General features: G+C 39.9%; 362 protein-coding genes, 7 tRNA genes, 3 rRNA genes and 1 other RNA gene (2 of these 373 cut by a window edge). 172 read left to right on the top strand and 201 right to left on the bottom strand.

Annotated elements, in window-relative coordinates:
* The 5 genes from CBM24_RS05135 to CBM24_RS05115 all read left to right on the top strand — a co-directional run.
* Positions 1–6, top strand: partial view of a hypothetical protein gene (locus tag CBM24_RS05135; RefSeq protein ID WP_088160405.1) — the final stretch only. The gene continues 606 nt to the left of window position 1, outside the view; only the last 6 of its 612 coding nucleotides appear in the window; its start codon lies off the left edge, out of view; it ends in the stop codon at positions 4–6.
* Positions 3–305, top strand: coding sequence for a winged helix-turn-helix domain-containing protein (locus CBM24_RS05130; protein WP_075991269.1), 303 nt, complete (start codon positions 3–5; stop codon positions 303–305). Before CBM24_RS05135 ends, CBM24_RS05130 begins: the two co-directional genes overlap by 4 nt.
* Positions 306–356: 51 nt before the next feature.
* A complete protein-coding gene (locus CBM24_RS05125) occupies positions 357–848 on the top strand; it encodes a hypothetical protein (RefSeq protein ID WP_088160404.1) in 492 nt (163 codons plus the stop codon).
* A gap of 4 nt (positions 849–852) precedes the next feature.
* On the top strand, positions 853–2,319 hold the full coding sequence (gene creD / locus CBM24_RS05120) for a cell envelope integrity protein CreD (RefSeq protein ID WP_088160403.1): 1,467 nt from the start codon (positions 853–855) through the stop codon (positions 2,317–2,319).
* 181 nt (positions 2,320–2,500) lie between these two features.
* Complete coding sequence (locus tag CBM24_RS05115; protein ID WP_088163459.1) at positions 2,501–4,582, top strand: S9 family peptidase; 2,082 nt, start codon at positions 2,501–2,503, stop codon at positions 4,580–4,582.
* Between the two features lie 466 nt (positions 4,583–5,048).
* Here CBM24_RS05115 and CBM24_RS05110 read toward each other — a convergent pair whose 3' ends face one another.
* Complete coding sequence (locus CBM24_RS05110) at positions 5,049–5,996, bottom strand: MlaD family protein (protein ID WP_088160402.1); 948 nt, start codon at positions 5,994–5,996, stop codon at positions 5,049–5,051.
* 61 nt (positions 5,997–6,057) lie between these two features.
* Positions 6,058–6,858, bottom strand: a complete 801-nt coding sequence (locus CBM24_RS05105) for an N-acetylmuramoyl-L-alanine amidase (protein WP_075991265.1) — start codon at positions 6,856–6,858, stop codon at positions 6,058–6,060.
* 201 nt (positions 6,859–7,059) lie between these two features.
* On the opposite strand from CBM24_RS05105, the gene CBM24_RS05100 reads away from it, so the two are divergent.
* From CBM24_RS05100 to CBM24_RS05090, 3 genes are all read left to right on the top strand, one after another.
* Positions 7,060–9,693, top strand: coding sequence for a putative LPS assembly protein LptD (locus CBM24_RS05100; RefSeq protein ID WP_232475686.1), 2,634 nt, complete (start codon positions 7,060–7,062; stop codon positions 9,691–9,693).
* Positions 9,694–9,965: 272 nt separating this feature from the next.
* Positions 9,966–11,225, top strand: a complete 1,260-nt coding sequence (locus tag CBM24_RS05095; RefSeq protein ID WP_088160401.1) for a competence/damage-inducible protein A — start codon at positions 9,966–9,968, stop codon at positions 11,223–11,225.
* 112 nt (positions 11,226–11,337) lie between these two features.
* Positions 11,338–12,687 (top strand): dihydrolipoamide acetyltransferase family protein, encoded by a 1,350-nt coding sequence (locus CBM24_RS05090; protein WP_088160400.1) that lies wholly within the window; start codon positions 11,338–11,340, stop codon positions 12,685–12,687.
* A 99-nt stretch (positions 12,688–12,786) separates the two neighbouring features.
* Here CBM24_RS05090 and CBM24_RS05085 read toward each other — a convergent pair whose 3' ends face one another.
* The gene (locus CBM24_RS05085; RefSeq protein WP_088160399.1) at positions 12,787–14,163 is read right to left on the bottom strand and encodes an MATE family efflux transporter; all 1,377 of its coding nucleotides are present in this window, start codon (positions 14,161–14,163) and stop codon (positions 12,787–12,789) included.
* A 242-nt stretch (positions 14,164–14,405) separates the two neighbouring features.
* Between CBM24_RS05085 and CBM24_RS27980 the strand changes: the two genes are divergently transcribed.
* From CBM24_RS27980 to CBM24_RS05050, 7 genes are all read left to right on the top strand, one after another.
* Entirely contained in the window at positions 14,406–14,927 is a 522-nt protein-coding gene (locus CBM24_RS27980) for a twin-arginine translocase TatA/TatE family subunit (protein ID WP_088160398.1), read from the top strand.
* 85 nt (positions 14,928–15,012) lie between these two features.
* Complete coding sequence (locus CBM24_RS05075) at positions 15,013–17,250, top strand: Tex family protein (RefSeq protein ID WP_088160397.1); 2,238 nt, start codon at positions 15,013–15,015, stop codon at positions 17,248–17,250.
* Positions 17,251–17,429: 179 nt separating this feature from the next.
* Positions 17,430–18,143 (top strand): hypothetical protein, encoded by a 714-nt coding sequence (locus CBM24_RS05070; protein WP_088160396.1) that lies wholly within the window; start codon positions 17,430–17,432, stop codon positions 18,141–18,143.
* A gap of 3 nt (positions 18,144–18,146) precedes the next feature.
* A complete protein-coding gene (locus CBM24_RS05065) occupies positions 18,147–18,425 on the top strand; it encodes a hypothetical protein (protein ID WP_088160395.1) in 279 nt (92 codons plus the stop codon).
* A 492-nt stretch (positions 18,426–18,917) separates the two neighbouring features.
* Entirely contained in the window at positions 18,918–19,262 is a 345-nt protein-coding gene (locus tag CBM24_RS05060) for a PadR family transcriptional regulator (protein WP_070564875.1), read from the top strand.
* Positions 19,263–19,311: 49 nt separating this feature from the next.
* Entirely contained in the window at positions 19,312–19,869 is a 558-nt protein-coding gene (locus CBM24_RS05055; RefSeq protein ID WP_157698373.1) for a hypothetical protein, read from the top strand.
* Positions 19,866–21,185 (top strand): serine hydrolase domain-containing protein, encoded by a 1,320-nt coding sequence (locus tag CBM24_RS05050; RefSeq protein ID WP_088160393.1) that lies wholly within the window; start codon positions 19,866–19,868, stop codon positions 21,183–21,185. Before CBM24_RS05055 ends, CBM24_RS05050 begins: the two co-directional genes overlap by 4 nt.
* Before the next feature lie 185 nt (positions 21,186–21,370).
* Here CBM24_RS05050 and CBM24_RS05045 read toward each other — a convergent pair whose 3' ends face one another.
* The 11 genes from CBM24_RS05045 to CBM24_RS04995 form a co-directional block, all read right to left on the bottom strand.
* Positions 21,371–21,916 (bottom strand): carbohydrate binding domain-containing protein, encoded by a 546-nt coding sequence (locus CBM24_RS05045; RefSeq protein ID WP_088160392.1) that lies wholly within the window; start codon positions 21,914–21,916, stop codon positions 21,371–21,373.
* Positions 21,888–22,640, bottom strand: coding sequence for a glycoside hydrolase family 16 protein (locus CBM24_RS05040; protein ID WP_088160391.1), 753 nt, complete (start codon positions 22,638–22,640; stop codon positions 21,888–21,890). Before CBM24_RS05040 ends, CBM24_RS05045 begins: the two co-directional genes overlap by 29 nt.
* 169 nt (positions 22,641–22,809) lie before the next feature.
* Complete coding sequence (locus CBM24_RS05035) at positions 22,810–23,967, bottom strand: sialidase family protein (RefSeq protein ID WP_088160390.1); 1,158 nt, start codon at positions 23,965–23,967, stop codon at positions 22,810–22,812.
* Positions 23,968–24,040: 73 nt separating this feature from the next.
* Positions 24,041–26,023, bottom strand: a complete 1,983-nt coding sequence (locus CBM24_RS05030; protein ID WP_198386040.1) for a family 20 glycosylhydrolase — start codon at positions 26,021–26,023, stop codon at positions 24,041–24,043.
* 1 nt (position 26,024) lies between these two features.
* Complete coding sequence (locus tag CBM24_RS05025; protein ID WP_088160389.1) at positions 26,025–27,245, bottom strand: AGE family epimerase/isomerase; 1,221 nt, start codon at positions 27,243–27,245, stop codon at positions 26,025–26,027.
* Between the two features lie 51 nt (positions 27,246–27,296).
* A complete protein-coding gene (locus tag CBM24_RS05020) occupies positions 27,297–29,402 on the bottom strand; it encodes a GDSL-type esterase/lipase family protein (protein ID WP_198386039.1) in 2,106 nt (701 codons plus the stop codon).
* A 34-nt stretch (positions 29,403–29,436) separates the two neighbouring features.
* The gene (locus CBM24_RS05015) at positions 29,437–30,672 is read right to left on the bottom strand and encodes an MFS transporter (protein WP_088160387.1); all 1,236 of its coding nucleotides are present in this window, start codon (positions 30,670–30,672) and stop codon (positions 29,437–29,439) included.
* A 51-nt stretch (positions 30,673–30,723) separates the two neighbouring features.
* On the bottom strand, positions 30,724–31,863 hold the full coding sequence (locus CBM24_RS05010) for a hypothetical protein (protein WP_088160386.1): 1,140 nt from the start codon (positions 31,861–31,863) through the stop codon (positions 30,724–30,726).
* 89 nt (positions 31,864–31,952) lie between these two features.
* Positions 31,953–32,873: a dihydrodipicolinate synthase family protein gene (locus CBM24_RS05005; RefSeq protein ID WP_088160385.1), complete on the bottom strand. Its 921-nt coding sequence runs from the start codon at positions 32,871–32,873 to the stop codon at positions 31,953–31,955.
* Positions 32,874–32,947: 74 nt separating this feature from the next.
* On the bottom strand, positions 32,948–34,513 hold the full coding sequence (locus tag CBM24_RS05000; RefSeq protein ID WP_088160384.1) for a RagB/SusD family nutrient uptake outer membrane protein: 1,566 nt from the start codon (positions 34,511–34,513) through the stop codon (positions 32,948–32,950).
* A gap of 9 nt (positions 34,514–34,522) precedes the next feature.
* The gene (locus CBM24_RS04995; protein ID WP_088160383.1) at positions 34,523–37,810 is read right to left on the bottom strand and encodes a SusC/RagA family TonB-linked outer membrane protein; all 3,288 of its coding nucleotides are present in this window, start codon (positions 37,808–37,810) and stop codon (positions 34,523–34,525) included.
* Positions 37,811–37,957: 147 nt separating this feature from the next.
* On the opposite strand from CBM24_RS04995, the gene CBM24_RS04990 reads away from it, so the two are divergent.
* A complete protein-coding gene (locus tag CBM24_RS04990) occupies positions 37,958–38,686 on the top strand; it encodes a FadR/GntR family transcriptional regulator (protein WP_075991250.1) in 729 nt (242 codons plus the stop codon).
* 119 nt (positions 38,687–38,805) lie between these two features.
* Here the strand turns inward: CBM24_RS04990 and CBM24_RS04985 are convergent, their stop codons facing one another.
* Positions 38,806–39,882, bottom strand: coding sequence for a glycoside hydrolase family 27 protein (locus tag CBM24_RS04985; RefSeq protein ID WP_232475685.1), 1,077 nt, complete (start codon positions 39,880–39,882; stop codon positions 38,806–38,808).
* Positions 39,883–40,207: 325 nt separating this feature from the next.
* Between CBM24_RS04985 and CBM24_RS04980 the strand changes: the two genes are divergently transcribed.
* Positions 40,208–41,737: a sulfatase gene (locus tag CBM24_RS04980; protein WP_088160381.1), complete on the top strand. Its 1,530-nt coding sequence runs from the start codon at positions 40,208–40,210 to the stop codon at positions 41,735–41,737.
* Positions 41,738–42,032: 295 nt separating this feature from the next.
* Positions 42,033–44,720, top strand: a complete 2,688-nt coding sequence (locus CBM24_RS04975) for a carboxypeptidase-like regulatory domain-containing protein (protein ID WP_088160380.1) — start codon at positions 42,033–42,035, stop codon at positions 44,718–44,720.
* A 48-nt stretch (positions 44,721–44,768) separates the two neighbouring features.
* On the opposite strand, the gene CBM24_RS04970 is transcribed toward CBM24_RS04975, so the two are convergent.
* On the bottom strand, positions 44,769–45,380 hold the full coding sequence (locus CBM24_RS04970) for a zinc-ribbon domain-containing protein (protein ID WP_088160379.1): 612 nt from the start codon (positions 45,378–45,380) through the stop codon (positions 44,769–44,771).
* Positions 45,381–45,809: 429 nt separating this feature from the next.
* Between CBM24_RS04970 and CBM24_RS04965 the strand changes: the two genes are divergently transcribed.
* From CBM24_RS04965 to CBM24_RS04955, 3 genes are all read left to right on the top strand, one after another.
* Positions 45,810–48,929 carry a SusC/RagA family TonB-linked outer membrane protein gene (locus tag CBM24_RS04965; RefSeq protein ID WP_198386038.1) on the top strand — a complete coding sequence of 1,040 codons (3,120 nt, stop codon included), beginning with the start codon at positions 45,810–45,812 and terminating at the stop codon, positions 48,927–48,929.
* Between the two features lie 137 nt (positions 48,930–49,066).
* Entirely contained in the window at positions 49,067–50,506 is a 1,440-nt protein-coding gene (locus CBM24_RS04960; RefSeq protein ID WP_088160378.1) for a SusD/RagB family nutrient-binding outer membrane lipoprotein, read from the top strand.
* Positions 50,507–50,606: 100 nt separating this feature from the next.
* Positions 50,607–51,032, top strand: a complete 426-nt coding sequence (locus CBM24_RS04955; protein WP_088160377.1) for a tetratricopeptide repeat protein — start codon at positions 50,607–50,609, stop codon at positions 51,030–51,032.
* Positions 51,033–51,042: 10 nt separating this feature from the next.
* On the opposite strand, the gene CBM24_RS04950 is transcribed toward CBM24_RS04955, so the two are convergent.
* Entirely contained in the window at positions 51,043–51,918 is an 876-nt protein-coding gene (locus CBM24_RS04950) for a glycerophosphodiester phosphodiesterase family protein (RefSeq protein ID WP_088160376.1), read from the bottom strand.
* A gap of 285 nt (positions 51,919–52,203) precedes the next feature.
* Between CBM24_RS04950 and CBM24_RS04945 the strand changes: the two genes are divergently transcribed.
* Entirely contained in the window at positions 52,204–54,534 is a 2,331-nt protein-coding gene (locus CBM24_RS04945; RefSeq protein WP_088160375.1) for a TonB-dependent receptor, read from the top strand.
* A gap of 1 nt (position 54,535) precedes the next feature.
* Complete coding sequence (locus CBM24_RS04940; protein WP_088160374.1) at positions 54,536–55,717, top strand: PepSY-associated TM helix domain-containing protein; 1,182 nt, start codon at positions 54,536–54,538, stop codon at positions 55,715–55,717.
* Positions 55,718–56,057: 340 nt separating this feature from the next.
* Here CBM24_RS04940 and CBM24_RS04935 read toward each other — a convergent pair whose 3' ends face one another.
* From CBM24_RS04935 to CBM24_RS04905, 7 genes are all read right to left on the bottom strand, one after another.
* Positions 56,058–57,542, bottom strand: a complete 1,485-nt coding sequence (locus CBM24_RS04935; RefSeq protein WP_088163455.1) for a RagB/SusD family nutrient uptake outer membrane protein — start codon at positions 57,540–57,542, stop codon at positions 56,058–56,060.
* Between the two features lie 36 nt (positions 57,543–57,578).
* On the bottom strand, positions 57,579–60,689 hold the full coding sequence (locus tag CBM24_RS04930) for a SusC/RagA family TonB-linked outer membrane protein (protein WP_088160373.1): 3,111 nt from the start codon (positions 60,687–60,689) through the stop codon (positions 57,579–57,581).
* Between the two features lie 230 nt (positions 60,690–60,919).
* Complete coding sequence (locus CBM24_RS04925) at positions 60,920–61,645, bottom strand: LytR/AlgR family response regulator transcription factor (protein ID WP_075991239.1); 726 nt, start codon at positions 61,643–61,645, stop codon at positions 60,920–60,922.
* 73 nt (positions 61,646–61,718) lie between these two features.
* On the bottom strand, positions 61,719–63,038 hold the full coding sequence (locus CBM24_RS04920; protein ID WP_088160372.1) for a RagB/SusD family nutrient uptake outer membrane protein: 1,320 nt from the start codon (positions 63,036–63,038) through the stop codon (positions 61,719–61,721).
* A 21-nt stretch (positions 63,039–63,059) separates the two neighbouring features.
* Positions 63,060–66,398, bottom strand: coding sequence for a SusC/RagA family TonB-linked outer membrane protein (locus CBM24_RS04915; protein WP_075991237.1), 3,339 nt, complete (start codon positions 66,396–66,398; stop codon positions 63,060–63,062).
* 19 nt (positions 66,399–66,417) lie between these two features.
* Positions 66,418–69,021, bottom strand: a complete 2,604-nt coding sequence (locus CBM24_RS04910; RefSeq protein WP_232475683.1) for a zinc-dependent metalloprotease — start codon at positions 69,019–69,021, stop codon at positions 66,418–66,420.
* A gap of 382 nt (positions 69,022–69,403) precedes the next feature.
* Entirely contained in the window at positions 69,404–70,798 is a 1,395-nt protein-coding gene (locus CBM24_RS04905; protein ID WP_088160371.1) for a sensor histidine kinase, read from the bottom strand.
* 128 nt (positions 70,799–70,926) lie between these two features.
* Here CBM24_RS04905 and CBM24_RS04900 point away from each other — a divergent pair, with 128 nt between their 5' ends.
* A complete protein-coding gene (locus CBM24_RS04900; protein WP_157698371.1) occupies positions 70,927–74,100 on the top strand; it encodes an AsmA-like C-terminal region-containing protein in 3,174 nt (1,057 codons plus the stop codon).
* Positions 74,101–74,212: 112 nt separating this feature from the next.
* The gene (locus tag CBM24_RS04895) at positions 74,213–74,740 is read left to right on the top strand and encodes a hypothetical protein (RefSeq protein ID WP_075991233.1); all 528 of its coding nucleotides are present in this window, start codon (positions 74,213–74,215) and stop codon (positions 74,738–74,740) included.
* Positions 74,741–74,754: 14 nt separating this feature from the next.
* Here CBM24_RS04895 and CBM24_RS04890 read toward each other — a convergent pair whose 3' ends face one another.
* On the bottom strand, positions 74,755–75,168 hold the full coding sequence (locus CBM24_RS04890; RefSeq protein ID WP_088160369.1) for an NUDIX hydrolase: 414 nt from the start codon (positions 75,166–75,168) through the stop codon (positions 74,755–74,757).
* 135 nt (positions 75,169–75,303) lie between these two features.
* Positions 75,304–76,461 carry an aspartate aminotransferase family protein gene (locus tag CBM24_RS04885; protein WP_088160368.1) on the bottom strand — a complete coding sequence of 386 codons (1,158 nt, stop codon included), beginning with the start codon at positions 76,459–76,461 and terminating at the stop codon, positions 75,304–75,306.
* 219 nt (positions 76,462–76,680) lie between these two features.
* On the opposite strand from CBM24_RS04885, the gene CBM24_RS04880 reads away from it, so the two are divergent.
* Both CBM24_RS04880 and CBM24_RS04875 read left to right on the top strand, forming a co-directional pair.
* Positions 76,681–78,114: a PLP-dependent aminotransferase family protein gene (locus tag CBM24_RS04880; protein ID WP_088160367.1), complete on the top strand. Its 1,434-nt coding sequence runs from the start codon at positions 76,681–76,683 to the stop codon at positions 78,112–78,114.
* Between the two features lie 306 nt (positions 78,115–78,420).
* Entirely contained in the window at positions 78,421–79,419 is a 999-nt protein-coding gene (locus CBM24_RS04875) for a beta-ketoacyl-ACP synthase III (protein WP_046673918.1), read from the top strand.
* Positions 79,420–79,798: 379 nt separating this feature from the next.
* Here the strand turns inward: CBM24_RS04875 and CBM24_RS04870 are convergent, their stop codons facing one another.
* The 7 genes from CBM24_RS04870 to CBM24_RS04840 form a co-directional block, all read right to left on the bottom strand.
* Positions 79,799–82,075 carry a multicopper oxidase family protein gene (locus CBM24_RS04870; RefSeq protein ID WP_088163453.1) on the bottom strand — a complete coding sequence of 759 codons (2,277 nt, stop codon included), beginning with the start codon at positions 82,073–82,075 and terminating at the stop codon, positions 79,799–79,801.
* A 10-nt stretch (positions 82,076–82,085) separates the two neighbouring features.
* A complete protein-coding gene (locus CBM24_RS04865) occupies positions 82,086–82,550 on the bottom strand; it encodes a DUF2231 domain-containing protein (RefSeq protein ID WP_075991226.1) in 465 nt (154 codons plus the stop codon).
* Between the two features lie 4 nt (positions 82,551–82,554).
* Positions 82,555–83,220, bottom strand: coding sequence for a DUF3347 domain-containing protein (locus tag CBM24_RS04860; RefSeq protein ID WP_088160366.1), 666 nt, complete (start codon positions 83,218–83,220; stop codon positions 82,555–82,557).
* Positions 83,221–83,232: 12 nt separating this feature from the next.
* Entirely contained in the window at positions 83,233–83,664 is a 432-nt protein-coding gene (locus CBM24_RS04855; protein ID WP_088160365.1) for a hypothetical protein, read from the bottom strand.
* 11 nt (positions 83,665–83,675) lie between these two features.
* On the bottom strand, positions 83,676–84,557 hold the full coding sequence (locus CBM24_RS04850) for a DUF3347 domain-containing protein (protein WP_088160364.1): 882 nt from the start codon (positions 84,555–84,557) through the stop codon (positions 83,676–83,678).
* Positions 84,558–84,730: 173 nt separating this feature from the next.
* The gene (locus CBM24_RS04845; RefSeq protein ID WP_088160363.1) at positions 84,731–85,135 is read right to left on the bottom strand and encodes a hypothetical protein; all 405 of its coding nucleotides are present in this window, start codon (positions 85,133–85,135) and stop codon (positions 84,731–84,733) included.
* 146 nt (positions 85,136–85,281) lie between these two features.
* Positions 85,282–86,088 carry an alpha/beta hydrolase gene (locus CBM24_RS04840; RefSeq protein ID WP_088160362.1) on the bottom strand — a complete coding sequence of 269 codons (807 nt, stop codon included), beginning with the start codon at positions 86,086–86,088 and terminating at the stop codon, positions 85,282–85,284.
* Between the two features lie 178 nt (positions 86,089–86,266).
* Between CBM24_RS04840 and CBM24_RS04835 the strand changes: the two genes are divergently transcribed.
* The 3 genes from CBM24_RS04835 (at position 86,267) to CBM24_RS04825 (ending at position 87,831) form a co-directional block, all read left to right on the top strand.
* Positions 86,267–86,698 carry an SRPBCC domain-containing protein gene (locus CBM24_RS04835; protein ID WP_075991220.1) on the top strand — a complete coding sequence of 144 codons (432 nt, stop codon included), beginning with the start codon at positions 86,267–86,269 and terminating at the stop codon, positions 86,696–86,698.
* Between the two features lie 169 nt (positions 86,699–86,867).
* On the top strand, positions 86,868–87,326 hold the full coding sequence (locus CBM24_RS04830; RefSeq protein ID WP_046673910.1) for a MaoC family dehydratase: 459 nt from the start codon (positions 86,868–86,870) through the stop codon (positions 87,324–87,326).
* A gap of 40 nt (positions 87,327–87,366) precedes the next feature.
* Positions 87,367–87,831, top strand: coding sequence for a GNAT family N-acetyltransferase (locus CBM24_RS04825; protein ID WP_088160361.1), 465 nt, complete (start codon positions 87,367–87,369; stop codon positions 87,829–87,831).
* On the opposite strand, the gene CBM24_RS04820 is transcribed toward CBM24_RS04825, so the two are convergent.
* The gene (locus CBM24_RS04820; RefSeq protein ID WP_088160360.1) at positions 87,828–88,802 is read right to left on the bottom strand and encodes a YeiH family protein; all 975 of its coding nucleotides are present in this window, start codon (positions 88,800–88,802) and stop codon (positions 87,828–87,830) included. The two genes, CBM24_RS04825 and CBM24_RS04820, sit on opposite strands and share 4 nt — an antisense overlap.
* A gap of 245 nt (positions 88,803–89,047) precedes the next feature.
* Between CBM24_RS04820 and CBM24_RS04815 the strand changes: the two genes are divergently transcribed.
* Entirely contained in the window at positions 89,048–89,407 is a 360-nt protein-coding gene (locus CBM24_RS04815) for a bleomycin resistance protein (RefSeq protein WP_088160359.1), read from the top strand.
* A 76-nt stretch (positions 89,408–89,483) separates the two neighbouring features.
* On the opposite strand, the gene cysM is transcribed toward CBM24_RS04815, so the two are convergent.
* The 4 genes from cysM to CBM24_RS04795 form a co-directional block, all read right to left on the bottom strand.
* Complete coding sequence (cysM, locus tag CBM24_RS04810) at positions 89,484–90,356, bottom strand: cysteine synthase CysM (RefSeq protein ID WP_088160358.1); 873 nt, start codon at positions 90,354–90,356, stop codon at positions 89,484–89,486.
* A 5-nt stretch (positions 90,357–90,361) separates the two neighbouring features.
* Positions 90,362–91,171: a serine O-acetyltransferase gene (locus CBM24_RS04805; protein ID WP_075991214.1), complete on the bottom strand. Its 810-nt coding sequence runs from the start codon at positions 91,169–91,171 to the stop codon at positions 90,362–90,364.
* Between the two features lie 121 nt (positions 91,172–91,292).
* Complete coding sequence (locus CBM24_RS04800; protein ID WP_075991213.1) at positions 91,293–91,676, bottom strand: DUF3037 domain-containing protein; 384 nt, start codon at positions 91,674–91,676, stop codon at positions 91,293–91,295.
* Positions 91,654–92,451 (bottom strand): HipA family kinase, encoded by a 798-nt coding sequence (locus CBM24_RS04795; protein ID WP_075991212.1) that lies wholly within the window; start codon positions 92,449–92,451, stop codon positions 91,654–91,656. The genes CBM24_RS04800 and CBM24_RS04795 overlap by 23 nt, the downstream gene beginning before the upstream one ends.
* 305 nt (positions 92,452–92,756) lie before the next feature.
* On the opposite strand from CBM24_RS04795, the gene CBM24_RS04790 reads away from it, so the two are divergent.
* The 4 genes from CBM24_RS04790 to CBM24_RS04775 are packed head-to-tail and all read left to right on the top strand — an operon-like array spanning position 92,757 to position 95,954.
* On the top strand, positions 92,757–93,299 hold the full coding sequence (locus CBM24_RS04790) for a DUF1599 domain-containing protein (RefSeq protein WP_088163452.1): 543 nt from the start codon (positions 92,757–92,759) through the stop codon (positions 93,297–93,299).
* A 7-nt stretch (positions 93,300–93,306) separates the two neighbouring features.
* Positions 93,307–94,491 (top strand): BT_3928 family protein, encoded by a 1,185-nt coding sequence (locus CBM24_RS04785; RefSeq protein ID WP_088160357.1) that lies wholly within the window; start codon positions 93,307–93,309, stop codon positions 94,489–94,491.
* 5 nt (positions 94,492–94,496) lie between these two features.
* The gene (locus CBM24_RS04780; protein WP_088160356.1) at positions 94,497–95,012 is read left to right on the top strand and encodes a shikimate kinase; all 516 of its coding nucleotides are present in this window, start codon (positions 94,497–94,499) and stop codon (positions 95,010–95,012) included.
* Between the two features lie 3 nt (positions 95,013–95,015).
* Positions 95,016–95,954 (top strand): glycerophosphodiester phosphodiesterase family protein, encoded by a 939-nt coding sequence (locus CBM24_RS04775; protein ID WP_088160355.1) that lies wholly within the window; start codon positions 95,016–95,018, stop codon positions 95,952–95,954.
* A 61-nt stretch (positions 95,955–96,015) separates the two neighbouring features.
* On the opposite strand, the gene CBM24_RS04770 is transcribed toward CBM24_RS04775, so the two are convergent.
* On the bottom strand, positions 96,016–98,529 hold the full coding sequence (locus tag CBM24_RS04770) for a cation-translocating P-type ATPase (protein WP_088160354.1): 2,514 nt from the start codon (positions 98,527–98,529) through the stop codon (positions 96,016–96,018).
* A 484-nt stretch (positions 98,530–99,013) separates the two neighbouring features.
* Here CBM24_RS04770 and CBM24_RS04765 point away from each other — a divergent pair, with 484 nt between their 5' ends.
* Positions 99,014–99,379 (top strand): response regulator transcription factor, encoded by a 366-nt coding sequence (locus CBM24_RS04765; protein ID WP_088160353.1) that lies wholly within the window; start codon positions 99,014–99,016, stop codon positions 99,377–99,379.
* A gap of 155 nt (positions 99,380–99,534) precedes the next feature.
* Here the strand turns inward: CBM24_RS04765 and CBM24_RS27175 are convergent, their stop codons facing one another.
* Positions 99,535–99,711: a hypothetical protein gene (locus CBM24_RS27175; protein ID WP_157698370.1), complete on the bottom strand. Its 177-nt coding sequence runs from the start codon at positions 99,709–99,711 to the stop codon at positions 99,535–99,537.
* Positions 99,689–99,928 carry a hypothetical protein gene (locus tag CBM24_RS04755; protein ID WP_070564711.1) on the bottom strand — a complete coding sequence of 80 codons (240 nt, stop codon included), beginning with the start codon at positions 99,926–99,928 and terminating at the stop codon, positions 99,689–99,691. The genes CBM24_RS27175 and CBM24_RS04755 overlap by 23 nt, the downstream gene beginning before the upstream one ends.
* A 323-nt stretch (positions 99,929–100,251) precedes the next feature.
* Here CBM24_RS04755 and CBM24_RS04750 point away from each other — a divergent pair, with 323 nt between their 5' ends.
* Positions 100,252–100,776, top strand: coding sequence for a hypothetical protein (locus CBM24_RS04750; RefSeq protein ID WP_070564708.1), 525 nt, complete (start codon positions 100,252–100,254; stop codon positions 100,774–100,776).
* A gap of 68 nt (positions 100,777–100,844) precedes the next feature.
* Here the strand turns inward: CBM24_RS04750 and CBM24_RS04745 are convergent, their stop codons facing one another.
* On the bottom strand, positions 100,845–103,160 hold the full coding sequence (locus tag CBM24_RS04745) for a TonB-dependent receptor domain-containing protein (protein ID WP_198386037.1): 2,316 nt from the start codon (positions 103,158–103,160) through the stop codon (positions 100,845–100,847).
* A 116-nt stretch (positions 103,161–103,276) separates the two neighbouring features.
* On the opposite strand from CBM24_RS04745, the gene CBM24_RS04740 reads away from it, so the two are divergent.
* Entirely contained in the window at positions 103,277–103,936 is a 660-nt protein-coding gene (locus CBM24_RS04740) for a metal-dependent transcriptional regulator (protein WP_088160351.1), read from the top strand.
* Positions 103,937–104,132: 196 nt separating this feature from the next.
* On the opposite strand, the gene CBM24_RS04735 is transcribed toward CBM24_RS04740, so the two are convergent.
* Complete coding sequence (locus CBM24_RS04735) at positions 104,133–104,708, bottom strand: 2,3-bisphosphoglycerate-dependent phosphoglycerate mutase (protein ID WP_088160350.1); 576 nt, start codon at positions 104,706–104,708, stop codon at positions 104,133–104,135.
* A 371-nt stretch (positions 104,709–105,079) separates the two neighbouring features.
* Between CBM24_RS04735 and CBM24_RS04730 the strand changes: the two genes are divergently transcribed.
* From CBM24_RS04730 to CBM24_RS04695, 8 genes are all read left to right on the top strand, one after another.
* Positions 105,080–105,454, top strand: coding sequence for a BlaI/MecI/CopY family transcriptional regulator (locus tag CBM24_RS04730; RefSeq protein WP_070564700.1), 375 nt, complete (start codon positions 105,080–105,082; stop codon positions 105,452–105,454).
* On the top strand, positions 105,451–106,854 hold the full coding sequence (locus CBM24_RS04725) for a M56 family metallopeptidase (RefSeq protein ID WP_088160349.1): 1,404 nt from the start codon (positions 105,451–105,453) through the stop codon (positions 106,852–106,854). Before CBM24_RS04730 ends, CBM24_RS04725 begins: the two co-directional genes overlap by 4 nt.
* 463 nt (positions 106,855–107,317) lie before the next feature.
* Positions 107,318–107,920, top strand: a complete 603-nt coding sequence (locus CBM24_RS04720; RefSeq protein WP_075991205.1) for an RNA polymerase sigma factor — start codon at positions 107,318–107,320, stop codon at positions 107,918–107,920.
* A 147-nt stretch (positions 107,921–108,067) separates the two neighbouring features.
* A complete protein-coding gene (locus CBM24_RS04715) occupies positions 108,068–109,213 on the top strand; it encodes a FecR family protein (protein WP_075991204.1) in 1,146 nt (381 codons plus the stop codon).
* Between the two features lie 217 nt (positions 109,214–109,430).
* Complete coding sequence (locus tag CBM24_RS04710; RefSeq protein WP_088160348.1) at positions 109,431–112,805, top strand: TonB-dependent receptor; 3,375 nt, start codon at positions 109,431–109,433, stop codon at positions 112,803–112,805.
* A gap of 50 nt (positions 112,806–112,855) precedes the next feature.
* On the top strand, positions 112,856–114,688 hold the full coding sequence (locus CBM24_RS04705; protein WP_088160347.1) for a RagB/SusD family nutrient uptake outer membrane protein: 1,833 nt from the start codon (positions 112,856–112,858) through the stop codon (positions 114,686–114,688).
* A gap of 22 nt (positions 114,689–114,710) precedes the next feature.
* Positions 114,711–115,604: a discoidin domain-containing protein gene (locus CBM24_RS04700; RefSeq protein WP_075991200.1), complete on the top strand. Its 894-nt coding sequence runs from the start codon at positions 114,711–114,713 to the stop codon at positions 115,602–115,604.
* Between the two features lie 269 nt (positions 115,605–115,873).
* Positions 115,874–117,166 carry a hypothetical protein gene (locus tag CBM24_RS04695; RefSeq protein WP_088160346.1) on the top strand — a complete coding sequence of 431 codons (1,293 nt, stop codon included), beginning with the start codon at positions 115,874–115,876 and terminating at the stop codon, positions 117,164–117,166.
* A gap of 89 nt (positions 117,167–117,255) precedes the next feature.
* Here CBM24_RS04695 and CBM24_RS04690 read toward each other — a convergent pair whose 3' ends face one another.
* The 4 genes from CBM24_RS04690 to CBM24_RS04675 all read right to left on the bottom strand — a co-directional run bounded on the left by CBM24_RS04690 (position 117,256) and on the right by CBM24_RS04675 (position 122,162).
* Complete coding sequence (locus CBM24_RS04690; protein ID WP_088160345.1) at positions 117,256–117,687, bottom strand: DoxX family protein; 432 nt, start codon at positions 117,685–117,687, stop codon at positions 117,256–117,258.
* Between the two features lie 363 nt (positions 117,688–118,050).
* The gene (locus CBM24_RS04685) at positions 118,051–120,441 is read right to left on the bottom strand and encodes a PDZ domain-containing protein (RefSeq protein WP_157698369.1); all 2,391 of its coding nucleotides are present in this window, start codon (positions 120,439–120,441) and stop codon (positions 118,051–118,053) included.
* Between the two features lie 184 nt (positions 120,442–120,625).
* Positions 120,626–121,033, bottom strand: coding sequence for an EthD family reductase (locus tag CBM24_RS04680; protein ID WP_083663494.1), 408 nt, complete (start codon positions 121,031–121,033; stop codon positions 120,626–120,628).
* An 82-nt stretch (positions 121,034–121,115) separates the two neighbouring features.
* The gene (locus tag CBM24_RS04675; RefSeq protein ID WP_083663493.1) at positions 121,116–122,162 is read right to left on the bottom strand and encodes an alpha-L-fucosidase; all 1,047 of its coding nucleotides are present in this window, start codon (positions 122,160–122,162) and stop codon (positions 121,116–121,118) included.
* Between the two features lie 315 nt (positions 122,163–122,477).
* Between CBM24_RS04675 and CBM24_RS04670 the strand changes: the two genes are divergently transcribed.
* Positions 122,478–122,975 carry a DinB family protein gene (locus tag CBM24_RS04670; protein WP_075991195.1) on the top strand — a complete coding sequence of 166 codons (498 nt, stop codon included), beginning with the start codon at positions 122,478–122,480 and terminating at the stop codon, positions 122,973–122,975.
* A gap of 16 nt (positions 122,976–122,991) precedes the next feature.
* Complete coding sequence (locus CBM24_RS04665; RefSeq protein ID WP_075991194.1) at positions 122,992–123,324, top strand: hypothetical protein; 333 nt, start codon at positions 122,992–122,994, stop codon at positions 123,322–123,324.
* A 98-nt stretch (positions 123,325–123,422) separates the two neighbouring features.
* On the opposite strand, the gene CBM24_RS04660 is transcribed toward CBM24_RS04665, so the two are convergent.
* On the bottom strand, positions 123,423–124,919 hold the full coding sequence (locus tag CBM24_RS04660; protein ID WP_070564668.1) for a succinate CoA transferase: 1,497 nt from the start codon (positions 124,917–124,919) through the stop codon (positions 123,423–123,425).
* Between the two features lie 433 nt (positions 124,920–125,352).
* Here CBM24_RS04660 and CBM24_RS04655 point away from each other — a divergent pair, with 433 nt between their 5' ends.
* Entirely contained in the window at positions 125,353–126,186 is an 834-nt protein-coding gene (locus tag CBM24_RS04655) for an AraC family transcriptional regulator (protein ID WP_088160343.1), read from the top strand.
* Positions 126,187–126,225: 39 nt separating this feature from the next.
* Positions 126,226–127,077 (top strand): DUF1080 domain-containing protein, encoded by an 852-nt coding sequence (locus CBM24_RS04650; RefSeq protein WP_075991192.1) that lies wholly within the window; start codon positions 126,226–126,228, stop codon positions 127,075–127,077.
* A gap of 148 nt (positions 127,078–127,225) precedes the next feature.
* On the opposite strand, the gene rpsT is transcribed toward CBM24_RS04650, so the two are convergent.
* The gene (gene rpsT, locus CBM24_RS04645) at positions 127,226–127,480 is read right to left on the bottom strand and encodes a 30S ribosomal protein S20 (RefSeq protein WP_046671646.1); all 255 of its coding nucleotides are present in this window, start codon (positions 127,478–127,480) and stop codon (positions 127,226–127,228) included.
* A 113-nt stretch (positions 127,481–127,593) separates the two neighbouring features.
* On the opposite strand from rpsT, the gene CBM24_RS04640 reads away from it, so the two are divergent.
* On the top strand, positions 127,594–128,127 hold the full coding sequence (locus tag CBM24_RS04640; protein WP_070564659.1) for an RNA methyltransferase: 534 nt from the start codon (positions 127,594–127,596) through the stop codon (positions 128,125–128,127).
* A 90-nt stretch (positions 128,128–128,217) separates the two neighbouring features.
* Positions 128,218–129,090: a succinate--CoA ligase subunit alpha gene (gene sucD, locus CBM24_RS04635; protein WP_070564656.1), complete on the top strand. Its 873-nt coding sequence runs from the start codon at positions 128,218–128,220 to the stop codon at positions 129,088–129,090.
* A 76-nt stretch (positions 129,091–129,166) separates the two neighbouring features.
* Here sucD and CBM24_RS27680 read toward each other — a convergent pair whose 3' ends face one another.
* The 35 genes from CBM24_RS27680 to CBM24_RS04480 form a co-directional block, all read right to left on the bottom strand.
* On the bottom strand, positions 129,167–129,247 hold the full coding sequence (locus tag CBM24_RS27680; protein ID WP_335682273.1) for a hypothetical protein: 81 nt from the start codon (positions 129,245–129,247) through the stop codon (positions 129,167–129,169).
* A 259-nt stretch (positions 129,248–129,506) separates the two neighbouring features.
* Complete coding sequence (locus CBM24_RS04625) at positions 129,507–130,397, bottom strand: DUF4886 domain-containing protein (protein WP_232475682.1); 891 nt, start codon at positions 130,395–130,397, stop codon at positions 129,507–129,509.
* A 567-nt stretch (positions 130,398–130,964) separates the two neighbouring features.
* A 5S ribosomal RNA gene (gene rrf / locus CBM24_RS04620) occupies positions 130,965–131,076 on the bottom strand.
* A 123-nt stretch (positions 131,077–131,199) separates the two neighbouring features.
* Positions 131,200–134,081: ribosomal RNA gene (locus CBM24_RS04615) — 23S ribosomal RNA — on the bottom strand.
* A 227-nt stretch (positions 134,082–134,308) separates the two neighbouring features.
* A tRNA-Ala gene (locus CBM24_RS04610) sits at positions 134,309–134,382 on the bottom strand.
* Between the two features lie 11 nt (positions 134,383–134,393).
* A tRNA-Ile gene (locus CBM24_RS04605) sits at positions 134,394–134,467 on the bottom strand.
* Positions 134,468–134,588: 121 nt separating this feature from the next.
* Positions 134,589–136,118, bottom strand: a 16S ribosomal RNA gene (locus tag CBM24_RS04600).
* The 16S, 23S and 5S rRNA genes sit together here with 2 tRNA genes alongside, the layout of an rRNA operon.
* Positions 136,119–136,231: 113 nt before the next feature.
* On the bottom strand, positions 136,232–136,393 hold the full coding sequence (locus CBM24_RS27170; protein ID WP_157698368.1) for a hypothetical protein: 162 nt from the start codon (positions 136,391–136,393) through the stop codon (positions 136,232–136,234).
* A 480-nt stretch (positions 136,394–136,873) separates the two neighbouring features.
* Positions 136,874–141,151 (bottom strand): DNA-directed RNA polymerase subunit beta', encoded by a 4,278-nt coding sequence (gene rpoC / locus CBM24_RS04595; protein WP_088160342.1) that lies wholly within the window; start codon positions 141,149–141,151, stop codon positions 136,874–136,876.
* Positions 141,152–141,222: 71 nt separating this feature from the next.
* On the bottom strand, positions 141,223–145,032 hold the full coding sequence (gene rpoB, locus CBM24_RS04590; protein WP_046672286.1) for a DNA-directed RNA polymerase subunit beta: 3,810 nt from the start codon (positions 145,030–145,032) through the stop codon (positions 141,223–141,225).
* A 168-nt stretch (positions 145,033–145,200) separates the two neighbouring features.
* Entirely contained in the window at positions 145,201–145,578 is a 378-nt protein-coding gene (gene rplL, locus CBM24_RS04585; protein WP_002992785.1) for a 50S ribosomal protein L7/L12, read from the bottom strand.
* 78 nt (positions 145,579–145,656) lie between these two features.
* Positions 145,657–146,175: a 50S ribosomal protein L10 gene (gene rplJ / locus CBM24_RS04580; protein ID WP_046672239.1), complete on the bottom strand. Its 519-nt coding sequence runs from the start codon at positions 146,173–146,175 to the stop codon at positions 145,657–145,659.
* Between the two features lie 2 nt (positions 146,176–146,177).
* The gene (rplA, locus tag CBM24_RS04575; protein ID WP_046672240.1) at positions 146,178–146,876 is read right to left on the bottom strand and encodes a 50S ribosomal protein L1; all 699 of its coding nucleotides are present in this window, start codon (positions 146,874–146,876) and stop codon (positions 146,178–146,180) included.
* Positions 146,877–146,898: 22 nt separating this feature from the next.
* Positions 146,899–147,342: a 50S ribosomal protein L11 gene (gene rplK / locus CBM24_RS04570; RefSeq protein WP_070566323.1), complete on the bottom strand. Its 444-nt coding sequence runs from the start codon at positions 147,340–147,342 to the stop codon at positions 146,899–146,901.
* Positions 147,343–147,695: 353 nt separating this feature from the next.
* The gene (locus tag CBM24_RS04565; RefSeq protein ID WP_157698367.1) at positions 147,696–148,808 is read right to left on the bottom strand and encodes a hypothetical protein; all 1,113 of its coding nucleotides are present in this window, start codon (positions 148,806–148,808) and stop codon (positions 147,696–147,698) included.
* 299 nt (positions 148,809–149,107) lie between these two features.
* Positions 149,108–150,214, bottom strand: coding sequence for a hypothetical protein (locus CBM24_RS04560; protein WP_145329983.1), 1,107 nt, complete (start codon positions 150,212–150,214; stop codon positions 149,108–149,110).
* 69 nt (positions 150,215–150,283) lie between these two features.
* A complete protein-coding gene (locus tag CBM24_RS28020) occupies positions 150,284–150,541 on the bottom strand; it encodes a TraB/GumN family protein (RefSeq protein ID WP_075991188.1) in 258 nt (85 codons plus the stop codon).
* A 135-nt stretch (positions 150,542–150,676) separates the two neighbouring features.
* Complete coding sequence (locus CBM24_RS28015) at positions 150,677–151,102, bottom strand: CPBP family intramembrane glutamic endopeptidase (protein ID WP_070566315.1); 426 nt, start codon at positions 151,100–151,102, stop codon at positions 150,677–150,679.
* Between the two features lie 231 nt (positions 151,103–151,333).
* Positions 151,334–151,504 carry a DUF3267 domain-containing protein gene (locus CBM24_RS28010; protein WP_368072491.1) on the bottom strand — a complete coding sequence of 57 codons (171 nt, stop codon included), beginning with the start codon at positions 151,502–151,504 and terminating at the stop codon, positions 151,334–151,336.
* 194 nt (positions 151,505–151,698) lie between these two features.
* Positions 151,699–152,547 carry a TraB/GumN family protein gene (locus CBM24_RS04540; RefSeq protein WP_157698365.1) on the bottom strand — a complete coding sequence of 283 codons (849 nt, stop codon included), beginning with the start codon at positions 152,545–152,547 and terminating at the stop codon, positions 151,699–151,701.
* 19 nt (positions 152,548–152,566) lie between these two features.
* Positions 152,567–152,698 (bottom strand): hypothetical protein, encoded by a 132-nt coding sequence (locus tag CBM24_RS27875; RefSeq protein WP_262507981.1) that lies wholly within the window; start codon positions 152,696–152,698, stop codon positions 152,567–152,569.
* A 146-nt stretch (positions 152,699–152,844) separates the two neighbouring features.
* Positions 152,845–153,450, bottom strand: a complete 606-nt coding sequence (locus CBM24_RS04535; RefSeq protein WP_070566313.1) for a DUF3267 domain-containing protein — start codon at positions 153,448–153,450, stop codon at positions 152,845–152,847.
* A 468-nt stretch (positions 153,451–153,918) separates the two neighbouring features.
* Positions 153,919–154,512: a CPBP family intramembrane glutamic endopeptidase gene (locus CBM24_RS04530; protein ID WP_070566311.1), complete on the bottom strand. Its 594-nt coding sequence runs from the start codon at positions 154,510–154,512 to the stop codon at positions 153,919–153,921.
* A gap of 80 nt (positions 154,513–154,592) precedes the next feature.
* On the bottom strand, positions 154,593–154,757 hold the full coding sequence (locus CBM24_RS27165) for a hypothetical protein (RefSeq protein ID WP_157625908.1): 165 nt from the start codon (positions 154,755–154,757) through the stop codon (positions 154,593–154,595).
* 12 nt (positions 154,758–154,769) lie between these two features.
* On the bottom strand, positions 154,770–154,946 hold the full coding sequence (locus tag CBM24_RS27160; RefSeq protein WP_157625906.1) for a hypothetical protein: 177 nt from the start codon (positions 154,944–154,946) through the stop codon (positions 154,770–154,772).
* 91 nt (positions 154,947–155,037) lie between these two features.
* Positions 155,038–155,370, bottom strand: coding sequence for a hypothetical protein (locus CBM24_RS04525; RefSeq protein ID WP_070566309.1), 333 nt, complete (start codon positions 155,368–155,370; stop codon positions 155,038–155,040).
* 7 nt (positions 155,371–155,377) lie between these two features.
* Positions 155,378–156,724 carry a TolC family protein gene (locus CBM24_RS04520; protein WP_157698364.1) on the bottom strand — a complete coding sequence of 449 codons (1,347 nt, stop codon included), beginning with the start codon at positions 156,722–156,724 and terminating at the stop codon, positions 155,378–155,380.
* 17 nt (positions 156,725–156,741) lie between these two features.
* Complete coding sequence (locus CBM24_RS04515; protein WP_088160338.1) at positions 156,742–158,904, bottom strand: peptidase domain-containing ABC transporter; 2,163 nt, start codon at positions 158,902–158,904, stop codon at positions 156,742–156,744.
* 36 nt (positions 158,905–158,940) lie between these two features.
* The gene (locus tag CBM24_RS04510) at positions 158,941–160,041 is read right to left on the bottom strand and encodes an HlyD family secretion protein (protein ID WP_075991183.1); all 1,101 of its coding nucleotides are present in this window, start codon (positions 160,039–160,041) and stop codon (positions 158,941–158,943) included.
* An 80-nt stretch (positions 160,042–160,121) separates the two neighbouring features.
* Positions 160,122–162,713, bottom strand: coding sequence for a carboxypeptidase-like regulatory domain-containing protein (locus tag CBM24_RS04505; protein ID WP_075991182.1), 2,592 nt, complete (start codon positions 162,711–162,713; stop codon positions 160,122–160,124).
* A gap of 8 nt (positions 162,714–162,721) precedes the next feature.
* On the bottom strand, positions 162,722–163,432 hold the full coding sequence (locus CBM24_RS04500) for a GLPGLI family protein (RefSeq protein ID WP_070566299.1): 711 nt from the start codon (positions 163,430–163,432) through the stop codon (positions 162,722–162,724).
* Positions 163,407–163,847 carry a MauE/DoxX family redox-associated membrane protein gene (locus tag CBM24_RS04495; protein ID WP_139144993.1) on the bottom strand — a complete coding sequence of 147 codons (441 nt, stop codon included), beginning with the start codon at positions 163,845–163,847 and terminating at the stop codon, positions 163,407–163,409. The genes CBM24_RS04500 and CBM24_RS04495 overlap by 26 nt, the downstream gene beginning before the upstream one ends.
* Before the next feature lie 4 nt (positions 163,848–163,851).
* Complete coding sequence (locus tag CBM24_RS04490; protein ID WP_088160337.1) at positions 163,852–164,916, bottom strand: hypothetical protein; 1,065 nt, start codon at positions 164,914–164,916, stop codon at positions 163,852–163,854.
* Between the two features lie 24 nt (positions 164,917–164,940).
* Positions 164,941–165,171: a hypothetical protein gene (locus CBM24_RS04485; RefSeq protein WP_145329971.1), complete on the bottom strand. Its 231-nt coding sequence runs from the start codon at positions 165,169–165,171 to the stop codon at positions 164,941–164,943.
* Between the two features lie 80 nt (positions 165,172–165,251).
* A complete protein-coding gene (locus CBM24_RS04480; RefSeq protein WP_075991178.1) occupies positions 165,252–165,482 on the bottom strand; it encodes a hypothetical protein in 231 nt (76 codons plus the stop codon).
* 167 nt (positions 165,483–165,649) lie between these two features.
* Here CBM24_RS04480 and CBM24_RS04475 point away from each other — a divergent pair, with 167 nt between their 5' ends.
* The gene (locus CBM24_RS04475) at positions 165,650–166,291 is read left to right on the top strand and encodes a rhomboid family intramembrane serine protease (protein ID WP_075991177.1); all 642 of its coding nucleotides are present in this window, start codon (positions 165,650–165,652) and stop codon (positions 166,289–166,291) included.
* On the opposite strand, the gene CBM24_RS27155 is transcribed toward CBM24_RS04475, so the two are convergent.
* The gene (locus tag CBM24_RS27155) at positions 166,288–166,425 is read right to left on the bottom strand and encodes a hypothetical protein (RefSeq protein WP_157625900.1); all 138 of its coding nucleotides are present in this window, start codon (positions 166,423–166,425) and stop codon (positions 166,288–166,290) included. The genes CBM24_RS04475 and CBM24_RS27155 overlap by 4 nt on opposite strands.
* Before the next feature lie 161 nt (positions 166,426–166,586).
* Here CBM24_RS27155 and CBM24_RS04470 point away from each other — a divergent pair, with 161 nt between their 5' ends.
* Positions 166,587–166,907 (top strand): helix-turn-helix domain-containing protein, encoded by a 321-nt coding sequence (locus CBM24_RS04470; protein ID WP_075991176.1) that lies wholly within the window; start codon positions 166,587–166,589, stop codon positions 166,905–166,907.
* 20 nt (positions 166,908–166,927) lie between these two features.
* Here CBM24_RS04470 and CBM24_RS04465 read toward each other — a convergent pair whose 3' ends face one another.
* From CBM24_RS04465 to CBM24_RS04425, 9 genes are all read right to left on the bottom strand, one after another.
* Positions 166,928–168,508 (bottom strand): S41 family peptidase, encoded by a 1,581-nt coding sequence (locus tag CBM24_RS04465; RefSeq protein WP_088160336.1) that lies wholly within the window; start codon positions 168,506–168,508, stop codon positions 166,928–166,930.
* A 69-nt stretch (positions 168,509–168,577) separates the two neighbouring features.
* Positions 168,578–169,123 carry a transcription termination/antitermination protein NusG gene (gene nusG, locus CBM24_RS04460; RefSeq protein WP_046672242.1) on the bottom strand — a complete coding sequence of 182 codons (546 nt, stop codon included), beginning with the start codon at positions 169,121–169,123 and terminating at the stop codon, positions 168,578–168,580.
* 20 nt (positions 169,124–169,143) lie between these two features.
* Positions 169,144–169,338: a preprotein translocase subunit SecE gene (secE, locus tag CBM24_RS04455; protein WP_028072657.1), complete on the bottom strand. Its 195-nt coding sequence runs from the start codon at positions 169,336–169,338 to the stop codon at positions 169,144–169,146.
* A 23-nt stretch (positions 169,339–169,361) separates the two neighbouring features.
* Positions 169,362–169,432, bottom strand: a tRNA-Trp gene (locus CBM24_RS04450).
* A gap of 163 nt (positions 169,433–169,595) precedes the next feature.
* Positions 169,596–170,780 (bottom strand): elongation factor Tu, encoded by a 1,185-nt coding sequence (gene tuf / locus CBM24_RS04445; protein WP_075991174.1) that lies wholly within the window; start codon positions 170,778–170,780, stop codon positions 169,596–169,598.
* A gap of 72 nt (positions 170,781–170,852) precedes the next feature.
* Positions 170,853–170,924, bottom strand: a tRNA-Thr gene (locus CBM24_RS04440).
* Positions 170,925–171,019: 95 nt separating this feature from the next.
* Positions 171,020–171,092: transfer RNA gene (locus CBM24_RS04435), tRNA-Gly, on the bottom strand.
* Positions 171,093–171,142: 50 nt separating this feature from the next.
* Positions 171,143–171,223, bottom strand: a tRNA-Tyr gene (locus tag CBM24_RS04430).
* Positions 171,224–171,249: 26 nt separating this feature from the next.
* A tRNA-Thr gene (locus CBM24_RS04425) sits at positions 171,250–171,322 on the bottom strand.
* 326 nt (positions 171,323–171,648) lie between these two features.
* Between CBM24_RS04425 and CBM24_RS04420 the strand changes: the two genes are divergently transcribed.
* A complete protein-coding gene (locus CBM24_RS04420) occupies positions 171,649–172,812 on the top strand; it encodes a BamA/TamA family outer membrane protein (protein ID WP_088160335.1) in 1,164 nt (387 codons plus the stop codon).
* 195 nt (positions 172,813–173,007) lie between these two features.
* Here the strand turns inward: CBM24_RS04420 and CBM24_RS27675 are convergent, their stop codons facing one another.
* The 6 genes from CBM24_RS27675 to CBM24_RS04390 all read right to left on the bottom strand — a co-directional run bounded on the left by CBM24_RS27675 (position 173,008) and on the right by CBM24_RS04390 (position 179,463).
* Complete coding sequence (locus CBM24_RS27675; RefSeq protein ID WP_088160334.1) at positions 173,008–173,526, bottom strand: hypothetical protein; 519 nt, start codon at positions 173,524–173,526, stop codon at positions 173,008–173,010.
* Between the two features lie 83 nt (positions 173,527–173,609).
* Complete coding sequence (locus CBM24_RS04410) at positions 173,610–174,929, bottom strand: sensor histidine kinase (RefSeq protein ID WP_070566275.1); 1,320 nt, start codon at positions 174,927–174,929, stop codon at positions 173,610–173,612.
* 3 nt (positions 174,930–174,932) lie between these two features.
* A complete protein-coding gene (locus CBM24_RS04405) occupies positions 174,933–176,294 on the bottom strand; it encodes a sigma-54-dependent transcriptional regulator (protein ID WP_070566332.1) in 1,362 nt (453 codons plus the stop codon).
* 32 nt (positions 176,295–176,326) lie between these two features.
* Positions 176,327–177,709, bottom strand: coding sequence for a TolC family protein (locus tag CBM24_RS04400; RefSeq protein WP_198386035.1), 1,383 nt, complete (start codon positions 177,707–177,709; stop codon positions 176,327–176,329).
* Between the two features lie 399 nt (positions 177,710–178,108).
* A complete protein-coding gene (locus CBM24_RS04395; protein WP_157698357.1) occupies positions 178,109–179,089 on the bottom strand; it encodes an IS3 family transposase in 981 nt (326 codons plus the stop codon).
* Positions 179,086–179,463 carry a hypothetical protein gene (locus CBM24_RS04390; protein WP_075993755.1) on the bottom strand — a complete coding sequence of 126 codons (378 nt, stop codon included), beginning with the start codon at positions 179,461–179,463 and terminating at the stop codon, positions 179,086–179,088. The genes CBM24_RS04395 and CBM24_RS04390 overlap by 4 nt, the downstream gene beginning before the upstream one ends.
* Before the next feature lie 387 nt (positions 179,464–179,850).
* On the opposite strand from CBM24_RS04390, the gene CBM24_RS04385 reads away from it, so the two are divergent.
* From CBM24_RS04385 to CBM24_RS04295, 19 genes are all read left to right on the top strand, one after another.
* Positions 179,851–181,104, top strand: a complete 1,254-nt coding sequence (locus CBM24_RS04385) for an efflux RND transporter periplasmic adaptor subunit (RefSeq protein WP_088160332.1) — start codon at positions 179,851–179,853, stop codon at positions 181,102–181,104.
* A 66-nt stretch (positions 181,105–181,170) separates the two neighbouring features.
* Positions 181,171–183,537, top strand: coding sequence for an ABC transporter permease (locus CBM24_RS04380; RefSeq protein WP_088160331.1), 2,367 nt, complete (start codon positions 181,171–181,173; stop codon positions 183,535–183,537).
* Between the two features lie 91 nt (positions 183,538–183,628).
* Positions 183,629–184,306, top strand: a complete 678-nt coding sequence (locus tag CBM24_RS04375; protein WP_046672289.1) for an ABC transporter ATP-binding protein — start codon at positions 183,629–183,631, stop codon at positions 184,304–184,306.
* A 44-nt stretch (positions 184,307–184,350) separates the two neighbouring features.
* On the top strand, positions 184,351–186,756 hold the full coding sequence (locus tag CBM24_RS04370) for an ABC transporter permease (RefSeq protein WP_088160330.1): 2,406 nt from the start codon (positions 184,351–184,353) through the stop codon (positions 186,754–186,756).
* 133 nt (positions 186,757–186,889) lie between these two features.
* Positions 186,890–189,265 (top strand): ABC transporter permease, encoded by a 2,376-nt coding sequence (locus CBM24_RS04365; RefSeq protein ID WP_088160329.1) that lies wholly within the window; start codon positions 186,890–186,892, stop codon positions 189,263–189,265.
* A 62-nt stretch (positions 189,266–189,327) separates the two neighbouring features.
* Positions 189,328–191,748: an ABC transporter permease gene (locus CBM24_RS04360; protein WP_088160328.1), complete on the top strand. Its 2,421-nt coding sequence runs from the start codon at positions 189,328–189,330 to the stop codon at positions 191,746–191,748.
* 34 nt (positions 191,749–191,782) lie between these two features.
* Complete coding sequence (locus CBM24_RS04355; RefSeq protein ID WP_088160327.1) at positions 191,783–194,254, top strand: ABC transporter permease; 2,472 nt, start codon at positions 191,783–191,785, stop codon at positions 194,252–194,254.
* A 47-nt stretch (positions 194,255–194,301) separates the two neighbouring features.
* Positions 194,302–196,710: an ABC transporter permease gene (locus CBM24_RS04350; protein ID WP_088160326.1), complete on the top strand. Its 2,409-nt coding sequence runs from the start codon at positions 194,302–194,304 to the stop codon at positions 196,708–196,710.
* A 69-nt stretch (positions 196,711–196,779) separates the two neighbouring features.
* Positions 196,780–199,161: an ABC transporter permease gene (locus tag CBM24_RS04345; protein WP_088160325.1), complete on the top strand. Its 2,382-nt coding sequence runs from the start codon at positions 196,780–196,782 to the stop codon at positions 199,159–199,161.
* 32 nt (positions 199,162–199,193) lie between these two features.
* Positions 199,194–201,557: an ABC transporter permease gene (locus CBM24_RS04340; RefSeq protein ID WP_088160324.1), complete on the top strand. Its 2,364-nt coding sequence runs from the start codon at positions 199,194–199,196 to the stop codon at positions 201,555–201,557.
* Positions 201,558–201,773: 216 nt separating this feature from the next.
* Positions 201,774–204,164 (top strand): ABC transporter permease, encoded by a 2,391-nt coding sequence (locus CBM24_RS04335; RefSeq protein WP_198386034.1) that lies wholly within the window; start codon positions 201,774–201,776, stop codon positions 204,162–204,164.
* Between the two features lie 100 nt (positions 204,165–204,264).
* The gene (locus CBM24_RS04330; protein WP_088160322.1) at positions 204,265–206,625 is read left to right on the top strand and encodes an ABC transporter permease; all 2,361 of its coding nucleotides are present in this window, start codon (positions 204,265–204,267) and stop codon (positions 206,623–206,625) included.
* Between the two features lie 90 nt (positions 206,626–206,715).
* Complete coding sequence (locus tag CBM24_RS04325; protein ID WP_088160321.1) at positions 206,716–209,100, top strand: ABC transporter permease; 2,385 nt, start codon at positions 206,716–206,718, stop codon at positions 209,098–209,100.
* 39 nt (positions 209,101–209,139) lie between these two features.
* Complete coding sequence (locus tag CBM24_RS04320; RefSeq protein WP_088160320.1) at positions 209,140–211,533, top strand: ABC transporter permease; 2,394 nt, start codon at positions 209,140–209,142, stop codon at positions 211,531–211,533.
* A gap of 51 nt (positions 211,534–211,584) precedes the next feature.
* Complete coding sequence (locus CBM24_RS04315) at positions 211,585–213,975, top strand: ABC transporter permease (RefSeq protein WP_088160319.1); 2,391 nt, start codon at positions 211,585–211,587, stop codon at positions 213,973–213,975.
* 33 nt (positions 213,976–214,008) lie between these two features.
* A complete protein-coding gene (locus tag CBM24_RS04310; protein WP_088160318.1) occupies positions 214,009–216,414 on the top strand; it encodes an ABC transporter permease in 2,406 nt (801 codons plus the stop codon).
* Positions 216,415–216,451: 37 nt separating this feature from the next.
* The gene (locus tag CBM24_RS04305) at positions 216,452–218,836 is read left to right on the top strand and encodes an ABC transporter permease (protein ID WP_088160317.1); all 2,385 of its coding nucleotides are present in this window, start codon (positions 216,452–216,454) and stop codon (positions 218,834–218,836) included.
* A gap of 246 nt (positions 218,837–219,082) precedes the next feature.
* On the top strand, positions 219,083–221,488 hold the full coding sequence (locus CBM24_RS04300; RefSeq protein ID WP_088160316.1) for an ABC transporter permease: 2,406 nt from the start codon (positions 219,083–219,085) through the stop codon (positions 221,486–221,488).
* A gap of 27 nt (positions 221,489–221,515) precedes the next feature.
* A complete protein-coding gene (locus CBM24_RS04295; RefSeq protein WP_088160315.1) occupies positions 221,516–223,912 on the top strand; it encodes an ABC transporter permease in 2,397 nt (798 codons plus the stop codon).
* A gap of 143 nt (positions 223,913–224,055) precedes the next feature.
* Here the strand turns inward: CBM24_RS04295 and CBM24_RS04290 are convergent, their stop codons facing one another.
* Positions 224,056–224,679 carry a hypothetical protein gene (locus CBM24_RS04290; RefSeq protein WP_157625898.1) on the bottom strand — a complete coding sequence of 208 codons (624 nt, stop codon included), beginning with the start codon at positions 224,677–224,679 and terminating at the stop codon, positions 224,056–224,058.
* Between the two features lie 196 nt (positions 224,680–224,875).
* On the opposite strand from CBM24_RS04290, the gene CBM24_RS04285 reads away from it, so the two are divergent.
* The 6 genes from CBM24_RS04285 to CBM24_RS04260 all read left to right on the top strand — a co-directional run bounded on the left by CBM24_RS04285 (position 224,876) and on the right by CBM24_RS04260 (position 234,576).
* Positions 224,876–225,100, top strand: coding sequence for a helix-turn-helix domain-containing protein (locus CBM24_RS04285; RefSeq protein WP_070566237.1), 225 nt, complete (start codon positions 224,876–224,878; stop codon positions 225,098–225,100).
* Positions 225,101–225,304: 204 nt separating this feature from the next.
* Positions 225,305–227,746 carry an ABC transporter permease gene (locus tag CBM24_RS04280; protein WP_088160313.1) on the top strand — a complete coding sequence of 814 codons (2,442 nt, stop codon included), beginning with the start codon at positions 225,305–225,307 and terminating at the stop codon, positions 227,744–227,746.
* Between the two features lie 26 nt (positions 227,747–227,772).
* A complete protein-coding gene (locus tag CBM24_RS04275; RefSeq protein WP_088160312.1) occupies positions 227,773–230,220 on the top strand; it encodes an ABC transporter permease in 2,448 nt (815 codons plus the stop codon).
* Positions 230,221–230,472: 252 nt separating this feature from the next.
* A complete protein-coding gene (locus CBM24_RS04270; protein WP_075991149.1) occupies positions 230,473–232,866 on the top strand; it encodes an ABC transporter permease in 2,394 nt (797 codons plus the stop codon).
* A gap of 101 nt (positions 232,867–232,967) precedes the next feature.
* Positions 232,968–233,627: an ABC transporter ATP-binding protein gene (locus tag CBM24_RS04265; protein WP_046672265.1), complete on the top strand. Its 660-nt coding sequence runs from the start codon at positions 232,968–232,970 to the stop codon at positions 233,625–233,627.
* Positions 233,628–233,724: 97 nt separating this feature from the next.
* Positions 233,725–234,576 (top strand): transglutaminase-like domain-containing protein, encoded by an 852-nt coding sequence (locus CBM24_RS04260; RefSeq protein ID WP_312352434.1) that lies wholly within the window; start codon positions 233,725–233,727, stop codon positions 234,574–234,576.
* 8 nt (positions 234,577–234,584) lie between these two features.
* On the opposite strand, the gene CBM24_RS04255 is transcribed toward CBM24_RS04260, so the two are convergent.
* Positions 234,585–235,754, bottom strand: a complete 1,170-nt coding sequence (locus tag CBM24_RS04255; RefSeq protein WP_075991148.1) for a hypothetical protein — start codon at positions 235,752–235,754, stop codon at positions 234,585–234,587.
* A 179-nt stretch (positions 235,755–235,933) separates the two neighbouring features.
* Between CBM24_RS04255 and CBM24_RS04250 the strand changes: the two genes are divergently transcribed.
* The 12 genes from CBM24_RS04250 to CBM24_RS04195 all read left to right on the top strand — a co-directional run bounded on the left by CBM24_RS04250 (position 235,934) and on the right by CBM24_RS04195 (position 245,987).
* Positions 235,934–236,584, top strand: a complete 651-nt coding sequence (locus CBM24_RS04250; protein WP_088160311.1) for an epoxyqueuosine reductase QueH — start codon at positions 235,934–235,936, stop codon at positions 236,582–236,584.
* A 102-nt stretch (positions 236,585–236,686) separates the two neighbouring features.
* The gene (locus CBM24_RS04245) at positions 236,687–237,223 is read left to right on the top strand and encodes a YceD family protein (RefSeq protein ID WP_088160310.1); all 537 of its coding nucleotides are present in this window, start codon (positions 236,687–236,689) and stop codon (positions 237,221–237,223) included.
* Positions 237,224–237,237: 14 nt separating this feature from the next.
* Positions 237,238–237,429 (top strand): 50S ribosomal protein L32, encoded by a 192-nt coding sequence (rpmF, locus tag CBM24_RS04240; protein ID WP_046672269.1) that lies wholly within the window; start codon positions 237,238–237,240, stop codon positions 237,427–237,429.
* 106 nt (positions 237,430–237,535) lie between these two features.
* A complete protein-coding gene (gene plsX / locus CBM24_RS04235; protein ID WP_075991146.1) occupies positions 237,536–238,474 on the top strand; it encodes a phosphate acyltransferase PlsX in 939 nt (312 codons plus the stop codon).
* Between the two features lie 7 nt (positions 238,475–238,481).
* Positions 238,482–239,471, top strand: coding sequence for a beta-ketoacyl-ACP synthase III (locus CBM24_RS04230; RefSeq protein ID WP_046672271.1), 990 nt, complete (start codon positions 238,482–238,484; stop codon positions 239,469–239,471).
* Positions 239,472–239,545: 74 nt separating this feature from the next.
* Positions 239,546–240,025, top strand: coding sequence for an acetyl-CoA carboxylase biotin carboxyl carrier protein (accB, locus tag CBM24_RS04225; protein ID WP_088160309.1), 480 nt, complete (start codon positions 239,546–239,548; stop codon positions 240,023–240,025).
* Between the two features lie 73 nt (positions 240,026–240,098).
* Positions 240,099–241,454 carry an acetyl-CoA carboxylase biotin carboxylase subunit gene (gene accC, locus CBM24_RS04220; protein WP_075991144.1) on the top strand — a complete coding sequence of 452 codons (1,356 nt, stop codon included), beginning with the start codon at positions 240,099–240,101 and terminating at the stop codon, positions 241,452–241,454.
* A 76-nt stretch (positions 241,455–241,530) separates the two neighbouring features.
* Positions 241,531–242,391 (top strand): twin-arginine translocase subunit TatC, encoded by an 861-nt coding sequence (gene tatC / locus CBM24_RS04215; protein WP_088160308.1) that lies wholly within the window; start codon positions 241,531–241,533, stop codon positions 242,389–242,391.
* Positions 242,392–242,404: 13 nt separating this feature from the next.
* Positions 242,405–242,851, top strand: a complete 447-nt coding sequence (gene rpiB, locus CBM24_RS04210) for a ribose 5-phosphate isomerase B (protein WP_088160307.1) — start codon at positions 242,405–242,407, stop codon at positions 242,849–242,851.
* Positions 242,852–243,029: 178 nt separating this feature from the next.
* Positions 243,030–244,604, top strand: a complete 1,575-nt coding sequence (locus CBM24_RS04205) for a M28 family peptidase (protein ID WP_088160306.1) — start codon at positions 243,030–243,032, stop codon at positions 244,602–244,604.
* Positions 244,605–244,759: 155 nt separating this feature from the next.
* The gene (locus tag CBM24_RS04200; RefSeq protein WP_088160305.1) at positions 244,760–245,692 is read left to right on the top strand and encodes a DnaJ C-terminal domain-containing protein; all 933 of its coding nucleotides are present in this window, start codon (positions 244,760–244,762) and stop codon (positions 245,690–245,692) included.
* Between the two features lie 4 nt (positions 245,693–245,696).
* Positions 245,697–245,987, top strand: a complete 291-nt coding sequence (locus tag CBM24_RS04195; protein ID WP_088160304.1) for a chaperone modulator CbpM — start codon at positions 245,697–245,699, stop codon at positions 245,985–245,987.
* A gap of 22 nt (positions 245,988–246,009) precedes the next feature.
* Here CBM24_RS04195 and CBM24_RS04190 read toward each other — a convergent pair whose 3' ends face one another.
* From CBM24_RS04190 to CBM24_RS04170, 5 genes are all read right to left on the bottom strand, one after another.
* A complete protein-coding gene (locus tag CBM24_RS04190) occupies positions 246,010–246,900 on the bottom strand; it encodes a hypothetical protein (RefSeq protein WP_088160303.1) in 891 nt (296 codons plus the stop codon).
* Positions 246,901–246,916: 16 nt separating this feature from the next.
* Positions 246,917–248,650, bottom strand: a complete 1,734-nt coding sequence (locus CBM24_RS04185; RefSeq protein WP_088160302.1) for an energy transducer TonB — start codon at positions 248,648–248,650, stop codon at positions 246,917–246,919.
* A 30-nt stretch (positions 248,651–248,680) separates the two neighbouring features.
* Positions 248,681–249,049 (bottom strand): BlaI/MecI/CopY family transcriptional regulator, encoded by a 369-nt coding sequence (locus CBM24_RS04180; RefSeq protein ID WP_075991136.1) that lies wholly within the window; start codon positions 249,047–249,049, stop codon positions 248,681–248,683.
* Between the two features lie 150 nt (positions 249,050–249,199).
* The gene (gene arfB, locus CBM24_RS04175; protein WP_075991135.1) at positions 249,200–249,604 is read right to left on the bottom strand and encodes an alternative ribosome rescue aminoacyl-tRNA hydrolase ArfB; all 405 of its coding nucleotides are present in this window, start codon (positions 249,602–249,604) and stop codon (positions 249,200–249,202) included.
* The gene (locus CBM24_RS04170) at positions 249,601–250,320 is read right to left on the bottom strand and encodes a DUF1003 domain-containing protein (RefSeq protein ID WP_088160301.1); all 720 of its coding nucleotides are present in this window, start codon (positions 250,318–250,320) and stop codon (positions 249,601–249,603) included. The genes arfB and CBM24_RS04170 overlap by 4 nt, the downstream gene beginning before the upstream one ends.
* A 362-nt stretch (positions 250,321–250,682) precedes the next feature.
* Between CBM24_RS04170 and bshA the strand changes: the two genes are divergently transcribed.
* The 4 genes from bshA (at position 250,683) to CBM24_RS04150 (ending at position 254,411) form a co-directional block, all read left to right on the top strand.
* Positions 250,683–251,825 carry an N-acetyl-alpha-D-glucosaminyl L-malate synthase BshA gene (bshA, locus tag CBM24_RS04165; RefSeq protein WP_088160300.1) on the top strand — a complete coding sequence of 381 codons (1,143 nt, stop codon included), beginning with the start codon at positions 250,683–250,685 and terminating at the stop codon, positions 251,823–251,825.
* Positions 251,826–251,899: 74 nt separating this feature from the next.
* The gene (gene pyrH, locus CBM24_RS04160) at positions 251,900–252,604 is read left to right on the top strand and encodes a UMP kinase (protein WP_075991132.1); all 705 of its coding nucleotides are present in this window, start codon (positions 251,900–251,902) and stop codon (positions 252,602–252,604) included.
* Between the two features lie 28 nt (positions 252,605–252,632).
* Positions 252,633–253,196, top strand: a complete 564-nt coding sequence (gene frr, locus CBM24_RS04155) for a ribosome recycling factor (RefSeq protein WP_088160299.1) — start codon at positions 252,633–252,635, stop codon at positions 253,194–253,196.
* Positions 253,197–253,427: 231 nt separating this feature from the next.
* Positions 253,428–254,411 (top strand): sugar phosphate isomerase/epimerase family protein, encoded by a 984-nt coding sequence (locus tag CBM24_RS04150; RefSeq protein WP_227550265.1) that lies wholly within the window; start codon positions 253,428–253,430, stop codon positions 254,409–254,411.
* Between the two features lie 44 nt (positions 254,412–254,455).
* Here CBM24_RS04150 and purE read toward each other — a convergent pair whose 3' ends face one another.
* From purE to glyA, 8 genes are all read right to left on the bottom strand, one after another.
* The gene (gene purE / locus CBM24_RS04145) at positions 254,456–254,965 is read right to left on the bottom strand and encodes a 5-(carboxyamino)imidazole ribonucleotide mutase (protein WP_088160297.1); all 510 of its coding nucleotides are present in this window, start codon (positions 254,963–254,965) and stop codon (positions 254,456–254,458) included.
* An 8-nt stretch (positions 254,966–254,973) separates the two neighbouring features.
* Complete coding sequence (locus CBM24_RS04140) at positions 254,974–256,116, bottom strand: 5-(carboxyamino)imidazole ribonucleotide synthase (protein WP_088160296.1); 1,143 nt, start codon at positions 256,114–256,116, stop codon at positions 254,974–254,976.
* Positions 256,117–256,147: 31 nt separating this feature from the next.
* Positions 256,148–256,651 carry an NADH-quinone oxidoreductase subunit B gene (locus CBM24_RS04135; RefSeq protein ID WP_088160295.1) on the bottom strand — a complete coding sequence of 168 codons (504 nt, stop codon included), beginning with the start codon at positions 256,649–256,651 and terminating at the stop codon, positions 256,148–256,150.
* A gap of 2 nt (positions 256,652–256,653) precedes the next feature.
* Positions 256,654–257,244: an NADH-quinone oxidoreductase subunit A gene (locus CBM24_RS04130; protein ID WP_088160294.1), complete on the bottom strand. Its 591-nt coding sequence runs from the start codon at positions 257,242–257,244 to the stop codon at positions 256,654–256,656.
* Between the two features lie 335 nt (positions 257,245–257,579).
* The gene (ffh, locus tag CBM24_RS04120; RefSeq protein ID WP_075991125.1) at positions 257,580–258,920 is read right to left on the bottom strand and encodes a signal recognition particle protein; all 1,341 of its coding nucleotides are present in this window, start codon (positions 258,918–258,920) and stop codon (positions 257,580–257,582) included.
* A 133-nt stretch (positions 258,921–259,053) separates the two neighbouring features.
* A complete protein-coding gene (locus CBM24_RS04115) occupies positions 259,054–259,749 on the bottom strand; it encodes a zinc metallopeptidase (RefSeq protein ID WP_088160292.1) in 696 nt (231 codons plus the stop codon).
* 443 nt (positions 259,750–260,192) lie between these two features.
* Positions 260,193–260,789, bottom strand: a complete 597-nt coding sequence (locus tag CBM24_RS04110; RefSeq protein ID WP_075991123.1) for an RNA polymerase sigma factor — start codon at positions 260,787–260,789, stop codon at positions 260,193–260,195.
* 533 nt (positions 260,790–261,322) lie between these two features.
* Positions 261,323–262,594, bottom strand: a complete 1,272-nt coding sequence (glyA, locus tag CBM24_RS04105) for a serine hydroxymethyltransferase (protein ID WP_075991122.1) — start codon at positions 262,592–262,594, stop codon at positions 261,323–261,325.
* Between the two features lie 285 nt (positions 262,595–262,879).
* Between glyA and CBM24_RS04100 the strand changes: the two genes are divergently transcribed.
* The 7 genes from CBM24_RS04100 to CBM24_RS04070 all read left to right on the top strand — a co-directional run bounded on the left by CBM24_RS04100 (position 262,880) and on the right by CBM24_RS04070 (position 270,627).
* Entirely contained in the window at positions 262,880–263,230 is a 351-nt protein-coding gene (locus tag CBM24_RS04100; RefSeq protein ID WP_046674047.1) for a HesB/IscA family protein, read from the top strand.
* A 214-nt stretch (positions 263,231–263,444) separates the two neighbouring features.
* Entirely contained in the window at positions 263,445–266,858 is a 3,414-nt protein-coding gene (ileS, locus tag CBM24_RS04095) for an isoleucine--tRNA ligase (protein WP_088160291.1), read from the top strand.
* A gap of 3 nt (positions 266,859–266,861) precedes the next feature.
* Entirely contained in the window at positions 266,862–267,248 is a 387-nt protein-coding gene (locus CBM24_RS04090) for a TraR/DksA family transcriptional regulator (protein ID WP_046674049.1), read from the top strand.
* A gap of 55 nt (positions 267,249–267,303) precedes the next feature.
* On the top strand, positions 267,304–267,954 hold the full coding sequence (locus tag CBM24_RS04085; RefSeq protein WP_075991120.1) for a lipoprotein signal peptidase: 651 nt from the start codon (positions 267,304–267,306) through the stop codon (positions 267,952–267,954).
* A gap of 89 nt (positions 267,955–268,043) precedes the next feature.
* Positions 268,044–268,988, top strand: coding sequence for a M20/M25/M40 family metallo-hydrolase (locus CBM24_RS04080; protein ID WP_088160290.1), 945 nt, complete (start codon positions 268,044–268,046; stop codon positions 268,986–268,988).
* Positions 268,989–269,170: 182 nt separating this feature from the next.
* Entirely contained in the window at positions 269,171–270,085 is a 915-nt protein-coding gene (locus tag CBM24_RS04075) for an SDR family oxidoreductase (protein ID WP_088160289.1), read from the top strand.
* 14 nt (positions 270,086–270,099) lie between these two features.
* Positions 270,100–270,627: an acyl-CoA thioesterase gene (locus CBM24_RS04070; RefSeq protein WP_046674180.1), complete on the top strand. Its 528-nt coding sequence runs from the start codon at positions 270,100–270,102 to the stop codon at positions 270,625–270,627.
* Between the two features lie 107 nt (positions 270,628–270,734).
* Here CBM24_RS04070 and CBM24_RS04065 read toward each other — a convergent pair whose 3' ends face one another.
* The 4 genes from CBM24_RS04065 to CBM24_RS04050 all read right to left on the bottom strand — a co-directional run bounded on the left by CBM24_RS04065 (position 270,735) and on the right by CBM24_RS04050 (position 273,247).
* Positions 270,735–271,142: an EVE domain-containing protein gene (locus CBM24_RS04065; protein WP_075991117.1), complete on the bottom strand. Its 408-nt coding sequence runs from the start codon at positions 271,140–271,142 to the stop codon at positions 270,735–270,737.
* 27 nt (positions 271,143–271,169) lie between these two features.
* Entirely contained in the window at positions 271,170–271,520 is a 351-nt protein-coding gene (gene gldC, locus CBM24_RS04060) for a gliding motility protein GldC (RefSeq protein WP_088160288.1), read from the bottom strand.
* Between the two features lie 104 nt (positions 271,521–271,624).
* A complete protein-coding gene (locus tag CBM24_RS04055) occupies positions 271,625–271,870 on the bottom strand; it encodes a hypothetical protein (RefSeq protein ID WP_075991115.1) in 246 nt (81 codons plus the stop codon).
* A 6-nt stretch (positions 271,871–271,876) separates the two neighbouring features.
* Positions 271,877–273,247 (bottom strand): DEAD/DEAH box helicase, encoded by a 1,371-nt coding sequence (locus CBM24_RS04050; protein ID WP_088163450.1) that lies wholly within the window; start codon positions 273,245–273,247, stop codon positions 271,877–271,879.
* 176 nt (positions 273,248–273,423) lie between these two features.
* Here CBM24_RS04050 and CBM24_RS04045 point away from each other — a divergent pair, with 176 nt between their 5' ends.
* Positions 273,424–275,562 (top strand): S46 family peptidase, encoded by a 2,139-nt coding sequence (locus CBM24_RS04045; RefSeq protein ID WP_088160287.1) that lies wholly within the window; start codon positions 273,424–273,426, stop codon positions 275,560–275,562.
* Between the two features lie 118 nt (positions 275,563–275,680).
* The gene (locus CBM24_RS04040; RefSeq protein WP_070562307.1) at positions 275,681–275,860 is read left to right on the top strand and encodes a histone H1; all 180 of its coding nucleotides are present in this window, start codon (positions 275,681–275,683) and stop codon (positions 275,858–275,860) included.
* Between the two features lie 59 nt (positions 275,861–275,919).
* On the opposite strand, the gene CBM24_RS04035 is transcribed toward CBM24_RS04040, so the two are convergent.
* The 7 genes from CBM24_RS04035 to CBM24_RS04005 all read right to left on the bottom strand — a co-directional run bounded on the left by CBM24_RS04035 (position 275,920) and on the right by CBM24_RS04005 (position 284,617).
* Positions 275,920–276,711 (bottom strand): GLPGLI family protein, encoded by a 792-nt coding sequence (locus CBM24_RS04035; protein WP_088160286.1) that lies wholly within the window; start codon positions 276,709–276,711, stop codon positions 275,920–275,922.
* Position 276,712: 1 nt separating this feature from the next.
* On the bottom strand, positions 276,713–279,430 hold the full coding sequence (locus CBM24_RS04030) for an outer membrane beta-barrel protein (RefSeq protein WP_088160285.1): 2,718 nt from the start codon (positions 279,428–279,430) through the stop codon (positions 276,713–276,715).
* Positions 279,431–279,683: 253 nt separating this feature from the next.
* The gene (locus CBM24_RS04025) at positions 279,684–280,472 is read right to left on the bottom strand and encodes a GLPGLI family protein (RefSeq protein ID WP_088160284.1); all 789 of its coding nucleotides are present in this window, start codon (positions 280,470–280,472) and stop codon (positions 279,684–279,686) included.
* A gap of 18 nt (positions 280,473–280,490) precedes the next feature.
* Complete coding sequence (locus CBM24_RS04020) at positions 280,491–283,214, bottom strand: outer membrane beta-barrel protein (protein WP_088160283.1); 2,724 nt, start codon at positions 283,212–283,214, stop codon at positions 280,491–280,493.
* A 183-nt stretch (positions 283,215–283,397) separates the two neighbouring features.
* Positions 283,398–283,751, bottom strand: coding sequence for a hypothetical protein (locus CBM24_RS04015; protein ID WP_075991110.1), 354 nt, complete (start codon positions 283,749–283,751; stop codon positions 283,398–283,400).
* Positions 283,744–284,295 (bottom strand): RNA polymerase sigma factor, encoded by a 552-nt coding sequence (locus tag CBM24_RS04010; RefSeq protein ID WP_088160282.1) that lies wholly within the window; start codon positions 284,293–284,295, stop codon positions 283,744–283,746. The genes CBM24_RS04015 and CBM24_RS04010 overlap by 8 nt, the downstream gene beginning before the upstream one ends.
* Positions 284,296–284,302: 7 nt before the next feature.
* Entirely contained in the window at positions 284,303–284,617 is a 315-nt protein-coding gene (locus CBM24_RS04005; protein ID WP_145327816.1) for a hypothetical protein, read from the bottom strand.
* A gap of 107 nt (positions 284,618–284,724) precedes the next feature.
* On the opposite strand from CBM24_RS04005, the gene CBM24_RS04000 reads away from it, so the two are divergent.
* The 16 genes from CBM24_RS04000 (at position 284,725) to CBM24_RS03925 (ending at position 302,282) form a co-directional block, all read left to right on the top strand.
* Positions 284,725–286,095, top strand: coding sequence for a dipeptidase (locus tag CBM24_RS04000; RefSeq protein WP_088160281.1), 1,371 nt, complete (start codon positions 284,725–284,727; stop codon positions 286,093–286,095).
* Between the two features lie 61 nt (positions 286,096–286,156).
* A complete protein-coding gene (locus tag CBM24_RS03995; RefSeq protein WP_088160280.1) occupies positions 286,157–287,059 on the top strand; it encodes a LysR family transcriptional regulator in 903 nt (300 codons plus the stop codon).
* 80 nt (positions 287,060–287,139) lie between these two features.
* The gene (locus tag CBM24_RS03990) at positions 287,140–288,120 is read left to right on the top strand and encodes a c-type cytochrome (RefSeq protein WP_075991105.1); all 981 of its coding nucleotides are present in this window, start codon (positions 287,140–287,142) and stop codon (positions 288,118–288,120) included.
* Positions 288,121–288,151: 31 nt separating this feature from the next.
* Positions 288,152–288,622 (top strand): DsrE family protein, encoded by a 471-nt coding sequence (locus CBM24_RS03985; RefSeq protein ID WP_075991104.1) that lies wholly within the window; start codon positions 288,152–288,154, stop codon positions 288,620–288,622.
* 5 nt (positions 288,623–288,627) lie between these two features.
* The gene (locus CBM24_RS03980) at positions 288,628–289,542 is read left to right on the top strand and encodes a substrate-binding domain-containing protein (RefSeq protein WP_088160279.1); all 915 of its coding nucleotides are present in this window, start codon (positions 288,628–288,630) and stop codon (positions 289,540–289,542) included.
* A 66-nt stretch (positions 289,543–289,608) separates the two neighbouring features.
* Positions 289,609–290,400, top strand: coding sequence for a lysophospholipid acyltransferase family protein (locus CBM24_RS03975; protein ID WP_088160278.1), 792 nt, complete (start codon positions 289,609–289,611; stop codon positions 290,398–290,400).
* The gene (locus CBM24_RS03970) at positions 290,382–291,140 is read left to right on the top strand and encodes an ABC transporter ATP-binding protein (RefSeq protein WP_075991101.1); all 759 of its coding nucleotides are present in this window, start codon (positions 290,382–290,384) and stop codon (positions 291,138–291,140) included. The genes CBM24_RS03975 and CBM24_RS03970 overlap by 19 nt, the downstream gene beginning before the upstream one ends.
* Positions 291,141–291,262: 122 nt before the next feature.
* Positions 291,263–291,484 (top strand): DUF2795 domain-containing protein, encoded by a 222-nt coding sequence (locus CBM24_RS03965; RefSeq protein ID WP_028072584.1) that lies wholly within the window; start codon positions 291,263–291,265, stop codon positions 291,482–291,484.
* Between the two features lie 147 nt (positions 291,485–291,631).
* Positions 291,632–292,099 carry a hypothetical protein gene (locus tag CBM24_RS03960; protein ID WP_088160277.1) on the top strand — a complete coding sequence of 156 codons (468 nt, stop codon included), beginning with the start codon at positions 291,632–291,634 and terminating at the stop codon, positions 292,097–292,099.
* A gap of 350 nt (positions 292,100–292,449) precedes the next feature.
* Complete coding sequence (trpD, locus tag CBM24_RS03955) at positions 292,450–293,439, top strand: anthranilate phosphoribosyltransferase (RefSeq protein WP_075991100.1); 990 nt, start codon at positions 292,450–292,452, stop codon at positions 293,437–293,439.
* Position 293,440: 1 nt separating this feature from the next.
* Complete coding sequence (locus tag CBM24_RS03950) at positions 293,441–294,067, top strand: phosphoribosylanthranilate isomerase (RefSeq protein WP_075991099.1); 627 nt, start codon at positions 293,441–293,443, stop codon at positions 294,065–294,067.
* A complete protein-coding gene (gene trpB / locus CBM24_RS03945; RefSeq protein WP_075991098.1) occupies positions 294,064–295,248 on the top strand; it encodes a tryptophan synthase subunit beta in 1,185 nt (394 codons plus the stop codon). Before CBM24_RS03950 ends, trpB begins: the two co-directional genes overlap by 4 nt.
* Positions 295,249–295,251: 3 nt before the next feature.
* Complete coding sequence (gene trpA, locus CBM24_RS03940; RefSeq protein ID WP_075991097.1) at positions 295,252–296,013, top strand: tryptophan synthase subunit alpha; 762 nt, start codon at positions 295,252–295,254, stop codon at positions 296,011–296,013.
* 184 nt (positions 296,014–296,197) lie between these two features.
* Positions 296,198–298,663, top strand: a complete 2,466-nt coding sequence (locus CBM24_RS03935) for a phosphocholine-specific phospholipase C (protein ID WP_075991096.1) — start codon at positions 296,198–296,200, stop codon at positions 298,661–298,663.
* A gap of 350 nt (positions 298,664–299,013) precedes the next feature.
* Complete coding sequence (locus CBM24_RS03930; protein WP_145327817.1) at positions 299,014–299,433, top strand: HYC_CC_PP family protein; 420 nt, start codon at positions 299,014–299,016, stop codon at positions 299,431–299,433.
* A 263-nt stretch (positions 299,434–299,696) separates the two neighbouring features.
* On the top strand, positions 299,697–302,282 hold the full coding sequence (locus tag CBM24_RS03925) for a TonB-dependent receptor domain-containing protein (protein WP_088160275.1): 2,586 nt from the start codon (positions 299,697–299,699) through the stop codon (positions 302,280–302,282).
* A 52-nt stretch (positions 302,283–302,334) separates the two neighbouring features.
* On the opposite strand, the gene CBM24_RS03920 is transcribed toward CBM24_RS03925, so the two are convergent.
* Both CBM24_RS03920 and CBM24_RS03915 read right to left on the bottom strand, forming a co-directional pair.
* Positions 302,335–302,913, bottom strand: a complete 579-nt coding sequence (locus CBM24_RS03920; protein WP_088160274.1) for a Maf family protein — start codon at positions 302,911–302,913, stop codon at positions 302,335–302,337.
* A gap of 2 nt (positions 302,914–302,915) precedes the next feature.
* On the bottom strand, positions 302,916–303,434 hold the full coding sequence (locus tag CBM24_RS03915) for a KdsC family phosphatase (RefSeq protein WP_088160273.1): 519 nt from the start codon (positions 303,432–303,434) through the stop codon (positions 302,916–302,918).
* Positions 303,435–304,309: 875 nt separating this feature from the next.
* Between CBM24_RS03915 and CBM24_RS03905 the strand changes: the two genes are divergently transcribed.
* The 7 genes from CBM24_RS03905 to CBM24_RS03875 all read left to right on the top strand — a co-directional run bounded on the left by CBM24_RS03905 (position 304,310) and on the right by CBM24_RS03875 (position 313,562).
* Positions 304,310–307,741: a response regulator gene (locus CBM24_RS03905; protein ID WP_088160271.1), complete on the top strand. Its 3,432-nt coding sequence runs from the start codon at positions 304,310–304,312 to the stop codon at positions 307,739–307,741.
* Positions 307,729–308,568, top strand: coding sequence for a CheR family methyltransferase (locus tag CBM24_RS03900; protein ID WP_232475681.1), 840 nt, complete (start codon positions 307,729–307,731; stop codon positions 308,566–308,568). Before CBM24_RS03905 ends, CBM24_RS03900 begins: the two co-directional genes overlap by 13 nt.
* Positions 308,569–308,574: 6 nt before the next feature.
* The gene (locus CBM24_RS03895) at positions 308,575–309,135 is read left to right on the top strand and encodes a chemotaxis protein CheB (RefSeq protein WP_198386032.1); all 561 of its coding nucleotides are present in this window, start codon (positions 308,575–308,577) and stop codon (positions 309,133–309,135) included.
* A gap of 22 nt (positions 309,136–309,157) precedes the next feature.
* Positions 309,158–310,759 (top strand): response regulator, encoded by a 1,602-nt coding sequence (locus CBM24_RS03890; protein ID WP_088160269.1) that lies wholly within the window; start codon positions 309,158–309,160, stop codon positions 310,757–310,759.
* A 176-nt stretch (positions 310,760–310,935) separates the two neighbouring features.
* The gene (locus CBM24_RS03885; protein WP_075991088.1) at positions 310,936–311,469 is read left to right on the top strand and encodes a plastocyanin/azurin family copper-binding protein; all 534 of its coding nucleotides are present in this window, start codon (positions 310,936–310,938) and stop codon (positions 311,467–311,469) included.
* Positions 311,470–311,683: 214 nt separating this feature from the next.
* The gene (gene lpdA / locus CBM24_RS03880) at positions 311,684–313,090 is read left to right on the top strand and encodes a dihydrolipoyl dehydrogenase (RefSeq protein WP_075991087.1); all 1,407 of its coding nucleotides are present in this window, start codon (positions 311,684–311,686) and stop codon (positions 313,088–313,090) included.
* A 67-nt stretch (positions 313,091–313,157) separates the two neighbouring features.
* A complete protein-coding gene (locus CBM24_RS03875) occupies positions 313,158–313,562 on the top strand; it encodes an acyl-CoA thioesterase (protein ID WP_088160268.1) in 405 nt (134 codons plus the stop codon).
* A gap of 86 nt (positions 313,563–313,648) precedes the next feature.
* On the opposite strand, the gene CBM24_RS03870 is transcribed toward CBM24_RS03875, so the two are convergent.
* Positions 313,649–313,948 (bottom strand): DUF3817 domain-containing protein, encoded by a 300-nt coding sequence (locus tag CBM24_RS03870; protein ID WP_046674086.1) that lies wholly within the window; start codon positions 313,946–313,948, stop codon positions 313,649–313,651.
* Between the two features lie 245 nt (positions 313,949–314,193).
* On the opposite strand from CBM24_RS03870, the gene lpdA (CBM24_RS03865) reads away from it, so the two are divergent.
* Positions 314,194–315,582: a dihydrolipoyl dehydrogenase gene (gene lpdA, locus CBM24_RS03865; protein WP_070560650.1), complete on the top strand. Its 1,389-nt coding sequence runs from the start codon at positions 314,194–314,196 to the stop codon at positions 315,580–315,582.
* Positions 315,583–315,662: 80 nt separating this feature from the next.
* Here the strand turns inward: lpdA (CBM24_RS03865) and CBM24_RS03860 are convergent, their stop codons facing one another.
* From CBM24_RS03860 to CBM24_RS03845, 4 genes are all read right to left on the bottom strand, one after another.
* A complete protein-coding gene (locus tag CBM24_RS03860; RefSeq protein WP_088163448.1) occupies positions 315,663–316,667 on the bottom strand; it encodes a LacI family DNA-binding transcriptional regulator in 1,005 nt (334 codons plus the stop codon).
* Positions 316,668–316,794: 127 nt separating this feature from the next.
* Positions 316,795–317,325 (bottom strand): hypothetical protein, encoded by a 531-nt coding sequence (locus CBM24_RS03855; protein WP_075991085.1) that lies wholly within the window; start codon positions 317,323–317,325, stop codon positions 316,795–316,797.
* A 78-nt stretch (positions 317,326–317,403) separates the two neighbouring features.
* Positions 317,404–317,883 (bottom strand): hypothetical protein, encoded by a 480-nt coding sequence (locus tag CBM24_RS03850; RefSeq protein ID WP_088160267.1) that lies wholly within the window; start codon positions 317,881–317,883, stop codon positions 317,404–317,406.
* A 29-nt stretch (positions 317,884–317,912) separates the two neighbouring features.
* Entirely contained in the window at positions 317,913–318,563 is a 651-nt protein-coding gene (locus CBM24_RS03845; RefSeq protein WP_183043889.1) for an ABC transporter ATP-binding protein, read from the bottom strand.
* A gap of 172 nt (positions 318,564–318,735) precedes the next feature.
* On the opposite strand from CBM24_RS03845, the gene sucC reads away from it, so the two are divergent.
* The 3 genes from sucC to CBM24_RS03830 all read left to right on the top strand — a co-directional run bounded on the left by sucC (position 318,736) and on the right by CBM24_RS03830 (position 322,464).
* A complete protein-coding gene (gene sucC, locus CBM24_RS03840) occupies positions 318,736–319,929 on the top strand; it encodes an ADP-forming succinate--CoA ligase subunit beta (RefSeq protein WP_046674091.1) in 1,194 nt (397 codons plus the stop codon).
* A gap of 319 nt (positions 319,930–320,248) precedes the next feature.
* On the top strand, positions 320,249–321,694 hold the full coding sequence (asnS, locus tag CBM24_RS03835; protein WP_088160265.1) for an asparagine--tRNA ligase: 1,446 nt from the start codon (positions 320,249–320,251) through the stop codon (positions 321,692–321,694).
* 149 nt (positions 321,695–321,843) lie between these two features.
* The gene (locus CBM24_RS03830) at positions 321,844–322,464 is read left to right on the top strand and encodes an L-threonylcarbamoyladenylate synthase (protein WP_075991081.1); all 621 of its coding nucleotides are present in this window, start codon (positions 321,844–321,846) and stop codon (positions 322,462–322,464) included.
* A gap of 367 nt (positions 322,465–322,831) precedes the next feature.
* Here the strand turns inward: CBM24_RS03830 and CBM24_RS03825 are convergent, their stop codons facing one another.
* The 7 genes from CBM24_RS03825 to tilS all read right to left on the bottom strand — a co-directional run bounded on the left by CBM24_RS03825 (position 322,832) and on the right by tilS (position 327,933).
* Complete coding sequence (locus CBM24_RS03825; RefSeq protein WP_088160264.1) at positions 322,832–323,266, bottom strand: SRPBCC domain-containing protein; 435 nt, start codon at positions 323,264–323,266, stop codon at positions 322,832–322,834.
* 255 nt (positions 323,267–323,521) lie between these two features.
* Positions 323,522–324,085 (bottom strand): Crp/Fnr family transcriptional regulator, encoded by a 564-nt coding sequence (locus tag CBM24_RS03820; protein ID WP_088160263.1) that lies wholly within the window; start codon positions 324,083–324,085, stop codon positions 323,522–323,524.
* Positions 324,086–324,096: 11 nt separating this feature from the next.
* The gene (locus tag CBM24_RS03815; RefSeq protein ID WP_227550177.1) at positions 324,097–324,369 is read right to left on the bottom strand and encodes a DUF721 domain-containing protein; all 273 of its coding nucleotides are present in this window, start codon (positions 324,367–324,369) and stop codon (positions 324,097–324,099) included.
* A gap of 46 nt (positions 324,370–324,415) precedes the next feature.
* Complete coding sequence (gene recF / locus CBM24_RS03810; protein WP_088160262.1) at positions 324,416–325,519, bottom strand: DNA replication/repair protein RecF; 1,104 nt, start codon at positions 325,517–325,519, stop codon at positions 324,416–324,418.
* Positions 325,520–325,552: 33 nt separating this feature from the next.
* Positions 325,553–325,873: a DUF4834 family protein gene (locus tag CBM24_RS03805; protein ID WP_088160261.1), complete on the bottom strand. Its 321-nt coding sequence runs from the start codon at positions 325,871–325,873 to the stop codon at positions 325,553–325,555.
* Positions 325,874–325,962: 89 nt separating this feature from the next.
* Positions 325,963–326,457 (bottom strand): hypothetical protein, encoded by a 495-nt coding sequence (locus CBM24_RS03800; RefSeq protein WP_088160260.1) that lies wholly within the window; start codon positions 326,455–326,457, stop codon positions 325,963–325,965.
* A 144-nt stretch (positions 326,458–326,601) separates the two neighbouring features.
* The gene (gene tilS / locus CBM24_RS03795) at positions 326,602–327,933 is read right to left on the bottom strand and encodes a tRNA lysidine(34) synthetase TilS (RefSeq protein WP_088160259.1); all 1,332 of its coding nucleotides are present in this window, start codon (positions 327,931–327,933) and stop codon (positions 326,602–326,604) included.
* Between the two features lie 99 nt (positions 327,934–328,032).
* Between tilS and CBM24_RS03790 the strand changes: the two genes are divergently transcribed.
* Positions 328,033–330,561 carry an OstA-like protein gene (locus CBM24_RS03790; RefSeq protein WP_232475680.1) on the top strand — a complete coding sequence of 843 codons (2,529 nt, stop codon included), beginning with the start codon at positions 328,033–328,035 and terminating at the stop codon, positions 330,559–330,561.
* A gap of 162 nt (positions 330,562–330,723) precedes the next feature.
* Here the strand turns inward: CBM24_RS03790 and CBM24_RS03785 are convergent, their stop codons facing one another.
* On the bottom strand, positions 330,724–331,299 hold the full coding sequence (locus tag CBM24_RS03785) for a non-canonical purine NTP diphosphatase (protein WP_088160258.1): 576 nt from the start codon (positions 331,297–331,299) through the stop codon (positions 330,724–330,726).
* 201 nt (positions 331,300–331,500) lie between these two features.
* On the opposite strand from CBM24_RS03785, the gene CBM24_RS03780 reads away from it, so the two are divergent.
* Positions 331,501–332,112 (top strand): hypothetical protein, encoded by a 612-nt coding sequence (locus CBM24_RS03780; RefSeq protein ID WP_198386031.1) that lies wholly within the window; start codon positions 331,501–331,503, stop codon positions 332,110–332,112.
* 89 nt (positions 332,113–332,201) lie between these two features.
* Positions 332,202–333,182, top strand: a complete 981-nt coding sequence (locus CBM24_RS03775; RefSeq protein ID WP_088160257.1) for an energy transducer TonB — start codon at positions 332,202–332,204, stop codon at positions 333,180–333,182.
* A 40-nt stretch (positions 333,183–333,222) separates the two neighbouring features.
* On the opposite strand, the gene CBM24_RS27670 is transcribed toward CBM24_RS03775, so the two are convergent.
* The 5 genes from CBM24_RS27670 to CBM24_RS03750 form a co-directional block, all read right to left on the bottom strand.
* Positions 333,223–333,885, bottom strand: coding sequence for a hypothetical protein (locus CBM24_RS27670; protein ID WP_232475679.1), 663 nt, complete (start codon positions 333,883–333,885; stop codon positions 333,223–333,225).
* 78 nt (positions 333,886–333,963) lie between these two features.
* Positions 333,964–334,944, bottom strand: a complete 981-nt coding sequence (locus tag CBM24_RS03765) for a deoxyhypusine synthase family protein (protein WP_046674101.1) — start codon at positions 334,942–334,944, stop codon at positions 333,964–333,966.
* A gap of 173 nt (positions 334,945–335,117) precedes the next feature.
* The gene (locus CBM24_RS03760; RefSeq protein WP_088160256.1) at positions 335,118–336,590 is read right to left on the bottom strand and encodes a M56/M15 family metallopeptidase; all 1,473 of its coding nucleotides are present in this window, start codon (positions 336,588–336,590) and stop codon (positions 335,118–335,120) included.
* Positions 336,583–336,954, bottom strand: a complete 372-nt coding sequence (locus CBM24_RS03755) for a BlaI/MecI/CopY family transcriptional regulator (RefSeq protein WP_088160255.1) — start codon at positions 336,952–336,954, stop codon at positions 336,583–336,585. Before CBM24_RS03755 ends, CBM24_RS03760 begins: the two co-directional genes overlap by 8 nt.
* A gap of 254 nt (positions 336,955–337,208) precedes the next feature.
* A complete protein-coding gene (locus CBM24_RS03750; protein WP_075991068.1) occupies positions 337,209–338,306 on the bottom strand; it encodes a mandelate racemase/muconate lactonizing enzyme family protein in 1,098 nt (365 codons plus the stop codon).
* Between the two features lie 307 nt (positions 338,307–338,613).
* Between CBM24_RS03750 and gltB the strand changes: the two genes are divergently transcribed.
* On the top strand, positions 338,614–343,128 hold the full coding sequence (gene gltB / locus CBM24_RS03745) for a glutamate synthase large subunit (protein ID WP_088160254.1): 4,515 nt from the start codon (positions 338,614–338,616) through the stop codon (positions 343,126–343,128).
* 17 nt (positions 343,129–343,145) lie between these two features.
* Positions 343,146–344,606, top strand: a complete 1,461-nt coding sequence (locus CBM24_RS03740; RefSeq protein ID WP_088160253.1) for a glutamate synthase subunit beta — start codon at positions 343,146–343,148, stop codon at positions 344,604–344,606.
* 151 nt (positions 344,607–344,757) lie between these two features.
* Here CBM24_RS03740 and CBM24_RS03735 read toward each other — a convergent pair whose 3' ends face one another.
* Positions 344,758–346,047: an esterase-like activity of phytase family protein gene (locus CBM24_RS03735; protein ID WP_088160252.1), complete on the bottom strand. Its 1,290-nt coding sequence runs from the start codon at positions 346,045–346,047 to the stop codon at positions 344,758–344,760.
* 340 nt (positions 346,048–346,387) lie between these two features.
* On the opposite strand from CBM24_RS03735, the gene CBM24_RS03730 reads away from it, so the two are divergent.
* The gene (locus CBM24_RS03730) at positions 346,388–349,429 is read left to right on the top strand and encodes a VIT domain-containing protein (RefSeq protein ID WP_157698363.1); all 3,042 of its coding nucleotides are present in this window, start codon (positions 346,388–346,390) and stop codon (positions 349,427–349,429) included.
* Positions 349,430–349,474: 45 nt separating this feature from the next.
* Here the strand turns inward: CBM24_RS03730 and CBM24_RS03725 are convergent, their stop codons facing one another.
* From CBM24_RS03725 to tgt, 3 genes are all read right to left on the bottom strand, one after another.
* Positions 349,475–350,386, bottom strand: a complete 912-nt coding sequence (locus tag CBM24_RS03725; protein WP_088160250.1) for a DMT family transporter — start codon at positions 350,384–350,386, stop codon at positions 349,475–349,477.
* Positions 350,387–350,483: 97 nt separating this feature from the next.
* Positions 350,484–351,560, bottom strand: coding sequence for an LptF/LptG family permease (locus tag CBM24_RS03720; protein WP_088163445.1), 1,077 nt, complete (start codon positions 351,558–351,560; stop codon positions 350,484–350,486).
* 26 nt (positions 351,561–351,586) lie between these two features.
* Positions 351,587–352,717: a tRNA guanosine(34) transglycosylase Tgt gene (gene tgt, locus CBM24_RS03715; protein ID WP_075991063.1), complete on the bottom strand. Its 1,131-nt coding sequence runs from the start codon at positions 352,715–352,717 to the stop codon at positions 351,587–351,589.
* Between the two features lie 275 nt (positions 352,718–352,992).
* Here tgt and CBM24_RS03710 point away from each other — a divergent pair, with 275 nt between their 5' ends.
* Positions 352,993–354,135 carry a glycosyltransferase gene (locus tag CBM24_RS03710; protein WP_088160249.1) on the top strand — a complete coding sequence of 381 codons (1,143 nt, stop codon included), beginning with the start codon at positions 352,993–352,995 and terminating at the stop codon, positions 354,133–354,135.
* 22 nt (positions 354,136–354,157) lie between these two features.
* Entirely contained in the window at positions 354,158–354,793 is a 636-nt protein-coding gene (gene rsmG, locus CBM24_RS03705) for a 16S rRNA (guanine(527)-N(7))-methyltransferase RsmG (RefSeq protein ID WP_088160248.1), read from the top strand.
* On the opposite strand, the gene CBM24_RS03700 is transcribed toward rsmG, so the two are convergent.
* The 3 genes from CBM24_RS03700 to CBM24_RS27150 form a co-directional block, all read right to left on the bottom strand.
* Positions 354,794–355,384: a hypothetical protein gene (locus CBM24_RS03700; RefSeq protein WP_088160247.1), complete on the bottom strand. Its 591-nt coding sequence runs from the start codon at positions 355,382–355,384 to the stop codon at positions 354,794–354,796.
* Positions 355,385–355,459: 75 nt separating this feature from the next.
* A complete protein-coding gene (locus CBM24_RS03695) occupies positions 355,460–355,693 on the bottom strand; it encodes a hypothetical protein (RefSeq protein ID WP_070560687.1) in 234 nt (77 codons plus the stop codon).
* Between the two features lie 13 nt (positions 355,694–355,706).
* The gene (locus tag CBM24_RS27150; protein ID WP_157698362.1) at positions 355,707–355,868 is read right to left on the bottom strand and encodes a hypothetical protein; all 162 of its coding nucleotides are present in this window, start codon (positions 355,866–355,868) and stop codon (positions 355,707–355,709) included.
* An 87-nt stretch (positions 355,869–355,955) separates the two neighbouring features.
* Between CBM24_RS27150 and dprA the strand changes: the two genes are divergently transcribed.
* The 5 genes from dprA (at position 355,956) to accD (ending at position 360,357) form a co-directional block, all read left to right on the top strand.
* Complete coding sequence (gene dprA, locus CBM24_RS03690; protein WP_088160246.1) at positions 355,956–357,074, top strand: DNA-processing protein DprA; 1,119 nt, start codon at positions 355,956–355,958, stop codon at positions 357,072–357,074.
* A gap of 87 nt (positions 357,075–357,161) precedes the next feature.
* Positions 357,162–358,667 carry an MFS transporter gene (locus tag CBM24_RS03685; RefSeq protein WP_088163444.1) on the top strand — a complete coding sequence of 502 codons (1,506 nt, stop codon included), beginning with the start codon at positions 357,162–357,164 and terminating at the stop codon, positions 358,665–358,667.
* Positions 358,660–358,887 carry a DUF6814 family protein gene (locus CBM24_RS03680; RefSeq protein WP_075991056.1) on the top strand — a complete coding sequence of 76 codons (228 nt, stop codon included), beginning with the start codon at positions 358,660–358,662 and terminating at the stop codon, positions 358,885–358,887. Before CBM24_RS03685 ends, CBM24_RS03680 begins: the two co-directional genes overlap by 8 nt.
* Before the next feature lie 306 nt (positions 358,888–359,193).
* Positions 359,194–359,291: signal recognition particle sRNA small type (gene ffs, locus CBM24_RS03675), an RNA gene on the top strand.
* A 223-nt stretch (positions 359,292–359,514) separates the two neighbouring features.
* Positions 359,515–360,357, top strand: coding sequence for an acetyl-CoA carboxylase, carboxyltransferase subunit beta (gene accD / locus CBM24_RS03670; protein WP_088160245.1), 843 nt, complete (start codon positions 359,515–359,517; stop codon positions 360,355–360,357).
* A gap of 166 nt (positions 360,358–360,523) precedes the next feature.
* Here the strand turns inward: accD and CBM24_RS03665 are convergent, their stop codons facing one another.
* A complete protein-coding gene (locus CBM24_RS03665; protein ID WP_088160244.1) occupies positions 360,524–360,859 on the bottom strand; it encodes a hypothetical protein in 336 nt (111 codons plus the stop codon).
* A 188-nt stretch (positions 360,860–361,047) separates the two neighbouring features.
* Here CBM24_RS03665 and CBM24_RS03660 point away from each other — a divergent pair, with 188 nt between their 5' ends.
* From CBM24_RS03660 to CBM24_RS03650, 3 genes are all read left to right on the top strand, one after another.
* Positions 361,048–361,383: a MerR family transcriptional regulator gene (locus CBM24_RS03660; RefSeq protein WP_046674120.1), complete on the top strand. Its 336-nt coding sequence runs from the start codon at positions 361,048–361,050 to the stop codon at positions 361,381–361,383.
* A 193-nt stretch (positions 361,384–361,576) separates the two neighbouring features.
* Positions 361,577–361,951: a DUF488 domain-containing protein gene (locus tag CBM24_RS03655; RefSeq protein WP_088160243.1), complete on the top strand. Its 375-nt coding sequence runs from the start codon at positions 361,577–361,579 to the stop codon at positions 361,949–361,951.
* A gap of 13 nt (positions 361,952–361,964) precedes the next feature.
* Complete coding sequence (locus CBM24_RS03650; protein WP_088160242.1) at positions 361,965–362,273, top strand: AraC family ligand binding domain-containing protein; 309 nt, start codon at positions 361,965–361,967, stop codon at positions 362,271–362,273.
* A 17-nt stretch (positions 362,274–362,290) separates the two neighbouring features.
* Here CBM24_RS03650 and CBM24_RS03645 read toward each other — a convergent pair whose 3' ends face one another.
* Positions 362,291–362,785, bottom strand: a complete 495-nt coding sequence (locus tag CBM24_RS03645) for a metallophosphoesterase family protein (RefSeq protein WP_088160241.1) — start codon at positions 362,783–362,785, stop codon at positions 362,291–362,293.
* 3 nt (positions 362,786–362,788) lie between these two features.
* Positions 362,789–363,496: a tRNA1(Val) (adenine(37)-N6)-methyltransferase gene (locus CBM24_RS03640; RefSeq protein ID WP_088160240.1), complete on the bottom strand. Its 708-nt coding sequence runs from the start codon at positions 363,494–363,496 to the stop codon at positions 362,789–362,791.
* Between the two features lie 97 nt (positions 363,497–363,593).
* Here CBM24_RS03640 and CBM24_RS03635 point away from each other — a divergent pair, with 97 nt between their 5' ends.
* Positions 363,594–364,751 carry a hypothetical protein gene (locus CBM24_RS03635; protein ID WP_088160239.1) on the top strand — a complete coding sequence of 386 codons (1,158 nt, stop codon included), beginning with the start codon at positions 363,594–363,596 and terminating at the stop codon, positions 364,749–364,751.
* Positions 364,752–364,951: 200 nt separating this feature from the next.
* On the opposite strand, the gene mutS is transcribed toward CBM24_RS03635, so the two are convergent.
* On the bottom strand, positions 364,952–367,558 hold the full coding sequence (gene mutS / locus CBM24_RS03630; RefSeq protein ID WP_088160238.1) for a DNA mismatch repair protein MutS: 2,607 nt from the start codon (positions 367,556–367,558) through the stop codon (positions 364,952–364,954).
* Positions 367,559–367,695: 137 nt separating this feature from the next.
* On the opposite strand from mutS, the gene mtgA reads away from it, so the two are divergent.
* A complete protein-coding gene (gene mtgA, locus CBM24_RS03625; RefSeq protein ID WP_070560704.1) occupies positions 367,696–368,460 on the top strand; it encodes a monofunctional biosynthetic peptidoglycan transglycosylase in 765 nt (254 codons plus the stop codon).
* A 114-nt stretch (positions 368,461–368,574) separates the two neighbouring features.
* On the opposite strand, the gene CBM24_RS03620 is transcribed toward mtgA, so the two are convergent.
* From CBM24_RS03620 to CBM24_RS03545, 16 genes are all read right to left on the bottom strand, one after another.
* The gene (locus tag CBM24_RS03620; protein WP_088160237.1) at positions 368,575–369,030 is read right to left on the bottom strand and encodes an ABC transporter ATPase; all 456 of its coding nucleotides are present in this window, start codon (positions 369,028–369,030) and stop codon (positions 368,575–368,577) included.
* A gap of 194 nt (positions 369,031–369,224) precedes the next feature.
* Entirely contained in the window at positions 369,225–369,770 is a 546-nt protein-coding gene (locus CBM24_RS03615; RefSeq protein WP_088160236.1) for a DUF420 domain-containing protein, read from the bottom strand.
* 7 nt (positions 369,771–369,777) lie between these two features.
* On the bottom strand, positions 369,778–370,506 hold the full coding sequence (locus CBM24_RS03610) for an SCO family protein (protein WP_088160235.1): 729 nt from the start codon (positions 370,504–370,506) through the stop codon (positions 369,778–369,780).
* A 9-nt stretch (positions 370,507–370,515) separates the two neighbouring features.
* The gene (locus tag CBM24_RS03605) at positions 370,516–370,893 is read right to left on the bottom strand and encodes a cytochrome C oxidase subunit IV family protein (protein ID WP_088160234.1); all 378 of its coding nucleotides are present in this window, start codon (positions 370,891–370,893) and stop codon (positions 370,516–370,518) included.
* Positions 370,894–370,919: 26 nt separating this feature from the next.
* Positions 370,920–371,654: a cytochrome c oxidase subunit 3 gene (locus tag CBM24_RS03600; protein ID WP_046674128.1), complete on the bottom strand. Its 735-nt coding sequence runs from the start codon at positions 371,652–371,654 to the stop codon at positions 370,920–370,922.
* A 9-nt stretch (positions 371,655–371,663) separates the two neighbouring features.
* Entirely contained in the window at positions 371,664–372,245 is a 582-nt protein-coding gene (locus tag CBM24_RS03595; protein ID WP_088160233.1) for a heme-copper oxidase subunit III, read from the bottom strand.
* On the bottom strand, positions 372,245–373,150 hold the full coding sequence (gene cyoE / locus CBM24_RS03590) for a heme o synthase (RefSeq protein ID WP_088160232.1): 906 nt from the start codon (positions 373,148–373,150) through the stop codon (positions 372,245–372,247). The genes CBM24_RS03595 and cyoE overlap by 1 nt, the downstream gene beginning before the upstream one ends.
* A 73-nt stretch (positions 373,151–373,223) precedes the next feature.
* Positions 373,224–374,267 (bottom strand): COX15/CtaA family protein, encoded by a 1,044-nt coding sequence (locus CBM24_RS03585; RefSeq protein WP_088160231.1) that lies wholly within the window; start codon positions 374,265–374,267, stop codon positions 373,224–373,226.
* 77 nt (positions 374,268–374,344) lie between these two features.
* On the bottom strand, positions 374,345–376,216 hold the full coding sequence (locus CBM24_RS03580; protein ID WP_172462307.1) for a cbb3-type cytochrome c oxidase subunit I: 1,872 nt from the start codon (positions 376,214–376,216) through the stop codon (positions 374,345–374,347).
* 28 nt (positions 376,217–376,244) lie between these two features.
* Positions 376,245–377,582, bottom strand: a complete 1,338-nt coding sequence (locus CBM24_RS03575) for a cytochrome c oxidase subunit II (RefSeq protein WP_088160230.1) — start codon at positions 377,580–377,582, stop codon at positions 376,245–376,247.
* A gap of 43 nt (positions 377,583–377,625) precedes the next feature.
* Complete coding sequence (locus CBM24_RS03570; protein WP_088160229.1) at positions 377,626–378,861, bottom strand: quinol:cytochrome C oxidoreductase; 1,236 nt, start codon at positions 378,859–378,861, stop codon at positions 377,626–377,628.
* A gap of 19 nt (positions 378,862–378,880) precedes the next feature.
* Complete coding sequence (locus tag CBM24_RS03565) at positions 378,881–379,519, bottom strand: c-type cytochrome (RefSeq protein WP_376778456.1); 639 nt, start codon at positions 379,517–379,519, stop codon at positions 378,881–378,883.
* The gene (locus tag CBM24_RS03560) at positions 379,503–380,039 is read right to left on the bottom strand and encodes a DUF3341 domain-containing protein (protein WP_088160227.1); all 537 of its coding nucleotides are present in this window, start codon (positions 380,037–380,039) and stop codon (positions 379,503–379,505) included. The genes CBM24_RS03565 and CBM24_RS03560 overlap by 17 nt, the downstream gene beginning before the upstream one ends.
* A 6-nt stretch (positions 380,040–380,045) precedes the next feature.
* Positions 380,046–381,530 (bottom strand): NrfD/PsrC family molybdoenzyme membrane anchor subunit, encoded by a 1,485-nt coding sequence (gene nrfD, locus CBM24_RS03555; protein WP_046674137.1) that lies wholly within the window; start codon positions 381,528–381,530, stop codon positions 380,046–380,048.
* A gap of 29 nt (positions 381,531–381,559) precedes the next feature.
* Positions 381,560–384,574, bottom strand: coding sequence for a TAT-variant-translocated molybdopterin oxidoreductase (locus tag CBM24_RS03550; protein ID WP_088160226.1), 3,015 nt, complete (start codon positions 384,572–384,574; stop codon positions 381,560–381,562).
* A gap of 37 nt (positions 384,575–384,611) precedes the next feature.
* The gene (locus tag CBM24_RS03545) at positions 384,612–385,874 is read right to left on the bottom strand and encodes a cytochrome c3 family protein (RefSeq protein ID WP_070563536.1); all 1,263 of its coding nucleotides are present in this window, start codon (positions 385,872–385,874) and stop codon (positions 384,612–384,614) included.
* 427 nt (positions 385,875–386,301) lie between these two features.
* On the opposite strand from CBM24_RS03545, the gene CBM24_RS03540 reads away from it, so the two are divergent.
* Entirely contained in the window at positions 386,302–386,754 is a 453-nt protein-coding gene (locus CBM24_RS03540) for a methionine-R-sulfoxide reductase (RefSeq protein WP_232475788.1), read from the top strand.
* Here CBM24_RS03540 and CBM24_RS03535 read toward each other — a convergent pair.
* A complete protein-coding gene (locus CBM24_RS03535; RefSeq protein WP_075991038.1) occupies positions 386,744–387,754 on the bottom strand; it encodes a LacI family DNA-binding transcriptional regulator in 1,011 nt (336 codons plus the stop codon). The genes CBM24_RS03540 and CBM24_RS03535 overlap by 11 nt on opposite strands.
* A gap of 147 nt (positions 387,755–387,901) precedes the next feature.
* On the opposite strand from CBM24_RS03535, the gene CBM24_RS03530 reads away from it, so the two are divergent.
* Both CBM24_RS03530 and CBM24_RS03525 read left to right on the top strand, forming a co-directional pair.
* Positions 387,902–390,184 (top strand): GH92 family glycosyl hydrolase, encoded by a 2,283-nt coding sequence (locus tag CBM24_RS03530; RefSeq protein ID WP_088160224.1) that lies wholly within the window; start codon positions 387,902–387,904, stop codon positions 390,182–390,184.
* A gap of 77 nt (positions 390,185–390,261) precedes the next feature.
* Positions 390,262–390,588: a DUF493 domain-containing protein gene (locus CBM24_RS03525; protein ID WP_088160223.1), complete on the top strand. Its 327-nt coding sequence runs from the start codon at positions 390,262–390,264 to the stop codon at positions 390,586–390,588.
* A gap of 145 nt (positions 390,589–390,733) precedes the next feature.
* On the opposite strand, the gene CBM24_RS03520 is transcribed toward CBM24_RS03525, so the two are convergent.
* The 3 genes from CBM24_RS03520 to pnp all read right to left on the bottom strand — a co-directional run bounded on the left by CBM24_RS03520 (position 390,734) and on the right by pnp (position 395,598).
* The gene (locus CBM24_RS03520) at positions 390,734–392,401 is read right to left on the bottom strand and encodes an IPT/TIG domain-containing protein (RefSeq protein WP_088160222.1); all 1,668 of its coding nucleotides are present in this window, start codon (positions 392,399–392,401) and stop codon (positions 390,734–390,736) included.
* Positions 392,402–392,418: 17 nt separating this feature from the next.
* Positions 392,419–393,168 (bottom strand): hypothetical protein, encoded by a 750-nt coding sequence (locus CBM24_RS03515; protein WP_088160221.1) that lies wholly within the window; start codon positions 393,166–393,168, stop codon positions 392,419–392,421.
* Between the two features lie 243 nt (positions 393,169–393,411).
* Positions 393,412–395,598 (bottom strand): polyribonucleotide nucleotidyltransferase, encoded by a 2,187-nt coding sequence (gene pnp / locus CBM24_RS03510; RefSeq protein WP_088160220.1) that lies wholly within the window; start codon positions 395,596–395,598, stop codon positions 393,412–393,414.
* A gap of 412 nt (positions 395,599–396,010) precedes the next feature.
* Between pnp and CBM24_RS03505 the strand changes: the two genes are divergently transcribed.
* Together CBM24_RS03505 and CBM24_RS03500 are read left to right on the top strand one after the other, a co-directional pair.
* On the top strand, positions 396,011–396,388 hold the full coding sequence (locus CBM24_RS03505) for a hypothetical protein (protein WP_075993755.1): 378 nt from the start codon (positions 396,011–396,013) through the stop codon (positions 396,386–396,388).
* Positions 396,385–397,365, top strand: a complete 981-nt coding sequence (locus tag CBM24_RS03500) for an IS3 family transposase (protein ID WP_157698357.1) — start codon at positions 396,385–396,387, stop codon at positions 397,363–397,365. Before CBM24_RS03505 ends, CBM24_RS03500 begins: the two co-directional genes overlap by 4 nt.
* 396 nt (positions 397,366–397,761) lie before the next feature.
* Here CBM24_RS03500 and rpsO read toward each other — a convergent pair whose 3' ends face one another.
* On the bottom strand, positions 397,762–398,040 hold the full coding sequence (gene rpsO, locus CBM24_RS03495) for a 30S ribosomal protein S15 (protein ID WP_046674145.1): 279 nt from the start codon (positions 398,038–398,040) through the stop codon (positions 397,762–397,764).
* Between the two features lie 104 nt (positions 398,041–398,144).
* Positions 398,145–399,356 (bottom strand): acyltransferase family protein, encoded by a 1,212-nt coding sequence (locus CBM24_RS03490; protein ID WP_075991034.1) that lies wholly within the window; start codon positions 399,354–399,356, stop codon positions 398,145–398,147.
* A 228-nt stretch (positions 399,357–399,584) separates the two neighbouring features.
* On the opposite strand from CBM24_RS03490, the gene CBM24_RS03485 reads away from it, so the two are divergent.
* The 9 genes from CBM24_RS03485 to CBM24_RS03445 all read left to right on the top strand — a co-directional run bounded on the left by CBM24_RS03485 (position 399,585) and on the right by CBM24_RS03445 (position 415,347).
* Positions 399,585–400,751 (top strand): ROK family protein, encoded by a 1,167-nt coding sequence (locus tag CBM24_RS03485; RefSeq protein ID WP_075991033.1) that lies wholly within the window; start codon positions 399,585–399,587, stop codon positions 400,749–400,751.
* A gap of 50 nt (positions 400,752–400,801) precedes the next feature.
* Positions 400,802–404,026 (top strand): SusC/RagA family TonB-linked outer membrane protein, encoded by a 3,225-nt coding sequence (locus CBM24_RS03480; RefSeq protein WP_088160219.1) that lies wholly within the window; start codon positions 400,802–400,804, stop codon positions 404,024–404,026.
* A 19-nt stretch (positions 404,027–404,045) separates the two neighbouring features.
* Positions 404,046–405,626: a SusD/RagB family nutrient-binding outer membrane lipoprotein gene (locus CBM24_RS03475; protein WP_088160218.1), complete on the top strand. Its 1,581-nt coding sequence runs from the start codon at positions 404,046–404,048 to the stop codon at positions 405,624–405,626.
* Positions 405,627–406,063: 437 nt separating this feature from the next.
* On the top strand, positions 406,064–407,227 hold the full coding sequence (locus tag CBM24_RS03470) for an ROK family protein (RefSeq protein ID WP_088160217.1): 1,164 nt from the start codon (positions 406,064–406,066) through the stop codon (positions 407,225–407,227).
* A gap of 23 nt (positions 407,228–407,250) precedes the next feature.
* The gene (locus CBM24_RS03465; protein WP_088160216.1) at positions 407,251–410,577 is read left to right on the top strand and encodes a SusC/RagA family TonB-linked outer membrane protein; all 3,327 of its coding nucleotides are present in this window, start codon (positions 407,251–407,253) and stop codon (positions 410,575–410,577) included.
* 11 nt (positions 410,578–410,588) lie between these two features.
* Positions 410,589–412,172: a SusD/RagB family nutrient-binding outer membrane lipoprotein gene (locus tag CBM24_RS03460; RefSeq protein ID WP_075991029.1), complete on the top strand. Its 1,584-nt coding sequence runs from the start codon at positions 410,589–410,591 to the stop codon at positions 412,170–412,172.
* 74 nt (positions 412,173–412,246) lie between these two features.
* A complete protein-coding gene (locus CBM24_RS03455) occupies positions 412,247–413,683 on the top strand; it encodes an alpha-L-fucosidase (RefSeq protein ID WP_088160215.1) in 1,437 nt (478 codons plus the stop codon).
* A 162-nt stretch (positions 413,684–413,845) separates the two neighbouring features.
* On the top strand, positions 413,846–414,880 hold the full coding sequence (locus CBM24_RS03450) for a sialidase family protein (protein WP_220801650.1): 1,035 nt from the start codon (positions 413,846–413,848) through the stop codon (positions 414,878–414,880).
* A gap of 56 nt (positions 414,881–414,936) precedes the next feature.
* Positions 414,937–415,347 carry a hypothetical protein gene (locus CBM24_RS03445; protein ID WP_145328865.1) on the top strand — a complete coding sequence of 137 codons (411 nt, stop codon included), beginning with the start codon at positions 414,937–414,939 and terminating at the stop codon, positions 415,345–415,347.
* On the opposite strand, the gene CBM24_RS03440 is transcribed toward CBM24_RS03445, so the two are convergent.
* From CBM24_RS03440 to CBM24_RS03405, 8 genes are all read right to left on the bottom strand, one after another.
* Positions 415,348–417,711: a glycoside hydrolase family 3 N-terminal domain-containing protein gene (locus tag CBM24_RS03440; RefSeq protein WP_198386030.1), complete on the bottom strand. Its 2,364-nt coding sequence runs from the start codon at positions 417,709–417,711 to the stop codon at positions 415,348–415,350. It lies immediately after the preceding gene.
* A 411-nt stretch (positions 417,712–418,122) separates the two neighbouring features.
* Positions 418,123–418,617, bottom strand: coding sequence for a hypothetical protein (locus tag CBM24_RS03435; protein WP_145328867.1), 495 nt, complete (start codon positions 418,615–418,617; stop codon positions 418,123–418,125).
* A 93-nt stretch (positions 418,618–418,710) separates the two neighbouring features.
* Entirely contained in the window at positions 418,711–419,559 is an 849-nt protein-coding gene (locus CBM24_RS03430) for a glycerophosphodiester phosphodiesterase family protein (protein WP_088160213.1), read from the bottom strand.
* A gap of 157 nt (positions 419,560–419,716) precedes the next feature.
* Positions 419,717–420,910, bottom strand: coding sequence for a purple acid phosphatase family protein (locus CBM24_RS03425; protein WP_088160212.1), 1,194 nt, complete (start codon positions 420,908–420,910; stop codon positions 419,717–419,719).
* A gap of 65 nt (positions 420,911–420,975) precedes the next feature.
* On the bottom strand, positions 420,976–422,628 hold the full coding sequence (locus CBM24_RS03420; protein ID WP_088160211.1) for a SusD/RagB family nutrient-binding outer membrane lipoprotein: 1,653 nt from the start codon (positions 422,626–422,628) through the stop codon (positions 420,976–420,978).
* A 12-nt stretch (positions 422,629–422,640) separates the two neighbouring features.
* Entirely contained in the window at positions 422,641–426,294 is a 3,654-nt protein-coding gene (locus CBM24_RS03415; protein WP_198386029.1) for a SusC/RagA family TonB-linked outer membrane protein, read from the bottom strand.
* 116 nt (positions 426,295–426,410) lie between these two features.
* Complete coding sequence (locus CBM24_RS03410; RefSeq protein WP_158638904.1) at positions 426,411–427,400, bottom strand: FecR family protein; 990 nt, start codon at positions 427,398–427,400, stop codon at positions 426,411–426,413.
* A gap of 63 nt (positions 427,401–427,463) precedes the next feature.
* Positions 427,464–428,084, bottom strand: coding sequence for an RNA polymerase sigma factor (locus CBM24_RS03405; protein WP_075991019.1), 621 nt, complete (start codon positions 428,082–428,084; stop codon positions 427,464–427,466).
* Positions 428,085–428,570: 486 nt separating this feature from the next.
* Here CBM24_RS03405 and CBM24_RS03400 point away from each other — a divergent pair, with 486 nt between their 5' ends.
* Positions 428,571–430,961: a TonB-dependent receptor gene (locus tag CBM24_RS03400; protein ID WP_088160210.1), complete on the top strand. Its 2,391-nt coding sequence runs from the start codon at positions 428,571–428,573 to the stop codon at positions 430,959–430,961.
* A gap of 143 nt (positions 430,962–431,104) precedes the next feature.
* Here the strand turns inward: CBM24_RS03400 and CBM24_RS03395 are convergent, their stop codons facing one another.
* Positions 431,105–431,797: an outer membrane beta-barrel protein gene (locus CBM24_RS03395; protein ID WP_157698361.1), complete on the bottom strand. Its 693-nt coding sequence runs from the start codon at positions 431,795–431,797 to the stop codon at positions 431,105–431,107.
* A gap of 256 nt (positions 431,798–432,053) precedes the next feature.
* On the opposite strand from CBM24_RS03395, the gene CBM24_RS03390 reads away from it, so the two are divergent.
* The 4 genes from CBM24_RS03390 (at position 432,054) to CBM24_RS03375 (ending at position 440,311) form a co-directional block, all read left to right on the top strand.
* Positions 432,054–435,254 (top strand): SusC/RagA family TonB-linked outer membrane protein, encoded by a 3,201-nt coding sequence (locus CBM24_RS03390; RefSeq protein ID WP_088160208.1) that lies wholly within the window; start codon positions 432,054–432,056, stop codon positions 435,252–435,254.
* Between the two features lie 121 nt (positions 435,255–435,375).
* Positions 435,376–437,079, top strand: coding sequence for a RagB/SusD family nutrient uptake outer membrane protein (locus CBM24_RS03385; protein ID WP_088160207.1), 1,704 nt, complete (start codon positions 435,376–435,378; stop codon positions 437,077–437,079).
* A 2-nt stretch (positions 437,080–437,081) separates the two neighbouring features.
* A complete protein-coding gene (locus CBM24_RS03380; RefSeq protein WP_070563443.1) occupies positions 437,082–439,010 on the top strand; it encodes a heparinase II/III-family protein in 1,929 nt (642 codons plus the stop codon).
* Positions 439,011–439,054: 44 nt separating this feature from the next.
* On the top strand, positions 439,055–440,311 hold the full coding sequence (locus CBM24_RS03375; RefSeq protein WP_088160206.1) for a glycoside hydrolase family 88 protein: 1,257 nt from the start codon (positions 439,055–439,057) through the stop codon (positions 440,309–440,311).
* Between the two features lie 67 nt (positions 440,312–440,378).
* Here CBM24_RS03375 and CBM24_RS03370 read toward each other — a convergent pair whose 3' ends face one another.
* Positions 440,379–442,481 carry a polysaccharide lyase 8 family protein gene (locus tag CBM24_RS03370; protein ID WP_088160205.1) on the bottom strand — a complete coding sequence of 701 codons (2,103 nt, stop codon included), beginning with the start codon at positions 442,479–442,481 and terminating at the stop codon, positions 440,379–440,381.
* 20 nt (positions 442,482–442,501) lie between these two features.
* Positions 442,502–443,872 (bottom strand): sulfatase-like hydrolase/transferase, encoded by a 1,371-nt coding sequence (locus CBM24_RS03365; protein ID WP_232475678.1) that lies wholly within the window; start codon positions 443,870–443,872, stop codon positions 442,502–442,504.
* A gap of 149 nt (positions 443,873–444,021) precedes the next feature.
* Here CBM24_RS03365 and CBM24_RS27665 point away from each other — a divergent pair, with 149 nt between their 5' ends.
* Complete coding sequence (locus tag CBM24_RS27665) at positions 444,022–444,669, top strand: hypothetical protein (RefSeq protein ID WP_232475677.1); 648 nt, start codon at positions 444,022–444,024, stop codon at positions 444,667–444,669.
* A 16-nt stretch (positions 444,670–444,685) separates the two neighbouring features.
* Positions 444,686–445,768: a Gfo/Idh/MocA family protein gene (locus CBM24_RS03355; RefSeq protein ID WP_088160204.1), complete on the top strand. Its 1,083-nt coding sequence runs from the start codon at positions 444,686–444,688 to the stop codon at positions 445,766–445,768.
* A gap of 109 nt (positions 445,769–445,877) precedes the next feature.
* Here the strand turns inward: CBM24_RS03355 and CBM24_RS03350 are convergent, their stop codons facing one another.
* The 8 genes from CBM24_RS03350 to CBM24_RS03315 all read right to left on the bottom strand — a co-directional run bounded on the left by CBM24_RS03350 (position 445,878) and on the right by CBM24_RS03315 (position 459,361).
* On the bottom strand, positions 445,878–447,122 hold the full coding sequence (locus tag CBM24_RS03350; RefSeq protein ID WP_232475676.1) for a YdcF family protein: 1,245 nt from the start codon (positions 447,120–447,122) through the stop codon (positions 445,878–445,880).
* A 17-nt stretch (positions 447,123–447,139) separates the two neighbouring features.
* Positions 447,140–448,660, bottom strand: coding sequence for a RagB/SusD family nutrient uptake outer membrane protein (locus CBM24_RS03345; protein ID WP_088160203.1), 1,521 nt, complete (start codon positions 448,658–448,660; stop codon positions 447,140–447,142).
* A gap of 135 nt (positions 448,661–448,795) precedes the next feature.
* Positions 448,796–452,047, bottom strand: coding sequence for a SusC/RagA family TonB-linked outer membrane protein (locus tag CBM24_RS03340; protein WP_088160202.1), 3,252 nt, complete (start codon positions 452,045–452,047; stop codon positions 448,796–448,798).
* Between the two features lie 207 nt (positions 452,048–452,254).
* The gene (locus tag CBM24_RS03335) at positions 452,255–453,220 is read right to left on the bottom strand and encodes a DUF1735 domain-containing protein (protein WP_088160201.1); all 966 of its coding nucleotides are present in this window, start codon (positions 453,218–453,220) and stop codon (positions 452,255–452,257) included.
* A gap of 30 nt (positions 453,221–453,250) precedes the next feature.
* The gene (locus CBM24_RS03330) at positions 453,251–454,825 is read right to left on the bottom strand and encodes a SusD/RagB family nutrient-binding outer membrane lipoprotein (RefSeq protein ID WP_088160200.1); all 1,575 of its coding nucleotides are present in this window, start codon (positions 454,823–454,825) and stop codon (positions 453,251–453,253) included.
* A 28-nt stretch (positions 454,826–454,853) separates the two neighbouring features.
* Complete coding sequence (locus CBM24_RS03325; RefSeq protein WP_088160199.1) at positions 454,854–456,560, bottom strand: TonB-dependent receptor; 1,707 nt, start codon at positions 456,558–456,560, stop codon at positions 454,854–454,856.
* Positions 456,561–457,934 (bottom strand): carboxypeptidase-like regulatory domain-containing protein, encoded by a 1,374-nt coding sequence (locus CBM24_RS03320; RefSeq protein WP_088160198.1) that lies wholly within the window; start codon positions 457,932–457,934, stop codon positions 456,561–456,563.
* 296 nt (positions 457,935–458,230) lie between these two features.
* Entirely contained in the window at positions 458,231–459,361 is a 1,131-nt protein-coding gene (locus CBM24_RS03315; RefSeq protein WP_088160197.1) for a TlpA disulfide reductase family protein, read from the bottom strand.
* 273 nt (positions 459,362–459,634) lie between these two features.
* Between CBM24_RS03315 and CBM24_RS03310 the strand changes: the two genes are divergently transcribed.
* On the top strand, positions 459,635–459,985 hold the full coding sequence (locus CBM24_RS03310) for a helix-turn-helix domain-containing protein (protein WP_088160196.1): 351 nt from the start codon (positions 459,635–459,637) through the stop codon (positions 459,983–459,985).
* 59 nt (positions 459,986–460,044) lie between these two features.
* On the opposite strand, the gene CBM24_RS03305 is transcribed toward CBM24_RS03310, so the two are convergent.
* The 3 genes from CBM24_RS03305 to CBM24_RS03295 all read right to left on the bottom strand — a co-directional run.
* A complete protein-coding gene (locus CBM24_RS03305) occupies positions 460,045–460,356 on the bottom strand; it encodes a hypothetical protein (RefSeq protein WP_088160195.1) in 312 nt (103 codons plus the stop codon).
* Positions 460,357–460,480: 124 nt separating this feature from the next.
* Complete coding sequence (locus tag CBM24_RS03300; protein ID WP_088160194.1) at positions 460,481–460,852, bottom strand: hypothetical protein; 372 nt, start codon at positions 460,850–460,852, stop codon at positions 460,481–460,483.
* Between the two features lie 131 nt (positions 460,853–460,983).
* On the bottom strand, positions 460,984–461,373 hold the 3' portion of the coding sequence (locus CBM24_RS03295; RefSeq protein ID WP_075991008.1) for a hypothetical protein. It continues 360 nt past the right edge of the window; only the last 390 of its 750 coding nucleotides appear in the window; the start codon falls outside the window, past its right edge; it ends in the stop codon at positions 460,984–460,986.

The raw sequence follows: 461,373 nt of genomic DNA, 5'->3' as shown, positions 1-461,373 counted from the left end.
TCGTGAAATTAGATCTTTCCTTATATGACAAAATATTTGAAAACAGAGTTCGCCTCCAAATTATGAGTGTTCTCGCTGCCAATGAAGAATATGATTTTAATTCATTGAAAGAATTGTTGGATGTAACCGATGGTAACCTTGCTTCCAACCTAAAAACATTGGAAAAAGAGGAATACATTATTGTCGAAAAAAGCTTTGTTGACCGGAAGCCGAACACCAGATACAAAAGAACGACAAAAGGACTTAAAGCCTTTGAAAACCATCTTATTGCACTTGAAAATTTAATAAAACAACAATACAAATAATTTTTTTATCTATTTACTTTGAAAACCAAAGTACTTTTAAAACATAATTAAATGAAAGGAATTAGACTGAAACTGATGCTGCACCTCTACAATTGGTCCTCCAAAGTGTATGCAAACATCTTTAAATGGAACAAAAAAGCCTGGGGAATCTCTAAAGCAGATTTCATGACCTACCCCATTGGAAGCATCGGCCATAATTTGGGGCTCTTTTATGAAAGTAAAGGTTTCGATGTCATGCCCAAACTGGAAAATCACGATGTCTTTCATATCCTGACTGAAACCGGAACAGAGATACAAGATGAAATTGCCATGCAATTCCTTTTGCTTGGTAATGGAAAGATAAGCCTGTATCTCATGGCAATGATTTTTATTGGCGGCACCTTATTTCCTGAATACTTCGGTTATTACAAAAAACATTTTCAAAAGGGGCGATCGCTCCAAAGTTTTCATCATTTAGAATTTAAAGAAATCCTTCACTGGCAATTAACGGAGCTTCAAATTGCCTTATACAGCAAAAACATTCAGCTAAACTTAAACCGCTAAAACCATGAACTACAACAATTTACCTCCGACAGAGCAATCCTCATTTTTTGAGAAAATCAGTAATTCTACTGTCCTAAAGCTATTTGTCATTTTCTTTCTTTCCCTCATACTACTTATTCCGCTAGCCTTAATCAGCGATTTGATTGAAGAGCGGAAAAACCGCGAACAGGAAGTATCCGATGGAATTACATTAAATTGGGGAAAGGATCAGGTTATTTCAAGCCCTGTTCTCGCCATCCCCTATCGCGAGACTATCCCACTGTCTACCGAAAAAGCCGAAAAATCTAACCTTAGAGAAGAGCTGAAATGGATATTTGTCTTACCCAAAACTTCCAATATCACAACAGATGTAACACCACAACATCTCTCTAGAGGTATTTATAATGCGGTAGTTTACAACAGCAACATAACATTAGAAGGTTCTTTTGACAAAATATCCCTAGAAAAACTCGAGATCCCTCATGAGCAAATTGACTGGAAAGGCAGCAAGCTTATTTTCGGTATCCAGGATTTTAAAGGCTTAGGCAAGCGCCCATCCTTGAATTGGGATGGAAACGAGTTAACTTTCGATCCAGACTTTAATAATCTCAAATTATTTACTCAAAATTTAGTCTGTCCGGTATCTTTGGATCCGCAGAAAACGGACAATCGTTTCAAGATAAAACTAAATCTAAAAGGATCCAAATCATTGAATTTCCTCCCTCTTAGTGATCAGACAAACATCCAGGCAAAGGGCAACTGGGCTAATCCAAGTTTCACTGGTGCATTTTTACCGAGCAAACGTAATACCGAAACATCAAATTTTTCGGCTTCATGGGAAATCCCTTCGTTCAATAGAAAGCTGCCACAACAATGGACTGGCGATGCACGTCCAATCTATCAGTTCGATAACAAGCTCGCAAATGGAAATGAGGACAATGAACAAAAGGCAGCACAAACCGCCACCAATACAGTTGCCTCTGCAAATAACCTATTGGATAATACGGACATGATTACAATTAACTTCTTACCAGATATCAATAACTATCAAAAAACAACACGAGTTGCCAAATATGGTATTTTAGTCATCATTCTGACCTTTACTTCGCTCCTATTCACCGAGGTGATCAAGAAAAAAAGGATCCATATCATCCAATATATCCTGATTGGAGCAGCGATGGTTCTTTTTTACACATTGTTACTCGCGCTATCCGAGCATATTGGATTTAATCTAGCTTACTTAACCGCTTCCGTGGCTACAGTTATGCTGATTGGCAGTTTCATTAAATCAATTACCAAAGATCAGAAATCGGCGCTGTTGCTGAGTTCAATTTTGGCTTTATTTTATCTCTTCATCTATATCCTTATGCAACTTCGGGATTATTCCCTTATCGCTGGAACAATTGGCATCTTTATCATTTTGGCGATTTTGATGCGCGTTTCAACAAAAATAAACTGGTATCAATTTGACAATAGCCATGTGGATCAATAGACAACATCTGCGACTTTACTGGGTCTTGATTCAAATATTACTTAAAAAATAAGGGATTTGCAATTCTCATAAGCCATTTCTAACTAAAAGAGATGGCTATTTTTTTACTTGACTTAGCATTTATGACCAAATTCTGTAACTTGCGAAGAAATTTTTCAGCGGCATAGATATGTTTAAACAGATGAAAAAACTTACAATACTTACATTAGCGATTATGGCGTGTAACCTCAGCAATGCGCAAGAAAGCAAAGGTGGAAAAAGCAATTTTAAATTAGTGTCGGAATCGCCACAACCGATCAACCCAAGTACACTCTGGGATCTTGGTCGTGTTTCGGCCGAAGGACTTTCTGCAGATGGCAAAACATTGGTATATGGTGTTTCCAATTATAATTTGGAAAGCAATTCAAGTGAAAAAAATCTATATACGATTTCACTGACCAATGGCACCAACCATCAGTTCACCGATCAAAAAGGCGGTGAAACAGTCGTTCAGATCGCACCAAATGGCGACGTAATTTATTTACTAAAAGGGCAGTTATGGAAGAAGAACCTATCTAAGGGTGAAGCACTTCAATTGACAAATGGTGATATCGCCTTAGAAAATGTCAAATTTTCTCCTGATGGAAAACAAATACTCTTCAGTCAGTCCGTTCTTGTAAAAAAATACCACAGCACAGATAAATATCCCGAATTGCCAAAGTCAGACGCTTATATCTATGACAACTTAGATTATAGGCACTGGGATACCTTCAATGATGGTAAGTTCAGTCATCCTTTTGTGGCGAGTTTTATTGATGGTAAAGTTGGTGAGCCGGTAGACCTATTGAAGGACCAAGCCTTTTATAGCCCTCAGGCACCATTTGGTGGCGCCGAAGATCTTGCCTGGTCTCCAGATAGCAAAGCAGTGCTGTATGTCTGTAAAAAGAAATTCGGAACAGACTATGCCGTCAGTACCAATACCGATATTTATCGCTATGATATCGCCAGCGGAACGACTTCCAACCTGACAGAAGGTATGAATGGGTATGACACAGCCCCAACCTATTCTCCCGATGGGAAAAGCCTAACTTGGCTCAGCATGAAAACCGATGGTTATGAATCGGACAAAAATGACATCATGCTATTTGACAAAAACAGCTCAATTCGTTTAAATCTAACAGCACATTGGGATGGTACGGTCAATAGTTTTATCTGGAGCAGTGACAATCGAAAAATCTATTTTACAGCTGCTACGAAAGGTACCGTTCAATTATTTGAACTTGAAGTACCGACCAATATCAAAGCTAAAAGTTTACCAAAAATACGTCAAATTTCGGAAGGTGATTTTGACATCACCGGGATTGTAGGTCAAGTAGCAGACAAATTAATCGTTAGCTCGACAAAGTTTACCCGTGCAACAGAAATCTTTAGCTTTGATCTAAAAACCAAATCTTTAACTCCGGTCACCAAAGTTAATGATGCAAAATACGCAAGCATCAGCGAAAACAAAATTGAGAAGCGTATTACAAAGGCATCCGATGGAGCAGATCTTTTTTCATGGGTAATCTATCCGCCAAACTTTGACCCTGCAAAAAAATATCCAACGATACTTTACTGTGAAGGCGGCCCTCAATCCGCACTGACGCAATTTTATTCGTTCCGTTGGAATTTACAATTGATTGCATCACAAGGTTATATTGTCATCGCTCCAAACCGTAGGGGTATGCCTGGCTGGGGGGTAAAATGGAATGAAGCTATTTCCCAAGACTGGGGTGGTCAGCCAATCCGGGATTACTTGGCCGCCATAGACGATATCTCCAAAGAGTCTTATGTAGATACAACACGCCGCGCGGCGATTGGAGCTAGTTATGGTGGATACTCTGTTTATCAACTAGCTGGAGTGCATCAAAACCGTTTCAAAACGTTCATTGCGCACAATGGTTTATTCGACATGAGAAGCTGGTATGGCACCACAGAAGAACTCTTTTTCGCCAACCACGAACTGGGCGGAGCGTACTGGGATAGCAAAAATGAGAAATCCTATACCGCATTCAACCCGATTGAAAAAGCAAATAATTGGCACACACCAATTTTGATTTTTCAGGGTGGAAGAGATTATCGCGTCCCAATCGGACAAGGACTGGCTGCATTCCAATTGGCTCAGCTCAAAAAAATTAAGAGCCGTCTGGTCTACCTACCGGATGAAAATCACTGGGTACTGTCCGGACAAAACGCACAGGTTTGGCAAAGAGAATTCTTTACCTGGCTTAAAGAAACCTTATAGAAAGTACGGTGAAATCGGATCGGAAGATCACCTACTTTCGCGACTAATAAAGTCGCTCGTAAAGTGCTGAATTTAGCAGAATAGAAACGCCACTCGATGAGTGGCGTTTCTATTTCACCTTATATGACCGTATCATGCTCCTATTAACCAACGATTAATATCAAGTTATAGTTTTACGGGGGTTTTACAGGGGGTTAACAGGGGTATAACAGGGGGTCAACAGGGGTATACCGCTATTAACCCGGTGTTAATACCCTGTAAAAAGGCAGTTAAAACGGTGCTAATTTAGAACATCGTATAAGCTCGGTTACAGGAAAGTACTGTTCGGTAAAACATAAACCAAGGGAGCAAATTTAGGGTATAGGACCGTCGACAAATTCCAACGTCCAAAGGCAATCCTATGAAAAGAAAAAAGCCTGCTATATGCAGGCCTTTTATGTATATTATCCGATTTGATTGCTGAAATCTACTTTTCACCTTTTTTTCCAAAGATGGAAAGTTTGATATATTTCCCAGGTTTCTCTTTAACGTCCTTCATCAAATTATCCATTTCCTTTGAAGCATTATTAAGATTATTGTATAAAGCTTCGTCATTGAGCAATAAACCGATAGATCCCTTACCACTATTAATTTTTCCAGTGATCTCCTGAAAATCATTGACTGCAGCATTTACTTTGTTCATGGTGTGTTCAAAATCCAATCGGGCGGCCTTATCGGTAATATTATTCAGATTAGACATAATCGCATTGATTTTCTCACCATTTTGTGAAAAATTGGAAGTGATAGATTCCAGATTAGCCATGATTCTATTCAGTCTTCCCTTTTCATCCCCCACTAGACCTTCGACATCTTTGGTGATGCCTTCCACATTTTTTAAAGAAGTGGAAATACTATGAATGCTTCTTTTAAAGTCGTCCTGAAACTGTTTGTCTAAGACAGTATTGACGACCGATAGCGTTGAATCCAGTTTAATGGTAATTGTTTCGATCCGTTTTTGAATGGGTTCAACCTTATCCATTATATTCGGTTGAACACCTGAAGTTAAAAAATCGCCATCCTTTGCCAATTCCTTACTGTTGCCCATTTCGAAAACAATAGCCTTACTTCCCAACAAATCTGTGCTTGAAATTCTCGCTACTGTATTTTTTGGTATATCGTAATGAGAATGGATCTTAAACTCCGTTTTGATCTTCCCATCTGCCTGTAAAATCATTTTTGAAACACGCCCAATCTGATAGCCATTGACCAGGACAGGCTTGGAGGGAGTTAGGCCATCTACAGTCGTATAGGTCGTGTAAAAAGTATTATCGCTGCTAAAAACATCATTTCCTTTTAGAAAGCTATATCCAATAAATAATAAAACTATTGCAACTGTTGCTAATATGCCGACTTTTGTCTCGTTTGAAATTTTCACAAATAACCTATTTAGTAATGATCATTAATTTAAGTTTAAAACAGCATAAAAGCAAATCTGTTTAGCGTTCTACAGAATTTTTATAAATTTTCAGAGCCGAAACCAAATTATCAACAACCTCCTGTTGCCCTTCATCAGACAGGAGATAGCTCTCTTCTTCTCTATTACTAATAAAGCCAATTTCCGTCAATACAGCTGGCATACCTGCTTCTGCTAGCACAGCTAACCCTTTCTCCCAAAATCCTCTACTATATCGGCCCGCTTTCACATACTCACCTTCGATCATCTGTGCCAGGCGAATACTTTTTTCACGGAATCGGTTTTTCATCAAGGAAAAGATGATCGCACTTTCAGGGTCTTTTGGATCAAATCCCTGATAATTTTCTTTATAGTTTGATTCCAGTAACAAGGAAGCATTTTCGCGAACGGCAGCATCTTGCTGTCCCAAACGATGCGAACCAGAGACCAAAGTTTCGGTACCATGTGCACTAGCACCACTGGAATTGCAGTGTATTGAAATAAATAAATCGGCTTTATTGGCATTCGCCAAACGAATACGTTTGTAAAGCTCAACAAATTCGTCGGTCGTTCTTGTGTAGATGATCTTGATACCTGGAATATCCTTCTGAATCTGCTTTCCTAATTTCAAAGCAACTTCAAGGGCTACATTTTTCTCCAACGATCGCCGTCCGGCCGCCCCTGTATCTTTTCCACCATGGCCAGCATCAATTACAATCGTTCTTATTTGGTAGTCCGGAGGCTCTACCTGCCCATTGTTTAATTTGAAAGAATTCAATAAAAAAAATCCCAAAGTAGCAAACACAACGCTACACCATTTTCTAATTCTTAAATCTGATTTCATTGAATAATTATTTGCTCTACTATAAACGAATCAAAATGAGTCTATATTATTTCTTTAATAGATAACGATATTTAACATATTTTCTATTGCTTTTTTGACTAATTTTGTCTCTCGAAGTTTAACATTATTTCACAAAAATAACATTTGTCTTTAATTTTGAAGTCGTTAATCAACATTTTAACACTATTTATCATTCTTGCAATGGGCAATTCTAGCTTTGCTCAAAGTAATATTCCTTTAAAACAGAACGGACTTCAAGATAAAGATCCTATTTCGGCGACCAATAAATCGCAAGACACGAGTAAATCCAAAACTGCAGATACGACCAAATCTGTAAGCGATACGACCAAGAAAAAAGGAAGTGGTTTGCAGGCTGAAGTGAGTATTATTGCGGTTGACTCGCAGAAATCTGAAGTTGCCAAGAATATAAGTCACCTTTATCGCGGAGCAAAGGTAAAATATCAAGATTTTGAACTTTCTGCCGATTATATCCGTCTTGACCGAAACAAGAAAAAGATTTTTGCTTCTGGGATCTATGACAAAAGTGGTAAATATGTAGGGCGTCCTATCGTCATCATGGGAAATGGTGAATCACCGAAAACGGTAGACTCACTCTATTACGATTACGAAAAACAAGAGGGAAACACCTACGGTATTATGACCGAAGTTGATGGTGGATTTATCCAGGCCAATATTGTGCGAAAGAATATCTACGACGAAATGTCGATATACAAGGGATTATATAGTACCTGTAATCTACCCTATCCGCATACCCATTTTGGCATTCATATCACCAAAGGAATTGTCACTAAAAATCAGATTATTTCCGGTCCGGCTTATCTTGTGGTAATGGGTGTCCCCATGCCGGTGGCATTTCCATTTGCGTTTTTCCCAAAACCAGATAAAAGAGCATCTGGATTTCTCTTCCCATCTTTTGGGGAAGATTATACCAGAGGATTCTCGATGCGGGATATCGGTTGGTATTTGGCCTTCAACGATTATTGGGACAGTGAGATTAGAGGTTCCTTGTATTCTAAAGGTTCATGGGAAGCGTCCATCAATACGCGCTATACCGTCAACTATAAATTTAACGGTGGTTTTAATATCCGTTATGCCAATACCAAAACGGGTATTGAAGGAACATCTAATTATGGCTCCAATAAGGATTTTAATGTCACTTGGAACCATACCCAACGCCAGGAAGCCAATCCAGGAACATCTTTCTCTGCAAGTGTTAACTTTGGTACAAGTTCTTTCTTTCAAAATACCGGAACGGGAAGTACACAAAACACCTATGAAAACCTTGCACGTAACCGGATGGGCTCGTCCATCAGTTATGGAAAAGTATTTGCCGATGGCAAGGTAAACCTCACGGCCAGCTTAACGCATAATCAGGATATGGCTACGCGCAGTATACAGATGAGTTTACCAAATATCAGCTTAAACGTATCCTCTTTCAATCCATTTGACAGTAAAGACCGTGTCGGTGAACAAAAATGGTATCAACGCATCAATGTCGGTTATAGTTTCCAAGCACAAAACTCGGTAAGCACCATTGATACATTGTTATTTAAACCAGGGGGGTTCAAGAAATTCCAAAATGGTTTCCAACATAATATTCCAATCAGTTTATCACTCAATGCTTTTAAATATTTTCAGTTCAACACCAGTGTAAACTATACCGAGCGTTGGTATTTACAAAGTACACGACAAAGCATCGACAATACTGCCGCAGGTTATAAACAACGTATCGATACCGTTCAGGGATTCAATCGTGCATACGATTACTCTGTTTCGACCGGACTTTCGACCAAGGTTTATGGTAATTATTTCCCTAAAATAGGTAACCTTAAGCAGATCAGACACGTCGTTACACCGTCGATCAACCTGAACTATAGACCCGATTTTTCGGATCCAAGATATGGTTTCTATCAGCATTATAACGATCAATATGGGAACAGAAATGTATACTCAATCTTTAGTCAGGGTGTCTACGGATCTCCTTCTGCAGGAAAATCTGCAGGGATAGGCTTTTCCATTGACAATAACATCGAAGCAAAAGTCAAAAGTAAATCCGATACCACGGATGGAGGCATGAAGAAAATCCCTATTCTTCAAGGTTTGACGTTCAGCGGAAATTACAACTTTGTTGCCGACTCGCTAAAGTTGTCCCCAATTACTTTCTCTGGCCGTACAGCTTTTTTCGACCAAAAGATGAATGTAAACTTCAACGGTACATTTGATCCCTATTCGGTCAATGAAAATGGTGTCCGCGTCAATCGCTATGCCATTAAAGACGGTAGCCTTGCTCGCCTGACAAACTTTGGTCTTTCCTTTGACTATAGTCTGAATCCTAAGGCTGCAAAATCCCGTAATAACAATATCGATTCTTTAAGAAAAGAAATGTCTGGAGCAGGTATGACTCCTGAGCAAGCACAGGCCTTGGCTCGAATTAGCTCAGATCCAAACGCATTTGTGGACTTTAATATCCCATGGAACCTTGCGGCATCGTTCAGTTTCAATATGGCAAAATCGTTCAACTCCAGTACGCGGAGAATGGAAAGTCAAATCACAAGTACCTTAAATTTACATGGTGATTTCAGTGTTACACCCAAATGGAAGGTAACCTTTCAATCGGGATACGATTTCAAACAGAAGGAAGTGGTCATGACCTCTTTCAATATCTATCGGGATCTACATTGTTGGGATATGTCATTTGGCTGGATGCCTTTTGGGCGGTTCCGAAGCTATAACGTCACCATTCGTGCAAAGGCATCGATCTTACAAGATCTTAAGCTCACAAAAAGAGCCAGTTCAGGAGGCAGTTATTTTTAAAATAACTGCTTTTTTTTTGAAATGCTATACCTGTATTGGTCAGCAGAACCATCAGCTTCTTTTCAAAAAACTTCTTCCATCAAATACATTTTTAACATTTCGTTGAGTCGCAATTTTATGTAAGTTTATATCCTGAATCTTCTGGTATTGAATTTTCATTTTTTAGGCGCTAGCGCATGGACATTTTAACACCAAAAGATTGAGAAAATCCAACACTATCCCCACAGATGCATTTTTCAAAGTAGGGAGGTGATCGCATAATTATTTTAAAGATGAAAGCAGAGATTATTACCATAGGCGATGAGATCCTCATCGGTCAGATCATTGATACCAATTCAGGCTGGATTGCCAAGCAACTGCTCCAATTCGAAGTCGATATCGTTCAAATGACATCGATCCCTGATACCGAAGAGGCTATTTCAACGACATTGAAAGAGGCCTCAGCTCGAGCAGATCTTATTTTAATCACCGGAGGTCTGGGCCCGACGAAAGATGATGTGACAAAAAAAACTGCCGCAGCGTATTTTGGAACCACCTTGATACGGGATGAGCATGTACTTCGGCACGTGACCAACATATTTGAATCGCGCAATCTAAAAATGCTCGACATCAATCTGCAGCAGGCCGATGTTTTGGCAAATTGTGAAGTCCTATTTAACGACTATGGCACTGCACCCGGCATGCTGGTACACCAGAACCAAAAGAAGTTTATTTTTATGCCTGGAGTGCCATTTGAGATGAAATTTCTGATGGAAAAACATGTGCTGCCTTTATTAGCCAAACAGGATCCTGACTTATTTATCTGTCATGAGACAATTTTGGTCGGCGGAATCGGAGAATCCTATTTGGCAGAAGAAATAAAGGATATCGAATCAGAACTTCCTTCAAGCATAAAATTGGCCTATCTACCAACCTTGGCCTTTATCCGATTGAGACTCTCTGGTAAAAGCAGGAATAAATCTGACATTATGCTCCAGGTTGCCCTTTTTAAAACAAAGCTACTCCATCGTTTACAACAATATGTCATTGCAGATTATGATACCAGCATCGAACCTTATTTAATTAAAGAGCTTAGCCGCCGAGGTGCTACATTGACTACCGCAGAAAGCTGTACAGGTGGTAGCCTTGCCGCTTCAATAACCGCAGTAGCAGGAAGCAGCGTTATATTCCTTGGTGGTACTATCCCCTACTCCAACGCTTTAAAACAACAATTGTTGAACGTCAAAGAAGCAACACTGATCCAATATGGCGCAGTAAGTGAGCAGACTGCTATCGAAATGGCTTCCGGTTCAAAAAAGGCATTTTCGTCGGATTATGCTATTGCGACAACTGGGATAGCGGGGCCAGGTGGTGGAACAGTTGAGAAACCAGTTGGCACGATCTGGGTAGCTGTTGCGGGAAAAAAAGAAGTTTTAACCAAGAAGTTTCAGTTTAATAACGAAAGACTGATCAACATCGAACGTACCCGTATGAATGCTTTATTACTTTTGTGGAAGTTGCTGGTAAAAGAAAAAGAACAAGACACACAATAAAGTAAAATAATATTTCAAAGAATACCTTATTTAAGGAATAATATTTTAAATTGTTGAAAGTAAACCACAATTTATTTAACTTCGTTTTTCTATAACGAGATTGCTAAAAAATATGGCTTTATATAAACTCTTGCTCCCAAAAATGGGAGAAAGTGTATCCGAGGCAACAATCACAAAATGGTTAAAACAACCTGGTGACCTGATTGATGAAGATGACACTTTATTGGAAATCGCAACGGACAAAGTTGATTCAGAGGTACCTTCCCCTGTAAAAGGTGTTTTAAAAGAGCATTGCTATACCGTAGACCAGACTGTCCAAGTTGGTGAAGTCGTTGCAATTATAGAAATTGAGGGCGAAAATGAAGAACCTGCGATTCAAGCACAAGAAAATACAGCTCCTTCAGCGACAGCTCCCGAAGAGATCATAGAGTTGAATATCCCTGGTGTAGACCAGCTGCCAAATGTAGCGGCTGAAACTTCGTCTTCTCCCTACGAGAATACCCTTCGTTTCTATTCACCTTTAGTAAAGAATATCGCACGTCACGAAGGATTGTCCCAAGATGAACTTGACCGTATCCAGGGTACTGGAGCAGAGGGAAGAGTGACAAAGGAAGATATTTTAACGTATGTAACACATCGAGATTCATCGGCAAAAACACCAAAGTCTATTCCGGCAGAGCACACGAACACGGCTACAGAATCTCCGAAAATAATCTCCACTGCTCCATCGCATGTTCACACTGTTGCCAATGGCAGTGATGAAATCATTGAAATGGACCGCATGCGAAGGTTGATTGCAGACCATATGGTCAAAAGTGTACAAACCTCTCCCCATGTATGTTCTTTTGTTGAGGCAGATGTAACCAATTTAGTTTTGTGGCGCAATAAAGTTAAAGATGCCTATAAAAAACGCGAGGGAGAAAACATTACGTTCACCCCTTTGTTTATCGAGGCGATTAGCAAGGCGCTCAAAGATTTTCCATTGGTCAATATCTCGATCGACGGTTACAATATCATCAAGAAGAAAAACATCAATATTGGTATGGCGGCAGCATTGCCTAATGGCAATCTCATCGTTCCTGTTATCAAAAATGCAGATCAATTAAGCTTAGTAGGTTTGAGTAAAAGTGTCAACGACCTCGCACAACGGTCACGGGCAAATAAATTAAAACCTGACGACACACAAGATGGCACATTTACATTCACCAATATCGGCGCTTTTGGCAATATTATGGGAACTCCTATCATTAACCAACCGCAAGCTGCAATCTTGGCTGTAGGTACAATTACGAAAAAACCAGCAGTCATAGAAACAGAGTATGGTGATATGATTGGTATTAGACATATGATGTATCTTTCACTTTCTTACGACCACCGTGCAATCGATGGTGCCCTCGGAGGTACCTTCTTAAAACGTGTGGCGGACTACCTGGAAAATTGGGATAGCAATAGAGTAATCTAGCCATCAAAATTGATAAATAAAAAAAGGCTCTTAATAGACATGCCCCAAAAAGTTAGACACTTATTTGGGGCATTTTTATTATTTAAAATATATTTTTTGTTACTTAAACATACTTTGTTCGAATTGTATTTTCTTCTTCTTGATCACCAATTGAAACCGCAGATAAAGTAAAAGCGAAGAGGTTAACAAGCCTAATGTCAGCCCATACCAAATCCCCTTAATACCCCAGTTAAATACCACTCCCATGAGGTAGCCACTTGGTAGCCCTATAATCCAATAAGCAATAAATGTGATTAGGGTTGGAATATTCACATCCCCCATACCACGTAACACCCCCAGACCGACAACTTGCGTACCATCAAACAATTGGAAAAGTCCCGCAATAATCAACAGCTGGGAAGCAATAATCACCACAGCATGATCTGAGGTAAAGATATAAGGTAAATAATTATTCAACAACGCGAACAAAGACGCTGTAATCACCATAAAGATCAACACCAATTGATACGAAGTGATGGCAAATCGTTCGAGGCGAAAAAGGTTTCTATTACCATAACTATTCCCCACCTTGATTGTTGCAGCAGCAGCGATACCACTCGCCATCATATACGTCATCGCGGCCAGCTGGATGGCTACTTGATGAGAAGCTTGCGCTGTAGCACTTATCGTACCGGCTAATAGGGAAGCCCCTGCAAAAGCCCCAATTTCAAATACATATTGCATAGCCACGGGTGCTCCGATGCGCACGATCTTAAGCAATCGTTGCCGATCTACCAATGTCACCTTAAAATATTGAATATATCCTTTAAATTTCTGCGATCGCAATACATAGGTCATCATCACAGACATCATTAACACACGGTCGATCAATGTACTGTATCCGACTCCCTTCACCCCCATAGGGCTAATGCCAAACATCCCTTTGACAAAGATGATCGCCAAAATAATGTTCAGTACATTTCCCCAAATAGTTACATTCATGGCTTGCTTTGTAAAGCCAAGGCCTTCGGCAAATTGTTTAAATGTGCTAAATACCATCAACGGAAGCATCGATAAACTCAGAATAAGTAAATAAGGCTTTGCCTCCTTCACCACAGCCGGATCTTGGTTGAGGTGATCGATAGCCAACATCGAACCAAAGTAAACTAAAGCGAACAACAAGAGTCCTGCGAGAATATTTAACCAAAAGCTATTGGACAACAATATGGCACATTCTTTTTTATTATCACGGCCATTCTCCTGTGCAATCAACGGCGTGATGCCATAAGCAATTCCCAACCCGATGACCATAACAACCATAAAAACAGCATGTACCAACGAAACTGCGGCCAATGGAATGGTTCCTGCAAAATGTCCAACAATCACACTATCTGCGGTATGCACCAGTGTATGTCCCAATTGTGAGATCACCACTGGCCCCGCCAATACCATCGTACTTTTGTAATACGGTTTAAATGTTTTAAATTTTCCCAACATAATCGATTTCCCTAAAAAAATAGCCACAAAAATACGAAGATATTGCTACCCTATCGTCATATTAAAAAATATTTAGCAAAAATATAACAATTTACACCCATCAAATAACCGCACTTTGTTAAGTAATTTTTATGTTTCAAATACCTTAAAATTATCTTAAATTTACTTTTGGGTCTAAGAACTATAGAAATATAAATGTACCTTAGCATCTAGTTAGTAATCAAAAGAAGAGGAAAAAGAGTATGTACAATCCAGTAATAGCATTTCTAAACATCGGAACACAAGAGATGATCTTAATTGTGTTTGCAATCTTGTTACTTTTTGGAGGCAAAAAACTTCCTGAATTGGCGAGAGGTTTAGGAAGAGGAATACGTGAGTTCAAAGATGCATCAGAAGGTATCAAACGTGAAATTTCAGATCAAATCAATAATTTCGAGAAAGACATAGACGTTAAAACAGAAGTAAAAGAAGAAGCTGTTCCTAATGATGTGCGTTTAGCTGAGGAGAAGGCTCAAGTAGCACACGAAGAAGAGGCTAAGCCACAGGAAACCGTAGAAGGTTCAGAAACAGAGCAGCCTAAGAAAAAATATGAATTCACAACACCTGCCGGTGTCGTCGAACATAATCCGCATAAACAACCCGATTACGGCGAAGAGCCATCCCACATCACGTACGGGTATAACGATCATTTTGCAGAAACTAAAAACAACGAGGTAGAAGATAAAAAAGTTCCTGAGCAGGACAATACCAATAAACCTGCTTAATTTTACTACTTTAGTTTATAATTAGATATACTTAGAGCTGTTGAATGGTGATTCAACAGCTCTACTTTTTAAGATTAAACCGACAATGAGCTTATCAACACACGAAATTACTATTGCTAACGAGCTTTCTATTAGCGAAAAACAGGTTCGCACGACTATAGCACTATTAGACGAAGGCGCTACCGTTCCGTTTATCTCACGCTACCGTAAGGAAATGACTGGTAGTTTGGACGAAGTTCAAATCACCAATATCAGAGATCGTTTCCAGCAGCTGCGCGATTTAGATAAACGTAAAGAAGCTGTTCTTAAATCTATCAACGATCAGGGGAAATTGACAGCGGAGCTTGAGCAGCAGCTTTTGAATGCCGAAACCATGGCCAGTCTTGAAGATATCTATTTGCCTTACAAACCTAAGCGTAAAACCCGCGCCAGTGTGGCACGTGAAAAAGGTCTGCAACCTTTAGCGGATCTTATTTTGGCGCAAGAAACGGGCGATTTCCTCGCCCTTGCGGACAGTTTAATAGATGAAGAAAAAGGCGTAAAAAATACAGAGGAGGCACTAGCAGGTGCCCGCGATATCATTGCAGAGGTCATTGCCGAAGATGCGACAGTGAGAGCCAAGTCGAGAGCGATATTCCTCGAAAAAAGTGCATTTGTTTCAAAGGTAGTTCCTGGAAAAGAAGACGCCGCCCTAAAATATAAAGATTATTACGAATGGTCTGAATCTTTGAAAGATGCACCTTCCCATCGTGTGCTTGCGATGCGCCGTGGGGAAAAAGAAGAGCTGCTCTACTTAGATATAGCGATCAATGAAGAAGAAATTCTACCCCGTATCGAATCCATCTATGTTAAGGGTGCCAACGATGCCGCAGCTCAGGTAAAACTCGCCTTGGTCGATAGCTATAAGCGTCTGTTAAAACCTTCCATGGAGACTGAAATTCGTGTATTAACACGCCAAAAAGCCGATGAAGAAGCCATCAAAGTTTTTGCCGACAATGTTCGTCAATTACTTCTAGCCGCTCCACTAGGGCAGAAAAGGCTGCTTGCAATCGACCCAGGATTTCGTACAGGCTGTAAAACGGTTGTTCTGGATGAGCAGGGACAGCTCAAAGAAAATACGGCTATCTTTCCACATACGGGTGCCAATGGACTGGCAGAAGCAAAAAAAACAATTCAGTATTTAGTCTCGAAATACGATATCCAAGCCATCGCAATCGGCAATGGAACAGCGGGTCGAGAAACGGAGGAATTTGTACGGAAACTCGGATTAAATAACGTTACCATCGTTATGGTCAATGAAAGTGGAGCCTCTATTTATTCGGCTTCCGAAACTGCTCGTGAAGAATTTCCAGATCAAGATGTTACGGTACGTGGTGCAGTATCTATTGGTAGACGATTGATGGATCCCTTGGCTGAGCTGGTTAAGATCGATCCAAAATCGATCGGTGTCGGACAATATCAACATGACGTTGATCAAAATAAACTCCAAACTTCTCTGGACGACACCGTTATCAGCTGTGTAAATGCGGTCGGTGTTGAACTGAATACTGCCTCCAAACAAATCTTATCCTATGTTTCGGGTCTAGGTCCATCTTTGGCCCAACAGATCATCAAATACAGAAATGAGAATGGTCCATTTGCATCGAGACGTGAACTGAAAAAAGTTCCTCGCCTTGGTGATAAAGCATTTGAACAAGCCGCAGGATTCCTTCGCATTCGCCATGCGGTAAATCCATTGGATTCCTCTGCAGTACACCCCGAACGTTATGCATTGGTGGAACAAATGGCCAAAGACTTGGGAAAAAAAGTGGAGGACCTATTGACAGATGCTGACCTCAGGAAATCTATTCCCCTAAAAAATTACATTTCGGAGGAAGTAGGACTACCGACATTAAACGATATTCTAAATGAATTAGCAAAACCCGGATTAGATCCAAGGGAAAAATTCGAAGCATTTTCATTCACGGATGGGGTCAACAGCATTGGCGACTTACGGGTTGGCATGAAACTGCCGGGAATCGTGACCAATATTACGAATTTCGGTGCCTTTGTTGATATTGGCGTACATCAAGATGGCCTGGTACACCTAAGCCAATTATCTAATCGCTATATATCAGATCCCCATGAAGTCGTCAAAGTACAGCAACACGTCATGGTAACGGTAACAGAAGTAGACGAAAAACGTAGTCGCATTGCATTGTCAATGAAAACAGATGAGAAGCCTGCGCTACCCAAAAACAAAAAAAATGATTTTAAAAAGCAGGCCGAACCACAAACGGATATGGCCAGCAAGCTAGCTGCATTGGCAAGTAAATTTAAATAGATACATTTAACTCCGAATCAAAAAAGCTGACCGTTCGCTGAACTGCCAAGAAAAGTGTCTAACTTTTTGGAGGCAAGGCATCGCCTGGTCAGCTTTTTTTGATTCGATTAAATCCAATGTTCGTCATTCGTGTCGCTGTTTTATTTTGTATCTTTAGGGGAAACAAGTTTAGACCCGTTATGAAAAATTGTACCCTCCTATTCTTTCTATTTTTTGGAATCTATTTTTCTAAAATCCAGGCACAGCAGCAACTTCACGACGGGGCCTACCTGTATCAGGATGGCATCAATAAACATTTAATGCTCGTTAAAGACCATTATATTTCATTTATAAGTTACGATGACGTCAGAAAACGTTTTCAGCTTACCTGGGGCGGCGCACTTGATAAGCAGCATAATCTGATCACTATCGCTGTCGAGTATAACTCACAGGATTCGGCTGCCATTGGCAAAACAACCCAATTACCTTACCGGATTGAAGCAGACTCCCTTCGCCTCAAAACTGCCAATAGCTACCATCTCTATATCAAGCAGAAAAAAGTTCCACAAGACCTTGACGCACTTTGGCGGATCACAGGTCGCCAGCAAGAAGGCAAAATGCAAGATATTCCCAAAGCAGATCGTAAAACAATCAAAATATTGGTTGATGGATATTTTCAATGGCTAGCGATTAATCCTGCTCAAAAGGGTTTCTATGGTACAGGCGGAGGTGACTATCAGTACAATAATAATCGGTACTCCGAAAAAATACGGTTCTTTTCGAGAGACAATAATAGAGTTGGGCAAGAACTCGCCTTTGATGGTGAAATCCTGAATGGCGCATGGCATCATAAAGGAAAAAGTTCGAAAGGAGACGATATTTATGAAATCTGGAGCAAAGAAATAACAGAATAAAATATGACAATAGAAGAATTTCAATCTCTTGAAGCTCCGCTTCAGCATTGGACAGCGGTACAAAAGTCACTTTGGCATGATCTGAAAGGAAATTGGAAAACCGCGCATGACCTGATCGATCAATTAGACGGAACTGACGCAGCACATGTTCATGCTTATTTACATCGCAAAGAAGGCGATCAGTGGAATGCAGAATATTGGTATCGTCGTGCCAAACAAAACGTATACAAAGGTAATTTGGATGATGAGTGGAAAGACCTCTTCAAATATTACGCTCCATAGCTACAATTAGCCTATTTTCGGACAGCCGCTGTTTTCTTTTATATACACAAAAGGACAATTTGGGTAATAAAGTAGTCAAAAATAGTATAGAAAATTAACTCAGTACTTTTTTAGGCTGTTGAATATCTTTAAAAATATAAAAATATTACCAAATAAGATATAACATCAACCAACTCCGGAGATAATACGTAACAAAAATAACACAAAGAAAAATATTATAAAACTAACAAATAGAATGGCACAGATATTGAACATAGTTTATTATACTTGAGAAAGTATACTTTTCATAAATTTAGGTTAATAATTGGTTAGGTTAAACACTTGAAGTTCCCCACTTCAAGTGTTTTTTTTTAGCAAAAAATCAATCGAAGTAACATCAAATCCACTTCCCCCATCTTTTTTTAATTAGGACACTTTCCTTCATTGAAAGGTATATTAAAAATTTAAAACAATACATTGTATTACTATGTATTTTGTTATATATTTACTTCCATGAACAAAGAATTTATTGACAAATGGATTTCACAGCTAAAAAAAGGAAGTCTTTCTTTTGTTGTATTAGGTATTCTTGCCTATGATCAGGAATACTATGGCTATGATCTTATCCAGGAGGTCAAGAAGAAAACCGCCATTGATATTGCTGAAGGAACTTTATACCCCTTATTGATCCGTTTAAAAAACGAAGGCCTGGTCGAATCGAACTGGGTGCCTCAGGAAACTGGGATTCCAAGAAAATATTACAAAATAACAAAGGAAGGCCAAAGTACTTTCTTAGAGATGAGAACGTACTGGACAAGCTTAAACCAACATTTAACCACTTTGACGCATGCATTATAACCAGATACCCTTTACAAATAGATCCTCAGCTCTGCTATATCAAGACTACATGTCAAAAGCAACGGCTCTTGTAAAAAAATTAGCCTTGGAGCAAAGACAGGATATATTATGTGAAATCAATAGCCACATATTTGAGGCATTGCAACAGCAGCTTCCCCCACAGTTAATCCATGACGCCATGCCTAGTCAGCTCCAAGAAATCTTAGATAAACTCGGGTTACCAGAGACTTTTATCAAAGAAATGATTTTGTCAACGTCCATTACCCCGTCAATAGAATCTCCTCGCAAATCCGTATCCTTATTACGGGTACCTATCATGCTCACACAAGGGATCGTAAACATGATTTATTATATCATCTATACCCTTATGCTCATCGCCGTATTTCTAGTCGTGGCCAAATTTATTGATCCTCAGGGAGTCGGATTCTTCTATGCGCCCAACAAGTTTTTCATATTCGGCAAACTTATTTTACAGCATGAAGAAGCCCTGCGTTACGAACAATTGGGCAATTATTTCATTCCAGCATTTCTATTCATCATCAGTGGACTTTACTATTCCTCCACGTTAATTTTGAAACTCAAAAAATCTATTCCCCATAAATTATGAAAAGAACCACAGTGTTATTGTTCCTCTTAGGAACCCTATCAAGCCCCATTCTCAAAGCCCAGGAATTCACAGCTGTTCGCATGGATAGCCTGATGTCCGTCATTGATAAAAATAATGTCTGGATGGGCAGTATTGCAATCAGCAAAGGCGATCAATTACTCTATCAAAAGGCAATTGGATATGCAGATGTAGCGCAGAAAAAAAAAGCGAACATAAATACGCGTTATGGAATAGGTTCAATCTCCAAAACTTTCACAGCAACACTTGTACTAAAAACAGTTGAGCTCGGAAAACTGAAGTTAGACGAACCAATATCTGCATTCTTTAAAGATATTCCAGACGCTGGAAAAATCACCGTTCGCCAATTGTTAAATCATAGCAGCGGATTACACAATATCACGGATGACAACGATTATTTGACATGGAATACTAAACCACAGACAGAGAAAGAACTTGTTGAACGCATCGTCAAAGGCGGAGCCGACTTTGCTCCCAGCAGTAAACATGCATATAGTAATTCAAACTACATCCTACTTACCTATATCTTAGACAAAGTTTGGAAAAAAGACTATGCTTTTTTATTGAAAGAATACATCTGTAAGCCATTAAACTTGCAAGAGACAACCTTTGGCCGTCCACAAAATAACAGCAGGGATGTTAGCGAATCTTATCGATTCACTCACGAATGGACCCTTGAACTACACACGGACAATTCTGTTCCGCTTGGAGCCGGAGCCGTTTGGTCAACTCCGGCAGATCTGGGCAAATTTTTCAATGGTTTATTTAGCCATAAAATAATCAATGCTGCAAGCCTGGAAGAGATGAAAAAAATAGATCAGGGCTATGGATTGGGTTTATTCCAATTACCATTCTATGAACATATAGGCTTTGGCCACACAGGTGGTATAGATGGATACTCCTCGGTAGCTGGTCATTTTGATGATGGTAATTATAATGTCGCTATCATTAGCAATGCCAACAATTATAATAATAATGAAATATTAAAGTTCAGCCTTGGCGAACTTTATAAAAAACCTTTTCCACTTCCTGATCTTGCGGAAATACAATTGACAGAGGAAGAAATTTCAAGCCTCGTCGGCGAATACAAAAGCGAACAGCCTCCTATTCAGATAAATATTACGAGAGAGGGCAACAAGGTGCTGGGTCAAGTTGTCGGTCAGCCGGCATTTCAACTGAAACCCAAGGATAGAAATACGCTGGTCCAACCGCAATTTGGCGTAAAAATAGTTTTCGAACGTAGCGAAAACAAAATGACACTCTACCAAAATGGACATACTCTTGTATTGAAGAAATAAGGAGATACTGCGGTTAACTAATGTAAAGATTCATGGCCTTTATTTGGCACTATCTTACATTTTTCATTAGGTAGTTATGAAGTTTATATCGACATCCTCAATGAGGACCGAGGCCCTCGTCATCACGCAGTATTGCTAAAAGAGCAGCGGTTGAACTAAACCGCTGCTCTTCTAACTACGGTGTTTTACAATTTTTCCAAATAGAAATCATCACCATACACCGTACCGCTCAAGGGTTTATAGAAATAGACCGTAGCAGTAGTATTATTGGCTCCAGTTGTAAAAGTTACCGAATTATTGGAGTAGCTGGTCGTACCTATAGTCGCATCGACCGCAGTTCCCCCATAATTTTTGACACCAATACTGACCGATTGGCCAGCTGCAGATACTTTGGCGTAGCCACCGAACCGATAGGTCGTATTTGGCGTTAAACCGGTCAGGTATTGTTCAATGGATGTCTCTCCGCCTGTTTCGCGGATGCATTTGGTTCCTGTCCGGGCATCGGTGGAAACAACCGATGATCCACCGCCCCATGTTGTCCATGGATAGATGACACCGCTTTCGAAATCGCCATTACTAAATAAAGGCAGCTTATATACACGTACGTAATCCACCTGCATACTAAAGGGTAAGTCAGCATTTGTGATCGCCCCTGGCCATCCCGCTCCACCGGCCTGATTCAGAATCAGATAAAAAGGAACATCAAATGGCCATTGCTGTGTCCCCCCCACCGGAAACTCTTGCGTAAGTATACTGTATTACATTGTTGACGTAAAATCGAATGTCGTTCGGACTCCAGATCATCGTATATAGGTTGTAATCTGTCGTATTATAGGTGGCAGATTTCGATGCTGTGCTCCCACCATTTGCATTGGTAACTGAGCCATTATGGATCGTATGGTACATCACACTTTCGTTGTTGACATGCTCCATAATGTCAATTTCACCACAGCTAGGCCAGCCGCCGTACGCTGTAGCTGGTTCGGGCATCATCCAAATAGCAGGCCATGAACCTCTTCCTTGTGTAAATTTAGCCCTCACTTCAACTTTTCCATAAGTCATACTAAATTTCCCCATCGACTTAACTCCTCCAGCATGATAGGCAACAGGATCTCCGGCTACAACGGCATTATCCATACGCAATACGAGATTGCTCCCATCTTGGGATGCATAAGCCGGCAAGGAGGTCATATACTTATTCCATGCGACAGTGCCCCTGTCAGCATAAGACCATTTTGTGGAATCAAATCCCCCACTACTATTAAACTCATCCGACCAGATCAATTCGTAATCTGTTGTCGCTACGGTAGTCGCATTTAATAGCTTAGTCGAGGCCTTCGCCTTACTTACTTCCGGAATCGGATTTTTTGTTGCTGTAGAGTCTTTTTTGCAGGCAAAAATAGACAGGCTAGTTGCGATTAGGCTCAGCACCAGCCAAAATTTGGTTTTTCTCATTTAGTTTTGGATTATTGGTTCTATTTAAGTTTATATCGTTATTTGACAGCTTGTGGAGCAAGCTGCCTAATAATCGAAGATTCATTTTTTTCTTTCATTCCTTCCTGTTTTAACCAAAAGGAAGAAATGAAAGAAAATGCATATTATATCGATACCACAATGTGCCCGATTACTTAAAATTTACGGGCAAAAAGACAATTTTGCTGTAATTTTCTTTTTCAAATAAAACGCCGAGTTTATTTTTATTTAAAAGTACTAAATCGGAATAAGCGGCATAATCCCCTTTCACACCCTCCGGCGCTTTGGCCACAACCTGATTAAAATACCATGTTTTGCCCTGATCATTACTTAATCGAACGGTTAGATTGTCTCTTCTATTGGTTGATGCAGCATTACACACAGCCAATATATATTTTCCTTTCTTTTGCCAGGAAAGCACTGAACCCTGGTTGACCGGATCGGGTAAGTTTTTATCATAATAGGTTGTATCCCAAGTAGCGCCACCATCACCGGAATAGGATACAATTCTCGATTTTACATTACCTTGCTGATTACGGGAATTCATATACAGTCCTGTGTTGGAAACCTGTGCGGCCATTGTTTCATTTGATCCCTCAAATTTCACGCTTGCCCCTATCTTGAATGTCTTTCCATGATCGTCCGAGTAATACGAATGCGCAAAATAGTCCTTGCCATTTTCTTTCGGATTTCCTTCAGAATGGTTAGCAGGAATATAAATACGTCCTCTAAACTTACCAGAATCAAATTGCAAAGCATGTCCGGGCGTATTTGCATAAGTCCGCCAGTCTTCCTTAAAAATATATTGTGCATTTACGGATGATTGATTAGGACGATGCGTCTCAAGCGTTATGTTTTCTGGATTAGACCAGGTCTTACCACCGTCGGTCGAACTAATTGACCAACATTCTCGCAAACCATTTCCTTTACGGACTTCTCCCTCATGATTATTACCCGTATTATAAAAAAGAAACAGGCGTCCTTTCGGATATGCTGGATCCAATAGATCCACTACCGGAGCTGGATTTCCGACCTGCAAATTATCATTGTCAACAGCAACTTGCAATGGGCCCCATGTTTTTCCATTATCCTGACTAATTTTATAAACAATATCTACATTACCAAAATCGCCGGCATGATCCACCCTACCTTCTGCAAAAGCAATTAACTGTCCACTTCTATCCTTTACAATAGCAGGTATGCGGTAGCTTTTATAGCCATCTTCGCCTGAAACAAATACACTCACTTCCTGAGCGTGGCAAATTCCTGCCAACAGTGCAAATACCAACATTGTCCCTAATTTCTTCATATCTATATAAGTTTTATTGTTAATTCTATTTAAAAAAATGCATCTGTGTTAATACAATGCGATCGGTTATTTATTACTCCCTTTCAATCGGTAGGCAAGTAAACATCCATTTTAGTGGATTTTGCCAATCTTTCCCATTTAATTTTCCCACAGGAAGTTTCACCACAACTGTATTCCAGCCTTCCTCCAGCAGAATAATGCTTGGACTTCGGTAGCTGTAACCTTCATCAACCAATGGGAGCTCCAAATTTCCTTTTTGGCCAGCATGTTGCCAATTCGGTGGAAGCACTTCACGCCCGTTCACCCAAATTTTGCTCATTCTATCGTCCCAGGTTCCCAAATTTGGTGAATCACTGGCATATGAACGGGAGAGGTCGTTAAAACCGATCCAAAAACTTTGGTTTCCCCCTCTTTCACTCCATACTTTGCTCACAGCATATACGGTACTATTTTCAAGCGGCCGATCAATAGCCCCTTTTACGACATCAGCCCACCAATGGCGTAATACGATAGTTCCACCATAAAACTCACCGATCTTTTTTAAATTGGTAAATTTTCCTGTCGCTTCATTTTTTAAGACCATGCTCAGATCACCCTTATTTTCCACAGGCCCATACAACATCCATTTTTGCCCACTTTGTGCGTAATACGGAAAAATAAAATCTTTAAAATACAATCTTTTATGTTGGAGCAAACGCTTTTCAAATTCAGCAAATTGCGTTAATCCCTTTACATCCGTTTTAATATTACTACGCCATTCAAAATCTCCTCCTCCTCGCCAGCTTCGTTCCGCAAAAGTCAGCAAAGCCGGGTAAACTGCATTCTGATGGAATACATCACGTTCATGATGGACTGCACGATCGGGCCAGGAACATAACGTCGCACCCATTAACTTTTCATTTTCTGACGATTGACCACCTAATTCCCTATAGAACAAGGTCGTCACCGTTTCCAAAGGATCCATATGATTGATATACAAATGCTTTGAATCAATCACTTCAAAAGGTGAGTCATTGGTAATAGCCTGTGGTCCACCCATCCAAAGCTGGCGGATTGTGTGTGCCTGCAAATTACCACCAGGCTCCCAGCCGATGGTTTTTAGACCTAAGTCCTCCGTCCATTTTGTCATCATCGGCAAAAATGTTTGGTTGTGAATTTTCACCTCATCCCCCCCAATATGCAGATAAGGTAGCCCGGGATAGGTGGTCGCAAATTCCTTCACTAGTTCTTTGATGATCGCTATGCCGCTATCGCTCTGCATATCGGTTTTAAAAGAACGGCGAAATGCTGCGGAATGCCCTGGCATATCAATTTCGGGTACGAGCTGAATATGGCGATCATGACAATACTGGATCAGCTGCTGCATATCGTCGACTGTATAATACTTTCCCTTCCAACGCTCCATATTTGCAGAGTCGGTCAAACCGGGATATTTTTTACTGATCAGTCGCCAAGCAATATCCTCGGTGAAATGAAAGTGAAAAATATTCAGCTTATACCGCGCCATCATATCGATCTGCTCCTTCAACACCTGCATAGACTGAAAATTTCTTCCCACGTCTACCAAGTAGCCACGCCAACGAAAAGATGGATAATCTGTAATGACGCAATACGGCAACTTACCATCGCTGCCTCCCAGTTGACGCAAAGTTTGCAGGGCATAGAAAACCCCTTTACTCGCTCGGGCTTCAATGTTTACTCCCCTTTTATCTATAACAATGCGATAGCCTTCCAAAGAAGACAAGGGAAGTTTCATTTCTTTATTGCAACTAATCGTTATAGCTATATTTTCTTTGCTATCGAAGTCTATGCGCCTTACATCCCAATCGCTTAGCAGTGCTGTCAAAGTCTGTCTATCTGTAGTTGACACATCTCCTTTGGTGCGTACGCAGACCACTTGTTTGAGCTGGTAATACCCGGTTTTCCAGGTAACAGACTGCGGCATGGGAAGCAAAGGTCTGATAGTTTCGGACATACCATATAGCGGAAAGATCATCATGACAATCATCATCAGCCTTTGGAGGAACTTAGTTGTCGCTACAGTTTGTCGCATCATGTTATCCCTTAATCGTATTAAATTCCTGTAGTATTTGCATACAATACCACTCTTGACGAGGAAGATGGAATGGTCCTTTAAATAAATTACCTTTTGCCGTCTGCGCAATCTTCCCATCACGATGCAGATAGCCATACCATTCACCATTGATTTTATCATGAAAATGATCATAGGCATACTGATTGATCTGCTGATGCCAACTTTTATATTTCTCATTTCCGGTCATTAGGTAAGCGAGTAATGTTGCTATAATAGTTTCATTCTGCGGCCACCAAAACTTCATATCCTGCCAATATTCTTGTACCGGCTTTCCATAGACATCCCGAAAGTACAGTATACCACCATATTCTTTATCCCAGCCGCGCTCCCACATATAATCGAGCATACGACAGCCCAGTTCAATCAGATGCGGATCGTTCGCCCGATATTTCGCTTCATGCAAGATAAACCACGCTCCTTCGATGGCATGTCCGGGGTTGAGTGTGCGCCCGTCAATATGATCAACAATTTCACCTTCAGGTCCCACTTGTTCCATCACACAGCGGATATCATCTTTTACAAAATCACGTTCTATCTGCGCGATAAAATTACTGATAACGAAATCACAGCGTGGATCTCCAATTGTTTCGCGAATTTGCTGTGCGGTATTGATCATAATCATCGGCACACCGATCCCTTTCATTGGCCTGGTCTGTTCGTATTTTGGTTCCACCAATCTTTCTCCCTGTGCATAAGCCAGACAAATTCCAAACAGCTCATGTGCTTCCGCAGCAATACCGGCATCTCCCGTCGCTTTTGCATAGGCTGCAAAGGCGATTGCCGCAAAAGTCTCCGAAAAGAAATAACGACGCATACGAATTGGGTTACCGATGCGGTCTACATGAAAATACATTTTGCCGTTTGCATCAAAACAATGTTTCTTCAAAAATTCATAGCCTATCCGGGCCCCTTCCAGCCATTCCTCTTTTTGCTCAACCGTATTGTAAAGTGTGGCCAGCAACCAGCATGCCCTTCCCTGTATCCACACGGCTTTATCTGTATCAATCAAATCCCCATCATGATCACGCATAAATAGATAGCCGCCACATTCATGGTCAATCGATCGTGGAAACCAAAATGGTACAGTGTCTTTTAAAAGCTGATCACGATAAAAAACTTCCAACTCCTTCAAGTAATCAGTGTCTATTATATTTGCGGTATCTTTTATACTTGTCTGTTTCATCTGTTCTAGTTTTTGAGTCAATTTATTTATGTTTAGTTGATCGTCTTATGTTTAGTTGATCGTCAAATCAAAAGTGGACACTGGCGTTCCAATTTCATTTTGAAGATTTGCCCTGCTAAAAGGTTCATATCCATACAGGATTTTGGTGAATTGGAAATTCGGCTTAACGATTTGGACGACATTGCCCGATAGGATATTTGCATTTACATCAGAAATTTTCCCCTTATTGTCCATTACCTGAAAACCTTTCACAGGCGCATTCCCTGGGGTTATTAATTTTATACAATGATCAAATGTCAATAACAGCTTATCATCGCGAAGCGCATACCTGACCAGATCAGGATGATCTGCATTCAATTCAACACCATATACATGTTTACGCACTAAATTTGCCAACCTTCGGCCTACCACAATCTTTTCACGGGGATGTACATCCAAAGAATCACCTACATCGATCGTTACGGCCATGTATGTACCAGCAATGGCTTTCTCCAGTAAGCGTTGTGAGTTTCTAAAATCACCCCATGAAGGTCTATCTATACTTGTGAGCTGAACAAAGAAAAAAGGTAGATCTTGGTGAAAACTCTTCCGCCAGGAGGAAATCAATGTTTTAAAAAGACGTTCGTGAAGTTCTATGTTATGCGCATTGCTCTCACCTTGATACCACAGTATACCTTTCAATCCTGTGCTCAACCATTTGCTGACACCCGCTTCAAAATTGTAAGCTGGTTGATACGGATGGCGTTGATTTTTCACCTTTGAAACTGCTAGATTTTGACTGGCGCGCTCACGGCAGAAATCCTGCAGGAAATCTGATTTTTGCCAGTTGTGAATATAAGAGGCAAGCAAATCGTCGTTTTCCAATGATTTTCGATCAATCCATGATTCGGTATTAGACCCACCTACCGATAGATCAATAATACCAATGGGAATATGCTGTTCGCTGGCGATCTGCTGGGCAAATGAATAAGCAACAGCTGAGAATTGCGCGGCCTCCGCCCCGGTAGCTTGCCGCCAGGCACCGCTGAAAAAGGACAAATCGTTTACTTTCCTTAAGGTCGCGGTATCCCATGCAACAGCATTGGTCTCCACAAGGCTGCGGCATTTAAAAAGGCGCACATTCTTTAAGTGCGGTGCATCTTTGATCAGCTCTTCGCCCTTTGTGGCTCCACGAAGTTGAAAAGCCATATTTGATTGTCCCGAAGCAAGGTATACATCGCCAAAAAGAATATTTTTCAACACTATTTTCTGCTTGCCCGAACGCACTGTTATTTCATAAGGTCCTCCGGCTTCCATTTTAGGCAACTTTATTTCCCAGAAGCCTTCGGGATTGACTTGGGTCTTATAGTTTTTCTTATTAAATGCAAGAGTGATCACATCGGCGGCAGTACCTTTACCATAGATGCTATTTTCCCAATTACGCTGGAGCACCATATCCGAACCGATGGTTTCGGCCACTTGCAAATCTTGGAGAACAGGGATCAATACATGCGCGACCTGTTCAGCAATCAATGCAGCTCCTTCCCTGTTCGGATGCAAGTAATCGTCAAAAAGATCAATCCGATACCGCAGTGGGCTGTTCAGATCGATCAGTCCCACTTGGTTATTTTTTGCTATCTGCGGTATAAGCACCTGAATTTGATCATACCAATCGCGTGTCCCGGATAAGAAGCGCGGATGACCACTAAAAATAGGAGTCAATCGACAGATGTAAATTTGTGCTTTGGGATTAACGGATCGTATGGAGTCAATCAGAGTCGCGTAATCCGATGCAAAGGAGTTCTTATAATTTGGCCAGTTTCTCGGATCAGTATCATTGAGTCCCAGGTGTATAATGGCAACATCAGGTTTATAATCCAAGGCTTCTCTGTATTCTTCCGTTTTATAATAAGGTCTATGCCCCTTACGTAAAAGTGTGGCCCCTGAATGACCAAAATTCCTCACTTCAAACCGCTGACCCAGCAAAGCTTGAAGCTGGCTCGGATAAGAGTCCTCTGTAGGATTTCCGAGCCTATAACCAAAGGTTACAGAGTTACCGATACAAGCTACTTTTGTCCGGGGTTGTCCCACTGAAATGGAGATGGAGACCATCAAACCTAAAAGTAGGCCTCCTTTTTTTGAAATATAGGTATGCAGCGTGCTGATTAAGGATTTCATTTTCATCATCTATTCATTCAGGAAATAAAAGCGATTACTTCTCCGTTGTTTTGGGTTTGAGAAACAGGAGTTGCAAGAGTAGCGCTAGCAGTACCGCTGCCCCTAATAGTGCAAAGCCTAACCCAAAATGACCTTCATCCTTAAATTTCCCTAACCATTGCGTAATTACTGCTCCAGCAAACACGCCCACCATATTCATAAAACCATAAGCGGTTGCGCGCAAATTTTTAGGAACAACCTGACATAGGATAGGCATATTGTTGGCATCGAATATGCCGAATCCAATTCCAAAACAGACTGCGGCTCCAACCACCGCAGGTAAGGTCTGGCCTAATCCCAAAAACAATAAAGCTGGTATGGTTAATCCAAGTCCAATTGCACTGGTATAAATGCGGCCGCGGATATGCTTTTGTACCCATCGGTCACTTAGTATTCCGCCGACGATAACTCCAATAAAGGATGAGATCGCGATTGTGATGGTAGACAATGGACCAGCTTTGGCCATTGGAATATTCAGGCTATCGGCAAACAAGGTTGGCAACCAATTTTTGATGGCCCAACCAGGTAAGCTTGGAGCCGCAAAATAAAATAATAGAATCCAGAATGCCACATTGGAAAATAGCAGCAATAAACTTTTGGGAAGAGACAATCGCCCTTCCGAAGCAGGCTCCTCGAGGGATGGCTCATGTTTTTTCTCCACAAGCAAGATCGCTAATAGGACCGCATAACATATTCCGATAATTCCAAACCAATGAAAAGCGGTATGCCATCCTTTTGAAGCGGCCAAAGTTGCACCAAAACCGCCCAAGGCCTGACCTGTATAGAGCCCTGTCATATGTACCCCAATGGCTAACGATCGATTTTTTCCGGTATGGTAATCGGCGATCAGCGAAAGAGCTGTCGGGATATACAATGCTTCACTAAATCCCATAATTGCCCGTAAAACCAATAGCGTTGCATAATCGTGCGCCATCCCCATGCCATACGTTACGGCCGACCACACAAAAAGACTGCCTACGATCAGCCATTTTCTATTGCTGCGATCGGCAACGATACCGGCTATAGGACTCATGATACCATAGATGTAAAGAAAAACGGCCATCAATACACCAAAAGTCTCGGCACGCTGCAGCTGTGGAATATCGACCTGCATGGCTTCACGCATAGTTGATAGCATCTGCCGATCCATATAATTCAGCAGAGCTACCCCCCAAAGGAGGGCTACAACGAGCCATGGGTAAAAAGATTTATGTCGTAAAGAAGAGATCATTTCAAGTTTATCAGGTTTATATTGAGTTCTTTATATCTTATTTTTTCAATCCTATTTCTTAGAAAATGTGGCTACTAAAATCTCCGGAGTACGAACGCCTGCCTTAATTTCGCCACTGGGCAAGATGATCATGTCGCCCCAAACAACAGCTGTCGTGGTTACAGGTCCATCCGACGGCAAATCCCCCATCCGCTTCCATTCCGCCGATTTCAGATCATAACGCCATACTGCTCTGCCAAAACCGGGATGATTGATTTGCAATTTATTCTTGGCATCAATCAATTTCTGTCGCCGTGATGGATTTGTTTCCTTTTTAGCATCAAAGATCAGCGCTTCCACCTGATGAAAGGTATTGCCCCGATCTGCACTCAACAACCATATTCCTTGGTCGGGCAATACACAAGCTGTTCCTGCTGCAGCAGGGAAAGGAATGTCGGTCCGTTTGGACCAAGTACTACCACCATCGGTTGAGCACCACAGTTCATGGTATAATGTTGAAGGGCTCTCTGGATGAGCCTTTCTTCCACCAAGCAGATAAAGGCCATTTTGACTATCAGACAACAATTGCAAATGGGAGACTGCATAGGGTAATTTCCCCACACAGACCCATCCTTTTTCAAGATGTGCTAAATCCAATTTTAACACTTGATCCGATACAGCATCAGGCCTTTCACCACCGGCAATAAAAAGTTTATTTCCATGAACTACCGCTCCCATATTAGCCAATGGAAATGGGAGGTTCGGAAAGTCTGACACCGTAATTTTCTTGGTAGAGCCATCATATTTAATCATTCTACAGGCGGCTGTTTTTCCATCAGGAGTCTCTCCACCGATAACCAGCAATCCATCGGGTAGACTTAGGCTGGCACCATAAGCAACCGCTATAGGAAGACTGTCCTGGGCTATTAAGCTCAGTCGTCCCCCTTTTTTTCCGTAAATAAAAACATCTTTTTGGATCTCTTTCGCCCCACCTTCCCAAGGGGGTAAATGCGGGAAATTCGCCCCACCAGCAACCAGGAGACAATCGCCTGTGACACCAGCTATTGGTCCTGCCATACCAATATGCCCCTTTCCATCTTGCATAGCTGGCAATGTAATGCCTTTATGCCATTCCAATCGACCACCCTGTGCATGAACAGCACCTGTAAACAGTATTCCCACAATAACTCCCATCCAATGTTGTTTTGTCATATCTATTTATTCTTGAACCTACAGTTCAGCCTGTAATTTCCCTCTCGATGTAAGCACTCATGATACCCATCTCGAGAGGGAGATCTATTTTACTGTGCACAAAACGTCTGAAAATTAAGTTTGTTCACATCACTCTTAAAGAGTTCAAATTGCTCCGCAGAAATATTCTTTACGGGTAGTCTAAATGCTCCGCAGTCAAGGCCAATCAATTTCATATACGATTTTCCTACTGAAATACCACCATACTTTCCTAACAATGTGATCATATCGATAGATTGCTGCTGCAAAGCATTAGCTTTTTCAAGATCTCCCCGGTCATAAGCCTCGATAAGTTCAAGATATAAAGGTGCAGCGTAGTTATAGGTACTTCCGACAGCTCCTTTGTTACCCAATACCAAAGCGGACAGCATATTCTCATCTCTTCCCCATAACATATCATACTTCCGATCTGCATAATTCAGACAGCTTAGAAAATCCATAAAATCTTCGTGCGTATATTTGATTCCCTTAAAATTTGGTATTACGCCATCAATTTTCTTCAACAGGTCGATCATCTGGAAGTTTCCACCGGTCAATACCGGGATATGATAATAATAGAAAGCCGTATTCGGGGCTGCACTAGCAATTTCGACACAACATTTTGCCAATTGTTCCACATTAGCAGGTTTGAAATAAGATGGTGAAGTAAATGAAACAACATCTACCCCTGCTTGCTCGGCCAGCCTAGCCAATTGTTGGCATTCTTTGATATTCGTTCCGCCAAGAAGCATCATGAGTGTAAATGCATTATCCTCTTTCGTTAATCTGGCCCAAGCAGTCATGACCGCAACTTTTTCCTCAAAAGTCAACGACACCCCTTCTCCGGTAGAGCCACAAATAAAGGCACCCGTTACCCGATTGCGCTTTAACATCGCATAGTATTGCGGAATCAGCTCAAGATTCAATTCTCCGTTTTCATCGAAAGGAGTAAATGGCGCTGCAATTAATCCTGAGATTTTTTGGTCTAGCATATGGTATTTTATATAAATAGTTAACAATATCCTGCCTCAGATCCTCGCATAGCGTTGAGACAGGCTATTCGTTTTTAGGTTCCCTTGTAACCCGGATTTTGCTGATCATTTAATTTAGGATCTGCAGTAAGTGTCCCCAAGTCTATTGGCCATAAGATTTTATGCTTCTGACCATCAATGTTGTTCAATACGCCGACTAAGTTTAAATCTTTACGAAATAACAAAGGCTTTCCAGTGACATCCTGCATGCGTCGCAAATCGAACCATCGCTTGCCCTCGGACACAAATTCTTTCGTACGTTCATAGAAGATCGCTAATTCGTTTGCCTCAAAACTGCCATTTATAAACAAAGGCGCTTTTCCAGCATAGGCGCGGTTACGCACAGCCATGATTTCAGCAGTTGGATCCTCGCCCAATTTATTCTTAATTTCCGCCAACAATAGATAAGCTTCGGATAAGCGATAAACAGGATAATCATCGGTATAGTTACGAACACCGTCTATCAAAGTTCCCAAGAATTTTCTAAATACTACTGCAGATGTATTTCCTTTATTAAAATTCAGAAATGTTGCATTTGCCCTTGTATCAGCTTTTTCATACAATCTATAGAGATCCATTTTATACTCATAACGGATCAAACCTGTAGCCCCGGTCTGAAGAGGATCTTTTGGAATTGCCAGTCCATTATCATCTACATAACCAGTAATATCATCACTTGCTGCATAAATGAAATTACTGAAAAATGAAGTTGCTTCTCCATTTAGGTAACGAAGTACAAAGATCATCTCAGAATTACCTTTCATCGCTGGTACACTGGCAGATTTAAAGGCTTCTGCAAAATTGCTGACGAGCGTATATTTAGGAATTACTTCTTCTATCGCGGCTTTCGCGAGTTTTAATTCCGCAAGACTATTCTCTGGGGCCTTTCCATCCATATCAACTTTGGCCGACCATAAGTACACCTCTGTTTTCAACATTTTTGTTGCTGCCAAAGACCATTGTGCTTTTTGATTTTTAGTCTCATAATTTCCTGAAAACGATTTTTCCGATTTATCAACTTCCGATTTGATAAAGTCTAAGGTTTCTTTTTCCGTTTCTGTTCGCGCTTTGTATGCCTCTTCCGCTGAGGTCGGGGTATTAATTGCGGCTTGTGGTTCTGTCACCAAAGGCACCCGGCCATAGGTTCTAAACAGATAGAAATAATAAAAAGCACGCAGTCCGTAGGCTTGCCCCAAATAATAGCCCTTTTGCACATCTGTCAAATAATCAGCTTTCTCTACCTGATAAATAAAATTATTAACCTGAAAAATTGGCGCGTACAATCCAGCCCAGCCCGATATGCCAGGAGAACTTTCACGAATATCCTGTGTAATTATCCCTGCTGAGTTCAATGATGCTGTTCCTGTAAAACTGGTACCATCTCTTAAGGTTCCCCCACGCAGTTCACCCAAATTCCATAGGTTTTGCTGTTGGCCACGCAATTGAGTATGAAGCCCCAGCATGGCTCCAGCGACCTGCTCATTGCTTTTCCAGAAACTCCCACTGGCAAAGTAATCCTCGGGACTAAGGTCTAGGTCAATTTCTTTACAAGAAGAAAACAGAAAAACTACAAGACCTATATATATAAATATCTTTTTCATAATTTGGAATTAAAATGTTAATTGAAGCCCAAGTATAAATGTTTTAGGAAGAGGGTACCCACCGCCATTTTGCCCAACACTTCCACTTTCAGGGGAGAACAACGTATTTTTTGACCAATAGTGTAAGTTTTGGCCTGTCGCGGAGATGCTTAAATCTTCCATTTTTAATCGGTTAGCAATGGATTTTGGCAATCGATAAGACACATTGATCTCTCTAAATGCCAGATAATTCCCCTTATTATAAAACATACTACTTTCCCGACTGGTATTATTTTTAAATAATTGATCAGCCCAATAATAAGTCGGATATTTTGCGTTTGGATTTTCAGGTGTCCATGTATCAAATACACTTGTTGTCGTATTGAATGTTCCCTGCATCATTCCAAGAAACCAAGCTCTCGGTCCATCATAAGCAACATATCCCAATGCATAATCAAAACGGGTACTCAAACTAATATTCTTCCAGCGTAAAGCAGCCCCAAAACCGCCCGTCCATCTCGGTACTGTATTTCCCATATACACCCTATCATAAGAATTGATTATACCATCCCCATTTACATCCTTCCACATAACATCGCCTAAAGCTAATGGATAGTATAAATTCTTCTCACTGCTGGACATCGCATTATAGACATCAGGATGTACCAATGTACGCGCACCGATCAGATCCTTCAATTGCAAGGCATAGCTATCCAACTGTTCTTTTGTCCGAATGATCCCGATGGCTTCATAAGCATAAGCAACATTCGGGTCTTGTCCCTCCTGATTCCCCCCTACCCAAACGAGTTCTTTGGATTTTGGATCATAAACCTGTAAACCGCCTTGCCTGTTATTTTCAACACCATTAAATGGTAGTTTTAAGATTTTGTTTTTATTGTAGGCCGTATTCCAGTTAAAGCTCAAATCCCAGTCTTTTCTCCGTAGAATTTGATAATTCACCCCAATCTCGACTCCCTGATTCTGCATATCGCCATTGTTGGTCGTAATTGTGGTAAAACCGGCTGAAGATGGTAATGATAGGCTTGCGATCTTATCTTTAGTTGTTCGATGATAATAGGCAAGACTCAAATCAATCTTATTTAAGATTCTGGATTCAAGTCCTACTTCTTTTGTAATCAGACTTTCCCATTTGAGGTTTGGAATTGAAAGCGTAGACATTGTGTACCCCACTTGCCCATCATACTTGTTTGTGCCATATGAACCTTGAAGTGTATAAGATCCGATTCCACTGACATTACCATTTCCCCCATAACTAGCGCGTAATTTTAACGTATTTACGATTTTATCAGTCCCTAAATAATCCTTCAAGAAATCTTCATGATGTAGTGCCCAACCGATTGAAACTCCAGGAAAGGTTCCCCATCGATTATTTAGCAATGTCGAATAACCATCTCTACGTGCAGTCAATGTCAAAAGGTATTTTTCTTTATAGTCATAGTTTACGCGTCCAAAATAGGACATGATACGTTGTCGATCATGGTATGAATCGATACTTCTTTTATTGGCATCTGGACTCGTTAATCCAAGATCCATAAAGTCGTCTGTGGGAGCCCCACTTCCAGCCGCTGTAAATCCATTGTTATAAGTATCAAAAAATTCAGAACCCAACATAGCGTCGATATGATGCGAACTCGCGATTTCAGTTCTGTAATTTAAAACGGCATTATAGGTTTGATTATATATTTTATCATAGGAAGCCGAGGAATTTCTTGTGCGAACATAATTTCCTGGGCTGGCTAGATAGTCTCTATTAAAGGACTCCGAAGTAGATTGGTTGAAAAACCAGTTACCACTTACACGTAAGCTAAGGTTCTCTAAAAAATTAATTGTAAAAGCTTGGGTAAGCGTAAGCTTCTGATTTAGGTTTTTACGAATGAACTTATCGTCATTTACCACAGGATTCCCATCTTGATAATCTCGACCAACGAGTAGATCACCATTGGCGTTCGTACCACGCATTGTTGGAGGAGCCCCCAATGCCCGCGTCATATAGTTTCCTTCTCCGTTAATAGCGTCACGCCATTTTGTATACGCGAAATTCACACCTGATAATGAATGTAGCCAAGGCTTAACTTTATATTCACCATTCAATACAAAAGTTGTACGATCATAAAAAGTATTGATTGGCATCCCTTTCTCATTATATTTCCCCACGCTTCCATAATATTTACCTTTATCGTTCCCACCTTGCAATGCGATATTGTAATCTTGCGTCAAACTAGCATCACGAAGTGCGTATTTAGCATAGTCAAAATCCTTAAAAATTAATTCTTTTCCTGTTACAGGATCAATCATAGTCTGCCATCCCTGTTGCAACAATTCACGATTGGTATCATCGAGCAACATGGTACTCCACACTGCATTGCTCGTAAGATTGCCATCTAAGATATTTCCCTTATCATCCTTATATTTATTCCCCGTACCAAAGGGCCCCACACTCGTCAATTGATTCAACTGGGACGGTTGATATTGCCCCGATACCTGAACACCTTTTCTACTCCAGTTTAAGTAATCTTTGGCACTCAGGAAATCAAAAGGGTTGTTCAATTTATTGACACCAACTTTAGACGACAATGTAATATTGGAAACACCTTCTTTTCCCCTTTTTGTGGTTATCAATATTACACCGTTTGCAGCTCTAGCACCATAAATAGCTGTAGCAGAAGCATCTTTTAAGACATCTATTGATTCGATATCATTTTGATTAATGTCATTAAATCCATTTCTAATCAACCCATCAACAATGACCAATGGGGTACCACCGCCGCCATAGGTAGTTCCGCCACGAAGCACAACTGTGGGTACAGCTCCCGGTCTTCCTGAAGTTTGCTGGACCCGAATACCCGGTATTGTACCCGCCAAAGCAGAAGCTGGGTTCGAACGAACTCCAGTTTCAAGCACTTTTTTATCCAAGCTGCTAACAGACCCCGTTAAATTCGCCTTTTTCATTTTTCCATATCCAACCACCACAACTTCATCCATTTGCTCAACCTTGGACTCGAGTTTGATATCCAATTGATTTAATTGTCCAACTTTTACTTCATATGGTCTATACCCCGTAGACGTGATGACTAAAATAGTATTGGGATTGGTACTGATTGAGAAAGTCCCATCAGCATTTGTCTGCAAAGATTGGTTGGATCCTTTGACTTTTACAGTCACGTTGCCGAGCAACTCCCCTGTCTTTGCATCGGTAATTTTTCCCCGCACCGCATGGTCTTGTGCCTGGGCTAAAAGCAAATTGCCCATCAAAACAGACAGCGTGAGAAGGGTTCGTAATTTTAGGTTTGAATACATATTGGTTTGTATTAAGTATTACATATATACAAATATATAAATTACTAAATGTAAAAAACAAATTTAAATCAAATTATGTATAACATATTAATCACTTTTATTAATTATCTTTGTCTTAATACGCCTAATGCGCGATATGTAATATATATGGAACCGAATTCTTCGCTGATAGAACATCTTAATACAATTGATACCTCTTCACTAGTAGACCGTGCTGAAAAAGAAATCATCAATCTTTTTGTCAACCAAGGCTTAAAGGTTGGAGATGCTTTACCTAAGGAAATTGAATTGGCCGAAACCCTTGGTGTAAGTCGTACAGTAGTTCGCGAAGCTATGTTGCGGTTACGTATGGTCGGATTGATCGAATCAAAAAAACATCGTGGGGCCGTTCTAACAAGTCCAGATCTCATAAAACCGCTACGCAAATCACTTTACCCAACCATTATGGAAAACAAGACCTTACAGGATCTTTTTGAAATGCGCATGGTGCTGGAGGTGGGTATGGCGGATATTCTTTTTGAACATATACAGGAAAAAGACATTGAGGAGCTGGAAGCGATCGTTGCCAAGGAACCTATAAATGCAGATAATACAATTTTCGACATTGAAACTGAAGTAGCCTTTCACGGTAAGCTTTATGAAATCACTGGAAATACGATTCTCAAAGATTTCCAGAACATGCTGTTACCTGTTTTTCAATATGTCCATAGCAGCGGCTTACTGACTAGTCCCAGTTCATCGAAAAGCTTTATTTCACACCGAGGCCTAGTTGATATATTGAAGGTCGGCAATGCCGAGGTTTTTCGAAATGCCATGCGCAAGCATCTTGACAATCATTATCAGCGACTCTTTTTATATAAGAAATCTATTGGATAATCTGTTTAACATGATTGATTTACAACACTATAAAAAAGCCCAATCATATGATTGGGCTTTTTCTTTAAAGCATCTCCACTTAATCCTTTTACTTGGTTATCGTACAATTTGACACTTTGTTATTCAGACAGCAACAGTACAATGATTCCATGCGGAGGAAGAATGAATTTTGTATTCTGACCAAGGTTTCCTTCATCGCGATGAAGCCATAAATCTCTGACGCGATTTTTTGGAGACAAATTCAGCGCTTTAATATCCAGTTTAAACATCGTTTCTTTGTCCGACCGATTAAGAATTGCAAATGCTTTATGCTTTGGATCTGCCAGATCTTTTTTCCAGACTTCTACCTCACCCGCTTTATGAACGACTTGTGCTTGTTTAAAAGCCTTATCCTGATTCAGAGCTATGAGCTCTTTGTTAGTCAATATAGAAAGTGTCTGTTTCGAGATTTTCCGAAGGTCGTTTCCAGCCATCAAAGGTGAATTCAACATACACCACATCGAGAAATGCGTTTTATCCTCTTCATGAGTCATTCCATTACCCACTTGAAGCATATCCATATCATTATAATGCCCCGGAGAGCTATAGGGATAAAGATTACGATTGAGATCAATAATATGCAACACTGAAGCAAAATTTGGTTGTATATCTTGCGAGATACGCCAGGAATCCACTTGTTTAATTGCCCAGTCACCCGGGAATTGCCAGCGGCAAAGATTAAAGCCTACATCTAGGCGAACAGCCTTCACTGCCGTTATTATTTTTGTATATTGTTCGCGATCATCTAGCTTCATTTCCAATCCACCACACCAATCCACTTTGATGAAATCAAAATTCCACTCTTTAAAAAATAACTGCGCGTCTTGGTCTTCATGTCCATACATCCCTACCCCGATGCCTTTTGGGTCTTTGTCCCAGATAGAACCACAGGTATTTTTTCCACCTTCCGAATACAATCCCGCTTTTAATCCCTTAGAATGAATATAATCGGATAGGGCCCGCATTCCACCGGGAAATTTTGAACGGTCTTCGTAAAGTTTTCCCGCTTGGTCACGCCCCCCGAAATACCCGTCATCCACATTGACATAACTGTATCCCGCATCGTGCAAGCCAGTCGCGACCATGGCATCTGCCTGTTCCCGAATCAACTTTTCATCAATATGGATCCGAAAGCTATTCCAGCTGCTCCAACCCATTATTGGTGGTTTTGCCTCTTGACACAACCCTTTTAGACTCCAAGCGCCTACTAAAGCCCTCAAAAGTATACCCTTAAATAACAACTTAAATCCCATAATTGTAGTATAAAAAAAGATCTGATCTATCCTTTGTTTTTATTTTAATCTGCATCAAAAATACATAGAGACAATGATATGAAAAAGTAAATTCAATCACTCAATTATTTTATGTAATACATAATAATCCTTATCTTAGTCAGCGTTATCACCATCGTGAAATTTACACTATTTTCAAATAGCATAGCTTAAAAAAGCTTGATACATTCAATTTAAACCAAAAAACACAATGAAACTCAGCATCTTTTTATTTGCCGTAATCGCAACACTTCTCTATAAAAATGCTTCTGCACAAAAAAAGCCTAATATCATCATCATTATTTCCGATGATCATGCCTATCAAGCAATCGGTGCCTATGGTTCGAAATACGGGAAAACACCACAAATAGACCGCATCGCTGATCAGGGTGCACTATTTAAAAATGCCTTCGTCAACAATTCCATCTGCGGACCATCCAGAGCGACATTATTAACGGGTAAATACAGCCATAAAAATGGATTCAAAGACAATGAAACTTCTGAATTCGACTTTAGTCAGGATCTTTTTGTGAAACAGCTGCAAAACGTAGGTTACAATACCGCTTGGGTGGGTAAAATTCACTTAGGAGACAAACTGCAGGGTTTCAACTATTATGACATTCTTGTTGGGCAGGGAACCTATTTTAATCCAGATTTTATCAGCAAAGAGGGCCGCAAACGCGCTGAAGGGTATGTATCTGATATCGTAACCGAAAAAGCTATTAATTGGCTCGATACGGTAGACGCTGATAAGCCATTTTGTCTAGTCATCGGTCATAAAGCCACACACCGTACCTGGATGCCAGATCCAAAGGACTTCGGCACCTACGATACTGTAAATTTCACCTTACCCGCTACTTTCTACGACAATTACCAAAGTAGGTCGGCAGCAGCATTGCAGGAAATGTCCATTGACAAGGACATGAAAATGGGCTACGATCTCAAAATGTTCAATTCGTTCGAAGACATGATGGCCGACGGTAACTTCAAGCGGATGAACCAAGCTCAAAAGGATAGCTATATCGCCTATTACCGGCCCATTTATGAACAACTAAAGCAAGGTAATTTGACGGGCAAGCAACTTGCAGAATGGAAGTTCAGACGTTATATGATTGATTATCTCAATACTGCCCAATCTATGGACCGCAATATAGGGAAAGTACTAGATTATCTGGATCAAAAACCACTCAGTGAAAATACAATTGTAATCTATCTTTCAGACCAAGGTTTTTATATGGGTGAGCATGGTTGGTTCGACAAACGTTGGATGTATGAGGAATCTTTTCGTACCCCAATGGTCATGCGGTACCCAGCCCTATTACGCTCAAAATCAACCATAAACGCCAAAATTGTCAACGCTGATATAGCTCCCACGCTATTGGAGTTAGCTGCTATCAAAAAACCGAAAGACATGCAAGGTGAATCTTTTGTACATGTCCTGAAAAATAACAAAGAGGAACATCGAAAAGATCTTTTCTATCATTATTTTGAAAATGGAGAACATGCCGTGAGCCCCCATTTTGGTGTTCGTAATGACCGTTATAAATTGATCCGCTATTATAAACGAATTGAAAATTGGGAACTCTTTGACCTCCAAAAGGACCCCAATGAACTCCATAATGTTTACAAGGATCCTGCCTATCAAAGCGTCGTCAAACTAATGAAAAAGAAACTGATCACACAAATGCGCCAATTTGATGACAAAGAAGCAGAAGCTATTTACAAAATCAACATCGACTAATGATGCCATCAGGGTATCCGATCTATTGGATGCCCTTTTTTTATTGCTATACGTTCCTTCAAGATGTTTATTGAAATGCTGCCTATATAGTTAAGTCCAATAGGGTCATTGTAAATAGGTTGTTTTGCAGACACATAATCTTAAAAAAATTGCAATAAATAGAATCCGTAATCGATTGTCTTATAAATAAATTTTCATTTATAGTATAATTTTCATTTATTTAATGTATTATTAAAATGATTTACATAAAATCATTTTAATCACCATTATAGCCAAGATACACGTACTTAATTTTATGAGAATTTACTTGTTTTTAATTTTATTACTCACTACAAATATAGTTATAGGTCAATCGAAGGGCAAAGTTCTCGGAACTGTTTTTGCTCAAAATGCTGAACCGTTAGAAAAAGCGACTGTAACGATTCTCAATTCAAAAGACTCTTCCGTAGTTTCCTACCTCCTTACTGACACAAAAGGTAAATTTGAATTTGTTAAAATTCCCACAGGGACCGCATTAACGCTTTTTATTTCACATGTCAATGCAAATCCTTTTCGTAAGGAATTTACTATACCTAACGGAGAAAATTATGATTTCGCTCACTTAAAGCTCGACTCGAAAAGCCTCGAAGAAGTAGTCGTCAATATTGTTCCCCCCGTATGGATGAATAAAGATACGTTAGAATATAACACCAACTTCTTCAAAACTCGTCCCAACGCCAACGTAGAGGAATTGCTCAAAGAACTACCTGGTCTTCAGGTTAATATGGATGGCTCTATTTACTATCAAGGGAAAGAGGTTTCCAAAGTAAAAGTAAACGACAAGGATTTCTTTTCGAGTGACGTACGTATAGCCACACGAAATTTGGATGCTTCTCTTATCAAAACAGTACAGGTGTACCGTGATAAGGGCGAAACAAAAAAAGAGAACGAAGACGAAGATAAACTGCCGATCACGATTAACCTAAAATTTAAGAAAGATTTTCTCAAGGCCAGTTTTGGAAAACTTTATGGTAGTGCGGGTACACGCAGCAGGTATGAGGCCGGTGGTTTATTCAATACATTTAAAGACACACTACAGCTAAGTTTCCTAGGTTTCGGAAATAACATTAACCGCCAAAGTTTTGATTACAATGAATTGAACCAAGAAGCTGGACTTGGACGTGCCGAAAACTATGGATTTGATAATTTTGGAGGTAGGAACTATTCGGGTAAGGCCAACGATATTGGCTTGGGCTTTAATCTCAACAATGACTGGGGAAAGAAGACCAAGTTGAACATCATGTACATGCTGAAATATAATAAAGCCGAAAATCAAAATACCGGCAATCAAATCTCTTTATACGATCAGGAAAAACAATATTCAACATCCGATTACCAGCAACAGGAGAAATCTGTAGGACATAATCTCAAAACCCTCCTCCGACATCGTATGGATACAACAGCCTATTTTGAATTTACACCGAATTTGGGTATCAATTCAAAAAACAATTCAACCTTCGGAATGAACCGCTCCTATACGGATCTCAAAAAACTAAATGACGCAACAGGTACGGGCGGAAATAAGGAAAATACCCTGAACTATTCACATGGATTCTATATCGAAAAACAACTCAATAAAAACCACATCGTATCTTTTAGAAATACCATTTCCATCAATACAAATGAAAAAACCGACACCTCTTTTCAAAATACCTTTATATATGATACAGCTAAGCCGCGGACTAGTTTATGGTATAAAAACCGAACACAAAATAATTCCAACAACCTATATTTCAGTGCAGCCTATTATAATAAAATAATTAAAAAACTAAACTTTGACTACTACTTTACCTATGTCACTAACCGCCAAGGGCCACAGGAAAGTGTATATATCAATCGCGACAGCACTGGAGAAATGCATGCAGCTCCTTATGAAAATAGCTATCGTTACAAATACCAAGATTATATTACGGGTATTATATTTTACTGGAGACCCACCAAAGATTTTAACGTAAAGTTTGGAACAGCCTATCAAGTAAAGGTAAATCATTTTGATTTACTTAAAATCAACTCTGCCGAGAAATCATCTTTAGGCTACTGGTTGCCTAATATTAATATCCGTTATAAAGATCTAAACCTCGGCTGGTATAAAGATCTCGAGTCTCCCGAACTCTACGGAATTCAGCAACTCGTCATGGATCTAAATCCATTGTATACACGAAAGACATCCTTTATATTCAACAATATCGAAAAACAGAATGTCAGTATATCATACTATAAGTATACCTCGAAATTGCAGTTTAATGTAAATGGAAATATCAATTATGTCAATAACAGCATCGGGTCCCGTAGTTGGCGAAACAACAATACAGGACAAATGACCACGCAGATGTTTCTCGCTGGATCAAAATATAACTATAGTACCTATACTTACCTGAGATACAACCTAAAAGCCAGCAAAAATTGGTCATTCTATCTATCGCAAAACAACAGTATCTATACCTATGAAAATTATAGTTCCATCAATGATGTTGATAATAAAGGGACCAATATAGGGATCAATGCCAGCCAACAATTTTCCGCGACGTGGAAAAACCTAGTGACGATATCACCACAGTATACCTATTCTTGGAACAAGAACATAAATTCGGTAAAAGATAACCCCGACTTTATTGAATCAACTTATTCAATCCGTAAAATTGGTGCAGGATTGAATATTAATCCAATCCACGGATTTTCGCTAGAATCAACATACTCCTTAGATAACCGGGCCAGCGGATTGAGCGGCAGAAAAAACTACCATATATTAAATGCGTCAGTCTATTATACCTTTAAAAATAATTCACAGCTAAAATTGACCGGCTTTGATATATTGAATCAGAATACCCAAAATTATTGGGGCAGTCAAGGCAACGTAACATATTTTGGGAATTCACTTACATTGAAACAATATTTTATGTTGGGCTATGTCCATAAATTTAATATTATAAAAACAAAGAAATAGATCCGGTAAAGAGCTGAACCTTGCTTATAGCAACAACAAAAATGATTATTACAATCTTTCAATATTCGATATCCTACTTTTCATTTCTTCAAGTTCGGCACGCGATAAACGTTGCTTTTCCGAATAGCTATCTGTATGTTGCTCGCGCAATTTGCGTAGACCCTTTCGGCTATCCGCTTCATAATCGTTTAGGTCAAAGGTAACAGAGTCGGTCGTTAAATTCGCGATACGATAAAGCGTACGCATTGTTTTTCCATCTTTTGTATAGGAAACCTCATACACATCACCAACCTTTGGATCTTTCAGGTATTTTTCCTTCTTTTTTGCACCGTAAATTCCTGCTATAACAATAGCAGATACAAAAAGCCCAATCAGAACTAAGCCCGCAAAATATCCAAAAGGTGTTTTACGGATAGCTCCCGAAGATATGGCCTGACGTGTTTGTGGGTTGATTTCACGTTGGTAACTCAACTTCTTGCAATGATTGCAAATGGTTATGACCTCCGAACTATAGGGAAATATGGGTATCCAAAAAACATGGAAATATTTAATTTGCCTGTAGACAAAAAGGGATTGAACTGTGCCACAATAATCGCAGTTTCCGATTGCCGATTGCGATTTATTAGCTAAAACTTTTGTTCTTGTGCCAAAAATAATCATCGTGTTAACGTTTTAATTTACCATCATGGAGACACAAGAACATTGCCCTTTCTTATTCGAAAATACGAGGATTTACAATCCGTGCGTTGTCGCTTACGATTCGCACCTACCAATCAATATTCTGACAGGCAACATATTGCAAAGAAAACAAGAAGGTGTTCCGAAAAGAAAAAAAACTTGATGCCCCAGCTACTCCTCACCTATAAAAACCGCATCTTATCATTCTGACTCAAAAATTACAAAAAACAAAAAAACAAAGTATAGTTATCAGGTAGATTTTATATATTTGCATTAACATTTTTTAACACATGAAACAGCATACAGATAATATCCTTAAAAAACGAATGTCCTAAGGGGATGTTTTTACAGGTAAATTTCAAATATCTCCTATAACTCAACTCAAACAATAAACTCACTATTATAATTAGTATGGCAAAAAACAACATAAATTTTGTCGTAATGGCCGCGCTTTGTCTTAGTACTGGTGCACTATACGCACAAACCACTATAAAAGGAAAGGTAGTCGACAACAATAATAATCCTATTCAAGGGGCTACAGTTACCGAAACAAACAGTAAAAAACAGGTTCAAACAGATGTAAATGGACTATTTGAGTTCCCTTCGACCGGAAGCTCACTTAACATCAGCATTCAATATATTGGCTTTGAAACTAAGACTGTTCAAACCAATACTACAGGTTTCACCACGGTTCAACTTCTGCCAACGACTTCTCAACTAGACGAAGTGGTTGTGACGGCATTGAATATCTCGAAAGAAAAAAAGACATTGGGATATTCTATTCAGGAGCTGAAAGGAAAGGATCTTTCCGAAGCAAAAGAAGGTAATTTAGTCAATTCACTTGCTGGAAAGGTTGCAGGTGTTCAAGTCACAAATAGTCAAGGTAATATGGGGTCTTCCCGGATTATTATTCGTGGAGAAACATCAATTGCAGGAAATAATCAGCCATTATTTGTGATCGACGGAACCCCCGTTGATAATTCCCAGTTGGGTACGAGCGGTAATCGGGATTATGCCAATGCAATCTCAGACATCAACAGTGAAGATATTGAATCGATCAGTGTACTAAAGGGCCCCAATGCTGCTGCATTATATGGTTCAAGGGCCGCTGCTGGGGTAATTTTGATTACGACAAAATCTGGAAAAAAACGCAAAGGACTGGGAATAAACATCAATTCAAATAATACAATCGAACGACTCGCCGTTTTACCCGATTATCAAAATGTTTTTGGACAGGGTGCCGATGGAAAATTCAGCTATGTAGATGGCAAGGGCGGGGGTATCAATGATGGTGTGGACGAAAGCTGGGGTCCAAAGATGGACGGCAGACTGATTCCTCAGTTTTATTCCAATGGTGAAGCCGTGCCATTCGTAGCACACCCGGATAACGTCAGGAGTTTCTTTGGCACGGGAAGAACCTTAAATAATGGCATTTCAATTGCCGATGCGACTGAGAAGATTGATTACCGTTTCTCCTATAATAACAGCAATCAAACGGGGATTGTTCCCAATTCTTCCATTGAAAAAAATAATTTCAATATCAATACCCGTTATAAAATCACAGAAGATCTAACGCTTACTGCTAATGCAAACTATGTGCGTACGAATTCTGGTAATTTACCTGGTGTAGGTGGTTTCCGTTCTAATGGTTACATGTTACAATTTACATGGTTTGGAAGACAAGTGGATGTTTCGCGTCTAAAAAATTATCGGGATGCTAACGGCAATCTAGTCAATTGGAACAATAGTTATTATAGCAACCCGTATTTCATTGCGGAAGAGAATACGGTTCAGCAACAACGCGACCGCATTTTTGGCAATATTGGTTTGAACTATAAAATCAATAAGTATTTGACGGCAAACTTCCGTACGGGCAACGATTATTATACAGATCGACGCAAAATTAGGATCGCATATGGCACGAATGGTACGCCCTATGGATCTTACGAAGAGGACACATACACAGTAAATGAAAATAATACAGAGTTTACGCTGAATTATAACCGTCCCCTTTCCAATGATTTCACATTGGATATCCTAGGAGGTGGAAACATACGAAGCCAGTCCCGACAAAGGAATAACCAGAAGGCACCGCGTTTGGCAGTACCAGATGTATATACACTGGCAAACTCAAGAGATGCTTTAATTTCAACAGGTGAATATAGTCCTTTGAAAGCTTACAGCATCTTTTCTTCCGCGCAATTGGGGTATAAAAATTATGCCTTTTTGAATTTGACGGCACGTAATGATTGGTCCTCAACCCTACCTGTTGACAATCTATCTTATTTCTACCCATCAGCAAACGCAAGTATCGTACTGACAGATGCTTTCTCCATTCAAAGCAATGTACTCTCTTTTTGGAAATTACGTGGAGGATGGTCTAAAGTAGGTAAAGATACCGATCCGTTCAACTTGATCGATTCTTATCTTTTTAGCGCTCCTTACGGAAATAGTCCACAATTATCGGTCAATGACATTAAGAAAAATCCAGATTTAAAACCGGAAACAACAACCTCTACTGAATTAGGTACCGAGTTGGCATTCCTCAAAAGTCGGGTACGTTTGGATCTAAGTTTATACAATATCAATAGTATCAATCAAATCCTAAGCGTCGATGTAAGCCCTTCAACTGGTTACAAAAAACAACTAGTCAACGCCGGAAAAATCAACAATAAAGGGTTGGAAATTCAACTCGGAGTTACCCCGATAAAAAAACAGGATTTTCAATGGGACATCAATGTAAATTTTGCTACAAATAAAAGTAAAGTGGTAGAATTAGACGATGCGGGGTTGCTACAAAGCTATACGATCGGTTCTTCGGGAACGGTGCAGGTTTTGGCTGCAGTCGGAAAACCTTATGGAACTCTCTACGGAACCGGCTTTTTAAGAAATGAAGCTGGACGTATTATTGTCAATGCAGATGGGACTCCTGCTACTGACCCTGTCAACCATTATTTTGGAAAATTTACACCGAACTGGTTAGGTGGAATTACCAATCAATTCCGTTACAAAGATTTTGATCTGAGCTTTTTGATCGACATCAAACATGGTGGAAAACTGTATTCTGGCACGAATGCCACAGGTACAGGCACAGGGGTATTAGCCTCTACCCTTCCTGGAAGAGATGCTGAACATGGTGGCTTAAGCTATACCCTGAACGGTATAACATACGATGACGGTATCATTGCAGATGGTGTGAATGCAGATGGCTCAGAAAATACAAAAGTTGTTTCGGCACAACAATATTATAAAACATTATACAGAACCAATGAAGCAAATGTATTCGATGCGTCTTATGTCAAATTACGCGAAGTAAAATTAGGCTACCAATTACCTAATCGCTGGATTTCCAAAATTGGTTTTCAGGGAGCATCTTTCTCTTTAGTAGGTCGTAATTTGTGGATTATTCATAAGAATGCCCCCAATATTGATCCGGAAACAGCTTTTAATACAGGAAATGCCCAAGGTTTGGAAAGTTTGCAATTGCCCACTACGAGAAGCTTTGGTTTCAATTTGAACCTGAAGTTTTAAGAAAATGGAACAATCGAATTAAAAATAGAACAAAACTTACGGATTTATACAAATAACTGGCAATCAACATCTACAAAGCAGATAAGGCACAAGTACAGTTGATAACAGATAATTGATAAACAAATAACGATTAGAAAATGAAAATAAATAGCAAACATATAGCAGGACTTTTTCTCTTACTAGGTCTAACGACGTCCTGTAAAGACGAGTTAGCAAAAGTAAACCAAAATCAGAATGAAGCGGAAACTCCTCAGCCTGCCTACCTGCTAACCAGTACAATTAAGACGACAACAGATAGCTACTGGGGTATAAGTAACAACCTTGCGTCTAGCCTTTTATTTGTTCAACATTGGGCGAGAATACAATATACTGACCCCGACCGTTACATCTTTACAAATAATGATTTTAACGAAGGTTGGTCCACTTGGTATTCGAAAAGCATAAGTCAATTGAAAATCATTCAAAAACTGGCGGAAAACACAGGAAATGATAACTATAAGGGGGTGGCAATCGTCCTACAGTCTTGGGTATTTTCGTTACTTACAGACGCCTACGGTGAAATACCTTATACAGAAGCCGGAAACATTGACGTCTATCTTACACCGCATTACGATACGCAAGAGAAAGTATACACAGGCGTATTAAACGATCTGAAAAGTGCTCAGGCTTTATTAAATCCGAATGGAAAAAATATTGAAGGAGACATTATTTATAATGGTAGCATCGCGCAATGGAAGCGTTTTACAAATGCACTTCGTCTACGCATTGCTTTACGTATCGCAGATCGATTACCAAATCTCTCCAAAACGACATTACAGGAGATTGCCGCAGAGGGAAGTGGATATTTGACCTCAAATGCAGACAATGCACAGCTTATCTACCGCGACGCACCCTATCGCAATCCGGTCAGTGCATCGTTTGAAGCACGGGAGGACTATAGAGTCAGTAAGACAATTGTCGATAAACTGCGCTCACTCAACGATCCGCGTTTGGGTATTTATGCCGATACGACCACTACCTCAACGCCAGAAAAATATATCGGAGTACCAAATGGTTTAACAGCAAGTGACGCTAGTAACTTGGGCTTCGCTCGCACTTCAAGACCAGGTATCTATTTTAGAGATCCACATGCTCCAGCAGTAATCTTAAGCTTTTCGGAAACACTTTTTAGTTTGTCCGAAGCAGTCGGCAGAGGATTTATCACAGGTGATGCAGCAGATTATTACCAAAAGGCAATCCGTGCCTCTTTGGAACAATACAACATTAGCAATGACCAAATCGTTAGCTACCTCAGCCAGACAGCCATTAAGTTCGATTCCAACCGCTACAAAAAATCCATTGGGGAACAAAAGTGGATTGCCTTGTACGGACAGGGCTTAGAGGCCTTTGCAGAATGGCGCCGGTTAGATTATCCGCAATTAACACCTGCGAAGGCCGGCGCTTTAAACGGCAAAATTCCTTTGCGGTTTCTGTATCCCGGAACCGAACAATCACTCAACGGAACGAGCTATAAGGAAGCAATCGCACGCCAGGGCAGCAATACTTTACTCACTAAATTGTGGTTTGATGTAGAATAAATGTAGGTTAAAACAATTTTAAAAAAGCGGAAGAAGTTATTTTTCCGCTTTTTTCTGTAGATTTCTTATCTTCGTATAGCACTCTAAAGAATAAAATGTTATGGACGATCAAACATTAGACAGAATAGACCAACTTAGCGAGGAAGGAAACATCCAATGTGATGAAGGCAACTACCAGTCGGCGATCCGGGTGTGGACCGAAGCACTTGATTTAGTCCCTAGTCCACAACATGTTCATGCGGAAAGTCTTTGGCTCGAAGCTTCCATAGGAGATGCCTTTTTCTTACTGGACGATTTTGACAATGCCCTCTCTCATTTTGAAAAGGCAAAACAAAACATTATCGAAAATGCCTACGAAAACCCCTTTATCATGCTGCGCTTAGGACAGTGCTATTTGGAAGACAATAATAGCGAGTCTGCCCAGGAATATCTTCTTCGCGCCTATATGATGGAAGGAAGAGACATTTTCGAAGATGAATCGCCTAAGTATCTTAAATTTTTAGATGACAATATCGATTTGGATTGATCATAATCCGTTAAAACGAATCGATTACTTCACCGACTTCCATAGGGAGATCCGACTCAAGAACGGAGGCTCCTTCCGCAAATATGGCCCTATACTTTTCGGCGCGTTCTGTCTTTGTCTGCAACTTATCGTAGGTGGACGCCGCTGAAATCATGCACATCACACCTTTGTTGTTGAAGAATTGATACATCGCCTGATTGGAATCCTTTAGTTCTGGCCCAATATAGACAATCATACGGTCGTAGGGTAATCCAGAAGATTTAAATTTTTCCAATGCAGCGTGATCTTTAATATGCATGGACATATACTGTTCTGGATTCTGCGCCAAATAAAACGCTGCCTGTTCAGTATTATGTACCGTAACCCATACCCAACTGTAGGCATTGTTTTTTTTTAGTATTGCTGCTGTAGCCGCCAATGGTAAGTCTTTTTTATCTAAGTTGAGGATGGTTTTACCCTTTGCCCATTGAATGACTTCATCAAGTGTGTTAATACCATACCGGGTAATATTTCCAGCCTGATCCTTTAATTTCAGCTTACGCAGTTCATCCCAGGTATAGTCAGATACTTTTCCTTTTCCATTTGTGGTTCTATCCAATGTCGCATCGTGCATCAAAATAGCAACACTATCCTTGGTGTAACGCGGATCGATTTCAAAAATAGCCGGTGTTTTTCGTAATACGGCTTCAAATGCCGCAATCGAATTTTCAGGAAGTCCAGCCTCCATCGTTCCCCGATGACCACTTACAATTTTTTTATCTTTAGCATAGGTAAAATAATCACGCATCGCCTTTGGAGAAGCAAACTCAAGTGAATGGATTTTTTGTCCGACGACTACTGAGTACGACGAAACAAAAAGAAAAAAAGTGAAAAATGTTCTTCTCATGGATTTATAATTACGTTAAAATTCTTAAGCCTTTGATACACAAAACAACATGCTAAACTAATCATCCAAGATCAATAAATCGTTAACAAAACATTCAATTCATGTAAACAAGCTAGTCTGTAAACATGAGCCTAGCAGATCAAACTCATCCACTGTGGCAAAATGTACCTGAAAATCACTGTATACCATCTCTAAAAATTAAAAAAAATATAATATAGCTGTTGGCACAACTATAAAATAAACTATATTTGCGCATTAATTTATATTTGATCTAAATAAATTACCATGAAAAACAGAACACGATATATGATGTTCAGCAGTGGAATTCTTTTGCTATTAAGTGCGCAGCTACATGCACAAGAATTATCCCTTATCGTAAAAGACAGAGACAATAAACCATTAAGCCAAGCGAATATCAAAGTTGACGGAAAAAGCGTCGGCTATTCTAATCAACTTGGACAATTCATTTTTGCCAAAAGACCTTCGAATAATCCGATTCAATTGCGGGTATCATATACAGGCTTTTCAACGGTTGAAAAAATGGTCAATTTAGATACCGTTCAACGTCCATTGTCAGTTCAGCTTAATTCTACCCAAGTGTTAGATGAGATTATCGTAACAGCAGGACGTAAGCCGGAAAGCATCTCCACTGTCCCTTCTTCAGTAACGATCTTGACCACAAAAGAAATTGAGGCCCAAAGCCAAATCAGCACCAATCTTTCAACAATTTTAGGGAATACTGTCCCCGGTCTTGGAACATCGACCAATAAAGCGACAAACTCCGGACAAACACTTCGTGGGAGATCTGTGCTTGTTTTGATCGACGGTATTCCACAATCAACGCCTTTGATGAATGGACAACGTGATCTTCGGACCATTGACCCGAGTGTCATCGAACGGGTTGAGGTTATCAAAGGTGCTACATCTATCTATGGAAATGGCTCCGCAGGCGGTATTATCAACTACATTACACGCAATCCATCGAAAGACGCAGCTCCGATACAAGGGATCACAAGTGTTAGAACTACTTTCAATCCAGTTCATAGCGCCGGTACCATGGGCTATCGCATAGGACAAACTTTATACGGACAAAAAAATAAATGGAATTATACCGTCAGTGGATCCGCCGATTACGTTGGTCTGCAACGCGATGGTGACGGGGTTCCCCTCGGTCAGACAGACGGTCTTTCGAACACCTATCAATACAATGCGTTTCTAAAAGTCGGGTACCGTATCGATAGCAGTTCCAATATTACGGCAGTATACAACTTCTACCGAAGTAACCAACACAACAGATACATCAGCCAAACAGGTGTATATGGTCAAACGCCAACGATAGGCGTGAAAGGCGAAGATCCAGGTAAACCTGCTGGAACTCCATATAACCACAATGCCATGTTGACCTATACTAAAAGTAATCTATTCGCGTCGACATCTTTAACTGCTTCTGCATACTACAATACATTTCGATCCATGAACCGTTATGTCGAGAAAGCTTCTGCATGGTATGGTCCAGGACAAACACAAATCAATTCGGAGAAAAAAGGCTTACGCGTTAACTTAAACACACCTTTTCAGGTATTGGGTTCAAATGCAGATATCACCTATGGTGTAGATTTACTAAATGATGTAACAGATCAAAATCTGACCGACGGCAGGGTCTATATTCCCTATATGAACATGTTAAACGTTGCTCCATACGCCCAGGTAAAAATTGATTTCCTAGAAAACTTAATCTTTAAAGGCGGTGTACGTTATGAAAATGCAACAGTCAAAATAAAGGATTTCAATACCATTGCTACAGGGCCCAACAACGAAGGAAGTATTGCCGTAAAAGGAGGTAATATCCCCTACAAAGGAGCGACCTTCAATGCAGGTTTGCGTTACAACAAATTCGCGATCTTTAATCCCTTCGTAAGTTTCTCACAAGGTTTCGCAATCAATGAACTCGGTCGTATTGTACGTCGGGCAACAGATAATGATTTAGATAGCCTAAAAACCGACCCTATTATCACCAATAATTACGAAATCGGTTTCTCAAGCAATTACAGCATTTTCCAGCTATCAGCATCTTATTACTACAGTACTTCCAAAATGGGCGTTGAACTAGTGGATATTGGTGGTTACCTGATGCCACAACGCCTTCCAGAAGATGTGTATGGGTACGAAATTGCATTGAGCGCTAATATTTCGCCTCAATTGACCATCGGTGGAACCTATGCCTATGTGGAAGGAAAGTCAAAAAAAGACGATGGATCAAAATCCTACCTCAATGGCTCACGTATCTCGCCAGACAAAGCAACGGGATACATCTACTATACTCCGATAAAACCCTTAACCTTTCAGCTTTTTTGGGTGCATACCGGGTCCCGGGATCGCTTTCTTCCAAACGATAAAGGCGTATACAAAAACAGCGAAGGCCCCGTTAAGACCGTTGACCTATTTAACTTAAACGGAAATTACCAAGTAAACAAACAATGGTCTATCGGCATGGGGGTAGAGAACTTATTCAATAAAAACTATTACCCTGTTGTCAGTCAATACCGTGCCTTAAATGAAGAATACGTCAAAGGACAAGGTATGCTGGCCTCATTTAACATCAACTACAAATTCTAATATGTTTAAAACCGTCATTCTTTGGTTGCATAAATGGCTCGGAATCATCACCGGAGTTGTGGTATTCATCCTAAGCCTGACGGGCAGCATATACACCTTTCAGGATGAGCTCAAGCTCTGGGCTTATCCTGAAAAATATTTTATCTCCGATACAACCAACCACTCAAAAACTCCGCTACCTTTAAGCGCACTTCTTTACAGCGCACAGAAAAGCCTCGAAAAAAATCAAAAAATCACGCGGGTTGATCTCTATCCTTCGAAGAATCGTACCTGGGTATTTCGTGCCATAAAAACGGACGAAAAAGCATTTGGTCATTGGAATTATTACCGCTATTACAAACGCGTTTTCATCAATCCATATACTGGTCAAGTACAGCAAGTAGAAAATTCAAAAACAGAATTCTTTCAACTGGTGCTTCAGCTTCACCTAAACCTCCTCTTAGGCAAGCAATATGGCCATCCGATCGTCGCCTGGTCAACGGCCATTTTTGTCCTTATCTTACTTAGTGGCATTGTTCTTTGGTGGCCAAAAAAATGGAAGGGCAAGAATCTTAAGCGCAGTTTTTGGTTAGATACCAAAGTAAAATGGAAACGACTGAACCACGACCTCCACAATGTCATCGGATTTTACAGTTTATTTATCGGATTGATTTTTGCCATTACGGGCCTCGCTTTTGCTTTTCCGGATTTCAAAAAGACCTATATCGCAACATTCAATTTATTGCAGTCGCCAACAGCTTCTTCCACACACAGCTCCCCTATCCCCTTGCCCCCTGTGGAAAAGAAATTTCAGGACAATGCGCTACGGTATGCCTTGACAAATTATCCGGATGCTGAAATGATGTCGATCCGACTAAAAAAAGAAACCGAAACAGCGATGGATATACAGGTGAGACATCATGAAAAACGAAGCGGTGTATTTGATTGGCTTTATTATAATAAAGAAGACAGCAGTCTTACGGCAGTCAAATCCAGCAACGAATTGCAGTATGGGGATAAGCTCGGTGCACTTAACTATGATATTCATACCGGTGGCATCGGTGGACTCACAACAAAAATTATCGCTTGCCTAGCTAGTCTCTTTTGTGCTTCCTTGCCCATCACAGGATATATCATCTGGATGAACAAAAGCAAAAAGAAGAAAAAGAAAGGTTATCAACATAATGTTAATAAGTACTGTTAATAACTGCATTTTTCTTTTAAACAGGTTTTCAACAGCGTTATTAACATAATGTGGAAAACTAACCCTTACCCTATTTACTGACACCATCTCTTGTGCAATTTATAGGAATGCGATACACCATCTGAAAAAACAACATACAAGACAAAAAGACGACAGTCTTTAAACCGAGAAGATCCCAACGCTAAGCCGCGCAAACAGGGCAACACTAAAAAAAGGAAGCATTCTTCAACAAAAGGAAGCAAAGCACACAGCCAAAAAAGAAAGTCGCGTGAGAAAAAAAGAAAATCCGATACACAGAAGTGCACCGGATCTCTTCAATAACAAACCAACAACTAACATACTAAAGATTCGGATTTCGCACCGTCTCTTCGTATGGTATAGCAAACAAATAATAAGGACTGTTTTCTACAAAATTAGAACCATCAGGAAATTTAATAATCCGGTGCCCTTGACCATTAACCAGCTTAGGCTTACCGTCTGCACCCACAATTTCTACTTGAATAGGTTTTCCCTCAGCATCAAGATAGGATTTACGCACAACCTTTCCCTGAGTCCGAAGAATATCCGACAAAGCAAATCCTTCACCCCAAAGTTCCTTGCGTCTTTCAACAAGAATGGCAGCAATTAATTGTCCATTATCATTTCCTGAAAACAGCTTAGCGTTTCTAGCCGTCCGTAATTTATTCAGCGCTGCTACCGCTTTATCGTTTTCACCAGCTCTTGCATAACCTTCAGCCGCAATCAAAACCATTTCAGAAGCACGCATGTATACAATATCTCCAATTAAATTGGACTTAAACTTAAACTTCTTATACCGTAGGAAACCTTCCCGACCAGGTAAATTATCCCATTCAAATAAAGCGTAACGCACATCACTGGTATCGAATAAATCTTTAAAATAAGGATCGGCCATAAAACTATAGTAATAAGATCCAGCTGACGACACATCCAAATAATGAAATGTATAACTTGCCACATTTTGCTCGTTAGTCTGCTGATGTCCCCAAATCCACTCGCTATTTCCAAGATCATTAAAACCTGCCTGATAATCTGACGGAGTCATTAAATTATACTTCTGAGCTGCTTTTTCAGCATATTCAGCGGCTAGCTTCCATTCGCCTACCTGCAAATAGGTTCTCGCAAGCAGACCATACACGACATCCGCATTGATTTCGTATTTATCCGCTCTACTAGCAGAAGCCAACAAGCTTTCACTGTCTTTGAGATCTTTCAAGATAAGTTCATACACTTCTTCCTGTGTTGACCTTGATTTTCCTTCAGTCGACAATGTACTGGGTTCGGTATAGATCGGAACAGACTTGGCATTTTTATCTTTCAGATAACTGAACTGGTAAAAAGTCGCCAGGTTTAGATAAGAAAACGCGCGCAATGCTTTCGCTCTTCCCTTCAATACATTCTTGGTTTCGACAGATCCCTCAGCTCCATCCACTTTCGCGATCACATTATTCATATTATCGATCACTTTATACAGCATTATCCAAAAAGAATTAACGCGATTAGAACGATTGTTTGTTAATTCGGTAAATGCATACGCATCGCGATAACCATATTTGGTCGTCACCGCAACATCACTTCCCATTGCATCACTTGTACGCATTACCGCCGTATAACCTGGATTGGCATAAGTAAAATAGGTATCATTTAAATACCTCCAGGTACCATTGATCACCGTAGCAACATTGTCGGTATTTTTAAACACTTCACCTTCCGGCACAGAAGTGGTCGGATCCAACTCAAGCGCATCCTTACATGATGCATTCACTAGAGAGAGCGCCAATATGATATATATAATTTTTAGTTTCATGATTTTCATTTAAATTCTCAGATTAACAATAAGGCATTAAAAAACAAGCTGAATACCACCAGAGATTGTTCGCATTGCCGGATAGCGAAAATAGGTCGCCCCATTCACCGTCTGTTCTGGATCCATTCCTTGATGACCATAAAATGTCAATAGATTTTCGGCAGTTGCAAAGACACGAAGTTTTTCTACACCTATCCGCTTCAATAAATCCGAAGGTAATCTATAGCCCAAACTCACATTTTTAAGGCGTGCATAAGTGCCACTGTAAAGAAAACGTGTGGACGAAGAAGTCCAATTCAAGTTATCTGTTGTCAATTTAGGCACATCGGTCTGCGTATGCTCAGGCGTCCAGCGCTCGAGGATCTCCTTGGACCAAGCACGTCCCGGATTATTACCGCTATGCATAAGCTGAATATAATCGTTATCTAATATCTGTCCACCCAAACTAAAACTCAACAAAGCAGACAAATCAAAATTTTTGTAAGTGAAACTGTTTTGAATCCCACCGACAAGATCTGGCAATGAAGTCCCGGCAATAAAATTACCGGCCTTACTGTATTCCGAAGTTTTTTCACCTGTTTTATTACCGTCCTTATCAGCGGTATACCATTGAGGCAGACCGTTATCTGGATTTACTCCAGCCCATTCCGGCAGATAAAAATCATAGATACTTCCGCCTACACGCAAAAGCTTATTCCCCGTAATGATCGGTTTGTTATCTTTTGGCAAAGCTGTAATCTTGTTTTTGTAATGCGAAAGATTGACGTCTAAATTCCATTTAAAATTTTCATTTCGAACCGGGACAGTACGAATATCCACGTCGATACCGGTATTTTTCAGCGCTCCAATATTTGCATCATAGCCCGTATAGCCTGTTGAATAAGCCATCGGCATGGTGAACAGCAAATCCTTACTCCGACGGTTAAAGTACTCCACACTCAATGAAACCCGGTTTTCAAATGCAGATACATCGACACCTACGTTCAAATTGAGGTTCGACTCCCATTTTAGATCTGGTGTAGCCAACCTACCGGTATACGTTCCGCCTTTACCCAAACTATTTGCAATGGTATAAAGTCCTTTATAAGCATAATAGGTACCTAAATTATCGTTTCCTTGTCCACCATAACTTGCTCTTACCGTCAGCTGATCAATCGTTGTGTTATCCTTCAAAAATTCTTCCTGTTTCAGCTTCCAAGATCCACCCACAGACCAGAATGTTCCCCAACGTTTTGCTGGCGAAAAGCGCGACGAACCATCAGTACGTAACGAAGTCGATAAATAATATTTGTTATCATAATTATACTCCGCTCTTCCCAAGAAACTCAATAGCCTATACCCAGCACTTGATCCCGTGAAGTTATTGAGTTGTGATGCCGCAGCAGGTTCATCAAAGTAAGGGAGCACAAATTGCTGTCTGCTACCGTTGATATTGCTACTATTAAAATCATAGTATTCCTGACCGGCCAATACATTGAGGTAATGTAAGCCAAACTGCTTCTCATAAGTCAATAAATTGTTCCAGGTCTGCGCTACGGTACGCACATTTGAACGATAAACATACCCGCCCGTATTCACACCGTCTCCCAACAAAGGATTGGTATAGTCGTGTGTATTCCCGTTGATATAATCAACATTATATGTCGACTTAAATTTTAAATTTTTGGAAAACAACACTTCCAGATAAGTCCGGGCAGATAGATTTTCCCGACGGATATCATTTCTGTCCAAAGGAAGAGAAGCAGCTAAATTATTACGTGGTGTTGCACCACTTGGACGATATTCTCCAAAATCGTAAATCTTATTTCCGGCTCCATCAAGCACAAATGAACCATCCGCATTGCGCTCATAGTATGGATAAAAAGATGGCACCAGTCTCGTAAAATTTATAATGTTTGCCGTATTGCTGTCCTCAGACTGCGGATATTTTTGTTGTGTACTGCTACCACCTATATTGAGACCGACATTTAACCAGGATTTCACTTTGCTGTCAAGATTTGCGCGCAGGTTGTACCTTTTAAATCCAGATTCAATCGCTATCCCCTGATCGTTCAGATAACCACCCGAAATATAATAGGTGCTTTTGGCACTACCACCACTAAACCCTAGATCTGCTTGTGTACGCACTCCCGTACGTTGCAATACGTCGGTCCATGGATCATCCCATAGTGTCTTAGCTCCGGCAACCAACTTACCATCTACTCCGACCGGCTGCGGGTATTGACTGCCATACGGATTGATATTTAAATCTGTCAATACGGTCTTACTTGCGTTGGACGCCGCTTGCTCTGCTGTAAGGCCATTTGACAGGTTTTTGTTTCTCAAAGCTTCCCAATAGAGCTGAAAATATTCATCGGTCGATACCTGGTCATAGTCACGAACTGCACGGGTTGAATAGCCCTGTGTAAAATTGAGATTAATCTTGGTGTTGTCGGAAGACACACCAGACTTAGTAGTAATAATAATCACACCATTCGCCCCTCTGGATCCGTAAAGTGCACTTGATGCTGCATCTTTTAAAACAGAGATAGACTGAATGTCATTCGGATTGATGGAGTTAATATCCCCGGCATAAGGACTACCATCCAACACGATCAGAGGTGAACTGGAGGCATTAATGGAGCCGATACCCCTAATACGGATGGCTGCTTCAGTACCTGGCTGTCCCGAGGACGCTACGGACTGTAAGCCCGGTACCTGTCCCTCCAGGGCCTTCGTAATATTTGATACCTGTCTATTTTCAATAGCTTTGCTGCTCACCGTACTGACCGACCCCGTTATGTTTGTACGTTTGGCAGTACCGTAAGCCACCACCACCACTTCTTCCAGATCTGTACTGGAGGGTTTCAAGGACAATGTTAAGTTTGTACTTGTTGCTTTTAGCTGTTGAGATTCATAACCTACAAAGGAAAATTCCAATACAGGTAATACGTCACCTGTGACATTGATTGTAAACTCTCCTTTTGAATTCGTTAAGGTTCCTTGATTTTGCCCCGAAATGCGAACATTTACTCCAGGAAGTAGGTGACCGGTTTTGGCATCAACAACTTTTCCTTGTATAGCCCGCTGCTGAGCATACAACCTGTTCATATTGACACCTGATAATGCTATCGCAGCAATAGGAATGTATTTAAGTTTTGCGTACATCGTAAGAATGCTTTACTAAATAAGTTAAGTGTGATTAAATACAAAAAACACAGTGGCTCCTTGCATTCCAATAAAATCTACTGAATAAGTAGTTTTTATTGAAACGCAAATATATAACAAAATCTATTGAATTAATAGATTTTGTTTCGCTAAAACACAAAACACTATAAATAAAGTACTTAAAATTAAAAACTAAGCTTATAAAAGTCATTTAGTAAGCTAACTTACTATTATTGATCAAGCCATTTTTGAAACTTCGGAGATCGTTCCTCACTAACAATGACTACAATTCCCGCTGGAGTTGAGGGCATTAACGCTAATTTGATTCTATTTCGACTAATTTTTAACATGGATTGAATCGCATCTATTCGAACAAGAAATTTACGATTGATCTGGAAAAAAACTGTTGGATCTACCTGTGTAACGAGATGAGTGATGGTATCTTCAATAATATATGCAATTCCAGATCCTTTTTCTACAGCATACAACTCTTTGTCTTCTGCCATAAAATAAGCAATATCAGCAATGGCCAGCGACTTTAAAAAATTACCATATTTCACTAAAAAACGCTGTTTGAGCCGAGGTTCTACTTTAGGTAGTAGCGGTTCGATACGTTTCATGACCTCAGTCAACTCGTCGCTGTCGAAAGGTTTTAACAAATAGGCATACCCTCTATTTTGGAAGGCCTCCAAGGCATATTGTTCGTAAGCCGTCGTAAAAATAAGCGGCACATCGATAGATACCTGCTTAAAAATTTCAAAGCTCAGCCCATCCATCAGGTGGATATCCATAAAAATCAGATCGAATTGATTTCTATTGATTGTCACCACCGCTTCCTGAACCTCTTTTGCATTGGTAAAGGTCAGTTCACTTTCTCCATAGCGCGCAGTCAACATCTCCTTTAAGCCTACAAAAGCCCAGTCTTCGTCTTCGACAATCAGTATTTTCCATCCCATGGGTTGAATGTAATAAAAAATCCATTTCCTAAAAAGAAAATGGATTAATATATATAGGATTTAAAAAAATAGATTATTTCAACAGATCGGGATTATTATTGATTGCTTCCTGTGGATAACGTATCACATAACGAGGATCGTTCTGCTGCAGTGTTACCGTTCTGCCGAAACTACTGTGTGTGATCGCCGGTCTTGTCGTCCGTTTTAGATCATACCACCGTAATCCCTCTAGCGCCAGTTCACGCTTGCGTTCCAGCAGAACCGCATCTAGCAATTGCTCCTTTGACAAACCTGCGTCAGCCTTAGTTTCTTTGGCATAGGCATCTGCGGTAAATCTGTTTTTCTTTAAAGCAGACAGATATTTTAATGCTTCTGCTGTATTTCCCAGACGAACATAACATTCGGCCAACGTCAAATAAAGATCAGCATTTCTAAAACTCACATTAAAACGGTTGTCCCCACCTTTGAGGGATACATAATCGCCCCCACTTTTTTGGAAGTAACGACCTTTTCTCAAATCGCCTGCAGAATAACTGTCTAACAAGGCCGGTGAAATAAAGGAACTTGTACGTACTCCAGGAACAGATACTTTTTCCAAAGCCATAATCATCTCCGCTGATTCAAAATCATTCGGAAGTAGGCTTCCAGCAGCATTGAGATCAACCAATTTGTCATTTATAACCAAAGCTTTTTTAGCGGCATCAATTGCTTCTTGCCACTCACCGCGATATAAATGAACGCGTGAGGCCATGGCAAAAGCAGCGCGTTTGCTAAAGCGATAATTAACACCTTTTGCCTGATCATCCACAGTCAGTAAAGCTGTCCCTTTTCCCATATCAGCCAGGATCTGCGCATAAGACTCTCCAATGGTCACAGGTACAAAACGTTGTTCCAGGTCAATCTTTGTCGATAAAGGAACGCCCCGAAGCCCTGCATTACTCGCCGAATAGACCTCGCTGTAGAGATTTAATAACTCAAAATGAGCATAAGCACGCATCAGATAAGCTTCTCCTTTGATTTGGTCCACTGCTGCATTGCTAGCCAACTTTTCATCGATTGTACTAATGACCTGATTGGTATAAAAAATACTACTATAAAATGTCAGATAGGGATAAGCAATTGTTGTCGGATCAGGATTTTGATCGTTCCAAAGATAAATATCTTTGGTTCTAGCGGCATCAGTCGAACTTTCATCCAACAATAGCTCATCTGTCCGCAAGGACAAATAGGACTTATGTGCAGGAAAGTTTGCATAACTGCTTGTCATTAAACCTCTAAAATCACTTTCCGAAGTAGGGATAACCGTCCCTACCGGTTTTATATCTAAATATTTATCGCAGGAATTCAATGCACTGGCTGCCATGATCATTCCAAAATAAACTATCTTTTTCATGTTATAAATCAATTAAAAGAATTAAAAACTCGCTGACAGACCGAAGGCAAAAGACTTGCTGATCGGTTGTGCATAATAATTACCGTAAGTTTCAGGATCAAAATATCCGTCATAATTTGCTCCAAAGACAAATAGGTTACGTCCTTCTACATTCACGCGTAAATTGCTTGTACCAATTTTTTTACTTAATGCAGCAGGGAGTGTATAACCTAAACGAATGCTATTGATGCGGACATAGCTCATTTTCTTTGCCCAGATATCATAGAGATTGAATGATTTAATTGGATCATTGCTTTCCAACCAAGCATAGGCCATCCAGCGATCATTGAATTCAGAACTTATGCTTCCCAAAGCAGGCATATTACCACCCTCTTGCAGTGCCTTCAAAAGATCTGTTGTATAATTCTGACCACGGTCTACCAGAGCCGGATTATAAGTCGGTGTACGGCTTACCCAACGCTCCAAATTAAACACAGCAGAAATTGCGAGATCAAAATTAGCATAACGGAAACGGTTGGTCATTCCGCCGATAAACTTCGGATCTTTACTACCCTTGTATTTAAATTTAGAACGGTATTCTGCAGCGGTCATATCGGTTTGCGAAATATAACCTGGCAAAAACTCCGCCCATGGATCATATAATCCAAAAAACTGTTCAAAGCTCGAAACGGATCCATCCTGATTTCTGAACTGCATCACCCCATCTTTATCCAAACCAGCCGTTTCCAATACGTATAGGCCATTAATTGGACGCCCTTCCTGTGTTTCAAGCGCATAGGCTTTTGGATCAGCGAGTACTTTTAATAATTTATTACTATTGTGTGCAATATTAAAGTCCGTTGACCAGGAGAATTTATCCGTTTGGATCTGACGGCTTGATATCGTCAATTCCACGCCTTGGTTTCTTGCTGAGGCCCAATTAACTTTTACGTTTTGGAAACCGTTTTCCAAAGGTATTGCACTATAATCGATTAAGTCGGTACTCTTTCTGTTATAATAATCAACCGTAATATTTAATCTGTTTTTCCATAGGCCTAAATCAATCCCAGCATTATAAGATTGGGTCTTTTCCCAGCGAAGTTTATCATTAGCAGGCATCTCAACAAATACAGTTCCTTCATTATTTCCTGGCAACATGGTAATGTTATTATAAAAACCAACAATAAAAGGATAAGTATTGCGATCAATATTTCCTTGCGTACCGTAAGACGCGCGCACTCGGAGATCAGACAAAGCGGTTTTTCCTTTAATAAACTCTTCCTCTAGCACATTCCATGATCCCGAAACAGACCAAATCGGTAGAAAACGATATTTGGGATCAACACCAAACATATTAGAACCATCTTGTCGAATACTTGCATATACATTGTATTTCCGATCAAAAGTATAGGTCGCATTCCCATAGAACGAGGCATATGAGCTTTCTACAAATCCTTTTTTATACTGTACAAACCTTGAGTCATTTTGGTAGTTGCTATTTGGAAAAACAAGTGTTTGCGTCGTCAATGTTGCCGGATTGTACCCGAATCCCTTCGTTGTTACGATTTCACTCTTGCTCCGTCTCAGTTCCGTTCCTCCCATCAATTCCAGCTCATGGCGATCGTTCCAGGTTTTGTTGTACTTTAAATAAGTTTTCCAATTGTATTGGAAAACGCTATTATTGGAATTTTCTATTGTCCCACCAGTAGGCAAAAAATACTTATTTGTCTTGCTGGCGGCATCGTAGTAGCGGGTCGCAGCACGCAATTTTCGGGTGTTATAACTTTCCTGATCTGCAAATTTTTCAGTTTTATTTTCATCAAATTGCAAACCAAGCTCTGTTCTCAGGGATAACTGTGGTAAAATAGCGTATTCCAAATAACTGATTGCTTTCAGTGCTTTATTTGTTAACGTGTATTTGGTATTATCGCGCTCTTCAATTGCGTTAAATGGGATATAAGTATCTCTTTCAAAGCCCTCGATATCTGGATCATAGTTAAATTTCCCAGATTGATCATAAACTGAAAGATATGGATTAACCGAACGCACATAATAACTTGGGTTCGTGAAAGCATCACGATCCTGAATCGGATTTTGTCTATTCGAAACTGATCCTAATATATTAATACCAGCTTTAAACCGATCGTTGATTGTAAAATCGTTATTTAATGTCAATGAATAACGACGAAGATCTACCGCTTTTGTAGCACCTTTTTCATCGTACAAACCTGTTGACAAATAATAGCGATGCCCATCATTACCGCCTGAAATAGACGCGGAATACTGTTGATTGACCGCCTGACGGTATAATTCATTCCCCCAATTCGTTTGTTGCGTGCGCAATTGACTGATCGACTGCTGTACTTCCGGTGACAAAGCTGCTAAACCACCGGTGCGATAAGCATCCAATGCATTTGCTTTATTTAGTATCCGCATAACAGCGCCCTTATCCGTACGATAATTGAGATCCGTACGATTGGCCATCAATAACTCAAAATTCACTTTTTCATTAGCATCCATCAGATTGAGTTTACCGAAATCCGGACGTTGCGTCACAAAGGTATTTGCTGACACCTGCAATTTTGCGGGACCAGATTTACCTCTTTTTGTGGTAATCACAATGACCCCATTTGCGGCCCGGGCACCATAAATTGAAGTCGCCGCAGCATCTTTTAAAACGGTAATATCGGCGATATCATCGGGATTGATGCCTGCAATAGGAAGATTTGTCAAGCTATTAAGATCATCTTTCTCTATTCGGTTTGGCATTGCCGTACCTTCAATCGGCAGTCCGTCAATCACCCATAAGGGATCTTGTGTGCCATTGAGTGATACAGTACCACGAATACGGATCTGTGGAGCACTATTGGGGCCGCCATTAAAATTGCTCAACTGCAAACCTGCCACCTGACCAGCAAGCATTTCATCGATCGATGCAACCCCCGTCTGTTTGATGTCCGCTACATTGATTTTATTGTAAGCCGTCGTATTCTTACGTTTTTTGATATCCGTATAACCTGTTACGATCACTTCATCCAAGGACTCACCACTTGGCTGAAGCAAGATTGTCTTATGATCCTGAAATACCGGCACCTGAATACGCTGGTACCCGACATAGCTAATCGTTACATACTTTAAATTACTAGGCACTTTTAAGCGAAATTCACCAGCCGCATCGGTCAATGAACCCAATGCCGACTGCTGCACCTGATTAGGTACACCGATATCTTCTGCTACTGCCGAACTTTCAACGACAACCGTCGCCCCCACGACCGGTTTTAACGTGACCGCATCCAAAACCTTTCCTTTCAGTTCCCTGGATTCCTGCGCATGCGCAACGTGCACACACATGAAGGTCAACGGTATTAAAAACTTATTCATTTTGGTAGATGTTAATATATTAGTTTAATTCTAAGGTATTTGCAATACGTAGTAAAAGATCCATGTAATGCGATTTTGTAGTCGCGTCACCTGTCCGCTGCTTTTGCTTCAACAACTGGTAGATCTCATATAGTTCAGCACGTTTATAGGTCAACATATCGGAAGTGCGTATCATACCAGTGACATGTACATTCCGAAGTCCCGTTTGTGAAGAGGATGCATGTTGTGGATGTAAACATAGATCAGGTTGTATCGCTTCAACTAGCTGCTCAATGCCTGCCAGCTTCTTCGCATTTAATTTCTCCATGGATTTGTTTGTAGATACCATCAGAACATCCACATAGTTTTGTTGTAGCATCCGTGTTTTAAGGTCCAACGATTGTCCACTGATGGTTTTAGCAAAGATCGTCTGACGTACAGAAGTTAGAAACTCAGGTGCACTCCATGCTTTTCTACTTCCAAAAAGATTTTCCATCTCAACCATACGCAGCAAACGTTCATCATTGACCAGTTTATACAACATGGCATACTGAAATTCACGTTGTAAGTTATAAGGAGCATACTCAAATGGTCCTATTGGAGAATCTTTCAATGGAAAAGTTTTTGCCATCAGCTCTGGGACGAACAACCACTCGGGCATGTAAAAGACATTCTTCTTGAGGTATTCCAAAGCACGTACTTGTTTGTCTGTTGGTACTGGACTATAGGCATCTTTTTGATCGCCCAAAACAGCATTTTCCAGGTATATTCCCCCGATATTATTTAAGACATGGTCAGCATACGCATACCATTGTCCGACTACACCCATATATAATTTACCGGCACGGTAGTAATCATCACCTACATTAGTGGTCCAGTTGATAATATTAGGCATCATACGACGCAGATTCCGCATGCCATATTCACCAGCTTTCATCGCGTCGTCACCAAGATCTTCCGATTGAGCCCGCGGATCAACGATATTTTTAGAATCTTGCTGTTCACCGTAATGGTAAATAGGATCATGTACATGGCTGTCAATTTCCTTTCTCAGCAAAGGAATTTCATCCCAAGGTTGCGTTTTGCCATACCAACGGTAAGCCCAGCCAATGGCATACTTGTCGTAAGCACCGATCACGGGAGTGATCTGTTCCACACCATCTTCGGGTTGTGCCACATAATTGAAACGAGCGTAATCCATAATTGAAGGAGCAGTCCCCCCCATTTTAGCGGTGAAGCTTTTACTACGCAATGAATCAACAGGAAAACTTGCCGAGGAGCCCATGTTATGCATAAGACCCAAGGTATGCCCAATTTCATGGGAAGAAACAAAGCGAATGGCATGTGCCATTTTTTCATCCGAAAACACATTGGATCGTACCGATGTATCTACTATACCTGTTTGTATACGCATCCAGCTATTTAAAATCGTCATGACGTTGTGCCACCAGATCACATCGGCTTCAAGGATCTCCCCCGAGCGCGGATCGACCACAGAAGGTCCCATGGCATTAGCCTGAGCAGATGCTGCGTAAACGATCGAGGATACATTGGCATCATCGGGATCAAATTTGACACTATCCGGCTGTTGTTTGGCCAGAATTGCATTTTTGAAACCAGCAGCTTCAAAGGCAACCTGCCAATCATGAACTCCATCGATGATCGCTTGTCGCCACTGTTTTGGTGTCGCCGGATCTAAATAAAAGACAATCGGTTTCTTTGGTTCGACCAACTCCCCTTTCAGATACCGCGCTTTATCTTCGTCACGCGGCTCTAAGCGCCAGCGATTGACCAGATTTTTCTTATCCAGTTCCTGTTGTTTATCATTAAAATACCAACGTGGTGAAGTAAAGAAACCTACTCTTGGATCTGCAAACCGCGCAACCATAGGATTTTCAGGCAGTTCGTAAAGATTACTTGTAATTTCTAAAGAAACCGGTACAGATTCATCACCTTCAGTGACCTTGGTAGAGAATACAGACTTCACAACGATATTATTCGCATAGGATTTAATGTCTTCAACGGTAGATATACTCGTTTTAGGTGAAGTTCCCAAACCCAAAGACGTAAACACATCCGTAAAGCTTTTTTCTGAACCGTCAAATACTTTATTGACTTTGATCACCACGGCACTTGAATCCTTTGAATAGCTTTCAATCTTAAACGATTCAATATAAGAAGGGCGATAATTATCATATACCGAAGCGGCTATTGCGTCACCCTTAGGTACTTCGACCTGCGGTTTAATCTCCGAAACCCACACTTCTTTTTTCTCTTTACGATGGGTAAAACGAATGACCTTATTTTCATAATTCATCCCTTTGTTTACCCCAGCCTCATTCAAGGCCAACGGTACAGAAGATAGCTTTTGGATCAACAATATATCTTGCCCCATCTTTTTCAATGGAATTTCAAAGTAGTAGTTGTTTTCTTTACGGATCACAGTAAACATTCCACTATCCACACGCGCATCTTTCAACAATTTGTCGTATGCAGCTGTAGAATCTTTCTTTGCCGTAGAATCTTTGGCAGAAGTAACCGTCTCTTTTTTTCTTAAACCTACGGTTTGCAATATAGAACAAGATTGCATTAGACCCGCCGAAAATAAAAGACCAATGGCTAGCTTAGTATAAGTGTTTTTCATCAAATAATTATTTTTGAGCTCGCTTTCAAAGGCATAAATGAGCTCGTGGCATTCTATTTGTTTTTCACTGGTGACGACGTAACATCAACCGAAAATCCATTATTGATCCTAAGCCTGTTTTAGCTTCGGATTTTGTATCAGAAAGTAATTGCATCTATTCCATGGAGGTCAATCATAAGTTGCACTTTATAAAGACCTTGGCATTTTATGGGATAAGATTAGGCTAATCACAAACTAAAACCGCTGGATTAAGAGCCAAATTTGTTAAAAATATTGTACAGAATAATACATAAAGGGATGAACACGTAGTTCAGAATGATGAACACGCACTATAAAAACATGAATACGCAGACACCTCCAATTTCATTATTCATATACAGCATTATGCGAGTGGTAATCGCACAATAAATTGCCCCGACTCTAACCCGAAATGAAAACCTGCCATGGCATAGTAATTATAGATGGATGACAAATATTTGAGCCCGTACCCCTCACCTTCAAGCTCTGCCCCCTGTCTGGGCTGCCAGTTGTTGCTAACCTCCAGCAGGTTGGTTTCGGGTATATAGATTAAATGAATAGTAAGCGGATTCTCTTTCGAAATGCGTGTATGCTTTATCGCATTCTCGATCAGCATTTGCAAACCCAAACGTGGAATTTTCTGTTCTAATAATTCTCTTGGAATATTTATATCCATATCCTGCAATGCCGCGCCGAACCGCACCTGCTGCAAAAAGAAATAGGCTTTGGCCAATTCCAGTTCCTCCCTTAGCGTAGACCATTCTGCCTCATCTGTACGCAACATTTTACGATAAACCTTGGTCATCTTTCCAATAAAAGACTTGGCCAGTTCATCGTCTTTTCCGATCAGGTACTGAAGCGACCCAAATGTATTGAATAGAAAATGTGGATTGATCTGTTGTCGCAATTGTACTAGACGCATCTGTGTATATTCATTTTTCTGCTTCAAAGCAAGCAATTTCAATTGTTGAATCTTGCGTCGCTCCATAACATTGAAATAGATCAATACCATCGCCACCAACATTAACCCCACACCGAGCAAGATACTATAGGTCAACAATTCCTGGATTTCTTCTTCGATACTCAACAAGAGAACATACACCTTGATTTCACCACCAACAAACAGAATGTTACAGGGATAGGAATTAACCATCACGTCCAGCTGCAGAAAATCTGACTGGACAATTTGCCCCTGTTTTGACACAGCGGCAGTATTTCTCTTTCCCCATTTTCGATTATCTGGAGAATATACACAGATGCCGCGGTCATCATAGATCTCAAAATAAGCCCGCCTTCCGAAATTGAGCTTCGAAAAATAAGCATTCAGCCTTTCGATATCCATATAGATATGATATAGCCGATGATTTATTGTTCGTGTCCGTAACAATGTTAGCATCCTATGGCTTATATAATCAGGTTGGCCTACCGGGATAATGACCAATAAGGAATCACCACTTTCCTTTGGATCAAACGTGGGTTGTTCCAATATTTTTTTCTCAGAAAGGTACAGATCCTGCTGTAGCAATTCCAATTGCTTTTTGACAAGAAACATATTCTCATCCGCAAAATCGATCAATATTCTTTTCTTAAGACGATCAACTTTATGATGGATAACACCGAGCAATCCCCCTCCTACCAGCAGCAGCAACAACAAACAGACAATTAGGATAATACTATTTTTCTGTTCGGCATTTTTAAATCGAAATTTCACGGCGCAAAAATACATCAAAATTTTCAAAGCTTTAGCAAACAAGTTCATAAGAAAGCTCTAACCCAGCCTTTTGTCAATGAAACACGACATATTCCAAGAGCTAACCAAAATAAATGGGGCATTTAATAAAGATTAATAATAATTTTCTGATTTTTGTAACCACAAAAAATTACAAAGTGTCAAAAGCAACATTTATAAAAGTTGTGAAACGTATCGCTATCGTTTTTACAAGCATCGTCGTACTACTCGTTATCAGCATATTATCTATTCCCTATATATTCGAAAATGAAGTAAATAGCAAGGTCAAATCACTCGTAAACGAGCATATTACTGGTGAGTTAAATTATTCAAAAGTAAGATTAACCTTCTTTGATCAATTCCCTTTGCTTACTGCATCGATGGATGATGTCTTACTAAAAGGGGCCGAGCCTTTTAAAAACGATACGCTGCTTGCCGCGAAAAAAGTCAGTTTTGGCGTGGACCTTATGAGTCTCCTCAAATCTAAAATTGTCATCGACAAGTTTATCGTGAACAACGGAAAGATCAACATCTTGGTTGATTCTTTGGGAAATGCCAATTATTCTATTTATAAATCCACCCCGTCAGATTCAACAAAAACACAAGATAATGCAGAAAGTAGCGCTTTGGCTTTTCAATTAATTAAACTTGAAAAAACAAATCTCCATTATGAAGACCGCTCCATTCCGCTTCAGATAGAGGCAAAAGATCTCGAATATGAGGGTAAGGGAGATCTGATGTCAAATATTTTTGACTTGAACACACGTGCAAAAATTGCATCCTTTTCATTTTCCTTTGACAATGAATTATATGTGGACAAAAAGTCGATCGATGCCAATTTGCTAACACGGATCAATACCAATACGTTATCCTTCGTATTCGAACGAAATGATATTAAAATAAATCAATTACCAGTTCGTTTCCGTGGATTGTTGTCTTTTATTTCCCATGGTTATCACCTAGATTTTAAATTAAAATCACAGGAAAGTACCTTGGCCGAATTACTTTCATTAGTCCCAAATAACTACGCTTCTTGGATCAAGGACCTCTCCGTGAAAGGTACATCTGAGGTTTTTGTTAATCTAGAAGGTGATTATATTGTCGACAACAACAAAATGCCTAATCTTTCACTTGGGCTCATGGTCAACAATGGCTTTCTCGCGTATAAACAATCCACCAATCCGCTAACAGACTGGAATGCAAAATTACGGATAGACTTGCCGGCACTGAATCCAGACTCACTACAAATTGATCTTAAACAATTTGACTTTAAAGTTGCTTCAGGCTATTTCAATGCACAGGGCAACATTGCAGGTTTACACCCTGTAACCGTGCATGCCAACATAAAAAGTGATCTTAATCTCGATAAACTCCATGCCTCGCTACAGTTTCCCGATTTTTCTTTCGGTGGAAAGTGGAATCTTGACGCGAAAATCGACGGCACATACGCCAAAGCTATTCGTCAGGTAGGGCTCCAAAAACGCGAACAGGAATACGTCGCATCCATTCCTACTTTTGATATCAAAAATACACTCGTAGATGGTAAATTCAAATTGGCTAAGCTCCCACAGGGATTGGACAAAATTGCCTATCGTCTGGAAGCAAAGGATCCCGATGGCCAGTTAAAAAGTGCATCAATAGCAATACATGATATTTCTGTTCAAGCACTTAACAATTATATAAAAGGATTTATTTCAATAACGGATTTTAATAAAATTGCAGTCAATTCCGATTTAAAGGCATCATTTAATTTAGCAGATATCAAAAAATTCTATCCAATTAAACAAGTCGAATTGGCCGGATTGGTGGATGTCAACCTCATAGCAAAAGGTTATGTAGATCTCAAACGAAACATTTTTCCCGAAACCAATACGTCCATCGTGATGAAGAATGGATTGATCAAGTCAAATGATTATCCTATCCCGATGGAAAATATTCAGGTCGAAGCTTTTGTCAATAGCGAAAAAGGTTCACTTCGAGATCTGAATGTCAAAATCCTACCGGTATCGTTTACATTTGCGGGTGAACCTTTTTTCTTGAATGCAGACCTCAAGAACTTCAATAACATCAAATACAACATACAGTCCAAGGGTAAGCTCAATCTCGGCCCTATTTATAAACTCTTTGCATTGGATGGTACCAATGTCGATGGCTTTATCTATACAGATTTCAGTTTAAAAGGCTTACAGAGCGATGCCACCAATGGTCATTATAACCGACTTCAAAATAGCGGTCGGTTAAGTATTGGAAATATCCAGGTTCAGTCCGACATGCTTCCACAGCCTATTGCAATTCGAAGTGGGAACTTCAGTTTTAATCAGGAGAAAATGAATTTCGATAAATTCCTGGTTGCCTATGCTAAGAATGATATTTCCATCAAAGGATATCTCAACAATATTATTAATTATGCAACAAGTAGTCAAGCACCGTTAAAAGGTCAATTTACACTCAGCAGCAAGAAAATCAATGTGGATGATTTCATGGTTTTCGGATCACCATCTTCCTCGACAGCTACAGGCACGTCCGAAAGCGGTGTGGTTCTTCTCCCCAAAAATTTGGACGTTCAGGTCTTAGGGCTTGTCAACGCCATATCATATAACAAAATGAATATCAAAGATTTCAAAGGAGACCTACAGGTAAAAGAAGGTAAGATGACACTTAATAAGACAAACTTTGAACTTGCGGGACTGAAAGTAGATATGAACGGAAGTTATCGTCCCATAAATCCACGTAGAGCAAGTTTTGATTATGCGGTGAAAGCCGACAGCTTTGATATTCAACGCGCTTACAAAGAGATACCGATGTTCAGGGAAATGGTTAGCTCTGCCAAAAATGCTTATGGTCTTGTTTCATTGGATTACAAATTGGGTGGCCTATTGAATGGCAATATGCAACCAGTAATGCCTTCTATCGTCGGCGAGGGATCCTTAACGCTAAATCAGATTAAGTTCAGAGGCTTCAAACTACTCAATGGAATTAGTCAATCTACTTCCAAAGAAAAATTGAAGGATGGCGAAGTAAAAAAAGTTGTTATTAAATCCCATATCAAAAATAATGTGATGACCATCGAACGCACGAAAATGAAAATGATGGGATTCAGGCCTCGCTTTGAAGGCCAAGTAACCTTAGACGGACGGATGAACCTGGGTTTTAGACTGGGCTTACCTCCTTTTGGAATCTTTGGGATACCTATGCGAATTACGGGCACTCCAGATAACTTTCATTTAAAAATGGGAAAATACAAAGAAGAGGATCTCGACATGGACATGGATGACGAGGACAGTAAAGTATATAAAGAATCTCAAAAAGTGCAAGAAAAACAGGCTAAGTAAACGCGTAATTAGTTTTAGTAAATTCAGTCGACACAATAGTGCTGAATTAAAAACGTTATTAAGTTAACAGAAAGATTTGTTAACTTAATAACGTTTTTAATTGTTGAAAACTATGAGATATATACTAATTATACCGATTGCGGTTCTATCCATCTGCAGTTGGTCCAGTTTCAATACCGTTAACGATCAGAAAAACCCCTTATATGGGAAAGTATTCCGTGAGATCAATGAAATTGCTGAATTAAAATCTTATACCTACGCAACTGGCGCGCTTATTGAAACCGACAAGAATACACAGGGGGACTATCGCTTTGCTGCCGGCTATTTTACAAATGCCAAAAATGGTGTTTGTATTTTAGAGGAATTGTTACCCGATGATAGCAAAGGTAAAGTCAAATACAAGATTTTGGATACCATCAATATCCAAAAACTGAAGTCCAACGAGCAGCTTAGCTTATGCAACTGCAAGCAAGGAGACAAACCAAACAGTGAAATTATAGCCATTAGCCGGGTCGATGAAAGCAAAGAATATTTCGACAAAATCGTCAAGGCATGGCGTATGGATACCAAAAGCCAGAAAATTATACCTTTAAAAGACACAAAAGGTATAAGCTGTCTCAATGAAGGCTATGGCATCTAGTAGCGACAGGGTTTTTAAATCAATCCGTCAGCCTTCAACTTGTCAAACACATGCAAAACGCCAATGACCTGGATCGGTTCTTCCTGGTACTCTTGGTGTGAAAAATAACGAACGGCACCAATCTCATTACTGGGTTCGATCTGCTCTGTTAATGGATACAGAAAACAATCTTGTTCCATGATAACCTCTGGCACAAGCCCGTATGCCGGGGCTGTAACATGGCAATAATAGGAGATTTTATCCGGATCCAGATTGATATTTAGCTCCTCCAAAATTTCACGACGAAGGGACTGCAGAGCTTCCTCCCCCGCATCAATCTTTCCACCCGGCAGATACCATGCCTTTCTATTGTTGCTATACGCTAATAATAATTTATCCTCCTTAATACTCACTAAACCCGCTGTAGGCAAACATTTTGTTGTTGTCATGAAATGTATTATAAGCTATTACTGATTAAATACGCTAGATGTGAAATTACTTCTTTTACGACATTTATCAAAGCGCGACAGCTAATTTGGAGAATCCTGCATTAAAACTTAGCACAAAATCAATAGAGAGGCTAATCAATATCCCGAAACATCATGGGCTAGTTTCTCTTTGAGCACAAGCTTCCGTAGACTCTTCAAAAAAGTCTCCGCATGATTCATGGTAAAACACAGCGGCGGTAATAGACGGAGCGTATAGCGTCCTGCATATCCTGTAAAAATCTTTTCAGAAAACAGAAGTTCTTTCCGCAGTTGTCGAATATCGTTTTCAAACTCTACGCCGATCATCAAACCTTGCCCTCTAACTTCACTCACGCCATGAATTTTTCTTAATTCTGTCAACAAAAATTCACCTACAACTGCGGCATTATCAATCAATTGCTCCTTTTGAATTACATCAAGTACAGCCAGAGCCGCCGCGCAGACCGCATGACTTCCGCCAAAAGTAGTCCCCAATTGTCCTATGACCGGCTTTATTTTAGGCGAAATAATTGTCGCCCCCATCGGCAGCCCATTTGCAATCCCTTTGGCCACAGTAATTAGATCGGCTTCTATCCCAGCATGCTGATGTGCAAAGAAAAGTCCCGTGCGCCCATAACCGCATTGAATTTCATCCAAAATAAGCATGGTCCCAGTTTTCGTGCAGATTGCTCTTACTTCCTGTAAGAAACTAGGACTTGCCCAATGAATTCCCCCGACACCTTGAATAGGTTCAATAATGACCGCACAATATTCTTCCGTTTCCAATTGTTTTTTCAAACTGGAGATCTCGTTGAAAGGTGTAAAGACAAATTGTTCACTTTCATTTAATGGTGCACGAATTGACTGGATATCCGTTGCCGCAACCGCAGCTGAGGTTCTCCCATGAAACGCATTGGACATCGCCAATACTTTCCTCCTTCCCGTATGGAACGAAGCTAACTTCAGTGCATTTTCATTTGCTTCAGCTCCCGAATTACTGTAAAAAATAGCATACGTCGGATAACCACAGGCACTGCCTAAGCGTTCGGCCAAACGATCCTGAAGATCGTTTGTAACTGCATTTGAATAAAATCCGATCTTGTTCATCTGTTTTATAGTTTGCTCAACAACATGCGGATGGCTATGCCCAACAGAAATAACGGCATGACCACCATAGAGATCTAGATAGGCCTGCTGCTGTTTATCATAGACAAAGCAACCAAGAGCTCGTTCGATCGCAATATCAACTTTCTCAAAAACGGGAAATGGTTTCATGAATGACTTAGAATTAGTAAAACTCAAAAATCCACTTAAATCCCCTTTCATTCCTAGTCCAAGATGGTTATTTATTCCTAGTCCAGCCGAAACAGGCAATAAACAAAATAACTCATCTTAAATAGAATAGCGCAGCACTGCTCATGCGCCATCTATCGAATGTATTTTAATCCTGCAGAACAATTGTATATTTGAACAATTACCCGATACAACAGCCTCATGCTTAGACCTTGGAATTTAACGATAGATATTGACAGATCCTCTTCAAAAGCGATTTACATCCAAATAGCGGATAACATTGCTGCTGATATTCAATCAGGTAGATTGCCGAAAGGAACGGCCTTACCGAGTAGCAGATCTCTTGCAGCCCAACTAAAATTAAACCGAAACACGGTAATTGATGCCATACAGTTGCTGTTGAGTGAAGGCTGGCTGGTTAGTCAAGCACGTAGAGGTATATTTGTAGCGGCCCAATTACCTTATGGCTCGAACCTATATGTTGCACAAAAGATCGAATTATCTGATCTTCAGCCTCCAACACGTATTATATTCGATGACGGTAATCCAGACAGTAAGATTGCCCCGGTAGAACAGCTCGGACGGGCTTATCGCCAAATTTTTAAACGCAGCGCACGTTGGAAAATGATGGGATATGCCGATCCCCGAGGTCATCTAGATTTTCGTGAAGAAATCGCCAATATGCTCAACATCGAACGCAACATGCACATCGATAAAAATAAGCTATGCATCAGTCGTGGAAGCCAAATGGCCATGTACCTGGTCGCCCAATGCCTATTGCAGCGCGATGATTATATCTTTGTAGAGTCCCCTGGATACCATTCAGCCTGGAAGATCTTTGAAAAAGCCGGCGCGAAATTGATTCCTATTCCCGTAGATACCGATGGTCTTATCGTTGAAAAATTGCTACCTCATTTATTGAAAAAGAGCAACATTAAGGCGCTATACCTTACACCACATCGACAATATCCAACCACTGTCACTTTAAGCAAAGAACGGAGATCACAATTAATAGCATTATCCAACCAATATAACTTCACGATCATTGAGGATGATTACGACTACGAATTTCATTTTGAACAAGTTCCCTATTATCCGCTCGCTTCACAACAGGAGCTGATCAATACAGTATACATTGGTACGCTGAGCAAAGTTGTCGCACCAGCACTCCGTATCGGTTATCTTGCGACGAGAAACGAGCTTTTGCTCCAGCAGATTACCGAACTTCGCTACATCATCGATATCCAAGGTGACAATATTATGGAGCAAGCTGTACTGGAACTCATTCAGGATGGAACAATTCGTAGACATATCCGAAAAGCAACACAGTTTTACAAAAGGAAACGTGATTTTATGATTGCCCAATTGGACAAACATCTGCAGGATCATGTGAACTACACCTCTCCACAAGGGGGATTGGCGGTTTGGCTATCTTTTAAACATCAAATCGACTGGGCATTTTTATTCCAAAAATTAAAGGAAAGATCAGTAGATATACCGCATCCCGAAAACTACAGCAGAGAAAATGTTTTTGGCGGAATACGGCTTGGCTACGGATCCTTATCAGAGGAATTGATCGAAGAAGGAATAGTCATTTTGGCTGAACTTTTGGAACAGGCAAAACTCTCCACGTAATGGTTTGAAACACAAAAAGCAACTAGACTATTTTCCAATTCGGACGGACTTCATTAGATTAAAATTCTGAAAAAACAAGCACATTCAATATTTAATTCCGCCCCATAAAGACCGATTAAAAGATTAGTATAGGTAATACGTAAAAAACAGTTAAAAATGCTGATAAAACGTAATTATTTTGTCAAAAATCAATTTTTTCACTTATTAATCGCATAAATTAACCGTAGTTTTACGGCGCAAAAGACACACGAGTAATTCCTAATAGGATAGCTATATAATAAGAGAGAGAATAGAGTACATTAATTTATGACTGAGAGAATACCCAGCAGGCCATATGCAGCAATAACTGGTATTGGCGGATATATTCCACCGAATAAAAGATCGAATACAGATTTGGAGCAGTTTTGCGATACATCCGATGAGTGGATTATCAAACGCACAGGTATTAAGGAGCGGAGAATTTTAGAAGAAAATCTTGCCACATCAGACATGGCTGTAAAAGCTATACAAGATTTGGCAACACAATATCATAAAAATCTGAACGATGTAGATGCCCTAATTGTGGCGACTTCTACACCTGATATGCCTATGCCGGCAACAGCAAATATCATTTTAGAAAAATTAGGTCTTACCAATGTTTGGGCTTTTGATGTCAATGCTGCGTGCTCTGGATTTTTATATGCCTTAGATATGGCTTCTGCTCTCGTTGAGACTGGACGTTATAAAAATGTACTCGTAGTCGGAGCCGACAACATCAGTACTTATGTCGATTTAAAAGACCGTTCAACCAATATTCTTTTCGGTGATGGCGCTGGTGTGATATGGCTTGAGCCATCTTTAGAAGGTGGAATTATGGATGCCTATCTATGTAGCAATGGAGCGGGAAAAGAATTTTTAAAAATTGAAGCCGGCGGTTCTTTGTATCCAATCGACAGCAATCTTCCTGTTAACGACAACAGATTCCTGAAACAAGATGGTAAAACTGTATTTAGACATGCTGTGCAGTCTATGAGCGATGCCTGTAATACGGTTTTGCAACGCAACAACCTACAGATTGAAGATATCAATTGGTTAATCCCACATCAGGCTAATCAGCGCATCATTGATGCCGTTGGGCGTAGTCTTAATATACCAGAAGATAGAGCGTTAAGTAATATCGAATACCTAGGAAATACCATTGCTGCCACGATCCCACTATGTATCTGGCAAAATATTAAAAAATTAAATACCGGTGATTTAGTCATGTTAACCGCCTTTGGTGCCGGTTTCTCTTGGGGAGCCAGCATATTTAAATGGATGATTTAAGCGATCAAAAACTTTAGTCGTCATAAATTCACACTAAAATAAAACCCCAGGAATCAATGATTTCTGGGGTTTTTCTTTATTTCCCGCCACCAAAAACAGGATCGCCATTGCGCAAGAAGAATCGAACCTATCCTCTTTTTACAGGCAGCACCGTGAAGAAGAAAGGAATAAATACTGGGGAGTTTATAGGGAGCTTATACGGACCTTATAGGGACCTCATTCGGATGAAAGCGTCTAAAGTCCGATTTAATTTCCAATGAAGTCTCAATAAAGTTTGTATCATTTCAGAAGATGTCCTCCATTTATTCTCTCTTTTAATGGCAAAAGAAAAGGGGGCTTTGCACTGCAAAGCCCCCTAACTCAAATAAGATCTACGCTTTTAATAATTTAATGACAGGCCCACACCAAACCCCATATCACTATCATAATGCGTTCTAAACGCCATATTTTTGGTGATGACATAATTTAGTCCGGCCATATATTCAAGGTCCGAGTTGACCATAAAATCACCACGGATTCTTCTAGCGATCGGAATATCTTCGCGCATCAGCTGCAATCTGACAATACCATCGTGATATACCTCCGCCTGAAAGTTGACCAACATAGGTAAAGTATACATAAAACCTAGACTCAAAGCTTTGCGACTATCTTTTTTATTGGCCTGTCCAAAGATATTTTTCTCATGTTCATCCTCCCCCATACGGCGATAACGATAATCAAAACCTACAAATGGCATAAACCATTGCATCTTCCCAAAGTATCTACCCAGGTGGGTTTCCACCTCATAGCCATGCATATCGTTATACCCTAATCGCCATTCGGAACCGAGCTGCCAACGCGCATTCTGAAACATGGCCTGACCGTCATTTCCATTGGTCGCAAAATCATTTTGCGCCATAAAATGGGTCATATTACTTTCCATTTGCAATTCCTTGTAGGCTTTGGCTTTGTCTGGAAGATTGGGATTTTTATAATCATCCACAGCAAACACACGATTCATCCCAGCCATCATATGATACAGGATGTGGCAATGAAAAAACCAGTCCCCTTCTTCATTTGCTAAGAATTCGATCGTATCCGTCTCCATTGGCATGATATCTACCACATTTTTCAATGGCGCTTTTGATCCTTTTCCATTCAACAGTCTAAAGTCAAAGCCATGCAGATGTATTGGATGACGCATCATCGAATTATTATAGATGGTAATGCGCAATACCTCGCCCTTTTTTACCGGTATCTTATCCGTTTCCGAGAGAATTTTATTGTCCATGCTCCATACATAACGGCTCATATTTCCCGTAAGCGTAAATTTAAGATCTCGTATCGGCGCTTTTTTAGGCAATTCAGTCGCTTGAGGAGACTCCAGCATCGCATAGTTTAGCGTTACAATATCGCCCAATGCATTGGCATTATAACGATTGGGATCTTCTTCCATCTTCATTTGTCCATGATCCATACCGCTATGTTTACTGTGATCTTCTTTTTTCTTTCCATCACCTGTAATTTCGGGATACATCACCACATTCATATCCATCTGATTCAGACTCATCTTCATACCCATATCATTGAGATCCCCATTCATCTTCATCATATCGTTCATCATCTTCATGCCTTCAAAATATTTAAGGCGGGGAAGTGGAGAAATCAACTGTTTAATACCATTTCCGACAAAATAACTTGCAGATTGTGTTCGATCTTCTGTTGTTGCCATAAATTCGTAAGCTGTGCCTTCATTTGGAATTGTTACAACGACATCATAAGTCTCCGATACGGCAATCATCAATCGATCGACCTCCACCGGTACCACATCATTCCCATCATTGGCAACAACGGTAATTTTGCCACCTGCATAGCGCAGCCAAAAATAAGACGAAGCACCACCATTGGAAATTCGCAAACGCACTTTATCTCCTGCTTTCAAAGCTTTACCGTTCACCGATTTTAAATCCGTGGAATGAGCCCCGTTCATCAAGACCTTATCATAATACACATCACTGACATCCATTGCCAGCTGACGTTTCCATTCATTCGTAACTTTAGTTTTAAACTTTCCTTCTTTAATAGCTTCAACGTACGATTGTGTAGCGCCTTTTTTTATCGCGGCCCAATCGTTGGCCGTGTGTAGCATCCGCTGAATGTTATCGGGGTTATAATTTGTCCATTCGCTCAATATGACCGGAATCGTGGGTAAATCATCAATTCCTTTGCGGAAAGTCTTATCATCTACACGCTTGTTGAGAATAAGACTACCATACATACCGATCTGTTCCTGCAAGCCGGAATGCGAATGATACCAGTGTGTACCGTGCTGGATTATCGGAAAGCGATAAGTATAAGTCGAATTCGGCTGTATAGGTTCCTGCGTCAGGTGTGGCACTCCGTCTTCTTTGTTCGGCAGAAAAATACCATGCCAATGTAGCGACGTGCTCTCCTTTAACTCATTGTGAACAACAATTTCCGCCGTATCTCCTTCAGTAAAAGTCAGGGTAGGCATCGGAATCTGTCCGTTTACAGCGATTGCCCGTTTTGATTTACCGGCATAATTGACAATGGTATCCCGTACATAAAGGTCATGACGAACCACTTTCTGGGCCAGCACTGTCAGTTGTGTCATCAATAATAAAACAACCGTTAATATATTACTCTTTTTACGCATGTTCATTCATTTAATTGATTAGTATTCCATTTCCCATCGGCCCTACGCCATATTGGTAGACCAGTCTAGCCCCGTGATGTCCTGTGACAAATAGTGTCACCGATAAACTTATCAACAAAATCAATATCAAATAGTTTATCCAGGCACCTGTATCTTTCCGCAATCCAACAAAATGCAGGACCGTTGTGCCACTTGCAAGCCAAAAGCTAATCCAGGCAAAACGTTGATGGATCTCAAAAACCGCAAAGGCTCCTTCATCGGCATCGCCTGAAATATGGTTTGCGGTCTGAATTGCAGCAAAAGCTCCAAGTGTTCCCAATAACAACAATCCAAAAGTCAGCACAGTGAAAGGACGTCGATGTTTTTTAAACAATAAGGCACCTATATGACTGATCAACGCCGTCAACAAGAGTACAATCGGAAAATGCACCAATAGCGGATGTAGACTAGGCAGTCCTTCGAATAAGCTTTTCATTGTTTTATTGTATAGTTTCTACGATAGATCCACAGGTGGGCATTGACTGACCTAGATAAGGATTTTCAATTTTCTTTTGTGTGCTCAACCAATTGGCTCCTTTTCCATCACGATACATGGGGCAGTGCTGATAATATACCGTAACTTCAGGTTTGACAGATTTCATCAACACATACATATTTTTGGAAAGGGTCACAAAGTGCTCACGCTGATGTTCATTTTCTTTAATTCCAGCAATATGCTCTGTATCGAAAGCCAATTTCCGTTGGTATTCCTTCCAAAGTTTTCCTTGAACAGCATTTAATTGTCTGCTATCAAGTTTTTCAATGGCAGCCTGGGTTCCTTTCGCAGCTGTCTGTGCTGCCGCTCCATTATCCTTAACCAATGCATCTTTCAGTTCGAAATAGGCACTGTATAAGCCTGCAAAAGGATTGCTAACTGTTTTTAGATCAACTTTCTCAGTGGATGATTCTATTTTTGCTGCCGTATTACTTACGCCAGCGGTCTCTTCTTTATTCAAAGCGGTATCGCCTTTGCTTTTGTCGACAGCTATCGTTGCGGTATCCGCAGCAACAGTGACCATATGATCTGCATGTGTATTTTTCGATGTTGAATTCTTGCATGCAACGAATATCAGAGCGACTGCCACAATTGGCATAACCTTTTTCATAATTAAGTGTATTTATAGGTTTAGATTTTTAATGTAATTTCGATAGTTTGTTTCGTTTTCAAAATAGGAAACTTCCCCCTGATCGCCGGTAATTGCGATGGAAGCCGTTGCCTTATCCACTTCTTTTTTTGAAAAAGGATCAATAGCCACACGTATCGCAGCTTCTTGGGGTATGCGCTTTTTACACATTTCACAGCAGCCATAATAATCCTTACCCTCGTGTCTGACCAGCAATTGTTTTTTCCCCATAAAAGCATCATTCACCATGCAAACTTGTGCTGTAGGCACAAGATCGCCCACCTTGTATTGAACGGACTGTACAGGCAAACCGATAGCAGGATCAGTAGAAGCTATTCGATCTTCAGCTTTGGTATTCGTTTGTGAACTACCACAGGCCGTTAAAGACAACACAACAACCGATAGGATAGCTAGGAAATAATTCATAACGCAGCCGATTAGTTTAACGTTTCTACTGTACTTCCACAACTGATCATTTGTACGCCAAAGAATGGGTTTTTCACGGCATTCTCCTTACTTAACCAATGCGCTCCCTTGCCTTCATTAAACATGGGGCAGTGCTGATAATAAATAGGTCCATCCACTTTACTCACCTTCAGAAGCTCATACAACGTAGTTGAAAGAGATGCAAAAGCCACACGTTGCTTAGCCACATCTTTATTTTTAGTTATACCTGCCGCATCGGTTGCCAGCTTATCCATAACCTTCATCCATACGGTATGTTCATCGTGGCTAAGTTTATTCATATCGACAGCTTTGATTGCTGCTTGAAATGCCTCTGCCTGAGCTGCAGCTACCACCGCATCCGTCTTCACCAAAGCATCCTTTAGCGCAAAATAAGGATTTGTCAACTGCGCAAATGCGGTCTTTTCATTGGCTGATTTTGTGCTCGCCGAAGGTTGAATTATCGTTTGTAAGCCCTGGCTATGATTCGTATGATCGACCTGATGTTCAGTGCCATTTTTTAATGCTGGTTTTAGGATTCGTTCATATTGTTCAGCTTTTGCCAATTGAATATAAGCATCATCTGGAGCCAGAAATTTTTCATTGTCGAACCCCGCCAATGCAATACGCTTAAGGACCTCATCCGCGCTTGTTTTTGAAGAGTCGTAGGTAACAACTGCTAGCTTGGTTGTCTGATTCCAGTCAACTTTAGCAAATTGTCTGTCCTTGCCTTCTTTTTCAATGATCGTTTTAACAGCCGGAGTGTTTCCAAAAATCTTTACAGTCGCTGTCTTTGCATTTTTAATTTGTGCATGTGTATGTTGGGTGGATAGTAATACAGGGATTACCAAACCAAGTAATGAAATTAATCTCATGATTATGATATGTAGTATATAAAAGAATACTGACGAAAAACCTTTCTACAGCGATTTACTGTATTTGCGTATTGAATCCGATAGATTCAAAGGGATTTTCATAAATTAAATAAACGAGATTTTGGATAGAGAAACCGATCCAAAAAGACATAGCATGGGCTATCAGTCTAACTTTAAGCGATCTGAGGAGGTTGCCAAATGGAAAAATAGGCATCTGCGCAATAAGGTTGTTTATAACGCGCATAAGCGTTTAATGCATCAGCATGCAAGGGTAAAATAAGCTGAGCTTCTATAACTGAAACAATAGGATTACATTGCAGCGAGGTGCGGCATGATTTTTCGCCACAATGTTTACCACAGTCATCCCCATGGTGATCAGATTTTGGCGATTCAGCTCTTTCATCTTTACAACAATCTTCTGTTCCGACATCTTTTATATGTTGTCTTTCATCAAGACAACAGGATTGTTCTTCCTGTTTTGGCTTTTCGGACGGTTCGTGGCAGGCAAATAACCTATGGGGTGCTAAAAAAAGCCCCAGCATACAGATTATAAATACGATATTGCGTTTTGCCCACATAACGGATTAAATTTGATAAGTAGAGATGTGCTACTTTGGAGGTAAATTTCGGTAGAATTTACGAATGTACAATTGTAATATTTCCTATTTTGTTTATAATATTTTGATTTGCTGTATTTCCGATTCTCGGCCTGACCACATAAAAACTATTTTTCGAGTCCTTTGATCCAGTTAAGCATCAACAGACAGCCGGGTGCATACACTCCTCCATGATCAAAACCCTGCAGTTGGTACAACGAGGTTTTGGGATGCCCAACCTGTTTTAAGATCGCTGCCAAATGTGCGTTTTCCTCAAACCGTGCGGCCATTTCCAATTGTTGATCGCCAGTGATCAGGAGAATTGGCGGTGCATCCTTCCGTGCAAAAGAAAGTGGTGCAAACTGATCAATCTGGGGGATCACCATAGATTGACCACGTTCCTTTTTAATTGTATAATGCGTATTTGTTTGCCCACTAATCGGCGCCAGCCCTTTTATATTATTTGCATCAACACCAAATTTTTGAAGGTAATGCTTATCCAAACCAACCATTAAAGCCAGGTATCCGCCTGCAGAATGCCCCGACACATAAATTTTTGAGGGATCTCCACCATAGCTGGCAATATGTGAAAATGTCCATGCAACAGCCTCAGCAGCATCTTCAATATAGCTCGGCGATTTCGCTTTGGGGCTTAGCCGATAATTTACCGCTACAACCGCTACACCTTTCTCTTTAAGTTCAAGTGGAATAAATTTATTTCCCTCCTCTAGTCCACCTCCATGAAACCATACGATGGTAGCAAAATTTTTACGATCAGTCGGGATATAGATATCCAATTTACAACGTTCTTTCTTATAAGAATCTGGTTCATCAGGTTTACAATAGGCAACGTCGGTTGTCGTTTTATATTGCTGCGCAAAAATCAAACTCGGTGAAAACAGAAAAAAGAAGATAACAAGCAATTTGGAGGACATATAAATCGTATTTAAGTGTTAAATAGCTTAAAGTTAACAAAACTCAATCAAAACTATTTAGTTGAGCTAAAATAAGTTTCAACTTTACACTTTTTATTTTATATTGATAATTATCTGGCGATAGATATAACAAAACCCAAATTTTCCTGTTATTAACTTAGAAAACATCATACATTATATGGAACAGATAAAGATTGAAACCCATATCAACGTACGCGTAGAAACGATCTGGAATGCGTATAACTCAGCCGAGGATATCATGCAATGGAACCATGCTTCAGACGATTGGCACTGTACAAGTTCAATCAATGATTTACGCATTGGCGGAAAGTTCAAAAACCGCATGGAGGCAAAAGACGGATCTATGGGCTTTGATTTTGAAGGCAGCTACACCGCACTTGAACCCTTTAAAAAAATAGCCTATGTTATGCCTGATGGCCGTCATGTTGAAGTCAACTTCAATGCAAAAAAGTCTGCTACGGATATCACGATAATTTTTGATGCAGAAACGGAAAATCCAATTGATATGCAGCGTAATGGATGGCAGGCCATACTCGAAAATTTCAGATCCTACGTTGAAAATACCTATGCAACGACACAACTCGGGTAATCGTATGAATGATGAACAAACTTAGCTTGTCTTTTCATGCGATCATCTTTTAAATAAAGGATATGCTTAGGATTCTTAAAAGTATAGTTATATTTAGCCACTAATTCATCTTCCCTTCTCCATTAAAAGCGGGGAACGATACCAACAAAACGCGATAAAAAGATTACATATGACAATAATTAACAATTATGAAGAGTACAAAGCCTTTGAAGGAAAATCATTAGGCGAATCCCAATGGCATGTTATTGATCAAAAACAAATTAATCAATTTGCGGATGCAACACTAGACCACCAATGGATTCATTTAGATAGCGAAAAGGCCAAAACGGATAGTCCTTTCAAATCAACTATTGCCCACGGCTATCTGACCTTGTCCCTTATTCCTTATTTATGGAAACAAATTGCTGAAGTAAGAAATGTCAAAATGGAAATCAATTATGGGATTGAAAACCTACGTTTTGCACAACCCGTTTTGGTTGACAATGCTGTACAGCTACATACACAAGTAAAATCGGTGGTCAATTTGAGAGGGGTTGTTAAAGTTACCATTGAAGCTACATTGAAAATCAAAGACAGTGCAAAACCGGCTTACGTGGGTGATGTTATCTTTTTATATCATTTCAATTAATTCCAACATTAGACTATAGGCCATTGGCGAATTCTTATACATGCGCAATAGCTTTCAAATAAAACTTATTACAAATCATAAGGATTATCCTTATGATTTGTTGCTTTTAGCAGACGAAACCATTCATGCAATCGACAAATACCTCTATGAATCGATGGTTTATGTTGTCTATGAAATGGTAAAACCTATCGCTGTTTTCTGTTTATATCCGGTCAATACGGAAACATTAGAGATTAAAAACATCGCCGTATCACCAGAGTTTCAAGGCATGGGCCTCGGAAGTCAACTACTTGATTTTATCAAGGAGAACTACCAGCAATACCCGAACCTGATTGTGGGTACCGCAGATTGTGGTCTGGCTCAAATTCGTTTTTATGAACGAAATGGCTTTGTTAAATACGCTATCCGTAAAGATTTTTTCATCGAAAATTATGAGCTGCCTATTTATGAAAATGGTCAACTGTTGAAAGATATGATTATGCTGAAGTATACGTTAAATGCCTAAAGGCAAAAATAAATATAGACAAGTACCGGTATTGATAATCCCAACCACAGCACTACTCCTTGTAGTATTGCTTTAAAACCTACTGCCAACAAAACCTCCCTAGACAAACTTGCTCCAATTAAAAACAAAGTTAAGGTAAGCCCCATCTTTGAAATAGGAACGACATAGTCTCCTATATGCTGAAAAAAAGGGATATAACTTGTTAAGATAACCGCCAATACAAATAGACCAATAAAATATGGTATTTTAATGCTCGTCCCTTTGGTCTTGAATGCTACAGCACTTAAACAGGCGATCGGAATAATCCATAAAGCTCTAGTTAATTTTACGGTTGTCGCGACCTGTAGTGCTTCATTACCATACTTACTCGCTGCACCAACGACAGAACTGGTATCCTGTATAGCAACCGCGCACCATAAACCAAATTGCGTCTGGCTGAGATCAAGCAAATGACCGACAACAGGAAATACAAATAAAGCAATGGCATTCAGTACAAATATGGTCCCTAGCGCCACGCTTACTTGCTTCTCATTGGCTTTTATAGTTGGTGAAACCGCCGCAATAGCACTTCCACCACAAATGGCCGTGCCGACAGAAATCAAATAAGCGGTTACCTTTTCCAACTTGAGTAACCTACCCAATAGATAGCCCAATGATAATGTTCCGAGAATAGAAATAACGGTTAACACAAACCCTTGCTTACCCGTTTGGATAGCCGTATCGATATTCATTCCAAAGCCAAGTCCAACGACAGAAATCTGTAACAAAATCTGTGTTGCCCTGTGATTGACTGCCAGAAAGGGATGACCGATCCATTGTGCCACAATAATACCCAAAAGTAAGGCAAGCGGAGCTGAAACAAATGGGGTAAGACATAATACAAATAAGAGTATAAAAATGATTTCCCGAACGGAGATCTTTCGATTGAGTAGCTGCTTATAACGAATTGTCGTATTTATTTTTTTGTCCATGACAATGATACATTGATTTGGCACAAAATTGAATAACTCTCAATTATTTTAAAAGACACAATTATAAATGAGTCATAACAATTAGTTATAACAAACAACTACATTTTAGCCAAAATAGCTAAAGAATACGTTATAAAAATGAAATAATCCTTATTGTTAGAACATTAAAATATTACGATAAATGATTATATTTCAAATAGGTTACTAAACAGATGGATTAAACTCGACTTAATAATTATATACCGATGAAACTGACAGCCATTCACCCCAAACTGCCCATGCGCAACAAAACCCTCACAAAGGATTTTTATCTACATAAACTTGGATTTTCATTATGTGGCACTGCCGACTATGAAGGGTATCTGATGTTGAAGAAAGATGATATTGAAATTCATTTTTTTGAATTCCAAGAACTTCCACCCGAAGATAATTATGGTATGGTTTATATACGTACAGACGATATTGATTGTCTGTATGAATCTTTTCAAGAAAATAACGTTGAGATTCATCCCAATGGTAAACTTGAGATGAAGCCTTGGGGTCAGCGTGAGTTTTCGATTTTAGATCCCGACAGCAATCTACTAACCTTTGGCGCCGATGCTTAGACATTGAAAAGCCCACTAAAGATTGCTAAAAATAAGCGAAGATCCGTAGTGGGCTTGGTATTGTTCGTATGGGTTCTTAGCCAAAAAGGTCTGAACTCAAATAACGATCACCTCGGTCACAGGCAATAAAGACAATAAGGCCTGCTTCGATTTCATTTGCAATTTTAAGTGCTCCGGCAAAAGCTCCGCCGGTACTCATTCCGGCAAAAACACCTTCGCGCTTGACAAGCTCCCGCGCAAACTCGGTTGCTTCCTGTTGGGATATATCGATGACACGATCTACCCTGCTCGGATCAAAAATCTTGGGCAGATATGCTTCGGGCCAACGCCGTATACCTGGTATCGAGGATTCCGGAGTAGGCTGGCAACCTACAATCTGAATAGCTGCATTTTTCTCCTTCAGATAGATGGAGTTTCCCATAATTGTACCTGTAGTACCCATAGCGCTTACAAAATGTGTAATCTTTCCGTCTGTATCACGCCAGATTTCAGGTCCCGTTGTCTTGATATGTGCTTCGTAATTATCCGGATTTGCAAATTGATTCAATATAAAATAACCTTCTTTTTCGGCCTTTTCTTCTGCATAATCGCGGCATATTTCCATGGATTCCAATAAGGTGACTTTAGCGCCATAAGCCTCCATCGTAAGTGTTCGCTCCCGTGTTGAAGAAGCCGGCATCACAAGCTCAAGGTTAAGTCCATATATACCTGCAATCATAGCCAGTGCGATTCCGGTATTTCCACTCGTTGCCTCAATCAATTTGCTATCTTTTGTAATGTCACCGCGCTCCATCGCCGAGCGGATCATATTTAGTGCCGCACGATCTTTCACCGAACCAGCAGGATTATTCCCCTCCATTTTCGCAAATATCCGCACCTTGGGATTTGTATGAAATTGTGTTATCTCGACTAAAGGCGTATTTCCTATGGTATCTATGATATTTCCCATGGTATCTATATTATTGGTTTCGAATCTATAAATTTTGATGTGGCCTGATGATATACGGTGGTATAAGGCTCTACAGAACTTGTCAACCAAACATTCCCGCCAATGACCGAATGATGGCCGATGTGTGTTTCACCGCCGAGGATGGTGGCCCCTGAATAGATAATGACATGATCACCGATTGTCGGGTGGCGTTTTACATTGGAAAACACCTTATCAACACTCAGCGCGCCCAAGGTTACACCCTGATAAAGCTTCACGTAATTACCAATGGTGCAGGTTTCACCGATGACTAATCCGGTGCCATGATCAATATGCAGATGATGGCCTATCGTTGCTCCGGGATGGATATCAATACCTGTTTTAGAATGGGCATGTTCCGTCAATATGCGCGGTATCAAAGGAACACCCAAGCGATGCAGTTCATTGGCCATTCGGAAGATACAGATGGCAAAGAAACCGGGATAAGTACGTACGACTTCTCTTTTATTCTGTGCTGCTGGATCCCCATCCATCAATGCGTCTGCATCCCAGCACATCAATTCATAAAGCTGTGGAATCCGTTCAAAAAACTTGTGCGCTACTTCTGAGTGATTGCAGCTTTGACAAGCTTTGGATTTGCTCAGGAGTTGCTCCAGTTCTAATTCAAATTGTTCAAAAGCGAGCTTCACATCATCGACCGATTTCATCTCGCTAGAATTTCGTTCGGGGAAGAGCACATCCACAATTCGGATAGCCCAGCCACAGATCTTCTTGTTAGAAGGCATTTCTAGAACAGCAAGTTGCTGTTCATAGATATGTTGATAAAAATCATGCATCTTCACTAGTTTATTAAAACAAATATACTATACAATATTGATAGATTAAGCCTTATTATCAAAACTTAGCCCCTTTGACCATCACGTATTGTCCCATGATCAAGGGTGCACATCTTTTAATTTACAGAACCAGACGCTCAAACAGCTCCTTCAATGTTGCTTCGGGGTCCTCACATAATCCGGGATGTGATGCCGAACATTGAATCAGGGTACTCCGCTTTGCGGTCAGCCATCGAAAGCGTTCGGTGATATCCAGTGCAGCAAGTTTGCCGGCATCTTTTTCGCCGTGGCAGATTCGTTGGAAAGATGAAAGATGATTTTCGATCAATTCCAATTCAATATCCGGACAAAGCGACCGTACCTTCTGTTCATTAACAAGATAAACCATCTTCGCAAAACGATACTTACGACAATAAAGAGCTACGCCTACATTGATAAATTCCTCTCGCTCCACCCGTGGTATCAAACGTACCACAGCATACTCATATACGGTCTTTTCTGGCATCTTCTATTTGTTTTACAAAAATGGATGAATTGGCTACACGCCGTTTCAGGAAAGAAACATACACTTCGCGCGCATCGGCTGCAGAGAGCTCACGTTCGGCATCTTCCAGCCATTCATCGGGTACCACCGCCAATATTCCGCGAAATACCGCCTCCGTAAAAACGGAACGGTATTCCTGATCTATTTTCTCCACCATACTTGCATTTTTGAGCAGTACGTGATCTTTAATCTGAACAAATGGTTTTAGGGATTGTTCTTCCCAATTATCCCAACTGTGATGAAAATATAAGGAAGCGCCGTGATCTATCAACCAAAGTTCTTTATGCCATATCAGCATATTTGTATTCCGCACAGTACGGTCTACATTCATCAAGAGTGAATCTAACCAAACAATTTTCGATGCTTCCTCCGCGCCGATAGCATCGACATTCGCGTCAAATGTGATTGCTCCACTCAGAAAATGAAGTCCCAGATTTTTGCCCACACTAAATTTGAGCAGATCCTGAATTTCTTCATCGGGTTCTGTACGGCCAAAGGATTCGTTCAACTCCGCAAATACAATTTCGGGAACTCTTAATTTGAGCAATCTCGCCAGCTCTCCACCGATCAATTCCGCAATCAATGCTTTTCGTCCCTGACCTGCCCCTCTAAATTTTATAACATAACTAAAGCCATCATCGGCATCGACTAATGCGGGTAAAGACCCCCCTTCCCGAAATGGCTGAACATATCGGATGATCTCTACTTCTCTAATAACAGGTTGTTGAAAATCCATGAATTTATATTTTTACTATCTTCAAAGTTGGCAATACACCTTGCAAACTGATCAAACTTATCTAAAGTTACCGATATTTAAACGTTTGAGGATATGGGAAACGAGAAATTCACGCCATGCACTTGCACGATGCTGTTGCCCCTAGCCCCTGCGAACTTTTAATTGTGGTAATATCCAAAATTATTGTTTATATTTTAGCAATAAAGCACAAATTGTACATTCATTTGACCGTTGGAAGTATTATTTTCTAATTATATTTGTAGTGTAATCACAACTTGTCTCATCAAGTTTCTTCAATCAACGATATGGATACCATTCAGGAATATAACAGTGTTATCAAACATTGTCAGGATTTATTTATTAAAAAAACAAAAGATTATGGAACGGCATGGCGGATTATGCGCCTATCTTCCATTACGGATCAGATTTACATTAAAGCGCAACGTATACGCACGCTAGAAATCAAAAAGGTTTCCAAAGTGGGCGAAGGAATTGTTGACGAATATATCGGTATTATCAACTACTGTGTCATGGCCATGATTCAGATTGATTTGGGTGAAGATGGTGAAGAAAATTTGGATCCAACCTTTGTGAATCAGAAATATACAGAAAAGGTTACCGAGACCAGAGATCTCATGCTTGCCAAAAACCACGATTACGGTGAGGCATGGCGCGATATGCGTGTTTCTTCCATGACAGATCTGATCTTAATGAAAATACATCGCGTCAAACAAATTGAAGATAACGATGGACAAACCCTGGTCTCTGAAGGCATCCATGCCAACTATCAGGATATGCTCAATTACGCAGTTTTTGCATTAATTAAATTAGGAATCGCACAACAATAATCGGATTATGACAGCTACACAGCAGCGTACCAAAACAAATTATCTTTTAGGATTTTGCCGAATTTTTACGGGACTTCTTTTCATATTCTCAGGGTTTATTAAAGCAAATGACCCGACAGGGTTTGGCTATAAGCTTCAGGAATACTTTGAGGTCTTTCATCTCACAGCTTTTAATGAATACGCTACTGCCATCGCTGTAGTAATCTGTGGTTTTGAAATTTTGTTAGGAGCACTGTTATTACTGGGGGTCTATGCGAATACCGTTGCCTGGGGCCTGCTACTCCTGATTCTATTTTTCACTTTTCTAACCTTCTATTCGGCATTTTTTGAGGTTGTGACCTCTTGTGGCTGTTTTGGGGATGCCATCCCACTTACACCTTGGCAATCATTTTCTAAAGATCTGGTGCTCTTGGCGTTGATCCTTATTATATTTTTTAACCGAAAGCAATTACGATCAATTATCAAAGGATCAGGCAATCAATTCGTTGCTACTGTGATTACAGCGATTATCTCTTTAGGTATTGGTATCTATACCGTAAACTACCTCCCGTTTATTGATTTTTTACCCTACAAAGTTGGCAACAACTTACCTTCATTAATGGTGCTTCCTGAAGGCAAACAAGGCGATTTGTTTGAGCAAATCTATACCATGAAAAACAAAAAGACGGGCGAAACAAAAAAGGTCAATGACAAGGTCTATATGGCTGACAAGCTATGGGAAGATGAATCGTGGGAAATTATAGGTGAACCTGAGAGTAAATTGGTCAAAAAGGGATATGATATTCCTATTCCTGATCTCTTGATTACGGATGCTGACGGAGCGGACCATACGCAAGAAATCATTGCTAATCCGTATTACAATCTTGTTATCGTTGCAAAGGATCTTTCTTCGACCAATATTGATGCTGTCCAAAAGATCAATCAGGCAGCCATCCAATTAACAAAAGATTATAATGGGCTTCGTGTCGTATTATTGACTGCTTCGGCATCCAAAGACGCCCAATATCTGAGTGATAAAATGCAATTAATTGCGGAGATATTCTATGCCGATCTCATTCCTCTAAAAAGCATGGTCAGGGCAAATCCTGGTGTACTGCTCCTAAAAGGAGGTAACGTCGTCGGAAAATGGCACTATAATAACTTTCCGGATGCCAAAACCATTGAAGATAAATTTCTAAGTAAAGACAAATAGTACCTATGCCTAAACCTATATTTTTGATTGGTTATATGGGAAGTGGAAAAACTACCCTGGGTAAGAAACTTGCCACTAAACTCGAACTCCCTTTTATCGACACAGATGAGGAGATCGTAAAACAAATTGGCATGAGCATTACCGAATATTTTAGTCAACATGGCGAAGACGCATTCCGGGCATTAGAACGCGAGCAATTGCGTAAATTTTCTGAGAATGCTGCCGTAATATCTACCGGTGGTGGTGCCCCCTGTTTCTTTGACAACATGGAATGGATCAGGGCGAATGGATATGCCGTCTATTTACAGATGTCACCCAAAGCACTTTTTGACCGTCTTTCTCAATCTAAACTACACAAAAGGCCCATTCTAATCGGAAAATCACCTGAGGAACTACGGTTATTTATTGAAGAGAAGTTGATCGAAAGAGAACCTTATTATACGCAGGCGCATCTGACAATCGACCAATTAAATACCAGTGTCGAGGCACTAGCCGATCTGATTAATCAGCACAATAGATAGACAATGAATTTACGTATACGCCACTACTTCCTTTTATTGATCTGCTTTATCGTAAGCAGTTGCTTTCGTAACGGAGCCAATACGGATGGCTTGCCAGTGGGTAAACGTATACAGCTCCAAAATGTGGAGGAATTATATCAGTTTTTGACCTATGATGATAATCGTTATCCATTGGTCAGTTTGCATCGTGGTGGCCCCGCATCTGGATACCCCGAAAATGCAATCGAAACATTTTCCTATAATGCGAGCTTGCAGCCAGTCCTTGTTGAATGTGATGTTCGCATCAGTAAAGACTCAGCGCTGATATTAATGCATGACAATACGTTAAACCGAACAACCACCGGCAGAGGGCCTGTGAACGCCAGCAGTTTAACTGAGCTCAAAAAGCTTCGTCTATTGGACAATAACAAAAAGATAACGCCATATAGGATCCCCACGCTCGAAGAAGCACTTTCTTGGGGAAAAGGAAAGGTAATCTTCACCTTAGACATTAAAAATGATGTCCCTTATGAAGCCGTTATCAATGCTATTCGCAAACAAAGGGCAGAATCTATCGTAGTCATCATCACGTATAGTGCCAACCAGGCGGCCAAAGTGCACAGTCTGGCTAGCGACATCATGATTTCGGCCTCGGTCAATAACCTGGATGACCTTGCTCGTCTAAATGAAAAAGATATCCCCGACAATCGCTTGTTAGCCTTCGTCGGAACACGTGAAGCAGACCCAGCATTAACCAAAGTACTACATGACCATGGAATCATGTGCATATTGGGTACACTGGGAAACTTAGACAGACAGGCCGACAAAAAAGGCTTTCAAGTTTATGCCGGATTTATTGATCGCGGTGCAGATATATTAAGTACAGATCGACCTACAGAGGCAGGGCGAGCGCTGAATTTCTACATCAAGAAAAGAGGAATTACTTCGAAATTTATTCAGTAAGATTCCTGGACTTGCGCCTAATTCTATTCGTTTAATACTTGGATTATCTCGATATATCCCTTCAATCTTTTTTAGCACGTACAATTCTCCCGATCAATTTATAGACCTCAAACCATAACACGGATGCTGCAGCCACGGAGAGCGCTATCCCCAATTCATATCCGCTCAGGGCTGCTACAGTAAAAAATTGGGCGACCGGAGCGACATATAATATCACGGCTAAAAATAGAAGCACAGCGATCGAAATACCCACGAGCAGCAAGTTTCGGTTTTTAAAACTTTCAAGGATACTATAGTGGAAAGATCGGTTAGCATAACTCAGCAAAACATTGGCAAAGATTAAAGTGGCGAAAACCATAGCCCTCGTTTTTTCCTCTGTTCCCCCCTGCTGAACAGTAAACTGATAAACAAATAGAATTCCTATAGTGATTATCAGGCCTTGAACAATGCTTATTCCGAGCTCATTTATACTCAAAAAAGTGTCGCCCATAGCTCTAGGAGGTCGTTTCATCGTATCCTTTTCAATAGGTTCATTTTCATATACAATCGAGCAGGTGGGCCCCATGACCAATTCGAGGAAGATCACATGCACAGGGCTAAAAATCTGCGGAAATACCCAGCCTAAAAACAAAGGTAGTGATACGGTCAAAATAATGGGGATATGAATAGAAATGATGTATTGAACCGCCTTCTTGATGTTTGCGTAAATCCTTCTTCCGGCTGCTATACCAATGATTAACTTTTGTAGATCATCATTTGTGATAATTAACGCCGCGGCTGATTTTGCTATTTCAGCACCTTTATTGCCCATAGCAACGCCGATATGGGCCGCTTTTAATGCTGGGCCATCGTTTACTCCATCACCAAGCATCGCCACAACCTCCCCTTTCTTTTTCAGGGCATTTACAATAGCCAATTTAGCATCCGGAAACATTCTGGTAAATAAAGTTGTTTGCTCCGCTATCGACATAATTTCATCCCCGGACCTATTGACTATTTCACTGCCATTGATCGGTGGAGACAAAATACGAATTCCGGCCTGAGCCGCTATTGCTTTAGTCGTATCGGCATTGTCGCCAGTAATTACTTTGACTTTAATCCCGGCATCATAAATATCTTGGAACACTTCCTGGATACCTTTTTTTGGGGGATCATAAAATACGGTCAACCCTAAAAATTGGAACTCAAAATCCTGTTGCTTCGCGGGGAAATTATTGCCTTCGAATTTCGCTTTCCCCACACCCAATAGACGAAAGCCCTGCTCTCCATAGGATTTAACAATAGCCCTAATTTTATCTTTCTCACTATCGGGCAGCTTGGATACGCTAAGTATAGCCTCCGGCGCCCCTTTGGCAGCAATAATGCGATCTTTTCCTGTATTTTCGAAAAGATGGGTCATCATCGGCGGTTTACCATCTAAAGGATATTCATGAAATAATGCATATTCCTTTCTGAGGTCCTGAATTTGCGTTTTTTCATATATTTTATGCAACGTAATTTCCATGGGATCAAAAGGCACAGGCTCACTGCTCCACATCGCATAATCGATAAGCTCGCTTAAATCGGATTCATCAAACCTTTCCTGATCATAAGATGAATCCGTAGCATAATTATAGAGGTATTTCAATTGCATGGAATTCTCTGTAATAGTCCCGGTCTTATCTGTGCAAATCACTGTTGTACTGCCCAAAGTTTCAACAATACTGCTTCTTTTGATTATAATTCCCTCCCGCATGAGTTTCCATGCGCCAAGCGCCATAAAAGTCGTAAACGCAACAGGAATCTCTTCCGGCAATACAGACATGGCCAAAGTAAGTCCATTGAGCAAGCTTGCCACTAAATTGCCACTGTCAATAAAACTGTATAGACATACGATCAAAAAAATTAGGATACCGACAATGGCCATTGCCTTTACAAATTTTTGGATTTGCACCTGCAATGGTGAAATTTCTTCCTTGATATTTTTTATCGATTCTCCTATTTTTCCAACACGGGTCTCTTTACCGATTTTAGTAACTTCAAACACAGCCAGCCCTGAGACCGTAACCGTCCCGCCGTAGACCAGATTATCTTCAGATTTATTGTCCTTAAAGACGGAAAAACTCTCCCCCGTCAACGAAGATTCATTAACAGAAAAATCGTTACTATGTAAAATACGACCATCAGCGTTTATAATTCGACCTTCCTCTGTAATACAGAGATCCCCCACAACAATCTCATGTGTTGGAATTTCACTAACCTTCCCATTTCGAATCACGGTGCTTAATGGTTCATTCAGCTTTTCCAATTCCTCCAGGGCTTTTTTGCTACGATTATCCTGATAAAAAGAAATAGCCGTAACAGCAACAATAGCGACAAACATAAATACAGCCTCTCCGTAATTCCCCACAAAAACATAAATAATCGAGATGATAATCAACAGAATCAGCATAGGCTCCTTCAAAATATCCACAAGCAGTTCAAACCAGGTACTCTTGTGATTATCGCTCAATTGATTCCAACCATATTTAGCGCGAGAGGCATTAACCTCGGTTGTGGAAAGACCCTTCAGATTATCGGGAATATTATATGACATATCGAATGAACTAGGTTACCTAAATATAATGAATAATTCTTGTATCCAGGAGTTAAATCATCTGTCGACGATCATCTCCTTCACATGTAACATCATGTTACAATCTTTTATTTACAGCTTTTACTTTTTGTAAAAAAGAAAGGCTACATGACTTATCAGCAACATATTAGCATAAAATTTACCTGCTAATACTTTTCTTTTATTGCATATTTCTATTACAATGATATATTTGCGCAGAAATTCATTTGGGGACTTTGAATTTCATATTAGCCAAAAGCAATTTTACGATCATTTTTCCAGTAATGCCAAGACAGCTTCTTGCGATTGAAGTCCTTCTTTGCTACCTATGTTTTCAGATCATGTATAACACAAATAGAAGCTGGAAACTAAACATATATTGTAAAAATATTTCCGTACCTATCATAAGATATGGAATCTAAACTTGTTATGGCCCCTACAATAGTAAATTAATAATAAAAATAAGATGGTAATCTTAATTGCAGAAGATAATGAGTTGATATTACGGACGGTTGAATATAAACTGATGAAGGCAGGTCATGAGGTTATCACTACCAACAATGGAAAAGATGCAATTGAAAAGCTCAATACAATGGATCTCGATCTGATCATTACCGACATTATGATGCCATTTGCTTCGGGGATAGAAGTCCTTTCTTCCATAAAAAAGCTCGAGAAAAAAATCCCGGTTATTGTACTTTCCAACATGGGACAAGAGGAAGTCGTCATTGAAGCTTTTGACCTTGGCGCTTCAGATTTTATGGTGAAACCGTTTAGCCCAGAAGAACTCCTGTTGCGGGTCAAACGACTGACGATTAACAATCGTAATTAATCTGTATGGGGGAGACTTTTAATATAACTACGGAATATTACCAGACACACGATTCGATGCCCGAAGACTTTCCCGAGCATAATTCGCTACTTTATCATTTTCGTCCCCAGTTTTTAAACGTACCTGTAAATTTTCTAGCCAGTCGGCTAAAGCATCTAAAGCCGTTTCACCGTTTCCGAAAATGCCTTGATGCGGACGGGCCCCAGTAAACACCAATACGACGTTTCTTCTCTAAATACAACGGGACATAGCTCACGAATTTCAAAAGATAATTCTTCTGAATCAAAATCCAATGGTACAATTTTATCTTCAGCTATTTTCATCTGTTCCATAACCCATTTCTACTTTTTTTAAATCTTCCTCTGGCCAGGTAAGCAGCTCCTTCAACAGATATGTTTTTGGTCCTCCATCTGCTGTATCATCAGCAAACTGTTTTAGAAATTCCTGCAGATCACCTTCGACTTTTATTAATTTTCCATCTTGAAGAACATCATATCCCGCTGCAATCCATTCTTCGATCCTTTCCGTATTAATTTGTAGTTTCTCCATCTGCTGTATTTTGTAGTATTTTAAATGCTGCTTTTTATAACATTTAATAACACCTCACCGATTAAAATTATAATAGCCATCAATAAAAAATAGCCTGAGCACTATTAAACCTTAAAAAAGCAGCTCTCTATTATAAGAACAATACTTTAATATATATGGTTGATTTTTTTTTAGATTATCCATAAAAAAACCTACTAAAAAAGAGATAGTTACATATCATTTATTGTTTATCAAAATATTAAAAAAATCTTTGGCAAACTATTTGTTTGAACAGCGAAAGCTTTCTAATCGGAAGCACACAACTTATATTTTTTTAAATTATTATGAAAAAAGTAATTCTACCTTTTCTAACACTTTTTACGCTACTATTTGTTGCTCATCAGCAAGCAAACGCACAAACTCCCTATCGGACAGCCATTGGTCTTGGAATAGACGTCGGCGATGGTCAAACATTATTCGGTCCACAGATAAAACACAATTTTGGTGGAAATGACGCTGGAAATGCACAAGTATTATTTGGAGACAATATTACTGTTATCGGCGTGGATTATTCATACAACAAACGTATTCCTGGATCTCGAGGTCTTTCATGGTACATTGGAGTTGGTCCACAAGTATCATTTATTGATTATGGTAAATGGCACGACGACTGGTATGACGACTACCATTGGAAAGATGGCAAAACACATACTGATTTTGCGATCCGTCCAGCTTTGGGTCTAGAATTCAAAATACCTTCTGCACCATTGGCCATGCATTTCGACTGGAAACCTTGGTGGAATCTTTCTCATGGTTCTAATTTCGAGCCATCGCGTTTTTCTTTAGGATTTAAATTCGTTTTGAAATAGCATAACGCGGATATAAATAACAAAAATCCTGCTCATCATCGGTGTGGCAGGATTTTTTGTTTTCACCATTAAGGTGTTTTTATCTTTACACCAACAAAGTATCTCCTTGGCATGTTAGGGCCATAAATGTAATTGCTATCGCGATTTTTCCCGGTATCAAAATCAGTTTGATATGCGTTAAAAATATTTTTTACCCCTGCATAAAGTTCAATGATATTTTTGTATTTCGGTAAGTTAAATGCATAAGCTACTTTACTATTGAGCTCCGAAAAGGCTCTTGTCCGTACCATTTGATCGTCAGGAAAATTATCTGCTCCCCCGACATGGGCAATACGCATGTTTCCCGTATAAACATAGTTTAAATTGATTGTGCAGGGTTTACTTGCTGTAATATTGAGGTTGGCAAAACCATATTCGTTGGGTGTCCGCAAAAATGATCGAATTGGAGCTACTCCTTCCAAATACGACACCGGACTATCATACTTGCTTTGCTGCACTGTCAATCCAGTTTCCAACTGAATCTTCTTAGCATAATTTGCACGTAATTCCAATGTTCCTCCGGCTACTGTTGCGTTGTTTCCATTTCGCTTTTCAAAAATCTTCCCAAAATTATCTGCACCGATTTCCTCAAGTACAAATGCATTATTCAGGTGCGTATAAAATCCTTCCAAGGTGAAGCCTGCTATCCACGTTTCACTTGCTTTGTCGTAGTTTATCGAACCACTCAGGCTTTTTGAACGCTCCTCCCTTAAATCAGGAGATAACTGTACACGCGATACGCCGCCACCAGCAAATGCGATATGCAGGTCGGTGTCAAATGCCTGTGGCGCTCTAAAGCCGGTTCCATAGCTTAATCGAAATTGTGTTGTAGGGGCATATTTATAAAGGAGTGCTATTCGCGGACTGACAACAACTTTATGCAATAAATTATGTTTGTCAACCCGAACACCCGATAATACATTAAACTTAGCAGCCAAATCCCAATCACTTTGAAAGAAGCTTCCCCAATCTTTGGTATGCTGATCCACGAGATAATTATAACTCGGAATTTCGTCATAAACTTTGTCAGAAACATACTCCGATCCAATGGTCAATACATTACGACCATTAAAGAAATTGCGGATCTCATGATTCAATTGAAAACCTCCCTGAAGCGTTGTTGTTTTAGAATCCCCATAAGGTGGATGCTTGAGATGGTTTTCAATCGCCTCAGGATCATCTGGAAATACGCCGGTATAATGTTTTCTATTGGTATTTTGAAAAGCAGTATAGACGATGAATGCCGATTTATCTTGATTGAAGTTAATCTGATAATCCGTGCTTCCCATCCAAATTTTATGATGCCGCTCTTCTGACTGCAGTGTTAAATACGCAGGTTTATCGGTCATTTCACCACCGAACCGATATTCATTCAGGTTGCTTAAGGAGACTTCTAATTTTTGATTATCTGAAAACTGATAGAATGAATTAATTCCTAAAGAGGTATTTTCAATTTTGGGCATTTCAGAAAAATTATCACCATTTGCATCGTAGAAACCACGATCCCGCTTGTTGAAGAAGAATGAAGTTCCGGCATTCCCCTTCTCGTTCACTAATGTTGCATTACCCCCGAGGTTAAAATCATTTGTCCCCCCACCTATACGCTGATAGAAAGAATTGATTTCATAGCTGTTTGCCCGTGGGAGCTTTGTAATCACATTCACCGTTCCGCCAATTGCGCTTGAACCATACAATGAAGAGCCACCCCCGCGAACGACTTCAATTTTTTCAATCATATTGACCGGTAGTTGCTCCATACCATAGAGTCCCATCAACGGACTGAAAATTGGCCGACCGTTAATCAGAATCTGTGAATAACCACCCTGAAGTCCATTCATCCGCAATTGCGTATAGTTACAGGTCTGACAGTCTGTTTCTACGCGCAATCCGGGTTGAAACTTCAAACCCTCCGAAAGATTACACACTTGTAGATTGTCCAAAGTCTTGCTATCTAAAACATTTACCATTACAGGACTCTCTGTTTTGCGTTTAAATGTTTTGGTACCCGTTACCACAATTTCATCCAGTAAAAGTTCAGCCCCATCTAACTGAATATCTTTGGTCAATACCCCTGGACCGACTTTTACTGAATCACGGAATTCCTTAAATCCAATGTGTTTTACTTCCACTTCCCAGGTACCATGGGGGATACTTTCAACGATATACCTTCCCGAATTGTTCGACTTGGTACCTATCTGTAATTTTGGAATAACAACGGATGCTGCTCCTAACGGCACACCATTCTTATCGTAAACCTTACCAGTAATCTTACCTGTTTGTCCAAAGGAAATAAATCCTGTAAGCACCATGGCTATTGTCAAATGAGCACTGTACCCTTTCATCATGTTTTGCTTTTTTATATTTATAAGTTTAGATTAGCAAATCTAACAAGTTAGATTATACTAACAAAATAATTATAACATAATTATTAGACACGGCTAATATTTAATAAATTTGTCTTATGATTTCACAGACCGAAGAGAATTACTTAAAAGCATTGTATAACCTCACTTACCTAAAGGGTGATGCGAATGTCAATGAAATAAGTAAAAGGCTCGACATCAAGATGCCCACAGTAAATAGTATGATGAAAAAACTAGCCGACAAAGGTTTCGTTCATTATGAAAGCTATAAACCATTGCGGCTAACTGAAGAAGGAAAGAAAGAAGCCGCCCTTATTATCCGGAAACATCGACTTACTGAAATGTATCTGGTTGAGAAAATGGAGTTTGCCTGGGATGAAGTCCATCAGATTGCTGAACAGATTGAGCATATACATTCGCCCGAATTTTTCAGTAAAATGGATGAGTTATTGGGTTATCCGACGGTGGATCCCCACGGGTCGCCAATTCCCGATTCTAATGGGGTTATGCCTTTGGAAAACTATGTGTTTCTAAATAGTTGTAAAGCAGGTGATATAGTTACATTAATGGCGGTTCAGCCATCTTCTAAGGAGCTTTTACAATATTTGACAGCGAAAAATCTCGAGCTCGGTACGACTTTAACAATCAAATCAATAGAACCGTTTGATGCTAGCATCACAGTGGGATACAAAGACAGGCCAATAGAAGTCCTAAGCAGCAAAGTCACCGCAACACTACTTGTACGCCTTATCGCCTAAACTAGGAGAGAATGAGATCAAAATGTTATTTTTTGAAATGAAATCTACTGTTATTTCTCTTTGTTAAGAAAACAATTGTTAGACATAACTAACAACAAAAAGTAAATCTTTAAAATGCTAAACCCGGAGAATCTATAGAAATACGATAAATTATCACTCTCTACAGTTCAACTATCAAGTTGTAAAAATTGAGCGTTTATTCTTCAATTTGATACTTGATCGGTTGCCCGGTAGCAATCTCCCGTTCCAATATCTGTTCCGGAGAAAGATGTTCCAAAAACATAATCAGCGCCCTTAGGCTATTGCCGTGCGCAACAACGAGTACATTTTTACCTTCTTTCAATTTGGGTGCTATAAAACGTTCATAATATGGAATAACACGTTCGTATGTATCTTTAAGGCTCTCACCTCCAGGCGGAGGCACATCAAAAGATCTGCGCCAGATATGCACCTGTTCAGCACCATATTTTTCGGCTGTTTCGGCCTTATTCAAGCCCTCAAGCTTTCCATAACCTCGTTCATTCAAAGCAGCGTCTATAACAATGGGGATGTGAGGATCGCCCATTTCATGCAAAATAATCCTTAACGTATGCTGTGCTCTTATAAGTGTTGAGGTATACGCTATATCAATTGGTTCATTTGCCAAAGCCAGTCCTGCCTGTCGAGCTTCCTCTTGTCCCAATTCAGTAATATCCACATCTTGCCATCCCGTAAAGCGATTTTCTAAATTCCATTGCGACTGACCATGCCGGACTAAAAAAAGTTTTGCCATTATTTATCCAAAGTTTTTCTAAACGGTCTCTCACTACGCACCAACATCATATATAATAGCGATACATTCTATTTTGTTTTATTTATACCACTAAGTCCTTGTCTAATCATCTAAACCTGGGATCGAAGTACGTCAATATCAAACGACAGGTCCCTTAGTTAAACCAATATACTGACATATTCTGTTCCCCTATTATTTGTAAAAGCTTATCGGTTATATCTGGGAACAGCAACTAATTTTACGGTGAAAATTATCCTCACTCTCAAAAAAATAAAAAAAATAAACACCTGTAAATCAACAAAATAAAACAGAATAAATTATTTAACATATTTTAATTCTACATAATGTAGAATATATTCTATATTTGTAGTATGAATAAATTATCAGCTACGGAAGAACAATTGATGGGCTACATCTGGGACATGAAAAAAGCTTTTATGAAAGATCTTATGGAAGCGTATTCTGAACCTAAACCGGCGCCAACAACTGTTGCTACATTATTGAAGAGAATGACTGAAAAGGGAGCGATATCTTATGTGCTTTATGGAAATTCGAGAGAGTATTATCCACTAATCGATAAAGACAGCTATTATTTAGCACATGTAAATGATATCGTAGAAAGCTACTTCGACAATTCAGCATTAAAATTTGCTTCTTTTTTCACTAAACAATCTCAGCTGAGCAAAGAGCAATTGGAGGAACTGAAAAATATAATTGATTCCGAAATTAAAAACAAAGAGACATGATGCTATATATTGGAAAACTGATAGCCTGTTCGGGTTTACTCTATCTTATTTATTGGTCAATACTACGCAACCAAAAACTACTGCTATTCAACCGTTGTTATTTACTCGGGATTATCCCCGTATCTGTCATCATTCCATTGTTACAGATCGCTGTCCCATTTGATGTTTTCAACTTACTGAACGACAGAAATAGTGATGTTACCCCTGCGGGGCCGATCATTAAACAGCCCGCAACAGATTCAGCGCTCTTCAATAATTATCACGTCGATTGGTACGATGTCGCTCTGCTGATGTATGTAATTGCCACCATTGCATTACTTCTGAGACAAATATGGTTATACCGCAAATTCCTATATTATATCCGAAGTGCCACACCAACCCATGAACAGTCTGTTTATTGTATACATGGTTTAAAAACACCCTTTTCCTTTTTTCAAAAAATTTATGTTCCCAAAGATGCCTATCAACAGGGCGGTATTGATCAGTCAATTATAACGCATGAACGGGCCCATGCCAATCAACGCCATTCGATGGATGTACTTTTCATACAGATTTTGGGTATACTTCTGTGGTTCAATCCCTTCATTTATCTCATTCAGAAATCGATCCGACAAACTCATGAATACCTTGCAGATAATGCCGTAGTCAAGATTCATGAAAAGTTAAGATACCAACATTTGATTATCGAGTGGAGCATGTCCACCCCTGATATAAACACATTACCGGCCAGTAATTTTAATTTCTTAACAACAAAAAAACGATTAATTATGTTACAAAAAAGAACAACCCGAAGTAAACTCTTGCTAATGCCCGGGCTTACTTTATTACTGACAGTAGCGATATCTACGTTGTTTTCAACACATGTGGAAGCACAGAAAACAACGCCGACCACGACAAAAAAAGCAGCGGCTGCCAACACCGCAATAACGCCGCCTGCATCAAAGCAACCGGCTGCTCCTAAAACTAGTGGAAGATCTCCTAAATCACCGACAAAAGAAATGGTTCCGCCAATGATATCCCAGCGCAGGTCTTCTTCCCAACAAGAAGGTAATGTACGTTCCCCGGAACCTCGGAAAAGACCTGCTCCACCTCAAAATTCCCCAAAAATAATCGATGAGGTACATGTTGAGCGAATCAAATTTGCGGAGCCTCAAAAAGAGTCTACTCCATCAAAAAGAGTTTCACCGATAGTCGAAGAAGTGCAAGTAGCACCTAAAATTGAGGAAGTCAAGGTCGAGAATATTCAACCGCGTCAACCAAAACGTATCAATCTTTCTGCGAATGCGACTGTCAGTTCAAATCAAGATCAAAAAGATATTCAAGTTAAGGAGGAAACACCCGTAAAGATCGTCCTTAAAATGAAACCCGAAGTAGAAGTAAAATCTGTAAACAAAAAATAGATAGCAGAATTCTTAGGAATACAATAAGAGGAATACAATTCCTCTTATTGCGATATGTCTACCCCTCACAATTACTCACCTATAAACCAGAATGTTGTTTAGATCATTCAAAATTTAATGTACCAACTCTTCTTATAGATAGTGATATAATCTAAAATCAAGTTAAAAACAAACATCAGTATTTTCCAAAATATAATTAAGGATTGGATTCGGGTTTACAAAAACGATAAATTCTACTGTAGTTTATTTTTAAAGCAATCGTTTGCGTAAAAAAATTGTATAAAAACCAAATAACAAATCGGTAACATTGTAGAAGAGTACCAGTAGTATACCAACAATATACTTCTAATATACTTGTTGTATTCATCTGCTATCATTAAGATAATACTGCTACTATACGGTATGATACCCAATTATTAAATTCTGATCAGGAGGAATTTGGTTTTAAATACAAGTTTAAATTATGGAGGCATGTAAAAATGATGAGTTGGCCTTACTGCGCGCTCTTAAGTCGAGCAATCATAAGGCATTTGAGGTGCTCTACTATCGCTATAGCCCTAGACTTTACCGCCATATACTTAACCTAGTCAAAATACCTGCCTGTGCAGAAGAAATCCTTCAGGATGTATTTCAGAAATTATGGGAGAGGCGCGGTGAAATAGACCCCGACAAGTCCTTTCAGTCTTATCTCTTCACTATTGCTAAACACCTCGTGTATGATTTCTTTCATAAAGAGATCAAAAATCGAAATCTAAAAGAGTTGATTATTTCCATTTCAACATCAGACTATTCCCACATTGAGGAGGAATATGCGTACAAAGAGTCTAAAAAAATTGTCAATCAAGCCATTGAAAACTTATCTCCAAAACGCAAACTCATTTATACCTTATGCAAAATAGAGGGGAAAACCTATGAGGAGGTCAGTAGTTCCTTAGGTATCTCCACTTCTACGATCAGTGACCATATCGTGAAAGCTACAAAACAGATTCAGAGCTTCTGTTTGAGCAAGGAAATTACACCGTCCCTGTTAATTGCTCTTATCAGTGCCGTATTAAATCAAAAATAAGACACTCGCTGTTTCTATCGACAAACAGGTCACTTCCATAGGTATTCAAACAGCCCTTTTTAAATCCTTTTCTTTTTTTTACTTTTTTTTAAAATCAGAGCAGAGGACAGGCTCTAATTTTCCGTATTATATATAAATAGCCAATCAGTGAAAGATTCAAAACATATAAAACTATTATTTGAAAGATATCTCAATAACCACGCTTCAAGAGAAGAGACGGCGGAGCTATTTCAATATTTTCAGGATACGAATAACAAGGAGGCGCTTGAACAGATGATCGAGAACCAACTTGAATCTCGGGACAAGGAAGAACTTATAGACAAGATGATTTTAGACCGTGTTTTTGGTAAAATTGATCTTGACACCGAACCACAAAATATCAAAAGTCCTACATGGTATAAAACTACAGGCGTTGCAGCTGCCATCATACTGATTATCTCTATCTCTTATTTATTTCTTAACCGCAGCACATATAATGATCATACAGCAACCATTATCGAACCTGGTCGCGATAAAGCAACACTTGTGCTTTCTTCTGGTAAAACGATCGTACTGGAGGATGTTGCGAATGGAAAATTAACGGAAGAGCTCGGCACAACAATTGAAAAAACAGAAAAAGGCGGAATTAATTATAAAATTGAGGGAAATACCGATGTACGCATCGCTATGAATCTTTTGAATGTACCAAAGGGCGGGCAATTCCAGATAACCCTTTCTGATGGCACAAAAGTTTGGCTAAATTCCAATTCCAGCCTTAAATATCCAAGTGCATTTTCAACCTCTGAACGCCGTGTAGAACTGACGGGTGAAGCCTACTTTGAAGTGTCAAAAAATAAACAAAAACCATTTATTGTCGAAACTTCGCTTCAAAAGGTCGAAGTCTTAGGGACTAAATTCAATATCAATGCCTACGATGATGAATCTTCCACACAGACATCCCTTGCAGAAGGGTCTGTAAGAGTGAGTTGCAAAAACAATACAACCTTACTAAAACCAGGACAACAATCTACGTTAACGGATCAAAATATCGCAGTAAGATCAATAAACCTGGATCAAGTATTAGATTGGAAAAATGGTGATTTCAACTTTTCCAATAACAACTTAAAGGAAATCATGCGTAAAATTTCGCGCTGGTATAACATTGAAGTAATTTTTGAAGGTCCCATTTCACAGGAAACCTATGTCGCTCAAATTTCTAGAAAAAAACGATTAAACGATGTATTAAGAGCACTTCAGCTTTCCGGTTCCATCAAGTATAGCATACGAAACAATAAACTGTACATATCGCAATAAACTATAACACACATTAATAACCACTGATTATGAAAGAAACCAGTCCAGCCTAAACATTTCTTCCAAAAAAATAGCCGAAAATGCCTGCCAGCACTCTCGACTAATTTTTTACTTGGAAAACAAGAATTCATTTCAACATCAAACCAGTTAACCAATTTATAAATATATGCATTATTATTTATGTAGTAAGTATTGCATTGTCTTTTTTATTAAAGCTATGCGATACATCGGATCATTATGCAACACATCTACAAAAGTTGCGGTCCTCTTAACAGCATTTATCTTTTTAACACATGTCTCCTCTGCTCAAAATGTTACCCTTAAACACAAGCAGATTACATTGTCCGAAGCATTTCAAGAAATCAGAAAACAGACTAATGTCGATTTTATCATAAAGACAAGCCAACTCGACAAAGTAAGGCCTATTCAAAATATAGATATCCAGAATAAGCCACTAAAACAGGCCCTTGAAAAATTATTGGAACATCAGCCTTTGGTCTTTACAATTGACAATGGCATCATTGTGATTTCGGACCGAGAAAAAAAAACGCCTCTCACCCCCACCGTTCAAAAAAACGGTAAGGTTGAGATCGTGGGTACAGTGAAAAATGATGGAAACAATCTTTATGGTGTTAGTGTCAAGGTTAAAGACAGCCCGTCAATCGGTACAACAACAGATGGCAATGGAAGATACATTCTTGTGGTTCCCACAAATTCGACACTAATATTCTCCTATGTCGGCTACGCCAATCAGGAAATTGCCATTGCCGACAAACGTCGCATTGATGTGCAGCTAAGTCCCGATCAGAGCTTAAGTGAAGTGGTTGTTGTCGGTTACGGAACACAGAAAAAAACCAGTGTCGTGGGAGCATTGGAATCAGTAAAACCAGAAACCTTACGTATCCCAACGGCCAACCTCTCCAATGCATTGGGAGGAAGACTTTCGGGGGTAATCGCAGTACAACGTTCGGGCGAACCCGGTGCAGATGGGGCTAGCTTTTTCATTCGTGGTGTATCGACATTTAGCGGAGCCACCAATCCCCTGATCTTATTGGATGGTGTAGCAATCTCCAAAGGCGACCTGGACGCATTGGCACCAGAAGTTATCGAAAGCTTCTCAGTCCTCAAAGATGCTACTGCCACCGCCGTATTTGGTACTAGGGGAGCAAACGGCGTCCTAATTATCACTACAAAAACAGGTAAAGACCTTAATAAACCGCGTATTTCAGCACGTGCACAATCCCAGATCTCAAGACCTACTTCCATCCCAAAATTTGTTGATGGTGTAAGTTATATGGAGATGTTCAATGAAGCGGTTACAGGTCGCGGTACTGGTGAAATTTTATATTCCCAAGATAAAATAAACGGCACAAGATTAGGCCTGGATCCCTATGTATATCCTAATGTTGACTGGTATAATGAAATGTTTAAGTCCCATACCATCAACAACGAGCTTAATCTAAATGTGCAAGGTGGTGGCAGCAAAATAGGTTATTTCCTCAGTGCAACCGGAAACATTAGCAATGGTTTATTGCGTAAATTTGACCTCAACTCTTTTGACAATAATGTCTCTGTCAAACGGTATAGCTTTCAGAACAATATCAATGTCAACCTTACTTCAACCACCAAAATAGCTTTAAAGCTCAATGCACAACTTCGTGACTACTACGGCGCCGGTGTAGATGCTCCAAGCGTATTTGGCGACATCATGAATGCCAATCCAGTGGACTTCCCGATTATGTTTCCATTTACCGGTACTGACAGAAGAGACGTTCAATACGGAGGAAAAGCTGGTGGTACAGTCAACAATGGTTTTATCAATCCCTTTGCCCGCATGGTCAATGGCTATCAAAATGGTTTCCAAAGTACCTTACTGACTACAATTGATGGAGCGCAAAAACTTGATTTCATTACAAAAGGGCTAGAATTTAAAGCCTTGGTTTCCTTTAAAAACTGGAGCAACACAACAACAAAAAGAACCAGTGGCTACAATCAGTACATGATTAACAGCTATGCACCCGATCCTGCAGGTGGATATACCTACGATCTAGTCATGGTGGGGCAGCCACAAAATCTTTCCCTGGGAACCGAAACGGGCACTAGCGGTGATCGCGAAATCTATTTCCAGCCCTCCATCGAATACAATAGAACATTTGGTAATCACACCGTATCAGGTTTATTTCTTTACAATACCACGGATTTCAATGTCAATAATCCGGCTGATCTAATCAGTTCGCTACCGCGTAGACGCCAGGGCATTACGGGACGTGCAACATATGGTTTCGCCAATAAATATCTTGCCGAAGTCAACTTTGGCTACAATGGTTCCGAAAACTTTGCCACTGGAAGTCGCTTTGGCTTCTTCCCTTCCGTTGGTTTGGGCTATGTACTCAGTAACGAAAAGTTCTTTACAGATTTATTTCCTGCTGTCAGTAATTTAAAAATTAGAGGGAGCTGGGGTAAGGTTGGTAATGATCAGATTGGCGGAGGACGTTTTCCTTATCTTTCGGACCTCAAATTGGACGGAGCATCGTTTACAACAGGTATCGATCAGAATACGAATTATACAGGACCTACTTACTTACAATTTGCAAACCCATTGATTTCATGGGAAGTTGCCGAGAAGAAAAATATAGGTATGGACCTCGGTATTCTTAACAATAAATTCAATATTGTTTTCGACCTATACCAGGAAGATAGAACCAATATCTTCGTTGATCGTTCGGCAACAATCCCTAACGTATTTGGTACTGCAGGAACGAAAGTGTATGGCAATGTTGGTGAGGTAAGAAATAGGGGATTTGATTTCTCCCTAGAATGGAACAAAAGTGAAAAAGATTGGGGAATATCTATGCGTGGAACCTTTACATATGCACATAACACCGTACTGAAAAATAATGAACCAGCCTTTACCAAATACCGCAACCTCTCGCAGATTGGGTATTCTATTGGCACAAACCTAGGCTATCTTGCTGAACGCTTATTTATTGATCAGGCCGAAATAGATAACAGTCCATTACAACAGCTAGGGGGTTTTGTCGCTCCGGGAGACATCAAATATAAAGATCTAACCAATGATATTGATGGTCTAAATCTCATCAATAGCGATGATAGAGTTCGAATGGGGTATCCAACAACACCTGAAATTGTGTATGGTTTGAGTACTTCCATCAATTACAAAAAATTTGATTTTTCTTTCCTCTTACAGGGAGTTGATAGAACTTCTTTTATGATCAGTGGTTTCCATCCATTTGGAAATCAAGGTGTACGCAATGTATTGCAGTTTATTGCCGAGGACCGCTGGAGTCCTGAAAACCCTAACATATTTGCAGCCTATCCACGACTGAGCAAATTGGACAATCTCAACAATACTGAAGCTTCTTCTTATTGGCTGAGAAATGGGGCATTCCTAAAACTCAGAAGTGCTGAGATTGGATATTCGCACAAATTTGCACGCATTTTTCTAAGTGGTTATAATCTATTGACCTTCTCTAAGTTCAAACTTTGGGATCCTGAACAAGGTGGAGGCAATGGTTTGGGATATCCGACACAGCAAGTATTCAATCTCGGAGTCCAACTTCGTTTCAATTAAAACAACTTCGAGATTAAAACTATCAATAGAATTTTAAAATGATTTATCAGATGAAAAGAAAATATATAGGCTACCTTGCATTATTCGCATGCGCGACTTTTTTGACTACCACTTCCTGCAGTAAATTCTTGGATATCGTCCCTGATGAACGTCCTTCGGAAGCAGACGCCTTTCGTGATCCAAATTCAGCCAAAGGTTATTTGTATTCCTGCTATGCGTGGATTCCAAATTCTCGGGTAGGCACCTCTTCCATTGATTTGATGACTTCCGACGAAGTAACAACTGCTTTTGAACATGAAACCTTTGCTCGATTTCCCCGTGGACAATATACAGCGTCAAGTCCTGTCATTTCCTACTGGGATAACCTTTACAAAGGAATACGACAATGCTATATCTTAATTCGCAATGTAGATAAAGTTCCCGGGATAGATCCACAGGAGGCGGCACAATATAAAGCTGAAGCCAACTTCCTGATCGGCTTTTATCATTTCCTATTAGTCCGCATGTACGGTCCAGTTGTTATTGCAGACCAAGAGTTTGATGTCAACGCACCTTCTTCAGCGTATCCGAAACGGTCGACTTATGATGCCTGTATTGATTTTATTATCAAAAAGCTGGATGAGACAGCTGGACAGTTACCTGCTCTTCGCGCCGCGGATGAATGGGGTCGTGCTTCCTCGGTTATTGCCAAGGCGCTAAAGGCTAGAGTATTGCTTTATGCAGCTTCACCGCTCTTTAATGGTGGTGGAGGTGATAAACAGAGCTTCTATGCCGATTTCAAAAACTTGGATGGCACAGCGTTGATCAGTACAACCTTCGACAAAGAAAAATGGCGCCGTGCAGCTCTAGCGGCTAAAGAAGCCATTGATGCAGCTGAACAAAGTGGAGCTTCGCTGTATAAAAACAGTACCTACAATACTGCACTACCAGCCAATCCTATTGAAAAGGACTTACGCCTTACTTTTATTGACAAAGCCAATACCAAGGAAGTGATTTGGGCGGAAACACGTCGGGAAGGTCTTTACGATTTTCAAAATAAATCTACTCCATTTCTCAGTGGCGCACAAGGTGAGTCCTATAATGGTGTATCCCCGACCCTCACCCTGATAGAATCCTTTTATAGTAAAAATGGTTTACCGATTGACAAAGATCCCAATTACGACTATAATGGACGATACGGCGTAACAAATACGCCAAATGGTAATACATTATCGTTAAATCTAAACAGAGAACCACGCTTTAATGCCTGGATTGCCTATCACAACAGCTACTATGAAGTGGTTAGGGGGAGTGCCAATCAAATCCTTGTTCAGTTTAGGAAAAATGACAATTGCGGTATCCAAGGACGGTCTAATAACTACTCTCCAACAGGATATCTCAACAAAAAAGGTATTGCACCTGAATTGAACCAAAGCAGACTGCAGGTCTCCGTCAATTATCCATGGCCGGTGATACGTCTAGCAGAACTGTATCTGAACTACGCGGAAGCGCTAATCGAATATGGTCAGGATCTGAATACTGCCAAACAATATATTGACCGCGTTCGGGTCCGTGCGGGCATTCCAACAATTGATGTCGCATGGGCTCCAATTGGCGGCGCAAATAATCAGGCAACACTACGTTCCATCGTCAGACAAGAACGTACCATTGAACTTTACTTGGAAGGCCATCGCTTCTGGGATTTAAGACGTTGGATGATCGCCGATCAATACCTCAACCAACAGGCGAAAGGAATGAATATACAAGGAGCTACCGATACAGAGTTTTTCAAAATAACAACGGTCGTTTATCCACGTAGTTTTAGTCAGCGTAATTATTTAATGCCTATACCACAGGAAGAGATCAATAAAAACGAGGAATTGGTACAAAATCCCGGTTATTAATTAATTTAATGAATTGCACAAGATGAAATACAATATCGGAATATTCGCTCTACTCTTTTTAGCAATAGCGTGTAAAAAAGAAGAAATAAAAATGACCAAACCACCACAACTGGTTTCGGTTGAAGCAGAACCACGTATTGGCGGGACTCTCCTGAAATGGAAACTTCCTTCAGACAACAATTATCTTTATGGACAGATTACATATAAAAAAGCGGGATCAAAAGATCCCGATAAAATCTATAAAATCAATATAAGTTCTTTTGCCGACACGATGCGTATAGATGGGCTGATCAATAAATATGAATATGTCTTCAACGTCCAATTGTTCAATCAAGACAAGAAAACAAGCATTGGCGGAGATATCATAAGCAGCAATAGTGTTAGGCCAATCGTCAGGCCTTCGGAAGTGACCTATTTCCCGAACGAGTTAACTAAAATACAGGTGACCGATAATATGGTAGAAACCTATACACAGGAGAGCAGCGAGGGCCCAAAAAAGAATTTATTTGACGGCGATAAAAATACATATTGGCATACTGCATGGTCAGCAAATACAGCCCCGCTTCCGCATTGGATCCAACTCAATTTCCCTCAGGAAGAAGAGATTGGCGCCATAAAATACTTCTTCAGACAAAACAATAGCGATGAAGCCGGGCGTCCGAAACAATGGGGAATAGAAATAAGTTCAGACGGCAAGCAGTGGACAAGAGTTTTTACATCAAAAGATAATCTTCCCACATCAAATGTTGCTGAAGAGCAAAGTTTGGCTTTTGATAAAAACTATAAGTCCAAATTTTTCCGGCTAATGATCCTTAAAAACGGTGGAAAAAGTTACACCCATCTAGGTGAAATGAATGTCTACCGGATGCGCTCTTCTATCATTGACAAAGAAAAAGAAGCTGAAGATAACTATTGATCGTCATCACAAAGATTGTTTTCTAATCATCACTGGTGCTCAAAAGAGCATGACGACGGAGGTAGAAATACCTCCGTCTTATTTTTTCCATCGGTATATCATCAATATTCGAACAAGCTCCAAAAGGGTACGACGTCAAATTCCCGCTATAGCATAAGCCTATTCGACGAGGCTATCCCCAGGAAAAAATAAAAAACTTTTTTATTACCTTAGATAAATAAATCGAACAAGAAAACAACTTGTTTTTTCATTAACTATAGTTCACATATATGAAATTATATGCCTTTGTTTTGGGAGTAGGCTTACTTCCGGCCGTAGGATTATGTCAAAAGACCGTCACCCCTGGTAGCAGCGATATCAATACCAACTATATCAAACCAGAAAAATCACTGTATACGGTATATTATGTTAAAGATAACACCTGGGACAAACAAGGATCATTGACCTACGATATCGTAGCGGCCAACAATCAGCTGACCTTAACCAATACCTATGTTCCGAAAGACAATGCCTGGACTTCGATCCGCACAACGATTGCCGACGCAAAAACACTTCGGTCCATCAGCTACGCGAGCGATGGCAAGGAAACAAAAGTAAACCTCAACTTTGCAGAAACAATTACAGGTAATTATTATTCGAAGAAAACTAAAAAGGAAAAAAAGATCAACTTACAGCCAACTAGACCTTTTGTAGATTTTAACTGGACAGATCATCTGATTTCAACTCTACCTTTAGATCTAGGGTATAAAGCGCGCATCCCGCAATTTTATTACAATAGTGATTCGGACATTTTTGTCGAAGACTATACCATTAAAGAAGTAAAAAGCTACAGTTATGGTTCCCCAAAAACAGGTAAGCACGACAGTTGGCTGGTTACACTTTTAGAAGAAAGTACCGGAGCCATCTACAATTATGTCATCGATAAAAAAGATCGCCGATTATGGCAAAGGGAAATGTCCATGGGAAACGGAAAGTGGGAAATTACCGTAAACGAAGAACTGGACTATCAACCTATTAAAAATAGATTCAACAAAGAACAGGCTGCCCAACAGATTTCTCAAGGGAACAGTGTTATTATCGGGACGGCTTACGCACGATCTAGCTCCGGAAAAAAACTTGGCGGGCTCGTGAATACTGCAAAAAAGCAATATGCTCCAAAAGGAACAGAAATTACGCTATTCGCCAACTCGGCCTATTACGAAGAATGGCTTGAAGTCAATAAAAAGATCCGAAAACAGAAAAAGGTCCAGGAAGTTCCATTAGATCCTGATTTTGGCTATGCGGTTAAAAAAGCAAAAGTGTATGATGATGAGGGGCATTTCGAATTTGCAGACCTCATGCCAGGTGCATACGTGATTATGGCGAGCTTCGATTTCACCAATTCTTACAACTATTCCTATGTATCAGGCTACACCAATTATTATAACTATTGGGGTTATACAGGTTCCACGACAAATTACGGTACGGCAAGATCATCTTATGTCGACAAAGCCAATATTGAGAAACACGTTACCATCGACAAAGACGGTGAAAAGAAAGAGGTGAACTTAAAGGAAATGTAATCCTAAAAATGCCCTTAAACAAACTCGTTTAACGGCATTTTTTATTTTTTTTGAGATCTATTCCTAAAATGAGAAGATCATCTATCCATTTACTTTTTTCGAAGTTCAATATAGCGGTCTATGCTAATGGGAAAATTATCGGCTGTATGCAGTAGAAAACAGGCCGCCGCTCCTACCCAGACCGAATAATCGAACGTCGATTTAATTCCTAATGAGAGGGTCATCACTATCGCAAAGCTGATCAGTAGCATCCCGGCTACGAATGCAGTAAAACGCAGTTTATAGCCGATCAGCAATAGGATTGCTAAGACAACCTCTAATAATGTTGCACCTATAGCAAGTATATTACCGAAAGATTCAGGCACAAAAAAATTAAGGGTATTTGAGTAGACTACAAAATTGGCCCAATTTCCCCAGGAAACATGTGATGCCCCCGGTGCCCCCCACAGCCCCCAACGATCTGCAACAGCAGACAAAAATGCTGTCGATACAGCTATACGTACAAAAAGTTGATTATACATGGTATAAATTATATAAATATGGTATAAACGATATAAATCAAATTTAAGAGAACAAAAACAGTCCAAACTTAAACCAGTTTAAGAAACTTGTTTCAACCATCCCATACCCACAAAGACTCCCCTCATTGTCATAACCGGTGTTGTACCTTCACTTCCTCGCTCATCGTTCGGCGATCAGCTGTGGTTAAATCCATTGCACAGTTAAATCAATAAGGCTGCCAGCACATGGGTGCTGTACAGCCTTAGACATCAATTAATACGAATAAGAATTTAATATCATGTGTCTACTCCATTAAATGATTACACACTGTTATAATGACGACCAAGATGCTCAATAGTCCTAATGGAAATAAAAACTATTTGCTACAGCTGCAGCGTTAATCCCTGCTGCTGTTGGTTTCTAAAAATTAACACCTTCGGCTGGTCTGCGTGTACATGCTTTTTTATCGCTTGTTGCAAGTCTATTAATTGATCTATTTTCTCGCCTTGGTAATTCAGCACAACATCACCGATACGCAAACCGCTTTTATAAAGATTGCCTTTTTCATCCAACTGAAGTAGCAGCACGCCGTTTATCGAGGGTAGGCCCGCAGCCGACTGCTCTCCCAAAGTTTCCACTGATTTAAATAAGCCCGACTTCCAGGCCCATCTGCTCCCCTGTTCCTTTGCTTCGGATTGGATCAATTGAGGTATTTCAGGACTAGCGGCAAGAGTTTTAAGTCTTTTACTCATAACCCCGAAATGCAGCATGTCAAAATTTTTAAAATCCTGATCTTTCAAGTTCTTCAATCGGAAATCGCCATGTGCAGGATTCGTAAAGTTCAATTGAATAACACGACCATGTTTTTCTATGCCTTTCGCCCGATCTTTGTCTAGGTCATCCTTCCTTCCGTAGATATTATGGTCTACCTCTTCCCCCCAATACTTGACCTGTATATCCTGATGGGACTCCATCACAATATTATTACGGAATACATCGTGACTATTTTGAAACCAGACATGTGGATGAAAACCATTGTTGATCATCACATTGTTATACACTTTGCGATAAAATCCTTCCCTTAGTTTTAGTCCCCCACTTAAACAAAGATTGTTGTAAATTTCATAGTTGGAAGATCCGTCGTCCAAATCAATATCCCAACCGTGATCACAGCGAAATCTATTATCATGGATTTTAGTTGTTTTGACTGCATCCAGCAATATTAAATTGGGATGTTTCCCCGTCAGTTCATCCATCTCCTTTCGATTAGGATGCCAAAATCGGTCGCGCCCCCATGAGTTGAAAGCTCCATGATCGCTGGTTTCCAGGACTGTATTAAAAACATCATTGTAAGCTATCTCATGACCGCCCCAGGTACCATCACCTACATTAATACCTGCTCGCGGCACATTGTAAATGGTATTATGCAAAATTCGTAAAGATTCAGCCATAGAGACCTGTACACCTGCTACTTGTTTTTCGATCAATCCAATGTTATGAATCAGATTGTCACTCGCCTCACAGTCCATAGGATAATTATCGGTTTTTGGCCCTTTGATGGTATCCATTTGGTCAAACGGAACAAATTTTTCATATCGAAATTCCAGTGAGCGTACTGCTGCTGGATCTCCTACAAAATTGATTGCTCCGGCGCCGATCTGTTCAATCCGGTTTCCTTCGATTTTGACGCCGCGGTTATAATTATTAATAAATATTGCATTGCCGCCCAAAGCGATAAAATCATTCGCGCGGAAGATACAGTTTTCCGCACCTTCAATCTTTACGGCTCCCTGTCGATAGATCGTCCAATCACTACGTAAGAGAGGTTCGCTTGTTTTCATAAAGGTAGGAGCAGTATACATGAAGCGAAGGCCACTAACCTCAATATCATGCACTGGTCTGGAAGATGAACCTGAAAGATAGATTAAATTTTCCAATTGTGGTGCTACAAACTTCAGCTGGTTGGGATCAACTCCTTTAGCAGGCATATAATATAAGAGTGCCTTCTCCTCATCCAAATACCACTCCTGAAAGGTATCGAGTTCTTCAAAGATATTTTCTACAAAGCGATAGGTCTCGTGCATTTTGCTGGGACGATTATTTTGCTGTCCACCTTCAAGTGTAACTGTTGATAAGCCATCTTTTCCGGTAATCTTATAATGGAATCCTCCCCAGCGACCAGCATGCAAAGCATGTACAATTCCCCCCTTAGGGTTTTTCCAGGTTGCGACACGTTCGGGACTTAATGCATCTGCAGCATAGCCTTGAAATGGCAAGACTGTGGGATCGTAGTTTGGATAACGTGCCCGGACAAGATGCTTATCATTAGCGTATAGACTTTGGAAGTTTACTCCTCTTGGGACTTTAGCCTCCCAAATACCATGATCGCCCTGTTTCCATTTGAGGTTAAGCGATTTGGCACCACTCAGCGTAACTTGTGCTCCATCCTCAGCTTTAATCCGCAAGGGTTGCCTTCTTGTACCCGATATCCCAGCAGACAATTCAATCGGTTTATCCAGCTGGTAGGTGCCTGCCATAAAGATGATTTCGATGCCTGGTGTATTTTTACCTTGTTTCTGTTTTTCTACCGATCGCAATGCGGCTTCAGCTGTGGCATAGGGACTGGCCATAGTTCCTTGGTTTCTATCACTTCCTTTTGTACTGATATAAATACGTTTGACCGAGCCAGCCTCTTGTCCACGCACGCTAAGCGAAGTGACACCGCTAAGGCCAATAAATAATAATTTAGGAAATAGCATACAAGATATCTTCATAATTTTAATCGTTCATATAGTTTTAGCTAGATTACATCGACTATAAACCCGCTATATAGTTAGGTCTATAAGTCCATAAAAATAAAGTCGTTTGCTATGCACAAACGACTTTTTCAGTTCGTGTTTCATTCGATCAGGTTTATATTTCACAAAACAATGGTATTTCGCCTAATTAGCGAATGGTCTATTGAATCACTTCACTGATCTGTACCTCTGGCGTAATATTCGTGTACTTTGGAAAATCTTCGGCAAACTTTTTCCCATTTTCTTTTAAAGGATCCTGATAGGCCGCAACAGAATCAAAATACAAATGGCAAATGGCCAAATAGATCGGACCTTCTGCTGAGCTACGTCCCGAAAGCCCTTTATCAATGGTTACGCCTTTCAGTGCTTTACCGTAAACTTTTTTGACAAGCGCAATATGTTTAGGGAGATAATAATTCCAATCAAATGTCTTTCCAGGGCCATTACGATAAAAGATCGATACCTTGATCATCCCTTTTTTATGAAAAGGTGGATCTGCTTTTACATTGCACTGGAACCCCAACAGCATGGTTACCAAAACCATAACTAAAATGATCTTTGTTTTCATATTTGTTGATAAGTAAGATTAAATAACACTCTTTTTTCCAAAACATTTGCCATGAGTAAATAAACAGCGAATATTGCTTAGATTAGTTCTTTTTGCGCTCTGCGGCTGCTTTCAACAAAATTTCTTTACTAGCAACCGGCACGTTTCCGTTAGCATCAGGTCCAATATTGAGCAGCAAATTTCCACCTTTTTCATTTATCTCTCGTAGCTTAGTATTTACTTCTGTGGGAGATTTCCAATTATTATCTGATTTTTTATATCCCCAAGAATTGTTCAGGGTATAGCAGGCTTCCCAATCGTAATCCAGCAACGCTCCAGGATGTTCTTGTTCAGGCGTTCCAAAATCTCGCTTAAATTGATCACGCTTTGCTACGCGGTTATTAATGATAAGAGAGGGCTTCAATTTGCGTAGATATTGATAAAGATCTTCTCCTGCGGCCATATCCCACCAGTTCACCCAATCCCCATCAAACCAAAGGATGTCGGTATCATACTTTACAACCAATTCTTTCAATTGATTTTTCATGTATTGAATATAAGCAGCTTTCTGTTCTGGCTTAATGAGGATCTGGCCCCAATCGCCTTTACCATTAGGATCGACATATTGCGAATCGTGATGCCAATCGATAATACTGTAGTAGGTACCAAATCTGATCCCAGCTTTCTTACAAGCTGTGGACAACTCCCGCACGAGATCTCTTCCTTTCATTGGCGTCGAAGCTATATCATAATCTGTGTAGGGGGAATCCCACAGACAAAACCCCTCATGGTGTTTGGTCGTCAGGACAATATACTTCATTCCGGCATCTTTAGCCAATTGAACAATACGATCTGCATTAAAGTCCTTGGGGTTCCATGTGTTAATCAGCTCCGAATAGGCTGCCTTCGGAATATTCATTTCCGATTGTATCCACTCGGCATATCCTTTGGTTGAATTCCCTTTATATATCCCTCCAAGTTGACTATAAAGCCCAAAATGAATAAACATTCCATATTTTGCTTCCCTAAACCAATGCATCCGTTCATCAAAATCCTTTTTGGATTCCTGTAAATTATTAACTTGGGCGTTCCCCATGTTCATAAACAACATGGCTAGTAGAGAAAGAATACAATGCGTTGCTTTTATCATATTTATTATAATTGGTTAATCCAACAAGCTCAAGCGGCTGTCAAATCTTCTATTGGTATCTTGCGCATTCGACAAATGCTAAACCATTCTGCTATTGCAAAATAAATATAAAAAATATGAACAACACTTTTTATTTATTGCAAAGAAGTTACGCTTAGCGTACAGGGCTATACCTGCCTCAATTTTACAAAAATGAAAACTTCCAAAGCAGCTTATCAAACAGTCTATCTGCTATGAAATTTAATATAAATTCTTTCCAAAAAGGATTTATATTTAGTAAATATTTCATTAAAAACCATACTATAGATTGAAATTATGAGTTTAAAGACCTTAATCACAAAAAGTGCCGAGTATAACGACTGGGTTGTCAATAAATACATCAATTGGCTGGCTGATAAATCGGACGACCAACTTAACCAGGAGGTACCTTCAAGCTTCCCGACCATTTTGAAAACCTTAAACCACATCTTGCAGACACAGGAATATTGGTGGAGCCACATTTCAGAAAGCAATGATTTCGATTTTGAAAAAAAGCGAACCACAAAAGAAGAAATATTTGAAGCGCTAAGAAGAAGTTCAGTCCAACTTGTGGATTATATAAACAAGCTATCGGAGTTAGATCTTGAAAAAAATATCAAAGTGGAATCACCATGGTTTCAATGCGATTTCACGAAGTATGAATACATACAACAGCTGATCCTCCACGGAACATATCATAGGGGACAAATCGTTACAATGGGTCGAGCTATTGGAATTACGGATGCCCCAATGACAGACTTTAATTATTGGAATATTTATAAAGATCAAGAATAGGGATTCGAGCAGCGCTATGGACCAAATTACCAGTAAAGTACAGATCCGAGAAATTGTCGCAGCTGCGAAACAGCAAGGACAGCAATCCGGTATTGAATGCCGTATATTAAGCTCACAAGAGTGTTTACTGAAAAAGAAAGTTCGATTTCCACTTCTGGAGTTTGCGGCCAGGGAAATTATGCTATTCGTTCCTGAGGCCGAGCAGTTACACTTGACAGATCGTCTCATTGCCACAACAGAAATGGGAAGTTATGAATCCATCCATAAAGCCTGCACCTATATAACCATGGGCAATCAATGGTACGTCTGTGATATCATCGGCGAACGTGCCAATAAAATGAATACGTGATTTTCTTTGTGATAGTTATACATCAAGAAAGGCGAAGTCTACCATTAAACCTCGCCTTTCTTTATACATTTAATCTATATGTAACCGCGCGCCCTCGGTTAGTGATCTTTTTTCATTGTTCCTTTTTCACGAAGATTAATATGCCAGCTAAAAGCCTCTTCTAACAAATGTGGTGTATGCCCTCCCCTTTCACAAGCGCGGTTATAATAGTCTGATAGCTGCTCCCTATAATCGGGATGTACGCAGTTCTCAATAATTACTTTCGCTCGCTCACGAGGCGCTAAACCACGCAAATCTGCCAAACCATAATCTGTTACCAAAATATCGACATCATGTTCGGTATGATCTACGTGAGAAACCATAGGAACAATATGAGAAATTGCATCCCCTTTAGAGGCTGCCTGTGTAACAAAGATGCTCAAATAAGCATTACGTGCAAAGTCACCCGATCCACCGATACCATTCATGATATTTGTTCCCGAAGTATGGGTAGAATTTACGTTTCCATAAATATCAAACTCTATGGCTGTATTAATTGCTATAATTCCCAAACGTTTGATCAGTCCAGGTGTATTGGAAATGTTCTGTGGGCGCAATACAATTTTATCGCGGTATCGATCCAAATGATCGAACACTCTTGAATAACACTCTTCCGAAACAGTAATTGAAGAAGCAGAAGCAAAATCCAGTTTTCCAGCATCGATAAGGTCAAAGGTACTATCTTGCAACACTTCAGAAAACATCGTTAGATTACGGAACTTACTATGTATAAATCCAGTTAGAACAGCGTTAGCTACTTTTCCAATACCCGCTTGGAGGGGCATCAAGCTTTCTGACAAATGACCTAGCTCTACTTCATTTTCGAAAAACTGTAAAATATGCTTCGCTATCGCTGTAGTTTTGGTATCCGGTTCAGCAATATCGGCTGGGCTATCAAGCTCATTCGTAAACACAATTCCCACCACCTTGCTTGCGTCCAAAGGAATAGTTTTACGCCCAATTTTATTTTCAGGTGCTACAATCGGAATAACATTACGGCGAGGGTAATCTTCTGCTTGGTAAATATCATGTATCCCTTTAATCGTCATCGGTATCGCAGTATTGACCTCCAAAATAACCTGCTTAGCCAATGCAGCAAAAGTAGCCGAATTTCCCACAGAAGTCGTTGGAACAATACTTCCGTCTGATTCTATTGCTGCTACTTCCAAAACAGCAATATCCACCTGAGGCAAATTCTTATTGTGCAGCAATTCGGCTGTTTCGCTTAGATGCTGATCAATAAACAGCACATCCCCGGCATTAATTTTATTACGTAAAATACGATCTACCTGAAAAGGCATCCGCTTGGATAGTGCCCCCGCTTCCGCCAATTTACCGTCTGTTCCATGTCCCAACGAAGCCCCAGTAATCAGGGTTATTTTCAATGGATCCACTTTTGCACGTTCAGCCAAGGCTGGTAACACAACCTTACTGTCTCCAGCCTTAGTAAAACCACTCGATCCAACGACCATTCCGTTTTGAAATAGCTTAGCAGCTTCTTCCGCTGTAATCACTTTATCATGTAAGCTTTGAACTTTTATTCTTTCGTAAGCCATATTGTTATAGTTTGATTTTATTCCATTATTGTAAACTTAAGAAATTGAAACCTATATATTTCCCTTATTTGTAAAGTTCTTTGTTATATTTTCCCACCTCTTAACCAAACAATTTTAGCATTTTTTTAAACTGCATATTTATTACCATTCGACACAAAATTATCCAAACGAGACTAAAAAGACACAACTCGCTATAAATCAAAAATATACAACAAATCATAATAAAAAAATATTTTATATCACACTGATCGATAATATATATCACACTGATAACAAACAACTTACAATAACAAAGGCAAAACTAAAGTAAGTAAAGACTAACTCTCTCGTCGATTAATTGCCATTTTAACGTAAGCATACACTCACTTTCAAGAAGTAAAGGTGGGGTCTAGTAAAAAAGTCTTACCTTTGTGACATAGTATTATAGGTTAAAATGAATACACAAGATATAACGACAGATGCTAAATATGTCAACCGTTATTATATGACGGAAGTAGACTCATTTGAAGATAGCATTTACTGTCACCACGCTATTATTGCAGAGAATCATATTTCCGAACATTGCCACGATAAGGACCAATTTTTATATACAGAAGGCGGTGTCGTATTTGTTAAGACAGAGGAAAAATCATATTTTCTACCTGCCCGACATTATTTGTGGATTCCCGCTGGCATAAAACATAGTATTCATCCAAGTACACCGGAGGTCGTTATGCGTAATTTGTACTTTCCCAAAACCAATAATGACGCACCCTTCTATAGCAAAATGGGAATCTATCCAGTAAATGATCTTTTGATAGAGCTGATTATGTTTACCAACCGCTGGAATGGCAATATCTTTCCGGTCGAAGAACCTAAATATAGTATTGCTTCTGCATTTAAACTTATCTTGCCGGAATTATCGCTGCATGAGCTTCCATTGGCCTTGCCCTATCCTAATCATCAGAAATTAAAGGATATCGTTACTTACCTCGAAGAGAATATAGAGGAAAATGTCAGCTTTAAAAAACTTGCCGGATTATTTAACATTAGTGAACGTACATTAGCCAGACTATTTCAAAAAGAATTAAATATGTCTTTTATCCAGTACTACACGATTCTCAGAATGCTGACTGCTCTTAAGCTCCTTTTAGACGAAAAACTAAGTGTAAATGAAGTTGCACTCAAAGTTGGATACAATAGTCTCCCCACCTTTAGTAACACATTCAATAAGGTCGTCGGTATCCGTCCAAGCGAATATGTCAAACAAAAAGAATTGCTTATTTAAAAATGTTTACCTAATTTAGGTCAATAAACCTAATTCAGGATGAAATTCAAACATATCATTTATAGTGCTGGAATTTTATTGCTCAGCACTTCTTTATTTGCCAAATCTCAAGATAAAAAACCCAAACCCATTCAGTTATTTAATGGGAAAGATTTGAAGAACTGGACCCCAAAAATCAGAAACCACAAAGTTGGGGATAATTATAAAAATACATTTCGTGTAGAAGACGGTTTACTCAAAGTAAGATATGATGGTTATGATAATTTTAATTTTCAGTATGGCCATCTATTCTACAATAAAGAATTCTCAGCTTATTTATTGCGCGTCACTTACAGATTTGTTGGTGAACAGGTAAATGGTGGAGAAGGTTGGGCCTGGCGTAATAGCGGAGCCATGCTACATGGACAGGATCCTAATACCATGGGTGTGGATCAAGACTTTCCAATATCGATCGAAGGGCAACTGCTGGGTGGAAATGGCAAGGACGAACGGACCACAAGTAACCTTTGTACACCAGGCACAAACGTTGTGATCGACAATAAGCTATTTACACCACATTGCATCAGCTCAACATCAAAAACCTATGCTGGAGATCAATGGGTAACTGCTGATTTCTTGGTATTGGGAGACTCACTTGTGCAACATATCCTTGAAAACAAGGTCGTATTACAGTATAATAAACCGCAAATTGGAGGCGGTAATGTAAGTGGTTTCGATCCTAAAGTGAAAAAGGATGGTCAGCTTTTAAGTAAGGGGACTATTTCACTGCAGAGTGAGAGTCATCCCATTGACTTTAAAAAAGTGGAACTTTACGATTTAGAACCTTACATGAAAGATCCCAACAAATTGAAAAAGGTCATCGCGGAGCTACTTCCAAATTTGCAACAATAAAAAACACTCCAAGTCAGTTTTAAAATAAAAAAGCATCGAATATCGATGCTTTTTTATTTACCATTCGCTTGGAAAGAGAAATCCAAAGTATATAACATAAAGAAAAGGGATACAGCGAGCTGTACCCCTCTATATCTATACGAAAAGCTTACGCTAAACCGTTAACAAATTTTGTTAACTTAGATTTGTTGTTAGAAGCTTTTTTCTTGTGGATCACATTTTTCTTTGCCAAACGATCAAGCATAGAAATTACGCGTGGTAACAATGTTTTTGCTTCTTCTGCAGAAGTAGTGTGACGTAATTTTTTGATTGCGTTACGTGTAGTTTTTGCTTGGTAACGGTTTCTTAAACGTTTAGTAGCGTTTGCTCTAATTCTTTTGATCGCTGATTTATGATTTGCCATTTTTTTTAGCTAATTTTTATTCAATTTTTTCTTGTAATTCGGACTGCAAAAATAACACCTTATTTTCAATATTCAAAATCTATTTTATTTTTTAGGTTTAGTATATTTGCGACATGCAAAAATTATCGATGGATGAACTTCAACGTACAGATGTTGAATCGTTTAAAAAACAAGAAAAAACTCCTATCACAATCGTTATGGACAATGTACGGAGCATGCATAATGTAGGCTCGGCCTTCCGTACTGCAGACGGATTTGCTATTGAAAAAATATACTTGTGTGGCATTACGGGCACACCTCCCCATCGCGAAATCGAAAAGACCGCCCTCGGGGCTACTCAATCAGTTGCTTGGGAATACCACAAAGATACCACAGCTGTTGTTGATCAGCTTCGGTCAGAAGGTTATGTCATTATTGCCATCGAGCAAGCAGATGATAGTGTTATGTTACATCAGTTTGAACCAGAAAATGACAAAAAGTATGCATTGATTTTTGGAAATGAGGTCAATGGAGTAGATGAAGATGTCATGGAAAAAATTGATACCTGCATCGAAATCCCCCAATACGGAACCAAACATTCCTTAAATGTATCTGTCGCAATTGGCATTATTCTTTGGGATTTTATCCAAAAACGCAATTTCAATTAAAAATTTATCAATAAAGGTCACATTCCTATTCACATTGCTTCCATTTTAGAAAGCAAAATAGTAGATTTGTGTGCAAAATTTAAAGAAGAAATGAGTGTATTAGTTAATAAAGATTCAAAAGTAATCGTTCAAGGTTTCACTGGCAACGAAGGTACTTACCATGCTACTCAAATGATTGAGTACGGAACAAATGTAGTTGGTGGTGTTACTCCTGGTAAAGGTGGTCAACAACACTTAGACCGTCCTGTATTCAATACTGTGCAAGATGCAGTTGACACTACAGGAGCTAATGTTTCTATTATTTTTGTACCTCCAGCATTTGCTGCAGATGCGATCATGGAAGCTGCCGCTGCTGGTATCGAAGTGATTGTTTGTATTACAGAAGGTATCCCAACAAAAGATATGATCCAAGTAAAATCTTACTTGAGCGACAAAAACTCTCGTTTGATCGGTCCTAACTGCCCAGGTATCATCACTGCAGGCGAAGCTAAAATCGGTATCATGCCAGGATTTATCTTCAAAAAAGGTAATGTAGGTGTTGTTTCTAAATCAGGAACTTTAACTTACGAAGCCGTAGATCAAACTGTAAAAGCAGGATTAGGTATCACAACAGCAATCGGAATTGGTGGTGACCCTATCATTGGTACAACAACCAAAGAAGCTGTTGAATTATTAATGAATGACCCTGAAACTGAAGCGATCATCATGATCGGTGAAATTGGTGGTGGAATGGAAGCTGAAGCTGCTCGTTGGATCAAAGAACACGGTACTAAACCTGTTGTTGGATTTATCGCAGGTCAAACAGCGCCTCCAGGACGTCGTATGGGACACGCTGGTGCAATTGTAGGTGGTGCAGATGACACTGCTGCTGCAAAAATGAAAATCATGCGTGAGTGTGGTATTCGTGTTGTTGAATCTCCAGCTGAAATTGGAAAAGCAATCGCAGAAGAATTGGCTAAATAATTAGACCATCGAGCATATAAAAAAAGGGAATCAAATTTGATTCCCTTTTTTTATACCTAATAATTAGATGACAACATTAACTAGACATTGCTTCGTCTGCCGATGGTCCATATAAGCCTGGTACAGCAATATCCAATAATCGCAAATAAACAGTCAACTGACCACGATGATGAACGATATGATTATTGACAATAAAACGTATCGCTCCAGCTCGTGGCAAACGGGCAATCTCATGTTCCCCAGCTTTAAGTACCCATTCATTAAACCAATCCGGTTCGGCGAAATTCGCCCAAACTCATCAATTTTTCGTGTGGACGCCGATCCAATTTATCGTCCGGTATCCGTTCTAGAATACGTTTGGTATTTTTTGTTTCGTGATCCAATTCGATCAAATAGCTCTTTTTGATATATAAATACTAATTCATTAATTGAAAATCTTTTAATACGGTAACAGCATAGGGGAATTCCACTGCCTTATGTGCTGCTGCTCGCGCAATTTCTCCCTCTACATAGGTTACCTTTAGCGGTAAAAATGTATTGTTCAGTACATTTTCATGGAATAACGCCTCATACCAGGTACAGGCAGCAACGAAACGTCCATAGTTCAGATTTAGGTGATAGCCATCACGCGTAAAATTATCCCCCACAAAACTCGAACGTGCATTTTGAACGGCTGTACCCGAAGGAATCAAAAGATCGAAATTACCCCAGTTAAATACCTCCTGAGAAGTATTGGCAATAGCGCTATACATACTATCTTGGTTACGGTTATAACGAACAAAACCTTCATGCGATGAACCGTTCTGATATGCCCAAGTTTGATGCAATATATACTTAGTTTCAGGAAATAGAATATGTTTTGTTACATAATCATATAAAGGCGGCAGGTCCTTCGCATACGAATCATAATCTCCTGATAGCGGACTTGCTTGCTGAAAGCTAATATAATCCCAAGCCTCATCGATAAGCGCTTCAGATAAGCGCTCATTTGTTTTCTCGGACATTTGCCCGTCAAGATTTATTTTGCGGTAGCGATAAGCCGGCTTATCTTCTTTTGCGTTACTTACATGTAAACTTAAAGGAGCTCCCCCAATATAGAGATTGCCGATCACTATCTTTTTCTTCCCGGCTTTCGCCAATTCATATAAATTCTGTTCAATAGCATCTTCCGAGAAACTATTACCGATGGCCAATATTCGTAGCACACCATCATCTAAAGATTTATTTTGCGCATTTAATCGATTATTCTTCAAAAAGAATACGATTAAAAAACCAAAAACCAATACCTGTTTTACTTTTATCATCATATAATGCAATAACAACTAAATTAGATAATATCTCGTAAAAATACGAATGATATACCTAGAAAGGGAGATTTTCTCCCATCTGTAAGTTATCGAGACAGCACAGCTGAGACAGGGATATTTGCCCATAAAGCTTAATAATAGTGGAAAATAGCTGTATAACATGTAATTCTGATAGCTATATCTGTAACCACTACCTATATACTTCCCAACAGTCGGATCGCATATATAGTATTACAAGTAGCTACTGCAAGGCCAATTGATATGCAGCAATACGATACAGACGAAAAACAATATAGCTTGACAAGGCTAGTAGCAGGAGTAGCCCTTGTTGTACTTGCCGATATGCAGCTATAGGATACAGGTAAAAAGTAATAGGATTTGACACGGTCAGTGCAGGCTGCAGGACTGCTACCGTTTGCGGAACAGCTACCGATGGACCGGGCTCACCGACGGTCCTGTGCTGCGATAACCGATAGGCGGAGGATAGGCAATGGCCTGTACAGCGAAATACGGAAGTATCCAAACGAAAGAAGCCCTGACTGTTTCCAGCAAGGGCTTCCGTGTAAAAAAAGGCACCGACCTACTCTCCCACCTGTTACGGCAATACCATCGGCTCTGGCGGGCTTGACTGCTCTGTTCGGAATGGGAAGAGGTAGACACCGCCGATATAGGCACCTAAAAATCTTTATTGACATTATCATGATTGATATCATGTGATTCATGCCAACTGACATAGCTATTGAAAGAGGTTCGTTTCCGTTTGTTTCAAAAATTAAAGAGGAAGACAACAGTGTCTGTCTGCTTGAGAAAGCTTCGGGCTATTAGTACCACTTGGCTTTGGTCTCTCAACCTTTACACCTATGGCCTATCAACGTAGTCATCTTCTACGACCCTATAAGGAAGTCTCATCTCGTGGCTAGTTTCGCACTTAGATGCTTTCAGCGCTTATCTATTCCAGACGTAGCTACCCTGCCGTACACCTGGCGGCATAACAGGTTCACCAGAGGTCTGTCCAACCCGGTCCTCTCGTACTAAGGTCAGATCCACTCAAACTTCCAACGCCCACAACAGATAGGGACCGAACTGTCTCGCGACGTTCTGAACCCAGCTCGCGTGCCACTTTAATGGGCGAACAGCCCAACCCTTGGGACCTTCTCCAGCCCCAGGATGTGACGAGCCGACATCGAGGTGCCAAACCTCCCCGTCGATATGAGCTCTTGGGGGAGATCAGCCTGTTATCCCCAGCGTACCTTTTATCCTTTGAGCGATGGCCCTTCCATACAGAACCACCGGATCACTATGTCCGTCTTTCGACCCTGTTCGACTTGTCGGTCTCACAGTCAAGCAAGCTTATGCCATTGCACTCCACGTACGGTTACCAAGCGTACTGAGCTTACCTTTGAAAGCCTCCGTTACCTTTTTGGAGGCGACCACCCCAGTCAAACTACCCACCAAACAATGTCCTCGGCATTGCCGAGTTAGAAACCGAATACAGAAAGGGCGGTATTTCAAGGTTGATTCCATGACTCCTGGCGAAGCCACTTCAACATCTCCCGCCTATCCTACACATCCTGTACCCAATCTCAATGTTAAGCTATAGTGAAGGTGCATGGGGTCTTTCCGTCCCGTTGCGGGTAATCGGCGTCTTCACCGATACCACAATTTCACCGAGCTCATGGCTGAGACAGCGCCCAGATCGTTACACCATTCGTGCAGGTCGGAACTTACCCGACAAGGAATTTCGCTACCTTAGGACCGTTATAGTTACGGCCGCCGTTTACTGGGGCTTCGATTCAATGCTTCTCTTGCGATGACATCCCCTCTTAACCTTCCAGCACCGGGCAGGTGTCAGGCCTTATACTTCATCTTGCGATTTTGCAAAGCCATATGTTTTTGTTAAACAGTCGCCTGGGCCTTTTCACTGCGGCTGCTCTTACGAGACAGCGCCCCTTCTCCCGAAGTTACAGGGCCATTTTGCCGAGTTCCTTAGCCATGACTCACTCGAGCACCTTAGGATTCTCTCCTCGACCACCTGTGTCGGTTTGCGGTACGGGTCTTCATAACCTGAAGCTTAGCGGGTTTTCTTGGAAGTCTGTTTACCTGCTCTATCAGCGCCACCGGAGCTTTGCTGTACTATTGGGTTTCAGCAGGGTCGGCGGATTTGCCTACCGTCCCTATACCTACGCCTTTCAACGAACTATTCCGTCAGTTCGCGGCAGTGTCACTACTCCGTCACCACATCGCAGTTATGAAGAGTACTGGAATATTAACCAGTTGTCCATCGGCTTGCCCCCTTCGGGTGCGCCTTAGGTCCCGACTGACCCTGATCCGATTAACGTTGATCAGGAAACCTTGGTCTTTCGGTGGGCGGGTTTCTCACCCGCCTTATCGTTACTTATGCCTACATTTGCTTTTCCATAACCTCCACAGTTCATTGCCAAACTGCTTCCCCGGCGATGGAATGCTCCCCTACCAGATGCATATCTTTCAATGCAAATCCATAGCTTCGGTACCGTTCTTGATGCCCGTTTATTATCCACGCCCGGCCGCTCGACTAGTGAGCTGTTACGCACTCTTTAAATGAATGGCTGCTTCCAAGCCAACATCCTAGCTGTCTGGGCAACCGGACCTCGTTAGTTCAACTTAGAACGAATTTGGGGACCTTAGCTGATGGTCTGGGTTCTTTCCCTCTCGGCCTTGGACCTTAGCACCCAAAGCCTCACTGCCGGCTATATTTGATAGCATTCGGAGTTCGTCTGGATTTGGTAGGATTTGACTCCCCCGCACCCAATCGGTAGCTCTACCTCTATCAAACTCTACGCCGACGCTGTTCCTAAAAACATTTCGGGGAGTACGAGCTATTTCCCAGTTTGATTGGCCTTTCACCCCTACCCTCAGGTCATCCGGAAACTTTTCAACGTTTATCGGTTCGGTCCTCCATTACATGTTACTGCAACTTCAACCTGCCCAAGGGTAGATCACAAGGTTTCGCGTCTACCTCATCTGACTATGCGCCCTATTAAGACTCGCTTTCGCTTCGGCTGCGTCCCTGAAGGACTTAACCTTGCCAGACAAGAGTAACTCGTAGGCTCATTATGCAAAAGGCACGCTGTCACAGGACCTGCCTGCTCCAACCGCTTGTAAGCACACGGTTTCAGGTTCTTTTCACTCCCCTGTTCGGGGTTCTTTTCACCTTTCCCTCACGGTACTGGTTCACTATCGGTCTCTCAGGAGTATTTAGCCTTACCAGATGGTGCTGGTGGATTCCCACAGGATTTCTCCGGTCCCGCGGTACTCAGGATACCACTATGTCAACATTCTTTACCTGTACGGGGCTCTCACCCTTATTGCGCAGTTTCCCACCTGCTTCCAGTTCATAGCGCTGTACAATGTCGTGGTCCTACAACCCCGACCATGCCGTAACATGATCGGTTTGGGCTCTTTCCCGTTCGCTCGCCACTACTTGGGAAATCATTGTTATTTTCTTCTCCTACGCCTACTTAGATGTTTCAGTTCAGCGCGTTCGCGTTTTATACGACTATTCTTCAAATAGTCAGGTTGCCCCATTCGGAAATCTCTGGATCAAGTCGCATTTGCCAATCCCCAAAGCTTATCGCAGCTTATCACGTCCTTCTTCGCCTCTGAGAGCCTAGGCATCCCCCGTGTGCCCTTATTTACTTTCTTCACCGGCATAGCCTTTTGCTACTATGCGGCTGCTTTTGATATATATACACATATGCTAGGTTCGGGATCGTCCGGCATTCACCGAGGGTCTCTCCCTTACTTCAGACACATACACGTATTGTCTCTATACTGTTGTCTTCTCTTGTAATTTTTTTTCTCTTTCAATATGTCAAAGAACTCTTTTTCCGGTATCCTGAAGTATATCTTTATATACTTCACCGGAGATGTGGAGAATAACGGATTCGAACCGTTGACCCCCTGCGTGCAAGGCAGGTGCTCTAGCCAGCTGAGCTAATTCCCCATTCGTTTTCGTAGTCCCGAGCAGATTTGAACTGCTGACCCCTACATTATCAGTGTAGTGCTCTAACCAACTGAGCTACGGGACTAGCTTATCTTGTTCATCTCTTTCTCTCGGTCCTGCTCCCTTAGGGGCGGGCACTTTCTTCTGATGTTTTTTCTTCCTGCAATCATATGTAACGTGACGAGCACCGATCTTCGATACTCTAGAAAGGAGGTATTCCAGCCGCACCTTCCGGTACGGCTACCTTGTTACGACTTAGCCCCAATTATCGGTTTTACCCTAACACGCTCCTTTCGGTAACATGCTTTAGGTACCCCCAACTTTCATGGCTTGACGGGCGGTGTGTACAAGGCCCGGGAACGTATTCACCGCGTCATTGCTGATACGCGATTACTAGCGAATCCAACTTCATGGGGTCGAGTTGCAGACCCCAATCCGAACTGTGAATGGCTTTTAGAGATTAGCATCATATTGCTATGTAGCTGCCCGCTGTACCATCCATTGTAGCACGTGTGTAGCCCCGGACGTAAGGGCCATGATGACTTGACGTCGTCCCCACCTTCCTCTCTGTTTGCACAGGCAGTCTGTTTAGAGTCCCCACCATTACATGCTGGCAACTAAACATAGGGGTTGCGCTCGTTGCGGGACTTAACCCAACACCTCACGGCACGAGCTGACGACAGCCATGCAGCACCTAGTTTCGTGTCCCGAAGGACGAGTGCGTCTCTGCACTCTTCACTAACTTTCAAGCCCGGGTAAGGTTCCTCGCGTATCATCGAATTAAACCACATGCTCCTCCGCTTGTGCGGGCCCCCGTCAATTCCTTTGAGTTTCACCCTTGCGGGCGTACTCCCCAGGTGGATAACTTAACGCTTTCGCTGGGACGCTGGCTGTCTATCGCCAACATCGAGTTATCATCGTTTAGGGCGTGGACTACCAGGGTATCTAATCCTGTTCGATCCCCACGCTTTCGTGCATCAGCGTCAATACCAGCTTAGTGAGCTGCCTTCGCAATCGGAGTTCTAAGACATATCTATGCATTTCACCGCTACTTGTCTTATTCCGCCCACTTCAAATGGATTCAAGCCCATCAGTATCAAAGGCACTGCGATGGTTGAGCCACCGTATTTCACCCCTGACTTAATAGGCCGCCTACGCACCCTTTAAACCCAATAAATCCGGATAACGCTCGGATCCTCCGTATTACCGCGGCTGCTGGCACGGAGTTAGCCGATCCTTATTCTTCCAGTACATTCAGCTCTCTACTCGTAAAGAGGTTTATTCCTGGACAAAAGCAGTTTACAACCCATAGGGCAGTCTTCCTGCACGCGGCATGGCTGGTTCAGGCTTCCGCCCATTGACCAATATTCCTTACTGCTGCCTCCCGTAGGAGTCTGGTCCGTGTCTCAGTACCAGTGTGGGGGATTCTCCTCTCAGAGCCCCTAGACATCGTCGCCTTGGTAAGCCGTTACCCTACCAACTAGCTAATGTCACGCGAGCCCATCTCTATCCTATAAATATTTAATAATTCCTCGATGCCGGGAAATTATATTATGCGGTGTTAATCTCTCTTTCGAGAGGCTATCCCCCTGATAGAGGTAGGTTGCTCACGCGTTACGCACCCGTGCGCCACTCTCACCATCCTCGAGCAAGCTCTCCGATGGATCCCGTCCGACTTGCATGTATTAGGCCTGCCGCTAGCGTTCATCCTGAGCCAGGATCAAACTCTCCATTGTAAAATGAAGTTTTTGATTCCAACTATTTATAATAATCAGAATTCTTTTTTTATATCTCTGATCTTGGATCGAATTGAACGAATTACTTGAATTTGTTCATGACTTTCGTTTGTCTACTCGTCACGCTTACATGATTGTGTTTTCTTAAAGAACTTTGTCGCTTCAACTTCCGTATCCGCTATATTCCGATGGGCATTGCGCCCCTCTTTATCGTTTTGTTTTTCCCTTCGTTTCCGTTGGGACTGCAAAGGTAGAAATCTTTTCTGAACTTCCAAAAACTTTTTGAAGTTTTTTTTTTCTTTTCCCTTTTTTCGATTTCCGCGTTTAAAATAAACTGAGCGGGATTTTAAATCCTGCCAGACTTCTCTTAAACCCTTCTTTTTTCAGGATTCCCTTTTTCGAGGTAACCGTCCCTCCCTTGCGGAGTGGTGCAAAGATAGGGAGTTTTTACAATCACTTCCAAGCCTTTTGTTTATTATTTTTTAATATTAAAGTTAACTAACTGTAACATTGAACGATTCATTTAAGATAGCTATGCTTTAAACCGTCCTATCAGGTAAAATTAACCAATTAAACGGCCAAGCTGCTTGCTATAAATTTCAGTTCGCCCCCTTCCTTAACAAGCAATTTCACCGCTAAAAAAGCAAGTCAAATATATTTTACGACCTTCTTCAATATCATATAAGGTCGTTATCGAAACAAAAAAGGTCCAGACGAATGTCTGGACCTTCCTATATAAAATAATCGAGTAACGATTAATCTTCTTCTTTCGAAGCCAACAATTGATCGTACTCCTCGCGAGAGCCCACGATTAAATTGCTGTATTGACGGATACCTGTACCAGAAGGGATCAAGTGACCAACAATTACGTTTTCTTTCAAACCTAATAAGTTATCACGTTTACCTGCGATAGCAGCCTCGTTCAACACTTTTGTAGTCTCTTGGAAAGAGGCAGCAGAGATGAACGATTTCGTACCCAATGAAGCTCTGGTAATACCTTGCAACAATGGACTTGAAGTCGCCGGAATTGCTTCACGAACTTCAACAAGTTTTAAGTCACGACGTTTCAGACTAGAGTTCTCTTCTCTCAACTTACGTAAAGAAACAATTTGTCCCGGACGTAAATTATTGGAGTCCCCTGCATCAACAACAACTTTCTTGTCAAACAAAGAATCATTTTCTTCCATGAAATCCCATTTGTTAACGGCTTCTTTTTCTAAGAAACGAGTATCTCCAGGATCTTCGATGTTAACTTTTTGCATCATTTGGTGAACGATCGTCTCGAAGTGTTTATCGTTGATCTTCACACCTTGCAGACGGTATACCTCTTGGATACCATTCACAATGTAATGTTGCACCGCTGATGGACCTTTGATCGACAAGATATCCGCAGGAGAGATCGAACCATCTGATAATGGCATACCAGCTTTCACAAAGTCATTATCCTGAACAAGGATATGTTTAGAAAGAGGTACCAAGTATTTCTTGATTTGACCATCACGAGACTCGATAGACATCTCACGGTTACCACGTTTCACACCACCCAATGTTACCACACCGTCGATTTCTGTTACTACAGCAGGGTTAGAAGGGTTACGTGCTTCGAATAACTCCGTTACACGTGGTAGACCACCTGTGATATCTCGCGTTTTACCTGTAGAACGAGGGATTTTAACGAGGATACCACCTTCTTTCACTGTTACACCATTAGCAACTGCAACGTGGGCGCCTACCGGGATATTGTAGGTACGAATAACCTCTCCCGATTTATCAAGAATCTTGATGGATGGGTTTTTCGTTTTATCACGTGTTTCAATAATTACCTTCTCTTTGTGACCAGTTTGCTCATCTGACTCTTCACGGAAGGTAACACCTTCGATAATTGCGTCAAATTCAACTTTACCAGCAAATTCAGAAATAATTACTGCATTATATGGATCCCATTCGACCAATTTATCGCCTTTAGCTACTGTACCGCCATCCTCAACGAACAACTGTGAACCATAAGGGATATTTTGTTGGAATACGATTTTATTATGTGTATCAATGATCTTAACCTCACCAGAACGTCCTAAGACTACCTGATGTGTGCCATTATCGTTTGTTTGCGAAACAGTACGTACGTTTTCAAATTCGATTTTACCATCGTATTTAGAAATGATACTTGAATCAGCAGCAATGTTCGATGCCGTACCACCCACGTGGAATGTACGAAGTGTCAACTGTGTACCTGGCTCACCAATTGATTGAGCGGCGATAACACCCACAGCTTCACCTAACTGAACACGCTTACCTGACGCCAAGTTACGTCCGTAACAACAAGCACAAACACCACGCTTAGACTCACAAGTTAATACCGTACGAATCTCAATTCCTTCGATACCTGCTTTTTCGATAGTTTCGGCAATTTCCTCAGTGATATCTTCATTTGCAGAAACGATCAATTCGTCAGTATCCGGATGAAGAACATCATGCAATGGTGTACGACCCAAAATACGATCGAACAATGGTTCAACAACATCATCATTATCTTTCAATGCTGTTGTATAAATACCACGTAAACCACCACAATCTTGTTCCACAACGATCATATCTTGCGCTACGTCATGTAAACGACGTGTCAAGTAACCCGCATCCGCTGTTTTCAATGCTGTATCGGCAAGACCTTTACGCGCACCGTGGGTAGAGATAAAGTACTCCAATACGGACAAACCTTCTTTAAAGTTTGACAAGATCGGGTTTTCGATAATCTCACCACCAGAAGTACCTGATTTTTGAGGTTTTGCCATCAAACCACGCATACCACATAACTGACGGATCTGCTCTTTCGAACCACGGGCTCCAGAATCCAACATCATGTAAACTGAGTTGAATCCTTGGTTATCATTCGAAAGAATATCCATAACGTGTGCCGTCAATCTGTTGTTGATACGCGTCCAGATATCGATGATTTGGTTGTAACGTTCGTTGTTTGTAATGAAACCCATGTTATAGTTATTCATTACTTCTTCAACCTCGTTAGTTGCTTGTTGAATCAATTCAGCTTTCGCAGCAGGAATGTTCAAATCTTCCAAGTTGAACGAAAGACCACCTTTGAAGGCCGTTTGATATCCCAATTCTTTCATATCATCCAAGAACTGTGCTGCACGGGCCATACCCGTAGTCTTCACAATTTCACCAATGATATTACGCAAAGATTTTTTCGTAAGCAATTCATTGACAAATCCCATTTCGTCAGGAACAACTTGGTTGAAGATCACACGACCTACAGTTGTTTCTAATAAGGTATCAACGATGCTACCATCTTTTTGTCTAACTTTTGTTTTTACTTTAATCCAAGCGTGAAGGTCAATTTGCTTCTCATTTAAAGCGATGATAACCTCTTCAGCCGAATAGAAAGTCATATCTTGACCTCTTACGATGTGATCGCCAGCAGTTCTACGGCCTTTAGTAATATAGTAAAGACCCAATACCATGTCTTGAGATGGTACTGTGATCGGTGAACCATTCGCAGGGTTTAAGATATTGTGCGCACCTAACATTAAGATTTGGGCTTCCAAAACTGCAGCATTACCAAGCGGTAAGTGGACTGCCATCTGGTCACCGTCAAAATCGGCGTTGAACGCTGTACACACTAATGGGTGTAATTGAATAGCTTTACCCTCTACTAATGTAGGTTGGAAAGCCTGAATACCCAAACGGTGAAGCGTAGGTGCACGGTTTAGCAATACAGGGTGACCTTTCAATACATTTTCAAGGATATCCCATACCACAGGATCTTTACGATCAACGATTTTTTTAGCTGATTTTACTGTTTTTACAATACCACGCTCGATCATCTTACGAATGATAAACGGTTTGTAAAGTTCCGCAGCCATATCTTTAGGAAGACCACACTCGTGTAATTTCAAGTGAGGACCTACAACAATTACCGAACGAGCCGAATAATCCACACGCTTACCTAACAAGTTTTGACGGAAACGACCTTGTTTACCTTTCAAAATATCAGATAAAGACTTCAATGCACGGTTACCTTCTGTCTTAACAGCGTTCACTTTACGTGAGTTGTCAAACAAAGAGTCTACCGCTTCTTGAAGCATACGTTTTTCGTTACGTAAGATTACTTCAGGAGCCTTGATTTCGATCAAACGTTTTAGACGGTTGTTACGGATAATCACACGACGGTATAAGTCATTCAAATCCGAAGTCGCAAAACGACCACCATCCAAAGGCACTAAAGGACGTAATTCAGGTGGAATGATTGGAACGATTTTCACAATCATCCATTCCGGACGATTCTCGATATTTTCACGTGAACTACGGAAAGCCTCAACCACATGAAGGCGTTTTAACGCTTCATTTTTACGTTGTTGAGAAGTTTCGTTAGCAGCTTGGTGACGTAAATCGTATGACAATTGATCCAAATCAATACGTTTCAACAAATCTTCTAACGCCTCAGCACCCATCTTGGCAACGAATTTTTGAGGATCGTTATCGTCTAAATATTGATTTTCTTTTGGTAAGGTATCTAAAATATCTAAATATTCTTCTTCAGTCAAGAAGTCCATAAAGTTGATACCATCTTCTTCCTTAATACCAGCTTGGATAACCACATAACGTTCGTAGTAAATGATCATATCCAATTTCTTGGTAGGAAGCCCCAATAAATAACCAATTTTATTAGGAAGAGAACGGAAGTACCAGATGTGTGCAACAGGAACAACCAAATTGATGTGTCCCATACGCTCACGACGTACTTTTTTCTCAGTTACTTCAACACCACAACGGTCACATACGATACCTTTATAACGGATACGTTTGTATTTACCACAGTGACATTCGTAGTCCTTCACAGGACCAAAAATGCGCTCACAGAATAAACCGTCACGTTCTGGTTTGTAGGTACGATAGTTAATCGTTTCCGGTTTTGTAACTTCACCACTTGAGCGTTCCAAAATAGTTTCTGGAGAAGCCAAGCTGATCGTAATCGAAGTGAAGTTGCTTTTAATTTTATTATCTTTTTTGTAAGACATACTTATTCAAAAGTTAAAGCTTTATAAAGAAGCTTTGAAGGACTGAGCCCTTCAAAGCCCTATTTGCTTAATTAATCCAATGTGATATCTAGACCCAATCCACGTAACTCGTGTACCAATACGTTGAACGATTCTGGTACCGATGGTGTCGGAAGGTTGTTACCTTTTACGATTGCCTCGTAAGTTTTGGCACGACCAACCACGTCATCCGATTTCACAGTCAAGATTTCTTGAAGGATGTTAGACGCACCGAATGCTTCCAATGCCCAAACCTCCATCTCACCGAAACGTTGACCACCGAATTGCGCTTTACCACCCAGAGGTTGTTGTGTGATCAATGAGTACGGACCGATTGAACGTGCGTGCATTTTATCATCAACCATGTGACCTAATTTCAACATGTAGATTACACCCACTGTCGTCGGTTGATCGAAACGGTCACCTGTCAATCCGTTGTACAAATATGTACGTCCAGATTTTGGTAGGCCAGCTTTCGCAACCCAATCTTGTACTTGATCCATTTCAGCACCATCAAAGATAGGTGTAGCAAATTTCACACCCAATTTTTGACCTGCCCAACCCAATACGGTTTCGTAGATCTGTCCCAAGTTCATCCGTGAAGGTACCCCTAGTGGGTTCAACACGATATCAACCGGTGTTCCATCTTCTAAGAATGGCATATCCTCATCACGTACGATACGTGCAACGATACCTTTGTTACCGTGACGACCGGCCATCTTATCCCCTACTTTCAACTTACGTTTTTTAGCAACGTAAACTTTAGCCATCTGCACAATTCCTGATGGAAGTTCATCACCGACAGATACTGCGAATTTATCACGTTTGAATGAACCTAGCTCTTCATTAATTTTGATATTGTAATTATGAAGGGCCATTTTGATCAACTCGTTTTTATCTTCGTCAGTTGTCCATCCCATTGGGTTGATGTTGTTGTAATCTAATTCAGCCAGGATTTTTTGCGTAAACTTAGCTCCCTTAGCAACCAACAACTCTTTATAGACATTGTATACCCCTTGGCTTGTTTTACCATTCACGACAGTGAATAATTTTTCAACCAAACGATCTTTCAATGATTTAACTGCTCTATCGTGAGCAACCTCTAGTTTCTCTAAAGTTTTACGCTCAACCTCTTTAGACATTTTCTTCGCACGCGAGAATAACTTCGTATCGATAACAACACCTTTTAATGACGGTGGAGTTTTCAATGAAGCATCTTTCACGTCACCAGCTTTGTCACCAAAGATTGCACGCAATAATTTCTCTTCTGGAGAAGGATCTGACTCACCTTTAGGTGTGATTTTACCAATTAAGATATCACCACCACCAACTTCAGCACCGATACGGATGATACCGTTTTCGTCTAAGTCTTTTGTCGCTTCTTCAGATACGTTAGGAATATCAGCTGTTAACTCTTCCTCACCACGTTTTGTATCACGAACTTCAAGTTCGAATTCTTCAATGTGAAGAGAAGTAAACCAGTCTTCTTTCGCTACACGCTCAGAAATTACGATCGCATCCTCAAAGTTATATCCTTGCCAAGGCATGAACGCTACTTTCAAGTTACGACCTAATGCCAATTCACCATTTTCAGTTGCATAACCTTCACATAATACCTGTCCTGGTTCAACTCGTTGACCTTTCTTAACGATAGGCTTCAAGTTCATACATGTATTTTGGTTGGTTTTCTTGAATTTGATCAATTTATACGTTTTGACATCATCATCGAATGATACAAGACGATCATCGTCGTTTCTGTCGTAACGGATTTTGATTTCATCAGCATCTACATATTCTACTACACCATGACCTTCCGCATTGATCAATGTACGTGAATCTTTCGCTACACGACCTTCAAGACCAGTACCTACGATAGGAGCTTGTGGACGCAATACAGGCACGGCCTGACGTTGCATGTTCGATCCCATCAATGCACGGTTGGCATCATCATGTTCCAAGAAAGGAATTAATGAAGCCGCAATAGATGTAATTTGGTTTGGAGCAACGTCCATATAATCAAGCATATTAGGCTCGATAATTGGGAAGTCACCCTCATATCTGGCTTTCACTTTCGCATCTTCGAAATTACCTTTGTCATCATACAAAGCATTCGCTTGTGCGATTGTTTTACCATCTTCATCCTCAGCAGATAAATATACGACTGGCTCGTCAACCACAACAACCCCATCTTTTACCTTACGGTAAGGAGTCTCGATAAATCCTAAGTGGTTAATTTTCGCATGTACAGCCAATGAGGAGATCAAACCGATGTTTGGACCCTCAGGAGTTTCAATTGTACAAAGACGACCGTAGTGTGTATAGTGAACGTCACGAACCTCGAAACCTGCACGCTCACGAGAAAGACCACCTGGACCTAAAGCTGACAAACGACGCTTGTGCGTAATTTCAGCAAGAGGATTAGTTTGGTCCATGAACTGAGACAACTGGTTTGTACCAAAGAACGAATTGATTACGGACGAAAGTGTACGAGCATTAATCAAATCGGTTGGCGTAAACACCTCATTATCACGAATGTTCATACGCTCACGGATTGTACGGGCCATACGAGATAGACCTACACCAAATTGAGCATATAATTGTTCACCTACAGTACGTACACGACGGTTTGACAAGTGGTCAATATCATCTACTTCAGCTTTAGAGTTGATCAAATTGATCAAATACTTCACAATCGCAATGATATCCTCACGGGTCAATACTTTCGTATCATCCGGAGTTCCCAACTTCAACTTACGATTGATACGGTAACGACCTACATCACCTAAATCGTAACGTTTGTCAGAGAAGAATAAACGATCGATGATACCACGAGCAGTTTCCTCATCTGGTGGTTCAGCGTTACGCAATTGACGATAGATATGTTCTACCGCTTCTTTTTCTGAGTTGGACGTATCTTTTTGTAAAGTGTTATATATAATAGAATAGTCCGCATTGTTTGATTCATCATCTTTCGCTAGGATAATAGACTTAACGCCAGCTTCGATAATCAAATCAATGTGATCTTCTTCTAGAACAGTTTCACGCTCAAGGATAATTTCGTTACGGTCGATAGATACAACTTCACCTGTATCCTCATCCACGAAATCTTCTACCCATTTTTTCAATACCCTAGCCGCAAGACGACGACCAACATATTTTTTAAGACCAGATTTACTAACTTTTACTTCATCCGCTAAATCGAACAATTCTAAGATATCTTTATCCGAATCGTAACCGATAGCACGCAATAAGGTCGTAACTGGGAATTTCTTTTTACGGTCGATGTACGCATACATGACGTTATTTACGTCAGTTGCAAATTCGATCCAAGATCCTTTGAAAGGAATTACCCTTGCAGAATAAAGTTTAGTACCATTTGTGTGTCTACTTTGACCAAAGAAAACGCCTGGTGAACGGTGTAATTGCGATACGATGACACGCTCTGCACCATTTACCACGAAAGTACCTTTAGGAGTCATATAAGGGATAGTCCCTAAATATACATCCTGAACAATAGTTTCGAAATCTTCGTGTTCTTCATCATTACAAGATAACTTTAACTTAGCCTTTAAAGGAACGCTATAAGTCAAGCCGCGCTCGATACACTCTTGGATATCATAACGTGGTGGATCAATGAAATAATCCAAAAACTCTAGCACAAAAATGTTTCTTGAATCAGAAATAGGGAAGTTTTCCGAGAATACCTTGAACAGCCCTTCCTGATGGCGGTTGTCAGAAGTAGTTTCTAATTGAAAAAACTCCTTGAAAGATTCCAATTGCACATCTAAGAAATCTGGATATTCCAATACTTTCTTACTTGTCGCAAAGTTTATTCTTTCTTGTTGAATATTATTGTTTGCCAAGGGAATATGAATTTTAGTTTTAAAAAAACTGCGCTTACACTTATGCTGTAAACCACCTTTCCACTGTGCCCAGCATATACACAGCATAGTGGCGTATTGATATAAATAGGAATAGACTCTGACGAAAAATCGTCAGAGTCTAAACCTTTTCGGGCTAATTAGTTGAGATTATTTAATCTCAACAACAGCACCAGCTTCTTCTAATTGTTTTTTCAAAGCTTCTGCTTCGTCTTTAGATACACCAGCTTTTAATTCTTTAGGTGCTCCGTCAACTAAATCTTTAGCTTCTTTCAAGCCTAATCCAGCTAAATCTTTAACCAATTTAACTACAGCTAATTTTTGACCACCAGCTTCTTTCAAGATAACGTCAAATGAAGTTTTCTCTTCTGCAGCAGCAGCACCACCTTCAGCTGGAGCAGCAGCTACAGCAACAGCAGCAGCAGCAGGCTCGATGCCATACTCGTCTTTTAAGATATCAGCTAATTCTTTAACTTCTTTTACTGTTAAGTTAACTAACTGTTCAGCAAGTTGTTTTAAATCTGCCATTTTATTTTGAATTTTTGAATGTACTTTATAAAAATTGTTAATTAAATTGTAACGAATGTTTCTGTTCTAGAGGATTCGTTAACCTCTTTCTTCTAAAGCTTTTACTAAACCTGCAACAGTATTTCCTCCTGATTGAAGAGCTGAAATAACATTTTTCGCAGGAGATTCCAAGGCTGCGATAACGTCCGCAATAAGTTCGTTTTTAGATTTAAGATTAACTAATGCAGTTAATTGATTATCTCCAACGAATGCAGTTGCTTCAATGAAAGCCGCTTTTAACAACGGTTTTTCACCTGATTTACGCAATTCTTTGATTAATTTCGCAGGCGCATTAGCGACTTCTGAAAACATCATTGTAGACGCTCCTTTAAGCGTTCCAAAGATTTCTTCTTCATCAACACCAGCTTCGATTAATGCTTTCTTGATTAAAGTGTTTTTCACAGCTTTAATCTCGATGCCTTGTTCAAAACATTTACGACGAATGTTATTCACTTTTTCAACTGACAACTCAGCAGTATCGGTAATGTAGAAGTTACCGTAAGATTTAATCTGTTCGGCCAAAGCTAGAACAATTTCTTGTTTTTCTTCTTTTCTCATGATTAAATACCTGCTACTGATTTAGTCTCAATATGAATACCAGGACTCATAGTTGAGGAAATGTGAATACTTTTAAAGTAAGTTCCTTTAGCTGCAGATGGTTTCAAACGAGCTAGAGTTTGTAATACCTCTAGTGCGTTATCATATATCTTATCTGCATCGAACGACGCTTTACCAATAGAAGTATGGATGATACCGGTTTTGTCAACTTTGAAATCGATCTTACCACCTTTTACATCTGTTACAGCTTTACCAACTTCTGTTGTAACTGTACCAGTTTTAGGGTTAGGCATCAAGTTTCTTGGACCTAAAATACGACCCAATTTACCAACTTTAGCCATAACACTAGGCATAGTAATAATGATATCAACGTCAGTCCAACCACCTTCAATTTTGCTGATGTAATCATCTAAACCTACGTAGTCTGCACCTGCCGCTTTAGCTTCTTCTTCCTTATCAGGAGTACATAAAACTAAAACACGAACAGTTTTACCAGTACCGTGAGGTAATGTTGCAATACCACGAACCATTTGATTTGCTTTACGAGGATCTACGCCCAAACGAACGTCGATATCCACAGAAGCATCAAATTTGGTCAATGAGATTTCTTTAACTAAAGCCGAAGCTTCTTTCAAAGAGTATGCTTTACCAGCTTCAATTTTGGATAGTGCCGCTTTTTGATTTTTTGTTAATCTAGCCACTTTTCTTAAATTGATTTCTTAATTAATTGTTCCAAGGAGCATTACCTGATACAGTAATACCCATACTACGTGCTGTACCAGCTACCATTTTCATAGCAGCCTCTACAGTAAATGCATTTAAATCAGGCATTTTATCTTTAGCGATTGTCTCAACTTGTTCCCAAGTGATAGCCGCAACTTTTTTACGGTTAGGCTCGCCAGATCCACTTTTTAATTTCGCAGCGTCTTTCAACTGAACTGCTACCGGTGGAGTCTTGATGATAAAATCAAATGATTTATCAGCGTAAACTGTAATGACAACAGGCAATACTTGACCTGGTTTGTCTTGCGTACGAGCGTTGAACTGCTTACAGAAATCCATGATATTCACACCTTTAGCACCCAATGCAGGTCCTACTGGAGGTGAAGGATTCGCAGCTCCGCCCTTAACTTGTAATTTTACTAACGCACTGACTTCTTTTGCCATTTTGTTTTGAATTTAATTTTGTTAAATGTCTGTTAGTAAGTTGGAAGCAAATAACGTAACATTCATCGGCCAGGACGTAACACCCCAACCGAGGTGCAAAGTTAATAAGAAGATTTGAATCCTGCAAGTATCTAACTTTTAATTTTTCAGGAATTTATACTTTTTTTAAAAAGCTGGCATCCATTCGTTTATTTTTCAAATATATCACCGACCTCTCTATTCACCCCGAGCATAAAAGCCATCAAAACTATTTACAAATACAATAAAAAAACACTAATAACCAACGTATATAGCATGTATTTCATCGGGTTAGGTTTCAATTTTTGATAATTCGATGGTAAGCTCCGATGAGGCTACTCTTTAATTTTTAAAATATTTCCCAGTTGACCATTAACCCCTTTAGGCAAAGCGGGGATTCCGTACCTATCGAGATCATTCCAATAGGTGCTCTGATAATCACTGCTTCCTTTCAGAAATATACTTTTTGCAAATTGCTTTTTGTATTCAGTAAATTGATCTGTGGTGATATACTCCTTTTCTAGCACATAAAATTCATCATATGACTCTATCGGCATATATTCAGTTTGGCTCTTTTTTTTAAGACCACCGACAGATGACCTAACCACACTGACCAAATGATCCATTGTTAAATTATCCGGAGTTACATGCGCATACGTTTCTATCGTTACGCCACTATGTTGACGGCCCTGTATTTTAAATATCTTTCGGTCAATTGAGGTACCCGGCGCTACCCGATTTAGATATACCTGCCCTTTTCCCTCGTTGGAAACTTGTACAAAACCCATGTTTGTACTCCCTTGTTTTATAAACCGCCGACCTTTATCCTTCTCCAACCGAAATCCTTTCGGCAACTGATAGGCGATCGAAGTGTTTTTAAGATTGATCACGCTTGGATTATAGGAAAAAAAAGTTCCCATCTTATCTGCGAGATCTTGCGTAGCACTTTTATTTTCAAAAATGCGGTACCCCTTCAGAATAAACCGAACCTTTTCTTTCTTATTCTTTAGTGGAATATAATACGAAATTATGCCATCGACAAAATATCCCATCTTATCATTAAGTAAAGTAAGGTTCCGAAAATACCCTTTTAAAACAACATAGTCAGCCTTACTCCGATCGCCTATCGCTACCTCATCAATCTTAATTGATCGGGGAACTATTTTGATCTTGCCCATCGTCTTTACTTCCGAAAAAGGCACCATCAAACTACTATAGGCAACATGCTGAAAAGTTAGATTCACGGTTTTTTCCTGTTTCAACGAATCCAACACAACTTCTCCGGCTATATTTGTTGCACCAAGTAAGCTACCGTTATCCGCATACAGATTGACACCACTTATAGGTTCCTGTGTTAGGCTATCAATGACTTTAATTTGTGCATTGGCCAAGACAGAAATCATCGTTAATATCCCGATAACAAATCCTATTCTTATTTCAAATTTCATTTCAGTCCTTTTTATTTGGCCTTTATTAATTAATTAGGGATTAACAGTATCCAATAATCTTCTATAATTCTACTTATTTATTTCTGGTCCTATTATACCCTTCATTAAATGCATCAATAAAGGCGCTACTATTCATGATGACATAAACGATGAGAGCGAGCACCACTACTACTGCTGCAAATTTTAAAAGTTTCTTAATTTCCATAATTATTTAGATTTAACTATTGTCCCAAAAATAGACATTATGATATAGTTGTACCACAACCTGTGGTTATATAGCGACAAATTACCGTTAAATATCAATTAATCAATTGGAGATTTTCACCAAGTTGTTTTACCAGTCCATCGTTGATCGCTGGAATATGATAGTCTTCCAACTTCTCCCAAAATCGTGTCTTATAATTGCTTTTTTGGAGCGTTGTGTAAATACTCTTCGTCAAGCCCTTTTGATTAGATTTATATTCCTCTTCCGTTATATACCCATTCTCCATGACATAAAATTCATTAAGTATCTCACAAGGGATATGGCCGTATTCCTTTTTGCGTTTTAAAGACGCAACAATATTTTGGTAAAGGGCTGTTAAATTGAAAGGCGTCATGCTGTTTAATTCGGTTGCATTATAATTTTCAATTGTAACCTCGTGAAACGTCTTCGCCTCTAGGCTAAAAAGTTTTTCATTCACTACAGTATCTGGCAACACCTTATCCAAATACAATTGAACATTACTTCGATCAGCATCTGTCGTCAGGTGCCCTACCTCATTTCCTTTTTTCAACAAGCGAATACGGCTAGACGTATCGTTTTCCTTAACGAGATCATTTAATCGATCCGCTAATTTTCTATTATCTATTTCCGTAATCCTAGGAATCTGGAAGAAAGATCGCATTTTTGCATTATAATCCTTAGCGACAATAGAATCTACAAACACACGATAATCAATCAATCTATATTTAGGTTTACCCTTCTTCAACGGAATATAAAACTCTACAATTCCGTCCGAAAAATACTTATACTGATGATCAAATGTCTCTAGGGAGCGGAAATACCCTTTCAATACCACGACTTCTTTTGGCTTTGCCGTAACAGTGACTTCTTTTAAGACTTGAGGTCTTGACTCCAAAAAATATAGTTGTTTATCGTCCAGCGATACTAATGAAAAGGTTTTGTTTTCATAGGAGATATGTTGTACCGTAACTGCTAATGGTAGTTTTTGCTTCTTCACTCCATTATCGAGAAACTGAGTTACACCAGTTTTATCTGTAAATCCAATCAATGTCCCTTTTTCATTGTAAATATTTAATGAGGGAATTGGCAACTTATTCTGAGCGCCGACAAACTGTATCTGAGCTTTGCATAATAGCCCGGCTAACAAACAGATCAGAATAAATGTAAATTTTAGTTTCATATGCATAGTCAACCTACTAAAAGGCTACTATATTGGCCATGCCTGTAGCGCAACTCATTATTTTTATACCTATATTTTCATGAGAACGGCTATAAAGCTCACCAATAGATGTAAACCCAATCCATAGATAAAATCAATTACTATCAAGCTATAACCTGTTGCTCTAAGTAACCAGATCAAGCCCTTTTCACCAGAGAGGTGTCCAGCTCCCACAGTAATAAAGCAACCCTGATCTTTGATCAAATTCGGAATAATCGTTATCCAGTTTATATTCAGAATTCTGTTAACTTTACTTTGTTCGTAGCATACATCTTTTATAAAGCTCAACTATTTAGACTTCGCTCAAATATAGCAACATTTTGGCTCCAATCAGAAACACCATTATAAAATGTACAATGTAGCTTATCCCCCATCAATTTCGACTATTTTTTTGGAAATCGATTACTGCACGCCAAAATTTTCTTATCTAAAATATTGATGGATAAAAACCATTAGATTAATAATAGCATGTAGCAATGTGGTATGCCAAAGTCCTGAACCTTTATTCTTAAACTCCATAATAAAAAAGAATAAGACTAAATTTATACCCATCAAAAAAGTATAAATGAAATAATAAGAGCTATATAAATGAGTCAAAGCGAAAAGAAGGGCAGAAATTAAAACTATCCATATTTTTTTCTTTTTAAAAAAAACATATGTAGACAGAAGTTTTACGGGTATAAATTGAAATAGTAATGTCTCAAAAAATGGCCCTAAAATTAGTGCATATATGAATATTTTCAATATACTTTGATCTCGAGTTACCGCATTTGAAACCGATTCAAACTTGAATAAATCAATAAGTATTACGTGACACAAAACATCAATACTCAGATAAGAAACTAGCATAAGAGTATATAAATAAAGCACAGGTAATTTCAACAATCGATTTATATATTTTGACATGTATTTCCTTTTTGATGAAACTGTATGATAAGTCTATATGGATAAACCTTTACAACAGTAAGTTATGAAAGAATAATTTAACCAGCTAAAACGGACAATTTTCACATCGTAAATTGTCCGTTTTTCATTTTAGATAGTGATCTTAAGCGACTTCATAAGTTATAAATTAAAACTTTAAGGCATAACTACACCTAACATATAAGGTCTTACCCGTAACGGTTCTTTGCAATGAGCATATGGGGTGAGCATTTTCCAAATAATTCCAAACTTTATAGATTTGAAACCTTGCTTCGCAAAGGATACGAATACAATACCATGAATCAATTCATTAAGAACGACACCGATAATAATGACAATGCCATAAACCCATCATGCATTCGAAACTTTATGATATAGGCGATCTTTAATTGCCGCCAGCTCTTTCTTTAGATCCCACAATAAATAAAAGGGCACTCCATATAAAACGATGAGACCATCGAAAAACAATAAGCGTATTCTATCAAGGGACTATACTTCCTTTATCTCAAAAAATAACAATCCTAATCAATTGCCGTCAAGCTATAACCTTTTGCTCTAAGTAACGAGATCAAGCCCTTTTCACCAGACAGGTGTCCAGCTCCCACAGCAATAAAGCAACCCTGGTCTTTGATCAAATTCGGAATAATCGTTGTCCAGTTTATATTCCGCCCTGTCAAGAGCTTTTCTTTCTGTTCGACAGACATCCATGTAGGATCCTCAATCAATGCAGTTAATTCTTTGAGGTTTTCATTTTTATAGGCATTGACCATTTTGGCCGTTAGAGCGGGATATTTATCCAACTGCAATACCCAGTCCATAAATAACTTTGGCGTAATCAAGTCTTTCAATAACCCGAATTGATAATCTGCTGTTTCAAGTTCGCCAATTGTTTTACCCTGAGCGGAGGCCAGAGCCGATAGTTCAATTTCATATGATTTCAACTTTGTTGGATCAGGACAATTAAAGCCCTTCATTGAAAATAAGGAAGCCATTGTTACCGGTGAAACATGATCCAATAATTTAATTGAAAGCTGCTGTGCCAACAAGACGCTATCCATTTTACGCACTTCGCTATCGGTAAAGTTTTTAATAAAACTAGGGTCAGGTACGGCAAATGCCTGTAGGACCTCCATATTTTCAGGTTTCGACAGATCCACTTCAAATACGACTTTCTGACTCGAATTAAGCGCATCCAGGCATTTTTGTTTGATCTCAAAATCGTCAGGGCACAACATGTGGATCGTACCAAACAGATAGGAATCTTGTTTAAGTCCATTTCCCGAGATTTTCCACAGCATCGAATTCCCCTGCGCAAAACCACTAAAAGTGATTATAAAAAAAAGTAATAGAAGAATAAAGTGTTTTTTCATCCGTTTAAATTTAAGGTTTTTATTTATTTTTGGCCGCATTAAAACCATCTTCAAATCCTCGAATAAATTCGCCGACATTAGATAGCAGATAGACACAAAATGCCAGAATAGCTATTATTACTACAAATAATAAAATTATTTTAGTTTCCATAAATATTTAGATTTAGTTACTGTCCCAAAAATAAACATTAGGATATATCTATATTACAATGGTGAGGCTAAAGGAAAAATTAGGAAGTTAAGAATTTATCACACAAGTATTTAGACTATAATCTCAGCTCAAATATCGTTTTGTAATCACAAATCCGCTGGATTAGTAACCTTTTTCAAAATAAAGCAACCTCCCTCAGTAGGATGATCAAGTACCAGGTTATCTTTATTCTCTTTATAAATTAAATTTAAAATCATGAAATCTCCGACTGCCGCACCAGAGAAGAAAATTGCAAAAAATAAAAGTGGTAAATTTCCAGTAAAAATTGAATAAATCGCGGGTAAAAAGCCAACAAGGAGAAAAGGCATAACTACACCTAACATATAAGGTCTTACCCGTAACGGTTCTTTGCAATGAGCATATGGAGTGAGCATTTTCCAAATAATTCCAAACTTTATGGATTTGAAACCTTGCTTCGCAAAGGATGCGAATACAATACCATGAATCAATTCATGAAGAACGACACCGATAATAATGACAATGCCATAAACCCACCATGCATTCGAAGCTTTATTATATAGGCTATCTTTAATCGCCGCCAGCTCTTCCTTTAGATCCCACAGTAAACAAAAAGGTATCCCGTATAAGAGAATGAAAACAGCGAAAAACAACATGCCTATCATGTTAGCTTTAGACATACTAATCAATCTCGGCTCTACAACAAACCCTGGATAATCTATTAATTCATTCATTAATTTTCTCACATTATTCTCATCAACTACTCTTCAATTGCCAATAGCACAAGTCAAAACACCATTACTTTCTTTGAACTAGGGTAGAAAAAGTAATAATGTCTTCAAATTATATTTATAGAAGATGTTTTTCTCCTATAAATTTATACCATAGTTTATTCTTATAGCCTGCGATTCATCATTATTTAGTGGTATTAATTTATATACGGGCTTTATTTTTTTGATTATGTGCAACCATTGCACGGATAAGTAGCAAAATTAGAAAAATTCGATAGCCAAATATAATAATCAAGTTATGACTTTTTACTAACAACATAATTTAAATATCTTAATTTAAAGCCCAATCCAATGGAATAATTCTTATATTCACAACTTTTTAATAATTTCAATATCATGCTACTCTCCCCTTTTTTACTTATTTTGGGCCCATATATAAATAAAATGTTAACATTAATAGAAAACCGAAACCTAATAATTCACGTGTGCATTTCTTTCATATCTGGAAACTGTAAATAAGATAACGCCAAACAAGATACTCCTAATCAGAAGACTTGCAAACCCTCCTTCTATCCCATAATTTCCTCCCAACCAATAATCATTGGTTGGCAAAATAAGACTATATAAACCACTTTTTGTTGTTCCACTCATTGGAAGTGAAAATAACCATTGAATATAATTCCAACCGAAGTGTAATCCAACAGGATAATATATAGATTTCGTATGAATATAAGCATATGCATAAATTATACCACCTAGAAAATGGGAAGCAAATGCTGTGGTCGTAAAATGAGAATTTCCTAGATGACATGCAGCAAATAACACAGCGGAAATTATTACTGATTTTTTCTTATTAAAAAATCTACTCAACCCGCGAATCAAATAATACCGAAAGACAATCTCTTCAAAAAAAGCTGTACAGATACATATTAGAAAGATATTAAATTGATCAGACATGGTAATAGTATTGGAGGCTATATCTAAGCCAAACAATAGAAAAAACACAATCAATATAATACTTGATTGTAAAGTACCAAATATTAAAAGTTTTATTTTTTGTTTCAATAAATCAAAATTAGGACGAACCTAAGTAGTAAAGTACTTAGGTTCTTACGTAAAATAGTTTTTATTTTCAAAGCACTAAATTACCCATGAATTGCTGTAGGGCCACCAATGGATCCATCTAGATCTCTCTGTTGAGCCTGAAAAAATCGACCTAAAACCCAAAAAAAAGCTTCTGTCATACCATCTCCACCGTTTACTTCAATAATCTCAGAATTAGTCAATTCTGTTAGTTCTATTTTGTTCATAAATTTACAAGTTTATAAAGCTTCACCATTTATTCCTCTTTCAAATGCAGCAACGTTTTGTCTCCAATCAGCAACGACATTATATAAAAATGTCCCCAAAGCAGCTTGCCACCATCCCCCATCAACTACTTCCATTTCTTTCGCATCCATTTCCTGAACACCGAAACCTTTTAAATCTAATGTATTCATTTTTTTTGATTTATAAAAAATTAGTCCCTACTCTATTGTTAGCCTTTTCGGATTCCTGCTCTATTGATCAACACTACTAAATTACTTTTGCTCAATGCACAAAAAAAGCATTCAGAAAATGATTTGAAATAAAATTATCACCCGCATTTGCTTGTCTCATCTGATTTAAATCCAGCAAATGAATATTTTCCTGCTGAACCTCTACCTTGATTTGGATTGAATAGTCTTTTTCATAGTAATACGTATTAAGCGATCTATCAAAAGTAATTGGAGCACCAATATCTCTAAGATATTCAATAATACGGGCCAATCGTGACACAGAAAGCCCGAGGCGGACTGCTAGTTCTGACTGCGTCCCCGTCCTTCTTTGGCGGATCAACTTGTCCAACAAATTAATCCGATCTATATATTGAAATAGCTTCATAATGATTTTAATTTATCGATCCATAAATCTGATAGCGCAGCATGAGCTGATTGAACACCACAGTATATTTGCTGCGGATCGTTTCCGACTCCGCTTTAATCAAATTACTTTTACTCGTATTGACATCATAGATCGATGCCTTGCCCGCTTCAAAACTCCGCAAGGTGTAATCCAAAGATTGCGCTGTTGCCGTGCTCGCTTCTACCGCAATACCATATTGCTTTCTGTTCTCATCCAATTCAAGCAATAGCTTATCTAAGATCTGCTGCTGAGCAAACTTTTCATTATCAATCGCCAATTGTATATTTTGCTGGTTCAAGTCGATCTGCTTCAACTGACGTTTTGTTTTTCCTTTGTTGAAGATGGGCACCGAAACCGTCACAGCGAGCTGCTGGGCAAAGTTGTCTTTACTCTGTACAAAAAAAGATCGCGTATTGTCCGCTTTAAAAGCATTGAAATAGGTACTCCCCAAACCAGCGGATCCTTTTACCGTCGGAAATAACGCTGCTTTAACCAACTTAGACTCGACCTCAAGTCCAACAGCTTGACTTCGAAACTTAGCAAATACCGGATTATGCAAATAAGCTTCTTCCCGCAGGTTGGATACATCCGAAAAAGTATGCTCTTGCAGAAGATCACTCTCCGCTACTGGGACAGCCAGTTCTAGGTTACTATAGTCCGAGTAGTTCATCAGTTGGGCTAGTTTAAGCAAGGACTGCCGTCGATCTTTGTGATATTGCTGATATTGCTGCTTCTCTCGTGCCAGATTAGCTTTTGCTTCGGCAACTACCGATACAGCTGTTGCCCCTACCGCCGTACTTTTCTGGGCCTTATCCAAGAGTTGCTGTGAAAACTGCATGGCCGAATCCTGTGAGACCAGCAGTGCCTGAGCCAGCAAGGTCTGCAGATAGGCTTCCATCAGCTGAACGGTAAGATTCCGTTTCAATATCTCTTTTTCGATATGTTCCTGTTCCGCTTCGGAAGCAGCTTTCTTGGCCTGGTTTCGAAAATAGTTATATTGGTATAGGGTCAGCTCCGCATTGATCCCCATGTTGCTATTCAGGTTGTCATTGCGCCGAATCGTACCAAACACATCCTGTGATGATCCAAAAGTGGTATAACCATTTGCGTAGCCGCTCACACTTGGCAAGCGTTCCCGCACTGCCATTTCCTGATCCAGCACTTTTATCTTAGCCTTGATGTCCTGCTGTTTGATCGGCAGATGATGAGCCACAGCATAGTCGATACAATCCTGTAAAGTCCAGGCTCGCTGCGCCAGCACATTCGTAGATAACAGTACCGCTAAAAAAATAAAACAGCACTTTATCCTGCTTCTTTGATATTTGTTCATCATTGAATAAAAAACAACAGTTAATTTAACACGATCGATTGCTTTTTCCACATATCCCTATAAGCAGACTCTTGGGTTAATAATTCCTCATGTTCGCCCTGTTCGATAAGTACACCATCTTTAAGCACCATAATGGTATCGGCCTCGGCAATCGTACTCAACCGATGGGCAATCACAATCATCGTCTTACCCGAATCTTTAAAGCGACGGAATGCCCGCTGGATTACCTGTTCTGTTGAAGTATCCAAAGCCGAAGTCGCTTCGTCTAAAATGAGAATATCCGGATTGCGGTATAATGCTCGTGCAATGGCAATTCGTTGTCGCTGTCCACCGGATAGCATGGATCCATTTTCACCCAGCTGAGTTTCAAAACCGGCTGGCAACTTTTCAATAAAAGACATCATGTCCAATTCATTGACCACCTGCAAGAGACGCTGAAAATTGGGGATATCCTCACCAACAGCAATATTGCTGACAATATTACCCGAAAAAAGATCGATCTGTTGGGGCACGATGGCAATGCGTTCCCGAAGGGAGCTCTTCGAAATATAGTTCAGATCGTATTGCCCAATAGAAATCTTCCCCTCCTGTAATGGATACAGCTGTTGAATAAGCGCTCCCAGCGTAGTCTTACCGCTTCCACTTTCTCCGATCACAGCCGTCATCTTGCTCTGTTGTATCCGGCAGCTAAAATTTCGGAATACCTCTACCCGTGATCCGTAAGAAAAACGAACATTATCAAAGACAATATCCCCAACCAGATCCGAAGTAAGCTGTAATTTTTCTTCTGATTCTTCGCGCTCCAGATCCATAATTTCAAACAGGCGATCTGCTGCAATCAATGCATTTTGCAATGTCTTGTTCATGCCGATCAATTGCGTCACCGGACCTGTAAAATAACCGATCAGGGCGTAAAATGAGAGTAGTTCTCCCGGTGTGATCGTACGTTCGATCACATAGTATGAGCCAACCCATAAGAGGATAATGGTAAATAACCGTGACAATAACTCGCCAGAGGTACTGGAAAACAAGCCATTCATCACCGAGGCATAAATGGTTTTCAATACATGCGAAAACCGATTGTCTGTACCACTATTAAAATAAGTTTCAATACCAAACTGCTTGATAGTCTTGACCGAATTGAGCGATTCGACCAGATGAGATTCCAGTTCGGCCCCTTCTTCCATCATCCGGCGCTCTACTTTTTTGTTCAGTTTATTCGAAAGCCAATAGACCCCAAGATAAAAAGGGATAACAAGCAACATGATCAAAGCCAGCTTCCAGAAGTAGGTAAACATAAGCGCAAAGGAAAAGACTACGATCAACACATTAACGACCGCTTGTATGGCTACATCGTTGATAAAAGCACGAATTTTGACTGCATCATTGACCCGCGATATAATCTCGCCTACTTTCATTGTATCAAAGAAGCGTTGCGGAAGGCTCAGCAAGTGCTTATAGTAACCCAAAATCAGGTATTTATCGATCCTTTGCCCCGTCTGCAGGACCATGACACTTTTCAATGTACCAATGAGCAACTGAAAAATCAGAATGACCAACATACCGATCGAAAGAAGGTTCAATAAGCGCACATTGCCATCGACCAGTACATAATCGGTAATTTTCTCAATGTAAAACGATGTTGAAAGCCCCAGCAGCGTATACACAGCAGCTCCCACCAGTGCCTGAACGATCACCGAGCGATGCGGCCGGATCAGATTCCAGAATCTCTTGTAAACATCGATCTTCTCATTTTTCTGTTCAAAATATTCATTGGGTTCCATTAAGATCAACACCCCAGTCCAAATCTTCTGAAAGGCCTCAAAGGTATATTTTTCTACTTTTCCCAAACCAGGATCCATCACCGTAATTTTATCCTTTTCCACCTGATAGATTACCACATAGTGTTGGAGCTGCTCTTTGAGCACAACATGGGCAATTGCTGGTAAAGGTATCTGCGGAATGGCATCTATAGCGCCCTTGACACCTTTGGCATTAAAACCCATTTGTTGCAGTCCTTGAACCATACCTAACACATTGGTACCACGCGTATCGGTGTGACAGAATTGTCTAATCTTGGCAATAGGAATATGTGTACCATAATAGCCCGCAATAGAAGCCAGACAGGCCGCCCCACAGTCACGGATATCGTGCTGCTTAATGCAAACAGGAGATTTTTTCATTACAAATTTACTGTTGTCAGATTAATAAAGAAATTTTTATAATGCGCTCGTTTTAGCGCCAAGATTTGGATTGAACAGATTGTCGGCCCGATCGAACAGGAGCTGCCATAACGTACGGTCCAAGAGGTAAAACCGCGCATTAAATGTATTTCCCTTTCCTACAAAGGCCTTATTTCCATTGGGGAGGCTCAGAAAGTTTTGATCCATACGGCACCTGACCTTAAAAAAGGATCCTTTTTGTTGATCGTTTACCAGATTGTAGTCAATATCATGCACTGTCCCCGAAAGAAATCCCCATTGGTTATAATTATACGTGTCCATCTGGAATTTGACCGATTGATTCTTTTTGATATAGCCGATCGATTTGGCAGGCACCATACATTCAGCTATAAGCTGATCCTCTGGCGAAATTTCCAAAATATCCTGTCCCTGCACGAGCTGTCCTCCTTTTTGATATCCTTTAAAATTAACCACTGTACCTGTTATGGGCGCTCGAACAATATAATTTTGACCATCAATCAAGATAGACTTTTTCTCGGACGACAGCGACTGTGCCTTCTGTTTCAGTTCGACCAACTTAGCGCTCCATTGCGCCATCTGCTGCTTCCGTATCGTCAAAAACTGATGTTCAAGTTGTTCAAAAGAGTATTGTGTTTTATCAAGTTCTGCTTGGGAAACCACCCCCTGGCTGAATAGCTGATTATGTCGGTCCAGTTCACGGCGTGCTAAGGTAAGCTGCGACTGTATTTCAGACATACGTTGTTCCATGGACAGATATTCCAGTTGATATTGTCCACTTTGCAGACTTTTTGCCCTACCATCAAGAATAAGTTTTAGATCAGCGATTTGCCTCGCATAGTCATCCGTTAAACCCTTATTTAGAGACAATTTATTTTCCAGATCTTCGGAAACAATGATTAGTAGTGTATCCCCCTGTTTTACCTGCTGATTGTTGCCTACTATACGGTTGTCAATAATACGGCCACTGACCAAGGATAGCATCTTTGTATTCTCCATCGTAGGCCTGACGATTCCCTGTGCCGAAATTGAAATCGGCACTTTGATAAACGGTAATAATATCAACCCTATAATTATAGCCACTATCAGCAGCAGGTATATAATATTTGTTCTTTTCATCTTGGTTTTAATCAACAATACAAAACTGTCTATTGTTGATTAAATCCACCACAACCTGAGGTTGTATTTTTAAATTTTCATCAAAATCTGTACTTGACACCCACCGCACTATATCCAACTAAATTCTTAAAAGATTGAAAATTTTCAATTCCATTTTGATTATTAAAAACAGACAAAACAGCGTTGTTTTTAAAACCTAAATTCTGCAACATGTTTTCACAAGTCAATATCAGTTCTAGCTTTTTACTAATGATATATACCGAGGAAAGATCTATATCCATAAACTCGCGCCGTTGATCAACACTATTTATAACACTATATTTAAGCATTGTCTTCCATTCCGTCCTTTTATGATTAAATTTTGGCCCCAACAAAATCATTAGTGAGTTCTGATCCGTTAGAAGTCCATCTTGATAACCATACCGTGTATAATCGTTTTTGAGGGTCATAGAAATGTTGATCGCTCCTGAGGAAAAAGAATTTAGATTTAGCATATAACCATGATTCCGCTGCTTAATCTGCGATTCTCCAGCACCCGAAAACTGATAAGAGCGGTTGTTCTGATAGTTATAGAGCAAGGAAACATTCATAGGAAACTGATCTTTAAAAAGATTTTGTGCATAAGAGACATCTAGCCCTACATTTCGATAACCCTGAACCAATTTCAAATTTCTTAAAAGCGGAAAAGTCATATCAATAAATTGTACCAGCGCTTTTTCACTGTGCTGTCTATAGAGATTTATTCTAAAAGATTGCCCTTTAAATGGAAAATCATATAAATAGCCGAGCTTTACTGTATTGATTGCATAAATATCATGCAGCAATTGATGGTTTCCAAGTATTGTCTGATCATAAGAGATTACGCGCTGGCTTAGCCCTGATTTGACGTCAGGTGCTTGGGTAGTTCTTCCCCAATTAAAAATTAAACGATTTTTCTTAAATCGATCCAAAAAGTAATCCAAATTAATGTTAGCCAATAAAAAAGTAGAAGTAGATATAGAATCAAATACTTCGATTCTTTGACGCTGCAAGGCTATTGTACTACGAAGGTTAAAGCGTTTTAAATTAAAATTTGCTTCTGTGCGAGCTATATATCGCGTTTTGGCTTGGTTAATATTATCAGGAATAAAGCTATTATGTATATTACTATAAGATAATTCATAGACAAGTGTATTTACTTTTCCCAAAAGCTGTCTCAAATTAGTATGCAATATACTTTCATTGCTTGAAAATTTAATATTCTGTTTATTCCGATTAGTCTGCTCTTTCGTTGTCTCTAAATATTGAAGTTGCCAAGTATCTCTTGAAATCTCATTTTTCCAGTCCCAGCCCATATTCCAGGCTAAGGCATTATTTATCTTGGTCTCATAAGTCAAACGATTTGATAAAATATTGCTCCTCTGCTCCGTCATCTCTCCGAGATTAAAAAGCTCCTTTGTTTGAGGATATATTGATTCGTAACTTCCCTCTCCTTTCAAACGGTCTTGATAACTGGAAAAGATATTTTTGGCAATACTACTTTCACTCAATTTATATCGGAAATTCAACATAGTACCAATCATTCTAGCGCGCAAACTATCCGTACTATTTTTTTCATAAAGATTATTTCCTAAAAATCTGGAATTCTCTTCAGAGAGTCGGATGGACTTCAAATAATTTAAATTCAGAACCGCTTGTAATGAATATCGCTCCGTGTTCTTTTTAATCATTGTCGCATTCAATAAGCTAGATTCATTATTTAGCGTAATGTCCTTCGTATAAAATACCTTCTTATTCTGAGAGGAATAATAACTTGAAGCGACATTGTTAGAACGTATTGCGCCTGCATAATCCTCACTCGACCAGTCCTTATCAAAGACATTATTGATATTCGTCAACGAAAACAAAGAAAGATTGTCGCCAAAATAAAAGAGAAAGGGTTTAAATTTATACTTATTCTTATAGCCTAGAAATGCTTCCACATTTCCTTTCAATATATTCGTAAAACTATCTTTCACCTTTAGATCCAACACTTTCTCTTCATGCTCATTGCCAAGATTGACACGAAATGGATCCTGATAATTGGCAATCACTCTTATGTGATCTAACATTCCAGATTCCATGTTCTCCAAAGCTATTTTATTTTGAAACTCGAAGACTTCTTTACCATTGATCAGAATTTTATTAATCTCTTTCCCACCATGCACGATTTTGTAATTTTCATCGACTTTGAATCCAGGAATCCGTAATAAAATCTCTTTCAGATTGTCTCTATCTTGAAGATTCAAAGCCTTAAGATTATAGACCGTCGTATCATTATTAAAGGACGCAAAGCCTTTGTTCATATTTACCAATACTTCATCCATGCGAATAGACTCATCGCTTAGCATGATCACTGCAGGAAAATCAGATGCTTTACTCACTTTAGTTCGAAAAGTTTGAAAAGACATAGATCTCACCTTTAGTATGAACGGAAATCCATGTTCACGCAAACGGTATCTGCCTTTGTCGTCCGTCGTCATATAGTGCAGCATACGATCAGAATCCTGTACACTATAGAGACTAATTATTGCTCCTGAAATCGGATCTCCACTGGTTCGGGAAACTACACGACCATCAAGCAGCTGAGCTGAAGCACAATAACAAGAAAAAATGAAGAATAAAATGAAGAAAATACCCGACCAAAACCTCATTTGTTGTCCTAATCAATTATATTTTCAGTTTTCATCTTTTTTAGCAAAGGGGCTACCTGTTCTCTATACTTGGCGTAAGAAATACCAGTCTTTTTCTGAGCTGCATTCATTTGATTTTCGATATTCTTGGAAAATGCCTCTTTTGTTATTTTATCGATTTTGATAACATAGTAATCATTCTCCAACAAAACTGCCAAACCCGGAAGTTTAGCTCCGATATAGGGTCCAAAACTAATCGGATAATCTTCACAAAACCATACTACGGTATTGAAAGGATCATTCTTAAGGACTGCTTTACGGCAATTAAAATTGCCAACTTTCATTATTTCCTGTTTTACATCCCATTGTAATACTGCCGGCGAGTCTCGCACCTTAAATTGCTTACCGCGGAATAGATCTTCAAAATATAGGTTACCGGCCTGATCATAAAAAGAGAATAAATGTTTGAATGGGGGAGGACCATCCAATCCAATTTCTTTCTGTTCCAAGAGGATTGATCTCCCCTTGGATACATCAACATACAATGCATATTGTACTTCGAAACCCTCAATCAAATCTTTATATCCTTGCAAAAACACTGGATCATTTACTTCTTGCTCCAATCTCGCATTGAGAGAAGAGGAAAGCAATGTTCCTTTATAGGTAATCTTATATTGATTTTGCGCAACACAAAGTAACGCATATATACAAAAACTAAACGATAACAATATTTTTTTCATATGTTGATTTTTTCACGAATAGAATACTAATCGCAGCCAAAATTATATAAATAAGATTAAGAGTTAAATGTTCCTTGAATGGTAATTGCGCCATAATACCACCACAGCCGCAGGAAGGATAAAAATAGTATAATTCTAATATAATAATATAGAGGGTATAAACTGAAAAAAGGAGAATAGTCAAATAAAATCCTATTTTTCGATAGGCCAATAAGAAGAAAGCAACAATCAACTCCGCAACGATCACAGCTATCGCAAAATACTTCACGGAATTTACATAAAACAAATTAGTTCCAACTAATGTATCCATGAAAGTTTCAAAATTTTTAATCTTTTGATATACAGAAATCATGAGTAACACAAAAAGCCCAAATTGTATAACCGATACAATAAAATATAAAAGATATCTTTTCATAAAGTTATTTTTTGAAAAATAACGTAATCTTGGCATAACGACCAGACCTATATTTATCCCCAAATATTAAGCTAAACTTATCAGCCGTTAAATGATTGGTGAAGATGGGATAAGAATATTGAATGATATCAAAATCAAAATTGAGCTTAAAGCTATCTTTATATTTTCCTTCCACGAGATCATACCGATCATAAAGTATATAACTATTTTTAGTGCTGATAATATTTGTCCGTACATACAAAATATTGTCAAAGATTTCTAGACCTTTATACAACCCTTCCAGCTGTATATTGTATGCCTTATTGGACTTCCCCTTAAAATCAAAGGTATCTATAGTGGTAATTTCACGAACAAATCTTCCGTCTTGATCAAATTCATAAAAGCTTGATCGATTATCGAACACATACAGTATACGATCTTGGAATACATAAAATTTACCACCATAGACACCAGGGTCTCCATTAACGGGATCTTTAGTCTCAATTGCTTTTATCAATGTTTGAGTTTGTTGCAAGGTATCAATAAGGTAAAAACCCAATCTTTCATCCTTTACTCCTGTGGATAGCAAAATATCTGGTTTCTTGCTGAGCTTGGCTGTACTAATTACAGTATATCCATCAAAATTGACAATATTCAATTTTTCAGAAACTAAGTTATACGTACCAAAACTTTTTCCTTTTGTAGATGAATTATAGAAATATATACTATGTTCATCTTGTCCTATAACCAATCCAAAAGGATACTTTTTAGATACGTCCATTGTATGATGTTCAAGATTAGCAGCATCCCAATAATGAACTTGTTGATTACTCTCTTTGAGATAATACCGTTCCACACTGGAACTTGCTATTTGATACAGTTTATCACCGAAATCTGCAGGTTTTAATGATTTAGTATAAGGTACAGCCTCCAAATCATTTTGCAAATCACCGTAGATGGTCTTCCCTTCAATTTGAAGTGCATCACAAACAACAATATTTCGCTTTTCTAGTGCATTGAAGCTGCTTGGTGATTTTAAACCACAGGAAATCAACAACACTAAACTTGGTATTAACAATTGGATTTTCATTAGATGAATTTATATACTTAAATTTTACTGATTGTCTGAGGGTGTTGGTTGGGATTCCTCATCTGGCATTGGTTCAACATGAGAATTATCAGAACCTTTATAAACCAAACCCCACAGAATACAAGAAGATCCACTTCCTGGACAGATTCTAACACCATTGGAGGTAGAAGCATGGTCTTTCTCGTTTGTACCCGCATAGGAATGCATAGACAAAAATACACATACCATAACACATAATGTGCTTATAGTTTTCACTAAAATAATTTTCATAAAAAATAGCTTAAATTAAATACAGCCTTGTAGCCCTTAGCTACAAGACTTGTTATAAAATAGAGTTAGGCTCCTGGTTCAGCTGGTGTATCCTGAGATTCGTCGTCCTTTCCAATTTCAATAAAGCCACTACCGTCGCCTTTTTCAATTGCACCCCAAAGAACGCAACCTTTGCCATCACCAGGACATACTTTCACGCCTGCATTTGATGCTTTCACCAAATCAATCTTAGAAATACCTACAAGAGTAAATATTACCGCCAATAAGGCAAGAGAATTTTTTTTCACTGTTTTCATAAAATTAGAAATTATTTATTGAATCCTACTCTATTTTAAAGCTTTTTCGGCAACTGCTTCTGTTGATCAACGATACAAATTTGGGCATTACCCATTACATCCACCACAACCTGAGGTTGTATTTTAAAATTTATTAATTAACTTACAACGCAAATTAATAGTGTTTAATGAAATTCTTTGATATATTCCCAACTTTCGCCGAATCCCCCTATTCCTATATTGTCGTACCGATTATATTGGTATGCAGCATCATTGGATTTTATAATAAATCGTTTTTCCATGCACTGATCCTGCACCCCTACGAAATAGCAAGAGGTAAGCGTATTCATACTTTGCTTACCTCGGCTTTGATTCATCGCAACTGGATTCACCTCTTGTTTAATTGTATTGTAATTTTTGGATTAGGGTATGATATGTGTGCTGTCTTAAATCAAGCACACGGAATTACTATTGCTTACGTCTTTACCATATTTATTTTTCTCCTTCTTATAATCCTACCAAATCTCATCCAAACACTTTTTAAAAAGAAAGACTTCACATTTACCGCTGTGGGTTCATCTGGCCTTTCCTTTGGACTATTCGGTTTTTCTGGACTATTTTTCCCTTTGCAAAAAATGAATCATTTATTCATTCCATGGATTCATAATTCAACGCACTATTGGATATATGCTTTACTAACATCAGTACTACTTTCCCTCATCAAAATATCCAAAATAAATAGATCCTTACACTTGGTCGCATTTGTTCTTGGCTCCATATTAGCACTAATTATGAGCCCCTATGCTATCGAATTGAAAGACGCATTTTAAGGTTTAAGATAATTCCATATGGATTCTAACCAATTTGTATTTTTCTCACCCTCCCGCTCCGATCCTCCTTCAATCTCCAACACTTCATTTGCATCCAACTCGCTAACATTAATTTCTTTTAATTTCTTTTCCATGATATCTCAATATTTATTTTTATCAAAATTCATGGAAAAGAGGCTGAGCTACCACAACCTAGGGTTATAGACTATAACTAGAAGTTTTAACATCGAAAAACTTCACAACTTCAAGTTATATTTATTAAATTAGGCCATTCGATAATTTGGGTTTTTAAAGAATGGCAAGAGAAGAAATCGGAACAATTATTAGGCAGAAAAGAGAAAGTCTCAGGATATCACAGGAAGCTGTTGCATTCGTTTTGGAGATATCACAGGCTGCCTATTCAAAAATCGAACGCAATGAGACGAAGCTAAAGGTAGAGCAGGTATACAAAATAGCGGATTATTTTGGTATCACGATCTATGAACTTTTACCACCTGCTTTGGCTAGCGATATAACAGGAGAGAATATATTTGGCTTAATCTATCATTATAGCAAACTTGTTCTAAAGAAAATAATTGCCTTATTTCAAGGGAAACGATCTCAAAGTAAAGCCTAATCCCCCGCTTACACTTCTCCTTATTTTTTAATAGACTTCAACACCTTATCCAATACTGGATCTTTCCCCTTGATAACATCATCAACACTCCGCACGACAGGAATATCCGGCATGACACCCCGCCCCGCTTCGTTTACTTGATAATAAGGTTTGACATCCATTAGGCCAAAACGCCAACGCAGATGGGAGTTTGGAAGTTTCAGCACTGGAAGAACTCCCGCAACTGTGCCACTAGCTGCCCCACCTGTCTCCTCGCCCACAAACACAGCCCGCTTCCCAACTTTTAGATTTGTAGCAATTAAACTCGCAGCAGAAAAAGTACCGCCATCAATCAATACAAATAAATCACCGCGATAGCGACTGCCTTTTGATTTCTCGACTTTGCTCCCTGTAAGGTGGGTATAATTTATCCCATCTTTGGAAAAGCTCTTTGTCCAGGATACTACAGCACTTGGAATAATAAATGGTGATAAAATGGGATAAGACCAGCCCGGCAATCCTTTTACCTGATAAAACGGCAAGTTGAATTTTGAGCTGATAACTGCCGGCTGAACAAATTGGAATTTATCCTCTTCCACTAAGTAACTGTATAGTTCACGGACATCGGACAAACGTCCACCCAAATTGCCACGAAGATCCAAGATCAGGTATTGGACCGAATTAAGCTCCAGCCGATCAAAAATCCTTCTATAGGCTTCTTTTGGACGTCCATACGAAAAGTCAACCACTTTCAATAAAGCAACACTACTATCGCCTTTAACAGGGAAAGAGAGCTGTTTACTCATTCTTTTTAGGTTGGCATTATACCCAAAGATTTTACGCTGCTTTTTTTGATCACTTTTCTTCTGATCAGGTTGGCTCACTTTTTTCACAACCGTGGTCCTTATCCCTGATTTAGCCTTTGTATCGACACTGTCAAACCTTCTGACCACAGTCCGCTGATATGTACTATCGGCGCGAGAAAACAAAACCGAAATAGAATCTTTATACCCCAGTTCCAATTGGTAATACCGCGGTAATAAACGCTCAAAAGCCTGATCGATAAATGTCGTATTATAGCCGTCCGACGTAAAGGTTGGACGATATTTTGTGTACAGATTTTGTGGTTGTATCCCCTCAATAGAAAGAATTTTAGAGCCTGCTACCAAACTTGAATCTAACGTTCCATTTTTTGAGAGATAGAGTGTATTTTCCTGCCAATGAAATCCCAGTTGTGAAAAGGGCCCCTTACTTTTTTGATAACGGACTTTATCCTTACCTTTCGGGTCAAATTTGGAAATAAGGGGACTCAGCGTCATATGCCCCTGCCGAACTTGAGCCAGTACAGATGCTAATGCCAACTGAAACTGATTGGGCAATAATGGCTGGCGGATCGCCCTACGAAGGCTGTCGAACTTACCCTTTAACTGATCTTCTCGCACATATAGAAACAAGTCTGGATGCATTTTCCATAAGTTATGCTCAACATAGTTGATGTCTTGCTGCATAGCTTCCACCGCCAGGGGAGTTTCAATAAATCGATTGTACTTCTCGACATTTGCACAGCTCAGCAATGTCAGCACATACACCAATACGAATAGATAAATAGTTGGCCTTTTCATTTGTAGTAAGATACAAAAAAAGCCTTCCAATTTTCATGAAAAGCTTTTCTCTATCGTTAATTACTAATCTTACTCTTTTTCTACTTGCATGTAGTTTAGTTCAAGTGGCGTCTTACGACCGAAGACTTTCACCATCACGATTAATTTCTTTTTATCTTCGTGGACTTCTTCGATTTCTCCGGTAAATCCGTTGAAAGGACCGTCGTTGACTTTCACTGTTTCACCCACATAGTAAGGAACGTTAATGGTTTCACCTTGCTCGGCCATTTCATCCACTTTACCTAGGATACGATTTACTTCTGCTTGGCGCAAAGGAACCGCGTTACCAGCTTTATCGCCCAAGAAACCAATTACACTATTGATATTTTTGATGATGTGCTCTAACTCACCGTCAAGAGCTGCTTCTAATAAAACATAACCAGGATAGTAGTTACGTTCTTTAGCAACTTTCTTACCATCGCGCATCAAGTAGTATTTTTCCATTGGAATCAACACCTGAGGAATCAAGTGCTCAATACCTAAACGGCTAACTTCGGCATCAATATATTGCTTTACTTTCTTTTCTTTACCACTTACAGCACGAACTACGTACCACTTTAAACCTTGATCTGCCATAAATAAATACGATTGAAAAATTAAGAAGCAATACCGTACAAGAATTCTAACCCTACGCTTGAAGCTTTATCCATTACAAAGACAACCAATGCAATAAGAAGAGACGCAACAAGCACAATAACAGCTGAACTTTGTAACTGAGACCATGTAGGCCAAGTCACTTTCTCAGTGATCTCTACATAAGAGTCTTTAAAAAAATCAAGTACTTTTGCCATTTTAGTTTATCTGTTTTTATAAGCACGGGCACCAGGACTCGAACCCAGACCAAAGGTTTTGGAGACCTTCGTTCTACCTTTAAACTATGCCCGTGTATTTCTTATTTTGTGATGCAAATATAGTGTTTTAAACCACTTTCTGCAAATCTTTTTTCACTTTTTTTTATTCTAATCCGATAAATCGCTTATCGAAAAAATAAGCTAATCAACCTCAGTCGATTAGCTTATTCTATGTGATTCTAAATCTTTATTAAAGACTAGATAATTTCAGTTACCTGACCAGCACCTACTGTACGACCACCCTCACGGATAGCGAAACGTAGACCTTTTTCCATTGCAATAGCAGAAATTAATTTCACGCTGATTGTAACGTTATCACCTGGCATAACCATTTCAGTACCTTCTGGTAAAGAGATCTCTCCAGTTACGTCAGTTGTACGGAAATAGAATTGAGGACGGTATTTGTTGAAGAATGGAGTGTGACGACCACCTTCAGCTTTTGACAATACGTAAACCTCAGCTTTGAAATGATCGTGAGGAGTTACTGAACCTGGTTTACAGATAACCATACCACGTTTGATATCAGTTTTCTCAATACCACGTAACAATAAACCTACGTTATCACCAGCCTCACCGTAATCTAAGATTTTACGGAACATCTCAACACCTGTTACTGTAGATTTCAAGTTCTCAGCACCCATACCTAAGATCTCAACTGGATCACCAGAGTTGATTACACCTCTTTCGATACGACCTGTAGCAACTGTACCACGACCTGTGATCGAGAATACGTCTTCAACTGGCATCAAGAAAGGTAAGTCAGTCAAACGTGGAGGAATTGGAATGTAGTTATCTACAGCATCCATTAATTCCATGATTTTCTCAACCCACTCAGGCTCACCGTTCAATGCACCTAAAGCAGAACCTTTGATTACAGGGATATCATCACCAGGGAATTCGTAGAATGATAATAACTCACGAACTTCCATTTCAACTAAGTCTAACAACTCAGGGTCATCAACTAAGTCAGTTTTGTTCATGAATACTACTAACGCAGGAACACCTACTTGGCGAGCCAACAAGATGTGCTCACGAGTTTGAGGCATAGGACCATCAGTCGCAGCAACTACGATGATAGCACCGTCCATTTGAGCAGCACCAGTTACCATGTTCTTAACGTAGTCAGCGTGACCTGGACAGTCAACGTGTGCATAGTGACGGTTAGCTGTAGAATATTCTACGTGTGCAGTATTGATTGTGATACCACGCTCTTTTTCTTCAGGAGCAGAGTCAATTGAATCAAATGAACGAGCTTCTGACAAACCTTTATCAGCCAATACTTTAGTGATAGCAGCTGTAGTTGTAGTTTTACCGTGGTCAACGTGACCGATAGTACCAATGTTTAAGTGTGGTTTACTACGGTCAAATTTCTCTTTTGCCATGTTTATGCGAATTAGTAATTATAAATTATTTCTATTTGTTATATACTCTTGCTTAACTTTTACACAAGTACGAGCCAAAGATGGGATTTGAACCCACGACCTCTTCCTTACCAAGGAAGTGCTCTACCCCTGAGCTACTTCGGCTTACTAAAAAACCTTATTTACGTATTAATGCCCCCACCTTTAGATACATTATTATCAAAGAAGATAGAGACTAAATTTAATACTTGAAAAATTTGAGCGGAAGACGAGGTTCGAACTCGCGACCTATAGCTTGGAAGGCTATCGCTCTACCAACTGAGCTACTTCCGCTTAATAATTAGAAACTAGAGTAAATCTAACACCCTAATTAAAATAAAGTGTGGAGGGAGAAGGATTCGAACCTTCGAAGCCGAAGCAACGGATTTACAGTCCGTCCCATTTGACCGCTCTGGAACCCCTCCAGACCTGTAACTTTCGTTACATTTAGAGCCTCTTATCGGAATCGAACCAATGACCTACTGATTACAAGTCAGTTGCTCTACCAGCTGAGCTAAAGAGGCTTCTAATATCTTTATTTAAACTTACATTCTATCAACGTCTGACCAAGTATTTCCACCTTTTCAGCGAGTGCAAATATCGAATTTACTTTTGATTTCTGCAAGTTTATTTTTTATTTTTTTTCATTTAAAGAACTAAGCAAACTTTCGTTGTTTTGAACCGTTGTTCCCTTGTTTGCTGATGCAAAGATAGACACAAAACTCACTTTACAAAAATATTTGTCAAAAAAAAAAGACAGTTTTTGGCAATTATACTGATATGCAGCACAATAATTTTTGGTTGCATATTTACCTGTTTTGGTTATTTGGCTAATATACTATCTTTGGGCATGCAAATTTTACCGCAATCACTTTCAAAACTTACCCGATACTCCGTACTATTTACGGTACTTTTAATGGGATCGGCCGAATTGAAAGCTCAAAATATTATTCAAAAATTGAGTAAAAAATTTCTTTCCGCTGAAAGAGATTCGACACGTTCCGGTAGTTTTATGGTTTTACCGGCCGTTGGTTATGCGCAGGAAACGGGAGTTGAATACGGCCTGGCGAGCGCGTATAATTTTTATCTGGACAAATCTGATCCCAAAATCCGCACCTCCACCGTCACGGTCATGGGAACCTTTACATCCAATAGTCAGTCCAACTTCAAACTGCAGACCGATCTTTGGACTAGAAACAACGACTACCATCTGATTAGTGAAATACGCTACCGTAATTGGCCCTTTAACTATTATGGCGTCGGTATGGACACTTGGAAAGCCGATGAAGAACGCATTGATCAAAAATTATTTCGCGTCAAACTCGAAGCTGAGAAAAAAATCAGCAACAACCTGTATTCGGGTATCAACATTCAATACGATAACTTCACCATTCGTAGCGACAGTGCCGATCGCATTTTCAATCATTCCGATCTTATTGGAAAGCATGGCGGACAACAGCTACTCATAGGTCTTTCGCAATTGTTTGACAATAGGGACAACGTTTCTTATACAACAAAGGGGTATTATGCTAAATTGCGGCTGGCCTATGCTCCAAAGTTATGGACAAGTACTGATTTTACGGGGGCAAACCTCGATGTAGATCTCCGTGGCTTTATTCCACTGCACAACCAAGTCACGCTGGCTCTGCAAGGAATCTTTCGTTCCACATTTGGAAAAACCGTCCCATTTTACAACTACCGTGAGCTCGGTGGAGACATGATGATGCGCGGTTATTACCTCGGACGTTATCGGGACAAGAATTATCTTGCCTCACAGGCTGAACTGCGTTATCGCTTTCATCCACGCTTTGGCATCGTTGGATTTTCAGGACTCGGATCGACCTTTTCCAAGGAAAATAGCAGCCGATATGTCGCAAGTTATGGTGGTGGTTTACGCTACTTCTTTAGTCTCGAACACAATAGCAGCATACGCTTTGATTATTCCTTTGGCGAACAAAGACCCGGTGAAAAACGACAGTCGGGTTTCTATCTGTCCCTAAGTGAAGCTTTTTAATAAACAAGAGCATCCATATAGGCATGGATGCTCTTGTTTATTCTTGCCTAATGACATCCACCTTTTCCTTTTTCCCCTCCTCTCCAATTCCCTCAACTTCAGCTAAAATAGTTGATGCCCAACGGAACGCGGTAGATGACTGACCATCGACATTCAAAAAGAGGTCGGAACAGAAGGCTAGATCGGAACAGAAGGCTAAAATCGAATCAGAAAATTCTCTTTTCGCTGTCCTTTTCTAAAGTAAACCAACCCAATTCGGTATAGATCTATCGTAACTACACTATGATCATCCTCCTTCAGCCTATTCCAATAGGCTTCCCTTTTCACTGATAAATGGGGCTCGTTTATAATTAATAGATCTCGATCCCCAACATTTCCCAAAAAATTCAGGTCAAGATCGTCCTGGTCAATATAATAAATATGTCGGTACGCATAACGTCCACATTGGTCGTGCAAAAGACTCCTATAACTTTCGCGCGGCTGATCGGCCCAATAGCTAAAATTGTCGTAAGCAAATGTCCTTAATAATCGATCGATTAATGCATACTTTTTCTGTTCTACCTTGCTCTCGTTTTGAATAGTTTGTGGTAATTCTGAAACGCTCCCTTTGGATGTCTTTTGATAAATTACTTCGTCTACCAATTTATAAACAAAAGGAGAATGGGTCCCATGGCGACTATGGGATACAAAATAATGTCGCCAATACTTAAGCATGTAGTTCATTTCGCTGCAAACATCGCTAATTTTTATGATTTTTCACATGGAACATTAGGTTTTAGTTTGCGGGAATGATCCCCCTAAAACTGGAGAATAAAAACACTTCCTTCTCCTTCCGTACTATTGAGGAAAATAGTTCCCTTGTGCAAAAGCATAATCTGTTTGCTCAGGGTAAGGCCGACCCCTGTACCCGTCTTCTTCGTTGTAAAAAATGGTGTAAAGATCTGCTCCTGAAGATCAGCAGGAATTCCTGCCCCGTTATCTTCAATCCGAATCTGCACCTTTCCGTCTACTTCAAGAGCAGATAAACTAATATAGGCTTCTTCCCTATTTTTAACCGCATCTATTGCATTCAACATTAAGTTGATAATAACCTGCTCGATCAAATTAACATCTGCAGATAAGATTAGCCGTGTATTTTTCAGAATAATATCGACATCAATATTTTTCTGGATCAAGGTTGGTTCAAGCAGCTGATAGATATGCTCAAATAACTGCGAAATCTGGATCGGCGCTAGCTGAGGCTGATCGACTTTATTGATCATACGATAACTCTTCGCAAAATGTAAAAGTCCTTCGCTACGACGTTTGATGGTGGAAATACCTGTTTTTAGATCATCAATATCTTCAGCTCCTTTAAAATGGTCCAAACGACCGTTTAAGGTTTCAGCAAGTGAGCTGATCGGAGCGATGGAATTCATGATTTCATGTGTCAGTACACGTAATAATTTATGCCATGCCTTTGTCTCAGTCTCATCAATTGCTTCGTTGATATTTTGGTACACCACAATGCGAAACAAAGCTTCCTGTGTCTCAAAGCTTGAGCTCTGAATCAATAATTTTATTTTTCCTTTACTTGACTGAACGGACTCCATTTGCTGCTGTCCATTTTCAAGCAACATGGTTTTTTCATAAAGATCATTGTTTTTTTTCTTCAATCCAGTGATATTTCCAAGGTGTGGCAAATGAAATAGCTGTTTGAAAGCTTCATTTACCCACATGACCTTACCACTATCCATCTCATAAAAGATAATCGCCGAATTCAGCATATTGATCACACGATCCAGGTATTGGTGCTGAATCTCCTGCTTAATGCTGATCTCCTTATAAGTCTCGTTGATCTGATTAAAGGCCATAAAAAGCTGCCCTTCCACTGACTTTGTATTTTTCACCAAGAAGCGTCTGGTAAAGTCGCGGTATTTGACCGCTTCGGAAAATTCAATCAGCTGCCTGGCCAAAAAATTATACTGTGCATATAGGTTAAAACCCAGGTATAGCATCATACAAAAGATCAAAGCCGCCTGTACATATTCTCTTTTAAGTAGCAAATAAGCGCTCACAAGTGCTGCTACCAGCAGTAAGATAACCTTGATTGCATTTAAGATTTTTCCGTGCCTCATCGACTAAATATCATATTTCTCCAAACGTCTATAAAGTGCCGCCCTGGTAAGCCCTAATTCTTTTGCGGCTTTACTGATATTTCCGTTATAACGTTCAATCGCCGATTTGATTGCTTTACGTTCCAATTCTTCCAGATTTTGACTGCTGGGACTGGATTCGACAACGCGGTTATCTATTTGTTGTTCTATTGGCGAGAAAAAGAGGTCATTTCCAGCTATACTGAGCTGATCAGCCATAATAACAGCACGCTCGATGCTGTATTGGAGTTCTCGGACGTTGCCGGGAAAATGATACGCACACATTTTTTTAACCGCATCCGGTTCAAAGCCTTCAATCCGCTTATTGTATTTCTTCGAATAGATATCGAGAAAATGATTAGCCAATAGCTTGATATCCTCTCCTCGTTCACGCAATGGCGGTACCTGAATTTCAACGGTATTGATCCGATAAATTAAGTCTTTTCGAAAACGGCTTTCATCTGCGAGCTGTTTCAACGGAACATTGGTTGCTGAAATCAAGCGTATATCCACCGATATTGGTTGATAGGAACCCAACGGTGTAACCTGTCTATTCTGCAGTACGGTTAACAGTTTGGCTTGTTGCTGCAAAGAGATATTGCCAATTTCATCGAGGAACAATGTTCCCCCATTTGCAGCTTCGAATCTACCTTGGCGGTCTTCACGTGCATCTGTAAATGCGCCCTTCTTATAACCGAAAAGCTCACTTTCAAATAACGTTTCTGTCAGCGCCCCGACATCAACCTTTACATAAGTCCGATCTGAACGTAAGGATCTTCGCTGAATGGCTTGAGCAATCAGGTCTTTCCCGGTCCCATTTTCACCTAATATTAATATATTCGCATCTGTGGGGGCAATTTTCTCCAATTTATATTGCAATTCGTCCATAACAATGGAATTACCAATCAAATCAGGACTGCTCCCACTACTGAGCAAGGAACTTTTACTTTTCTTTTCTTTATTTTTTGATTCGGCAAGAGCGCTTTCTATCGTTGCCAATAATTGCTCATTTTCCCAAGGTTTCACGACAAAATCCGATGCTCCCTGTTTCAGCGATTTTACAGCGAGATCAACAGCTCCATAAGCGGTAATCATAATGACATGTACCTGTGGAAACTTTTCTTTGATCCGGGACAACCAATATAATCCCTCATTACCGGTATTAATCGTACTTTTAAAATTCATATCTAAAAGCACCAGATCATAAGGTGTCTTCTCCAGATGTGCTATTAGATTCTCCGGATTGGGTTCAACTTGAATATGACTAACTTTAGGTTTAAGCAAGATTCTTGCCGCAGTTAATAAGTCCTGGTCATCATCAACGACTAAAATAGATGCTTTTTTCATACTTCCTGACTTCATTGAAGATACTAAGATAACTATAAATTCAACGAGCCTGCGTAATAATCATTGATATATTTTTGCAGCAGCCATTCATACTGTTTGACGACCAATTGAATCTGGCTGTTATCGAATTTATTTTTTGCGGTCAAAAAAATCACTGAATTACTGTTTCCCAATTCGAAAACTACCTTGGCAATACGAAAAGATTCCGCGTAGTTTTCATTTTGACTACGTAATTGTGTAATCATGTTACTTGCATTCTGCAAGTTAAAAACCGCATTGGACGTCGCCGACCGCAAAACATTTTGTTGGATCTCTTTTTGAAATCTAGCCGTCTGCAGATCTAATTTTGCCAAGCGGACGTTGTTATAAACTTGCAAATGATTAAAAATCGGAACAGAAAGATTGAGAGAAATATACTTTCCTACGTTATTACGCATTTGTGACCAATACGTTCCCTGAATCCCCAATTTAGAATAATTTGACCCTAAACCAGCGCTCAGACTCAATGACGGATAATAGTATGATTTTGCAATCTTAATATCCCGCTCCGCCACTTTGATCCGATAATCCAGCGCCTGTATATCGGGCAATTGATCAACGGCCATTTCATAGAGCTGTTTCGCATCCAGTCGTTGCCCGCTTTCTTTTATTCCGAGGTTATCCAATTCGCCCAATTGATTTTCATCCATATTTAGTAAGGCAGCAAGCTTCACGCGGCTACTGTATAGTAACTGACGATTATTTTCAATCGTGTTGACATCATTTGCCAGTTGTCCTTTCAGATCAAAGTAATCCCCAGGATTAATTGCACCTTCCTTATGCATACTCTCCGCACGTCTGACCTGTTCTCGGGTTACTTCAGTCTGCATTTCTGATTGCCGCAATATATCCTGAGCAGTTAAGCTTTGGATATAAGCGGTAATAACGTCCAGTTTTAACGCATTAATCTGCGTATCAAAAGTCAATTTACCGGCAGTCTTTGCATCAGCACGCATCCGGATATCGTGAAATAAACGGAACCCTCTAAATATTGGAAGGCTTGCGCCCAAAGAAAAATTTCCTGTTGAGTTGTTGGATGAAATATATTGAAGGGTCGAATTATCCTGAGATCTTCCTGATGTTAGGCTATGTTGTAGGCTTGCATCAACATCGGGAAGTCTATTCGCTTTAGCCTGTGCTAAATTCACCTCCGCACGCCTCACATCGAGTTCATTCTGCAATAAGGTTGGATTGACCTTTATTGCCAACTGAATACACTCAGCTAAGCTCCGCTTGGTAATTTGTTTATCGTCGACCGCTGCAATTGTTGCTGTCCCAGCCACTCTTTCCGTTAGTCGCTGCTCCGTCTGTTGCGCCCCTGCCTTGGCATAACTCAATAAAAAGCATAATGTACTATATATATAGACTCTCTTCATATCCATTTTTTATTTTCTTGCTGACCATCGCCATGCCAAACAACAAAAACACTAACTATCAAATAGATACAAAAAAAATATTTTCAAAAATGTTCATTAATGAACAGTCGGTGTGCGTAGTTGGACAATAGCAAAGACAAACTGTATAAATAGCAGAATAATTCAAATCAAGTTCGATATTTATTCTTCCATTCAATGGATATCAGTCGGAGCTTGTTCGGACTTTTTTCGGTCACAACCGAAGAAGCACCGAAGAAGTACCGAACAAGCACCGACTAAGCACCGACTAAGCACCGAACAAGGGTCGAGTAAATAACGAAAGTAATATAGTTGTCTTATACTGAAATAGGTTTACATTTACCGAACAGATTACTATATAGATTTTACATCCTATTTTTTCTACTGGATTTGGTTGTCATTGTCCGTTTTCTGACTGTTATCGGTTGTCCTTTCCCTAACCACAGTTTCCCTAGTTTTGCTGCGGAACTTTTTTGACTCAGCGTTACGTCTTTGAAACATTTTGGGAACTTTTTGGTTCTGCAATTGCTGATGTGCCTGCTGGGGAGACATCATATTGCAGGACATATGTGGCCTAAAATGATTGTATATATTGACTGCCTTGACCAGCTGTGCAAGTGCCGTTTTGTAGTCTGGAAAGGTCTCAGCCATGCGATATTCGCTTTTTAGGATGCCATTTAGCCTTTCTGCCACGGCATTGTCGTACGGGCTTCCGGATTGTGTCATGCTTATTGTAATCCTATTTTCCTGCAATATAGTGACATAATTTGTACTGCAATACTGGATGCCGCGATCGGAGTGGTGGGTCAGATCGCTCTGTGGATACATTCTATGTGATATTGCCATCCTGAGCGCTGATATACAGGCCTGTGCTGTTGGCCTGTGCGTAAGTTTGTAGCCCACGATCTTTCGGGAATAGGCATCTGTGACCAGGCACAGGTAGATCCATTTGTCCCGGATGCGGATGTAGGTGATGTCACTTACCCATATCTGCTCGGGACGCAGGGCCTGCCTGCGCTGCACAAGGTCGGGCCACTTTTTGAAACGGTGGTCGGACTGGGTGGTGATGGCATACCTGCGTTTGCATTTGACCAAAAGGTCATTTTCGCGCAACAGTCTGAAGAAAGCGTCCCTTCCCAGTCCAACCATCGCACTACCCATTTCTTTGACCAATATGCTGCGGAGTTTAAGGGTACCCATGCGATGGGAGTCCTTCCGAATTTCACGTACCCGCGCCAGCACAAGCCCGCTGCGAACGGAGTATTCCTGTTCTCTGCCCATATATTTATAGTAGGATTGCCTTGTTCTGCCAAATAGTCCACAAAGTCTGGAGACCGAAACATTCTGGTAACACGACTTCATTTCTTGGACGATTTGGCCCCAGACTTTTTTACAAAATCAGCCCCATGGAGCTCCTCCGCTTTTTTGATCAACATCTCCAGGGCAGTAATTTTGAGGTTCGCCTGGAAGAGTTCATCCCTGAGATCCTGCTCATTTTTCACCCCAGTGTCTTCTGGCTCAACAGTCTGGGAAACTTCCAGCTCCAGATTGTTTTCCCACTGCTGGTACCATTTCATAAAATACCGCGGAGTGGCTTCCCCCGGAAGATTGTACTTCTGGGCAAGTTGCGAATAACTCAGCTTGCCGGCAAGGTATTCTCTGGAAACGAGGATCTTGAAGCTATCACTGTAAACTTGCTGTCCCCCTGATTTACGTTTTGTCATACGCTTTTTCATAATATTAAATTTAAGATTTTAATATTCGGTTTTTGTAAACCTTTTTCAGGAATGGACAAGTTAAATCCTTAATTTTAACAGACCACTTTTACCAACCGTTATAACCGATCGACCAATATAGCTACCTACCCCCTTCCCTAATTTACACCAACAGAGTAACCCCTGCTCCATCGGAATTAATGTGCATCACCGCAGCCAGATTATATCTGCCAAAAGCGCTTCAGTTGACGCTCTAAACAGCAAAAAACTTCCAGTTGTACGCCTTCGTACAAGAAGTGTCCGCTATCGAACACCAAGCTTAAAACTAAACAAAACAAGAACCTATCAATCAATAATTTACATTCTTGGCACAGCTTTCATAGTTATATACAAAATTGATATTAAATTATGGACAGACCTTTAGAAAAGAAGAAGTGGAATAGCAAACGTATCATGACTATTGTGGGGGTTGCTGGCTTAGTTGGATTGATCAGCGCCAGTTTCTATTTTACCTCCGGCAAAAGCAAACTGAATGTTGAAGCTGACCGCATCTCTATTGTCGAAATAAAAAATGGAAACTTTCAGGAATTTATCCCTATAAATGGTACTGTACTTCCTATTAGCAGCATATACCTCGATGCTTCTGTTGGTGGACGCGTAGAAGAAAAGTTTGTAGAAGATGGCGCTATCTTAAAAAAAGGGGATGCAATCATGCGTCTTTCCAATACCGATCAGGAGCTTACCTTGGTACAACAAGAAACACAAGTGCTGAATCTATTGACACAGTCCCAAATAGCGCAGACCAATGCACAACAAGCATCGATTAACAACCGCAACCAAATGGCTGATGTAGAACAAGCTTATCGTGAAGCTGAACGAATCTATACCTTAAATAGAAAATTACTCGCTGAAAAAGCCATTGGTACACAAGAGTTCGAAAAATCAAAGAACGAATACAACTATCAAAAAGAGCGGGTCAACTTGACCAAACAGATCCTAAAACAGGACGAAATCTCCAATGCGCAAAAAACTAATCAGGATAAGCAAACTTATCAACGTACACAGAGTGCATTGGAACTGATGAAAAGAAAAATTGATGATCTGATCGTTAGAGCGCCTGTTGACGGACAATTGACAGCTTTCGATGCAGAAATCGGACAAAACAAAAATGCCGGGGAACGGTTGGGACAAATCGACGTTTTGACAGGATTCAAAGTGCGTGCTGATATTGACGAACATTATATCAACCGTATTTTCCCAGATCTACAAGGTGAATTTTCTATCGGTGAAAAAACCTACAAACTCCGTATCAAGAAAGTCTATACACAAGTCACCAATGGTCGATTCCAGGTTGACATGGAATTTATCAATGATGTTCCAAAAGGGATCCGTCGTGGACAAACTTTGCAGATACGTTTAGCGTTAAGTGACGAGACAAAAGCATTATTACTGGCAAAAGGAGGATTCTATCAACAGACCGGTGGTAACTGGATTTTCAAATTGGATAAAAATGGAAGCACAGCGTATCGTGTGGATATCCAACTAGGAAGACAGAATCCGGAATATTATGAGGTCATCAAAGGTCTACAACCGGGAGATAAAGTTATTGTATCGAGCTACGAGACGTATGACAAGGTACAGGAGCTGAATATTAAAAAGTAACATCATACAGCGGTTATCGATAACATCAGGTCTGTCGATAACCGCTTTTATCATACGACCATAATTATGATTAAAAACTTTATTAAAACCGCACTTCGTAACCTTTGGAAAACCAAAGGTTACAGCTTTCTAAATATTTTTGGACTGGCGGTCGGGATTGCTGCGGCATCGTTGATTTTTTTATGGGTTGAAAATCAGTTGAGCTTCAACGATAATTTCGCCAACAAAAAGGATATCTACATTGTCAAATCAAAACAGACATACGATGGAGCCACCTATGTATTTGAATCTACCCCAGGACCCTTTGCCCAAAGCATAGCGAAAGAAATCCCAGGCATCAAGCATGCAGTACGCATAAGCTGGAATTCGCCAATGCTGTTTTCCGTCGGAGACAATAATATATTTCAAAATGGTGTATATGCCGATGGAAGCATCGCTGATGTGCTATCCCTTGCATTTCTTGAAGGGGATCGAAAGACTGCCTTTGATCAGGTCAATAACATTGTATTATCAGAAACTGCAGCGAAGAAATTATTTGGCAACCGTCCTGCCTTGGGAAAAACCGTCAAAACAAACAATAGTGAGCCATTTATTATTGCGGGGGTAATCAAGGACCTCCCCAAAAATAGCAGCTATGATTTTCAATGGCTCATCCCTTTCAAAAAATTTGAAGCAGGTCAGGATTTTCTAAAAAATTGGGGGAACAATAGTGTTCAAACCCTAGTTCAGGTCGAAGATAATGCCAACGTCGATCAGATTAACAAGCAGATGATGGATTTCGTCAAACACAAGACCAATGGTGAAGTCACTTTTTCACAGAATTTCCTCTATCCAATGGAACGTTGGATTACCTACAATCAGTTTGATAACAGTGGTATTGAAAAAGAAGGTGGCATTAAAAATATTCGTCTATTTACCTTTATCGCTTGGGTTGTCTTACTGATCGCCTGTATCAATTTCATGAATCTTGCAACTGCAAGATCTGAAAAAAGAGCAAAAGAAGTTGGAATGCGCAAAGTGGTTGGTGCAAGTCGCAAATCGCTCATTATGCAATTCTTGGGAGAATCCCTTGTTTTGGCAATTATTTCCTCTCTTGTTGCTATATTGCTAATCTATATCTTCATCAGGCCGTTCAACACCATGATAGGCCAGAATCTTCAGGTTAATCTTTTAGCCCCCTCACACCTGCTATTTTTAACGACAATAACATTAGCATGTGGATTATTTGCAGGTAGCTATCCCGCGTTTTTCCTTTCGGCATTCAAGCCGCTTTCAACGATCAAAGGAACGAAACAGAAGGCCGGTAGTGGAAGTCTCGTCCGTAAAGGGTTGGTCATCCTGCAATATACAGCCTCAGTTGTGTTAATTATCTGTACCATTATCATCTACCAACAGATTCAGCACAACAAGAACAGAGATCTCGGTTTTGATAAGAGTCAGGTGTTGACTACAGCGCTACAAGGCGATATGGGCAAACATCTGCCGCTCATTAAAAATCAATTATTAGCAACAGGAGTTGTGCAAGAAGTCGGTGTCAGTGACATGAGTATCCTCAATATCAACTCCAATACGTCCGGTTTTAGCTGGGAGGGAAAAGATCCAAATGCCAGTATTTTGATTGGTATGTTACGTTCTGATGAGGGCCTTATTCCAGCTTTAGACTTAAAGCTTTTTGACGGTAGAAACTTTCATCAAAATTTTGTAGGCGACAGCACATCGGTTGTCATCAACGAAGCATTTGCAAAACTGATCAAAAAAGATGGCCTTGTGGCCGGTAACATCATCAGCTACGGTGAGGAAAAGTTTACTATCGCCGGTGTCGTCAAGAACTTCGTTTATAACAATGTGTATGCCGATCCTGAGCCGATGCTGTTTCTACCAATGAATAGAGATAATGGGATCATGACCATTAAGACAAAGGCTGGAGTAGATTTACCAGATGCCATTCAACAAATCGAGAAGGTCATCGTCAAAAATAACCCAGGCTTCCCTTTTGACTATAAATTTTTAGATGATAGTTTCAATAATAAGTTTAAAGCGGAGCTTTTTGTACAGCAACTATCCAGTGTATTTGCACTGATGTCTATCATTATATCCTGCTTAGGTCTATTTGGTTTAGCCGCCTTTGCAACAGAGCAACGCGCAAAAGAGATCAGCATTCGTAAAGTCTTGGGCGCCTCTGTTTCGGGACTTATCCAAATGCTCAACCGTGAATTTGTCATTCTTGTAGCAATATCATGTATCATTGCCTTTCCTATTGCATGGATGATCATGAGCAAATGGCTAACTAATTATGCACATCATATCGATATTTCCTGGACCATTTTTATCATCAGTGGTCTGACAGCTATTATCATTGCCCTATTGACCATCAGTTCACAGGCATTTAAAGCAGCGATAGCCAATCCGACAAAGACTTTAAGAGATCAATAAACACTAAAAAAGAATTTAATAACAGAAATAGTAACTGTCCAAAGCAATTTCGCCAAGGATACAAAACATAAAAACCATGAGCACAAAAAATATGATCAAAATCACAAATCTTCAAAAGTATTACCGCACAGAAGAAGTTGAAACCGTCGCATTAAACAACCTCAATATCCATGTCAAAGAGGGAGAGTTTGTTGCTGTAATGGGGCCTTCGGGCTGTGGGAAATCGACTTTACTCAATATCATTGGTCTATTGGATGATTTGGATGAAGGAAGCTATCTATTCAACGAGATTGAAGTTGCCAAATTCAAAGAACGCGGTCGCTCAGATCTTCGCAAACATAACATTGGTTTTGTGTTCCAGAGCTTCAATTTGATCGATGAGCTGACCGTATTTGAAAACGTGGAACTTCCACTGGTTTATACCAATGTTCCAGCAGCAGAACGCAAAAAACGTGTAGAAGAAGTTTTGGAAAAAGTGCAGATCATGCACCGTCGCAATCACTTCCCACAACAGCTTTCCGGAGGTCAACAGCAACGTGTGGCTGTCGCTCGTGCGGTTGTCAATAATCCCAAACTGATCCTTGCCGATGAGCCTACAGGTAACCTCGATTCCAATAACGGTAACGAAGTTATGCAACTCCTGACTGAATTGAACGAGGCCGGCACAACCATCGTCATGGTAACACACAGTGAGCACGATGCAAAATTCTCTGATCGTGTAATCCGCATGCTAGACGGACAAGTGATTATGGAAACAACTTCGGTATAAGACAACTCATATATAACCAAGATATTAATCCTAATAACCTATAGATGATGAGCACGATTAAATTAATTTTCAGACAATTATGGCGCAACCGTCTTTTCACATTTTTAAATGTATTTGGGCTTGCCATCGGAATAAGTGCCTGTTGGCTAATTTTCCGTATCGTCAATTATGAATTTAGTTTTGACCAGCATCATCCGGAAAGTGAGCAGATTTACAAGGTCCATACCTCCTATGAGGAAAAGGATAAATTAGATCATTTCGATGGTGTTCCCGCACCATTACCGGCATATATCAAGGATAACTTTGTCAATGTTGAACTGACAGTACCCATCTTTAAACAATACTTCGAGCGTGTCAGTAATAATGGCGGCGCGCAGAAAATAGAGTTTGAAGATCAGCCCGAAATCATCGGTACCACGGGAGACTATTTCAAAATGACACCTTATGTTTGGTTAGCTGGCGACCAAAGGAATATACTAAAAAATAGCCATGAAGTCATCCTGACAGAATCGCGGGCTAAATTGTATTTCCCAAACACGTCAATAGACCAAATCATAGGACAGACCTTATCCTATGATAGTACATTATACAATGTCGCCGGTATTGTAAAAGATCTAGCTCATCCAAGCAGCTTTTTGGGTAAAGAATTTATCCGGATTCCAGAACAGGAATGGAATAGCACAAACTGGAACAATTCAAATTCCAATTGGCAGCTCTTTATTAAGGTAAAATCATCGGCTTCCCTTCCTAACCTCATAAAGACAGCCGACAAAAAGGCGTATGAGATGACACATGCTGAATTTGACAAGTTTGGATTTAAAATGCATGTAAATACAGTTCCTTTAAAAGACTTACATTTTACTTCTTATGCGCAAAATAATGTTGATCAGAAAATAATGTACGGTCTTATCGGCATAGGTATATTTTTGCTCTTACTCGCCTGTGTCAATTACATCAATCTCGCTACAGCCCAAATCCCACAACGCGCCAAGGAAATTGGTATCAGAAAGACATTGGGAGAAAGCCAGAAAAGAATTACAAAATCCTTTCTGCTAGAAACATTTTGCATTACGGCTTTTTCGGTGCTTTTATCTTGGCCTTTACTTATTCTCATTCAAACAGTTTTAGCCGCATATATTCCCGATCAGCTCAAGCTATATCCAGATCCCTGGGGTGTATCGCTATTTTTAGCAACACTTACAATTACGATTACTTTAATTTCCTCAGGTTATCCGATTTTATTGACAAACAAAGTCAAGATTGTTGAAGTCATTAAAATCTCGAATGCGCAAACGCTCAAATTTGGCAATCTTTCTTTTCGAAAAATGCTCATTGTTTTTCAATTTTTGATTGCCCAGCTATTTGTTATTTCAACTTGCATCATTGGTCTACAATTGAAACATGCACTACAGAATAACTACGGCTTTGATAAGGATGCGATCATTACCCTACGTTTTCCGAGTAAAAGCTATCAGGACAGTAATGTTGATCCTTTTGTTTTCAAACAAGCGATTAAGCACATCGCAGGTGTTGAGCAGGCTTCCTTGGGGCATCTGCCCATGAGTAACGACCATTGGGGAAATGCCTTGTTTGCCAAAAGTGATACGGGACAGTTACAAGCCGATGTACAAATGAAATTTGTCGACCAAGATAACTTTAAGCTCTATAATTTTAAAATGCTTGCTGGCCGCCCGCTGCAATTGGCCGATACGAGCACAGGCATCGTGTTAAACTTAGCCAGCGTTCAAAAATTAGGTTTTAAATCTGCTGAAAACGCTGTAGGGAGCTTTGTTACGTATACCGACAAACAGCGCCAGATTGTGGGGGTAACCGACAATTTTCACACAAAAAATCTCCATGCAGCCATTCAGCCTGTCGTTATGCTAAGTTCCGTTAAAAAATGGGAATTAAACAGACTAAGTGTCAAACTCAATAATAATTCAGCTACCTGGCCCGAAACATTAAAGCAGATTGAAAAAGAGTGGCAAAAATATTATCCAAAAGCGCCATTCAAATATGATTTCTATGATCAGCAAATCAAAGAACTCTATAGCAGTGATCTAAAATTCTCGAAGATCATCAATCTATTTACATCAACGACAATTCTCATCAGCTGCCTGGGATTGATCGGACTGGTTACCATCACGACGGTACAGCGTACAAAAGAAATTGGTATTCGAAAAGTGTTGGGAAGTACGGTACTGGGGATTATTGGATTATTATCAAAAGATTATATCAAACTTATACTCATTTCTATTTTGATCGCTACCCCAATTGCTTGGTGGACGATGCACAAATGGTTGGATGATTTTGCTTATAAGATAGATCTATCCTGGTGGATGTTTATCATTCCAGCTGTAGCAACCCTACTCATTGCATTTTTTACAATGAGCTACCAATCCATAAAAGCAGCGCGTGCAAACCCAGTAAATAGTTTAAGAGATGAATAAAATAGTAAATAAGCTCAATAGTGATCAAGGAGAATGATGGGAATCAGTCATGATCCCATCACAATCCTTGTTTTGAATAAAGCGCCACAAGGAGTGACAAAAAAACAAAGTTAATCAAAGAAAGCCTATCACCATGATAAAGAACTATTTAATAACCGCAATTAGAGAATTAAGGAAACGGAAATTCTATACCGCGATCAATATATTAGGTCTGTCGGTCAGCCTTACTGCCTCCATATTAATTATTTTCTGGGTACAGGACGAAAAGAGCTTTGATAAATTCCACCCAGATTTTGAACAGATTTACAAAGTCAATTCTCATTTGGATCCCGAGCACAACGGTTCGATATGGGGGACATCTCCCGGGCCTATAGGAAACTATGCACAAAATGTACCGGAGGTAGATTACGCAACGCGTGTTTCACAGGATTACAATACCACGTTGGTCAATGACAAACTGAAACGTCCGGTAACTGATATGAACATCTATTATGTAGATGGTAATTTTTTCAAGATGTTTCATTTCCCCTTGAAAGAGGGCTCGCTTGCAGGTTTTCAGGAAAATTATAAACAGGCACTTATCACCCCATCAACTGCTGAAAAACTTTTTAGTACGCAAAAAGCCATTGGAAAAACTTTCCGTTATCAGAAAGATCTCTTCACCGTAGCAGGTATCCTAAACGATGTTCCACAAAACTCCTCCATGCAATTCGATGTCGTTATCCCACTGGGGTATCATGCACAGCGGTTTACAAACTGGGGCGGCAACGGTAAATGGAAAACAATAGATGAAGATATGGGCAACTATAGTTTTTCAACGTATATTAAAGTCAAACCTCATGCTTCTGCAGCACTTATCGGAAAATCGGTCACAGACACTTATACCAAAGCCCGCGACGGTGAAAACTCGACTATATTTGTTTTAGATCCACTCAAAACCATGCATTTAATCGCTCCTGACGGAAATAAATCGACACTTCGCATGGTTCAGATTTTTGGGATCATTGCGATATTGCTCCTAGTGATCGGTGCGGTAAATTATGTCAATCTAAGTACTGCAAGAGCATTGGATCGGGCGAAAGATGTTGGTATCCGTAAAATAATCGGCGCCAACCGTCTCCATTTATTCCTACAATTTATCACCGAAACTGTTGTTGTATTTCTTTGTTCACTACTGATCGCTTTCATCCTTATCGTGATCCTTCATACCGGATATAATCAGATCGCACAAAAATCAATCAGTCTAAATTTCCATAACACGACGATATGGCTGTATATTGGGGCAGCAATTATAGGCACATTGGGACTGTCCAGTATATATCCTGCGATACAGCTTTCCTCGTTCAATCCCATTCATTCGTTAAAAGGAAAATCAATAAAAGGTGTTTCCTCGAATACCATGCGTAAAATATTGGTGGTTTTCCAGTTTACACTCTCCGTAACGCTAATTGTATGTACGCTGATTATTAAAAAGCAATTGGACTTTATCCAAAAGATCAATTTGGGGTATGATAGAGATCATGTATTAACACTTGGTCTTCCTGAGGAGGCTTACAAACATATGGACGCGATACGTGCTGAACTAAAAAGCAATGAGGCGATACAAGGGGTTTCCCTATCAAGTTTATACAACATGACCGATTTTGGAAATGCCACGGGCGATATCGATTGGCCCGGCAAGTCCAAAGACAACAAACTCATTGTTGCTCAAGCGACCATCGATAAGGATTTTATTCCTTTGATGAACATGCAATTCCTCGAAGGAAAAAACTTTAGCGGAATGCCGGTTGATTCGTCCGGCTATATCATCAACGAGACTTTGGCGAAACAGATGGGATTAAAACCGCCGTACGTGGGATCCAATATGAGTTTCCACGATTTCCCTGGACAAATTATCGGTGTTGTGAAAGACTTCCACTTCAAATCCATCAAAGATAAAATAGGCCCAATGGTCTTCTGGACGCGCTGGGGATCGGGCACACTTTATGTTAAAACGAGTACGACAAAAGCCCCTGAGGCCATTAAAGTTTTAGAAAAGATCTATAACCGCTATCCATCAGACGCCCCTTTCAAATATACTTTCATTGATCAGCAATTTGATAGTCTATATAAATCCGAGCAGCGCACAGGTTTGTTGTTCAATATTTTCGCTGGCATCGCCATTTTTATATCTGCTTTAGGTCTGTTTGCGTTGGCAACTCACGAAGCGCAAATGCGTGTAAAGGAAATCGGTATCCGTAAAGTTCTTGGCGCTAGCACCTTTGGAGTCGTCCGTCTATTGGGGAAAAATTTCGTGATACTCGTCTCCATTTCCATTCTGATTGCCTGCCCTATTGCAGTTTACCTGATGAAACAATGGTTAAGCAATTTTGCCTATAAAACAGATCTAGAGGTGCAAACATTTGTCTTCGGTGGTATCTTGGCCTTGCTGATCGCCATTTTCACCGTCAGCTATCAGGCTGTTCGGGCAGCTTTATCCAATCCCGTAGATAGTTTAAGAGACGAATAATAAGAAAAATACAGTAAAAGTGGATTAAACATATTGATACACTAAAACTAAAGAATAAAGCGATGATCAAGAACTATATAAAAATAGCCTGGCGCAATATCTCCAAAAATAAAGGGTATTCAACCATAAACATAATTGGCTTGGCAATAGGATTAGCCTGTTGCCTATTGATAGCAATTTATGTGCAAAATGAATTGTCATACGACAAATATCATGTGAATAAAGATCGAATTTACCGCATCGTCCATGACTATAAAGATGTAAGCAGCACAGAACAGCATCAAATCTGGGGCAATGGTCCAATCGGTGAAGCCATCAAAGCCGATTTTCCTGAAATCGAAAAGGTCGTTCAATTTTCAGGGCAAACGTCTATCCTGCTCAAACAAGGCGATAAAAGATTCCAGGAGGAAAATGTATTTTTCATGGACTCTACTGCATTTGATGTCTTTAGTTGGAAGGTTTTAGCCGGCGACCCGCATACAGCCTTAAAGAATGCCTATTCTGTCGTATTAACAGAAAGTACCGCTAAGAAATATTTCGGAGATCAAAATCCCATTGGCAAGACGCTTGAGGGAGGTTTAGCTGCTGGTCGTGCCGATGCAGGTCTATATACTGTAACGGCAGTAATGGCCGATGTCCCCCCTAATTCACACTTTACGTTCGATGCATTGCTCTCGATGAGTACATTCCGAAAAGCACGGCCGGACGTATTTAATAAAGAAGGCTGGGATTATGTAGACTTCTACACGTACTTTCTCGCTTCAAAAGACTTTGATCCTGTAAAGTTCGACCAGAAAATACCGAAGTTTCTCAAGCGGCAACTCCCAACAAATGAAAACCCAAATGCAAAATACAATTTCCATATCGAGCCACTTCTGCAAGCTTACATGCACTCGTCTGCGGATCGTCAACCCGGTACCAATGGAAGCTATCAGAATTTATACATATTCAGCATTATTGGCGGATTCATCTTACTGATCGCCTGTGTGAACTTTATGAATCTGGCTACATCAAGGTCAATGGAAAGAGCAAAGGAAGTCGGCGTACGAAAAACCATAGGAGCAAGCAAAAGCAATCTGATCTTTCAGTTTATGTCTGAATCATTGGTTCTTGTATTCGTCAGTAGTATTTTGGCGATACTGCTCGTTATGGCCTTTCTCCCCTTTTTGGAAGCATTCTCGGGCAAACACCTCAATTATTCGTCCCTGAAAAATGGGACGACCTGGGCAATATTCCTATTCACCACCATTTTTACGGGACTTCTTGCTGCCAGCTATCCCGCGTTGATTCTAGCAAATTTCAAACCGATTGCAGTACTTAAAGGAAGTTATAGCAACAGCAAAGGGGGTACATTATTACGTCGCGTATTAGTTGTTTTCCAATTTTGCCTTTCTATTGCGCTCATTGCAGGTACAGTCGTCGTCTTTTCTCAACTAGATCAATTACAGCACCGAGATCTTGGATTTCAAAAAGATCAACGGCTTGTGATAGATTATAATTTCGATGATAAGGTAAACAATAACCTGGAAGCGATAAAATCTACACTAGCAAAAGATAAAGATGTATTGTCTGTCACGGCATCACGTACGGTACCGGGAACATTTTTTCCAAATGCAGGAACAGAAATCATGTCAGCAAACGGAACGATGAGTCAATTTGCTCCTTTCTTATATGAAGTCGATGTTGACTTTATTCCTAATATTGGTCTGCAAATGGCCGCTGGGCGTGCCTATTCCAGGGATTTCCCAGCGGATACGGCCCATTCACTTGTTATCAATGAATCTGCTGCAAAACAATGGGGCTATTCAAATCCACAAGATATTATTGGCAAGCAATTTCGTCAATGGGGAAGAGAAGGAACGGTTATCGGTGTAGTGAAAGATTTCAATTACCTTTCTTTACACCGTAAGATTGAGCCTTTAGCTTTGCGACTTGAACCAAGCAGCAGCCGCTATTTAACCTTAAATATCCAACATGTAAACCAGCCTGAGACCGTTGCCAGAATCGGCAAGCTGTGGAATGAACTTGTACCAAACCGTCCATTTTTATATAGCTTTCTTGACGACAATTTCAATCGTCAATATGAAGCGGATTTTAATTTTAGAAGACTTTTCACAGCCTTCTCCGGACTGGCACTTTTTATTGCCTGTTTAGGTTTATTGGGACTTGTTACATATACAGCCCAACAGCGTACCAAAGAAATCGGCGTACGGAAAGTTCTCGGTGCATCCATCTATAATTTAATCCTCCTACTCTCTTCCGACTTCATCAAGTTATTGGCTGTAGCTCTCCTCATCGCGACACCGCTATCTTGGATGGCGATGAGAAAATGGCTTGATAACTTTGCGTATCACATTGAACCACAATGGTGGATGTTTGTCTTTGCTGGTTTTGCTACAATCATTATCGCATTAGTAACGGTGAGTTTTCAAACACTCAAGGCTGCCAAGGCAAATCCTGTAGATAGTTTAAGAGACGAATAACAATATAATTTAATCCCATCACGATATTCCAGCTATGAACAACCTCCTATTAAAATCGGCAATTCGACAACTTTGGAAGAATAAACTATTCTCCCTATTAAATATTATTGGACTAGCCATCGGTATTACGTCATGTTGGGTCATATTTAAGATTGTCAATTATGAGTATAGTTTTGAAGCTGGAGTTCCTCAGCTTGATCGAACCTATCGGATCATTTCTCAGTTTAAAAATGATGGCAAGGATAATTACAATGGGGGATTGGCCAAGCCATTTTATCAGGCCATCCGAAAAGAAATTCCGGGCGTGGAATTGGTCGCTCCAGCATTCAGAAATTATCAAATGGAATCTGTCACAATCAACAAGGGACAAAAAAATCAAAAACTTGTCGAGGACTTTGATGAGGCTGAAGGCAATGTGACGGAGACTACCAGCGACTACTTCAAGCTCGTTGGCTACAAATGGTTAGCAGGTTCACCTGAGAAAGCATTTTCAACTGCCAACGACATCGTATTGACAAAAAAAAGGGCAGCCATTTATTTCCCAAACCAGGCTGCCCAGGGCTTAATCGGCAAAACCATCTTTTATAACGACAGTATACCCAAAACAGTAACTGGTATTATTGATGACCTTGGCTTCAACACGGAGTTCAATGGCACAGAATTCGTCTTGCTTAAAGAAGAAGTCTACCCACTGAATGTCTGGACGAATACCAATGGTACTGACAGACTTTATATCCGATTAAAAGATGGTGTAAAAGACCTTCCAATCCAGGCAACTATCAATAAAATCGGACAAAAAAAATGGCAGGAATTCAGCCAGGAAAAAAAACCTAAGTTTGACTACAACCGTAAGGTCGTGGTCATGCCACTAAAAGATTCCCATTTTGCAGTCCACATAAAAGAATGGTACGCCGAAAGAACAAGCAAAACCGTTATATATGGATTAATTGCCGTAGCTGCCTTTCTGATGCTTTTGGCCTGTATCAACTATATCAATCTTAGTACGGCACAAATCCCAGCGCGGAGTAAAGATATTGGTGTCCGTAAAACATTGGGAAGTAGTCAGGGAAAATTGGTTAGCCAAATTATTTTTGAATCGCTTTTAACCATTGCCATTGCACTTGTTTGTTCGGTCTTTCTGACGAAACTGGCCTTTTTCTATTTTCAGGAAATGATTCCGGAGAAAGTAAAGGATTTTACAAGTTCGACGACATCAATGCTGTTTATCGCAGTTTTACTGACCGTAACGACTTTAATTTCCTCGGCATATCCTTCTTGGTTAATTAAAAAGGTACAGCCTGTCAATTTATTTCGGGCTGGCAAGCAGTTTCAAATCGGAAAAACACAAATCAACCTTCGGAAAACGTTGATTGTATTCCAATTCTTTATTGCTCAATTCTTTACGGTTTCAGCACTCATTATCGGCCAGCAACTCTCCTATACCCTCAACAAAGATATGGGATTCGACAAAGATGCTGTTGTTACTTTCGATCTACCTTCCAAGCTCATCAACAAATTTTATGAGGAAAAACTGGATCAAAGTAAGAAACAAACACTCCTACATGAGATCCAAAAAATAAAAGGTGTTTCGGCAGCGTCAATCGGTAGCAAGCCCCTATCAAATAATTATTCATCATCTTGGTTTCATCGACAAGACCCTACACTAAAAGAAAAAATTTCATCCGATATTTTCTTTAAAAATGCAGATCCGAATTATATAGCTGTATATGACATGAAGCTAATCGCGGGAAATAACCTACCACAATCAGATACTGTCAATGCCTATATTATCAATGAATCTGCAGTAAAAGCTTTTGGTTTCAAATCCCCACAAGATGCCATAGGAAAATCTATCGGTCAGGAAGACAGTATGTTTCCGATAGTCGGTGTTATTAAAGACTTCCATGCCCAGGAATTCTATAAAGAGATCACACCTTTGGCTTTGCGCAGTTTTAGTCGCGGTGCTTATACCTTCAATATAAAACTATCGGGAAACAGCAAAGAATGGAAAACCAGTATCCAAGCGATCAATAAAGTATATACACAGTTTTTTCCGGAACTCCCGATAGAAATAAAATTCTACGATGAAACGATCGCTTCTCTTTATCAAAAAGAGCAAAATCTGGCCAAATTAATTAACGTGAGTACAATTGTTGCTGTTTTAATCGGTTGTTTGGGTCTCTTTGGGCTGATTACCCTTGCGGCTTTCCAACGCAGCAAAGAGATCGGTATCCGTAAAGTTTTGGGTGCGAGTATTCCAAGTATCTTTCATTTATTAGCAAAGAACTTCGTACAACTCATTTTAATCAGCATCCTAATTGCCGCACCATTGACCTGGTGGACGTGTAGCAAATGGCTGGAAGATTTTTACTACCGCATCGACCTTACGGCAACACCTTTTATCTTAGGCGCTGGGCTTGCACTATTTGCGGCAGTACTGACCATTAGTTTTCAATCGATCAAGGCGGCTATCCAAAATCCTGTCAATAGCCTACGGGACGAATAGCGACACGAGTATATCAAATTGGAGGATTAACAAAAAACGAAATAACAATGATTGTAAATTCACTTAAAACAGCCTATCGTTTTTTTAAAAAACATAAGTTGATCACGTTTATCAATATCACGAGTCTTGCGATTGGTATTACCGCGACGCTGGTTATTTTCCTGATGATCCAATACGACTACAGTTTTGACAAACATGTTCCCAACCAACAACAGGTCTATCGTGTTGTCAATAACGGAGAGTTCAAAAATGCCGGCGTCTACGTACCGTTGGTACGCACCATGCAAGCAGAGTTACCCAACTTGGAGGCCGTAGCCCCGATTTATCGAAGCCATGTCCAAAAGCTGAAAGTTTCTCTGGCAACAGACAAATTCCAGACTTTCCCGAAAGAACAGAAGATGGTATTCACGAACAGTCAATATTTCGATATTTTCCCTTCAAAATGGTTGGCTGGAAGTGCTAAGGCTTTGAATTCATCCGGAAATATTATCCTTACAGAGAAAACATTAGAAAAGTTTTATGGAAAAGAACTGCCTGCAAATGTGATTGGCAAAACCATCATCTATGCAGATAGTATCCCACTTCAGGTCGCCGGTGTAATTGAAAATCCGCAGCATAATTCGGATTTCAATTTTGAAAGCTTCATCGCTGAGTCGACGATCCCTCAGGATAACAATTTAAAAAACATGTATACATGGGAAGCTTGGAATAGCATATCGGATTCACATCAGGTGCTCATCAAAACAAAAGCACAAAGTAACCCTCTTTTAATAGAGCGTAATATCGCGAATCTCCTGAAGAAATATAAATACAAAGAAGGAGAGAAAATTAACGATAAGCTTGAATTACAAGCATTGGCGGATGTACATTTTGATACAAGATTTAATTATGACGCCCCCCATCCGGAAGCACTACGCAACCTTATTTTACTTGCAATCTTCCTCTTAGCCCTGGGGGCCGTAAATTTTATCAATCTATCCACGGCTCAGTCTATTGAAAGAGCCAAAGAAGTGGGCATTCGTAAGACGTTGGGTAGTTCTAAAACTACATTGATCAAACAGTTTTTGATCGAAACTTTTCTGATAACTTTGACCGCAACAGTACTTGCGGTCTTATTATTGCCATTGTTCTTACATGTCTTTGAAGGATTTATTCCGAAAAACCTAAGCATGGAAGGCCTGGACAAAACCGTTATTGTTTTCTTTCTATTTGGACAATTGGTCTTAGTAACCTTACTAGCCGGATTTTACCCTGCCTGGGTACTGACAGGATATGCTCCGGTGCTAGCGCTCAAAAACCAGCTTGGAAAAAACACGAATCTTTCCCGAAGCGCATGGATACGCAAAGCACTGACTATTTTCCAATTTGTATTAGCTCAGGCTTTTCTAATTTGTGTACTGGTTGTTGTCCGGCAAATCAATTACGTCTCCCATCGAGACATGGGTTTTCAAAAGGACGCTATTGTTAATGTCTACATTCCGGGAGCTTTCCAAAATTCGGCAAAAGGTGTAGTCCTTAAAAATGAGCTCAAAAAGCTAACGGATATTAAGGCAATCAGTTTCGGGAACATTGCACCCGCGATGAACGGCTGGATGACTACCGCAATCTCTTACGATCAATCGCCGGACAAGGAATCCTTGACTTTTGATAGCCGCTCTGGTGATGAAAACTATTTAGATGTTTATCAGATTCCACTTTTAGCGGGAAGAAATATCCGTTTATTGGATTCAACAAGTGAAATGTTGATCAATAGAAAAGGACTTGAACTACTGCATATCAAAAACCCGCAGGATGCCATTGGTAAAACCTTCGAAAATGGACAGAACATCATCGTTGGTGTAATGGAGGATTTTGATTTGTCTTCAGCGCGACAAGGGGTTAAACCAGTTCTTTATACAGGCAGTAAAGAAGGATATGTACTCCATATTGCCTTGGATCAATCGCATCCTGAAAACTGGAAAAACGCCATTGATAAAATAACATCAAGCTACAAATCGGTGTTCCCTGATGATGAATTGGACCTACGGTTTGTAGATGAGGTCATCCAGAACTTCTATACGCAAGAGAAGCAGCTGTCTAAGCTCCTTTCTTGGGCAGTAGGACTCTCTGTGCTAATTGCTGGATTAGGCTTATTTGGACTTGCCATATTTACGGCAAATCAGCGCACAAAGGAAATTGGAATTCGCAAAGTATTGGGGGCTTCTGTTTTCCAGATCACATTTTTACTGCTTCGGAATTTGCTATCACTGGTTGCAATAGCCTGTCTGGTAGCTTTTCCAATTGCTTATTATTTTATGCATAGCTGGCTGAACGACTTTGTTTACCGAACCACAATAAGTCCCTGGATTTTTGGGCTGTCAGCCGTAGGGTTGATTGCCTTTGCAAGTCTTGTACTATCAACCAAAAGTGTCTTTGCAGCAAAAGCAAACCCGATCAATAGTCTAAGGGATGAGTAAATCAGCGAGTAAAAGAGATAGGCTTATGTGTATTCATAACATGTATTAAGAACTTAAACCCCCATAACAATGATAAAGAACTTCATCAAAACCGCATGGCGAAGTATTTTTTCTAATAAATTCTACAGTGCCATTAATATTTTAGGATTAACAGCAGGAATGGTTGTGGGGATATTCCTATTGCTATGGATACAAGATGAGCTGTCCTTTGACCGATTCCATAAACATCAGCGCTCCATTTACAAAATTGGAATAGAAGGGGGAACGGGGATATCAAAACGAATCTTTGGATCCATCATTGCTCCCGTAGGAAATTTTGCAAAAAAGGAAATTCCTGAAGTCCAAGATGCAGTACGTATTTTCAAAATTGGAGATGCTGCACTTAAACATAAAGAGAAGAGATTTAACGAAAAGAATTTTGCGTTTGTAGACCCCAGTTATTTTACGGTTTTCGATTTTCCGCTACTACAGGGAAATTCAAAACAACCCTTCCCTGACAACAATTCCATTGTAATCACCCAGCGCACGGCACGTCGGTATTTCGGTGATGAAAATCCAATTGGAAAAACCGTAACATTAGGTATCGAGGACCTTTGTGTTGTATCAGGTGTCATTGCTGATTATCCTGAAAACTCTACTTTTCAATTTCAGGTTCTGCTTCCCATTTCGAGATTTAATGAGCAAGCCTACATCAAAAATAAAACGACCTATGATAATAAGACCTTTCTATCTTCCATGGATGAAGATTGGTCCAATTTTTCATTCGAAACCTATCTGCTGCTGAGGCCTGATGCAAATCTTGCTACAGTTTCAAAAAAGCTTCAGGCGATACACGAAAGGAACAAACCTGAGGATGCCCCTGTCCCCTACGTTACACAAGCACTCGCAAAGGTGCATCTCTACCAAATGGATGGGGGTGATGCAGGAATTGACAATGTTCGAGTTTTTATAGGTGTAGCGATTATGATTCTTGTAATAGCAAGTATTAACTATATCAATCTTTCTACTGCACGGTCGTTGTCGCGCGCCAAAGAAGTGGGGATACGTAAAGTTATCGGCGCAGGTAGAAAGGAACTTTTTTTCCAATTTATATTGGAAACAACCATACTATTTGTCATTGCATCAACATTGGCACTTGCCTTCGTATTTATTGGTCTCCCCCTATTTAATAATTTCTCAGGGAAGCAGATTTCGCTACAGCTCTTTAATCCTACGTTATGGATAAGCGTACTGATTATGCTTTTGGGAACACTAGTACTTACTAGTGTATACCCTGCCCTGCTTTTATCGAAGTTTGATCCAATTAAGGTATTGAAGGGCCGATTTACCATAAAAAATTCCAGTGCACGAAAAATACTGGTTGTCCTGCAATTCACTGTTTCTATAATTCTTATCACCTTAACAATTGTTATTGGCCGTCAATTGGATTTTATAAAACATCAAAATTTAGGCTACGAAAAGGATCATATTATTTCCGTTACTATGGCGCCAAAAATGTCCAAACATTTTGATGCTGTCAAAACCGAACTTCTAAAAAATAAGGATATTGATGATGTTATCCGTCTTGGCCGCGACATGGTTTATGGTGGTGCTTCAACTGGGGACAACGATTGGGAAGGAAAGCCAAGCAAATCCAATCTTTGGTTCAATATGACATATTCCGATCAATCGGCGCTCGACTTTTTTAAGATAAAACTTACGCAAGGTCGTAATTTCACAGGCTCCATAGCAGATTCAACCCATTTCATTATCAATGAATCGGCAGCGCGGGAAATGGGTTTAAAAGATCCGATTGGCGTACGTTTACGCATTCGAACAGTTCCGGGAACTATTATTGGGGTTGTAAAAGACTTTAATTATGCGAGCGCCAGACAAAAGATTGAGCCTATGGTCTTTCAATATAGCCCAAAAGATTGCTGGCAGCTATACCTTAAAACAACAACTTCTGGTACAAAATCCGCATTAAACTCCTTGCAACAGATCTGGAAAATTTATTATGATGATATGCCGATGAATTACAGCTTCCTGGACGAAAGCTATCAAAAGCAATATACGAATGAGCAGAAACAAGGCTCCTTATTCAATTTTTTTGCCCTGATTGCCATCGTCATCTCCTGCTTAGGACTCTTAGGACTATGCACCTACACCGCACAGGTTAGGACCAAAGAAATTGGTATCAGAAAGGTCCTTGGCGCAACGGTATTCGGTATTATACAATTATTAAACAAGGAATTTTTACTCTTAGTCATTTTAGCCAATGTCATCGCTGTACCAATCGCTGTATATTTCAGCACAAATTGGCTCGATGGTTTTGCTTTCAGAACGACTCTCCCATTTACCATATTTCTATATGCGGCGGGGATAACCATTGCTATTGCATTATTTACGGTGAGTTTCCAGTCCATCAAAGCGGCATACGCCAATCCTGTAAAAAGTTTGCACGATGAATAGTTTATATTTGAGAACCAAAACAACAGCATAAAATGATTCGATTATTCCTAAAAACAGCGCTGAGAAATTTGAAGCGCAGTCCCTTAAACACAACAATAAATATTTTGGGATTAGCATTGGGGTTTACTGTTGCCCTGATAAGTACATTATGGGTACTGAAACAATTTTCTTTTGATAAGCATTACAGCAATTATCAACATATTTATCAGGTCATGATGACCGGGACTTTCAATGATGAGAAATCTACTGATCGCTCCACCCCTATTCCTTTGGTCAAAACGATCGCGTCTGATTTCAAAAATGAAATGCAAGATGCAGCACTGATCACGAATATGGAAAGCAATAATCTTAAGGTAGGTGATAAGAAGCTTAATGCACCGGGGTTTTACGCCATGGGAAAATTTGCCGAATTATTTTCTCTCGAATCTGTACAAGGAAATAGTACCACACCGAGCAATCCATCGACCATCATAATTTCAGAATCCTTAGCAAAACGACTGTTCGATAAGGTAGAGATCATCGGGAAAACAATTCAATTGAATGGCAAAGAACAGTATACTGTTCAAGGTGTTTATAAAGATATTCCTGACAACAACACTTTTTATGGCTTAGATTATGTATTGCCGTTTGTCGATTATCTTGCAAAAGACCAAGGTATTGAAGAAAGCTGGTCCAGCTGCTATTTCAGCACTTTCGCCAAGATCGACAATGATGCCTTTGTTCCTGCTTTGGAAAATAAACTAACAAATATCATCAATAAAAAACTGACGGATATAAATCCTGAGATCCTGTTACATCCGATGTCCAAATGGCATTTATATGATTCGTTCAAGAATGGAAAGAATGTAGGCGGACAGATTCAATATGTATGGATGTTTGTTTGGATAAGCGTATTCATCATTTTATTGGCCAGTATCAATTTTATTAACCTGAGTACGGCGAGAAGCCTAAAAAGAGGAAAAGAAATCGGGGTTTTAAAATCTGTTGGCGTCAATCGCCGACAGCTTATTGCAGGCTTTCTTGTTGAGTCAATCCTCGCTGTAGCCTGCGCATTTTTGGCAGCCGTTCTATTCGCTACATTGCTTTTGCCTTGGGTCAAAACGATTACACATACGACACTGCATATCCCTTTTACCGATATTCGTTTCTATGGCTACTCCCTAGTAGGAATAGGCGTTATAGGACTTTTAGCAGGTATGTACCCGGCGTTATTTTTATCGGCATTTAATCCTATTCTTGCCCTTAAAGGTAAAATAAACAGCCGAAAAGGCGGATCAAGAAGTAGAAAGGCAATGGTCATCGTGCAATTTGCTATTTCTATTTTCCTGATGATATCCACCTATCTGGTGATTCAGCAACTGCATTACACAAAGGATCGTCCAATAGGTTATAAAAGTTCAAATTTGGTAAACATTACTTCATCCAATTCAACTATCGTCAAAAACTTTGATGTACTTCGAAAAGAGCTGATCGGTCAGCGCCTTGTGACGGATGCCGCCCTTTCTTCCAACTTTGTGAACCACCTATCCTTAACAGGTGGTGGCTTTAATTGGCAAGGTAATGATTCCAAAGACGGTGCGATCATGGGGATCTTCACCGTAGATGAAAACTTCGCGAATACTGTACAGTGGAATTTTATAAAAGGACGCAATTTTTCAAAAGATTTCAAAACTGATTCAACGGCTGTTATTCTGAATGAAGCGGCGGCCAAATTTATGGGAGTTACAGACCTTAACAGTAAACAATTGTCTAAAAGAGGAATCAATTATACCATTATTGGTGTTATACAGAACACATTATCTGAATCTCCTTTCAAATCCATTACACCGACGGCTTATTTTCTAAAATTTTTACCAAAGAATAAAATAACGCTTCAACTGGATGAAAATCAAGATCTCAAACAAAACCTAAAAGCGATTTCCACAGCGTTCAATCGCATAGACCCTGATCTTATTTTTGATTATACATTTACGGATCAGGAATATGCCAAAGAGTTTCAACAGATGGAAATGATCAAGAGCTTAACCAGTCTATTTACAGGATTGGCCATTCTCATTTCATGTCTTGGTCTCTACGCGCTGGTTTCCTTTCTTACGGAGCAACGAGAAAAAGAAATCGGCATTCGTAAAGTATTGGGTGCATCAGAACTTGGCTTGTGGCGGCTACTTTCCACAGAATACATTTGGCTCACAGGCATTGGCTTTTTAGTCGCAGCTCCTTTAGCCTATCTCCTCATGGAATCATGGCTTGAAGACTATGTCTACCGCATATCAATTACATGGACGGTCTTTGCTATCACAGGCTTAACCGCGCTAATCATCACCTTATTAACCGTTAGTTACCAAGCGATTAAAGCAACATTAGCAAATCCTGTAAAAACCTTAAGAAGCGAATAATACCAATTTGTTCGGGGACGGACACTATACTGTCCGTTTCCGAACATTTAAAACCGCCATAAAAACACACCAAAAACTTAAAAATCAATACATTATATTTATGGCAAACGAATTGAACTACTTGGCTTTGCTATTTTTCGAATAACGGAGTCTTCTACTAAAGCGAGCTAAGTGACAAGAATTATAGCCTAATTAACAGTCTAAATGCTCATAACCATGTTAAAGAACTATTTTAAAATTGCTTGGCGGAATATCAGAAAAAACAAAGGTTTTTCTCTTCTAAATATGTTTGGCCTCAGCATCGGAATAACATGTTTTCTATTGTTGGCAGCGTACATCTATCATGAATCCAGTTATGAGCGTTTCCTTCCCAATGCAGACCGTCTAGCTTATATTAGCCTCACCTATAAAGCACCCAATAGCACGGAAGAAGTAAATTCTGCGGTAACACCAACAGGCTTAGCTCCTGCTTTACAAGCTGAATTTCCGGATGTAGAACAGGCAACTAGATTCTACAGCTATTCCAAAGGCGGTAAAATAGAATCCAAAGAGGCACTAATAACTGAAAAAGGCCTACTTTATGCTGACCAAAATGTTTTTAAAACTTTAGGTTATACCTTTCTCGAAGGTGATTCACGATCAGCCTTAGCAGAACCAAATCAGATTGTCTTAACAAAAAAACTCGCAGCGAAATATTTCCCCAATCAGTCGGCCATCGGTCAGACACTATCCATTGACAAAGTCAACTGGAAAATCACAGGTATCATCGCAGACCTGCCCACAAATACACAGTTGAACTTCTCTGCACTCCTTTCCAATAAAGGATTAGAACGCTACAAAGAAATGGCTTGGTCATCTGCAAATGATATAACCATAGCGCTCCTAAAAAACAAAGATCAGTTCGGTTCGATCCAACAGAAATTGGACCAAATGACAAAATCAAAATTCGCCGAAGCATCAAAACAAGGCTATCAATTTCGATTTATCCTAGAAAAGCTGACTGATATCCACCTTCACTCCAAAGCAGCAGGTACAGGAAACATTACTTATATCTATATTTTATTGGCGTTAGGTGCTGCGCTTATTATTTTAACCTGCATCAATTTTACAAATTTGGTATTGGCGCATGCGCTTGAACGCAAGAAAGAAATCGGTGTCAAGAAAGTTCTGGGTGCAGCAAAGAAAACAATATTCTTTCAGTTCTTTTTTGAATGTAGCCTCATGGTTTTTCTAGCGGTTGCTTTTAGTCTTCTGACTACAGTACTTTTGTTACCCGTATTCAGTTCATTTATGGGTACCGAAATGAAATTAACCGTATGGACAGACCCTCGGTTTTATACGATTTTACTTGTTTTCATAGCCTTATTGACGCTTCTGTCGGGTGGCTGGCCTGCCTATTCAATTGCTAGTTCAAAACCTATTTCCATTTTTAAGCGAAAACTAACTGAAAAACGATATGGTATATCATTAAGCAAGGTGCTCGTTACTTTTCAATTCAGTATCTCTATATTTTTTATTATCTGCACCTTATTTGCGAGTAGACAGATGGATTTCATCCAGTCTAAAAACACAGGATTGGATCGCTCTGATATGTTGGTCATTGATGGCCGAGGATGGCAAGATAAAGAAAGGCAGCTATTAAAAGAAAAGTTAATGCAGCTCAATAGTGTCCAGGGCGTTACCGCTTCGTATGACAATCCCGTCAATATCCAAGGAGGCTACAGTATTAGGGAGGTAGAAGGCCAACCCAATGATTTTGATATGGATGTCACTGCAATTCCGATTGAAAAAGATTTTGTATCCGTTTTTCATATTCCATCCGTCGCAGGTACACCGTTGTCAGATGCGGACATTTTGCGCGCGCAAGACACTATTTCACCAGAATATGGGTTTGTAGTGAATACACTTGCGGCATCCGCCATGGGTTTTACTCCTGAACAGGCTATTGGAAAGAAAATCAATTTGAACGGACGTAAGGGCAGTATCAAACAAGTTGTGGCGAGTTTTAACTTTGCATCATTACACAACGAAGTCAAACCAATTGTACTTTTTCCTGAATATGATTATTTCGGCAATATTTTCATTCGACTCAATCCGACGTCGCCGGTAAAAGATGTTCTTGCGCAGATCAAAGCTGTTATAAAAGATATTGATTCAAAAAACAGTTTTGAATATCACTTTCTCAATGATGATTATAACAAGTTATATCTCAAAGATCAGCAAACAACACGAGTCATGCAGTTATTTTCGATCATTACAATTGCTATCGCCTGTATGGGACTATTTGCATTATCAGCTTATGCCGTGCAACAACGCTTTAAAGAGATCGGTATCCGTAAAGTATTAGGTGCTTCAACGATCAAGATTGTCAACATATTGAGTGTTGACTTTATGGCCCTGGTCCTGTGTGCTGTATTGATCAGTGTACCCTTAGGCTGGTATGCCATGCACCGATGGGTAGAGAATTTTGCTTACCACATCACGCTAGACTGGTGGGTATTTATTGTGGCGGCGATAAGTGCATTATTGGTATCATTTATCACCATTAGTTTTCAAACCATAAAAGCTGCGATTCTAAACCCGGTTGATAGTTTAAGAGATGAGTAATTGTTTTAGTAGCTAATAAAAATAAAGACACCTGATAAATAACAAGCTGGACCTTTAAAATTCAAGTTTTTTCTATTTATCGATACCTAATACGACAGATATGCTTAAAAATTACATCAAAATAGCATGGCGGAACCTATGGAAAAGCAAGGGCTATTCCGCGATTAATATTATTGGACTTTCTATCGGATTGGCAGCAGTACTGATCATCGGTATATGGATAAAAAATCAATTGCAATTCGACAATTTTTATAGCAATAAGGAAAGCATATATAAACTTTGGAACAAATATGAAGATCAGCAAAAAATCTACGTAAACGATATCACTTCGGCACCGGCATCTCAGGCTCTGCTAGCAGATTACCCCGAGGTTGAACGCGCTGCGCGGATGTATTGGAGCAGTACCGCCCTGATGTCTTTTGGCGATAAGAAGATTAAATCCAAGGGAAATGAAGTCGATCCAGCATTTATTGAATTATTTGATTTCAAACTTCTTAAAGGGAATAGCAAGAAGGCTCTAAAAGATACAAAAGATATCGTCCTGACGGAAAGTCTTGCTAAAAACATATTTGGCAAAACTGATCCAATAGATAAAACGCTTCTTCTCGACAATAAAGAACTGTATAGGGTATCGGCAATTATGCAGGATCTCCCCAGTAACACAAGTTTCGACTTTACCTATCTGATACCTTTAGAAAAAGCCGAAACCTATTCATCTGGCTGGGGTTCAAACACTTTCTATACTTATATCAAGCTGAAAGAAGGAACCGATGTTGATCTTTTTAATAAAAAGCTAAATAATATAGTCAACAAGAAAACAAACCATGAAATAAAAGGCTCCATGTTCCTCTATCCGATGTCCAAAATGCATCTGTATTCAAAATTTGAGCAGGGTATTGCTGTTGGCGGAAAAATAGATCAAGTTAAATTGGTGGCGGGAATAGGTTTATTAATATTATTGATCGCCTGTATCAATTTTATCAATCTCAGTACAGCCCGCAGCCAGAAAAGAGCCAAAGAAGTTGCAGTAAGAAAAGTTGTAGGAGCCCAACGCTTCCATTTAATCATACAATTTCTTTCCGAATCTTTATTGTTAACCTTTATTTCAGGTACATGTGCTATCGTATTTACAATACTGACTCTTCCACTATTTAACCAGGTTTTAGATAAAGCATTAATCTTTTCATTTTCAGATTCATCGATCTGGTTTTCCCTGATTGGTTTTATTTTCCTTACAGGGATACTGGCAGGGCTATACCCTGCTTTCGTGCTCTCTTCTTTTAAACCGATAAAATCGCTCAAAATATTTGGACGGACAAACAAGTTTTCCCTGAATTTTCGAGAATTACTGGTTGTATTTCAATTTGGTATTGCTATTATACTGATTATAGCAACCATTATCGTACGCAAGCAAATAGAATATGCCAGCCAGCGTGAAATAGGCTATGAAAATTCACAACTTATCGAAGTACCCATTGAAGGCGGTATGGAAAAGAATTATGAGGCTATTAAGTCGGAGCTGATCACTGCCAACATTGCCGAAGCTGTTACTCGTACGGGCTGGTCAATTACTAAAAATGGAGCCAGTTCCGGAGGTAGTTTCCTATGGCCTGGAGCTAATCCAGAACAAGCAAAGAAAATGGGTTTTGAACTTGGACGCACTGAAAGTGACCTTGTTAAAACTCTTGGATTAAAGCTCATTGCTGGTCGAGACATCGATTATGGCAGGCTACCGGGAGATAGTGCTTCTGTACTAGTTAATGAAGCTGCTGTCAAAGAAATGAAACTGGAAAATCCAATAGGAAGTTATCTCAAATGGGGCGATAAAACTTATACTATCGTTGGTGTAATCAATGATTATATTACGGGGTCACCTTATAGTCCAATAACCCCCTTACTGATTTATCCTTCAAAAAATTGGATGTTGAATATGGTTATACGCACCAGTCCAAACAGAGCGATGGAAATGAACCTAAAGCAAATTGAGGAAATTATTAAAAAGTTCAATCCAGCCTACCCCTTCGAGTACCAGTTTGTGGATCAGAAATTTGCAGCTAAATTCAAAGATCAGCAAAAGACAGCTCAACTCGCATTCATTTTTTCAGGATTGGCTATTTTCATCTCTTGCCTGGGGCTATTTGGTCTTGCTTCTTATATTGCTGAATTAAAGACCAAAGAAATTGGCATTCGTAAGGTACTCGGCGCTTCGGTAACTGGAATTACCGCAATGTTATCGAAAGATTTTGTTAAGCTTGTCATTATTTCCATTCTAATTGCTTCGCCAATAGCTTGGTGGGCAATGAACAAATGGCTACAGGACTTTTCTTATCGGATTGAAATACAATGGTGGTTTTTTGCACTAGCAGGAATTTCCGCCTTATTCGTAGCTTTCTTTACAGTAAGTACACAAGCCATAAAAGCTGCCAATAGTAATCCCGTAAAGACATTGAGAGACGAATAAGCGCAAAAATTAAGTACGTAAAGCAAAAAATAGAGCGACAGTTGGTTCGCTTCAATCGAACAAAGCACTGCAAAACGAAAAATTAAAACCATGATAAGGAACTATATCAAAATCGCGTGGCGTCACTTATGGAAGAACAAAGGATATTCCTTTATCAATATTCTGGGCTTAGCTTTAGGTATGGGGATTTCGTTGATAATCGCCCTTTGGATCAACTCAGAAATAAGATTTGACCGCTTTTACACCAACACAGACCGCCTATATCAAGTCTATACAAGCGATGTATTTGATGGCAGTCACCATACCTGGGGAAATACACCACATGTACTAGGCCCGTTCTTAAAGCAGGAACACCCTGAGATAGAACAGGTGGTGCGCACGTGGAAGATTGACCATCGTATCCATCATGATGCCGAACCAAGCTTAAGTGCCTCAGGTGTCGCTGTAGATTCTGCTTTTTTAAAACTTTTTGATTTCAAAATTCTAGCCGGAAACTCAGATTCTCCCTTGTCCCGTCCGGATGCTTTGGTGCTAACTGCATCTACTGCAAAAAAATTATTCGGTAAGCTTGATGTCATTGGACGCCGAGTCGAAATGGATACCACTGTTTCCTTAACTGTCGAAGCAATTATTGAGGATATTCCCTCCAACTCCAAATTCTACGGAAATGACTTCCTCTGTTCATTGGATTACCGGGCCAAAACAGGCATGACTTTTAGTGATTCGTGGACAGCCTATAACCATGAAACTTACGCTCTTCTAAAAGAAAGGGCAACAGTGGACGCTGTCAACAGGAACATCGAAAACATGGTTTCCAAACACACCAACAGGACCACAAAAGCGACCATATATCTCTATCCAGCTAGCCGTTGGCATCTTTACAATAAATCGGTCAACGGACAAATGGTCGCAGGTAATATTACCACGCTACAGTTATTTGGACTGATCGGCATATTTATCCTCCTAATAGCTTGTATCAACTTTATAAACTTAAGCACCGCAGGAGCCGAAAGACGTGCCAAGGAAATAGGCTTACGTAAAGTAGTGGGTGCGCCTAGAAAATCGCTCATTCAACAATTTCTATTAGAATCGTTTATTTTAACCTTTCTGGCCGGAGTCTTGGCGCTATTATTTATTCTCTTGGCGCTTCCGTCTTTCAATAAGCTTATCAGCGGACATCTTGTAATCATGGATCATCCGCTGTTTTTCTCCTGCCTATTCCTCGCCATTATCTTCTTTTGTTCGCTCTGCGCGGGATTGTATCCTGCTTTTGTATTATCGGCTTTTGATCCAGTAAAAACCTTAAAAGGAAATGTCTTACCATCTAAATCAGGCCTTCAACCCAGAAAAATACTCGTTACCTTGCAGTTCACTATATCGATAGGTCTAGGTATATGTACATTTATAATCGGTCAACAGATACGCTTTGGGGAGCATCGAGATAGCGGATACGACCGTAACAACTTGATATATGTACCACTTCAGGGAAATTTAAATAAAAACTATGAGGCTTTAAGGAATGAAGTATTCCAACAAAATATTGCCAGTAGTATGACCAAATCCTGGGGGCGCATCAGTCGTTCGGGAAGTAATAGCTGGGGATACTCCTGGCCCAATGACCGGCCAGAAGACTATGACGTCGTATTCAACAATATGGCGACAGACTGTGATTTCATCAAGACAATGGGGATCAAATTAGTACAGGGACGGGACATCGATATTTATACACACCCCTCTGATTCCAATGCGTTGCTACTGAACCAGGCTGCTGTTGCTAAGATGCGATTGTCCAATCCCATCGGCACACCAGTTACGGTATCCAAAGGTACGGCATACCAACGTACCTATCATGTAGTAGGGGTTATCGAAGATTTTGTGCTGCAATCTCCTTATCAAGATATCGAACCTATGATGATCCAAGGCCCTATGGGTTATGCCGATTATTTTCATATCCGGTTAAATACTGCTAAAGGCCTATTGGCGAGTATAGAAGGTATCCAATCCCTGATCAAAAAGTATAATCCAGATTACCCCATAGATATTCGCTTTATTGATGACGATTATGCTTTAAAATTTGCTGGTCAAAAACGCACAATGACGCTGACTGGTTTATTTTCAGGACTCGCAATCCTGATAGCATCTATGGGTTTATTGGGACTGGTCTCTTTTGCAACGATCCAAAAACAAAAAGAAATCGGTATCCGAAAAGTACTTGGCGCCTCTGTATTCGGAATTATTACATTATTGTCCCGAGGCTTTATTATACTGATAGGTATTGCACTGCTCGTCGCCTCTCCTATCGCTTGGTGGATTATGAATCAATGGCTGGCAGACTACGTGCATCGCGTAGATATACAGTGGTGGATATTTGCATTGGCGGGCTCATTAGCGATAATGATTGCATTACTTACAGTCAGTACAATGGCTGTTAAAGCAGCAAGAGCCAATCCTGTCAAAAGTCTACGGGACGAATAAAGAATCTTATAACTATCATAGATAACAGCTAATATAATTATGATAAGGAACTATATCAAAATCGCGCGGCGCAACCTGATGAAAAACAAATCCTTCTCCCTGATTAACATCATCGGATTGGCGATCGGTATGGCCGGAGCATTACTTATAGCACTTTGGTTGCAGAACATGTTAACCATGGACCGCTTTCATGAGAAGGGTGATCGCCTGCACGTATTGAGTAATCGTGACGAATTTCAAGGCGAAAAATCAGCCTGGGCCTATACACCTAAAATACTAGCGCCCTCATTGGCTGCAGATTTTCCAGATATCGAAGCTTTTACCAGATATAATGAGGGGCCTCAATTTTTAACAACTTTCAATGAAAAGAAACTGATCGCAAATACTGTTTTCATCGATCCTGATTTTTTCAAAATGTTTTCTTTGCCTTTTGTGAAAGGAGAACAGAATGTGAGATTTGATCATCCCAAAGGTCTTGTGCTTACGGAAAGTTACGCAAAAGCGCTGTTTGGAAATGAAGATCCCATTGGAAAATCAGTTCGGATAGACTCGGTTAATCAAGTCACCGTGCAAGCTATACTTAAAGATCTTCCGAGTAATTCAAGTTTCAAATTTGACATCCTCCTCCCATTTGAATATGCAAAAATAATCGGTTACGTAGACGATAACTGGAGCAATAATTCAATAACTACTTATGTCCTGTTAAAAGAAGGTGCTTCAGTCAACGCATTTAACGACAAAATCAGAACCTATCTGAGAGATCATATCAATACGAGTAATAAAGCTGCCGGTTATACTTCTGCAAGAAATACGGGTGAGATTTTTGCCTTCCCCTATCCAGATTCTTTCCTTTACAATAGCGGAAAAGGAGGAAATTATACTTCCGGACGTATCGATATCGTCAAGCTATTTGCTTGGATTGGTGTATTTATTTTATTGGTGGCAAGCATCAATTTTATGAATTTGAGTACGGCACGTTCCGAACGCCGTGCAAAAGAAGTTGGTGTCCGCAAAGTAATTGGGGCAAATAAGACAAGCCTAATGGCGCAGTTCCTGGTTGAAAGCATATTAATTAGCCTGATCGGCATGGTACTCGCAACTATACTTGTTTTTATGGTCCTGCCATTTTTTAACGAGCTTGTGGGAAAACAGCTTAGCCTATCGTTATTAAACTTACCAACCTGGCTTTTTTTAATTGGTTTTGCCTTATTTACGGGTGTGTTAGCGGGTACCTACCCGGCCTTTTTCCTTTCTTCATTTCAGCCTATCAAGACCTTGAAAGGGAAATTTGTTTCTAAAACAAGAGGCCTTAGTATTCGCTCACTTTTAGTCGTCATTCAATTTAGCCTCGCTATTATATTGATTATCGCAACAGTCATTGTCGCGAAACAAATCCAATATACCAAACAGCGCGACCGAGGTTACAATGAAAATGGGCTACTTTATAGCAGTATCCAAGGTGACCTCGAGAAGAATTATAAAATTCTTAGAAATGAATTGTTAGCCAGCAACGCAGTTGTTTCTGTATCTAAAAACATGTCGCCGGTAACTGATTTCTATAGCAATGGCTGGGGGTTTACGTCCGGGACACCAACGGAACAGGACAAACGCATTTCCTATAACCGTTTTAGTACCGATGCCGATGCCGTAAAAAATCTAGGCCTAACACTTATACAGGGGCGGGATATCGATATTTACAAGTTTGCGACAGACAGTACTGCCTTGATTTTAAATGAATCCGCGGTAAAAAGTTTGCACCTCAAAAACCCGGTCAATAGCATTGTGGATGGTGATGGAACAAAATGGACCGTAGTTGGGGTGGTCAAAGATTTCATAATGGGATCGCCATTTGGAGACAATAAACCTATGGTGATATTAGGACCGCAAGCCTGGTTTACAACGATCCATTATCGTTTAAATCCAAACAATGACATCGCAGACAACTTAAAAACGATTGAGTCAATCTTTAAAAAGTTCAACCCAGACTATCCTTTTGAATATAAATTCATTGACAAGACCTACGAAGAAAAATTTAAGGAGACAAAAGCTATAGGTACACTGGCCATGATCTTTGCAGGATTGACGATCTTTATTTCCTGTCTGGGTTTACTGGCATTAATCGCCTATATGGCCGAAACACGTATGAAAGAAATTGCTGTCCGCAAAGTTCTTGGAGCAAGTGTCACCCAAGTAACCTCTTTGCTTTCAATCGATTTTATTAAGCTTGTTGTGGTCGCAATTTTTATCGCCACACCTATCGCTTGGTGGGCCATGGATAAATGGTTACAAGATTACAGTTATCGAATTGAGATACAGTGGTATTATTTTGTCATTGCTGGACTATTGGCTATTCTGATCAGTATGGCCACGATAAGCTATCAAGCAATTAAGGCTGCATTAGGCAACCCTGTTAACAGTTTACGCGATGAGTAGCCCAAAGTTTAACAACATTGTTTCGTATAGTTTTAAACCATAAAGAAAGGAATGAATTCATTCAAACTTACTTTTCGCAGCCTCATTAGCAACCGACAATATACCTGGATCAATATCTTGGGCTTAAGTATTGGTTTTTCCTTGTGCCTTCTCGTATTTGCTCTTGTCATTGAAGAAAATTCGTATGACAAAAGCTGGAGAAATGCGGATCATCTCTTTCGGATTGTGACCATAGATTCAACGGCTGGCCTTGAACGCCAAATGTCCAGAACATTCGTTAATTTAAGTACGGAACTCAAACAAGTATTTCCGGAGATTCAAAATGAGGCTCGGATAGAATCCAGAAAATATTATTTAAAACCGCATGCAAGCTCAGCACAGTCCATAGGCATACAGGTTTTGGAGTCGGAAATAAATATCTTGGATATGTTGAGCATCAAGGTTCTCGAAGGCAATCCCAAACAGCTGGTCCAAGGAAAAACAAACTTGCTCATCGGCGAAGAATTCAAAGAAAAGTACTTTAAGAACGAAAATGTCATCGGCAAAGTCATCCAAAGTGCCGACCCCTATACCGATAAACCATCAGATTATATCATTACGGGTGTTATGGATAATCTTCCTTATAATTCAACGCTTAGAGCTTCCGCCATTGCTTTAGTCCCCAAAATATCGATGGAATTAAGCAAAGATGGCTCAGGCTACTACACCGAACAATTTGTACAACTAAAACCCGGAACACCAAGAATAGATCTTGAACAGAAACTAAATCATTGGTATAAAGGATACCTCAGTCCCAACACAAAACAGGTGACTTCCTTTCGCCTACAGCCTATTCAGGATATATATATGGAGCCATTAGGCAGTGCAGATATCAGCGGCAACCAAAAAACAACAAACATATTTGTGGGTGTTGCCGTTTTGGTCTTTATTATTTCCTGCATCAATTTTATTAATATTTACGCTGTAAGAACAGTTAAAAAATTAAGAGCACTTCATATACATAAAGTATTGGGGGCCAGCCGATCCCAGATGATCAGACGAATGCTGATAGAAACAATCCTACTGTTTTTTATTTCTGCATTATGCAGTTTGGTACTCTTTAGACTTGGATTGTCCCAACTGGAACACTTTATAGGCTATGATCTCGCTTATATTAAATCCATACAGCTCCCGTTGCTATTGGCATTTATCATGACTGCAATTGCCCTTGGCCTGCTAATTGGTTTTTATCCAGCATGGCTGATCTCCGGTATTAAGAGTTCAGATGCCTTAAAAAATAAGCTATCAAAAATTCCCCATGCAGAAGTCTTTATCAAAAAAATGCTTATCACAACACAGTTCAGCATTGCCATTATCGTCATCATTGGCCTTATAACAATCAAGTCCCAACTCAGCTATATGCAAGCAGCTCCCTTGGGAATGGAAGTCAAAAATGTGCTAAACATTGATTATTTCAACAAGGGTACACAAAATACAAATATAAAAGATCGCATTGGTCAACTTACCGGGGTTGAATCGGTCAGCGTCGCTGCCTGGACGCCGACAATCGGGTCAGGCTACCTTGCCAAGACAATCGTTGACAAGGACGATCCAGGGAAAAATATCCAAGTCAGTTTCATCGGTGGCGATGTCGATTTGTCCAAAACTTTGGGAATCCAGTTGGTTAAAGGTCGATTATTGACTCCTGAAGATTACACGCATGTTGAAATGGATCTGGGAGAAGACGAAGGTATCAATAATGCCCTTGTGACCGAAAGTACGGCAAAAAAGCTTGGGATAGACAAACTCGGTATCCTGTATAAAGACCTTCAAATTATCCCCGTCGGAATCATTAAAGATTTCCATAGTGAGTCTTTTCGTAGCAAAATAGTACCAACAGTAATTTTGGCAAAAGATTTTAACGGAAGCGGCAATATGCTGATAAAAGTAGGGAAAGGACAAGAACAACAAATCTTTCGATCGGTATCTCAAATTATACAAAATACCTATCCTGATAAACACGTTTCCTTCCATTGGATAGATGATTTGATTGCAAAACAATATGAAAAAGAGAGCAAGCAAGTGCAATTGTTTATCCTATTCAGTGCATTGACATTGTTGATCTCCGCCTTAGGAATCACAGGATTGATTATGCAAAATCTCGAACAGCGTACTAAAGAGATTGGCATACGCAAAGTCCTAGGTGCAACAGTGCTCGACATATCACGTCTCTTTTCAAAAGATTATCTCATCTTATCCACCTTGGCTATTTTTATTGCCAGTCCAATAGCGGGGTATTTTTCAAAAAAATGGCTTGAAGATTATGCGTACAATGTGGGCGTACAATGGTGGTTCTTTATCCTTGCCGCGCTTGCCATCTTTTTGATCAGCATCATTACTGTCAATTTCCAAACAATACGTGCCGCACTAAACAATCCAGTAGATAGCTTACGAAACGAGTAAATATTCATTTATAGTAATAGAGGGGGCCTCAATATGATCAAGAATAATTTAAAAATAGCATGGAGAAATTTAACCCGCAATTTCTCCACTTCGTTTATCAACATCGTTGGGTTGGCCATGGGAATTGCAACCTGCCTGCTGATCAGCTTATATGTGACCGATGAATTTAGTTTTGATCGTTACAACGAGCATGCAGACCGTATTGTACGTGTTGTTTTCAGAGGAACAGTAAAGGGCGGAACGATCAATGAGGCACATGTGATGCCACCTGTAGCTTCGACTATGAAGTCAGAGCTGCCCGAAGTTGAAGAAACTGCACGACTAAGAATAGGTGGATCGCCTCTATTTGTCGTCAATAATAAAGTATTTCACGAAGAAAAAATGGCTTTCGTGGATGCTTCTTTCTTCAAAATTTTCACGCTCCCTTTTATTAAAGGGAATTTGTCTACAGCTATTTCTTCCCCAAATTCTGCAGTGATTTCAGAATCCACCGCCTTAAAATACTTCGGCACAAGCGATGTTGTCGGTCGAGACCTCATCATCAAAGACAGTCCAAATATCCTCAAAATCACTGGAGTAATCAAAGATGTCCCTCAAAACTCCCATTTTCATTTTGATGTATTTACCTCTTTGGATGCACTGGAAGATTCACGATCAGATTCGTGGATGACTTCCGAATATTATACTTATGCATTGCTTTCGAAGAATGCTTCACGTGAAAAGCTCGAAAAAAACTTAGCCACGCTATTCGACAAACATGTTGCCACACAATTTATGGCAGGTTTTGGCATGAGTTACCAAGAATACAAGAAAACGGGAAATAAGATCGCTCTTTACCTACAGCCGCTCACAGATATCCATCTACATTCGAATTTCAACTACGACCTCAGCGCTCCGGGGGATATACGTTACGTTTATATTTTTAGTGCTATTGCACTCTTTATGCTATTGATTGCCACAATTAATTTTATGAATTTATCTACAGCCAGTGGCTTTAGGCGGTGTAAAGAAGTAGGTGTACGAAAAGTATTGGGTGCCGACAAACAAAACCTGATGCGACAATTTATGCTGGAGGGCGTCCTCCTGACTTATATTTCCTTGGGAATAGCTTTGGGAATTGTTTTACTTGCCCTTCCTCTATTTAATCAGATTTCAGGAAAAGAGATTGAAATCCAAAAACTTGACGCTTTTAAAATTATCCCCTTCCTGCTGACTTTTGGTTTAGTCGTCGGTCTATTTTCCAGCAGCTATCCCGCGTTATATTTATCCTCATTTAATCCGCTCCGTGTATTAAAAGGAAAAATAAGTCGTTCGACTAAAGGCCTTAATTTGCGCAGTGGGCTTGTTGTATTTCAATTCATCATTTCCGTCGGACTTATCTTTGGAACCGTGGTGGTTGTTCAGCAGCTGGATTATATGCGTCATATTAAACTTGGATACAACAAGGATAATGTCCTTATTATACCGAGCTGGCCTTTGGGGAAAAACGAAAAGACATATTATAATTTATTGATGCAAGATAGCAGAATCAAGCATGTCTCTCATTCGTCCTATCTCCCTGCCGGAGAAAGTAACAACAACAATTTTTTCATCTATCCAGATGGCAATACTGACCAATGGGTCAAAACGATTCGTTACGATATAGATGAAGAATATATTCCGGTTATGGGGATGCAGCTTAAAGAAGGACGAAATTTCACAAAAACATTTGGTAATGACAGCCTTTCTGTCATCATCAATGAAACCGCGGCAAAAGATCTAGGTTGGAACGATCATAGCCTTGGCAAAATATTGACCAATAAAGACAACAAAAGCTATCGTGTTATTGGTGTCGTTAAGGATTTCCATTTTCGCTCTTTACATGAGCAGATCTCCCCGCTTGTGATGGTTCTTAGCGATCAAGCCGGGAGTTTGATTCTCAAAACCCAAACAGCCGATATGGAGAAGCTCATTCAAAAATTAGCCTCTCTCTATCGTTCCTTTCCAACAGACATTCCATTCAGCTATTCCTTTCTGGATGACCGATACGCACAGACCTACCAAGCAGAAGTAAAAACGGGTAAATTACTGAGCATCTTTGCGGGACTGACTATTTTTGTGGCCTGCCTTGGTTTATTCGGCTTGGCTATTTTCACCGCCAATCAACGCAGAAAAGAAATAGGGATCCGAAAAGTCGTTGGAGCTACAGTTCCCGACATCACGCGTATGCTTTCCTCGGAGTTCGTCAAACTCGTGCTAATAGCCATTATCATTTCTTCTCCCCTAGCTTGGTGGATGATGCACAAATGGTTAGAGAATTTTGCGTACCGTATTGAGATGCAATGGTGGATGTTTGTACTAGCAGGAGCACTAGCCGTTTTTATTGCTTTAATTACTGTAAGCTCACAAGCGATACGAGCGGCCCTAACAAAGCCTGTTGACAGTCTACGTGATGAATAAAAAACGTTTATAATTATCGATACAATAACCTCAAACAATGATTCAGCTATATTTTAAATCAGCTTTAAGACAATTATTTAAACATGGCTACTATACGATGCTGACGATTTGCGGGCTAGGGTTAGCCATGGCCTGTAGTTTGTTTATCTACATCTACAATAGTTTCCAATTGAGCTTTGATCAGTTTCACGTCGATAAAGATCGAACCTTTTTAGTCGTACAAGATTTAAAATTGGACAAGATAGAACACAGCAAAGGGGGCGCTTATGCCATGTATGACGCCATATCTCGTGAAATTCCTCAAGTAGAAAAAACAGCATTATATATCGATAATAAAAATCTTACGCTACGTATAGAGGATCAATTATATCAGACAGCAGGCAAAGCGTCATTTACTTCCTCCAGCTATTTCAACATATTAAATTTCCCTTGGATACAAGGCAAACCGGAGGAACTGGATCAACCCAATACGGTAGCCTTGACTAAAAGTATTTCAAAAATTTATTTTAAAGATGAAAACCCTATTGGAAAAATAATTTTAGTAGATGGCAAATTCCCCATAAAAGTCATCGGTATCATCGATGACAGCAAGAAAAATTCCGATTTTCGTTCGGATATCTATATATCGTTAAATTCACTGACAAATTTATGGCAGATTCCCAAAGATGATGGATTCTTTCTCAATTGGGGCTATACTAATTCAAGTAACAACATCATACTAAGACTAAAACATACATCCGATCAGGCTGCTGTGGAGAAAAGTATACAAAAGCTAATCACGAAATATTGGGACAAGGATGTACTTCAATACTTTCATTATAAGCTACTGCCACTACCCCATTTTCATTTTGACGCGGATTATGGCAAAGGGACCCAACGAACCTTATTGAACATCTTAGTTGTTATCGCCGTGGGCATTGGTGTTATGGCATTTATCAACTATAGTAATATCGTATTTGCCCAACAAATGAACCGGAGCGTAGAAATGGGGGTCAGAAAAATACTAGGGAGTTCCAAGCAGCAACTGTATTACCAGTTTCTGATCGAAACCTTGCTGTTGACAGCGTGCTCAGTCTTATTTGCGTTAGTACTATTGGGTCTTTCCATCTCCTGGGCCAATCAATACCTATTTGAAGATGAGCCCGTGCAAATTATCAACCTGTATTCATTTTTGGGTACAATTGGAATACTTTGGGCCGCTACCGCACTAGTCACCTCTGTTTACCCGCTGATCTTTGTAAATCGAATGAAAATCCAGCAAGCCTTAAAAAAGTTGACCATAGGCCCATGGAGCTTAACCAGAAAATCTTTTATTGTCGTACAGAATGTAATCGCCATGATTCTTCTGATTGCCACGTTCGTTATTGTCTTACAGGTAAACCATCTCAAGCAGACCGATATTGGCTTTAATCGTGAACAAGTGGTTCTCTTTCCCATGACGAATAACATGCTGAAATCAAAAGAGAAAATTGTACATTTCCTTCGTGATCGAACGGAAGTGCAATCATTTACTTTCTGCGACAATCCGCCATCACACGAAAAAGTATGGGGTGGAACTTTTCAATTTGATAACAGATCAGAATGGGAAAAATGGCCTGCTAAGTATGCAATCGGCGATTCAACCTATATCAGGACCTTTCATATCAAATTATTGGCCGGACGGAATTTTGATGACAATCCACAAAATCCAGAGTTTTTAGTCAATCGGCAGATGGCTACTACATTGGGATTTAAAAACCCCAATGATATCCTTGGTCGAAATTTGAATGCTGGCGGGCTCAATGAAGAGCACATCGGAAAAATTGTAGGTGTGGTTGCAGATTTTAGCACCAATTCGCTCAACGAGCCTATATCCCCTACCGTAATTGGCTACAATGAAAGCCGATTAAAGAACCTGGCCGTTAAGTTTAAGGGACATAAGCAAGATATATTATTGAAAACGCTAGCGCTACAATGGAAAAACTGGTATCCTGATGAAGTTTTCCAATATAAGTTTTACGATCAGCAAATTGCTAACCTTTATAAAAAAGAAGCGTTGGTTGAAAAACTTATCTGGATTGCGGCTATTGTATCGCTATGTATCAGCTCACTTGGTTTTTTAGGTTTGCTGTCCATCAATATCCTCAAACGCACAAAAGAAATTGGCATACGAAAAGTACTTGGCGCTTCCGTTTCAGGTATTGTCATTTTGCTATCTCAGGACTTTTTCAAGTGGATGGCTATTGCCTTCACCATTGCCACTCCTGTAGCATATTATCTCATGGAGCAGTGGTTAACTAATTTCCCATTCCGAATAGAAATTAGCTGGTGGATCTTTTTCCTTGCTTTCTGCACTGGATTAATCTTGACGTTATTGGTCATTGCACTGCAATCCGTCAAGGCTGCAATAGCAAATCCGGTCCATAGTTTACGGAACGAATGATTGACTGCTTCGGCATGGAAGAGGATCTCCAGCTACAGGCATCCGCCGAGCTGGAGATTGAATGCTGTACAATATTGAACGGCAAACTGTCCGATATCGAACAGCATTCAGCAGCACATCAGCAATAAAAAACTAACTATCAACAACATACACACTTGGCCAAACATTTGTATTTTTAGTTTTCTATGTCGAGGCCCCATTATACAAACAGCTTCATGAACGGAATAAATTCTTATTACAAAGACAATGAACTTTACAAACTTTAAGATTGCTTGGCGAAATATTCGAAAGAAAAAAGTGCAGAACCTGATCAATCTAATTGGATTGACCTGCGGTATTACTTTTCTACTACTTGTAGGCGCCTATGTATGGGATGTACACCAAGTGAATAGCAATATCAAAAATATTGATCGGCAATTTTTGTTGCAAAGCAAGTATAAGAAAGAAGGATTTGGTATTAACTTAACCACGTTAGGGGCGCTCCCCAAAGCCTTATATGAGGAGTATCCTAATCTCGTCTCTAATTATTATCGGATTGATGGATTGACAGGTATCGTAGCAAACGGAGCAACAATCCATGAAGAAGGGATGTCTCTCGGAGATCCTAGTCTATTGACGATGTTCGGATTCCATATTCTAGCGGGTAACGCCAATACTGCCCTGAATAATCCTTTCTCAGTTGTCATCAGTGACAAAGCAGCCATAAAATATTTCGGCCATGCGGATGTACTTGGAAAATCGCTACAAATAAAAAATTTCAAGGGTGAAAAACACGATTTTGAAATTACAGCAATCATCAAATCCGATGTCCAAAATGCCATTATGGATCTCACAAAGAATATGCATGCAGACATATTTTTACCGATCATCAACGAGCAATTCTTTGGCCGATCTATAGACAATTGGAATAATCCATATATTGCCGGCTATATTGAATTGAAGCCAGGTGTCAGCTCGGAACAAGTAGATGCTGCCATAGAGACGCTGGTAGGCAAAAATACAGATAAGGAATTTTCCAGCCAATATAGCCCTAGTTTAAAACCATTGAAAACCTATTATTTGGACGACAACCAGGGGGCTGTTCGCAAAATGATACAGACATTGATCTTGACGGCTATTTTTATCTTGACCATGGCCATTATAAATTTTATTAATTTTAGTATCGCTCAGCATATTACGCGATTAAAGGAAATGGGTGTTCGCAAGATGATGGGATCGTCTCGGGTGCAGCTTATTAGACAACTGATGACCGAATATATCCTGATCGTGGCCATAGCAACATTAATCAGTCTGCCAATCTATATCGTGACAAGCCCAATCTTCGAACATATCTTGATGCGCAAGCTCCCTACGTTAATAGAATTGCCGATTTATTTTTTTGGTCTACTGGGTATAATGACATTATTAATTGGTTTACTGGCGGGTCTATATCCAGCAATCAAGCTTTCCAATATAGCGGTACTTCCGGCAGTCAAAAATCAGTTTTCGACCTTGGGCGGCAAACAGCTGGTACGAAAAATTCTTTTGTTTTTTCAATTTGGGGTAGCCTTGCTGCTGCTGGCCTGCACACTAATTATTTCCAAACAGGTGGACCTATTTCTCCATAGCAATCTAGGTTACAACAAGGACTACTTATTAACCGTTCAAGTACCTAGAGATTGGTCCGAAAATGGTGTTCGCAAAATGGAGACTTTACAACATGAACTCAGCCAGCAACCAGAAGTAAAATCTGTAAGCTTATCTTATGAAACACCTGGATTACTGGGATTCAATATGCAATCTGCATTTGGTACGGTTGAAAACAAAGAAATCCAGGTACAACGGATTACAAGTGATAGTCACTTTTTGGGAACCTATGAGATACCGCTAATTGCGGGAACTTTTCTTCCTAAAAACTATGCTACTCATGCGGATAATAGACCAGTCGTCATCAACAGAAAGGCTATGGATGATTTTGGCTTTAAAAATGCCGAGCAGGCGATTGGTCAGCAAATAGCAGTCAATGATCCTAGTTACAAAATGACTATTGTGGGCGTTGCTGAAAATTTTGTAGCCAACACACTTCATCAGGCATCCCCGCCTATTATCTGGATAGATGTACATGAGAGCCTTCAATACCGATACCTCAGTATTCGCTTACAAAAAGGCTCTCTTTCCAATGCAGTACAACAACTGGAAAAAAAGTGGAAAACGTTGCTACCTGATGCACCGTTCGAGTATAAGTTTATGGATGAACGTATCAAAAGTTTATATGAAACTGAGTTGCAGCTGCATCGCGCTTCCCAGATTGCTACGGTTGTTTCGCTACTGATCGTGGCATTGGGACTTACCGGATTAATATCGCTTTCCATCCATCTGCGCAATAAAGAAGTTGGCATTCGTAAAGTACTTGGGGCTTCATTAGCACATTTGATGTTACTCTTTTCAAAAGAGTACTACGGAATCTTCCTATTTGCTGCATTTACGACAGTTCCACTGAGCTATCTAATGATGCAATACTGGCTACAAAATTACATTATCCGAGTAGAAATCAATGCATTTACCTACTTGTTACCATTGGGGACGTTGATTGGTTTGCTGAGTTTATTGGTTGGTATTATTGTATTTCGATCAACTCGGTTTAATCCAGTTGAAAAATTAAGAGATGAATAATCTAAGAAACCAATCCACATAAACAGTATGATAAAGAATCACCTTAAAACCGCTTGGCGAACATTGATGCACAATCGGATCTATTCGCTATCAAATCTCATCGGCTTAACCATCGCGTTACTGGTATTTATGTTAATTAGTTCACTTGTCATTGATGAGCTTTCCTACGACAGACAATGGGGCAACTCCAATGAGCTTTACCGAATGAGGGTGGTACCCAAAGAAACACAGGAAGGTGTCAAAACCAATATTTCAGGAGCTCCTGAAGGTCTCTCAAAGGTCTTGAAAACTAATTTTCCTGAAATTTTAGGTTATACCACGATCAACAGTAGTTCACAGAAATTAACAATCAACGGGCTGTCAAAACAACTAGCTGAAATCAGTACCTTAGAAATTGACAGTGGTTTTTTCAATCTTTTTGATACAAAAATAATTGCAGGCAATCCAAAACAAATTATTGCAGGTGCAAAAAACATTACATTGACAGCCTCTGCTGTACAAAAATACTTCAGCGGAAAAGATGTACTCGGCAGCACATTCTACAATAAACCGCAAGAAGGGGAACCAGAGGCTTATTATGTCAATGCTATTATTGAGGATATTCCTCACAATTCATCCTTTCAGGCAGAAGCGCTCGTGCTGATGCCTAAGATAATTGAATTTAATCCGGCAGAGGCCGGCTCATTGCAAACACAAATTCTATTGCTCAAAAGCACAACTGATATTAACCACTTTTCTACCAAAATAAACAAATGGTACAAAGGACAAAAACTGAATGACTGGGCGAAAAGTTTTAATCTTTTTATTGAACCCATCAAAGATATACACCTACAAAGTATTACAGGATGGGAGAATCCCATGCAAGATATTTACCTACTGGTGGGAATAGCGACACTTATTCTTATATTGGTCAGTATTAATTACATTAACCTAAGCTTTGCGCATGCCTTAAAACGCACACAACAGATAGGTATCCGTAAGGTATTGGGAGCAAGCCGAAAAAATCTAATCTTACAAATGGGCATAGAAAGTACAATACTCTTTGCCAGCTCTTTTCTGATCGCATTGTTCGGTTATATTCTTGTCAGTCCTGCATTTGAAAACTATTTAGAGCATCCATTGACAATGAGCTACCAGCATTCTTTATTCATGTTTGCTGGACTACTAACCACCTGGATAATTCTAGGCTGGCTGTGCAGTTTACCGACTGCGTTGTCTCTATCGAAAACACAGCCAACGCTTGAACTTCGGAAGCAACTTTCTTTCTTCAGACTTCCCTTAAATATGGCATTTACCAAAATACTGGTTGTCTTCCAATTTGCTATCTCCATCGTCGTAGCGATCTGCATGATGTCAATGCGGGCACAACTGCATTATTTGTATAGCAAAGATCTTGGCTACGAACCCAAAAATCTTTTAGCCATCAACTATACCTCTTGGGAAGGAAAGGATCAGGCTTTCAAACAGGAGCTATTAAAAAATTCATACATCGCATCGGTTAGCCTCACAAGCTGGACTCCCTTTAGCGGGAGTGCAGATTTTAAAATAGTAAAAGACCCTCACGACCCGAACAAAGAACTGCCTATTGTATTTGTTTATGCAGATTATGATTACATCAAAACAATGGGTATAAAACTCATTGACGGACGTCCTTTGAGTGCGGACTATGCACTGGACAGATCATTTACGGATTCGGTACACAATGGGCAACCAGTATTTACAAACATGCTCGTTTCCGAAAGAACAGCCCAACGGCTCCCTTTTAAACTCAATAAAAGTTTAGAGCTCCTAAAAAATACACCAGTGGGTATATTTAAAGAATTTAACGGAGCAAGTTTAAAGTTTCCGATCGGTCCCTTTGCAATTAAGGCAGAAACTGAATGGGAAGGTGGCTGTATGCTCATTCGAGTAGAGGAAGGCAAGAAAAAGGAAGCTTTAGCACTGGTAAACAAGACATGGAACAAATTTTTTCCAAACCGGATAGCGCAGATCAACTGGCAGGAAGATCAAGTACAGAATCAATATAACAAAGAAAAAAAACAATACCAGCAATTAGCACTTTTTACCGGTTCCAGTATGCTGATTGCCATCTTAGGGATCGTAGCTATTGCTATTTATACGCTAGAACGAAGAGTAAAAGAAATTGGTATCCGTAAAGTACTTGGGGCTTCCGTAAATACGATCACATATATGATTTCCAAATCCTTTATCTTACTCCTCCTAATAGCGATTCTAATAGCTTTCCCTATAGCATGGTGGTTTATGCATAAATGGCTAGAAAATTTCTTCTATCATATAGATGTACCGATCGTTCTATTTATTTTCACAGGGTTGTGTATTGGTTTGACAACTTTAGCGATTATCGCCACCCGCATATTCCAGACAGCCCGTATTAACCCTGTCAATAGTTTACGGGATGAATAAGAAAAAATAAGCCGTAGGTTATCTAAGCTAAAAAGTGTATTTATTATTAACCTATTGGGAATGGAAGTTTATAATTGGTGTACCTACGGCTTAGGATCTTTGAAGCAATTTTTAGCTGTTCGTGTTGGACAGCTAAAAATTGCTTATTTCTTTTCTGTCGAATCCGTGGGAGCAGCTAAAATATAACAGAATCCGTATTTAGATACTTTCCGAATAATTTTGCGTTCATCAGACCGATTAAGGAAATTATCTAGCACCTTAATCAGGTTTTTAGGATGTATATACCTTTCTAGTTTAGCACAGCATAAGTTGTGTATTTCATCAGGTCTCTTTTCCACATTAAAATATCCGATATCAATATTCTCATCCAAGAGAGTACTTATCTTTTTTACTTCTTCTATTGTCGAAATTTCATACGGGTCGAGATCATGTCGAATATCGATTAGCTTAAATTCGATTACTTTTTGATCTTGCTCTACATCAACTTTATACAGTTCATAAATAACGCGGTCACCCAATTTAGTTACATGCAATTCATATGTATACTTCTGTGACGACAAATCAATTCCGTAAGGCATCAATTCATTCATACTCTTTATTTCTAGTACAAGCTGCATGACAACCAAATCATGAACAAAAGTTCTTTTCCTTTTGAATGTCTCAACTTTATTTATAAAATCGAATGACTTTCCCATTAAAAAAGAAACTTCTTCGGGTGACAGGTGCCGCGAAATACGTTGTAGCAGCATACGATAATATATTTGCATGTCTAACTCTCCGCATCTCCTCCTATATACTTTTGTTTTTTGAAATTTCGCTGTTTTCATCATTGACATATTTAAATGATATAGATTTTCAATACAAAAGAATAGAAAATATTCTACAAATAAAAACATTTGTATAAATAAAAATAACATTTTGTATATTTATCTATACAAAACAAGAGCATACTAAATCATAACTATGACAAAGCTAGGTGAATTTTTAGAGAAGAAATCCGTTAATAAATCGCGAATTGCGCGCAAAACAGGTTTAAGTAAGGCAAGAATTAATGAGTTAACGATGACCGAAACGGCTAAATTGCGTTTGGATGAAATGTACCTGATCGCATTGGCTATTGATACAGATCCAGCTAAAATGATGTTCGAACTATGTGATCATCTCCAGCTGAAAGAGATTGAAGAGTAAGTAATTCTCTATTTACCGTCAGCGCCTAGAACGTCTGTGCGATACTGAACGCCCAACTGTTCGATATCGTACAGACGAGCTTTTCAAATTTAAAACAACAAACTAGTTATCAACACATTAACAAAGTGGCAATGCAATTGATTTCAGCTTAAAAGTCTGTTTTGATTATAACTACCAGTCATTCAGACCTTAAAAATTTCTGCTATGATAGGAAATAATCTCAAAATAGCTTGGCGGAACATGGCGAAAAACAAGCTATATTCATTCATCAAGATTGGTGGCTTTGCCTTTAGTATTGCGATCTGTATTCTTATTGTTTTATATCTAAAACATGAGACGAGCTATAATAAGTTTTATCCGGCTATGGATAGAATTTACCGCTTGGTTGTTCAGTTACCCATAGAGAATAAAACCGAGCGCTGGGTTTCACTTTCTGCACCGGTAGCGCCAACCCTAAAAGCAGAAATACCCTCCATTGAGCAAACGGGGCGCATCCTACCTAATCCGTTATTCGGTGCGGGCAGCAACCAATTGTCATTAAATAACAGCCCGGATAGCCATTACGATGACGGATTTGTCTATGTCGACCAGTCCATTCTCGACATGTTTCCTATGCCAATGGTTTCGGGCCAGCTGTCCCATGCACTCGATAAGCCCAACACATTGGTTATTACCAGAAGCAAGGCCGAAAAATACTTTAAAAATGATCCAATTGGACAAACGATTTATCTCAACAACAATAAATCGAAGGCCTATACCATCACTGGGGTCATTGAAGATGTGCCCAACAATTCGACCCTTGCCGGTTATAGTTTTTTTATGTCGCTCGCTGGAGAACCTTTTTATCAAGGCGAACAGACTGCTTGGCTCAATAACAATTATACTGTTTATGTCAAATTAAAACCCAACGTAAATGTTGCACTGGCAGAAAAAGAAATTTCAAAGAATTACTTAGAGATACATTATCTCCCTGAATATCTAAAATCAGGACGGAAACTTAATCCGCTTTTCAAGCAGGCAAAAATAACTTTACAGAATGCACTCGACATGCATTTAAAATCTGTGGATATAAGCGACGATAAAGTTAGTACATTGAACAGAGGCGATATTCGCATGGTTTGGACCTTCGCAACAATAGCTTTATTTATTTTGTTCATTGCCTGTATTAACTTCATCAACTTATCGACAGCAAATGCAGCAACGAGAGCAAAAGAAATTGGTATCCGTAAGACTATTGGCTCCTCCAGGAAGCTGCTTGTTGGACAATTCCTTGTTGAAGCAATTTGTTATAGTGTATTGTCACTGATTATTGGGCTCTTTCTAAGCTGGCTACTACTACCCGTATTCAACCAGCTAGCCAACAAATCCTTGACCATTCCTTGGATAGCAGCGTACTTCTTTCCTTCTCTTTTGGTGGCCATATTGGTGATCGGTGGTCTTGCCGGAATCTACCCAGCATTGTACCTATCCAAATTTAAACCAATTACCGCACTGAAAAACAATGTCATTGGCGCTAAATCTTCGCTGTTTAGGAATAGTTTGGTTGTCTTTCAATTCGCGACCTCAATTATCCTTATCGTTGGAGCATTGGTAACCAATAAACAGATAAACTACATATTGGACAAAGATCTGGGATTTGACAAGGAACAAGTCGTTGTGCTTCGCGGTATTGGAACATTATCGAAACAGCTTCCAAGTTTAAAAAATGAACTAAAGAGCCTCCCCAATGTTGCCTCAGTTTCCATGGGTGATTTTCTTCCAGTACCCATCGATGGAGCCAAACGAAATGGTAATCCGTTCTGGGTCGATGGCAGAAAAGATCTTGATATGGCTACACAGGGCCAATTTTGGGAAATCGATCAGGATTACCTGAGCACATTCGGTCTTCATTTAAATAAAGGACGAAATTTTGATCCCACCAGAGCCACCGATAGCAGTTCGGCTATTATCAATCAGAAATTGGCCGACGAACTTCACTTAAAGAATCCCATTGGTGCAAAAATCACCAATGGCAATACATGGACCGTCATTGGCGTAGTAGATGATTTTATTTTTGAGTCGCTAAAGGATAAGGGGTATGCAGGACTTTGTATGACATTACAAGGCAATCCTTCCCTCCTCTCTATTAAGGTAAAACCGCAACATCTCAAAGAGACGCTCGCTGATATCACAGGAGTATGGGACAAATTTGCCCCAAATCAACAAATTAACTACAGCTTCTTGGACGAAGGTTTTGAGGCTCTTTATCAAGACGTGGAACGGACCAAGAATATATTCACTTGTTTCGCTCTTGTTGCCATTTTTGTTGCTGCGCTCGGGCTTTTCGGTCTCGCAACTTATGTGACACAGCAACGGACCAAAGAAATTGGCGTACGTAAGGTCCTTGGAGCCAATGCGATTAGATTACTCCGATTATTGTCTGGAGATTTTATAAAATTGGTGTTTGTAGCCTTGGTCATTGCTACACCAGTTGCGTGGTGGGCAATGAACCAATGGCTTACAGATTTTAACTATCGGATCGAAATAAATTGGCTCTACTTCATTCTTGCAGGAATGAGTGCCATTTTAATTGCTTTAGGCACAATCAGCTATCAGACTTGGAAAGCCATTCGCGCCAATCCTGTGGATAGCCTGCGCGATGAATAAATACAAAACCGTAAAAGACTTTTATTATGATAGTAAATAATTTAAAGATCGCTTGGCGAAATATGGTCAACAACAAACTGTACTCGATCATCAAGATCGGCGGATTCGCTTTTAGCATTGCGATTTGCATTCTTATTATGCTGTACATCCGACATGAAACCAGTTATGATAAAATGTATCCCAACATGAACCGTGTTTTCCGTCTTATCGTTTCAGCACCCGATGGTGATAAAGTGAGGCAAACCTTTGCCTTTCCTGCCCCAGCAGCTAAAACCTTGCAAGAGGAAATCCCAAGTGTTGAATTAGCCGGTCGCGTTTTACCCAATACCTTATTTGGTGCCGGAAGCAATCTGTTTACTGTAAATGGCCGTGCGGAGAACTACCTTGATAAAGGTTTTGTATATGTTGATCAGTCCATTTTGGAAATATTTCCGCTTCCGGTCGTACAAGGACAGTTATCACATGCGCTGGACAAACCCAATGCGATAGTCATTACCAAAAGTAGGGCTCAGAAATATTTCAAAGGAAATGCCGTAGGACAAACGATCTATCTGAACAATAATAAAAATGTCTTATACAACATAACGGCTGTGATCGATGATGTCCCGAGCAATTCCAGTCTCTATGGCTATGATTATTTTATTTCCCTTGCAGGCGAACCTTTTTACCCGGGTGAGCAAAACAATTGGGGCGCGACGAATTACATTACCTATGTAAAACTGAAGGAGAATGCAGATATTGCCAATGCACAGCGCAGCATTTCAAAAAACTATATTCAGGACCATTATATTTTGCTCAACAAAAAAAATGGAATGAAAATATCGCCCGAAATGATGCAATCAACCGTATTGCTTCAAAACGCCCTTGATATGCACCTGCACTCGAAGAATATTTCGGAATATGGAATGGCAACACAATGTCAAGGCGACATTAAGATGGTCTGGGTATTTGCGGGAATTGCATTTTTTATATTATTGATTGCCTGTATTAACTTCATCAACTTATCAACGGCGAATGCAGCAACGCGAGCCAAAGAAATCGGAATTCGAAAAACCATTGGATCAAATCGACGGACACTGATTTTCCAATTTATGACCGAAGCGATATGTTACAGTCTTATTTCACTCCTTATAGGGTTATTATTAGCCTTCCTGTTATTACCTGTATTTAACAATCTAGCCAACAAAGCGCTGTTTATACCGTGGACAGTGTGGTACTTTGTGCCTTCGCTGATCTTGAGCATGTTGTTCATCGGCATTCTGGCCGGTTTATACCCAGCGCTCTATTTATCAGGTTTTCAACCTATCAACGCATTAAAAAGCAAATCGGTCACCAATCCTAAATCTTCGTTGTTACGCAATGGACTGGTTATTTTCCAGTTTGCAACATCTATTATATTGATGATCAGTGCACTTATTGCGAATCAGCAAATCAGTTTTATGCTCAATAAAGACATTGGCTTCGATAAGGATCAGGTAATCGTACTCCGCGGTATAACGGGTATTGCCTCCCAGGCAAAAGAATTAAAAAATGAATTGAAAGCCATTCCAACAGTAAGTGATGTCTCCATCGGCGACTACTTACCGGTCCAATTGGATGGTGCAAAAAGAAATGGGAATCTTTTTTGGGCCAAAGGAAAAGAAGATCTTGAATTGGGAGAAGGCGGGCAATTCTGGAATATCGACGAAAGCTACCTCACTACATTTGGACTAAAACTTATAGCCGGCCGAAACTTTGATCCACATATCGCATCGGATAGTTCTGGTGCTATTGTTAACAAAAGAATGCTTGCTGATCTAGGCATCAAAGGAAATCCAATTGGCGTACAAATTACCAATGGCATGACCTGGACCATTATCGGCGTCGTCGACGATTTTATCTTTGAATCGATGAAAGATGAGGGCTACTATCCCGTTTGTATGACTCTCGCCAACAGCCCCTCCATGCTTTCCATCAAGACTAAATCTACAGAAATGTCCAAAACATTGGCCGACATTAATACCGTTTGGAACAAGTTTTCACCAAATCAAAAAATCGATTACAATTTTCTCGATGCCGGCTTCGCAGATCTATATCAAGATGTCCAACGGACAAAAAATATCTTCAGTTGCTTTGCTTTTGTAGCCATTTTTGTTGCCGCTCTGGGACTTTTCGGACTGGCAACCTACGTGACCCAGCAACGAACCAAGGAAATCGGTGTCCGCAAGGTTCTCGGCGCAAGTTCCATCCGATTACTCAAATTACTCTCCGGAGATTTTATAAAATTGGTGTTTGTAGCTTTGATCATTGCTACACCTGTTGCGTGGTGGGCAATGAATCAATGGTTGAGAGATTTCAACTATCGAATAGAAATCAATTGGTTCTACTTTATTCTAGCGGGTCTTAGTGCAATCCTGGTTGCATTTGGAACCATTAGTTATCAAACCTGGAAAGTCGTCCGTGCCAATCCAGTCGAAAGTTTAAGGGATGAATAAAGTCAGAAAATCTTAAAATTTGGTGTTTGTTGCCTTGGTAATTGCCTTTCTTGTTGCGTTGTGGGCAATGAACCAAGGGCTTAGGAGATGGATGTTCGATTCTGGACGTAAACTGTTCGAAATCGGACATCCGAAAACAAAAAAAACAACATAAAACACTTATAACAAAACAATTACAACAATGGCAAGGGGATTGTAATTTTAATTGAGTGAATTGGTTCGCATTAGTTTAAACATAATATCCTCCAAAAAATGGCAAAAAATGATTTCAAACTAGCTTGGCGCAAACTTTTAAAAAATAAAGGTTTTACTTTCTTAAATATTGTTGGTCTGACCCTGGGTTTTACGGGTTTTATCCTTTCCTATCAATATATTAATCGCGAAACGAGTTACGATAAATGGAACCCACATTTTAAGGATATCTACCAAATTGGCCTTGAATCGGAAGGTGCATTTACGGACGAAACTTCACCTTCACTGGCTCCATTGCTAAAACAGAGTTTACCTGATATTGTATATGCAGGAAGAAAAATAGTCTATAACTACGGTAGTTACCCCCTTTTTGGTGAAAAAACAGTCCTTATCAAAAACGCGGCATTAATTGATTCTTCTGCTGCGCAAATTTTTCAGGTAAAAAATGCGACTGGACCGCTCTATAAAAACAAAGACCAAAAGGAAGCGACCTTGGTCAAAAGTCCTATTGCCGAACAACTGTTTAAAAAAGAAGATCTAAATTTTGACAGTCCCCATTCGGTTCCAACTCAAAGCCTTGCTCTAGGTATGCAGGAGACGATTTATGGTACGATCAAAAAACAGAGTCTGTCCATCATTGATTACGATCTCCTTTTTATCCGCGAACCGCAGGATCTCTTCGCCGATAATAATCCTTTTTTGTATCAAACTTATATTCAGGTTCGTCCCGGTACGGATATCCCAAAGTTGACTAATCGCATCAATGCGCTTTACCAGAAAGAAATTGCACCAAAAGATAAAATACGTTCTTCTAGTTATGCCAAGGGAAAAATCTATTTGGATCCATTAGCCAATCTTCATCTAAGGCCAAAAACAGGTACTGACACAGCTTATATCATTACGTGGATTATTGGTATTCTCTCCGTTTTGATCCTCTTACTTGCCGCTGCCAATTTTGCCAATTTGATTATGGCACAGGCGGATCAACGCATTAAGGAACTCGCGCTTAAAAAAATATTAGGCAGCTCACGCTGGGCTATCGTCAGACAATTGGTACTGGAAGTATTTATCCTGACTTTCAGTGCTGCAATCTTAAGTTTCGTCACTTTGGCTCTCACAGGAAATATTCTACAAAAATGGTTCAACGATGATCTTAAGGGGTATATTTTGAGCTCGGAGACAATCGCCCAACTTGCTATTGCCGTACTATTGACAACAATTCTATCGGCAATATACCCAGCTATCGTACTCTCTGGCTTCAAATCCGTTAATCTCCTTAAAGGCGGACTAACATCAGTACTCAAAAAAGGAACTTTCCGCAATGCCTTATTAACCTTTCAAATCAGCATGGCGATTTTGTTTATCTCGGGTATGTTAATCATCCGGGGCCAACTTCAGTACATGCAGCAGGCAGATAAAGGGTTTGAGCCAGCGCAGGTTATCAATTTCAAGGGAGTAGGTATGTATTACAATAAAAACAACTACGAACAATTAAAGAGGCGATTAGAAAATGATCCGAGTATTGCATCTACCGCATCGGCGACCAATATTCCGGGAGAAGGTGAGCAGCCTCCCAAAATGGATTTTTCCTATGCCCAAAAAAACATTTCATTTGCACATGTCGGCATTGATCCTGGATACTTCAAGACGTTAAACATCTCCAGTACACAGGGGAATACCAATATTTCATTGGACCAATTGCTTCGCGATTCCTTAGCCCATTATGCTATTATAAACGAATCTGCAGCCAAAAATTTAGGACTTTCAAACCCTATGGGTGCAAAAATTAAGGGCTGTGATGTAGACTTTGAAATTGTCGGTTTAGTCAAAGACAGTAAAGCTTATGGCTTTGAGAATGTAGTTCAACCGACCATCTATTCATTTAAAAATGAATGTGGCACTATGCGTTTTCAGACGACACTTATGGTCAAAACAAAACAAGGCATGGTCGATCAGGCAATTCAAACAGTCAAAGCAGAGTGGGCGAAAAACCCAACCGCAAAAGACCTCCCCCTTGATTATTCCTTTATGGATGAGCAATATGCTTTACAGCACAAAAAACAGCAAGAATTGCAGACGGCTTTTAATAGTTTCACTAGCCTCTCCGTGATCATCGCGGCCTTAGGGCTGTTCAGTATGGCGGCATATCAGGCGGCATTACGAAAAAAGGAAATGAGCATCAGAAAAGTACTGGGAGCATCGGTACAATTGCTCTTTGTTCAATTGAACAAACCATTTTTCAAACTCTTTTTGATCGGTATTGGCATAGCCCTTCCACTAGCCTATATGCTCATGAATAAATGGCTTTCTAATTTCGCCTATCACATTCAGCTTTCCTGGTGGTCGTTTTTGATTCCAATATTTTGCATATTTATCCTCATATTGGTTTCCATCAGTTTCCAATCTCTCAAAGTCGCAAAAACCAATCCAATAGATAGTCTGCGCGATGAATAAAAGATAATATGAGCAGTGATGGCCTTAACCCAGAGTCGAACAATAATTATGGTTACCGGTAAAAATATAAATACGAATATCTAAGATCTCAATACTAAAAAATGATACAATTAAAAAATTTATTCAAGTGGTATAATGTAGGTGGTACACGCTCATTCGTCCTTAAAGATGTAAGTCTCGATATCGCTGAAGGTGATTTTATCTCCATCATGGGACCTTCAGGGTCCGGAAAATCGACTTTATTAAATATTATCGGTATGCTCGACGAGCCTGATGAAGGTGAATATATCTTTATGGGCGAGAATGTGTTGGAAATGAAAGCGAAAAAAAGAACGCAACTATACCAATCCCACATCGGCTATGTATTTCAAGCTTACCATCTCCTGGATGAATTGACTGTATATGAAAATATTGAAACACCTTTGATCTATAAGGACATTTCGAGCAAAGAAAGAAAAGCTATTGTTGCCGATATGCTCGATCGCTTTGGTATTGTTGGTAAGAAGGATCTCTTCCCAGCCCAACTATCCGGTGGCCAACAACAGATTGTAGGTATAGCGCGTGCATTAGCGGGATCGCCCAAGTTATTGTTAGCCGATGAGCCTACGGGTAATTTAAATTCCAAACAAGGCGAAGAAATCATGGATCTATTCAAACAGCTCAACGATGATGGTGTTACGATCATACAAGTAACCCATTCTGAAAAGAATGCCGAATACGGTAAAAGAGTTGTCAATATGCTGGATGGTCAGCTCAAATAATTGTATGCCAATTTAACCTGGATAATCCCTACGCAGTACATCAATTACGGTAGGGATTTTTTTAGCTCATATTTCGAATCAATTCTTTAACTTCGTTATGATGAATGAGAGAGAGTTGAAATCGCTAATATCCCTGTTGGACGACACCGACCAACAGATTATTCAGGAAGTGGAACACCAGTTAAAAAGCCAAGGTCCTGAGATTGTACCCTATTTGGAAAAATTTTGGGAATCAAGCTTCGATCCCAGAATACAGGGACGTTTAGAGAATATCATTCATGAAATTCAATTTGATCAGACCAAAAACGAGTTACAGATCTGGAACCTGAGTAACTCATTCAATCTACTGGAAGGATTAATTATCCTCAATAATTATCAATATCCTTCTTATGAAGACCACAAGATTATTTTGGCGATAGAAGATCTCAAAACTGAGGTATGGCGCGGTTTGCATTACGACATGAGCCCACTGGAAAAAGTGAACCTAATGAATCATGTTCTTTTTGGCTCTTTCGGCCTAACAGGAAATACAAAGGACTATCATCACCCACAGAATTCCTATATTGGTCAAGTACTCGATACCAAACAGGGGAATCCCTTAACCCTATCCTGCATTTATAGTATCATTGCACAAAAATTGGACATTCCAATCTACGGTATCAATTTACCAAAGCATTTTGTATTGGCGTATATGGATTCGGATGAAGAAGGGAATGAAAATGTGCTGTTTTACATCAATGCCTTTAATCGTGGTCAGGTTATGCAAAAAAGCGATGTAAATTCATTTTTGAAGCAACTGAACCTCAATCCAGATAGAGAATTTACCTATCCTTGCGACAATGTGACTATCATTAAACGAGCTTTGCGAAACCTAATGTCTGCCTACGAGGAACATGAAAGTTCAAACAAGCAACAGGAAATCAAAGAGCTTTTCCAGTTGCTTGCTTAAACTGCATGTTAGAAAACATTAGCTTCACGAGCATCTAAAAAGATATAATTAGGCGTCATGGAGCCATAGGTTTTCGCCGCAATATCGGGTTTTACATTGCCTTCACTTAAGCCAACCAATGGAAAACGCGAAATTGTACGATTCGTTAGATCAGAAACATAAAAGAATTTTCCTTGGTCCGTACGGTCATCAATCGCTACACCCCAAGGTTTTACTAAGCCTGTATTAGCCCCACCGACAACATAATCCGGTTCCACGTTCATTTTATCCGTGGTGCCGCTAAATAAGGTATTTGGATCTTTGAAAAATAGTACTTCACTACCGGAAGTTACCGCCAACAAGTTCTTTTTGGGAGCGTAGGATACCGAGCCTAATCCCGTTTTACCATTGATATATACTTTCATCATTGGCGTAAATCTAGTGGAAGCTACAATGGTATCGCGAGCACGGTCGATGAGTTCTTGTTTGAGTTGTGAATATACCGCAAAACCACTTTTATTTTCTGTTCCTTCATTATTAAAACCAACCAGCACCAATTTCTCATTACTATCACTCGTGATGCTGTTCAATAAGGTCAGTGAACTCGGAACAATGGTCCCCAGGTTAATCTGTTTGTCAATGATCGGTGCTCCGCCTTTTGATCCTACTTTTCCACTTGGTGTACTTATAGCATATAACATGGAGTTACCTGCTCCGCGATTTGTAACAGCCAAAAGAAATGGTGTTGTAACAGATCCAGAAGTACCATTTTGTTGGGCATAAGTATAATAAGCCAAACCCCTTACATTTGTAAAACCAGTATATCCAATAGCACCTGCATTACCAGGAATTCCATAGATCTCATTGGCAAATGGAATCACTTGAAGAAAAGTATCTTGTGCTGTAACACTTGCCTGAAAGATAGCCCGGGCTGCTGCATCAAAAAGAATTGGGCCACCACCTTTTGCCGGAGAAAGATATTGATAGATATTATCCAAGTTGGTTGTATCAGCCGGATCGATAATCATCATGTTTTTAAGCGCGGAATTGTTCTGGTCGTAATCCGAGAAAGAAACATACAATCTGGAGATCAAAGTAGCACCCGTTCTTACAGGTTCATCATCCAGTTTCTTGCATGATGTAAAACCTATTACACTAACAAAGAATAGGATAATACAGGATCGAAACGAAAATTTCATATATTTTTTATTAAAAATAGTGTATTGCGTTAAACATACAAATCTACTAATATATGCAGCATATAAACGAATTTATATGATTCTTTTAAGGGCAAACTCGTATAAGTAAAACGGAAATATTTGTCAATTCGCTACTTTTTGATTAAAATTGTCCTTGTTTTTTGTTAGCACATACGATTATGGAAAATAAAGAATTTGTAAGGGAGAGGTTGGCATTACCGGGAGAGGGCAAAAAATTACTTTTACACTCCTGCTGTGCTCCTTGTTCTGGAGAAGTGATGGAAGCACTCATTGCTTCGGATATCGATTTTACAATCTATTTTTACAATCCCAATATTCATCCCCGCAAAGAATATGATTTACGCAAAGACGAGAACATCCGATTTGCGGAAAAACATAATATCCCTTTTTTTGATGCGGATTACGATGTTGATCATTGGTTCGATTTGGCCAAAGGGATGGAGCAAGAGCCTGAAAGAGGCATTCGCTGCACCATGTGTTTTGATATGCGTTTTGAAAAAACGGCTGAGTATGCAGCTGCGAATGGCTTTGATGTGATTTCAAGTTCGCTGGGTATCTCCCGTTGGAAAAACATGGAGCAAATCAATGACTGTGGTTTACGTGCGGCCTCCCGCCATGAAGGGATGGAGTATTGGACATTCAACTGGCGCAAGAAAGGTGGTTCTGCCCGTATGCTTGAAGTCTCCAAAAAGGAGAAGTTCTATATGCAGGAATATTGCGGCTGTGCTTATTCGCTACGTGACACTAACAAATGGCGTATGGCAAATGGGCGCGAAAAGATAGAGTTAGGCAAAAATTATTATGAATAAGCCCTGTTACTGGTGTATATAAAGCTTTGCTTCGGAATATTTAAAAAAATATTTCTATCCTAATGATTTTATACATACCTTTGCAGGCTCAAATGCAAGATTGTGAAACATCTAAAACAATACAGAATTCCCTTTTCGGGGCTCAACGCTGGAAAGCACAATTTTGAGTTTGACATTAATAAAAAGTTCTTTGACTGCTACGAACATTCGATTGTAAAAGATGGCAATCTGAAAGCAGAAGTTGAATTGCAAAAACAAGAAAATCTATTGATTTTGCATTTTGATATCCAAGGCGAAATTCAATTGACTTGTGATACCTGCTTAAAAGAGTTTATGTCACCGATTTCAATTCAAGAACGAATATTAGTCAAATTCACGGATGAAGATTGGACAGATAATACCGAAGAGGTGTTGATCTTATCCAAAAGCGACCATGAGTTGGATATAGCTGAGTTATTATACGAATACATTAATTTAGCTGTTCCCTATATCGTAAAATGTGAAGAGCAGGGACAAGGTATACAATGTGATCCTGACATGCTCGCGTTATTTACAAGCGAGCCTGATTCAGAAGAACAAAAAGAAGAAGAAATTATCGACCCACGTTGGGAAGCATTGAGAAATATTAAAAATAACTAAAACAAAAATACGAGATGGCACATCCAAAACGTAAAACTTCTAAATCAAGAAGAGACAAAAGAAGAACACATTATAAAGCTGAAGCTCCAAGCTTGACAGTATGTAAAGAAACTGGCGCAGTTCATTTACCTCACCGTGCGTATACTGTAGACGGAAACTTGTACTACAACGGTAAATTGATCATTGAAAATACAGCTGTTGTCTAAGGTAAACCTTTCATAACACCAAAACATCCCAGACAAGCACTATTTTAGAAATTTGCTTTACTTTGGGATGTTTTTTGCGTATTATTGATTTACTAAATAATAACGGATGAAGATTGGTTTAGATATTTTAGGAGGAGATTATGCTCCTAAAGCAACGATAACAGGTGCTATTGAAGCACAAAAACAGCTTACTGGAGACCAAAAAATAGTCCTTTTTGGTAACACTGAAGAGACTAAACAATTAATCAATCAAGCCGGAGGAAATTCATCTGACTTTGAATATGTAGAGGCTCCAGAAGTCATTGCAATGGGTGAACATCCTACCAAAGCAATAACTCAAAAACCCAACTCAAGTATTGCGAAGGGATTTGAATATTTAAAAAACAAAGAAATTGACTCATTCGCTTCTGCTGGTAATACCGGCGCCATGCTTGTGGGCTCAATGTTCAGCGTTAAAGCTATCCCAGGCGTATTACGTCCTGCAATAGCATCCATTGTTCCCAAATTAAAATCAGGCTTCGGAATCTTATTGGACGTCGGCGCTAATGCGGACTGTAAACCAGAGATGTTGAACCAATTTGCAATCTTGGGAAGTGTCTTTGCCGAACATGTGTTTAATGTATCCAATCCTAAAGTTGGATTATTGAATATCGGAGAAGAAGAAGAAAAAGGAAACATCCTAACAACCTCTACCTACCCCCTACTTAAAGCCAACGACAAGATTAACTTTATCGGAAATGCAGAAGGCCGTGACCTGTTCAGTGACCATGCCGACGTTTACGTCTGTGATGGATTTACAGGCAACGTCGTCTTGAAACTCGCAGAATCATTTTATGTAGTGACGTTGAAAAAAGGTTTTAAAGATGATTTCTTCGACCGATTCAACTACGAGCAGTACGGCGGAAGCCCCATCTTGGGAGTTAATGCTCCTGTCATTATTGGCCATGGTATTTCGACACCTGAGGCCATTAAAAATATGGTTTTATTTTCAAGAGATATGATCGAGTCTAAGTTCATTGACAGCATCAGATCTATTTTCAATTAGAATATTTATGTCAAAGATTCACGCCGCAATCACGGCTGTAAATGGTTACGTTCCGGATTATATCCTTACTAACAAAGAATTGGAAACAATGGTCGACACCAACGACGAATGGATTGTTTCCAGAACGGGAATCAAAGAGCGTCGCATCTTAAAAGGTGAAGGGCTTGCTACTTCAGATCTTGCTGTACCTGCAGTTCAAGGTTTATTGAAAAAAAGAGGTATAGCTGCTACAGATATTGACCTTATTATCTTTTGCACAAGCACACCAGATATGCTGTTCCCTGCGACTGCAAATATTCTGGCCGATAAAATCGGAGCTACAAATGCATGGGGATTTGATCTTCAGGCTGCTTGTTCAGGTTTCTTGTTCGGTCTGAATACAGGAACACAATTTATCACTGCTGGTACACATAAAAAAGTCCTTGTTATCGGTGCAGATAAAATGTCTTCAGTAATAAATTATCAAGACCGTAATACCTGTATCCTATTTGGTGATGGCTGTGGTTGTGTATTGTTGGAGCCAAATGAAGAAGGAATGGGTATACAGGATGCTATTTTAAAAACCGATGGTTCTGGAGGACAGTTTTTGAATATCAAAGGTGGAGGTTCACTGAATCCGGCGTCGCATGCAACTGTAGATGCAGGATTACATTATGCTTACCAAGAAGGTCGTACGGTGTTTAAATTTGCAGTAACCAATATGGCTGATGTAGCACATGAAGTTATGGTCAAAAATAACTTAAAGTCAGAAGATATTGCTTGGTTGGTACCTCATCAGGCCAACAAACGTATTATTGATGCAACTGCAGAACGTGTGGGTCTTCCGGAAGAAAAAGTGATGGTGAACATTCAAAAATATGGAAATACCACCAGTGGTACTATTCCTTTATGCCTATGGGAATGGGAATCTCAATTGAAAAAAGGAGATAATCTTATCCTTGCAGCTTTCGGCGGTGGTTTCACTTGGGGATCCATCTATTTAAAATGGGCGTATTAATTGTCCATTTTATGGTATAATTTATTACTTTTGACAGTTAGAATTTTTTAGAAACAAACAAAACCTAGAATACTATGGGTATGGATATCAAACAAATTCAGGACTTGATTAAATTCGTTTCAAAATCAGGTGTGAATGAAGTCTCAATTGAAGAGCAAGATTTTAAAATTACAATAAAGACAAATCAAGAGCCTACGTACGTGACAGCTACTGTTCCTGCTGTTGCTCCAATTGCTGCTCCTCAAGTTGCACAAGCAGCGGCGCCAGCTCCTGTGGCTAGCCCTGCAGCACCAGCGGTAAACGCTGACGCAAACTTGATAACAATCAAATCACCAATGATCGGTACATTCTACCGTTCGGCTGGACCAGGTAAACCATCTTTCGTTAATATTGGTGATGATATCAATACCGGTTCTGTATTATGCATCATTGAAGCAATGAAATTATTCAACGAAATTGAATCTGAAGTTTCAGGTAAAATCGTTAAGATTTTGGTAGAAGACGCTCAACCTGTTGAGTTCGACCAACCATTATTCTTAGTTGAGCCTAAGTAATTTACAATTACGTAAATGAATACATGTAGCCTCCAAAGGGCTACATTTTTTGCAAACTTCATAATTCAAGACAATGTTCAAAAAAATATTAATTGCAAATAGAGGCGAGATTGCCCTGCGCATTATCCGTACCTGTCGTGAAATGGGTATTAAAAGTGTTGCAGTATATTCCACTGCTGATCGAGATAGTTTACACGTAAGATTTGCGGATGAAGCAGTTTGTATTGGTCCTCCACCGAGTAGAGACTCTTACTTAAACATTCCAAATATTATTTCTGCAGCTGAATTGACAAATGCAGATGCGATTCATCCAGGATACGGTTTCTTATCGGAAAACGCACGCTTTTCAGCAATCTGTGCAGAATATGGCATCAAATTTATTGGTGCTACTGCAGAACAGATCGAAAAAATGGGTGATAAATCCCGTGCTAAGGATACCATGAAAAAAGCTGGTGTTCCAACCGTTCCAGGATCGGATGGTTTGATCTCAAACGTAAAAGAAGGTATTATATTAGCGAATGAAATCGGCTACCCAGTAATCATCAAAGCAACTGCCGGTGGTGGTGGTCGTGGTATGCGTATCATTTGGAAAGATGAAGAGTTCGAACCAGCTTGGGATTCTGCACGTGTTGAATCTGCTGCGGCTTTCGGTAACGATGGCATCTACCTTGAAAAATATGTAGAAGAACCGCGTCACATCGAATTCCAAATTGTGGGCGATCAGTTCGGTACAGTATGTCACCTATCTGAACGTGACTGTTCGATACAACGTCGTCACCAAAAATTGATCGAAGAATCTCCATCACCTTTTATGACTCCCGAATTGAGAGCTGAAATGGGAGAGGCTGCTGTCAAAGGTGCTAAAGCTGTAAACTATGAAGGTGCTGGTACAATCGAATTCTTGGTTGACAAACACCGCAACTTCTACTTTATGGAAATGAACACTCGTATCCAAGTAGAACACCCTGTAACGGAAGAGGTAATCAACTTTGACTTGATCAAAGAACAGATAAAAGTGGCCGCAGGAATTCCGATCTCTGGTAAAAACTATGAACCAGGAATGCATGCAATTGAATGTCGTATCAATGCTGAGGACCCTTTTAACAATTTCCGCCCTTCACCAGGTAAAATCACCAACTTCCACTCACCAGGTGGACATGGTGTACGTGTAGATACACACGTTTACTCTGGTTATTCAATTCCGCCGAACTATGATTCTATGATTGCTAAATTGATCACTGTTGCACAAACACGTGAGGAAGCAATTTGTACCATGGAACGTGCGTTAAGCGAATTCGTCATTGAAGGGATCAAAACAACCATTCCTTTACATTTGAGATTGATGCGCGACCCTAACTTTAGAGCCGGCAATTTCACGACAAAGTTTATGGAAACTTTCGACCTAACGGAATATCCAGCAGAAGATTAAATAAAATTATCTTTACATACATAAAAAATACCATTCTTTACAATAAGAATGGTATTTTTGTTTCCAAACAATTTTTATGAGTACACCTAATTCGAAAGATCTAATACAAGCTATTAAAGATAAAGGGAAGAATATAGAAGCAGAAATGTCTTTTTTTGACCACCTTGAGGTTTTGAGATGGCATTTGGTCCGTTCAGCAATTGCGATCTGTATCTTTGCAGGTATTGCCTTTACATTCTACGATTTCGTATTCAACGATATCATCATGGGGCCAAAGAATCTAAATTTTTGGACCTATCGCATGATGTGTAAAGCTGCAGATGCTTTCAATTTAGCGGACTTCTGTGTCAAGAAAATTCCTTTTAATATCATCAATACCGAACTAGCAGGTCAATTTATGCTTCAGATAAACTCCTGTTTATTGATGGCTTTGATGATGGGCTTTCCTTACCTTCTTTTTGAAATCTGGTTATTTGTAAAACCAGCATTGACCGATGTGGAAAGACGCTCTGCACGAGGGTTTGTCTTTTACTCCTCTTTATTGTTTATTTTAGGAGCGCTCTTCGGATACTATATCGTTGTGCCATTATCCATAAACTTTCTGGCAAATGTATCCCTAAGTGATGAAATCGTGAACCAGATTACCATTGATAATTACCTTTCCACGATAGCAACATTAACATTGGGCTGTGGAATTGTTTTCCTACTGCCGATACTGGTATTTATTCTCTCGAAAATAGGCATTATGACCCCTGAATTTATGCGGGCCAGCCGTCGTTATGCAACTGTAATTATTTTAGTGATAGCCGCTATCATTACACCTTCTGCAGATGTGATCACCATGTTGACCGTTGCAGCACCAATGTTCTTATTATATGAGATCAGTATTATGGTTTCTGCGGATGTCAAAAGAAAAAAATTAGCACAAGAAAAATAAAATAACAATAAAAATGAGCAGCGTAAAGAAAATTGCGATTGGAAGTGACCATGCTGGTTTTGAATACAAAACAGCTTTGGTAAGCTTTTTGAATGAACTGGGTTATGAAGTAACAGACTTTGGAACAAACTCTCCAGATTCAGTTGATTATCCAGATTTCGCACACCCAGTTGCATCAGCAGTAGAAAATAAAGAAGCTGATGCCGGAGTCTTGATTTGTGGAAGTGCAAATGGTGTTGCTATCACAGCTAATAAACACCAAAATATTCGTGCTGCTATCTGTTGGTTGGAGGAAATTTCGGCTTTAGCCCGTCAGCATAATGATGCGAACGTGGTATGTATCCCAGCACGTTTTATCGACCTTGACCTTGCTAAAAAGATCGTCAACACATTTATGAACACGGAATTCGAGGGTGGACGTCACGCTAACCGTGTAAACAAAATAGCTTGTAGCTGTTAATAAATTAACATTTTTTAAGAAGCGGATGAAAGGTAAACTACACTTTTCATCCGCTTTTTTTTATATATTGTGCAGATACTGACACCTGTTATAAGATTAAGCAGATGATGCTCGCTTAATCCGGTTAATTAGCATTACAAAATAAAGCGTTGAAAGTCGCACTAGTAAAAAATAAACAATGAAAAAAATATACAACCTGCTTTGGATCGCATGCTCCCTAATGAGCTGTGCAAAAGCACAGGACGTAAACAGTAAATATGCAGATGAAATCACAGTAGAGTCGACGCAGAAGCATCTGCGCACTTTAGCTTCTGTCGATTTTGAAGGCCGAGGGACCGGCCAAAAAGGTGGGCGCCTGGCAGCAGAATATATTGCCAATGAATTTAAAAAATATGGACTTAGTGCGCCTGTCAATGGATCCTATTTCCAACCCCTGCAGCTAATTCGCAACAGCTTTAAGGTAAAGCAATTTAGTATTAACGATAGACCCTTCCAACATGGTAAGGACATTTTTGTCATTGGCAACAATGAGAACAAGTTCTTCGAAAGCAATGAAATTGTGTTTATTGGCTATGGCATAGATGATCCCAAGTATTCGGATATCTCAGGCATGGATCTCCACAATAAGATCGTTATGTTGATCAATGAGAATGAGCCAACAGATGAGAAAGGGAATTCATGGATTACCAGCAAAAAGGCTGCTTCGGACTGGGCAACAACCCGAAATAAAAAAGTCAAGGAGATCCTTAAACACAGTCCCAAAATGGTACTAGCCATCAATAGTCAGCTGTCTCAACTTTTGGAGGATGCAGGAGACCGTGCTATTGAGGGCCGTTATAATTTAGCGGTGGATCAACCTGCGCCTGAAAAGTCGCCCATGATCCCCGTGGTCAATATTACAGACCATGCAGCAAATTATATTCTAAACCTAGCAAGAACCAATCTTGCTACTGTGGTTGCAAAAATTAATCGTACGGGACAACCGAATTCCTTTGCTATTTCAACAAATTTTAAAGCTGAGTTTGGCACCAATGCGGCAACTTTAGCCGATCCTAATATTCTTGGCTACCTGGAAGGAACAGATAAAAAAGACGAAATCGTTGTGATCGGGGGCCACTATGACCACGATGGAATGGATTCCAAAGGAAATATCTTCTTTGGGGCCGATGACAATGCCTCGGGCACAACAGCTGTCCTTGAGTTGGCACGTGCTTTTTCTAAAGCTAAATCAACCGGAAATGGCCCACGGCGCAGTATTTTGTTCATCACCTATGCGGCAGAAGAAAAAGGTTTACTGGGTTCCAAATTCTATACAGAAAATCCCATATTTCCATTGAAAAACACCGTTGCCTGCATTAATATTGATATGATCGGCCGTGTTGACGACAAACATCTCAAAGGTAATCACGATTATATCCATGCGATCGGTTCAGATAAATTGAGCTCGGAGTTATATCAGATCAATAAAAATGAGAATGAAAAACATACGAAACTGGAGATTGACTATATGTATGACGATCCAAAGGATCCTATGCGCCTCTACTATCGCTCCGATCATTATAACTTTGCCAAGAAAGGTATCCCATCTGTATTTTACTTTTCGGGCTTGCATCCGGACTACCACACACCTGCAGATACCTATGACAAGATCGACTTTCCATTGATGGTTAAACGTGAAAAGCTCGCATTTTACACCGCATGGCAAATAGCCAATCGGGAAAATCGCCTGGTGGTTGACAATAATAAAGAGTAGGGTCAAATTATCGCCTGTAAAAAGGATTACTTTATACTGTATAAAAAAGCAAGTAAACAATCATTTACTTGCTTTTTTTATGTATTAAAATGACCTTTAGCATAAACCTTTTATCCACAATTTTTGTTACCTTTAATACAAAACAAGTATAATTTATGGCTTTTGTAGATTACTATAAAGTGCTTAGCATTGATAAAACAGCTTCAGCTGATGAGATCAAAAAAGCATATCGAAAACTAGCCCGTAAATACCATCCTGATGTCAACCCCAATGACAATGAGGCAAAACAACGATTTCAGGAGATTAATGAGGCAAATGAAGTATTATTCGATCCCGAAAAGCGCAAAAAATATGACCAATACGGTGAACACTGGCAACATGGAGAGGAGTATGAAAAAGCGCAGCAACAATACCGTCAGTCCCAATCCGCCGGAGGAAATCCATTCGGAGCTGGGGGAAATCCATTTGGTAGCGGCGGCTCCCACGAGTACACCGGAAACTTTGATGATGGGCAATTCTCGGATTTCTTCGAACAGATGTTTGGCAGCAGACGCGGGGGAGGCCGCCAAAGTACATTTCGTGGACAGGACTTTAATGCCGAACTCAGCTTAACCTTACAAGAAGCTTACACGACACATCAACAGACCTTCAATATCAATGGAAAAAGTATCCGCATCACGATTCATGCTGGAGTGGAGGATGGTCAAAAAATCAAACTGAAAGGATATGGCAGTGAGGGCATCAACGGGGGGCCGAAGGGAGATCTCTATATCACAATTAACATCACACCAGATGCCCGTTTTAAACGTCAGGGGAATGACTTATACACTACACTTGATGTAGACCTTTATACAGCTATTCTAGGCGGCGAAGTGACCTTAGATACGTTCGGCGGAAAGGTTAAACTGAAGATTAAAGCCGAAAGTCAAAATGGCGCAAAAATGCGACTTAAAGGAAAAGGATTCCCCTTATACCGCAAAGAAGGTGAATTTGGCGACCTTTATGTCACATTGAATATCCAAATGCCCAATAATCTGTCTGCCGAAGAAAAGGCATTGTTCCAACAGTTGAAGGATTTAAAACAATAATCTTATGGAAACGACACTCATTAAAGTCATCGACTTCTGCCAGTCCAGAAAGGTTGAAACAACCTTTCTGCAAAGCATGGAGGAATACGGACTCATACATATTGTCATTCAACAAGAAGAACAATATATCGATGAAGAGGAGCTCCAAAAATTGGAGCGTTTTTCAAATCTCTATTATGACCTTGAAGTAAATCCTGCAGGAATTCAGGTTGCTAGCCATCTATTGGAAAAAGTTGAGCAGCTCCAAAATGAAATTTTGCATTTAAAGAATAAATTGAAAGCCCTGGATTATTGATCCAAGGCTTTCAATTTATTCTTTAGAATTCGACATCCCGCTCTGTATTCACCTTAGTCTGCCAAACAATTTTGTCTTGCAATGTGGTATACAGAATTTCATAATCCCCTTTACAGGTCACAAAGGACCCATAAAAATCTCCGGGCTTCATCACGCGGTAAACAACCAGCTTTCGTTCTCCGTCAACTTCGCCATAAGCTTTCATTAACATATAGCCTGTTTTATTCACCTTTTCTTCAGGGATTTTATAATCCAAATGCGAACGGCTACTACCATCATCGGGGCATAAAATCTCTGTGCGGCTCGGGGTAAATTTATAACGATCGCGATACATAGCAACATTAGACATGACCACATCCTTCGCCCACGCGATATCGGTAAAATCCTCAGGGAAGAGAAAGATCAGCGACACCATTTTCTCTTGCCAAAGGCGCCCATTAAAAGGTATTACAAAATGAAGCAGTTTTTGCCCTTTAAAAGTTGTAGTCGTATAAAAATATCGCCCCTCCTTATTTTGCTCCCGTTGAAAAGAACTTAAATCAAGTAGGTGATTTTTTTTCCCTTTTACATTTGGCGAGTTGTTGACTACAGCAAGCATGTCATACTGATATTTTCCTTCCAGATGTCCAGAAAACAAAACCTGATACGCGGTATCTGAATAGCGTAAATGGCGCAATACACGACGAAATCGATTGTCAACCTGCTTTGCATTAATTGGATTAGTCTTACCTTGCCAATTTTTATCCTCCATAATATCATCTCCGAGGAATACGGTGAGCTCTTTGTTAATATTAACAAAATACTCATCTCCTTGTACAGCAAAACCGTTGGGAACCACTTTATAGGACTTACAGGAAGAAAGCATGGCCAAAACCACAATAAAATAGAAAATTTGAATGAATCTGCTCTGCATATTTATGATCTAATCTTTACTTCTTTAAATTTAAACGAATCGGCAATGTGTAAGCCACGCGTACCGGTCTACCGTTGACTAATCCCGGTTTCCATTTTTTCGCACCTTTTAGGAGCTCCAATGCCGCCTCTTTGGTTCCATAACCAAGATCTTTTTTTACATCAACATGGGATAAACTACCATCCTTTTCGACAATAAAAACCACTTCAACAATGCCATTAACCTCCCGTTTAATTGCTGCTTCAGGAAAAACAAAATTATCGCCTACCCAGATCATAAAAGATCGCATTCCCCCAACAGGTGTTGGTTGCACCTCAACTTTATCAAAAGTTACTAAGTCGGACTGAAAATCCAATGAAAGATTCCAGCGGTCGCTCTCATTTTCCGTCCTTATCGATTTTACTTCCTTGAGTTGTTTTTCCGTCTCTTCACCAGATTCAGCGCCCGGGAATGAATGAGATGACATCCGGACCTTTCTGCCCAATGTGTCGGTTTCCTCCCAATAATAAGTTGTTTTTCCGCCAACGGTAACGGGCAAGGAAAGCAGCGATCGAACGACTTTCCCATTGACGATTGCAGGTTTCCATTTCCCACTTGCTTTTACAGCATTTTCCACAGCTGATGCCAGGCCATAGCCCAAATCATTCTTAGCCTTTATATGGCTCAACTCACCGTTTTTCTCCACGATGGCTGTGATGACAATTACCCCGATCACATTATTCTTGATTGCTTCATCACTCACATGGATTCTACTGGCCAATCCCACGACATACTTTTTCATTCCTCCAACTGGAATAGCCAATACCTCCGGGTCTTTGTATATCTTCCTGTCTTCATTTACCTGTTCGTTTTTTAACTCCTCAGGTTGGTTCGATAATGCCTGGTCATCAATCACAGTTAACCTATTGACGCTTTCTTCAACATCCGCTACCATATCCTTGGCCCTACTCGTATTAAAGACCAACGTAGACCCCGCTACCACCAATAGCATGGGCAACACAATCACATATAACAAGCGTTGTCTTTGTACAGATTTAACTTTAAATAACATCGTGATGCGCTGCTTTAAAAAAGAATGATTGGAAAACTCATGTGAAAAAGCCAATTGATCTGTACGTAATGCATGAGCAACCAGCATTTCTGCATAAGCCACTTTATCGGTCGAGCATATTTCATCTACAATATACTCGTGTTGAAACCTTATTTCCTTTTGAAAGAAATACACAACAGGATTGAACCAATTAAAAATTTTCAGCAGCTCAATCAACACCAAATCGTAGGAATGCCCCTGGGCAGTATGGACCTGCTCATGCCATGCAATATTCTCCTTGTTTTTAATCGATTTTCCAATCACAATCCTATTAAAAAAAGAAAAACTCAGGTATTCGGGAGAAGAGCGCATTACCCGAACAAGTTGCCTGATACGCACCGCCAGGAAAAAAAAGGCGACGGCCACTCCTATCCAATAGATCTTGGTAAGAATATCCAATAGAAAAAGAGGTTTTTCTTCGATCGGACTCCCGATTTCGACATCCATATATGTTCCTAAATCGACCTGTGGAATATGATTGGAAATCATCTCTGTCTTGGGCAATTCAATAAAAATACCCACGGGAGCTAGTAAAGAAAATGCAACCATTCCAATCAGATAGATCCGATTCCATTGAAAAAAAGTAAGTTTTCTAAAAATCAGTTTGTAGAGCACAAAACTGATAATCAATGAAATATTGACAATCAATAAGTAAATCATAATCAAAAGTTTATAAAAGAGTATTGGTTGTTATTTATTACGTTCGATGATGGACAAGATGTCATCAAGTTCTTTGATGTCCAACCTGTTCTCTTCCAGAAAATAAGAGAGCATACTTTTGGGCGAATTATCAAAATAATTGGTTAATAACTTACCTGTAATACCTTTCTTATATTCCTCTTTTGAAATCTTTGGTAAATATTGATGACTTTTACCAAAGGATTCATGCGTTACAAAGCCCTTCGTTTCAAGAATACGAACGATGGTCGAGACCGTATTGTAAGCAGGTTTCGGTTCCGAAAGTCGATCAATAATCTCTTTGACAAAGCCACGGCCCATCTCCCAGAGCTCTTGCATAATCTGCTCTTCAGCTTTCGTTAACTCTTTAAAATCCTCCATAACTCCTCAAGAATAAATTAAATACCTGAATAATAAATCAATAGACAAGTTATAACTAAAAACATAGTTTAACAACTAATAAATTAGTTTAAAAACCAATAGACTGATAATCAACTTATTATTTTTTGTCAATACGGAATATTGTCATATTTATTCATCGAAATTCTTTTTCCTTGAAGCTTTCAATTGAGATTGTTGTTTCTTTCGATCCAGCCTTTTGAGAACACTCGAATACGGAGTTTTGGTTTTCTTACGAGGTTTTGCTGGCACAAGTGCGGCCGTCAATATACGCTTAAAGCGATCGATTGCGATTTCTTTATTGCGGACCTGCGACCGGTCGATATCGCATTCCAATTGCAGTATTCCTTCTTTATTTATACGATTTGCCAATGCGGTGAACACCATTGCTTTTTCCTCAGCAGAAACAGCTGTCGATAGCGCAACATCCCACTGCAGCAATACTTTCGATGACACCTTGTTTACATGTTGTCCACCTGCTCCACCCGACCTGGAAAACCTAAACGTAAGTTCTCCTATTACTCCTTCTAAATTCATTTATTTTTAAATGCTTCTTCTATTTTTTCCATCTTTTTTAATAGAAAGCTCAATTTTTCCACTTGATCCCGTTGTACTTCGACAAGTTCTTGTTCTTTGCGGATAATGAGATGATCTATTTTTTCATGTAATTCCCTGATTTCGAGTTCAGCCTTCAAGTTGACCATATAGTCATTTCTTGCGCGTTCACGATCCTTATCTTCCTGTCTGTTTTGACTCATCATAATAACCGGAGCCTGCAAGGCCGCCACACAGGACAAAATCAAGTTAAGTAAAATAAAGGGATACGGGTCAAAGCCTTTATTATTTAACCAAAAGATATTGGCTGCAATCCAAACAATCAAAAATAAGATAAAGGAAATAATAAAGGTCCAGCTTCCACCAAACTCAGCCACTTTATCTGCAACCCGATCTCCTACGCTGACTGACTCCTTATCATCTCCGTCCAGACTTGCGCTGATTACTTTATTTTCCTTAAAGCTATTGATTACCTGCTGATCCAATTGACTTAATTGCCCCGACTCATCTTTCAGAAATTCGGAGATATAAGTTTCCTTAAATCGTGTCAACTCGCTTGCGGCGATATACTTGTCCTTACTAAAACTTGGATATTCCTTTTTTATCAGCTTAAAAATAGGTTGTCGGATTGAAGCCCCCAAAATGCGTTGCTCCGAAGGAAATTGCTGTCCTGAAATATCACTTATAAAGTTATCCATATACCGATTTAATGTCTATTTAAAGATAGTGCTTTTTAACCAATCAAAAAATTCACAAAACTATGGCAATTGGTTTTTGTTATTTTACGCATAAATAGACGAAATTTGCAACACAAAATTCAGGAATAAGCGTTATCAATTTTTCATGTTAGCATGAAATAATTTAAAAAGACAATTGTTAAGGTAAATAACTTCGTCGATGCCTTATGAATAAAAATAGTTTATATGTGATAGACATCACATGTCTTGGACGACAACACGCAGAATACTAACATTAGGTTCCTTGGAACCTTTAAACACAAATTAAACAGCGCGTATAACGGAATGCCGTTAAAAATATACGCTCAGACATAATTACGCAAATGAAAATAGGAATTGTTTGTTATCCCACCTTTGGTGGAAGTGGTGTTGTTGCAACCGAACTAGGAAAGGCTTTGGCCGCTAATGGACATGAGATCCATTTTATCACCTACCGACAACCCGCACGTCTGGATTTCTTCTCTGAAAACCTATACTACCATGAGGTAGCTGTTTCGCAGTATCCACTTTTTGACTTTCTACCCTATGAATCTGCATTAGCCAGCAAACTGGTTGATGTTGTTCGTTTTGAAAAGTTGGATTTGATTCACGTCCACTATGCCATTCCACATGCATCGGCGGCATTTATGGCAAAACAGATCTTACTCACTACATATGGCATTAATATTCCTGTAGTAACGACCTTACATGGTACAGATATTACACTGGTTGGTAAAGACAAGAGTTTTAGTCCTGTTGTTACATTCTCCATCAATCAATCCGATGGCGTAACTGCGGTATCACAGAATCTGAAAGATCAAACGCTCCAATATTTTGATATTACGCGCGATATCAAAGTGATTCCAAACTTTATTGATCTGGACAGGTTCAGCAATAAAGATCGGACACATTTCAAAAAAGCCATTGCACCGGGCAATGAACGCATATTGGTCCATACTTCCAACTTTAGAAAAGTCAAAAATACAGAAGATGTCATTCGTATTTTTAAGAAAGTCCATGATGTCATCCCTTCCAAGTTATTAATGGTAGGTGACGGTCCTGAGCGTCGAAATGCGGAGGAGTTATCCAGAGAACTTGATGTATGCAAAGACGTCCGTTTCTTGGGGAAACAGGACGCAGTGGAAGAAATATTATCTGTATCAGATCTTTTTCTGATGCCTTCAAGTTCGGAAAGTTTCGGTCTTGCGGCTTTAGAAGCCATGGCTTGTCAAGTTCCAGTCATCTCTTCCAATACCGGAGGTTTACCCGAGCTGAATGAAAATGGTGTAACTGGATTTCTCAGTGCTGTTGGTGATGTTGAAGATATGGCGAAAAACGCGATTTATATCTTGGAAGATGGAGAACGCTTAGAAAAATTTAAGGAAGCGGCATTAAATCATGCAAAAAAATTCCAATTGTCTAATATTATGCCTTTGTATGAGCAGTATTACCAAGAAGTCATTAATCAAACAATAAAAGCACAATAAATATCACTTTAAGGCTTAAGGGATGAAAAAAATATTTTATCTTTGACCTTTGGAAAATTTCCAAAAAAACAATTATGAAATACAAACGTATCTTATTAAAACTTAGCGGTGAATCCTTAATGGGTGACCAAAGCTATGGTATCGATATTAACCGTGTATCACAATACGCTAATGATATCAAAGAAATTCACGATCAAGGTTTAGAAATTGCAATTGTTATCGGTGGCGGTAATATATACCGTGGTCTAAGCGCTGAAAAATCAGGTATGGACCGTGTTCAAGCAGACTATATGGGCATGCTTGCCACAGTCATCAACAGCATGGCTCTTCAAGATGCGCTTGAGAAAGTTGGGAAAAAGACACGTTTGCTTACTGCGATCAAAATGGAGCAAATCTGCGAACCATTCATTCGTAGAAGAGCCGTTCGCCACTTGGAAAAAGGCCGTATTGTTATTTTCGGAGCTGGTACAGGAAACCCATATTTCACAACGGATACCGCTGCATCTTTGCGTGCAATCGAAATCAATGCCGATGCTGTATTGAAAGGAACCCGCGTGGATGGTATCTACACTGCAGATCCAGAAAAAGATCCTAGTGCAACAAAATTTGAAGAAATATCATTCACAGAGGTTTATGAGAAAGGATTAAATGTCATGGATATGACAGCCTTTACCCTTTGTCAAGAAAACAAATTACCGATCATCGTATTTGATATGAACAAACCAGGCAATTTATTAAAACTTGCCAATGGTGAACATGTCGGAACTGTGGTTAAATAATTTAAATCTGTAAAAAACGTAATCTTATATGAACGAACTAATTTCAATTGAATTGGACGATTGTAAAGACAAGATGTCCAAAGCAGTTGCTCACACCGAATCCGAATTAACTAAAATTCGTGCGGGTAAAGCTTCTCCATCCATGTTAGATGGAATTTCAGTAGACTATTATGGCAGCGCCACTCCACTTTCACAAGTGGCTAACATTAATACAACTGATGCACGGACTATTGTTATCCAACCTTGGGAAAAATCGCTCATCAACGCAATTGAAAAAGCTATCACAGACGCTAACCTAGGAATCAACCCACAAAATGACGGTATCGTTATTCGTCTGAATATTCCTCCTTTGACAGAAGAAAGAAGACGTGATTTGGTTAAGAAAGTAAAAGAAGAAACTGAAAAAGGCCGTATTGGTGTTCGTAATATTCGTAAGGATGTTAACGAGTCCATCAAAAAATTAAAAAATGACGGTGCTTCAGAAGATGAAATCAAAACTGCCGAAGGTGAAGTTCAAAAGTTAACAGATGCATTCATTGTAAAAGTTGATAAATTGGCTGAACTGAAAGAAAAAGATATCATGACTGTTTAAGTTTTCCTACTTGAATAGAAAAAAGGTCTGAAAAATATTCAGACCTTTTTTATTGGTATGAAGACCTCCCCACTCCCCCCTTAAAACGGACTCTTACCGACCTACAATACCTTGGCTCTCCGAAGATTTTATAGTTTATAAAATCAACATACTCTTCAAAAATATTCCTTGTTACACCATTGATTTCTGAACAAATAATTGTACATTGTACACTAACAAGTAATCAATTATATGATGAACAATTCTCGCCGTCAATTTTTAAAGCAAGCTGGAATAGGTCTTTCGGCAGCTTATCTGGTGCCCAACTTTATATCTTGTCAAAATAAAGCCGGTGCAATCAGCGACAATCCATTACAGAATATAGGCGTACAGCTTTATTCCATCCGCGATTTAATGGATAAAGATCCGAAAGGATCTTTGGAACAAATTGCCAAAATTGGGTATAAACATGTTGAGCTCTATGGAATAGATGCTACAGCCAAACAGTTCTGGAAATTGCCCTACAAAGAGTTGAAGAAAATATTGGATGATAACGGTCTAAAAACACATTCAGGCCATTACGATATGTCCAAATACCTCAGTAAAGCTCATACCGACAAAGAAGACCTTGCGGTTTATTTTGATGCAGCAAAAGAACTTGGTCAAGAATATGTGATTGCTCCTGTAACACCGATGTTTGATCTGAATGCATTGAAAAAAGACGATTATCTCTATGCTGCAGAGCAATTGAATAAGGCTGGTGAACAGGCTAAAAAATTAGGTCTAAAAGTTGCTTATCACAACCATTTCTGGGAATTTAGGGATCTAGGCAATAATACGACGGGTGAAGAGGTGATGTTAGCATTCACTGAGCCTGATTTGGTTGATTTTGAATTAGACCTTTTCTGGGCAGAAAAAGCGGGTAAAAACCCGATAGCTTTGTTTGAAAAATTCCCCAACCGTTTTAAACTTTGGCATGTCAAAGATATGGATAAAACAAAATCCAATCCTATTGAATGGCCCAAAGATGGGAAATTGCCGATTGAGCAAATCTTCAATGATATCAAGTATACCGAAGTGGGGACCGGAAGCATCAACTTCCCTGAAATCGTCAAAGAAAGGAATAAAGCCGGACTTAAATATGCTTTTGTTGAGCAAGACAATATCTATATGCCAAATAAGATGGAAAGTCTCAAAAAAAGCTACGATTATGTACAGGCAAATCTGACAAAATAAAAAAGGGAGCAATGCTCCCTTTTTTATTTTGTCAGATTGTCAGCTTAAAATTCGGTATCTTCTACCTCCACTGCTGTCTCGATTACTTTTCTCGCCAACTCTTCTTTAAATTCGATGATATTCTTGCTGATTGTTTCATCATGTGTACCAAGAATCTGAGCCGCCAATATACCTGCATTCTTCGCCGCATTTAAAGCGACAGTTGCTACAGGAATACCATTTGGCATCTGAAGAATAGAAAGTACCGAGTCCCATCCATCAATGGAATTTGATGATTTTACAGGCACGCCTATCACAGGTAAATGTGTAATAGAAGCAACCATTCCTGGCAAATGCGCCGCACCACCCGCTCCAGCAATAATAACTTTCAAACCACGAAAAGCTGCATTTTTCGCATAATCAAACATACGTTGCGGTGTACGATGTGCTGAGACGATCGTTACCTCAAATTCCACCCCAAGGGCTTTGAGCACATCTATAGCATCCTGCATAACAGGAAGGTCTGATTTGCTTCCCATGATAATGCCTACCTGGGCCTTATTATTGACTGACATAGTATTGTTTAAGCTTTAACTTTTAATATTTCTTGTACTTTTCTTGCATTGGAGATCGCTTTCTCCCGATCATCATTGATGATACAAACATGGCCCATCTTGCGGAATGGCTTCGTATATTTCTTTCCATATAAATGGATATATACGCCTTCCATTGCCAACACCTCTTCTACTCCCTCATATTTGGCCAATCCTTCATAGCCAGGTTCACCTAACAGGTTAATCATAACGGCATTCGTTCTGCATCTGGTATCACCTAACGGTAGATTGAATATAGCCCTTAAATGCTGTGCAAATTGCGACACATAATTACCCTCTATTGTCTGGTGACCACTATTATGAGGGCGCGGAGCCAATTCGTTGACCAAAATATCACCATTTTTCGTTAGGAACATCTCTACAGCCAATATACCCACGATCTGCAAATCATCGGCAATCTTTTTTGCTATAGCCTCTGCGCGTTGTTGAATCTCTACACCATACAAAGACGGCGCAATCAAAAATTCCACCAAGTTAGCCTGAGGATTAAATTCCATTTCCACCATTGGAAATGTAGACACCTCCCCCTTATCATTCCGGGCAACAATGACCGCAATTTCCTTTTCAAAATCTACCCATTCTTCAATTAAGCTAGGTTCTTCGAACGCATCTTGTATATCCTGCTGGGTGACAATCTTCTTTACCCCTTTTCCATCATATCCATCCTTACGTAATTTCTGGATATAGGGTAAGCTTAATGAGGCATTTACTAAATTATCCTTATTGGATATCAATTGAAACGCCGAAGTTGGTATATCGTTTTGTTTAAAAAATTGCTTTTGTAGACCTTTATCTTGAATCAGACGAATGATACGTGATTGTGGATATACAATTACTCCCTCTCCTTCCAGTTTCTCCAAAGCATCTACATTCACCTTCTCGATCTCGATCGTGATCATGTCCAGATCCTTACCGAAATTATAGACCGTTTCAAAATCGCCCAATGAACCACATTCAAATTTATTGCACAACTTGCGACAAGGAGCATTCTTATCCGGGTCCAATACATGAACATTTACATTGTAATTAATGGCTTCCTGGATGAGCATTCTTCCCAGTTGACCACCGCCAAGAATACCCAATTGCAATTCACCATAAAAATCTTTTGCCATAATTGATTTAAAATCTTATAAAATTTATCTTTTAAGCTTTTCCGCTGAACAATTGCTCACCTAACAAGCTTTCTTTGTCTATCTTTTTTTGCAATTCAATAAAAGCACCAATTAGCGCCTCGGGACGTGGTGGACATCCCTGGACATAAACATCCACAGGGATAATGCGATCCACCCCCTTGACCACATGATAACCATGCTGCCAATATGGACCACCACAGTTGGAACAAGAGCCCATCGAAATAACATATTTAGGATCTGGCATCTGTTCATATAGTTTCTTGATACGATCGGCCATCTTAAAGGTAACCGTTCCAGCAATAATGATCACGTCGGATTGCCTTGGAGAAGGCCTTGGAAATACGCCCATCCGATCTAAATCGTAAGTTGAAGCCATTGCCCCCATCATTTCAATGGCACAGCAAGCAATACCAAAGCTCATAGGCCACATTGAAGATAATCTTGCCCAATTCAGCAAATCATCTAATTTGGCAACAATAACACCATTATTCTGCAATTGACTATCTAAACTCATGCTTACTCAGTTTTTTTAAATCGAGGTTTAAAGGCTGGTTTCGGTGTCGACACCTGTTCATCTATCGTTGTTTTGTGCGCGACAGTTTCATCTACAACCAGTGCATAATCACGCACCTGATAAGTCTTACTATTCAGGCTTGCATAGGCGCTATCCGGGATAGGTACAGGAACTTTAGGTAAGGACACATTTGGTTTAACCCATTCTAAATCGCCCTTTTTCCAGACAAAAACCAATCCTAGAATTAAAATACCAATGAACATAGCCATTTCAATCATGGTAAACCATCCCCACCTTCCATCTGCCGCAATATATTCAGACTGTCCAAATACAGTGGCCCATGGAAAAATAAAAATAAGCTCCACATCAAAAAGTAAAAATACGAGGGCGATCACATAAAACCGTGGATTAAACTGAACCCAAGAAGAACCAATGGGATCCTCTCCACATTCGTAGGTACCAGATTTGATGGGATTATTCTTTTTCGGAGAGATTAAACGTGCAAGAAAAATGGTCGCACAGACTAACAGCGCCCCTATCAGAAGAATGATAAGGATTTTGCCGTATTCCGATAATTGCGCGGGGTCATCCATAATAATTACAAATTTAACAAATATTTCGTTCACTCGGGTGAGGAACTTGAAATTACGAATTATTTCTTTAAAAACAGTTCGAATTTTACGGAATCAACCAGCAGTATCCTGTCCGCAAGTAACCTAGATTCATCTTGTACAGCGCATAGTAGAAACGAAAAAATTAATCAAAAAGGCAACACAATGATCAAAGCCTTCATGACTTCGCAGACTCCAACAGCAATGAAAGCGGAATGAAGATTCTTTCTGGCCAATAAGATTAGACACTTTCAGAAAAAAAAATAGGGCATCGTATAAAACGATGCCCTTCTTATGATGTAACTATTCTCTAAAAATTACATTTTTCCTGGCATTTTGGGCATATTACGCATCATTTTAGCTGCCATCGCTGGATTAGACATCTGCTTCATGACTTTACGCATATCACCAAATTGTTTCAATAACTTATTCACTTCATTAATATCAGTACCTGATCCTTTCGCAATACGTAAACGACGTTTTTGATCAATGACATCTGGATTTTCGCGTTCAAAAGGTGTCATGGAATCGATAATCGCTTCAATGGGTTTGAAAGCATTGTCATCTACTTCAATATCTTTCATTGCTTTACCAACACCAGGGATCATTCCCATGAGGTCTTTCATATTACCCATTTTCTTGATTTGTTGAATCTGGGATTTAAAATCGTTGAAATCGAATTTATTCTTACGGATTTTCTTTTGGAGCTCTGCAGCTTGCTTCTCATCAAACTGTTGCTGCGCACGTTCCACTAAGGATACGACGTCACCCATACCCAAAATACGGGATGCCATACGATCAGGGTGGAATACATCCAATGCATCCATCTTTTCACCTGTACCAATAAACTTAATGGGTTTATTAACGACAGATTTAATCGACAATGCAGCACCACCACGTGTATCACCATCCAACTTAGTCAATACTACACCTGTAAAGTCCAGACGGTCGTTGAACGTTTTAGCCGTATTCACGGCATCTTGACCAGTCATTGAATCCACAACAAATAGGATTTCGTCTGGTTTTGTCGCTTCTTTAACTGCAGTAATCTCTACCATTAAAGGCTCATCGATCGCCAAACGACCAGCTGTATCGATGATTACGACGTTATTTCCATTACGTTTTGCTTCTTCCACACCGGCTTTGGCAATCGCAATAGGATCGTTAGATTCACGATTCACATACACTGGTACGCCCACTTGTTCCGCGAGCACTTCCAATTGATCGATCGCTGCAGGACGGTAAACGTCACCAGCCACCAATAATGGTTTTTTATTCTTTTTATCTTTAAGGTACAAGGCCAACTTACCTGAGAACGTTGTTTTACCAGCACCATTCAAACCCGCAATTAAAATGACTGTTGGATTTTTTCCAGTCTCAAGCTCTGTAACAGATCCGCCCATCAAAGCTGTCAACTCATCATTCATGATCTTCGTCAACAATTGGCCCGGGGAAATACTTGTCAGTACATTTTCGCCTAAAGCTTTTTGTTTAACATCGTCGGTAAAAGTTTTGGCAGTTTTATAATTCACATCGGCATCCAACAACGCTTTGCGAATTTCTTTCATCGTTTCTGCAACGTTGATCTCGGTAATACTACCTTGTCCTTTTAATACTTTAAAGGCCCTATCTAACTTATCTTGAAGATTTGAAAACATAAAATCTGAATCTTATTCTATATAAACAGCAAAGTTAAAAAAATTGTCTATAGTAACCTCATTAACACACCATAAAAAATGCGACTATAAAAAATAATCGCATTTTTGTAGGGTAAAGTTACAATACCCGTATTTAATCACTTCTACGGCCACCGAATAAAATCGATGCATAATATAAAAGTGTCACCAACGCACTTAACGCTGCTACAACATATGTCATCGCCGCCCATTTCAAAGCATCTTTTGCACCGTCATGCTCTTCACCATTATAGGTTACACCAGCATGGTTTAACCATTCCAGCGCGCGGTTCGACGCATCAAACTCGACAGGCAAGGTGATAAAAGAAAATAAGGTTGTAATAGCCAGCGCCCCAACTCCAACAGCTAAAAGCCATGGATTACCACCTTTAGAAAAAGCAAACAGCATAACGCCCAACATCAATACCCATGAAGTCATTTTGGAAGCCGCATTGACCATCGGTACCATTGCCGAACGGAAACCCAACCATTTATAGGCTTTGGCGTGCTGTACAGCGTGACCACATTCGTGTGCCGCTACCGCTGCAGCTGCAACACTGCGACCACTGTAAACTTCAGGGCTTAAATTAACGGTTTTATCCGACGGATTATAGTGATCTCCCAAACGATCTGGGATAGACAATACCTTTACATCATATATACCGTTATCATTTAACATTTTTTGCGCAATCTCAGCTCCAGACATCCCGTTGCTCAAAGGCATTTCGGAGTATTTCTTAAATTTGTTTTTGAATCTTGTTTGGACAATTAGGCTTACCACCATTATTCCAATAAATAAAATCAAGTACATAGCTATTCAATCGTTTTATAGTTATAATATGACTATCAAACCTTATTCCAATCGTTGAAAAAAGGTATATGCATAAATTTCTAAGATAAAAAAAGTCTTTGACCTGACAAAAAGAACAGGTTCTTCTGATCTCCACATGACATAATTGCCACATCATTTGGACAAATAACTCCGCTTTCAGCTTCGGTCCAACGAAACACTTACACTGATTAACAAGAATTCAATACGTATACTCATCGGTCATTTCTGAAGGCGAGCAGTTATTTTAAGTTCAATCAGGAGCAGATTATTGAAGGAAATGGCTTTTGAAGGCATGATGCGCAAAGGATTGTAGCATTGCCTTAATGACAAACAAACGGTGGGAAAATACAAAAGCAGCTAAACTTCCCTTTGATCCCAATTAGAATGTAAATAAAAAGGGGCGTCTTGTAATGCCCCCTTTATTATAAATAGCCCATTTGCAGGGTAAGATCGGTACCTTCAATCATCTTACGTAAATTACTCAATGCGTAGCGCATCCTTCCCAAAGCAGTATTGATACTTACTTCGGTTATTTCTGCAATATCTTTAAAACTCATATCACAAAAATGTCGCATAATGAGCACCTCTTTTTGATCGTCCGGAAGTTTTTGGATCATTTTCTTAAGATCAACATCAACCTGCTGTTTGAGCATTTTTGACTCTGCGCTTTCATCACTAAATTCGAGCACCTCAAAAATATCAAAGCCATCAGCATTCACAATATTTGGAGCACGTTTTGCTTTTCTAAAAAAGTCAACAATCATATTGTGTGCTATACGAATAGCCCAAGGTAAAAACTTACCCTCTTCATTATATTTACCGGATTTTAATGTGTTGATGATTTTAATGAAAGTCTCCTGGAAAATATCTTCAGCAAGATATTCATCTTTTACTTTCATATATATAGAAGTATATATTTTCGATTTATATCGATTCAACAATGCCTCTAGACCGGACTCTTGGCCACCGACATACATTTGGATCAACTCTTGATCGCTTTTACCTTTTAGAAGTCTCATACGTCACTTACTTTTTTAGCAGTTCGCAAATAAATTATCAGTTCTGTGTTAAAATGTAAATGTTTGCCGTATAAACTATCCTTTCTTATTGTAAAACAATCAATTAATCTAAAACCAAATTACCGCAAAATAAATGAGTAATCAAATTATTACAATTTATTTTAAGGTTTTTTAACATTTAAAAATAAGTTATCTACCTCACATTTCCAAACCGAGCTCTTAAGGCAATACTCCCATTCCCTCCGAAACAAGCTAGAACCAGCAGTTGTACATGAGAAGGACAACACGCCAATGAGGCATTATTCAATCCGAACTTTATAGGGAGTTAATAGGGACCTAATAGGGACCTCATTCGGATGAATCCCTATTTGAACCGTATAAAATACGGTTCAGGTTATTATATAATTCCCGTGATAAGTTAAATTGGTACGGGCTTATACCATACATGTTATGCTGAGAATAGCTGTAGGAATAAAAAAAAGCGGAACCACCGCATCGGTGATTCCGCTTTTTTTTATTCCTAGGGGAATTTCTTATTTATACAATGGGAACTCAGCCATCATTGCTCTTACTTTGCCATGGATCAAATCCAGTTGAGCATCGTTAGATGCATTTTTCAATGCCTCATCGATCAACTCGCCAATTTGTATAATTTCATTCTCTTTAATACCACGTGTTGTAATTGCAGCAGTACCAAAACGTACACCTGAAGTCACAAAAGGAGAACGTGTATCAAAAGGAACCATATTTTTATTTGTTGTAATACCGGCTTTACCTAATACAGCTTCAGCTTCTTTACCAGAAATATCTTTGTTGCGAAGATCCACCAACATCAAGTGATTGTCTGTACCACCAGAGATGATCTTGTAATCTCTTTCCACAAAGAATTGTGCCAATGCAGCTGCATTTTTCTTTACCTGAACGATATATTCCATATACTCATCGGATAAAGCCTCACCGTAAGCTATTGCTTTCGCTGCGATTGTATGCTCCAAAGGACCACCTTGTGTACCTGGGAATACAGCTAAATCCAATAATTGCGTGATTGTACGGATTTCACCTTTAGGTGTTTTGATGCCCCATGGATTTTCAAAATCTTTACCGACCATAATCATACCACCACGTGGGCCACGAAGCGTTTTGTGTGTCGTTGTCGTAACGATATGGCAATGTGGAAGTGGATCATTCAATAAACCACGAGCGATTAAACCTGCAGGGTGAGAAATATCAGCCATTACGATAGCACCTATTTCGTCTGCAACTTTACGAATGCGCGCATAATCCCAATCACGAGAATAAGCCGAAGCACCACAGATGATCATCTTTGGTTTTTCACGAAGCGCTGTTTCTTCCAATTGCTCGTAGTCAATTAGACCTGTATCTTCTTTTACACCATAAAATAATGGTTGATAGATCTTACCAGATAAGTTCGCTGGTGAACCGTGTGTCAAGTGACCACCGTGAGATAAATCAAGACCTAAAATTTTGTCACCAGGTTTGATTGTCGCCAAAAAAACAGCCGCATTCGCTTGAGCACCAGAGTGAGGCTGAACATTTACCCATTCTGCGCCAAATAATTGTTTTGCACGATCAATTGCGATGGTTTCAATCTCATCCACAACTTCACAACCTCCATAGTAACGTTTTCCTGGGAGGCCTTCTGCATATTTATTTGTCAACACTGAACCAGCAGCTTCCATCACTTGTTTTGAAACAAAGTTTTCTGAAGCAATTAATTCAATACCTTCTTCTTGGCGTTTAAGCTCATCAGCTATTAAATTAAAAATGGCTTGATCTCTTTCCATTGTTTTTAAATGTTGTAAAGTAAATTTTGTAGTTTATTTTAATGCCTCAAAGATAGCATATTCCATAAAGAATATCGACAAAAAGTCCTATTTTATTAAATATTCTTAGAAAAACAGCCTTATTTATGCGAATTACCTAATTAGGTCAAGATCATTTTATGGTGCTATCGGACCGAATAAGCGTACGAAGAATTGAATGTTTCGAAAATGTCAAAAAATTCCGGTCAAGCATTTTGCCATTAAAAAAATGTATTTTTGTATTGGATTGGCTAAAACACTATTACAATGAGTACAGAACATACAGCAGTTGCTCCTGTTTCCTTAACAGAAGGGGCAATCAAGGAACTAAATAAATTAAAGGATCAACAAGAAATCTCTGATGATTTTGGTTTACGTGTCGGTGTTGAAGGCGGCGGTTGTTCCGGTATGAGTTATATCTTGGGCTTTGACCAGAAAAAGGACGGCGATAACGAATACGAAATTCAAGGAATTCGCATCTTTATGAACAAAGCACATGGCCTATATCTTGCCGGTATGGAAATCGACTTCAAATCGGGACTCGATGCAAGGGGCTTCACATTCAACAATCCCAATGCAACAAGTACCTGCGGATGCGGAAGCAGTTTTTCAGCATAACTGAATTTCAGCAAGAATGAAATAACAAAGGGACTGCCATGGGTAGTCCCTTTGTCGTAGCAGATGCTTCCATCATTTTCGCCAGTTGATCAAGGGGGAGATTTCAAAAAGTTCAACCTCGATTTAATGATATAAGCACAACAAAGCCCTCTTTCATTTTCCATCATAAATCACTAAATTAGCGACCTTTAGAAAAGAAGCATACAACAGTCTGATGTACAAAGAATATAAGCAGTTAAATTTACCCGAGATAGGTAAAGAGATTTTGACCCGTTGGGAACAGGAAAAAATATTCGAAAAAAGTATCAATAATCGTCCTGAAAGCAAGACCTATACATTTTTTGAAGGTCCGCCTTCTGCAAATGGAATGCCTGGAATTCACCACGTGATGGCACGTACGATTAAGGATATTTTCTGTCGTTACAAGACTTTGAAAGGTTACCAAGTGAAACGAAAAGGCGGCTGGGATACCCATGGTCTGCCCATTGAACTTGCTGTCGAAAAAGCTCTTGGAATCACAAAAGAGGATATCGGCAAAAAGATTACTGTAGAACAATATAATGACGCTTGTCGCAAGGAGGTAATGAAATATACCGATGTATGGAATGACCTAACCACCAAAATGGGCTATTGGGTTGACCTTGAGCATCCTTATATTACTTACAAGAATGAATACATCGAAACCTTATGGTATTTATTAAAAGAACTTTACAAAAAAGGTCTTTTGTACAAGGGGTATACGATACAACCTTACTCTCCGGCAGCAGGTACGGGATTGAGTTCGCATGAACTTAACCAGCCCGGCACCTATAAAGATGTTAAAGATACCACCATCGTTGCAGAATTTAGACTGATCAAAAGTCAGCTTCACCCAGCTATAGAAAAATTAGTTGACGACGATGCGGAGGATGTAGCATTCATTGCCTGGACGACCACGCCATGGACTTTACCGTCCAACACAGCTTTGGTTGTAGGCAAGAAAATAAATTATGTTAAGATCCGAACTTTCAATAAATATACCGGTGCTCCTGTATCTGTCGTGTTAGCGAAAGATTTGATCAGCAAACATTTTAAAGCGGAAGGAGAAAATGCATCCTTCCAAGACTATAAATTGGGCGACAAAGTAATTCCTTGGGAGCTTGCAGCAGAATTTGTAGGCGAAGAACTTGTTGGCTTGCGCTACGAGCAATTGTTGCCTTATATCACCAACGAGGACTTACAAGAAAATGCTTTCCGCGTTATTCCAGGCGACTTTGTTACGACTGAAGACGGTACCGGTATCGTTCACGCTGCTCCTACTTATGGTGCGGATGACTTTCGTGTAGCAAAAGAACATGGTGTACCGGGCATCTTGGTGAAAGATGAAAATGGAAAAGAGGTACCTACTGTTGACCGTACCGGACGTTTTGTAAGTGAAATCACAGATTTTGCCGGAAGATTTGTCAAAGAGGAATATTACAGCACAGAGGAACGTTCAAAAGAAGACTTCAAACCCACAGACGTGTTGATCTCTATCAAACTAAAAGAGGACAACAAAGCTTTCGATGTCAAAAAATATGAGCATACCTATCCACATTGTTGGCGTACAGACAAACCTGTTCTATACTATCCATTAGATAGCTGGTTTATCCGCACGACAGCAGTGAAGGAAGATTTGGTTGCATTAAATAAAACCATCAACTGGAAACCTGAAGCAACCGGTACCGGCCGCTTTGGAAACTGGTTAGAAAACTTGGTGGACTGGAACCTTTCGCGTTCGCGTTACTGGGGAACTCCACTTCCTATCTGGCGTTCAGAAGACGAAAATGAAGAAGTTTGTATCGGCTCCTTACCTGAATTAAAATCCTTATTGGAAGCTTCTTTGACCTCAGACGTTTTATCTGACGATGAAAAAGCGAAAAATAAAGCTTACTTGGATAAATTCGACACCGAGCAACTGGATCTTCACCGTCCATATGTTGACGATATCGTTCTTGTTTCTGATGCCGGACAAAAGTTATTCCGCGAACCTGATCTGATAGACGTATGGTTTGATTCAGGCGCAATGCCTTATGCACAATGGGGATTGGATCACGAAAAACTAGCCAAAGGCGAAGAGTTTCCTTTTAAAGCTGGATTTGATCATGCATACCCTGCAGACTTTATCGCTGAAGGAGTTGATCAAACACGGGGTTGGTTTTTCACCTTACATGCGATTTCTACAATGATGTACAAATCGGTTTCCTTCAAAAACGTGGTTTCCAATGGCTTGGTGTTGGATAAAAATGGAAATAAGATGTCCAAACGCCTAGGCAATGGTGTTGATCCATTCTCGACGATCGATCAATACAGTGCCGATGCAACACGCTGGTACATGATCAGCAATGCCGCACCATGGGACAACCTTAAATTCAATATGGAAGGATTGGATGAAGTCCGCCGTAAATTCTTTGGTACTTTATATAATACCTACGCTTTTTTTGCATTGTATGCCAATATCGATAAGTTCTCGTATTCAGAACCAGATATCGCTTTGGAAAAACGTCCTGAAATTGACCGTTGGATTATCTCCTTGTTAAATTCGTTGACCAAGGAGGTAGACGAATACTTAGCGGATTACGAGCCTACAAAGGCCGCGCGCGCTATTCAAAACTTTGTTGATGAACATCTCAGCAACTGGTATGTCCGTCTTTGCCGTCGTCGTTTCTGGAAAGGAGATTATACAGAAGATAAAATTTCGGCCTATCAAACACTTTATACATGTCTTGATACGATTGCGAAATTGATGTCCCCAATATCACCTTTCTTCTCGGATAGATTATTCCTGGATTTGAATTCAGCCACTAACAAGGAACAAGTTGAATCTGTTCACCTGGCGAATTTCCCGGTTTATAATGAAAGTCTAGTCGATAAAGATCTGGAAGAACGCATGGCTTTAGCGCAGGATATCTCATCGCTGACACTTTCTTTACGGAAGAAAACTTCCATCAATGTACGTCAACCATTAAACAAAATTTTGGTTCCGGTACTTGATAGTGCTTTCCAAGAAAAGGTAGAGAAAGTAAAAGATCTGATACTTTCTGAGACCAATATCAAAGATATCGAGTTCATTACAGATACCACTGGTATTATTAAGAAAAAAATAAAACCAAATTTCAAAGCTCTTGGCGCGAAAGTTGGTAAGGATATGAAGTTAGTTTCTTCGTCTATCCAATCGTTGACTATAGATCAAATCAGCACGTTGGAATCAACAGGCGAATTGGCCCTAGCAGGCACGCCATATACGATTTTACTGAGCGATGTAGAAATTATAGCAGAAGACGTTGAAGGATGGCAAGTAGCGAATCTAGGTAAATTGACCGTAGCATTAGATGTACATATCACCGAAGAATTGAAAAAAGAAGGTTTGTCAAGAGAATTGATCAACCGCCTACAAAATCTAAGGAAGGATAAAGGATTAGAAGTCACTGATAGAATTAACGTAAAGTTAACAGCTGCTTCAGAAGTGGTCAATGCTGCCAACGAAAATTTATCGTATATTTGCACCGAAATTCTGGCCGATTCATTGGTATTTGAAGATTCACTAACTGAAGGAGAGACCATCGAGATCGATGGCAAAGAACTTAAGGCATTAATCCAAAAAAATTAAATTATGGCAAACAACAACGAGAAAACACGCTATAGCGATTCAGAATTACAAGAATTCAAAGATATTATCTTGGACAAGCTTAGAATAGCAAAAGAAGAGCTTTCCTCGTTGACCGCAACGCTTAATAACAGTAATGCTAATGGTACCGACGATACTGCTGGAACGTACAAGACATTGGAAGACGGTTCAGCTACTTTAGAAAAAGAGCAAACAAATCAATTGGCTGCTCGTCAAAAGAAATTTATCGACAACCTAGAAGCAGCGTTGGTGCGCATCGAGAACAAAACGTATGGTATCTGTAGAGAGACCGGAAAACTGATTCAAAAAGAACGTTTGAAAGCTGTTCCACATACAACGTTGAGCATCGAAGCGAAAAACAAACAATATTAATTTTAGGCATTAAATATATGGTCTTTGCTTAGGCAAAGACCATTTTTATAACACAATGAAGGGTTATACGAAACCGATCGCGCTCATCGTAGCGATACTTTTAATAGATCAATTGTCAAAAATATGGGTTAAGCTCACAATGACAATTGGACAAAGCCACCATGTATTGGGCAAATTTTTCCAGATTCATTTTATTGAAAACAATGGAATGGCCTATGGTATGGAATTTGGCGGTGATTATGGAAAATTATTTTTGACGGTATTTCGTATTTTAGCCGTAGCTGGTATTGGATACGGCCTGCATTACATGATCAAAAATAAGTATAACCGTGGTTTCATCTTGAATGTTGCCCTAATTCTTGCCGGTGCCTTAGGAAATATCATCGATTCTGCTTTTTACGGTGTCATCTTTAGTGAAAGTACCTGGTATGATAAAGCAAGTTTATTCCCAGCAGGTGGTGGTTATTCTTCCTTCCTGCACGGAAAAGTGGTCGATATGCTTTATTTCCCATTAATTCAAGGCAACTTCCCTTCTTGGGTGCCCTTTTGGGGCGGTGAAGAGTTCCTCTTCTTCCGACCTGTATTCAACATTGCCGACTCGGCAATTTCTGTTGGGGTGGTTTTGATCCTGTTATTTCAAAAACGGTATTTCAAAACAGAAAAAGAAGAGAAATCCAGCATCCACAGTGAAATCGTTGAAGATTAACGAAATATCCCTAAAAGCCTTGTTAATCCCAAGGCTTTTATTTTTTTGTACATATAACCCAATACAACTATCTAAACTCTACTATTAGCATGAAAAACATTAGCCTACTTCTGACATTTTGCGGCCTACTAGGAATCCAAATAGCACAGGCACAACAGATCGAAGTTTCCAACTTAAAGAAACATATCTATTACCTCGCTGACGACAAAATGCAGGGACGGGGAACGGGCAGTAAGGAAGTATTTCAAGCTGCAGATTATATTGAAAAGGAATTCAAAAAATACAAACTTGAGCCTAAAGGTGAAAAAGGGTACCGCCAATCCTTCAAAGCCAAAGTCTGGAAAGTAAAAGTTGCAGACAGCATTCGCAATGCAGATAATATCATTGGATTTATTGACAATGGTGCAGACTTAACAGTTGTTATAGGCGCACATTACGATCACTTGGGAACAGGTCGTCAAGGAAGTTCAAAAGACTCCTTAGGAGTAGGCAAAATCCACAATGGAGCCGACGATAATGCCTCTGGTACTGCTGGTTTATTGGAGCTCGCACGTTACTTTAGCAGCAACAATGAAAAAGAACCCTACAACTTGTTGTTTATTGCTTTCGGAGCGGAAGAATTGGGATTAGTTGGTTCCAAATATTTTACGGAACACCCTACCCTACCATTGGAGAAAATCACAGCCATGCTCAATATGGATATGATCGGCCGTTATAATCCCAGCAATGGCCTTGCTGTAATCGGCTATGGAACAAGTAGTCAATGGCCAGCTATATTCAAAGATGTTCAGGCACCTATAAAATTTAATCTTAGCAAGGATGGCAACGGCGGATCTGACCAAACTTCATTCTACAAAAAGAATATACCGGTGTTGTTTTTCCATACTGGTGGACACCCAGACTATCATATGCCGACCGATGATGCCGATAAAATCGATTATAACGCTTTAAAATCCATTTTGGATCTAGAAAAAACAGTAGTTGAAAATATCATGAAACAATCCAGTAAAATGGATTTTATATGGACCAACTAAAACAAAAAAGGCGGATTTGTGTCTAACAGCATGTGATAATCTAGCTTTTTATATGCTCAAATACTATAACAGAGATTAGTAAATTAGTTTGTAGACATACACGAATAAACTAAACAGCGCACTTAAGACCCTGCAAACGAGTCTTTATAAACAGGTGCTTGGATATCATTTAATTATTGTTGATGAAAAAAATTCTAGTGACAGGGTCCAATGGATTCCTTGGCCAAAAAGTCGTTGATTTACTTGCTAAAAATGACCAATATGATGTTGTCGCCATTTCAAAGGGTCCAAATCGTAACCCGAATCAAGTGAATTATGCTTTCTTTCAGGTAGACCTATCGGATCGGGAAAAACTGACAGATTTTTTATCTGCACAAACTTTTGATGCAATTGTACATACAGCAGCTATGACCAGTGTGGAAGCTTGTGAAGCAGATCAAGCAGCATGTCAATTGCTTAACGTCGATCTCGTAGCCGATCTGGCTTCCTATTGTACTGCACATCAGACACAACTGATCCACTTATCCACGGACTTTGTATTTGATGGCAAAAAAAATGCGCCTTATGATGAAACAGATCTCCCCAATCCACAAAGTGAATATGGGAAGAGTAAATATGCTTCCGAACAAGTGCTTGTACAATCCAACTGTAATTATGCTATCCTTCGCACGATATTAGTATATGGGATCAATGCTGACCCCAATCGTTCGAATCTAGTATTATGGGCTAAAAGTAAGTTGTCGCAAAATGAACCCATAAAAGTAGTCAATGACCAATGGAGAATGCCTACCTTTGTGGATGATTTAGCTTATGCTTGCCAACTCGCTATTGACAGAAAAGCGCAGGGAATATTTCATATTTCAGGAGCAGAATTAATGTCGATCAATGAGGCAGTCTACAAAATTGCAGACTACTGGCAACTAGACAAAGGACTGATTTCAGAGATCAGTGCTGCCAGCATTGGACAGGCGGAGAACAGGCCACGGCAGACAGGCTTTGATCTGACTAGATCTAACGCTGAATTGGGTTATGTGCCGACGTCATTTATGGATTCTTTGGCAATCATAGATAATCAATTCAAAACGTTTGGACGATAATGACAAATAATGATATGATAGAGAAATTTGCGCGAGAGTCATACACTGAGATGAACGAATTGGTATTACCCAACGACACAAATACTTTTGGGAATTTGATGGGTGGCCGTTTATTGTATTGGATGGATATCTGTTCGGCTATTGCTGCTCAAAAACACTGTAGCAATGTCGTCGTAACAGTATCAGTCGACAATGTATCTTTTAAGCGCTCCATTAAACTTGGTGAGGTCGTCACGATACAAGCTCAGGTAACGCGTGCGTTTAATAGTTCTTTGGAAGTACGCATGGAAATTTTCGCGTCTAATTTACCGGAAGGCACCCGTGTAAAAACCAACGAAGCTTATTATACCTTTGTTGCTGTTGATGCGGATAACAATCCTAAAGCTGTGCCTGTATTAATTCCGGAAACAGATATAGAACACAAAGCTTACGAAGATGCATTACAACGAAGAGAACTGCGCCTTATTCTCGCGGGGAAATTAAAGCCTGAAAATGCAAAAAAATTAAAAGCGCTGGTCAGTCTTTTTAGCCAAAAGAACTAATGCTTGATGTTCATGACTTACATACCTTGTAAATAATCAAAAAGGGAAAACGATCGTTTTCCCTTTTTTTATATCCCCATACACTGGGTCGATTTATTTGCGCTAGCTTACGCGTTGCCAAGCGCTAAAATCCGATCAAATTCTTCTGGCTTCAAAGGCATTACAGACAAACGTCCTTGTCTGACCAAGGCGATATCCTGCAACTGTTCATCAGCCTTAATGGTTTCCAACGTAACGGATTTCTTCAGCGTCTCTACAGGTGCCAGATCCACCACGACCCAACGCTCATCATCTGTTGTCGGATCTTGATAAAATTCCTTGACGACTTTGGCCACCCCCACAACTTCTTTTCCTTCATTGCTATGGTAGAACAGAACCAGATCCCCTTCTTTCATAGCTTTGATATTATTCCTAGCTTGATAATTACGAACGCCATCCCAAAATGTACGGCCATCTTTATTAAATTGTTCCCAGCTATATTTAAATGGTTCAGATTTTACTAAGAAGTATTGCATGGTCAAATTTCTGTTAAGCGTTAAAAACTATTGTTGTGGCATTAAAACTTCCATTTTATCTGCAAAATGCGCACAGTAATCACGCAAGTCGCCAATAACTTTTTCCGCCATCGGATCACCGCCTGAAGAACGGATAAAAGAGTCGCCCAATGTTTGCAGCGTTTCATAGAAAAAACGTTTCATCTCATCGTAGGGCATATCTTTAGTCCAAAGATCAATACGCATTGAATTTTTATAATGTGAATCCCATAGGGCTAAAAACATCGCTTTTGCAGGTAATTCCTCCGCATTATTTCCATCTGTAGAAGACCACATGATATTTTCAGGCACGTTGTTTTCATCTAACTCTACCTGTAATTTTATTTCAGCTTTTTTCATTTTAATATTATTGAGCTATTTATATTGAGCTATGTTTTTTGAAACAGGAACTATATTTGCCATCGATTCACAACCTAACTCGTCTTTATTTTTAATTTTACTTCTTACCCAAAGGTTACTTTGACAATTAAACTGGTGACACAAACGACTACCAAAAATGCCAATTGTAATAACCACATTTTTTTATTTGGCTTTACAAAGACCCTAAATACAATATCAATGACGGTCAATATCAACAACAATAGGATAAATGCGCCCCAAGTAAATAAGGCCTTTTCGTCATTGGGGTTTTCCATAACAAACCAGGCAACAAGGCATGCACTAGCGATATTTAGTGGTGTAAAGCGCACAATAAATTAACGTTTTTTAAAATTACGATTTGTTCCTCCCGATTTTCCGCCTGCAGACTTACTTTTACTTTTTGCTTTTGGTTTAAATCCGGAAGCTCGTTGTGCCTCCCGCACTTCTTTCTGTTTGATAACGTATTTTTTCTCGTGAAAAGCACCTTGGAAATCTGGATCATCTTTCCGCTTTTGATTATCAATCTCTCGTGCAATATCCTGTTTTTCATGAAAGGGTGTTTTCTCTATAAAAACATCCTCTGGTAGTGCGTAGACAGGAATACTTTGCTTGATCAATTTTTCGATTTTGCGAACATAATATTTCTCAGCATCATTACAGAACGTGATAGCATCCCCCTCATTGAAAGCTCGCCCGGTACGTCCAATACGATGCACATAATCTTCTATAACAATAGGTACTTCAAAGTTGATCACATGGCTTACATTAGAAACGTCAAGCCCTCGCGCCGCCACATCCGTTGCGACCAAAATACGAATATTCCCTTCCTTAAACGCATTGATGGAGTTGATACGTGTATTCTGACCTTTATTGGCATGAATAACACGAACCTCATCTTTACCGTATTTACGTTCCAAAAAGTGGAAGACATTATCTGCTACCTGCTTTGTTTTACAGAAAACAATCAGTCGACTAAACGCTTCATCATCTTTCAAGAGATGTTGAAGTAAATTCAATTTTGTCTTTTGGTTAGGAACGACATATAGCGCCTGACTTACCGTCTTGGCTGGTGTAGCTTGTTCGGACACCTCAATAATGGTCGGAAACGCTAAGAAATCACCTGCAATTTTGCGAACAAGCTCACTCATTGTTGCTGAGAACAATAAGTTCTGACGTTTGCGTGGCACAATTTCAAGTACACGATGGATCTTACTAATAAAACCCATATCCATCATCTTATCGGCCTCATCCAAGACCAAAAATTTGAGTGATTTGACAACAATGTGCCCTTCGAGGTACAAGTCTAAAAATCGACCTGGAGTTGCCACGATAATATCCACTCCTTTTTCGAGTGCTTCTATCTGAGTTTTTGGTCCTAATCCACCATAAAGTACCACTGAACGCAAATCAAGATAAGTAGAAAACAACTTAATATTTTCTTCGATCTGCATGGCCAATTCTCTCGTTGGTGTCAAAATCAACGCACGCGCATCATTTCCCTGAGCATATTTTAGCTTCATCAGCATCGGCAAAACGAATGCCGCTGTTTTTCCAGTTCCCGTCTGAGCGATTCCCATCACATCCTGCCCGGCCAATATTGGAGTAATTGCCTTTTCTTGGATCTCTGTCGGTTGTTGATACCCCGCCTCCGCTATCGCATTTAAGATCTGTTTATTGAATTTAAAATTTTCAAATGATTGCTGCATCTTGCAAAGATAAGGAAAAGAGTCCATTTGACTTTCCTTGACCACCAATACGGTACACATTTACTTTCAATTGACATAAAAATTGGTAAAAAGCATATTATAAAGTCTAATATTTTGGTTTTTAAGAGAATTAAAGCATTTTTGTAGGGTATAAACAAACTTTTTATCAGGTTGATATGAAAAAATTATGGATGTGTTTGTTGTTCATCACAACAAGCTTTGCTGCATTTGCCGATGAGGGAATGTGGTTTTTAATGTATCTAAAGCGTCTGAATGAGTCAGATATGCAGAAAAAAGGGCTTCGCTTAAGTGCCGAAGAAATCTACAGCATTAACCACTCTAGCTTAAAAGATGCAATCGTACAATTCAATGGTGGCTGTACTGCTGAGATCGTTTCTGATCAAGGCTTGGTATTCACCAACCATCACTGTGGATATGGTGCTATTGCTGAACTTTCTACACCAGAAAATGATCATTTAACAAATGGTTTCTGGGCCAAATCCAAAAATGAAGAGTTAAAGCCTAAATCTTTGTCGGTTCGCTTTTTTGTGCGCATGGATGATGTTTCAAAACGAATCTTAGGTTTGGTCAACAACAAAATGGCTGAAGATGAACGAAAAAAAATCATTGCTGCTGAAATTGCCAAAATTCAAAAAGAGAATAGCGAAAATGGTAAATATGTGGTTGAAGTAAAATCATTCTACCAAGGCAACGAGTATTATTATTTTGTATACCAAGATTACAATGATGTCCGTTTGGTAGGAACACCCCCAAATAGCATTGGAAAATTTGGCGGTGATACGGATAACTGGGAATGGCCACGTCATACCGGAGATTTCTCAATTTTCCGCGTTTACGCCGATAAAAATGGTAATCCAGCAGAGTATGCACAAGATAATGTGCCTTTGAAACCTAAACATTTCCTACCTGTCAGCTTAAAAGGTGTTCAAGAAGGAGATTTCGCGATGATCTTAGGCTATCCAGGTCGTACCAATCGTTGGATGCCCGCTGGAGGAATCAATCAGAATGTTAAATTCGCTTATCCAGCTTGGGTAGAAGCTTCTAAAACAGGTATGGATGCCATGAAAAAATTCATGGATCAAGACCAAGCTGTAAAATTGAACTACGCTTCAAAATACTCTCAGGTAGCTAATTACTGGAAAAACCGTCAAGGAATGATTGATGCTTTGACATTACATAAAACTGCAGAATCTAAAGCAAAAGACGAAGCTAAATTTGACAAATGGGCAAATAAAGCTGCAAACAAAGCAGAATACGGTGATGTCATCAAAACAATCAACGAATTTTATGCTTCGACAAACGAGAAAGCTAGACATGACAACTATTTAATGGGCATGTTGCGTTCTAGTGCAATTGCAGCTTTACCGAACACAATTGGATCAGGTTTAGAAGTATATACTGCTGGAGATGAAGCAAGAAGAAATGCTATTCTTCCTCGTTTAAAATCTGCCATCGATGCAGGTTATGAAAAAATGTACATGCCGCTTGAAGAGCAAGTATTGATTGACGAATTGAATCTTTATGCTAAAAAAGCAGGAAATATTGCACCATATATTGCAGAATTGGCTGCTAAAAATAATGGTGACTTTACGGCTTATGTCAAAGAATCTGTGAAGAACAGCATCTTCGCTTCTGCTGAACGTTTGAACAATTACCTGGAGAACCCTAACGCTGAAATTTTAGCCAATGACCCATTGTATAAACTTTCTTCGGCCTTACTTAACAGATACCGTCAAGTAGATCCTAGCTGGAAAACACAAGACGACAAATTTGAAGGTGCTTATCGTAAATATGTCGCTGGGGTATTAGCGTCGAATCCAAAAGGTAAATTCTATCCAGATGCGAACAGTACGTTACGTTTAACTTACGGTTCGATCAAAGGCCTACCACAAGATCCCCGTAATGACGCTGACAAAAACTTTTACACGACGTTAAAAGGCACTATTGCGAAGTACAAAAAGGGCGACGAAGAGTTTGATTTACCACAACGTTTGATGGATTTGTACAATAATAAGGACTATGGTCGTTATGCCGACAAGAAAGGATATTTACCAGTGAACTTCCTAAGTGACAACGACATAACAGGCGGAAACTCAGGTTCACCAGTAATAAATGGCAACGGCGAATTAATTGGCCTAGCTTTTGATGGTAATATTGAAGCTATGGCTGGTGACGTGATCTTCGACCACAAGCTACAACGTACAATTTCAGTTGATATCCGTTATGTATTATTTATCATCGATAAATTTGCAGGAGCAACCAACATTATTGACGAACTTAAGATTGTTGAATAGTTTTTTTTAAGCTTTTTCGATAAAAAAAAACGAAATTTATTTTCTATTTGATTCGTTTTTGTATATTTAAGGAGTGTTTAGGAAAAACCATAAAAACTAAAATTATAATTATAAAAAAATGGAAAACTACGTAAAATTAAAAGAGTTAGTAGCTTCTATCGAAGCTGATGCAGACAAGTTCTTCAACAATGGTAATTCTGCAGCTGGTACACGTGTACGTAAAGGATTACAAGAAATCAAAACCTTAGCACAAGAACTTCGTAACGAAGTTACTGCTAAGAAAAACGACGGAAAATAGTTTTTTCGAAGTTAAACATAAAAAAGGCCTTTCAAATGAAAGGCCTTTTTTGTTGGCTTTTACAGAAATGTACAGGCCATCACCAAATTGTAAATCTTAATACCCAGGTAATCACCGAAAGAGGCCTTCAGTTTATCATAAACCTGCTGCCTGGTCAAGGGTTTATCTTTCTTCTTTAACAAGGTTGCCGATGAAGGGTTTACGGCTCCCAACTCAACCTTCGTTGCAAACATATTGTAATGCAGCTCTGGAACCGCCAAACCAAGGATCATCCCCGGTAGTCCATTAAAGGCCGAAGGACCTCCCGAAACAGGGATTTGATCCGTATAAAAAGCAACGGCATAGATGGAATCCAATACAAGTCCATTGGCCCTACGGCAGGGGTAACCTGCGATTTCACGGTATTCATTCGTGATTTTCCACTTGATCTTTAATGTCGAATCTGCCAAGACAACCCGTTCCCCGCCTAACTCAAAGACAGAATTAAATGCTTTACTTTTCAAATTTTGGTAGCCACTTATCCCTGACTCAAAAATTCCAGACCGCATCAGCCCGCTAACAACATCCGAATACTCTTCAGCAATATGCTCATAGAGGACCTCATCATTGGAAAATGTCAGTTTCTTTTTCAACACCTGATTTTCGGGAATCTGCCCGATCATTTCTTTGATAGAGCTACGTGTATCCTCGTCTTTTGCATAGGTTGCATAGCGTTTGAGCAGGTTTTTAAGAAACACGGTTTTGTCATAGGTAATTGTTCCTTGCGTAGGAAAATAAGCATATTGTCCAAAAGCTGTGGCTCCCCAGAAAAGGAACAGCAATAGGACGAGTAAATTTTTGATATCTTTCATTTTATTTCGATTTTACGAGCATTTTATTTATTTCCCAAGTCAGCTTAACCATATAATATCTACTGATTGTGTTGTATCGGCGTTCGGTCAGTAGTGTCCCGTTTTGACTTCTGTCAAAACCCACATTCTGTTTGAGGAGGTCATTAACCATAAAAGTCAATTCCAACTTTTCATCTTTTCGGAATTTTTTTGATAATGCAGGGCTCAGCACAAATCGTTCAAATTTTTTACTGTACACCGCCGTAGGAGCCTGATAATTATAGCTAAAATCTGCCCGAACAATAAATTTCGCTGGCAGAAAGTACTTTAGGTTTCCTTCAGATGAAAACGTAAATCCCTTACTATCTTCCATTGCGCCAATGGAATTATCTTGAATAAGATAGCCTGGAGACAATTCAATACCAAAGTCCAAGCCTTTCGTTGTCGATCGCTGTAGACTATAATTGAACCCATAACGCTGCACTTTGGCATTCGCCAAAACAGTATTGACATAGTTATAATTGTTGCTGAAAGATACCGATGGACCGCCACCATGTCTCAATTGAATTTTTTTCCATAATTTGCCGTAATACATTGGCCTGATGCTAATTTGATTGTTGCTATTATGATTCAAATTTCCCCAAACAAATGTCGTCTTACCCAGTGAATCAATCGTTGTATTTTGCACCAATGCATTGTTTGTACGTGATGCACTTAAAAAGACACCTATAAACTTATCTTCCAATACAGAATAGGTTCTAAAGCTTAGGTTCAAATTATTGGTGTAAGATGGTTTCAAATTTTCATTACCTAAATATTCATTCAGCGGATCCAAATTTGACCGCAGTGGCTGGATCTGATTTAAAGAGGGCAAACCATTGGTACCCTGATATTCCAAATTGATCGATTTATTTTTTTGTATTTCATAATTAACATCAACCACCGGATTATATACAAAAAATGATCGTGAAAGTCTCGAATTCTCCATACGGTTTAATTGCGACAGATTACTATTTTCGAACTTATTCGAGACATTGACCACTAGCTTTTCTAGGGGCTTGTAATTAATTGCGAAATTATAGGTGTTTTTTATCGTTTTATATAAGAAATCATTGCTATACAAACTATCTAGTCTATCAAAAGTACCGGTATTCTGATTTTTATCGAAAGACCTAACTGCGTTGTTATTTCTGTTGAGATTCAATCCATATTCGAAAGAAAGGATAATCTTTTTTGAAAGCGGTTCGGAATAAGCAAATTCACCCCCAGTGGAAAAAGAGCTATTTTTAACAAATTTCTTCTGGTCGAGAGTCGAATCTCTTTCAGCATTCCCTTCTTTGTAAAATCTAAGTTTAGAAAACAAATCTTGCTCACCATCCTGTTTATTGCCCGATGTAAAATAGTTGAATGATAACGAACGGCCTTTCTTTTTAAAACGTCTTACATAGAGTGCTGAGGCATTATACTGTTCTGACCTAGAATCGTTCTTAAACTTTCGCATGTTATCGTTGATCTTTTGATCAAATTGATTAACAGTAGTTGATTGTGTCTCTGAAGAACTATTATCATGCCTTTTGTTTGCACCTGCCCAAACCGTTAAATCCGACATGGAATCGACCTTAAATTCATATTTCAAACCAATATTATGCTTTCTGTTTTCATTTGACGCCAACGTGCTGCTGTTGCTAGTCAATATCGTGTCGCGTGCCGCATTGCGTGTGAACAAGCTGCGATCCAAATCAACATCGGATCGGATATGCTTATAGTCGATCCGCCAAGCATGTTTTTTGTTAGCGGTTTTATCTGAATATAGAAATCCCGTATTCAAGGACTTAGGAATACCTTCACCATTAAAATTATCGCCTCTATCGTAGTCTCCCCCCATGTTTGATACTTCCTCATAACTGAGCCCACTCTTGCCTGTATTACTTGCAATCAAATAAGCCGAAGCTTTAAACGATTGATTAAAATAGTTCAAAAAGCCCTGTCCAGCGTAGAATTTATCACTACCTCCACCAACATCCACTTTGCCGAATATTCCACGTCTAGCCTCCTCTTTTAACTTCACGTTGATTGTCTGTGTACGTTCACCATCATCAATCCCTGTTTTCTCAGCCTTATCAGACTTCTTTTCATAGACCTGAATTTTATCAACCATATCAGAACGAATATTCCGGCTTACTAAAATAGGATCGTCACCAAAGAACTCCTCCCCGTCAACAAGCATTTTCTTCACTGTTTTTCCTTGGGCAGTAATTTTTCCAGAGGCATCGACGGTAATCCCAGGTAGGACTTTCAACAAATCTTCAACTTTAGCGTTTTTTTCCACTTTAAAACTTCCAGCATCATATTCCGTTGTATCCCCCTTGATACTAATGGGCACCCGTCCCATAACAATGACTTCCTCCAGCAAGGTTGCGCTGCTGGTCATTCCAATAGACATGTTACTGTAATGCTGCCCTGGCAGGATCTCCGCGTAATATTCACCGTATTTCGGATAGGTTACAATGATAAAATATTGTCCAGTATCAGGCCGCTCAAGAGAGAACTTACCATTTTCATCCGAACGGGCAAAATTGGTCAAAATGGAATCTTTAGCTGTTAACAACATAATTGTTGCATTATGCAGCTTAAGCTGATCTTTTACATCAGTGATTTTTCCTTCAATACGGGATTGAGCATGAACTATTCCGCAGAAACAGAATAAAATAAGTAAAAGTAGTTGCCCCACTCTTTTCATAATATGGTTTGGATAGTATATAATTATATAAATAATAAAATTCGTGCACAAAACTAATATTTTGTTTCAGTTAATTTAAGTTTATCTCAAAAAAAATACAAGTAATAAAAAGATATTAAAAAAATAAAACAGACCATTGATTAACAACATAATACAAATTAAAAATCATAAAAAAAGCTCTTCAAAAGAAGAGCTTTTTTATCTAAACAGTTAGAAATACACAACATATTATGTGAACAGCATGCTGTGATTTTTATAAATTGCCAAGTTCCATAATAAATTGAACAGTTTCTTTATTCATATGTTGAGACAGCACACCTGTAATCTGATCTGTCATGGCTTTTCTTGTCATTCGTTTTACCTTCGTATTCTCAAATTTCTTTTTGTCCATCACAACTGTGTTGCTGAGTTCAACTTTTGTTGCAAAATAGGAGACGTGCTGACTAGGTACAACCAAGCCTAAAATCATTCCCGGAAGACCATTGATGGATTCGGGGCCGCCACTGATAGGGATTTCATTGCAGTAGTATCCAATGACATAAATGGAGTCTGGTGTAATACCATTGGCTCTCCTGCAATTGTAGCCAGCGATATCGCGGTATTCATCTGTGATTTTCCATTTGATGCGTTTCATGGAATCCTGAACGATGATTTTTTCACCTACGATATCGTTGTATCTCAAAAAGGATCGGTTGGACATATTTGAAAGTGTTGCTGCATCAAAGTCTAGCGCAAGCATCATAATATACTGCTTAATCTCTGCATCCAGGCTCTCGTCTTTTACCGATTCGAACAACGTCTCCGTGGTATTGAATTTCATTGACTTCTTTAACACGGCACTTTCTGGTAATCTCGGTATTATACGCTCAAAAAACTGTTTTGAGTTATCATCGGCCTTAGCGATGAATTTTTTACTTACGATATTCTTCATATACATCGTCTTATCGTAGGAAATAGTTCCCGATCGACCAAACAATGTATACTGTGCTTTAAGACCTAAGGCTGAACAACAGAAGAAGAGAAAAAAGATATATTTTAACATTGTATTTCGCTTAATATTTTATAAAAACATTTTTGTAAAATCCCATGATAGTTTAAGCATATAATATCTGCGTATCGTATCATATCGACGTTGCGTAAAGACAGAAGTCGATGCCGAACGACTAAAGCCCTTGTTCTGGTTAAGAACATCGTTGATCATAAAATCCAACACCAACGATTCATTTTTCAGGAATTTCTTGCTTACACCTGGATGCAACAAAAACTGCTCAAACTTCTCATCAAAAGCTTTGGTGGCCGCCTCGTAGGAGTAGGTATAATTGGTATAAACCTTAAATGTTTTGTTGAAAAAATACTCCACACTTCCGTTGGAAGCGAAAACAAAACCATTACTGTTGGTATTGCGTTCCAAACTTGATTTCATCAAACGATATTGCGGACTAAAGTTCAGGTCAAAATTTAAACCTGTCTTGGTATCTCTCTTGAAATTATACGTAAAATTAAAGTTCGTCGTATTGACTTTATTCAATTGGTGATTGAACATATTATAATTATCACTCATATTCACATAAAACTGTGGCGAGTTGGACAGGCCAAGTTTTTTGCTCAGCTTGAAATAAACTCCAGACCATACGTTCAAGGAAGTATTTGTCTTACCATCAACATTATTCCAAGTATATGTATTAATCCCTTTTAGGGTATCAATATTCTGCGTAATCGGGTTCTTTTCGGTAGAGATATTACCACCGACATAAACATAGTTTCCGGTCAACACACGGAACGAATTATAATTCAGATTTAATGAGTTTCTAAATGATGGTTTTAAGTTTTCATTTCCCAAATAGCGATTAATCTGGTCTGAGTTATCCAAGATCGGTTGGATCTGGCTTAAAGAAGGTAATTGATTTTTACCGGTATAGTTCATCCATAACCCCTTAGTTTTTGTAAAGGAATAACCTGCACTTACATTTGGATTATACGTAAAGTAACTTCTTGTAATCCCCTCGCTTGTATAGTTATTGAACTGTTTCAATTTGTCATTATTGAAATTATTAGCCACAGTGAACTTAAATTTTTCAGTTGTATGAACTACAGCCAATTTGTACCTATTGCTGCTTCTATCAAAATCGTAGTTATTACTGAAACGACGATCCAATTGAGTATAATTTCCGGCTCCATCAATATTGAAAGACTCCACGATGGAACTACTATTACTTTGCTCAATTCCTGTTCCCACAACAAGATTCCAAATTTTGGATAAAGGTTCGGTATAGGAAATTGAAGCGCTTAGCACGTCACTTGTATTGTTACGCACCTTACTTTGATCTGTAGTTGAATCCGTTTTTAAGCTATAATTTCTCAGGTCGGAATTTAAATGTCCAGTACCTTTCATCTCATTTCTTTTCCATTGACCATCGAATGTAAAAGAACGTCCTTTTTTCTTGAATTTGTGCGTAAAATAAGTGCTAAAATTGAGCTCGTTGATATTATTTTTCACCAATTCTCGAGTATTCTCAGCAATAGTTGTATCTGCATTTTGGCCAAACTGATAAGCTTCACGCTTGTTATCTGACCAAAGATTCTTTCTTGATGCCCCGCCTCGTATGGTTAAGAGATTTAACGAATCTAATTTCAGGTCATATTTCAGATTCGCACGATGCTGGTCATTTTCAGAATCTACATTCTTCACCGATTTGTTATTGATCAAACCGGTCGTAATCGTTTCATCATTTCCATCGCTGCTCAATCTTCCATATTTATAGTTAATGTTGACTGTATGTTTATCCTTATCAAATTTATCCGAGAAGTTAACGCCCGAATTTATAGCCTTAGGTACACCAATAACCCCTTGTCCAGAAAAAGGATCCGTAAAATTAGACCAGCTCATTGATCCGTCATCACCATAGGAAACACCTGAATCACCACCATACTTTTGTGCATCCTGCCAGTTCATGCTCGTAGTACCATTATTACCGAAAAGCCCATAAACTGATATTTTCTGCGATCCCTTAAACTTGTTCAACATCAATTGCCCCATATAATAGTCGTCGGTTCCACCGCCAAGAAGCGCTTTTCCGAACATGCCATTTTTAGAGCCTTCTTTTAGCTTTACATTGATCGTTTGCTCACGCTGACCGTCATCCACTCCTGTTCGCTCTGCCTGCTCGGATTTTTTCTCGTATACCTGAACTTTATCCACCATATCCGATCGGATATTTCGTGTCACCAGTGTCGGATCATCACCGAAAAATTCTTCACCATCTACCAATACTTTTTTGACTGTTTTACCTTGTGCAGTAATCTTTCCAGATGCATCAACCGTGATGCCAGGCAAAGCTTTCAACAGATCTTCAACCTTGGCATTCTTCTCAACTTTAAAACTACCGGCATCATATTCTGTGGTATCACCTTTAATTGTGATTGGGATGCGTCCAGTAACGATGACTTCTTGTAATAATGTGGCTGTATTGGTTAGGCCAATAGCCAATTTGGAGTAATCCACTCCAGATTGAATCTCCGTATAAAAATCGCCATACTTGGGATAACTCACAATCAGCACGTAAGCTCCTGTATCGGGCTTGGCTAAGGAAAAAAGACCATTTTCGTCAGATCTCGTAAAGCCTGTTAATATGGAATCTTTAGCGGTCAACAGCATAACTGTTGCGTCTGATAACTTTAGTTGGTCCTTTACATCACTTATTTTTCCAGCAATCTTGGATTGGCCCAAAGCCAAACCAGGAATAGCAAAAATGAAAAATAAGAGAATTTGTAAAACTCTTTTCATAAAATTGTTGGATAGTAAATTAATATCAATATAACATTAGTAGATAAAACCAATGTTTTGTTACAGTAAATTTAATTTTATTTCTTAAAAATTGGATTTTGGTTCATAGTTCCCCATTCGAGCAAAATAAGAGGTCCTTTTTACAGCAGCTCAGATCCGATGTATTCATACAAAAGATCTTCACTATACCTGATAATGCCTCTTCTTTTGCATATTGATCAAACGCCACAACTGAAGACAGAAAAAGCATATCAAAACAGCAAAAGATAACTGGCCACCAATCGTGCTATAATTTTTAAGATCCGGGGCAATGTCTGCAACTTGAATTTTGGCCATCAGATAATTATTGAACATCATGCCACAAACAGTCCCAAGAAGAAAAAATGTAATCGCATACTTTTTATTTGACAGGGCTTTCTCTTTATCTTTCTCGAGCGCAGCAATACCGTTCATGATACGTTGTTCAAAATCATCAAATGGCATTTCTATTTTACTCATTTGCATAACTTTCTTGAATTTTTCCTGTTCCTTATCCATAATACTCCGCTTTTTTAATTAACTGACTTAAAATGATCTGCATATTTTTACGGGCCCGGTGCAAGATCACTTTGGTATTCGCTAATGTCCAGCCCATAATCTCTTTAATTTCATCCATCGACTGTTCTTCGAGATAGAACAACCGTAATGCAACAGACTCGCGAGCGGGCAGAATAGTGAGTGCATCGTTGATCATTTCTTTTCTTTCGTGGTCGATTATTTCATCCAATACGGAATCTTCATGCGACATGTCATGGTGGGATAGATCAAAATTGACCAACTCCAGTTTCTTATGACGAATGGCATTAAAAGCAACATGCACAACAATTCGGTAAAACCAGGTACTAAATTTCGATTTCCCTTTAAAGGAAGACAGCGATTGATAGCATTTTATAAATGCATCCTGAACGGCATCTTCTGCCAAATGCTCTTCCTTTACAATAGAAAGAGCGACAGAAAATGCCATATCTTTATACGTTTTTATAAAATAACGATAGGATTCCACATCGCCTGATAGAACTTTTCGAATATAGATTTCATCCATTGGCGGGTTAAATATCGCGTTTTTTATCCAATCGGTTAGCAATTATCATTGCAACACCCGCAGAAATAATCAAAATTGCGACGGCAAGTGAATCTGGCAAATCAGTATTCATGTAGTTGTCCAAAATTCCCACAATGAATAATCCTATTCCTATACCAAGTACCAAAATCCCGGGCTTTTGCCAATCTAGTGACTCTCTTTTCTTATTTTCACCCGGAATCTGTACAGCCACGCTCCGATACCGCATAATAAAATAAACACACAAGGTGATACATGTAAATAGTCCGATTCCTAAAATGGCTCCTACTGATTGCTTTTCCATAATTATTTGAATTAGTTTTTACATTAGTCGCAACCATCCCCGAAAAGGTTACAACAAATTGAGTTAAATGTCTCGATTTGTGTAAATTTGTTTCAAACACAAACAATATGCAAAACATTAAAGAATATGTAGAAGCAAACAAGCAACGTTTTTTGGATGAGTTGTTTGATTTATTGCGTTTACCATCAGTAAGTGCCGATCCTAAATTTAAAGGAGATGTTGAAAAAACTGCTGAATTTGTTGCTCAGAAATTGCGTGAAGCCGGAGCCGACAATGTAGAAGTTTGTCCTACCGCTGGTAATCCAATCGTTTATGGAGAAAAAATTATCGATCCGGCACTTCCTACAGTGTTGACATATGGTCATTACGACGTACAACCTGCTGATCCATACGAGTTGTGGGATACCCCTCCTTTCGAACCGACGGTTCGTGATGGCAAAATCTATGCACGTGGTTCTGCCGATGATAAAGGTCAGTTTTATATGCATGTAAAAGCCTTCGAATACATGATTAAAAATGATGCATTAGCATGCAACATCAAATTTATGATTGAGGGTGAAGAGGAAGTGGGCTCAGTCAATTTGGGCACATTTGTTAAAGAAAATACAGAAAGACTGAAAGCTGATGTTATTGTTATTTCCGATACATCGATGATCAGCATGGCTCAACCATCGTTAGAAACTGGCTTACGTGGACTTTCTTATGTTGAAGTTGAAGTTACGGGGCCTAATAGAGATTTACACTCCGGCGTATATGGTGGAGCAGTAGCCAATCCTGCGACGATATTAGCAAAACTGATTGCATCATTACATGACGAAAATAATCATATCGCTATCCCTGGATTTTATGATGATGTTGTCGAATTGACGGCTGAAGAACGTAAAGCATTAAATGAAGCACCTTTTGACATTGAAGAATACAAAACTGACCTGGGTATCCAAAATATCTGGGGAGAAAAAGGTTTCACAACATTAGAACGCACCGGTATTCGCCCAACCTTAGAAGTAAATGGTATTTGGGGTGGTTATATCGGTGAAGGCGCCAAAACAGTATTGCCTTCAAAAGCGAATGCAAAAATTTCAATGCGTCTTGTACCAAACCAAAACTCTCACCGTATTACGGAGCTTTTCAAAAAACATTTTGAATCTATTGCACCAGATTATGTGAAAGTAGAAGTTAAACCTCATCATGGTGGTGAACCTGTCGTCACACCGACCGACAGTGTTGCTTACAAAGCGGCAGAAAAAGCCCTGCATGACACCTTTGGTGTTAAACCTATCCCAACGCGTGGTGGTGGTTCGATCCCAATCGTCGCTCTTTTTGAAGAAGTATTGGGTTTAAAGACTGTACTCTTAGGCTTCGGACTAGATAGTGACAACCTACACTCTCCCAATGAAAAGTATGGTATTGAGAATTACCTTATGGGAATATCAACAATTCCTTTATTTCATAAATATTACGCGGAACTAAGCAAATAATTTAGTTTTTCATTAGATAAAGGGTTATTTTTAAATTTTAGAAATAACCCTTTATCGTTTTATGGATTTTGATTTTCGTTTAATTGTATTTTACACTGCGGCTCAGCACCTTAATTTCACCAAAACGGCTTCGGCCCTTTTCATCTCACAACCAGCCGTAAGCAAAAACATCCAAGAACTAGAGAAGAAACTTGGCGTACCACTCTTCGAAAGAAAGGGCAACAATCTTAATTTAACCGATTCAGGTCAAATTCTCTATAAATATGCCCAACAGATTATCAATCTGTATAATCAGGCGGGCCAAGAAATACAGGAGTTGCAGGAAGGGCGAAAAGGAAAGCTGGTCTTAGGAGCCAGCACAACCATCTCCCAATATGTTTTACCTGCTCTGCTTGCCGATTTTCTATCCCAATATCCCAACAACCGTATCCAGTCTTTTCAATCCAATAGCCGCAGTATTGAGGAGCAGCTTATCGACAAAACATTGGATTTAGGTATCACGGAGGGGTCTACCGACAACCGGGCGCTGAAATACATTCCTTTTATGAAGGATGAGCTAGTTCTGGTCACAAATAGCCAAAACCCACTATTAGCTCAATTAAAAAATCCAATATTATCCGATATCACGCGCTTACCTTTGGTACTACGCGAGCAGGGCTCAGGTACACGAACAATTATTGAGAATGCACTAAAAGATAAAAGCATTAATCTATCCGAAGTACAGATAGAAATGATCTTGCCTTCAACAGAGAGTATCAAAGGCTACCTTGCTCGTCGCAACAGCTTTGCTTTTTTATCTATTTATACAGTGCAAAAAGAAGTGTTAAATAATCTATTGACCATTGTTGATATTCCACAATTGACAATAGAACGTTATTTCTATTTTACCCATTTATATGGAGGCCTTGCCGGTACGCCCAACCAGTTTCTGCAATTCTGTTTGCGGCAAAACTTCAAGTTATAACCAAATGTTATATCTCATAAACAAACTTCGTTTTAATTCCAGATTTGAGGCGGCTAGATTTGTACAAATGAATTAGCGTAATGGAATATAAAAAACTAACAGATTATTTAAAGGCACTCAGCTGGATCATTGTAGCATTGGTTATTACATGTACGACCTTATGTGTATTTCCACTAAAACATGAGGAAAACAAAAAGCAAACAGATTCTCTTGAAATGCGCAACGACTCGCTTATTACGCACGTTTCCCAATTTAAGGAAATCTCATTCAAAGATAATCCCGAAGGTAAAATGGCCAGTTATGGTGAAAAGCTAATCAAAAATACATACGATTATTTCTATGATGGGGAGGTCAAAATCGGAAACAAGCTTGCCTGCAGTAGCTGCCATCTCAATGGAGGCACAAAGGCTTTTGCTGCCCCTTATGTCGGGCTCACCAATGTCTTTCCAACCTATATTGGACGAGAAAATAAGGTTGAATCACTTGAAGAGCGCATCAACGGTTGCTTTGAGAGAAGCATGAACGGCCGAGCCATTCCTGAAAATAGCAAGGAAATGAGAGCCATTATCACCTATATTAAAAACATCAGCATAAATACAGTTAATAAAGGTCGGTTGGCAGGCCAAGGATTTATAAAAATGGATATTCCCAATCGTGCCGCGGACTTGAAACATGGTCAATTGGTTTTTGAGAATAAATGTACAAGTTGCCATGGAAAGGATGGTCAGGGGCTACCACAAACAGCGGGAAAAGGATATCAATATCCACCCTTATGGGGAAAAGACAGCTACAATGATGGTGCTGGAATGGCACGATTGCTTACCGCGGCTCGTTTTATCAAAGCTAATATGCCTTTAGGCGCAACTTATGATGCACCTCAATTGAAAGACGACGAGGCCTATGATGTCGCAGCATATATCAATTCTTTCGATAGACCTCAAAAAACAAACAAGCAATTGGACTATCCTAATCTAAGCAAAAAACCCAAAGATAGCCCCTATCCACCTTATGCCGATAACGTTAGTACAGAACAACATAAACTCGGACCTTTTAATTTTTAAACATAAATACCCCATTAAATCAATAATAAATATGAAAAAACAATTTACAATCGCTTGCATTTTAGTAGCGATAATGACTATTCAAGCGAAAGCACAGGACAATAAATTGTTGCTCAATAACCATCAATATAGCGGTGCCGTTGCTAAGAAAAAAGCGTATAAAGCCATTTATCAGCTGGACAGCAATGATCCAAAAACAATTGAAAAAGCAATCCGTAATATTAACAATGTCTTGAAAGACCCACGGTTAAAAGGACACTTACAGATTGAGTTGGTTGCATTTTCCGGTGGTACCGAAGCTTACCTAAAAAAGAACAGCCAATATGAGAAACCTTTGAAAGACCTCGTCGAGAAAGGCGTTATCGTAGCGCAGTGCCTGAATACGTTGGAAGAGAAACATATTGCCAAAGAAGAACTATTTGATTTTATAGGCTATGTTCCTAGCGGAAATGGTGAATTAATCTTAAGAGCAAATGAAGGTTGGGTTATCGTTAAACCATAAGTATAATGAAAAATTTTCTACTGCTTGGTCTAACAATAGCATTATTGGGAGCCCAGGAAATTAAGGCACAAGAACATCGTTTTGATCCCCCCTGGAATAATCCACCAGAATCGGCTCTAAATTTTACGGTACCCGGGATAGACAATATTCCAGATTTATATGGTGATATCGAGAATCCGCAGCTTACTGTCTTTTTCGCTGGCAATCAATTTATGGTTGTCGATGATCTACTTGCATCATTCAAAAAAGAATACCCACAATACGAACGTATTTTTGTTGAAACCCTGCCGCCGGGCATTTTAGCTAAACAGATTAAAGGCGGATCAATCACGATAGGGAATCTACGCATTACCCATAAGCCCGATATTTACACAGCGAGCAAACGAGCGATCAACGAGATGGCAGATTACTTCAGCCATACACAGGTTTATTGCTACAACAATATCTGTTTGATGATTCCAAAAGGAAATCCCGCTAATATCAGAACATTGAATGATCTGGGGAATGACAAAGTTCGTATCAGCATGCCTAATCCCCAATGGGAAGGAATTGGGGAGCAGATCAAAGCATCCTATAGAAAAGCCGGGGGCGAACAACTCGTCAAGAAAATCATGGAAGATAAGGTCAAAGATGGCAGCACTTATCTGACCAAGATCCACCATAGGGAGAGCCCCATGCGTATATTGTATGGACAGGCCGATGCGGCTCCCGTTTGGGCTTCTGAAGTCGTTTACCAAAAACTAATTGGCCATCCAGTTGAAGGGATCACCATTCCTGATGTGCAAAATACAACTGCAACTTACGTCGCTGCAAAGCTGAAAAACGCGCCGCATGCGCAGGCTGCAGATGACTTTTTAAAATTCATGGACTCGCCAACAGCCAAGAATATTTACAAGAAATATGGTTTCACAGTAGACTAAAAAAGAAAATGGATAATTAATTATCCATTTTCTTTCTTTACTTTAGGTCAAAATTAGTTGACTTGTATGATCCTATTGCTCAAAAAACTCCATCGGTATTGGTATTTTATCAGCGTTCTACTTGTTTTTCTTCTGTTTTTCCCTTATATCTATTTTTTAGCACGACGTCCCGAAAAAAACTATGCTAGAATCGCCCGTATGCGACGCTGGGTATCAGTTGGTGGTTCGGCCCTAGCTGGTGTATTTTTTAAGGTGAGCTATGAATCAAAAATAGATTGGAACCGTTCCATGGTATTGTGTCCCAATCATACTTCGGTCTTGGATATAACAGCCCTCACCTATTTGTGCCCAGCTCCTTTTTCATTTATCGGAAAAGCTTCATTGCTTAAAAATCCGGTTACACGTATTTTTTTCAAAACAATAGATATCCCGGTCACAAGAAGAAGTAAAGTTTCTTCTTTCAAGGCCTTCCAACGTGCCAATGAACTCGTCCGAAATGGTAGAAGTGTCGTTATCTTTCCAGAAGGAAAAATCGATGATGGTTTCCCCCCGCAGATTCACGCATTTAAATCCGGAGCCTTTCGAATCGCTATTCAAAATGACGTTCCCACAGTGCCCATTATCATAGAAAATGCCTGGGATATCTTTTTCGATGACGGCTCGAAAAGGGGATCTCGCCCAGGAATAGTTAAAATCCATGTATTCAACCCGATAGAAACTAAAGATTTTAACGATGATAATGCATCGGAACTAGAAAAAGTTGTATACGACAAAATGCATTCCTATTGGATTATGAAGAATAAATCGTATTTTCATAACCTAGAGAACCTCCAAAAAATATGTCAGGAAAGATCTTAATCGAAATCAAGGATATTGCTAGAGAATACCAAATTGGTGCGGAAACAATTCATGCCTTAAGCTCCGTTACACTCAACATCCATAAAGGAGAATTTGTGGCCTTAATGGGGCCTTCAGGATCAGGCAAATCCACGTTAATGAACATTCTCGGTTGCTTGGATACGCCAAGCCGAGGAGAATACATCCTCAATGGGATTAATGTGAGTGACATGACTGACGATGAACTCGCCGAAGTAAGAAACAAAGAAATTGGTTTCGTCTTTCAAACTTTTAACCTGTTACCAAAGAATACAGCACTTGAAAATGTTGCGCTTCCCCTAATTTACGCGGGCTATAATAAAGTTAGACGTGAGGAAAAAGCTACTGCAGCATTGGAAAGTGTCGGCTTAGGGCATCGTATGGATCATAGACCTAATGAACTATCGGGTGGACAACGACAACGTGTTGCTGTTGCAAGAGCATTGATCAACGATCCTTCCATTATACTTGCCGATGAGCCAACAGGAAACCTTGACACCAAAACGTCCATTGAAATTATGGGCCTACTGGAGGAAATTCACTCCAAGGGTAATACCATTATTCTAGTCACACATGAAGAGGATATCGCATTACATGCACACCGTATTGTACGCATGCGAGATGGCTTGATCGAAAATGATTATCCAAACCCAGAAATCAAATCAGTGTCACCAAGACTTGATGCGTTAAACGAAAAGGGAAGTGACTTTGAGAATATCTAAAAATATTATAACGCTAAAAATCAACAACTTATATTAATACAGCAAAAATAACACGTGATTTACTTGCTTAAGTTAAATTAAATCATAGTTTTGCGAAAATAGAGAACTTAAATTGTTTTTATATGTATTGGACATTAGAATTAGCTTCGCATCTAGAAGATGCACCATGGCCAGCAACAAAAGATGAATTAATCGATTACGCTATTCGTTCGGGTGCACCTGTTGAGGTGATTGAAAACTTACAATCTCTTGAGGACGATGGTGAGCCATATGAAAATATCGAAGAAATTTGGCCCGACTATCCAACAAAAGACGATTTCTTCTTCAATGAAGATGAATACTAAAAAATAAAAAACGCCTTTATTCAAAAGGCGTTTTTTATTAAAGACATCGCCCTCTCTTCGGAGACAACTCAGTACGATATCCATAACCTCCCGAAGGTTTTTATTCCATAGTTTTAATCTATTTTGATGAAGACAAGTCTTACAAGTATGAAGATAAAATTAAAGCTATTGTTGTTCATGTTTATTGGCTGTATTGTCAGCCAAAGCCTATTTGCTCAGGAACAACAAACTTCCAATGAACAGGTTGTTGTTTTAAAAAAGTTTGTCCAGCGCTTGAATGATCCTAATTTAGCGACTGATATTATTTTAAGCCAAGATCTAATAACATCAAAAAAACTGGACGAAGATCTACAGGAATACCTATTGGCAAGCATCGATGAAATCAGGATAAATGTACAGAGCAAGGATATCAACCAACTGGAATATCTTAGCTTTGCTCAAACAGGAAGAAAAGAAACAAGTGATATCGATCTCGAAGGTATTGACCCGCAACAAGTCTACTTTGTCAAATACCTCAAGCGTTTTGTATTTGCAGCAGTCATCCGTGATAGCAAAATTGCCTCTTTTACATTAGTTTCCAAAGGGAACAATAAAGCTCATTTTGTATTCTATTAGTTTTCATTGCCCCTATTTTATCAGACGCCTGCTGTTAGAATCCTTAAATATCACGCTTAGTCTTACACAAATGCACGCTTATCAGGTTTTATTTTAAAGTATATTTGTGAGCAATATTAAGCCAAAGATGCTTTCTTAAAAATTTTTCAATAAAAACACTTGCATTTTATAATTCTATCAACCATATTTGTATTAATAAAAATAACAATGATAACAACTGTATCAAATAAAGCTTGGTGGTGGCACAACGAATAACGTTGTGGCAAACTCCTATTGCATTATTTGATTAATACGTCAAGATATGATGGGCTTGCCTAAATAAGGTAAGCCCTTTTTTTATTTAAATTACCATGAAAGAAATTTTAGCGCATTTATTTGAATACAAGACATTTTCTCGGCAAGAAGCCTACGAGATCCTAACCAACATTGCCATGGGCAAGTATGACAGTCACCAAATTGCGGCATTTATGACGGCTTATGGTATGCGCAGTATTCGCGTTGAAGAGCTTGGAGGGTTTAGAGATGCGATGTATGATTTATGCCTCAAGCTGGATTTTAACGGTTATGATTTAATTGACCTTTGCGGTACAGGTGGGGATGGTAAAAATACCTTCAATATCTCGACAATAGCATCTTTTATCACTGCTGGGGCTGGTTACCATGTCGCAAAACACGGTAATATCGGGGTATCTTCGAGCTGTGGTTCATCCAATGTCATGGAATATTTAGGCTATCAGTTCAGCAACGACAAGGCTGAGCTACAACGCCAACTTGATGAAGCCAATATCTGTTTCCTACATGCGCCATTGTTTCACCCTGCCATGAAAACCGTTGCCCCGATACGTCGTGCATTGGGTGTTAAGACTTTCTTTAACATGCTGGGTCCATTGACAAATCCTTCCAATCCTAGATTTCAGTCTGTTGGTGTATTTAGTTTGGAATTAGCACGACTGTATGGTTATCTATACCAAAATACCAACAAACAATATTCCATTATTCATGCTTTGGACGGTTATGATGAGATATCCATGACCGGTGATTTTAAGGTAATCAACAACCAAGGAGAGAATTACTACAACATGGAAGAACTTGGTTTTACCCCAGTCTCAGCTCAGGAGTTGACGGGAGGTGAAACGATAGCAGATGCCGCCCAGACATTCTTATCTATATTGAACAATCAGGGTACAGATGTGCAGAACAATGTTGTTTTGACGAATGCCGCATTTGCGATTAAGACCTTTAATCCCAAAAAATCTTTTGGTGACTGTTTTTATGAAGCTGAAAGTTCATTGATGGGAGGTAAAGCTTTGCGCAGTTTCCAAAAACTAATCAAAAAATAAAATGGCGATCAAAGTAAAAGTTTGTGGCATGAAATATCCCGACAATATAACCGCTGTAGCCTCCTTGGGCATCGATTATATGGGATTCATATTTTATGATCAATCCAAACGTTATGTTGGTCAAAGCTCCTCCTCATACATTAAGGACCTTGACAGCCTAAGTAAGGTCGGAGTTTTCGTCAATGCCAGCCTTTCAGAAATTCTAGATAAAATAACTGAATTCCAACTAAATGCAATTCAACTGCATGGAAATGAATCTGCGGAATACTGTCTTGAATTGAAAGAAAAATCAGCAGTTAGCATCGTGAAAGCCTTCGGAGTAGATAAAAACTTTGACTGGATACAGCTGGATCCTTACGCTAAAATTGTAGACTACTTTTTATTTGATACAAAAAGTAGTTCCTATGGTGGTACAGGAGTACAATTTGACTGGTCCCTATTGGACCAATACAAACTTACTACCCCCTATTTTCTCAGCGGCGGTTTAGATCCCGAAAATATCAAAACAGCGCTAGAAAGAAATGATCCACGGCTATATGCACTGGATTTAAATTCAAAATTTGAAGTAGAACCCGGCTTAAAAGATATTGAGCTATTAAGCCACAGTATAAATACTATTAAAAAATGAGTATATATCAAGTCAATGAAAAAGGATATTATGGTCCCTTTGGAGGAGCCTATATCCCTGAGATGCTCTATCCCAATGTGAAAGAGCTACGTGAAGAATATCTCAAAATTATCGAAGAAGAGAGCTTTCAGGAGGAATTTAACCAACTGCTCAGCGATTATGTCGGACGTCCTTCTCCATTATATCATGCCAAGCGTCTTTCTGAAAAATATGGAACTACGATTTACTTAAAACGGGAGGACCTTAACCATACCGGAGCGCATAAAATCAACAATACTATTGGCCAAATTCTATTAGCGGAACGCTTGGGTAAAAAGCGCATCATTGCCGAGACAGGCGCAGGACAGCATGGCGTTGCCACAGCTACCGTTTGTGCGCTGAAAGGTATACAATGTGCAGTGTACATGGGAGAAGTTGATATTCAACGTCAAGCTCCAAATGTAGCACGGATGAAAATGATGGGGGCCGAAGTTATTCCCGCAACATCGGGCTCCAAAACGCTAAAGGATGCGACCAATGAAGCTTTGCGAGATTGGATCAACAATCCTGTCGACACCCATTATATCATTGGGTCTGTTGTGGGACCACACCCTTATCCCGATATGGTTGCTCGCTTTCAGTCTATTATTTCTGAAGAAACGAAAAAACAACTATTAGCAAAAACAGGAAGAGAAAATCCAGATATCGTATTGGCTTGTGTCGGTGGAGGCTCCAATGCGGCAGGTATGTTCTATCATTACCTCGATGAAGAATCGGTTCAATTGTATGCCGTAGAGGCAGCTGGCCATGGTGTTGATTCAGGCGAATCCGCTGCGACAACAGCACTAGGAAAAGAGGGCGTTTTACATGGAAGCCGATCTATACTGATGCAAACAGCGGATGGCCAGGTCATAGAACCTTACTCCATATCGGCAGGACTCGATTACCCCGGTATTGGCCCTCAACACGCTTGGTTATTCAAATCCGGCAGAGGTAACTATGTAAGTGTGACTGACGACGAAGCGATGCAGGCAGGTCTTGAGCTTACCCGACTAGAAGGTATCATACCGGCTATTGAGAGTTCTCATGCCCTGGCTTATTTGGAAAAAATACCTTTTAAAGGTGATGAGACTGTCGTTGTCTGTCTTTCTGGACGTGGTGACAAGGATCTAGATAATTATATGAAATACTTTGATTTTTAAGGCATGAATACAATTGAAAAAAAAGAAGGTACTCCCCTTTTATCGATATATTTTACAGCTGGATATCCAACATTGGACAGCACAATAAGTATTGCCAAGAAATTGGAAGAAGCTGGCGCGGACTTTTTGGAAATCGGTTTTCCTTATTCCGACCCAGTGGCAGACGGGCCTGTCATTCAGCACAGTTCAGAAGTCTCTTTGGCAAACGGCATGACCGTAAAAAAGTTGTTCGATCAATTGATTGACCTCCGTAAACATGTTAGCATTCCCGTATTTTTGATGGGCTACTTTAATCCTGTGCTCCAATTTGGTGTTGAAAGATTCTGTGAAGAATGTAAAAATGCAGGTGTAAACGGTGTCATTATACCTGACCTACCCATGGATGAATACGAAGAACTTTACAAAGAGACGTTCGAGAAAAATGGGATTGCAAATATATTCATTGTAACACCGCAGACTTCTGAAGAACGAATCAGAAAAATAGACAGCCTTTCCAGGAGCTTTATTTATTTACTTTCTTCCAATGCAACGACAGGTAAAACACTTGATGTTGGAGACGATACAGCTGCTTACTTCAAGCGGATACATGATCTTCAATTAAAAAACCCATTGATCGTTGGTTTCGGTATCTCCGATAAACCTACCTTTCAAAAAGCAAGTAAGCATACGGCCGGTGCCATTATAGGTACAGCATTTGTCAAACGGCTAAAAGAACCGGATTATCTTACACAGATTCCAGCATTTATTGCGTCTATCAAAGCTTAATATGTAGGCTAGAAATTAGCAAAGCGTTAATTTTTTAATAAGAGTTCGGTCTAAAGTCTTTTTTCTTGGATCGAACTCTTATTTTTAAGGCAGTTTTCGAAAATGTGATTTTTCGAAGAGAATAACTTTGTTGCCTTGATCAACCAAGCAATAGGCAGCCAATCAAATCAATACTGTTATAACCATGGATACGCGAAGAGATTTTTTAAAGAAAGCGGCTATGCTTGCTGGGGGAGCTTCTATCTCCCATGTTATTCCATCCGCTATTGCGAAAGCGATGGCTATAAATCCAGCATTGGGCAGCACATTTTATGATGCCGAGCACGTTGTTTTATTAATGCAGGAAAACCGTTCATTTGATCATGCCTTTGGAACACTGCGTGGTGTAAGAGGCTTCAATGATCCTAGAGCTATCCGTCAACCCAATCGGAATAAAGTTTGGTTTCAGACGCAAAAATCCGGCGAAACATTTGCTCCTTTCCGATTGGATATCAAAGATTCAAAAGTCACCTGGATGGGTTGTCTCCCGCACAACTGGACCGACCAAACAGATGCTCGCAATAAAGGCAAGATGAACAAATGGTTGGATGTAAAACATTCCGGATTTAAAGAATTTTCGAATCTACCGTTGACTATGGGACATTATAGTCGCGAAGATATTCCATTTTACTATTCTCTCGCGGACTCTTTCACAATCTGCGACCAACACTTTTGTTCGAGCATCACCGGCACGAATCCGAATAGGCTTTATTTCTGGACAGCCAATATCCGGGAAAATCTTACAGGAAAAGCCTTGGTTTGGAATGGAGACTCCGAGTTTAGCGGGAAAGCAACATGGACAACTTTCCCCGAACGCCTTTCGGAATTAGGCGTAGACTGGAAAATCTATCAAAATGAAATTTCTTCGAGCAGCGCTGGTTATAGTGGCGAAGCAAATAGCTGGCTCGCCAATTTTGGTTGTAATCCGATGGAATACTTCCCCCAATATCAAGTCAAATATCATCCGCGCTATCGTCAGCTCCTGACATTAAAACAAGAAGATCTCGAACGCAAAATTAGCGAAACAACAGCTGGCGAAGCGCTTGAAAATTTAAAGAAAAATCTCAAACATACGCTAGAAGAATTACAGCTATATACTGCCGAGAACTTTGAAAAGTTCGATGAGCGGACAAAAGATATTCATCGCCGTGCTTTTGTTAACAACAGTGCACAGCCCGATTACATGGAATTGGAAACAATGCATTATCAAGAAGGGGGACAACAGCGCGAGTTACAGATCCCTAAAGGGGATGTTCTGTATCAATTCCGAAAAGATGTCGAGGAAGGTAAACTTCCAACCGTATCATGGCTGGCTCCACCGCAGCTTTTTTCTGACCATCCTGATTCTCCTTGGTTTGGCGCATGGTATGTTAGCGAAATCATGGACATTCTTACCCAAAATCCAGAAGTTTGGAAAAAAACAATCTTTATACTTACATATGACGAGAACGACGGGTATTTTGACCACTTTGCCCCCTTTACAGCTCCAAATCCGGATGATACAGAAAGCGGAAAAGTATCAGCGGGAATCAACCCTGGGTTAGAATATGTACGCCGCGATGAGCAATATTATCCTGAAAGCGGAAGAGAAAGCAATATCGGTCTTGGCTATCGTGTACCGATGATCATTGCTTCTCCATGGACCAGAGGTGGTTGGGTCAATTCGCAAGTGTTTGACCATACCTCCAGTTTACAATTCCTAGAGAAGTTTATTAACCACAAAATCAAGAAAGATATAAAAGAAACCAACATCAGCAGTTGGCGGCGTACAGTATGTGGAGATTTAACTTCGGCATTTAGGCCCTATCATGGCGAAAACATTAACAAACCGATTGTACTAGAACGGGAACCTTTTATCCAAGAGATTCACCAAGCCAAGTTCAAAGGCCTTCCCATGGGCTTCAAAGCGCTCAGCGCAATGGAGATCAAACAAATAGAGCAAGACCCCAGCAGTTCTCCCTACTTCCCAAAACAAGAAAAAGGGCTCCGGGATTCATGTATCCTTCCCTATGAACTTTATGTGCATGGCGAATACCAATCCAAAGGGGATTACTTGGTCACATTTGAAGCTTCAAATAAAATTTTTGGCAAACATGCTGCGGGCTCACCTTTTACCGTCTACCATGCTGCTAGCTACAAAGGAGAAGTTGGAACCTCAAGAAATTATGCTGTTTCTCCTGGAGATCGTGTAACGGACCAATGGTCGCTAGACGCCTTCGATAAAAAAATGTACCACCTCGAAATCTATGGCCCAAATGGATTTTATCGAGCGTTTAAAGGTGACACAAACAACCCAGAGTTAAAGGTCCGCTGTACCTATGAAAAAAGTAAAAATGAATCCGCGTTTACTGGGCGTTTGTCTTTTTCATGTACAAACAAGGGGAAAACAACCCAGCAACTTGTTTTCGAGGATATCAGCTATGGAAAAGAAAAAAGGAGTCTGCAACTTAAAGGTGGGCAATCCATTAGGATACATTTTGATTTGGCTAAGCAAAACTTTTGGTATGATTTCCGCCTCACCTGCGCCGGTTTTCTAAACTTTGAGGAACAATATGCGGGTCGTGTAGAGATTGGAAATGCGGGAAAAAGTGATCCTCTATTAAGCCGATAAACAAAACGAAAGGGAGCATTTAAAAAATGTTCCCATTCTTATAACATCTTCCTGGAATAGGTAAATTTCAGGAATTAAATTACATACGCTGTTATCCGATAAAGTGTTCCGAAAAAAGATCGAACACACTGTACTATTCCTGTATACGACGAACCAGATGATAGAATCCCTTGTACAATAGAATTGCCCCAACAATCAAAAAGATAGCTAACAAATACGAGCTGACCGGATTGATAAATAATAAATACATAACTCTGGTAATTTTTGGTTTTTCATTTGTTACTACAAGTTATAACATTTATCCAAAATATTACAAAAAAAAATTACATATTTTCTTTATTTTTGCTTCGATGAAGAAAATTGCACTATTTATCGGCTTATTTTTCTATTTGCTCGCAGCAAGTGGTGCCTCACTGCATCTTCATTTTTGCCAAGGGGAAACAAAAAGTGTATCGTTATCGGAAAGCCATACTATGGCCTGCCCTCTTTGTGCCAAGTCTGCAAAAAAACAGCAGAACCACTGTCATGAAACAGGAAGCTGTAAAGATGTTAAGATCGAAGCACAAAAGGTCGATCACTTCAGCCGAGTAACACAAAATCTTGATTTTAACACTTTTTCTCCCGCAATAGTTACGCTTCATTGGATACTTAATTATTATCATTTCTCTGGGGAGGAGGACGATTTTTCTAAATTAAAGTATACCGATTTTGCGAGCGATAATAGACAGAACCCACCTGTTTTTATTCTCAATCAAAATTTTAGAATTTAATATCACCTCTTTTCACCGAACGCAGTTCATTTTCTTGAATTGACCGAAGTCCAGTATAGTTTTTATATTTCGTGAGAACGGCAGACTGTCATTCCCAACATTGATCTTTCCGTAGCTTGTCACGGAACAAAAAACAGTGGATTTTAAATCATTCAGCAAAAATAGTAGAACTGAAAAAATAAATCCGTACCCCTTGAATGTGGTTGCGTGGTATCATGAAGGTAAAAATTAAATGCTAGTTGAAGCGAATACTCTTAATTAAAATGATGAATCAAATTTTCAAAAAAATATATACGACAACCATTCTATCCTTATTTTTTCTGGCATTTGTACAGGCACAGACCGACAGTACGAGGACTCTTACAGTGGCTGGGAACTGTGCCATGTGTAAAAAACGTATTGAAACTGCCGCAAAAATGCATGGCGTAGAAACGGCCGTTTGGAATGCAGGAGACAACTTATTGCAAATCAAATATAACCCCCAAAAAGTTCAACTGGAGACAATCAAGAAAAATATTGCTCAAGTTGGTCATGATGTAGACAACTTGGTTGCCACTGATGAATCCTACGCTAAACTCCATGAATGTTGTATGTATCCGCGATTGGAAAATGGCAAAATACCCGAAAAGAAAACTGTAACAACCGATAACCATGACCATCCACATACAGTTACCGGTGTTGTCGTTGAAGAAAATGAAAAGGGGGATCTTAAACCCATTATTGGTGCCAATTTACACTGGGCCAACCTTCCAACCAAAAACACAAGGACAAACGAAAATGGTGTTTTTAAATTGGACCATAAAGAAGGATTCAACAAATTGGTTGTAAGTTATGTTGGGATGAAACCTGACACCATCACCATCAAAGATCTTCATGAAGTCATCATGATTACAGCAAAAGGAAATGTGTTGATGGAAGTCGAGGTAAAAGGAACACGACGCTCAAATTACATCGACCGTATGACACCTGCACGACTGGAAGTTCTTACAGGAAAGGAGTTATTCAAAGCGGCGTGCTGTGACTTAAGCGAGAGCTTTGAAACCAATGCCTCCGTCGATGTCGTCAGTGCTGATGCTGTAACAGGCAGCAAACAGATTCAAATGCTGGGCCTTAGTGGTATTTATACCCAATTAACCGTTGAAAATTTACCCGGACCTCGTGGGCTCGCTTCTCCTTTAGGTTTAAATTCTATTGCAGGAACATGGATTGAATCAATTCAAATCGCGAAAGGTATCGGTTCCGTAGCCAACGGTTTCGAAAACATGGCCGGACAGATCAACGTCGAATTGAAAAAACCTCAAAATTCAGAAAGATTGTTTTTTAATGCCTATGCGAACAACATGGGACGCACAGATGTCAACTTAAATCTTTCACAAAAAATTGGTCAGCATTGGTCCACCGCAGTTCTGTTGCACGACAATTTCATGTACAATAAATCCATGAACTTTAGTCACAACGGGTTTAGAGATGTACCCGTTGGCAATCTATTCTCTGGGGTCAACCGTTGGTTTTATGAAAATGGAAAAGGACTTATGGTACAATTTGGGGTAAAATATCTCAATGACGACCGTACAGGCGGGCAGATTGATTTTAACGAAAAGACAGATAAGGGTACAACGAATCGCTATGGTTTAGGGTTTGATATTGAACGTGTAGAAGGTTTCGCTAAAATTGGTTACGTGTTCCCCGAAAATAAGCACCGCAGCATAGGTCTCCAGCTTGCAGGATCAAATTACAATCAAAAAAGCTATTTTGGACTCAATAACTACAATTCGGACCAACAAAATGGGTATGCTAACCTCTTATTTCAAGATATTATCGGTACAGTCGCTCACAAGTATCGCGTTGGTGCCTCCATTAATTATGACAATTACAATGAGTGGTATTTAAAAGATCAAAACTTCAAAAGGAAAGAAGTGGTTTCGGGAGCATTTGCAGAATATACCTATAGTCCATCAGAAAAATTTGATGCCATTCTTGGTCTCCGTCAAGACTACAATTCCCTATATGGTTGGTTTACAACACCACGCATCCATTTACGTTATGCACCGATTTCGGGAACAACGGTTCGAGCTAGCTCAGGAAGAGGTCAACGTACAGCAAATATATTTGCAGAGAATACGGCCGTCTTGGCAAGTAGTAGAAAATTGGTTATTCAATCGCCTAATATATACGATAAAGCTTATGGCCTACAACCTGAAGTCTCCTGGAATAGCGGAATAGCGATAGACCAAAGTATGCGGATCTTTGGACGTGAGGCTTCGGCATCCGTTGAATTTTTCCACAACAGCTTCTCTAATCAGGTCGTGGTCGATTACGAAAATCCCCGAGAGATCAATTTTTACAATTTGAATGGGAAGTCTTTCTCCAATAGCTTGCAAACAGAATTTCGCTTTATGCCAGCACCACATTTTGAAACGAGATTGGCCTATCGCTTACTTGATGTCCAAACTGATTTTCAAAGTGGCAGAAAGACCAAACCGCTATTGGCCAAACACCGTGGTTTTGTAAACCTAGCTTATAATCACCATTCTGGCTGGAGTGTAGACTATACGTTGAATGTTGTTGGACAAAAACGCATTCCGTCAACAGCAGAGAACCCCGTTGAATATCAAATGCCTACTGCATCAAAAGCTTATGCGACCATGAATGCGCAGATTAGCAAAACTTTTGGGAAAGAGAAAAACTTCACTGTATATGTGGGCGGAGAAAATCTGTCTAATTATTTCCAAAATATGCCAATACTTGCAGCGGATCAACCCTTTGGAAACTATTTTGACACTTCAATGCTTTGGGGACCATTAACAGGACGCATGTTCTACACTGGAGTTCGTTATTTCATCAAATAACAGCTCAGCTAAAAAATCAAGGAATAATAAAAAAGCGGCTTTTGCCGCTTTTTTACATTAACTTTTTCAATTCTTGATAAAGCTTTGCCGTTGGCAATCCGACCACATTATTATATTCTCCCTCTATTTTTTTTACAGCGATTAAGCCGATCCATTCCTGTATTCCATAAGAGCCCGCTTTATCTAATGGTGAAAATTTAGTAACATAATGATCGATTTCATCCGCATCTAATTCGTAAAAATAAACAGTTGTCGTTTCGACGAAAGAGCTAATCTTACCCTCCCATGAGATCGCTACAGCAGTCAACACCAAATGTTTCTTACCAGACAAGTTTGTTAGCGTTGCTCTGGCTTCCTGTTCATCTTTGGGTTTACCTAAAATTTCGCCCTTATCCGATACGACAATAGTATCAGCACAGATAACCAAACAATCGTCTTTATCCCCAAATGCCTCCGCTTTACAAATAGCGATTTGGCGAACGACCTCTGCAGCGGATAAATTCGGATCCACGTATTCCTCCGTTTCCCGAACGTCGACTTCAAATGTCAGCCCAAGCCCTGCTAACAGCTGTTTTCTCCGTGGAGATTGAGACCCTAATATAATTGTTCTATTTTTTAGATTTTTCAACATCCTTATATACTTTTTACTGTTTCATCCTCATACCATTTGCCTTGTACTTTCATGACCTTTTCGATCAATTCACGCACAACTCCCTTTCCGCCACAAAAACCAGACACATAATGTGAAATTTTCTTGATCTCTTCTACTGCATCTGCCGGAGAAACAGCTACGCCAACAGACTTCATGCAGCTAAAATCAGGGATATCGTCACCGATGTACATCAGCTGATTTAATTCAAGCTTGTAATCATAAGCAAGTTCTTTCATTTTAGACAGTTTGTCACTAACTTTTGAATACACTTCTTTGATTCCCAAACCTTTCATCCGCTGCTCGACCCCCTTCGAACCTCCACCTGTGATAATAAAAATAGGATAGCCTTTCTTGATCGCCAACTGCATAGCATAGCCATCTTTTATATTAAATGTACGTAACTGATGCCCTTCTTCATTAACTTGTACAGTACCATCAGTCAATACACCATCTACATCCAATACAAATGCTCTTATCGATTTAAATTCGGTCAATACCATAAAAATTTATTTTTGTAAAAGTAAGGCATTTCGAGTAATAATTCGCGTAGCGATACTGATCTAATTGACAGGACTGTCAGATAATTATTCAGTTAAGCCAAAATATCATTTGTGTGTCACAACATAGTTGTATTAGCAACTTATTCTCAAAAATATTTGGATGCTACTGTATATTTACCGTATCTTTGTAGAAGATAATTAAAGGTTATCTCGCTATGAAACACTAACAGCAAGCAATCAGAAGAGTTATTTACTTGAAGCTTGCATAAGATTAAAAAAAACAATCATTTTTAGTTTTCATGGCACAACACGGCAACTAATTTAGTTTAGAAGCCCTTAAAGAGTCTTTTCATAATTTAGGTTTATAATTGGTTAGTAACGAACCCTGGTGCCCATCATCAGGGTTTTGTTTTTATAAGCATTTTTTCTTCTTCTATTTAATAGACTTGACCGAACCATCTCCCTACCAACATATAGCTAAAAACAATTTTCAATCAATTTTTAGACAGTGATCAGTCACTGCTTATTCAGTTTATACTGAGTGATCACTGAACAAGCACTGAACAATCACTGAACGAGCACTGAACAAACACTGTTAAAATGCCTAATTTGATCACTACTTGATCCCTACTTGCTGCAACTCAGAATTAAAAGACAAAAAATGGTATGAGCTACGCTTACGTAACAAAAAATCGCTATTGCGCGGTAATCGATTATTTTGGGATGCCCCATGACTGTTTATAGGTTTGCTTCTATGCTGACTTTTGATTATTTTAGGAATAGCAAGTTTTTTTGTTATTTTACATATATCTTTTTCCCCAGGTACCATCGAAACACAATACCTACAGAAAAGTAAACGATAAACTCATTCTAACATGAATCGAAAAAATTATAGAAAGCAAATTACCATAGGAGTGATAATTTCTTTTTCGCTTATCTTCCTTTCAGCCCTATATTTTTTCATATCGCTGCATCATAATTTAAATAACGAGCGAAGTATTGTTCGTGTTGCCGAAAATAGATTCAATATTATTAATGAAATCAAATCAAGTGTAGACGAAGTAAATGACATCAAACTTGATTACCTGAATAAGAAAGACGCTTCACTATTTATTCCTTATAAAATGGAATTTAAAAAAATGGACGAACTGTTGCGATCTTTAAGTTTGAAAGATGATTTCTATCATGTTCAGCCAAACAGCACTGAAAACATCCGCAAAGATATCGTTGCATTTTACGACTTTGAGCAGGATATCGATCACACAAAGGAAACTCAATCCATATCACATAATATTCACGAGCGAAAGGCCTCGATATTAAATCAGATCGATCTCATGTCGAGAGATCTATTAGACCAACGGGCAAGACTCTTAGAAAAATCTAGAAATGAACTGCAACTGGCCCAGTACATTACTTACCTTTTCATCGCCATTGGCTTAAGTGGGTTCTTCTATATTCTCGCTAAAATTTCCTCGATCTCTAGATTTCTGAGGTCTACAGTGAAAAGTCAACAAGAATCCAATAAAAGTCTCCAACTATTGCAAGAACAGACCAATGGTGATAACTGGATTTTGAATGCGATTAATGGCATTGACGAACAATTACGCGGTGACTATACAGACAAGAAAATTGCCGAAATAAGCCTACATGCTATTGCTTCCACGACAAAAGCATTAGGTGGGACGATTTACATTTTCGATGATAACTATCAGGAGTATCAGCTTTGCCACAAAATTGGTATTTCCTCCACACAGTATATCAAACGAACGTTTAAGGAAAACGATGGTATTTTGGGCGAAGTCGCAAACAATCATGAAGTCGTTAAAATAAAAGACGTCGACCACAAGCATCTTATCTTAGAAACCTCGTTATCCGATCGTTTAGAAGCCGAGATCTATATTGTACCCTTCTCTTATGAAAACCATTGTGTCGGTATCATGGAAATTTGTTGCCCCATTACCAATGAGAAAGACGAGCAACTACGATTTAACTTCCTGGATAAAGCAAAAGATAACATTGCCGTTATCATCAAAGTAGCCCAAACTCATGGGAAGCTTGCCGATCTTTATGAGGAACTTCAACAACAAACCGAGGAATTAGAGACGCAACAGGAAGAATTGAGAACAACAAATGAGGAGTTAATCCATAAGACCCATTTGTTGGAGGCTTCTGAGGAAGAGCTTAGAGTACAGCAGGAAGAACTTATCCAAACCAATAATGAGCTTGACGAGAAGGCCAAATTGCTCTTTGCCCAAAATGAAGATCTGGAAAAAGCCCGTCAGGCCATAGCCCAGAAAATAGAGGAAGTAGAGCTATCTAGCAAATATAAATCTGAATTTATGGCCAATATGAGCCATGAATTGCGGACACCACTTAATAGTATACTCATTCTTGCCAAATTACTTCAGGATAACAAAAAGAAAAACCTAAGTGAGGACCAAATAAAGTATGCTTCTGTTATTCACAGTGCCGGTTCAGATCTCCTACATTTAATTAACGAATTGTTGGATCTGGCAAAAATTGAATCGGGCAAAGTTGACGTCCAAAAGGAATGTATCAACACAAACTACCTTGTCAATTATATTAAAGATTTTTTCAGTGATACCGCAGCTTCGAAAAATATTCACTTCTTGCTCGATGTCGACGTAAATGCGCCGCAGGAATTCATTGGTGATGAACATCGTATACAACAAGTCCTCAAGAATTTATTATCGAATGCGTTCAAGTTTACAGGTGAAAAAGGCGAAGTTTCTTTAGCGATAGAAGCTGAAGCAGAAAATCTTCTTTTTACGGTTAAAGATAGCGGTATTGGCATTGCTCCTGAAAAACAAGAGCTAATCTTTGATGCTTTTAAACAGGAAGATGGCTCAACGAGTCGTAAATATGGTGGAACTGGTTTAGGCTTATCGATATGCCGCGAAATTGCTAGCTTATTAAAAGGGAAAATAAACTTATCCAGTAAGGTTGGTGAAGGTAGTATCTTTACCTTCAGTATCCCGCTAGAACAGGAGATTCAAATTTCAGTCCCGAAAGTAACATCGATCGAAAAAGAAAGTAATCCGCCGCCACAAATTCCAAAGGAAAATCCTATAGTCGAAAAAACGAAGTCGATCAACAACGATGGAAAACACAATAAACTGCTGATTATTGAGGATGATTTTATTTTTGCAGATATTCTAAAAGACTACGCCGAACAAAATGGCTACGATGTATACATCAGCTATGATGGGCAAGATGGTTTACAAAAGGCACAGAATTTACGACCTGCCGCAATTATCTTAGATATCATGTTGCCTAAAATGGATGGTTGGGAAGTTCTTCGTAACCTCAAAAAAATTGACAGCACCAAGGAGATCCCCGTGCACATGATGTCGGCAGGAACATTTTTACATGATGAACCTATTTCTGCCGGAGCCATCGGATTTATGGCTAAACCTGTGTCAGAAGAATCTTTGGCTGAAACATTCTTAAAAATAAAAGCATCGACTAGTCATCCATTGAAAAAAATTCTGCTGGTGGAAGATCAGGAAATCCAAAGCGATTTTATCAAACAATCTTTAGAAGAACAGCATATTCAGATATTTCAGGCCTTCAATGCAAAACAAGCCCTCGATCTATTAGATCAAGAGAAATTGTTTGACTGCATCATTATGGACCTGAATCTCCCTGACAAATCAGGCATTGAACTCCTGAATGAAATCAAATCGAACAATCAATTTAAGGATTTACCCATTATCATCAATACGGCAATGGAACTCACTACAGAGCAGACTTCCGAAATTTTGCATCATAGCCAGGCGATGGTCCTTAAATCGGCTAAATCAAATAATCGCCTGATTGATGAAGTTAATTTATTCCTAAATAAAATTCGCAGTGATAAGCACGAATACACGATGTTCAATCACTCAGGAGCCTCTGTAATTGCGGAAAACAATTTAGCTTCCAAAACAGTATTACTCGCAGATGACGATATGCGGAATATTTTCGCCCTGAGCACTGCATTTGAAAGCTATGATATGAACATTGAAATTGCCAACAATGGTCAGGAAGCTTTAGATATTCTTGAACGGAATAAACAGATTGACCTTGTTTTAATGGATATCATGATGCCCGTTATGGATGGTTATGAGGCTATTGAAAAAATAAGGGCAAACAAGAAATTTGCAAACCTTCCTATTATTGCTGTGACAGCGAAAGCAATGAAAGGGGATAGAGAAAAAACAATTGCTGTTGGAGCAAACGATTATATTAGTAAACCGGTTGATGTTGACAAATTAATATCTCTGATGCGCGTATGGCTGAGTTAACCGATAAAATAGTAGCAATGATAAGTTTTGAAGAGTTGGAAGAAGTTATTGATATAGTCAAAAATCTCCACGGCTATGATGTGTCCGGCTATACAAGAGCTTCCTTAAAAAGACGTGTGACTAGAATAATGGAACTTAACAAGCTCAATCTACAGGAGCTAAAGTCCAATTTGATTAATCAGCCCGGATTCAGCACCTATTTCCTACAGGAAATTACAGTCAATGTAACTGAAATGTTTAGGGATCCTGATTTTTATAAAGCTGTAAAAACGGATGTATTTCCCTATCTCGCTACTTATCCACATATAAAACTCTGGAGCGCAGGCTGTTCTACTGGCGAAGAAGTTTATTCGCTGGCCATATTGTTAGAAGAAGCAAATCTTTACCAACGTGCATTTATTTATGGTACCGACATTAACGGCAAAGTGTTAGAAAAGGCAAAACGCGGTATCTATTCGCTCGCGAAAGTTAAAGAATACTCGGAAAATTTTATTAAAACAGAACCAAAAAACTCACTGTCGGATTATTATACAGCGATGTACAACGCAGCTACCATTAATAATAGTCTGAAAAAAAATGTCCTTTTTTCCATGCATAGCTTGGTGTCCGATGGCGTTTTTAATGAATTTCAACTGATTACCTGCCGTAATGTATTGATCTATTTTGATACTGAACTGCAAAATAAAGTCCTGGATTTATTCTATCATTCACTATGCCATCTGGGCTTCTTATGTTTGGGAGCGAAAGAATCTTTAATCAACTATAAAGACGCTGCTAAATTTAAGGTCGTAAACAAAAAACAGAATATTTACCAAAAAATTGGTTAGTAGGTGATGGAAAGGAAAATTCTTTTGTTAGCGGGGTCTGCCGGTGGGTTTAGTGTCATTCTAAATATATTAAAGTCATTGGAACGACCAATCCGCATACCCGTTATTGTCATTGTACACAGAAACCCTAAATATGCTTCTAGTATTGAGGACACGCTTTCCAAAGCGCTTGTTCAAAAAATAAAAACTGCAGATGATAAGGAACCGATAGAAGATGGGACTATTTATTTTGCCCCTGCTGGCTATCATCTTTTAGTTGAACCAGACTATAGCTTTTCTTTGGATATCTCGGAACCTGTTCAATACTCAAGACCATCAATTGATGTAACTTTCGAATCTGTAGCCGAAATATATAAAGAAAATTGTACCGCTATCTTATTCTCTGGAGCGAATCAGGATGGTGCACAGGGATTATTAATGATAAAACGATACGGCGGGACGACTTTTGTACAAGACCCTACGACGGCTGAAGTTCCCATCATGCCCGAAGCAGCTATTCAACTCGATGCACAGGAACGCATTTTGAGCATTCAAGAAATAAAAGATTACATCAAGCAATTGACTTAAAATTGTATTTAGATTTGCTATAATGAAGAAGATAAATATATTGATTGTCGATGATAAAATTGAAAATATTATCAGTCTTACAGCACTGCTGGAGGATATCGAAAATATAAATATAGTGACGAGCACGGATCCCAACGAGGCTTTAAAAATCTGTTGGAAAGAGGATATTGACTTAGCGCTCGTTGACGTACAGATGCCAGAAATCAATGGTTTTGAATTTGTTTCCTTCCTAAAGAAGAATCCGAAAACAAACCATATTATCCCCATTATGGTAACAGCGATTTCAAAAGAAGACAAATACCTCATTCAGGGACTTAATAGCGGAGCTGTGGATTATCTATATAAACCACTGAACCCGGAAGCGACCATCGCAAAAGTAAAATCTTTTGTTCAGCAATTACTGATACAGCAGGAAATTAAAGAGAAAAACATTGCCTTAGAAGAATCAAAACAGGCCATTCTCAAAGCTAAAGAAGAGGCCGATCTTGCTCGGAAATCCAAGGAAACCTTTTTAGCCAATATGAGCCATGAGATTCGTACGCCTATTAATGGTATTATGGGTATTACACAGATGTTAAAAAACTCCCAGCTCACTTTAGAGCAAGAAAACTGGATCAATAAACTGGACTCTGCCTCTCAAAATCTGTTGACTATTATCAACGACATATTGGATCTTTCAAAAGTCGACTCAGGTATGATGAAACTTAACATGGAGTCGACATCAGTGCACGATATTACAGATGATCTAAACAACCTCTTTATTGATAAAGCCAACTACAAAGGGTTGGATTTTTCAATTGATGTAGACGATCGGATCACAAGTTATTTTCTGACAGATCCACTACGGTTGAAACAAATATTGACCAACTTTATCTCCAATAGTTTCAAATTCACCTCGGAAGGTTCTGTTGTATTAAAAATTCAGCTTCTAACAGAGGATAACCATAGCATCTGTTTACGGTTTCAGGTTATAGACACAGGAATCGGCATTGTAGAAGACGCCCTGGAAAAAATATTTATTGCGTTTGAACAGGGAGAAGATAGTATCACCAAAAAATTTGGCGGTACAGGATTAGGTCTTGCGATTGTAAAGCGTATTGCTGCACTGCTCAACGGTCGGGTTTTTGCATCGAGTGAATATGGTAAGGGAAGCATATTTTCCTTTGAATGTACCTTTGATAAAATCAAAGACAAACCCGTAGAAAAAGAAACGCAGATACTCTATACGGAATTGCCCAAGTTCAACTTTCCGATGATCCTGATTGCTGAAGACAATGAATTAAACAGTTTTATGCTGGCAAATATCCTGAAGAGCTGGAATTGCGAAATCACTTTGGCAACCAATGGCCTCATTGCATTAGAGGAAATCAATAAGAAAAAAATTGATTTGGTGTTTATGGATGCCCATATGCCGCTCATGAGTGGTTTTGAAGCGATCAAGGAAATACGTCGAAACACGAATCCGACAATCGCAAACATGCCGATTATTTCTATTTCAGCCTCTGTGCTCCAAGCCGAACAACAGGAAGCGCTCGATGCCGGAGCCAATGAAGTTGTCGGAAAGCCATTCGATCCTATCAAATTATATAAAACAATTGATACTTTATTGTCAAAATTGAAATGATAGTTTCAATTTATCAATGAAATCATTAATTTTAGAACATAATCAAGATGTTTTGATGTTATTTCTCATGAACGTGTATCCAGAAAGGAATTACGTTCGTCATAACTTCATCACTAAACCGCTAAAGGCTGCGGAAATGCCTACAATAAATAAAAGATAAACAAACAATCATTCAAATGAAAAAACTTTTTATGATACCAGCAGTTGCAGTTGCTTTATCAATTGCATCTTGTGGTGGAAACAGTGACAAGTCTGAAAAATCAACTAGTACAGAAGCGACAACTTCAACAGAAAGCCAAGCAACAGAAACAGTGCCTGGAATTGAAAACGTGGCTATTTCCAACAGCTTATCTTTAGAAGGTAACGATCAAATGAAATATAATAAGGATCTATTCCGTGTAAAAGCGGGTGAGCCAGTAGAATTATCTTTCAAAAATGCAGGTACTATGCCAAAAGAGTCCATGGGACATAACGTAGTTATCCTAAAACCAGGTGTTGACCTTCCAACTTTTGGTGCTGAGGCTGCTGCAGCTGCGGCAGACGAATATATTCCAAAATCAGCTTTATCTTCAATTGTTTCCCACACAAAATTATTGGGACCTGGGGAAACTGATAAAATCACTTTTACACTTGAAAAAGGAGTTTATACGTTTATTTGTAGCTTCCCTGGTCACTATGGTGTCATGCAAGGAAAAATTGTTGCAGAATAACGAATAAGTAAAAAAGGATATTCAAAATATGAATATCCTTTTTTCAATTTTATCCCCCCACTAGCACCGATTCATTGTTCCCCGAGGTGCATAATTTCCATTCTTTTATCAAAAAAATGTAAAGTAAGGATCTTTGGTCACAAATCGTAAGTTTTGATTTCCTATCCCATTAATAATCATTAAATTTGTGGTACAAAAAAATAAAACGTAATCAATGCAATACGACGTAATTGTAATCGGAAGTGGTCCAGGCGGATATGTAGGAGCTATCCGTTGTGCCCAATTAGGATTAAAAACAGCTGTTATTGAAAAATATAGCACATTTGGTGGTACTTGTCTTAACGTTGGATGTATTCCTTCAAAAGCGCTTTTAGATTCTTCGGAGCATTACCACAATGCTGCGCACAATTTTGATGCATTTGGCATCAGCTTGAAAGATCTGAAAGTAGACATGGCAAAGATGATTGCTCGTAAAGACGATGTCATTGCCCAAAATACTGCAGGTATTACCTTCTTATTTAAGAAGAATAAAATTGACAGTTTTCAGGGTGTGGGTTCATTTGTGGACAAAAACACCATCAAAATAACGAAAGCAGATGGTTCTACAGAACAGATCACTGGTAAAAATGTAATTATCGCAACGGGATCGAAACCGACTTCATTGCCTTTCCTACCTGTTGATAAAAAAAGAATCATTACCTCAACCGAAGCACTTAACCTAAAAGAGATTCCAAAACACCTTATTGTCATTGGTGGTGGTGTTATAGGTTTGGAACTAGGTTCTGTTTATGCTCGTTTGGGTTCAAAAGTTTCTGTTGTTGAATTTGCAAAATCTATCATCGGTACAATGGATGGTGGCTTAGGAAAAGAACTACAACGTGTTTTGAAAAAATCATTGGGCATGGAGTTCTATTTAGGTCATAAAGTGACTGGAGCTTCCGCGAAAGGTAAAGTTGTAAAAGTAACTGCTGAAGATCCGAAAGGACAAGAAGTCACTTTAGAAGGCGACTATTGTATCGTAGCCGTTGGTCGTACCGCATATTCTGAAGGTTTAGGATTAGAAAATATCGGCATCACAGTAGAAGAAAGAGGCAAGAAAATCCCTGTTAATGCCCATCTGGAAACAGCTGTACAAGGTGTATTTGCAATTGGTGATGTGATCACTGGAGCAATGTTGGCACACAAAGCTGAGGACGAAGGTGTATATGTTGCAGAATATATTGCAGGTCAAAAACCACATATTGATTATAATTTGATTCCAGGTGTTGTTTATACTTGGCCTGAAGTTGCTTCTGTTGGAAAGACTGAAGAGCAACTTAAAGAGGCAGGTGTAAAATACAAAGCTGGATCATTCTCTTTCAAAGCTTCTGGTCGTGCAAAAGCATCTGGTGACACGGATGGTTTTGTAAAAGTACTGGCAGACGCGACAACTGACGAAGTATTAGGTGTACATATGATTGGTCCTCGTGCAGCAGATATGATTGGTGAGGCAACCGTAGCCATGGAATACCGTGCATCTGCAGAGGATATCGCACGTATTTGCCATGCACACCCAACCTATACTGAAGCAATCAAAGAGGCGGCGCTAGCAGCTACAGCAAATAGAGCAATACACGCTTAGGCGAGAAATATCGAATACTCAAGGGGAAAAGGAAACTTTTCCCCTTTGTCATAAATACCTACATACGATGAATTTTTATACAAGAAAATGGGTCAAACCCGAAGACCTAAATCCCAATGGAACATTATTTGGAGGAACACTACTGCGATGGATTGATGAAGAAGCAGTCATCTATGCCATCGTTCAATTAGGAAATCCCAAAGTGGTTACGAAATTTATTTCAGAAATAAACTTTGTAAGCTCAGCCAAGCAAGGCGATATTCTCGAACTGGGTATTGAAGCGATCAATTTTGGAACAACATCTTTAACGATGCGCTGCGAGGTACGCAATAAAATATCCAGGAAAACAATTCTATCGATCGATAAATTGGTCTTTGTAAACTTGGATGACGATGGTAATCCAGCTCCTCATGGAAAAGATAGCATTACCTATGCGTATATGGGGATTGAGAAGACAGGTAGAGATGATTAAACATCTCCCCTGTCTTTATTAATTTGGTATCTCCCCCCTACCCTAACCCTTTGCAAAAATTTATGCATTTGTATTTTTTAAACAAACTATGATTTCTGTCTCTTTCCTTCAATTTCTTTTTTAAGATCCAATTCCACCCAAAAGCCAAAAATAGGGATCAAAGAAGCCAAGAAATATTTCACCGCCTTTAATATAGGCCACTTGTATTCTACAGTTGACATGATTAACATAACGACGAAGATAACGACAAAGAAGCCATGAATGGAACCGGCTATTTTGACTGCTTCGGGGATTCCCGCGAAATATTTCAACGGCATGGCAATAAAAAACAAGCAAATGGTGGAGATTGCTTCCCACAGGGCGATCTGTCTGAATATTCTTAACATAATGATAAACTGTGTATTGTGAACTTCAAAAATAAGACTCTAAAAACGCTTTAACTATTATTTTTCCCCCTTTGACCAGGATGTGACATTCAGCTAGAAACAGCGACAGTGTTTTATCAGAAACCGCCAATTTTACAATAAATAGTTCATATTCATCAGAAAAAATGCGTACTTTTGAATGAATATATGCTTCACAGATTTTGTCATTTGAAGCTATAACACTCAACTACAGAATATTTATTTATATGAATTACGACATCATTGTAATCGGTAGTGGTCCAGGCGGGTATGTTGCTGCCATTAGAGCCGCTCAGTTAGGGTTCAAAACAGCGATTATTGAACGCGAATCATTAGGCGGAATCTGTCTAAACTGGGGCTGTATCCCTACAAAAGCATTATTGAAAAGTGCTCAGGTATTTGAATATTTAAACCATGCCGCTGATTACGGCATCAATGTTCAAGGTGGTGAGGCTGATTTTGACGCTATTGTCAAAAGAAGTCGCGGGGTTGCTGAAGGAATGAGTAAAGGTATTCAGTTCTTGATGAAAAAGAATAAAATTGATGTCATCAATGGAACTGCAAAAATTAAAAAAGGTGGTAAAATCGATGTGAAAGGAGCAGACGGTTCTACTAAAGAATATTCGGCAAAACATACCATCCTAGCGACTGGTGCACGTTCACGTGAATTGCCTAATTTACCTCAAGATGGTAAAAAAATCATCGGCTACCGTCAAGCAATGACACTTCCTAAACAACCAAAATCTTTAGTTGTTGTTGGCTCAGGTGCTATCGGTGTTGAGTTTGCTTATTTCTATAATGCAATCGGAACAAAAGTAACTATCGTAGAATTTATGGATAGAATCGTTCCTGTTGAAGATGAAGAAATTTCAAAACAATTAGAGAAAAGCTTAAAGAAACAAGGTATCACCATCTTAACGAAATCTGAAGTTCAATCCGTTGACACAACAGGTGAATTGAGCAAAGTTTCTATCAAAACAGAAAAAGGTATTGAAGTTATCGAAGCAGAGATTGTATTATCGGCTGTTGGTATCGCTCCAAATATCGAAAATATCGGCTTGGAAGAGGTTGGTGTAAAAACTGATCGCGGCCGTGTTGTTGTAGATGATTTCTACAAAACAAACATCGAAGGTGTATATGCGATCGGTGACATTGTTAAAGGCCAAGCCTTGGCTCACGTTGCCTCAGCAGAAGGGATCACTTGTGTTGAAAAAATCAAAGGTCTACATGTTGAACCTATCGACTACAATAATATCCCCGGCTGTACATATTGTTCCCCAGAAATTGCTTCTGTAGGTTATACCGAAAAAGCGGCGAAAGAAGCTGGCTATGAAATTAAAGTTGGTAAATTCCCATTCTCAGCTTCTGGAAAAGCTTCCGCTGCTGGTGCGAAAGATGGCTTTGTTAAAGTTATCTTTGATGCTAAATATGGTGAGTTCCTAGGCGCACACCTTATCGGAGCCAATGTTACAGAAATGATTGCAGAAGTTGTTGTTGCCCGCAAACTGGAAACAACAGGTCATGAAATGATTAAAACAATCCATCCTCACCCAACAATGAGTGAAGCGATTATGGAAGCTTGTGCTGATGCTTACGGTGAAGTGATCCACTTGTAGTATTAAAACAAAAAAACTAAAAAGGGGAAAATCTAACGATTTTCCCCTTTTTAGTTTTATGATCGAATGGTTAATAGCGATTACATAACCAATCGCGACTTAAAGACGATCTGTTGATCGACAATTTCGGTGTTGTCAATGCGTTCAAATAAAATTTCAGCTGCTTTACGCGCTTGCATTCCCGGAAATTGCTCTATGCGTCCCATTGGCGGGTTTTCCATATATTGCCATAACGGATAGTTGGCATAACTAATAAAGAAAATATCTTGATTTAAGACAAGCCCCTTTTGTCTGGCCGCTTTCATCAAATCAAGTGTAACAAAGTCATTAAAAGATATAATTGCAGAAGGTCGCTCAGACATCGCAAATATACTATCCATCGCCTTTTCATTTCCTTCCGTACTCAGGTCTGTTTCGATGATATTCTTTTCTAGAATATCCATACCATTCCTTTTCATGGCGGATAGATAAGCTACTTTTCGATCTTCACTAGCCGGCAAGGTTTTCGGCCCATTTACAAGGGCAATAATTTTATGTCCACGCGCTACGAAAGCATCCACAGCTTCGTTCATACCCGTAGAAAGATCGCTTTGTACTTTATTGATATTGGGTAAACTAGGCACACAGTCAAAGAAGACAATCGGGATACCAGACGCTTCCAATTTCTCAATGAATTCTAAATTGGTCGTCTTTTTACCTATAGACATCAAAATCCCATCGACACGATGGTTTTTAAATGTTTTTAAGATCTGCTCTTCACGCTCGGGGTCATCCAGTGATTGTCCCATAAGCACAGTATATCGATGTTCTGATGCAACATTTTCAATTTCACTAATGGCGAAAGAAAAAAACGGTTCAGACAAACTCGGTAAGATAACAGCAATCGTAAATGTTTTACGTTGCTTGAAGAATATAGCCGTTTGATTGGGTTCATAATTCAATTCTTCGGCCATTTTTTTTACGCGCATTGTTGTCACCAATCCAATACTAGGATGATCATTCAATGCTCTAGAAACTGTCGAAGGACTGATTTTCAGCTTCTTGGCAATTTCTTTAATCGTGGCAGGCTTGTTCACTTTATTCATAAATCCAAGGGCTTTATATAAAAATAGGGCTTTTATATCCCTAATCATAATTTTTTCTCAACAATATCGACAACGACTTTAATAACAATTATTGTTGGTAGATTCAACAAAGATACTGACTGTAAACTTAGTCTACAAATTGAATTGCGGTCGTGTCCACCGTAAACTCATTGGCGAGGAACTCCAATGGATCAATTCCCCTAAAAACAAGTTCATCCTTAAAGTAAACTTTTACAGCATCCCCATATTCACCCCAATCCACAAATTTGACTTTATTGAGTTGTTCTAGCGGATTTCCTTTCGTCAAAATACAAACATGTTTATCTGCGGCTTTTAACTGCCTAAACAGCGTAGTAATATGATCAAACAAATGTAACCGTAGTGGCAAAATTGCATTGACATGAAGCCGCTCAAAATTCTCCTTATATTTTTGATCAAATCCAAAAGTTTGCTGCGCATGTTCGAACAATAAATTCTCACCTTGATGCTCGAGGTGATTTTTCATAAATTGAACCAAATCTGCTTGAGCCGGAACAGTCTCTGTAAATTCTATAAAATTAGCAAAAAGATAATATACTTGAAGTAAGTAATCCTTTTTAGGAAAAACAACATCATCTAATTCAAAAACATATACCTTTTTTTCTTCTGGGAACATCATGATATGTAAAAGCTTAAAATTTAAGGGCTGTGTCAACAGGGTTAAAACCTTAATGACACTAACCACAAAAATAAGATTCTATTTGGATACACAGATTAATGCTAAATCCTCCCCGGAATCCGAAGCAACAAACAATCCATCCAGTGATCTTTCGAAAGTCGCTGAGTCCAATAAATCGTTGCCCTTTGACAGAAGTCTATAAGGCAAATCAGCTGGCGGATTTTCCATAACAGGAATAGTTTCAAGCAGATCTTTATCGGGGACAAGAACTGAAATCTGATATTCCTCAAATAAAACTTTGGCTGCAGCCAATGGTTCCAGCTCAAAACCACCTAAAGGCAGCACATAATCAACCTGTTGGTCTAAACTTAATTTGAGTATCTCATGTGCAAAAGTAGGAAGAAGACCTTTTGGAATTTTGACATATTTTCCTGACGCTAAAAGCAATTCGGGAATGTCTTCTGAACTTGCATATACTATTTCGAAATCAGCCCCAAGTCTTTTAGTGATACGCATCGCCAAAGGTCTGGTCCCGAAAGTTATGAGTATTTTCTTCATTAAAAATATAGTTATAATCCGGATTACTGTTACACGACTAACCCATCGCGCATATGTATCGTTCGGTCCGAAATTCGGGCAAGTTCCTCATTATGGGTAACGATAATAAATGTCTGCTGAAATTTATGTCTAAGATCAAAAAACAACTGATGCAAAGCTGCTGCATTCTCTGAGTCAAGATTACCCGAAGGTTCATCTGCCAAAATAATGGAAGGATCATTAATCAGAGCACGAGCCACAGAAACACGTTGTTGTTCTCCGCCAGACATTTCAGCAGGCTTGTGATCAATACGATGAGAAACCCCTAATAGTTCAAGCAATTCTCTTGCTTTAGCTTCCGCTTCGGACCTCCCCTTTCCTTGAATAAAAGCTGGAATACACACGTTTTCCAAGGCTGTAAATTCAGGCAGCAAATGGTGAAATTGAAAAACAAAACCAATATGTTCATTTCGGAAAGCACTGAGCTTTTTAGCATTCAATTTTTGAACATCAACACCATTGATGCAAACCGTTCCCTGATCAGGTTTATCCAAGGTACCAATGATGTGCAACAGTGTACTTTTACCAGCTCCTGAAGCACCAACAATACTGACGATTTCCCCTTTTTCAACAGCGATATCAACACCTTTCAAAATTGGTAATGACCCATAAGCTTTGTGAATTCCTTTGGCATGTAACATCATAGGACAAAGATAAATAAATTTACGATACCACGAGTTTGAATAAATAAGCTGTTATTTCTCTATTCCAGCCATTTTATTTTGTCTAAATGTCAAAAAATAGATAAAAGAGCAACTTATCCCTTGTCTTATCCCCCAAAAAATTATATTTTTACGCCAAATATTTTTGCAAATGAACATTCACGAATATCAAGGAAAGCAAATACTAAAGAGCTTTGGTGTGCGCGTACAGGAAGGTATCGTAGCAGATACTCCAGAGCAAGCTGTGGAAGCGGCCAAAAAAATGAAAGAAGACTACAATTCTGATTGGGTTGTTGTTAAAGCTCAAATTCACGCTGGTGGCCGTGGTAAAGGTGGTGGTGTCAAGTTAGCTAAGAACTTAGATGAAGTCAAACAAAGAGCAACTGACATCATTGGCATGCAATTGGTAACGCCTCAAACTGGACCTGAAGGTAAAAAAGTAAACAAAGTTTTGGTAGCTCAAGACGTTTATTATCCTGGCGAGAGCGAAACAAAAGAATTCTACATGTCTGTATTATTAGACCGTGCTAAGGGACGTAACATCGTTATGTACTCTACAGAAGGTGGTATGGATATCGAAGAAGTTGCAGAAAAAACACCACACTTGATTTTCAAAGAAGAAATCGATCCAAAAGTAGGCTTACAAGGATTCCAAGCACGTAAAATTGCTTTTAATCTTGGTCTTTCTGGTGCTGCACACAAAGAAATGGTGAAATTTGTTGCCGCTCTTTACAAAGCATACGATTCTACAGACTCTTCTATGTTTGAGATCAATCCGGTATTAAAAACTTCAGACGACAAGATCTTAGCAGTTGATGCGAAAGTAAATCTTGATGAGAACGCTTTGTACCGTCACCCAGATTACGCTGCTATGCGTGACGTAACTGAGGAAGATCCAACGGAAGTTGAAGCTGGTGAATCAAACCTAAACTACGTTAAATTAGATGGTAACGTAGGTTGTATGGTAAATGGTGCTGGTTTAGCAATGGCTACAATGGATATCATCAAATTAGCTGGTGGTGAACCTGCAAATTTCTTGGACGTAGGTGGTACTGCAAATGCTGAAACTGTAAAAGCTGGTTTCAATATCATTTTAAAAGACCCTAACGTAAAAGCGATCTTAATTAATATCTTCGGTGGTATTGTTCGTTGTGACCGTGTTGCTCAAGGTGTAATTGATGCTTACAGCGAAATCGGTAACATCCCTGTTCCAATCATCGTTCGCCTTCAAGGTACGAATGCTGAAGAAGCGAAAAAATTAATTGATGAGTCCGGTTTACAAGTTTATTCTGCAATCTTATTGAAAGAAGCTGCTGAATTGGTAACGAAAGTATTGAAAGGTTAATTCCTTTAATCATCATAACAAAAAACGCGGACTAGTTATAGTCCGCGTTTTTTGTTTCTACTCTTCCTATCGTTCGCCACACAGACAAAAAGTTCTCTTAGCAAACCTATATTCCGTAGCAAAACGAGCTGTGTGCCATTTCCCAATCTTGGAGTTTTCACCTGTCTTTATTTCAACATATATTTTCCTTGTGCAGGTTAACGAACCATCTTTAAGTGAATTAAATCAACATTTATAACCAATAAACCAACAGAATAGCTTATTTTTGTATTGCTTTTTTAACAAAGCATCTTTTACAAGTCAATCTCCAAAAATTAAGATGGAACACACAAGAATAAAGGAACTATTGAATGCCACAGAATTTGGCAAAGAGGTCGTTGTTAAAGGTTGGGTAAGAACTTTCCGCAACAATCAGTTTATAGCAATCAATGACGGTTCGTCAATCAATAATATTCAAGCAGTTGTCGATTTTGAAAATACACCTGAAGATATCTTAAAACGTATCACCACTGGAGCAGCAGTTCGCGTAAAAGGTCAATTGATAGAATCATTGGGTAAAGGGCAAAAAGTTGAGGTAAAAGCTACTGAAGTAAGTATTATTGGCGACTCTGACCCCGAAAAATATCCATTACAGCCCAAAAAGCATAGCTTAGAATTTTTACGTGAAATTGCGCATTTGCGTTTCCGTACCGGAACATTCAATGCGGTATTCAAAGTGCGTAATGCTTTAGCATTTGCGGTACACAAGTTTTTTCAGGAAAACGACTTTGTCTACATGCATACACCAATCATCACAGGTTCGGATGCGGAAGGTGCTGGAGAAATGTTTCAGGTTACAACCCTGGATTTAAAAAACCCGCCACGCAAAGAAAATGGAGATATCGATTTCAAAGAAGACTTCTTTGGAAAACCGACGAACCTTACTGTATCGGGCCAATTGGAAGGTGAGCTTGGTGCCATGGCATTTGGAAACATCTATACGTTCGGTCCGACATTTAGAGCGGAAAACTCAAATACAACACGTCACTTAGCCGAATTTTGGATGATCGAACCTGAAATGGCTTTCTATGAATTAGAGGACAATATGGACTTGGCCGAAGCTTTGCTGAAATATGTGATTAAATATGCTTTGGAAACCTGTCCAGAAGAAATTGAGTTCTTAACCAATCGTTTGTTGGAAGAAGAGAAATCTAAGCCTGCTGCAGAACGTTCAGAATTAAATCTTGTTGAGAAATTAAACTTCGTATTAACAAACGATTTTGAACGCGTTACCTATACCGATGCCGTTGAAATATTAAAGCGTAGCAAACCAAACCAAAAGAAACAATTCAAATATTTAATTGATGATTGGGGTGCTGATTTACAATCGGAACACGAACGCTACTTGGTTGAAAAACACTTCAAGAAACCTGTGATCTTAACAGACTATCCGCGCGAAATCAAGTCCTTCTATATGAAGCAAAATGAGCCGGATGCGCAAGGAAGAAACACCGTACGTGCCATGGATATTCTTTTCCCAGGTATTGGTGAAATGGTCGGTGGTTCGCAGCGTGAAGAAAATCTTGATCGCTTACTCGATCGCATGGCTGAAGTTGGTATTCCTGCTGAAGAAATGGAGTGGTTCTTGGATACACGTCGTTTTGGATCGGTACCACATTCAGGATTTGGCGTAGGTTTTGAACGCCTCGTTTTATTCACGACGGGAATGACCAATATCCGCGACGTCATTCCATTCCCACGTACGCCGAAAAACGCAGAATTTTAATATAAAGAACAACAGCCAAAACAAAATATTTTGGCTGTTGTTCTTTTAGATATAGCGTATCTGAATTCAGATAGTAACCATTGTCCCATTGACATCCTACAACAGGGACTAAGATTAAACCTAATTCAGTTACTTAACAAAAATAGAAAATGCTAATTAAGATATATAACGACAATCCTAACCCCAAGGCAATAGAACAGGCGGTTGATATTCTACGTCGTGGGGGTGTAATCATCTACCCTACCGATACCGTATATGGTATCGGCTGTGATATCACGCAACAAAAAGCCATAGAACGAGTATGTGAAATTAGAGGGCTAAAACCAGAAAAGGCCAATCTATCATTTATATGCTATGATTTAACAGATATTTCGCAATACACAAAATCCTTCGATACCTCCGTATTCCGTGTATTAAAAAAAGCCTTACCTGGACCTTTTACCTTTATTTTTAACGCAACAACTAAAGTCCCTAAGCTCCTAAGTTCCAAAAAGAAGACTGTGGGTATCCGTGTTCCAGACAATAATATTGTTCGTGAAATTGTCAAACAATTAGGCAACCCTATTGTGACAGCCTCCATTCACGATGAAGATGAAATTATTGAATATTCTACTGATCCCGAATTAATTCATGAAAAATACGAAGATCTAGTTGATGCTGTTATCGATGGCGGTTATGGCGATAATGTTGCATCTACCGTGGTCGATGTTACCGAAGGAACTTTTGATGTTATTCGTGAAGGAAAAGGTGATTTGGAGCAATTCCTATAAAAAACAACTTTCAATAGAAACTCCCCTTATTAACCTATTTGCAAAATTCCCGCCAGCAGCATTGTTGGTAATTTGTGCATAAACTATTCCAACCAACATACTTATCAACAAAACAAGCTACTTATTAACACAAGAAATGTTAATAAGTAGCCTGCCGACCTATATGCATTAACATAAAATGTGCATAAGTACTCCTTTATCAACACTTAATTGTTAATAACGCAAACCAAAAGGATTCAAAAAAGTGACGAAATGTGTAAAACTAGGGGGTTATACACATAAAAATGTGCATAAGATAACATTCATCGACAAATTTGTTAAATATCGTGTTTATAAATAAACTATACTAACAGATCCCTGTGGAAAGTTAAGAACGATACGCTACCCGTCTTTTTATCGCTATATTGAAAAGTTCAAATCCGCGCTTTGTTTCTATCAGTAGTTTTCCCAGAAAAGGAACCAACAATCCAGAAAAAAATTCGCCTTGGACAAATCTAACTTGTGAAGCTCCCACTTGTTCTAACCTAAAATAATGCTCGCCATCAAAAATACCTGGAAAGAATAAATCTCCTTTCCAGCGCAGCTCGCTATTCTGTTCAATAGACAGGAATTTTGGATTCATTTTGATCTTGAATCCGTTTGGTTGTTCTAAAAGGACTTTGCAGCGTTTTCCGACTACCGGTTGCTTTTCAAACTGTTTGATTGTTGGGCTCCATTGGGAATAAGCCTTAAATTCACTTAATACCTGCCAAACCTCTTCTGCTATTGCATCAATGAGAATACTCGTTTCAATCTTTTTCATTTTGTACTTTTTATCGCTGAAACGACAAAATAGCTCAAGCTTCTTCACCTGTGTTCAAATAACGATAAAGCGTATGTGATGCTATTCTAGTTTCGTCTTAATTTCAATTATTACAGCTGCAAACAAACTATTCCAAGCTTATTATGAACCGTATAAATACATAAAATTTTGGTTACGTGTTCGATTAAGCAAGCTGTTCGTTAACAGCTACAGGACAAAACTAGAAAAAGACAGGCAGCTCGCTCTTGACTTTTATCAAGAACTTATTTTTGTTCGAATACGACTCAAGGTTTCTGGGCTCATACCCAACACGGAGGCGATATATTGAAGGGGAACTTGTTGGAATAATAATTTATGTTGTTCAAAGTATTGGACATACCTTTCTTCCGCTGTTAGACAAATAAAATCCGAGATTCGCTGCTCCATGGTACAAAAGCATTTTGCCAAAAAAGCCTTCTCAAATTTATTCCATTCCACAATTTCGGATTCCATTCGCTGGTAATCGGACTTTGACAAACGGTATACCGTACAATCGCTAATGCATTGGAAATTCCATATGGAAGCCCTGTCAAACATGAAAGAAGCAAGATCTGTCACAAAATGATTCCTTGTACCTATCCATTGCGTAAACTCTCCTTTTTTTGACCAAGCATATTGACGGATTAATCCGGATTCTATCACAAACAGATTGGAAGAGTAATCGCCCGCCTTGATCAGATATTCACCTCGTTTTAATTCAATACGCTCGAAGTTTGAGAAAAGTTTTAAGGCACTAGCCTCAGAAATAGGAAAAAAATCTCGAAAGAGTTGATCTAACATGAAAGGAGGTTTTATAAAATCACGACTTCTTCAATAATGACGTGACCTACATATTCATTTACCCTTCCTAGAATTTGTCTTCGCATAAGCGCCAATTCATTCTTAATCACAGCAGACTCCACACGTACGAACAGTTTTTTATCACGAACATATAGCTGCTGTGTGCGATTAGCGATAGCTTTACCAATCAATTGAGGCCAAACAGATGCGATCGAAGTTTCATCAAATTTTCTTCGTAGTTTATAAGCCTCAAGAAGACGCTCAACCCCCTCCTTGATTGTCATATCGTCGCTTGATCGAATGAATTCCAGGCTTTTTTTAGTTTGCTTCTTATACATTGACTTGTCCTCCTTCAATATCAAATATACGAACAGGTCGGCTGATTTCGTCAAAGATTCGCTGAATTCTCACGGAATCCGTATCTGTCAGGAAAATCTGTCCAAAATCATCTTCTGAAACCATTTGCATCAATTTATGTGTACGGCGATCATCAAGTTTATCAAAGATGTCATCCAAAAGAAGTAGGGGCTTAAAACCCTTTTTCTGCTGGAGATAAGAATATTGTGCAAGCTTCAGGGCAATTAGAAAAGATTTTTGTTGGCCCTGAGAACCAAACTTCTTTAAAGGCATTCCACCGTGAATGGTAAAGATCAGATCATCTTTATGTATTCCTTGCGTTGTGCGTTCCAGCATACGGTCACGTTCCAAATTCTTCTCCAAAATATTTAGAAAAGAATCTGTCATTAAAGGCGATTCATATTGTAATTGAACAGACTCTGCATCCTCGGTGAGGAACTGATAGTGTCGGTCAAACTCCGGCTGAAACTCCTCCATAAAAGACCTTCTTTTTTGAAAAATAATATTTCCAACTTCTTCAAGTTGAAAATTGAGAATTTCGATTAGGCCAAGATCCAATACACTGGTTTGACGTGCTTGTTTAAGGAGACTGTTACGTTGGGCTAAAAACTTATTATAAATAATCAGGGTATCTAAATATTTATTATCTGTTTGGGAAATCACATTATCCACAAACTTTCTACGCTCTTCACTCCCATCTGTAACGATGATGCTATCGTTTGGGGATACCATGACCAAAGGAAATAAGCCGATATGATCAGCCAGTCGCGGGTAATCCTTCTTATTTTTTTTAAATTGTTTTTTCTGATTTTTTTTTAGGCTACAAGAAATGAAATCACTAATGGATTCTTTATCAAATTCACCCTGTACCATAAACCAATCATTTCCTGATTTGATATGCTGCGAATCAATTGGATTGAAATAACTTTTACAGAGTGATAAATAGTGAATCGCATCCAAAAGATTGGTTTTACCAACACCATTATTCCCTGTAAACGCATTTACCTCGGGGAGAAATTCCAAAGATGATTCCGAGTAATTCTTGAAATTTAGAACAGAAAGTTGCTTCAGCCACATAGCACAAAGATACGCTATTTGGATTGCTAAAAATTATTTTATTTCCTCAAAATCCACAAACTCACCAGCAGTTTCAGTCCCTTTGCGTTCAGGGCTTTCTTTCGGTGGAATGTAATCGACATGTACCTTACCTTCGGGCTGAGACCTTTTACTTTCCTGTTGCCCTTGACCATTAAATTCATAATAAAAGGTACCACCTGATCCTTGGCTACCGTATGCTCCACCCTGCTGCTGCGCTTTTTTCATCAACTTTTCAGCTGCTTTACGCATTGCAAATGGTAAAAATAATCTAAATAAGAATCTTACTACAAAGTAAACAGCGAATGTAATAAGTATAAATTTTAAAAATGCCATAGTTAATTCGTTGCTATTTTATCAAATTTAACCAATAACTCGATAAACTGTTGTCTTTAAAATGTCAGATAAGAATTTATTAACAAATTTTAAGACTTTCCTAATCGCGCTTTTGTTTCCATAATAATTCGATAGAGCTCTTCCTGGCGCTGTGTACCCAACACGTAGGTAAGACCATCTTTATCTGTTAAAAAAACAGCATTTTTGCCTCCAGCGAAGAATTTAATCTTTCCTTTAGTGTGCAGATTATAAACAGGATTATTGAAAAAGAATGTATTGTAAGGTGCCTTTTCTATTTTTGTAATGGAGGCAAGATCGATTTTAACGACTCGAGTAGACCATAGTCCACTAATAAGTATATGGTCTTGAAATACTTCCGTACGAAATAATACCATATACATCATGACAATAGATGTGATGATAATCCCTACTCCTACAATAAAGAACAATTGGCTCGATATCAAATGGTCTAAATTCAAATAAAATGCCGTAAAACAAAAAAGTACGAGCACTAAACGCACGCTGATCCAAACACGGTCACGACCTAGATATTGATTTTCCGAATAGAGTACACCTTCTTTCATTTACTTAAGATTTAGCTATTAATTTGGAGACTTCGCACCATTGTCTCTTACTATTTGAACTCCTCATTAGTATCATTTTTGCTTCTATGGATTTTGTATCATTCAGGATCCTTCCATGATTTTTAGCAGCAACAATTTTTCTTGCTAATCAGTTCTGCAAACTAAAGTAAGGACTTTTTTTGTATTGGCGGTAATTTTATAACGATTGTCCATGCGATAATTGGCTACCCAAAGGATATCTCCATTTCCATTCACCACGATCGGGATATTTTCCTTTTCAAATAAGCTGATCTTCTTATTGATAAAAAAATCACTCAACTTCTTGCGCCCTTCCATACCTAAAGGATAGAAGCTATCGCCAACTTTCCATGATCGAATCGTGAGCGGGAAAACTAATACATCATAATCCAGCTTTGCAACCTCACTCGCTTTGACAATAGCTAGATCCGCAGAAACATTGGCATGAAAACAATAGTGTTTCCACTCCACAGTTGAAGTTTCGGAAGTGATTAAAGCCTCATCGGGTGAAATAAATTCCTTTTCACGAATAAAAAGTTCATTTCTATCCAGGAGCATATGGTAGGCATCGGATTGAAAAATACGTCCAGACTCTCTTGACCAAGCTTGTTGAAGATCACTTAGTACCGGCTTTGAGAAATTAAAAGCCGAAAACAACTCATAGAGCAAAGGCAGATTATCTATATAGGGTTCCAGATCTTCCTTCCGAACTCCCCATCCTTCGTCAATAGGGTAAAACAGCTTTCTCCGAATGGGCTCCACAAATTGCTGCAACAGCTGGTAAGATTCCTTAAAATGATTGATATTCTGCTCGAAGACCATCTCAAAATCTGGCTGAAGTTTTTTAAAATGTGGGATGATATCAATCCTTATTTTATTACGTGCATATTTTGTTGAAAAGTTGGATTGATCGTCTCGATAAGCAATCCCATACATATTCACGAAATGTTCAATTTCGCTAGCCTTCAGAAAAAGTAGTGGTCGGATGATGCGCTCTCTGATAGGGAAAATACCCTGGAGGCCTTGGAGACCGGTTCCACGTGAAAGGTTCAGGAGTACCGTTTCGATATGATCGTTCAGATGCTGAGCTACTGCAATTCGGTCGAACTGCAGCTCATGTCGCAATTTCTCAAACCAAGCATAACGAAGTTCCCGTGCCGCCATTTGAATCGAAATCTGATGGTCCTTTGCGTAAGCTTGTGTATCAAAGTGCTTCACGTATATTGGCACATTATTTTCCGCTGCAAATTTTCTGACTAGAGCTTCATCCCCTTCAGATTCCGCCCCCCTTAATTGAAAATTGCAATGTGCAATAGCAATTGTATACCCTGCTTTTGCAAATAAATGTGCCATTAACATCGAGTCCTTCCCCCCACTCACCGTAAGCAATATTTTATCATGAGGCATCAACAAATGCTCCTTTTCAATATAGCCCATTAGTCTTTCCAGCACATTCATATAACAAAGTTACGGTATATTTTGTCCGAATGATAAATTCAAGTCTTAAAATTTGTGAAATCCAGTGAAGTAGCAATTAAAATCCATATTTTTGCCCTTGTGAAACAATACATTTATACACTTATTGTATTTATTTTAACTGGCTTGTCGGTCCAAGCACAGAAACAGGATGAACTAAAGCTTCTTTCATCATCCCATATTATTACTGGAAAAGACGGCAATATCCTCTTTTACCGCCCAGTCTATGAACATGTAGGCTCAACGCTATCATCAGATAGTGGCTATTTACACAAAGACAACATTGGTAGACAATTTTTTGAAGCCTTTGGAAATGTAATCATTACTCAACCCGACGGTACGCAGATATTTTCCAATAAATTACACTATGAAGCGGCCATGCAGCTCGCTACACTTACGGGCGCTGTACGAATGGTCAGCACCAGTGGCTCTATACTGACAACCGATCACCTTGTCTATAATATGCGAAGTAAAATCGGTAATTATTACAGTGGTGGGCGTATTCTATCAGGAAGCGATACAATTACAAGCCAGCGAGCTACTTATTTCGAAAATACAGGGGAATCTTATTTCAATCAAAAAGTTGTGGTCCGATCAACCAATGTAAAAGTCTACACGGACTCCATGAAATATAATGGTAATACTCGCATTACTGATTTCTATGGGCCTACCAATATCAAGGGAAATAAAGGGGAAAACCTGTATACTGAAAAAGGCCGATACCATATGGCAACGGGCCAGGCTTATTTCTCTAAAAACAACCTCTACACAGAAGGGACAAAGTTTCTTAAGGGAGACAGCCTATTCTACGATAGACAAGTGGGAATCGGTAAAGCCGTAAAAAATGTGGTCTTTGTTGATACCTTAGACAAATTTTATGCCTATGGTGGATTTGGTTTGTACAACGGGAGAAACGAATCCATTACGATGACAGACAAACCCCTGATCATTTCGGTTGTCAAAAAAGATTCAACACAAAAAGATTCTGTATCTTCTTTGTCTCCTGTCCAACAAAAATCGGAGAAAGAGCTAAAAAATGAAGCGAAAGAATTGAAGAAGATTGAAAAAGAACAACACAAAGATGACCTCAGATCAAATAAAACTACATCGCAAGTTGCTCTAGAAGAAAAGGAACATCCAGGTAAAAATATCAAAAGCGGCAATAATAAACCACTTAAGGCTGATTCACAGGTAGATTCTGTTTTTATGACAGCCGACACGCTCTTCTCACAGATGATATTTCGCCGGGATTATATTGCAAAAGATTTTAAATTGAATCGTGAAGGTGGGGCTATTGAGGATGATAATGAGGTCGATTATGGTGACCAGGATTCCAGCTCAACAACAGTTGATTCCACAGGTACATTAGAAAACATAAAAGATGACCTTCACAAGGGAATCGACAGTTTGCCTAAAAAAGACAGCGGCAAACCGGTTCTTGAAAAGAGCATTAAAAAAGTACAAGATACACTTACAAATAAGAAACCGATTGCAGCAAAGAAAACACCAGCTATTGTCGGTGACCAAAACAAGATAGAAATTGAAAAAAATCTCAAGGCTGATAGTGTATTGCGTAAAAAAGCGATCATCCCGAAAGGCGGTGAATCCGATAAACTGATGGGAGCAGCTTTAAAAAATGCCCAACAGGGTAAACGGGATTCTCTCGCCCAGGATACGGCCAAAACACGGATTATAAAGGCATACTATAATGCCCGATTATTTAAATCGGACTTGCAAGCCGTAGCAGATTCTATGTATTATGGTATGCAAGATTCCATGTTCAGACTGATGGGAAAACCAATGATGTGGGCCGAAAACTCACAAATATCCGGAGATACCATATTCTTACAGGTAAAGAATCAAAAATTGGACAATTCGCTACTCGTCGGTAACGCTTTCATGGTTAACGCAACAAGTGACTCATTGAAATTCAATCAGATTAAAGGTCGGAAGATTACCAGCTTTTTTACCAATAACCGTATGGAACGTCTGTTTGTTGATGGCAACGCTGAAAATATATTCTACAATATTGATGAAAAGACCAATATAACCACTGAGCTTGTCCATGATCGAAGCAGTCGTTTCAAGATCTTGATGGAAGATAATAAGCTGAAGGAATATGTATCTATTCGGAAAGTCGATGGCAAAGTATATCCTATTGCTGAAGTCACGGCCGACAAGGAGTTTCTTCCGAATTTCACCTGGCGCCCCGAAGATCGACCTAAATCAAAAGATGATTTATTAAATCGAAAAAGGGATCTTTCAAAAGCGTCATTTACGGTTCCGGCGGCACCAGAAGGTGAAGAATCTGGAACAATGAAGTCTATTAAAAAAGGCGATAAAACAACTACCCCTCAAAAGGGTGCCGCCAAGAAAGCTGGTGCTAACGAAACGCTCGAGAAAGAAAAAGAGGTGGACGCTACAAACAATAAATCAAGCGCTGTCACCAAAACAGCTAAGCCATCTGAAATAACGGATAAAGCTAACGTTACAAAAACAAGTGTTAAGACCGCAACTGACAAAGTAGCTGCAAAGTCCGACTCAACAACTAGTAAATCGGCGATAATACCTGCACAAGATAGTACACAGACAAAAGTAAAAGCTAAATAACCGGCCAATACTGAGTCGCACAAAAAAGCAGCGCAAAACAAATTGTTTTGCGCTGCTTTTTTGTATTTAAGTTATCTGCTGATCCTATCAGATGTGCTCATTCCCTACCTCAGATAAATGGAAATTTCTATTTTACAACTCAAATGAGTTCCTTAATATAACCTATTTTGTTTTTAGGTATTCAGCAAGTTTACCGACAGCAATCGCGCGATGGCTTATGCTGTTTTTTTCCAGGGCAGTCATCTCCGCAAAAGTTTTATCATAGCCATTCGGAATAAAAATGGGATCATAACCAAAACCATCAATACCCTTGCGTTCTTCAGTAATTTTCCCCTCGATACTTCCTTCAAAAAAGTGCTGCTGCTCATTCAAATATAATGAAATAACTGTTTTGAATCTCGCTGTACGATTGGGGTTATCGCCTAAATTTTTCAGGACAAGATCAATATTCTTTTCCATATCCCTCGATCCGGAATAACGTGCTGAATAAACTCCCGGTTCACCATTTAATGCGTCTATCTCCAATCCCGAATCATCACCAAAGCAATAAAGGCCATATTTATTAACCAAATAGTCTGTTTTCTGCTGTGCATTTTCCTCAAATGTTATACCTGTTTCTGGAATATCATCCTGACAGTCAATATCGTTTAAACTTTTAATGACAAAAGCATCCCCAACGATCGCTTGGACCTCTTCTAGTTTATGGGCATTATTGGTTGCAAACACTAGTTCTAGCATCTTCTTGAAAATAAAGTAAAATCCAAAAGTAAGAAATACTTACGAAACTATGCTATTTATACCTCCCTCCCGAAAAACCCCAATCCTTAATAAAGAATTACAACACGTATTCAGATCCAGCTTCAAATTACTTCGTAATACACATTTGGTAAGAAAAGAATTTTTAATTTATATTTACGCATTATTAACCCACTAACAAAAATGAAAAGTTTAAATGTTGCAATTAAATTAATGCTACTTGTATTGATGGCTATCCCTGCGGTTTCTATCGCACAAAGCTTAAAAGTTCTATCCGGAAATTTTAATTTTTTACAAGATCAGAAAGAGCTAAATGTTCAATTTGATTATACCCCATTAACGTTTTACAATGAGAAAATCTCAGAGGAAGAATATGTCAAAAGAAGGGTAAAGGAGATTTCCGACAGCAAAGGAAAAATGGAAGGAGAAATCTGGAAATCCGATTGGGAACAATCAAAAGCAAATGATTTTCAGAATAAATTCATCTCTTTACTGAACAGAAATGTGAATATCGAAAGCAGCAAAAATCCAAATGCGAAATATACACTTATTGTGCAATCCATATGGATTTACCCAGGATGGTATGCTGGCGTAATGGCACAGGCTGCCAAAGTGAGTACAGTTCTTAAATTTGTTGAAACAGAAAATCCATCGCATGTATTGCTGGAAATAGATAGTGAAAAAGCTCCTGGAAGTGCTTATGGTGGTGTCGCAAACAACAACGATAGAATGGCAGAAGGTTATGCCAAGACAGGTAAATCGCTAGGAAAATTAATCGCAAAGAAGATTAAATAGTACATGTTACATGCGGGCGTGAGCTACGGCTTGCCCCCGTTTGATTTGCTTAGTTTTAAAATAACTTCTGGAGATTAAATATCTTATTTATGAAAAGAGTCTTATTACAATTATTATGTTTATTGCTGTTTGGAATTAGCAAGGCCAACGCCCAATATTATTTGGACGAAACCGGAAATCATACAACAGATATGAACAAAGCCTATTATTCAAGAAAAGTTACTCCCGAATTTAAAGATGGTAAACAGCAATATATTGTTTTGGAAAAATTTGTGAGTAATGATAAAGTCAAAACAAGCGGAATATCGTTGTCCGGTAAGGTACCCTATAATTATATCGGGCATAAAGAGACCTACTACCCAGATGGCATGCCTAAAAGCAAAGAAACATTTAATGCTAAAGGATATTTGATCGATACGGCTTACTATTATTATCCATCTGGAAAAATCCACTTAATAACACTTAATAATGGAACCAATAACATAACTTGGCAATATAATAGTACCACACAATATCTAGCCTATTTTGATTCTTTGGGAATAAGAAAAATTGAAAATGGGAATGGGATTATACATTTTAAAACCGGATTTAAAAATGATTTTGAAGAAGGCCCTTTAGTTAATAACAAGCGTGAAGGTGAATGGCAAGGAAAGAGTACTGATATTATCCCACATACATTCAAAGAATACTATAAAGATGATAATCTGTTATATGGCGAAATGACCAAAAACGATGGAACTATATCACGTTACGATTCTACGAATTATAATATTGACCCGACCTATTCTGAAGGAATAGGGAAGTTAATGCAATTTATCTCAAATAATTATAATTGTCCATCAAAAGCTTTAAAAGCTGGTGCAAGTGGCACAATACTTATTGGCTTTTTTATTGAAAAGGATGGTAGTTTATCTGATTTTAGGATCTTTCAGGACCTCGGATTTGGCACTGGAGATGCAGGAATAGCTGTCATCAAAAAATCGAAGAAATGGATCCCAAGGGTATATAAAGGCGAATCCGTTCGTGTTGCTTACATGTTACCTATTCGGCTTAACCTGCAGAAAGATTGAAGAACCGTCGCAAAAGTTGGAAGTTAATCCCATTTACAAATTATGATACGATAAAAGTTTTAAATTCATTCCAGAACAGCTTCTTTTTATTCACATCAACAAACATCTCTTCAAAACTGAACGTATTAAAAACCGTCGCAATACGGCCTTTCATGTAGGAATTATGTTCAATAAATGGAAGTTTCAAAGACGCGGGTTCCACACCCAACAATATAATCTTAGTCGGTTGGAAAAACTGCATAATACGCTTAAAATCATTCGGGTTATGGGGATTTGCCAAATTGAGTACCGCAACGGTCTCTTTCGTCAATTTCAAAGCACCAATTGTTTTTTCAAAAGCGCCCAATGCGGCTGGAGAAAAATAGGGGTATTGCTCGTAACGCAAAATAAAGAGTATTCCCTGATCCTTATTTCCTTGATATATAAATTCACCACCCAATACCTCCAGATGATTAACAGTATCGCCGTCCCTGCCGGACTCAATAGCTACAGCGGCTTTCTCTGCACCTAAGCCCACCGCCACATACGAGGTATCCTTCATTTCCGATGATGCTTGTACAACAGCTGCTTGCGCATGAGCACTATTCTCCTCCTGTAAAGGATGTGTAGACAGATCGGCTTGAAAATCAAAACCATTACCAAAGATTGTTTCATCCATTAAGGTCTGAAGTGCAACGGGGTTATCTGTTGTAAGATTGCTCATCGGAAAAAGAAATATTAGACAGTAAAGATAAAGAAGAAAAAGGAGCGAAGAATCGCTCCTTTCTGTATGTCAAAAAGATTAATGACCTAAGATATACGAGAAGATTAATGGCGCAACGATCGTCGCATCAGATTCTACGATAAATTTAGGTGTATCAATATCTAATTTCCCCCAAGTGATTTTCTCGTTTGGAACAGCACCAGAGTAAGAACCGTACGAAGTTGTTGAATCTGAAATTTGACAGAAATAAGCCCAGAAAGGTACTTCTTCCCATTCAAGATCTTGATACATCATCGGAACTACACAGATTGGGAAGTCACCAGAAATACCACCTGCGATTTGGAAAAATCCAACACCTTTACCTGCTGAGTTGTTACGGTACCACTCTGTCAAGTAAATCATGTACTCAATACCAGATTTAACAGTACTCGCTTTCAATTTACCTTTGATCACATTGGAAGCGAAGATATTACCTGTCGTTGAATCTTCCCATCCTGGACATACAATTGGTAAATTTTTCTCCGCAGCAGCAACAATCCAAGAATCTTTTGGGTCGATTTCATAATATTGCTCCAACACACCAGAGTTAACAACCTGATAAAGAAACTCATGTGGTAAGTAACGCTCACCTTTAGCCTCAGCAGCATGCCAAACATCTTCAAGATGTTTCTGCAAACGACGGAAAGCTTCCTCTTCCGGAATACAAGTATCTGTAACACGATTATAGTGATTATCCAATAGCTCTCTTTCTTGCTCAGCTGTCAAATCTCTATAATTCGGGATTCTTTTGTAGTGTGAGTGTGCCACAAGGTTCATCACATCCTCTTCCAAATTAGCACCAGTACAAGAAATAAAGTGTACTTTATCTTGACGGATCATTTCTGCCAAAGAAACACCCAATTCAGCGGTAGACATTGCACCTCCCAAAGAGATCAACATTTTTCCACCATCCAATAGATGTTCCTCGTAACCTTTTGCAGCATCTACTAATGCAGCTGCGTTAAAGTGACGGTAATTATGCTCAATAAATTGAGAAATAGGTCCTTTTTGAGTACTCATGATATTTTCTAACTTTTATAAAATAATAAGTATCGCAAAGGTACTGAATATAATCTATTTTCGTCCCAATAGAGATTCAAAACGCGTATAGACCACATTTTTTTAACAAATGTAAAAAAAATGGTATTCCTAGGCTGCGATTATAAACGTGACGCTTCTCCTTCGATCGAAGCTTAGTATTCGAAGCTTTGATCTATTGCATTGGCTAATTTCTGAACAAAATCAGGTTTCACATTTTTATCAATGGCATTGATGTTATCCAGCTCAAGAAGAAGTGCCGGTATTTTAGCACTACGTAAAACAACATGTTTTGTACTGATCTGAGGCCTATTCACCGATAATCCATTTTGGATTAGATTCTGATCTAGGCTAAATGCAAACCTCTGATTATGCTGTTCCAATATATCGTTGGTGACCCCCGATTGGTACAGAATACGAATAGGAAGCTCTTCTCTTGTTTCTACACGATCAAAATGAATGGAAAGCAATAAATCCCCTTCAAAATTGGAACGCTCCTTCAACAATTTAAATTCATCACCTCCACGCGATAATATCACTTTATAGCCTTTATTTTCCAATTCTTGTTTCAAAAGTAAACAGGTTTCCCAGGTCAATGATTTTTCCATCAATCCAGAATATGCCGTTGCACCAGAATCCTTCCCGCCGTGCCCCGGATCCAGGACAATTGTCTTCGTAGTTCTTTCTTTTCCAAAATAAAAGATAGACCAGGAATGCATTGGTGGATTAATAAAAGAGTAAAATAGCAGTAAAAGGCCTAATAAAGGAACGGTCAGCACGTATTGCCATCTTTTCTTTTTAGAGGAAGGTTTTGCCATCATGGCCTGAACCCGTTCAACCAGCTCATGCCTATTGTTAAATAAACTGCTCTGCAATCCAGCAGGACAGGGCTGTTGTGTTAAAGTCAGTAGAAAACGGGCATAGCGGGTGTTACCATATCGATTGGCCAATACCTCGTCAACCTGATATTCATGCACCAAATACAACTGTCTACGCATCCAATAAACAAATGGATTTAGCCAAAAAAGGCAACGAAAAATTTCTATAAACAATTTATCCCGGCGATGTTTAAAAACAATATGCTGGCTCTCATGTTCAAAAATCAATTTTCCATCTGGTGTATCAAGCTGATCTTCTTCCATAACAATTACATGCTGAACTGAACAATTTGCATAATGTCCAAAGGGAGCAACCATCGTAAATCCTTCAAATTTATACTGACTCAGCTGTCCAATACGACGGCCTAAGCGGATATAGCGTAACGCAAATCGGCATAACAAAACAAAAGATACAAGCAGATAACCATAAGCAATGCCATATCCAATCGAAAAGGAATGCCAGAAAGAATCGACCATTTCTGTTTCAGATACGAGATCACCCGAAGCTCCTATCGAATGAGCAACTGTGTTCGATTGTTCAAAAGCGAGCACTGGACTTGTCGGCGAAAGAAATAGTTCGCCCAAACGTACAGTTCCAAATGGCAGAAGCAGACTCAACAAACATAAACCCAGGATAAAATAACGGTTCCATTGAAAAAATGAAAGCTGTCTGAATACCAGAAAATAAAGAACTGCCCCGATTACCAGACTGCAGTTAACTTCAAATAAATAATAAAGTAAGCTATTCATGATCTTCGTGTTTTTTGATGAGTTGTTCTATTTTCTGAATATCCTTCGCCGAAAGCTTCTTTTCTTTTACCATAAAAGACAGTAAGTTTTCAACCGAATAATCAAAATAATGATCGAGCACTCTTGAGAATGATAACTTTCGGTATTGCATCTTCGAAATCAAAGGATAATATTGATAAGTCTTTCCGAAGGCTCTATAACCTACATACTCTTTCTTTTCCAATATTCTTACAATCGAGGAGATTGTATTATAGGGTATGGAACCACTTGGATCCAGATACTCAATAATATCTTTGACAAAGACCTCTTTGAGCTTCCAGATCACCTGCATGACTTCCTCTTCTTTTTTTGTTAATTCTTCCATAATTTGATACGTTGTTTATGCTAACATAAAGCTATAACTTATTTTTCAGTTTTACAACTGAAAAATAAGTTATAAAACTTAAAAATAAGTTTACAGAAGATATTCAATCAAAAAAAAGAAATTAAAACCTACTTTTTCAATAACTTAGAGAAAAACAAATAGGCCGCTACCAAAAAGATAATGATAATAATCAGGACAATAATCTCTTGTGTCCCTATTCCCCAGTTCATACTATTCATAATTTTTTTTCCAATTTAAATGATCCATTTCTCGCATTGATCTAAAAAAGTTTGGTCTATATCTGCCCCGATTCCAATTTGGTCTGAGATATGTATTTTGTATCCGTCATATTGAATACCACCGATAACAGGATCCTCCAGATGGCCAACCATACATGTGTCCAGATCAAAAAACTTGACATTTGGGGCAGCATACGCGAAATGTACCTTAGCAGCCAAAGCCAAGCGAGATTCCAGCATTCCTCCGATCATACAAGTAATGCCGTATTCCGCAGCAATATGATTAATTTTTAAGGCCTCTTGAATACCTCCTGATTTGGAAAATTTAATATTGATATAATCGCAAGCATCAGCTTTACAGAGACGCTCTGCGTCATGGTGAGAATAAACAGATTCATCCGCCATCACGGGAACAATAGTTTCTGTGCGCAATTGCGGTAAATATTCGTCATCCCAGGTACGCATTGGTTGCTCACAAAATTGTATCTTAAAAGGTTCTAGCCCCTGCAAAGCTTCTATTGCCCCCGCATAAGACCAGCCTTGATTTGCATCCACGCGAATAGGCATTTCGAATCCAACAGCCTTACGTATTTCACGAATACGCGCAATATCCGTTTTTGGCTCCTTCCCCAGTTTAACTTTAAACATGACCGCACCTTCGTCCTGTAAACGCTTTGCCTTCAGCGCCATCTCTTCCGGAGACGCAATTCCTAAAGTGATATCTGTCGTAATCTCTCGTTTCGTTCCCTTTAGAAACTGATAAAGCGGTAGACCAGCATGTTTGGCGGCCAAGTCATACAAGGCCATATCAAAAGCCGATTTGATCGTTTTGTTACCGGCAATATACAAATCCAATTCAGCCAAACGCTCTTCTATGGCCAAAGGATCGCGCCCCTTCCAGATCTTTGCAAAATCTCTAGCCAGAACTAAGCAAGTATCTTGTGTTTCTCCAACGATCATCGGAAAGGCAGAACATTCGCCCACACCATATATATTGGCATCGGTATATATACGTATAAAAGTATTTTGCGCATAGTCCATTGTCCCTGTCGCAATGACAAAAGGTTCCATAGGAATGCTTAGTCGATAAATTTCAATTTCAGTTATTTTCATCTCATTCTCTTTAGTTAAGCCATGTCGATACAGCATAAAAGGATATGCAATACTTTGCCTAATTTATATATATTCTCGCAATCTTGGGATGCTTTTTCCATATCGCACAAAAAAATATTGCCAAATGTTGCATTATTCAGCTACGCATCAAACTGTATTAACAGCCACGAATACCAAATACAATATCAGCAACAAAACACTTCAAAAGAAATGATAAAATCAAATTAAACACATTTTCATTAGAATATTTACAATATTTACGTTTTTTATTCCTATATTAGCAATGTATAATATTTGAAAAGGAAAGATGATTCAACAAAGACCGAAAACGGAGGGCCTCTACGACCCTAATTTTGAGCATGACGCCTGTGGGGTAGGCTTTGTCGCCCATATCAAAGGGAATAAATCACACGCACAAGTAAAAGATGCATTAACCATGTTGGAAAACATGGAACACCGCGGTGCTTGTGGCTGTGACCCAGAAAGCGGTGACGGAGCAGGTATCATGATCCAGCTTCCACATGAATTTTTATGGGAAGAATGTATCAACTTGGGTATACAACTGGAAGAGCCAGGTTATTATGGCACAGGTATGGTCTTTCTTCCTAAAGAAGAAGACATGAACAAAATATGTCGGGATTTGATTGAGGAAGCGGCAACAGAAAGGGGTATGAAATTCCTTGGCTACCGTCCAGTACCAGTCAATCGTGAAGGTATTGGACCAACAGCGCTCAGTGCAGAACCTGAAATTGTCCAATTTTTTGTCAGCAGACCGGACGGCGTTTCAAACACTGAAGAATTTGAACGCAAACTTTTTGTACTACGTCGCCTGATCATTCAAAAAGTTAAACAACAACAAGAATATCCTCTCCCGCTTTACTTTGCATCGCTTTCTTGCAAAACAATTATTTACAAAGGTCAATTAACAACATACCAGGTCGGAACTTATTATCTTGATTTACGCGATCCTCGTGTGGTATCTGCTTTTGGCTTAGTTCACTCGCGCTTTTCCACCAACACCTTCCCTTCATGGTCGCTTGCTCAACCATTCCGTATGTTGGCACACAATGGCGAGATCAATACGTTGACAGGTAACCTGAATTGGTTTTATGCAGGTATGCGCGCTTTATCATCGCCCTATTTTACGGAAGAAGAGATGGAAATCTTACTTCCAATCGTTGACCGTGGTCAGTCCGATTCGGCCTGCCTCGACAATGTAGCGGAACTTCTTTTACACAGCGGTCGTAGCCTCACCCACGTCATGTTGATGTTGGTACCTGAAGCTTGGGATGGCAATACACAAATGGATCCTTTAAAACGTGCTTTCTACGAATACCATGCGACGTTGATGGAGCCTTGGGATGGTCCTGCAGCCCTCTGCTTCACCGATGGTAAGCATATTGGTGCTACACTAGACCGCAACGGTTTACGTCCACTACGTTATGCCGTAACCTCAGACGACCGCGTCGTTGTTGCTTCTGAAGCGGGAGCACTTCCGATCGAGGAGTCTACCATCATCAAAAAAGGCCGCCAACAAGCAGGCAAGATTTTTCTTGTCGATATGGAACAGGGCCGTATCCTTACCGATAACGAAGTAAAAGATCAGCTGATCAACCAGCAGCCCTACAGCGATTGGTTGGACAATTACAAAATCAAACTGGAAGAACTGGAAGAGCCTCGTGTAACCTACACCTATCTTTCCAAAGATTCCGTTTTCAAATATCAAAAGACATTTGGTTTCTCCCGCGAGGATCTGGAAACCATCCTGACTCCAATGGCATTGACAGGGTACGAACCGACAGGCTCAATGGGGTCCGATGTTCCGCTGGCCATTCTTTCCGATCAACCACAGCATATTTCAAGTTATTTTAAACAATTTTTTGCCCAAGTAACTAACCCTCCAATCGATCCGATTCGCGAACGCTTGGTCATGAGTTTAGCAACATTCATCGGTAATGCAGGCAATATACTGATCGAAGACAAGAAATTCTGTCACTGTGTGACTTTACCGCATCCAATCTTGACCTCCAAAGAACTGGAGAAATTGCGTTCGATCGACACAGGATTGTTCCAAGCAAAAACCATTCAGTCTTATTTCCGCTCAGATGGTAAGCCTGGATCATTGGAAGCAGGTCTGGAACGCTTGTGCCGCTATGCGGATGATGCCGTACGTGATGGTTTTGAAGTCTTAATTCTTTCAGATCGTGCGATCGATTCCAAACATGCAGCAATACCATCGTTACTTGCTGTTTCAGCAGTCCATCACCACTTGATCAAAACAGGTAACCGTGGCGCTGTAGGTCTCGTGGTCGAAGCCGGTGATGCTTGGGAAGTGCACCATTTTGCCTGCCTATTAGCTTTCGGTGCCACTGCGATCAACCCGTATATGGCATTGGCGAGCATCCGTACGATGAAGGAACAAAATACCTTAGATACAGAGCTCACTTGGCCAGAATTATCCAAAAACTACGTCAAGGCCGTCAATAATGGTTTGTTGAAGATTTTCTCAAAAATGGGGATCTCTACATTGCAATCCTACCACGGAGCGCAGATTTTCGAGGTACTCGGCATCGACAAATCTGTCGTTGATAAATTTTTCTGCGGAGCAGTCTCACGTATCGGTGGCATGACATTAGATGATCTTGCCAAAGAAGCCCTCTCAAAACACTGGCGTGGATTTGAAAAAAGCCGTACACCGCAAAATCTATTGCCAGAGGGCGGTATTTACCAATGGAAACGCCGCGGTGAAGGCCACCTTTGGAATCCCGACACGATTCACCTATTGCAACAGGCCTGTCGCACCGGAGATTACGCAACCTATAAAAAATACGCTCAGAAAATCAACGAGCAGAAGGAACATATGTTTACTCTTCGTGGATTGTTGGACTTTGCAAAACATCGCAATTCTATTCCATTGGAGCAAGTAGAACCTGCTAGTGAAATTCTAAAACGTTTCGCAACCGGAGCGATGTCCTTTGGATCAATTTCCCACGAAGCGCATAGTACCCTTGCCATCGCCATGAACCGCATCGGTGCAAAATCGAACACTGGTGAAGGTGGAGAAGATGAATTGCGTTATCAACCGCTTCCAAATGGAGATTCTATGCGCTCGGCAATTAAACAGGTTGCCTCGGCTCGTTTTGGTGTCACGTCCAATTATCTGACACAAGCGGACGAACTACAGATCAAAATGGCCCAAGGTGCCAAACCGGGAGAAGGAGGTCAATTACCGGGTCCCAAAGTGGATGCCTGGATTGCAAAAACCAGACACTCTACACCGGGTGTCGGTCTGATTTCACCACCACCCCACCACGATATTTACTCCATCGAAGATTTAGCCCAGCTGATCTTTGACCTAAAGAATGCTAACCGTCAAGCAAGAATCAACGTAAAATTGGTCTCTAAAGCAGGTGTTGGTACCATTGCTGCCGGAGTTGCAAAAGCCCATGCCGACGTCATTCTTATTGCAGGTTTTGATGGTGGTACAGGTGCATCTCCAATCAGTTCAATCAAGCACGCTGGACTACCTTGGGAATTAGGCCTTGCAGAAGCGCATCAGACACTTGTTAAAAACAAATTGCGCAGCCGTGTTGTGTTACAAGCGGACGGCCAGGTAAAAACAGGTCGCGACATCATCATCGCTACACTATTGGGCGCTGAGGAATGGGGCGTATCTACAGCAGCATTGGTTGCCGGCGGCTGTATCATGATGCGTAAATGCCACCTGAATACATGTCCTGTAGGTGTTGCAACCCAAGATCCAGAACTACGTAAATTATTCTCTGGAAAACCAGAAGATATTGTCAACTTATTTACCTTCCTCGCGGAGGAGGTCCGTGAAACTATGGCTTATCTAGGCTTCCGTACCATCAACGAAATGGTGGGAAGAGCTCAATTCTTGAAAAAACGCGAGAATATAAACCATTGGAAAGCTAAGAAAATTGATTTCACAGACATTCTACATGTGGAACGCAACGAGCCTGGACAATCGTTATACAATACCGAAGAGCAGGATCACGGCATGGCTATGATTTTGGATTGGGGCCTTCTAAAACAGTCAAAATTGGCTTTAGACAGCAAAACTCCTGTATTTGGCACATTCAAGGTCAAAAATACAGACCGTACCATCGGAACAATGTTATCCAATGAAATTTCAAAACTCTATGGTTCTGAAGGTCTACCTGACAATACCATCAATTTCAAATTTGAAGGTTCGGCCGGACAAAGTTTCGGTGCATTTTCAACAAAGGGTCTTTCATTTGAATTACAAGGTGAAGCCAATGATTATGTTGGAAAAGGACTATCAGGAGCGCAGTTAGCAATCTATCCAGTTGCAGAAAGTGCTCTTGTACCGGAAGATAATATCATTATCGGCAACGTTGCACTATTTGGAGCAACATCCGGACATCTATTCGTCAACGGACAGGCCGGTGAACGTTTTGCCGTACGTAACTCAGGCGCAACAGCTGTAGTTGAAGGTGTTGGTGACCATGGCTGTGAGTACATGACTGGGGGCCGTGCGCTGATCTTAGGGGCAACGGGTCGTAACTTTGCTGCCGGAATGAGCGGTGGTATCGCATGGATCTACGACATTAACGAGGATTTCCGCGAAAACTGCAATCAGGAAATGGTCGATCTAGATCCATTGGAAAGTGAAGACGAAACTGCAATTATCGCCTTACTGAAACGTCATATCTTACTCACCAATAGTCGTAGAGCAGATTTCATTCTACAAAATTGGTCAAGAGAAAAAAATAAATTCATTAAGGTATTCCCAAGAGAATACAAAAATGTCATTCGTCAAAAATTAGTTGAAGCATAATATAGGAAGCACAGATCATGGGAAAAATTACAGGTTTTAAAGAATTTGAGCGCGTGCTTCCGACAAAAGAAGCTGTGGAAGGTCGCGTACAGCACTTTAAGGAATTCAATAAAGGGTATTCGGAGAACGAGCTCAATAAGCAGGCCGCGCGCTGCATGGACTGCGGCATTCCATTTTGTCATTCAGGTTGTCCACTGGGCAATGTCATACCCGAATTTAACGATGCCGTATACGATGGAAAATGGGAAGAGGCTTATCAAATTTTGTCCTCCACCAATAACTTCCCTGAATTTACAGGTAGAATATGTCCGGCACCATGCGAATCAGCCTGTGTACTTGGCATACATAGTACTCCAATCACTATTGAGGAGATCGAAAAACATATTATTGAGATTGCTTTTAAAAAGGGTTATGTCAAAGCACATAAAAGCTATTTAAAAACAGGCAAACGCGTCGCTGTCGTGGGCTCTGGTCCAGCAGGACTAGCGGCTGCCGCTCAGCTCAATAAGGCTGGGCACGATGTTATCGTCTTCGAACGTGATGACCAGGTTGGAGGTTTACTCCGTTACGGTATTCCGGATTTTAAATTAGAAAAATCGGTGATCGATCGCCGTGTCAATCTCATGAAAGAATCGGGAATAGAATTCAAGGTTAACACAGAAGTTGGCAAAGATATCAGCTTTTATGAATTAAAAGCTTATGATGCAGTTATATTGGCCACTGGTTCAACCGTTCCTTGGCACATGCAATTACCGGGGCATGAAGCTAAAGGCATACATTTTGCCATGGACTTTTTGACCCAACAGAATAAAGAAGTAAGCGGAATCGCTATCGAACAAGACCGCATCTTGGCAACAGACAAACATGTTGTTGTCATCGGTGACGGTGATACCGGATCAGACTGTATTGGTACATCCAATCGTCATCGTGCAAAAAGTATTACACAGATTGCCCGCAAACCTACACCATCTAAACATCGCCTAAAGAACAATCCTTGGCCGATGGACAAGCTCACATTCGGAACCTCCTCTTCCCAAGAAGAAGGCTGTGAAAGACTTTGGGCTACAGAAACCCAGGAATTTGTCCATGACGAAAATGGTCATATTAAGGGAGTAAAAATCAAGGAAGTTCAATACGAAGTTGATGAATTTGGAAAAAGAACCCGCTTAGGAGAATCCGAGATCCGTGAAATACCGGCAGACCTCGTATTACTGGCTATTGGTTATCAACATACTGAACATACGCTCTTAGAACAGTTAGGTGTTCGTGTAGATGAAAAAGGAAATATCCTCGCAAATGACAAAGAATACCAAACGACAATTGATAATATCTTTACAGCCGGAGACTGCCGTAAAGGCCAATCGCTTGTTGTTTGGGCCATCTCCGAAGGACGCGAATGTGCTCGAAAAGTCGATGAATACCTAATGGGTTATTCAGAGCTTGAAAGCAAAGACTTCCTGACCACAATAAATGCTTAAAAGTAGGCCGCGCTCAACAGAGAGTTCATACAAGTGGTACACCAAGCCACCGTATAATCTTTAGCGATAAGAGCAAAAGCGTGAACAGTATAAAATCATAAAAAGGTCCGTTGAGAATTCAACGGACCTTTTTATGATCAGTCATTCGTCCCTATTTCAGTGGGTCCTTAAGTTTAACAAAATAAATGCTGTTTTTATCTACAGTCTTTATGTAAGGCAATATTTTCGACTCATAGAAACCTTTTCCGGTTACCCCAAAATCATCATCATTACATACCGCGATCATGAATGGATTAATGACAGCCAAGCCCTCTGCTTTATCATGCGGATACAATTCCTTGATGTCAGTCATTAAATCAGCAACCAATGTCTTATTGACTGGTTTAATATTATACTTTGCCAATGTAGCTGCGTCTTTGAGTTCCTCGACAGTTTTACCGTCAAATAATTTCCCAGTTGCGGTATTATTCGCATCCGAGATATCTGTTGCGCCAGAAAGATCTATTTTATAAATTTTCTTAAATACAGTAGAGCGAGTTGCTTCTGTCGCGTATTCCCCATCACGTTCCAAGACAATAAATGTTGAATTGCTCACGGCAGCAATTTCACTTACAGCCTGCAAATCGGTACGCTCCATCATATAGACATATTGTTTCGTGGCACCGCTCGCAATATCGAGCGTAACAATACGGATTGCCAACGAATTTTTAATCGCATCTTTAGATGGATTATACAGCGGAAATTGCATGATTCCGACCAGTGTTTTACCGTCAGGCGTAAGCGTCAATCCTTCCATTCCGCGATTAGGACGACGTTTGGCAAATACTAAAGGCAACTTTTTACCCGTAGACCAAGGATTAATCCGTTCGATTTCTTTTCCCGAAGCGTCAAAATGAACGATATGTGGTCCGTATTCGTCACTGACCCACCAAGAACCATCCGCCGCTCTCGCTAGTCCCTCTGAATCGATTCCATCCTCGCTTTTCCCTAGATCTTTACCATCAACCCCCAATGCTTTTTCTCCAGAACCACCCTTCCCTTCAGGATTTGGCAGACCATTCAATTTCACACCATCTTTATTTTTCAATTCGATAACAGATTCCAATGTTAGCGTATTTTCCTTTAATCTGAATTTACCGATCTGCGGTGCAAATGCCGGAGTAGCAAATACTTTACTATCGCTTTCTGTCCCATCAATATTTGGTCCCCTATCAGTTAAAAGATAAAATATAGATTTATCAGTAGGATCTTGGACCATCGAAGACCCATAGCCTCCATTATACACTTTTACATCATTAATATCACTTAATACTTTTGGGTCTGTTGCTATTGCCTTTTGCGGATAGGTCAGTTCTGTCGGGTCAGTAATCTGCGACACATCATCTTTACTACATGAAGCACACAATAGGGCTATCCCCAGTACACTGTATATTTTTTTCATCTGTACAAATTTTTCAAATAATGTTTACTGCTATTCAGGTTCATTCCAATAGCCAAATTCTATTCCTGTTGCCTTGCATATCCGATAAAACAGTAAGGTTAGTCTAAACAATCTATACTTGGCTGGCTGTCCGAATACTGATGCAAACATAATTGCCAGATATTAGCCAATCATTAACATAAGTTTAAATAAACTGCATCTATCGTAAAAAACATCCTATAAAAATTAAATACCCTCGGTTATGGAATTTTGAATTTTCCTGCATCACTAGAAAAATAACAACTAATTGTACCGCGAACCATCGATGTATTCACGGACCTCACCTACTAAACATAGAAAGATGAAAAAGATCATAGTTGCCCTGTTCATAATTTTGGCATTTTCCAATGTGGATACGAAATCTCAGATCAAAACTACACGCGAAATACCCAGCTTAAGAATTAAAAATGACGATAGCCAGCAAAACAAGGTGATGTTGGCAGACCTAAAAGTAGATGTTGCGATCTTCGGAAATATGGCCAAAACGACGATGACAATGGTCTTCGACAATAAGACCAATCGCGATCTCGAGGGCGAACTGACATTCCCTATGCCGGAAGGCGTTTCCGTGAGCGGTTACGCCTTAGATATCAACGGCAAATTACGCCAGGCAGTTCCAGTCGATAAAAATAAAGGTACCGAAGTATTTGAAAGTATAGAAACACGCCGGGTCGATCCGGGTCTATTGGAAAAAGTCGAAGGCAATAATTTCCGAACTCGGATTTACCCATTACCAGCGAATGGGAAACGCACCGTTCAGATTAGCTATTCGGAAAATCTGACAACAGCATCCGATCAGGCTCGTTACTACCATCTACCCTTAAACTATACATCCCCCATTGAAAACTTCACCTTGGATATCCATGTCTTTCAAGACACACATAAGCCAAATTTCACAGAGAAACCAGATGGTTCGTTGGCATTCTCACAACATAACAGCAATTACACAGCTTCTTTACATAAACAACAGTTTAAATCCCAGCGAAATTTAGTCATTCAACTGCCGACAGACAACAGGGAAACATCAGGTCTATTTCAGGCAAATAATGACAATACATTTTATTTTCTTGCCAATGCAAGCGTCAACTCCATAAAACCTGCTCAAAAGAAATGGGGGCACAGCATTGGAATTATATGGGACCGTTCGCTCAGCAGTAAAAATAGAGATATAGAAAAGGAACTCGCGCTATTAGATTTCTTTTTTAAAGAAAACCCCAATATGACTGTTGATCTGGGCTTATTGGACATCCGCTTTGTAAAAGGGCATACGTTTCAGGTAAGTCAAGGTAATTGGAATGATCTCAAAAACTACATCAAAGGAATTAATTACGATGGCGGTACAGATTATAGCCAAATAAAGGCCGGTGTAATAAAGGCCAGCAATTACCTGCTGTTTAGCGACGGCCTTTCTACATTTGGTCAAAGTAAAATGAGCCTTGACAATCCAGTCTATTGCATTACTTCATCCAGCGGGTCCGACTATGGTGTCCTAAAACAAATTGCCCAAAAACATATTGGAAAGATGATCAATTTAGTCAATACCTCAATAACTGAAGCTTATCATAATCTAAATACGATAAACCTTATCTATCTGGGGATAAAAGAAAAAAATGATTTTGAAGAAGTTTATCCTCAAAAAGGTACCCCAATACAAGCCAATTTTTCTATCGCGGGCTTAGGGAAACACCCAGGATTGAAGCAGCTCACCGTACTTGTAGGAGATGGGCAACAAGCACCACAAGAGATTAGTATAGCGCTGCACCCTGACCATGGTGAAATTGACCTACAGCAGATCTGGGCACAAAAGAAAATTGAAGCGCTGGATCTTCAATACGAAGACAATCGTGAAGAAATTGAAACCCTTGGTAAACAGTTCGGTATTGTTACCCGAAATACCAGCTTAATTGTACTGGAAACTGTAGAAGATTACATACGTTATGCAATAACTCCACCTGCCGAATTGCTTTCCGAATTTAATCGGCTCATAAAAGAAGAACGTATCGCAAAGGAAGAACGTGTAGCAGACTTGTTGGATCAGGCTCAAGACATTACCAAACAGCTTCAGTCCTGGTGGAATACCGATTTTCAGCAAAAAAAGAAATATCCAAAGCGTAAAAGATTAATTCGCATTCCAGAACCTGCCGTTGCTGAAGAGATGGCTACCGGTGTTGCTCCTGTTACACCCATTCCGTCGCGTCGCTCAGCTAGTCCTGCAGCTCCCACGCTAGCCTTAGAATCGCGTTCATCTGACCGAACCTCAGCGAAAAGCATCTCGGCAACTGGCAATTCAAGCACTGGCCATACAGCAACCAGCGAACTGGCGAGGGCGGCCGCATCTGAGGACGTTCTTCAGGAATTCGCTGTTGTTCAATCCTTAGAAGGACGTGTAGCTGGCCTACAAACGCCAAGCAGCACTAACAACATACGTGGAAAAATCAGCATCCCCGAAATTAAAGAAGACCAAGCCTATTTACAGGACCTTATTCAATCCAAAGATCCTTACAAAAGCTATCTCCAACTTCGGGATCAGTATATGGGAACGCCAACTTTTTATTTTGATGTCGCAAACTTCTTTTTCAAAAGAGGAGATCGAGACAAAGCGCTACTCCTTTTAAGTGCACTCGCAGACTTACAAATTGAAAATGCAGATCTCTACAAAACCATCTCTTATAAGTTACGGGAATGGGGCGATTACGACAATGCACTATTCATTACAGCTAAGGTTTTAAAATGGCGTCCAATGGATCCACAAAGCCACCGCGATTATGCCCTTGTCTTACAAGACAAAGGTATGTTCAAGGAAGCACTAGAACAATTATATGGGATTTTGACCCAGAGCTACTCCCCGGAAGCAGCCGACCGCGATGACGGTATTGAAGAAACATTGGTTATGGAAATCAATAATATCATTAAAGCAAACAAAGCTGCAAGCTCCACAGTTACCGTGAACAAAAAATTGATTGCGGATCTGCCCGTCGACATTCGTGTTGTCATCAATTGGAATTCACAAAACACCGATATAGACCTTTGGGTAACTGATCCAAATCAAGAAAAATGCTTTTATAGCAATCCAGCCACAGCGATTGGGGGTCGACTCAGCAATGACTTTACTGGCGGCTATGGCCCTGAACAATTTTTATTGAAAAAAGCACTAAAAGGAAAATATAAAATTGAAGTTGATTTCTTTAACGATGGTTCCCTGACGCTAGCAGGTCCAGCGGCTGTCATGGCTGAAATTTATACCTACTATAGCAGTGGAAAGCAAGAACGAAAAATCGTTACGATCTACCTTGACCGCAATAAGGAGCGCAATATTGGGATTGGCGAATTTTCATTCCAGTAGATTACCAGAGACAGTGAAGTCAATAAATTGACTTCACTGTCTCAATTAATGCAATTTACGAATAACCAGATCCTTTTGTCTATTCTCCAATTTGGTTTTTACATAAGGGTAAGTAAATACTGCTCCTAAAACGATACAGGCTCCAAGATAAAACCCGCCGCTCATGGTCTCCTTTTGCCCAAATATCAACATCGCCAACAGAATACCATAAACAGGCTCCAGATTGGTTGTCAGCGCAACAGTAAAAGCAGATAATTCCTTCATAACAGCAACGCCCATAACATAGGCCACCGCCGTACAAACCACACCTAACAACAGCAGATAAATTAAATCTTGCTGCCCCAGTCTCATTTCAGCATTGAAATCTCCTGTAAACAACATCAATATGCTGATCCAGAAGCATGCCCCCATCATCTCATAGAACGTAATCAGGGTTGGGCTCGATTTTTTAACCATACGCGCATTGGCGATAGAAAATATACTCGCGCAAAACGCACAACCAAGCCCCGCCAATAGACCAACGAGGTAATGTGTTTCAAAAGAAAAGATCGTATAAATACCGATGATAATTACCAAACCAACTACAATATCCAACAGTGCAATGCGCTTTTTATTCACAATAGGCTCCAATATTGCCGTAAATAAAGTCACCGAGGATAGCGTAACCAATGTCACCGATACGGTCGATACTTTGATCGAATAAAAAAATAATACCCAATGCAGCCCAACAACGGCCCCCACCATAAAAAACTGGAGAAACTGTTTCCGCGAAACTACAATCGATTGTTTGGTTACCAAGAAATAGATCAACAGCGCGATAGACGCTATTGCAACACGATACCACACTAAATGAAGGGCAGATACGGAAATCAGACTACCCAAAATCCCGGTAAATCCCCAAATAAGTATTGTTAAATGCAGAATTAGAATATTCCGATTTAATTGAATTTTAGCCATATTCTCTAGAATACATTTGTATAGAAATGATGAGCAATACCTATTATTTCCCTTTATAAGGCAGGCTCACTGAAGTTATTGAAAACTGAACAAAAAATTACTTTGGCGCTTTTATCGCCAGGTATAGTGCTACCAAAAAGAAGGTAACATTCGGAATTAATACGGCTATCAACGGTGGCAGTCCCCCTTTCAAAGAAAACATCGTTGCAAACTGTATAAAGACGATATATGTAAAACTTAACGCGATACCAATCCCAAGACTCAATCCTATCCCCCCACGCACTTTCTTAGAGGACAGTGCCACACCCATCAAGGTCAGTACAAAAGCTGAAAATGGATACACATAACGCTTGTATTTCTCAAGCAATAAATCGTTCATGACTCCTGTTCCTCTGATCTCCTCCTTATGGATACGAATATTTAATTCGCGTGTATCCATGGCGGTAAACATATTGTCACGTACCTCAAAATCCGAAGGTTTCATATCCAAAGTCGTGTCTTTAACGGCTCCTTTGTCCATGCGTTCATGCAGTCCATTGATAATACGATTGGTATATCCTTCGATCTTCCATTTTGTTGCCACCGAGTCCCAAGTAATACGGTCAGCCATCATTTTTTCCTTGAGGGTATCCCCTTTGAAAATTTCAAGTACAAAGCCGTATCCTGTTTTGGTTGTATTATCAAAATTGTCTATATAAACATAGCTATTTTTGTCCAATTGCATGTGAGTAGAAACCCTCGAGTTATCCTTGGGTGGCTTTACGTAGATATTTTCAAAATCAACCTTCATTTTATTCGTATTCGGAATAATAAAAATGTTGAATACCAAAGAAATGGCAAATATCAGGGTTGCAGCGATCATGTAAGGACGAAGCAAACGGTTAAAGCTATACCCGGCACTTAGAATTGGGACAATTTCAGTTTGGTCCGCCATCTTGGAGGTAAAGAAAATAACCGCAATAAAGTTGATCAGCGGACAAAGAAAATTTAAGTAAAAGGGAATAAACCCCGCATAATACTCAAAAATAATCTTATCGAGGGGTGCATGATATTTTAAAAAATCATCCAATCGTTCGGACACGTCAAAAACCACCATGACAACAGTAAATATCGCCATAGTGAATAAAAAAGTACTTAGATACTTTTTGATAATGTAACGATCGATTAACGACAGCATTTTTTTACTTGAGCTATTTAGTTCTACAAACGTTGATCCAATATTTTCACCATTTTGTTTTTCCAATCGTAGAAAGTTCCATCAATGATTCGCTCCCTAGCCTGATTAACCAACCAAAGGTAAAAATGTAAATTATGTAAAGAAGCAATTTGTGCCCCAAGAATTTCTTGTGATTTAATCAAATGCCTTAGATAGGCTTTCGAATAAAATTGATCTGCATGCAGATCACTCTCCGCTTCTATTGGTGAAAAATCATCTTTCCACTTTTCATTTTTGATATTGATAATACCATTTTGTGTGAAAAGCATACCATTTCTAGCATTACGGGTTGGCATAACGCAATCGAACATATCCACCCCTAAGGCAATATTTTCAAGAATATTTACCGGTGTTCCTACGCCCATAAGATAACGTGGTTTGTCATGCGGTAAGATATCACAGACAACTTCGGTCATAGCATACATTTCCTCCGCAGGTTCGCCTACCGATAATCCACCGATCGCATTTCCTTCACGGTTAAACGAAGCAATAGTCTCTGCGGATTTAATTCTTAAATCTTTGTAAACAGATCCTTGAACAATTGGAAACAAAGTCTGATCATACCCATAAAGCGGATCAGTGCTATCAAAACGATCCACACAGCGTTTCAGCCAACGATGGGTCATATCCAAAGAACGACGTGCATACCCATAATCACATGGATAAGGCGTACACTCATCAAATGCCATAATGATGTCTGCACCGATAATACGCTGCGTATCCATTACATTTTCTGGTGTAAATAGATGTTTTGATCCATCGATATGGGAACGAAAGGTAACCCCTTCTTCTTTGATCTTACGTACTTCGGTCAACGAATACACTTGATAACCACCAGAATCTGTTAAAATAGGTCGATCCCAACCATTGAATTTATGCAATCCGCCGGCTTTATTCAACACATTCAGCCCCGGACGTAAATAGAGGTGGTACGTATTACCCAGAATAATCTGCGCTTCAATATCGTTCTTCAATTCATGTTGATGAATTGCTTTCACTGTACCTGCCGTACCAACAGGCATAAAAATAGGCGTTTGAATGGGACCGTGTGCAGTTTCGACAACACCTGCACGTGCTTTTGACAACTTATCTTGTGCTTGTAGCGTAAATTTCATTAATATTTTTCCTCTGAGACTATTTCTATTTTAAAGAATGATTTGCCATGGAAATGGCGATATCGGCATTTGGAGTAAAAAATTAAAAACTCATTTTCAACTAGTTGCAACTTAAAAAGTCATTATAGCTTTCCTAATTTCCACCCAAGCTCGGATTCATCCCTAGAATACGTTGCAAAAATACTATAAAAAGATTTGCAAACAGGATGTTTCAAAAATAAATTATCATTTTTCCCCTATAAAAAAGTTGCGGAAAGCACTTATCTTTGTGAGCTATGCTTGACCTTCACGTATTTTTGGCCAATCTTCCATATATTGCTTTCGGAGTATTGGGTCTTTTCCTATTGATACAATTGTACTACATCTTATTTGTATATAGCAAATTGAGTCGTTATCAAATTGAACCTGTACAAGAAGGAACCGAATTCCCACCGCTATCCGTTATTATTTGTGCACACAATGAACAGGATAATATTCCTGAATTCCTTCCGAGTATACTGAATCAAGACTATCCCAATTTTGAAGTAATTGTTGTCAATGATTTCTCAACAGACAATACGCCTTGGATATTGCATGATTTCGAAGCAAAATATCCCCATTTAAAGATTGTGGATATCAAAGAGCATATTCGCTTGAAACATGGTAAAAAGTTTGCTGTCAGTATGGGTATCAAAGCATCAAAGCACCAGACACTGGTGTTTACCGATGCGGATTGTGCGCCACAATCCGATCAATGGCTCAAAGAAATTGCCGCAGCTTTCAGACCGGAAACAGAAATTGTACTAGGCTATTCTCCTTATTTTAAGAAAAAAAGCTTGCTAAATCTATTGATTCGATTTGAAACCAGCCATACTGCCATGAGTTATTTCTCCTATGCACTAAAGGGTGATGCCTATATGGGAGTAGGGCGTAACATGGCTTACAAAAAAGACCTTTTCTTTCGTAACAAAGGATTTGCAGCACATATGCATATTAAATCCGGCGATGATGATCTTTTTGTTAACCAAAATGCAAATCCGACCAATGTTAACATTGCACTGGCAGCCGAATCCATTGTCTATTCGGAACCCAAAGCGACTTGGAGGAGCTATTACAAGCAAAAAGCAAGACACTCAGGCGCCTCTACCATTTACAAAAAGCGACATCAGCGCATGCTGGGCACTCAGCTGGTATCGGCAGTCTTTTTTTACGTAGCACTTATCGCAACAGCGATTGCCTTTCCAATGTACTGGTATGTTCCCGTTACAGCCTACCTTCTAAGGCTGATTGCCCAATGGATAATATTTGCCAACATCTATAAAAAACTAGAAGTAAAGGAACTGATTTGGTGGCTGCCTTTGGTAGACTTCATCTACTATTTCTATATTTGCATCAATGGCATCTTCAGCAGAAAAAAGAAAAAAATAAGCTGGAAATAATTCACTTTTAAAATACGAAGCTTTGAATCCAACAGTTGATATCATCTATAACTATTTTCCAAAATTAACGGATATTCAAAAAGAACAGTTTGCAAAACTTGCCGACCTCTATACATTTTGGAATAGCCAAATCAATGTTATTTCACGTAAAGACATTGATAGCCTCTACCTGCACCATGTGTTACATTCGCTAGGTATCGCTAAATTTGTCCAAGAGCTCACGCCAGGAACACAAATTTTGGATGTGGGAACCGGAGGAGGCTTTCCAGGTATCCCAATGGCCATTATGTTTCCTGAAGTCAAATTCCATTTGGTCGATTCTATCGGCAAAAAAATTAAGGTCGTACGTGAAGTTGCAGCTGGACTCGGTCTCCAGAATGTTGAAGCAGATCATATCCGCGCAGAACAACTCGACGACAAATATGATTTTGTCATATCACGTGCGGTGACAAGACTTGGAGAATTTACGCCTTGGATACAGAATAAATTCGCAAGAAAAGATAAAAACGGGATCCCTAATGGAATTCTTTACTTAAAAGGCGGAGATCTCACCGAAGAGATCAAAGAATCTAAGCTCAAAGCAGAATTACACCCACTTTCAGATTACTTTAAAGAAGATTTCTTTGATACAAAATATCTGGTATACGTACCTATGTAATTAAAGTTTGCCATTACCCATAGGAAACTGAAGTCTCCTATGGATAATGTCTACAGAATCGAGGTAGTTCGTTAAACACTTATGGATATAAGCGATCTTCTCATAGCGATCATTCTCACGAAGCCATTTTAAGGAAGGCTCATAGTATATCCTAAATTTGCGCAACGAATCTCCCGATAGCTTGCTGTATTCCCCTGTCAAAGGATACCATTCCTCGCGAATCAGATCCTGTTGGTATTCTTTTTCAAACTGACGTTGAAGTTTTCTCGAATTTCGTCCCTTTCGACTGAATTTATTGTAAAGCTTGTTCAGATTGACAGCAATTCCGCCCTGATGAGGCAAGGTCACCATATTTTTCGTATCAACCCAGAAAAAGATCGACTTATACTCCTCCTTTTTTTCTTCCCATTTATCCCCCGCTGATTTGCGTTTGATCGAAACAGTATCCAAACGTAACGTATCTTTTGGACTTCCTTTTTTCCCAATGGTATCCAGAAGATGAGGTCTCCCGGAATAGGCAAAAACTCCCGGCCGATAAAACGAAAAGTAGACACAGAAAAACAATAAAGATAGAAATCCGATACGTACCATATTTATAATTGATAAACCAAAATAACCAACTATAAATAAAATTAAAAAGTATTTAACTATCTTTAACTTAAGAGACTAAAGACCCAATTCTTTTTTAATTTCTAAGCCAATTAGATTGATTTCTTCATCCATACCGAACATAGGAAGCTCCGTTTCTGGATTAAGTTTCAACCAGTTTGTATCATTGTCTTTAATAATCTTTACGTATTCCACACCATCCTTAAAAATAACATACGTATCTTCTTCCTCAGGGAAAACAGAATAAACTATATCCCCCAATTCGATATCAAAAGGTTCTTTCATTTCCATAGTTAAAATATCATTAATCGCTCAAAGTTACCAATTCCTCTTCTTTCTTTCCAAAATTGACCAATATTTCATCCCACTCGATCTCAAATAAGCTCAGGAAAATTGCATTCATTCTAGAGCAATCCGCAAATTTTCCAGCAGGCACGTGATCTCCTCCGATTAAGAACTTCGTCATTCTACTAAAAATACAACAAGCCTGAGCAATTCTAACAAAAAGTACAACAGCTCGTTATATTTTTCATATATTTAGATAAACCCAATTATGAAATTAATTTATCCCATAGCTTTGACGAAAATCAAGGGGATTGGCCCTAGAACAGCGCGTCACATCATTGACCAAGGTCACGATTTAGCGGACATATTTGCATACTCAAAAAAAGATTTGATGCAAATTCTTGGGATACGTGAGTCAATCGCCGAAGCAATATACAATAAAAGCTATATGCCCGCCTGTGAAAAAGAACTCGCTTTTATCGAAAAACATCAGATACAAGCGTTATGGCTGGAAGACCAAAATTACCCCGATAGGCTACGACAATGTGAAGACGCTCCGCTTGTTGTCTATTATAAAGGGAACCAACCACTCAACAGTGCAAAAGTTATTAGTATCGTCGGCACTAGACATGCGACCTATTATGGCCAGAAAATATGCGAAGATTTGCTAGAAGCCATGAATTGTACCAAAGACACCTTAATCGTTAGTGGTCTTGCTTATGGTATTGACGCATTAGCACATCGCAACGCACTAAAAAATAATATTCCAACCGTTGCTGTATTAGGGCATGGTCTCGATCGAATTTACCCCGCATCCCATCGCGAACTTGCCACAAAAATGCTAGACCAAGGCGGTTTATTGACAGAATTTACATCCAACACATTACCTGAGCGCAGTAATTTTCCTATGCGCAATCGCATCATAGCCGGTATGGCAGATGTCACCATTGTCGTAGAAGCTGCAATTAAAGGAGGCGCATTGATTACTGCCGAAATTGCCAACAGCTACAACCGCGATGTATGCGCCTTTCCAGGAGCCGTTTATGAAAAAAGCTCTGAAGGCACCAACTACCTCATCAAAACCAACCGTGCTCATATGATTAGAGGACTTCAGGATCTCGAATATCTCATGAATTGGGAAGTCAGCATAAAAGCTGTTGACCAGCAGCTTAGCCTTCCTTTGACACTGACAAAAGACCAACAACTCCTTTTTACACTCATTCAGCAAAAAGGACAATTAGAGATAGACCAGATGATTGACCTCACAAAATGGCCACAAAGTAAATTGGCCTTAATCCTATTGGAACTTGAAATGCAGTCACTCATTCACGCCTTACCCGGAAAACGGTATAAAACTGCCGGACACACGGAAATTCAAAAAAATTAGCTCATTTCCTATCATGCAGCAGTACTAAAATGCCGCTTGGATCGCAATAAAAATTCAGAATCATACTCAACAAAAAATCAAGAATTAATGAACGAAAACAATACAAAAAGTATTTGGAAAGTCATCGGAGCTTCCTCCATGGGAACACTTATCGAATGGTATGACTTTTTCATTTTTGGCAGCCTATCCATTGTAATTTCCACCAAATTCTTTCCGGCAGAAAATCCAACAGCGGCTTTTCTTTCAACCCTAGCCACATTTGCCGCAGGTTTTGTTGTCCGACCATTTGGCGCCCTATTTTTTGGCCGACTAGGCGATATTATCGGTCGAAAATATACGTTTATGGTTACTTTAATGCTCATGGGTGGAGCAACATTTCTCATAGGTTGTATCCCCAGCTATGAGAGTATTGGGTTTTGGGCACCGCTGCTGGTGTTGATCCTTCGTCTCTTGCAAGGTCTTGCTCTAGGAGGAGAATATGGAGGTGCAGCAACTTACGTCGCCGAACATGCCCCATTGGGCCAGCGGGGTTATTGGACATCATGGATACAAACAACAGCTACCTTTGGCCTTTTCATATCACTCGTTGTCATCCTCCTGACCAAAGGCTTTCTCAGCGAATCACAATTTGATTCTTGGGGATGGCGGGTTCCTTTCCTCCTATCTTTAGTCATGGTATATGTTTCCTATCTTATTCGTAAGAAGATGAAGGAATCACCCGAATTTAGCAAGGCCAAAGCGGAAGGAAAAACAAGTACAAATCCGCTAAAAGAAAGCTTTGGCAACCGATACAACCTCAAATTTGTACTGCTCGCACTTTTTGGTGCAGCCATGGGACAGGGCGTTGTTTGGTACACGGGACAGTTTTACTCGATGAGTTTCATGAAAACGGTCATGCACCTTCAATCTGACCAGGCCGATACAATCCTCGGCATCGCACTACTGTTGGGAACTCCATTTTTTGTCGTATTTGGGTGGCTTAGTGACAAAATTGGACGAAAATGGATCATGCTCGGTGGGATGTTACTTGCCGTATTGACTTACCGCCCGATTTACGAATCCATGTACCAACTTTCTAATGCAGAACAGAAAGTCAAGGTGAACGAAACAACGGAGGTCCCCCTTGGACCGCAATCAACAGAAGTCATTTCGATCATCAAGACTCAATATGAGGACCAGACCGAAGTTACTAGAGCCAGCATGATACATCAGTCAGGAAAACTCAAAGGACAGCCAATGACCAAAACCACAGTCCATCTTGCAGGCAAGAACTATATGCTGCTCGTCCTGCTGATCTTTATACAAGTGATTTATATTACAATGGTGTACGGGCCCATCGCGGCATTTCTTGTTGAACTATTCCCTGTAAAGATCCGGTACACATCCATGTCCTTACCCTATCATGTTGGAAATGGAATATTCGGCGGCCTCCTTCCTGCGGTATCGACATACTTAACAACAAATGCTGAAGCATCCAATACCCCGCAATTCTATCTTGCAGGTTTGTGGTACCCTATTATCATTGCCATTGTATGTTTTATCATTGGTAGTATTTATATCAACAACAAATCAACTCCCGCAACACATGAATAATCTCAAAAAATTCCTCGGCATACTTTGGATCGTTTTAGCATTGTTTACCGCTTATTTCTCCATTTTTGAACTGGCCCTGCCAAAGATTTCAACGGGACATCAGGAAGATCTCGTTTTCGGAATCATTATCCTGTGCATCTTAACTCCCATAATCTCCATTGGACTCGGCTTATTTGGCTATTATTCCCTATTGGGCGAATACAATCAAGAAAAAATGTAGTCCAAAAAATGAGATCGACTTTGAATAAGGGAAATTAGACTATATAAGCCTATTCAAAGTCGATCTCATATACGCCAGATTATACTACTTCCGACGTTTCCAAAAGAACAATTACAGCCAGTGGACTTCGCCAAGCACTTATTTTACGCCATTGTTAGCGGATTTACACAGATACCAGCTATTTTCCACCATAAAATAAAGCTAAGAGCAGCTACTAAATACAATTTATTGCAATGATAATCAGCAGCATAAGATAAAATAGCATTTTTTCTTTCCTAAAACTGTTTTTTTTTCTACTTTTGTGGCGGGTAAGTCTTCTACGACCAGCTCCCATTGACTCCCCCAGGTTGGGAACAAAGCAAGGGTATTTGGTTGAGCGGTGCGATAGGAGTAGCTTACCCTTTTTTTATGCCCATTTTTTTTGACTAATCCTCCGGTCCAAAATTCAATTCTAACCTAATAATCAGCTAAATACCTTATATATCCCAATTGTTACCCGCATTTCCCCTATTTATAGAAGCCCTGTTACACAAGGAGTTTTAATCGCTTGGCATGTACATTCAACACAATTATAATTGTATATAAAAGCAAATTTATATAAGTTTGTAATCGAATAAGAACTATCGTATGAGTTGGTTTAAAAGAGAAAAAGCTGGTATTAGCACAGCTACCGCTAATAAAAAAGAAGCACCTGATGGTATGTGGAACAAATGTCCCACATGTAAAAAACCATTGTTGCATCTTGAACAAGTAGAAAACGATTATGTTTGTCAATATTGTGGGCACCACTTAAGAATTGGCTCCAAAGAATATTTTTCAATTTTATTTGACAATAACGAATTTACAGAACTATTTCCTAATCTAAATTCTGGTGATCCATTAGAATTTTTCGATTCAAAGCCATACCCTGAACGTTTAAAGGAAAGTCAAGCCAAAACAGGCCTGAAAGATGCTTTACGTTCTGGCCATGGAAAAATGAATGGTCAAGACATCGTTATTGCTTGTATGGACTTTAGTTTCATCGGCGGATCAATGGGATCTGTCGTTGGTGAAAAAATCGCGCGTTCGATAGATTACTGTATTGAGCATAAAATTCCATTTATGCTAATCTCCAAATCAGGAGGTGCACGTATGATGGAAGCCGCATTTTCATTGATGCAAATGGCTAAAACTTCGGCTAAATTAGCGTTATTGGCAAAGGCAGGACTTCCTTACGTTTGTTTATTGACTGACCCTACGACAGGAGGAGTTACAGCATCTTACGCGATGTTAGGTGATGTAAATATCGCAGAACCGGGAGCATTAATCGGATTTGCAGGACCACGTGTCATTAAAGAAACAATCAAAAAGGATCTTCCAAAAGGATTCCAGACTTCAGAATTTGTTCTTGAGCATGGATTTTTGGATTTCATTGTCGACCGTAGACAGTTAAAAAACAAAGTAGCTACTTATCTTAAATTAGTGGGATAATCATCCTCAAAATAAAAAAGAAAGCGGTGCCAAGAATATTCTTGGCACCGCTTTCTTTTTTGAAAGTGTCTATTTTATCGGCTAGAAAGCATCTTCAATTCAGCTCATAATTGTTGTGCCTATGACCTTATGAGGCTTTTATGGCAGGGTTGAATAGGCCATCTTTTTAAAGATATCGCCAAAAAGCCCATATTTTTCTTTTGGACAAATAATCTGTTTCGCCCTCCCTGTCATACGCTTCCCGCTCAAAAGAAATACGCCGGTAGGCTTTATCAAAATCTCTAAATTGAATAAAATGAACGACAAATTCTATGAGATACCATACATAGAAAAAGAGAATACCTAATTCAAGCGCCTGTCGCAAATGTATACGCTCATGACGAATCAAGTCGTCCTGCTGTTTAAAAAAGGTATTTTTCAGAAAGATAAAAGGATAAATAGTAATTGCATTGGCTTTTCCAAAAGAGAAGAAATTCGTCCAAAATTTGCTAACTATAATCATATATGATGTTTAGACCGTTTTCAAACTAGTCAAACTTAGAAAAATTTCCCTTTATACACAATTATTATTGGCTTCTCATGAATTGTACGATATCCCTCTCGGTCAGTCCCTAATCAGATAAGAGATCGCAAAAATTTCTTTTTGAATTGGAATTTTTATTAAGTTTGCTATAGATTAATCGTGAAGATATGCCGTACAAAGAGCGTGAAATAAATAAATTGTATTATACAATGGGAGAAGTTACAGAAATGTTTGATGTAAATGCGTCCCAAATACGTTTTTATGAGCGTGAATTTGACATTCTACAACCTAAGAAAAATAAAAAAGGCAATCGCTTATTTACGCAAGAAGATATTGCCAATTTAAAGATCATCTTCAATTTGGTTAAAGATAAAGGTTATACCCTACAGGGTGCACGTGATTACCTGCGTGACAACAAATCTGAGGCAAAAGAAAATCAACGTGTTGTAGATTCATTGGAGCGCTTGAAGAACTTTCTTCTTGAAGTTCGTGATTCACTATAGTACCTGAGAAACGTCTTTTAAAACTCCCGCAATAGGAAACTTTCCATCGTTTTCACCAACTTCTTCCCGTCTATCCGAGAGGGAAATTCTTTCGATTTATAGAAGAAATAAGATAACGAGCTGACACATTTTACAGCTGAAAATCATATATTTATTTTACATCAGTAATAGTGTTATTTTATAATATATAGCCATGAAAATTGTGCTAAAAAGAATATATGATGCAGCTTCCCCTAGTGATGGGTATCGTGTACTCATCGATAGACTTTGGCCTCGCGGAATAACAAAGGAAAAGGCTCATTTGTCTGAATGGAATAAGAATCTTGCCCCTTCAAAAGAACTTCGGATCTGGTATCACCACAATCCAGCTTTGTGGGATGACTTCTCGGAAAAATATCGAACAGAACTAAAGCATAACAACTATTGCAAGGAATTTCTTGACCACAACAAGCAACAAGAAATCATTACGTTATTATATGCCGCCCATGACACCTTGCATACCCACGCCCTGATCTTACAGACCTATTTACAGGACCTTTATCAACAATATATCAGCAACAACAGATAATAGTACAACGACCATGCAGACAGCATCTATTTTTCAAAACGTCACATTTCAGGACAAAAAACCCAAAATGGACCTCCTGCTAGAAACAAATGGCAGCAAAGAATATCGCTTGGCTTTTGCAGAAGGGCAATATCTAAAGGAGCATACAACAGCTGCATCAATTATTGTGGAAATTGTCGAAGGCAATATTGATTTTGGCGTTAACGGAAGCAAAATCAGTCTAACGAAAGGCATGTTAGTGACATTAGAGCCGAATGTACCGCACGATCTCTTTGCCATTACCCAAAGTATCGTCCGGCTGTCTATTCATAAAAAAGACTAAAGAAGAATCTAGGTGACTTAACGGTCTTTGAGTTCAATAACCTCCAGGTTCTCAATTTTATCTTTATTGATCTCAAACCGCATTAATGTCCTTACTTTGTGCCAGCCCTGCTTACCTGCCGCCCCAGGGTTAAGATGGAGACAATGGATCTTGGGGTCGAAGATAACCTTTAAGATATGTGAATGTCCAGTAATAAATAATTTAGGTGGATTTTTCATCAATTCCCCTTTTATGCGTGCAGCATATTTCCCCGGATAACCACCAATATGTGTCATAAATACGTCCACTTCCTCACACCTAAACCTCAAATCTTCTGGAAATTGTAAACGAATTTCCTGACCATCAATGTTTCCGTATACTCCGCGCAGTGGCTTAAAAGCGGCTAACCGATCCGCAACATCAGGATCACCAAAATCGCCCACATGCCATATCTCGTCGCAGGCTGCAAAATGAGTAAATACAGCTTCATCTAAAAAAGAATGTGTATCCGAGAGTAATCCGATCTTTGTCATCACTTAAAAAGCTAAAAAATAAGGTGCCAAGGCATTTCGATAAGCTTCTGAATAAATACCCTTGGCGGCATAAATAACAAACGTACGTTGAGCGAGCAGTTCGACGCGTAAGCGTTCAAATGTAACGATTTTCCGAATGGCCGACTCCCCTTCAAAGGAGCTTATTTGTACTTCACTGGAACAGTATAATCCCCTTTCCGCCGAAATTTTAGTCAACGTTTCCGCTAATGCCGTTGGAACGATCAACACTAATTTTCCCCGATCCGATAAACGTAAAGCGGCGAAATCCAGCAGTTCAGCAAAAAAATCCAGATCGGTATGTCGCGCCAGCTTCTTGCGTTCATCCGGGTTATGTAAGGAATCTGTATAAAAGGGTGGATTTGATACGATCAGATCGTAATGCCCTTGTACATCCATTTGTTGAAAGGAGGAAGCATGCAGCACTAAACGTTCCTGGAAAATGGAATTACGGAAGTTTCTGTCAGCCATCGCAGCAGCCAAAGGGTCAATTTCGACAGCCTCTACCCTACTGTCTACGAGCCGTTGAGCCAACATCAATGCAATGACTCCCGTACCTGTACCTACGTCCAGTATCCGGTCCACAGGTTCTACTTCCAGCAAGGAAGCCAGCAGTACACCATCTGTGTTAATTTTCATTGCACAGTCAGACTGATCAACCTCAAACTGTTTAAACCGAAATATCGACGCCATACATCAAAGATAAAACTTTTAGAACCTTTGGTACAAACAAACCAGTGTATCCTGCAATTTATTTGCTAATTTAGTCAGCAACAAATCTATATAAGCCATGAATATCCGTCAGCTTGCTTTTATGATATTGATCATCATCGGTGTGCTTCCTACAAAACTATTGCATGCACAAGAGAATTGTGACCGGCATACAACTGAAATACTTCCCTTATTGACAAAAACATTGAACAACAATGACTTTGACAAAATTGATCCTTTACTCAATAGTATACAAGCTAGCTGTGGTACCAACGAGTTTGTACAGCGTTTACGTATTCTTATATACATCATTGAAAAAAAGAATACCACAACAGAGATCAAAAATTATATAGACAATCAATTCGATAAAAATTTTCTACAAAGACTGGATGCGGCAGACCAGGACGATTTTACAACACAATACGAACAGCATAAGGAAAAATACAATTTCGTGCCATTAAGACATCCCCTGGAGGGCCTGATAAAAGTAAGAGCCAAAGCCCTGCTTGCTTCCGATAGTTATACGTTAACCGATCAGGAAAAAACTATTTTAGAGCTTTTTTCAGATACTGAAGTTGCCAATGCCGTACAAGACCAACAAGCTAACGAACAAGATAATCAACAGCGGTTTCCAGTCCCCAAAGTGTACAGAGATAGACAGAAAGCCAAACTGGGCTATGTTCCTTCAATCGGCGTAGTCACCCCACTTGGCGGAGCCAACAAAATTTTCGGAACCAACATAAACTTTGGATTTATGCTGATGAGCTCGCTGGAAAGAAAATTTATTTTCGAAGGTGGCTTCAAGGTGCGCATCAACTCAAACGACCGCAATATTGATTACAATTACGAGGGCTCCAATGTTTCGGTCAATTCTTCAGCGACCGCATTTATGGGCGGTGCTGTAGGTTACAAAGTTTTTGACAACGACAAATTTATACTGATTCCAAAAGGTATCCTTGGCATAGATATTACAGATACCGGCATCACAGAAAGTGCTTATTCCTCCGGTTATTATGATCCGGATGGTTATTATTATGATGGCGGATACACCGATCGTATGGTAACCATCAATAATGTGCACTTAGGACTTGGTCTCGCATCCCTATTTCGCATGAAAAACCAAAAGTACATTGGTTTCGAACTCGGCTATCATTACACGCCTTATGATGCAAGCAGCAAGGTATTGATCCCGATACAGGCAAATTATGGAAGCTTGGAGCTATTCTTCAGGTTTTAGGCAAATAGCCCTCAAAAACCTGATGACTTCGCAGACACCAACAGCAATGAAAGCGAGCTGAAGGTTCTTTCTGGCCAATAAGACCAGACACTTTCAGAAAAAAATACGCCAGATGATGTCTATCTTAAAAAACATCATCTGGCGTATATAAATCGAAAAAAATTCCGCTTGAGATCAATTTCCCAAGCCAAAAGGAAGATTTAATTCTTTAAAAGGCGTTGTATCTCATCCAATTTCATTAATGCTTCAACCGGAGTAAGCGAATTAACATCCAGATTATTCAGCATATCCCTGATCTTATTCAAGACAGGATCATCAATAGAAAACATCTGCAATTGGTAGGCCTGTTTCTGGATTTTGCGCATGCTATCTTTAATCTGCTCACCACCTGTGCGCTCCTGCTCCAGCCTTTTCAAAATTTGATTGGCCCGACTAAGCAACTTTTGCGGCATTCCAGCGAGCTTTGCCACATGGATTCCGAAACTATGCTCTGAGCCTCCTGGAACAAGTTTACGCAAGAAAATAACTTTGTTATTAACCTCCTTCACCGTTACATTATAGTTTTTTATACGATCCAGCGAAGTAGTCAGCTCGTTTAATTCATGGTAATGCGTGGCAAACAAGGTTTTGGCCTTAGCAGCAGGATGATTATGTAAAAACTCGGCAATAGCCCAGGCAATAGAAATACCGTCATAAGTACTTGTACCACGACCGATTTCATCCAAAAGAATAAGACTGCGGTCCGATAGATTATTCATGATGCTCGCGGTTTCATTCATCTCCACCATAAACGTAGATTCACCCGAAGAAAGATTGTCCGAAGCACCTACACGGGTGAAAATTTTGTCAACCAGGCCAATCTTAGCCTCTTTTGCTGGCACAAAACAACCAATTTGCGCCATTAACACGATCAATCCAGTCTGACGGAGCAATGCAGATTTACCCGCCATGTTAGGGCCCGTAATAATAATAATCTGCTGTGTTTTTGGATCTAAAAAAGTATCATTGGTAATATAATCCTCACCTATCGGCAGGTTTCTTTCAATGACAGGGTGTCTTCCACCTTTAATATCCAAAATCTTGCTCTCGCTGACTTCGGGTTTTACATAATAGTTTTTCTCCGCTACAACAGCAAAGTTAAGCAGTACATCCAACTTGGCTATGAGCTGGGCGTTGAGTTGAATAGGTTTGATGTATTCAGCAATGGCAACCAATAGCTCAGCATATAATCTATTCTCAAGCGCTTGTATCTTCTCCTCAGCACCGAGAATCTGTTCTTCATATTCTTTAAGTTCCTCCGTAATGTAACGTTCAGCATTCACCAGTGTCTGTTTACGGATCCACGTCGTCGGAACCTTATCTTTGTGCGTATTTGTGACCTCCAGATAATAACCGAAAACATTATTGAACGCTATTTTTAAAGAAGGAATCCCTGTGAGTTCCGCTTCCCTTTTTTGGATCTCAAGCAGATAATCCTTGCCACCAAAAGCGATCTTACGCAATCGATCCAATTCAGGGTCCACCCCTTCCGCGATTACACTCCCCTTATTGATTGCGGCAGGAGGCTCCGCCTGAACCTGTTGCTCGATTTTTTCACGTATAACAGCACAAGCATCTAACTGATCTGAGATTGTCCGAAGAGCATCAGCATCTTTACGATCCGTAAGTTCCTTCAATTTCTCAATAGCATATAATGCGCGCTTCAATTGCACAATTTCCCGCGGATTCGCTTTTTGCAGTCCGATCTTGGAAATTAAACGTTCCAGATCTCCCACCTGCTTGATCTGACCAATCAGCTCATCCCGCAAATCACGGTTAGTGAAAAAGAAATCGACCACATTCAATCGCTCCTGAATACTCTTTTTGTCTTTGAGCGGCATCACGATCCAGCGCTTGAGCAGACGCGCTCCCATTGGACTGGATGTATGATCCAATACATCGGATAGCGTTACCGCATTTTCATTCAACGATCCGATTAATTCCAAATTGCGAATCGTAAAACGATCCAGCCACATAAAACGGTCCTCTTCAATACGGGAAAGCGTAGAAATGTGTTGCAGATTACGATGCTCGGTTTCATTGAGGTAATGCAATGCTACACCAGCAGCAACAACTCCTGCAGTCATGCGGTCCACACCAAATCCTTTCATCGAGGAGACTTCAAAATGCTTCAATAGCGTTTCAGTGGCATAATCACCCGTATAAGGCCACTCGTCAAGAAAATAGGTGTAATATTGTGATCCAAACTGCTCTGTAAACTCCTTGCTCTGTTTTTTTGAAAGAATAATTTCTCTCGGTTTAAAACCTTGAAGCAATTTATCTATATAGGCCACACTACCTTGAGCAACCAGAAATTCACCTGTTGAAATATCTAAGAAAGAAATACCGATCCGCTCCTTTTCGATAAAAATTGATGCTAAATAATTATTCGATTTCTGTTGAACAATATTGTCACTGTAGGAGACTCCAGGTGTCACTAGCTCGGTCACACCGCGCTTAACAATTGTTTTTGTCGTCTTCGGATCCTCCAGCTGATCACAGATCGCCACCCGTTGGCCAGCACGCACCAGTTTCGGAAGATAGGTTTCCAATGAATGATGGGGAAAACCAGCCAATGCAGTTTCCGATTCCGAGCCATTGCCACGCTTTGTCAAAACGATGCCCAAAATCTGGGCAGCTTTGATCGCATCCTCACCAAATGTCTCGTAAAAATCGCCAACACGGAACAACAACAACGCTCCAGGATACTTAATCTTGATCGCATTGTACTGTTGCATCAATGGGGTCACTTTCTTTTCTTTTGCCAACTTTTAAAATCAATTTTTATGAAGCGTAAAAATAGGATAATATCGTCGCTTTGGCAAACGATACACTCAACTTCTCGACAAAATCATTTCCATTAAACAAGAATATAAGCTAAGTTTGTATCCGAAAAAAATTAGTCATGGCCATCAAAAGATCTGGTAAACAAAATACGTCCAGCAAACAACAAAATACCTTCAAAAAAAAATCCTTCAACCCATTGAAGTCCATAAAATCTCCTATCCTGCGCATTGTGACACGGGTAGTACTCTATTTTATTGGCATTTCACTCTTTTGGGTCATTAGCCTGCGGTTTATTAATCCTCCCATCACTTGGTTGATGATTCAACGTGGGTTTGAGCTAAAAGAACAGGGCAAGGGATTTAAACTGGAAAAAAACTGGCTGGATTACGATGAACTTTCGGACAACCTAAAGTTAGCGGCCATTGCCGGAGAAGACGCTCACTTTATGACACACTGGGGATTCGACATGCAAGGAATTCAGAATGCCATTAAAAAAAATGCACAGGGAAAGAAATTACGCGGCGGAAGTACAATCAGTCAGCAGGTAGCCAAAAATGTCTTTTTATGGCCAGGGCGCTCCTGGTTAAGAAAAGGCTTCGAGACCTACTTTACCATTCTTATCGAAACATTCTGGAGCAAGAAACGCATCCTCGAAGTTTATCTTAATGTGATTGAAATGGGACAGGGAGTTTATGGTGCGGATGCGGCAGCTTCGTATTATTTTAGCAAAACAGGCAGCAATCTTTCCAAAAAACAGGCCGCATTGATTATAGCCATATTGCCAAACCCAAGAGAATGGGATGCGCGTAACCCTTCTGCTTATGTCAATAGACGTGCAAATGCGATAGCAAAATATATGCATCATTATACTATTCCTGAATAAGCGAAACCATCGCTGTTCGGCGGATCGATCAGAAGAGAAGCAATACAGATCTATAGATCAAAAAGAAAGGCCATATGTAACTATGGCCTTTCTTATATAAAATGGTTTTACAACCTATCTAAAAAGTCGTTTATGCCAGCTTTGATGGAAGGGTATTACCCAAGCGTCTTCCATTTGATGCTCATGGGTAATGGTATTATCAAATACTAAGGTATTATCGTTGATGGTACCGTCTGCCAATAACTTCTCAAATCCGTCATGGTTAACCACGCCTATTCCCTGATCCCCTTTATATGCAAATTGCATTCGATCAAATAGTTGAATACCATACTTCGATTCAACTCCTTTTAAAAATCGAACCGAACTATCAATAGAACAACCTGATGCAGCCGCCACTTCCTCGTCCACCTTAAGGATGATAAAAAGATTATCCCGCAATTCTGCGGATGCAGAAAGTGGTTTTCCATGCACTTTCCATTGTTCGGCAAACGCTTTCAGGTCAGTAACAATCTCCTGTCCCTCTGTCGCCGTTAACAGGCGATCTGCCTGATAAATCCAGATACGCTTCATATGCGAATGATTTTTACAGATCCATCTAGCCGATATGAATCAACTGATTAATCCGATACTGTTTATACTCCCGGATACATGGAATATAGTCTCCATCGCATCCGATTTCATTTAAATATTAAACCAGATTAAACAACTCGAATCCGGCGTGCCATTGTATTTCATCACAATACCTTGACCCTCAACTCTTACCACTAACCAATATAATACGGAGAGATCATCAAATAAACGATCACGCCGGTAACAGCTACATAAAGCCACATGGGATAAGTAATACGGGCAAGCTTTTTATGACGCTCATAAGAACCCGATATGCCTCTAACAAATGTAAAGAGTACAAAGGGGATGATGATAATGGAAAGCAAAATATGCGTGATCAGGATAAAGAAATAGATCGGTCTTAAAATTCCCTCGCCGCCATATTTCGTTTCGATTGAAGTCATGTGATAAGCGACATACATCGCCAGAAAAGCTAAAGAGCAAGCAATACACATTTTGATCAAACGCTCGTGCAGGGGCTTATTACCCTTTTTTATCGCAGCCACAGCCCAAAAAAGCAATACAGCCGTAATCCCATTGATAGCCGCGTAGATAGGAGGCAAAAATGTTAGCGGTTTTACATCATAACCCAGCTTTTGTAAATTCACCGTAAAAAGGATAGCAACCACTATCGGTATCACAATCGATAGCAACCAAATCCATTTACTATACTTTTTTTCCTTGTTAAGACTCTCTTCCATGATATAATTACCTCTTTTGTTCTATTGTAGCTGGATGGTTTCGGACTTCCTCGACCAATAATAATTTGATTTCATCCTCAAGGCGGTCAACATCCGTTTTGACATTAATGTCATAAATACCTCTTATCCGTCCTTTTGTATCAAGTAAAAGATAATTAGACCCAATAATAAATGGTTTGCTGCCCTCCTTATTGACAAGTGCATCTTGTAATAAACTTTCCTGGGCAAATTTAAAGATATCAACAGAAGGATCTGTCACAAAAAACCAAGATTTGGTCCATGGTTTGTAAACTTTTGCGTATTTAGCTAACACTTCTGGTGTATCGTATGCCGTATCAACCGTAATTGAATACAAGCGGACCTTCTTATTCTGAATAAATCGATTGGCGATTTGATCCAAACGCTTAATCATCGTCCGCGATAATGAAGCATCTCTAGAGTACATCAGATGGACGACAGAAAGTGTTGTATCATTATCCAATAGATGCACTTTCTTGCCATCGAAATTCACAAAATCAACCGGGGGTACAGTATGGTAGATGGTATCGGGAATATCACGTCCCCATTTACGATGGGTAGTTCCCGGAACCTCTTTCTTTCCAAAAATTGGCAAAGAGGCGTAGCTATTAGAACCGCTTTTATTTAGTACAAAATATAAAAATCCTGGCAATAAAAGAATTACTGCCAGGATCAATATAGTTTTAATACCTTTCTTTTGTCCAGTATTATTATCCATTCACTTTATCTATTTATTTGGAAACAATTGATGTTCTTGAAAAGCAGATGCTAAATACCCTCCTTCAACAAGCATCAAAACAATAAAATAAATAATAAAAATAAACACAATTGCAACGGTAACAATGAAACTCGACTTCTCGAATTTCAAGTGCATAAAGAATGCAACGATATAATAAGCTTTAACTAAAGTAAGCACGATATAAATAGTATTTACTAACGCACCTTTAGCTAAAATTTGCCAATGGTGCACGAAGCCCAATGCAATTAAAAACTCTAGACAAGTAAGGGCTAAAAGTACACCAAATACTCTCCAGATGGCCTTCTTATCCATCCCACCTTCGTGAGCGTGCTCGCCATGAGCGATATTATCTTGATATTGTGACATAGCTATCTAAATTTATTATTTCGGAATTAGATTAAGTAGAAGAACGTAAATACGAATACCCACACTAAATCCACAAAGTGCCAATATAAACCTACTTTCTCGATCATAAGATAAGAACCACGGTTTTCGAATGTATTATTTAATGTCATACATAGAATGATGATATTCAAAATAATACCCACAGTAACGTGGAAACCGTGAAAACCAGTAATTGTAAAGAACAAGTTAGCAAATTGCAAGGCCGAAGTATAAGAAATGTCATGTGTGAAATATGGCATTAATGCTGTTTTGATGGCATCACCTTCCAAACCTGTTGCTGGATTTTTACCAAACCAGAAACCCATGTGGTGTAAGTGAGTCCACTCGATAGCCTGACAACCTACGAAACAGATACCTCCCAAAATAGTCCAAAGCATCCATTTAACAACTTCATTCTTTTGGTTACGGTGACCAGCTTCCACGGCCAAAACCATAGTTACAGATGACATAATCAAAATAAAGGTCATTAAACCGACAAATACCAACGGTTGACCATGTTCTGCAATTCCTGGGATAGATTGGAAGATCTTATCAGGATCAGGCCATGTTGGATGAGAAAAGCGTTGTGCGCCGTAATAAACCAAAAATGCAGAAAATGTGAAGGCATCCCCTACCAAGAAAAACCACATCATGATTTTTCCATACTCTAAGTTCCAAGGTGATTTCCCACCATTCCATGGACCAGTTTTTACCTTATCCAATTGCGATACTGTTGTACTCATTGTTTACTATTATTGATTCAAAAGTAAGAAAACATATATATAAATCCATAAAAGATCGAGAAAATGCCAAAAAATACTGGCAAGATCCATGCGGAAAAGATTGCCGTCTTTAGGAAGTTTGTTAATTCCTATAATCGCGCCAATCAAAACGATCAACCCCGCAATAATATGCGCCAAGTGCATCCAGATAAAAACGTAAATAAAAGATTGCGATGCATTGTTATTCACAAAATAAACACCCCTATCGATCAATACATTCCAAGCATGAACTTGCAAGGCAAAAAATACAGCTCCCAAAATAAAAGTTGCTATCAAAAACAACCGTTGTTTGGAAGACTCGCCATTTTTAGCCGCTTTATGTGCTAAAAACATCGTTAGACTACTAACCGCAATCACCAAGGTACTATATAAAAGTGCATTTGGCAATAGGGTCTTAATCCCTTTGTCCACGCCGCTCGCTGTATATACAATGAAACCACTGGATAACGCCGCAAACATCATGAACATACCCAACATACCCAACCATAGGTTGAACTTTTGGGCTTTTCTCTGTACTAACTTCTCGTCAGTTTGTGCTTGTATATCTAACATTATTTCAACGGAATAAAGTTAAGCAATAATACGAGTTGTGTCACAGGTAAATAAATAAATGAGGTAAACATCACTTTCCTCGCTGAAGGAATATCACAATTCTTAAACAGCAAATAACCGTAATAACCAAACATTATTCCACCGACCACGGATACAATCGTAAACCAAATTCCACCAAAGCCAAAATGATAAGGTATAAAACCTGCAGGTATCATAAACAAACCTGAAATGAATACCATAAACGCAGATATCTTATCACGTTTTGTCGTCGGCAATAAGCGAAAACCCGCTAATTTATAGTCATCATCCACAACCCAGGCAATTGCCCAAAAATGCGGAAACTGCCATAAAAACTGAATAGCAAACAACACAAAGGGAATAATAATAATTGCCGCTTCGTTATGTCCACTATAGTAGGCTAAATCGTCTTGCGAAAAGGCTGCATAATATCCAATTAATGGCGGAAATGCACCCGGAAACGCGCCGACAAACACTGCTATTGGTGATTTTCTTTTTAATGGTGTATAGATAAATGCGTAAAGAAGGATACAGAAAACCGACAGCAGACCAGCGACAAAATTTAAACGAACAAGCACCAAGGTTCCTAAAATGCCCATAAAGACACTCAATACCAAAGCCTGTCCTGTTGTCATGCGGCCTGATGGCAACGGTCTGTCCTCCGTACGTTTCATCAGTTTATCCAAATCCTTTTCAATGATCTCATTAAAACCATTAGCGGAACCTGTCACCAGAAAACCACCTATAGTCAACAATAACCAATTGAACCAGAATATATCACCCTGTTGTTTTGATCCTATCAGAAAAGCAATTGACGCAGAAAATACGACCGTCAACGTAAGTCTCAACTTAACAAGCTTTTTGAAATCTGAAATAAATTCTTTCATAACTAAAAGAGACCTCCTACTATCAGTGTAATTAAACACGTACTTTTAAACATAAACATCCCGAATTCCAAGATTAGTGCCTTTGCTTGTTTAACAATAACAACAGGTAGAACTGTGCCCCAAATAGAAGCGTCGCTACCACCAAATGCGTTGTCTGTGCAAATGCAGGTATTGCAAATCGAGCTAAGATAATTCCTGATAGCATTTGGATACCCACTAGAATCAATGCGATTAAAGCAAATTTATATTGCTTAGAACTCGTATTAAAACTCGTGCGGACCAAAAAGAATAATACAATAACTAAAATCAAAGAACAATATGCCAACCAGCGATGTAACTCAAACTGTTGGCCAATAGTTGTTATAAAATCAGTCCGGGCTATCGTTGAACCGGTTAATAAATCAACCTCCTCACGAACTCCCGTTCCGACAATTACCTGTGTTAGCATCAATAAAATTGAAGCAATAGCAAGTCCTTTTAATATACCCAAAGAACGATTGACCAGTAAGGTCTTGTTTCGCAAAGTAACTGCTTTGAAATATGTATAAATACTAATACAAACAATTACAATGGCTAAGAGCATATGTACCGTAATAATCCAGGGCATCAGATTTGTCGATACAACGATCGATCCCAACCAAGCCTGAAGTACTACTACAAAAAGATTAATCACTGACCAAACAACGATCGAGCTTTTTGATTTTAAATAGGTGAAAGAATAAATAGCTGTAAATAACAAACAGAATCCGGAAACAACGCCTACCAACCGATTGATATATTCCGTCCAAGTTTTCGCAACATTAAACTCTTCATGCTGCAAAATACTCTTATCGGTACGGAGCTTGTAAGCCATTTCCTTATCGCCGAAAAATTCTACAATTTTCGCGAAACGTTCGTTCTTCTTTGCCCTTCCTTCAATATAATGCTGTTCATATCCTTGAGGTAATTGGGAGATATCTGTTGGAGGAATAATACGGTTAAAACATCTAGGCCAATCTGGGCATCCCATTCCTGACCCTGTACTCCGAACAACTCCTCCAGCAATAATGACCAAAAACAACACAATGATCGTTATAAAATTGGTCTTTATAAATCGCTTCTCAGCTGCTGGAAACATAATACTACCCCTACCTCTTAAAATACAAACTTCTATAAAATAGAGTAGGAATCCCTACTCTATTTTATAAGATTTTATTAGTCTTTTCTACCATTTTGAGCATTCCATTCTGCCTGGATACGCTCAGCTTCCTCGTCTCCTTCGAAATCATGAGGCAAATTAGAGCTCATTGTTTCAGAGAAAGGAACACTTTGAGGAATAAAATCCTCACCATGACCTGGCTTACTGTAATCGTAAGGCCAACGGTGTACAGTTGGAATTTCACCTGGCCAGTTACCATGGATATGCTCTACCGGAGTAGTCCATTCCAATGTGTTTGACTGCCAAGGGTTTTGTGGTGCTTTTTTACCGAAGAAAATCGAAGTAAAGAAGTTCCACAAGAAAGCTACCTGACCTAAAGCAGCGATGATTGCAGCCCAAGTTACCAATTTGTTTACAGAAACCCATTTCGCCATGAAAGCAAACTCTGTAAATGCATAGTAACGGCGAGGCACGCCATCGATACCCATAAAGTGCATTGGGAAGAATACCATGTAAGCACCAATGAAAGTCAACCAGAAGTGTAAATAACCCAATTTTGTGTTCATCATACGACCGAACATCTTAGGATACCAGTGGTAAACACCACAAAGCATACCGAAGATTGACGCCGATCCCATTACCAAGTGGAAGTGGGCAACAACAAAATACGTATCGTGTAAGTTGATATCTAACGCTGCATTACCTAGGAACAATCCTGTCAAACCACCAGAGATAAAGAACGATACCAAACCGATAGCAAACATCATCGCCGGAGTGAAACGGATATTACCTTTCCACAACGTTGCAAGATAGTTAAACGCTTTTACAGCAGAAGGAACCGCGATAATCAATGTTGTAATCATAAATACACCACCCAAGAACGGATTCATACCTGTTACAAACATGTGGTGACCCCATACGATAAACGATAAAACGGTGATACCGATCAACGAATAAACCATCGCATGGTAACCAAAGATTGGTTTACGTGAGTTGGTTGCAATAACCTCAGAAGTTAAACCTAAAGCAGGCATAACAACGATATATACCTCAGGGTGACCTAAGAACCAGAACAAGTGTTGGAACAAAATTGGTGAACCACCTTCGTTCGGCAAAATTTGTCCTTGAACAACAAGATCCGACAAATAGAATGACGTACCAGCAGCACGGTCAAAAATCAGAAGAACAACCGCCGAAACCAATACTGGGAATGACAACATACCCACGATAGCAGTTAAGAAGAACGCCCAGATTGTCAAAGGCATTTTCCATAAGTCCATTCCCTTTGTACGCATGTTCAAAATTGTACTTACATAGTTAATACCACCGATCAACTGTGAAGCTACAAATAGAACCATACTCACCAACCACAAAGTCATACCAGTTGCAGATCCTGCGATTGCAGTAGGAACAGCCGATAGTGGCGGGTAGATTGTCCAACCAGCAGAAGCAGGTCCACTTTCTACGAAGAACGATGCAACCATAATCACTGATGCTACAAAGAACAACCAGTAAGATAACATGTTCATAAAAGGAGATGCCATATCGCGTGCTCCGATTTGATATGGAATCAATAAGTTACTAAAAGTACCTGATAGACCAGCCGTTAACACGAAGAATACCATAACGGTACCGTGAATGGTTACCAAGGAAAGGAAAAACTCCGGTTTTATACGACCGCCTTCAGCCCATTTACCCAAGAATACTTCTAATATAGGGAACTCTTTATCCGGCCATGCTAATTGGATACGGAATAATACTGATAAAAGCATCGCAAAAACTGCCATGATGATACCAGTGATCAAGAATTGCTTAGCAATCATCTTGTGGTCACCCGAGAAGATATACTTTCTGATGAACGACTCCTCGTGATGATGGCCGTGCGAATCGTGATGTTCAGCGCTATGCGATATTACTGTACTTGACATATTCGATTTTATATTCAAAAATTCTTAATTAGTTCAAAGATGCTGTAACTTGTACGCTATCCTTTTTCACGTTAGCTGTTTTACCGCTGAACTCTTTTTGCAAATCCTCAGTAAAATATTTGTTTTGTTTAGCTAACCACTCTTTATATTTCTCTTCAGTTACGACAACCACTTTCTTTTGCATGTTGTAGTGACCAGATCCACAGATCTTGTTACACAACATCACGAAGTCATAGTTATAATCACCCAAACGATCACGCATCTCTTCTGTTGTAACAGTAGGTGTGAACTGGAAGTAATTGGTCATTCCCGGTACCGCATTGATCTGAACACGGAAATCAGGAATATAGAAAGAGTGAATAATATCTTTTGAAACGATATGGAAACGAACTGGTTTATTTACAGGCAACCAGATTTCAGATCCTTGAATATCATCCCAAGAATTTTTATCATTAAAGTCAATACCGTACGGGTTCGTTGGCGTCGTCATTTTATAATTACGTTTACCAATAATACCGTCTGAACCAGCATAACGGACATTCCATTGGAACTGCTCGCCCAACACTTCAATTTGTAAAGCTGATTTTTGTAGATCCTCAGGAATATTTGTGATTGATCTCCATGTAAAGAAACCGAACAATACCAAAACTGTCAAAACAACAGCGGGAACAATTGTCCACAATTTCTCAATTGCATTGTTATGAGGATAATAATAAGCCTGACGTTTTGCACGCATGCGGTACAAGAATGTAAAAGTCATCAACAAGATGTGTGTGATAACCAATACAAATGTTGTAATTGCAGTCGTAATGATAAACATTGTATCAATACGCTCACCGTGCTCAGTTACTGCAGATCTCCAATAAGCGGCTCCCCAGTGTACATATGACCAATATACACCGTAAAGGAATACAACCAAGAAAATGAATAACAATGCCGATTGAAACGTGTTATTCGCAAACGGATTGTATTTACCGTTCATCTTTCTTGTCAATTCATAGATCGAAAGTACTTTACCGATAACGGCAACAACTGTACATATAACCAAGAATAACAAGACATAATACGTGAAGTTTTTATAAACCTGAGGGTCTATTTGCTTCACTTCTTCAACAGCAGGAGCAGCAGCACTAGCTTCTGTAGAAGAACTAGCAGATGCAACAGCAGCAGTACCTGCTGCCGCTGTTGTATCTTTTGCAACCGAATCCGTTGCTGCAGGGGCAGCTACTGCTGTAGTCGCCGCTTTAGCAGAATCAGATGCTACTGTATCTTGTTGACTTGCTAGGATAGGAGTCGCAAAAAGCAATCCTAGTGCAAGCACAAAACCCGAGATGGATTTGAATCTATTATTTAATTTAAAGCTCATTTCTTTTATAACGTTTTTACGTAACCTTCCTTTAAAAGTGAAACTATATCTGGTGATGCAAACTCTCATCCAAGAAAGGATGATTTTTAGGCACCAATGCTTGTTTACTCAATTTACTCATCACTAAGAAGATGAACAAACCTAAGAAACCAAGTGCAGTTCCGATTTCAATGATACCAAATCCTCTATGTTCAGCAACAGTACCAGGCATGATCATGATATAATAATCTAGCCAGTGACCAGCCAATAATAGAATCGCTACGAACAACATCACGTTTTGTTTACGTTTAGCATCGCGATCCACTAATAGTAACAATGGTGCCACAAAGTTAATGATAATACTCAACCAAAACCAAGGTTTGTATTCAGGTTCCCAACGTTTGTAGAAATAAACTGTTTCCTCTGGGATGTTTGAATACCAAATCAACATGAATTGTGCAAACCAAACATAAGTCCAGAAGATAGAGAAACCGAACATCAATTTACCCAAATCGTGTAAATGATTTTCGTTTACCCAGTTCATATAACCAGCTTTCTTCAATACAACAACGATGATCGTGATACATGAAATACCACTTACCCACATTGCTGCAAAGTTATACCAACCGAACATTGTCGAAAACCAGTGTGCCTCTAAAGACATTACTGTATCGAAAGACCAGATAGGTGTAGTAAAACCGAAGATAACTAAGAAGATTGCCGACAATTTGAATGACTTTTTATAAGAAGTCAATCCACCTTCTAAATCTTCTTTATAAGAAAGTTTCGCAAAAATAACAGCAAAAATGCTATATGTTCCCATAAATACCACCTGACGGATCAAGAAGAATGGAACATTTAAATAAGCAGATTTACCTGCGATAATAGGGTCAAAATTTGTACTATGCGGATCAGTGATACCATCTGCATTCCAGTGGTGATATAAGTTATGTGTGGTTAAACCTAAACCTACAATAACTAATAAAACTAATGATGCAATTGGTAAAACACTCGCCATAGCCTGAGGTATACGTACCAAACCTGCAGACCATGCAGATTGTGTTACATATTGCAAGGCAACAAAGAATGTTCCAGCTGCGCAAACACATGTAAAGTAATAACCCATCAATAACAAGTTGGCATAAGTACGCTCTACAGTAACGTGATCGCCCGAAAGCAACCCGAAAGCTACAGCAGCTACGCCTAGTACAACAGCGACAATACTGAACATTTTAGCTTTGCCAGCAAACTCGTATCGCTCGTTGAAATTATAATCGTGATGATGACTGTGAGTTCCCATTTATATATCTGATGTTAGATTATTTCTTTTGTAATTCGTGAACATACATAACAACTTTCCATCTCTCCTCTGGAGACAATTGAGATGCATGTGATCCCATGGAGTTGTGTCCGTAATAAATTGTATGGTAAATTTTACCATCAGTCAAGTCAGCCATCAAACCACCCCGTGAAGAGCTCGCCGCATCTGTTCTGTGATAAGATGGTGGCGGAGGAAAGTTCTCTAATTGACGAGTACCTCTTGAATCAGTCACGCTACGGTCTTTTGTGATAGGACCATCACCTTTACCTTCTACTCCATGACATATAGAGCAGTAAGTAGTGAACAAAGCTTTACCTTTTTCAAGATTTTCGGCATTTACGACCAAAGGACTTTTTGCTTCTCTTCCTGCACGTTCATAATCCTCTAATGTATTGGCATACTCAAAACGAGTGAAACCAATTGGATCCGTACCTTTAGGAGGTGCTTGTGCTGTTTTTCCATCAGCAAAATTCGCATTAGGTTGATCCGGATTGAAAGCAAGCGGATCGTACATGTTACGAGAAAACTCTAAACCTGTACTACGAGTTGTTTTGTCACCACAAGAAGAAACAAGTGCTGTCAATGCCACAGCTGCGCATAGCGTTCCAAGTAAATTCTTCTTATTCATAGCTAACATATTTTCTATCATTGTACTTAACTTCAACAGCTCCAGCTTCTTTCAATAAGCTATCGATCAAAGCGTGATCTGTATTTTCATTGGCATCTACTGCAAGGATGAAACGATCATCTGTTGCTCTCAAGTCCATTACACGAGGTGCGCGTCCCGGAAATAAGTGGTTACGGAAGAAAAACGTGGCAACCATACCCAAGGCACACAATAAGATCGTAACCTCAAATGTAACTGGAACAAAGTTTGGCATACCAAAAGATGGTTTACCACCGATATTCATCGGCCAATCATAGGCCATTGTATAATACAACAAACTAAAACCCAATGTCGTTCCTAATGCTCCAAAGCAAAATGCTGCGATAGGCAAGCGAGAAGGTTTCACACCCAGCTTTGCTTCGATGCCGTGAATAGGCATCGGAGTAAAGCAGTCGTAAATACTTATATTGTTTGCTTGCAATTTGTCGATCCCATGCATCATTTCATCGGGATCCGCAAAACTACCTAATATATATTTTGTATTGCTCATTGCTGATTATTTTCTAACTGATAATTCTTTAATCTCTTCTTCTGTCACTGAATCATATTTCTCTAATGACTCTTGGAAGTACTTAACTTGTTCCTCAGGGAATGCGCCTTCTTGAGCCAATTTAGTTTTATGTTGTAATGAAGATGATTTCAACAACAATTTCACTTCGGCGATAGCGATACCTGGTAAGAAACGTAAGAACAACAAGAATAATGTAAAGAATAATCCGATTGAACCTACAAAGATACCTACGTCTGTCCAAGTCGGGTAGAACATTGCCCAAGATGAAGGCAAGTAATCACGGTGCAATGAAGTCACGATAATTACAAAACGCTCAAACCACATACCGATGTTTACAACAATCGATAAGATCCATGAGATTGGAATACTTGTACGGATTTTTTTGAACCAGAATAACTGTGGAGAAATTACGTTACAAGTCATCATTGACCAGTAAGCCCAAGCGTATGGACCCAACATACGGTTCTCGAAAGCATACATTTCGTATTCCGAACGAGAGTACATTGCGATAAACAACTCAGTCAAATAAGCCACACCTACGATAGAACCTGTCGTCATGATAATGATATTCATCGACTCAATGTGGAACATCGTGATGTAGTTCTCAAAGTTCATTACTTTACGTAAGATCAACAATAAAGTCTGTACCATCGCGAAACCAGAGAAGATCGCACCCGCCACGAAATATGGAGGGAAGATCGTTGTATGCCATCCAGGGATAACCGAAGTTGCAAAGTCCATGGATACGATCGTGTGTACAGAAAGTACCAGCGGAGTAGAAATACCTGCCAAGATCAATGACACGATTTCAAAACGTTGCCAAGTCTTAACTGAACCATTCCATCCGAATGATAATACAGAATAGATTTTTTGTTTTAATCCAGTAGCACGGTCACGAATTGTCGCGATATCCGGCAACAAACCACAGTACCAGAATACCAAGGATACTGTAAAGTAAGTCGAGATCGCAAACGCATCCCATACCAAAGGAGAGTTGAAGTTTACCCAAAGTGATCCAAATTGATTTGGAAGTGGGAAAATCCAATAAGCCAACCAAGGACGACCCATGTGAGCTACAACGTATGTAGCCGCACAGATTACCGCAAAGATCGTCATCGCCTCTGCAGAACGGTTGATTGAATTACGCCAGTTCTGGCGGAAGATTAATAATACAGCTGAAATCAACGTACCCGCGTGACCGATACCTACCCACCATACGAAGTCGGTGATATCCCAAGCCCAGCCTACAGTTTTATTCAGACCCCAAGCGCCGATACCTGTCCAAAAGGTATAACTAACGCTAACTACCCATAATAAAGCACCTAATACAGCAACGGTAAAACCAATCCACCATGCTTTATTCGGTTTATTTTCAACCGGTAGTAAGATATCATCCGTAATTTTTGCATACGTAATGTCCTTACCGGTCATTAATGGTTCTCTTAATATTGATTCGTTATGCGATGACATAGTATTTTTATTTCAAATATTGTACAAGATTACGCCTCAAAAGTGTTTCTAACTTTTGTCATATAACCGATACCCGGTTGAACATTGATTTCCTCAAGTACGTAATAAACACGCTCGTTGCGTAATGCTTTAGACACTTCTGATTCTGGATCATTTGCATCACCAAAGATAATTGCATTTGCAGAACATGCTTGTTGACAAGCCATTTGGATATCGCCATCTTTAACTTTGCGATTTTCAATCTTAGCTTGCAATTTACCTGATTGGATACGTTGGATACACATTGAACATTTCTCCATTACCCCACGTGAACGAGTAACAACATCTGGATTCAATACCAATTGTGTGAACTCATTGTTCAGGTAGTTGTCAAAACGTGAATCATTCCAGTATGCAAACCAGTTGAAACGACGAACTTTGAAAGGACAGTTGTTCGCACAGTAACGTGTACCAAAACAACGGTTATATGCCATATGGTTCAAACCTTCTGAAGAGTGTACTGTTGCCAATACTGGACAAACCGTTTCACAAGGTGCGTGACCACAGTGTTGACACAACATCGGTTGGTGAACAACAGTGATATCTTCGAAATCTAAATCAGCCGAAGCTCTTGCAATTTCTTTCTCTTTTGTAAGATCTTGATCTTTTCCTTCGATTGTATAGTAACGGTCAATGCGTAACCAGTGCATTTCACGACGACGGCGAACCTCATCACGACCTACAACAGGAATATTATTTTCAACGTTACAAGCAACGATACAAGCACCACAACCAGTACATGCGTTCAAGTCGATCGCCATCACCCATTTGTGACCAGGTTGCTCATATTTGTTCCACAAATCGTATGTTTTGTGATTATCTGTAAAGCGTCCTGCCTCAGAGTTAGGATCTTTCAGATATTTCGCAAATGTCGTTTCACGAATAACGTTACGACCTTCGATCGTGTGGTGTGTTTGTGTTTGTGCCAATTGGTAAGTACCAGACGCTTTCGCTACAGTTGCTTTAGCAACACCTTGTACTGTACCATTGATGATAGAAGCAAAAGGGAATGCGTTTTTACCAACTTCATTACCTGCTTTACCAACTTTTGTACGGCCGTAACCTACAGCAACTGAAACTGTTCCTTGTGCTTGACCTGGTTGTTGTACAACTGGCAATTCCAATTCAACACCATTTGCTTTTACAGTTACTTTACCATCTTCACCCAAACCTAATTTCTCAGCATCTTTCGGGTTAAGAGCAGCGTAGTTGTCCCAAGTTACTTTAGATACCGGGTCAGGCAACTCTTGTAAATAAGCGTTGTTCGCGTAGCGACCGTCACGAAGTGCAGAAGGCTCATAAAGTTTCAATTCAAACTCACCTGTAATCGCTTTGCTTGATGCCTCAATTGCCGAAGCCGCTGCTGCAGCATTTCCTGTAAATGCAGGAGCTGTTGCCGCTTTAGCACCTTTATATTCAAAACCAGTTTGCAATACAGCATCCCAGTTTTTTGTAGAACCCGCTAAGATTTGTGTAGACCACAAGTTCTTAACAAAGTTGTACATATCGGTATCATTTCCTGCCCAAGTCAACAAGCTTTGTTCAACTTGACGTGTTTTGAAAACAGGATTGATTGTTGGTTGAACGATAGAGAACAAACCTTCTTTTGGATTCGCATCACCCCAAGACTCCAAGAACGTACTTGCTGGAGCAATCGCTGTCAATTCAGAAGCTGTTTCATCCGCACGTTGCGAAAATGATAAGGTGAAAGGAACTTGTTTCAACGCTGCTTTTACATCATCTGCTTTGAAGTAGTCATACACCGGGTTGCTATTCAAGAAGAACGCAACACCAACTTGACCTGATTTCGCTGCTGCTAAGAAAGCTTGGAACGAAGAATCCGAACCTTGGTATTGTTTAGAATAGTTATCCAAATCGATGATTGTACCGTAAGCACCTAATGCAACGTTGATTGCATTCACTAATACTTGTACATTGACATCGTTAGATCCAGCAACAACAACTGCTGCGCCTTTGCTGTTCACCAATTCTTTCGCTGCTAGAGCGACACCTTTTTGTGCTTTTTTGTTTGCAGTAGCACCAGCCAAAGACTGACCAGTGATTGCATTATATAAAGCAACCAATGTAGCACCTTCTTCCGAAGGTTTGATTGCGATACGTGCATCCGCATTTGTACCCGTCATGGAAAGACCAGACTCAAATTGCACGTGACGTGACATTTTGCCGTTTTTCAACGATTTATAATCACGGTTTTTAGCATATTGTTGTGTCTGCTCCTCACCTGCTAACCAAGTTCCTAAGAAATCAGCTGCAACGGAAACAATCACATTTGCCTTTTCAAAATTGTATGAAGGGACAACAGCTTTACCAAATGAAGCTTTATTCGCCTCTATAATACCGCTGTAAGAAACAGCATCGTATTGTACATGGTTAACTGTTGGGAATTTCGTTGCGAAAGCAGCGATGGCCGCCAACGTTGAAGGGCTGTTTACGGTGTTAGAAACGATCGTAATTTGTTTACCAGAAGATGCTGCTGCATTTAAAGCTTTAACAACTTCCCCATCCAATTTAGACCACTCAACATCTTGACCTTTCAATTGCGCCTGTTTCAATTTGGACTCATCATATAAATCCAATACAGAAGCAGCAGTCGTTGAATCCAAACCTTGGTTCAAACCAATTGCATTCGGGTTAGGCTCAACATTGATCGGACGACCTTCACGAGTTTTAACCAAGATGCTTTGACCGTTGAACGTCGAAGCATAATAGTTAGGGATACCTGGAGTTACCTCTTCAGGTTTAATCAAATAAGGAACTGCCTTATGCACAGGAGTACGGTTACAAGCCGCTAAAGAAACAGCACCCAAACCAAATCCTAATGCTTTCAAGAAGTCACGGCGAGGAGTTTTAGTACTCAAGCCAGCTTCGTTTAATACATCTTCTACAGGAATAGATTCGGCAAACTCACCCTTGCTTCCTTCAACGAAAGCAGGAGTTTGATTTAACTCTTCCAAACCTTTCCAATATTTTTTATTGCTATCCATTTAAGCTGTATATAAGATTGCGTATTTCAAATAATTATTAATAGTGACACTTACCACACTCAAGACCACCGATCATGGCTGCAGTCATTTTCTCACCTTTCTTAATTCTTTCGTGTGCTTTAATCAAATCTTCATAGTATTTGTTATCCGATTTGATATCTGTCTTTTTGTGACAATCAACACACCATTTCATCGTCAATGGAGAGTATTGGTATACTTCTTCCATATTTTGGATTGGACCGTGACAAGTTTGACACTCAACACCAGCTACCACAACGTGTTGTGAGTGGTTGAAGTAAGCGAAGTCAGGTAAGTTGTGAATACGAACCCATTGAATTGGCTTCGGATTGTTACCGTAAGTACGCGTATCAGGATTCCAATCCAATGCACGATAGATTTTAGCAATTTCCGGAGAAATCTCACCATCATAATGCTCTGAAGCAGTGATTGTATTGTGACAGTTCATACATACGTTGGCCGATGGAATAGACGCATTTTTAGATTTAAATGCTCCACCGTGACAGTATTGACACTCAATTTTGTTAACACCAGCGTGGATTTGGTGCGAGAACTTAATTGGCTGAACCGGCTGATAGCCTTGGTGAACACCAACGTTCCACATTGTTTTCCAACCGCCTACAGCTAATAATGCAACTAACATCAAGACTGTAAAGCCAACCAACTTCTTGTTTTTAACGAATGCTTTCGCAAACTTCACAAAACGTTGGCTATCTTCTGGCTCTTGTTGCGCAGCAATAGCTTCTTGGTTTTTAGCAATTACATTTTCTAAGGTACGGATCACACGATTCAACACCACGATAACGACAACAGCCAAAACAACAACTGCGATCAAGCCCAAAATCATGAACATAGACGCGTTATCATCTTTAGCTCCAGCGCCACCAGCAGCAGCCTCTTTCGGTTTCTCCTTAGAAGCATCTGTGATATACGCTAATACCGACTTGATCTGATCGTCAGATAAATCAGTAAAAGAAGTCATCACAAGCTTGTTGTTCTCTTCGAAGATTTTAACTGCATCAGCATCGCCAGACGCAATTAAAGCCTGAGAGTTCTTGATCCACTTGATTAACCAAGCTTCGTCTTTCGTCTCTGGAATCCCCTTTAAAGCAGGACCAACCACTTTTCTGTCAATGGCGTGACAGGATGTACACTTAGATTTGAAGATTTTTTCACCTTCCTTGACATCTTGCGCATGCAACGTCGTAACGGCAAATAATAGCATCAAACTCGTTGACACCACCCTCGCAAGGCTTCCCAAAACGGATGAGATAGTTCTCATATTTAGCACTTTATACTATTTATTTGTGAATGTAAAAAATTAACTCCCATGGTTAAAGGAGCCACTACCCCCCTAACAATGCCACAAAAGTATGATTTATTAACAAATCGCTGACAATTTTGTGACCTTTAATATCAATTTATAATCATTCTAAACAAATGCGTTTAAACGAGGATAAAACAACATTAAACTATTAAAGCGGTCCCATCGCTACAACTTTTCATTTGGATAGCTACTCAAATATAAGACAATTCCATGACAATTTAAAATACTCAAAATAGCGGATCGCAGAAGACACAAAAAGTTTTTTTTCATCCTAATTTCCGTACCTTTATAAGACGAATGGAAAACTTTATCAAGACGAATGGAGATCTGGTCAGGGTCAAGTCCCAAGCTAACAATAAAAAAATCTGGATGATGTCTTTATATAGGAGGAATAGCTCATCCCTGTTGGGTAGTTCCTAGTAAAGCCAGCTTCAAGACTAAACACACGACAATCATGGAAACTAACAAAGAATACAACCCCTTAAGTAAAGAAGAGGAATACATTATTATACATAAGGGAACTGAACGGCCTTTTACCGGTGAACTTTTAGACAATAAGCTCAAAGGAACTTATATCTGCCGCCGTTGTGACAGCCCACTATACCGTTCGGAGTCAAAATTTGAATCAGGCTGTGGCTGGCCAAGTTTTGATGATGAAATTCCCGGGGCAATTACAAGGATCACCGATGCCGATGGTCGCCGCACTGAAATCCTGTGTAGTAAATGTGGCGCGCATTTAGGCCATGTATTCCTCGGAGAAGGCTTTACGACAAAAAACACGCGTCACTGCGTTAATTCTATTTCAATGAAATTTGTGGCCGATACTACGAAGTAACTTTCACTTTAGTCGACTCACGAACTTTCAGTTCACAAGGCAACACCATTCTACGTGTTGCTTTTATTTTACCCTGAAGACGAAGCAACAAAATATTGATCAGATTCTCAGCAATATCCTTGATCGGCTGCGAAACAACCGTAATAGCAGGTTCGACCAGCTTAAAAACCGTATGGTCGTCAAAAGCAATCACCGCCGGCATCGTAAAATTAAATTTTTTGGAAGCCTTCAAACCCGAAATCGCCAGATAGTTTGTGGAGAACAAAACAGCATCTAGCCTATTTTCACAGATAAACTCCCGCAATAGTTCCATTGCTTCTTCATCCGAAGCATCCATCTGAATCTTTTGAATAAAACTTTGTTGCTTATTATTATCCATAGCCTTCATATAGCCATCTGAACGCTCTTTCATTTGAGTCTGATCCGAATAGAGCGATACAAACCCGATACGTCTATAACCCTGTTGACACAAATGGTTACTGGCATCAAAGGCTCCCTGAAAATTGTCCGCACCAACATAGTCTGTTTCAAGACCCGGAAAATAACGGTCGAAGAGCACAACCGGAATATTATTTTGCTGCAACTGCTTTACTGTATCTTCCAAACCATCGGAAGGTGTAATAATAAAACCATCAACCTGCCGATCGTAAAACATCTGGATTAACTCCTTCGCCTTTTCTACATCATTGTTGGTGCTACAATAAATAATACGGTAGCCCTGCTCATAGACCTTACTTTCGATCAGACGTGCTATATTCCCAAAAAAAGGATTGGAAATATCTTCGATAATCAAACCTAGAATCTTCGTCTTCCCTGTGCGGAGACTTTTTGCCAATTCGTTGGGCTTATAGCCAACCTTTTTGACATAGTCCAGAACCCGCTTAGTCAAAGCCTCACTAATACGCTTTTCTTTTGCCTTATCATTCAAAATAAAGGACACAGTAGTTACAGAAATCCCCAACGCCTTTGCGATATCACTGATCAGAATACGTTTCTTCATGTAGTAGTAGTAGGTTTGTTAAGTTTTTTATTACGAAGCTTACTAAAGTAAAAAATTTAACGACAATTTACTAAAATAATAATAAAATTGCGCTAAAAGGTTTTATTTACTAATTTTAAGCAGTTTTCAAATACCCGAACAAAACCTATGACAGGAAATAAACTACTCAAAACAGTGTTGGGCACAATAATTTTGCCATTTTGCGCGCAAGCCCAGCAAAATCTTACACAATATGTCAACCCCTTTATTGGGTCAGCGGATCATGGTCACGTCTTTGTTGGTGCAAATGTACCTTTAGGTGCTGTACAATTAGGGCCTACCCAAATTCCACAAATTTGGGACAAGTTCAACGGATGGGATTGGTGCAGTGGATACAATTACAAAAGCCAGGAAATTTTGGGTTTTACCCATACCCACCTGAGCGGAACAGGTATCGGTGACCTCAACGACCTCATGATCGTTCCAGCCAACGGAAAATTACAATTAACGCCAGCGGAATTCAATAAAATGAATACAGGTTATGGCTCTTCCTTCAAAAAGGAAAATGAGGTTGCCAAACCCGGATTCTATAGCGCTTATTTAGATGACTATCAGGTACAGGCCAATTTGACGGCAACCGAACGTGTAGGTTATCATCAATATCGCTATGAAAAAACAGACAATGCACATATTTTGGTCGACTTAGGTTACCATATCAATTGGGATAAACCGACAGACACCTACATCAAACAGGTTAACGACTCGACCTTTGTTGGTTACCGCTTTTCAACAGGATGGGCAACTGACCAAAAATTGTATTTTGCGATCAGAACTTCCCAGCCGATACAAAAAGTAAGATTTTTCGACGGTAAAGAAGAAAAATTGGGACAGACCACATTCCAAGGCAAAGCAATCAAAGCAGCTTTATTCTTTGATGCCGTTAAAAACAAGACCATCGAACTCAAAGTTGGCATTTCACCAGTAAGCTCGACCAATGCCCTGAATAATATCAATGCAGAGATCCCGGGCTGGAATTTTGAAAAAGTAAAACAAGAAGCCGATCAGCGTTGGAACAAAACCTTAAATAAGATTCAATTTGAAGCCGACAAAGATACGAAGACAATCTTCTATACGGCATTATACCATACCTACTTCGCTCCTACCATCTTTAACGATGCAAATGGCGATTATTTAGGAACTGACAAACAAGTATACGAGAAACAGGATTTTGTCAACCATACGGTATTTTCGCTTTGGGACACTTACCGCGGACTTCACCCGTTGATGACCATCCTAGAAGACCGTAAAATCAACCAGGACTTTATCAAAACCATGTTGGCTATCTATCAACAGCAAGGTAAATTGCCAATGTGGCACTTACAAGGTAATGAAACCAACACCATGGTGGGTCTACCTGCGATTCCAGTCATTGCGGATGCCTTCTTGAAAGGGATCATTGACGAGAAAGATTATCCGTTGGTTTGGGAAGCTGTTAAGACCACGGCCATGGGCAACGATCATGGCCTGAAATATGCACGTGAACTGACTTACATTCCGATCGACAGCATGCCAAATGAATCTGTAGCATGGGCATTAGAATATGCGATTGCTGACTTTGGTGCTTATAAAATTGCCGAAAAATTAGGTAAAACAGAAGACGCGGCCTATTTCAAAAAACGCTACAAACTATATGAGCAGTATTTTGACAAAGAAGTAGGTCATTTCGTCGGTAAAAAAGCCAATGGCGAGTTCCGCAGACCTTTCGACCCATTGATGGCCAAACACCGCGAGAATGACTATTGCGAAGGAAATGCATGGCAATATACCTGGTTAGTACCTCAAGATGTCAAAGGTCTGATCAATCTTTTCGGTGGTGAAGATAAATTTTTGAAAAAACTGGATTATTTTACGACCATGTCATCGGATCTTGGCGGTGAAGCCTCTCCAGATATTTCAGGACTAATCGGCCAATATGCGCAAGGTAACGAACCAAATCATCATATCCCTTATTTATATGCTTATGCTGGACAACCTTGGAAAGGTGCAGCCTTAGTCCGTAAAGCGATGACGGAGTTTTACACAAACAGTCCAGCTGGTCTATGTGGAAATGATGACGTCGGACAAATGAGCGCATGGTATGTGTTCTCAGCAATGGGCTTCTATCCACTGAATGCAATGAGTGGTGTTTATGTCTTCGGATCCCCGATGATGCAACATGCGAACATCAATTTACCAAATGGCAAAACTTTAGCTATCGATGTTAAAAATCAAGGTAAAGCAAATCAATACATTAAATCGATCAAATTGAATGGTAAACCTTATGCTAAGTCGTTCATTACACATGCACAGCTTTTAGAAGGTGGACAGATGGAAATCGAGATGAGTGCTACGCCAAACAAAAACTTTGGTAAAAACAAAGCCGATTGGCCTTCAAGCATTGACAATAATTAACTGAAATATTGTCAGTAAAACATTACTGGATTAATATTTGTTAATACCTTAATAACATATTTAAGGAGAAACAAAACATGGCAGATTACAAAAACATCAATATACAAGATATCCCTGACGGAGGTGGTAATCCAAAAGACTTCTATGAAACTTTTAAAGAGCGCTTAGAAGATTTAGAAACATTTCCAAAGGACTATACGTATAAATTTATCTTACCAAAAGATCAGGACCACTTCAATCAGATCCAAAGCGTATTTGATGACACAGGTGCTCAGTTTGATTTTAAGGATTCCAAAACAGGTAAGTATACTTCAATTACGGTAAACTTGAACGTAAAAGACGCCGATCAGGTAATCTACTTCTACAAAGAAGTGGCGAAGATAAAAGGTGTTATCATGTTATAAAAAACAAAGAAGGCTGTCGAATTGACAGCCTTCTTTGTTTAATCTTTGTATTAATAGCGTACCCACTACTACCTCATTACAATCATATCAGGGCAATAACCAGGAGGTAAGACCTATACGCCGGTTAAGCTCTTATAAAATCTCATTATTTGTCCAACAGGGTAAAATTATCTTTATGCGAGACAGATTGTCCGCCCGTAACAACAGTTAATTTCATCGCTCCTGGAGATACGTTTGACGGAACTGTTACGGAGATTGTATTTGACGTCACACTATTAGGAGCAACCGCTATAGAGCCAAATTTCACAGCCGTATCATAGTTTGGAGCAAATCCAGATCCTTTAATTGTCAGGATTGCGCCCGGAACAGCAGACGTCGGACTAAAGGATGTGAAAGAAGGACCTGTAACGTCGAAATCCCCCGGAACGGTCACCTTGTTATTCGGAAATTCAATCATAATCTTAACTTTACCCTCACTCATCCCATAAGGAACTGTCACCTGCAAATTCGTGGGAGAAGTTGCCGTTCCATTAGTTTGCACAGAACCGAAATATACGTTATACCAACTTCCGGTCATGAAACTTCCTGTAATATTGATTTGCTGCAATGAGCTTCCCGATTTTGGAGAAAAATTCGTTGCTGTATAGCCTAATATTTTCAGCTTTTTTGGTGAAAGTACTTCATGCGGTCCCACCTTTAAATAAAGGGAATAATCTCCTGCTTCGATATTAGTTGGAACATTATAATAAAATTGACCAGCATCGTAAATATAAACATCCTGATAGCTACCAGATCCTAGTTTAATCCGTGGGCGGCCTTCACTATAATCATTGCTATTCGGATAGTTTGTACCTTTCACCAAAATTGCCTCTCCCGGAAACACCGAGGCCGGAGACAAGTCACTGATCACAGGCGCTGTGACTGTAAAAGTTCCTAATACTTTTTTCTTACCATTGACCGTTACTGCCAAATCAGAGTTTTCCTTTACTGTAAAAGGAACATTGACTCCCCCATCATTATAGGCTATTGCAGCTTGTTGTCCCCCTAATTCGATTAATGGAGTTGAATTATAATAATAAGAATCAGGCAAGTTATCTCCTGTAAAGTTTATTTTGGTTCCCACTGGACCAGATTTTGGCATAAAATCCTTATAATTGCCCAGTATCTGAAACGAACTATTATTGGTCGTTGTTGTCCCAATACTAATATTAACATTCACGTAATTACCGTGACGTGTAGATATGCCTGTTGGTACTTCAACAGTAATTTCAGTCTTAGTTACAGACAGTACTTTTGCCTTGACATTCTCAAATACAACAGCTGTATTCGATACCGTTGCGTCAAAAAAATCGCCCGCAATTTTAATGATATCTCCAGACATGGCCATATTTGGCGTTATGTTCCCTACGGATGGAACCGGAAGATTAACATTCAGCAAGGCACCAAAGACAGTTCCCCTTGAATCTTTCAGATAGGTTCTTACCCATATACCATTGTTATAAGAATTTGCAAACAAATTGTCAACGACAATGTCTTTGCTAAATTCCCCGGTCCGGATATCTTTACCGAGTGAAACTTTGATTCCTTTCGTTTCACTGATTTCCGGAGAATTGTTGTAGACAAATCCATAATCTTCAACTTTTTCACTGCCCAGCTTTGAGATATTCCCTACAACTTTAAAGGAAGCAGGAGAATTGGCGACAACAGAAATCGTTTGAATGGCGGGAGGTGTAAAATCTTCCTTTTTGCAGGAAAAAAAGAAGCTCAACAAAACAAATAAAGCAATCTGGCGTGTTTTAAATTTTAGTGTCATTTTTTATAAACTTTATCCTAGAATGCATATCCAACCCTAACACCATTGACAAGGGAGCTCTTGAAAGTTTTGGTCTTATTTTCAGAGATATAAGATCCGTAACCTGGATCTGTTCCCGTAATTGTAAATTCAGGTTTCTTATATTTGGTACTTAAATAACCTAAGTTGAATTCATAGCCCACAAATAAACCTTTAGAAACATAAAAATCAAATCCAGCAACCGCATAAGCGCCAAATCTCGTATAGCCATTAGGAACAAGCTGTAAAGACGAATAATAACCATTGTTTGTCTGCTGATAGACCACTTCCATCCAGGCATGCTTAATATCCATGGTATAAGCAGTAGTGGTAAGCTCCTGTTTAGTTTTTTTCGTACCATAACTTAGATCAAAGCCAATGTAAGGAGACAACCTTCTGCTTCCTTTAAAGTGCTTTTCAAAACCAAGATTAACATCTACACCAGTTGCTTTTCTATTATTTGTATTAAAGTAACTATTTGTGCCATAAGGGCTGCCATAACTTGCTGCAGAATCAATAACGTTGATACCGATCCCCAACCGAAGAGCCAAATCATCTTTTAGGAAATATCTTCCTTTGATTTGATTCAATGAATTATTTAAACTCAAATTGCCTTTGAATGGATTAAAATTCAACTCTGTTACAAAACTACCTTTTTTAGATCTCAGACTTTCCTGTTCAGATGAAGTTTGTGCAAATACAGCACTAACAGCTCCTAGCATTAGAGCTGTTGAAAAAATTCTTTTCATAAAATATATTAGACTAATGGGATAAATATAAACACTTCCGTGAAAACGCAACGAGTTTATGAGCAAATTAAGTTAATTAACCATTTACAAGTCTTCTAGTCAGCATATTAATTTTACAATTAGCAATTTGGAGTCATTGACTTTACATCGAAATTTTTCTCCAAAAAGATAGATAGTGGATTTAATTTCCATAAAAAAAGCCCGCTTAAAGCGGGCTTTTCATATCATTTGAAAGGAATAAACTTATTCTTGTCCAGCACCAGCTACAGGAGCTTCACCGGCAGGTTTATCCTGCTTTGGTTTGTCTTCTTTCGGAGGACGAGGCAATAACGCTTTACGCGAAAGCTTCATTTTACCTTGTTTGTCGATATCCAACAATTTAACCGTTACTTTATCACCTTCTTTGAAGATACCGTCCATTGTTTCAAGACGTTTCCAGTCGATTTCAGAGATGTGCAATAAACCATCTTTACCAGGCATGATTTCAACGAAAGCACCGAATGGCATAATTGATTTCACTTTACCTTCGTAAGTTTCACCAATCTCTGGTTTAGAAGCGATTGCTTTAATACGACCTACTGCATCATCGATAGCGGCTTTATTATCTGCGAATACTTGAACAACACCCTTGTTATCAACTTCTTCGATCGAAATTGTAGCACCGGTCTCACGTTGCATCTCTTGGATAATTTTACCACCTGGTCCGATTACAGCGCCAATAAATTCTTTATCGATCAACAATTGAACGATACGAGGTGCATGTGGTTTGTAATCTTCACGTGGAGCAGAAATTGTTTTCTTCATTTCACCTAAGATGTGTAAACGCGCTTCTTTTGCTTGATCCAAAGCTTGCGTCAACACTTCCCATTTCAAACCATTGATTTTTAAGTCCATTTGACAAGCAACGATACCTTTTTCTGTACCAGTTACTTTAAAGTCCATATCACCTAAATGATCTTCATCACCTAAGATATCCGATAAGATCGCATACTTACCTGTTTTCTCATCAGAAATCAATCCCATGGCAATACCTGAAACTGGCGCTTTCAATTTCACACCGGCATCCAAAAGTGCTAATGTACCAGCACATACCGTAGCCATTGAAGAAGATCCATTTGATTCCAGGATATCAGAAACAACACGGATCGTATATGGATTTTCACTGTCTGCAGGAAGTACCTGTTTCAATGAACGCATAGCCAAGTTACCGTGACCAACTTCACGACGGCCAGGACCTCTATTAGGTCTTACCTCACCTGTAGAGAATGCAGGGAAGTTGTAGTGAAGAATAAATTTGTTATAACCGTTGATAAAAGCACCATCGATCATTTGCTCATCGTCTTTAGCACCTAAAGTAACCGATGTCAATGATTGTGTTTCACCACGTGTAAATACAGCCGAACCGTGTGCAGCAGGCAAGTAATCCACTTCAGACCAGATCGGACGTACAGTACGTACATCACGGCCATCTAAACGCATACCTTCATCCAAAACCAGGTTACGGACAGCATCATACTGAACATCGTGGAAATATTTTTTAAATAAGAATGCGGTATCATCATCCAATTCCTCTGGCATTGTTGCTCTGTACTCTTCCGCGATTTTTGCGAAGTTCTCAGAACGGTCATGTTTCGCAGAAGCAGATTTTGCAATAGCATAAACCTTATCGTAAGTAGCTGCAAAAATAGCATCTCTCAATTCAAGGTTTTCAGGCTCATGGTTATACTCACGCTTCACAGTTTTACCAACTAAGTTAGCCAGCTCCACTTGAGCAGCAACTTGTTTTTTGATAGCTTCATGAGCAAAAGCAATTGCTTCTACCATTTCAGCTTCAGAAATCTCTTTCGCTTCACCTTCAACCATACCGATATCTTGTGCAGAACCAGCAACAATAAACTCTAAAGTTGCATTTTCAAGCTCAGACAATTTTGGGTTGATGACCAACTGACCGTCAATTTTCGCAACACGAACTTCAGAAATCGGTCCATTGAAAGGAATATCAGAAACAGCAATAGCTGCAGAAGCAGCCAAGCCCGCTAAAGCATCAGGCATAATATCTTTATCTGCAGAGATCAAGCTGATTGCAACTTGTGTATCTGCGTGATAATTTTCAGGGAACAAAGGACGTAATGCACGATCTACCAAACGTGAGATCAATACCTCATAATCTGACAATCTAGCCTCACGACGTAAGAAACCACCTGGAATACGGCCAGTTGCCGCATATTTTTCTTGATAATCTACAGAAAGGGGTAAAAAATCAACGCCAGATTTCGCGTCTTTAGCTGAAACAACTGTTGCAAGCAACATCGTATCACCTTGTTTTAATACTACAGCCCCATCAGCCTGTTTTGCCAATTTACCTGTAGACAATTCGATCTGGGTGCCATTACCCATATCGATGGTCGTTTTAATTTCGTTGTAATTCATTTAATCTTGTTTGCGACATGCTTTTCATCTTGTTGGCAGCATGCCAATATTTTAAATACATTAGATTTCAGCACAAAGGTAAATTAAAATATTAAGATTAGTGCAATTAACAGCAGGCTAAATCATCAAACCATCGGAATACGGCAGCAACCGCCTTAATCTGTCAAGCAATGAATCGATTGAAGTCTTCTCAAGTTCTCTTATTTCTCGAAAAAGGCTTCCAAAGGCTTATCAATTATAACGAGGAATCTAGCCTGTCGCGTAGTATAAAACAATATAAGACAAGTATAAAACATGGTGTCCATTCCTGAAAAGGGTTTACAAAAACCGAATATTAAAATCTTAAATTTAATATGTCCATTCCTGAAAAAGGTTTACAAAAACCGAATATTAAAATCTTAAATTTAATATTATGAAAAAGCGTATGACAAAACGTAAATCAGGGGGACAGCAAGTTTACAGTGATAGCTTCAAGATCCTCGTTTCCAGAGAATACCTTGCCGGCAAGCTGAGTTATTCGCAACTTGCCCAGAAGTACAATCTTCCGGGGGAAGCCACTCCGCGGTATTTTATGAAATGGTACCAGCAGTGGGAAAACAATCTGGAGCTGGAAGTTTCCCAGACTGTTGAGCCAGAAGACACTGGGGTGAAAAATGAGCAGGATCTCAGGGATGAACTCTTCCAGGCGAACCTCAAAATTACTGCCCTGGAGATGTTGATCAAAAAAGCGGAGGAGCTCCATGGGGCTGATTTTGTAAAAAAGTCTGGGGCCAAATCGTCCAAGAAATGAAGTCGTGTTACCAGAATGTTTCGGTCTCCAGACTTTGTGGACTATTTGGCAGAACAAGGCAATCCTACTATAAATATATGGGCAGAGAACAGGAATACTCCGTTCGCAGCGGGCTTGTGCTGGCGCGGGTACGTGAAATTCGGAAGGACTCCCATCGCATGGGTACCCTTAAACTCCGCAGCATATTGGTCAAAGAAATGGGTAGTGCGATGGTTGGACTGGGAAGGGACGCTTTCTTCAGACTGTTGCGCGAAAATGACCTTTTGGTCAAATGCAAACGCAGGTATGCCATCACCACCCAGTCCGACCACCGTTTCAAAAAGTGGCCCGACCTTGTGCAGCGCAGGCAGGCCCTGCGTCCCGAGCAGATATGGGTAAGTGACATCACCTACATCCGCATCCGGGACAAATGGATCTACCTGTGCCTGGTCACAGATGCCTATTCCCGAAAGATCGTGGGCTACAAACTTACGCACAGGCCAACAGCACAGGCCTGTATATCAGCGCTCAGGATGGCAATATCACATAGAATGTATCCACAGAGCGATCTGACCCACCACTCCGATCGCGGCATCCAGTATTGCAGTACAAATTATGTCACTATATTGCAGGAAAATAGGATTACAATAAGCATGACACAATCCGGAAGCCCGTACGACAATGCCGTGGCAGAAAGGCTAAATGGCATCCTAAAAAGCGAATATCGCATGGCTGAGACCTTTCCAGACTACAAAACGGCACTTGCACAGCTGGTCAAGGCAGTCAATATATACAATCATTTTAGGCCACATATGTCCTGCAATATGATGTCTCCCCAGCAGGCACATCAGCAATTGCAGAACCAAAAAGTTCCCAAAATGTTTCAAAGACGTAACGCTGAGTCAAAAAAGTTCCGCAGCAAAACTAGGGAAACTGTGGTTAGGGAAAGGACAACCGATAACAGTCAGAAAACGGACAATGACAACCAAATCCAGTAGAAAAAATAGGATGTAAAATCTATATAGTAATCTGTTCGGTAAATGTAAACCTATTTCAGTATAAGACATGGCTATCATTTTCGGAGATTCCTCGGTGCTTCTTCGGTACTTGTTCGGAGCTTGTTCGGTACTTCTTCGGTTGGAAGCGAAGAAACAACGAACAAGCTCCGAGGAAAAAGCGATTAAATAGCAATTAAATAGTGAAACCGAAGTAAGAGACAAGTAGGCCAATCCCGTCCGCTAACCTAAGGAAGTCCTGAACAACGACAAAAGCCATGACGAACAAAAAAAGACCATACTGACGCGAAAAATCCTATAACAATTCGGGCACGATAAGCACAACAAAAAAAGCCATCCAAAAATTGGATGGCTTTCTTAACACCTTTGTATTAAAGCTTATTTGATAATATCACGTAAACCTAGACCTTTAATGATCGCACGGTAACGGTTGATATCTTTTTTGTAAAGATAAGCTAATAATGAACGACGTTTACCTACTAACATTTGTAGGGCACGTTGTGTACCGAAATCTTTTCTGTTTTTTTTCAAGTGCTCAGTTAAGTGAGCGATTCTCTTAGTGAATAAAGCAACTTGACCTTCAGTAGATCCTGTGTTTGTAGCTGATCCAGCAAATTCTGCGAAGATATCAGCTTTGTACTCTTTACTTAAATACATTTCCTGAATAATATTAAAGCGTTAAAAATTTTATTAATTGGCTGCAAAGATAGCAAAAATCTTCGGTTGCCAAAATAATTTAATAAGCAAAGGTTCAGCCACTATTAAACCTTTACGTAGATCTTCTTCTTGTCCAACCAATAGCAGATTACCCACATCAACGTTAAGAAACATAGCGAATAAACAAAAGAACCAACTTCAGGTATCCCAGGCACTTTCGCGCAAATATATTTATAAAACCAGACAAAAGCGTCGAGGTATTTTTGTGTACCATCCTCTTTTACGCCATCAGGAATACGGAACAATCCCAAAAAGCGTGGTAGAATACCGCTCAGTACAAAGATGAATAACGGATTTTTACCAAAAACATCAAAAAACTGTGTCAATTTATTTTTGACACCCTGCACTTCAATAAACCAGATCATACCACCGAGTGTCATGGTTGCCAAACCTGTTGTATAGAGCACATAGGAACTCGTCCATATTTTTTTATTGATCGGAAAACCCAAGGCCCATATCCAAGCCAATACGACCAAAATAAATCCGGTCACAAACATTCCCGCCAGCAATTTAAAATGAGGCTCACTTGAGGCCGGCACTTTCGTCCACAGCCAATCCACCTGACCTTGCTTTTTAATAAATACACCAACTAAATAGCCAAAGACAACCTGAACAATTGTCGGCAAGGTACTCATCAGCCCTTCAGGATCAAATGGCACCCCCTCCCCTTTGTAAACATGCGGTAAACCTAGGATTGCTATATCATACTTTGTACCGAACCAGCCCTCCAAGCTATAGGGATCTGCTCCTCCGGCTATTGCACAGATTGCCCAATATAACAACAGTATGATTGCCGAGATCCAGATAATCGTTTTTTCTTTAAAATAATAAGCTAAAATCGAAGCAAAACAATAAGCAACTGCGATGCGTTGGAGTACACCGAAAATCCGGATTCCCCGGCTCGGATCCGTTCCGTCCACCCATTGTTTAAAAACCAGCTCCGCACCATCCCATTTCACAAAAGGCCACCAATTGATGAAAAGTCCAATCGCAAAAATCAAGATCGTCCGTTTAATTACTTTTTGCCAAAATACTGCAGGTCCAGCCTCCTGTAAACGAGGTATAACAAAAGACATGGCATTACCTACTGCGAAAAGAAAAAAAGGAAAAACCAGGTCTGTAGGTGAACATCCATGCCATTCTGCATGTTTTAGCGGTGCAAACATATGAGCCCATGTACCCGGATTATTAACCATAATCATCAGTGCCACAGTAGCTCCACGAAATACATCCAAGGAGTAATAGCGTTGTTTCATAATCAGATTGTATAATTAAAAGGTAAATATAACGTATTTACCCTTCATTTTTATGCGCAATCCACAATTTAATGGCATAAACAGGAAGGTATATTGTTACAGAAAAAATAAAAAAAACAAAGCGTAACGGTAACTTTTTAAAGTTTTTTAAAAAGTATTTTGATCTTATATACGATTTAACATATCTTTAACAAAAGTTTAATCAACTTTTAGAAACCACACAAACTGATGGAAAAAGAAATACTGAAAAACCTTTATTTTGATTCTGCGCTTTCTATTGCAGAGTTGGTCAAAAAACTCGCCAAGAGTACACCTTCCATCACAAAAATAATCAATCGTTTACTCGAAGAAAAGATAATTGTTGAATGTGGTTTTGCGGAATCCACTGGTGGAAGACGTCCTTTACAGTTCGCAATTAATCCAGCGCTGAATTTTTATATTTTAACGATTTCAGCCGATCAGCATTTCTCTACATTTACCATTACAGATCTCAATCAGCAAAAAGTCATCGAACACCGCGATATTCCTTTAGAATTAAAGGCTAGCAATTCTTCTGATTTACTATTGGGTGAAATTGAATCGATTTTAGAATTATCGGGAATCAATAGCAATAAAATAATTGGCATTGGTCTTAGCATACCAGGATTTGTAAACTCCGAGTTGGGTGTCAATGAATCTTATCCCCATAATCATCCGCTATATCGCATAAAAGATAGCATAGAAGCAAAATATCAGCTATCTACTGTCATAGAAAACGATTCCAGATGTATCGCTATAGCAGAGAAAGAGTTTGGGGCGGCTAAGGGTATTGATCATTCGCTGATTATCAACCTAAATTGGGGTGTAGGGTTGGGTATTATTATTAATGGCTCCGTTTTTAAAGGAGAGTCTGGTTTTGCGGGAGAATTTAGCCATATCCCACTTTCGGATGACAACACCTTATGTTCTTGCGGAAAAAGAGGGTGCCTTGAAGTGGAAGCGTCGTTGGATGCTGCCATTCGAAGCACGGAAGCTGATATCCAAAATAACGAATATTCAATTTACAGCACCTTCGTAAAAAGCAATCTCAACAAAATAGATGCTTTAATTGAAGCGTCGAATGTAGGCGATCAAATTGCGATCAATAATTTAGGAAAAATAGGTTACATGCTGGGTAAAGGCATATCAACACTCATCCATATTCTTAATCCAAAACAAATTATTGTCAGCGGAAGAGGTGCAGAATTAGGAAGGATTTTGAATCCGCAAATACAAATTGCCATCAATGAATTTTGTATCCCCGAGATTGCAAAAACAACGAATATCCAGATGTCAGCTTTAAACAAACACGCACAAATCAAAGGCACTGCAGCAATTGTCGTCGAAAACCATATCAATAAAATTTTAATTCAATAAATAACCACACTAATCATTTACTTATTGTAATTCATACTAATCATTAAAAAATGAGTCTATTTTACAAAAAAGCAACAGGTATAGCATTGTGTACGCTATTTAGCGCCACCTCGCTTTACGCACAACAAACCATTACTGGTACAGTAACAGACGCGAAAGGTCCTGTTTCAGGAGCGACAGTTTCTGTTAAGGGTACTGCCAAAGGAACCCAAACAAATGCAAGCGGAGCTTTTACGATTCAAGCCGCTCCGGGAGAAGTATTACGTGTTTCTATTGTCGGTTACCACACGCAAGAAATTACGGTTACTTCCGTTAAATCGATTAAAGTCTCCTTAACTGAGGACGCTTCAGCTTTAGATGAAGTTGTTGTAACTGCGATGGGTATCAAGCGCGAATCTAAGGCGCTAGGATATGCAGTTAGCAATATCAAAGCAGAAGAAATTACCAAAGCGGGTAACACCAACTTTGGATCAGCACTATACGGTAAAGCCCCAGGTGTGAAAATTACCACCGCTCCGGGTGGTTCTGCCAGTGCGGTTAACGTTCAAATCCGTGGTATCAATTCATTAAACTATCAACGCCAACCCCTCTATGTTGTCGATGGTATCATCATCCGTAACGATCAACAAGGTGGTGCGACTGGTGCAAACAATAATAATTATTGGGACGATCAACGTATTAGAGGTAATGGTATGCTGGACATCAACCCAGCTGATATCGACAATATTTCCATCTTAAAAGGTGCCGCAGCCAGTGCATTATACGGCTCGGACGCTGCAAGTGGGGTAATTGTTATTACAACAAAGAAAGGCACAAAAGGTAGAGGTCTAGGAATTGACTTCAACTATAATGGATCAATCGAAAGAGCAGCCTTTTTACCGAAGTTCCAAAATATTTATGGACCTGGCTACGATGCCGCGACAAACATCGCTAACGGCGCATCTGCCGAAGGTTGGTTTACAGATGCTAATTCTCCATCAGGAAGAAGACCATACTATAGATCCTACGGAAGTTTTGGTCCAAAATTCACTGGCGAAGATGTTATGTGGTGGGACGGACAGGTACGTCAATACAAAGCACGTGAAAACAACTACTACGACGTATTTGACAAAGGCTACAATTCCAATATTAACGTCGGTATCTCAAACCAAACAGAGAAAATTAACTACCGTTTGAGTGCGACCAGAATGGACTATAAAAGTACAAGCCCTGGTAGTAAACAGAACAGAAATACCTTCAATCTCAATAGCACGCTAAAACTTAGCGACAAATTGTCGACCGATATCGTCGCTAACTTTATCAATACCAACACCCATAACAGAACCTATCTGTTGGGTCAGGTACTTGGAAGTTTTGACGGATTTTTCAGCAGAACAGAAGATATGTCTGCAATGAAAAATGCGTATCAAACCACTGATGGTTACAAATATTCCAAATTTGGAACAGGACGTCCTGAAGACTTCAAATACACGATGCGGGCTTCCAACCTCTTAGATTATTTTTGGAATCAATACAAAAACAGTTATGATGAGACCGAAAATAGGATTTTGACAAGTGCCACATTAAACTGGGATGTTGTAAATCACCTGAAACTCCGCGGAAGAATCGGCAATGACTTAACTTCTGCAACGAGCATCAACAAACAATACAACGAATACGCAACAGCTTACAATTCAACTACCAGCAGTTCCGGAGGATTTGCTACTTCAAAAGGAGTCTATTCAATTCTGTATGGTGATGTAATGGCAACCTATAGCAACAAAATCAATGCTGATTTCGACTATTCAGCGAGCGTAGGTTTCCAATCGAGATCAGAACGTTATGATGATCAATCTTCAAGTACAGCAGGTGGTCTTGTCACAGAAAATTGGTTTAGCTTAAGCAACAGTTACGCGCAGGCAACAACTTCAAATAGCAGAAAGGAAATGCTAAAATATGCCTACTTCGGTTCCTTGAATATTGGCTATAAAGGATTTGCTTACTTAGACGGTACTTATCGTTCTGAATACTCTTCTACACTACCTTCATCGAACAATAATTATCGCTATGGCTCCGTTAGTGGTAGCTTTATTTTCAGCGATGCTTTCGATATCAAGTCGGATAAGTTCTCCTACGGTAAACTTCGCGCTTCCTACGGTATTGTTGGTAATGATGCCGCAATCTACGAAGCAAATATCGCTTACAACCAGAATCCATTATTGACAATAAATGGAGCTGTTCCATCATTGACCTACAGAAACAATTATGGAAATCTCAATCTACGTCCTGAGCGTAAATATGAGGTTGAGGTAGGTATGGAATTGAAGTTTCTAAAAAATAGATTAGGATTAGATGTTAGTTACTATAACAATTATATCGATGATCAGATCTTAGGACTTACAACACCAGCCTCTACAGGGGCAACTTCCCAAATTTTGAATATCGGAAAAATTGCCAATAACGGTTTGGAGCTTTCCATCAACGGTACGCCAATTCAAAATGAAAACTTTACCTGGAATTCTAGACTGAACTATTCATTTAATAAGTCGACTGTTAAAACCCTAGCACCAGGTGTTGAAGAATTGGTATTCTACTCTGCCGATGAAAACTCTTTGAAGATTACCGCAAAAGAGGGTGAGAAATTAGGAAATATTTACGTTTATGACATTGCAAAAGATCAAAACGGCAATAACTTGATTTCGGACGATGGACTTTATGTAATCGACAAAACCAAGTACAAATATGCTGGCAACATTATGCCAAAAGCGATCGGGGGCTGGACCAATACATTTACCTATAAAAACTTTATGTTAGACTTTACTGCTGATTATCGTTTTGGAGGTAAAATGGTATCCGAAAACCTCAAATACGGCATGAGTGCGGGTCTATATGAAAACACCTTACCATACCGCGAAAATGGGGTGACTTTGCAAGGGGTTAACGCCAATACAGGAAAAGCAAACGATGTGCATTTGAGTGCTGCAGAGTACTACATGAACACTTTCGGATGGGGTGCAGATTCTTGGACTGAAAAAGGTGCTGTATACGACAACAACTTTATCAAATTAAGAGAATTGTCTGTTGGTTACCGTATTCCGGACAGCTTCACCAAAAGACTTAAAATTAACAATTTAAAGGTTTCTTTGTTGGGCAGGAATCTATTCTACTTCTACCGCACATTGAAAAATCTTGATCCTGAAGCTCCAGTAGGAAACAAATGGTGGGCACAAGGTGTAGACGTTGGTTCATCTGCTGCTACCCGAAGTTTCGGTTTTTCATTGAATGCTAATTTTTAATTTTTTACCCACGAGAATCATGAAAAAAACTTTTCTTTCTATATTAACTTTGGTTTCGGCCCTATCGACGATGGTCGGCTGTAAATCACAACTTGACGACAAGTTTCAAAACCCAGATGCATCGACAAAAGCAAATATTCCGGCGTTCTTTGCCGAAATGCTAAATAATGATCGTGTAAGACCAGCTTATTACCACTACCGTACATTTATCCTGTCCAATCAGGCAGTATATACGCAGACAGCGTCTTTTTATCCGTCAAATACCATGTATCAGCCGAACGATAGCTACTCTTATGCATATTGGACGGATTTTTATGCCCCTGGTGTACTAGGTATTACAAGAAGCATGGAAAAAGCATATGCTGAACTTCCTGAAGCGGAGAAAGCAAGTAAAGAGATCTTTATCCAGACTGGCAAAATTGTTTTGTTTGACGAAGCATCTAAACTTGTTGACAACTTTGGAGATATCCCTTTCAGTGAAGCCGGTAGTCTACCAACAACAAGTACGATTATTAAGCCAAAGTTTGATGCGCAAAAAGAATTATACAATCAGTTCATCAGCGAATTGAAAAATATCAACACGTACTTATCAACAGCAACTACCAATCCTGATTTTTCAAAATACGATATCTTAAATAGCGGTAATGTTGCAAAATGGCGTAGGTATGCCAATTCACTTCGCCTGCGTCTATTGATGCGTATTTCTTTTGTTGATGAGGCAAAAGCAAGAACTGAAGTACTCGAAATGCTAAATAACCCCACACAATATCCATTGGCAGATGGTGGCGCAACGGCAAACTACAACCCTAGAAATGAAGACATCTTATTGCAGCCTCTAACCAACTATACAGGAACGTTGAGACAGGCCTTGATTGAAGGTCCCAATCAATTCGCAACAGATCATATGTTGAACAAAGTAATGTTGCCAGCGAAAGATCCACGTATCCCTGTACTTTATGACAAATTTGGAAAAACAGTAAACGGTAAGTTCGTTCAGAACAAAGAGTATAGAGCAATGCCAATTACCTTTACTTCGGCGGATATGGAGAAGAATTATCAAGACTACGCTGTGTTGGATTCGGCAACTATCTTCGACAACAATGCTTTGCCAGGAATTGTCATTACTGCTTCTGAAACCAATTTCAATAAAGCTGAAGCGCTATTAAGATGGGGAGCAAGTAATGCGGCTAAAGATGCTTATGATGTCGCTGTTAAACAATCCGTTTCTTTCTATTATTATTTAAATAATTTAAATACTTCAGGACTGAAAACAGAGAAAAAACCTACAGATGACGTCATCAATGACTTTGTAGACAAGTCGACTATCAGCTTCTCAACAACTCAAGCAAAGAACCTAGAATTAATATGGACTCAAAAATGGCTACATTATGGTTTCTTACAGGCACAACAAGCTTGGGCTGAATTGAGACGTACAGGATATCCAGTATTGACATACCCTGTGGCTGGATTGGCTAATTACGCAAATCCTCCTAAACGTTTACTGTATCCTACCCAAGAGATTTCAAATAATAGTGCTAATTACGATGCTGTTAAAGCAAACGATACAAGAACAACTAAAATCTTCTGGGACGTCAAATAGCTGATCGTTTCTTAGATTGTTTACAAAAGGGCAAGTTAGCCTATATTTAAAAAGAGCTCGGTTTTATACCGAGCTTTTTTTATATGCTAGTTTAAAATGCCCTTGGAGATCATAAAACCAAAATCCGCCATAAATCTCACTTAAATTATCGCGATTTCGTTACAATCGAAATTAAGCATTCCTTCTTCAGAAAAAAAAAGAGCGTTCTTTTGATTAAAAACACATCATCTTTAAATTCTTTTTAAAAATTTTAAAAAGAATTTTGAACTTAACACAAAGTGTTCTTATCTTTAATATACAATGCTTATTAGAAGTTAAACATATTGATCTTCTTTAAGCAAGTAACTATGAAAGACCAAGTCGACAAGAAATGTTGTTGTCGGCCATTATTAAACTTAGATAAACCAATATTTATATTAATACAATTGAACTAAATTATGGGCGGCGAAATTTTGAGAATTTTGTATTATAGACCGATGCAACCGATTGCAGATATAGCAAACTCTTTATCGAAAAGCATCCCCTCTGTCACTAAACAGATCAATGATCTCTTGACAAGAAATGTCATTGTCGAGAAAGGCTACGCTGCTTCCACAGGTGGCAGAAAAGCCATACAATACATGCTTAATGAAAATTTACAGCAAAGTATTATCAGCGTATCGATCGATCAATTCTATACGTCCATATCCTCTTCAAATCTTAAGGCTCAAATCATCTCGTCGCAGAACAATATTCCGATAGACCTCAGAGATAAAAATGCGACGGATTCCATTCTTGAAGCTTTAGACAGTTTCATCATTTCAAATGAAATTAATATTAACCAAGTCATCGGTATTGGAATAAGCATGCCGGGATTTGTTGATTCAGAAACGGGCCTCAATGAATCATATAATGAAGATTCACCCTTATATAACATTCGAAAACTATTTGAGCAAAAATTTAGGGTTCCGGCCATTATTGACAATGACTCGCGTTGCATTGCCTTAGCTGAACGAAAATTTGGTGAAGCTAAAGATTCATCTCATTCACTCGTGATCAATCTAAATTGGGGAGTAGGCTTAGGAATACTCATCAATGACGATATCTTCAAAGGAACCTCGGGTTATGCCGGTGAATTTAGCCATATTCCTCTTTCGGACACACTTACATTATGTTCATGTGGCAAAAGAGGATGTCTTGAAGTCGAAGCTTCCATTAGCGCAGCCATTCGAAATACAGAGCGAGATATAAAAAACGGAGAATATTCTATTTATGATAAGCTAGCCAATGAACATATCAATAAAATTGACGCATTAATTGAAGCTGTCCAAATCGGAGATCAAGTAGCGATCAACAATATCGGGAAAGTAGGCTACTTGCTTGGCAAGGGAATCTCAACATTAATACACATTCTAAATCCTGATAAAATAATCATCAGTGGCCGTGGTGCAGAAATCGGGGATATTCTGGCACCTCATATCCAAGTCGCGGTTAATGAATATAGCATTCCGAAGATTTCAAGAAAAACAACTTTAGCCATTTCCACTTTGCACAAAAGAGCACAACAAATCGGAACAACAGCCTTAGTCATCGAAAAATATATCACGAATATAATTAACTAACGTTTTACACAAACACCTAAAACATGAGTCTATTTTACAAAAAAACTGCAGGATTGGCGTTATGTACACTTTTCAGTGCGACATCGCTTTATGCGCAGCAAAGCATTTCTGGAATAGTTTCAGATGCTAATGGACCAGTCTCTGGCGCAACAGTTTCCGTTAAGGGAACAACTAGGGGTACACAAACAGGGGCCAATGGGTCTTTTACAATTCAAGCTTCCCAAGGTGAAGTCTTACGTGTATCCATTGTCGGATACAAGTCCCAAGAAATAGTCGTTGGTTCCTCAAAGACGATTAACATCAAATTAACAGAAGATGCTTCCAACCTGGAAGAGGTTGTTGTTACTGCCATGGGCATTAAAAGAGCTCCAAAGGAACTTGGTTATGCCATGAGTACAGTCGATTCTAAAGAATTAACAAAAACTGGTTCTCCAAACTTTGCGGGGGCATTGTATGGTAAAGCACCTGGAGTTCGTATTTCAGCAGCACCTGGAGGAGCAACATCGGGTATTAACATCAATATCCGTGGTACTAACTCAATCACAGGAAACTCACAGCCATTGGTTATTATCGATGGGGTACCAATGCGACAATCAAGCTTTAACAATTCGGATTATTGGGGCGACCAACGTGCCCGCGGAAATGGTTTAGAAGATCTCAACCCGGAAGATATTGAGAACATCAGCATTCTAAAAGGTGCTTCTGCCGCAGCTTTGTATGGATCAGAAGCAATGAACGGGGTAGTATTGGTAACGACAAAATCAGGGAAAGGTGGAAAGGGTTTTTCTATAGATTTTAATGCCACCTACACGCATGATAAAATTGCTTATCTACCAAGATTTCAAGATGTCAGAGGCCCTGGTTATACAAAAGCCTATCAGAATGATGGACAGGCTGATGATATGTTTTTCTATTATGATAATAGCCGAGCTATCAACGGCGTAACGCGTGGCGTACTTCCGGCTACTGTAAACTTTGGACCTAAATTTGACGGTAAAGACATTATTTCTTGGGACGGTGTTGTACGTCCATATTCAGCTCAAAATTCGTACAACAAACTATTCAACAACCCAAATAATACTTCATTCAATTTAGCCCTTGGTCATACTACTGAAAATTCAAATACAAGATTCTCGGTCACACGTCAGGATAATCAGATGACCGCACTCGAATCTTCAAACAAGAAGAATATTGCCAATTTAAATTCCTCGTTCAAACTTTGGGATAAATTAACAACAGACGTGGTAGTTAATTATGTGAACCAACATACACATAATAGACCATTCCTTACGGATCGTTTAATCAATAACTTCACCGGGATGATTTCAACATTTGACAATCCGGAGTGGTATCTAAACAAATATAAAACAAGCTTAGGCTATAAATATGTTACGGGCACAGACCAAAGCTTAACACAATCAGAAAATTTAATCTATAATGGCTATAAAACAGACGTATTGGATTTTATCTGGAACTCAAAAGCAAGACAATATGATGAATATTCCAATCGCGTTCTAGGATCAGTAACAAATACCTGGCAAGTAACAAGTGATTTCTCTTTAAGAGCACGTTTCTCGGCAGATATGACCTCACTTCGCACCGAGGATAAGCAGCCAAATGAGAAACCACTAGCTTATGAAAACACAGGGTATTTTGGTTTAGGTCAACAAAATGCAAACATCTATTATGCAGACTTTTTGGCTTCATATAGCAAACAGATCAATCAGGACATCAAAGTTGGTGCTATGCTCGGTTATACCGCAACCAAAAGTCAGGATACCTATGTACAACGGGAAACTGCGGGAGGACTAAGCGTAAGAAATTGGTATGATATCAACGCTTCGGTAAATACTATTGGTGGAAATTCAAAATACAATTACCGCAGAAATCAATTGAGAGATGCGTTGTTTGGAACCTTAAACTTTAACTATAAAAATTACTGGTTTCTTGAAGGAACATTGAGAAGAGAAATTATCTCAACGATGCACCCGGACGACAATGTTACTTACTATCCTTCTGTAAACTCAAGTTTGATATTATCCGAAGCATTCCATTTACCTGAAATATTCAGTTATGCTAAATTAAGAGGATCATTTGGTATCGTGGGTAACTATCCTAGGATCTATCAAAGCCCACTAAGTTATACACAGAACACCATGGGAGTACAGACTCAAGGAGGTCAAGCTGTAATTTACACCAACGTGCCAACGAGTGCCTTTGGAAATGAGAAAATTAAATCGGAACGAAAAAAAGAATATGAATTTGGTTTGGAAACACGATTATTAAATAATCGTTTGGGCTTCGACATCACGTACTATAATGGCTTGATCCAGGACCAAATTCTAGATTATACCCTGCCAATTTCTATGGGATCGAGTTCAATCGTTGCAAATGTGGGAACTTTACGCAACAAAGGATGGGAATTTGCAATCACAGGTACTCCAATACAGCATGAGAATTTTAAATGGAATACAGTATTAAACTTCTCAATGAATAAAAATATCGTAGAAGAGTTGCCAGGTGGCGTTTCTGAACTTTTGCATAAAGATTATGATGGTGCAGCGGCACAATTAGTATCAAAAGTAGGCCAACCTATGGGCGATATCATGGTACATCCAGTAGCAACTGATGCAAATGGCAATAAAATTGTCCAAGATAACGGCTTATACCAAGTGGATGCCAATTCTTGGATCAAAGCAGGAAATGCAATGCCTAAAGCTGTTGGTGGTTTAACAAATACATTCACGTATAAAAATTTCACCTTGGATGCCTTACTTGATTTTCGCTGGGGTGGTCATGTCATGCCTACCGGTATAAACTGGATGATCAGTAGAGGCCTCTTAGAGGAAAGTTTAAACAACATGGATACAGAACATGGTGGGCTTAGCTACTATATCGCCAATGGAAAAGGGATCGCAACAACCGGAAGTACAGGTCCAAATGGAGAGACTGTTTATCATGATGGGATGTTGATGTCTGGAGTTAAAGCTGACGGATCGCAAAACGACAATATTATTTCACAGGCCGTTTATTACAACAACACATACAATTGGGGCGGACCACAATATTCTAACTCACGTTACGAACTATATGTACAAAAGAATAATTATATCAAGATGCGCGAGCTTTCAATAGCTTATCGTCTACCAAAATCAGTTGCACAGAAATTAAGAGCTAAAAACCTTCAAATCTCTGCATTTGGACGTAATTTATTCTTTATCTACAGAAGTATAAAGGATCTAGATCCTGAACAAATGACTGGTGGGTCAAATTGGGTTGATCAAGTTTCCAATGCAGGAACAAGTCCGGCAACAAGAACATATGGTTTAATGCTACGTGCTAGCTTCTAATTATTAAAGACATGAAAAAATATATATTATATATGGGGCTGTGCGCAGCCACATTAGCTTTCACAAATTCTTGCAGTAAGAGTTCATTTGATGAAAACTACCGTGACCCAGGAAAAGTAACCGAGACAACCGTTGAAAAACAGTTTGCAGGTATGATTTACAGTTACAGACAATTAATTGTCCCTGAATATAGAAATTTATTTGTTACGCTTAGACCAACCATATTTAGATATTTACATATCACAGGCTGGATTAATGAGACAAACCAGTTATTGCCAGGAGCCGCTGCTATCGAGGACCGTTGGTCAAGATTTTACGAGGGACTTGCACAATATAGAGAGCTAGAAACAATCTACAACAAATCAGATGAAATAGCTAAGAAAGAAAGTAGAATCTACTATCTAACTGCTAAAGTTCTATTTTACGATGAAACACAGCAAACGGTCGATCTACATGGGGCCATTCCATGGTCTAAAGCTGGTATGCTGAGTACGAACAATAGTGATTATCAAAATTCGTATCCGGCCTATGACCAACCAGAAGACATCTATGCGGCCATCATGACTGACTTAAAAAGTATAAGCGCTGAATTGAATTCAATTACATTAAGTAGTGCTACGGCCAACAAATTCAAGACGCAAGATATAATCAATAATGGTGATATCGCAATGTGGAAAAAATATTGTAACTCACTTAGGCTAAGAATACTAACACGAGTTTCAGCGAGCTCAAAATTTGCCACACAAGCAAATCAGGAAATTGCAGAAATTGTTAATAATCAAACTACTAATCCACTGATTTTAACGAACGCTGAAAACGCCCAACTGGATATTTATAACCTGGACGATAACAGTATCCAAACTAAAAATATCAAAGATGCCTTCGAAGCTAGTGGTTGGTATGCAAACTTAGCTAGTAAGCGGATGATCGACAACATGCTTGAAAAAGTAGATCCAAGATTACCTTTTATGTTTGAGCCTGGTGCAAAAGCTGCTGGCAAATACATAGGTTTAGATCAAAGCAAAGTAAGTGCAGATCAGAATGCCTTGGCAATAGGTGGAACTTTAGCCATCTATAATCGATCTACATACTCAAGAAATCAATATTTCCCAGGTATATTGTTTTCAGCGACAGAAACAAATTTACTGTTGGCAGAATACTACAATAAAGCAGGAAATGCATCGTCCGCGAAAACAGCATTTGAAAACAGTATTAAAGAATCTATTGATTTATATCGCATTATTAGAAGCAGATCCAACGACAATACAGTTGTTGCACCCGCTGCTCCAACTACTGAAGCGATCAATACCTATATCAATAATGTTAACTGGGCAGGCGCATCTAATAAACTTGAACTAATTGCAACGCAAAAATGGATACATTTTAATGTTTTGCAAACTGTACAAGCTTGGTCTGAGCAACGTCGTTTGGATCTGCCTAAGTTTGATTTTGTTGTTCAAAACGCTGACATTCAAAAGACAGTACCAGTAAAATTTAACTTACCTCCTTCAGAAAGCGTGTATAATTCAGCAAATTATAATGCTGTAAAAGCGCAAGACAACGTCAACACCAAACTTTTCTGGGACGTTAATTAAGGCATACACTACATCTATCTATAAGAAGGCCACCTAAGGTGGCCTTCTTTTTATCATTTTCACTATCTTTATCCATGCAAAAACTAAAAACCATTATATCCACTGCGCTGATCGCTTCAAGCGCAACACTAGCGTTTGGCCAGGCACATAACGTATCTAATGGCTACCAAAAACCGACAGATCCCTTAGTAATTGAAAATCTCGAACAATGGCAAGATATGAAGTTTGGTCTTTTCATGCACTGGGGTACCTATAGTCAATGGGGAATCGTTGAAAGCTGGAGTATCTGTCCTGAAGATGAAGGCTGGACCCAACGCAATCCCGAACATGGTAAAACTTATTTTGAATACCTCAAGAACTACGAAAATCTACAGACCACCTTTAATCCTACGGATTTCAATCCACAAAAATGGGCCGATGCCGCAAAAGCTGCCGGCATGAAATATGTCGTCTTTACAACAAAACATCACGATGGATTTGCCATGTTCGATACCAAAGAATCGGATTATAAAATTACATCCTCCAAAACACCATTTTCGACAAACCCAAAGGCAAATGTGACCAAAGAAATCTTCAATACCTTCCGTAATGACGGTTTTAAAATTGGGGCTTATTTCTCCAAACCGGACTGGCACTCCGATTACTACTGGTGGTCATACTTTCCGCCAAAAGACAGAAATGTCAATTATGACCCTAAAAAATACCCGGACCGTTGGCAAAAATTCAAAGATTTCACCTACAATCAAATCAACGAACTGACCTCAGCATATGGCAAAGTCGATATCCTCTGGTTGGATGGTGGCCAGGTGCGCCCCTTAGAAACCGTTGACAAATCTGTTGACTGGCAGCAGACAATCAAAATGGATCAGAATATTGACATGGACCGCATTGGTGGCATGGCAAGAAAAAATCAACCTGGCATTATCGTTGTCGACCGTACAGTACCTGGAAACTGGGAAAATTATGTTACACCCGAACAAGCGATTCCTGAACATCCTTTGGATATTCCATGGGAAAGTTGCATCACCATGGGTAATTCGTTCAGCTATGTGCCCAACGACCAATACAAACCGACCAAAAAGATTGTTGAAACATTGGTAAAAATTATTTCTCGCGGTGGAAACTACCTATTGAACATAGCCCCTGGCCCAAAAGGAGATTATGACCAGGCAGCATACGATCGCTTGAACGAACTGGCATCCTGGATGAAAATCAATCAAACTGCAGTGTTTGCAACACGTACGATTGCTCCATATCACCAAGGTGACTATTACTACACTAGAAGCAAAGACAGTAAAGTGGTCAATGTATTCCATCTTTCTGAAGGCGATACTTACCAGCAGCCAAATGAATACGTCTTTCAAGTACCTGATAATTTTAGCGTAAAGAAAATCGCTATTTTGGGTCATAAAGGTAAATTAGACTGGTCTCAACGTGGTAACCAAATTACCTTGAGAAGCCCTAGTACACGATTTAGCTATGCTACTGCAATTCAATTGCAAAGCAAATAATATAAAATTCCGTTGGATGATATCCAACGGAATTTTATCATTTAACAAGGTCATTTGTTTACCGATCACCGCCTGAACATCTCAATATTCCCAAAGCCTCTGCTCAGGAATAAGAAAATAAGTCATCAACAAACTATGGGGTTTTTAGAACCTTAAATTCCAATGAAAAAAATCAACCTATTTCCACTATTTATCCTTCTTTTTCTATCCTCGTGTGCAACGTATAAACCTCAGATCCTGGTATCAGAGCAAATTTTTAAAACAGGCCAGGTTCCATTCCAACAATGCCATGCTTCCACGATTCAAGTCATCGGAAAAGACAGTTTATTGGCAGCCTGGTTTGGTGGTACACATGAATCTAACCCCGATGTTGTCATATGGAGTTCACTGTATAGCCATGGACAATGGCAGCGTCCTGTACAGATTGCAGACGGTATCCTTGGTGACAACCGCTTTCCAACATGGAATCCTGTCTTCTATCAATACCCGCACAGTGACACCCTATCTTTGTATTATAAAATAGGGCCCAATCCCAGAGAATGGAAAGGCTATGTCAAACATTCACTGGATAAAGGAACGACCTGGTCTGCAGCGCAGCAGTTGCCTGAAGGTATTTTGGGGCCCATCAAGAATAAACCGCTCACCTTGACAAACGGACTGCTTCTCTCCCCTTCCAGCACGGAGTCCAAAGAAGAAATCTGGAAAGCACACCTGGAAATCAGCCGCGATCATGGCCGCTCCTGGTCCGTCAGCGCAATACGCCCCGATACCAGTATCCAGGTTATTCAGCCAAGTGTGATCCAACATACAGATGGACGCATTCAGGTGCTCTGTCGAAGTAAAGAAAATAAAGTGATGGCAGCATTCTCAGCAGATGAAGGCCTTACCTGGGGCCCCTGGCAAGCCACAAACCTGCTCAATCCCAATTCTGCCACAGACGCCATCCGTTTAAATAATGGTTTATTTATGATCGTCTTCAATCCGGCCATCGCTGGCAACGACTGGTGGGAAGGACGCACAAAACTGCATGTTGCCATATCAAAGGATGGCTTACAGTGGAAAGATGTCCTAACCCTTGAAGATGGGGTAAAGAACGATGAGTATTCTTATCCGACAATTATTCAGGACACAAACGGTCTTATCCACATCACCTATACCTGGAATAGGAAAAGTATCAAGCATATTGTGCTCAAATAAGAATGATAGTTGTAACAAAAATGGCAGTAACTTCGTTGTATGCTAAAAACCAAGTTATGAGATCAATATCAAAATTATTAACATTATTAGCATATATTGTATCCGTAGGTTGCTCAAAGGAAACTGCTAATCACAACCTCTATCTCGAGGGAACCTATTCAGGAAAATTTATAGTCAGCTATAAAAATCAGGACCAAACTTTCACTGGAGACGTAACTGTACGGTTTAAAGCGGACAGTTTCTTTTGTACAGCAAACAAAAATAGATTTCCTGCAGGTGGCTCAGGAACATATGAGATTAATGGCGACCAAATTATTTTCAAAGATAAAAATGTATGGACCGCCGACTTCGATTGGGCTTTAATATTGAACCACAATTACACCTATTTAGTGAATGGAAACGATCTAACTTTAACAAAAGCTCCCCATCAACATAATAGCTATATCTATAAATTAACGAAGGATTAATTAATAATCCTTCGTTAATTCCAATTCTCCCTTCAACCGGATATCATCGGAAGATGCGCCGACCAAAAGTTTAAACCTGCCTTTTTCCGTCTTCCATTCGTTACCTGCATTCCAAAGTTTGAGGTCCTCCTTGGTCAATTGAAAAGAATAACGTTCTTTCTTTCCTGCGGCAATGTTTTTACGCTCAAACCGCTTCAACTGCATAACAGGTGTCACCACCGAACTTACTTCATCCACAACATACAACTGAGCGACTTCATCGCCCGCCAATTTGCCCTGGTTTACCACGTCGAACGACAGTGTACATACAAAATCATTGCCATTATCCTTCAGCGAGACCTGTAAATTGGAGTAATCAAAACTGCTGTAGCTCAAGCCATACCCAAAAGCATACAATGGTTTGGCCGACATTTCCACATAATCGTGATGTTTAGGTTTTGTATGGTTGTAATGTACAGGAAGCTGGCCGACCGAACGAGGTACCGAAATCGGTAATCTTCCAGCCGGATTATAGTCACCGAACAATACATCGGCAATAGCCAGGCCTCCCTCCTGTCCCGGATACCAGGCATTCACGATCGCAGGCACATGTTCAGCTGCCCAATTTAAGTTCAATGGTCTCCCCATAATCGTAACAAGTACAACTGGTTTTCCCGTCGCCTGTATCGCTTTCAGCAACTTGATCTGATCGCCCATCATATCCAAAGAAACGCGATCAAATCCTTCTCCGCTCTCCATATCACTTACCGTATTGGGATCCACATTGGCTGCTCCAGTTGCTTGATACGACGTTTTAAAATCACGTGCACTCGAACCACCCAGGACTAAAACCACCGCATCGGCCTGCTTTGCAGCTGCGACGGCGGCAGCGATATCGGAATTGCTTGTATCACGGATTGCACAACCTTTCACATAATCGACCCTGGTACTGTTACCAACTGCCGCCCGTATTCCGGTCAAGAGGGTCTGAACTTTCCCCTCAGCTTGTGGAGCAGTATAATCGCCCAGCTGATTATAGGCGTTGTCGGCATTCGGTCCTATAACGGCTATTCGTTTCAACGATTTACTTAAGGGTAAGATATGCTGATCGTTTTTAAGCAAAACAATCGACTCGCGGGCCACCTGTCTTGCTACCGTTTTATTTTGTGCCGTAGCGACTTTTTGCGCTACCAACTTTTCATCCACATAGGGATGATCAAAAAGCCCCAAATTGAACTTCATTCGCAGTACACGGGCCACTGCTGTATCAAGAACAGCAGGTTCAACGAGCCCCTGTTGGACAGCCTTAAGCAGATTTGAACCATAACCAGTCCCGCTTAGATCAACATCCAATCCGGCATGTATACTTTGTGAAGCCGCTTCTTCTGCAGTCGCTGCTGTTGCATGCCCTCCATTGAGCCCTGATATACTTAATAGATCAGATACAACAAACCCCGTAAATCCCCAGTCTTTACGTAGAATGTCTTTTAGCAACCAGGGGTTGGCAGAACAAGGAATGCCATCAATACTATTATATGCTGTCATTACCGACCCAGCTCCCGATTTTACAGCACGCTCAAAAGGCGGCAGAAAATACTGTCTCAGGCTTCGTTCTCCAACCGATACGGACTCACCATTGTGACCGCCATCTGGAGCGGCATAGGCTACAAAATGCTTTAAAGTTCCTATTATTTTATCGCGCTCACCTAGCTTCTCACCCTGAAAACCACGGATCATTGCAGTTCCCATCTGACCGATCAGATAGGGATCCTCCCCATAGGTCTCTTCAGTGCGCGACCAACGTGGATCTCGTGCCAAATCTAATACAGGACCATAGCCGTTTTTACCACCCACAGCATAAGTCTCCATGGCGATTGTTGATGCCATATCCTGAATCAACTGTGGGTTCCATGTACTCGCCTGTCCGATCGCGGTAGGGAACACTGTTGCACCAATCGCCATATGTCCATGTGGCGCCTCCTCAGACAACAACAATGGAATCCCTAGTCGAGTACTATCCACCATATAACGTTGGATCGCATTTGTAGCGCGCGCAGCTTCCACAGGGCTCAGGCCATTCAGTAAGGTTTTCTGTGTCCAAGGATCTGCACGTAAGGTTGCCCATAACAATCCGATATGCTGTTCTTTTACTGCCTTTCGCAATTTATTGCTGATTGTAACCTGCTTTCCGTTTTTGCTATACATTTCCCAGCCCAGCAATTTGCTCAATTGCCCGACTTTCTCTTCCACAGTCATTCTTCCCAATAGATCACTTACCCGTTTTTCAATTGGTAATGTACTATTCTTATAGGGCAATTGCTGGGCTTGAAGTTGTGGGCAGAGCAATGTCGCCATTGCCGCCATAAGTAATATACGGACTTTCATAAGTGGATTATTATTTATCTAGTTTTCTTCATTAATCGGATCCGGTTTTATTATTTCACATTATCTATGCAACCGGTTTCCAAACCACTAAATTAACGATTTAGCCTAAATAATCAAGTTAAATTTTGATTCCTAATTCTTTTAATAATCATAGGGCGGCAGCATCGGTTTGAACAGCGTTCATCTAAACAACCTAACACAGGGTTTACTTTATGTATTGAAGTAGAGGAGAGCAAATGGCAAATATCCACGAAATTCATTCTAGCACGTTGGGCAACAACAAAACAGTTAGACAAAGAAAAAACTAATGTGAAAGATTCAATTGCAATTTCATCAAAACAGAATTGAACAAAAAAATAAAGACAGCAAGCCGTCTTTATTTTGAATGTTAAAGGAAATATACTACTTATCTTATTTTGTTGCAGCCGTTCGCTTACCTTGAAAATAGTATTCAATTGGAGCTGCGTATGCTAGAGGATTATTATTGCGCGAAATTAATATGAGCTGATCACCATCAAGCTGTACCTCATAACTTTGGTATGGGCTACTGTCGGCAAACTTGATACTTTTCTTCTCTTTATCATAGGCAAATGCGCGATGCTGTCCTTCAGCAAAAATCAAACTTTCAAATGTCAACTTATCATCCCCACATAGTTCTTTACCACGATTGACAGTGAACTTATTCGCTGATTCAGCAAATGTAAATGTATACACATTATCCTTTTCACAATCTTTCGGTTTGTGCTTCAATTGCTCGTTTGTCGTCCCTTTCGCAGACACGATGGGGCTCCATTCAAAACTTTCCAGCTGTTTTTGAACATCCATAGGTACAGTCATTTCATTTTCCTTACTACAGCTCGTCAGTAAAAAGAGGATTGCAAAACTCCCTGTAAATAATTTATTCATTACGGTTTCCATTAGTTATATCTTGAGAACGATCGTTCTAACAATATCGCTACAATAAAATCAAGCATTTTTAACTAAACAGATAAAAATAGACTAAGATCCGGAAAGCACTTCGCGCCACAAATTAGGATGATCTGTTTGAATAAGACGTACAAAAGGATATTTCTCCAAAAAAGATCGATAAGCTTTCTTTCCCTCCTGTTCTGCTTTGTCGTCATATTCCCCCAAACTATTCATCCAAAAATAAATGCCCTGTTGGCGCAATGCATTAAGTTTTCCGGTATCAGTAAATGATCCATCAAGATGGACAATTGAGGTTAATTTCATCTTTAGTATGACCTCTAGATCTTTCATGCTGCGTGCCCTCGGAAAAAGTGTGATCGCTGGATTGAGTTTGTAAATCTTGAGCATGTCTTTATAATCATAGAGAAAAAATAGTACCTGGTCTTCCATCCCCTCCTGTTCAACAAGCGCATAGGTTTTCTTAATAAACTCTTTGCGATCTTCTTTAAAATCGAGATCAACAAGGATTTTTCCCTTTGCAACGCGCAAAGCTTCCGATAGCGTTGGTATAACATGATCCGAGCCTTCACCATTAGCCTTTTTGCGTAAGTGAAGCTGTTGAAGCTCGGCATAGGTTTGTTTGGCGACCTCTCCTTGCCCGGTTGTCGTCCGATTGACTGTTTTATCGTGCATCAGTACAAGTACACCATCTTTGGTGGCCCGCACATCGACCTCTACCACGGAAGCTCCCTGCCGAATGGCCTCTTCGATAGCAGCAATTGAGTTTTCAGGTTGCTCCAGATGAGCTCCCCGGTGTGCGGCAATGTGTAAACTTTTTTGCTCTAACTTTTTTATTAAATCGATCGACTGAGCATATAAGTGGGTTGTAGAACTTACTATTATACCCAACAGAATAGTAGAAAATAAAATCTTTTTCATTGCTGTATAGTTATTTTTTTGCAATCTTTTTTTGTTATACCTTAGAAACCGGCGATCTCGCTGCAGTTACATCTCAATCGCGTCATGGAGTGAATCCCGCAACTATATTGACGGAAAGTAATCCGGTTTGAATGGATTACCTTCCGTCTATGTCGTTCTACTTTTTCGACAACTCGAATGAATCAAACAACTGCCCATTCAGCTTATAGCTCGAAAAATACAGTTTATTTTCGGTCAGCTTGATCACCTGATATAATTGCGTCTGTGACGTTGCAACTTCCATCCAGCGTTCAGAATCAGATTCATACATCTTAGGCCCCGCTACAGACAGGAGATAGACAGGTCGCTTTTTACCCAGCCCGCCACGAGCGTAGGTATGATCGTGGCCCTGAAGGACCAAATCGACACCATATTTCTCGAAAATAGGTTTGAAACGTTCTCTCAAGATGGTATTGTCACGATTTTTTGCCGTAGAGTATACGGGATGGTGCATGACAACAATATTCCATTTTTTTTGTGATGAAGACAACACTTTCTCCAACCACTTTTCCTGTATCGCTGCTGCAGTAGAGTCGAGCATAATCAATTGAGAATTTAGGGAAATCATACGTAGATCCTGATAATCGAGGTAGTAAACAGCATCTTGCATACCCTCAGGGCCATTCCTTGGCAAGTTGAACTGTACTTTCCAATGCGGGTCAAGTACAAGCTTCCCAAGCGAGTCGCGACGGTACTCGTGATTACCCGGTGTTGGAACAGCAGGGATCATCTGATGAATAAATCCTGCGGCCTCATGCCATTCTGCCCACTCCTCGTCTGCATTCGAACGATTGATCAGATCGCCCGCGTGAACAATAAAGCGTGCATTCGCTTCCTGCTGGAAAGCACGCCGAATGGCACGTGCCCAGCGTGAACGTAAGTCGTTCTGTGCATCACCCAAATAGATAAATGAAAACGCGCCTGAACGCTCCGCAGTCCTAAATTGGTTCCAGGCACTCCAATTGCTGCCATCTCCAACGCGATAGGCATAAACTGTACCGGGTTTCAGGTCACGGAAGGTTACCTGTCCATAAGCATCCTCTTGCTGTCCTCGCTCGAGCGGTAGCGCTGTTCCATTTATTGTAATCGCGTTTTTTTCAAGTTCTGGATTGCTCTGTTCTTCAGCAATCTGACCAATTATTTTGGTCCTATCCGCATTGATCCGCCAAGAAACAGACTGCGTACTGCTGGGCTCATCGGACCAGGTCAACGTAATCCGATCAGGTTGTTTGTCTTTATTATACGTCTGGCTTTTCCCTTCCAATAAAGTGCAGCACAGTACTACAGCAAGAAGAATATGTTTGATTTTCATTGTGATATTGATTTTATAAGCGATTTGATTACTCTATTTAATAACTTTTAATTGATGATTACGAACTACCAGGGTTTGTTTGTTCCTTGCAATAACCAAGGTTTTGACCAAGCGCTATTTTCATTATCCGCTTGTGAATAAGCGGTCTTTTCAATACGTTTCAAGGCCTCCTCGGCATTTTTTTGATTCACACTCATTTCGGTTTGCATATAAGGTACGCGAACAGGAAGCTGTGTCCGGATGGCTGCGGGACCGGCCTTTAAAGCGGGGTACCCTGTGCGACGATAATCAAACCAGGACTGTGCGGCAGTTGACCAACTGGCGATCCATTTTTGTTCAATGATCTGCACTTGCGTATTTTCAAACGCCACACCTTTCTGACGGATATAGTTGGAATAGTCTGCGCCCTTTCCCCAGCTTGCCAACGATTCCTGTATAGCACGCTCATAATAGGTCTTGGCTGACTCAGGCAGCCCCCATCCTTTCCAGGCTGCTTCAGCCAAAATAAAATTAACTTCGGCAGCAGAAAGCAAGCGTGCTTTTAACAAACTTCCCTTCGCCGAACGATAGCTATCATTCAGGTAAGAAACATGCGGATTGATCGAGGTTTGCCCCGGTGTTGGATTGAGGTTGTAGGCTGAAGGGTTTTTAGATACACTTGGCGGCAGTCCAACATACTCTTTATCGGTATCCACGGGAACACCTTTGACGACATCTGGCGATACAATCCGAACACCATTAACGATCTTATCTGTACCTACGGGCTCGTTGCTGCGGATCTCAATGGGTATGTCTACCTTTCTTGCCCAAACCGCCAAACGAGGGTCGCCAAGTTCCTGTAGCCGGTCGACCAGTGTTGCACACATTTTCATTCGTCTAAAATTACTTCCACTGGCATCATACACTGTATTTGACGGCCAGGAGTCATTTGCATTATTTCCAACAAAATCCATCAATACATCATCAGTAGTACTCGTAATAATTGGAAATTTATCGGGATTGGCAACAATACTTTCAATCCCCTGTTTGGCAAAGTCAGCAGACTTTGCTGAAATGCGCATATAATACCGTAATGCCAAAGAATTGGCAAAACGACGCCATTTGGAAGCCTTTCCGCCAAAGTAAACATCCGCATTCGCCAGCACCTCATAAGAACCATCGGGGCGGGATAGAAGTTCATTGGCTTGTTTCAACTCGTCGATAATTCCCTTATAGATTATTTCCTGACTATCGTATTTCGGAAAATTATATACAGCATCTCCCAGTTCCGCTTTTAAGGCATCGGTATAAGGAGCGTCTCCCCAGAGATCAGTCACCAATCCGAATAAGTAAGCGCGCATCACCAGCGAAACTCCCTTATGGAAATCTAGCCCCAATTTCTCCGCACGTTTACGCATAAGCTCATTGTCACGTAGAAAACCATAATAGGCATCCCAACTCAGAATCCCTCCTGTCCATTCGTAGTCATTATGTGAATTGAACCATGCATCAAATTGGGTGTGCTGCATAACTCCGCCAAGATCTGAGAAACTCAATTCGTTGTATTTTTTCGCTGTTCCTGTCAATATCGTCGGCAATAACAGATTGGGATTGGCGTCTTCCTCACTTACACCGTTCGGATTGATATTAAGTTCAGTCAGATCTTTACAAGCTGAAATATTCCATACCATCCCAAGGCCTACTACAGCCATGGTGAATCTCTTCAACTGATTTTTCATTTATGTCGTATATTAAAATGTCACATTTACTTTAAATCCAATAGGCATTGACCAAGGGGTAACGTTGTAGCGCTCAATCCCCTGTTTAAATCCAACACCAGTTTCTGGCTGAAAGGCCATTTCCGGATCTATACCTACTTTCGCTTTGGTCCATAAGATCAGGTTACGGGTATAGACTCCCACACTGCCATTCTCTATTCCGAGACGTTTCAGCCATTTTCCTGATAAATCGTAGCTAAAGGACAGTTCCCGAAGCTTGATAAAAGAAGCATCAAATGTCGCCGCATTCATAAAATCCCAAGGGTAATTGTCTGAATAAGCGATATATTTTGTTCCTTCACCACCAAGATTCTCTGTATAACCTGTGATATTACCTTTATCATCATATTGTGCGATAACACCTGGATTAAACACCCCAAAATTGCCAACAAGACCACCCACACTGATCGGATAACCACCATACTCTTCGCCTGGTCCTCCAACAATGGGATACCTATTGCCTTGCACGCGAACAAGATTGTTATCGACCAAATAATTGCGTAGCGTTTCGCCTGTCATCCCATTGGGGTTGATCATCTGATCAAGAAAACGCTGCGTGGTTAGGTTCGATTCGAAATAGCGATAGGTCTGCGACATAAATTTCCCTCCAAAACGCATATCTGCGGCAATATTCATTGTCCATTTTTTATAGCGAAGACTTGACTGTAGGCCCATCGTGAAATCGGGATTAAAATTTCCGATTTTGTTGCGACTATTATTGATCCGTACAGCCTGCCAAGAACCATTTTTATTGAGAATAGGAAAACCATAATACGGCGACGATTGATCCTCCACGGTCACTAACTTGGAATCGTACAGATCCCCGATCTCTTCCCCGACATAGGTACGTGCCCCACCCCGACCGTCGGTCCAAAAGGTATAGAACTCTACACCATCAGAAAGCTCATCGATACGGGTACGATTGCGATGCCAGTTGACACCAACGTCCCAGGACCAATTTTCCTTGGCAATAGGTCGCCCGGAAACAGCAAGTTCAATACCGCGGCTGCTTAACAGTCCGGCGTTGATATTTTTCGAATTGAAACCACTGGATCCGGGAAGTGTTGTTGAAATAATTTGGTTTTTGTTCTCCAGCTTATAATAGGTTCCTTCAAACTTCAGTCGATTATTCCACATGCCCAGATCCAAGCCAAATTCGTAAGATGTTGCAATTTCGGGCTTCAGATTAGGAACCAAGAGTGACCCCGAACGTGTTAGCCGCAATACATCACCCCAGCTACCTGGATTACTCAGTACATTGGAGAGATTATAGGGATAAGTATCATTTCCCACGCGCGCAATACCCGCTCTCAGTTTTGCCAAATTGATCGTTTTAGGCAGAGAAAACACCTGGTTAGCTAGCACACTTAGGGATGCCGAAGGATAGAAATAGGATCGATTGTTCACTGGTAAGGTGCTGGACCAGTCGTTGCGCCCAGTCACATCTAAATAAACCATATCCCTGTAACTTAGATTGATCAGTCCGTAAACACTGTTTATGGCTCTTTCAGAAATTGTACTGTAGAAATCCAAATTTAATGGACTGATATTGGCCAATGTGTAGAGTCCCGGCGTGATTAATCCAGCGCCATTCTTTGAGGTATTTTGCACGGATTTACCACGATTATACCGCAAATTTCCACCCAGTGATCCTGTGATCTGAAAGTCGCTCATCTTCTTTGTATATGCCGTCAGAAAGTCGATATTCTGTTCCATATTCATCAGATTAACAATCCCATAAGCACCTCTGGGTTCGTTCGTATAACTGTAAGGGATTTTTGTTTCCCTATTTTCCCAATAAATATCCGTTGCGTACCGTATCATGGCCGTCCAATCTTTTTTGATGGTCCAATCTAACCGTAAGTTTCCAAAGACGCGGTCTCTTGTAAAAGCATTATTCACTCCATAAGCAAGGAAATACGGGTTATTGTGGTTGCCAATAGACTGTGAACGCTGTTGGATCTGCTCCTGCCCTGGCAACCAATAATCCTGCAATTCCAGAATATTGATGTGAGGTGCAACTTCATAGGCCGCTTGCATCGGATTGGTTCCCCGATTTCCTGCAGGTCTATTGCTGGAGTTATTTCTGCTGGCATCTAGCGAAAGCCCCAATGTCAAACTATTGCGAAGGCGCATGGTCGAATTGATATTCAAGGTGTTTCTGAACAGATCCGAATTGGGGATAATACCCTTATTGGCCATATTGGAATACGAGAAACGATAGTCCAATTTTTCGCTTCTGTTGCTGAGGGAAATCCCATTGGTACTTGTGACCCCAGTCTGGACAAAGTTTTTAATGTTATTTGGGTACGCTTTTAGTTCCGTAGGAATGGGCTTACCGTTCTCGTCAAGCGGACTATTCCATTGGACAGCTTTATACCCCTTATCCAGTGCAGGGCCTACCATAACACTAGACTCCTCCTCAATAACTAAATTGCCGGGCAGGTCGCCTGGTCGCCATGGCAAGGTACCGCTTGCAAATTTGTTATGCAATTCAATAAATTTATACGGGATATCAAATACTGTGTTACTAGTCACAGCAATGGTCATCTTCTCCGCATTCTTACCACTTTTGGTTGTGATCAGCACTACACCATTACCTGCACGTGAGCCGTAAAGCGCAGCTGCACTTGGCCCCTTCAAGATGGAAATATTTTCAATATCTTCGGGATTGATATTGGCAATTGCATTACCATAATCCACTTTGTTGTCGTCACCGATCTGACCAACATTATTTAAACTATTCATCAAGGGCACTCCATCTACGACAAATAGCGGCTGGTTGTCTGTACTTAGCGATGATGCCCCCCGAATCACCATATTCACGCTGGAACCGGTGGGTCCTGTAGAACTAATCGAAACCCCGGGTACTCTACCTGCCATACCAACCAGAAAGTTATCATTATTGACCCGATTGATATCCTCGCCCTTAATTTTACCGACAGCATAACCAAGGGAACGATCCTGTCGTTTGATGCCCAATGCAGTCACGACCACTTCATCCAATTCGTTGTCATCTTCGTTTAAGACCACCTGACGTATACCTGCTGTGTTGGCATCGAGCTTGAGATCGTTCAACTCTTTTTTTTCATAGCCAACATGGCTTATCAGTACATCATATACGCCGGCAGCTAGTCGAATAGTCACTTCACCTTTGGCATTTGACAAGGCGCTCTGTCCAGTCAGTGGAATATGTACAGAAGCTCCCCCAATAGGTTGTTTTGTACGATCGACAAGCTGCAATTTCAAGTCATAAGATTCCTGTTTACCCGTATTTTTTACAAGGACAATACCACCTGATACTCTTTTTGACTTAATGTTGGTCCCGTTCAGGATATAGGCAAGGACTTCCTCGAAGCTCGCATTCTGGAATTTCTTTTCGGCAATTAAAATCCGATCTAATTGGAGCATACTCCGATCGTAGCCGATCGCTTGACCTGTTTGTTTTGACAACTGCAGTACCGCCTGCGCGGCGTTACCACTAGACAAATGAATATTGATATTATCCCAGTAAGCGTGATTGATCTTTTCCAATCCCTCAGCATGGCTATTGGTTACAGCACAAGAGACCATAGCGCAGATAGCAAGCTTTGTCGCAAGGCCGGTAAGCTTAATTATTTTATACATATATTTGTATGAATGTTTTAAACATGAATATTCAGGTGCTCACTGGTCGATTTAGCGGTTTGCCAGATGAGCACTTTTCTTGAGCAGATAAATTATGCTGTTCTACCCCCGACAGCTTATTTGTATAAGATTATTTCATTTTTCTCCCTCCTAAATTTGATTTGATGAATATTGCAAACGATATTCAGTACCTGGTCTAATGACTGTACATGTGGTATCATAAGCGAATAATTGAATGGATCTGTATTCAGATTTTCGGTAAGCAACACAACACCGAAGCGGTTATAGATTATTTCTTTCAGTTCCTTGAAGCTGATGTTATTCAATTGCATACCACCTTGTGTCCAAAGGCTGATGTAAGCTGGATCGCTATCGAAAGTTTTAAAATCATTTTTAACTACGCTATACCGGACGGCCTTACCTGCTGTAAGGATATGGTTTGCTCCATTTTTTGCATTTAGAACACTCACCCGCCCAGTTTTAACTTCGACCGTCACATGTTTAGTAGACATCGAATTGTTGACGTTGAATGATGTTCCTAGGACTGCAACAGAAACGCTGCCTGTTTCTATCTCAAATGGGTGTAAAGTATCCCGTCTGACCCGAAAGAATGCTTCCCCTCGATCTAAAAAGAATTTTCTATTTGATGCAAAATTCTTACGATCGTAGCGGATACGTGTATTTCCGTTTAAAAAAATAGATGTGCCATCAGGTAACTGAATTTCTTTCAATTCGCCCGCATTCGTAACCGTTTCCGTCAGTAATGCGACTGCTTCTGTCCGCTTCCGAGAAAGCGACATCGGGTTGTGCTGTAAAAATAGCAGACTGATGCCTCCTAGGACCAAAATAGCCGCTGCTGCTGAAAGCCAAGAGAATTTTCTGACCGGTATGTTGGCCACCTTCTTTGCCCTCGCAGGTGCTTCAGCTATTCCTACACGAATAAATAATTCTTGTTTGATTTTTTCCCGATGATTTGCATCGCTAAAGGGATTAATATCATCGTTTGAAATAGACTCGTACCAGTCGTCAACATGACCTTTTTCCTCCTCAGTCAATTTTCCTCCGAGATAATCTGTTATGATAAGTTTAAAGCGTTCTAAATTCACCTGCATTAATTTTTATACTAATACAGATCAAAACGGGCAAAGTACTTTAATTAAATATGTTCTTTATATTAAATAATCATAAAGGAGATAGCTTCCTGCGAGCAATAAAAATACAGAATCGTGGTCCGCAAACCTTCTTGTCAATTCGTACCGCATAATCTTTTTGGCCTCTGACAGGTAGTTCTTAACGGTCTGTTCAGCCAGATTGAGTTCCTTGGCAATTTGTGTTATTGAATAATTGTCAGAACGCATTAAGTAGACTGCTTTCATCAATCTAGGTAATTTGTCGATCGAATCATCCACAATAGCCTCCAGCGCCTTATACCTGGCAAAGGCCTGGCTATCCAAATTGGAAAAAGCGTCCATACGTTCCATTGATTTCTCCAAGACCTGTTTTCGTACACGCTCCGAGGCGTAGTAATTCAGTATTTTGTTTTTGAGGGCTTTGTGGAAATAGAATTTTATATCGGAGTATTCAGTACTCACGAGCGATCGTTTTTCCCAGATATGGATAAATACTTCCTGCACAAGATCCTTAGCCTGATCCTCTTCCCGAAGATGACGAAAAGCGACGGTGTATAGATCCTCCCAATACCGCTCAAAGAAATGGGCAAAGGCAATGGGGTCACCTTCTTTAAAACGCAACACATAGTGGTTATCTACATTGGCTTCGGTAGTTTTCACCTAACAAAGATAGGTTCGTCAGATTATCAAAATGTTAATTTTTCGGGAAGCTTTTATTTGAATACGCTCTATTATTTGAATGAACTGCGCTACTCGAATGAACTGCGCCATTCCAATGAACTGGGCCATTTGAATGCACTCCGCCTGGCATTTGTAAAAAAACGTCCCAAAAATTGTTAATAAACATGTTAACTTTCTAGTATAGAGCAGATCTTTTGTTAAAAACGTAGCGGATTTCCTATTTTTTCACGATTAAACATTTAGGCCAAAACAGCCCAGTCAAAATGTTAATAACGATGTTAATTAACTTGTAGTCAACAACATTAATGTTAACAACTACTTGTCAGCAAAACCTATAAAATTTCATGTAATGATATGTGAACTTAAGTTGAATCATGCATATTCGTGGGGTGAAAAACAAAAAATTCGGTAAAAGCTAAGGGTAAATTGAAAGTCGGCTGTCATAAAGATAAAAACTAATCTTTTATGAAACTATCGCCAATCTTACTCATTGGATTATCGCTTCAAGCAGGGTTTACATTCGCCCAGCAACCGGCATCGCCAAAACAAAAAAATCAGGTTGTGACCGAAACTGTCAAAGGAACCGTGCTTGATAAAAATACCAGATTACCACTTACAGGTGCCACAATTGTCATTTCATCCAGTGATGGAACAAAGTCTGTAAGTACAGACGCACAGGGCATATTTCGGCTGCAGCAAGTTCCAGTTGGGCGTCAACAGCTTCAAGTTCGCATGGCCGGATATAAACCAGAAGAATTTACGGAATTACTGATCACCAGTGGACGGGAGAATATGGTCAATGTGGAAATGGAGCCGCAAATAAATGCATTAACTGAAGCTGTCGTCTATGCCAATGCCGGAAAACAACCGCTCAACCAGATGGCAATGACGAGTGGGCGCTCTTTTTCGCCGGAAGAGACCAACCGCTATGCTGGCGCCTTTTTTGATCCCGCCCGTATGGCACAGAGTTTTCCAGGTGTTGCTGCCGGCGGCGATGACAATGAAATTATTGTTCGCGGAAATTCCCCCAAAAGCTTGCAATGGCGGCTTGAAGGTATCGAAATTGTAAATCCCAATCATTTTGGAGCCGAAGGCGCTGCAGGCGGCGGTATCAGTATGCTCAATACCATGGTATTGGGAAAATCTGATTTCTATACTGGTGGACTTGCCGCGGAATACAGCAATGCAACGGCAGGTGTTTTTGATCTTAGGTTCCGTAAGGGAAATACCGACAAACGCGAATACACATTCAACGTCGGAGTCCTGGGCGTAGGAGCAACGTTAGAAGGGCCTTTCAAAAAAGGAAGTGACGCTTCCTATTTGATTAGTTACCGCTATTCTTCATTGAGTCTACTGGAAAAAGTAGGTGTAAAAGTTTCAGACACTGGCGTCCCAAAATATCAGGACCTTTCTTTTAATTTTGTATTTCCCACAAAAAAAGCCGGAACCTTTTCCTTTTTCGGTATAGGCGGTTTGGGGAAACTTCAACAAACTGCCGAGCGTAATTACGAAAAATGGGACGAACGAACAGACGCCCAAGATCTAAACTTAAAGTTCAACGCGGGGAGTGCTGGACTAAAACATCAATACATTGCAAACGACAGATTATATTTCACCAATATTGTTTCCATGTCCCTTAGCCGTAATTCCAATAGCACTGATACATTAACACGGGACTATGTTTCCAGCCTCTATCACAAGGACAAATTTACGAATACGGCTCTTCGCTATGCGGGTACGCTAAACTATCGCGCCAACAGTAAAAACACGATTAGAGCGGGCTTAAATGCAAGTTTATTACACTATGACCTCTATGCGCTGTCCTACGACACCGAGCTAGCAGCATTGAAAGAGCGGATTAATGAGACTGGGAATACAAGTACTTATGATGCTTTTGCACAGTTAAAAACAGTTTTGAACGACAAACTAACGCTAAATACAGGAGTACATGCAAATTACTTCGCCTTGAGCAAGAGCTGGTCTATCGAGCCAAGGCTTGGCCTAAACTGGCGTGTAGCCGCAGATCAAACGATATCTTTTGGGACTGGTCTATATAACCGACTGGAGCCCTTGGTCTACTATTTTGCTAAAAGTAGCGATCAAACAAGCCTAGAGCCAAACAAGCCTCTTTCGCCAACGAAATCTGCTCAGGCTGTTATTGGCTATGAAAAGAACCTAAGCAGAACACTCCGGTTTAAGACAGAACTCTATTATCAGCATCTTTATGATGTCCCAGTATCTACAGATTCCGACATCAACTTCTCCTTACTCAATGTATCGGATATTGCAGCTATTGGTACATCAAACTACCGTCAGCTTATCAATAAAGGAACCGGCAAAAATTACGGCATTGAGCTGACGCTTGAGAAGTCGTTAAGTAAGGGGTATTACTTCATGGCAACGACCTCCTTCTTTGATTCTAAATTCAAAGCACGCAATGGCAAAGAATACAACACCACATTCAATACGCGTTATGTAGGAAATTTATTGATGGGGAAAGAATGGACCGTGGGAAAGAGTAAAAATAATCTGTTCGGTCTTAATGCCAAATTAATTTATGCCGGAGGAAGAAAGTACTCTCCTGTTCTGGAAGAAGAATCGCTTCGTTTAGACGAAGAAGTTATTGATCAAGATCGCATCAATACCCTGACTGCCGATCCCTACGTACGTGTTGATTTCTCATCGAGCTATCGGGTTAACCGCAAAAAAGTAAGCCATCTTTTTATTTTGGATATTCAGAATCTCCTTAATAGAGAAAACACTGTGGGTATGCACTACAATTTCAGCAAACGTATCATTGAACCTCAAAAATGGACTGGTATCATTCCGACCATTAACTACCGGATTGAATTCTAATGCCCAATAGTAGCAAGTACAACGGAAAGATTTATTTCCAATCGTTTGTCTCCAGACACTAGGCGCTGAAGACAAACGATTGGATTAATGAGACAAGCTCATACTTCCAACAATACGCTTATTTATTCACTGTTTTTAAGTTACTAAAACCGATAGCCAACTGAAATACCCAAGGAGCGATTACGTATAGCATTCCCGGATTTATAATCCCCCCATTTGGATTCTAAATTGGCAATTCCTTTCTGAAATTCTATGCCGACAAGATAATGTTCCCTAAAAAGATAGTTTACTTTTGCACGAGCGCCATAATCAAAAGGTCCCCCAAGTGTATAATCCCCATACTCACCTTCACTCGAATCATTTTTGAACTTGATATCTCCCTTGTTATCAATTGCAATATCGTCTAGGTAAACAGATTCCGAAGTTTTCCATTTCCCGCCCAATCCATAACCGATATAAGGGCCTATACCGACCTCCAACTTACCTGTACCGATCGTAGCATTAAAGACAACATCGATAGGCATTTCGATATAAGACGTATTCGCTTTAAAATCTTTACCCCAGCCTATAAAACTCCCATCTTTTCGTTTAAAGCCCCGTTTAGCAAATACAAATGCGGGTTCTAAAGAGAAATTCTCACTGAGGCGTAATGTGGGACCGAGTCCCAAATACAGGCCTCCGACCGCGGCCGTGCTGGCCTTATCGCCCGCTTTATTTTTAGCATCCACATTTGAAAAGGCGACTCCGGCTTTTACATTCCATTTTGTCTGTGCATAGCCTGCATATGCTCCAAGTGACAGACATAACAATAACGCGGTTTTTTTGATATTCATCATACGAAAAGAAATAGGTTTACATAATTTCCTTATTAAACGACAATCGCTTACAGACGCTACACTGACCTTTGAATTATTGATCCAAATACTCCCAGCAGGCATACCTTTCTAAACAGATATTAACCAAAAATCTTTCGGTTTTTAGGCAGGCTGTTACGAAAACGATTGCGAGAAAACGTCCTTATTGTTCTCTATCAATACTGTAAATTCACTTCACAGAAAATTCATTTTTCAGACCAATTAAATCTAAAAGCCTATGATCAAGATCAAGAACACATCCGTTTCGACGAATCGTTGGATGTATCCGGCAATACCATTATCCTGCTTGTTGGTCGTATCTAGCCTGACAACACAAGCGACTCCATTTGCACCTGTTAAGACAAACAGCAAGCTTTCACTGGCCATGCTGCAGACAACCATTCGGGGTAAGGTTGTAGACAAAGATGGCAAAGGCATCGCCAATGTCACCGTTCAGATTAAAGGAACGAATCTAGCAACATCGACCAATGCAAGTGGTTCATTCGAAATCAAAAGTCAACAGAACGACGCAACATTGGTTTTCACGAGCATCGGTTATAAGAGTATCGAAACGAAGGCACAAGCTGGCAGCCCGCTTACGATCACCTTGGAGAATGAGTCCAAGGGACTCGACGAGGTTGTTGTTGTCGGTTTTGGTACACAGAAAAAAGAAAATGTAACCGGTTCGGTCTCTTCCATCCAGATGTCCGAGGTTGTGGAAAGCAGACCTGTAACCTCCTTGTCAGCTGGTCTAGCTGGACAGGCGCCGGGATTATATGTTAATCAGGGCTCAGGCAGACCGGGCAGTGATGGGGGAACACTACGTGTTCGTGGACAGGGAACACTCAATAATGCCAATCCACTTGTCGTGATCGACGGTGTTATTGGCGACATGAACTTGATCAACCCACAAGATGTCGAAAGCATATCGGTTTTAAAAGATGCTGCTTCAGCGTCAATTTATGGTTCAAGAGCCGCAAATGGTGTTATCCTCATTACAACGAAAAAGGGTAAATCGGAGCAATTTAAAGTTATTTACAACAATTATTTCTCGAGTCAAAAACCATCTAATACCATTGGAATGGTTTCCAACTATGCCAACTATATGGAGCTGATCAATGAAGGCTATCGCAATGGCGATCCAAATGCTAAGCCCATATTTTCGCAGGAAAAAATTGACCTTTGGCGCCAGGACGCAGGACAGGATCCATTGAAATATCCCAATACGGACTGGGTTTCGGACCTTTTCCAGAACAAAATCAGCCAAAACCACAACCTTTCCTTTACCGGAGGTAGTGACAAAATCAAGTTCTTTGGTTCCTACGGCCTCCTCAATAACCCTGGAATCATCGAACAAGCAACCTATAAACGTCATACCGGACGTATCAATCTAGAAGCTGATGTAAAACCTTGGTTAACGTTGGGAGCCAATATCAATGGTGTCGTTTCCAAAACAGATATAGGCACCAATATCATCGATGATGTATTTACTTTTGCCGCAGCAAGTACTCCGGGAATGGTCCTGCGTGCTCCAGATGGAAGATTTGGTTCGCCAAACAATCCGGAAGATGACCCACAGTCTAACAACGTGCTACACCGCCTTTATGCACAGAAAGGTAACATCAACAAAAACCGTTTCGTGTCGCGCTTCTACGGAAAACTGAAACCCATCGAGGGACTTTCCATCGAGGGATCGTACACCTATACCTATGATGATGATTTCGTCTACTCTCAACCCGTGTTCAATGACCGGTGGAACTTTTTGACAAATACAATTGCCTCAGCGGGTACAGGCCGTTCGTCGGTAACTAACGAATCAATCAAATCCTACCGCTATTACATGGATGGAATTGCCAAATATAAAAACAAGCTCTTTGAGAAACTGAACTATGAAGTCATGGTAGGCGCCAGCCAGGAGTATTTTAAAGATGGCTGGTTTGCGGCATCCAAACTCGATCTCGTAGATCCATCCCTGACCGTTCTGAATGCGGCAACTATGGATGCCTCAGCTTCCGGCAATATTACCGATTGGGCGATGCGTTCGTTTTTTGGACGGATCAACCTATCCTGGGATGACAAATATTTGTTGGAAGCCAATCTACGGACGGACGGTTCATCGCGCTTTATGAGCGGAAAAAGTCGATGGGGTACTTTTCCTTCAGCTTCTTTTGGCTGGAAGGTTTCTTCAGAAGATTTCTATGACATCAAATGGATGCCTAGCTTGAAATTCCGTGCATCATATGGCGCCTTGGGTAACAATGGAACCTCCGATGAGTCTTTCCGCAAAAACGCCAACATCAACAATTATGAATATCAAGCGCTTTATAATCCAACAAACTATGTGTTAAACAACCAGCTCTATGTAGGTTTTGCGCAGACCGTATTGAGTAATGCGCTTCTGACTTGGGAAAACACTTATATCCTGAATGCTGGTTTAGATTTTGACCTTTTCGATTACAAACTAGGGGGCTCGATCGATGTCTTCAACAAAGTAACCGACAACATCTTAATCAACCTGCCCGCTCCCCTTGTCGTTGGAAATGCGACAATACCACGCACCAATGCGGCCAAAGTACGCAATAATGGTGTCGAGCTGAATTTGACTTACCGCGATAAAATTGGCGATAATTTTAAATTCAACATTGGCGGCAACTTTACCTTTATTGACAATAAAGTGGTCAAATTTAAAGGCAATGACAAGTCTATCAGTGGTTCCAATTTACTTCAGGAAGGTTATGCCATTAATACCCAATATATCCTGTTGACCGACCGCATATTACAGACAGATGCTGATATGCAGCTCGTGCAACAGATGATCGATAATGCGCCAATCGATCCGAATACCAATCAAAAAGTCAATCCATTCGCATCCTATGGTACACCTAAAAAAGGGGATCTCTTGTATAAAGACACCAATGGCGACGGCGTCATCAACGACAATGACCGGGTTCCGGTAGGTCATGGTACGGCGCCACGGATGACCTATGGTTTTAACATGGGATTCGATTATAAAGGATTTGATTTCTCGGTCTTCTTGCAAGGTAATGCAGGCAACAAAGTCGTGTGGACGGATGGTTATTACACACCCACTGTTCGCTGGGGCTATCAAATCAATCAGGAAATTGCTGATGGCCGATGGACTGAAGGTGCAACAGATGCAAAATTCCCGCGATTGTTGCCTTATACCGATACAAGAAACACCAAAAACAGTGATTTCTGGTTACAGAACAAGGCATTTATCCGCGTAAAAAATATCCAGCTGGGCTATACAATCCCGAACGATATCACTAAGCGGATACAGGTGCAAAACCTACGCGTATTTGCATCGCTGGAAAATTTTTGGACCATTACCAAATATAAAGGTTTCGATCCGGAGATCAGCGGTACCAACTATCCAACAATGAAACAGGCTGTTTTTGGCGTTAGCTTATCTTTCTAATAAGAAAGAAATGTAACTGGAGGTATCCCCTTCCTGTATTAAATAAATTATGGACAAAAGTTGAGGAGGTGGTTTAACACCTTTGAATATAACACATATCATGAATAATTAATTAAACCTCATGAAAAAAATTTCACTACTCATAGCCGGATGCATTGCTTTATCATCTTGTTATAAGCTTGATACCAACCCTTACAGTCAGGTAAGTGCTAGCACATTCTGGCAGAATGAAGACCAGGCCTTAGCTGGCGTACTGGGCTGTTATAATGATTTAAAGAAAGAAGCCACCTTTGGCTTGCAATTTTCCTACGATGGTCTTACCGATATTGGTCTGGGCTATGATCCCCCGGGTTTGGGCGAAGTGATCAGCGGTACTTTTACGGACCGTTCGTCAATTATTGTGGATAGATGGCAAGCGGGTTACGATCTTATCCAACGTTGTAATCATGCAATCGCGCATATCCAGCCCATGACCATAGACAAGGCCAAACAGGAGGGCTTTATTGCGGAAGCGAAGTTCTTACGTGCGCTGATGTACTTCCAGCTCACCAATCTATATGGCGCCTTGCCGATATACGATGAAACTGTCGATTTAAACAAAGATTTCGCTGATCTTAAAAATAGTCGCTCTTCGGTAGAAGATGTCAATAAGTTTATCCTCAATGACCTGAACTATGCAATTGAGAAATTGCCGGTAAGCTATGATGCAAAGTATTATGGAAGGGTCACCAAAGGAGCTGCGTATGCTTTGAGAGGAAAAGTAGCCCTTTACAATAAAGATTGGGCTGGAGCAATCCGGGATTTTGAAGAGATTGTTTACAACAAGACCAACACGTATGGCTATAGTTTAAACACAAGCTACTCGGCCTTATTCACCATGGATGGTGATCAATCGCCGGAGATGATTTTTGCCATTCAGAATATGGGTGGTACGGGCTTCCCTTATGGTATGCCCATGGCCTTCTATATGGGAACGCGTTCAACCTTTGGTAGCGACTGGAACAACTGTATGCCGAGCACACGTCTTGCTGATCGCTACGAAAACCGAGATGGTAGTCCATTCAACTGGAATGATTATTTCCCCAACTATACAACCGATAATGCGGTCAAAAAACAGGCGATGGAGTCTACGCAATCTGGCGGCACACTTACCAAAGTACCAGATACAGCAAAACTGCGTCAGATCTATGCCAATCGCGATCCTCGGATGAATCAAACCTTGATCGTACCATATTCGCATTACTTAGGATGGAATGCAAACAAAGAAAGAGATATGCAGCTGATATTGGCAACCGGTGTAAACGAAAACTTTGGTCAGATCCGCAACAATCGGGGTTGGTACACCTATCTATGGCGGAAATTTGTTCCTGAAGGAAACCTAAAAGGCGCCATTACCGATCGTGCACATACACCGATCAATTTCCCTATCATACGTTTGGGCGATGTACTTTTGATGCTTTCCGAAGCGTACAACGAGTCCAATCAATTGGATAAAGCGATTACTGAGCTTAACAAAGTACGTACACGCTCTAAAATGCCCGCACTAAATAGTGGCAGCTCATTTTTGGTTGTCGGTAACAAAGCAGATATGAGTAAACGTATCCAGCACGAACGGGCCGTAGAACTAGCAGGTGAAGGATGGCGTTATTTTGATCTTAAGCGCTGGAACCTCTTAGAAAGCGTCTCCAAAGACTACATCGAAAAAAGTATTACTGGAGACAATCTCGTCACCCGGGGTTACCAAAGCCGTCATAAGCTTTGGCCAATACCAGGGCAAGAGATTGAAATGAACCCGGCATTACTACCACAAAATCAAGATTGGTAATTATGAGAATTTACTTAATCCTACTATTTTTCCTTAGCAGTTTTTCTTTCCAAAGACTGCTAGGGAAAGATCTGAACCTGCTAACAGGAGCATTTAAACAAGAGAACCTGAAAGCCAGCCTAGGCAATGACAAATCTTGGGTTCCCTACCCGGCTTATTCCGACCGTTTAGCCTGGGATAAGCTGATGGCTCCCTTTAAAGAGCGTATTATAAAAAAGGGAAACGAGGCCCTGAACTACCAGTGGCAGGTCGTCAAAGCAACCGACTACCTTGAATATGAGCGTTCAGGCAACCGCAGCATAATGGAAAAGCCAATGAACGAAAATTGTACTGCGCTGACCAACCTACTGTTGGCGGAGCTTGCAGAAGGACAGGGGCGCTTTGTTGACCAAATCCTAAACGGCAGTTGGCAATTGACGGAAATGGCAACATGGTCTCTCTCGGCACACCTTGGGGCCTTTCAGTCCAGTAAGCGATCATTGCCGCAAGAGCGCACACAAGTAGTCGATCTGATGGCCGGTGATGTAGGCTCTCTCCTCTCCTGGGTTCATTATTTCTTCCGCGATACGTTCAATACAATAAACCCCGAAATCAGTACCCGTCTAAAACAACAGATCCAACAACGCATTATACAGCCCTATCTGGATCGTAACGACATGTGGTGGCAGGCATTTGAACTCAAGGAAGGACAGTTGGTCAATAACTGGAATCCATGGTGTAACTTTAATGTTCTTACGGCCTTGCTTTTGGTTGAGGACAATCCCGATATACAACTGGCGGGAATTTATAAGACAATGTCTTCTGTGGATCGCTTTATCAATTATGTCAAAACAGACGGTGCCTGCGAAGAGGGACCCTCCTATTGGGGCCATGCTGCGGGCAAACTGTACGATTATTTAAAAATACTTTCGCTTGCCACCAAGGGCAAGATCAATATTTTTGATAAACCTGTAATTCGCGATATGGGTGAGTACATCGCACAATCCTATATTGGCGGAGATAAATGGGTAGTTAATTTTGCCGATGCTTCGGCAAAAGGTGGCGGCGATCCACTATTGATCTACCGTTATGGACAGGATGTCAATAGTAGCGAGATGATGCAATTTGCCCGATATATGGAAAATACCGGCGACAAAACTGCAAATTTCAAACCTTCAAGGGATATTTTTCGCGCCTTCGAGGACCTGAGATGCTATCCACAATTAGAGCGTGTTACCGCTTCACTCCCTCAAAATAATGCCAAGTGGTATCCGGAAACACAATTTATATATCTAAAAAAGGGCCCGTTTTTCTTTGCCGCCAAAGGTGGTTTCAATAATGAAAGTCACAACCATAACGATGTCGGGAGTTTTATCTTATACGAGGATCAACAACCACTGTTCATTGACGCCGGTGTCGGCACCTATACCAAAAAGACCTTTAGCGATGACAGATACAGTATCTGGACAATGCAGAGTGCTTACCATAATGTTCCGATGATCAATGGAGCAGACCAATCTTTTGGAAAGGAATATAAAGCTGAAAATGTAGCATTTCTGCCTGCACAAAATAGATTCCAACTTGATATTGGAAAAGCATATCCGAAGTCGGCGAATGTTGAACACTGGAATAGAAGTTACACCCTCGTACAAAATGGGCTGGACATTCAGGATGAGTTTAAAATCACAGGTCCTAAGCAGGCCAATATCATCCATTTTCTGGTTGCTCAGGAACCAAAAATTGGCAAAGGGGAAATCCTCCTCAATAATGGGCACGCAACCCTACACTTTGATGCTGGACAGTTCACGGCGAGCTACGATGTCATTCCTCAAGATGACCCACGTTTGAGTCAGGTATGGGGTAAGGAACTCTATCGCATCAAACTCACCGCTAAAAGCATCAAATCCGCTGGAAAATATACCTTTACGATTCGCCAAGAGGCTATAAAATAAAAAGAATCAGATTATTATGTAACTTACTAAGAATATAAGCCGTTATGAAAAAAAGAAAACCTGGTCTAAAAGCACTTTTTGTGATCACATCCAGTCTGATTGCACTGAGTTTTACAGATCAAAAACCAAGCTTTATTGACACAAGTTTTAGAGCTGCAGAAAAACAATATCAATTTTTAGAACAAGCAGCAGAAAAGCAGCACAAATTTCCACGCACATTGAGTCCTGCAGGAAAACTGGTAGGGACAGACGAATGGGATTGGACCGGCGGTTTCTTTCCAGGGTCACTATGGTATATCTACAACCATACCCATAATAAAGAGACCGAAGCTGCGGCGATCAAATGGACAGAGGCGCTTGAAAAAGCCAAAGACCTTGATCAACATCATGATATTGGTTTTGTGATGTATTGTTCCTATGGCAATGCCATTAAATACCTTAAAGATCCCAAAAAGGTTGCCGCTTACAAGGATATCCTCATCCACTCGGCCAATACTGCGCTTAAACGATATAATCCGCAGGTGGGCGTCATCAAATCATGGAACGAGAAGAAGTCCTGGGACGGCAAGACCCTATGGAAATATCCAGTCATTATCGACAACATGATGAACCTGGAAATGCTGTGTTATGTGTCCGACTTGACTGGAGATACCAAATATAAGGATGTGGCCATCAGTCATGCCACCCAAACCATGAAAAACCATTTTCGTAAAGACCACAGTACTTACCATGTTGTCGATTACGATGGTAATGGCCATGCTATCCACCAACAAACAAACCAAGGCTATGCCGACAATTCAACCTGGGCACGCGGTCAAGCATGGGCTATTTATGGATTTACCATGATGTACCGGGAGACCAAAAAACCAGAATTTCTTAAAACGGCAAAAGCGGCGGCAAAGTTTTACATGACCCATCCGAATCTTCCAAAAGATAAAATTCCGTATTGGGATTTTAATGCCGGAAAGCCGGGTTATAAATCGGATGCTGATTTTTCTTCCTTGAAATTAAATTTTGTGCCGCGCGATGCCTCAGCTGCAGCCATTGTTGCGTCTGCACTGATTGAACTCTCAACATTGACCACTGGCACCGAAAGCAAATCCTATTTGACATTTGCTCAGGAAAGCCTGCAAACACTATCAGGAGCCACCTATTTTGCTAAATATGCAAGCAATGGCGGTTTCTTATTGCAGCATAGTGTGGGTAGCTTACCCCATCATTCGGAAATCGATGTTCCGCTGACCTATGCAGATTATTATTATCTGGAAGGTTTGACACGGTTGGAGCAGCTCAAAAAATAAAAATACAAAGGGGAGATATTAAATATCTCCCCTTTGTATTTTTATAAGCTTTCCAATTGAATCTGGATTATTTCTTCCCGATCGCGATTTGGTTACTTACAGTACTCCCTGCGTATTCGCCCTGTGGAAGCGAAACCTCCAGCGATTGATTTACACGAAGCTGTTTATTGACGAGCTGAACCTTCACTGTTTTGGCTCTTTGGAGTGGATCTGCAACATCAAGCTGCATGCTAGTTGTTTCGCGCATACTCAATTGTATGATAGCAGGTTGATCGAGCTTTATAGACCAATTGCCAACTTGGTACGTTCCTGCTTGATAACAAACAATTTGTAGAATCCGGCTCCCTTTATGCTCCACCGCTTGTATATCCGATGTATTCTGCCAAATTTTTAGCTGCTGCATTGCTTTTGTATCAACAGTTTTGGCACCAGGCACAACAATATAAGCATAGCTCGCATTGTTTGGAGCAACAGCATGATCAAACCAAAGCTTGAAGACCTTTCCATGTACAACATCTTTGGAACGGGAACGGTTGATCCGGTACCAGGAACCAACCTGATCTTTGGTTGTCAATCCAACATTCATAGCTGCTGGAAAATAATACAGAACATTGTTATGGGTTATAAAATCGCCTACTTTGACAGATCTCTGTACTGAATCGAGTGCAGACATTTCCTTTCCATTCCAGACAACGGGTCCATTCAGCCAGGTTTGGTTTAAGGTTGTTACCACAGCTTCTGGCGCAGCACAGTGAATCCCAGCCCCCAAACAAACGATTTCCCGATCGAAAAAGAACCAGGCTTTTTGAGCCTTGACCCCGTCGTACTGGACCGACATAGCTGAAGCTCCTGTCTTATCGTTGCTTACGCCGCCTGCAAAGTTATTTGCAGCAAGTGCTCCCCATTGTTCTTTCAATTCCAGGTCGCCCGGATAATCTCGTGTTGTCGTTCCAGGAATTTTATCCCATTCCCATACGGGCATAATATTATAATATTCGGGTCCAAATACCTGAATATTGGTCACACCATCTGACATATTGCGCCCAAGAACGTTTTCTCCATTTCCAGACTCCGATTTATTGGTACGGCTACTGGCCAATCGAACATTAAAGTGGAATTGCTTACGCAGATGAGTCGTGTAGTCTCCTTTCCAGTAATGGCGGTGGACCTCGATATGCTCAGCGTCATAAGGCTGGACGCTATCTAGTTTTGCTAGCGCTTTGTTCCAAATGGTATTTTTGGCGGGATCAATCAACTTCATTTGTTGTAATATGGCGGTCTCCTGTGTTTTTTCCAAGATATTGGGGCGTGAGATCCCGCGACCATGTACATTAAAATCGATATAGCGCGAACGAATAATTGGCAGGTAGGTTTCAGTAAGAAATTGTTCAAAAAGGCCGAGCCTCTTCATGTCTACAGCATAAGGTGTCTCCCGCACATAGGCCATAACTTTTGAGATCCCCTTCAGAAATTCCTCCCCATAGCCTGCAATGTATAATTGAGGGCCATGTTGTAAGTAAGAGAAATCATATTGCAGTCCTTCCTTGCCATTCACGAGCTGTATCGGAAAAAGCAGCTGCTCCATCGCAGCAGCTAAAAGATTTTCATCTTCCAAGATCAATGCACGATAAAAATAGTGCATGGCAATATCACTTTTATTCGCCCCTGTTTTTGTGTAAGGATCGCCACGCTTCATCAGCTCAACAAGTGGAGTCTCTAGTGTAGTAGGAATTTTTTCCTTTCCAAATTTCATCAGGATAAGACAGACACCGATGGCTTTTGGCGAAGCGATCTCGTTATGCCACCAATTTGAAGACTCAAAACGATTATTTGCCCAATATTGTGCGGCAAGCAGGATTTTATCGTAAAGTGATTTTTGCTGATAAGATGCACTTTGTGGAGACACATAGGCAACAATAAGTGTCCTTAACCGATCCAAGTGTTCTCCCGGAGGCCAAAGCGATATTGACTTACTGCTGTAATCGATATCTGCCCAAGTACCGTCAGCACGCAGTTGATTACATAGGCTTAACGTTTTATCTGCATTTGGCAATGGGCCACTTAACTCATCATCGTATACATGCTTTTTAATACGCACAAACGTATCGCTGTTCTGCGCCTTTGCCATAACCAAGGCAAAGGACAATAAAAATAGGATTAGTCCTTTCATCTGTTTTTAGTATTCATTACTTAAGGATATTGTCGTTCTGCGGCTCGTCCGACGACTTCCATCCGGTGTTTCATCAGTTGATTTTGATCATTGTCCAATACAGAGCTTAGCCATTTTGGATTCTCCAGTCCCTTTTCCCATTCCTTCAGTTTATTCAGCATCTCCTTTACACGCTCAGGATACTTCGTGGCTAGATTATGCTGTTCCCGAAGGTCATCCCTAAGATTGAACAATAATATCGGATCATCTTTAACCACAATCAGTTTCCATTCTTTGTGTCGCACAGCACGTGCAATCCCTCGACGCCAGAATAAATAGTCGTGTCCATTTTTCACATCCTTATAGGAAGATAGCAAACTGATGCCATCGATTTGCTGCCCCTGGATGTTCTTCCCTTTTATTGCCTCGATGCTGGTGGGTAAGATATCCATTCCCGATACCATGGCATCTGATGTTATCCCTTTCGGTAGCTTGGCTGGCCATTGCATGATAAGGGGAACCCGGATTCCACCTTCCCATTTCGATCCCTTTAAACCACGCAATTGTCCATTGTCTGCGCCATTATTTGTTGCCGCTCCATTATCATTCATAAAAATGATTAAGGTGTTTTCATAAAGTCCTTCTTGCTTTAAATGTTCAACCAGACGTCCAATATTTTCATCCATATTATCCAGCATAGCCAAGTAAGCACGACGCAATGGATCAGCTACATTTTTATACTTATCAATAGTCTTCAGGGGCGCTTCGACAGGTGTATGCACTGCATTGAAAGCTAAATACATAAAAAAGGGCTGGCTTCGATACTGTTGAATATACGCAATTGCTTTATTGGTCAATGTTTCAGTCAAATAATGAATAGAGTCTTCGGGGACTATACGTCGATCGTCATAAAGCAGCTGCGTTGGCTTCACAGCACTATGGATTGGGAAGTAAGGCCGGTCACCACCGATAAAACCATAGAAATGGTCAAACCCACGTTTCAATGGATTAAATTGTGGACCATCCCCCTGATGCCATTTGCCAATCGCTACAGTTTTATAGCCGTTATACTTCATGAAGTCAGCAATGGTGGCTACCTGCGTATCCATTCCGATATCTTCCGGTGCGACGCCCGCAGTGGGACGTTTCGAAATATTATGTTCAAAACCAAAGCGCTGCTGGTAGCGGCCAGAAAGTAAGCCCGCCCGAGAAGGAGCGCATACTGAAGCTGAGGCATAGGCCGACTGAAAACGCACGCCATTTTTCGCAAGTGCATCAATATTTGGAGTGTAGACCTCCCTACCGCCATAACAACCAAAATCATCATAACCTCCATCGTCGCTCAGGATGACAATAACGTTAGGATGTTGCTGTCCGAATACAGAAATCCCAAACCTAAAGAGTATATTCACAAGAGTTAATATACTATAGCAAGTAAATCGGTAGATCATAACATTAGAATTATCCTTAAATGTATCGTTAAATGTATAGGATTTTTTGTTAAAAAACCGCAAACGATTTCGTTAGGCAATTTTTAGACGATTAAAAACAAAGGTCAGAGATGAAAACAGATGAAAAAAAATTGGTCGGTACACTTGCTCATTTTTTGGTCAGTGATTCGGATAGTACTGCGCTGAGCTCATTTTTGTGTTCATTGACCTATCATCCCAGTACCATCAGAACCGAACTCGTTCAATTGTTGAACAAATGGCAAAACAAAGCAGCTGGAACAATATTTCCCGGGGAGGACCTCTGGACGGATTTTAAGCAACTTGTGGGAAGCAATCCCGATCTTGGCGTGGCTGTGGTTGATGGCTGTAGCATCAACGATATTGCAAGTTTTTACGAAGAAATCAATGCCGTCTACATGTCCAGCGAAAGCTGGAAGATAGGAAGCCTAGACGGCTTTGACGACCTGCTTTACGGTGGATTTGGGACCTTCAAAGACACTGCTTCACATTGCATTGTTTGGAAGGATATTGCACACAGCAGGACGTCATTGGGCGTTGAAACAACTTTGGCCTATTATCAAGGTAAACTTGGAGCAGAATCACCATTCAATCAAACGCATTTTCAAAAGAAACTAGATGAGCTAAAAGCTGGTCGTGGAGAAACCTATTTTGACATTGTTGCCGATATCATCCGATCGCACCGAAAAGTTACCTGGATTTACAACGGGTATCCTCAGCACAAATCGGTATATTTATAATAACTAAACTTAACATATGAAGCATCTTATCCGCCTAGTTTTCCTGCTCCTATTCTTCCAACAAGTTGCACAGGCCAGTGAACGGCTTAGGGTTGCTGTTGCAGGGCTTAACCATGACCACGTATTCTTGCTTTTAAATTTATATAAGGATAAAAAAGTCGATATTATCGGTATTGCCGAACCGAATCAAACCTTATCAAACAAAATACGAACGCAGTATAATTTACCTGACGCAATCTTCTACCATGACTTACCCAGTTTATTGAAACATGTCAAGCCAGACGCGGTGCTGGCCTACAATCCAACCGATGAGCATATCCGCGTCGCAGAGACCTGTCTCCCGCTTAAGATCCCTGTAATGGTAGAGAAGCCTCTTGCTACGACTCTTTCTGACGCAAAACGTATTGCATTTTTGTCCAAACAGTTCGAAACACCCTTTTTGGTAAATTACGAAACGACCTGGTATAAAAGCAATCAACAACTGAAGCAGCTGGTCGACAAGGGTGAAATTGGAAAAATCACACGTATACTTGTAAAAGACGGGCACGAAGGACCTAAAGAAATCGGCTGTAGCAATTACTTCCTCGACTGGCTTACTGATCCGAAAAAAAATGGTGGCGGTGCAGTGATGGATTTTGGTTGTTATGGTGCCAATCTAATGACCTGGCTCAAAAAGGGAGAAAGGCCAATTTCAGTGACAGCCTTTACACAACAGCTCAAGCCTGAGGTTTATCCAAAAGTCGATGACAACGCTACCATTATACTAAGCTACCGTGACGGCAGCACGGGTATTATTCAAGCTTCCTGGGCTTGGCCATACAGTGTTAAAGATCTGCAGGTGTTTGGCACAAAAGCTCAGCTCTACGCCAAAAATGACAAAGAACTTCTAAAATACAAACAGCAGAATGATCCACCTACACATGTATCAACTGCGATCCCGTATTTTGAGAACCATATTGCCTATCTCGAACAGGTTCTGAAAGATGCCGTGCCACCAGAAAATGATCTCGGATCGATCAATAATAATGTCACTGTGGTCGAAATCCTGGAAGCGGCAAAACGCTCGGCTAAAGAAGGAAAGTCCATTATTTTAAAATAAAAAAGGTCCGTAGCTTGCAATGCTACGGACCTTTTTCATGCCTTCCCATAAGCCATAGACAAAGCCGATCCGCTCAGTTAATGGATTAGCAATTGGCCTACTTAGTCGGCTAGGGGTCTAATGGTTCATCAGGATCGATCGTATAGGCCTCTTCTTTTGCCTTGAACTCGATGATCACATCTGAAATTCGTTTACCCAATGTATAAGGAATATACCCCAATTCACGTATACAACGATCGCCCATTTTTTCCACCGCATCAATGTGCACTTTACTACTGTTAACGATGGCGTATTTATCTTTCGGAAAACCATAATTCAACAGGATACGTGCTGTATTACGCAAATTTGTGGTCGTATGTCTCGCATGTGGATCAATCAATATTGCAGCTTCAGGTACTCCCATAATCTCGATCAGATACTTTTTCATTTCTATTGCCTCAATAAAGCGAGTCTTATAGGGATGTACTTTACCGCCAGACAACACAATAAAAGGGGCCAATTTTTCAAAGTAGCTTCGGGCTGCCATTCGCGCACGTAGCATTCCACCAGGACTAATAGGCTGTCCATACACCTCGGGGCCTGCACCTAAGGTCAGCAACAGACTATAGGGATAGCTTGCGAAGTCGGTATTTTTGACCGCTTCGTAAGCTTTCTTGTTTTCGAGTTCAATCAGCGGTTCTAGTTGTGCCGCGTCCCATCGCTCATTAATTTCCAACAAGCGTACCGCAGTCATCATGGTCAAAAAAAATGCTGTTTTATGTGTTGGAATATCTTTGCGGACGTCTTGGCGAACATCGTCCAAAAGATGAAGGTAGGCCGCACGTTTTACATCGAAAGAGATTGAATCTATCTTGGGGTAATTGGGACTTTTACCTCCCCCATAGACGTCCACCACATAATTCATTGCCTTTAAATCCTGTTTCAAGGCTTTCGTAAAATAGGCCTTTGCCGTTTCATGATGCAACACACCATAGGTCATTGATGGAATAAGATTAGCCTGAACAAGCTGGTCCAATTTCTTGTTACGACCAATTTGCTCCGCCAACTGCTCTGCCAACAGGTCAATTTCGTTTTCCTGCCATTTGAAGGCATTCAAATAGCACGTGAGATCGGTACAACTGACGCTGTTGTTAAAACGTTCGAACCGTTTTTCCAATACCTGTGCTATCGGCTTGGAGCCCACGAGCTCCTGTATAAGGACAGGATCTTTTAAGAGCAAATAGGATGCATAATAATTCTTCTTGATCAGCCAATCCTGTGGTCCAACAGGTGTAGTATTTACTTGACCTTTGGAAATATGCAGGCAGCATATTCCAAAGACAAGTAATAAGATCTTTCTGATATTTTTTATCATATCTATTCCATTGCAGATTAATAACCAGGGTTTTGATACATACGTGTCGGATCCAGCTTATATTCATCAAAAGGAATTGGATAATATCGATCTTTTGTCGAGATATTGGAGATTTTAGCATTTCCATAATCAGCCTGGCTCTTCGTTTTGAAATAAGTCACCAGTTCTTGTGCATTATAATTACGGATCAAATCAAACCAACGTTGGTTTTCAAATGCCAGTTCTACACGGCGTTCATGCAATATGGCCTCCTTTAAGGTTGGATATTTACTGCGATAGGTAGTATTTAGCATTGAAGTAGCATACGAAGGCAATCCAGCACGTTCACGTACCTGATCCAAAAGCACGATAGCTTCCGCATCTTTACCCAAGTGATATTTTGCTTCTGCCAACAACAGCATCACATCTGCGTAACGGATCAAGATCCAGTCATTTCCACCCCAACCATTGGTACCGGCAGCGTCACTGTTATCTCTAAATTTGGTTACAAACCAATCGTTAACTTGCGTATTGGCGGCAAACTTTACCGAGAAGCCTTTTCGGATATCGTCTTGCTCGTAATCTTTAATCAAATCTAGTTTCGCAACTTCGCCAGCACCTGTAGAGTTATAGCGTGAGTTGATGGTCTCCCCTCTCGCCTGGTAATTACGGGCAATACTCGAGCTATAGTTTTGGTCACCTTGTTTGTACTGAATCTGAAAAACAAGTTCTTTACAGCTATTTTTCTTGGTCACATCGAAAACATCCGCATAGGGGATTTCGTTCAGTTTACCAAAAGTTCGCATTTGGTAGGCCGCATTAAGGTACTGTTCTGCCTTCGCAAAATTTTCTGCACTCCCCGACGTCTGCGTTGCTCCCAACGTTAAGTATACTTGTCCCAAAATTGCATTAATAGCCGATTTAGATGCTCTGCCAATGACGTAATCTTTCTGCGTATTGGGAAGATTGCTGGACAATGCCTCTGTCAAATCCTTAATGATCTGTTCGTACACAACCGACTCTTTTTGCCGAAAAGCTAATTCATTTGCTTGCTCTTTACTGGTCACCTGTACCGTAGATAATGGAATATCTCCGAATTTACGCACCATATGGAAATATAATAATGCACGAACGAATTTCGCTTCCGCAATATAACGTCCTTTTAATTCTGCACTTGTAAAGGTTACATCGTCGACATGTGACAGAACCACATTACAGCGGCTGATTGCCGCATACATAGCCGACCAATGCGTCTTTAGATAGGTATTACTTGGCAGCAACGAAAAGTCATTGAATTGGAATGGCTCCCCGGCGTTGGATTGGTTATCATTACGTCCACTATTATCCGAACGTTCCTCATTATACAATGTACTGGATTCTCCGATCGTACTTCCCGAACGAAGGGACTGGTAAAGACCGTTAACCGCCAAGAGCACATCATTTTCCGACTTGAAGTAATCATCGATCGTAACGGCGTTGGGATTTTTCTGATTTAAAAAATCTTTGGTACATGAAGACAATGCCAACAAAACAAAGGGTAATATATATCTTTTTTTCATCCTGTTATTTTTTTATTTTTCATCAGCCCACGGAACTGCAAAGAGCAGTCTGTAGGACTATTTTTACAATACTGGAGCTATTAACACGGGACTTTCCTTGATATTCCTACGCACAACAGCTCCTCGATCCTGCTATTAGAACGTTACTTTCACACCAAGGTTATATGATCTCACCAATGGATAAAGCCCATAATCCACACCTGGAGTCAGGTTGCCGCGTTGATTATAATCCGGTTCCGGATTGTAGCCTTTGTATTTAGAAATCGTAAATGGATTGTCCACGGTCGCGTAGACCCTTACCCCAGAAAGTGTTAGTTTTTCCGCTAGACTTTTGGGAAGATTATAACCCAAGGCAATATTTGTCATACGCAAGAATGAACCGTCCTGCAGATAAAAATCGGAAAGACGTGTACTGTTACTTTGCGTACCGCCACGTGATGCACGGTAGACTTTACCATTTCCCGGATTTTGAGCCGAACGGTAGCGTTGTGCGACATCCGCATATTGGTTACCGGAACCTTCCATATTGTAGAGGTAATAATCATAGCCATCCAGCACTTTATTCCCTTGGGAGCCATTAAATGATGCCCGTAGATCAAATGCCTTATAGCGTGCGTTGACGGCAAAGCCATAGGTGAAATTAGGATGCGGATTGCCGATCACACGTTTATCGGCATCATTGACGATACCATTGCCATCTACATCTTCAAAATAAAGGTCTCCAGGTTGTAGCGGGGTTGTTGAAGCCGCTGAAGGTGCGACAGTTTTATAGTTTTCCTCTGTTGCAACACCCAGAACTTTAAAACCATAGAACATACCAATTGGACTTCCTTCTTGTGTAATATGCGTTAAGTAGGAGCGTTCAGCACCATTCGTCAGGATGGTAGAAGCCCCACCAAGATCGAGCACTTTATTTCTGTTGACATTGATATTCCCACTGAATCCTAATTCAAATTCATTTTTGCGAATCAGTGTTGCATCAATCTGTAGATCAAAACCTTTATTCTGCACCTTCGAATTTGGCAGATTGGTCAAGATCGTTGTTGATCCAGATACAGCGGAGAGTGGCTGGTTGAATAATAAATTGAAGGAACGGCTCAGGTAAAAGTTGGTCATAATGTTGAGGCGGCCTTTCAACAAACCGAGATCAAGACCAGCGTTATATTGCGAAGTTGTTTCCCAGCTCAATTTTGGATCGAGTAGATTGCCTGCTGTATAAGAGGTCTCTACTTTATCCCCAAGGATCACACCCGCTGGTGAGTTGATCACGGATATCGCATTGTAATCACCAATATTATTATTTCCACTACGTCCCCAGCTCGCTCTTAGTTTGACTGTCGATTGTTGCCCTAACCAATCCGTATAAAACTCTTCCTTGGAGAGGGTCCAGCCGGCTGAAACCGATGGGAAAGTTCCCCATTTACTGTTCGGTCCAAAGCGTGACGAACCGTCAGTACGAATGGATGCCGAAAGGAAATATTTCGAATCGAAGCTGTAATTTACGCGGCTGAAATAAGACTGGAGCGTTGTCGTACGTTTGAACGTATCGTCTTTTAGCAATTGGAAATTAGAAGGATCGGCTCCTTTATCTGTAATTTCTCCAATTGCATTATTATTAAAACCGTTGGCTCTCACACCTTGATAATCATAATCTGTTCGTTGAGCCGAATAGCCCAATAACGCAGATACCTGATGTTTACCACCAAAGGTCTTGTTATAGTTTAGCGTTGTTTCCAGCAATTTGTCCAATTCATTTTTTGTCTTGGCATCTGCATAGGCAGCAGAAATTGCCTGCGGTGAAAACGGTTTGTTGTTTCCATCGGATATACTTGTCGGACGGAAATAATCATACTTTTCGTCATAAGTAGACAGTCCACCGTTTACTTTTAGATTTAGGCCATCCATAATGGAAAAATCTGCAAAGGCGTTGTATACTCCTCTTTTTCCGCGACGGTTGTTTTTAATCTCAGTAACATAAGCCAGTGGATTTTCAGGGTTCTGGATACCGTAATTATTCGCCGAAAGATCGGCCATCAGGTATTTGGCATAGGTTCCATCTTCATTATAAACCGGCAGTGTCGGCAGATAGATTAAAGCCGCCATAGACGGACTTCTGTCGTAACGGCCTGTCGTCACCTCGTTATTGTCGTTATATGTAAACGAAACATTTGCGCCAACGGTCAACCTCTTGCTTACTTTGCTATCGATATTGGCACGAAAATTAAAGACTTTTTGATCCGTCCCCAGCATGATCCCTTGTTGATTCTGATAAGATCCACTTAAGAAATAGCGATTTTTTTCGTTACCGCCATACGTAGAGAGATTATGACGTTGGAAAGGAGCATTACGGTATAAGGCATCCTGCCAATCCGTATCATATTTCGCTTTTTTTGCTGTACCGGACGCAAAGTCATAGTAGTCTTCAGGAATACTTACTGAACCGGCATTTCCGACATTGGCGATACGCGTTGTATTATCATCAAAGCGTCTACTATCGCTCCAAGCGATCCCTTTCGTAGCCAGAAGGTCTTTATAGGAATTGTTACGGCCATCAATCAAGAGATCAATAAACTGTTCCGAATTTAAAACATCGATTTTCTTGGAAAGCTGACCAAAGCCCCCCAATACTTCGTAGTCCACATTACTTTTACCTTCCTTGCCACGCTTGGTTGTAATCAATACAACACCACCAGCGCCACGGGACCCATAGATCGCAGCAGAAGCGGCATCCTTTAAAACATCGATAGACTCAATATCATTGGGGTTGATATTGAGATTGTTCCCTGCTGGATAACCATCAATAACGTACAATGGATCCGAACCAGCATTGATCGATCCCATTCCGCGAACACGCATTTTGGTCCCATCGTATGGAGCACCACTTGTTTGCATCACCTGTACGCCGGCTACTTTACCAACCAATGCCTGGGATAATTTTGGTGCGCTCAAATTGAGTTCCTCGGCCTTAACACTGGCAATAGCTCCAGTGACATCCGACTTTCTGATCCGCTGATATCCGATAGAGATGGTCACCTCTTCCAGTGTGTTCTCATCAGTCTGTAGGGAAAATATCTGCCCATTGGATTGGGTAACAGCTTGCACAAGTCTGCTATACCCAATAAAGGAAACACTCAGGTTATCGCCCATTTCGGCTTCGATCTGAAAATTTCCTTTTTCGTCAGACTGAACAGATTTTTTACTTTTCAAATTTTGAACGGTTGCTCCGGCGACAGCATTTCCTTGAGCGTCGAGGACACGGCCTTTGACGATCCCCTGTACATGCGTAAATTGTGACGTGGTTAGTGTGAGCGATTTGGCTTGAACAGCGGGTGAGCTCGCTGCAATGGCACATAACAACCAAAAGACATTGTTGGCTTTAAATTTCATAAGTAGCGCATTTGATTTATGGGTACAAGATTACAAATGCTATATGAAGGCAGAGTCAATAAAACATTAACAGTTTTTAACTAAACCGAGTTAGCAAGCCACGAAAGCTTAACAAAAAGGTAATACTAAAAAGGCGACTGTGTACTCAGCCGCCCTGCAAAATAGCTATAAATATATTGAAAAAGTGCTGTGGTAACTTTGTATCGACTAACGCGTTTTTTTGAACGTATAAATCTCCGTAAATTTCCCCCGCCGTCCAGAAGGCTGGACAAGATAATACGTCACATGTATGGTCTTAGTTGCTGGATCATAATAGTTATTTGCCGTATTGTCGATCTCGCCATACCGTCCACTACTATTGGTACCCTGTCCATAATAGTTTGTCACCCCTGTGACCTTATTCGTTGCATTGTCAAACGTGAATATCGGGCTCCAATTGCCGAAATATGAATTTGATCCCCCTGCGTTAAAGTAATAGGAATGTGGAGAACTACCGTTATTGAAGGTTGTATAATTAATTTCACTGGTATTACCTGTGAGCGTAACAAGATTTGCGGTCTGTGGATAGATCCCCGTGAATGCAGCATTAACATAGTCCTGATAGGTTCCTGTGACCTCATAAATACCATCGTACTTATTTTTTATCGACACCGCATAAACCCCCTCGGCATAATTTCCGCTGATCTTTCCTCCTGTCGCAGACTGGATCTGAACGCCAAGCGCATAGGATTTGGTAAAATCGATGGCAGTAAAACGTGGAGGATAAATTTTAATATTCAAGATAGCTTCTTTTGCCCCTTTGGGGATGATAACATCATAAGTGTCCACAGCATATAAACGAGTAGGCAATGCTTCATATTTAGATTGCCAGGCCAGGTTGTATTTTTCAACAGAGCCGTCGTTTATTTTCAAGGTTAGCTTCAGCTCTTCTGTGGCACCCTGTGCGCCTGTCAACTGAACTTTTACAGGCAGCGTCACAACGTCCAGGGCTTCAAAAACAGTCGTCACAGCACGGGCAATTGCCGTACTGCTTGTCCGTGCAGGAAGTACAAGCTGCACGATACCTGAACTTCCACCATCTTCAAAGACACCTTTTTCTTTCACGCAGCCCCAGAGCGTCATACTCAAGGCAACAGCTGCCACGCCTAATAGTGATTTTTTATTTATTTTCATTGATTTTCAAGCTTTAGTTGATGATGTTGATCAATTGATATCCCAAAAGATTGGATCCGAAAATCCATTCGTCAATTTGGGAACGTTCGCATTTAAATTTATTTCAGTCTGTGGGTAAAGATTGCGTATTGGAAGTTTATCCGCGCGGGGCGACCCCGATTGGACAGATGCAAATGTTTCCGTGGCAACTTGCGAACCATTGACAATTTTTGGATATCCTGTACGGCGAAATTCGTTCCAGGCCTCATGACCATGGAAAAAATTCAAGGCAATATATTTCTGCGTGATGATAGCCTCCAACCGTTGTGCGGTTGTGGTAGCCAATGCATAATTGACAAGATAATTTGTACTATTTTCTGTTTTATAATTCGCAGCATCGTTAGCAGGTACCTGTCCTGTTGCTAACGCGTTGGTCGCATTCTTTTCCAGATAAGTAAATGAAGCTAAAATGCCTTTTTCGAAGTTGGTTGATGCCGAGCCACTAAGCTCGTGCCCATATAGAGCCGCTTCGGCCAATAAGAAGTATGTTTCCGAAGCAAGAAATATAGGTAAACCCGCGGTTCGTCCTTTCAATACACCTAGGGCATCTGCATTTCCTATTCCAACATACCAGACATAGTCATCAGAATTGGGGTTATTAACTTCATCGCCGAGCTGACCGATGGATGTATTGGGGAAATTTCGGAACGTAAGCTTGCCCCGTTTTTCATCGGTTATTTTACGACCGTCATAGAACGTAAACAGATATTTAGAAGGCACATAATAATTGGCTGCCGTCGAAATTGAACCTGCAGTTGAGCTATGAAAAGTTGCAAATAGGGGGTTCTGTGTTGCCGTGGCCTGATATCCGGGATCTACGAGTACATCATCGATCAGAAATCCATCCGCAGAGAATTTACTAAAAGCCGATTGGACAAAGCTTTCAATAGAAGTGCCTCTTGCCCGCACCAAAAGACGCAATTTAAGGTTGTTAGCAAACTTAATCCAGTTATCGAGATTACCAGCAAACACCGGATCGGTCTTTTTCGATAAACTCCGGTAATTTAGATCATCTTTATACTGCTTAATATCCGCGATAATTGCATCGAGCTCGGTAACCAAAGCTTGGTAAACGACGGCATCATCGTCAAACTTAGGAGCCAAGTTGTTATCTCCTTGGAGCGCTTCCGTGTAAGGAACATCTCCGTAGGCATCAACAAGCAACTGATAATTGAATACTTTAAAAATGCGCGCTATATCGCCAAAGAATTTATACTCGGGACTTTTTTGTGCATAATTGATAATAAACTGATAATCGCGAAGATTGTTGAACACATTGTTCCACAATCCAACATTGGTATTGGATGTAATGTTATAGGTATAAGTATCTCCATAACCGCCAATTCCACCACCTGGAAGCTGATATCCAACCAAAAATGCGCCATACGAATGATAGCTAACGATATTGGAAGCTGTGGTCGCGATCGCCTGCGTCAACACCAGGTCAGGTGTTATGGTCGCTTCGGTTGCCGCATTGGGATTTTCATTGATATCCAATTGCGAACAAGAAGATAGTGCAATGATGATCCCAAGGGACAATATATTTTTCAAATGTAATTTTTTCATTGAGAATAAGTGTATGATAGTTCACTAGTTAAAAAGTAAGGGACAGTGTAGCCCCAAAATAGCGTGTAGGTGGAGTCTGCCCTGTCGTCGAGACCCCTATGGCATTGTTATCATTGGCACTGTAATCGGGATCGGTATACTCGTTGGATTTAGGGGTAAATAGCAAAAGATTACGTCCTTGGATGCTGACCGAAGCAGCTTTAACACCTTTTAGGCGAGAAAGGACACGCTGTGGTAAGCGGTAGGAAAGCGAGGCCTCGCGCCATTTCCAGTAATTACCCGAAATCACATAATTGCTGTACACGCCCCTATTGTATGTGCCCGAAGTCCAAAATCCAGCTCCGCCGTCTGAAACTGTAATATGATCATTGGTTACATATTGACCACTGGTAGCATCTAAATAAGAGGAGTTTGGAAAGACAAACGCCTCCCGATTATAGTAGGCACTTCGAGCCGATGACCCGCCAAAATCAAGCGTGCTACCGAGGTCTATAGCGGCAAATTTGTACCCACCACGATATTCAAAAAGAGTGCTGAAAGAGAAATCCTTCCAGCGTAAAGAAAGGTCAAGGCCCAGGCGGTGACGTGGTGTGGTATTGCCAAGTATCTTACTTTCAGAAGCCACGGAAGGGTAACCTGTATTTACGTCGATGATAACACGCCCCTGCTCATCACGGGCATAATCGGAAACGATGATCTGATTCAGCTCCAGACCCTTCTGCGCATAAATCACACTACTTCCATTAATAGAAATACGATCCAATCCGGGGTAAAGATCCTGTAAGATGTTTTTATTGTGCGTATAGTTTCCGCCAACTGTTAGTTGGAAATCCCTGCTACGAATAGGCGTGATATGCAAAGCGGTTTCGATCCCCTCGTTCGTTACTTTACCCGTATTGACATAAAATTGGGAATAGCCGGAAGAAATTGCTATCCCGGCAGGAATCGCCTGCCCTGTTGTTCCCGTATGATAGTAGGTGAGATTTGCATCAATGCGGTTATCCCACAATCTAAAATCGGTACCAAACTCAACCCCTGTAGTAATTTCTGGTTTTAAATTAGATGAAATAATGCGGCTTCCCTGAGAAAAGAAAGTTCCGCTACTATATCCTGTAACTGAGGAGAAGGTGGGTACCAGCGAGTAAGGATCCACGTTGACATAGCCAGTGCGCGACAGACCTCCTCTCAACTTCCAGTAATTGACAATCGAATTGTCTTTTAGTTGCTTAAAGGCATCCGTTGGAATGAAAGACAAGTCTACAGAAGGATAGAAATAAGATCTATTTGCTTTGCTGAGGACTGATGTCCAATCATTTCGGCCTGTAGCATGTAAGAAAAGGTAATCTTTGTATCCGACCAAGAGGTCACCCCATACCGCAAATGTACGTGCCAGTGTATTCGATTCGCTGGCACCAGCTTCCCCGATTCGGTTCGACACGTTGTAAAGCCCCGGGATTTCAAGACCTGATGCCGAAACAGCTACCGATTTATATCGTCGGCTAATAGCAGTACCGGTCAGATTAAAGTTGAAAGAGAAGTCATTGACATCTTTTTTTATCCCTATCTGAAGATCATGGTTGATACGGGCACTGTTATATTCGGTGTCCGAAACACCACCCGCTAAATTGGTACGTCCAATGGTATTGACAGAATAGCTCGAATAAGTCTGTTTGGGTGAAACAGATTTTGAATCATACCATCGGTTGGAAATTGAGGGTCTATAGGTAAACTCCAATCAAGTTGTCGGACGATACTTTAGTTCGATTTTGGCTGTCAGATAGCTGTTTTTTGTTTTCGATCGATAATTATCCGCTGTCCAATAAGGATTTAAGTACCAAGGATTGTACCAACCGTCAGGTGTCGCAAAAGGATTATTGACATAGTCTTTGTAGCTCAATAGTGGAATATTGGCTGGAGTCTGTGTTAACTGCGTATAAATGGAGCTTGTCGCTGAGGTAATATCATAAAAGTTCTCGACATAACTCGCTGAATAATCCAGGGTCAGATTGGGATAAAAAGCTCTTGTACCGTTTAAACGAAAAGAGATCCGGTTGTATTTATCACCGGGGGTTGTTCCTCGACCGGTAAGATATTGACCGGCAATGTATTGCGAAGATTTATCATTTCCGGAGGAGATCGAAAGATCGGTCTGGTTATTGCGGCCGACATTCCAAAAATCAAAACGATCATTACGTGCTGAATAAGTACCATATTGCTGTTCCCCATTTTCCAAAGGATTACCGATCGCAACGGTAGACCCGTCGAAAGCAGGACCATACTGTTGGTTTTCTTCGGGGTTGTAGATCTGTGTACCCGAAGTGGATCCTGCACCAAACTTATCCTGTAACTTCGGAAAGAAACTGATTTTTTCCAACGTAAAGGTATTACTCAAGTTGATCGCGGTACGTCCCGCCTGTCCTTTTTTCGTTGTAATGATTAACACCCCATTGGATCCTTCAGCTCCATACGCGGCAGCACCTGAAGCTCCATTCAGAACCTGTACATTTTCTACATCTGCAGGATTAATATTGTTGAGCAGATCACTGCTCACAACAGCATTATCCAACACGATTAAAGCTGTATTGTCGCCCAATAAAGATCTGTTTCCCCTAAGCACCAACCGGTAATTAGGGTTCACACCACTGCTGATCTGATTGATCTGCAATCCCGGTACCTTCCCCTGAAGCCCCCCAGCAATAGTCGGTGATTTTCCTTGGGTGAGATTTTCGCCGGTGACCTGCGTTGTTGCATAACCCTGCTCGCGGGGAGTCCTGAGAATCCCCCCTGCTGATACCACAACTTCATCCAACACAGATTCCTCTTTCAGTAACACAACATCCAACGATGATCGTCCTTTTAAATCAATGTGACGGACCTGATAGCCTATGAAGCTAAATATAAGTTTTTCGGAAGCTGCGACACGGAGGCTATATTGACCATCTCTACCTGTTTGTGTGGCCTCCTTCGTATTCTCCACCCGGATAGAAACTCCAGCCAAAGGAGTACCATCCGGTGCAGATACAATTCCGCTGACTTTACGAGAAGACTGTGCCTGAACATGGATGGCAAAGAGTATCCCCAACAAAAAATAGATTAATTTTTGTTTCATTGTAATTTTCGATTAATAAAAGTGTGGCATGTCACATAGGGACAAGGCAATGCCCTAGGGGCATTTGCTCGGCATCCCTTTTTGCGACAAAAAAGTATAACAACATGAGGTAAACCCCATATCGTCAATGAATAAAATAGAGGGAGTAGTTTAGACCTACATATATGGAATAGGCATGCACATTCGTGCTTGGGAAATATAGGCTGAATCAACAACATGCACTGTCGTTGTAGCAATGGATTTTTTACAGGATAAAATCGATAACTGTCTTTTCATAAATTCTGTATGTTTACTGTTTAATCAACGATATATTTAGAAAGTTGGAGTTCCAAATCTTCACCACGAAGGTTTTTGGCAATTATTTTTCCATTGGGATCGATCAGAAAATTTTGAGGAATCGATCGGATATTATAAAGCTTAGCGACCTGGTTATCCCAAAAATTAAGATCCGAAACCTGATCCCACTCTAATTTATCATCTGCAATAGCTTTTAGCCAATTGTTCTTTTTGCCAGGTTGATCTAAAGATACGCCGAGCACGGTAAATTTTTTGTTTTTTAGGGCATGATAAGCTTTTACGACATTTGGATTTTCATGACGGCAGGGACCACACCAACTTGCCCAGAAATCCAACAACACATATTTACCTCGATAATCAGCAAGGGAAATATTTTTACCTTCTGGGTTAGCTTGCGTAAAAGCCGGAGCAATCTGTCCGATCGACGTCGCTTTGGTTTGATCAATCTGTAGTGCAAAAGCTTTTCCTTTTTCCGAATGACGTATTTCTGGACTGAGCTGTTTGAAATATCGATCCAGGTCCTCAGCTTCGGGAGCATAGCCTACGACCTCTGCAATACGGTCTAGGCTGACGAAAGAATTGGGATTCTCTGAAATAAAGGTTTCCAGGATTTTTTTATTCCCAAGCTGATAGTTTTCGCTGAGCTGTTCGATTTCCTTTTTGAATTCGGGGGAGTTTCGTTGCTCTTGGCTTGCCGAAAAATATTTTGTATTCAGCGCATCACGCAAAGGGGCAATTTTTTCAAGCCGCGTCTTTAATTGGCTAAGCTCCGTATTTGTCTTTCCTCCTTGAACCGATGGATTTTTCAATGAATCGGTAGACTGAACCTTGATCGCTGTGTTTTCAAGATAGAACGTTAGACTTTTTGAACGTTGCGCTAAGGCCAGTGTTTTACCTACCGTTAGGCTAGCTATTGTCGGATCGGCAATCGTATAATTGAATTGAAATGTTCCATTTGAACCGATGTTAACCGAATCGACGCTGCGTTGAGTACCATTCCGATAGCTCAGAAAAGCTTTGTCCTGCGTGGTATAGCCAGTCACTCGACCGCTTAGCAGGGCAGTTTTATGCTGCGCCATAATCGCTGTAGAGAAAGTGAGCGATGCAATCAATGTAAATACTTTAGTCATATGTTTATTTTTTAAAAAACTACCAAATAAGTAGACTATTCAAAAATAAGTGGTTTGACTATTCATTTCCAACAGTTAGGTAGAAAATATTCCTATATTAAATGGTGCTATGAACATTTAATACGCCTTAGTGGGAAAGATTTTTCGAGGAGGTAACAATAGTTTTGAAATAAATAAAAATAAAGACTACTACATAGGTAGATTATATTTTCAAATTACTTATCTTTGGCTATACCAAACCCTGTGTTCACATTAATTTGAATTCTACTAACCATGAGCAATGTTACATCACAAGAAATTATCAAAGCCGTTAAAGAGCGTAGGAAATATCTCAAGATATCACAACGGGCAATGGCTGAACAGCTATATATTTCCTTAAAGGCCTATCAGAACCTTGAGATTGGAACGACGAAGATAGACATTGAACGTCTACAGCAAATTGCGGATATATTACAAACGGATATGAATAGCTTGATCAATCCTCCGACAGCTCAGATAAAGGGCGAAAAATTACCCTTAACAAAGGAAAAGCAGCTTTTAAGCGACAAAGAAAGTTATATCTCTTATTTGGAGGAAAGTTTACAGTTTTACAGAAATCTTATTAAGGAGAATAATCTGATGTAGCTAAAGAGCTTCAAATTAAAAAAGTATGCTTGACATTCTTTATGAAATTCATAGACCACTTAGCGCTTTCGCATGGTGAGGCTATAAATCCGGAAGATCATCAAAGCCAGGGCTGCAGCAAAAAGAATATTGCCGATCAATTTTAGAGGTTCAAATTCATGGTATCCAACCTGCTCATTAAGATCTGGGCTATAGCCGCTTCCTTCCCTATAAAATGTCCAGGGAAATCCTATTGTCAAGTTGCCGTCAACGTCAAGTTGATTATGATAGAAACAAGCTGTCAAAATAGCAAAAACACCAATAGTACCAATAAAAACTTTACATAATACTGGTACTAATGATGTTTTTCGTTGTTCAGGTTTTGCATGCATGATTAAATATAGCAATTCATTTTGATTGCATGTTATAATCACTATCGTTAGCCAATTAATGACGAGTTAGGTTTAAACATTTTGATCGTCGTATTTTACAAGGTTGATCAAACTTAACATAAAGTTACGCTATATCGTCCCCTTCATCTTCTTTCATAATACTATGAATACGATCCTCTAAAACTTTTTTGTGCCAGGCATCCAACAGTAGTCTTGTATTTCCGATCAGATCATCTCCACCAGTCTCCATCATTTTCACCCACTCTTCTGCAAATTCCCTATATTCAACAATACTGTTTTCGGACTGTGTATATTGGATCAAATATTCCATCGCAAATAGATTAGCCCAGCGATCGGGTTGTATTGGATCACACATATACTCTGCAATGTCAATTTTATCAATAAATTCCTGTACAACTTCTTCCGGTGTGAAATTGAACAGATCGCAGAACTGTTTAAATGCTGTTGTCAATTTAATATTTTCGAATGTTTCCATTATTTATTTAATTTAAGAAGTCATCATTTTTTTTATCCTAGTTACCTCTATTTAACCGCTGTAAGATTACGCCATCTTCATCAAAAGACAGGTTGTTTCCCAAACTTTCCAAAGGTTGTTTATAACTCAAATTAGTCCTCCTTAGTTTCCAAAAGATTATCTAGCCAGACGTGATAAAGTGCAACTCTTTGATCAAGATCCCGATAGAAAAAATATCGTTTATTAAGCTCCTGCAAATCCATTATAAATCGTTTAAAAAAAGATGTATTACGATATTCCCAATCAATAAGGCCGCCATAACCGTCAAGGACACGATGAATAAATCCCAAAACTGGATTATAAGTCGCTTTATCGAGGTGCATTGCTGCTAAAAAATCAGGTGTTGATGCCTGCAGCATCATGGTATTGATATAATGCGATGGATGAACGGAATTCATAATGCAAGTCAGCAGAAAATCCTTACTCAATTTAAAGTATATGTTTTCATCTAAATAAATTCGATCTTTAAGCATTACCTTTTT

It is taken from the genome of Sphingobacterium sp. G1-14 (assembly GCF_002196555.1).
Lineage (GTDB): Bacteria > Bacteroidota > Bacteroidia > Sphingobacteriales > Sphingobacteriaceae > Sphingobacterium > Sphingobacterium siyangense.
The sequence above is the reverse complement of the archived record's forward strand: the minus strand, read 5'-3'. Positions and strand labels throughout refer to the sequence as shown.

What these genes read in the sequence shown, in the direction of transcription:
- CBM24_RS05125 (WP_088160404.1), top strand. Translation starts at nt 357, where the DNA reads ATGAAAGGAATTAGACTGAAACTGATGCTGCACCTCTACAATTGGTCC.
- creD (WP_088160403.1), top strand. Translation starts at nt 853, where the DNA reads ATGAACTACAACAATTTACCTCCGACAGAGCAATCCTCATTTTTTGAG.
- CBM24_RS05115 (WP_088163459.1), top strand. Translation starts at nt 2,501, where the DNA reads ATGAAAAAACTTACAATACTTACATTAGCGATTATGGCGTGTAACCTC.
- CBM24_RS05105 (WP_075991265.1), bottom strand. Translation starts at nt 6,858, where the DNA reads ATGAAATCAGATTTAAGAATTAGAAAATGGTGTAGCGTTGTGTTTGCT.
- CBM24_RS05100 (WP_232475686.1), top strand. Translation starts at nt 7,060, where the DNA reads ATGGGCAATTCTAGCTTTGCTCAAAGTAATATTCCTTTAAAACAGAAC.
- CBM24_RS05095 (WP_088160401.1), top strand. Translation starts at nt 9,966, where the DNA reads ATGAAAGCAGAGATTATTACCATAGGCGATGAGATCCTCATCGGTCAG.
- CBM24_RS05090 (WP_088160400.1), top strand. Translation starts at nt 11,338, where the DNA reads ATGGCTTTATATAAACTCTTGCTCCCAAAAATGGGAGAAAGTGTATCC.
- CBM24_RS05085 (WP_088160399.1), bottom strand. Translation starts at nt 14,163, where the DNA reads ATGTTGGGAAAATTTAAAACATTTAAACCGTATTACAAAAGTACGATG.
- CBM24_RS27980 (WP_088160398.1), top strand. Translation starts at nt 14,406, where the DNA reads ATGTACAATCCAGTAATAGCATTTCTAAACATCGGAACACAAGAGATG.
- CBM24_RS05075 (WP_088160397.1), top strand. Translation starts at nt 15,013, where the DNA reads ATGAGCTTATCAACACACGAAATTACTATTGCTAACGAGCTTTCTATT.
- CBM24_RS05070 (WP_088160396.1), top strand. Translation starts at nt 17,430, where the DNA reads ATGAAAAATTGTACCCTCCTATTCTTTCTATTTTTTGGAATCTATTTT.
- CBM24_RS05065 (WP_088160395.1), top strand. Translation starts at nt 18,147, where the DNA reads ATGACAATAGAAGAATTTCAATCTCTTGAAGCTCCGCTTCAGCATTGG.
- CBM24_RS05060 (WP_070564875.1), top strand. Translation starts at nt 18,918, where the DNA reads ATGAACAAAGAATTTATTGACAAATGGATTTCACAGCTAAAAAAAGGA.
- CBM24_RS05055 (WP_157698373.1), top strand. Translation starts at nt 19,312, where the DNA reads ATGTCAAAAGCAACGGCTCTTGTAAAAAAATTAGCCTTGGAGCAAAGA.
- CBM24_RS05050 (WP_088160393.1), top strand. Translation starts at nt 19,866, where the DNA reads ATGAAAAGAACCACAGTGTTATTGTTCCTCTTAGGAACCCTATCAAGC.
- CBM24_RS05040 (WP_088160391.1), bottom strand. Translation starts at nt 22,640, where the DNA reads ATGAGAAAAACCAAATTTTGGCTGGTGCTGAGCCTAATCGCAACTAGC.
- CBM24_RS05035 (WP_088160390.1), bottom strand. Translation starts at nt 23,967, where the DNA reads ATGAAGAAATTAGGGACAATGTTGGTATTTGCACTGTTGGCAGGAATT.
- CBM24_RS05030 (WP_198386040.1), bottom strand. Translation starts at nt 26,023, where the DNA reads ATGATGCGACAAACTGTAGCGACAACTAAGTTCCTCCAAAGGCTGATG.
- CBM24_RS05025 (WP_088160389.1), bottom strand. Translation starts at nt 27,245, where the DNA reads ATGAAACAGACAAGTATAAAAGATACCGCAAATATAATAGACACTGAT.
- CBM24_RS05020 (WP_198386039.1), bottom strand. Translation starts at nt 29,402, where the DNA reads ATGAAATCCTTAATCAGCACGCTGCATACCTATATTTCAAAAAAAGGA.
- CBM24_RS05015 (WP_088160387.1), bottom strand. Translation starts at nt 30,672, where the DNA reads ATGATCTCTTCTTTACGACATAAATCTTTTTACCCATGGCTCGTTGTA.
- CBM24_RS05010 (WP_088160386.1), bottom strand. Translation starts at nt 31,863, where the DNA reads ATGACAAAACAACATTGGATGGGAGTTATTGTGGGAATACTGTTTACA.
- CBM24_RS05005 (WP_088160385.1), bottom strand. Translation starts at nt 32,873, where the DNA reads ATGCTAGACCAAAAAATCTCAGGATTAATTGCAGCGCCATTTACTCCT.
- CBM24_RS05000 (WP_088160384.1), bottom strand. Translation starts at nt 34,513, where the DNA reads ATGAAAAAGATATTTATATATATAGGTCTTGTAGTTTTTCTGTTTTCT.
- CBM24_RS04995 (WP_088160383.1), bottom strand. Translation starts at nt 37,810, where the DNA reads ATGTATTCAAACCTAAAATTACGAACCCTTCTCACGCTGTCTGTTTTG.
- CBM24_RS04990 (WP_075991250.1), top strand. Translation starts at nt 37,958, where the DNA reads ATGGAACCGAATTCTTCGCTGATAGAACATCTTAATACAATTGATACC.
- CBM24_RS04985 (WP_232475685.1), bottom strand. Translation starts at nt 39,882, where the DNA reads ATGGGTTGGAGCAGCTGGAATAGCTTTCGGATCCATATTGATGAAAAG.
- CBM24_RS04980 (WP_088160381.1), top strand. Translation starts at nt 40,208, where the DNA reads ATGAAACTCAGCATCTTTTTATTTGCCGTAATCGCAACACTTCTCTAT.
- CBM24_RS04975 (WP_088160380.1), top strand. Translation starts at nt 42,033, where the DNA reads ATGAGAATTTACTTGTTTTTAATTTTATTACTCACTACAAATATAGTT.
- CBM24_RS04970 (WP_088160379.1), bottom strand. Translation starts at nt 45,380, where the DNA reads ATGATTATTTTTGGCACAAGAACAAAAGTTTTAGCTAATAAATCGCAA.
- CBM24_RS04965 (WP_198386038.1), top strand. Translation starts at nt 45,810, where the DNA reads ATGGCAAAAAACAACATAAATTTTGTCGTAATGGCCGCGCTTTGTCTT.
- CBM24_RS04960 (WP_088160378.1), top strand. Translation starts at nt 49,067, where the DNA reads ATGAAAATAAATAGCAAACATATAGCAGGACTTTTTCTCTTACTAGGT.
- CBM24_RS04955 (WP_088160377.1), top strand. Translation starts at nt 50,607, where the DNA reads ATGGACGATCAAACATTAGACAGAATAGACCAACTTAGCGAGGAAGGA.
- CBM24_RS04950 (WP_088160376.1), bottom strand. Translation starts at nt 51,918, where the DNA reads ATGAGAAGAACATTTTTCACTTTTTTTCTTTTTGTTTCGTCGTACTCA.
- CBM24_RS04945 (WP_088160375.1), top strand. Translation starts at nt 52,204, where the DNA reads ATGAAAAACAGAACACGATATATGATGTTCAGCAGTGGAATTCTTTTG.
- CBM24_RS04940 (WP_088160374.1), top strand. Translation starts at nt 54,536, where the DNA reads ATGTTTAAAACCGTCATTCTTTGGTTGCATAAATGGCTCGGAATCATC.
- CBM24_RS04935 (WP_088163455.1), bottom strand. Translation starts at nt 57,542, where the DNA reads ATGAAACTAAAAATTATATATATCATATTGGCGCTCTCTCTAGTGAAT.
- CBM24_RS04930 (WP_088160373.1), bottom strand. Translation starts at nt 60,689, where the DNA reads ATGTACGCAAAACTTAAATACATTCCTATTGCTGCGATAGCATTATCA.
- CBM24_RS04925 (WP_075991239.1), bottom strand. Translation starts at nt 61,645, where the DNA reads ATGGGATGGAAAATACTGATTGTCGAAGACGAAGACTGGGCTTTTGTA.
- CBM24_RS04920 (WP_088160372.1), bottom strand. Translation starts at nt 63,038, where the DNA reads ATGAAAAAGATAGTTTATTTTGGAATGATCATGGCAGCCAGTGCATTG.
- CBM24_RS04915 (WP_075991237.1), bottom strand. Translation starts at nt 66,398, where the DNA reads ATGAATAAGTTTTTAATACCGTTGACCTTCATGTGTGTGCACGTTGCG.
- CBM24_RS04910 (WP_232475683.1), bottom strand. Translation starts at nt 69,021, where the DNA reads ATGAAAAACACTTATACTAAGCTAGCCATTGGTCTTTTATTTTCGGCG.
- CBM24_RS04905 (WP_088160371.1), bottom strand. Translation starts at nt 70,798, where the DNA reads ATGAACTTGTTTGCTAAAGCTTTGAAAATTTTGATGTATTTTTGCGCC.
- CBM24_RS04895 (WP_075991233.1), top strand. Translation starts at nt 74,213, where the DNA reads ATGAGATATATACTAATTATACCGATTGCGGTTCTATCCATCTGCAGT.
- CBM24_RS04890 (WP_088160369.1), bottom strand. Translation starts at nt 75,168, where the DNA reads ATGACAACAACAAAATGTTTGCCTACAGCGGGTTTAGTGAGTATTAAG.
- CBM24_RS04885 (WP_088160368.1), bottom strand. Translation starts at nt 76,461, where the DNA reads ATGAAACCATTTCCCGTTTTTGAGAAAGTTGATATTGCGATCGAACGA.
- CBM24_RS04880 (WP_088160367.1), top strand. Translation starts at nt 76,681, where the DNA reads ATGCTTAGACCTTGGAATTTAACGATAGATATTGACAGATCCTCTTCA.
- CBM24_RS04875 (WP_046673918.1), top strand. Translation starts at nt 78,421, where the DNA reads ATGACTGAGAGAATACCCAGCAGGCCATATGCAGCAATAACTGGTATT.
- CBM24_RS04870 (WP_088163453.1), bottom strand. Translation starts at nt 82,075, where the DNA reads ATGCGTAAAAAGAGTAATATATTAACGGTTGTTTTATTATTGATGACA.
- CBM24_RS04865 (WP_075991226.1), bottom strand. Translation starts at nt 82,550, where the DNA reads ATGAAAAGCTTATTCGAAGGACTGCCTAGTCTACATCCGCTATTGGTG.
- CBM24_RS04860 (WP_088160366.1), bottom strand. Translation starts at nt 83,220, where the DNA reads ATGAAAAAGGTTATGCCAATTGTGGCAGTCGCTCTGATATTCGTTGCA.
- CBM24_RS04855 (WP_088160365.1), bottom strand. Translation starts at nt 83,664, where the DNA reads ATGAATTATTTCCTAGCTATCCTATCGGTTGTTGTGTTGTCTTTAACG.
- CBM24_RS04850 (WP_088160364.1), bottom strand. Translation starts at nt 84,557, where the DNA reads ATGAGATTAATTTCATTACTTGGTTTGGTAATCCCTGTATTACTATCC.
- CBM24_RS04845 (WP_088160363.1), bottom strand. Translation starts at nt 85,135, where the DNA reads ATGTGGGCAAAACGCAATATCGTATTTATAATCTGTATGCTGGGGCTT.
- CBM24_RS04840 (WP_088160362.1), bottom strand. Translation starts at nt 86,088, where the DNA reads ATGTCCTCCAAATTGCTTGTTATCTTCTTTTTTCTGTTTTCACCGAGT.
- CBM24_RS04835 (WP_075991220.1), top strand. Translation starts at nt 86,267, where the DNA reads ATGGAACAGATAAAGATTGAAACCCATATCAACGTACGCGTAGAAACG.
- CBM24_RS04830 (WP_046673910.1), top strand. Translation starts at nt 86,868, where the DNA reads ATGACAATAATTAACAATTATGAAGAGTACAAAGCCTTTGAAGGAAAA.
- CBM24_RS04825 (WP_088160361.1), top strand. Translation starts at nt 87,367, where the DNA reads ATGCGCAATAGCTTTCAAATAAAACTTATTACAAATCATAAGGATTAT.
- CBM24_RS04820 (WP_088160360.1), bottom strand. Translation starts at nt 88,802, where the DNA reads ATGGACAAAAAAATAAATACGACAATTCGTTATAAGCAGCTACTCAAT.
- CBM24_RS04815 (WP_088160359.1), top strand. Translation starts at nt 89,048, where the DNA reads ATGAAACTGACAGCCATTCACCCCAAACTGCCCATGCGCAACAAAACC.
- cysM (WP_088160358.1), bottom strand. Translation starts at nt 90,356, where the DNA reads ATGGGAAATATCATAGATACCATAGGAAATACGCCTTTAGTCGAGATA.
- CBM24_RS04805 (WP_075991214.1), bottom strand. Translation starts at nt 91,171, where the DNA reads ATGCATGATTTTTATCAACATATCTATGAACAGCAACTTGCTGTTCTA.
- CBM24_RS04800 (WP_075991213.1), bottom strand. Translation starts at nt 91,676, where the DNA reads ATGCCAGAAAAGACCGTATATGAGTATGCTGTGGTACGTTTGATACCA.
- CBM24_RS04795 (WP_075991212.1), bottom strand. Translation starts at nt 92,451, where the DNA reads ATGGATTTTCAACAACCTGTTATTAGAGAAGTAGAGATCATCCGATAT.
- CBM24_RS04790 (WP_088163452.1), top strand. Translation starts at nt 92,757, where the DNA reads ATGGATACCATTCAGGAATATAACAGTGTTATCAAACATTGTCAGGAT.
- CBM24_RS04785 (WP_088160357.1), top strand. Translation starts at nt 93,307, where the DNA reads ATGACAGCTACACAGCAGCGTACCAAAACAAATTATCTTTTAGGATTT.
- CBM24_RS04780 (WP_088160356.1), top strand. Translation starts at nt 94,497, where the DNA reads ATGCCTAAACCTATATTTTTGATTGGTTATATGGGAAGTGGAAAAACT.
- CBM24_RS04775 (WP_088160355.1), top strand. Translation starts at nt 95,016, where the DNA reads ATGAATTTACGTATACGCCACTACTTCCTTTTATTGATCTGCTTTATC.
- CBM24_RS04770 (WP_088160354.1), bottom strand. Translation starts at nt 98,529, where the DNA reads ATGTCATATAATATTCCCGATAATCTGAAGGGTCTTTCCACAACCGAG.
- CBM24_RS04765 (WP_088160353.1), top strand. Translation starts at nt 99,014, where the DNA reads ATGGTAATCTTAATTGCAGAAGATAATGAGTTGATATTACGGACGGTT.
- CBM24_RS27175 (WP_157698370.1), bottom strand. Translation starts at nt 99,711, where the DNA reads ATGGAACAGATGAAAATAGCTGAAGATAAAATTGTACCATTGGATTTT.
- CBM24_RS04755 (WP_070564711.1), bottom strand. Translation starts at nt 99,928, where the DNA reads ATGGAGAAACTACAAATTAATACGGAAAGGATCGAAGAATGGATTGCA.
- CBM24_RS04750 (WP_070564708.1), top strand. Translation starts at nt 100,252, where the DNA reads ATGAAAAAAGTAATTCTACCTTTTCTAACACTTTTTACGCTACTATTT.
- CBM24_RS04745 (WP_198386037.1), bottom strand. Translation starts at nt 103,160, where the DNA reads ATGATGAAAGGGTACAGTGCTCATTTGACAATAGCCATGGTGCTTACA.
- CBM24_RS04740 (WP_088160351.1), top strand. Translation starts at nt 103,277, where the DNA reads ATGATTTCACAGACCGAAGAGAATTACTTAAAAGCATTGTATAACCTC.
- CBM24_RS04735 (WP_088160350.1), bottom strand. Translation starts at nt 104,708, where the DNA reads ATGGCAAAACTTTTTTTAGTCCGGCATGGTCAGTCGCAATGGAATTTA.
- CBM24_RS04730 (WP_070564700.1), top strand. Translation starts at nt 105,080, where the DNA reads ATGAATAAATTATCAGCTACGGAAGAACAATTGATGGGCTACATCTGG.
- CBM24_RS04725 (WP_088160349.1), top strand. Translation starts at nt 105,451, where the DNA reads ATGATGCTATATATTGGAAAACTGATAGCCTGTTCGGGTTTACTCTAT.
- CBM24_RS04720 (WP_075991205.1), top strand. Translation starts at nt 107,318, where the DNA reads ATGGAGGCATGTAAAAATGATGAGTTGGCCTTACTGCGCGCTCTTAAG.
- CBM24_RS04710 (WP_088160348.1), top strand. Translation starts at nt 109,431, where the DNA reads ATGCGATACATCGGATCATTATGCAACACATCTACAAAAGTTGCGGTC.
- CBM24_RS04705 (WP_088160347.1), top strand. Translation starts at nt 112,856, where the DNA reads ATGAAAAGAAAATATATAGGCTACCTTGCATTATTCGCATGCGCGACT.
- CBM24_RS04700 (WP_075991200.1), top strand. Translation starts at nt 114,711, where the DNA reads ATGAAATACAATATCGGAATATTCGCTCTACTCTTTTTAGCAATAGCG.
- CBM24_RS04695 (WP_088160346.1), top strand. Translation starts at nt 115,874, where the DNA reads ATGAAATTATATGCCTTTGTTTTGGGAGTAGGCTTACTTCCGGCCGTA.
- CBM24_RS04690 (WP_088160345.1), bottom strand. Translation starts at nt 117,687, where the DNA reads ATGTATAATCAACTTTTTGTACGTATAGCTGTATCGACAGCATTTTTG.
- CBM24_RS04685 (WP_157698369.1), bottom strand. Translation starts at nt 120,441, where the DNA reads ATGAAGATATCTTGTATGCTATTTCCTAAATTATTATTTATTGGCCTT.
- CBM24_RS04680 (WP_083663494.1), bottom strand. Translation starts at nt 121,033, where the DNA reads ATGAAAACAAAGATCATTTTAGTTATGGTTTTGGTAACCATGCTGTTG.
- CBM24_RS04675 (WP_083663493.1), bottom strand. Translation starts at nt 122,162, where the DNA reads ATGATAAAAGCAACGCATTGTATTCTTTCTCTACTAGCCATGTTGTTT.
- CBM24_RS04670 (WP_075991195.1), top strand. Translation starts at nt 122,478, where the DNA reads ATGAGTTTAAAGACCTTAATCACAAAAAGTGCCGAGTATAACGACTGG.
- CBM24_RS04665 (WP_075991194.1), top strand. Translation starts at nt 122,992, where the DNA reads ATGGACCAAATTACCAGTAAAGTACAGATCCGAGAAATTGTCGCAGCT.
- CBM24_RS04660 (WP_070564668.1), bottom strand. Translation starts at nt 124,919, where the DNA reads ATGGCTTACGAAAGAATAAAAGTTCAAAGCTTACATGATAAAGTGATT.
- CBM24_RS04655 (WP_088160343.1), top strand. Translation starts at nt 125,353, where the DNA reads ATGAATACACAAGATATAACGACAGATGCTAAATATGTCAACCGTTAT.
- CBM24_RS04650 (WP_075991192.1), top strand. Translation starts at nt 126,226, where the DNA reads ATGAAATTCAAACATATCATTTATAGTGCTGGAATTTTATTGCTCAGC.
- rpsT (WP_046671646.1), bottom strand. Translation starts at nt 127,480, where the DNA reads ATGGCAAATCATAAATCAGCGATCAAAAGAATTAGAGCAAACGCTACT.
- CBM24_RS04640 (WP_070564659.1), top strand. Translation starts at nt 127,594, where the DNA reads ATGCAAAAATTATCGATGGATGAACTTCAACGTACAGATGTTGAATCG.
- sucD (WP_070564656.1), top strand. Translation starts at nt 128,218, where the DNA reads ATGAGTGTATTAGTTAATAAAGATTCAAAAGTAATCGTTCAAGGTTTC.
- CBM24_RS04625 (WP_232475682.1), bottom strand. Translation starts at nt 130,397, where the DNA reads ATGATGATAAAAGTAAAACAGGTATTGGTTTTTGGTTTTTTAATCGTA.
- rpoC (WP_088160342.1), bottom strand. Translation starts at nt 141,151, where the DNA reads ATGTCTTACAAAAAAGATAATAAAATTAAAAGCAACTTCACTTCGATT.
- rplL (WP_002992785.1), bottom strand. Translation starts at nt 145,578, where the DNA reads ATGGCAGATTTAAAACAACTTGCTGAACAGTTAGTTAACTTAACAGTA.
- rplJ (WP_046672239.1), bottom strand. Translation starts at nt 146,175, where the DNA reads ATGAGAAAAGAAGAAAAACAAGAAATTGTTCTAGCTTTGGCCGAACAG.
- rplK (WP_070566323.1), bottom strand. Translation starts at nt 147,342, where the DNA reads ATGGCAAAAGAAGTCAGTGCGTTAGTAAAATTACAAGTTAAGGGCGGA.
- CBM24_RS04565 (WP_157698367.1), bottom strand. Translation starts at nt 148,808, where the DNA reads ATGAAATTTGAAATAAGAATAGGATTTGTTATCGGGATATTAACGATG.
- CBM24_RS04560 (WP_145329983.1), bottom strand. Translation starts at nt 150,214, where the DNA reads ATGAAACTAAAATTTACATTTATTCTGATCTGTTTGTTAGCCGGGCTA.
- CBM24_RS28015 (WP_070566315.1), bottom strand. Translation starts at nt 151,102, where the DNA reads ATGCTAGTTTCTTATCTGAGTATTGATGTTTTGTGTCACGTAATACTT.
- CBM24_RS04540 (WP_157698365.1), bottom strand. Translation starts at nt 152,547, where the DNA reads ATGAAAAAACACTTTATTCTTCTATTACTTTTTTTTATAATCACTTTT.
- CBM24_RS27875 (WP_262507981.1), bottom strand. Translation starts at nt 152,698, where the DNA reads ATGGAAACTAAAATAATTTTATTATTTGTAGTAATAATAGCTATTCTG.
- CBM24_RS04535 (WP_070566313.1), bottom strand. Translation starts at nt 153,450, where the DNA reads ATGAATGAATTAATAGATTATCCAGGGTTTGTTGTAGAGCCGAGATTG.
- CBM24_RS27165 (WP_157625908.1), bottom strand. Translation starts at nt 154,757, where the DNA reads ATGAACAAAATAGAACTAACAGAATTGACTAATTCTGAGATTATTGAA.
- CBM24_RS27160 (WP_157625906.1), bottom strand. Translation starts at nt 154,946, where the DNA reads ATGAATACATTAGATTTAAAAGGTTTCGGTGTTCAGGAAATGGATGCG.
- CBM24_RS04525 (WP_070566309.1), bottom strand. Translation starts at nt 155,370, where the DNA reads ATGAAGCTATTTCAATATATAGATCGGATTAATTTGTTGGACAAGTTG.
- CBM24_RS04520 (WP_157698364.1), bottom strand. Translation starts at nt 156,724, where the DNA reads ATGATGAACAAATATCAAAGAAGCAGGATAAAGTGCTGTTTTATTTTT.
- CBM24_RS04515 (WP_088160338.1), bottom strand. Translation starts at nt 158,904, where the DNA reads ATGAAAAAATCTCCTGTTTGCATTAAGCAGCACGATATCCGTGACTGT.
- CBM24_RS04510 (WP_075991183.1), bottom strand. Translation starts at nt 160,041, where the DNA reads ATGAAAAGAACAAATATTATATACCTGCTGCTGATAGTGGCTATAATT.
- CBM24_RS04505 (WP_075991182.1), bottom strand. Translation starts at nt 162,713, where the DNA reads ATGAGGTTTTGGTCGGGTATTTTCTTCATTTTATTCTTCATTTTTTCT.
- CBM24_RS04500 (WP_070566299.1), bottom strand. Translation starts at nt 163,432, where the DNA reads ATGAAAAAAATATTGTTATCGTTTAGTTTTTGTATATATGCGTTACTT.
- CBM24_RS04495 (WP_139144993.1), bottom strand. Translation starts at nt 163,847, where the DNA reads ATGAAAAGATATCTTTTATATTTTATTGTATCGGTTATACAATTTGGG.
- CBM24_RS04490 (WP_088160337.1), bottom strand. Translation starts at nt 164,916, where the DNA reads ATGAAAATCCAATTGTTAATACCAAGTTTAGTGTTGTTGATTTCCTGT.
- CBM24_RS04480 (WP_075991178.1), bottom strand. Translation starts at nt 165,482, where the DNA reads ATGAAAACAGTGAAAAAAAATTCTCTTGCCTTATTGGCGGTAATATTT.
- CBM24_RS04475 (WP_075991177.1), top strand. Translation starts at nt 165,650, where the DNA reads ATGAAATTCTTTGATATATTCCCAACTTTCGCCGAATCCCCCTATTCC.
- CBM24_RS27155 (WP_157625900.1), bottom strand. Translation starts at nt 166,425, where the DNA reads ATGGAAAAGAAATTAAAAGAAATTAATGTTAGCGAGTTGGATGCAAAT.
- CBM24_RS04470 (WP_075991176.1), top strand. Translation starts at nt 166,587, where the DNA reads ATGGCAAGAGAAGAAATCGGAACAATTATTAGGCAGAAAAGAGAAAGT.
- CBM24_RS04465 (WP_088160336.1), bottom strand. Translation starts at nt 168,508, where the DNA reads ATGAAAAGGCCAACTATTTATCTATTCGTATTGGTGTATGTGCTGACA.
- nusG (WP_046672242.1), bottom strand. Translation starts at nt 169,123, where the DNA reads ATGGCAGATCAAGGTTTAAAGTGGTACGTAGTTCGTGCTGTAAGTGGT.
- secE (WP_028072657.1), bottom strand. Translation starts at nt 169,338, where the DNA reads ATGGCAAAAGTACTTGATTTTTTTAAAGACTCTTATGTAGAGATCACT.
- tuf (WP_075991174.1), bottom strand. Translation starts at nt 170,780, where the DNA reads ATGGCAAAAGAGAAATTTGACCGTAGTAAACCACACTTAAACATTGGT.
- CBM24_RS04420 (WP_088160335.1), top strand. Translation starts at nt 171,649, where the DNA reads ATGCAAATTTTACCGCAATCACTTTCAAAACTTACCCGATACTCCGTA.
- CBM24_RS27675 (WP_088160334.1), bottom strand. Translation starts at nt 173,526, where the DNA reads ATGCTTAAGTATTGGCGACATTATTTTGTATCCCATAGTCGCCATGGG.
- CBM24_RS04410 (WP_070566275.1), bottom strand. Translation starts at nt 174,929, where the DNA reads ATGAGGCACGGAAAAATCTTAAATGCAATCAAGGTTATCTTACTGCTG.
- CBM24_RS04405 (WP_070566332.1), bottom strand. Translation starts at nt 176,294, where the DNA reads ATGAAAAAAGCATCTATTTTAGTCGTTGATGATGACCAGGACTTATTA.
- CBM24_RS04400 (WP_198386035.1), bottom strand. Translation starts at nt 177,709, where the DNA reads ATGAAGAGAGTCTATATATATAGTACATTATGCTTTTTATTGAGTTAT.
- CBM24_RS04395 (WP_157698357.1), bottom strand. Translation starts at nt 179,089, where the DNA reads ATGAAGTCGTGTTACCAGAATGTTTCGGTCTCCAGACTTTGTGGACTA.
- CBM24_RS04390 (WP_075993755.1), bottom strand. Translation starts at nt 179,463, where the DNA reads ATGAAAAAGCGTATGACAAAACGTAAATCAGGGGGACAGCAAGTTTAC.
- CBM24_RS04385 (WP_088160332.1), top strand. Translation starts at nt 179,851, where the DNA reads ATGGACAGACCTTTAGAAAAGAAGAAGTGGAATAGCAAACGTATCATG.
- CBM24_RS04380 (WP_088160331.1), top strand. Translation starts at nt 181,171, where the DNA reads ATGATTAAAAACTTTATTAAAACCGCACTTCGTAACCTTTGGAAAACC.
- CBM24_RS04375 (WP_046672289.1), top strand. Translation starts at nt 183,629, where the DNA reads ATGATCAAAATCACAAATCTTCAAAAGTATTACCGCACAGAAGAAGTT.
- CBM24_RS04370 (WP_088160330.1), top strand. Translation starts at nt 184,351, where the DNA reads ATGATGAGCACGATTAAATTAATTTTCAGACAATTATGGCGCAACCGT.
- CBM24_RS04365 (WP_088160329.1), top strand. Translation starts at nt 186,890, where the DNA reads ATGATAAAGAACTATTTAATAACCGCAATTAGAGAATTAAGGAAACGG.
- CBM24_RS04360 (WP_088160328.1), top strand. Translation starts at nt 189,328, where the DNA reads ATGATCAAGAACTATATAAAAATAGCCTGGCGCAATATCTCCAAAAAT.
- CBM24_RS04355 (WP_088160327.1), top strand. Translation starts at nt 191,783, where the DNA reads ATGAACAACCTCCTATTAAAATCGGCAATTCGACAACTTTGGAAGAAT.
- CBM24_RS04350 (WP_088160326.1), top strand. Translation starts at nt 194,302, where the DNA reads ATGATTGTAAATTCACTTAAAACAGCCTATCGTTTTTTTAAAAAACAT.
- CBM24_RS04345 (WP_088160325.1), top strand. Translation starts at nt 196,780, where the DNA reads ATGATAAAGAACTTCATCAAAACCGCATGGCGAAGTATTTTTTCTAAT.
- CBM24_RS04340 (WP_088160324.1), top strand. Translation starts at nt 199,194, where the DNA reads ATGATTCGATTATTCCTAAAAACAGCGCTGAGAAATTTGAAGCGCAGT.
- CBM24_RS04335 (WP_198386034.1), top strand. Translation starts at nt 201,774, where the DNA reads ATGTTAAAGAACTATTTTAAAATTGCTTGGCGGAATATCAGAAAAAAC.
- CBM24_RS04330 (WP_088160322.1), top strand. Translation starts at nt 204,265, where the DNA reads ATGCTTAAAAATTACATCAAAATAGCATGGCGGAACCTATGGAAAAGC.
- CBM24_RS04325 (WP_088160321.1), top strand. Translation starts at nt 206,716, where the DNA reads ATGATAAGGAACTATATCAAAATCGCGTGGCGTCACTTATGGAAGAAC.
- CBM24_RS04320 (WP_088160320.1), top strand. Translation starts at nt 209,140, where the DNA reads ATGATAAGGAACTATATCAAAATCGCGCGGCGCAACCTGATGAAAAAC.
- CBM24_RS04315 (WP_088160319.1), top strand. Translation starts at nt 211,585, where the DNA reads ATGAATTCATTCAAACTTACTTTTCGCAGCCTCATTAGCAACCGACAA.
- CBM24_RS04310 (WP_088160318.1), top strand. Translation starts at nt 214,009, where the DNA reads ATGATCAAGAATAATTTAAAAATAGCATGGAGAAATTTAACCCGCAAT.
- CBM24_RS04305 (WP_088160317.1), top strand. Translation starts at nt 216,452, where the DNA reads ATGATTCAGCTATATTTTAAATCAGCTTTAAGACAATTATTTAAACAT.
- CBM24_RS04300 (WP_088160316.1), top strand. Translation starts at nt 219,083, where the DNA reads ATGAACTTTACAAACTTTAAGATTGCTTGGCGAAATATTCGAAAGAAA.
- CBM24_RS04295 (WP_088160315.1), top strand. Translation starts at nt 221,516, where the DNA reads ATGATAAAGAATCACCTTAAAACCGCTTGGCGAACATTGATGCACAAT.
- CBM24_RS04290 (WP_157625898.1), bottom strand. Translation starts at nt 224,679, where the DNA reads ATGCAAATATATTATCGTATGCTGCTACAACGTATTTCGCGGCACCTG.
- CBM24_RS04285 (WP_070566237.1), top strand. Translation starts at nt 224,876, where the DNA reads ATGACAAAGCTAGGTGAATTTTTAGAGAAGAAATCCGTTAATAAATCG.
- CBM24_RS04280 (WP_088160313.1), top strand. Translation starts at nt 225,305, where the DNA reads ATGATAGGAAATAATCTCAAAATAGCTTGGCGGAACATGGCGAAAAAC.
- CBM24_RS04275 (WP_088160312.1), top strand. Translation starts at nt 227,773, where the DNA reads ATGATAGTAAATAATTTAAAGATCGCTTGGCGAAATATGGTCAACAAC.
- CBM24_RS04270 (WP_075991149.1), top strand. Translation starts at nt 230,473, where the DNA reads ATGGCAAAAAATGATTTCAAACTAGCTTGGCGCAAACTTTTAAAAAAT.
- CBM24_RS04265 (WP_046672265.1), top strand. Translation starts at nt 232,968, where the DNA reads ATGATACAATTAAAAAATTTATTCAAGTGGTATAATGTAGGTGGTACA.
- CBM24_RS04260 (WP_312352434.1), top strand. Translation starts at nt 233,725, where the DNA reads ATGATGAATGAGAGAGAGTTGAAATCGCTAATATCCCTGTTGGACGAC.
- CBM24_RS04255 (WP_075991148.1), bottom strand. Translation starts at nt 235,754, where the DNA reads ATGAAATTTTCGTTTCGATCCTGTATTATCCTATTCTTTGTTAGTGTA.
- CBM24_RS04250 (WP_088160311.1), top strand. Translation starts at nt 235,934, where the DNA reads ATGGAAAATAAAGAATTTGTAAGGGAGAGGTTGGCATTACCGGGAGAG.
- rpmF (WP_046672269.1), top strand. Translation starts at nt 237,238, where the DNA reads ATGGCACATCCAAAACGTAAAACTTCTAAATCAAGAAGAGACAAAAGA.
- plsX (WP_075991146.1), top strand. Translation starts at nt 237,536, where the DNA reads ATGAAGATTGGTTTAGATATTTTAGGAGGAGATTATGCTCCTAAAGCA.
- CBM24_RS04230 (WP_046672271.1), top strand. Translation starts at nt 238,482, where the DNA reads ATGTCAAAGATTCACGCCGCAATCACGGCTGTAAATGGTTACGTTCCG.
- accB (WP_088160309.1), top strand. Translation starts at nt 239,546, where the DNA reads ATGGGTATGGATATCAAACAAATTCAGGACTTGATTAAATTCGTTTCA.
- accC (WP_075991144.1), top strand. Translation starts at nt 240,099, where the DNA reads ATGTTCAAAAAAATATTAATTGCAAATAGAGGCGAGATTGCCCTGCGC.
- tatC (WP_088160308.1), top strand. Translation starts at nt 241,531, where the DNA reads ATGAGTACACCTAATTCGAAAGATCTAATACAAGCTATTAAAGATAAA.
- rpiB (WP_088160307.1), top strand. Translation starts at nt 242,405, where the DNA reads ATGAGCAGCGTAAAGAAAATTGCGATTGGAAGTGACCATGCTGGTTTT.
- CBM24_RS04205 (WP_088160306.1), top strand. Translation starts at nt 243,030, where the DNA reads ATGAAAAAAATATACAACCTGCTTTGGATCGCATGCTCCCTAATGAGC.
- CBM24_RS04200 (WP_088160305.1), top strand. Translation starts at nt 244,760, where the DNA reads ATGGCTTTTGTAGATTACTATAAAGTGCTTAGCATTGATAAAACAGCT.
- CBM24_RS04195 (WP_088160304.1), top strand. Translation starts at nt 245,697, where the DNA reads ATGGAAACGACACTCATTAAAGTCATCGACTTCTGCCAGTCCAGAAAG.
- CBM24_RS04190 (WP_088160303.1), bottom strand. Translation starts at nt 246,900, where the DNA reads ATGCAGAGCAGATTCATTCAAATTTTCTATTTTATTGTGGTTTTGGCC.
- CBM24_RS04185 (WP_088160302.1), bottom strand. Translation starts at nt 248,650, where the DNA reads ATGATTTACTTATTGATTGTCAATATTTCATTGATTATCAGTTTTGTG.
- CBM24_RS04180 (WP_075991136.1), bottom strand. Translation starts at nt 249,049, where the DNA reads ATGGAGGATTTTAAAGAGTTAACGAAAGCTGAAGAGCAGATTATGCAA.
- arfB (WP_075991135.1), bottom strand. Translation starts at nt 249,604, where the DNA reads ATGAATTTAGAAGGAGTAATAGGAGAACTTACGTTTAGGTTTTCCAGG.
- CBM24_RS04170 (WP_088160301.1), bottom strand. Translation starts at nt 250,320, where the DNA reads ATGGATAACTTTATAAGTGATATTTCAGGACAGCAATTTCCTTCGGAG.
- bshA (WP_088160300.1), top strand. Translation starts at nt 250,683, where the DNA reads ATGAAAATAGGAATTGTTTGTTATCCCACCTTTGGTGGAAGTGGTGTT.
- pyrH (WP_075991132.1), top strand. Translation starts at nt 251,900, where the DNA reads ATGAAATACAAACGTATCTTATTAAAACTTAGCGGTGAATCCTTAATG.
- frr (WP_088160299.1), top strand. Translation starts at nt 252,633, where the DNA reads ATGAACGAACTAATTTCAATTGAATTGGACGATTGTAAAGACAAGATG.
- CBM24_RS04150 (WP_227550265.1), top strand. Translation starts at nt 253,428, where the DNA reads ATGATGAACAATTCTCGCCGTCAATTTTTAAAGCAAGCTGGAATAGGT.
- purE (WP_088160297.1), bottom strand. Translation starts at nt 254,965, where the DNA reads ATGTCAGTCAATAATAAGGCCCAGGTAGGCATTATCATGGGAAGCAAA.
- CBM24_RS04140 (WP_088160296.1), bottom strand. Translation starts at nt 256,116, where the DNA reads ATGGCAAAAGATTTTTATGGTGAATTGCAATTGGGTATTCTTGGCGGT.
- CBM24_RS04135 (WP_088160295.1), bottom strand. Translation starts at nt 256,651, where the DNA reads ATGAGTTTAGATAGTCAATTGCAGAATAATGGTGTTATTGTTGCCAAA.
- CBM24_RS04130 (WP_088160294.1), bottom strand. Translation starts at nt 257,244, where the DNA reads ATGGATGACCCCGCGCAATTATCGGAATACGGCAAAATCCTTATCATT.
- ffh (WP_075991125.1), bottom strand. Translation starts at nt 258,920, where the DNA reads ATGTTTTCAAATCTTCAAGATAAGTTAGATAGGGCCTTTAAAGTATTA.
- CBM24_RS04115 (WP_088160292.1), bottom strand. Translation starts at nt 259,749, where the DNA reads ATGTACTTGATTTTATTTATTGGAATAATGGTGGTAAGCCTAATTGTC.
- CBM24_RS04110 (WP_075991123.1), bottom strand. Translation starts at nt 260,789, where the DNA reads ATGAGACTTCTAAAAGGTAAAAGCGATCAAGAGTTGATCCAAATGTAT.
- glyA (WP_075991122.1), bottom strand. Translation starts at nt 262,594, where the DNA reads ATGGAAAGAGATCAAGCCATTTTTAATTTAATAGCTGATGAGCTTAAA.
- CBM24_RS04100 (WP_046674047.1), top strand. Translation starts at nt 262,880, where the DNA reads ATGAGTACAGAACATACAGCAGTTGCTCCTGTTTCCTTAACAGAAGGG.
- ileS (WP_088160291.1), top strand. Translation starts at nt 263,445, where the DNA reads ATGTACAAAGAATATAAGCAGTTAAATTTACCCGAGATAGGTAAAGAG.
- CBM24_RS04090 (WP_046674049.1), top strand. Translation starts at nt 266,862, where the DNA reads ATGGCAAACAACAACGAGAAAACACGCTATAGCGATTCAGAATTACAA.
- CBM24_RS04085 (WP_075991120.1), top strand. Translation starts at nt 267,304, where the DNA reads ATGAAGGGTTATACGAAACCGATCGCGCTCATCGTAGCGATACTTTTA.
- CBM24_RS04080 (WP_088160290.1), top strand. Translation starts at nt 268,044, where the DNA reads ATGAAAAACATTAGCCTACTTCTGACATTTTGCGGCCTACTAGGAATC.
- CBM24_RS04075 (WP_088160289.1), top strand. Translation starts at nt 269,171, where the DNA reads ATGAAAAAAATTCTAGTGACAGGGTCCAATGGATTCCTTGGCCAAAAA.
- CBM24_RS04070 (WP_046674180.1), top strand. Translation starts at nt 270,100, where the DNA reads ATGATAGAGAAATTTGCGCGAGAGTCATACACTGAGATGAACGAATTG.
- CBM24_RS04065 (WP_075991117.1), bottom strand. Translation starts at nt 271,142, where the DNA reads ATGCAATACTTCTTAGTAAAATCTGAACCATTTAAATATAGCTGGGAA.
- gldC (WP_088160288.1), bottom strand. Translation starts at nt 271,520, where the DNA reads ATGAAAAAAGCTGAAATAAAATTACAGGTAGAGTTAGATGAAAACAAC.
- CBM24_RS04050 (WP_088163450.1), bottom strand. Translation starts at nt 273,247, where the DNA reads ATGCAGCAATCATTTGAAAATTTTAAATTCAATAAACAGATCTTAAAT.
- CBM24_RS04045 (WP_088160287.1), top strand. Translation starts at nt 273,424, where the DNA reads ATGAAAAAATTATGGATGTGTTTGTTGTTCATCACAACAAGCTTTGCT.
- CBM24_RS04040 (WP_070562307.1), top strand. Translation starts at nt 275,681, where the DNA reads ATGGAAAACTACGTAAAATTAAAAGAGTTAGTAGCTTCTATCGAAGCT.
- CBM24_RS04035 (WP_088160286.1), bottom strand. Translation starts at nt 276,711, where the DNA reads ATGAAAGATATCAAAAATTTACTCGTCCTATTGCTGTTCCTTTTCTGG.
- CBM24_RS04030 (WP_088160285.1), bottom strand. Translation starts at nt 279,430, where the DNA reads ATGAAAAGAGTGGGGCAACTACTTTTACTTATTTTATTCTGTTTCTGC.
- CBM24_RS04025 (WP_088160284.1), bottom strand. Translation starts at nt 280,472, where the DNA reads ATGTTAAAATATATCTTTTTTCTCTTCTTCTGTTGTTCAGCCTTAGGT.
- CBM24_RS04020 (WP_088160283.1), bottom strand. Translation starts at nt 283,214, where the DNA reads ATGAAAAGAGTTTTACAAATTCTCTTATTTTTCATTTTTGCTATTCCT.
- CBM24_RS04015 (WP_075991110.1), bottom strand. Translation starts at nt 283,751, where the DNA reads ATGGATAAGGAACAGGAAAAATTCAAGAAAGTTATGCAAATGAGTAAA.
- CBM24_RS04010 (WP_088160282.1), bottom strand. Translation starts at nt 284,295, where the DNA reads ATGGATGAAATCTATATTCGAAAAGTTCTATCAGGCGATGTGGAATCC.
- CBM24_RS04005 (WP_145327816.1), bottom strand. Translation starts at nt 284,617, where the DNA reads ATGGAAAAGCAATCAGTAGGAGCCATTTTAGGAATCGGACTATTTACA.
- CBM24_RS04000 (WP_088160281.1), top strand. Translation starts at nt 284,725, where the DNA reads ATGCAAAACATTAAAGAATATGTAGAAGCAAACAAGCAACGTTTTTTG.
- CBM24_RS03995 (WP_088160280.1), top strand. Translation starts at nt 286,157, where the DNA reads ATGGATTTTGATTTTCGTTTAATTGTATTTTACACTGCGGCTCAGCAC.
- CBM24_RS03990 (WP_075991105.1), top strand. Translation starts at nt 287,140, where the DNA reads ATGGAATATAAAAAACTAACAGATTATTTAAAGGCACTCAGCTGGATC.
- CBM24_RS03985 (WP_075991104.1), top strand. Translation starts at nt 288,152, where the DNA reads ATGAAAAAACAATTTACAATCGCTTGCATTTTAGTAGCGATAATGACT.
- CBM24_RS03980 (WP_088160279.1), top strand. Translation starts at nt 288,628, where the DNA reads ATGAAAAATTTTCTACTGCTTGGTCTAACAATAGCATTATTGGGAGCC.
- CBM24_RS03975 (WP_088160278.1), top strand. Translation starts at nt 289,609, where the DNA reads ATGATCCTATTGCTCAAAAAACTCCATCGGTATTGGTATTTTATCAGC.
- CBM24_RS03970 (WP_075991101.1), top strand. Translation starts at nt 290,382, where the DNA reads ATGTCAGGAAAGATCTTAATCGAAATCAAGGATATTGCTAGAGAATAC.
- CBM24_RS03965 (WP_028072584.1), top strand. Translation starts at nt 291,263, where the DNA reads ATGTATTGGACATTAGAATTAGCTTCGCATCTAGAAGATGCACCATGG.
- CBM24_RS03960 (WP_088160277.1), top strand. Translation starts at nt 291,632, where the DNA reads ATGAAGATAAAATTAAAGCTATTGTTGTTCATGTTTATTGGCTGTATT.
- trpD (WP_075991100.1), top strand. Translation starts at nt 292,450, where the DNA reads ATGAAAGAAATTTTAGCGCATTTATTTGAATACAAGACATTTTCTCGG.
- CBM24_RS03950 (WP_075991099.1), top strand. Translation starts at nt 293,441, where the DNA reads ATGGCGATCAAAGTAAAAGTTTGTGGCATGAAATATCCCGACAATATA.
- trpB (WP_075991098.1), top strand. Translation starts at nt 294,064, where the DNA reads ATGAGTATATATCAAGTCAATGAAAAAGGATATTATGGTCCCTTTGGA.
- trpA (WP_075991097.1), top strand. Translation starts at nt 295,252, where the DNA reads ATGAATACAATTGAAAAAAAAGAAGGTACTCCCCTTTTATCGATATAT.
- CBM24_RS03935 (WP_075991096.1), top strand. Translation starts at nt 296,198, where the DNA reads ATGGATACGCGAAGAGATTTTTTAAAGAAAGCGGCTATGCTTGCTGGG.
- CBM24_RS03930 (WP_145327817.1), top strand. Translation starts at nt 299,014, where the DNA reads ATGAAGAAAATTGCACTATTTATCGGCTTATTTTTCTATTTGCTCGCA.
- CBM24_RS03925 (WP_088160275.1), top strand. Translation starts at nt 299,697, where the DNA reads ATGATGAATCAAATTTTCAAAAAAATATATACGACAACCATTCTATCC.
- CBM24_RS03920 (WP_088160274.1), bottom strand. Translation starts at nt 302,913, where the DNA reads ATGTTGAAAAATCTAAAAAATAGAACAATTATATTAGGGTCTCAATCT.
- CBM24_RS03915 (WP_088160273.1), bottom strand. Translation starts at nt 303,434, where the DNA reads ATGGTATTGACCGAATTTAAATCGATAAGAGCATTTGTATTGGATGTA.
- CBM24_RS03905 (WP_088160271.1), top strand. Translation starts at nt 304,310, where the DNA reads ATGAATCGAAAAAATTATAGAAAGCAAATTACCATAGGAGTGATAATT.
- CBM24_RS03900 (WP_232475681.1), top strand. Translation starts at nt 307,729, where the DNA reads ATGGCTGAGTTAACCGATAAAATAGTAGCAATGATAAGTTTTGAAGAG.
- CBM24_RS03895 (WP_198386032.1), top strand. Translation starts at nt 308,575, where the DNA reads ATGGAAAGGAAAATTCTTTTGTTAGCGGGGTCTGCCGGTGGGTTTAGT.
- CBM24_RS03890 (WP_088160269.1), top strand. Translation starts at nt 309,158, where the DNA reads ATGAAGAAGATAAATATATTGATTGTCGATGATAAAATTGAAAATATT.
- CBM24_RS03885 (WP_075991088.1), top strand. Translation starts at nt 310,936, where the DNA reads ATGAAAAAACTTTTTATGATACCAGCAGTTGCAGTTGCTTTATCAATT.
- lpdA (WP_075991087.1), top strand. Translation starts at nt 311,684, where the DNA reads ATGCAATACGACGTAATTGTAATCGGAAGTGGTCCAGGCGGATATGTA.
- CBM24_RS03875 (WP_088160268.1), top strand. Translation starts at nt 313,158, where the DNA reads ATGAATTTTTATACAAGAAAATGGGTCAAACCCGAAGACCTAAATCCC.
- CBM24_RS03870 (WP_046674086.1), bottom strand. Translation starts at nt 313,948, where the DNA reads ATGTTAAGAATATTCAGACAGATCGCCCTGTGGGAAGCAATCTCCACC.
- lpdA (WP_070560650.1), top strand. Translation starts at nt 314,194, where the DNA reads ATGAATTACGACATCATTGTAATCGGTAGTGGTCCAGGCGGGTATGTT.
- CBM24_RS03860 (WP_088163448.1), bottom strand. Translation starts at nt 316,667, where the DNA reads ATGAATAAAGTGAACAAGCCTGCCACGATTAAAGAAATTGCCAAGAAG.
- CBM24_RS03855 (WP_075991085.1), bottom strand. Translation starts at nt 317,325, where the DNA reads ATGATGTTCCCAGAAGAAAAAAAGGTATATGTTTTTGAATTAGATGAT.
- CBM24_RS03850 (WP_088160267.1), bottom strand. Translation starts at nt 317,883, where the DNA reads ATGAAGAAAATACTCATAACTTTCGGGACCAGACCTTTGGCGATGCGT.
- CBM24_RS03845 (WP_183043889.1), bottom strand. Translation starts at nt 318,563, where the DNA reads ATGTTACATGCCAAAGGAATTCACAAAGCTTATGGGTCATTACCAATT.
- sucC (WP_046674091.1), top strand. Translation starts at nt 318,736, where the DNA reads ATGAACATTCACGAATATCAAGGAAAGCAAATACTAAAGAGCTTTGGT.
- asnS (WP_088160265.1), top strand. Translation starts at nt 320,249, where the DNA reads ATGGAACACACAAGAATAAAGGAACTATTGAATGCCACAGAATTTGGC.
- CBM24_RS03830 (WP_075991081.1), top strand. Translation starts at nt 321,844, where the DNA reads ATGCTAATTAAGATATATAACGACAATCCTAACCCCAAGGCAATAGAA.
- CBM24_RS03825 (WP_088160264.1), bottom strand. Translation starts at nt 323,266, where the DNA reads ATGAAAAAGATTGAAACGAGTATTCTCATTGATGCAATAGCAGAAGAG.
- CBM24_RS03820 (WP_088160263.1), bottom strand. Translation starts at nt 324,085, where the DNA reads ATGTTAGATCAACTCTTTCGAGATTTTTTTCCTATTTCTGAGGCTAGT.
- CBM24_RS03815 (WP_227550177.1), bottom strand. Translation starts at nt 324,369, where the DNA reads ATGACAATCAAGGAGGGGGTTGAGCGTCTTCTTGAGGCTTATAAACTA.
- recF (WP_088160262.1), bottom strand. Translation starts at nt 325,519, where the DNA reads ATGTGGCTGAAGCAACTTTCTGTTCTAAATTTCAAGAATTACTCGGAA.
- CBM24_RS03805 (WP_088160261.1), bottom strand. Translation starts at nt 325,873, where the DNA reads ATGGCATTTTTAAAATTTATACTTATTACATTCGCTGTTTACTTTGTA.
- CBM24_RS03800 (WP_088160260.1), bottom strand. Translation starts at nt 326,457, where the DNA reads ATGAAAGAAGGTGTACTCTATTCGGAAAATCAATATCTAGGTCGTGAC.
- tilS (WP_088160259.1), bottom strand. Translation starts at nt 327,933, where the DNA reads ATGAATGTGCTGGAAAGACTAATGGGCTATATTGAAAAGGAGCATTTG.
- CBM24_RS03785 (WP_088160258.1), bottom strand. Translation starts at nt 331,299, where the DNA reads ATGCTAGAACTAGTGTTTGCAACCAATAATGCCCATAAACTAGAAGAG.
- CBM24_RS03780 (WP_198386031.1), top strand. Translation starts at nt 331,501, where the DNA reads ATGAAAAGTTTAAATGTTGCAATTAAATTAATGCTACTTGTATTGATG.
- CBM24_RS03775 (WP_088160257.1), top strand. Translation starts at nt 332,202, where the DNA reads ATGAAAAGAGTCTTATTACAATTATTATGTTTATTGCTGTTTGGAATT.
- CBM24_RS27670 (WP_232475679.1), bottom strand. Translation starts at nt 333,885, where the DNA reads ATGAGCAATCTTACAACAGATAACCCCGTTGCACTTCAGACCTTAATG.
- CBM24_RS03765 (WP_046674101.1), bottom strand. Translation starts at nt 334,944, where the DNA reads ATGAGTACTCAAAAAGGACCTATTTCTCAATTTATTGAGCATAATTAC.
- CBM24_RS03760 (WP_088160256.1), bottom strand. Translation starts at nt 336,590, where the DNA reads ATGAATAGCTTACTTTATTATTTATTTGAAGTTAACTGCAGTCTGGTA.
- CBM24_RS03755 (WP_088160255.1), bottom strand. Translation starts at nt 336,954, where the DNA reads ATGGAAGAATTAACAAAAAAAGAAGAGGAAGTCATGCAGGTGATCTGG.
- CBM24_RS03750 (WP_075991068.1), bottom strand. Translation starts at nt 338,306, where the DNA reads ATGAAAATAACTGAAATTGAAATTTATCGACTAAGCATTCCTATGGAA.
- gltB (WP_088160254.1), top strand. Translation starts at nt 338,614, where the DNA reads ATGATTCAACAAAGACCGAAAACGGAGGGCCTCTACGACCCTAATTTT.
- CBM24_RS03740 (WP_088160253.1), top strand. Translation starts at nt 343,146, where the DNA reads ATGGGAAAAATTACAGGTTTTAAAGAATTTGAGCGCGTGCTTCCGACA.
- CBM24_RS03735 (WP_088160252.1), bottom strand. Translation starts at nt 346,047, where the DNA reads ATGAAAAAAATATACAGTGTACTGGGGATAGCCCTATTGTGTGCTTCA.
- CBM24_RS03730 (WP_157698363.1), top strand. Translation starts at nt 346,388, where the DNA reads ATGAAAAAGATCATAGTTGCCCTGTTCATAATTTTGGCATTTTCCAAT.
- CBM24_RS03725 (WP_088160250.1), bottom strand. Translation starts at nt 350,386, where the DNA reads ATGGCTAAAATTCAATTAAATCGGAATATTCTAATTCTGCATTTAACA.
- tgt (WP_075991063.1), bottom strand. Translation starts at nt 352,717, where the DNA reads ATGAAATTTACGCTACAAGCACAAGATAAGTTGTCAAAAGCACGTGCA.
- CBM24_RS03710 (WP_088160249.1), top strand. Translation starts at nt 352,993, where the DNA reads ATGCTTGACCTTCACGTATTTTTGGCCAATCTTCCATATATTGCTTTC.
- CBM24_RS03700 (WP_088160247.1), bottom strand. Translation starts at nt 355,384, where the DNA reads ATGGTACGTATCGGATTTCTATCTTTATTGTTTTTCTGTGTCTACTTT.
- CBM24_RS03695 (WP_070560687.1), bottom strand. Translation starts at nt 355,693, where the DNA reads ATGGAAATGAAAGAACCTTTTGATATCGAATTGGGGGATATAGTTTAT.
- CBM24_RS27150 (WP_157698362.1), bottom strand. Translation starts at nt 355,868, where the DNA reads ATGACGAAGTTCTTAATCGGAGGAGATCACGTGCCTGCTGGAAAATTT.
- dprA (WP_088160246.1), top strand. Translation starts at nt 355,956, where the DNA reads ATGAAATTAATTTATCCCATAGCTTTGACGAAAATCAAGGGGATTGGC.
- CBM24_RS03685 (WP_088163444.1), top strand. Translation starts at nt 357,162, where the DNA reads ATGAACGAAAACAATACAAAAAGTATTTGGAAAGTCATCGGAGCTTCC.
- CBM24_RS03680 (WP_075991056.1), top strand. Translation starts at nt 358,660, where the DNA reads ATGAATAATCTCAAAAAATTCCTCGGCATACTTTGGATCGTTTTAGCA.
- accD (WP_088160245.1), top strand. Translation starts at nt 359,515, where the DNA reads ATGAGTTGGTTTAAAAGAGAAAAAGCTGGTATTAGCACAGCTACCGCT.
- CBM24_RS03665 (WP_088160244.1), bottom strand. Translation starts at nt 360,859, where the DNA reads ATGATTATAGTTAGCAAATTTTGGACGAATTTCTTCTCTTTTGGAAAA.
- CBM24_RS03660 (WP_046674120.1), top strand. Translation starts at nt 361,048, where the DNA reads ATGCCGTACAAAGAGCGTGAAATAAATAAATTGTATTATACAATGGGA.
- CBM24_RS03655 (WP_088160243.1), top strand. Translation starts at nt 361,577, where the DNA reads ATGAAAATTGTGCTAAAAAGAATATATGATGCAGCTTCCCCTAGTGAT.
- CBM24_RS03650 (WP_088160242.1), top strand. Translation starts at nt 361,965, where the DNA reads ATGCAGACAGCATCTATTTTTCAAAACGTCACATTTCAGGACAAAAAA.
- CBM24_RS03645 (WP_088160241.1), bottom strand. Translation starts at nt 362,785, where the DNA reads ATGACAAAGATCGGATTACTCTCGGATACACATTCTTTTTTAGATGAA.
- CBM24_RS03640 (WP_088160240.1), bottom strand. Translation starts at nt 363,496, where the DNA reads ATGGCGTCGATATTTCGGTTTAAACAGTTTGAGGTTGATCAGTCTGAC.
- CBM24_RS03635 (WP_088160239.1), top strand. Translation starts at nt 363,594, where the DNA reads ATGAATATCCGTCAGCTTGCTTTTATGATATTGATCATCATCGGTGTG.
- mtgA (WP_070560704.1), top strand. Translation starts at nt 367,696, where the DNA reads ATGGCCATCAAAAGATCTGGTAAACAAAATACGTCCAGCAAACAACAA.
- CBM24_RS03620 (WP_088160237.1), bottom strand. Translation starts at nt 369,030, where the DNA reads ATGAAGCGTATCTGGATTTATCAGGCAGATCGCCTGTTAACGGCGACA.
- CBM24_RS03615 (WP_088160236.1), bottom strand. Translation starts at nt 369,770, where the DNA reads ATGGAAGAGAGTCTTAACAAGGAAAAAAAGTATAGTAAATGGATTTGG.
- CBM24_RS03610 (WP_088160235.1), bottom strand. Translation starts at nt 370,506, where the DNA reads ATGGATAATAATACTGGACAAAAGAAAGGTATTAAAACTATATTGATC.
- CBM24_RS03605 (WP_088160234.1), bottom strand. Translation starts at nt 370,893, where the DNA reads ATGTCACAATATCAAGATAATATCGCTCATGGCGAGCACGCTCACGAA.
- CBM24_RS03600 (WP_046674128.1), bottom strand. Translation starts at nt 371,654, where the DNA reads ATGAGTACAACAGTATCGCAATTGGATAAGGTAAAAACTGGTCCATGG.
- CBM24_RS03595 (WP_088160233.1), bottom strand. Translation starts at nt 372,245, where the DNA reads ATGTTAGATATACAAGCACAAACTGACGAGAAGTTAGTACAGAGAAAA.
- cyoE (WP_088160232.1), bottom strand. Translation starts at nt 373,150, where the DNA reads ATGAAAGAATTTATTTCAGATTTCAAAAAGCTTGTTAAGTTGAGACTT.
- CBM24_RS03585 (WP_088160231.1), bottom strand. Translation starts at nt 374,267, where the DNA reads ATGTTTCCAGCAGCTGAGAAGCGATTTATAAAGACCAATTTTATAACG.
- CBM24_RS03580 (WP_172462307.1), bottom strand. Translation starts at nt 376,216, where the DNA reads ATGTCAAGTACAGTAATATCGCATAGCGCTGAACATCACGATTCGCAC.
- CBM24_RS03575 (WP_088160230.1), bottom strand. Translation starts at nt 377,582, where the DNA reads ATGAGCTTTAAATTAAATAATAGATTCAAATCCATCTCGGGTTTTGTG.
- CBM24_RS03570 (WP_088160229.1), bottom strand. Translation starts at nt 378,861, where the DNA reads ATGGGAACTCACAGTCATCATCACGATTATAATTTCAACGAGCGATAC.
- CBM24_RS03565 (WP_376778456.1), bottom strand. Translation starts at nt 379,519, where the DNA reads ATGTTAGCTATGAATAAGAAGAATTTACTTGGAACGCTATGCGCAGCT.
- CBM24_RS03560 (WP_088160227.1), bottom strand. Translation starts at nt 380,039, where the DNA reads ATGAGCAATACAAAATATATATTAGGTAGTTTTGCGGATCCCGATGAA.
- nrfD (WP_046674137.1), bottom strand. Translation starts at nt 381,530, where the DNA reads ATGTCATCGCATAACGAATCAATATTAAGAGAACCATTAATGACCGGT.
- CBM24_RS03550 (WP_088160226.1), bottom strand. Translation starts at nt 384,574, where the DNA reads ATGGATAGCAATAAAAAATATTGGAAAGGTTTGGAAGAGTTAAATCAA.
- CBM24_RS03545 (WP_070563536.1), bottom strand. Translation starts at nt 385,874, where the DNA reads ATGAGAACTATCTCATCCGTTTTGGGAAGCCTTGCGAGGGTGGTGTCA.
- CBM24_RS03535 (WP_075991038.1), bottom strand. Translation starts at nt 387,754, where the DNA reads ATGAAGAAACGTATTCTGATCAGTGATATCGCAAAGGCGTTGGGGATT.
- CBM24_RS03530 (WP_088160224.1), top strand. Translation starts at nt 387,902, where the DNA reads ATGACAGGAAATAAACTACTCAAAACAGTGTTGGGCACAATAATTTTG.
- CBM24_RS03525 (WP_088160223.1), top strand. Translation starts at nt 390,262, where the DNA reads ATGGCAGATTACAAAAACATCAATATACAAGATATCCCTGACGGAGGT.
- CBM24_RS03520 (WP_088160222.1), bottom strand. Translation starts at nt 392,401, where the DNA reads ATGACACTAAAATTTAAAACACGCCAGATTGCTTTATTTGTTTTGTTG.
- CBM24_RS03515 (WP_088160221.1), bottom strand. Translation starts at nt 393,168, where the DNA reads ATGAAAAGAATTTTTTCAACAGCTCTAATGCTAGGAGCTGTTAGTGCT.
- pnp (WP_088160220.1), bottom strand. Translation starts at nt 395,598, where the DNA reads ATGAATTACAACGAAATTAAAACGACCATCGATATGGGTAATGGCACC.
- CBM24_RS03505 (WP_075993755.1), top strand. Translation starts at nt 396,011, where the DNA reads ATGAAAAAGCGTATGACAAAACGTAAATCAGGGGGACAGCAAGTTTAC.
- CBM24_RS03500 (WP_157698357.1), top strand. Translation starts at nt 396,385, where the DNA reads ATGAAGTCGTGTTACCAGAATGTTTCGGTCTCCAGACTTTGTGGACTA.
- rpsO (WP_046674145.1), bottom strand. Translation starts at nt 398,040, where the DNA reads ATGTATTTAAGTAAAGAGTACAAAGCTGATATCTTCGCAGAATTTGCT.
- CBM24_RS03490 (WP_075991034.1), bottom strand. Translation starts at nt 399,356, where the DNA reads ATGAAACAACGCTATTACTCCTTGGATGTATTTCGTGGAGCTACTGTG.
- CBM24_RS03485 (WP_075991033.1), top strand. Translation starts at nt 399,585, where the DNA reads ATGGAAAAAGAAATACTGAAAAACCTTTATTTTGATTCTGCGCTTTCT.
- CBM24_RS03480 (WP_088160219.1), top strand. Translation starts at nt 400,802, where the DNA reads ATGAGTCTATTTTACAAAAAAGCAACAGGTATAGCATTGTGTACGCTA.
- CBM24_RS03475 (WP_088160218.1), top strand. Translation starts at nt 404,046, where the DNA reads ATGAAAAAAACTTTTCTTTCTATATTAACTTTGGTTTCGGCCCTATCG.
- CBM24_RS03470 (WP_088160217.1), top strand. Translation starts at nt 406,064, where the DNA reads ATGGGCGGCGAAATTTTGAGAATTTTGTATTATAGACCGATGCAACCG.
- CBM24_RS03465 (WP_088160216.1), top strand. Translation starts at nt 407,251, where the DNA reads ATGAGTCTATTTTACAAAAAAACTGCAGGATTGGCGTTATGTACACTT.
- CBM24_RS03460 (WP_075991029.1), top strand. Translation starts at nt 410,589, where the DNA reads ATGAAAAAATATATATTATATATGGGGCTGTGCGCAGCCACATTAGCT.
- CBM24_RS03455 (WP_088160215.1), top strand. Translation starts at nt 412,247, where the DNA reads ATGCAAAAACTAAAAACCATTATATCCACTGCGCTGATCGCTTCAAGC.
- CBM24_RS03450 (WP_220801650.1), top strand. Translation starts at nt 413,846, where the DNA reads ATGAAAAAAATCAACCTATTTCCACTATTTATCCTTCTTTTTCTATCC.
- CBM24_RS03445 (WP_145328865.1), top strand. Translation starts at nt 414,937, where the DNA reads ATGAGATCAATATCAAAATTATTAACATTATTAGCATATATTGTATCC.
- CBM24_RS03440 (WP_198386030.1), bottom strand. Translation starts at nt 417,711, where the DNA reads ATGAAAGTCCGTATATTACTTATGGCGGCAATGGCGACATTGCTCTGC.
- CBM24_RS03435 (WP_145328867.1), bottom strand. Translation starts at nt 418,617, where the DNA reads ATGAATAAATTATTTACAGGGAGTTTTGCAATCCTCTTTTTACTGACG.
- CBM24_RS03430 (WP_088160213.1), bottom strand. Translation starts at nt 419,559, where the DNA reads ATGAAAAAGATTTTATTTTCTACTATTCTGTTGGGTATAATAGTAAGT.
- CBM24_RS03425 (WP_088160212.1), bottom strand. Translation starts at nt 420,910, where the DNA reads ATGAAAATCAAACATATTCTTCTTGCTGTAGTACTGTGCTGCACTTTA.
- CBM24_RS03420 (WP_088160211.1), bottom strand. Translation starts at nt 422,628, where the DNA reads ATGAAAAATCAGTTGAAGAGATTCACCATGGCTGTAGTAGGCCTTGGG.
- CBM24_RS03415 (WP_198386029.1), bottom strand. Translation starts at nt 426,294, where the DNA reads ATGTATAAAATAATTAAGCTTACCGGCCTTGCGACAAAGCTTGCTATC.
- CBM24_RS03400 (WP_088160210.1), top strand. Translation starts at nt 428,571, where the DNA reads ATGAAACTATCGCCAATCTTACTCATTGGATTATCGCTTCAAGCAGGG.
- CBM24_RS03395 (WP_157698361.1), bottom strand. Translation starts at nt 431,797, where the DNA reads ATGATGAATATCAAAAAAACCGCGTTATTGTTATGTCTGTCACTTGGA.
- CBM24_RS03390 (WP_088160208.1), top strand. Translation starts at nt 432,054, where the DNA reads ATGATCAAGATCAAGAACACATCCGTTTCGACGAATCGTTGGATGTAT.
- CBM24_RS03385 (WP_088160207.1), top strand. Translation starts at nt 435,376, where the DNA reads ATGAAAAAAATTTCACTACTCATAGCCGGATGCATTGCTTTATCATCT.
- CBM24_RS03380 (WP_070563443.1), top strand. Translation starts at nt 437,082, where the DNA reads ATGAGAATTTACTTAATCCTACTATTTTTCCTTAGCAGTTTTTCTTTC.
- CBM24_RS03375 (WP_088160206.1), top strand. Translation starts at nt 439,055, where the DNA reads ATGAAAAAAAGAAAACCTGGTCTAAAAGCACTTTTTGTGATCACATCC.
- CBM24_RS03370 (WP_088160205.1), bottom strand. Translation starts at nt 442,481, where the DNA reads ATGAAAGGACTAATCCTATTTTTATTGTCCTTTGCCTTGGTTATGGCA.
- CBM24_RS27665 (WP_232475677.1), top strand. Translation starts at nt 444,022, where the DNA reads ATGAAAACAGATGAAAAAAAATTGGTCGGTACACTTGCTCATTTTTTG.
- CBM24_RS03355 (WP_088160204.1), top strand. Translation starts at nt 444,686, where the DNA reads ATGAAGCATCTTATCCGCCTAGTTTTCCTGCTCCTATTCTTCCAACAA.
- CBM24_RS03350 (WP_232475676.1), bottom strand. Translation starts at nt 447,122, where the DNA reads ATGATAAAAAATATCAGAAAGATCTTATTACTTGTCTTTGGAATATGC.
- CBM24_RS03345 (WP_088160203.1), bottom strand. Translation starts at nt 448,660, where the DNA reads ATGAAAAAAAGATATATATTACCCTTTGTTTTGTTGGCATTGTCTTCA.
- CBM24_RS03340 (WP_088160202.1), bottom strand. Translation starts at nt 452,047, where the DNA reads ATGAAATTTAAAGCCAACAATGTCTTTTGGTTGTTATGTGCCATTGCA.
- CBM24_RS03335 (WP_088160201.1), bottom strand. Translation starts at nt 453,220, where the DNA reads ATGAAAATAAATAAAAAATCACTATTAGGCGTGGCAGCTGTTGCCTTG.
- CBM24_RS03330 (WP_088160200.1), bottom strand. Translation starts at nt 454,825, where the DNA reads ATGAAAAAATTACATTTGAAAAATATATTGTCCCTTGGGATCATCATT.
- CBM24_RS03320 (WP_088160198.1), bottom strand. Translation starts at nt 457,934, where the DNA reads ATGAAACAAAAATTAATCTATTTTTTGTTGGGGATACTCTTTGCCATC.
- CBM24_RS03315 (WP_088160197.1), bottom strand. Translation starts at nt 459,361, where the DNA reads ATGACTAAAGTATTTACATTGATTGCATCGCTCACTTTCTCTACAGCG.
- CBM24_RS03310 (WP_088160196.1), top strand. Translation starts at nt 459,635, where the DNA reads ATGAGCAATGTTACATCACAAGAAATTATCAAAGCCGTTAAAGAGCGT.
- CBM24_RS03305 (WP_088160195.1), bottom strand. Translation starts at nt 460,356, where the DNA reads ATGCATGCAAAACCTGAACAACGAAAAACATCATTAGTACCAGTATTA.
- CBM24_RS03300 (WP_088160194.1), bottom strand. Translation starts at nt 460,852, where the DNA reads ATGGAAACATTCGAAAATATTAAATTGACAACAGCATTTAAACAGTTC.